Annotated in this window: 393 protein-coding genes, 1 tRNA gene, 5 pseudogenes, 1 riboswitch and 2 other annotated features (1 of these 402 only partly in view); of the genes and pseudogenes, 314 read left to right on the plus strand and 85 right to left on the minus strand. The window is 51.0% G+C overall.

Annotation, left to right across the window (positions count from 1 at the left end; genetic code table 11):
• Window positions 1–221 precede the first annotated feature (221 nt).
• From FHT67_RS01140 to FHT67_RS01160, 6 genes are all read left to right on the plus strand, one after another.
• The gene (locus FHT67_RS01140) at window positions 222–1,064 is read left to right on the plus strand and encodes a sensor histidine kinase (protein ID WP_167194910.1); all 843 of its coding nucleotides are present in this window, start codon (window positions 222–224) and stop codon (window positions 1,062–1,064) included.
• A 53-nt stretch (window positions 1,065–1,117) separates the two neighbouring features.
• Entirely contained in the window at window positions 1,118–1,762 is a 645-nt protein-coding gene (locus FHT67_RS01145) for a response regulator (protein WP_481856042.1), read from the plus strand.
• Between the two features lie 124 nt (window positions 1,763–1,886).
• Complete coding sequence (locus FHT67_RS30275) at window positions 1,887–2,018, plus strand: hypothetical protein (protein ID WP_279513470.1); 132 nt, start codon at window positions 1,887–1,889, stop codon at window positions 2,016–2,018.
• A 126-nt stretch (window positions 2,019–2,144) separates the two neighbouring features.
• On the plus strand, window positions 2,145–3,176 hold the full coding sequence (pheS, locus tag FHT67_RS01150; RefSeq protein ID WP_132303201.1) for a phenylalanine--tRNA ligase subunit alpha: 1,032 nt from the start codon (window positions 2,145–2,147) through the stop codon (window positions 3,174–3,176).
• A gap of 19 nt (window positions 3,177–3,195) precedes the next feature.
• Window positions 3,196–5,643: a phenylalanine--tRNA ligase subunit beta gene (gene pheT, locus FHT67_RS01155; RefSeq protein ID WP_167194913.1), complete on the plus strand. Its 2,448-nt coding sequence runs from the start codon at window positions 3,196–3,198 to the stop codon at window positions 5,641–5,643.
• A gap of 213 nt (window positions 5,644–5,856) precedes the next feature.
• Window positions 5,857–9,750, plus strand: coding sequence for a hypothetical protein (locus FHT67_RS01160; RefSeq protein ID WP_167194917.1), 3,894 nt, complete (start codon window positions 5,857–5,859; stop codon window positions 9,748–9,750).
• Window positions 9,751–10,075: 325 nt separating this feature from the next.
• On the opposite strand, the gene FHT67_RS01165 is transcribed toward FHT67_RS01160, so the two are convergent.
• The 3 genes from FHT67_RS01165 to FHT67_RS01175 form a co-directional block, all read right to left on the minus strand.
• Entirely contained in the window at window positions 10,076–10,756 is a 681-nt protein-coding gene (locus FHT67_RS01165) for an SDR family NAD(P)-dependent oxidoreductase (RefSeq protein ID WP_167194920.1), read from the minus strand.
• Window positions 10,757–10,955: 199 nt separating this feature from the next.
• Complete coding sequence (locus tag FHT67_RS01170; RefSeq protein ID WP_132303205.1) at window positions 10,956–11,324, minus strand: cupredoxin domain-containing protein; 369 nt, start codon at window positions 11,322–11,324, stop codon at window positions 10,956–10,958.
• Between the two features lie 165 nt (window positions 11,325–11,489).
• Window positions 11,490–11,858 carry a phage holin family protein gene (locus FHT67_RS01175; protein ID WP_132303206.1) on the minus strand — a complete coding sequence of 123 codons (369 nt, stop codon included), beginning with the start codon at window positions 11,856–11,858 and terminating at the stop codon, window positions 11,490–11,492.
• A 153-nt stretch (window positions 11,859–12,011) separates the two neighbouring features.
• On the opposite strand from FHT67_RS01175, the gene FHT67_RS01180 reads away from it, so the two are divergent.
• The 5 genes from FHT67_RS01180 to cysK all read left to right on the plus strand — a co-directional run bounded on the left by FHT67_RS01180 (window position 12,012) and on the right by cysK (window position 17,864).
• Entirely contained in the window at window positions 12,012–14,381 is a 2,370-nt protein-coding gene (locus FHT67_RS01180; RefSeq protein ID WP_167194923.1) for an endonuclease MutS2, read from the plus strand.
• 51 nt (window positions 14,382–14,432) lie between these two features.
• Complete coding sequence (locus FHT67_RS01185) at window positions 14,433–14,855, plus strand: DUF350 domain-containing protein (RefSeq protein WP_167194926.1); 423 nt, start codon at window positions 14,433–14,435, stop codon at window positions 14,853–14,855.
• A 126-nt stretch (window positions 14,856–14,981) separates the two neighbouring features.
• Entirely contained in the window at window positions 14,982–15,497 is a 516-nt protein-coding gene (locus FHT67_RS01190; RefSeq protein ID WP_167194929.1) for a hypothetical protein, read from the plus strand.
• Window positions 15,498–15,569: 72 nt separating this feature from the next.
• Window positions 15,570–16,859, plus strand: coding sequence for an MFS transporter (locus FHT67_RS01195; protein WP_167194932.1), 1,290 nt, complete (start codon window positions 15,570–15,572; stop codon window positions 16,857–16,859).
• Window positions 16,860–16,946: 87 nt separating this feature from the next.
• Complete coding sequence (gene cysK / locus FHT67_RS01200) at window positions 16,947–17,864, plus strand: cysteine synthase A (protein WP_132303211.1); 918 nt, start codon at window positions 16,947–16,949, stop codon at window positions 17,862–17,864.
• 119 nt (window positions 17,865–17,983) lie between these two features.
• On the opposite strand, the gene FHT67_RS01205 is transcribed toward cysK, so the two are convergent.
• Entirely contained in the window at window positions 17,984–19,048 is a 1,065-nt protein-coding gene (locus FHT67_RS01205; protein WP_132303212.1) for a CotH kinase family protein, read from the minus strand.
• Between the two features lie 503 nt (window positions 19,049–19,551).
• Here FHT67_RS01205 and FHT67_RS01210 point away from each other — a divergent pair.
• The 19 genes from FHT67_RS01210 (at window position 19,552) to FHT67_RS01300 (ending at window position 42,318) form a co-directional block, all read left to right on the plus strand.
• A complete protein-coding gene (locus FHT67_RS01210) occupies window positions 19,552–20,130 on the plus strand; it encodes a hypothetical protein (protein ID WP_167194934.1) in 579 nt (192 codons plus the stop codon).
• Window positions 20,131–20,210: 80 nt separating this feature from the next.
• Window positions 20,211–20,876: an adaptor complexes medium subunit family protein gene (locus tag FHT67_RS01215; protein WP_132303214.1), complete on the plus strand. Its 666-nt coding sequence runs from the start codon at window positions 20,211–20,213 to the stop codon at window positions 20,874–20,876.
• Window positions 20,877–21,034: 158 nt separating this feature from the next.
• Window positions 21,035–22,117, plus strand: coding sequence for a GerAB/ArcD/ProY family transporter (locus FHT67_RS01220; RefSeq protein WP_208403075.1), 1,083 nt, complete (start codon window positions 21,035–21,037; stop codon window positions 22,115–22,117).
• Complete coding sequence (locus tag FHT67_RS01225) at window positions 22,107–23,603, plus strand: spore germination protein (protein WP_167194937.1); 1,497 nt, start codon at window positions 22,107–22,109, stop codon at window positions 23,601–23,603. Before FHT67_RS01220 ends, FHT67_RS01225 begins: the two co-directional genes overlap by 11 nt.
• A gap of 35 nt (window positions 23,604–23,638) precedes the next feature.
• A complete protein-coding gene (locus FHT67_RS01230) occupies window positions 23,639–24,772 on the plus strand; it encodes a Ger(x)C family spore germination protein (RefSeq protein ID WP_165930546.1) in 1,134 nt (377 codons plus the stop codon).
• Window positions 24,773–24,837: 65 nt separating this feature from the next.
• Window positions 24,838–25,065, plus strand: coding sequence for a hypothetical protein (locus tag FHT67_RS01235; protein WP_207918077.1), 228 nt, complete (start codon window positions 24,838–24,840; stop codon window positions 25,063–25,065).
• A gap of 21 nt (window positions 25,066–25,086) precedes the next feature.
• On the plus strand, window positions 25,087–25,467 hold the full coding sequence (locus FHT67_RS01240) for a spore coat protein (protein ID WP_132303218.1): 381 nt from the start codon (window positions 25,087–25,089) through the stop codon (window positions 25,465–25,467).
• Between the two features lie 94 nt (window positions 25,468–25,561).
• Window positions 25,562–26,053: an Lrp/AsnC family transcriptional regulator gene (locus tag FHT67_RS01245; RefSeq protein WP_015843024.1), complete on the plus strand. Its 492-nt coding sequence runs from the start codon at window positions 25,562–25,564 to the stop codon at window positions 26,051–26,053.
• Between the two features lie 13 nt (window positions 26,054–26,066).
• Window positions 26,067–27,275: an aminotransferase class I/II-fold pyridoxal phosphate-dependent enzyme gene (locus FHT67_RS01250; protein WP_132303219.1), complete on the plus strand. Its 1,209-nt coding sequence runs from the start codon at window positions 26,067–26,069 to the stop codon at window positions 27,273–27,275.
• Window positions 27,276–27,367: 92 nt separating this feature from the next.
• Window positions 27,368–27,949 (plus strand): cob(I)yrinic acid a,c-diamide adenosyltransferase, encoded by a 582-nt coding sequence (locus FHT67_RS01255; protein ID WP_132303220.1) that lies wholly within the window; start codon window positions 27,368–27,370, stop codon window positions 27,947–27,949.
• Window positions 27,946–28,896 (plus strand): RluA family pseudouridine synthase, encoded by a 951-nt coding sequence (locus FHT67_RS01260; RefSeq protein ID WP_208403077.1) that lies wholly within the window; start codon window positions 27,946–27,948, stop codon window positions 28,894–28,896. The genes FHT67_RS01255 and FHT67_RS01260 overlap by 4 nt, the downstream gene beginning before the upstream one ends.
• Window positions 28,897–29,014: 118 nt before the next feature.
• A complete protein-coding gene (locus tag FHT67_RS01265) occupies window positions 29,015–29,377 on the plus strand; it encodes an arsenate reductase family protein (protein ID WP_132303222.1) in 363 nt (120 codons plus the stop codon).
• A 4-nt stretch (window positions 29,378–29,381) separates the two neighbouring features.
• On the plus strand, window positions 29,382–30,575 hold the full coding sequence (locus FHT67_RS01270; protein WP_167194940.1) for an aminotransferase class I/II-fold pyridoxal phosphate-dependent enzyme: 1,194 nt from the start codon (window positions 29,382–29,384) through the stop codon (window positions 30,573–30,575).
• A gap of 637 nt (window positions 30,576–31,212) precedes the next feature.
• On the plus strand, window positions 31,213–32,070 hold the full coding sequence (locus FHT67_RS01275; RefSeq protein WP_132303224.1) for a 5'-3' exonuclease: 858 nt from the start codon (window positions 31,213–31,215) through the stop codon (window positions 32,068–32,070).
• Between the two features lie 356 nt (window positions 32,071–32,426).
• Window positions 32,427–40,106 (plus strand): S-layer homology domain-containing protein, encoded by a 7,680-nt coding sequence (locus tag FHT67_RS01280; protein ID WP_167194943.1) that lies wholly within the window; start codon window positions 32,427–32,429, stop codon window positions 40,104–40,106.
• Window positions 40,107–40,255: 149 nt separating this feature from the next.
• A complete protein-coding gene (locus FHT67_RS01285; protein WP_167194946.1) occupies window positions 40,256–40,738 on the plus strand; it encodes a GNAT family N-acetyltransferase in 483 nt (160 codons plus the stop codon).
• Window positions 40,735–41,253: a phage tail protein gene (locus FHT67_RS01290; protein ID WP_132303227.1), complete on the plus strand. Its 519-nt coding sequence runs from the start codon at window positions 40,735–40,737 to the stop codon at window positions 41,251–41,253. The genes FHT67_RS01285 and FHT67_RS01290 overlap by 4 nt, the downstream gene beginning before the upstream one ends.
• A gap of 23 nt (window positions 41,254–41,276) precedes the next feature.
• Window positions 41,277–41,774, plus strand: a complete 498-nt coding sequence (locus tag FHT67_RS01295) for a phage tail protein (RefSeq protein ID WP_167194949.1) — start codon at window positions 41,277–41,279, stop codon at window positions 41,772–41,774.
• Between the two features lie 19 nt (window positions 41,775–41,793).
• Entirely contained in the window at window positions 41,794–42,318 is a 525-nt protein-coding gene (locus FHT67_RS01300) for a phage tail protein (RefSeq protein WP_132303229.1), read from the plus strand.
• Between the two features lie 38 nt (window positions 42,319–42,356).
• On the opposite strand, the gene FHT67_RS01305 is transcribed toward FHT67_RS01300, so the two are convergent.
• Window positions 42,357–42,629 carry a hypothetical protein gene (locus tag FHT67_RS01305; RefSeq protein ID WP_207918078.1) on the minus strand — a complete coding sequence of 91 codons (273 nt, stop codon included), beginning with the start codon at window positions 42,627–42,629 and terminating at the stop codon, window positions 42,357–42,359.
• A gap of 57 nt (window positions 42,630–42,686) precedes the next feature.
• Window positions 42,687–42,983 carry a DUF3055 domain-containing protein gene (locus FHT67_RS01310; protein ID WP_207918079.1) on the minus strand — a complete coding sequence of 99 codons (297 nt, stop codon included), beginning with the start codon at window positions 42,981–42,983 and terminating at the stop codon, window positions 42,687–42,689.
• Between the two features lie 213 nt (window positions 42,984–43,196).
• On the opposite strand from FHT67_RS01310, the gene FHT67_RS01315 reads away from it, so the two are divergent.
• On the plus strand, window positions 43,197–44,180 hold the full coding sequence (locus FHT67_RS01315) for an HRDC domain-containing protein (protein ID WP_167194951.1): 984 nt from the start codon (window positions 43,197–43,199) through the stop codon (window positions 44,178–44,180).
• A 31-nt stretch (window positions 44,181–44,211) separates the two neighbouring features.
• Here FHT67_RS01315 and FHT67_RS01320 read toward each other — a convergent pair whose 3' ends face one another.
• A complete protein-coding gene (locus FHT67_RS01320; RefSeq protein WP_132303231.1) occupies window positions 44,212–45,189 on the minus strand; it encodes a zinc dependent phospholipase C family protein in 978 nt (325 codons plus the stop codon).
• 167 nt (window positions 45,190–45,356) lie between these two features.
• Here FHT67_RS01320 and FHT67_RS01325 point away from each other — a divergent pair, with 167 nt between their 5' ends.
• From FHT67_RS01325 to FHT67_RS01350, 6 genes are all read left to right on the plus strand, one after another.
• The gene (locus FHT67_RS01325) at window positions 45,357–45,818 is read left to right on the plus strand and encodes a chemotaxis protein CheX (RefSeq protein ID WP_132303232.1); all 462 of its coding nucleotides are present in this window, start codon (window positions 45,357–45,359) and stop codon (window positions 45,816–45,818) included.
• 117 nt (window positions 45,819–45,935) lie between these two features.
• On the plus strand, window positions 45,936–46,709 hold the full coding sequence (locus FHT67_RS01330; RefSeq protein ID WP_167194954.1) for an SDR family NAD(P)-dependent oxidoreductase: 774 nt from the start codon (window positions 45,936–45,938) through the stop codon (window positions 46,707–46,709).
• A 24-nt stretch (window positions 46,710–46,733) separates the two neighbouring features.
• Window positions 46,734–48,152 carry a DEAD/DEAH box helicase gene (locus tag FHT67_RS01335; RefSeq protein ID WP_167194957.1) on the plus strand — a complete coding sequence of 473 codons (1,419 nt, stop codon included), beginning with the start codon at window positions 46,734–46,736 and terminating at the stop codon, window positions 48,150–48,152.
• Between the two features lie 127 nt (window positions 48,153–48,279).
• A complete protein-coding gene (locus FHT67_RS01340; protein ID WP_167194960.1) occupies window positions 48,280–49,479 on the plus strand; it encodes an S-layer homology domain-containing protein in 1,200 nt (399 codons plus the stop codon).
• Between the two features lie 136 nt (window positions 49,480–49,615).
• The gene (locus FHT67_RS01345) at window positions 49,616–50,368 is read left to right on the plus strand and encodes an ABC transporter ATP-binding protein (protein ID WP_132303236.1); all 753 of its coding nucleotides are present in this window, start codon (window positions 49,616–49,618) and stop codon (window positions 50,366–50,368) included.
• Window positions 50,365–51,618: an ABC transporter permease gene (locus FHT67_RS01350; RefSeq protein ID WP_167194963.1), complete on the plus strand. Its 1,254-nt coding sequence runs from the start codon at window positions 50,365–50,367 to the stop codon at window positions 51,616–51,618. The genes FHT67_RS01345 and FHT67_RS01350 overlap by 4 nt, the downstream gene beginning before the upstream one ends.
• 73 nt (window positions 51,619–51,691) lie before the next feature.
• Here FHT67_RS01350 and FHT67_RS01355 read toward each other — a convergent pair whose 3' ends face one another.
• Window positions 51,692–52,987, minus strand: coding sequence for an aminotransferase class I/II-fold pyridoxal phosphate-dependent enzyme (locus tag FHT67_RS01355; protein ID WP_167194966.1), 1,296 nt, complete (start codon window positions 52,985–52,987; stop codon window positions 51,692–51,694).
• A gap of 357 nt (window positions 52,988–53,344) precedes the next feature.
• Between FHT67_RS01355 and FHT67_RS01360 the strand changes: the two genes are divergently transcribed.
• On the plus strand, window positions 53,345–54,130 hold the full coding sequence (locus FHT67_RS01360) for a helix-turn-helix domain-containing protein (protein ID WP_132303239.1): 786 nt from the start codon (window positions 53,345–53,347) through the stop codon (window positions 54,128–54,130).
• Window positions 54,131–54,409: 279 nt separating this feature from the next.
• Here FHT67_RS01360 and asd read toward each other — a convergent pair whose 3' ends face one another.
• A complete protein-coding gene (gene asd, locus FHT67_RS01365; protein ID WP_207918080.1) occupies window positions 54,410–55,198 on the minus strand; it encodes an archaetidylserine decarboxylase in 789 nt (262 codons plus the stop codon).
• A 173-nt stretch (window positions 55,199–55,371) separates the two neighbouring features.
• Here asd and FHT67_RS01370 point away from each other — a divergent pair, with 173 nt between their 5' ends.
• The 11 genes from FHT67_RS01370 (at window position 55,372) to FHT67_RS01420 (ending at window position 69,883) form a co-directional block, all read left to right on the plus strand.
• Window positions 55,372–56,685, plus strand: coding sequence for a glycosyltransferase family 4 protein (locus tag FHT67_RS01370; RefSeq protein ID WP_167194969.1), 1,314 nt, complete (start codon window positions 55,372–55,374; stop codon window positions 56,683–56,685).
• A 101-nt stretch (window positions 56,686–56,786) separates the two neighbouring features.
• Window positions 56,787–63,143 (plus strand): WIAG-tail domain, encoded by a 6,357-nt coding sequence (locus FHT67_RS01375; protein ID WP_167194972.1) that lies wholly within the window; start codon window positions 56,787–56,789, stop codon window positions 63,141–63,143.
• Window positions 63,144–63,332: 189 nt separating this feature from the next.
• Window positions 63,333–64,085: a glycosyltransferase family 2 protein gene (locus tag FHT67_RS01380; RefSeq protein WP_167194976.1), complete on the plus strand. Its 753-nt coding sequence runs from the start codon at window positions 63,333–63,335 to the stop codon at window positions 64,083–64,085.
• A 29-nt stretch (window positions 64,086–64,114) separates the two neighbouring features.
• Window positions 64,115–64,837, plus strand: coding sequence for a sugar phosphate nucleotidyltransferase (locus FHT67_RS01385; protein ID WP_132303243.1), 723 nt, complete (start codon window positions 64,115–64,117; stop codon window positions 64,835–64,837).
• A 17-nt stretch (window positions 64,838–64,854) separates the two neighbouring features.
• Complete coding sequence (locus FHT67_RS01390) at window positions 64,855–66,201, plus strand: glycosyltransferase (protein WP_167194979.1); 1,347 nt, start codon at window positions 64,855–64,857, stop codon at window positions 66,199–66,201.
• 99 nt (window positions 66,202–66,300) lie between these two features.
• Complete coding sequence (locus FHT67_RS01395) at window positions 66,301–66,588, plus strand: nucleoside-diphosphate sugar epimerase (protein WP_132303245.1); 288 nt, start codon at window positions 66,301–66,303, stop codon at window positions 66,586–66,588.
• Between the two features lie 24 nt (window positions 66,589–66,612).
• A complete protein-coding gene (locus FHT67_RS01400) occupies window positions 66,613–66,954 on the plus strand; it encodes an alpha-helical endospore appendage domain-containing protein (RefSeq protein ID WP_132303246.1) in 342 nt (113 codons plus the stop codon).
• Window positions 66,951–67,265 carry a hypothetical protein gene (locus FHT67_RS01405; RefSeq protein WP_481856663.1) on the plus strand — a complete coding sequence of 105 codons (315 nt, stop codon included), beginning with the start codon at window positions 66,951–66,953 and terminating at the stop codon, window positions 67,263–67,265. Before FHT67_RS01400 ends, FHT67_RS01405 begins: the two co-directional genes overlap by 4 nt.
• A complete protein-coding gene (locus FHT67_RS01410) occupies window positions 67,262–67,546 on the plus strand; it encodes a hypothetical protein (protein WP_132303247.1) in 285 nt (94 codons plus the stop codon). Before FHT67_RS01405 ends, FHT67_RS01410 begins: the two co-directional genes overlap by 4 nt.
• Before the next feature lie 115 nt (window positions 67,547–67,661).
• Window positions 67,662–68,762 (plus strand): CgeB family protein, encoded by a 1,101-nt coding sequence (locus FHT67_RS01415; RefSeq protein WP_167194982.1) that lies wholly within the window; start codon window positions 67,662–67,664, stop codon window positions 68,760–68,762.
• Window positions 68,763–68,773: 11 nt separating this feature from the next.
• Window positions 68,774–69,883 (plus strand): CgeB family protein, encoded by a 1,110-nt coding sequence (locus FHT67_RS01420; protein WP_167194985.1) that lies wholly within the window; start codon window positions 68,774–68,776, stop codon window positions 69,881–69,883.
• Window positions 69,884–69,894: 11 nt separating this feature from the next.
• On the opposite strand, the gene FHT67_RS01425 is transcribed toward FHT67_RS01420, so the two are convergent.
• Window positions 69,895–70,884, minus strand: coding sequence for a ketoacyl-ACP synthase III (locus FHT67_RS01425; protein WP_167194988.1), 990 nt, complete (start codon window positions 70,882–70,884; stop codon window positions 69,895–69,897).
• Between the two features lie 181 nt (window positions 70,885–71,065).
• Between FHT67_RS01425 and FHT67_RS01430 the strand changes: the two genes are divergently transcribed.
• Entirely contained in the window at window positions 71,066–71,923 is an 858-nt protein-coding gene (locus FHT67_RS01430) for a YhcN/YlaJ family sporulation lipoprotein (protein ID WP_132303251.1), read from the plus strand.
• A 210-nt stretch (window positions 71,924–72,133) separates the two neighbouring features.
• On the opposite strand, the gene FHT67_RS01435 is transcribed toward FHT67_RS01430, so the two are convergent.
• Together FHT67_RS01435 and FHT67_RS01440 are read right to left on the minus strand one after the other, a co-directional pair.
• A complete protein-coding gene (locus FHT67_RS01435) occupies window positions 72,134–72,358 on the minus strand; it encodes a helix-turn-helix domain-containing protein (protein ID WP_006040330.1) in 225 nt (74 codons plus the stop codon).
• A 196-nt stretch (window positions 72,359–72,554) separates the two neighbouring features.
• Window positions 72,555–74,183 (minus strand): catalase, encoded by a 1,629-nt coding sequence (locus FHT67_RS01440; protein ID WP_167194991.1) that lies wholly within the window; start codon window positions 74,181–74,183, stop codon window positions 72,555–72,557.
• A 191-nt stretch (window positions 74,184–74,374) separates the two neighbouring features.
• Between FHT67_RS01440 and FHT67_RS01445 the strand changes: the two genes are divergently transcribed.
• The 19 genes from FHT67_RS01445 (at window position 74,375) to FHT67_RS01535 (ending at window position 101,154) form a co-directional block, all read left to right on the plus strand.
• A complete protein-coding gene (locus FHT67_RS01445; RefSeq protein ID WP_167194994.1) occupies window positions 74,375–75,991 on the plus strand; it encodes a response regulator transcription factor in 1,617 nt (538 codons plus the stop codon).
• Window positions 75,988–77,763, plus strand: coding sequence for a sensor histidine kinase (locus FHT67_RS01450; protein WP_167194998.1), 1,776 nt, complete (start codon window positions 75,988–75,990; stop codon window positions 77,761–77,763). Before FHT67_RS01445 ends, FHT67_RS01450 begins: the two co-directional genes overlap by 4 nt.
• Window positions 77,764–77,882: 119 nt before the next feature.
• The gene (locus tag FHT67_RS01455) at window positions 77,883–79,337 is read left to right on the plus strand and encodes an ABC transporter substrate-binding protein (RefSeq protein WP_132303306.1); all 1,455 of its coding nucleotides are present in this window, start codon (window positions 77,883–77,885) and stop codon (window positions 79,335–79,337) included.
• Window positions 79,338–79,428: 91 nt separating this feature from the next.
• Complete coding sequence (locus FHT67_RS01460) at window positions 79,429–80,376, plus strand: carbohydrate ABC transporter permease (protein WP_116393834.1); 948 nt, start codon at window positions 79,429–79,431, stop codon at window positions 80,374–80,376.
• Window positions 80,373–81,203, plus strand: a complete 831-nt coding sequence (locus FHT67_RS01465; protein WP_132303307.1) for a carbohydrate ABC transporter permease — start codon at window positions 80,373–80,375, stop codon at window positions 81,201–81,203. Before FHT67_RS01460 ends, FHT67_RS01465 begins: the two co-directional genes overlap by 4 nt.
• A 34-nt stretch (window positions 81,204–81,237) precedes the next feature.
• Window positions 81,238–83,076 (plus strand): beta-L-arabinofuranosidase domain-containing protein, encoded by a 1,839-nt coding sequence (locus tag FHT67_RS01470; RefSeq protein ID WP_167195001.1) that lies wholly within the window; start codon window positions 81,238–81,240, stop codon window positions 83,074–83,076.
• 357 nt (window positions 83,077–83,433) lie between these two features.
• Entirely contained in the window at window positions 83,434–84,111 is a 678-nt protein-coding gene (locus tag FHT67_RS01475; RefSeq protein ID WP_167195004.1) for a tetratricopeptide repeat protein, read from the plus strand.
• A gap of 121 nt (window positions 84,112–84,232) precedes the next feature.
• The gene (locus FHT67_RS01480; protein ID WP_243866857.1) at window positions 84,233–85,957 is read left to right on the plus strand and encodes a sensor histidine kinase; all 1,725 of its coding nucleotides are present in this window, start codon (window positions 84,233–84,235) and stop codon (window positions 85,955–85,957) included.
• A gap of 134 nt (window positions 85,958–86,091) precedes the next feature.
• Window positions 86,092–87,678: an SWIM zinc finger family protein gene (locus FHT67_RS01485; protein ID WP_167195010.1), complete on the plus strand. Its 1,587-nt coding sequence runs from the start codon at window positions 86,092–86,094 to the stop codon at window positions 87,676–87,678.
• Window positions 87,675–90,572: a DEAD/DEAH box helicase gene (locus FHT67_RS01490; RefSeq protein ID WP_167195013.1), complete on the plus strand. Its 2,898-nt coding sequence runs from the start codon at window positions 87,675–87,677 to the stop codon at window positions 90,570–90,572. Before FHT67_RS01485 ends, FHT67_RS01490 begins: the two co-directional genes overlap by 4 nt.
• A gap of 385 nt (window positions 90,573–90,957) precedes the next feature.
• The gene (locus FHT67_RS01495) at window positions 90,958–92,334 is read left to right on the plus strand and encodes an extracellular solute-binding protein (RefSeq protein ID WP_132303313.1); all 1,377 of its coding nucleotides are present in this window, start codon (window positions 90,958–90,960) and stop codon (window positions 92,332–92,334) included.
• Window positions 92,335–92,632: 298 nt separating this feature from the next.
• The gene (locus FHT67_RS01500) at window positions 92,633–93,514 is read left to right on the plus strand and encodes a carbohydrate ABC transporter permease (RefSeq protein WP_132303314.1); all 882 of its coding nucleotides are present in this window, start codon (window positions 92,633–92,635) and stop codon (window positions 93,512–93,514) included.
• On the plus strand, window positions 93,514–94,371 hold the full coding sequence (locus FHT67_RS01505; RefSeq protein WP_132303315.1) for a carbohydrate ABC transporter permease: 858 nt from the start codon (window positions 93,514–93,516) through the stop codon (window positions 94,369–94,371). The genes FHT67_RS01500 and FHT67_RS01505 overlap by 1 nt, the downstream gene beginning before the upstream one ends.
• Window positions 94,372–94,400: 29 nt before the next feature.
• Entirely contained in the window at window positions 94,401–96,221 is a 1,821-nt protein-coding gene (locus FHT67_RS01510; RefSeq protein WP_167195016.1) for a cache domain-containing sensor histidine kinase, read from the plus strand.
• The gene (locus FHT67_RS01515) at window positions 96,218–97,840 is read left to right on the plus strand and encodes a response regulator transcription factor (protein ID WP_132303317.1); all 1,623 of its coding nucleotides are present in this window, start codon (window positions 96,218–96,220) and stop codon (window positions 97,838–97,840) included. The genes FHT67_RS01510 and FHT67_RS01515 overlap by 4 nt, the downstream gene beginning before the upstream one ends.
• Window positions 97,841–97,865: 25 nt before the next feature.
• Entirely contained in the window at window positions 97,866–99,473 is a 1,608-nt protein-coding gene (locus FHT67_RS01520; protein WP_167195018.1) for a glycoside hydrolase family 3 protein, read from the plus strand.
• A gap of 223 nt (window positions 99,474–99,696) precedes the next feature.
• Window positions 99,697–100,239: an NAD(P)H-dependent oxidoreductase gene (locus FHT67_RS01525; protein WP_132303319.1), complete on the plus strand. Its 543-nt coding sequence runs from the start codon at window positions 99,697–99,699 to the stop codon at window positions 100,237–100,239.
• Window positions 100,240–100,605: 366 nt separating this feature from the next.
• A complete protein-coding gene (locus FHT67_RS01530) occupies window positions 100,606–100,770 on the plus strand; it encodes a hypothetical protein (RefSeq protein WP_165930554.1) in 165 nt (54 codons plus the stop codon).
• A gap of 33 nt (window positions 100,771–100,803) precedes the next feature.
• The gene (locus FHT67_RS01535; RefSeq protein WP_167195021.1) at window positions 100,804–101,154 is read left to right on the plus strand and encodes a hypothetical protein; all 351 of its coding nucleotides are present in this window, start codon (window positions 100,804–100,806) and stop codon (window positions 101,152–101,154) included.
• Window positions 101,155–101,223: 69 nt separating this feature from the next.
• On the opposite strand, the gene FHT67_RS01540 is transcribed toward FHT67_RS01535, so the two are convergent.
• Window positions 101,224–101,919 (minus strand): hypothetical protein, encoded by a 696-nt coding sequence (locus FHT67_RS01540; protein ID WP_167195024.1) that lies wholly within the window; start codon window positions 101,917–101,919, stop codon window positions 101,224–101,226.
• Window positions 101,920–102,174: 255 nt separating this feature from the next.
• Here FHT67_RS01540 and rarD point away from each other — a divergent pair, with 255 nt between their 5' ends.
• Window positions 102,175–103,053: an EamA family transporter RarD gene (gene rarD, locus FHT67_RS01545; RefSeq protein ID WP_167195027.1), complete on the plus strand. Its 879-nt coding sequence runs from the start codon at window positions 102,175–102,177 to the stop codon at window positions 103,051–103,053.
• A gap of 78 nt (window positions 103,054–103,131) precedes the next feature.
• Here the strand turns inward: rarD and FHT67_RS01550 are convergent, their stop codons facing one another.
• Window positions 103,132–103,536: a hypothetical protein gene (locus FHT67_RS01550; protein WP_167195030.1), complete on the minus strand. Its 405-nt coding sequence runs from the start codon at window positions 103,534–103,536 to the stop codon at window positions 103,132–103,134.
• 262 nt (window positions 103,537–103,798) lie between these two features.
• On the opposite strand from FHT67_RS01550, the gene FHT67_RS01555 reads away from it, so the two are divergent.
• On the plus strand, window positions 103,799–104,776 hold the full coding sequence (locus tag FHT67_RS01555) for an aldo/keto reductase (RefSeq protein ID WP_167195033.1): 978 nt from the start codon (window positions 103,799–103,801) through the stop codon (window positions 104,774–104,776).
• A gap of 77 nt (window positions 104,777–104,853) precedes the next feature.
• Here the strand turns inward: FHT67_RS01555 and FHT67_RS01560 are convergent, their stop codons facing one another.
• Window positions 104,854–105,282, minus strand: coding sequence for an NUDIX hydrolase (locus tag FHT67_RS01560; RefSeq protein ID WP_167195036.1), 429 nt, complete (start codon window positions 105,280–105,282; stop codon window positions 104,854–104,856).
• Window positions 105,283–105,403: 121 nt separating this feature from the next.
• Here FHT67_RS01560 and FHT67_RS01565 point away from each other — a divergent pair, with 121 nt between their 5' ends.
• The 4 genes from FHT67_RS01565 (at window position 105,404) to FHT67_RS01580 (ending at window position 112,213) form a co-directional block, all read left to right on the plus strand.
• Entirely contained in the window at window positions 105,404–108,274 is a 2,871-nt protein-coding gene (locus FHT67_RS01565) for a family 78 glycoside hydrolase catalytic domain (RefSeq protein WP_167195039.1), read from the plus strand.
• Window positions 108,275–108,610: 336 nt separating this feature from the next.
• Window positions 108,611–109,540 (plus strand): ABC transporter permease, encoded by a 930-nt coding sequence (locus tag FHT67_RS01570; RefSeq protein ID WP_481856680.1) that lies wholly within the window; start codon window positions 108,611–108,613, stop codon window positions 109,538–109,540.
• Window positions 109,541–109,622: 82 nt separating this feature from the next.
• A complete protein-coding gene (locus FHT67_RS01575) occupies window positions 109,623–110,531 on the plus strand; it encodes a carbohydrate ABC transporter permease (protein WP_132303328.1) in 909 nt (302 codons plus the stop codon).
• 41 nt (window positions 110,532–110,572) lie between these two features.
• Window positions 110,573–112,213: an extracellular solute-binding protein gene (locus FHT67_RS01580; protein WP_132303329.1), complete on the plus strand. Its 1,641-nt coding sequence runs from the start codon at window positions 110,573–110,575 to the stop codon at window positions 112,211–112,213.
• Window positions 112,214–112,290: 77 nt separating this feature from the next.
• Here FHT67_RS01580 and FHT67_RS01585 read toward each other — a convergent pair whose 3' ends face one another.
• Window positions 112,291–114,549, minus strand: a complete 2,259-nt coding sequence (locus FHT67_RS01585; RefSeq protein WP_167195045.1) for a helix-turn-helix domain-containing protein — start codon at window positions 114,547–114,549, stop codon at window positions 112,291–112,293.
• A 118-nt stretch (window positions 114,550–114,667) separates the two neighbouring features.
• Between FHT67_RS01585 and FHT67_RS01590 the strand changes: the two genes are divergently transcribed.
• Genes FHT67_RS01590 through FHT67_RS01615 form a run of 6 tightly spaced genes read left to right on the plus strand, consistent with a single transcriptional unit; the run spans window position 114,668 to window position 122,990 of the window.
• Entirely contained in the window at window positions 114,668–116,062 is a 1,395-nt protein-coding gene (locus FHT67_RS01590) for an alpha-L-fucosidase (RefSeq protein ID WP_167195048.1), read from the plus strand.
• Window positions 116,063–116,087: 25 nt separating this feature from the next.
• The gene (locus tag FHT67_RS01595) at window positions 116,088–117,374 is read left to right on the plus strand and encodes an alpha-L-fucosidase (RefSeq protein ID WP_167195050.1); all 1,287 of its coding nucleotides are present in this window, start codon (window positions 116,088–116,090) and stop codon (window positions 117,372–117,374) included.
• Between the two features lie 29 nt (window positions 117,375–117,403).
• Complete coding sequence (locus FHT67_RS01600) at window positions 117,404–118,435, plus strand: carbohydrate-binding family 9-like protein (protein ID WP_167195052.1); 1,032 nt, start codon at window positions 117,404–117,406, stop codon at window positions 118,433–118,435.
• On the plus strand, window positions 118,432–121,071 hold the full coding sequence (locus tag FHT67_RS01605) for a transglutaminase-like domain-containing protein (RefSeq protein ID WP_167195055.1): 2,640 nt from the start codon (window positions 118,432–118,434) through the stop codon (window positions 121,069–121,071). Before FHT67_RS01600 ends, FHT67_RS01605 begins: the two co-directional genes overlap by 4 nt.
• Window positions 121,072–122,121: a glycoside hydrolase family 18 protein gene (locus FHT67_RS01610; protein WP_132303335.1), complete on the plus strand. Its 1,050-nt coding sequence runs from the start codon at window positions 121,072–121,074 to the stop codon at window positions 122,119–122,121.
• Window positions 122,118–122,990 carry a sugar phosphate isomerase/epimerase family protein gene (locus FHT67_RS01615; protein ID WP_167195058.1) on the plus strand — a complete coding sequence of 291 codons (873 nt, stop codon included), beginning with the start codon at window positions 122,118–122,120 and terminating at the stop codon, window positions 122,988–122,990. The genes FHT67_RS01610 and FHT67_RS01615 overlap by 4 nt, the downstream gene beginning before the upstream one ends.
• 86 nt (window positions 122,991–123,076) lie before the next feature.
• Here the strand turns inward: FHT67_RS01615 and FHT67_RS01620 are convergent, their stop codons facing one another.
• Together FHT67_RS01620 and yfbR are read right to left on the minus strand one after the other, a co-directional pair.
• Window positions 123,077–123,637 carry a DinB family protein gene (locus FHT67_RS01620; RefSeq protein WP_167195061.1) on the minus strand — a complete coding sequence of 187 codons (561 nt, stop codon included), beginning with the start codon at window positions 123,635–123,637 and terminating at the stop codon, window positions 123,077–123,079.
• Window positions 123,638–123,654: 17 nt separating this feature from the next.
• Complete coding sequence (yfbR, locus tag FHT67_RS01625) at window positions 123,655–124,251, minus strand: 5'-deoxynucleotidase (protein ID WP_132303339.1); 597 nt, start codon at window positions 124,249–124,251, stop codon at window positions 123,655–123,657.
• Between the two features lie 634 nt (window positions 124,252–124,885).
• On the opposite strand from yfbR, the gene FHT67_RS01630 reads away from it, so the two are divergent.
• The 6 genes from FHT67_RS01630 (at window position 124,886) to FHT67_RS01655 (ending at window position 131,683) form a co-directional block, all read left to right on the plus strand.
• Window positions 124,886–125,599: a Na-translocating system protein MpsC family protein gene (locus FHT67_RS01630; RefSeq protein WP_243866859.1), complete on the plus strand. Its 714-nt coding sequence runs from the start codon at window positions 124,886–124,888 to the stop codon at window positions 125,597–125,599.
• A gap of 123 nt (window positions 125,600–125,722) precedes the next feature.
• Window positions 125,723–126,421: a Na-translocating system protein MpsC family protein gene (locus tag FHT67_RS01635; RefSeq protein WP_167195066.1), complete on the plus strand. Its 699-nt coding sequence runs from the start codon at window positions 125,723–125,725 to the stop codon at window positions 126,419–126,421.
• Window positions 126,422–126,538: 117 nt separating this feature from the next.
• Window positions 126,539–127,942, plus strand: coding sequence for a PAS domain-containing sensor histidine kinase (locus FHT67_RS01640; protein WP_132303349.1), 1,404 nt, complete (start codon window positions 126,539–126,541; stop codon window positions 127,940–127,942).
• Window positions 127,943–128,127: 185 nt separating this feature from the next.
• Entirely contained in the window at window positions 128,128–129,045 is a 918-nt protein-coding gene (locus FHT67_RS01645; protein WP_167195069.1) for a bile acid:sodium symporter family protein, read from the plus strand.
• A 52-nt stretch (window positions 129,046–129,097) separates the two neighbouring features.
• Window positions 129,098–130,873 (plus strand): two-component system histidine kinase PnpS, encoded by a 1,776-nt coding sequence (gene pnpS / locus FHT67_RS01650; RefSeq protein ID WP_167195072.1) that lies wholly within the window; start codon window positions 129,098–129,100, stop codon window positions 130,871–130,873.
• Window positions 130,874–130,963: 90 nt separating this feature from the next.
• A complete protein-coding gene (locus FHT67_RS01655) occupies window positions 130,964–131,683 on the plus strand; it encodes a response regulator transcription factor (protein WP_116393787.1) in 720 nt (239 codons plus the stop codon).
• A 23-nt stretch (window positions 131,684–131,706) separates the two neighbouring features.
• Here FHT67_RS01655 and FHT67_RS01660 read toward each other — a convergent pair whose 3' ends face one another.
• Window positions 131,707–132,573 (minus strand): helix-turn-helix domain-containing protein, encoded by an 867-nt coding sequence (locus tag FHT67_RS01660; protein WP_132303353.1) that lies wholly within the window; start codon window positions 132,571–132,573, stop codon window positions 131,707–131,709.
• Window positions 132,574–132,736: 163 nt separating this feature from the next.
• On the opposite strand from FHT67_RS01660, the gene FHT67_RS01665 reads away from it, so the two are divergent.
• On the plus strand, window positions 132,737–133,711 hold the full coding sequence (locus tag FHT67_RS01665) for a 2-hydroxyacid dehydrogenase (RefSeq protein WP_167195075.1): 975 nt from the start codon (window positions 132,737–132,739) through the stop codon (window positions 133,709–133,711).
• A 42-nt stretch (window positions 133,712–133,753) separates the two neighbouring features.
• On the opposite strand, the gene FHT67_RS01670 is transcribed toward FHT67_RS01665, so the two are convergent.
• Window positions 133,754–134,302, minus strand: coding sequence for a pyridoxamine 5'-phosphate oxidase family protein (locus tag FHT67_RS01670; protein WP_167195077.1), 549 nt, complete (start codon window positions 134,300–134,302; stop codon window positions 133,754–133,756).
• Between the two features lie 113 nt (window positions 134,303–134,415).
• Between FHT67_RS01670 and pdxR the strand changes: the two genes are divergently transcribed.
• The 3 genes from pdxR to FHT67_RS01685 all read left to right on the plus strand — a co-directional run bounded on the left by pdxR (window position 134,416) and on the right by FHT67_RS01685 (window position 138,036).
• Entirely contained in the window at window positions 134,416–135,819 is a 1,404-nt protein-coding gene (gene pdxR / locus FHT67_RS01675; protein ID WP_167195080.1) for a MocR-like pyridoxine biosynthesis transcription factor PdxR, read from the plus strand.
• Window positions 135,820–135,870: 51 nt separating this feature from the next.
• Complete coding sequence (locus FHT67_RS01680; RefSeq protein ID WP_207918108.1) at window positions 135,871–136,227, plus strand: nucleotide excision repair endonuclease; 357 nt, start codon at window positions 135,871–135,873, stop codon at window positions 136,225–136,227.
• Window positions 136,228–136,413: 186 nt separating this feature from the next.
• Window positions 136,414–138,036, plus strand: coding sequence for a glycoside hydrolase family 9 protein (locus FHT67_RS01685; RefSeq protein WP_167195082.1), 1,623 nt, complete (start codon window positions 136,414–136,416; stop codon window positions 138,034–138,036).
• Window positions 138,037–138,264: 228 nt separating this feature from the next.
• On the opposite strand, the gene FHT67_RS01690 is transcribed toward FHT67_RS01685, so the two are convergent.
• The 4 genes from FHT67_RS01690 to FHT67_RS01705 form a co-directional block, all read right to left on the minus strand.
• Window positions 138,265–139,140, minus strand: coding sequence for a GNAT family N-acetyltransferase (locus tag FHT67_RS01690; RefSeq protein ID WP_167195085.1), 876 nt, complete (start codon window positions 139,138–139,140; stop codon window positions 138,265–138,267).
• 10 nt (window positions 139,141–139,150) lie between these two features.
• Window positions 139,151–140,845 (minus strand): M3 family oligoendopeptidase, encoded by a 1,695-nt coding sequence (locus FHT67_RS01695; protein ID WP_167195088.1) that lies wholly within the window; start codon window positions 140,843–140,845, stop codon window positions 139,151–139,153.
• A gap of 189 nt (window positions 140,846–141,034) precedes the next feature.
• Entirely contained in the window at window positions 141,035–142,216 is a 1,182-nt protein-coding gene (locus FHT67_RS01700; protein ID WP_132303361.1) for a M20 family metallopeptidase, read from the minus strand.
• A gap of 97 nt (window positions 142,217–142,313) precedes the next feature.
• Window positions 142,314–143,141 carry an AraC family transcriptional regulator gene (locus tag FHT67_RS01705; RefSeq protein WP_132303362.1) on the minus strand — a complete coding sequence of 276 codons (828 nt, stop codon included), beginning with the start codon at window positions 143,139–143,141 and terminating at the stop codon, window positions 142,314–142,316.
• Window positions 143,142–143,267: 126 nt separating this feature from the next.
• On the opposite strand from FHT67_RS01705, the gene FHT67_RS01710 reads away from it, so the two are divergent.
• The 7 genes from FHT67_RS01710 to phoU all read left to right on the plus strand — a co-directional run bounded on the left by FHT67_RS01710 (window position 143,268) and on the right by phoU (window position 153,356).
• Window positions 143,268–145,343: a beta-galactosidase gene (locus tag FHT67_RS01710; RefSeq protein ID WP_167195091.1), complete on the plus strand. Its 2,076-nt coding sequence runs from the start codon at window positions 143,268–143,270 to the stop codon at window positions 145,341–145,343.
• Between the two features lie 68 nt (window positions 145,344–145,411).
• Window positions 145,412–145,639, plus strand: a binding site (T-box leader).
• 59 nt (window positions 145,640–145,698) lie between these two features.
• On the plus strand, window positions 145,699–146,958 hold the full coding sequence (tyrS, locus tag FHT67_RS01715; protein WP_132303364.1) for a tyrosine--tRNA ligase: 1,260 nt from the start codon (window positions 145,699–145,701) through the stop codon (window positions 146,956–146,958).
• A gap of 219 nt (window positions 146,959–147,177) precedes the next feature.
• Entirely contained in the window at window positions 147,178–147,714 is a 537-nt protein-coding gene (locus tag FHT67_RS01720; RefSeq protein ID WP_167195094.1) for a Gmad2 immunoglobulin-like domain-containing protein, read from the plus strand.
• Window positions 147,715–148,155: 441 nt separating this feature from the next.
• Window positions 148,156–150,351, plus strand: coding sequence for a hypothetical protein (locus FHT67_RS01725; protein WP_167195096.1), 2,196 nt, complete (start codon window positions 148,156–148,158; stop codon window positions 150,349–150,351).
• A gap of 203 nt (window positions 150,352–150,554) precedes the next feature.
• Entirely contained in the window at window positions 150,555–151,679 is a 1,125-nt protein-coding gene (locus FHT67_RS01730) for a methyl-accepting chemotaxis protein (RefSeq protein WP_208403078.1), read from the plus strand.
• A gap of 208 nt (window positions 151,680–151,887) precedes the next feature.
• The gene (gene pstB, locus FHT67_RS01735) at window positions 151,888–152,661 is read left to right on the plus strand and encodes a phosphate ABC transporter ATP-binding protein PstB (RefSeq protein WP_116393773.1); all 774 of its coding nucleotides are present in this window, start codon (window positions 151,888–151,890) and stop codon (window positions 152,659–152,661) included.
• A gap of 23 nt (window positions 152,662–152,684) precedes the next feature.
• Window positions 152,685–153,356, plus strand: coding sequence for a phosphate signaling complex protein PhoU (phoU, locus tag FHT67_RS01740; protein WP_132305224.1), 672 nt, complete (start codon window positions 152,685–152,687; stop codon window positions 153,354–153,356).
• Between the two features lie 58 nt (window positions 153,357–153,414).
• On the opposite strand, the gene FHT67_RS01745 is transcribed toward phoU, so the two are convergent.
• Window positions 153,415–153,729 (minus strand): HupE/UreJ family protein, encoded by a 315-nt coding sequence (locus FHT67_RS01745; RefSeq protein WP_347880058.1) that lies wholly within the window; start codon window positions 153,727–153,729, stop codon window positions 153,415–153,417.
• Between FHT67_RS01745 and FHT67_RS01750 the strand changes: the two genes are divergently transcribed.
• From FHT67_RS01750 to FHT67_RS01775, 6 genes are all read left to right on the plus strand, one after another.
• Complete coding sequence (locus FHT67_RS01750; RefSeq protein WP_347880059.1) at window positions 153,697–154,413, plus strand: S-layer homology domain-containing protein; 717 nt, start codon at window positions 153,697–153,699, stop codon at window positions 154,411–154,413. The two genes, FHT67_RS01745 and FHT67_RS01750, sit on opposite strands and share 33 nt — an antisense overlap.
• A gap of 130 nt (window positions 154,414–154,543) precedes the next feature.
• The gene (polA, locus tag FHT67_RS01755) at window positions 154,544–157,216 is read left to right on the plus strand and encodes a DNA polymerase I (protein WP_167195108.1); all 2,673 of its coding nucleotides are present in this window, start codon (window positions 154,544–154,546) and stop codon (window positions 157,214–157,216) included.
• A gap of 247 nt (window positions 157,217–157,463) precedes the next feature.
• Window positions 157,464–158,327: a DNA-formamidopyrimidine glycosylase gene (gene mutM, locus FHT67_RS01760; protein WP_132303371.1), complete on the plus strand. Its 864-nt coding sequence runs from the start codon at window positions 157,464–157,466 to the stop codon at window positions 158,325–158,327.
• A 114-nt stretch (window positions 158,328–158,441) separates the two neighbouring features.
• Complete coding sequence (gene ytaF / locus FHT67_RS01765; protein ID WP_167195111.1) at window positions 158,442–159,143, plus strand: sporulation membrane protein YtaF; 702 nt, start codon at window positions 158,442–158,444, stop codon at window positions 159,141–159,143.
• 40 nt (window positions 159,144–159,183) lie between these two features.
• Window positions 159,184–159,780, plus strand: coding sequence for a dephospho-CoA kinase (gene coaE / locus FHT67_RS01770; protein ID WP_167195114.1), 597 nt, complete (start codon window positions 159,184–159,186; stop codon window positions 159,778–159,780).
• Window positions 159,777–160,343: a lytic transglycosylase domain-containing protein gene (locus tag FHT67_RS01775; RefSeq protein WP_132303374.1), complete on the plus strand. Its 567-nt coding sequence runs from the start codon at window positions 159,777–159,779 to the stop codon at window positions 160,341–160,343. The genes coaE and FHT67_RS01775 overlap by 4 nt, the downstream gene beginning before the upstream one ends.
• A gap of 79 nt (window positions 160,344–160,422) precedes the next feature.
• On the opposite strand, the gene FHT67_RS01780 is transcribed toward FHT67_RS01775, so the two are convergent.
• On the minus strand, window positions 160,423–160,644 hold the full coding sequence (locus tag FHT67_RS01780) for an alpha/beta-type small acid-soluble spore protein (protein WP_132303375.1): 222 nt from the start codon (window positions 160,642–160,644) through the stop codon (window positions 160,423–160,425).
• A 117-nt stretch (window positions 160,645–160,761) separates the two neighbouring features.
• On the opposite strand from FHT67_RS01780, the gene nrdR reads away from it, so the two are divergent.
• The 8 genes from nrdR (at window position 160,762) to FHT67_RS01815 (ending at window position 167,664) form a co-directional block, all read left to right on the plus strand.
• A complete protein-coding gene (nrdR, locus tag FHT67_RS01785; RefSeq protein ID WP_015843146.1) occupies window positions 160,762–161,229 on the plus strand; it encodes a transcriptional regulator NrdR in 468 nt (155 codons plus the stop codon).
• A gap of 77 nt (window positions 161,230–161,306) precedes the next feature.
• Window positions 161,307–161,705: a VOC family protein gene (locus FHT67_RS01790; RefSeq protein WP_167195117.1), complete on the plus strand. Its 399-nt coding sequence runs from the start codon at window positions 161,307–161,309 to the stop codon at window positions 161,703–161,705.
• A gap of 353 nt (window positions 161,706–162,058) precedes the next feature.
• Window positions 162,059–162,134, plus strand: a tRNA-Ala gene (locus tag FHT67_RS01795).
• Window positions 162,135–163,299: 1,165 nt separating this feature from the next.
• Window positions 163,300–163,770, plus strand: coding sequence for an alcohol dehydrogenase catalytic domain-containing protein (locus FHT67_RS29625; protein WP_208403079.1), 471 nt, complete (start codon window positions 163,300–163,302; stop codon window positions 163,768–163,770).
• 78 nt (window positions 163,771–163,848) lie between these two features.
• Complete coding sequence (locus FHT67_RS29630; protein WP_208403080.1) at window positions 163,849–164,286, plus strand: zinc-binding dehydrogenase; 438 nt, start codon at window positions 163,849–163,851, stop codon at window positions 164,284–164,286.
• A 140-nt stretch (window positions 164,287–164,426) separates the two neighbouring features.
• Window positions 164,427–165,026: a nitroreductase family protein gene (locus FHT67_RS01805; RefSeq protein ID WP_207918109.1), complete on the plus strand. Its 600-nt coding sequence runs from the start codon at window positions 164,427–164,429 to the stop codon at window positions 165,024–165,026.
• Window positions 165,027–165,828: 802 nt separating this feature from the next.
• Entirely contained in the window at window positions 165,829–166,452 is a 624-nt protein-coding gene (locus FHT67_RS01810) for a thioredoxin family protein (protein WP_167195120.1), read from the plus strand.
• A gap of 279 nt (window positions 166,453–166,731) precedes the next feature.
• Complete coding sequence (locus tag FHT67_RS01815; RefSeq protein ID WP_208403081.1) at window positions 166,732–167,664, plus strand: DMT family transporter; 933 nt, start codon at window positions 166,732–166,734, stop codon at window positions 167,662–167,664.
• A 422-nt stretch (window positions 167,665–168,086) separates the two neighbouring features.
• Here the strand turns inward: FHT67_RS01815 and FHT67_RS01820 are convergent, their stop codons facing one another.
• Window positions 168,087–168,785, minus strand: coding sequence for a Crp/Fnr family transcriptional regulator (locus FHT67_RS01820; protein WP_167195123.1), 699 nt, complete (start codon window positions 168,783–168,785; stop codon window positions 168,087–168,089).
• Between the two features lie 273 nt (window positions 168,786–169,058).
• Between FHT67_RS01820 and FHT67_RS01825 the strand changes: the two genes are divergently transcribed.
• From FHT67_RS01825 to FHT67_RS30595, 7 genes are all read left to right on the plus strand, one after another.
• Window positions 169,059–170,543, plus strand: coding sequence for a spore germination protein (locus FHT67_RS01825; RefSeq protein WP_167195126.1), 1,485 nt, complete (start codon window positions 169,059–169,061; stop codon window positions 170,541–170,543).
• 19 nt (window positions 170,544–170,562) lie between these two features.
• On the plus strand, window positions 170,563–171,651 hold the full coding sequence (locus FHT67_RS01830) for a Ger(x)C family spore germination protein (RefSeq protein WP_132303381.1): 1,089 nt from the start codon (window positions 170,563–170,565) through the stop codon (window positions 171,649–171,651).
• Between the two features lie 34 nt (window positions 171,652–171,685).
• Window positions 171,686–172,816: a GerAB/ArcD/ProY family transporter gene (locus FHT67_RS01835; RefSeq protein WP_167195128.1), complete on the plus strand. Its 1,131-nt coding sequence runs from the start codon at window positions 171,686–171,688 to the stop codon at window positions 172,814–172,816.
• Between the two features lie 280 nt (window positions 172,817–173,096).
• The gene (locus tag FHT67_RS01840) at window positions 173,097–173,747 is read left to right on the plus strand and encodes a peroxiredoxin-like family protein (RefSeq protein ID WP_132303383.1); all 651 of its coding nucleotides are present in this window, start codon (window positions 173,097–173,099) and stop codon (window positions 173,745–173,747) included.
• An 88-nt stretch (window positions 173,748–173,835) separates the two neighbouring features.
• Entirely contained in the window at window positions 173,836–174,498 is a 663-nt protein-coding gene (locus FHT67_RS01845) for an NAD(P)H-dependent oxidoreductase (protein ID WP_132303384.1), read from the plus strand.
• Window positions 174,499–175,071: 573 nt separating this feature from the next.
• Window positions 175,072–176,313, plus strand: coding sequence for an MFS transporter (locus FHT67_RS01850; protein WP_167195131.1), 1,242 nt, complete (start codon window positions 175,072–175,074; stop codon window positions 176,311–176,313).
• Between the two features lie 266 nt (window positions 176,314–176,579).
• A complete protein-coding gene (locus tag FHT67_RS30595) occupies window positions 176,580–176,732 on the plus strand; it encodes an IS3 family transposase (RefSeq protein WP_132303386.1) in 153 nt (50 codons plus the stop codon).
• On the opposite strand, the gene msrA is transcribed toward FHT67_RS30595, so the two are convergent.
• The 4 genes from msrA to FHT67_RS01875 form a co-directional block, all read right to left on the minus strand.
• Window positions 176,715–177,242, minus strand: a complete 528-nt coding sequence (gene msrA / locus FHT67_RS01860; protein ID WP_132303387.1) for a peptide-methionine (S)-S-oxide reductase MsrA — start codon at window positions 177,240–177,242, stop codon at window positions 176,715–176,717. The genes FHT67_RS30595 and msrA overlap by 18 nt on opposite strands.
• Before the next feature lies 1 nt (window position 177,243).
• Entirely contained in the window at window positions 177,244–177,624 is a 381-nt protein-coding gene (locus FHT67_RS01865) for a peptide-methionine (R)-S-oxide reductase (protein ID WP_347813045.1), read from the minus strand.
• Between the two features lie 973 nt (window positions 177,625–178,597).
• Window positions 178,598–179,227, minus strand: a complete 630-nt coding sequence (locus tag FHT67_RS01870; protein WP_165930556.1) for a peroxiredoxin-like family protein — start codon at window positions 179,225–179,227, stop codon at window positions 178,598–178,600.
• Between the two features lie 99 nt (window positions 179,228–179,326).
• Window positions 179,327–179,659 (minus strand): MmcQ/YjbR family DNA-binding protein, encoded by a 333-nt coding sequence (locus FHT67_RS01875; RefSeq protein ID WP_132303389.1) that lies wholly within the window; start codon window positions 179,657–179,659, stop codon window positions 179,327–179,329.
• A gap of 839 nt (window positions 179,660–180,498) precedes the next feature.
• Here FHT67_RS01875 and FHT67_RS01880 point away from each other — a divergent pair.
• The 18 genes and pseudogenes from FHT67_RS01880 to FHT67_RS01955 all read left to right on the plus strand — a co-directional run bounded on the left by FHT67_RS01880 (window position 180,499) and on the right by FHT67_RS01955 (window position 193,562).
• Window positions 180,499–180,852: a DsrE family protein gene (locus FHT67_RS01880; RefSeq protein WP_132303390.1), complete on the plus strand. Its 354-nt coding sequence runs from the start codon at window positions 180,499–180,501 to the stop codon at window positions 180,850–180,852.
• Between the two features lie 183 nt (window positions 180,853–181,035).
• Window positions 181,036–181,272 carry a glutaredoxin family protein gene (locus FHT67_RS01885; RefSeq protein ID WP_165930557.1) on the plus strand — a complete coding sequence of 79 codons (237 nt, stop codon included), beginning with the start codon at window positions 181,036–181,038 and terminating at the stop codon, window positions 181,270–181,272.
• Window positions 181,265–181,969, plus strand: coding sequence for a Crp/Fnr family transcriptional regulator (locus tag FHT67_RS01890; RefSeq protein ID WP_167195134.1), 705 nt, complete (start codon window positions 181,265–181,267; stop codon window positions 181,967–181,969). The genes FHT67_RS01885 and FHT67_RS01890 overlap by 8 nt, the downstream gene beginning before the upstream one ends.
• A gap of 396 nt (window positions 181,970–182,365) precedes the next feature.
• Window positions 182,366–183,031 carry an NAD(P)H-dependent oxidoreductase gene (locus tag FHT67_RS01895; RefSeq protein WP_167195137.1) on the plus strand — a complete coding sequence of 222 codons (666 nt, stop codon included), beginning with the start codon at window positions 182,366–182,368 and terminating at the stop codon, window positions 183,029–183,031.
• A gap of 266 nt (window positions 183,032–183,297) precedes the next feature.
• Entirely contained in the window at window positions 183,298–183,936 is a 639-nt protein-coding gene (locus FHT67_RS01900; protein ID WP_167195140.1) for an FMN-dependent NADH-azoreductase, read from the plus strand.
• A gap of 577 nt (window positions 183,937–184,513) precedes the next feature.
• Window positions 184,514–185,170, plus strand: coding sequence for an HD-GYP domain-containing protein (locus FHT67_RS01905; protein ID WP_132303395.1), 657 nt, complete (start codon window positions 184,514–184,516; stop codon window positions 185,168–185,170).
• A 1,488-nt stretch (window positions 185,171–186,658) separates the two neighbouring features.
• Window positions 186,659–187,012 (plus strand): hypothetical protein, encoded by a 354-nt coding sequence (locus FHT67_RS01910; RefSeq protein WP_167195143.1) that lies wholly within the window; start codon window positions 186,659–186,661, stop codon window positions 187,010–187,012.
• Window positions 187,013–187,340: 328 nt separating this feature from the next.
• Window positions 187,341–187,865, plus strand: coding sequence for a hypothetical protein (locus tag FHT67_RS01915; RefSeq protein WP_167195146.1), 525 nt, complete (start codon window positions 187,341–187,343; stop codon window positions 187,863–187,865).
• 201 nt (window positions 187,866–188,066) lie between these two features.
• Window positions 188,067–188,393 (plus strand): NIPSNAP family protein, encoded by a 327-nt coding sequence (locus FHT67_RS01920; protein ID WP_167195149.1) that lies wholly within the window; start codon window positions 188,067–188,069, stop codon window positions 188,391–188,393.
• 417 nt (window positions 188,394–188,810) lie between these two features.
• A pseudogene (locus tag FHT67_RS01925) lies at window positions 188,811–189,096 on the plus strand (metal-sensing transcriptional repressor).
• Window positions 189,097–189,145: 49 nt separating this feature from the next.
• On the plus strand, window positions 189,146–189,349 hold the full coding sequence (locus tag FHT67_RS01930; protein ID WP_132303399.1) for a copper ion binding protein: 204 nt from the start codon (window positions 189,146–189,148) through the stop codon (window positions 189,347–189,349).
• A gap of 156 nt (window positions 189,350–189,505) precedes the next feature.
• Window positions 189,506–189,688 carry a hypothetical protein gene (locus tag FHT67_RS30600; RefSeq protein ID WP_208403083.1) on the plus strand — a complete coding sequence of 61 codons (183 nt, stop codon included), beginning with the start codon at window positions 189,506–189,508 and terminating at the stop codon, window positions 189,686–189,688.
• 106 nt (window positions 189,689–189,794) lie between these two features.
• Window positions 189,795–189,992, plus strand: a complete 198-nt coding sequence (locus FHT67_RS30605; protein ID WP_208403084.1) for a P-type ATPase actuator domain-containing protein — start codon at window positions 189,795–189,797, stop codon at window positions 189,990–189,992.
• Window positions 189,986–190,483: pseudogene (locus tag FHT67_RS30610) on the plus strand (HAD-IC family P-type ATPase); the annotation flags it as partial. The gene FHT67_RS30605 and the pseudogene FHT67_RS30610, both read left to right, overlap by 7 nt.
• 20 nt (window positions 190,484–190,503) lie before the next feature.
• Entirely contained in the window at window positions 190,504–191,118 is a 615-nt protein-coding gene (locus FHT67_RS01940; protein ID WP_347880060.1) for a nitrite/sulfite reductase domain-containing protein, read from the plus strand.
• 23 nt (window positions 191,119–191,141) lie between these two features.
• A complete protein-coding gene (locus tag FHT67_RS01945) occupies window positions 191,142–191,837 on the plus strand; it encodes a response regulator transcription factor (protein ID WP_167195154.1) in 696 nt (231 codons plus the stop codon).
• Window positions 191,834–192,913, plus strand: coding sequence for a sensor histidine kinase (locus FHT67_RS01950; RefSeq protein ID WP_132303402.1), 1,080 nt, complete (start codon window positions 191,834–191,836; stop codon window positions 192,911–192,913). The genes FHT67_RS01945 and FHT67_RS01950 overlap by 4 nt, the downstream gene beginning before the upstream one ends.
• A gap of 79 nt (window positions 192,914–192,992) precedes the next feature.
• A complete protein-coding gene (locus FHT67_RS01955) occupies window positions 192,993–193,562 on the plus strand; it encodes a YdhK family protein (protein WP_167195157.1) in 570 nt (189 codons plus the stop codon).
• A gap of 274 nt (window positions 193,563–193,836) precedes the next feature.
• On the opposite strand, the gene FHT67_RS30615 is transcribed toward FHT67_RS01955, so the two are convergent.
• Window positions 193,837–194,697, minus strand: coding sequence for a helix-turn-helix transcriptional regulator (locus FHT67_RS30615; RefSeq protein WP_481856682.1), 861 nt, complete (start codon window positions 194,695–194,697; stop codon window positions 193,837–193,839).
• A gap of 101 nt (window positions 194,698–194,798) precedes the next feature.
• Between FHT67_RS30615 and FHT67_RS01965 the strand changes: the two genes are divergently transcribed.
• From FHT67_RS01965 to FHT67_RS02015, 11 genes and pseudogenes are all read left to right on the plus strand, one after another.
• Window positions 194,799–196,799 (plus strand): beta-galactosidase, encoded by a 2,001-nt coding sequence (locus FHT67_RS01965; RefSeq protein ID WP_243866862.1) that lies wholly within the window; start codon window positions 194,799–194,801, stop codon window positions 196,797–196,799.
• Between the two features lie 270 nt (window positions 196,800–197,069).
• Window positions 197,070–200,819, plus strand: coding sequence for an S-layer homology domain-containing protein (locus FHT67_RS01970; RefSeq protein ID WP_167195162.1), 3,750 nt, complete (start codon window positions 197,070–197,072; stop codon window positions 200,817–200,819).
• A gap of 189 nt (window positions 200,820–201,008) precedes the next feature.
• A complete protein-coding gene (locus tag FHT67_RS01975) occupies window positions 201,009–201,491 on the plus strand; it encodes a DUF2975 domain-containing protein (RefSeq protein WP_167195165.1) in 483 nt (160 codons plus the stop codon).
• Between the two features lie 55 nt (window positions 201,492–201,546).
• Window positions 201,547–202,032 (plus strand): annotated as a pseudogene (locus tag FHT67_RS01980) (serine hydrolase domain-containing protein); the annotation flags it as partial.
• A gap of 164 nt (window positions 202,033–202,196) precedes the next feature.
• Window positions 202,197–202,652, plus strand: coding sequence for a DinB family protein (locus FHT67_RS01985; protein ID WP_132303408.1), 456 nt, complete (start codon window positions 202,197–202,199; stop codon window positions 202,650–202,652).
• A gap of 50 nt (window positions 202,653–202,702) precedes the next feature.
• On the plus strand, window positions 202,703–203,020 hold the full coding sequence (locus FHT67_RS01990) for a DUF2500 family protein (RefSeq protein WP_481856664.1): 318 nt from the start codon (window positions 202,703–202,705) through the stop codon (window positions 203,018–203,020).
• A 65-nt stretch (window positions 203,021–203,085) separates the two neighbouring features.
• Complete coding sequence (locus FHT67_RS01995) at window positions 203,086–203,553, plus strand: hypothetical protein (protein ID WP_167195171.1); 468 nt, start codon at window positions 203,086–203,088, stop codon at window positions 203,551–203,553.
• 222 nt (window positions 203,554–203,775) lie between these two features.
• Window positions 203,776–204,654 (plus strand): VOC family protein, encoded by an 879-nt coding sequence (locus tag FHT67_RS30470; protein WP_167195174.1) that lies wholly within the window; start codon window positions 203,776–203,778, stop codon window positions 204,652–204,654.
• 182 nt (window positions 204,655–204,836) lie between these two features.
• On the plus strand, window positions 204,837–205,121 hold the full coding sequence (locus tag FHT67_RS02005; RefSeq protein WP_167195176.1) for a hypothetical protein: 285 nt from the start codon (window positions 204,837–204,839) through the stop codon (window positions 205,119–205,121).
• Window positions 205,122–205,554: 433 nt separating this feature from the next.
• The gene (locus FHT67_RS02010; RefSeq protein WP_167195179.1) at window positions 205,555–206,619 is read left to right on the plus strand and encodes a stalk domain-containing protein; all 1,065 of its coding nucleotides are present in this window, start codon (window positions 205,555–205,557) and stop codon (window positions 206,617–206,619) included.
• A gap of 263 nt (window positions 206,620–206,882) precedes the next feature.
• The gene (locus FHT67_RS02015; RefSeq protein WP_167195182.1) at window positions 206,883–207,452 is read left to right on the plus strand and encodes a dihydrofolate reductase family protein; all 570 of its coding nucleotides are present in this window, start codon (window positions 206,883–206,885) and stop codon (window positions 207,450–207,452) included.
• A gap of 91 nt (window positions 207,453–207,543) precedes the next feature.
• On the opposite strand, the gene FHT67_RS02020 is transcribed toward FHT67_RS02015, so the two are convergent.
• The 3 genes from FHT67_RS02020 to FHT67_RS02030 form a co-directional block, all read right to left on the minus strand.
• Window positions 207,544–207,699: a hypothetical protein gene (locus FHT67_RS02020; RefSeq protein ID WP_165930559.1), complete on the minus strand. Its 156-nt coding sequence runs from the start codon at window positions 207,697–207,699 to the stop codon at window positions 207,544–207,546.
• A gap of 167 nt (window positions 207,700–207,866) precedes the next feature.
• On the minus strand, window positions 207,867–208,070 hold the full coding sequence (locus tag FHT67_RS02025; RefSeq protein ID WP_132303425.1) for a hypothetical protein: 204 nt from the start codon (window positions 208,068–208,070) through the stop codon (window positions 207,867–207,869).
• A gap of 269 nt (window positions 208,071–208,339) precedes the next feature.
• On the minus strand, window positions 208,340–208,549 hold the full coding sequence (locus FHT67_RS02030; protein ID WP_132303427.1) for an H-type small acid-soluble spore protein: 210 nt from the start codon (window positions 208,547–208,549) through the stop codon (window positions 208,340–208,342).
• A gap of 263 nt (window positions 208,550–208,812) precedes the next feature.
• Between FHT67_RS02030 and FHT67_RS02035 the strand changes: the two genes are divergently transcribed.
• Window positions 208,813–211,512, plus strand: a complete 2,700-nt coding sequence (locus tag FHT67_RS02035) for an S-layer homology domain-containing protein (protein WP_167195184.1) — start codon at window positions 208,813–208,815, stop codon at window positions 211,510–211,512.
• Window positions 211,513–211,568: 56 nt separating this feature from the next.
• Here the strand turns inward: FHT67_RS02035 and FHT67_RS02040 are convergent, their stop codons facing one another.
• On the minus strand, window positions 211,569–212,423 hold the full coding sequence (locus FHT67_RS02040) for a helix-turn-helix domain-containing protein (protein ID WP_167195187.1): 855 nt from the start codon (window positions 212,421–212,423) through the stop codon (window positions 211,569–211,571).
• Between FHT67_RS02040 and FHT67_RS02045 the strand changes: the two genes are divergently transcribed.
• The 9 genes from FHT67_RS02045 to FHT67_RS02085 all read left to right on the plus strand — a co-directional run bounded on the left by FHT67_RS02045 (window position 212,418) and on the right by FHT67_RS02085 (window position 226,407).
• Window positions 212,418–212,687, plus strand: coding sequence for a hypothetical protein (locus FHT67_RS02045; RefSeq protein WP_167195190.1), 270 nt, complete (start codon window positions 212,418–212,420; stop codon window positions 212,685–212,687). The two genes, FHT67_RS02040 and FHT67_RS02045, sit on opposite strands and share 6 nt — an antisense overlap.
• Window positions 212,688–213,062: 375 nt before the next feature.
• Window positions 213,063–219,650, plus strand: a complete 6,588-nt coding sequence (locus tag FHT67_RS02050; protein ID WP_167195193.1) for a lamin tail domain-containing protein — start codon at window positions 213,063–213,065, stop codon at window positions 219,648–219,650.
• An 87-nt stretch (window positions 219,651–219,737) separates the two neighbouring features.
• Window positions 219,738–220,862, plus strand: a complete 1,125-nt coding sequence (locus FHT67_RS02055) for a HupE/UreJ family protein (protein WP_165930562.1) — start codon at window positions 219,738–219,740, stop codon at window positions 220,860–220,862.
• Window positions 220,863–220,978: 116 nt separating this feature from the next.
• Complete coding sequence (locus FHT67_RS02060) at window positions 220,979–222,475, plus strand: sensor histidine kinase (protein WP_132303436.1); 1,497 nt, start codon at window positions 220,979–220,981, stop codon at window positions 222,473–222,475.
• Entirely contained in the window at window positions 222,450–223,139 is a 690-nt protein-coding gene (locus tag FHT67_RS02065; protein ID WP_207918086.1) for a response regulator transcription factor, read from the plus strand. Before FHT67_RS02060 ends, FHT67_RS02065 begins: the two co-directional genes overlap by 26 nt.
• A 153-nt stretch (window positions 223,140–223,292) precedes the next feature.
• Complete coding sequence (locus FHT67_RS02070; protein ID WP_167195196.1) at window positions 223,293–224,129, plus strand: undecaprenyl-diphosphate phosphatase; 837 nt, start codon at window positions 223,293–223,295, stop codon at window positions 224,127–224,129.
• Between the two features lie 188 nt (window positions 224,130–224,317).
• Window positions 224,318–225,550, plus strand: coding sequence for a VTT domain-containing protein (locus FHT67_RS02075; protein WP_167195199.1), 1,233 nt, complete (start codon window positions 224,318–224,320; stop codon window positions 225,548–225,550).
• Window positions 225,551–225,672: 122 nt separating this feature from the next.
• On the plus strand, window positions 225,673–225,975 hold the full coding sequence (locus FHT67_RS02080; protein ID WP_167195202.1) for a hypothetical protein: 303 nt from the start codon (window positions 225,673–225,675) through the stop codon (window positions 225,973–225,975).
• A gap of 177 nt (window positions 225,976–226,152) precedes the next feature.
• A complete protein-coding gene (locus tag FHT67_RS02085) occupies window positions 226,153–226,407 on the plus strand; it encodes a hypothetical protein (protein WP_132303444.1) in 255 nt (84 codons plus the stop codon).
• Here the strand turns inward: FHT67_RS02085 and FHT67_RS02090 are convergent.
• Both FHT67_RS02090 and FHT67_RS02095 read right to left on the minus strand, forming a co-directional pair.
• A complete protein-coding gene (locus tag FHT67_RS02090) occupies window positions 226,379–228,622 on the minus strand; it encodes a sensor histidine kinase (protein WP_167195205.1) in 2,244 nt (747 codons plus the stop codon). The genes FHT67_RS02085 and FHT67_RS02090 overlap by 29 nt on opposite strands.
• Window positions 228,600–229,292, minus strand: a complete 693-nt coding sequence (locus FHT67_RS02095; RefSeq protein WP_132303448.1) for a response regulator transcription factor — start codon at window positions 229,290–229,292, stop codon at window positions 228,600–228,602. Before FHT67_RS02095 ends, FHT67_RS02090 begins: the two co-directional genes overlap by 23 nt.
• Before the next feature lie 203 nt (window positions 229,293–229,495).
• Here FHT67_RS02095 and FHT67_RS02100 point away from each other — a divergent pair, with 203 nt between their 5' ends.
• The 4 genes from FHT67_RS02100 to desA are packed head-to-tail and all read left to right on the plus strand — an operon-like array spanning window position 229,496 to window position 231,929.
• Window positions 229,496–229,825, plus strand: a complete 330-nt coding sequence (locus FHT67_RS02100; RefSeq protein ID WP_132303450.1) for a PadR family transcriptional regulator — start codon at window positions 229,496–229,498, stop codon at window positions 229,823–229,825.
• Window positions 229,822–230,220 (plus strand): permease prefix domain 1-containing protein, encoded by a 399-nt coding sequence (locus FHT67_RS02105; protein ID WP_132303452.1) that lies wholly within the window; start codon window positions 229,822–229,824, stop codon window positions 230,218–230,220. Before FHT67_RS02100 ends, FHT67_RS02105 begins: the two co-directional genes overlap by 4 nt.
• A gap of 13 nt (window positions 230,221–230,233) precedes the next feature.
• The gene (locus tag FHT67_RS02110; RefSeq protein ID WP_167195208.1) at window positions 230,234–230,872 is read left to right on the plus strand and encodes a hypothetical protein; all 639 of its coding nucleotides are present in this window, start codon (window positions 230,234–230,236) and stop codon (window positions 230,870–230,872) included.
• Between the two features lie 46 nt (window positions 230,873–230,918).
• Window positions 230,919–231,929: a Delta(5) desaturase DesA gene (gene desA, locus FHT67_RS02115; RefSeq protein WP_132303456.1), complete on the plus strand. Its 1,011-nt coding sequence runs from the start codon at window positions 230,919–230,921 to the stop codon at window positions 231,927–231,929.
• Between the two features lie 78 nt (window positions 231,930–232,007).
• Here desA and gdhA read toward each other — a convergent pair whose 3' ends face one another.
• The gene (gene gdhA / locus FHT67_RS02120) at window positions 232,008–233,387 is read right to left on the minus strand and encodes an NADP-specific glutamate dehydrogenase (RefSeq protein WP_167195211.1); all 1,380 of its coding nucleotides are present in this window, start codon (window positions 233,385–233,387) and stop codon (window positions 232,008–232,010) included.
• A gap of 152 nt (window positions 233,388–233,539) precedes the next feature.
• Between gdhA and gltC the strand changes: the two genes are divergently transcribed.
• From gltC to FHT67_RS02210, 18 genes are all read left to right on the plus strand, one after another.
• Window positions 233,540–234,439: a glutamate biosynthesis transcriptional regulator GltC gene (gene gltC, locus FHT67_RS02125; protein WP_132303460.1), complete on the plus strand. Its 900-nt coding sequence runs from the start codon at window positions 233,540–233,542 to the stop codon at window positions 234,437–234,439.
• A 130-nt stretch (window positions 234,440–234,569) separates the two neighbouring features.
• Window positions 234,570–236,063 (plus strand): spore germination protein, encoded by a 1,494-nt coding sequence (locus FHT67_RS02130; protein ID WP_132303462.1) that lies wholly within the window; start codon window positions 234,570–234,572, stop codon window positions 236,061–236,063.
• A gap of 14 nt (window positions 236,064–236,077) precedes the next feature.
• The gene (locus tag FHT67_RS02135) at window positions 236,078–237,172 is read left to right on the plus strand and encodes a Ger(x)C family spore germination protein (RefSeq protein WP_167195214.1); all 1,095 of its coding nucleotides are present in this window, start codon (window positions 236,078–236,080) and stop codon (window positions 237,170–237,172) included.
• A gap of 7 nt (window positions 237,173–237,179) precedes the next feature.
• Complete coding sequence (locus FHT67_RS02140; protein ID WP_167195217.1) at window positions 237,180–238,289, plus strand: GerAB/ArcD/ProY family transporter; 1,110 nt, start codon at window positions 237,180–237,182, stop codon at window positions 238,287–238,289.
• A gap of 82 nt (window positions 238,290–238,371) precedes the next feature.
• The gene (locus FHT67_RS02145) at window positions 238,372–238,932 is read left to right on the plus strand and encodes a TetR/AcrR family transcriptional regulator (protein ID WP_132303467.1); all 561 of its coding nucleotides are present in this window, start codon (window positions 238,372–238,374) and stop codon (window positions 238,930–238,932) included.
• A gap of 76 nt (window positions 238,933–239,008) precedes the next feature.
• Window positions 239,009–239,755, plus strand: a complete 747-nt coding sequence (locus tag FHT67_RS02150) for a 3-oxoacyl-ACP reductase family protein (RefSeq protein ID WP_132303469.1) — start codon at window positions 239,009–239,011, stop codon at window positions 239,753–239,755.
• Between the two features lie 53 nt (window positions 239,756–239,808).
• Window positions 239,809–240,015 carry a YjfB family protein gene (locus tag FHT67_RS02155; RefSeq protein ID WP_481856665.1) on the plus strand — a complete coding sequence of 69 codons (207 nt, stop codon included), beginning with the start codon at window positions 239,809–239,811 and terminating at the stop codon, window positions 240,013–240,015.
• A gap of 186 nt (window positions 240,016–240,201) precedes the next feature.
• Entirely contained in the window at window positions 240,202–240,570 is a 369-nt protein-coding gene (locus tag FHT67_RS02160) for a DoxX family protein (protein WP_132303471.1), read from the plus strand.
• Window positions 240,571–240,834: 264 nt separating this feature from the next.
• Window positions 240,835–241,791, plus strand: coding sequence for an alpha/beta hydrolase (locus tag FHT67_RS02165; protein WP_132303473.1), 957 nt, complete (start codon window positions 240,835–240,837; stop codon window positions 241,789–241,791).
• 65 nt (window positions 241,792–241,856) lie between these two features.
• Window positions 241,857–242,855: a type I glyceraldehyde-3-phosphate dehydrogenase gene (locus FHT67_RS02170; protein ID WP_132303475.1), complete on the plus strand. Its 999-nt coding sequence runs from the start codon at window positions 241,857–241,859 to the stop codon at window positions 242,853–242,855.
• 203 nt (window positions 242,856–243,058) lie between these two features.
• Window positions 243,059–244,036 (plus strand): ABC transporter substrate-binding protein, encoded by a 978-nt coding sequence (locus FHT67_RS02175; protein ID WP_243866867.1) that lies wholly within the window; start codon window positions 243,059–243,061, stop codon window positions 244,034–244,036.
• A 1-nt stretch (window position 244,037) separates the two neighbouring features.
• Entirely contained in the window at window positions 244,038–244,787 is a 750-nt protein-coding gene (locus FHT67_RS02180; RefSeq protein ID WP_167196808.1) for an IucA/IucC family C-terminal-domain containing protein, read from the plus strand.
• An 80-nt stretch (window positions 244,788–244,867) separates the two neighbouring features.
• Window positions 244,868–246,571 carry a helix-turn-helix domain-containing protein gene (locus FHT67_RS02185; RefSeq protein ID WP_167195220.1) on the plus strand — a complete coding sequence of 568 codons (1,704 nt, stop codon included), beginning with the start codon at window positions 244,868–244,870 and terminating at the stop codon, window positions 246,569–246,571.
• 209 nt (window positions 246,572–246,780) lie between these two features.
• The gene (locus tag FHT67_RS02190; protein ID WP_207918087.1) at window positions 246,781–247,590 is read left to right on the plus strand and encodes an ABC transporter ATP-binding protein; all 810 of its coding nucleotides are present in this window, start codon (window positions 246,781–246,783) and stop codon (window positions 247,588–247,590) included.
• A 26-nt stretch (window positions 247,591–247,616) separates the two neighbouring features.
• The gene (locus tag FHT67_RS02195; protein WP_167195223.1) at window positions 247,617–248,435 is read left to right on the plus strand and encodes an ABC transporter permease; all 819 of its coding nucleotides are present in this window, start codon (window positions 247,617–247,619) and stop codon (window positions 248,433–248,435) included.
• Window positions 248,436–248,499: 64 nt separating this feature from the next.
• A complete protein-coding gene (locus FHT67_RS02200; protein WP_167195226.1) occupies window positions 248,500–249,846 on the plus strand; it encodes an LLM class flavin-dependent oxidoreductase in 1,347 nt (448 codons plus the stop codon).
• Window positions 249,847–249,872: 26 nt separating this feature from the next.
• Complete coding sequence (locus FHT67_RS02205) at window positions 249,873–250,892, plus strand: ABC transporter substrate-binding protein (RefSeq protein WP_167195229.1); 1,020 nt, start codon at window positions 249,873–249,875, stop codon at window positions 250,890–250,892.
• 39 nt (window positions 250,893–250,931) lie between these two features.
• Window positions 250,932–252,275 carry an LLM class flavin-dependent oxidoreductase gene (locus FHT67_RS02210; protein WP_167195232.1) on the plus strand — a complete coding sequence of 448 codons (1,344 nt, stop codon included), beginning with the start codon at window positions 250,932–250,934 and terminating at the stop codon, window positions 252,273–252,275.
• 144 nt (window positions 252,276–252,419) lie between these two features.
• Here the strand turns inward: FHT67_RS02210 and FHT67_RS02215 are convergent, their stop codons facing one another.
• On the minus strand, window positions 252,420–253,331 hold the full coding sequence (locus FHT67_RS02215) for an SDR family oxidoreductase (protein ID WP_132303489.1): 912 nt from the start codon (window positions 253,329–253,331) through the stop codon (window positions 252,420–252,422).
• A gap of 114 nt (window positions 253,332–253,445) precedes the next feature.
• Here FHT67_RS02215 and FHT67_RS02220 point away from each other — a divergent pair, with 114 nt between their 5' ends.
• Window positions 253,446–254,405 (plus strand): helix-turn-helix transcriptional regulator, encoded by a 960-nt coding sequence (locus tag FHT67_RS02220; protein ID WP_167195235.1) that lies wholly within the window; start codon window positions 253,446–253,448, stop codon window positions 254,403–254,405.
• 114 nt (window positions 254,406–254,519) lie between these two features.
• Here FHT67_RS02220 and FHT67_RS02225 read toward each other — a convergent pair whose 3' ends face one another.
• Window positions 254,520–255,335 carry a carbohydrate-binding protein gene (locus FHT67_RS02225; RefSeq protein WP_167195238.1) on the minus strand — a complete coding sequence of 272 codons (816 nt, stop codon included), beginning with the start codon at window positions 255,333–255,335 and terminating at the stop codon, window positions 254,520–254,522.
• Between FHT67_RS02225 and FHT67_RS02230 the strand changes: the two genes are divergently transcribed.
• On the plus strand, window positions 255,291–255,914 hold the full coding sequence (locus tag FHT67_RS02230; protein ID WP_167195241.1) for a helix-turn-helix transcriptional regulator: 624 nt from the start codon (window positions 255,291–255,293) through the stop codon (window positions 255,912–255,914). The genes FHT67_RS02225 and FHT67_RS02230 overlap by 45 nt on opposite strands.
• A 43-nt stretch (window positions 255,915–255,957) precedes the next feature.
• Here the strand turns inward: FHT67_RS02230 and FHT67_RS02235 are convergent, their stop codons facing one another.
• Together FHT67_RS02235 and katG are read right to left on the minus strand one after the other, a co-directional pair.
• Window positions 255,958–257,364 (minus strand): family 43 glycosylhydrolase, encoded by a 1,407-nt coding sequence (locus tag FHT67_RS02235; RefSeq protein WP_167195244.1) that lies wholly within the window; start codon window positions 257,362–257,364, stop codon window positions 255,958–255,960.
• Between the two features lie 184 nt (window positions 257,365–257,548).
• Window positions 257,549–259,735, minus strand: coding sequence for a catalase/peroxidase HPI (katG, locus tag FHT67_RS02240; RefSeq protein WP_167195248.1), 2,187 nt, complete (start codon window positions 259,733–259,735; stop codon window positions 257,549–257,551).
• Window positions 259,736–260,455: 720 nt separating this feature from the next.
• Here katG and FHT67_RS02245 point away from each other — a divergent pair.
• The 24 genes from FHT67_RS02245 (at window position 260,456) to FHT67_RS02360 (ending at window position 295,168) form a co-directional block, all read left to right on the plus strand.
• Complete coding sequence (locus tag FHT67_RS02245; protein ID WP_243866870.1) at window positions 260,456–262,180, plus strand: sensor histidine kinase; 1,725 nt, start codon at window positions 260,456–260,458, stop codon at window positions 262,178–262,180.
• A complete protein-coding gene (locus FHT67_RS02250) occupies window positions 262,181–263,743 on the plus strand; it encodes a response regulator transcription factor (RefSeq protein WP_167195254.1) in 1,563 nt (520 codons plus the stop codon).
• A 106-nt stretch (window positions 263,744–263,849) separates the two neighbouring features.
• Window positions 263,850–264,776, plus strand: coding sequence for an ABC transporter permease (locus FHT67_RS02255; RefSeq protein ID WP_132303503.1), 927 nt, complete (start codon window positions 263,850–263,852; stop codon window positions 264,774–264,776).
• 18 nt (window positions 264,777–264,794) lie between these two features.
• Entirely contained in the window at window positions 264,795–265,697 is a 903-nt protein-coding gene (locus tag FHT67_RS02260; protein WP_167195257.1) for a carbohydrate ABC transporter permease, read from the plus strand.
• Window positions 265,698–265,762: 65 nt separating this feature from the next.
• A complete protein-coding gene (locus FHT67_RS02265; RefSeq protein WP_167195260.1) occupies window positions 265,763–267,334 on the plus strand; it encodes an extracellular solute-binding protein in 1,572 nt (523 codons plus the stop codon).
• A gap of 84 nt (window positions 267,335–267,418) precedes the next feature.
• Entirely contained in the window at window positions 267,419–269,647 is a 2,229-nt protein-coding gene (locus FHT67_RS02270) for an FAD-dependent oxidoreductase (RefSeq protein ID WP_167195263.1), read from the plus strand.
• A 19-nt stretch (window positions 269,648–269,666) separates the two neighbouring features.
• Window positions 269,667–272,105, plus strand: coding sequence for a family 78 glycoside hydrolase catalytic domain (locus FHT67_RS02275; RefSeq protein WP_167195266.1), 2,439 nt, complete (start codon window positions 269,667–269,669; stop codon window positions 272,103–272,105).
• Window positions 272,106–272,327: 222 nt separating this feature from the next.
• Window positions 272,328–274,619 (plus strand): helix-turn-helix domain-containing protein, encoded by a 2,292-nt coding sequence (locus FHT67_RS02280; RefSeq protein ID WP_167195269.1) that lies wholly within the window; start codon window positions 272,328–272,330, stop codon window positions 274,617–274,619.
• A gap of 370 nt (window positions 274,620–274,989) precedes the next feature.
• Window positions 274,990–276,606 (plus strand): extracellular solute-binding protein, encoded by a 1,617-nt coding sequence (locus tag FHT67_RS02285; protein WP_167195272.1) that lies wholly within the window; start codon window positions 274,990–274,992, stop codon window positions 276,604–276,606.
• 93 nt (window positions 276,607–276,699) lie between these two features.
• Window positions 276,700–277,602 (plus strand): ABC transporter permease, encoded by a 903-nt coding sequence (locus FHT67_RS02290; RefSeq protein ID WP_132305242.1) that lies wholly within the window; start codon window positions 276,700–276,702, stop codon window positions 277,600–277,602.
• A 36-nt stretch (window positions 277,603–277,638) separates the two neighbouring features.
• Window positions 277,639–278,514, plus strand: a complete 876-nt coding sequence (locus tag FHT67_RS02295) for a carbohydrate ABC transporter permease (protein WP_167195275.1) — start codon at window positions 277,639–277,641, stop codon at window positions 278,512–278,514.
• Window positions 278,515–278,559: 45 nt separating this feature from the next.
• Window positions 278,560–279,510 (plus strand): sugar phosphate isomerase/epimerase family protein, encoded by a 951-nt coding sequence (locus tag FHT67_RS02300; protein WP_132303519.1) that lies wholly within the window; start codon window positions 278,560–278,562, stop codon window positions 279,508–279,510.
• A 3-nt stretch (window positions 279,511–279,513) separates the two neighbouring features.
• Complete coding sequence (locus FHT67_RS02305) at window positions 279,514–280,206, plus strand: hypothetical protein (RefSeq protein WP_167195277.1); 693 nt, start codon at window positions 279,514–279,516, stop codon at window positions 280,204–280,206.
• Window positions 280,203–281,969 (plus strand): prenyltransferase/squalene oxidase repeat-containing protein, encoded by a 1,767-nt coding sequence (locus FHT67_RS02310; RefSeq protein WP_243866872.1) that lies wholly within the window; start codon window positions 280,203–280,205, stop codon window positions 281,967–281,969. Before FHT67_RS02305 ends, FHT67_RS02310 begins: the two co-directional genes overlap by 4 nt.
• A complete protein-coding gene (locus FHT67_RS02315) occupies window positions 281,966–284,203 on the plus strand; it encodes a glycoside hydrolase family 88/105 protein (protein WP_167195281.1) in 2,238 nt (745 codons plus the stop codon). Before FHT67_RS02310 ends, FHT67_RS02315 begins: the two co-directional genes overlap by 4 nt.
• A 35-nt stretch (window positions 284,204–284,238) precedes the next feature.
• Window positions 284,239–284,910: an MgtC/SapB family protein gene (locus FHT67_RS02320; RefSeq protein ID WP_167195284.1), complete on the plus strand. Its 672-nt coding sequence runs from the start codon at window positions 284,239–284,241 to the stop codon at window positions 284,908–284,910.
• A 99-nt stretch (window positions 284,911–285,009) separates the two neighbouring features.
• Window positions 285,010–286,050, plus strand: coding sequence for a LacI family DNA-binding transcriptional regulator (locus FHT67_RS02325; RefSeq protein WP_167196814.1), 1,041 nt, complete (start codon window positions 285,010–285,012; stop codon window positions 286,048–286,050).
• Between the two features lie 133 nt (window positions 286,051–286,183).
• Window positions 286,184–287,263 (plus strand): Gfo/Idh/MocA family protein, encoded by a 1,080-nt coding sequence (locus FHT67_RS02330; protein ID WP_167195287.1) that lies wholly within the window; start codon window positions 286,184–286,186, stop codon window positions 287,261–287,263.
• Window positions 287,264–287,368: 105 nt separating this feature from the next.
• On the plus strand, window positions 287,369–287,860 hold the full coding sequence (locus FHT67_RS02335) for a VanZ family protein (protein WP_243866875.1): 492 nt from the start codon (window positions 287,369–287,371) through the stop codon (window positions 287,858–287,860).
• Window positions 287,861–288,114: 254 nt separating this feature from the next.
• On the plus strand, window positions 288,115–289,008 hold the full coding sequence (locus tag FHT67_RS02340; protein ID WP_132303535.1) for an ABC transporter permease: 894 nt from the start codon (window positions 288,115–288,117) through the stop codon (window positions 289,006–289,008).
• A 3-nt stretch (window positions 289,009–289,011) separates the two neighbouring features.
• Window positions 289,012–289,905: a carbohydrate ABC transporter permease gene (locus FHT67_RS02345; protein WP_167195293.1), complete on the plus strand. Its 894-nt coding sequence runs from the start codon at window positions 289,012–289,014 to the stop codon at window positions 289,903–289,905.
• Window positions 289,906–290,015: 110 nt separating this feature from the next.
• Window positions 290,016–291,680: a type 2 periplasmic-binding domain-containing protein gene (locus tag FHT67_RS02350; protein ID WP_167195296.1), complete on the plus strand. Its 1,665-nt coding sequence runs from the start codon at window positions 290,016–290,018 to the stop codon at window positions 291,678–291,680.
• Between the two features lie 102 nt (window positions 291,681–291,782).
• Window positions 291,783–293,567: a cache domain-containing sensor histidine kinase gene (locus FHT67_RS02355; RefSeq protein WP_132303539.1), complete on the plus strand. Its 1,785-nt coding sequence runs from the start codon at window positions 291,783–291,785 to the stop codon at window positions 293,565–293,567.
• Window positions 293,568–293,569: 2 nt separating this feature from the next.
• Complete coding sequence (locus tag FHT67_RS02360) at window positions 293,570–295,168, plus strand: response regulator transcription factor (RefSeq protein WP_167195299.1); 1,599 nt, start codon at window positions 293,570–293,572, stop codon at window positions 295,166–295,168.
• Window positions 295,169–295,189: 21 nt separating this feature from the next.
• Here the strand turns inward: FHT67_RS02360 and FHT67_RS02365 are convergent, their stop codons facing one another.
• Complete coding sequence (locus FHT67_RS02365; RefSeq protein WP_167195302.1) at window positions 295,190–296,017, minus strand: AraC family transcriptional regulator; 828 nt, start codon at window positions 296,015–296,017, stop codon at window positions 295,190–295,192.
• 117 nt (window positions 296,018–296,134) lie between these two features.
• Here FHT67_RS02365 and FHT67_RS02370 point away from each other — a divergent pair, with 117 nt between their 5' ends.
• From FHT67_RS02370 to cysI, 22 genes and pseudogenes are all read left to right on the plus strand, one after another.
• The gene (locus tag FHT67_RS02370) at window positions 296,135–298,192 is read left to right on the plus strand and encodes a beta-galactosidase (RefSeq protein WP_167195305.1); all 2,058 of its coding nucleotides are present in this window, start codon (window positions 296,135–296,137) and stop codon (window positions 298,190–298,192) included.
• Window positions 298,193–298,427: 235 nt separating this feature from the next.
• Window positions 298,428–300,695: an AraC family transcriptional regulator gene (locus FHT67_RS02375; RefSeq protein ID WP_167195308.1), complete on the plus strand. Its 2,268-nt coding sequence runs from the start codon at window positions 298,428–298,430 to the stop codon at window positions 300,693–300,695.
• Window positions 300,696–300,941: 246 nt separating this feature from the next.
• The gene (locus FHT67_RS02380; RefSeq protein ID WP_167195311.1) at window positions 300,942–301,907 is read left to right on the plus strand and encodes an ABC transporter permease subunit; all 966 of its coding nucleotides are present in this window, start codon (window positions 300,942–300,944) and stop codon (window positions 301,905–301,907) included.
• Window positions 301,908–301,990: 83 nt separating this feature from the next.
• Window positions 301,991–302,890, plus strand: coding sequence for a carbohydrate ABC transporter permease (locus tag FHT67_RS02385; protein WP_132303551.1), 900 nt, complete (start codon window positions 301,991–301,993; stop codon window positions 302,888–302,890).
• 37 nt (window positions 302,891–302,927) lie between these two features.
• Window positions 302,928–304,589, plus strand: coding sequence for a type 2 periplasmic-binding domain-containing protein (locus FHT67_RS02390; RefSeq protein ID WP_167195314.1), 1,662 nt, complete (start codon window positions 302,928–302,930; stop codon window positions 304,587–304,589).
• A gap of 97 nt (window positions 304,590–304,686) precedes the next feature.
• Window positions 304,687–305,019, plus strand: a pseudogene (locus FHT67_RS02395) (glycoside hydrolase family 88 protein); the annotation flags it as partial.
• A 127-nt stretch (window positions 305,020–305,146) separates the two neighbouring features.
• Window positions 305,147–306,097 (plus strand): ABC transporter permease, encoded by a 951-nt coding sequence (locus FHT67_RS02400; protein ID WP_132303555.1) that lies wholly within the window; start codon window positions 305,147–305,149, stop codon window positions 306,095–306,097.
• A 14-nt stretch (window positions 306,098–306,111) separates the two neighbouring features.
• The gene (locus FHT67_RS02405) at window positions 306,112–306,981 is read left to right on the plus strand and encodes a carbohydrate ABC transporter permease (RefSeq protein ID WP_207918088.1); all 870 of its coding nucleotides are present in this window, start codon (window positions 306,112–306,114) and stop codon (window positions 306,979–306,981) included.
• 44 nt (window positions 306,982–307,025) lie between these two features.
• A complete protein-coding gene (locus tag FHT67_RS02410) occupies window positions 307,026–308,603 on the plus strand; it encodes an extracellular solute-binding protein (protein WP_167195316.1) in 1,578 nt (525 codons plus the stop codon).
• A 111-nt stretch (window positions 308,604–308,714) separates the two neighbouring features.
• Window positions 308,715–310,139, plus strand: a complete 1,425-nt coding sequence (locus FHT67_RS02415; protein ID WP_167195319.1) for a response regulator transcription factor — start codon at window positions 308,715–308,717, stop codon at window positions 310,137–310,139.
• Between the two features lie 31 nt (window positions 310,140–310,170).
• Window positions 310,171–311,964: a sensor histidine kinase gene (locus FHT67_RS02420; RefSeq protein ID WP_167195322.1), complete on the plus strand. Its 1,794-nt coding sequence runs from the start codon at window positions 310,171–310,173 to the stop codon at window positions 311,962–311,964.
• Between the two features lie 123 nt (window positions 311,965–312,087).
• On the plus strand, window positions 312,088–312,927 hold the full coding sequence (locus tag FHT67_RS02425) for a helix-turn-helix transcriptional regulator (protein ID WP_167195325.1): 840 nt from the start codon (window positions 312,088–312,090) through the stop codon (window positions 312,925–312,927).
• A 223-nt stretch (window positions 312,928–313,150) separates the two neighbouring features.
• Window positions 313,151–314,104 carry a glycoside hydrolase family 43 protein gene (locus tag FHT67_RS02430; protein WP_167195328.1) on the plus strand — a complete coding sequence of 318 codons (954 nt, stop codon included), beginning with the start codon at window positions 313,151–313,153 and terminating at the stop codon, window positions 314,102–314,104.
• Window positions 314,105–314,268: 164 nt separating this feature from the next.
• Window positions 314,269–316,014 (plus strand): type 2 periplasmic-binding domain-containing protein, encoded by a 1,746-nt coding sequence (locus tag FHT67_RS02435; RefSeq protein ID WP_132303563.1) that lies wholly within the window; start codon window positions 314,269–314,271, stop codon window positions 316,012–316,014.
• Window positions 316,015–316,111: 97 nt separating this feature from the next.
• A complete protein-coding gene (locus tag FHT67_RS02440) occupies window positions 316,112–317,026 on the plus strand; it encodes an ABC transporter permease (protein WP_132303565.1) in 915 nt (304 codons plus the stop codon).
• An 18-nt stretch (window positions 317,027–317,044) separates the two neighbouring features.
• Window positions 317,045–317,944 carry a carbohydrate ABC transporter permease gene (locus FHT67_RS02445; protein ID WP_167195331.1) on the plus strand — a complete coding sequence of 300 codons (900 nt, stop codon included), beginning with the start codon at window positions 317,045–317,047 and terminating at the stop codon, window positions 317,942–317,944.
• A gap of 22 nt (window positions 317,945–317,966) precedes the next feature.
• Complete coding sequence (locus FHT67_RS02450; protein WP_167195334.1) at window positions 317,967–319,718, plus strand: glycoside hydrolase family 2 protein; 1,752 nt, start codon at window positions 317,967–317,969, stop codon at window positions 319,716–319,718.
• A 97-nt stretch (window positions 319,719–319,815) separates the two neighbouring features.
• Window positions 319,816–320,238 (plus strand): hypothetical protein, encoded by a 423-nt coding sequence (locus FHT67_RS02455; protein ID WP_167195337.1) that lies wholly within the window; start codon window positions 319,816–319,818, stop codon window positions 320,236–320,238.
• 371 nt (window positions 320,239–320,609) lie between these two features.
• Window positions 320,610–322,664, plus strand: a complete 2,055-nt coding sequence (locus tag FHT67_RS02460) for a GxGYxYP domain-containing protein (protein WP_167195340.1) — start codon at window positions 320,610–320,612, stop codon at window positions 322,662–322,664.
• Window positions 322,665–322,974: 310 nt separating this feature from the next.
• Window positions 322,975–323,949, plus strand: coding sequence for a cell wall hydrolase (locus FHT67_RS02465; RefSeq protein ID WP_243866877.1), 975 nt, complete (start codon window positions 322,975–322,977; stop codon window positions 323,947–323,949).
• Window positions 323,950–324,274: 325 nt separating this feature from the next.
• Window positions 324,275–326,143, plus strand: coding sequence for an assimilatory sulfite reductase (NADPH) flavoprotein subunit (locus FHT67_RS02470; RefSeq protein ID WP_167195347.1), 1,869 nt, complete (start codon window positions 324,275–324,277; stop codon window positions 326,141–326,143).
• Between the two features lie 70 nt (window positions 326,144–326,213).
• On the plus strand, window positions 326,214–327,938 hold the full coding sequence (gene cysI / locus FHT67_RS02475; protein ID WP_167195350.1) for an assimilatory sulfite reductase (NADPH) hemoprotein subunit: 1,725 nt from the start codon (window positions 326,214–326,216) through the stop codon (window positions 327,936–327,938).
• A gap of 43 nt (window positions 327,939–327,981) precedes the next feature.
• On the opposite strand, the gene FHT67_RS02480 is transcribed toward cysI, so the two are convergent.
• Window positions 327,982–329,148, minus strand: a complete 1,167-nt coding sequence (locus FHT67_RS02480; protein ID WP_167195353.1) for an ROK family protein — start codon at window positions 329,146–329,148, stop codon at window positions 327,982–327,984.
• 172 nt (window positions 329,149–329,320) lie between these two features.
• On the opposite strand from FHT67_RS02480, the gene FHT67_RS02485 reads away from it, so the two are divergent.
• From FHT67_RS02485 to FHT67_RS02650, 34 genes and pseudogenes are all read left to right on the plus strand, one after another.
• Window positions 329,321–330,589 carry a nickel pincer cofactor-dependent isomerase, group 22 gene (locus FHT67_RS02485; RefSeq protein WP_132303583.1) on the plus strand — a complete coding sequence of 423 codons (1,269 nt, stop codon included), beginning with the start codon at window positions 329,321–329,323 and terminating at the stop codon, window positions 330,587–330,589.
• A 26-nt stretch (window positions 330,590–330,615) separates the two neighbouring features.
• Window positions 330,616–331,389 carry an SDR family oxidoreductase gene (locus FHT67_RS02490; protein WP_167195356.1) on the plus strand — a complete coding sequence of 258 codons (774 nt, stop codon included), beginning with the start codon at window positions 330,616–330,618 and terminating at the stop codon, window positions 331,387–331,389.
• A gap of 8 nt (window positions 331,390–331,397) precedes the next feature.
• A complete protein-coding gene (gene larE, locus FHT67_RS02495) occupies window positions 331,398–332,207 on the plus strand; it encodes an ATP-dependent sacrificial sulfur transferase LarE (RefSeq protein ID WP_167195359.1) in 810 nt (269 codons plus the stop codon).
• Between the two features lie 47 nt (window positions 332,208–332,254).
• Window positions 332,255–333,724 carry a gluconokinase gene (locus FHT67_RS02500; RefSeq protein ID WP_167195362.1) on the plus strand — a complete coding sequence of 490 codons (1,470 nt, stop codon included), beginning with the start codon at window positions 332,255–332,257 and terminating at the stop codon, window positions 333,722–333,724.
• A 29-nt stretch (window positions 333,725–333,753) separates the two neighbouring features.
• Window positions 333,754–334,512, plus strand: a complete 759-nt coding sequence (larB, locus tag FHT67_RS02505) for a nickel pincer cofactor biosynthesis protein LarB (protein WP_167195365.1) — start codon at window positions 333,754–333,756, stop codon at window positions 334,510–334,512.
• Window positions 334,509–335,954 (plus strand): annotated as a pseudogene (gene larC, locus FHT67_RS29850) (nickel pincer cofactor biosynthesis protein LarC). The gene larB and the pseudogene larC overlap by 4 nt, the downstream one beginning before the upstream one ends.
• A 40-nt stretch (window positions 335,955–335,994) precedes the next feature.
• Entirely contained in the window at window positions 335,995–336,639 is a 645-nt protein-coding gene (locus FHT67_RS02520; RefSeq protein ID WP_167195371.1) for a HupE/UreJ family protein, read from the plus strand.
• 188 nt (window positions 336,640–336,827) lie between these two features.
• Entirely contained in the window at window positions 336,828–337,172 is a 345-nt protein-coding gene (locus FHT67_RS02525; RefSeq protein WP_132303599.1) for a hypothetical protein, read from the plus strand.
• A 211-nt stretch (window positions 337,173–337,383) separates the two neighbouring features.
• Window positions 337,384–337,818, plus strand: coding sequence for a hypothetical protein (locus FHT67_RS02530; RefSeq protein WP_208403089.1), 435 nt, complete (start codon window positions 337,384–337,386; stop codon window positions 337,816–337,818).
• Window positions 337,811–338,074 (plus strand): YqzN/YkzM domain-containing protein, encoded by a 264-nt coding sequence (locus FHT67_RS02535; protein WP_167195376.1) that lies wholly within the window; start codon window positions 337,811–337,813, stop codon window positions 338,072–338,074. The genes FHT67_RS02530 and FHT67_RS02535 overlap by 8 nt, the downstream gene beginning before the upstream one ends.
• 1 nt (window position 338,075) lies before the next feature.
• Window positions 338,076–339,431 (plus strand): phage tail sheath family protein, encoded by a 1,356-nt coding sequence (locus FHT67_RS02540; protein WP_167195379.1) that lies wholly within the window; start codon window positions 338,076–338,078, stop codon window positions 339,429–339,431.
• A gap of 3 nt (window positions 339,432–339,434) precedes the next feature.
• Entirely contained in the window at window positions 339,435–339,884 is a 450-nt protein-coding gene (locus tag FHT67_RS02545; protein ID WP_127496018.1) for a phage tail tube protein, read from the plus strand.
• Window positions 339,885–339,913: 29 nt separating this feature from the next.
• The gene (locus FHT67_RS02550; RefSeq protein WP_167195382.1) at window positions 339,914–340,351 is read left to right on the plus strand and encodes a phage tail assembly chaperone; all 438 of its coding nucleotides are present in this window, start codon (window positions 339,914–339,916) and stop codon (window positions 340,349–340,351) included.
• Window positions 340,352–340,560: 209 nt separating this feature from the next.
• Window positions 340,561–343,638, plus strand: a complete 3,078-nt coding sequence (locus tag FHT67_RS02555) for a phage tail family protein (RefSeq protein ID WP_167195385.1) — start codon at window positions 340,561–340,563, stop codon at window positions 343,636–343,638.
• Window positions 343,628–344,278 carry a LysM peptidoglycan-binding domain-containing protein gene (locus FHT67_RS02560; protein WP_167195387.1) on the plus strand — a complete coding sequence of 217 codons (651 nt, stop codon included), beginning with the start codon at window positions 343,628–343,630 and terminating at the stop codon, window positions 344,276–344,278. Before FHT67_RS02555 ends, FHT67_RS02560 begins: the two co-directional genes overlap by 11 nt.
• Window positions 344,279–344,286: 8 nt before the next feature.
• Entirely contained in the window at window positions 344,287–345,237 is a 951-nt protein-coding gene (locus FHT67_RS02565) for an XkdQ/YqbQ family protein (RefSeq protein WP_208403090.1), read from the plus strand.
• A gap of 30 nt (window positions 345,238–345,267) precedes the next feature.
• Entirely contained in the window at window positions 345,268–345,756 is a 489-nt protein-coding gene (locus tag FHT67_RS02570) for a DUF2577 family protein (protein ID WP_167195393.1), read from the plus strand.
• Window positions 345,757–345,774: 18 nt separating this feature from the next.
• Window positions 345,775–346,233 (plus strand): DUF2577 family protein, encoded by a 459-nt coding sequence (locus tag FHT67_RS02575; RefSeq protein WP_167195396.1) that lies wholly within the window; start codon window positions 345,775–345,777, stop codon window positions 346,231–346,233.
• Between the two features lie 25 nt (window positions 346,234–346,258).
• Window positions 346,259–346,660, plus strand: coding sequence for a DUF2634 domain-containing protein (locus tag FHT67_RS02580; RefSeq protein ID WP_132303619.1), 402 nt, complete (start codon window positions 346,259–346,261; stop codon window positions 346,658–346,660).
• 1 nt (window position 346,661) lies between these two features.
• Window positions 346,662–347,672: a baseplate J/gp47 family protein gene (locus FHT67_RS02585; protein WP_132303621.1), complete on the plus strand. Its 1,011-nt coding sequence runs from the start codon at window positions 346,662–346,664 to the stop codon at window positions 347,670–347,672.
• Window positions 347,669–348,400, plus strand: a complete 732-nt coding sequence (locus FHT67_RS02590) for a hypothetical protein (protein ID WP_132303623.1) — start codon at window positions 347,669–347,671, stop codon at window positions 348,398–348,400. The genes FHT67_RS02585 and FHT67_RS02590 overlap by 4 nt, the downstream gene beginning before the upstream one ends.
• Before the next feature lie 64 nt (window positions 348,401–348,464).
• Window positions 348,465–348,980, plus strand: a complete 516-nt coding sequence (locus tag FHT67_RS02595; protein ID WP_132303625.1) for a hypothetical protein — start codon at window positions 348,465–348,467, stop codon at window positions 348,978–348,980.
• A gap of 11 nt (window positions 348,981–348,991) precedes the next feature.
• Window positions 348,992–351,052, plus strand: coding sequence for a DUF4815 domain-containing protein (locus tag FHT67_RS02600; RefSeq protein ID WP_167195399.1), 2,061 nt, complete (start codon window positions 348,992–348,994; stop codon window positions 351,050–351,052).
• A gap of 11 nt (window positions 351,053–351,063) precedes the next feature.
• Window positions 351,064–352,227: a hypothetical protein gene (locus FHT67_RS02605; RefSeq protein ID WP_167195402.1), complete on the plus strand. Its 1,164-nt coding sequence runs from the start codon at window positions 351,064–351,066 to the stop codon at window positions 352,225–352,227.
• 19 nt (window positions 352,228–352,246) lie between these two features.
• Window positions 352,247–352,420: a hypothetical protein gene (locus tag FHT67_RS02610; protein ID WP_167195405.1), complete on the plus strand. Its 174-nt coding sequence runs from the start codon at window positions 352,247–352,249 to the stop codon at window positions 352,418–352,420.
• Window positions 352,421–352,423: 3 nt separating this feature from the next.
• On the plus strand, window positions 352,424–352,762 hold the full coding sequence (locus tag FHT67_RS02615) for a hypothetical protein (protein ID WP_132303644.1): 339 nt from the start codon (window positions 352,424–352,426) through the stop codon (window positions 352,760–352,762).
• A complete protein-coding gene (locus tag FHT67_RS02620) occupies window positions 352,755–355,538 on the plus strand; it encodes a hypothetical protein (RefSeq protein ID WP_167195408.1) in 2,784 nt (927 codons plus the stop codon). Before FHT67_RS02615 ends, FHT67_RS02620 begins: the two co-directional genes overlap by 8 nt.
• 36 nt (window positions 355,539–355,574) lie before the next feature.
• Complete coding sequence (locus tag FHT67_RS02625) at window positions 355,575–356,255, plus strand: glucosaminidase domain-containing protein (protein ID WP_243866878.1); 681 nt, start codon at window positions 355,575–355,577, stop codon at window positions 356,253–356,255.
• Window positions 356,256–356,738: 483 nt separating this feature from the next.
• On the plus strand, window positions 356,739–356,867 hold the full coding sequence (locus FHT67_RS30285; RefSeq protein ID WP_279591512.1) for a hypothetical protein: 129 nt from the start codon (window positions 356,739–356,741) through the stop codon (window positions 356,865–356,867).
• A gap of 71 nt (window positions 356,868–356,938) precedes the next feature.
• The gene (locus tag FHT67_RS29860; protein ID WP_347880063.1) at window positions 356,939–357,835 is read left to right on the plus strand and encodes a YVTN family beta-propeller repeat protein; all 897 of its coding nucleotides are present in this window, start codon (window positions 356,939–356,941) and stop codon (window positions 357,833–357,835) included.
• A gap of 278 nt (window positions 357,836–358,113) precedes the next feature.
• Entirely contained in the window at window positions 358,114–358,302 is a 189-nt protein-coding gene (locus FHT67_RS02635) for an S-layer homology domain-containing protein (protein ID WP_347880064.1), read from the plus strand.
• A 200-nt stretch (window positions 358,303–358,502) separates the two neighbouring features.
• Complete coding sequence (locus FHT67_RS02640; protein WP_132303651.1) at window positions 358,503–359,528, plus strand: ATP-binding cassette domain-containing protein; 1,026 nt, start codon at window positions 358,503–358,505, stop codon at window positions 359,526–359,528.
• Complete coding sequence (locus tag FHT67_RS02645; RefSeq protein ID WP_132303653.1) at window positions 359,525–360,328, plus strand: ABC transporter permease; 804 nt, start codon at window positions 359,525–359,527, stop codon at window positions 360,326–360,328. Before FHT67_RS02640 ends, FHT67_RS02645 begins: the two co-directional genes overlap by 4 nt.
• A gap of 161 nt (window positions 360,329–360,489) precedes the next feature.
• Entirely contained in the window at window positions 360,490–361,656 is a 1,167-nt protein-coding gene (locus tag FHT67_RS02650) for an FAD-dependent oxidoreductase (protein ID WP_481856666.1), read from the plus strand.
• A gap of 42 nt (window positions 361,657–361,698) precedes the next feature.
• Here the strand turns inward: FHT67_RS02650 and FHT67_RS02655 are convergent, their stop codons facing one another.
• Together FHT67_RS02655 and FHT67_RS02660 are read right to left on the minus strand one after the other, a co-directional pair.
• Window positions 361,699–362,598: an alpha/beta fold hydrolase gene (locus FHT67_RS02655; RefSeq protein WP_167195416.1), complete on the minus strand. Its 900-nt coding sequence runs from the start codon at window positions 362,596–362,598 to the stop codon at window positions 361,699–361,701.
• A gap of 22 nt (window positions 362,599–362,620) precedes the next feature.
• Complete coding sequence (locus FHT67_RS02660; RefSeq protein WP_167195436.1) at window positions 362,621–364,927, minus strand: helix-turn-helix domain-containing protein; 2,307 nt, start codon at window positions 364,925–364,927, stop codon at window positions 362,621–362,623.
• Window positions 364,928–365,104: 177 nt separating this feature from the next.
• On the opposite strand from FHT67_RS02660, the gene FHT67_RS02665 reads away from it, so the two are divergent.
• The 7 genes from FHT67_RS02665 to FHT67_RS02695 all read left to right on the plus strand — a co-directional run bounded on the left by FHT67_RS02665 (window position 365,105) and on the right by FHT67_RS02695 (window position 372,718).
• Window positions 365,105–366,550 carry an extracellular solute-binding protein gene (locus FHT67_RS02665; protein ID WP_243866951.1) on the plus strand — a complete coding sequence of 482 codons (1,446 nt, stop codon included), beginning with the start codon at window positions 365,105–365,107 and terminating at the stop codon, window positions 366,548–366,550.
• A gap of 203 nt (window positions 366,551–366,753) precedes the next feature.
• The gene (locus FHT67_RS02670) at window positions 366,754–368,316 is read left to right on the plus strand and encodes an extracellular solute-binding protein (protein WP_167195439.1); all 1,563 of its coding nucleotides are present in this window, start codon (window positions 366,754–366,756) and stop codon (window positions 368,314–368,316) included.
• Window positions 368,317–368,396: 80 nt separating this feature from the next.
• Window positions 368,397–369,350, plus strand: coding sequence for an ABC transporter permease (locus FHT67_RS02675; RefSeq protein ID WP_167195443.1), 954 nt, complete (start codon window positions 368,397–368,399; stop codon window positions 369,348–369,350).
• Between the two features lie 22 nt (window positions 369,351–369,372).
• Window positions 369,373–370,248: a carbohydrate ABC transporter permease gene (locus FHT67_RS02680; protein WP_132303668.1), complete on the plus strand. Its 876-nt coding sequence runs from the start codon at window positions 369,373–369,375 to the stop codon at window positions 370,246–370,248.
• A 313-nt stretch (window positions 370,249–370,561) separates the two neighbouring features.
• Window positions 370,562–370,984, plus strand: a complete 423-nt coding sequence (locus FHT67_RS02685) for a hypothetical protein (RefSeq protein WP_167195446.1) — start codon at window positions 370,562–370,564, stop codon at window positions 370,982–370,984.
• 22 nt (window positions 370,985–371,006) lie between these two features.
• On the plus strand, window positions 371,007–371,366 hold the full coding sequence (locus FHT67_RS02690) for a winged helix-turn-helix transcriptional regulator (protein WP_132303672.1): 360 nt from the start codon (window positions 371,007–371,009) through the stop codon (window positions 371,364–371,366).
• 185 nt (window positions 371,367–371,551) lie between these two features.
• Window positions 371,552–372,718: an MFS transporter gene (locus FHT67_RS02695; protein ID WP_167195449.1), complete on the plus strand. Its 1,167-nt coding sequence runs from the start codon at window positions 371,552–371,554 to the stop codon at window positions 372,716–372,718.
• Window positions 372,719–373,010: 292 nt separating this feature from the next.
• On the opposite strand, the gene FHT67_RS02700 is transcribed toward FHT67_RS02695, so the two are convergent.
• Window positions 373,011–373,883: a helix-turn-helix transcriptional regulator gene (locus tag FHT67_RS02700; protein WP_132303677.1), complete on the minus strand. Its 873-nt coding sequence runs from the start codon at window positions 373,881–373,883 to the stop codon at window positions 373,011–373,013.
• A 296-nt stretch (window positions 373,884–374,179) separates the two neighbouring features.
• Between FHT67_RS02700 and FHT67_RS02705 the strand changes: the two genes are divergently transcribed.
• The 3 genes from FHT67_RS02705 (at window position 374,180) to FHT67_RS02715 (ending at window position 377,761) form a co-directional block, all read left to right on the plus strand.
• Window positions 374,180–375,109 carry an ABC transporter permease gene (locus FHT67_RS02705; RefSeq protein WP_132303680.1) on the plus strand — a complete coding sequence of 310 codons (930 nt, stop codon included), beginning with the start codon at window positions 374,180–374,182 and terminating at the stop codon, window positions 375,107–375,109.
• Between the two features lie 67 nt (window positions 375,110–375,176).
• Window positions 375,177–375,998: a carbohydrate ABC transporter permease gene (locus tag FHT67_RS02710; RefSeq protein WP_167196817.1), complete on the plus strand. Its 822-nt coding sequence runs from the start codon at window positions 375,177–375,179 to the stop codon at window positions 375,996–375,998.
• Window positions 375,999–376,072: 74 nt separating this feature from the next.
• Window positions 376,073–377,761, plus strand: coding sequence for an ABC transporter substrate-binding protein (locus FHT67_RS02715; RefSeq protein ID WP_132303682.1), 1,689 nt, complete (start codon window positions 376,073–376,075; stop codon window positions 377,759–377,761).
• Between the two features lie 69 nt (window positions 377,762–377,830).
• Here FHT67_RS02715 and pstB (FHT67_RS02720) read toward each other — a convergent pair whose 3' ends face one another.
• The 4 genes from pstB (FHT67_RS02720) to FHT67_RS02735 form a co-directional block, all read right to left on the minus strand.
• Window positions 377,831–378,589: a phosphate ABC transporter ATP-binding protein PstB gene (pstB, locus tag FHT67_RS02720; RefSeq protein WP_207918089.1), complete on the minus strand. Its 759-nt coding sequence runs from the start codon at window positions 378,587–378,589 to the stop codon at window positions 377,831–377,833.
• Between the two features lie 16 nt (window positions 378,590–378,605).
• Window positions 378,606–379,493, minus strand: coding sequence for a phosphate ABC transporter permease PstA (gene pstA, locus FHT67_RS02725; protein ID WP_132303687.1), 888 nt, complete (start codon window positions 379,491–379,493; stop codon window positions 378,606–378,608).
• Window positions 379,490–380,392 carry a phosphate ABC transporter permease subunit PstC gene (pstC, locus tag FHT67_RS02730; RefSeq protein ID WP_132303689.1) on the minus strand — a complete coding sequence of 301 codons (903 nt, stop codon included), beginning with the start codon at window positions 380,390–380,392 and terminating at the stop codon, window positions 379,490–379,492. Before pstC ends, pstA begins: the two co-directional genes overlap by 4 nt.
• Before the next feature lie 95 nt (window positions 380,393–380,487).
• A complete protein-coding gene (locus FHT67_RS02735) occupies window positions 380,488–381,429 on the minus strand; it encodes a phosphate ABC transporter substrate-binding protein (protein ID WP_132303692.1) in 942 nt (313 codons plus the stop codon).
• Window positions 381,430–381,623: 194 nt separating this feature from the next.
• On the opposite strand from FHT67_RS02735, the gene FHT67_RS02740 reads away from it, so the two are divergent.
• The 5 genes from FHT67_RS02740 (at window position 381,624) to FHT67_RS02760 (ending at window position 385,602) form a co-directional block, all read left to right on the plus strand.
• Entirely contained in the window at window positions 381,624–382,904 is a 1,281-nt protein-coding gene (locus FHT67_RS02740) for an acetylornithine deacetylase (RefSeq protein WP_167195452.1), read from the plus strand.
• A 34-nt stretch (window positions 382,905–382,938) separates the two neighbouring features.
• On the plus strand, window positions 382,939–383,310 hold the full coding sequence (locus FHT67_RS02745) for a DinB family protein (protein WP_347880077.1): 372 nt from the start codon (window positions 382,939–382,941) through the stop codon (window positions 383,308–383,310).
• Window positions 383,311–383,380: 70 nt separating this feature from the next.
• On the plus strand, window positions 383,381–383,998 hold the full coding sequence (locus tag FHT67_RS02750; RefSeq protein ID WP_132303699.1) for a hypothetical protein: 618 nt from the start codon (window positions 383,381–383,383) through the stop codon (window positions 383,996–383,998).
• A 98-nt stretch (window positions 383,999–384,096) separates the two neighbouring features.
• The gene (locus tag FHT67_RS02755) at window positions 384,097–384,723 is read left to right on the plus strand and encodes a hypothetical protein (protein ID WP_127495988.1); all 627 of its coding nucleotides are present in this window, start codon (window positions 384,097–384,099) and stop codon (window positions 384,721–384,723) included.
• 105 nt (window positions 384,724–384,828) lie between these two features.
• Window positions 384,829–385,602, plus strand: a complete 774-nt coding sequence (locus tag FHT67_RS02760) for a TetR/AcrR family transcriptional regulator (RefSeq protein ID WP_132303701.1) — start codon at window positions 384,829–384,831, stop codon at window positions 385,600–385,602.
• A 72-nt stretch (window positions 385,603–385,674) separates the two neighbouring features.
• On the opposite strand, the gene FHT67_RS02765 is transcribed toward FHT67_RS02760, so the two are convergent.
• Entirely contained in the window at window positions 385,675–386,463 is a 789-nt protein-coding gene (locus FHT67_RS02765) for an ABC transporter permease (protein ID WP_167195458.1), read from the minus strand.
• Window positions 386,460–387,347 (minus strand): ATP-binding cassette domain-containing protein, encoded by an 888-nt coding sequence (locus FHT67_RS02770; RefSeq protein WP_167195460.1) that lies wholly within the window; start codon window positions 387,345–387,347, stop codon window positions 386,460–386,462. Before FHT67_RS02770 ends, FHT67_RS02765 begins: the two co-directional genes overlap by 4 nt.
• Window positions 387,348–387,547: 200 nt before the next feature.
• Between FHT67_RS02770 and FHT67_RS02775 the strand changes: the two genes are divergently transcribed.
• Window positions 387,548–387,871, plus strand: coding sequence for a YtxH domain-containing protein (locus tag FHT67_RS02775; RefSeq protein WP_132303709.1), 324 nt, complete (start codon window positions 387,548–387,550; stop codon window positions 387,869–387,871).
• A gap of 111 nt (window positions 387,872–387,982) precedes the next feature.
• On the opposite strand, the gene FHT67_RS02780 is transcribed toward FHT67_RS02775, so the two are convergent.
• Genes FHT67_RS02780 through FHT67_RS02790 form a run of 3 tightly spaced genes read right to left on the minus strand, consistent with a single transcriptional unit; the run spans window position 387,983 to window position 389,692 of the window.
• Window positions 387,983–388,759, minus strand: coding sequence for a sigma-70 family RNA polymerase sigma factor (locus FHT67_RS02780; RefSeq protein WP_167195462.1), 777 nt, complete (start codon window positions 388,757–388,759; stop codon window positions 387,983–387,985).
• Window positions 388,756–389,196 carry an anti-sigma B factor RsbW gene (gene rsbW, locus FHT67_RS02785; protein ID WP_167196823.1) on the minus strand — a complete coding sequence of 147 codons (441 nt, stop codon included), beginning with the start codon at window positions 389,194–389,196 and terminating at the stop codon, window positions 388,756–388,758. Before rsbW ends, FHT67_RS02780 begins: the two co-directional genes overlap by 4 nt.
• A 37-nt stretch (window positions 389,197–389,233) precedes the next feature.
• The gene (locus tag FHT67_RS02790) at window positions 389,234–389,692 is read right to left on the minus strand and encodes a DUF948 domain-containing protein (protein ID WP_167195463.1); all 459 of its coding nucleotides are present in this window, start codon (window positions 389,690–389,692) and stop codon (window positions 389,234–389,236) included.
• Window positions 389,693–389,810: 118 nt separating this feature from the next.
• On the opposite strand from FHT67_RS02790, the gene FHT67_RS02795 reads away from it, so the two are divergent.
• A complete protein-coding gene (locus FHT67_RS02795; RefSeq protein ID WP_167195465.1) occupies window positions 389,811–392,480 on the plus strand; it encodes an ATP-binding protein in 2,670 nt (889 codons plus the stop codon).
• Entirely contained in the window at window positions 392,481–393,347 is an 867-nt protein-coding gene (locus FHT67_RS02800; RefSeq protein WP_207918091.1) for a CheR family methyltransferase, read from the plus strand.
• 159 nt (window positions 393,348–393,506) lie between these two features.
• Here FHT67_RS02800 and FHT67_RS02805 read toward each other — a convergent pair whose 3' ends face one another.
• The 7 genes from FHT67_RS02805 to FHT67_RS02835 form a co-directional block, all read right to left on the minus strand.
• Window positions 393,507–393,929 carry an ATP-binding protein gene (locus tag FHT67_RS02805; protein WP_167195467.1) on the minus strand — a complete coding sequence of 141 codons (423 nt, stop codon included), beginning with the start codon at window positions 393,927–393,929 and terminating at the stop codon, window positions 393,507–393,509.
• Between the two features lie 2 nt (window positions 393,930–393,931).
• Window positions 393,932–394,258, minus strand: coding sequence for an STAS domain-containing protein (locus tag FHT67_RS02810; RefSeq protein WP_132303724.1), 327 nt, complete (start codon window positions 394,256–394,258; stop codon window positions 393,932–393,934).
• Between the two features lie 38 nt (window positions 394,259–394,296).
• On the minus strand, window positions 394,297–394,842 hold the full coding sequence (locus FHT67_RS02815; protein WP_167195469.1) for a hypothetical protein: 546 nt from the start codon (window positions 394,840–394,842) through the stop codon (window positions 394,297–394,299).
• 81 nt (window positions 394,843–394,923) lie between these two features.
• Window positions 394,924–396,069, minus strand: a complete 1,146-nt coding sequence (locus FHT67_RS02820; RefSeq protein ID WP_167195471.1) for a SpoIIE family protein phosphatase — start codon at window positions 396,067–396,069, stop codon at window positions 394,924–394,926.
• Between the two features lie 96 nt (window positions 396,070–396,165).
• Window positions 396,166–396,567 (minus strand): YflT domain-containing protein, encoded by a 402-nt coding sequence (locus FHT67_RS02825; RefSeq protein ID WP_132303732.1) that lies wholly within the window; start codon window positions 396,565–396,567, stop codon window positions 396,166–396,168.
• A 50-nt stretch (window positions 396,568–396,617) separates the two neighbouring features.
• On the minus strand, window positions 396,618–396,779 hold the full coding sequence (locus FHT67_RS02830; RefSeq protein WP_015843467.1) for a DUF1328 domain-containing protein: 162 nt from the start codon (window positions 396,777–396,779) through the stop codon (window positions 396,618–396,620).
• A gap of 207 nt (window positions 396,780–396,986) precedes the next feature.
• A complete protein-coding gene (locus FHT67_RS02835) occupies window positions 396,987–397,745 on the minus strand; it encodes a glycerophosphodiester phosphodiesterase (protein ID WP_132303735.1) in 759 nt (252 codons plus the stop codon).
• A 271-nt stretch (window positions 397,746–398,016) separates the two neighbouring features.
• Here FHT67_RS02835 and FHT67_RS02840 point away from each other — a divergent pair, with 271 nt between their 5' ends.
• The 8 genes from FHT67_RS02840 (at window position 398,017) to FHT67_RS02875 (ending at window position 404,166) form a co-directional block, all read left to right on the plus strand.
• Window positions 398,017–398,982 carry a carbohydrate ABC transporter permease gene (locus FHT67_RS02840; protein WP_132303737.1) on the plus strand — a complete coding sequence of 322 codons (966 nt, stop codon included), beginning with the start codon at window positions 398,017–398,019 and terminating at the stop codon, window positions 398,980–398,982.
• The gene (locus FHT67_RS02845) at window positions 398,979–399,818 is read left to right on the plus strand and encodes a carbohydrate ABC transporter permease (protein ID WP_347880067.1); all 840 of its coding nucleotides are present in this window, start codon (window positions 398,979–398,981) and stop codon (window positions 399,816–399,818) included. The genes FHT67_RS02840 and FHT67_RS02845 overlap by 4 nt, the downstream gene beginning before the upstream one ends.
• Window positions 399,819–399,894: 76 nt before the next feature.
• Window positions 399,895–401,304 carry an ABC transporter substrate-binding protein gene (locus FHT67_RS02850; protein WP_167195473.1) on the plus strand — a complete coding sequence of 470 codons (1,410 nt, stop codon included), beginning with the start codon at window positions 399,895–399,897 and terminating at the stop codon, window positions 401,302–401,304.
• Between the two features lie 155 nt (window positions 401,305–401,459).
• Window positions 401,460–402,314, plus strand: coding sequence for an alpha/beta fold hydrolase (locus FHT67_RS02855; protein WP_132303743.1), 855 nt, complete (start codon window positions 401,460–401,462; stop codon window positions 402,312–402,314).
• A gap of 143 nt (window positions 402,315–402,457) precedes the next feature.
• Window positions 402,458–402,865, plus strand: a complete 408-nt coding sequence (locus FHT67_RS02860; RefSeq protein WP_132303745.1) for a VOC family protein — start codon at window positions 402,458–402,460, stop codon at window positions 402,863–402,865.
• Between the two features lie 79 nt (window positions 402,866–402,944).
• Window positions 402,945–403,163, plus strand: a complete 219-nt coding sequence (locus FHT67_RS02865) for a cysteine-rich CWC family protein (protein ID WP_132303747.1) — start codon at window positions 402,945–402,947, stop codon at window positions 403,161–403,163.
• Window positions 403,160–403,471 carry a DUF1806 family protein gene (locus tag FHT67_RS02870; protein ID WP_167195475.1) on the plus strand — a complete coding sequence of 104 codons (312 nt, stop codon included), beginning with the start codon at window positions 403,160–403,162 and terminating at the stop codon, window positions 403,469–403,471. The genes FHT67_RS02865 and FHT67_RS02870 overlap by 4 nt, the downstream gene beginning before the upstream one ends.
• Window positions 403,468–404,166 carry a PIG-L family deacetylase gene (locus tag FHT67_RS02875; protein ID WP_167195477.1) on the plus strand — a complete coding sequence of 233 codons (699 nt, stop codon included), beginning with the start codon at window positions 403,468–403,470 and terminating at the stop codon, window positions 404,164–404,166. The genes FHT67_RS02870 and FHT67_RS02875 overlap by 4 nt, the downstream gene beginning before the upstream one ends.
• Window positions 404,167–404,185: 19 nt before the next feature.
• Here FHT67_RS02875 and FHT67_RS02880 read toward each other — a convergent pair whose 3' ends face one another.
• The 4 genes from FHT67_RS02880 to gpmA form a co-directional block, all read right to left on the minus strand.
• Window positions 404,186–405,346, minus strand: a complete 1,161-nt coding sequence (locus FHT67_RS02880) for an acyl-CoA dehydrogenase family protein (RefSeq protein WP_167195479.1) — start codon at window positions 405,344–405,346, stop codon at window positions 404,186–404,188.
• 126 nt (window positions 405,347–405,472) lie between these two features.
• A complete protein-coding gene (locus FHT67_RS02885; RefSeq protein WP_347880068.1) occupies window positions 405,473–406,414 on the minus strand; it encodes an adenine deaminase C-terminal domain-containing protein in 942 nt (313 codons plus the stop codon).
• Window positions 406,351–406,614, minus strand: a complete 264-nt coding sequence (locus tag FHT67_RS30475) for a hypothetical protein (protein ID WP_347880069.1) — start codon at window positions 406,612–406,614, stop codon at window positions 406,351–406,353. The genes FHT67_RS02885 and FHT67_RS30475 overlap by 64 nt, the downstream gene beginning before the upstream one ends.
• 52 nt (window positions 406,615–406,666) lie before the next feature.
• Window positions 406,667–406,764: riboswitch (purine riboswitch) on the minus strand.
• 107 nt (window positions 406,765–406,871) lie between these two features.
• Window positions 406,872–407,618 carry a 2,3-diphosphoglycerate-dependent phosphoglycerate mutase gene (gene gpmA, locus FHT67_RS02890; RefSeq protein ID WP_132303757.1) on the minus strand — a complete coding sequence of 249 codons (747 nt, stop codon included), beginning with the start codon at window positions 407,616–407,618 and terminating at the stop codon, window positions 406,872–406,874.
• A gap of 166 nt (window positions 407,619–407,784) precedes the next feature.
• On the opposite strand from gpmA, the gene FHT67_RS02895 reads away from it, so the two are divergent.
• A complete protein-coding gene (locus FHT67_RS02895) occupies window positions 407,785–408,972 on the plus strand; it encodes an NAD(P)/FAD-dependent oxidoreductase (RefSeq protein ID WP_132303759.1) in 1,188 nt (395 codons plus the stop codon).
• 11 nt (window positions 408,973–408,983) lie between these two features.
• On the plus strand, window positions 408,984–409,835 hold the full coding sequence (locus FHT67_RS02900) for an RNA polymerase sigma-70 factor (protein WP_167195481.1): 852 nt from the start codon (window positions 408,984–408,986) through the stop codon (window positions 409,833–409,835).
• Between the two features lie 44 nt (window positions 409,836–409,879).
• Here FHT67_RS02900 and FHT67_RS02905 read toward each other — a convergent pair whose 3' ends face one another.
• Window positions 409,880–410,980 (minus strand): Gfo/Idh/MocA family protein, encoded by a 1,101-nt coding sequence (locus FHT67_RS02905; RefSeq protein WP_167195483.1) that lies wholly within the window; start codon window positions 410,978–410,980, stop codon window positions 409,880–409,882.
• 232 nt (window positions 410,981–411,212) lie between these two features.
• Here FHT67_RS02905 and FHT67_RS02910 point away from each other — a divergent pair, with 232 nt between their 5' ends.
• Both FHT67_RS02910 and FHT67_RS02915 read left to right on the plus strand, forming a co-directional pair.
• Window positions 411,213–412,205, plus strand: a complete 993-nt coding sequence (locus tag FHT67_RS02910; RefSeq protein ID WP_167195485.1) for a Gfo/Idh/MocA family protein — start codon at window positions 411,213–411,215, stop codon at window positions 412,203–412,205.
• 4 nt (window positions 412,206–412,209) lie between these two features.
• Window positions 412,210–413,196 (plus strand): helix-turn-helix domain-containing protein, encoded by a 987-nt coding sequence (locus tag FHT67_RS02915; protein WP_347880070.1) that lies wholly within the window; start codon window positions 412,210–412,212, stop codon window positions 413,194–413,196.
• 46 nt (window positions 413,197–413,242) lie between these two features.
• Here the strand turns inward: FHT67_RS02915 and FHT67_RS02920 are convergent, their stop codons facing one another.
• Window positions 413,243–413,890 (minus strand): helix-turn-helix domain-containing protein, encoded by a 648-nt coding sequence (locus FHT67_RS02920; RefSeq protein ID WP_167195488.1) that lies wholly within the window; start codon window positions 413,888–413,890, stop codon window positions 413,243–413,245.
• Window positions 413,891–414,092: 202 nt separating this feature from the next.
• Between FHT67_RS02920 and FHT67_RS02925 the strand changes: the two genes are divergently transcribed.
• Complete coding sequence (locus FHT67_RS02925) at window positions 414,093–415,442, plus strand: MFS transporter (protein WP_347880071.1); 1,350 nt, start codon at window positions 414,093–414,095, stop codon at window positions 415,440–415,442.
• A gap of 69 nt (window positions 415,443–415,511) precedes the next feature.
• Here the strand turns inward: FHT67_RS02925 and udk are convergent, their stop codons facing one another.
• The 7 genes from udk to FHT67_RS02960 all read right to left on the minus strand — a co-directional run bounded on the left by udk (window position 415,512) and on the right by FHT67_RS02960 (window position 423,231).
• Window positions 415,512–416,120 carry a uridine kinase gene (udk, locus tag FHT67_RS02930; protein ID WP_132303771.1) on the minus strand — a complete coding sequence of 203 codons (609 nt, stop codon included), beginning with the start codon at window positions 416,118–416,120 and terminating at the stop codon, window positions 415,512–415,514.
• Window positions 416,121–416,173: 53 nt separating this feature from the next.
• Entirely contained in the window at window positions 416,174–417,799 is a 1,626-nt protein-coding gene (locus FHT67_RS02935) for a xylulokinase (protein WP_132303773.1), read from the minus strand.
• Window positions 417,800–417,821: 22 nt separating this feature from the next.
• Window positions 417,822–418,979, minus strand: a complete 1,158-nt coding sequence (locus FHT67_RS02940) for an MFS transporter (RefSeq protein WP_132303775.1) — start codon at window positions 418,977–418,979, stop codon at window positions 417,822–417,824.
• Window positions 418,980–419,066: 87 nt separating this feature from the next.
• The gene (locus FHT67_RS02945) at window positions 419,067–420,251 is read right to left on the minus strand and encodes a class II aldolase/adducin family protein (protein ID WP_167195494.1); all 1,185 of its coding nucleotides are present in this window, start codon (window positions 420,249–420,251) and stop codon (window positions 419,067–419,069) included.
• Between the two features lie 5 nt (window positions 420,252–420,256).
• The gene (locus FHT67_RS02950) at window positions 420,257–421,735 is read right to left on the minus strand and encodes an aspartate aminotransferase family protein (protein WP_167195497.1); all 1,479 of its coding nucleotides are present in this window, start codon (window positions 421,733–421,735) and stop codon (window positions 420,257–420,259) included.
• Window positions 421,736–422,052: 317 nt separating this feature from the next.
• The gene (locus tag FHT67_RS02955) at window positions 422,053–422,703 is read right to left on the minus strand and encodes a GntR family transcriptional regulator (RefSeq protein ID WP_132303782.1); all 651 of its coding nucleotides are present in this window, start codon (window positions 422,701–422,703) and stop codon (window positions 422,053–422,055) included.
• A 96-nt stretch (window positions 422,704–422,799) separates the two neighbouring features.
• On the minus strand, window positions 422,800–423,231 hold the full coding sequence (locus FHT67_RS02960; RefSeq protein ID WP_167195499.1) for an Lrp/AsnC family transcriptional regulator: 432 nt from the start codon (window positions 423,229–423,231) through the stop codon (window positions 422,800–422,802).
• Between the two features lie 121 nt (window positions 423,232–423,352).
• Here FHT67_RS02960 and FHT67_RS02965 point away from each other — a divergent pair, with 121 nt between their 5' ends.
• On the plus strand, window positions 423,353–424,111 hold the full coding sequence (locus FHT67_RS02965; RefSeq protein ID WP_167195502.1) for an MBL fold metallo-hydrolase: 759 nt from the start codon (window positions 423,353–423,355) through the stop codon (window positions 424,109–424,111).
• A gap of 98 nt (window positions 424,112–424,209) precedes the next feature.
• On the opposite strand, the gene FHT67_RS02970 is transcribed toward FHT67_RS02965, so the two are convergent.
• Together FHT67_RS02970 and FHT67_RS02975 are read right to left on the minus strand one after the other, a co-directional pair.
• Window positions 424,210–427,485 carry a DEAD/DEAH box helicase gene (locus FHT67_RS02970; protein WP_167195505.1) on the minus strand — a complete coding sequence of 1,092 codons (3,276 nt, stop codon included), beginning with the start codon at window positions 427,483–427,485 and terminating at the stop codon, window positions 424,210–424,212.
• 19 nt (window positions 427,486–427,504) lie between these two features.
• Entirely contained in the window at window positions 427,505–427,948 is a 444-nt protein-coding gene (locus FHT67_RS02975; protein ID WP_132303798.1) for a MarR family winged helix-turn-helix transcriptional regulator, read from the minus strand.
• A gap of 138 nt (window positions 427,949–428,086) precedes the next feature.
• On the opposite strand from FHT67_RS02975, the gene FHT67_RS02980 reads away from it, so the two are divergent.
• The 3 genes from FHT67_RS02980 (at window position 428,087) to FHT67_RS29650 (ending at window position 430,443) form a co-directional block, all read left to right on the plus strand.
• The gene (locus FHT67_RS02980; RefSeq protein WP_167195508.1) at window positions 428,087–429,013 is read left to right on the plus strand and encodes an NADP-dependent oxidoreductase; all 927 of its coding nucleotides are present in this window, start codon (window positions 428,087–428,089) and stop codon (window positions 429,011–429,013) included.
• A 183-nt stretch (window positions 429,014–429,196) separates the two neighbouring features.
• Entirely contained in the window at window positions 429,197–430,171 is a 975-nt protein-coding gene (locus FHT67_RS02985; protein WP_132303802.1) for a glycoside hydrolase family 43 protein, read from the plus strand.
• A gap of 71 nt (window positions 430,172–430,242) precedes the next feature.
• On the plus strand, window positions 430,243–430,443 hold the full coding sequence (locus tag FHT67_RS29650) for a hypothetical protein (protein WP_208403093.1): 201 nt from the start codon (window positions 430,243–430,245) through the stop codon (window positions 430,441–430,443).
• Here the strand turns inward: FHT67_RS29650 and FHT67_RS02990 are convergent.
• Window positions 430,440–431,225, minus strand: a complete 786-nt coding sequence (locus tag FHT67_RS02990) for an AraC family transcriptional regulator (protein ID WP_167195511.1) — start codon at window positions 431,223–431,225, stop codon at window positions 430,440–430,442. The genes FHT67_RS29650 and FHT67_RS02990 overlap by 4 nt on opposite strands.
• 149 nt (window positions 431,226–431,374) lie before the next feature.
• Here FHT67_RS02990 and FHT67_RS02995 point away from each other — a divergent pair, with 149 nt between their 5' ends.
• From FHT67_RS02995 to FHT67_RS03010, 4 genes are all read left to right on the plus strand, one after another.
• A complete protein-coding gene (locus tag FHT67_RS02995; RefSeq protein WP_167195513.1) occupies window positions 431,375–432,118 on the plus strand; it encodes a phytanoyl-CoA dioxygenase family protein in 744 nt (247 codons plus the stop codon).
• A gap of 117 nt (window positions 432,119–432,235) precedes the next feature.
• Window positions 432,236–432,661, plus strand: a complete 426-nt coding sequence (locus FHT67_RS03000; RefSeq protein ID WP_167195516.1) for a MarR family winged helix-turn-helix transcriptional regulator — start codon at window positions 432,236–432,238, stop codon at window positions 432,659–432,661.
• 28 nt (window positions 432,662–432,689) lie between these two features.
• Complete coding sequence (locus FHT67_RS03005) at window positions 432,690–434,513, plus strand: ABC transporter ATP-binding protein (RefSeq protein ID WP_208403094.1); 1,824 nt, start codon at window positions 432,690–432,692, stop codon at window positions 434,511–434,513.
• 3 nt (window positions 434,514–434,516) lie between these two features.
• A complete protein-coding gene (locus FHT67_RS03010; protein ID WP_167195519.1) occupies window positions 434,517–435,092 on the plus strand; it encodes a DUF1697 domain-containing protein in 576 nt (191 codons plus the stop codon).
• Here FHT67_RS03010 and FHT67_RS03015 read toward each other — a convergent pair.
• Entirely contained in the window at window positions 435,076–435,975 is a 900-nt protein-coding gene (locus tag FHT67_RS03015; RefSeq protein WP_167195522.1) for an SDR family oxidoreductase, read from the minus strand. The genes FHT67_RS03010 and FHT67_RS03015 overlap by 17 nt on opposite strands.
• Before the next feature lie 142 nt (window positions 435,976–436,117).
• Between FHT67_RS03015 and FHT67_RS03020 the strand changes: the two genes are divergently transcribed.
• Window positions 436,118–436,435 carry a hypothetical protein gene (locus FHT67_RS03020; protein WP_167194553.1) on the plus strand — a complete coding sequence of 106 codons (318 nt, stop codon included), beginning with the start codon at window positions 436,118–436,120 and terminating at the stop codon, window positions 436,433–436,435.
• A 229-nt stretch (window positions 436,436–436,664) separates the two neighbouring features.
• Window positions 436,665–439,142, plus strand: coding sequence for an S-layer homology domain-containing protein (locus FHT67_RS03025; protein ID WP_167195526.1), 2,478 nt, complete (start codon window positions 436,665–436,667; stop codon window positions 439,140–439,142).
• 52 nt (window positions 439,143–439,194) lie between these two features.
• On the opposite strand, the gene cidR is transcribed toward FHT67_RS03025, so the two are convergent.
• Entirely contained in the window at window positions 439,195–440,085 is an 891-nt protein-coding gene (gene cidR, locus FHT67_RS03030; protein WP_167195529.1) for a cidABC operon transcriptional activator CidR, read from the minus strand.
• Between the two features lie 109 nt (window positions 440,086–440,194).
• On the opposite strand from cidR, the gene FHT67_RS03035 reads away from it, so the two are divergent.
• Genes FHT67_RS03035 through FHT67_RS03045 form a run of 3 tightly spaced genes read left to right on the plus strand, consistent with a single transcriptional unit; the run spans window position 440,195 to window position 442,161 of the window.
• A complete protein-coding gene (locus FHT67_RS03035; protein WP_167195532.1) occupies window positions 440,195–440,566 on the plus strand; it encodes a CidA/LrgA family protein in 372 nt (123 codons plus the stop codon).
• On the plus strand, window positions 440,563–441,237 hold the full coding sequence (locus FHT67_RS03040) for an LrgB family protein (RefSeq protein WP_167195535.1): 675 nt from the start codon (window positions 440,563–440,565) through the stop codon (window positions 441,235–441,237). The genes FHT67_RS03035 and FHT67_RS03040 overlap by 4 nt, the downstream gene beginning before the upstream one ends.
• A 27-nt stretch (window positions 441,238–441,264) precedes the next feature.
• A complete protein-coding gene (locus tag FHT67_RS03045; protein WP_167196832.1) occupies window positions 441,265–442,161 on the plus strand; it encodes a DMT family transporter in 897 nt (298 codons plus the stop codon).
• 33 nt (window positions 442,162–442,194) lie between these two features.
• On the opposite strand, the gene FHT67_RS03050 is transcribed toward FHT67_RS03045, so the two are convergent.
• A complete protein-coding gene (locus tag FHT67_RS03050) occupies window positions 442,195–442,890 on the minus strand; it encodes a helix-turn-helix domain-containing protein (protein WP_132303825.1) in 696 nt (231 codons plus the stop codon).
• A 123-nt stretch (window positions 442,891–443,013) separates the two neighbouring features.
• Between FHT67_RS03050 and FHT67_RS03055 the strand changes: the two genes are divergently transcribed.
• Window positions 443,014–443,910, plus strand: coding sequence for an alpha/beta fold hydrolase (locus tag FHT67_RS03055; RefSeq protein ID WP_167195538.1), 897 nt, complete (start codon window positions 443,014–443,016; stop codon window positions 443,908–443,910).
• Window positions 443,911–443,930: 20 nt separating this feature from the next.
• On the opposite strand, the gene FHT67_RS03060 is transcribed toward FHT67_RS03055, so the two are convergent.
• Both FHT67_RS03060 and FHT67_RS03065 read right to left on the minus strand, forming a co-directional pair.
• Complete coding sequence (locus tag FHT67_RS03060; protein WP_167195540.1) at window positions 443,931–445,718, minus strand: cache domain-containing sensor histidine kinase; 1,788 nt, start codon at window positions 445,716–445,718, stop codon at window positions 443,931–443,933.
• Window positions 445,719–445,744: 26 nt separating this feature from the next.
• Window positions 445,745–447,163 carry a helix-turn-helix domain-containing protein gene (locus FHT67_RS03065; RefSeq protein ID WP_167195543.1) on the minus strand — a complete coding sequence of 473 codons (1,419 nt, stop codon included), beginning with the start codon at window positions 447,161–447,163 and terminating at the stop codon, window positions 445,745–445,747.
• Window positions 447,164–447,420: 257 nt separating this feature from the next.
• Here FHT67_RS03065 and FHT67_RS03070 point away from each other — a divergent pair, with 257 nt between their 5' ends.
• The 7 genes from FHT67_RS03070 to FHT67_RS03100 all read left to right on the plus strand — a co-directional run.
• On the plus strand, window positions 447,421–448,377 hold the full coding sequence (locus FHT67_RS03070) for an ABC transporter permease (protein ID WP_167195546.1): 957 nt from the start codon (window positions 447,421–447,423) through the stop codon (window positions 448,375–448,377).
• Entirely contained in the window at window positions 448,377–449,240 is an 864-nt protein-coding gene (locus tag FHT67_RS03075) for a carbohydrate ABC transporter permease (RefSeq protein ID WP_132303835.1), read from the plus strand. Before FHT67_RS03070 ends, FHT67_RS03075 begins: the two co-directional genes overlap by 1 nt.
• 47 nt (window positions 449,241–449,287) lie before the next feature.
• A complete protein-coding gene (locus FHT67_RS03080) occupies window positions 449,288–450,952 on the plus strand; it encodes a type 2 periplasmic-binding domain-containing protein (protein WP_167195549.1) in 1,665 nt (554 codons plus the stop codon).
• 113 nt (window positions 450,953–451,065) lie between these two features.
• Window positions 451,066–452,478, plus strand: a complete 1,413-nt coding sequence (locus tag FHT67_RS03085) for a carbohydrate-binding domain-containing protein (RefSeq protein WP_167195552.1) — start codon at window positions 451,066–451,068, stop codon at window positions 452,476–452,478.
• A gap of 35 nt (window positions 452,479–452,513) precedes the next feature.
• Window positions 452,514–460,031: an S-layer homology domain-containing protein gene (locus tag FHT67_RS03090; protein ID WP_243866952.1), complete on the plus strand. Its 7,518-nt coding sequence runs from the start codon at window positions 452,514–452,516 to the stop codon at window positions 460,029–460,031.
• Between the two features lie 127 nt (window positions 460,032–460,158).
• The gene (locus FHT67_RS03095; protein ID WP_167195558.1) at window positions 460,159–460,992 is read left to right on the plus strand and encodes a nucleotidyltransferase family protein; all 834 of its coding nucleotides are present in this window, start codon (window positions 460,159–460,161) and stop codon (window positions 460,990–460,992) included.
• Window positions 460,993–461,047: 55 nt separating this feature from the next.
• Window positions 461,048–461,306 (plus strand) — a binding site (T-box leader).
• A gap of 50 nt (window positions 461,307–461,356) precedes the next feature.
• Window positions 461,357–461,373 carry the 5' portion of a tryptophan--tRNA ligase gene (locus tag FHT67_RS03100; RefSeq protein WP_167195561.1) on the plus strand. Its footprint extends 979 nt past the window's final position, so the window shows 17 of its 996 coding nt (coding positions 1–17); it begins with the start codon at window positions 461,357–461,359; the stop codon falls past the right edge of the window.

Raw genomic sequence — 461,373 nt, forward strand, 5'->3', positions numbered from 1 at the left:
ACGAAGTATGAATCGCTATCGCCATTCATAAAAGTTAATGCTTACGAAGCAAGAATCATCACGAACAGCCGAAAGGCCGTTTGTGTGATAATTCTTTAAGCGAATGCTTACGAAGTATGAATCGCTATCGCCATTCATAAAAGTTAATGCTTACGAAGCAAGAATCATCACGAACAGCCGAAAGGCCGTTTGTGTGATAATTCTTTTTAGGAGATGCAAAAATGTCCTACAAATCTCTGAAATTTTTAATTTTATGGATCCCTACTATTGTTGTAGGTTTGTGGGAGTACGTCCGGCACGTCTTCCTGCTTCCGTATATTTCAATGGAGCTGGGTAACTTTTTGGCCCCGGCCCTTGTGTTTCTGTTTACACTGACTTTATTGCGCGGACTGTTTGGCAAGCTGGAACAGACGCAGGAAGCCCTTCAACGCGAGCGGGTGTCCAAGGCTTCCTTCGAGCAGCGGGAGCAGCTGGCACGCGAGCTTCATGACGGCATCTCGCAATCGCTGTTCCTGCTTTCCGTAAAGCTGGATAAGCTGGAGCATATGGGGCTGAGCGATGACGCGAGGGAAACGACTGTTCAAATCAGACAGACGGTTAAGCATGTCTACGAGGATGTCCGGCAGTCCATTGCGAGTTTGCAGTCTCCGGCCGTAGTCGTAGATGATTCATGGCTGAACGCCATTCATGGGGCGGTGAATGATTTGCTGCAAAACAGCGGCGTTCGCGCAAAGCTCGATTGGCAGCTGCCGGAAGGCGCGTTATCCAACAAACAGCTGGTCGAGCTGCAGTCGATTATTCGGGAAGCGCTGATGAACGTCCGCAAATACGCGCAGGCGACCGAGGTTGAGGTTATAAGCCGGCAGCAGGGCGAAGAGGATTTTGTATGCGAAATAAAGGATAACGGAGTTGGAGCAGACCCTGGCCTGATCGAAGCGAAGGACCGGTACGGCATCCGCATGATGCGGGATCGAGCAGAACAGATGGGCTGGTTGTTTGATATTAGAAGCGCGGCAGGCGCGGGAACAACGGTACGCATTCAATCCGGAGGTGAAGGAAATTGAGTAAAGCAATTCGGGTATTTCTGGTGGATGATCATCCTCACGGAAGGGAAGGCATGCGGGAAATTATCGGAGCGGATCCGGAGTTTGCGGTTGTCGGCGAAGCGGCCAGCGGCGAAGAAGCGATTGCCCGGATCGATGACGTGCTGCCCGATCTGGTGCTGATGGACATCAATATGCCCGGCATGGGAGGGCTTGAGGCGACGCAGCAGCTGAAGTTTTTGTACCCGGCTCTCAAGATTGTTATGGTGACGGTCTCGGACGACATTACTCATTTGTTCGAAGCGATCAAGCGGGGAGCGCAAGGCTATCTGTTCAAAAATCTGTCTCCTTCCGCATGGAGAGAATATCTCCGGGCCGTTGTGGATGACGAAGCGCCCATGTCGAAGGAAATTGCTTTCAGGCTGCTGCAGGAGTTTACTTCGGCGGCCTCGTCAAACGGGACAAACCCGGCAAAAGCCGGTACTAAATCCGGGATGCCCGGTGATGCCTCTGCAATGACAACGCCGCTTACTTCCCGCGAGAAGGATATTCTTGAGCGTGTTGTGACGGGAGAGTCGAACAAGGAGATTGCGGTTGCCTTCGGGTTATCCGAGCATACGGTCAAGAACCATTTGAAAAATATTTTGCAGAAGCTTCATCTGGATAACCGCGTTCAGCTGACCCGTTATGCCTACGAGCAGGGGCTGCTCGAAAAATAAACTTGCCAAGCAGCGAATGGTTGCAAGGAAATCAGGAAATGCATATAATATAGATTATTGTGTCCAATAGAGAAAGCTTTGATGGAGATAAGTAAGCAGAGCTTCCGTACAGGGAGAAGACGCCATGGATTGCGAGCGTCTTTACGGGATTAGGCTGCCGAAGTTCACTCCGGAGCAGACGCCTGAACCGCTTCAAGCCGCCAATGGCCGAACGCGAATTAGGGAAGGTCCGGTTCCCGCCGTTAACGGGATTTGAGGGGTTGCTGTTTTTGGGCAATCCGAATTAGGGTGGTACCACGGTCTTTCGTCCCTTGCGGGGAGGAAGGCCTTTTTTTTGTTGCTATTGTTGTTATAAATTCCACAATGGAGGCGAGTTTTTACGATGAAAGAGCGTTTGGAAGCATTGCGCGTTGAAGCGCTGCAAGAGCTGCACCAGGTCGACAATCCGCAGCAGCTGAATGATTTGCGTGTGAAATACTTAGGAAAAAAAGGGGCGCTGACCGAGATTTTGCGCGGGATGGGCGGCCTGAGCGCGGAAGAGCGTCCGATTATCGGGCAGGTGGCCAATGACGTGCGCGCCGCGATCGAAGGCGTTATCGACGAGAAGCAAAACGCGTTCCTCGCGGCCGAGACGGAAAACCGTCTTCGCGCGGAGACCATTGACGTAACGCTGCCGGGCAAAGCTTTGCCGACAGGCGCGGTGCATCCGCTGAACAAGGTCGCGCAGGAAATCGAGGATGTATTCGTAGGCTTGGGTTACTCCATTGCCGAAGGTCCGGAGGTCGAGACCGATTACTTCAACTTCGAAGCGCTTAACCTGCCGAAGAACCACCCTGCCCGCGATATGCAGGATTCGTTCTACATTACGGAAGACATCCTGATGCGTACGCATACGTCGCCGGTTCAGGTCCGCACGATGCAGCAAATGAACGGCAAGCCGATCAAGGTTATTTGCCCGGGCAAAGTATACCGCCGCGATGACGACGACGCGACGCATTCGTTCATGTTCAATCAGATTGAAGGTCTTGTCGTTGGTCCAAACATCCGAATGAGCGACCTGAAAGGCACGCTGCTTCAATTCGTGCAGCAAATGTTCGGGCAGCAGGCGCAAATCCGTCTCCGCCCAAGCTTCTTCCCGTTCACGGAGCCAAGCGCGGAGGTTGACGTTACCTGCGTGCAATGCGGCGGCCACGGCTGCCGGATGTGCAAGCAGACAGGCTGGCTTGAAATTCTCGGCTGCGGCATGGTGCATCCGCGCGTTCTCGAGATGGGCGGCTACGATCCGAAGGAAGTGAGCGGTTTTGCTTTCGGCATGGGCGTTGAGCGCATCGCGCTTCTGAAATACGGCATCGACGATATCCGTCATTTCTACACGAACGATCAGCGGTTCTTAAGCCAATTCGCGAGAATGTAAAGGGGAGGGGAAACAAGCGATGAAAGTATCTTACCAATGGTTAAATGAATATATCGATTTGACAGGCTATACGGGCGAAGAATTAGCGGAAAAAATGACGCGCGGAGGTATCGAGATCGACGGCGTGGAGTCCCTCAACAAAGGGGTGACCGGCGTTGTAGTCGGTTACGTGAAATCCCGCGAGAAGCATCCGGATGCCGACAAGCTTAGCGTATGCAAGATTGACATCGGTACGGGCGAAGAGCTTCAAATCGTATGCGGCGCGAAAAACGTGGACGCCGGCCAAAAGGTTCCGGTTGCGATGATCGGCGCGAAGCTGCCGGGAGATTTCGCAATCAAACGAGCGAAGCTGCGCGGCGTGGAATCGCAGGGCATGATCTGCTCGGCCAAGGAGCTTGGCATTAACGACAAGCTGCTTCCGAAGGAGCAGCAGGAAGGCATTCTCGTGCTTCCGGCATCGACGCCGGTTGGCACGCCGATCGGCGATGTGCTTGGCATAAACGACGAGGTGCTTGAGCTGGATCTGACGCCCAACCGTTCGGACTGCCTCAGCATGCTGGGCGTTGCTTACGAGATTGGCGCTTTGACCGGCCGCGAGGTGCGCATCCCCGAACCGGCCGTTAACCATGCGGCAGACCGTGCGGACAGCCATATCTCGGTATCGATCAGCGCTCCGGAGCAATGCTCGCATTACAGCGCGCGATACATCAAAGGCGTAAAGATTGGTCCATCCCCGCAATGGCTGCAAAACCGGCTGATCGCTGCGGGCATTCGTCCGATCAGCAACGTGGTTGACGTGACAAACTTCGTTATGCTGGAATATGGCCAGCCGCTGCACGCTTTTGACGCGGATGCCCTTACAACCGGCCGAATCGACGTTCGTCTGGCGAAGCAAGGCGAGAAGATCGTAACCCTGGATGACCAGGAGCGTACGCTTGAGCCTCATATGCTCGTTATTACGGATGGCGAGAAGCCTGTGGCGCTGGCAGGCGTTATGGGCGGAGCGAATTCCGAAGTCAACGACCAGACGGTTAATATCCTGCTGGAGTCGGCGAAGTTTGACGGCGGTACCGTCCGCAAAACCTCCCGCCAGCTGGGTCTCCGTTCGGAGTCGAGCATCCGCTTCGAGAAGGAAGTGGATCCGGCCCGCGTTATTCCGGCGCTGAATCGTGCGGCTGCTCTTATTGCGGAGCTTGCCGACGGTCTTGTGGCAGAAGGAATCGTGGAAGCGGTGGTTGCGAAAACAGAGCCGGCTGTTGTTGAAGTCACGTTGGACAAAATCAACGGTTACCTCGGAACGGAGCTGTCGCGCCTTGAGGTTCAGACGATTTTTGACCGCCTGCATTTCAGCTACCGTTTATCCGATGCCAATGACCTGTTCGCCGTAACGGTGCCTACGCGCCGCGGCGACATTACGCGCGATGTCGACTTAATTGAAGAAGTAGCCCGGTTGTTCGGCTACGACAATATTCCTACTACGCCGATTCACGGCGATGTGACGCCTGGCGGGCTGACCAAGCCGCAGACGATCCGCCGCGAGCTGCGCAGAAGATTGACCGATGCGGGTCTTTTTGAAGTGATCAGCTACTCGTTTACGGGACCTTCCCGCACCGAGCTGTTCCCTGAGCTGACCGGCAAGGATCTGAAACCGGTGAAGCTGGCTATGCCGATGAGCGAGGACCGCAGCGTTCTCCGTACTACGCTGATTGCCCAGCTAATTGAGACAGCGACGTATAACCGCAACCGTAAAAATGAATCTTCAGCGATTTTCGAAATCGGCAGCGTCTTCCATACGGAAGAAGAGCAGCTTACGCGCCTTCCGGAAGAGAAGCAGCGCCTTGCGGTATTGCTCACGGGCAACCGTGTAGACGCGCAATGGAACCGTAAAGCGGAGCCTGTAGATTTCTACGATGCAAAAGGCGTTCTGGAAACCGTGGTTGATGTTCTTGGCTTGACCTCGAAGGTACGTTACGAATCGGCTCAGCCAACGAACTTCCATCCGGGCAGAACGGCGGCGGTTATCGTGGATACCGCCCATGGACCGGAAACGATCGGTTACGTCGGCCAGCTTCATCCGACGTTGCAGCATGAAAGCGACCTTGCCGACACGTACGTGGCAGAGATAGAATTGGGCACCTTGTATGGGCTGGCTGATTCCGGCATCGAATACAAGGCTCTTCCTCGCTACCCGGCTATGCAGCGCGATATCGCCGTGGTGCTGGACCAGGCTGTTCCGGCAGCGAAGCTGACAGAAACCGCGTGGGCTGTTGCGGGCGAATTGCTCGAGTCCGTTCGGGTGTTCGACGTCTTCACCGGCGAAAAGCTTGGAGCCGGCAAGAAGAGCGTTGCCGTAGCGCTCGTTTACCGTCATGCCGACCGTACGCTGACCGATGAAGAAGTGACCGAGCTGCACGGCAAAGTCGTTGCCGAGCTTGAACAATCTTTTGCCGCTGAATTAAGAAAGTAGGCAGGAAACCTTTTAAGTCGCATCGAAATAGTTCCTTGTGAACTTTCGATGCGGCTTTTTTTGTGCTTTTTGCGCAAAAAAAGGCATGAAAGATGAGTTTTTTCACAGATTTGCAACTTTCGCAATCGTTTTTTGTTACATAGATGAAGACAAATGTTAGGATCTGCGTATGACTTTTAAAACGCGAGACGTTGAATAGGAGGATAACCCAGTATGGATGCTGACCAAACCGTAGTAACAGTTGATATATACGGACATCAATATAAGCTTAAGGGTCATAACAACGTTGATTATATAAAGCGTGTAGCCGGCACGATCGATGACGCTATGAAAAAGCTGGCGATCGGCAATCCTCGTCTCGATATGCCCAAGCTTGCCGTTTTGGCCGCGGTTCAGATGACTGAGGAAGTTTTCCGGCTGCGTCGAGAAAACGATACTCTGCACGACGCCGAGGCCAAGCGTCTTGTGCTGGTAGATTTGCTGGAGCAGGCAAGCCGGCTGGAGGTTTCGCTGCGCGAGGAGCTTGCGGCTGTTCAGCAGAAGTCCAAGACGGAGCTGGAGGAGCTTAGGGGAGAGTACGAAACCGAGCTAGCCGCCGCGAAAGCGGCTGCCGCGGAGGAGCTGGCTGCGAGACTGGAAGAAGCGGCAGAGCTTCTGGCGTTAGCGCAAGCGGAAGCGACGGAGGAGATCGAGCGCGTCCAGGCGTTAGCCGCAGAGCAGCTGGAGCAGGAGCTTGAGCTTGCGCAGGCAAAAGCGGAGGCGGAGCTGGATCGCGAGCGGGCGAGAGCGGCGGAAGCGTTAGCCGCGCAGCAGGCGGCAGCGGAGCGGGAGCTCGAGCGGGAGCGCGCGCGGGCAGCGGAAGCGGCTGAGGAGCTGGCGCTGGCCGAAGCGTTGGCCGCGGAGGAGCTGGAGCGCGAGCGGGCGAAGGCAGCGGAAGCGCTGGCGGAGCAGCAAGCGGCAGCGGCGCAGGAGCTGGAGCGCGAGCGGGCGCGGGCAGCGGAAGCGCTAGCCGCGCAGCAAGCGGTGGCGGCGCAGGAGCTGGAGCGGGAGCGCGCGCGGGCAGCGGAAGCGGCTGAGGAGCTGGCGCTGGCCGAAGCGCTGGCCGCGGAGGAGCTGGAGCGCGAGCGTGCGAAGGCTGCGGAAGCGCTGGCGGAGCAGCTTGAGCGGGAACGTGCGACAGCAGAAGCAAGGTTGGCGGAGCGGCAAGCGAAGGCGAATGAAGAGCTGGAACGCGAGCGCGTAACGGCAGCGGAACTGTTGGCCGCGCAGCAGGCGCAGGCGGCACGCGAGCTGGAGCAAGAGCGGGCGAAAGCGGCTAAGGCTGCGGATGAGCTGGCGCACACGCAAGCTTTATTAGCGGAAGAATTGGAACGCGAACGCGCCGGAGCAGCGGAAATGCTGGCCGCTCTGCAAGCGCAAGCGGCACAGGAGCTGGAGCAAGAACGGGCGAAAGCTTCGGAAGCATTGGCCGAGCAAGTAGAGCGTGAGCGTGCGAGAGCTGCACAAGCACTAGCGGAGCAGCAGGCGAAGGCTGCTGAAGAGCTGGAGCGAGAGCGGATCAGAGCGGTAGAAGCGGCTGAAGAATTAGCCTTGGCGCAAGCCCTTGCGGCAGAAGAACTCGAACGCGAGCGCGCAAGGGCAGCGGAAGCTTTGGCCGCTTTGCGGATGCAAGCGGAGCAGGAGCTTGAACAAGAACGAGCGAAGGTTACGGAAACCGCGGACGAGCTGGCCTTGGCGCAAGCCCTTGCGGCAGAAGAGCTCGAACGCGAACGCGCAAGGGCAGCGGAAGCTTTGGCCGCTTTGCGAATGCAAGCGGAGCAGGAGCTTGAGCAAGAGCGTGCCAGAGCTGCCGAAGCTGCGGACGAGTTGACGCTGGCGCAAGCACTAGCAGAAGAAGAAGTCGAACGCGAGCGCGCAAGGGCAGCGGAAGCTTTGGCCGCATTGCAGTCGCAAGCCGCACAGGAACTGGAGCGGGAGCGTTTGCAAGCCGCGGAAGCATTAGCCGCGCAAGTAGAACGCGAACGTGTCAAAGCTTCGCAAGCTATAGCCGAGCAGAAAGCCGCAGCAGAGGAGGAGCTTGCCTTAGTGCAAGCCATGGCCGCTGAGGAACTTAAGCTAGAGCGCGCAAAAGCCGCAGAGCTGGCTGAGCAGCTGGAGCGTGAACGCGCGAAAGCGGCTGAAGCTGCAGAGGAGCTGAAGCTTAACCAAACGCTTGCTGCGGAAGAGCTGGAGCTTGAACGCATGAAAGCAGCGGAAGCTTTGTCCGCGAAGTTGGAGGAAGAGCGCGCAATAGCCGCGCTAGCCCTCGCGGAACAGCAAGCGGCAGCGGCACGGGAACTGGAGCGCGAGCGGGTAAAAGTTGCGGAAGCCGTAGACGAGCTTGCATTAGCCCAAGTCATTGCTACGGAAGAGTTGGAGCAGGAACGCAAGAAAACGCTCGAGCTTATACAATCGAAGGAGCAGCAGTGGCAGGAGCAGCTTGCTCAGCTTGAGCAATCGCTGAAGGCCGATTTTGAACGCCGCCGCAATGGATGGATTGAGGAGCGTACAAGACTTCTTACGAAATTGTCCGAGCTGGAGCAGGCTTGGAATCAGGATAAGCAACTGCATGAGCTTCGTCTCCAGGCTGCGGACGAGCATTTGATGCAGGCGATGGAGCAGGAAGAAGCGCTGCGTGCTTCCATCCAGGCGATGGAGCAGCAATCAAACGAGCTTGAGCGGCAATATGCCGAGGTTAAGGAACAGCTCGAGGAAGCTTCTCAGCAGTATGCGCAATCGCTTGAGAAAATAGGGCGATTAGAGCAGCAGGCCTCCAAGCAGCTGGAATTGCAAACGGCTGTTGAAGTGCTTGCAGCCGAACAAACGGAGAAGCTGCAGCAATTGCAGGAGCAATTTGATCTCCTTCAGGATGAGATGGAGAAGCAGCAGCGCCGATTCGAAACGGAACGTTCTGTTCTTGAGCAGCTTCATGCGGACCGATACAACGAAGCGGAACGCCGTCTGGAAGAACAAGCGCGTCAGTTGACGGAAGCATCCGCTATTTTTGAAGAGAAGGAGCTTGAACTGGAACTTCAATATGAAGAGGACAAGCACAAGCTGGAACGTAAATACCAAGAGCAGCAGGAGCAGCTTGAGATGCGTTTTGCCGAGCAGCAATTCGAATTGAAGGAACGTTATGAGCAGCAATATGCTGATCTAAGACAGCAGCTGGACGCAGTTCAGTTGACGAATCAGGAACTGGAAGAGCGGCTGAAGTCGCACAATGCCGCTATGGCCGCGAAGCAGGAGCAGCAAATTGCCGAGTTGGAGCGGCAGCATCAAGAGCAGCTTCGTTCCCTCGAACGGCAGTTCACCGATCAGAACGAATTGCTTGAACTTCAGTACATGGAGCAAATCGAGCAGCTTGAGCGCCAGCAGCAGGAGCTTAAAGCGGATTGGGATGAACGGGAGCAGGAGCATAGCCGTACACTCGATCAGCAGCGCCAGCAGTACGAGCATCGCTACGAGGAGCGTCTTTCGGAAGCGGAGGAACGGTACTCCGAGCTTCTGGCGCAGCAGGAAGAACAACAGCAGCTCCTGCGCTCCCGCATTAAGGAGCTGGAATCTTCCTTGGAAGAGACGAAGCTTCGTAGTCTTGAAAAAGAAGAAAAGCTCTCGGAGTCAACAAAACGCGAGAATGAGCTTATGGAGCAGTTGGAATATACCGCTGCGCGCGAACGGATCACGGTACAGCAGATCGAAGCTGCCGGACTGCAAATTCAGAAGCTTAACGAACAGCTTCAAGCCGAGCAGCAGCTTGCGCGGCAAGCGAAGCAGGAGGCTGAACGTTTGACAGAATCGGAACGCAATCGGGAAGCAGCAGAGAAATCGCTTCTCGAACAGCTCGAAGCGGCGCGCAAAGAAGCTGCAGCAGCTGCGGATTTGAGGATATTGCTGGATGAGCAGGCGCAATCACTGGCGGCTGAGCATCAGGATGCTTCCGGTGAAACGGAAGCCCTTCGCGAGGAGCTTCGCGTACTTGGCGTGAAGCATGAGAAGCTGGAGATCGAATACCGCAAGCTTCAAACGGAGTACAATGAATGGATAGAATTAATCGAACATAGCTGAACCGATACAGAAAAGAACCATCTGCTCTCATGAGCAGGTGGCTCTTTTGCGTTAATTGATATACTGGTTCGGCAAGGGAGTCGGACGTTTGCAGCTAGCTTAACGATGCGCCGCATCGTTAAGGATGTTATGTGTGCTCGCAACGAGCCGCGTTCGGACGTTTATAGGTAGCTTAACGATGCGCCGAGTTACCGGGCGGATGAGGCGTAGAGTAGGTGCGAACACCAAATAACACGGAAATACGGTGTAACAAAGCCAGAGATTCGCGCCTCTGCAAAAAAAACCGTTCCAATGCAATAGCACTGGAACGGCTTCCTCCGTTTCGTTACCCGTAGCTGACTATAGTTCCGGTTGGCCCGCCTACCGGAAGGCTGGCCAAGCGGATGAGGTCCGGGGTGACGACTGCCGGGTCCTTGCCGGTGGCGTGCATTTCGGTACGCAGGGTACCGGGGTTGTATAGGTTAACCAGGATGCCGTGCTCATGCTCTTCGTCGGCGAGCGTGCGGGTCAGCGATTCAAGGCCGGCTTTCGCTGCGCTATAGGCGGCATAACCGCCTGCTCCGTTCCAGGACAAGCCGGAGGTTATATTAATAATGCGGCCGTATTTGCTTTTGCGCATGGTTGGCAGAACGGCCTTTGTAAGCAGAAACGGTCCCGTCAAATTGGTGGCCACTTGCGCATGCCAATTCTCAGAGGTTAGTTCCAGCACGGAACCGGGCTCGAATACGGCCGCATTATTTAATAACACATGTATGGAACCCCATTTGTCGATGACCTGCTGGACTGCGGATTGAATTTGGCTTTCCTGCGTAATGTCGGTAGGGATGATCAGCGCTTCGCGGCCCGTAGTCCGTTTGATCAGCTCGGCTGTCTCCTGCAGCTTGCTTTCACGGCGGCCTAACAAAGCAATCTCGGCTCCTTCCTTCGCAAACGACAGGGAAGTTGCCCTTCCGAGTCCCGAACCTGCACCGCTTACGATGGCAATCCGTCCGTTTAATAAGCTCATGGATCATACCCCTCCTCAAAAGAATAATTTATGAATCATCTTATCAGACCGGAAGGCGGTAGGGGAAGAGTTCATAGCATCAGTCTTTCTTACCCTTTTGTAAAGGAATCATTATAATTCATATGTAGGGTGGCAAGAAGGCATGTCGCGGGAAATAAAAAAGACCTCTTCATAAAAAGAGGTCTCCGCAGCATATGGCTTAGGCAGCTTCAACAATAAGCTTGGCTGACATTTTCGAATGTCCTCCGCCGCAAGGAATGTTGCATTTGATTTCGTATTCGCCGGCATCGAGCGTAATGGTTTTTGCTTTATTCTGAGTCAGCTTCACGTTTGTCTTCTCAATCTCCACGCCGTGAACGCCATCGATGAGCTCAAGCTTAATGGTCTGACCTTTTTTGATACGGTATTCCGGCTGATCGAATTCCCAGCTGCTTGCTTTAATCACAACGTCGGCAACCGTAGAACTTGCTGCCTCCGATCCGGAGTTATTGCTCTTGCTGTTCGAGCCGCAGGCGGCAACGACGAACACAAGGCATAGCACAGATGCAAATATGAGCCACTTCTTCATCTTTATACCCCTTTCATAGCCAAAAACATAGAAATTCAATTCTTTTCCTATTGTAGCTTATCCATATCCAATTTGCAGTGACAGTCCCGTGACAAATGAAAAAGCCCCCGCCTATCGTTTCCGACAGGACAAGGGCTTAAGGCAAAAATCTTTGCATTTTTACTGTTAGTCACGGTTGCGGTAATCGCTTCTGCCTGCCTCGTACGGGGTGCTGACCGGAATGAACAGGTCGATAATCCCGATAACGAGAGCCGCTAAGATTGCGCCAAGCCAAGTGACGGATACGCCGCCGACGATAAACTGCGCAATCCAAATGACTGCCGCGCTGGCTAGAAAGCCAACAATACCGCGTCCAAACGGGGTAACTTTTTTGCCAAAAATACCTTCAATGATCCAACCAAGCGCCGCAATGACAAGCGCCAGCAGAAGTGCACTCCAGAACCCGCCGACGCTAAATTGAGGAACGATCCAGCCGACTACCATCAGAACGATGGCTGCAACGATAAAACGGACAACATGACCAAGAAAACTCATATCATTAGCCTCCTTATGTTAGGTTAGCCTAAGTATGGTGCGTTTCCTCCCTTATTATGACCATTAATCGGGGAAACATGTATGAATCAAGCGGTGATGTCGTGCATCCTAAACACCGATCAGCTATAATATAAGGGCGAGAGGAGTGTTCACTTGGACAGCAAAATTTTATCCACTTTGGAATTCCATAAAATTACGAATAAATTGGTGCATCATGCCGCCACATCGCTCGGAAAAAACGTGTCCGGGCAGCTTGCTCCCGTCTCCGATTTGGAGGACGTCAAGCTTATGCTGCAGACGACCGACGAAGCGTACAAAGCCGACAGGCTGAAAGGTAATGCGCCGTTTGGGGGCGTTGTCGATATTAGCGCTTCCCTGCATCGCGCGCGAATCGGCGGGACTCTGAATCCCGCGGAGCTGCTGGACATCGCGGCAACGGCCAGGGGCGCACGCCGGGTTAAGAAGCATATCGACAATCTTCATGAGGATGACCCGATTCCCCTTCTGTTCGGGCTGACTGAGCAGTTATCGGAGCATAAGCCGCTGGAGGATGCCATTTTTGATTGCATCGACGATAACGCGGAGGTTATGGACAGCGCAAGTCCCGAGCTGGCGTCCATTCGCCGCGAGCTGCGGAGCGGCGAGTCTCGAATCCGGGAGAAGCTGGAGCAGATGATCCGTTCGTCTTCGGTGCAGAAAATGCTGCAGGATTCCATCATTACGCTGCGCAACGACCGTTATGTCATTCCGGTCAAGCAGGAGTACCGTTCGCATTTTGGCGGGATTGTCCACGACCAGTCCGGTTCCGGCGCTACCCTTTTTATTGAGCCGGAAGCCATCGTATCGATGAACAACAAGCTGCGCGAAACCAAAGCCGCGGAGCTTCGAGAAATCGAGAAAATCCTGCAAAAGCTGACGGCCCGCGCGGCGGAGCATGTGGAGGACCTGCTATATAACCAGGAGCTGTTGGGGAGGCTGGACTTCGCTTATGCCAAAGCTCGACTTGCGCATGAAATGAAAGCCACGCTGCCGCGCATGAACGACAGGGGCTTTCTCAAAATCAAACGCGGCCGTCATCCGTTGATCGATCCGGAGAAGGTTGTGCCGCTTGATGTGGAGCTGGGCAACCAATTTACGGCTATTATCGTTACCGGTCCGAATACGGGCGGTAAAACGGTATCCCTTAAGACTGTAGGACTGCTCAGCCTGATGGCGATGTCCGGTTTGTTTGTTCCGGCTGAAGAAGGCAGCCAGCTTTGCGTGTTTGACTCCATTTATGCCGATATCGGCGATGAACAGAGCATTGAGCAAAGCCTTAGTACCTTCTCCAGCCATATGACGAATATTATCCGGATTTTAAAGTCAATGACGTCGAAGAGCCTTGTGCTGCTCGATGAGCTCGGCGCGGGAACGGACCCGGCCGAAGGCTCGGCGCTTGCGATCGCCATTTTGGAGCATATCCACAAGCTCGACAGCCGGATTATCGCGACTACGCATTATAGCGAGCTGAAGGCTTACGCTTATAATCGCAAAGGCGTCATTAACGCGAGCATGGAGTTTGACGTTGCAACGCTTAGCCCGACTTACCGGCTGCTCGTTGGCGTTCCCGGCCGAAGCAATGCGTTTGCCATTGCCGAACGGCTTGGTCTCTCCCAAGCGATAATTGATCATGCCCGCGGCGAGGTCAGCGAAGAGGATCAACGCGTGGAGAATATGATTGCTTCCCTTGAGGAAGACCGTCTAAGCGCGGAATCGGAGCGCAATACGGCAGAGATGATGCGCCGCGAGATGGAAGCGCAGCGCAAACGCCATGAAGCCGAGCTGGAGCGCTTCGAAGAGCAGCGCGACAAAATGCTGCAGAAGGCTCAGGAGGAAGCGCATGAGGCGGTTGCCAAAGCCAGACGCGAAGCCGATCAGATCATTGCGGACCTGCGCAGGCTTGCTCTGGAGGAAGGTGCCTCCGTCAAGGAGCATAAGCTTATAGAAGCGAAGCGCAGGCTGGAGGAAGCGGCACCGGAGCTTGCCACGAAGAAGAAGCGTCCGGCAGTCGGCGGAGCGAAGAAGCCGGCGAAGATTGGAGCCGGCGATGAGGTTATGGTCTATAGCCTCAATCAGAAAGGCATCGTTGTAGAGATAGGCGCATCGGATGCTACCGTCCAACTCGGCATTATGAAGATGAAGGTTGCTCTTGATGACCTGGAGTTGATCAAGCCCGTGGCTCAGCTTAACAAGCAGCAGCCAAAGCAGACGGCAAGCCTGAAGCGCTCCAAGGAAGACAGCCTCCGGATGGAGCTTGATCTACGCGGAGCGAATCTGGAGGAAGCTATCATTGAAGTCGATCGTTTCCTCGACGAATCGTATTTGGGCGGCCTTGGTCAGGTCTATATCATCCATGGCATGGGTACCGGCGTATTGCGTGCGGGAATCCAGCAATATTTGCGCAAGCATAGTCTTGTGAAGACGTATCGTCTCGGAAAATACGGCGAAGGCGGCGCAGGCGTAACCGTGGCGGAGCTTAAATAGCTTCGCCGTTAAGCTTGCGGCACGGCAAGCAAGCCTTTGGGAGTGATAAGGATGGGTAATGAAGTCGATCGTTTGCTCAGCAATTCGTATGCGGCATCTCTCGTTTATGTATCGCTGGTTGTGCTGTCGCTTATCGTTTTTTTGTCCGTGTTTGAGCTTGTAACCCGTTATAATTGCTGGAAAGAAATCAAGAACGGCAATTTGGCGGTAGCTATGGCGACAAGCGGGAAAATTTTCGGGATTTGCAATATTTTCAGGTTTTCCATTGAAGCGAACGTATCCGTTTACGAAAGTCTGATCTGGGGGATCTTTGGCTTTATCATATTGCTTGCCGCCTACTTCTTGTTTGAGTTTCTTACGCCGGTGTTCAAGATCGACGACGAAATCGCAAAGGATAACCGGGCGGTGGGGTTTATTGCCATGATTATTTCCATATCGCTGTCCTATGTAATTGGAGCAACGGTTATATTGTAGGTTTAAAGTCTTTTAGGAGGACATCAATGAAATATTTGTGGGGAATTTTGCTCGCAATCGCCATAATATTTTTCGGTCTAGGCGTTATCTATATTATGAACAATTAAGCTTGTGGAGGGTTTTGAAATGGAAGAACAAACAATTTGCCCATGGTGCGATACCGAGATCGTGTGGGATGAGGAAATTGGGCCGGAGAAGCATTGTCCGCATTGCGAGAATGAACTGAGCGGCTACCGCACGATGCAGATCGGAATCGACCGCGATGAAGACGAGCAGGACGACAACTGGGACGGGAAGCAAGGAAAGCAGCAGCAGCCGCAGGATGATGCCTATAACGATGATTCCAACGAAGGCTTCCGTCAAATGAATGTTTCCTGGCTTGCCGCGGAAGCAACCATCCGTCAAATTACGGACGGCCAGGATGAAGCGCCAGAGTGTCCTTCCTGCCGTGAATATATGCTGGAAGCTGGGAAACAGACGGTATCTCTTCTGCCAACGGTACATGCCGTAACCGGTAAACCGATTATCCAATCCCCGTTTGAAACGATAACCTATATCTGTCCGTCCTGCTTCCAGACTTCGACGGTACTGGGAGAGAGTTCCCGGAAACAGATGCTGGAGCTGCTTGCTCCAAAAGAGTAATTACTGGAAAAACGGCATGCAGCCTGTTCAATTGGGAATCCTAACGGAACATCACTGTTAGGAGGAATCGGATTGAAGCAGAGTCATCATGGCGTTAAGACCGGCGGGCGTATGCCTGGCAGATCAGTCGGCCGCGAAGTCCAGGGTTCTCGCCAAGGCAGAGCGCTGGATTCGCAGGCCATCTTGCTGCTGACGGTACAAGGTCTGTTTGGCGTAGCAAGCGCGCTGTCCGGAACGTTTATCCCGGTCTATCTCTGGAAAGCAAGCCAGTCCTTTATGCTAATCGGCTGGTACACGCTTGGGCAATACATAACAAGCGGCATCACCTTTTGGCTGGCAGGCAAATGGGTAAAGGAACATCATAAAATGTACAGCCTCCGTCTTGGCATCGTGCTGTCGGGGGCGTTTTATTTTATGGTATTGATGCTGGGCCAGCAGGCCAAAACGTACGGCATACCTCTTGGCATGCTGAGCGGCATGGCCATGGGCTTTTATTGGATGGCATACAATGTCGTTTATTTCGAAATCACCGAGCCGGATAACCGCGACCGGTTTAATGGAACGGCAGGCATATTAGGCGCATTATCGGGGATTATTGCCCCTTGGGTGTCGGGTTTCCTGATTACGACGCTGCATGGCGAGCGCGGTTACAAGCTTATTTTTACGATATCCCTCGTCATCTTTGGGCTTGCTGTTGTAGGCAGCTTCTGGCTGAAGAACCGCGGCGTTATAGGAGAAAAGTACAAATGGTTCCTTGGCATTGAAGAGCTGAAGCAGAAGGGAAACCCATGGCGGAGGATGTTTGGCGCCATTGTCACTCAAGGCGTTCGGGAGGGTGTCTTTATGTTCCTGATCGGACTTGTCATCTATATCGCAACGAAAAACGAAGGAAAGCTGGGGAATTTCTCCCTGATTACTTCCCTTGTTGCTCTAATCAGCTTCTGGTTTGTCGGCAAGCGCCTTAAACCGAGCAACCGCAGAATCGCGATGCTGGCAGGTACCATTATGATTGGTCTGATCATTCTTCCGTTGTTCTACAAAGTCAGCTACAGCACCTTGCTTATCTTTGGCATAGGCACATCCTTGTTTATACCGTTGTACATTATCCCGATGACATCCCGTGTGTTCGATCTGATCGGTCACTCGGAGGAAAGCGCCGTTAACCGCGAGGAGCTCATTGTTCTCCGCGAGGCGGGCCTTATTATTGGGCGTGTCCTCGGTCTTGCCGCCTATCTGATTGTCGTTTCCCAGACGCAGACGCCGGCGGCAATTGTTACCCTTATGTTTTGTGTTGGCATCGTTCCAATCGCCGGATGGTTCTTTATCCGGCCATTCCTAACGGCCAACAATAAATTTCGGTGAGTGCTTTTTAAAATAACTGCTAAGCCGTTTTTGCGTAGCATTACGCCACGGCTGCCGGTTTTTTAACTACCACGAAAAGGAGAATTTATGCCACGAATAGTATCTACCGTCATCGACCTCATCGGCGAAACGCCCGTCATCAAGCTTAACCGGCTTATTGAACCGGGAAGCGCGGATGTGTGCGTTAAGCTGGAGCGGTTCAACCCGAGCGGAAGCGTGAAGGACCGCGCCGCGTCGGCGCTTATCGAAGCCGCCGAGCAGCAAGGTTTAATCTCCCCGGGCAGTACCATTATCGAGCCGACCAGCGGCAACACCGGTATTGGCCTGGCGATGAATGCGGCTGCCAAAGGCTACAAGCTTATCCTGATCATGCCGGACAATATGTCCGCGGAACGAATCAAGCTGCTGCAGGCATACGGGGCAGAAGTTGTTCTGACACCCGCGGCGGAAAGAATGCCCGGAGCCATCCGCAAGGCGCTGGCGCTGCAAGCGGAAATACCGGGCAGTTTCATCCCGAACCAGTTCGAGAATCATGCCAACCCGGACATCCACCGGACAACAACCGCCGTAGAGATCCTGCAGCAAATGGGCGGCAAGCTGGATGCCTTTGTTGCCACGGCCGGAACGGGCGGGACCATTACCGGCACCGGCGAGACGCTTAAGGCTGCATTGCCTCATATACATATTGCCGTTGTTGAACCTGCCGGTTCGCCTGTTCTGTCGGGAGGCCAGCCCGGTCCTCATAAGCTGGTTGGCACAAGTCCCGGTTTTGTCCCCGCGATCCTGAACACGGAAGTTTATGACGAGATTATTCAGGTAGCGGATGAAGATGCGCTTCAGACGATGAGAGACCTTGCGCGGCTGGAAGGTCTGCTGCTGGGACCTTCCTCCGGCGCTTCCGTTTGGGCGGCCATGCAGGTTGCCAAGACGCTTGGAGCGGGCAAGCGTGTTTTATGCATAGCACCGGATACCGGCGAGCGGTATTTAAGCATGAACGTGTTTTAGAGGATTGGACGGAAAAGAATCCAACCGGCTTGAAAGGAATGCTGAATGTCCGCAAGCTGCATCTAGGCTTATAAATAAAGTCCATGATGAACTCCGCTTTAAAAGAAAGCCCTTAAAGCTTATTTCCAAGCTTTAAGGGCTTCTTTTATAAGTCCGCGCCGTTCTCTTACGTAATCCAGAATAAAGGAGGGTTCATCGAGAAACGTGTCGTAGCTGCTTTTGCGGGTAAAATCATCCCGGATTGCCGGCGTGATCTCTTTGTATAAGCGGGTAATCATAGGATCGATGCGCTCTACGGTAAAGGCTGTTTTTAATAGCTTCTGCAGGATTGCGCGGTATCTTTGACGGCAGGAAGAGAACTTAAACAGCTTGCCGGTCAGACTATTGTACCCCTGCAGCCGTACAAGATCGCTTCCGCAAGGCTTCCCGTAACAGTTTCTCCCCCAGGTTCCTTCGTAATCCCACGGAATAATCCGGTATTTGCTTGTTTTCTTATGCTCGTAAAGGGCATAGTTCTGATCAAAGCCGTCATAATTGCCGGTCAAAACCGCTCCGGCCAGCCACAATAAATATTGATTGATATCCAGCCGTTTGGCCGCATAAACGCTCAGCCGTTTGCTGGAGAGAGTATTGATATTGCGGATGAAACGGACAAGCCGGTATTTTGTGTTTGTTTGTCCCTTCACGATTTCATAACCGTCAAACAAGGAGTCTTTTTTGGCATTCGTATTCTGATCAACAAGACTGAAATCCGCGCTGTCATTAACGGCGTAAATCAGGGAGGTATAGCCTATACCTCTTTTTCTAAAGAACCGACGATCCACCGCTTCAATCTCCAAGTAGACCCCTTGCGGATAGCCGTTAATCTCGACGGAAATATGCTGGGTTTCCGGGGACGGTACTCCGATGAGATTAAAAAACTGAAAGGATAAGGCGTTGCGGATCATGGAAGGATCGTCGAATTCCGCATTCCAGTGGAGCGTTTTGCCCCCGTCCAGCCTGATTTCAAACGATTTCTTCGTATAATTGCGCGTATGGCCTCCCCGAATGCCGCATGTCGCCGAATATTGTTCGCCGTCTATTTCAATATGGATCGGTTTAAACGATTTGCTCCAAGGATTATTTTTCAGATCCCACAAATCATCCTCGTCAATTTCGATTTTACGTATAGGCAGCTGTGCCACGGGCTTCACCCCTTAAGACCGAAGTCAAAGCCTATCGTGGCCGATAGGCTCCTGTGCTTATTTACGGTATTCGGGAATGGGGGCGAATGACACCCGTAAGCGATGAAAATGTTTATTTCTCCATTTTGTCCGCATAAATGGTTACTAATCTAGTACCTCTCCTATACGGGTTACATATAAATATATTACAAACCGTCACCAATGGTAGATGACTAGATAGCGAATTACCAGCAAGTTCAGCCTATTAGTGGTAGAAGGTCAATTGGATGGCACGGTTGTAAATCTATTAAGCGAGAGTCATCGGAGGGATTTATTACATGTACGGATGCAATTGGCAGCAAGGCAACACTAGCAACGGTAACCACCACAACAGCCACAGAAGCAACAGAAGCCACAGAAGCCACAGAAGCAACAGCAGCAATGGCGGTACAAACACGGGCAACACCCAACTTAGAAACCTGGTAGGCGAATTTGTAAGAATTAATCGTGGCGGTCCGGAATCTATGGAGGGCAAACTGCTCGCAGTAAAAAACGATTACCTGGTTCTTTCGACAAGAGAAGGGGTCGTATACGTTGACCTAGACCATGTAAAAAGCGTAACGGGATTTGCTAAAGGCAAAAGCGGCGGAACTTCCAACGATTATATCAACGCCAACAGCTTCAGAGGGATCATTAACGCTTTGACGAAAGAATTCGTGCAAATCAACTGGGGCGGCCCGGAAAAGGTAGAAGGCTTCCTTGCTGAAGTCCAAGGAAACACGGCACTTGTTGTAGCGAATAACCAAGTCGTTTATATCCTGGTTGACCACATCAAAACCATCAAAAAACTCGGCGGTAAATCCGGCGGCAACAAATCGGGTAACAAAGGCGGCAACCAAGGCGGCAACCAAGGCGGCAATAAATCCGGCGGCAACCAAGGCGGCAACAAATCCGGCGGCAACAAAAACAACAAATCCGGAGCTCAAGGCGGCAAATCCGGCGGTAACAAAACGGGCAACCGTGCCGGCGCTCAAGCTCAAGGACAATCGACAGGCAACAAATCGAAAAAATCCGGTGGCAGCAACCGCTCGAAAAAAGGCTAATCGATAGATGAGATGCCGGGCATGTACTTTAGTGTCCGGCATCCTTAATAGATGAAGCTTTTGAAAAGGAGGTCGAGCAGTTGAAGAACCAGCACCCTTTCCTCGATTCACAGGTTGAGCTTGTCATTTCCGGAAGAGCGGGTATCCGCGGCAAGCTGATTGATTTTGGCCCCGATATTCTCGTGCTTTATAACGGGACCCAGTTTTACTATGTTCCGCTTATCCATTTGCAGCAAATGAGAGTTGTATACGATGAAGATCAGAGCTACAGCAGTACGCCGGAGCTTCCTTTCGAATCGTATAATGACTCCATCTCTTTCCGCAAAATATTATTGAATTCCAAAGGCATGTTTTCGGAAATCTATATCACCGGCAATCAATCGGTACATGGCTATGTAACGGCGGTAATGAACGATTTCTTTGTTTTTTACTCTCCGATCTACCATTCCGTCATGATCTCCATGCGGCATCTGAAATATCTGGTACCCTACAATGCCAATGTTACCCCTTACTCCTTGTCTTCCGAACAATTTCCGCTCAAGCCAACGCCATTAACCCTTGCCCGGACCTTTGATCAGCAGCTGCGCAAACATATCGGACAATTCGTCGTTCTCGATCTGGGAGAGAACCCCAGAAAAACAGGTGTCCTCAAAAATGTTGATTTGAGCCTGCTTGAGCTTGCGGACGCAAGCGGATCATCGGTGTTTATCCATTTTGATCACGTCAAAACGATTCACCTTCCATAAACAGGAAAGGCCTTTTGGTTGCGTCCAGCATATCAAGGGGCTTTTTTGTGCGGATACGGGAAATGCATCAGTTTTCTTCTTAAGGGGAAAGCTGGAAGCGAAGGTGGTGAATGTCTGTGCACCCTAACGCAAAGCCTATCGGTTTATGGCCAATTGTAATGATGACACTGCTTAGCGTTGGTCTTGTCAATCACGTCATCGTAGTTCCCCTGCTGCTTGCCGAAGCGAAAAGGGATGCCTGGCTGAGCATTCCGGTTGCGCTTATTATCGCGCTTCCCATTGCAGCCTTTCCTTTGCAGCGCGTGATGTTCAAGATGAACAGAGTGCGTTTTGACGAATGGCTCAAGCAGCGTATCCCGACTTTTTTTGTATGGCTGATTCTCGCAATTATTAACTTGGCCTTGCTGTTCGTTGCTTTCGGATCATTGGTAGACGTAGTGTCCTGGACGTCCAATACCTATCTGCCGTTGACCCCCCAATTTGTGGTCCTGTTTGTCTTCTGTTTTATCTGCATGTTTGCGGCCATGAACGGGCTGCGCACGATTGCGTACGTATCCTGTATTTTGCTTCCTATCGTTGTTGTGCTGGGAGACTTTGTGATGACGGCTAACATGCCTGCCAAGGACTACCGGTTTTTGCTTCCAATGTTCGAAATGGGAATGTACCCGATACTCAAAGGGGCGGTCTTTTCCATCAGCGCTTTTATGGAGCTGTCTTTTCTGCTGCTTATCCAGCATGAAATGAAGAGGAGCTTTAAGAAATGGCATTTGTTGCTGCTGACGCTCATGATAATGCTCTTGACCCTGGGACCAACCGTGGGGGCTATTACCCTGTTTGGACCTAACGAGGCGAGTTTGATGCGTTACCCCGCTTATTCGCAATGGCGTCTAGTGAAGATCGGCAAGTATTTCGAGCATGTCGATTTCTTCGCGGTCTTTCAATGGCTTTCGGGCGCTCTTATTCGAATATCGCTGTCGCTCTATTTGATCCAGCTCTACGGGCCTTTCAGAAAAATAAAACGGAAATGGATCAGCATGCTGATCACCGTTCTGATTTTGGCGGCCGCAAGCCTTTTCGTTCTGATGCACATGAAATGGTATATGATCCTGATGCATGCGTACTTCCAATCAGCATGGGTCCTGTTTGGCACCGTTCTTCTGCTGCTATGGATTCTCTCGTTTATGAAACCAAAGAAATCGGAACAGCCGAAAGCACAAGGAGGTTACCGTAATGAGCCGTGAATCGGAAACGCATAATCGCGGCCTCGACCGTCTGGACAGGATTTACGAAGAGCTCGACGGCTCGGGCGATATTGTCATCCAGACGATTGATGCGGGCAAAGAGCTTAAGCGGGAATTCCGCATTATGATGTGCGGCGGCATGGTGGACATGCAGACGGTGTTTATCGCTTTAATGCCGCAGCTGGACAAGCTGGCCGAGACGCTGAATGAGGAATTCGGGCAGACGGAGCGGGCTGAGAAAGAGCGCGAGCCCGTCGTTATGGAGAAGAACCATTCGTACAAAGAAGGCTACTCGTTTGGCGCACGTTTATCACTGGACAATGAAAGGGAAGTCTCTTACTTCTACTCAAGCCTCTATTCCGGCAGTGTTATAGCCGTCGACGAAGCCACGCGATCGGTATATTCCTTTGACGTTGCAAGCATTCCGGGACGCCAGCCTGAGGAATCGACGATGGAGCTTTCGGTTAAAGGTCCTCGGGACGGATTTGTGGAGGGGATTTCCACGAATATCGCGCTTGTCCGCAGAAGGCTCCGGACACCGGATATGCACGTTGAATATATGAAAATCGGGACAGAGTCGCAGACGGAAATCTCGATCATGTACATGAAGAGCAAAGCGGAGCCTTCTTTGGTCAATGAAGCCAGAAACAGGCTGCAAGCGATTGATATCGAAGCCTTGTACAGCTCTTCCGAGCTGGAAGAGCTCGTGTCGGACAGGCCTAAGAGCCTGTTCCCGTTAGTGGATTACATCGGCCGTCCTGACTATGTGGTTCAAGCGTTGATGCAGGGAAGAGTATGCCTTTTTGTGGATGGCAATCCCTCTGTCATCATTATTCCGGGCAATTTGACGCTTCTGATCAAATCGCCGGAGGATGCTCATCTGCCCTTTTATTACGTATCCCTTGAACGGCTGCTCCGGATTGGCGGGTTTATTCTTGCCATCTGCCTGCCAGGCTTTTGGGTCGCCTTGTCGGCATACAACACCGATCAAATTCCGTTTACGCTGCTTGCAACAGTAACCAACTCCCGAATTGGACTTCCGATATCCACCACCATGGAAATGTTCCTCATGATGACGATGTTCGAACTGTTCCGGGAGGCGGGTGTCAGGCTGCCTCGCCCCGTCGGCCAGACGGTATCCGTTGTAGGCGGACTTATTATTGGCGACGCCGCAATCCGGGCGGGCCTGACCTCGCCAACGATGCTGGTGGCGGCGGCGGTTACGGCAGTTTCTACCTTCACTCTGGTGAACCAGACCTTAGGCGGGACGGTGAGCATTTTACGGTATTTCGTGTTAATTCTCTCTTCGATATTCGGCATATTCGGCTTTTTCGTGAGCGTGTTTATTATTCTGATCTACATGTGCTCTCTGGAGACGTTTAACCAGAACTACATGCAGCCTATTGCTCCGATTAGATGGAGGGAACTCATATCGGGATTGCTGCAGAAGTCATGGAAGTCCAGAGCTAAAGGTGATAAACCATGAAGGTTCATTCGAATCTCCGAAGGTTTTTGAAAACGATGAAAGCGGTGTTGGCGCTAAGTGTTATGCTGGTAACCGGGGGCTGTTGGGATGAGGTCAATCTGCAGGATGTCAGCTACATTTCGGCTATTGGCGTAGATTACGTGGACAATCATTTTATTGTATACGCTCAAATGATATCGTTTGGCGTAATCGCGAAGCAGGACACTGCTCCGCCGCCTGGGAGCCCGATTTGGATAGGGAAGCACGAGGGGAATACCAATCTTGCCGCCATCTTTAACCTGATGGATTCCTCTCAATATAAGCTTTCATTAAATCACTTGAAGACGGTCGTCATTCACGAGCGCGCTTTCAATGAAATCAAGCAGATTATCGACAGCCTTAACCGCTTGAGCTCAACCCGGTTTAACTCCTTTGTATTTGGGACCAAGACGGACATTAACGAATTGTTTACGATGGATATGCTGTTCAACAAAACGCCGCTTACGACGCCGCTTTACGCGCCGCATATCGAGAATAACCAGAACAGCTATATCGAGCCCATGACGCTGCAGACATTGATTCGCGGAGCTTTGGAGCCTGCCATGGCGGTGAAACTGCCCGCCCTTTCCACCCTGCCGGATGACTGGGAGAATAATAAAAAGAAGCTCAAATTTTTAACGATTGACGGAGTGTTTTTATTTAACAAGAAGAAACCGGCAGGCTATCTATCCCGTGAGAGAACGAAGGGGCTCATATGGACAAGCGAAGCGTTCAAGCGGTCGCTTATTCCCGTTAATGTAGACGGTAAGCGAGGTTCCGTAGTGATTGATGCCGCCAAATCGAATATTAAGGTTAATTGGGCGGACAAGGACCCCGAATTTACGCTTAAGGTTAATGTCTCCGGACATTTAATTGAAGCGTCAAGCGACTTTACGGACGAGGAGCTTAAGACGCGGGTGGAGCAGGCGGTACAAAGCCAGCTGGAGGATACCTATTTGAGGGGATTAGCATTAAATGCCGATATCTATGATTTGGAGCATCAGCTGTACCGGCACCACAATCGCGCATGGAAACGGCTGGTGAAAGAGAATTGGAAGCCCGGACCGAAGGATCTGGCCATCGAGGTAAAATGCAAGATTACGAAGCAATCCGAGCTGCGCACCAAATCCGAGCTTGAGCTGCATACATAATCCATGGGTTATGCGCCCATAATATGTATGCTATCCCAAACCTGGCATGAAGGAGACGAAACCATATGATGCAAGCTTTAACCGCGAAGGAACTTGAATATATCGCGGATTCATTGTCCAATGAAGATTTGTTGATGAAGCAAAACGCTCTGCTGGCCTCTCTCGCGATGAACCCGCAGTTAAGACAAGCCGGAATGACTGAATTACAAACGCATCAACAGCATTATCAAACCCTGATGCAAGCCCTTCAGCAGCATCAGCACCTGGCTCCAACGCAACCGCAGCAGAACTAAAAACCCGGGAGGAGAAAAAACATGTATCAACAGCATCATTTGCCCGATGAGGATTTAGCTTATACGGTATTGTCCGATCTGAAGCGTGTCGTTCGTGAGTATTCGACGGCTGCTACGGAATCGAGTTGCCCTGAGGTTCGCCAAATGTTTACGCAGCTGATGAACAGCACGCTTAAATTGCAGGGAAACCTGTTCCAAACGATGCAATCGGCCAATATGTATAACACGGCATCGCCTGCTCTTCGTCAAGAAATTGATAAACAAGTGAAAGAATATCAGCAAACGCAGCAAAAAACGACGCAATATTTACAGCAACGACTAGGCGGCGCGCAACCGTCGTTCCAGCAATTCGGTCAATTCCAACAGCAGCAGCACCAGCCGCATCAGCCTTATTTTATGTAAAGACCCTTCGGGGTCTTTCGTTTTTTTTCTTTGCAGGAACCTATAATTCGTTGTAAAATATTTTAATAACCGCAGTTTTGGAAGGAGTTTGACGATGAACGAACTACAGCTGAAAGTGCTGGAGCTGCTCAAGGAAGACGCGCGACGCGACGCCGACCTGATCGCCGCCATGCTGAATGAGCCGGTGGAGAGCGTAAAGCAGGCAATCGCCTACATGGAAGAGGAACATATCATCGTTAAATATGCGACGGTTGTGAATTGGAGCAAGGTCGATGACGAGAAGGTTACGGCATTGATCGAGGTTCAAATCACGCCTGAGCGCGGACGCGGCTTCGAAGGCATCGCCGAGCGCATCTACTTATATCCGGAAGTGAAATCGGTCTACCTGATGTCCGGGGCATACGACTTGCTTGTCGAGATTGAAGGTAAAAATCTGAAAGAGGTTGCCTCTTTCGTTTCCAATAAATTATCGCCTATCGACAAAGTGCTGTCGACAAAAACGAACTTTATTCTGAAAAAATACAAACAGGACGGAATTATCTTCGAGGAGCATGAGGGTGACCATCGATTGATGATTTCGCCATAAGAGGGTGATGGCTATGATTAAAGACGAGGTAACATCGAATCATCGCCAATCGATGGCTGATTATTTGTCGCCGCTTGCTCGGAGCATCAAACCGTCAGGCATCCGGCGCTTTTTTGATTTGGTCAGTACCCGTAAGGACGTAATTACGCTTGGCGTAGGCGAACCGGATTTCGTAACGCCTTGGCATGTGCGCGACGCGGCTGTGTACGCGCTCGAGAAAGGCAAGACGCAATATACATCCAATGCGGGCATGCCGGAGCTGCGCGAGGCGATCGGTCAATATTTGAACGATTCCTTTGCCGTTTCCTATAATCCGGCTAACGAGGTTCTGGTAACGGTCGGCGGCAGCGAGGCGATCGACCTTGCCCTGCGGGCTTTGATCAGCCCCGGCGATGAGATTCTTATACCGGAGCCATGCTATATTTCCTACTCGCCGATTACGACGCTCAGCGGCGGGAAAGCCGTTGGCATCGAGACCTTTGCGAAGGATAATTTCAAGCTGAAGGCAGAGTCGCTGCGAGCGGCGATTACGCCAAAGTCCAAGGTTCTTATTCTATGTTATCCTAGCAATCCAACCGGCGGCATTATGACTTACGAGGACTGGCTGCCAATCGCCAAGGTGGTTGAAGAGAACGATCTGATCGTTATTTCCGACGAAATCTACGCGGAGCTTACTTACGGCTCCAAGCACGTGAGCTTCGCCGCTATCCCGGGCATGAAGGACCGGACGCTGCTTGTGAGCGGCTTCTCCAAAGCGTTTGCCATGACCGGCTGGCGGATGGGTTACGCATGCGGCCATCAGGATCTGATTGGCGCGATGCTGAAGATTCATCAATACACCGTTATGTGCGCGCCGATTATGGCCCAATACGCGGCGCTTGAGGCGTTGACTCCTCATGGCCTGGAAGAGAAGGACCGGATGATGGAATCCTACAACCAGCGCAGACGTCTTGTTGTGAAGGGCTTCCGGCAAATCGGACTGGAGTGCCACGAGCCGGAAGGAGCGTTTTACGCTTTCCCTTCCATTACGTCAACGGGTCTAACCTCCGAGCATTTCGCGCAGCGGCTGCTGGAGGAAGGGAATGTCGCTGCCGTTCCTGGCGACGTATTCGGCCTGGGAGGCGAAGGGCATCTGCGCTGCTCCTATGCGACATCGGTAGCCCAGCTTACGGAAGCGCTTGACCGGATCGGACAATTTGTTCATAAGCTGAAGCAGGGCTAACAGGAGTAGAAGATAAACAGGCAGGGCGCGCCCTTGCCTGTTTTTTTGTGGTATAGTGAAGGGAACAATTCCCTTAAGGAAGGGCTGATTTTGTGAAAATTTATACGCGTACGGGAGACAAGGGCCAGACCTCGCTTATTGGCGGACGAGTACGGAAAGACGATATCCGCGTTGAGGCTTACGGCACGATCGATGAGCTGAATTCCTTTGTCGGTCAGGCCGCAGCCGAGGCTGCGAAGCATGAGGAACTGGAGGATATGGCCGCGCTCCTCGTGGATATTATGCAGGAGCTGTTTGACTGCGGTTCGGATCTGGCCTATGCAAGTCCCGGAGCTCCGCTTAAAGTAACGGAAGAGGCGGCGGTTAGGCTTGAGGCAATGATCGATCAATATACCGAAGAGGCGCCTGAGATAACAAGGTTTATTTTGCCGGGAGGAAGCTCCGTGTCGGCTTTGCTGCATGTATGCCGGACCGTGTGCCGACGGGCGGAGCGCCGCGTCGTTACGCTTGCCGCGGAGCATCCTGCCAATCCGGCTAATCCGGAAGTGCAGAAATATTTGAATAGGCTGTCGGACTTTTTCTTTGCGGCGGCGAGAGCGGCCAACGCAAAGCTTGGCGTGCCTGACACCGAATATGTACGGAGTGCGGAAGTGTTCCGCAAGAAATCGAAATGACAATGCAAGATATAGCAGGGTATTACAAAGCGCTGGCCGTTGAGGTCGGCGCTGATCTGGCAGGAAAAGACGTTAGGACGGTGCTGGAACGGAAGCTGGGCGTATCGCGCTCGCTTCTGTCCCGGATCAAGCTGACCGAATACGGCATCACCGTTAATGGAGCAAGGGCGTACACCACGGCGAAGGTCACCGAAGGAGATTGGGTTGCCATCCGGATGGAGGAAGAGATTTCGGAGGATATTTTGCCGCAGGATCTGCCTTTATCCATTGTATTCGAAGACGATTATCTGCTTGTCGTGAACAAACCCGCGGGTATCATCGTTCATCCCACGAAGGGGCATTACACCAATACGCTAGCGAATGGGATTGTGCATCATTGGCAAGTTAAGGGCGAACGCGTACGGTTCCGTCCGGTTCACCGGCTTGATGAGGATACGTCGGGACTGGTCGTCATCGCCAAAAATCCGTACATTCACCAGCAGCTATCGGAACAGCTGCAGGCCGGCACGATTGTGAAGATCTATTGCGCCTTCGTCTATGGCTTGCCATCCCCGGCGGACGGAACGGTTGATGCGCCAATTGACCGGGACCCCGAGGATCCGCATGTCCGAATCGTAACGCCTGAAGGGTATCCGTCTATCACGCATTACAAGACGGTGGCCGTGTTTGGCGAGGGTCTAGCATCCAGAGTCCGATTAAAGCTGGAGACCGGGCGAACCCATCAGATCCGCGTCCATATGAAGCATATCGGCTGCCCGCTGATCGGCGACGGCATGTACGGATTGCGGGCGGGAAAGGTCGACGAGTGGGAGACGATAGCCGGACGTCAGGCGCTTCATGCGGAGACGCTTGGGTTGACGCATCCGATGACAAAGGAATGGATCGAATGGACGGCGGCGCTGCCGCCTGATCTTGTGCAGCTGGAGCTGGCGTTAAGAGAGTGCTGAGGGCAAGCTTGAACAAGCTAACGGCGGACTGCAACGGAATAAGAGGAAAAAACCGTGTTATAGCCGGTTGGAGACCGGCATGGGCGGTGCTTTGAACGAAATAGGAGGATTTGCACAGATGAGCAAGCTGACGATTTACCAATATCCGAAATGCGGTACATGCCGACAGGCCGTTAAGTCATTGCAGGCGAAGGGCAATGAGCTGGAGCTGAAGCATATCGTGGATGAGACGCCAACTCCCGACGAACTGAAAGTGCTGCTGCAGAACAGCGGATTGGAACTGAAGAAATTTTTTAACACTTCAGGCGAAGTGTACAAGGCGCTTGGGCTGAAGGACAAGCTCGGCAGCATGAGCGAACAGGAGCAGCTTGAGCTGTTGGCCTCCCACGGCATGCTGATCAAACGTCCGATTGTAACAGACGGCAATAAAGTAACGGTTGGGTACAAGGAAGAACAATACGAGCAAGTATGGAACGGGTGACGGGATGAGGAAATCATGGCGTTCTGAACGGTTGTCGCAGCTGGGCTCGTCGATTTTTGCCGAGGTCGCGGAGTGGAAAGCGGAAGCAGCCGGCAAAGGCCGGGACATTATTAACCTTGGCATCGGCAGTCCCGATAAGCCTCCGACGGAGGCTGTAAGAAAGGCATTAAGCGAAGCGGCGCTGCGCACGGATATTTATTCATATCCGGGTACGCACGGCAGTACAAGCTTCCGCCGGCAGGCAGCTGCCTGGATGGAGCACCGGTTCGGTGTGAAGCTGGATCCGGATCGCGAGCTGGTTTCCCTAATGGGCTCGCAGGACGGCTTGTCCCATTTGGCAATGTCGCTCTGCAATCCGGGCGATATGGTTATCGTGCCTAATCCCGGTTATCCGATTTATACCGCGGCGTTAGCGTTGGCGGGAGTGGAGCCGTATTTGCTTCCGCTGAAGGAAGAGAATCATTTTCTTCCGGATCTCGACTCGGTACCGAAAGAAGTATGGGAACGCGCAAAATTTATTTTGCTGAACTATCCGGGTAATCCTGTATCCGCCACTACGGATCTTGCCTTCTTCGAACGATTGCTCGCTAAAGCCAAGTCGCACGGCGTACTGGTCGTTCACGATGCGGCATACTCCGAAATGGCGTTCGATGGACATGAGCCCCCAAGTGTATTGGCAGTTCCGGGTGCATTGGACGGGGCGGTAGAATTCCATTCCTTGTCCAAAAGCTTTAATATGGCAGGCTGCCGCATCGGCTTCCTTGCCGGGAACCGCGAAGCGGTTGGAGCGCTGCGCGAGCTGAAAGAAAACATCGATTACGGCGTATTTGGCGCTGTTCAGGAAGCGGGCGTCGCGGCGCTGCAGGAAGCAATGTCTGCTTCTGCGCCGCCTAAAGCCGGCGTATTATATGAACAGCGGCGGGATTCGTTTATCGCGGCTTTGGCCGTCGAAGGCTGGGCTGTAGAGAAGCCGAAAGCGACCATGTTTGTGTGGGCAAAACTGCCGGAGCGCAGCGACGGCACCACATGGACCTCCCGCGAGTTCGCGCGGAGCCTGCTGGATCAGACGGGCGTCGTTGTGATACCGGGCGAAGCGTTCGGCAGCGAGGGCGAAGGGTTTGTGCGGATTGCTTTGGTCGAAGACGAAGCAAGGCTGCGTGAGGCTGCACGGCGGATCGGCGCGTTTCTTAGAGGTTAGGATCCTGATTGCGATGCGGCACTACGCAAATCAATACTCTTCCGATCGCTGTTGTCCCCGAATTTCTTCATTTGGAATCCGCTTTAGCGGATGAAATTCGGAGGACAAAGGCGAACGCTGCGCTTCTCCAGAGTATTGATTCGCTTCGCTTCGTCCAAGCAATTTTATAGGGGCCGTTTTCATCACTCGGAATACGAGTAATGGATATGAATTAGTTTGTCATCACTCGAGAAATGAGTGATGGTTAACGGGCCGCGGCCCGTACACGGTTTTGGATTCATCTTAATGCAAAATCAGCGGCATTAAGAGAGGTTGGGAGCTAGGGAACGGAGCGAGTGAATGTTCCGAGGGGAAGGGGAGCGGGAAGCGGAGTAGGGGAATGTTCTTGAGAAGCGCAGCGTTCGCCTTTGTGTCCGGATTCGGACCCTAGTCCGATTGTTCAAGGAATCCGGACACAACAGCGATCGAAAGAACATTCCCTTACGCAGCGACCCCAGCGACCCCATCCCCACAGAATTCACCTGCGCAGTAACCACCAAGCGACCTCTCCATCCACAATGCCAGCTTTTGCATTACAAGGAACGCCAAAACTGCTGTACAATAGAATCATATTACGGTGTAGAGGATGGCCTTTCGAATGAACGAAAATAAAATTCTTGTCGTAGACGGAATGGCGCTGCTTTTCCGCGCCTATTTCGCCCAGCAATACAGTGCTAGACGTCTCGCAGACGGTACGCCTACCAATGCGATCTACGGTTTCATGCAATATCTGTTTGACGCGGTGAACCAGTTTCAGCCCACCCACGTGGCATGCTGCTGGGATATGGGAAGCAAAACGTTCCGCACCGAGATGTACTCGAATTACAAAGCGAACCGGCCGGAAGCTCCGGACGACTTAATCCCGCAGTTTTCGCTCGTGAAAGATATCGTAGCCGCACTTGGCATTCCGAATATCGGAATCGAGGGTTACGAAGCGGACGACTGTATCGGCACGGTATCGAAGCAGCTTAGCGAGATGGCGCATGTGTATATCCTGACTGGCGACCAGGATATGCTCCAATTGGTTGACGAGCGCATACATGTTGTCATCATGAAAAAAGGCAGAGGCAATTATGCGGTCTATGATCCAGGTTTTCTCAAAGAAGACAAAGGTATCCATCCATTCCAGGTTATCGAGATGAAGGGCCTGACCGGCGATACAAGCGATAACTACCCGGGTGTCAAAGGAATTGGCGAGAAAACGGCGCTGAAGCTGCTTCAGGAGTTTGAATCGATCGACGGCATTTTGAGCAATCTGGACTCTTTGTCCAAGAGCATTAAAGCAAAGATTGAAGCGGATCTGGATATGCTGCATTTGTCCCGGACGCTGGCGCGTATTAACATTGAAGTGCCGGTTGCATGCAGTCTGGAAGAATGCGTATGGAGTATACCGGCTGAAGCCGAGGTTGTATTTGAAAAATATCGTCTGGCCTCATTATTGAAATTAATCGGTTGATTTGAAAGGCAGCTGCGCTAAAGGCGCGGCTGCCTTTTTTTTGCCAAAAAATACTAAGTTTTTGTTGCGGAAAAAGGAAACTGGAAACAAGTGTCGAACTGGTAACTAAGACCTATATTGGCTAAAAACAAGCAACTTCTCATGTTAGCATTGCCCATTGGCGGTAACTGGGCGGCAGGGCGAACCGAGAGGGTTTTTGGCGCGCGAAGACCGGCGGATCTGCGAGCGATAGAAGAGCAACAAACGGTACGGGGCAAGGGTCATCTGCGCAACCAAGAAAACACTTGCGAAGCAAGAATCACCACAAATAGCTCAGGATAGCCATTTGTGTGACAATTCTGTTTAGGAGGCGGATTATGAAAGGTGTTTTACGAAAAACAGGAATGGCGGTTATGTCGGTGCTGCTGGCGTTAATCGTGTTCAGACTGCTGCCCGCGCAAACGGGCTATGCGGCAGCGCTGGCTCCCATTCCGGCAAGCGTGGATTATTTCCACGATAATTCCGGTTATTATTTTAACGGGGATGACTCCGTAGGTCCGGGATATAGCTGGATTGGTACTTATTTCGATTCCGCGTATGGCAACTCTGTAACGGTTATGCAATTTGATCTGAGTTCTATACCAGTCAACGATACCGTTTCGAGCGCGATATTAAAGCTGTTTGTGCCGTACGTAGACTACGACCACACAGACCCAACCCCGCTATTTGTAAATGTCTACGGGTCTAATGATGACGTTATTTCGGAATCATCGCAAAAAATTCCTACGCAAGATGTTACGATCATTAATGGACAAACGGGGATCACGCAAGGCCAGTTTCTAAATATTGATCTAACCTCTTATATTAAAACCCAGGCTACGGGTGACAGAAAAGCAACCCTTGTGCTGACAAGCAAAGACACGCCTGGTAAAAGCAATCAGTTCGCCATCAATTCTAACAATGCGCCTTCCAACAAACCGGCTCTGGAAGTGACTACCGCAACAAACGCAAAAGTACTGTCGGTGGCGGCTCCGCCGAATGGAACATACACAGCCGGACAAAACCTGGACTTTACGGTGTATTTTGACCGAATCGTCAACGTAACGGGATCGCCTTCCCTCTCTCTGACGATTGGTTCCACGGTTGTGCAGGCAACCTATGCATCAGGTACTGGCACTACCGCTCTTACCTTCCGCTACACGGTAACAAGCGGACAGCTTGATACCGATGGCGTATCATTAGGAAGCTCGATCAGCCTCAATGGCGGCACCATTAGAAATGGCAGTAATGAAGACAGTATTCTTACCCTCAATAATATTGGCTCTTTAACCAATGTAAAAGTAGACGCCGCAGCTCCAACGGTAGCCTCAGTAGCCGTACCGGCTACCGCGACTTACGGCAGCGGGCAAAGCCTCGCGTTTACGGTCAATTTTAATGAACCTGTATACGTAGCAGGCGGAACGCCTAGCCTTGGTCTTACGATCGGATCGACAAACGTACAAGCCAATTACTTAAGCGGTTCGGGAACAAGCTCGCTTGCATTCCGATACGATTTGCAAGACGGGCAATCGGATTCCGACGGAATTGCGGTAAATACTCTTGCCCTCAATGGGGCAACCATCAAAGATTTGGCAGGAAATGCTGCAGCTTTGACACTCAATAGCGTTGGCAGCACGGCAGGCGTGAGAGTAGATGCCATAGCTCCGACCGTCGGTTCAGTAGATGTGCCTGCTGCGGGTACCTATAAGACAGGCGATCCGCTTACCTTCACGGTCCATTACAACGAGAACGTAAACGTAGCGGGCAGCCCTTATTTACCGGTTATAATCGGCAGTTCTTCGGTACAAGCAAGCTACGTATCGGGAACGGGAACCCCAAACCTTCTATTCCGCTACACAATCCAAGCGGGCGATCTTGATACCGACGGAGTTCAGCCAGGGGCAAATCTGGCGTTGAACGGGGGAACCGTTCGGGATGCGGCAAACAATAACGCAAGCCTCTCGCTTTCCGGCATCGGAACCAACATCGTATTGGTAGATGCGGTCGCCCCGACAGTTAGCAGCGTAGTCGTGCCTGCGAATAAAACTTATCTGGAGGGGCAGGATCTTGATTTCACGGTTGCATTTGATGAAAGCGTGACCGTGACGGGATCACCCTATTTGCCCGTAACGATTGGCAGCAAGGCTGTTCAAGCAAGCTATGTATCGGGTTCCGGAACGCAAGATCTCCTGTTCCGCTATACGGTTCAGGCTGGAGACTATGATGCTGACGGAATTGCGGTTGCCTCCGGCTTGAGCTTGAATGGCGGCACGATAAAAGACACCGCTACGAATAATGCCAACCTAGCCTTGAATAATGTTGGAAGCACGACGGCGGTATTGGTAGACGCGACAGCTCCATCCGTTAGCAGCGTTGACGTGCCGGCGAGCCAGACCTACGGGCCGGAGGCTAATCTGGACTTTAGGGTTCATTTTAGCAAAAAGGTTGTTATCGCCGGCGGAACGCCTTCCTTTCCTTTAACGATTGGATCCTACACGGTGCAGGCGCAATATGTTTCCGGAACGGGTACGGACACGATTGTATTCAGCTACGTCGTGCAAGCCGGCGACAATGACAATAACGGCATTGAAGCGGGCAGCGCTATTTCTTTGAATGGCAGTACGATTAAGGATGAATCGGGGAATCATGCCACTCTGACCTTGGCCGGCGTCGGCAGCACTACAGCCGTCTTGGTTGATACGGCGGCACCGGCGGTTACGGGAGTCGAAGTACCTGCGGATAGCAGCTACCGGACAGGCTCCGTACTGGAGTTTACCGTTCATTATTCCGAGAATGTTACGGTAACCGGAGTTCCAGCCTTGCCAATCACCATCGGATCTTCAACGATCGAAGCCGCTTATGTATCCGGTACGGGGACAAACGCCCTTTTATTCCGGTATACGGTGCTTAGCGGACAGGAGGATTCGGATGGCCTCCAAGTTGGCGGCGTTCTGGCGCTGAATGGCGGATCGCTGAAGGATGCGGCTGGAAATGCGGCAGATTTGACCTTGAATGCTGTTGACGATACCAGCCAAGTATTGGTCGATGCCGTCGCTCCGTCCGTTGCAAGCATTGACGTGCCGGCGGCCGGTATGTATAAAGCAGGCAGCAGCTTAAGCCTTACGATCCACTATGACGAAAAAATTTCCGTAACCGGAACGCCTTACATCGCGTTAACGATCGGAAGCGCTACGGTCCATGCCGCTTATGCTTCCGGATCGGGAACAAAGGACATCACTTTTACTTATTCCGTTCAAACCGGGGATGAGGACACGGACGGTATTGAACTAGGTGCGGTAGCGTTAAACGGCGGAGCGCTAAACGATGCTGCTGGCAATGCGGCTAGCCTATCGCTTACTTCAGCGGGCAACACCAACGAAGTGCTGGTTGATACCCATGCACCATCTATCGCAAGCGCGGACGTGCCGGACAACGGCATTTACAAAGCAGGGGACAGACTTAAATTTACCGTTCATTATGATGAGAAGGTTACGGTAACCGGCGGAACGCCTTATCTGCCCGTAACGATTGGCTCGGCTGCGGTCCAAGCCGTTTATGTATCGGGTTCGGGCACAAGTTCTTTGCTGTTCGCGTACGACGTGCTGGCGGGAGATAACGACTCGGACGGCATTCAAGCCGGCAGCGCCATTCAATTAAACGGAGCAACGCTTCAAGATACGGCAGGTAATGCCGCTGTTCTGACATTGACAACAGGCAGCACCAGCGGAGTGCTGGTGGATACCGCGGCACCTTCCGTCACCGGCGTGCAAGTGCCTGGCAACGGTTATTACAGTGAGGGTTCGGCTTTAAACTTTACGGTTCACTACAATGAAAAAGTAACGGTTACGGGTACGCCGACCCTTCCAATTACAATTGGTTCTTCAACTGTTCAGGCGGCATATGTAACGGGAACGGGAACGGATTCTTTGGTTTTCACCTATACCGTGCTAGCGGGTCAGGTGGACTTGAACGGAATTTCCGTAGGCACCTCCCTCAACTTAAATAGCGGAACGATCGCCGACGCGGCAGGCAATGCGGCGGATCTGGCGCTCGCTTCCGTAGGCAGCACAAGCAACGTCCTCGTCGATGCGATTGCTCCAACAATCGAAGGCGTAGACCTTCCTGCGGACGATACTTACCTGGCAGGAGAACAGCTGAATTTCACGGTTCATTACGACGAGGCGGTAACGGTAACCGGAACGCCATCCATTTCGATTACGATTGGTGCGGCTACGGTACAAGCCCAATACGTGTCGGGTACGGGGACAAAAGATCTCCTGTTCCGCTACACCGTGCAAACCGGCGATAATGATGCGAACGGCATTGAGGTTGGAGCCCTCAGCCTGAACGGCGGAACGCTGAAGGACGCAACAGGCAACAACGCCGCAGCGGTTCTGGACGGTCTTGGCAGCACGGCTGGAGTGAAGGTCGATGCGGTTGCGCCTGCGGCAACAAGCTTGGATGTTCCGGCTGACGGAACGTACAAAGCAGGCGAGGCTTTGACTTTTACGGTTCATTACGATGAAGCCGTTCACGTAACCGGCGGAACTCCTTATTTGTCCGTCACCATTGGGACTATGCCAGTCCAAGCGTCCTACGTGTCGGGCACAGGCACCAATGCGTTGGTATTCCGCTACACGGTATCAGCAGGTCAAGAAGATACGAACGGCACTGAAGTAGGCAGTGCAGTGAATCTGAACGGAGCTTCCATTCAGGATGCGGCCGGCAATGCGGCCGGCCTTGCTCTTACTGGAGCAGGCAGCATTAGCACGGTACACGTCGATGCGATTGTGCCAACCGTTACTAGCGTAGCAGTTCCCGCAAACGGAACGTACAAAGAGGGAGACCAGCTGGACTTTACGGTTAACTTCAACGAAAACGTAACGGTCAGCGGCGGAACGCCGAATTTGACGATTACGCTTGGTTCGACAGACGTCCATGCTACGTATGTATCGGGTACGGGAACGAACGTTTTGTTGTTCCGATACACGGTACAAGCCGGCGACATTGATGGAAACGGCATAGAAGCAGGAAATGCCATTTCCTTGAACGGAAGCACGCTAAAGGACGCGGCAGGCAATGCGGCGGATCTGGCGCTCGCTTCCGTAGGCAGCACAAGCAACGTCCTCGTCGATGCGATTGCTCCAACAATCGAAGGCGTAGACCTTCCTGCGGACGATACTTACCTGGCAGGAGAACAGCTGAATTTCACGGTTCATTACGACGAGGCGGTAACGGTAACCGGAACGCCATCCATTTCGATTACGATTGGTGCGGCTACGGTACAAGCCCAATACGTGTCGGGTACGGGGACAAAAGATCTCCTGTTCCGCTACACCGTGCAAACCGGCGATAATGATGCGAACGGCATTGAGGTTGGAGCCCTCAGCCTGAACGGCGGAACGCTGAAGGACGCAACAGGCAACAACGCCGCAGCGGTTCTGAGCGGTCTTGGCAGCACGGCTGGAGTAAAGGTTGATGCGGTTGCACCGAGCATTACGAAGGTGGAGGTTCCGGCAAACGGTTCTTACAAAGCGGGAGCAAATCTGCAGTTTACGGTTCATTTCAGCGAGAACGTCCATGTAACGGGCGGTACCCCGGAGCTCGATGTGAAGCTTGACGGTAAAACCGTTCAAGCCGCGTATGTATCGGGATCGGGTATGAACGCTCTTGTATTCCAATATGAAGTGCAAGCCGGAGATACGGATTCGGATGGCATTGAGCTTGCTGCGGCTATTTCCTTGAATGGCGCGGCAATGGCTGACCAAGCAGACAATGCGGCTGTACCTACCCTTGCAAACGCAGGCGATACAAGCGCCGTACGGATCGACACAACCGTACCGGTTGTGGATCTGGTCAGCGTTCCTGCTGACGGAACGTATCATGCAGGGGCAAACCTTGATTTTATTGTTAAAGCAAGCGAACCGGTTATTCTTGATGTCACGGCAGGAAAACCTTACCTTGAAGTACAGGTTGGAGCTGCTGTCGTCAAGGCGGAATACCTGGAAGCCGTATCGTCAAGCGAGCTCAAGTTCCGTTACACGGTACGTCTGGAGGATCAGGATTCGGATGGCATCGGCATCGATTCCGGAGCGCTGGCCTTAAACGGAGCGGTTATTTCGGATGCCGCAGGCAACGGCTTCAGCGCAACGCTTAACCATATCGGCGCTACGCAGAACATTAAGGTGAGCAACAACTTCTCGATTACGCCGAGCGAGACGGATTGGACGAATAAAGACGTAACGGTGACCGTCGTTACCGATCCGGACAACACCATAGAATACAAGCTGGGCAGCGGCGGGACATGGACGAGCTATACCGCTCCCGTAGTTGTTTCTCAGGAAGGACTGACTGCCTTTTATGCGAGAGTCACCGATCCTGAGAATCACATCGGCGAGGTCAAATCAGTCGAAGTGAAGATCGATAAGACAGCTCCGGTTATCGTGCTGAACGGCAATGATACGGTTATTGTATACAACGGCAGCACCTATACGGAGCAAGGGGCTAAAGTGCAGGATGCGAATCCGGCGGCTCCTCTGGCTACGGTGACCGGGACGGTGGATACCGCCGCTCTTGGTACTTACACGCTGCGCTATAACGCGATTGACCTTGCGGGCAATCAAGCGGCGGAAGTCATTCGTACGGTTAAAGTGGTCAACAAGCCTGTCAGCAACACGAACGTACGCCAAGTGACCGTTGAAGTTGGAGACCCGAATCATCCGCAGGTTGTCGTGCAAATTGATATTGTACGCGAGGTAATCGGCGGCAAGAAAGTGGACACCGTCATTATGAACGAGGACAAAATCAAACAAGCCGTAGAAAGCGCAGTCGGCGCCCACCAAGGAACGATAAGAATTATCGTGGACGACATTCCCGGAGATCCGGCAGACGAGGTCAAGGTGAAACTGACGGTCAACTCCATCAAGTATCTCCTCGACAGCTCGATTCAGGTGGAGATTCAAACGGAGAATGCAACGCTTCATTTATCCACCGAGGCATTAGGCGCGATGAAGGGCAGTCAGGAATTCTTCTTCGATATCATGCCAATCCGCAAGAAGGACGAGCAGAACGCGGTGAAGGACAGGACGGTTAACGCGGAAGCGATCCGCAAAATCGCGAACTCAGGCAAAGTGAGCGTTATCGGGATGCCGATGACGATTGAGACGAATTTGCCGAAAGTAGCGGTTCAAGTTACGTTTCCGCTGGATTCCAGCGTGATTCCAAGCGACCTGAATCAAAGAAAGCTTTTCCTCGCCAGCCTTGGCGTATATATTGAACACTCGGATGGCGACAAGGTATTCCAGCGCGGCAAAATCGTCTATAACGACAAAGGTTATCCGGTTGGCATCCAAATCGAGGTAAACAAGTTCAGTACGTTTACGATTGTGTCGGCCGAAGGAGCAAGCGTGCATCATGATGCTTATATGACGGGCTATTCCGACGGCACGTTCCGTCCGAATCAGTCGGTAACTAGAGCGGAAATGAGCACCATGCTGTATCGTCTTTTGTCCGGCACTCTTCCGGGCAAAGGCTCCGTTACCGCCTTTGCAGACGTGTCCAATAATTTCTGGGCTTCCGAAGCGATCCGGTGGGGTCAACAGGTTGGCATTCTGAACGGTTATCCGGATCACAGCTTCAAGCCTAACGCAACGATTACGCGCGCCGAAATGTCGGCTATTATAGCCAAATGGCTGCAGCTCGATCCCGGCGCCGCGAATCCGGCGTTCCGCGATGTGAAGGGGCATTGGGCGTCTGCCCACATTGCTGCGGCAGCAAAGCTTGGCTACATGACGGGCTATTCGGACGGCACGTTCCGTCCCGACCAGCCGTTAACCCGAGCCGAAGCGGTTGTCATCCTTAACCGGATTCTTGGACGCGGTCCGTTAACCGGCGTAACAACGCCTACTTGGAAGGATGTGCCGGCTTCCTTCTGGGCGTTTGGAGCGATTGAAGAAGCTTCAAGATCTCATGACGCGGCACGAGGTTCCGGCGGCAGCGAAACGTTTATACCAGAGTAAATCAATTGGTTTTTGAGGCCTCTGCCTATTCCTGGCAGGGGCTTTTCTTAATATTTTTATACATTAATTGACAATATCCGTCTCTTAAATCTATAGTAGAATAGCACTACTTTTTTGCTATTTTTTACTATTCGAAATGTGGGGGTGCGATGCTGGTATTCGAATCTGCTTGTCCTGAAGATGCCGTTTTTTTGTTTGAGGTTTATGCCGATACAAGGCGCGAAGAGATGGAAGCTTGGGGATGGCCGGCAGGAGACGCGGAAGCTTTTTTGCGTATGCAGTTCGAGCTTCAGACAAGGTCTTATGCGTTGCAGTTCCCGGAGGCCGTCACGCGGATCATCATTCATGACGGGAATAGAATTGGAAGGATCATTGCGTCCAGGAGCAACTCTATTCACCTCATTGATATCTCCTTGCTGGCCGGTTACCGTAATAAAGGAATAGGTACGGCGGTAATAACCGGTTTGCAGGAGGAAGCAGCGGCAGCAGGTCTACCGGTCAAGCTCAGCGTATTGGAGCACAATCTGGCAAAGCGGTTGTACGAAAGACTTGGCTTCAAGGCTATAGGGGAAGCATCTCCTTATATCTCTATGAGCTGGCAGCCGGATAAGAGAGAGGAGCAGTTAATATGAGTGAGCAATATTTAGGTGAAATTCGCATGTTTGGAGGCAATTTTGCTCCTGTCGGCTGGGCTTTATGCAATGGCCAACTATTGTCCATCAGCGAAAACGAAGCTTTGTTTACCTTGATCGGTACAACTTACGGTGGAGACGGCGTATCTAACTTTGCGCTTCCGAATATGCAGGGGCGCTTGCCTGTACATACGGGACGCAGCAATACGACAGGCAGCATGTATTCGATGGGACAGAGTGCAGGCACCGAATCCGTCACATTAATTATGAATCAGCTTCCCGTTCATTCCCACGCAGCGAACAGTTCAACTTTATCGGGAACGAGCAACAGTCCGGAGAATGCTTTTTGGGCTGTCAGCGACAAAAATCTTTATTCCGACGCAGCCTCCGACGTTACTTTAAATGCTGCAGCTATTGGAGTAACCGGCGGGAGCCAGCCTCATGACAATATGATGCCTTATCTGGCCGTGTCGTTCATTATTGCGCTTGAGGGGATCTATCCGTCCCAATACTAGAAAGAGAAAAAGGAGGAAATATCATGGCAGAACCATTTCTTGGCGAAGTAAGACAATTTCCGTTCAACTTTGCTCCAAAAGGCTGGGCGCAATGTAACGGTCAGCTCCTGCCGATCCAGCAGAATCAGGCGCTGTTTTCTCTTCTTGGCACAACGTATGGCGGCGACGGCAGGACAACCTTTGCTCTTCCGAATCTGCAAGGGCGCGTCCCGGTTCATCCAGGTCAAACCGTCGTGTTAGGACAGACGGCCGGCGAGGAAGCTCATACGCTTACCATTAACGAGATGCCGCAGCATAATCATCAAGCTAAAGGCGGATCAGATGCTACGGGATCGGGGCCAGCCGGAAAAACCTGGGGGACTTCATCCAGCGTTTCGCCTTTTGCTCCGCAGCCCAATACGATTATGTCCCCGAATGCCATTGCGCAAGCTGGCGGGAGCCAGCCTCATAACAATATGCAGCCGTATCTGGTTGTCAATTTCTGTATCGCATTACAAGGGATTTATCCTCCGAGAGACTAGTAGAAAGGACTGAAAATAAATGGATCCATACATTGGCGAGATTCGGTTGTTTGCAGGTAACTTCGCACCGAAAGACTGGGCATTCTGCAATGGTCAAATTATGTCTATCGCTCAAAATACAGCTCTGTTCTCTTTGCTTGGCGTCACGTACGGAGGCGACGGCAAAACGACATTTGCTTTGCCGGATCTTCGCGGCCGCGCACCGATGCATTGGGGACAAGGACCGGGACTTTCGCTTCGAGATTTAGGCGAGATGAACGGTGAACCTAGCGTAACGCTGCTGCAAACCGAAATTCCCGCCCATACTCACCTGGCAAACGCTCAAGCCGCTTCTAACAAAACAGAGGCGCAAAATGATATTTGGGCAATGGCGGGCGCGCCTGGCCGGGGCGGAATCCAGTATTATTCCGATAAAACGGACGTTTCTCTTAATCCGATGGCGGTAGGAATTACAGGAGGCTCTCAGCCGCACAATAATATGCAGCCTTACCAGGCACTCAATTTTATTATCTCTTTGAGAGGCATTTTCCCTCCAAGATCCTAACGGCAAACAAAGCCCCGGCCATTGGCCAGGGCTTTGTTTTATGGTTCATCCATTGCATCAGGGAGCGAGTCGTAATCATCATCGCCCGCAAAATCACGGTTATATTCCTCGTGCATTTGACGATTCTCATAGCCGTAAGGCCTTGAGGAACGCTGATCAATGCGCCAAGGACCGCTTTTGCCAGTTGGCCCCGTTATGCTCGAGCCGTAGGAACCGTCCGGAAACTCTTCATGCGCGAGGTCATTCCTTTGCGATTCCACCGTCGATAAATCCGTGTATTCGCTGCGGTCTTCGTCCATAAACCGATCCACCGATATCTCCTCCTGAAATGGCTTAAGTTTGCGTTCGCCCTCTCAGTTTACCCTTGATTAATCGGTAAAATTCACCGTTCCTACTACAAAATATAAAAATTGAGCGAGCTCGGCCGCTTCTTCCTCCGTCAGCTGAAAGGTATGTTCCAGATAACCTTCCTCTTCCAGATCATCCGGGCCAATGATAGCCGTACGGCCGGCTTGAAGATCGGTGATCAGCTTTTTGCCGTAAAATCTTGCCGTGGCCATAATAGCGAGGTCGAAACGCTTCATGCTTGGCGTAATAAACGTTACAAATCTAGTGGACGTATCTTCCGTTGTATCGGACATAAAATCGAAATCAGGCAGCAGCATGATAAAGCCTCCATAAATCGTTTGCACACATTATACAATAAGAAAACGCTTGTAAGAAAGGTTCGGTTATGATAGCATAAAATTAATCGAATAAACGAACGTGAGGAAGCACCTCTCTTGCATTTTTTTGCAGGAGGGGTGCTTTTTTTTGCGTTTACGCTTGCTTACGTTTATTCGCGCGATTATCCATTTTGATTGAGGAGTGAAGGAAGCATGCAAATCGTTTTTTTGAACACGTTTGAAAAACCAATTGAGGACGGCGCCATTGTTACGGGAAAGCTCTCTATCTGCGAGAGAGACGGGATCTGGGCCGTCTTATGGTCCGAGGGGGCGGAAGAGGCGGTCAGCTGGTTTGAAGGTACGTCCTGGGAAGAAATGCTGATCGGCTTCCGTCATGGCGTTGCGGTTAAAATGGGCGAAGGCTATACGCCCGTCGTAGACGGCATGCTGGAGGAGAAGCGGGGAGGAGCGGGCAGCTTCTTGTCCATGCTTCAATGTTACGGCGAGCTTCATGCGAAGCAGGAACTGTTCGAAGCGCTTCGGGAATGGCGCCGCAAGAAGGCCGTTTCGGAGAAGCGTTCGGCTTATATGGTTGCCACCAACCGGATGCTGTGGATGATTAGCGCATTTGTTCCTTATACAACGGATGAGTTGATGCAGATTCCGGGCTGGGGGGAGCAGAAGCATGCTGCCTACGGGCAGGAGCTCCTGGAAATTACGGTTCAGCATGGCCGCGAGACCGATTTTCCGCTGAAATGGGTAACCGAGAAGCTGGAGCCGTCGGCGTATACCCAATGGATGTACAAGCAGAAGGAGGCACGCTACAAGAACGATATGCTCCGGCAGCAGCAGAAGAAGCGGATATTGAGCTTTGTTTTTGAAGGAGGCTCGATGGAACAGCTGCAATCGGAGCTGGAGCTTCCCCGACGCGAGATTATGGACAGGATTGAACAGCTCGAGACGGAAGGCTACGACTTTGAGCCGCTTATTGCCAGGGAGCTCGCGGATATGCCGGATACGGAAAGGGAGCTGATCTGGGAAACGTTCCGCCAGGCCGGCGACCGATACTTGAAGCCTGTGCTGCAGCAGGTATACGGGGAGGACAGCTTAAAAGAAAAGCAAATGGATGTCCTCTATGAAAGGCTGCGCCTTGTCCGTCTCCACTACCGGAAGTCCGCGAAGCAGCAAGCGATGTAAGGTCAGGGGAAAAATAAAGGAAGCTCCCGGTTTAGGGGGCTTCCTTTATTCCGCCATCCGGCCATATCGGCTCCGCATATCGAATGCTTGCGCCCGAATCGCAGGGAAGTCCGGTCTCATAGGAGAGGTTGCCGATCAGGCCTTCAGCATGCTGACGAAGCTCCGGCCTTCCGCTGCCTTCTCTTAAATAGCGAAGGACCGCGGGAATAACCAGCAGCGCATCCTCCATGGCACGGTCCCATAAGGTCCAGGCTGTCTCGTTGCGGATAACGGTTTTGTCCGAAGGATCAATCCATGGCGTTCCGGCTTCGTTCAGCACGTCGTAAGGCACCTGCTTCCGAAAGACAAAAGGATCCATTTGCCCAAAAGTAACGTTTCGTTTAATAGAAGCCGGATCGTGGAACAGACGTTGCGCCCGGATCATATCCCGAATCGCGCTATTCCAGTCTTCCTCGCGGATGACGGGAGCAAGCTCCGGATAGAAGCTGTCCGTAATGGCCTGGAGGGCTTTCACCGCAGCTTCCGGCAGCCGCCCTCCTATGTCGATTTTACGCCATACCGGTGTTTTCCACGTTTCGATTCCCCATTGCTGCCTGGCGATAATCGTATCCATCATTACCTCGTAACGCTGGTGATCCCACTTGCGGAAGCCGGATCTGCTGAAGACAAGCGGATGCATATGCCGGTCGAGCACATGATGAAGCACAAATCCCAAAGAATAAACAACCGCCTGATCGGGCTGTCCCCCGAGTTCTGCCGAACGTCCGAGAATCGAATCGAGCAGCTTCATAAGAACAGGGCCGCAGTCCCGGTTATGCATCTCCGTGCCAAGCTGAATCATGGGCGATTTCCCCTGCCACGGCAAAAATCGGTGATAAAACAGGAAATCCGGACCCTGACAGCCCATATAAAATAACCGGCGAAGCGGTTCCGAGGCAACAAGCCCGGACTCTTGCAGCTGATCAAGTACTTTTTGGCCAAAGATGAGATGAGCCCAAACATTAGGCATGGAAGAAAACCTCCACATTTTGTCAAATTAAGTATGAAAAAGTGACTATAAGCGTAGGACTTAAGCTTCAATAATGATAATATTAGTATACTTGTCCTACGTATTTAAGTATAATGGAAATAGAATAGACTACGTGCGAATTTTGTCGAAAAGGAGCGTTCCCGCTAATGAAGGCAGAATACATTAATCCGTTTCTTGAAGCCGCAACGATCGTCATCGAACAGGTGATCCAGATTCGGCCTTCCACCGGAAAGCTAGGCCTTAGGAATATCGAATTAGTAGAAAATCACATTTGGATTCAGATTGGGATTAATGGGCAAATGAATGGCGACATCGTATTCGGGCTGAGTGAGCAGGTGGCTTTGAAGATGGTCTCAGCCATGATGGGCGGATTTACGATCTCCGAGCTTGACGAGATCGGCCGCAGCGCAATATCCGAACTTGGCAATATGATTAGCGGCAATGCGAGCACCATGCTTTACAATCAGGGGGTAAACGTAGATATTACGCCTCCGAGAATCATTCTTTCGGCTAGCGACGAAAGCTTTTCCGCGGGACAGGCTTTAACCGTTCCTCTCATTATGGACGGAATCGGTCAATTTGATATTCAAGTCCTAGTCGCATCGTAACATAGAAGCAGGCTCCTTCGGGAGCTATTTTTTTTGGGGTTTAACTTTTGCTAATCGGGCACTGATCAAGTAAACTGAAGAGATGAGAATGAGCGAAGCGGATGCAGGTGATGATGTGTGTTAAAGGGGAAAATTGTCCTTATTTCCGGAGCCTCCAGCGGAATTGGAGCGGTTACTGCAAAACAGCTGGCTAAGCTTGGGGCGGTGCCGATCTTGACCGGACGGAATCTGGAGCGTCTTCGCAAGCATGCGGACGTAATCGGCGCGGCATGCCCGACGTATCAGATGGATGTAACCGATATGAAGCAGGTACAGCAGACCGTTGATGCCATTATGGCGAAGTACGGCAAAATCGATATCCTGCTGAACAATGCGGGCTTTGGCAAATTCGAGACCTTCCTGGAAGCAGAGGTAGAGAGCTTCGAACAGATGATGGACACCAATTACATGGGAGTTGTCCGCTGCACGAAAGCCGTGCTGCCCTACATGCTGAAGCAGGGAAGCGGACATATTGTTAATATCGCTTCCATGGCGGGGAAAATTGGTTCCTCGAAGTCTACCGCTTACTCGGCAACCAAGCATGCGGTGCTTGGCTTTACCAATTCTCTGCGCATGGAGCTGAACGGTACCGGCGTTACGGTATCGGCGGTTAATCCGGGCCCAATCCGCACCGAATTTTTCGATGTCGCCGATCCTTCGGGCACTTACGTGAAAAACGTAAGCTGGTTTATGATGAAGCCTGAATATGTCGCATCGCAAATTATTAAAGTAATGGAACGGCGGAAAGCCGAAGTGGATCTGCCAAAAACAGCGGCTGTAGGCATTAAGCTGTATCAGCTGTTCCCGCGCATCGCCGACCGCGTATTTGGCGGTTGGTTCAATCGAAAATAGCGGTGGAATAAGAAAGGAACGTATATGAGTCAAAAGACATGGAATGATTTAGGCATTACGAAGGCGCTTGGCGATAAGCTGGAAGCGAACAACATAAAGGTCCCCTCGGCCATCCAAGCCGAGGCGATCCCGACCTTGCTGGAAGGCCGGGATGTATCCGCGCGATCGCAGACGGGCTCGGGCAAGACGCTGGCTTATTTGCTGCCGATGCTTCAACAGCTGAATACCTCATCGGGGGCCATTCAAGCGATTATCCTGGCTCCGACACAGGAGCTGGCGATGCAAATCGTCCGCGTAGCCGAAGGATACGCGGAGCCGCTTGGCCTTCGCGTACAGCAGCTGATTGGCGGCGCGGCGATGAAGCGCCAAATCGAGAAGCTGAAGCTTCGTCCGCAAATTGTCATCGGTACACCGGGTCGGATTCACGAGTTGTTAAAGCTGCGCAAGCTGAAGTTAAGCGATGTGCGTCATATTGTGATCGACGAAGCGGATCAGGTGTTTGAGCTTGGCTCTACCCGCGAGGTGGAGACGATCCTGTTCGCCATGAGTCAGGAACGCCAGCTGGCCTTTTTCTCCGCAACGTATCCCGACGTAATGGCACGGTTTGAAGGACGCTGGATGAAGGAGCCCGTCCGCATTCAGATTTCGCCGGAGCAACGGGTTTCGGAGACGATCAATAATTTCTATATCGTATGCGATAAACGGGACAAGCCGGATGCAGCAAGACGGATTGTCCGCATGCTGAAGCCGGAATCCGCGCTATTGTTCCTGAACGTTACCGAAAATATCGCGAATTGGGAAGCGAAGCTGAGCTACGAAGGCTTCTCCGTCGAAACTTTGTACGGCGATGCGGACAAGCAGCGCCGGGCAGCAACGCTGGCCAGATTCCGCGAAGGAAAAACGCAGCTGCTTCTCGCAACCGACGTTGCGGCCAGAGGTCTCGATATTGAGGGTCTGCAGCTTGTCATTAATCTGGATCCTCCTATTGATGCGGATCATTACGTACACCGTGCCGGTCGTACAGGGCGTATGGGCCGCCAAGGAACCGTTATCTCGCTAATTACGCCGCAGGAACGGTTTATTATGGATAAATTCCGCAAATCGCTTCGAATCGAGCTGCCGGAGAAGGCGATGTACAAAGGCGAATTCGTGGCTCCAAGCGAACTGCCGAATAAAGTTTCGGCAAGACCTTCCCCACGCCGGACGGCCGATGAGCAGGAAGCGGGTACGCGTTCTTTCGTTGCGCCCAAGAACAGCAAAGAATGGGAATCGTTGCTGAAGGAAGACCGGAAGCCTAAAAAAGGTGCTGCAAAGCCGGACGTCGCCGCACCGGCACCGCGTCCAAAGCCCGCTGCAACCAAGCAGGAGCGGCTCCGCGACAAGAAAGACAAGGGAGCTCCGAAGTGGCTGAAGGCCAAGCGCGAAAGTCAGGAAAACCAATAAAAAACCAAATAAAAGAAATTTTTTTAGAAGCCACCCTCCCAAAACTTCAGACCTTCGACGAAAACGTATAGGCGAAGGTACAAGCGGATTAAATTCCGTCAAAAAGTACAAGGGAGAGTGGCTTTTTATGAAGAAACAAGCGGTATGGAAAAAAACGGTGATTTCTTCGCTGGCGGTAATGATGCTTGCAGGCGGCGCGTCTTCGGCATTCGCAAACGGTAACCATAACGACAATGGCGGAAAAAAAGGCGACGATCACGGCGACAAAAAAGAAGTTAAAGTGAACTGGAAATTCAAAGACGAAGATGATATGAAATGGGCAATGGAATATATTATGCGTCTTGCATCGAAAGGCGTATTTACCGGTTATGAAGACGGCTCGTTCAAGCCCAACCAAAAAATTTCCCGCATTGAGACATTGGTAGCGGCGGTTCGTCTGATGGGACTTCGCGATCAGGCGGAATCGACGGCAGAAATGAGCACGAAGCTGAACTTTAAGGATGCCGATCTCATCGCGAAAAAATATCCATGGGCTGTTGGTTACGTAGCGGTTGCGGTTGAGAACGATCTGTTCTCCGAAACGGAAACTTCGGTAAATCCGCAAGCGAATGCAACTCGTCTGTGGGCGGCAACGATTCTCGTTAAAGCGCTTAAACTGGAAGATGAGGCGAAGGCGCTTAACAACACTCAGCTTGATTTCAAGGATGCCAAAAATATTCCTGCCGGTTCCGTAGGTTATGTGGCTCTGGCTATCAAAAAAGGCATTATTACGGGCTACAACGATAATACATTCCGCCCTAACCAGCCGGTTTCCCGCGCGGAGCTTGCTGCACTGCTTGACCGCACGGATTCCGAAATTCCGGATAACGACGGACAGGCTATCACGGGCAAGCTGAAAGCCGTTGCTTCGGGCGGTCAAATTACGATCACGCAATCGAATGGTACGGATTTGACGCTTAGCTTGGATCCAAACGTCTTTATTTTCAGAGACGACAAGAAAGCGGCCGTCAGCGCGCTGAAAGCCGGCGACGAAATTCTTGTCCGCACTTATCAGAATAAAGTTGTGTTTATTGAGGTGACTAAATCAGCCAATGATGACTCCAAGGTATTCGACGTTACGGGCAAAATCAACACGATTACTTATAACGCTAACGGCAAGCTGTCGACGATCTCCATCTCGAAGCAAGACGGAAATCAAACAACGGTAACGATTTACAACGTGGCGGATAACGCGCTGATTACCGGCGACCGAAACAATCTTGTAACTGGCCATGATGTTAGAATTCAAGGCAAAGACGGCGTTATTGCAGGTATTACGATCCTTTAATAAGGATTGAACGATAAGCAGGTATACTTTCCTTCGCGGAAAGGAATACCTGCTTTTTTTTGATATTGCCGCTGTAATTCGGTATGCTGATAAGAGAAGAGCAACTTATTATAGAGGTAATTGTAGGTGAGGGAATATGAGCGAGCCCATTTTGCAGGTGGCCGGATTAACCGGCGGTTACAGCCCGCGGCGTCCCGTGCTTCATGATGTGACGTTCGAGGTGCGGGCAGGAGAAATGGTAGGATTAATAGGATTGAACGGCGCGGGAAAAAGCACAACGATCAAGCATATTCTGGGACTTATGAAGCCGCATCAGGGGCTGGTAAAGGTAGACGGCGTTACGCTTGAGGACAACGCGGAACGTTACCGGTCCGCTTTTGCCTACGTGCCGGAAACTCCGGTGCTGTTCGACGAGCTGACCGTAGAGGAGCATTTACGCCTGACCGGGATGGCTTACAATGTGGAGGAGCCGGCATTTGGCGAACGGCAGGAACAGCTGCTGGATGAATTCCAGATGAGGCAGAAACGCGGCGCATTTGCTTCGCATTTATCCAAGGGGATGAAGCAGAAGGTAATGATTATGAACGCGCTGCTCTCCGAACCGCCGCTTTATATGATAGACGAGCCGTTTCTGGGTCTGGATCCGCTCGGCATTCGTTCTCTGCTTGAACGGCTTGTTGAAGTGAAGAAGAGAGGCTCGGCTATTCTGATGAGCTCTCACATTCTGTCCACGGTGGAGGCGTATTGCGACCGGTTTATCGTTATGCATCAAGGCAAGGTGGCTGCCTACGGCACGCTTGAAGAGGTATGCCGGACTGCCGGAGTCGAAACGCGCGGCGGAGCGCTGGAGGATGCCTTTTACAAGCTAGTGACCGAGGGACGTCAATGAGCGGGGGGGATCGCTCGCTTGAAGCGTTATGGTTCAAGCGGTCAGGAGAATTCCGCAAAGAAGTAACCCCTTATTTCGGCTATATGGCGCAGAGCGGGTTTCCGTTGTTTATGTCGTTTATTGTGTTGTCATCCGCCTTTGGCTACATAAAGCTGATCCGGGATCTGCCAAGCGGATTTCCGATTACGCTTGTTGGCATCGTGGCCTTGTTTATTATTCTTAGCTGGAGTCCGCTTCGGACCTGGCTGACAGCGCCGGATATTGTTTTCCATATGCCGCGGGAAGCGGAAATGGGCGGCTATATGCGAAGAAGCTTCCGCCGCTCCGCGATCTTGACATCCGTGTTTGGGATTTTGGTTCTGCTGCTTTACTGGCCGATTTACCGGCAAGGGGACGGGGAAGCGGGCTTATTGACCCTGCTGCTTTTTTGCGCGGCTATGCGGGGGGCTAACCTGTGGGGGGCATGGAAGGAACGGAGATTAGCCTGGTCCGGCGTCCGGCTTCTGCTTCGGATCTTGCGCTGGTCAGCAAATGCGCTTGCGCTGGCAGTCATATTGACAAGCGCGCCGTGGAAGGCTGCATTGTTCCTGCTGCTGCTGCTTGTCTTGTTCGCCCTGCTGTACCGGATGCCGGTCAAGCATGCCTTTCCTTGGGAGAGGCTGATTGAAGAAGAGTCTCGTACCCGAAGAGGCTACTATCAATTTTTCGGCTTGTTTATCGATGTGCCAACGATGCCTTCCCGTACGATGTCTAGAGCTTACCTGGCATGGATTTTAAGGTATATACCGAACCGGCATCGACTGACTTACGTATATTTGTACGCGGCATCCCTTGCGCGGACGGAAATTGGCGGCATCGTCCTGCGGCTTACCGTGTTGTTTGCGCTTATCGTTTACTGGTTTGCGGAGGACGGATGGCTGTCGGGCTGGGGAGCTGCTGCAGCTTACATGATCCTGCTGCAGCTGGTTGCCGTTCAGATCGGAGGCTTGCGGCATGCGCACCGTTATTCGGTATGGCGGCATGTCTACCCGCTGCCCGAGGCTAAACGAGTGGACAGCGTAGTCACCGTGGACCGGTGGTCGCTTGCGGCTGTTTCTTTCCTCATGTGGCTGCCGGCAGCCATCATGCTGCTGCTGCAGGGACTTATTGCACCGGCAGTTGTCGCGCTGCTGGCTGCTTGCGCGCAGATTCTGTTCTTGCGTTCCGGCCGCTTGCGCCGCAAGCTTGCGGAGGATGCTGAGGAGGAATGACCGGTTTTGCGAAAAAAAATAGCGGTGCAAGGATCATCCCTTGCAGCGCTATTTTTTATTTATTAGAAGGCAATTAGCCGATCAATTCGGTAACCGCTTTGTAGATCGTATCAAACAGCTCTTCCAGGTTCCGCTCTTCGATGCAGGAGAATGCGACGCGAAGATCGGTCTCGCCAAGCGCGATTGTTCCGATTCCGTATTCGTCCAGGAGACGGGTGCGGACCTCTTCTGCAGAGACGCCTTTCAGCTTAAGGCACATAAAGTATCCGGAGTTAAACGGATAGTAGCTCCATACGTCGCCGTAACGTCCGCTGTCGAGCAGATCCTTTACTTTATTGGCGCGCTTCTTCATCACATCGTATTTCTCCGCTTTCTGCTCATCGAACTCAGCCGATTGCAATGCGCGTAATACGAAGGTTTGCGATGGATGCGGGCCGCTCGAGATGGTCGCGCGGATAATGCCCATTGTTTTTTGCTCAAGAGCGGTCAGTACTTTATCGGAAGGGTTAGCGTAAGTAATAAAACCAACGCGGAAGCCCCATACGTATTCTTCTTTGGTTGCGCCGTCGACTTTGACAGCGAGTACGCGCGGATGCAGATCAGCCAGCTTGCCGAATAACGATTCATGCAGCGAGTCTTCGAAGAATAGGCCGAAGTACGCGTCGTCCGTTACGGCAACAACGTTAATGCCTGCTTCTGCCGCATCACGGATTGCTGCAACAATCTCATCGCCTTCCTGAGGACCCGGCGAGTAGCCCGTAGGGTTATTCGGGAAGTTGAGGATGACAATCGCTTTTCCTTTGTCCTTCTGGGCGAGCAGAGCTTCGCGCAGTCCGGCGCTGTTGAAACGGTAATCCTCGTTGTACAGCGGGTACTCAACGATCTCGGCACCGCGGCGGATGTTGAATGTCAGTTCATAGTTTTCCCAGTTCTTGTTCGGAATGATAACCGCATCGCCGACATCGGCGAACAAGTCGGCAACAATACTCAAACCGTGCGTCAATGCGTTCGTAGCGACAGGGTTGCCGAACTTTTTGCCTTCGAGGGAAGGGTTTTCTTTAACCATCTTGGTGCGCCATGCGGAACGCAGCTCCGGCTTGCCTGCCGGCGGAGCGTATTCGTATAAATCTTTTGGATCATACGAGGACAAGGTGTCTTGTATAACCTTAAGGTGCATGGGCTGACCGTTTTCTATTGCTATGCCGATCGTGGCGTTAAATTTCTTAGCCTTGGCCTTTGCTTCTGCGGATTGGCTGAGTATGCCTTCCTTCGGGAAATAAATCGCTTTTCCTAAAGCGGACAACATGTCGTAGACGTTCGGACTTTCGGCTTCGAGCGTCTCATTCAACTGCTGAGCAAGTGGGTTCATGGACTTCATTCCATCCTTCCGGGAAATCAATTCGTCATTTAACGCTTATCGGGTGCTATTATAACATTTTTTTAATAAAGCACACCAACCAAAACGCAATTTTTTTTGACTTTTGTGCAAACGGTAGGGCAATACCCGCTTGCGTGCGAGATTCCGGCTGTTGTATGATGTCGGCAAGAACTCGAAATTTCGCGAAAAATGCTTTGGTTAAGCGGCGCGCGAATCTGGTAATCATGCTTACGAAGTCAGTTTTCAGACTAACAAAGTGCGTTAGTCTGAAAACTTTGGTTTATGCTTACGAAGTCATTTTTCACACTAACAAAGTGCGTTAGTGTGAAAAATTTTAGGAGGATTCACATGCTGCACTTATCTCCGGATTCTTACATTAAATTGCCGCCTATTGCCAAAATCGTATGTGAACCAAACTGGAGATGGCAGCGGCGCGAAAAGCCGATGGCGAACTATGATTTATTTTATGTATGGAGCGGCGAAGGGGAAGTGGAAGTTAACGGTACAACGTATCCGGTAGGAAAAGGAAGCTGCTTTCTTTTCAGGCCTGGCGACCACACGAGCGCTACCCATAATCCCCAAAAGCCGCTTGTCCTGACTTATATCCATTTTGACGTACGCGAGACGGTGCAGTTTGTGCCCGAGCGTTACCGGAAGCTGACGGATACGGTGGATTTCGAATATTTGCTCTCCCGGTATGTCCGGCTGTTCCTCGTCGAGACGTACGCGGCGGAGGAAGAGGCCCTGCTGGTGCTTAAGCAGCTCATGATCCATTTGCTTCGGGAGGACCGGGAGCTGCCGGTTGAACGCAAAGGCAGCAACCAGCTGACCGAGGCGATTCAAGAGGTTGCCAATTACGTGAAGCAGCATCCAAGCGTCGCTCACCGGGTGGAGGATCTGGCGATGCGCGCACAGCTGTCCCCGCGGTATTTTTCCGTAAAATTTAAAGAAATGATCGGCATGTCGGTACAGTCGTATATGATCCGGACAAGGATCGAACGGGCCCAGCATCTGCTGATGTATGAAGGCATGAACGTGACGGAGGTCGCGGATGCGCTTGGCTACAGGGATATCTTCTTCTTCAGCAGGCAGTTCAAGCAATACACGGGTCGCAGCCCATCCGAAATCCGTTAACCAGCCCGAAAAAAGGCGCCGCAGGGATAACCCCCCGCGGCGCCTTTCGGGTTGAATGCAGCCATTTCTATTAGCAATGGCTGCATGACTGTCTTTATAAAAGTTGATGGGAAAGTACAAACGGAGCATTTGATGATTCTGGAGAACCGTAGTGGTCGCTTTTGCTCGGGAATTCCGACCCTTCGTTGTTTATTCTGGGAATTTCCCGAGCAATGGCGATCGGAAGAACATCAAATGTGCAGTGTGTGCTTATAAATAATCAGCTTGCGCAGTTTGTGCTTAATTTCCAATCAACTTCCCCAGCATCTCGCCCATTCTCACCTTTAACCCCGGCGCAAGATCGTGCCGCGGAATGAAGGTATCGTTTTCCATAAGCAGTACCACCGTTGAGCCGAATTCGAAGTAGGCAAGCTCGCCGCCTTTTTCAGCCTTGTCGCGGATGGGCTCCACATAACGAATGCTGCTGACGTTCATGGCGCCAACCTTGACGACTGCCGTTTCTCCGCCTGCATGTTTGATGTAGGTAATCAGTCTTTCATTCCGGCTGAGGACACGGCGCATGCGGCGAAGGCCAAATTCGTTAACCGGGTATACCTTGCCCGGAACATGCTCACGCTCGACAATCTTTCCGTCGACAGGTGTATGTATGCGGTGATAATCGGTAGGGCTTAAGTACAATACGATGTAATATCCCTCGCGGTAAAGCTCGGTTCTAGGAGAGCGGTTAAGCAGCTCCTCAATCGTGTAATCCTGTCCTTTGACGTTAACAATCGTACCGGCTTTAATCGGTCCCGCCCCGGTAATCAAGGCGTCCACCGGACTTATGAGTGCTGTAGTCTCTTCATGTATGATCCGCGATCCAGGCTTAAGTCGCCTCGTGAAAAATTCGTTTAACGTGCTGTATGCTTCCAGCGGCTTTTCCGCTTCTTCGATTTTGATGTTATACATGCTGGCGAATCTCGGGATCCAGCTGCGGCTTGCCTTCGATTGCGCGAAGCGGCCGGTAAGTCTGGATATCCATTTGCGCGAACTAAGCTCCGTCATGGCCTGAAACAACCATCCCATCATGCCCGCTCACTCACGTCCTTTCCTTGCGTCTTGCCTTTCGATGTCCTCCGAACAGTGTGACACAACCGTTCATACAAATCAATAGTATAGGCGTCCGCGCAACCTTGTGGCAATACCGGAATGGCTCGCGTATGCTAACTGCAAATTGATAACGAAGGAGGCCTTCCTTCGACATGTCGCCTGTGAAAGTGGCATTCGTTACGCCAGGAGCCTATCCGATCCCATCGGGAAACAGCAGCTCTGTCGAACGGGTTGTCGAAAAATTCGTTCCCCTGCTGCGTCCTAGTGTGGAGCCTCGCATTTACGGGAAGATCGGGCGGAATTTGCCCCGCCGGAGCCTTGTTCATGACGTCGTGTGCGAAAGATTCCCTGCTGCCAAACGTTCGTCTTATGTGGCGAACATAGGACGTGCTGTACAGAAATTTAGCCCGCAAATCATACAGGTCGAGAACCGGCCGACTTATGTTATAAAGCTGAGGCGTTCCAATCCCAAAGCCAAAATATGGCTTAACCTGCATTCTTCCACTTATATAAGTCCGAGACATATCTCCGAGACGCAGCTCCGCAAGAGCTTTGCTCTAGCGGACCGGATTATTGTGAACAGCGAATTTCTGCGCGCTCTGATCCTGAAGAAGATGCCGGAAGCGAAAACAAAGCTCCGCGTCGTATATCCCGGAGTGGAGACGAAGAGATTCCAGTCCCGTTATACGGCGGAAGGGGAGGCAGCGCGAAGATATCATAGGGAGCGTAAAGGTCTGGTCCACCGGAAAGTCATTGTTTTCCTCGGCAGGCTAATTCCGCTGAAAGGCGTGCATCATTTGCTTGCCATTGTGCCAAATCTGATCAAGGTCCATCCGGATCTTCTAGTCGTCATCGTCGGAAGCCCGTTCTATGGCTCGCACCGTACAACCGCCTATTCCCGCAAGCTGATGAAGATGGGAGAGCGGTACAAGAAGCATGTCCGGTTCGTGCCTTACGTGCCTTACTCGGAAGTGCCGGGCTGGTTCATGGCAGCCGACATCGCCGTAATGCCTTCCGGGAAGCGGGAAGCATTCGGGCTCGTGAATGTGGAGGCGATGGCAACGGGCCTTCCGGTTATAGCTACGCGGGCTGGCGGAATGCAGGAAATTATCCAGGACGGAGAGACCGGTTATCTCATTGATCAGAAAGAAATTAAAGCCGAGCTGACTGCAAGGCTCCTGCTCCTGCTCCAAAATGCGGCGCTTCGCAGGCAAATGGGGTTAAAGAGCAGACAACGGGTGGAGCAGCTGTTTACATGGGAACATACGGCGAAGCGGTGGTTAAAGATTCAACGAAATGAAGCGGATCTGAGATGCCGCGACAACCCGGAGTTATGCGAGGAAGATGCGGAACCGGAGATCGTTTCTCAGCGCGAGCAGGAAAAGCTTCACGAGGCTGAGCAGGTAATCAGCTATGAAATGGGCTTTTCGAATCGCAAGCCTTATTCCCCTGAGGACGGCAGTTAAAAGCTGCCGTCCTTTTTTTGTTGCCCAAACGGCAGTAGCGCGCCCATGGGTAGGAGCATATAGTGAAATAACTTTGGGGAGGAAGAAAGAAGGAGAGGTCAATGACAAAAGGTAAATCGTCGAAAAGCGCCAAAGGGCGTAAGCCGAGTTATTATGTTGATAATCCGAATGCCTCGGAATTAAAGTGGCTGGATGAATTAAAAAGCAAGAAAAATAAGGTTCAAAATAACAACCTGCTTGTTCCGCAGCCTAAGCCTGCAGAGAACAGGCCGGTCAGTATTAACGCAATAGCTCCTGTGGAAGAAGCTCCGCAGGCGGAGACGCATTTGATCCCTGCATTGACGGAAGAATCGATCCTTGTTGCCGATGCCTCCTCATCGGCTGAAATAGGCAAAGCTGAGACAGAGCGGCTTATCGAGGAAATTGCTTCTTATGATGCGGATCCAGTACCGGTTCCGGAGCTGAAGGAAGAGCCTGCGCCAGAGCGGAAGGAGCAGGAGATTAAACAGGAAGTGAAGCAAGAGGTTAAGCAAAAGGGTAAGCAAGCGCAAAAACAAGAGCCGAAGCCGGAACCGGAGACGGAACCGAAGCAACAAAAAACACCCGTACGGGAGCTTGAGCCCACTTATGAGGCGAAGCTCGACAAACTGGTGGAGAAGCAGGACCTGTACAAACCGTTTCCGTTTATCTATGCGGACGATATCGTGGACGGAGCCGTAACCGGCGGCAAGCTTGCCCCGTATTCGGTAGACTCGGACAAAATGCGGCCGGGCAGCGTTAACTCTTCCACCCTCTCCGATTATGCGGTGCAGAATATTCATCTTGCCCCGGGGGCCGTAACGGGCAATAAGGTTTCGCCTTTATCCATTACGGGAAGCCATCTTTCGAACAGCTCCATCACCGGGGATAAAATCGTGGATTCCTCGATTAACGGCAGCAAGCTGCAGGATGGCAGCATCACGTCGGAGAAGCTGGCCGACCGGACCATTGATTCCAGCAAAATCTCGGACAGCTCGATAACGTCGAGACATCTTCAGCCGTTAATCATCACGGAAGAGCTGATCGACAATCATTCCATTTCGTCGGACAAAATTCAAAACAGCGCCGTTCGCACGGAAAAAATCGCCAATGAGGCCATTACGAATTCAAAGCTTGGCGAGGCGTCGGTGACCCATTCCAAACTTCGGGACGGAGCGATTACCGGCAGCAAGCTGGCCGCGGATACGATTGAATCCGTTCATCTGAAGCAAGGGCTGCTCCTTGCGGAGCATGTATCGATTGGGGCTATCCTGGGGAAGCACGTAGCTCCAGGCGCCATCACGCAGGAGCATCTGGCGGAAGGAGCGGTAGGGACAGGAGCTCTTCAGCTTCAATCCGTAAACGCCGAGCGGATAGCACCCGGAGCCGTTAACGCAAGTCATCTCCAGCAGGAGACTGTCTCCGGCGAGCATATCGTGGCCGGACAGATTGGAAGCAAGCATCTTGTCGACCAAAGCGTTAATTCCAGCAAGCTGACGAACGAAGCCGTGCAGACCCGGCATATCGGACGAAGCAGCATCATTTCGGATCATATCGCCATCGGTCAGATCGAGCAGCGCCATATTGCCCACCAAGTGGTATCCCGTCAGCATTTGCAGTCCGGTTCCGTAGGCAGGGAGCAGCTGCAGGACGGCTCAGTGAAAGGGGAGAAAATCGCTCCCCAAGCGATTACGACCGAACATCTAAGCGATCAGTCGGTTGGCACCCATCAGCTTGCGGACCAGGCCGTTACGGATAAGAAAATGGCCGACGGAGCGGTCAAAAGCTCCAAGCTCGCTGCCGGCTCCATCGAAACGGTTCATCTCAAGAACGAAATCGTTACGTTTCAGAAAATTGCTCCGGAAGCGCTTCGTGCTTATCACTTCTCGGCAGGCGCTGTAACCGAAGACGCGATCTCCCCGGAAGCGATCTCCACCGGGCATTTGAAGCCAAAGCTGATTGAGAAGCAGCATTTCGCCAATCAAGCCGTCGATACGGATGCCATTCAGGATCTGTCGGTTACGAACGGCAAGATCGCTTACGGAGCGGTTACCGAGTTTAACCTGTCTCCGAACTCCGTTCATCCGCATCATCTAACCGACCATGTTATCGGCTCTCAGAAGCTTGCTCCTGAATCCGTTACAACCGACAAGCTGGCTGAACGAAGCGTAACCGCCTCGAAGCTTGGCGACAGCAGCGTCAACGAGCAGCATATTGCGCAAAACGCGGTGAATTCGGATGCGATTCAGCCTGCTTCCATTCATGGGGGCCACGTACAGCCTTCTTCGATTGCAAGCGAGCATATTGCGGGCGGAGCCATCCAGTCGGTCCATCTGGCAGACGAAGCTGTAACGATGCGGCATCTGTCGGAAAGCAGCGTACAGACGGAGCATTTGTCCGACCAATCGGTAACTACCGGCAAGTTGGCTGCCCAATCGGTAACAAGCGAGAAGCTGGCGGATTTGAACGTTACCTCCTCCAAGCTGGCTGATCGCAGCGTGCAAACGAATCATATTGCTCCGGGCTCGATTCAGTCTGAATCCATTGGCCTTCGGGCGATCCAGTCCGAGCATTTGCAGTCGGGTATTATTCAAGCGGAGCATATGGGCTATCAATCCGTTACCGAGATGAATTTGTCGTACGATATCGTGAACACGGATCATCTTGCCGACCAGGCGGTAACGGAAAGCAAGCTGTCAAGAGATGCGGTAACGACCGAGAAGCTGAATGATTCAAGCGTAACCACCTCCAAGCTGGCAGACGGCAGCGTTACGGCCAGCAAACTTGCCGAAGGCTCGATCTACTCGGAGCTGATTCGTCCGTTCTCGATTCAATCGAACCATATCGAGCCGCTCTCCATTCAATCCGAGCATTTGGCGGAAGACGTTATCCGAGCGAATCATATTCGCGGCGGAGCGGTAGGAACGGACGCTTTGTCTAACCAGTCGGTTACGTCGTCGAAGCTGACAACCGGCGCTGTCCAGTCCGCCCATATCGGCAATGAAGCGGTCATGAGCCGGCACCTGGCGAATGATTCCGTCCTTGGCATTCATATCGTCGAGGGCAGCGTCCGCAATATCCATCTCACCGATGAAGCGGTAACCGAAGCGAAGCTTGCTCCGCTGAGCGTCGGGGAAGCCCATATCCAAGCCGGAGCGGTGAATGCCGGGGCCCTGCAGGAAGAAATTATCGGAACGGAGCATCTCGCCGACGGCGCGGTTCAGGAAACCAAGCTGGCTTCCTTATCCGTTAATGCCGATCATATCCAGCCGTTATCGATTCAAGAGAAGCATCTGACACCCGGAATTGTTGATGAGAGCAAGCTGCAAAACGGAGCGGTAACCTCTTCCAAGCTGGCAGTGGATACCGTGTCCGGTGATCACCTGCGCCTGGAGACAATCGCGAGCAAGCATATTAAGGCAGACTCCATCCAAGGCTATCATCTCCGGAAAGGCACGGTATCCTTCGATCATCTGAGCGCGGAGGTTCTGAATGAATTCAAGCCGAAAACGATTTTGCCGGAGCAGTTGGCTGAAGGAATTATCCAAACCTCCAAGCTGTTGGACGGAAGCGTCGTTACCGGCAAGCTGGCCGATGAAAGTATCACGACCGGCAAGCTGGCCGACGAGAGCGTCACAACCGGCAAGCTGGCCGACGAGAGCGTCACAAGCAGCAAGTTGGCTGGCGGGAGCGTCACGAGCGAGAAGCTGGCGGATGAGAGCATTACCGGAAGCAAGCTGGCGGCAGGCAGCATTACAAACGACAAGCTGGCCGACAACAGCATTACGGCAGATAAACTGGCCGACGCAAGCCTGAGCGGCCGGAAGCTGGCCGAAGGCAGTATTACCGGCGATAAGCTGACAGCCGAGAGCGTCACGGGAAGCAAGCTGGCCGGAGGCAGTATTACCGGCGACAAGCTGGCGGACGAAAGCATCTCAAGCCGGAAGCTGGCGGATGGCATTATTACGGGCAGCAAGCTGGCAGACGGGAGCATTATCGGCAGTAAGCTGGCTGTCGAAAGCATTACAAGCGACAAACTTATGGACGGCATCATCACAAGCGATAAGCTGGCGGATCGGAGCATTACGTCCGAGAAGCTGTTGGATGAAAGCGTGCCGGGCAGCAAGCTGGCCTTCGAGAGCATTACGGCGGATAAGCTGGCGGATGATAGCATCGCAACCCGCAAGCTGGCCTTCGAAAGCGTTACGGCGGAGAAGCTGGCCGAAGAGAGCGTCACAACGAGCAAGCTTGCCGATCAGGCGGTAACGGGTCGCAAATTGGCAGCGGAGAGCGTCACTTCCGATAAGCTGGCGGACGACAGCATTACAAGCCGCAAGCTGATTGACCAGAGCGTCACCAGCGAGAAGCTGGCCGACGACAGCATTACAACCAACAAGCTTGCCGAGCAAGCTGTTGCTGGCAGCAAGCTGGCCGATGAGAGCGTGACGACGGCAAAGCTCGCTGAGGAAAGCGTTACTTCCGATAAGCTTGCAACAGGCAGCATTACAAGGCGTAAACTGGCGGACGAAAGCGTAACGACAGAGAAGCTGGCCGACGACAGCATTACAAGCCGCAAGCTGACGGACGAAAGCGTTATTGCCGAGAAGCTGGCCGACGGAAGCGTCATTACAAGCAAGCTTGCCGATCTATCCGTTACGGGCAGCAAGCTGGCGGATGAGAGCGTCTCAACCGGGAAGCTTGCCGATTTCAGTATTTCGAGCCGCAAGCTGATCGATGAAAGCGTCACTGGCGAGAAGCTTGCCGATGCGAGCGTGACGAATAGGAAGCTTGCCGATCAGGCCGTTACGGGCAGCAAGCTTGCCGATAACAGCATTACCGGCGATAAGCTGGCGCCAGGAAGCATTACGGCTGATAAGCTGTCCCCAGATAGCATTACCGGCAGCAAGCTTGCCGATGAAAGTGTCACAACCAAGAAGCTTGCCGACGATAGCATTACAAGCCGCAAGCTGGTTGATGAAAGTGTGACCGGCAGCAAGCTGGCCAACGAGAGTATCACCGGCATAAAGCTTGCCGACCTGACTGTTACCGGCAGCAAGCTGGCGGACGAGAGCGTTACAGATGAGAAGCTGGCAGGCGGCAGCGTAACCAATGAGAAGCTGGCCGACGAAAGTGTAACGACCTGGAAGCTGGCAGGCGAGAGCGTCACAACCGAGAAGCTTGCCGACGAAAGCGTTACAACCCGCAAGCTCGCGGGCGGCAGCGTTACGGCTTGGAACCTTGCCGAGAGCAGCATCACAAGCGATAAACTTGCCGATGAAAGTGTCACAACTGGCAAATTGGCTTCCGGCAGTATTACGGCGGAGAAGCTGGCAAGCGAGAGCGTCACTTCCGGGAAGCTTGCCGACTATAGCATTACAACCGGCAAGCTTATGGATGAAAGTGTAACCGGCGAAAAGCTGGCCGACGGAATTGTAACAAGCAACAAGCTTGCCGATCTGGCTGTCACTTGGAATAAGCTAGCCGATGGGAGCATCACAACGGAGAAGCTTGCGGCGGGAACTGTCACGGAAGATAAGCTTGCGACAGATAGCATTACAAGCCGCAAGCTTGCCGATGAAAGTGTGACAACCGAGAAGCTAGCCGACGATAGCATTACAAGCCGCAAGCTGATCGCGGAGAGCGTAACCTCCGAGAAGCTTGCCGACGGAAATGTCATTACGAGCAAGCTAGCCGACTTGTCTGTCACCGGAAGCAAGCTGGCGGATGAGAGCGTCTCGACAGGCAAGCTAGCCGACTACAGTATTTCGAGCCGCAAGCTGATTGATGAAAGTGTGACCAGCGATAAACTTGCCGACGAGAGTGTTACAAGCCATAAGCTGGCAACTAGCAGCGTAACTCGCGAGAAGCTGGCTTTCGGAAGCGTGACGGGCGATAAGCTCGCCGGCAACAGCATCACGGGCGATAAGCTGGTCGAAGAAAGCATCACAACCGATAAGCTGGCCGATGAAAGCATCATAACCGAGAAGCTGGCCGATGAGAGCGTAACGAGAGAGAAGCTGGCGGAAGACAGCGTATGCGGTTGGCATATTGCATCAGAGGCCATAACGCTGGATAAATTAGCCCCCGAGCTTGTGTCTGCCATATTCCCGCCAGTTATGGGATCTGCGGATGAACAGTTCGAACAAGAATCGGAACCTGCGCCTTCCTTTATCCGTTCCGCGGGAACCGGTCAGGTCATTCAACAGTTTGGTCTTGCGCCGTATTCGTTCTTCAAGAAAGGAAAGATACTGGAGGTTGAAATTATTTTCGAGGAGCCGTTCAGCAATACGAACTATGCCATTACCGCCATCTGCGATAATCCGGAATGTTACGTATCCGTCTTTAGCAAATCGGAAGGCAGCGCCATTCTGAACATTGTCCGCTCCAGAGGTTCGTTTGAGCCTGAGGGATACATGAACTGGATCGCCATTGGCCGGTAAGATTTGATAGTTTCAATAGAGGATGGGAGCGAAATCTATGCTCCTATCCTCTTTTTTAATTGGGAGGGGGACAGACGTCTTGGAAGTTGTACAAATGCCGTTGCGCCAGCATTCCGCATACATACTATGTGATGTGCATCAATCTGCTTGCAAATTTTAATAGGTGTAAAAACTGAGGTGATTCAGTGGATGAAACGCGCACCTCATCCTAATCCGGCCGTATCGGTCATTATCCCCGTTATGAATGAAAAATCGACCATCGGGCGCGTGATTCGCGAAGCTGCAAAGGTACATCCCCGTACGGAGGTTATTGTTGTTGCCAATGGTTCTACAGACGGTTCCATAGCGATTGCTAGAAAGACGGGGGCGAAAGTGCTGCAATTCGATAAGCCTCTTGGCCATGACGTTGGGAGAACGATAGGGGCGCTGGAAGCCAAAGGCGAGGTACTGCTGTTTATTGACGGAGATATGGTTATACCGGCTGCCGATTTACGCCCTTTCATTCGCGCGGTGAGAGAAAAAGGAGTAGACGCGGCGTTGAATAATTACTCCGGTCCGGTTCGCAAAGCGAAGGTTCATAGCGTTGTGCTGGCCAAACATGCCTTGAATGCCATTCTTCAAAGGCCAGACCTGAAGGGAATGTCCTTCACGGCCGTACCGCATGCGATCAGCCGCAGATGCCTGGATACGATAGGCGCGGAGGCCTTATTGGTCCCTCCGCTTGCCCACGCGATGGCTGTGAAGCAAGGTCTTAAGGTGAAGGCCGTACACACCGTTAATGTCGGCAAAATAAATAAACCCCGGCCGGAGCGGGAGAGGAAAAACCCGCTTGAACGGTTGATTTTGGGTGATCATTTGGAGGCGATCTACTGGCTGCTGTCATGCACAGATGAACGGGGCGGGTTCGAGGATCGGCTGCGCAAGCGCGAGATGGCCTTGTAAGTCTGCACATGGTTAGGAGGGCTGCACTTATGAAAGCTGTTATTTTGGCGGGAGGAACCGGTACACGGCTTATGCCTCTTACTTCTTATATCAATAAGCATATGCTGCCGGTCGGCAGGCATCCGATGATCCATCATGGCATCGAGACGCTGCGCAAGGCCGGGATCAAGGAAATTCTGATTATTACGAACCGTCAGTCTGCGGGAATGTTCATTCAATATTTCGGCAGCGGCGAAGACCGGGCCGTATCGCTGGCATTCCGGATCCAGGAAGGGGCCGGAGGCATTGCGGATGCGTTGCAGCTGGCCAGACCGTTTATTACCGACGGCGAGAAGTTTCTCGTTCTTCTTGGCGATAACTTGTTCGAAGAGGATTTAAAGCCCTATATTCATGATTTTCGGCAGCAGCCGGAAGGGGCGATGGTGCTTCTCAAGGAAGTCGACGATCCTCACCGGTACGGGATTCCGGTCTTCGATTCTAACGGCGCGATCAAGCGTATTGAAGAAAAGCCCGAGGAGCCGCAGTCGAATCTATCGGTAACCGGTTTATATATGTACAGCTCGGATGTGTTCGAGCGGATCGAGAATATCAGCCCGTCAAGCAGAGGAGAACTCGAGATTACGGATCTGAATAATCTTTACGCGGCTGCCGGTCTATTAACCTACCGGACGTTATCCGGCTGGTGGATGGATGCGGGAACGTTCGAGTCGCTTAAGGAAGCGTCCGCCCGATATTGGGATACAGAATACTAGACGGGAGAGGTTTTTGAGTGAGACGTAAACCGCGGGGCATTCGTCGTCTCAAACCAACGCAAGAGGGAAGGCGTACGGCTAACTATCAGGCCGGTCTGCAGGCAGGGTACAATCAGGGACTTCTGGCCGGTCGAAGCAGCTATCATTCTTTGTTTGAGGGAACAAGTATTATTATCCCGAGCTACAATCAGGTGGATTATTTGCGCGGCTGCATCGACAGCATCGTGGACAACACGGAGCAGCCCCATGAGATTATCGTAGTCGACAATGCGTCGACAGACGGGACAGCCGAATATTTAGAGCAGCTGGACGGTCAGGTGCGTTACCGGGTGCTCGAACGGAATTACGGGTTCGCCGGTGCGGTGAATATGGGGCTGATGATGGCAAAAGGCACAACGATGCTTGTTCTGAACAATGACACGCTTGTGACGGATAACTGGCTGGGCAACTTGCTGATCTGTCTGCACAGCGACCCTACTATCGGTATGGTGGGTCCGGTCACGAATTATATTAGCGGGGATCAGCAAATCCCGGTCCCTTACGACAGAATCGAAGATATGCCGGAATTCGCTAGACTCAATAATATTTCCGATCCGAAGCGCTGGGAGAGAACAGACAGGCTGCCGGGCTTCTGCCTCTTGTTCCGCCGCGAATTGTGGGAGAGAATCGGATTCTTGGACGAAGGGTTCGAATTCGGCAATTACGAGGATGATGATTATAATATTCGGACCAGGCTGCTCGGTTACTCCCTCGTCATCGCAAGGGACTCCTTTATCCATCATTTCGGGAGCGTCAGCATCAAGGCGCTGGGCGATCAGCTTGAACAGGTTAACACCCGGAATATGGTTTACTATATGACCAAATGGAATAATCCGTATGCGTGGATTCATCAAGTCCGCACGAGCGATCCGAAGCTGACTTCGCTTATGGCAAAAGGAGAGACCGCCTTTTACCCGGAAGGCGTCGCAGTGAAAGGGATTGGCCCGCAGGTTTATTGGATTGAGCAAGGGATCAAACGTCCAATCGAAGGGGAATGGTTCGGACCCGTCGTACGCCTGCCGCAAATTCTTCTCCGGAGCTGGCCGGCGGGAGAAGCGCTGCCCTCGGTTGAAGCGATGTCCAAATGGCATGCGCTTCATTCCGTTCATTACGGTGCTCCCATGCATGGGCAGATAGCAAGCGGGCTGGACGGCTTCCTGTATTATCTGGAGAATGGCACCAAGCGAAAAATTATTACCGAAGCAGCGGCCGTCTCCTGGCATTTGAACGAAAGGGCGAAGTATCCGCTGACCGTGGAACAGCTGCAGGAAATGCCGGAAGGGCTGCCGCTGATTCCGCCGGTTAAGCTTCGCCAAGTCCTGTAGGCATACGCAAGTATCACCCTTTTTCAAAGATGCATATGCTAGGATGACGAGCGACAATTGAACTGGAGACGTTTATTGCTGCAAAGGAGGGGCTTGAAGTTGCAGCAGATCGTTAACGAAATCATAGAGCATTTATCGCATTCCCATCAACAAATGGCACGCATGATCGACTCCAAGCGCCATGTTGTCGTGCGGATGGCTGAGGTCGTGAAAGCCATCCCCGACAACAATCCGAATTTTGGGGGAACCGAGGGACTGCTGTCGAACACGCAGGCTTTGCTGGGCGGAGTTGTTTCGTATCTGACAACGATAGCTGAGCTGCAGGAGACGCTTGCCGCGCAGCTGACGTTTACGGTCCGCGAGCTTCGTGCAGAAGAAGAAGAGTAAGCCGCCGGAAGGAGGATGTTAGTCATGAATCGGGAACAGGCCTATATGCGTATGCTTGGCGCTACCGCCAATATGCAGTGGAACATTGCCAAGATGCTGGAAGCCAAGGCTGAAGAGGCGGAGAAAGCGCGTAATTGGATATGCAATCATATTACCGAGGCATCCTTCCTCGGCGATCAGACCCAGCTTAAACAGACAGCTCAAATCAACGAGCAGGTGATTGAATTATTGGACGGCGTTAACAAAATGAGCCAAGGGATCCTGTCCGTCATGCGCTCGGTTCTGCCCAAAAGCAATGAAGGCGGGGGCGATCATGACGGGGACGACGAGGAGATGCTGTTCGGCGGCATGGGTGACATGAATTGAAATTAATGGCATCCAAGGAACGGCAAGTGAAGCTGGAGATTCTCTCGTCTCTCGCCAGCAGCCAGACGGCGCTTGCCCGCATTCTGAACAGCATCGCCGACGTATCGGAGGCTTCCCCCGAGCTCGCCAGAAGCATTGCCGAGAATGTAAAGCTCTTAACGTCCATGCAGAAAAATATAGCGGAGTCCGTAACGGGGCTAACGATGCGGGGCAGGCGACTGAAGCGCGGACGCCCCGGCAGCCCTTGGCTGAACGCCAAGATCAGCAGGCTGCAAGACAGAGGTCATCGCGGAAGGAGGCGTTTGATATGAAGAAGAAGAGCGCCGTATCGGCGAAACGGAGAACCAAACGCAAGCCTGGTGTCCGGACGAAACGCAAAGTAAGCGGAGCCCGGAAGACAGCGGGGAAGAAGACGGGCAAAAGCACGATGAAACGCCGGAAGTCTTCGGCCAGAAAAAGAAGAAAAAGCTACAGCTTTGATCAAGCCGGCTATGATAACGGTTTTAACCAAGCCTATAACGACGGGTATAACGCCGGCTTCGCCAAAGGCTTTGAGGACGGCCATCAGATTGCCTACGAAACGCAGGCGTAATCGCGCAAACGGAAGATAGAGGTCTTAGCTCTGCCTTGTTCATGCCCAGCATGGACAAATCAGGAATAAGGCTTTTTTTGTATAACTTCGAATAACGGGCAGGTGAGTGTGAAATTTGAACACGGCAGCGGCGACGTCCTTTCAACAAGGCAGGCAGCAGGGGTATTCGGCCGGTTTTCATGCAGGATGGCGGGACGGAGCTTGCGAATGGGCAAAGACTTCTCTCGTAACCCCGGTCCCGGAAGTAATGCCTCTGCGTGTGTTGTATATTCCGCAAGGCTCATTAGGGTTTGACGCGATTGATTCCGGAATCATAGAGGCGCTGCAAAGATGCGTCAGCGAATTGCATGTAGGCGTGCAGGAAGGCCTGCTGCAGCAGGCGGCCGCCCTTTCGCCGGACATTGTGCTGGTACTAAACGGCCTATACACGTTTCCGCCGGATCATTTGGAACAGATTGCCGCAATCCGGGCGCTGGGAATCAAGACGGCGATCTGGTTTGTGGATGATCCGTACATGACGGCCCAGACGGTCCAGATCGCGCCGTTTTACGATGTTGTATTGACGCATGAGCGGGGGACCATTCCTCTATACCGGCAGCATGGATGCCTTCAGGTGCATCATCTGCCTCTCGCGGTCAACGAGTCCGTATTCCGTCCCTTTCGCGCGGAGAAGGCGTATGAATACGAGGTTTGTTTTATAGGAGTAGCCTTCTGGAACCGGGTAGAGCTGATCGATTCAATCGCCGGGCAGCTGTCCAAGCGAAAGCTGTTTATTGCCGGAGGGCACTGGGACCGTCTGAAGCAATATCCGCTGTTAGCATCCAGTATCCATCCGGAGGGCATTGCGCCTGAAGCAGCCGCCCATTATTACAACGGCTCCAAGATTGTCATCAATATGCACCGGTCCGATGTCCCCGGGAAGGATAATCAGATTGAAGCCCAGGCACCGGGCCTGTCGCTGAACCCGAGAACCTATGACGTTTCGGCATGCGCGACGCTGCAGCTAACGGATATCCGGGATGATCTGTATTCCCAGTACCGTCCGGGCTACGAGATCGAAACTTACGGCAATGCGCAGGAGCTGCTGCAGAAAATCGATTATTATTTGACCCATGAAGAGGAGCGTTTGCGGATTGCGATGAGAGGCTTGTACCGTACTTTACGCGAGCATACGATGACTGCGCGAATCGCCGCGCTTTTGAATCTATTGAAGTAGGAGGGACGAATATGGCGCCAGTAGTCAAACGGAAGACTGACGAGGAGGCAGGGCGAGCGGCGGGGTATAAGCTGGGCTGGGATCACGGGTACTGGATCGGGTTATGCGAGGAAGCAATCAGCCGTATCCCGCAGACCCATAAAGTATGGCCGGTTCACGCGATGTACGTGGAGACGGGCAAAGGATTTCCTTATTCGCCGATCGACGAAGCCGTTAGAGGCACTTTAGCGGCGATGGTTCAGAGGTTGACCGTTGTGAACGCAACGCAGGCGGTGGCGGAGATCGCGCTGGCGGATCGGCCCGACGTCGTTATTGTGCTGGACGGACTGCAGTTTGATGTCGGCCAGATCGCGACGCTTCGGAACAACGGCATCCGGACGGCAATCTGGCTGACCGATGATCCTTATTATATGGATATTACGACGATGATTGTGCCGCATTACGATACGGTATTTACGCTGGAGCGCAACTCGGTGGACTATTACAAGCAGCTTGGCTGCCAGAATGTGCATTACCTGCCTTTCTGCTTCGATCCGGCGCAGTATCGCCCGACGAATCCGGAGCGTTCCAGCCGCAAGGAAATTACGTTTATCGGCTCCGCCTATTTAAACAGAGTTAGTTATTTCAATGAATTAACGCCTTATCTGGCGGAGAAAAATACGTTAATATCCGGTATTTGGTGGGACCGGTTATCCCAATACGACCTGCTCCGCTCGAAAATCAAGCTGAACAACTGGATGGGCCCGGCAGAAACGGCCTTGACTTACAATGCTTCCAAAATCGTGATCAATATGCATCGCGCGCATGACGATGCCTTGTACAACAGCAACCGGATCGGATTAACGGCTGTTTCTCCTAATCCCCGGACCTTCGAAATTGCCGCATGCGGCGTGTTGCAGGTATGCGATACCCGGGATGATCTTGCTTCCTTTTTCACTCCCGGAGTGGAAATCGTAACCTATTCCTCGCCGGTGGAGCTAATCGAGAAGCTGGATTATTACCTGAAGCACGAGGAGGAGCGGCAGCAAATCGCCCTTCGCGGCATGTACCGGGCTTTCCGGGACCATAAATACGCGAACCGTCTTCAGACGATGCTTACGATATTATTCCCGCTCCTCTAGCACTTCATGAATTAAATGGACCAACGAAGCAAGACGCCTGATTGGGTCAATCCGCCGCCAAAGCCATAGAGCAGCAGCAAATGTCCCGGCAATACGCGGCCGTCGCGGACGGCGGCATCGAGAGCAAGCGGAATGGATGCCGCGGAAGTGTTGCCGTAATGCTCGATGCTCGACAAAGCCTGCTGCTCGCTTATGCCGGTCCGTTCGCATAACGCGTCAATAATGCGCTGATTCGCGTTGTGCGGAACGAACCAGTTGATTTCGGATGGCGCCAGTCCGCTGTCACGCAGCAATCCGGCGATTCCCTCGGATACGTGGCTGAGTGCCCATTTGTACACTTCCCGGCCATTTTGGACGATGCGGCTTGTCGTATCGATATCCGCGGCGTTAATGACAGGGGACAAGCCGCTGCGGTAGACATGGTGTCCGCCAGCGCCGTCCGTCTGAGCGGAGACCGCCAGGATATTTCCTTCTTCGCGGGCTTCCATTAAAAATGCGCCGGCTCCGTCGCCAAACAAAATGCAAGTCGTCCGATCTTCGTAGTTCGTAACCTTGGACAAGGTTTCTCCGCCGATGACGAGAATTTTACGGTAAACGCCTGACAGGAGCAGTCCGTTCGCCAGCTGGACTGCCGAGGTAAAGCCCGCGCATGCGGCCTGAATATCGATTGCGCCGCAATGACGGATTCCAAGGCCAGCCTGAACCTGGGCGGCAACGCTTGGGATGACATTATCCGGTGTCGAGGTAGCGACGATAATGTAATCGACATCCTCGATTTCCACCCCGTACCGCTCCTGCATATCCCTTACCGCCCGGATGCATAAATCGCTTGTGAACTGGTCATCCGCCGCAATCCGGCGTTCGCGGATGCCCGTGCGCTGGACGATCCATTCGTCCGAGGTGTCGACGATACGCTCCAAATCCGCATTGGACAAAACTTTATCCGGAGTATAAGTGCCTATGGCCGTTATAGCTGCGTTGGATTGCATTTGCTTTTCCATTGGAACAGCTCCTTTGATTTGCATGATTGGCATTTATCTTAGTACCTGGTACTAACACTTGATATTAAATTACTGAATTTGAATCCATTTGTCAAGCATTGCTGAGGATAGCTTCCACATAACGGAGCACAATAAGTCACGGGTCAAAGCCTGACTAATCGAATGGAGGAGTGGCCAGTTCATGAAAAACAAATTCATTCTTCTTACAGCAAGTGTGGCTTTAGCGGCATCGTTAGCGGGTTGCGCGTCCAATCAGGGAGATATCGGCAACAAAAATATCCGCCCCAACAGCGTGCGTTACGATGCTAACGGAAATATGATCCGAAATTTGGCGGCTCCGGGAACATTGACCGACAAACGTTTCGCGAATGATCAAATGAACGAAATGAATCGCGTCAATGGCCGCCGTCTCAACAGCAACAACATCGTTGGCAGTCATAAAAATTATAAGATGGAAATGAGCGAGGAAATCGCGAAGAAGCTTGTCGCCATGAATACGGTCAAGACAGCCAATGTGATGCTTACTGACCGCAATGCTTATGTTGCCGTATCCTTCGAGGATCATACGCGCGGTCTAAGCGCAAAAAGCTACAACCGTACGAACATGAGCAGTCCGATCACCGACGCGAACCGCCACATGAACGGCACGTATGGCGCGAGCGGCGGGAAATACGGCATGAACGGCATGAACGGAACGTATGGCATGAACGGCACGATGGGCGGCTATTCCAACAACGGCATGCGCGGCCTGAGCACAACCGACACCGGCGAGAGCCAGCTTACGGACAAGATCAAAAGCGATATCGCCGCGGAAGTAAAACGGCTGCATCCTTCGGTCCAGAACGTTTATGTATCCGCAAGCCCTGACTTTGTGGACCGCATGAACAGCTATATGGGCGACGTTCGTCTGGGTCATCCGATTCAAGGCTTTGTATCCGAATTTAACGCCATGGTTGAGCGCATTTTCCCCGCCAATGCCACCAAGCTGAATTCGAGTTCGGCGAAGCACACCACTCCTTATATTTACGATCACCGCTAACAGCTAGATATAAACAAAAAAGGGCCCGCTTGCGAAGCAAGCGGGCCTGTCCTAGAAATGGTATCAACTGTGGGGTTGATGCATATGATTGTAACGAAGAAACCTTAGCCTAAGATTAAAGAACTTTGTCGAAATTGAAACAAAGTAAAACCCCGCGCCTTTTAAGGGGAGCGGGGGAAACTGGAAACGCCCAAATCATGAATGGGATGGTTAGATTTGCAACTCCCCAAGCTTGATCAGCTCGACAACCGCTTGCGAACGACCTTTAACATTTAACTTCTGCATGACATTCGAAATATGGTTGCGGACGGTCTTTTCGCTGATAAATAATTGCTGCGCAATATCTCTAGTTGTTTTATCCTGCACCAGCAGCTCAAATACCTCGCGTTCACGATGCGTTAACAAAAACTTGCTTTTATGGTCGCTACCCTTCAAGTTTGTCACCCCTCCTTGCTCGGGTTTTTATGGTTTAACAAGGTTAAGGGATACAGTCAACTTATTGTATGAAATGGCTATAGCAATGGTGCTGTATGCAGGGAAAATGGGCGCTTATAATAAAAGAGGGCTGTCCCGGACGTCAATCGGCTTGACGCGGGGGCAGCCCTTGTTTATTTAATGTTTTCGTGAAGGCTTAGTATCCATCCGTTTTGTGTCCAAGCTCCTCGGCGATTTCCATCCCCTCGCGGGCTGGGAAGGTGCCTTCGTGTCCCGGCTTCCTAGCGGAGGACTTCTTGATGGCTTCCGCCACGAGACGGCCGTATTCCGGATCCGCCTTCGTCAAATTGGACAGCATCTTGTCCTGAATGACGGGCGCGCAGGTTGACAAGGCATCGCCCAGATTATGAATGAGCTCGTCGCGCTCCCACTGCTCCAGCTTGCGGAACGTATCGCCAGCCTGTGCGAAATCGTTGGTCCGGTCAATCGTCTGCCGGACGAGATTCGCGTCATAATGCGGCTCATGCGGCATACCGGAAGCTTTGGCCTCCGAAAGTCCGTTCAGACTCGAGGGCTCGTAGTTCACATGCGGATTTTGCCCCGGAGCGACATCGACATAAAAGGCCATTTGACCGTCGCGCTGATTGGTTGCGGCGCGTTTCTTCGGCGCGTTGATCGGCAGCTGCAGGTAGTTCGCGCCTACGCGGTAACGCTGGGTATCGGAGTAGGACAAAGTGCGGCCTTGCAGCATTTTATCGTCCGAGAAGTCCAGCCCGTCCACCAATACGCCCGTTCCGAATGCCGCCTGCTCCACCTCGGCGAAATAATTTTCAGGGTTTTTATTAAGCACCATCTTGCCTACCGGCACCATCGGGAACTGCTCTTCCGGCCACAGCTTCGTATCGTCGAGCGGATCGAAGTCAAGCTCCGGATGCTCGCCGTCCGCCATAATCTGCACCTTCAGCTCCCAGGCCGGGTAATCTCCACGCTCAATCGCCTCGTACAGATCCTGCGTCGCATGGTTGAAGTTCTTCGCCTGAATTTGCTCGGCTTCGGCTTGAGTCAGGTTTTTGACGCCTTGCTGCGGATCCCAGTGATATTTGACCAGTACCGCTTCGCCCTTCGCATTTACCCATTTGTATGTATTGACGCCGGAGCCCTGCATCTGGCGGTAGTTCGCAGGGATTCCCCAAGGGGAGAACAGGAATGTGATCATATGGGTCGCTTCCGGCGAATTCGAGACAAAGTCGAAGAAGCGCTCCATCGACTGCAGGTTCGTTACCGGATCCGGCTTGAAGGCATGAACCATGTCCGGGAATTTCATCGCATCGCGGATGAAGAAGATCTTCAGGTTGTTGCCCACCAGATCCCAATTGCCGTCCTCCGTGTAAAATTTGGTCGCAAAGCCGCGCGGGTCGCGGAGCGTCTCCGGCGAATGCCCGCCATGGATAACGCTCGAGAAGCGGACGAAGACAGGCGTTTTTTTGCCTTTTTCCTGGAAAAGCTTCGCTCTCGTATAGTTGCCGATCGGCTCGTTGCCGAACGTGCCGTAAGCTTCGAAGTAGCCGTGTGCGCCGGCTCCGCGGGCGTGTACAACCCGTTCAGGAACGCGTTCGCGGTCGAAATGGGTGATTTTTTCGATAAAATGGTAATTTTCAAGGGTAGCGGGACCGCGGTTGCCAACCGTTCTCGTGTTCTGATTGTCGGATACCGGATGGCCTTGTCTGGTCGTAAGCGTCAGACCGGATTCGCCTGCCGCTTTGCGGTTATCGGCTGCACCGCCCGCGCCTGCCGCATGAGTGCCGTTTGTATCATTTGCGGACATTATTGACTTTCCTCCATTTCCAATTTCACGTCGATTTTACCTCATACTCCAATACTATTCCTCATTCCGAAAGAGTTTATGAAAAGCAATTGGAATATAGTTGAAGCCTTATCCCCCTATTCAAGCGTCATGGCGCGTAGTACTGTATTAGAAAACAGCCTGCTTATCAGAAGGTGGAAAGGACTAGTCCCATGAACATATTGATCGTCGACGACGAACCGCGGCATTTGCGAGGAATGGCCGGCATGATTCAAATGATGCGCCCGGGCGCCAAGGTGAAAACGGCCAAGGACGGAGAAGCCGCCCTTGCCCTGGTCAGGGAAGAACAGCCCGATGTCGTGCTTAGCGATATACAAATGCCGAACCTTGACGGGCTTGCGTTCCTGCAGCGGCTGAAGGAAGAGGAGCTGCAGACCAAGGTAGTGATGGTATCGGCTTATAATTTGTTCGAGTATGCCCAAAGAGCGATCCGCCACGGCGCTTACGACTATCTGCTCAAGCCCGTTGACATGGACAAGGTGGAGGTTTTGCTGCAGCGGCTCGACCGGCAGCTTGCGGAAGAAGAGCGGGAGCGAGGCGAATCGGCCGAAATGAAGCAAAAGCTTGAGCTGGCATCCTCCGCCTACAGGAGCCGGCTCCTTCACCAATGGCTGAACGGCGAGCTTTCCCCGGGCGAACCGGTTGACCTTGAAGAGTGGCCTTTGCTTGCTCAAATGAACACTCTCGTATTGACGGAAATCCGCGCTGAAGGAGAAGCTTTTCCCGTGCAGGAGCTGGTCGAACAGCTTAAGCAGCGGGTATCCGCCTATGGCGAGGCTTGCGTGTTCCCTCTGCAGACGGTATCGCAGCACAGCATTCGTCTGGTGACCGTCTTGAAGCGGGAGAGCAAGCCAGCAGAGGGGATAGAGGAGCTGCGCTCCAGCCTGATGAGGCAGACGGAGATATGGCGAGCTTGCGGCATGGTATCCCATGGCATTGCGGCTCTGCGGGAAGAGCATAGGGTGAAACCTGCCGAGACCTATATCTCGAGCCTGTACCGACAGGCGGAAGAAGCATTGGAATATGCTTTCCACGAGGTCTGGGAGGGTGTCGTGACCTTTGAGCCTGACGCTGGACTGGGCAATACGAGCGCTGTTTTCCAGCTCGATGGCGAGCAACTGTTCGAAGCGCTGCAGGAGCAGTCCTTCGCAAGGGCCGAGGCGATGTGCCGGGATGCCTTTGCCGAGCTGGCCTCGCAGGGCCGCACGGAGCCAAAGCTGATGAAAAACTATGCGTCCCTTACGCTAATGAAGCTTAAGAGCAGGACCTCCGGCATCATCGACCAGCAGGTTGGAAGCGCTCTCGCGGATACCGCTTCCACAGCCATTCCGTCTTGTATCAGCAGCGGTATGCTGATGGAGCTGATGCTTGGCAGGCTGGCCGAGGTGCACAAATCGCTGACGGAGCGGAAGCAGGGCAGCGGCGAGCTGGCGGTGGAGCAATGCCTGAATTGGATTCAGGGGCATTACGCGGAGGATCTGACGCTCGAGATGGCAGCGGAGCAATTTCACTTCAATCCCTCCTATTTCAGTACCTTGATGAAGAGCCGCACCGGACGCTCGTTCTCCGATCATTTGACGGAGGCCCGTATGAGGGCGGCGAAGGAGCTGCTCGCCGGCGGCCGGTTCAAAATCTACGAAATCGCGGAGCAATGCGGCTACCGGGATACGAAATATTTCACCCGGATTTTTAAGCGGCAAGTTGGCTTGTCGCCGGAAGCCTACAAGCATACGCTGCGTCCGCAGACGGGGAGAGGGGATAGATCATGACGTTTCGATTAAGGCTGCTGCTCAGCTATCTGACGCTTATCGCATTGCCTCTGCTTGTGCTGAGCACGCTGTTTTACAATTCAAGCTTAAAGGTCGTTACCGAGCAGGCGCAAAACAATGTTTACGATGTCGTGATGAAAAATAACGACGTGATCGACACCAAGCTGGGGATCGTCGATCAGAATAGCAGGTCTTTGTTCGTGGACAAGGACCTGTTCCAGATTTTCAATAATCTGAACCCGGCGAAAGAAGAAGAGCTTGTCGCAGCCGACCGGCAGGTTACCGCCATCTTAAGCAAATATTTCTCCCAGAATGCGGATGTCTATTCCGCGCAGCTATGGACCTCGTATTACACCTTCGGAAGCACCATGCTAATGCCGCTCGGTAATCCGGTACAGTCCGCGATTTACAAAGAAGCGGTTAAGGCAGGGGGCAAGATGGTCTGGTACCCGACCTATGATTTCATCAAGATGTACGATCAGCCGTGGCTGCAAGACGGGACGATCGATTACCGTTACTTGTTCTCCGCAACCCGATTGCTTAACTTCTCTCACATGGAAGACAGCACGCTGGTCAAGCTGAAGCCTGAAGTCGAGCGCCCGGTGCTCACGATCAGCTTCAAGTCGACGGTGATGGACGAGCTGTTCGAGCGGAGTATCCCGGCGGGCTCCTCTTACATGGTGCTTGACCCCGACAATATCGTCGTGGCTTCAAGCGACCAGTCCCAGGTAACGAAGCGCTTCGATGAAGACTGGATCAATAATTTCCGCGAGCAGGGCAGCGGGAGCGAGCGGATCAAGCTGAACGGGCATAACCAGATCGTAAGCTTCGCCCGCTCGGAAGTGACCGGCTGGATGTCGATTGTCATTACGCCGCAATCCGCGCTCGTAAGCTCCCTGGTTCCGGTGCTCCGGACATCGACCATAGTGAGCGCCATCGCCTTAAGCGTTGTAGCTCTAGTGTTTGCTTATTTCATCATTAGCCGAATTACGGTTCCGATCAAAAAGCTGATGAGCGCGATGCGTTCGGTAGGTGAAGGGGATTTCGAAGCACGCGTTGACGTGGACCGCAAGGACGAATTTGGCCTCCTGTCCCAGCGCTTTAACCGGATGAACGACCGAATCGCCATGCTCGTGAAAGAAAATTACGAGATCAAGCTGAAGGAGAAGGAAGCGGAGATTCAGGCGCTTAACATGCAGATGAATCCTCATTTCCTGTATAACACGCTGAATATCATGAACTGGACGGCTCTCGAGAACCGTCAGACGGAGCTGAGCAAGATGCTGGTCTGCTTGTCCAATATGCTGCATTATACGTCCCGGAAAGATTGGGAAGCCGTTCATCTGTCGGAGGAGCTGGAATGGATGCGCAACTACTTCTTTATCATGTCCGCCAGGTTCGAAGGCAAGTTTACGGTTGCTTACGAGATCGAGCCGGCGCTCTACGAGATCAAGCTGCCAAGACTTCTTTTCCAGCCTTTTGTGGAAAATGCCATTCTGCACGGATTCAGCGGCGTGGAAGAAGGCGGGCAAATCACGATCCGGGGCTGGATCGACGAGGACGGCCGTTATTTCGAGGTGCGCGATAACGGACGGGGGATCAGCAAGGAGGGGATCGGCGCGATATTGTACAAGGAATCCGCTTCTGTCGGAATCAAAAATACGATTTCGCGGATCCGGATGGCCTACGGCGACGAATACGGCATCCGCATTCATTCCGCTCCGGGCAAGGGGACAAGCATCGTCATCCATCTGCCGGGCAAGACCCAATAAAAGTCCACCATTCTAGAAATGCTCGGGTTTTGTAAGCGTTATCCATCATCTACAATAAAAGCAATCATAGACTGCAGCTATGAGCCATGAGGATGAAATGAGAGAGGGGCTCGAAAAAAATGATTATGAATCGATGGAAATACACTTCCGCATTTATGGTTACGGTTCTGTCGGCCGTGCTGGTCATGTCCGGCTGCACCAAGTCCGATAGTTCCGGCAATGGCAATTCTTCATCCGGCAATAACGCAAGCAGCTCGGCAAATACGGCCAGTTCCGGCACCGATTCCGGCACGGCTGGCAGCGGCGAAAAAATTACACTGAAGCTGACCGGATGGGGCGCGCCGGCTGAGGTAGCGGCGTACAAATCCGCCATTGCCAATTTCGAGAAGGCTCATCCGAACGTAAAAGTCGAATTTCAGGCCATCAGCAGCGGTGATTACGATACGAAGCTGACGACAATGGTAGCCGGCAACGACGAGCCGGATGTCGCGATGATGGAATCCGCCACCATTGCTTTCCCGCTTGCGGAAGAAGGCAAGTTCCTGAACCTGCAGGACTTCCTTGCGAAGGATCAGCAGATTACACTCGATTCGATTGTTCCGAATATTACGTATTCCCAAGCGCCGGGCAACATTATCGGCATCGGTCCTGGTCCCGAGACATTCGGACTGTTCTATAACGAAGACGTATTCAAGGATGCCGGCATCGAACCGCCTCCTTCCGATGCTTCCAAAGCGTGGACCTGGGATCAATTCGTCGACGTTGCCAAGAAGCTGACGCTCGACAACAAGGGACGCAATGCAGCGGACCCGAATTTCGACCCTAAAAATATTAAGCAATTCGGCATCAACCTGCCGACCTGGTGGGGTGCTTACAGTAACTTTATCTACTCCAACGGCGGCGACTTCCTGTCGGCCGACGGCAAAACCTTTGCCCTTAATCAGCCGGAAGCCGTAGAAGTGTTTCAGAAGATGGCCGACCTGATCAACGTGTATCATGTTGCTCCATCCCCGCTTCAGTCGAAGAATATCCCTGGAACTAACGTAGCGCTTCAGACGAAGAAGGTTGCGATGGCCATTGACGGACAATGGGCTTCGTCGTCGCTTGCGGAATCCAAGTTCAACTATAACGTAGGCGTTCTGCCGGTCATGAAAGAGCCGGTAACAACCGTAGTAGCCGGCATGTTCTCCATCTTCAAATCGACCAAGCATCCGCAGGAAGCTTGGGAGCTGCTCAAGGCGCTGCTTGATCCGGAAGCTTCGCTCGACATGCTGACCAACGGAACCTGGATGCCTGCTCCGAAAGACTGGTACACCGACAGCGAGAAGCTGGACAAGTGGACAAAAGATCTGGCAGCCCGCCCATCCGGCTATAACGGCGCGATCATTGACATGCTTCTGAACCACAGCCATGCAACGCCAACGGCTTACGTGAAAAACTTCAATAAAATCATGGATGTCGTTAACCCTGCTTTGGATAAAGTGTGGCTGGGCAAACAATCCGCCCAGGAAGCGCTTGATTCCATTGCCGCGAAGGCACAGCAGCAAGTACAAGGCCGGCGCGACGTCGAGTAAGCTGTCCGCAGACCGCGGATAACAGGAGAGGGCAGCGGTTCGGGAATTCGATGAATCGCTGTCCTCTGCCATAGACAGGGAGGGTTAAGGCATGGAGATTTCGGCAAACACGGGCAAGTCCGTCAAGACGGTTGCCAGAAAGAGCAGCAAAAGGGAGCGCAAGGCCCTGTTCTACGGCTTGCTCTTTACAGCGCCGGCGATACTCGGCTTCATCATCTATACGTTAGGGCCGATGATTGCCAGCTTATATTTGAGCTTAACGGATTACAACGTTTTTAAAGACACGACCAGCTTTATCGGTCTGGACAACTATGTCAAGCTGTTCAGCGGCGAAGACGATTTGTTCTACAAGTCGCTTGGCACAACCTTTTATTTCGTTATTCTCCGCGTGCCGGCGGTTATCATTATCTCTTTCTTTTTGGCTATTCTGCTAAATATGAACGTGAAGGGCCGGGCGATTTTCCGGACGATTATCTACCTGCCGAGCATTGTTCCGGCGGTTGCCGCTTCGATGATCTGGCTGTGGCTTATGAACCCGGATCTGGGCCTGCTGAATATGGCGCTCGATTGGCTTCATCTGCCAACAAGCAACTGGCTGTTCGGAGAGGGCAGCGTTATCCCGTCCATCGTGCTCACGACGTTATGGGGGATTGGCGGTACGGTTATCATTTTCCTTGCCGGCCTGTCGGGCATACCGAAATCCTACTATGAAGCGATTGACGTTGACGGCGGCGGATGGTACAGCAAGCTGCGCCACATCACGGTACCGATGCTGACGCCTACGATCTTCTTCAATACGATTATGACGATTATCGGCTCCTTCCAGGTGTTCAGCGAAGCGTACATTCTGACCCAAGGCGGACCCAACAACAAAAGCTTGTTCTTCGTCTTCTATCTGTGGCGTACCGCATTCCGCGATACGGAAATGGGCTATGCCTCCGCGCTGGCGTGGGTATTGTTCATCATTATTATGATCTTTACGGTGTTTGTCTTTAAGACCTCGAAATCCTGGGTGCATTATGAGGGGGAAAAACAATGAGAGAGTCCAGGCTGAAGCTTACCGCCGGGTTTACCTCCCTGCTGATCGTTTCCGCGATGTTTATCGTGCCGTTTCTGTGGCTGCTGCGCAGCTCGGTGATGGATTTGTCGCAAATTTTCATCATGCCGCCGCAATGGATACCGAAGCCCTTTCACTTTGAAAACTTCAAGGAAGCCTTGACTGTCGTGCCGTTTGGGGCCTTCTTCAAAAATACACTCATTATCGTAGCCGGGGTTCTGCTCGGAACGGTCGTCTCAAGCACCATTGCCGCGTTTGGCTTCTCCCGCATCAAGTGGAAGGGACGCGACACGGTATTCGCCATCCTGATGTCCTCGATGATGCTGCCGGGAGCGGTAACGCTTATTCCAAGCTTTATCGGCTGGAAGGAGCTTGGCTTCTACGATACGTTCTACCCGCTGATCGTTCCCGCGTATTTCGGCGGCGGCATGTTCAATATCTTTCTGCTGCGCCAGTTCTACATGTCGATCCCGCAGGACTTCGACGAGGCGGCGCTTGTAGACGGAGCGAATTACTTCCAGATCTATTGGCGCATCCTGCTCCCGCTCAGCCGTTCGGCCGTTATCGTGGTTGCGCTCTTCACGTTCCTTGCTTCGTGGAATGATTTCATGGGCCCGCTCATCTATTTGAAGAGCGACAGCCGTTTTACGCTTGCGCTTGGCCTGCAGATGTTCCAGGGCAGCTATAACGCGCAATGGGATTTATTGATGGCCGCTTCAACGGCGGTGGTATTGCCTTGCGTGCTTGTCTTTTTGATCGGTCAAAGGTTCTTCCTGGAAGGCATTACGCTTACCGGATTGAAAGGCTAACCCAACTTAACCAAACGAATAGGGAGGAAGCAACGTGACCGTTACGAACCAACGGATTAAAGGCTGGCGCGGAGTTCCGTTCTCGGAAGTGAAGATAAATGACGCTTTCTGGCGTCCGCGCCTTGAGACTCTCAAAAACGTAACGATGGGCGTCTGTCTGGACCAATGCGAGAAGACGGGGCGGATTGCGAACTTCGCCGTTGCCGGCGGATTGATGGAAGGCAAATTTGAGGGCATGTACTACAATGATTCCGATGTGTACAAGGTGCTCGAAGGCGCGGCGTACTCGCTTATGACCGACCGCGATCCCAAGCTGGAGGCGGAGATTGACCGGATCGCGGGGCTGATCGAAGCCGCTCAGGAGAGCGACGGCTATTTGTCCACTTACTACACCCTGGAAGCGCCGGAGCTTAAATGGACCGACATGGAAAAGCATGAAATGTACAATGGCGGCCATCTGATCGAAGCAGCCGTAGCCTACTATCAAGCGACAGGCAAGCGCAGGCTGCTGGATGTCGCCTGCCGCATGGCGGATCATTACGATTCGCTGTTCGGTCCGGGCAAGCGTCATTGGGCGGAAGGGCATGAAGAGATCGAGCTGGCGCTCGTGAAGCTGTACGGCGCGACGGGAGAGGACCGGTACTGGAAGCTTGCGCTGTGGCTTCTCGAGGAACGCGGCCACGGCCATGGCGTTGGCGCGATCTGGGACAAAGAAGACTGGGGACCGGCGTATTGCCAGGACGATGTGCCTGTAAGGGATATCCGGGAGGTAAAAGGGCATGCCGTACGGGCGATGTATCTCTATACGGCGATGGCCGACGTCGTACTGGCTTCCGGCGACCCCGCTTATATGGAAGCGCTCGACCGCGTATGGGCCCATACGGTTGAACGGAATATGTACGTAACGGGCGGCATTGGCCCTTCCGTCCATAACGAAGGGTTTACGCACGATTACGACCTGCCGAACGAGTCGGCTTACTGCGAGACCTGCGCTGCGATTGCGATGGCCTTCTGGAATCACCGGATGAATCTGCTGCATGGCGACGGCAAGTATGCGGACCTTGTAGAACGGGAGATGTTTAACGGCGCGTTGTCCGGCATTTCGCTGTCCGGCGACCGGTTCTTCTATGTGAATCCGCTTGCTTCCAAGGGAGAGCATCACCGGGTGGAATGGTTCCATACCTCCTGCTGCCCGACCAACCTTGCGCGATTCCTGCCGTCGATCGGGCAATACGCGTATGCCGCTTCGGAAGACGGCATTTCGGTGAACCAGTATTTGAGCAGCGAGACCACCGTTCGGCTTGCCGGCGGAAGCGGCGTGAAGGTTGCCCAATCAACGGCTTATCCTTGGGATGGCCGGGTAGAGCTTTCCCTGACTCCGGAGCAAGCGGATGAGTTCGTTATCCGTCTGCGCGTGCCGGGCTGGTGCAGAAGCTACCGGGTTTATGCGCAGGGCGAAGCGGTAACCGGTGCAGAGGCATTGGTAGAGAACGGATATGTAGTGCTTAAAAGGCATTGGCTGCCTGGCGATACGGTTGTGGTGGAGCTGGATATGCCGGTAACCGCGGTGCGTTCACGCGAAGAGGCGGAAGCTAATCGCGGAAGGCTCGCCTTCCAGCGCGGGCCGGTCGTGTATTGCATCGAGCAATCCGGCAATGAGGAGCTTGTCTACGACGAGTTCGCGTTTAAGGCGGCTGAGCCGTTTGCTGTCGAGTATGCCGGCGACCGGCTTGGCGGCGTAACGGTGCTGCGCGGCAGGACGGAGGATGGCCGTTCATGCGAGCTGATCCCGTATTATGCGTGGGATAACCGGGAAGCGGGCTTTATGCAGGTGTGGGTGCGCGAAGCCGAAGACCGCAGGCTGTACCGGTAACCTAAGCCAGGCTTTAAGGCGATAAGCAAGAGCTGTTTGTACAGCCTTTCAAAAAGGTTGTATAGACAGCTCTTTTTTTCGTTGATACAATCATCACTCCGCCTATTTTTAATGGTAATCGGACGGTTTGCGGAATATCCTGTAACAAGCCTTTCATGCTTTCCGGGGATAAGGTTATCGATGAAATCTATTTCTCAAGATGATAGGGTTATGCTACTATTAATAAACACATCTTTCACCAAAATATACCTTAATAAGTGCATATACGAAGAAAATCGACACAAAATGACGCAAAATAAGTTTATGCATAACGAAAACCCAGCCGATTTGGGTGATCATTCTTTTTAGGAGGGTCCAATGGGAAAACCCTTTCTGTTATTTGTTTTCTTTACGTGGCTGTTCGGAAATCCGATTATCGCCATAATAGCGCTGTTAGTTATCGTGTATGTCATAGACCGCCGGTTTATCGGTCTGTCCCCAAGCCTCTTAAAGCCGATTCGCCGGTCCTCCCGTTTAAGCAAGCTGAAGAAACATGTCGTTCAATCTCCCAACGATACATCCGCCAAAGCGGAAATTGCCCGAATTCTGATCGAGAAGAAGAAATACCGGGAAGCGCTGGATCTGCTTGAGCCGCTCGAGCGTATGCTCGACGATTCCGCCGAATATTGGGATGATCTTGGCCTTTGCCTGATGCAGACCGGACAACCGGAAGCCGCCGAAGCCGCCATGAGCAAGGCGCTGCTGCTTAATCCGAGAGTGAAATACGGCGCTCCTTATTTGAGGCTGGCCGCCTACTATTCCAAGCTGGACCCGGAAAGGGCGCTCTCCTATATGGAAGCCTTTCAGGAGATTCATTCGTCCTCCTGCGAAGCTTATTGCCGCCTCGCGGATATTTACGAGCAGATGGGCCGCAAGGAAGACGCGATGGAGGCCGTTTCCGAAGGGCTTCGGATTTACCGTTCCCTGCCGCGTTACAAGAAGCGGGTCGAGCGCAAGTGGGCGCTCCGTTTGTACATCCGGAAGACCCGAGGATGATGGAAAGAACTGCTTGTTTGATTTGCCGCCTGCCATATTGTTGTTTCCGTGAAAATCATCCATAATCGAATTACATTACGAGAGCTTAAAGGAGCATCATATGCCGCGCAATATCTGGCTCATGGCGATTAGCTTGAGCGTTATCATCGTTTTACTGAGCAATGCCGCTTATTATTTTCTGACGAAAAAAACGTTGGAAGATGCGCTAAACCATGAGATGCGGGCTGTTGCGAAGCAAATTGAATTTTCCGTTGAGCAATCGAGGCTTGGGGCAGAGAAGTTCCAGGAGCAGATCGGGAAGGAGCTCCGGGTCGTATCGATCGCGGCGCAATACGCGCTTGATCCGGACGTCGAGAAGGTGACGAACGACCAGCTGAAGGAATTAAGCGCCAAGCTTGGCGTCGAGCATATTACGCTGATGAAGCGGACCAAGGACAACATTATCCTGTACAAATCCTCGGATGAGAACGAGCTGGGCAAAGGGACGAAAACCTGGGATCCCTGGTATGTCGCCTTCTATCAGCTGTTCGACCGGCACGAGGTCAATATCGACTGGCTTGGCCAGACGCTGCCGAACTTCTGGAGCGGACCGTTCGAGGTTGCTTCAACGGATCCGGACAGCATTTACAAATGGGGCTATTACTACGACGGAACGACTAATTATATTATTGATCCGTACGTCAACTATACGACGCTTGCCGATTACGAGAAGCTGACGGGCATTAACGAGCTGATCGACAAATCAATCGGAAGCAGCGATTCCTTGCTCGAAGCGACGTTATTTAATCCGAAGACGTTTGGCAAAAGCTCCTTCGATACGGTAAACGAAGCGGGCGAAGTCCAGGGGCATTTGCTGCAGAAGGATATCTTCTATGGAACCTACCGTTACAAGGGAGACAAAGACGTCGACTATGTGAAGAAGGCTTTTGCGACCGGCAAGAGCCTCTCGGTTAAAGAAAATATCGACGGCAAGCATGTGCTCAAAATGTTTATCCCGGTCACGACGGGATCGGGAGTTAGCCTGGTCGACGAGAACGGGGCGCCGATTCACGGTTACGTGCTCTCTCTCGTATCCGATTACCAGGTCATTCAGGACAGGCTCGACAGCCAGTTTCTGAATATCGGAATCGTTATATTCCTCGTTACGGGCATAAGCCTCTTGATCGCTGCCTTTGCGATGCGTTATTTCCGGCAGACGCGCGAGAAGGTGGTTGTGGTCACGCAACAGACGTACGTCGACGAAATCAATAGCATGTTCCAGTCCATCCGGGCGCAGAGGCATGACTTTCTGAACCATGTCCAGACCATTCATTCCCTCGCGGAGCTGAACAAATCGAGGGAGCTTGTTGCGTATACGAAAGAGCTGACCGGCGAGATCCGGCTGATGAACGATATTATCAATATCGGGAATCCGGCGATTGCGGCGTTGATCCGCTCGAAAATTTCGCAGGCGGAAAGCTACCGGATCTCCTTTACCTGCTCCTTCAGCGGGCTTAACCGTCTGGAGATGGGGATTAAGACGCTGGATGTGAACCGGATGCTTGGCAATTTGATCGATAACGCTTTTGACGAGGTCATGAAGTATCCCGAGGAATGCCGCATGGTTGAGCTGACGGGAAAACAGGTTGACGGCTTCATCGAGTTCTGCATTACAAATACCTGCTCGAATGCTCGGGAGGTTACGGAAAAGCCGCTCTTTGAGGCCGGCTTCTCCACCAAGAACGAGGCTCATCAAGGACTTGGCTTGTTTACCGTCAAGTCCATTACCGAGCAGTATAAAGGAACCGTGCAGATCCATGCCGAGGTTGAGGACCGAATTACCTTCTTTATCCGTATCCCGCACTAATACTATATTATTCGCTTGCAGCCCGTTCGCTTTTAACGAAGCGAAATGGGCTGCTTTTGGCTTTTCAGAGGGCGCATTTTTTGTGGTATACTAATAAGATGCTAGGTGAACGGAAAGAGGGCAGGTGAACGAACTTGGCAAGTCTTGATGATAAGCTTCATACAGTGCTTGAACACAGTCTGGGGCAGCATTTGAACGAAGAGATCATTCGCCGCGGATGGGATTATTATCGGAGCGGCCAGGTGTTGAACGTCAAGCAGGCGGACGCGGATACGTTATACGGGGCCGTGCAAGGGTCCGACGTTTACTCGGTGTTGCTTGATTCAGACCATTTCAGATACAGCAAATGCACTTGTCCTTTTAATGATTATTGCAAGCATATGGCGGCGGTCTATTTCGCCTATTGCCACAGTCTTGACGGCGAGGCTGCGGCCAAAGCGGCCTACGACCGGATTAGGGGCGACGGGAAGCAGCAGCGCAGCACGGTTACCGTAAGCGTGCCGAAGTTTAGCGGCCGTCACGCACAGCCTTCCGATAATGCGCCGCCGGTAGAATGGGGATTGTGGATGGACGCCGAATACGGCGAAACCTGGCGAAGCTGCCGTCATTCGCTTCACGCCCTGCAGCCGGTTCTGTCCGCGCTTAAGGGGACGACGAAGCATTGGGACAAAAAAAGTCAGCGGCTGCACTGGATGAGCGTGATCCTGTTTGTGCTCGACCAGGCGGAGCAGGCGATCAAGACGGTCGATACGTTCAGCCGTTATTATCATGAAATGTCGTTTCTTCGCATGGCGGAGCCGTGGGTGGAGCATTATTATACGCTGGCGCTTGAGCTGGAACCTTCGGAGGTTGCCGGCCATGACCGCAGCTGGGTGGATTACGTTGCCGGTTACGCGAAGAGCAGAGCCGTGAAAAATGAACAGCAGCTGTTTGACTGGACCTATATCTATTTGGCCATATGCGAACGGATGGCTTCGGACGCCGCTTGGTATGAGCATGAGCTGGATGCGATGAGGAAGGAAGAACTCCGGGATTCGGAAGAGCCGGTTAATAGGACGTTCGTGCATACGGCAGCGGCGATGCTCTGTTTCTTCGGCCGCAAGGACGAAGAGGCGCTGGCGCATTTCGGCAAGACGGATTTCCAACGCTCGCAGAAGGTGATTTACCCTTGCGTCGCGCAGCGGCTTGAGGAAGGAGACTGGGAGCTGATCGGCCATTGGATGAGCTTCCTGTACGACCATATTTCCAAGGTGAAAAATGCGAGAACCATCGGACCCTTTATGACCTTATGCCGGAGAGCCGATACGGACCGGCCTGATGAGCCGCGCTGGACCCGGTATATGGTTGAGCTTCTTCCGCATTCCTATGCGGATTTGTCCGATCATTGGCTGGCGGTGCAAAAGTACGAGGAATGGGCGGATCTTCAGCTGTTGATCGGCATGAAGCCGGATGATCTTGGCATTCAGAATGTTCGCGAAGTTTCGAAGGCAGCTCCCGGCGTCATGATTCCTATCTATCATCAGTCGATTGAGGAGGCCATTCAGTCGCGCAACCGGCAGGGCTACCGCCTTGCCGTCAAAGAGCTGAAAAAGCTTGAGAGGCTATACAAGGCCGATAAGCATGCGGATAAATGGGAGCGTTACATTGAAGGAATCGCAAGCAAGTATCAACGGCTTCGCGCGTTTCAGGAAGAGCTGTGGAAAGGAAAAATCGTAACATGAAATCATTCATCGGCGCTCGGACGTTACTCGTGGACGGTTACTGGAAGCAAGGCGACAAAGCGGAAGACAGTGCGATTATCCTCGCGGCGGCAGACCGGGGGGATAGTCCGGCAAGGCTGAAGCAGGTGCTCTTTGCCTGGCATCAGGCTTCCTGGTATGGCGCGGAGGTTGAGGAGATCGATACGGAAATCGGGAAGGCGCTTAAGCTTCCTCCCCTGCTTGCCGTCGATTACTTGTCCTCGCCTCGTCATGTGCGGCTTCTGCAAGTGGAATGGACGGATCGGCTGCAGGATTTGATGCGCATGGCGGGCAAGCTCCGCGAGGCACTGCTTGAGGGATGGTTTCAGCCGGACTGGGGCAGATGGTCGGAGCACCGGCGCGCGTGGCGGCTGGAAATCCCTGCGGAACAAGCTGCTTTTGCCGCGGAATGGCAGCGGCTTATAACGGATACCGGGATAACCGGTGCGGATCAGTGGTTAAGCGAAGCGGTCGAACAGATTTTAGCCCAAAACGGCGACGCCGCTGCGGCTTGGCGCAAAATTGCCGCGGCTGCAGGCGGGGAATCCGTGCTTCTTCATAAGGCAGGCGATGAAGAGGACTGGCTGATTGCTTTGGGTCTTCATAAGGATACGATGCCGTTTAAGGTGGCTCTGCAGCTCGCGGAGCCTGCGGAAGGCGCGAGCTGGCAGCTTCGGCCTGCGCTGCAGGACCGAAACGGCGGATCATGGATTCCGGTTGCGCAGGCGAACGGGCAATGGCAGGCTTTGTTCCCTCAGGATGGACCGCTGCCGGCTGATTGGGAGCCCCATTTGGAGGCGAGATTGGCAAAGGAGCACGGCAAATGGCTTGCTGCCCTGCCGGACTGGAAGGATGAAGCGGATCCGGAGAAGCTGCGAGGTCAGCTGACGGATAACGATGCCTGGTTCTTTATGGAGAAGGCGAGCCTGCAGCTGCTGGAGGCAGGCTGCCCGGTGCTCTTGCCAAGCTGGTGGGAGGCCGTGCGCTCCCGCCGCTTAAGGCTGAAAGCTAAGATGAAATCGTCGGTTGGCTCGGACGCGCAGCCGATGTTTGGTCTTGACCAGATCGTACAGTTTGACTGGAAGATGGCGCTTGGCAATGTCGATCTGTCGGAGTCCGAGTTCATGCGGCTTGCCGAGGAGAACCGGAGGCTCATGAATATCGGAGGCGAATGGGTTCATCTCGATCCGCAGGATGTCGCCCAGATTCGCGATTGGATCAAGCGGGTCGGCAAACGCAAAGGGCTGTCGTTCCGCGACGTGATGGAGATGCATTTGCTTGGCGGCACCGTTATGGAAGACGGAGAGGATGCTTCGGTTGCGCTGCGGGCGGAGGTTGAGCTGAACGATCATCTGACGAGATGGCTCGAGCAGCTTCAGCATACGGCGGAAATCCCTCTGGTCGATATACCGGGCAGCTTCCGGGGTTCGCTCCGTCCGTATCAGCTGCAAGGGGTCTCGTGGCTGCTGTTTCTCCGGAGATTTGGTCTTGGCGGCGTGCTTGCCGATGATATGGGTCTTGGCAAGACGATTCAGTTCATGGCCTATCTATCCTATGTGAAGGAGCACGGAAACAACCGTCTCGGACCTTCTCTTCTTATTTGTCCGACTTCCGTCATCGGCAACTGGCAGAAGGAGCTTGAGAAGTTCGCCCCGACCCTTACGGCGTATTTGCATTACGGCCCAAAAAGGGAGAAGGGCGAAGCGCTTCAAGAAGCGGTCGCGGATGCGGATATCGTCATCACGTCATACTCTCTTGCCCAAATTGACGAGGAAGAGCTTAATCAGATCGAGTGGGATGCTCTCTGTCTGGATGAAGCGCAAAATATAAAAAACGTATACACGAAGCAGTCTGCGGCTATCCGCGCACTGCCGGCTCATCACCGGATTGCGTTGACCGGTACCCCGATGGAAAACCGGCTGACCGAGCTATGGTCGATCTACGATTTCATTAATCCGGGTTACCTGGGCAGCATGGGAGAGTTCCGCAAGGCGGTTGTGCTTCCGATTGAACGCACCCGCGACGAACAGGTCATTAGCGGCCTTCAGCGTTGGGTTAAGCCGTTTATGCTGCGCAGGGTGAAGAAGGATCCCGCGATTCAGCTGTCGCTGCCGGAAAAGAACGAAGCCAAAACGTATTTGACCTTGACGACCGAGCAAGGGGCGATCTACGAGAATATCGTTGCCGATCTGCTCGAGAAGCTGGATAAGCTGGGTCCGATGCAGCGCCGGGGCTTGATTCTGGCTTCGCTTACGAGACTGAAGCAGCTATGCGATCATCCGGCAATGCTCAGCGAAGAGCGCGAGCTCCAGCAGCGGTGGGACGACAGCCGCTCGAACAAGGTCGCTCGGTTGCTCGAGATGGTGGAGGAGATTGCCTCCGAGGGCGAACGCTGCCTGATCTTCACTCAATTCGTGGATATGGGGGAGCAGCTCAAGAAGCTTCTGGAGGAGCGGCTGGGGCTTCCGGTTCCGTATTTGCACGGCGGGGTGCCTAAGGCCAAGCGGGACGAGATGATCGAGAAATTCCAGAACCCGGAGGAGCCATGCTGCGCGTTTGTGCTCTCGCTTAAAGCCGGCGGTACCGGTCTTAACCTGACGGCGGCCAATCACGTCTTCCATTTCGACCGGTGGTGGAATCCGGCAGTCGAGAATCAGGCGACGGACCGTGCTTTCCGGATCGGTCAGACGAAGCAGGTGCAGGTTCACAAATTTATTACGCTAGGCACGCTTGAGGAAAAAATCGACGAGATGATTGACCGCAAGCAGCAGCTGAACGAGCAGGTCGTCGGACAGTCGGAGCAATGGATTACCGAGCTGTCCACGGATGAGCTGAAGGAGCTGTTCGCGCTTCGCAAAAACTGGCTGAAGGGATGAGGGGGATAAATGTCTGGAGAGAAGGACAAGTGGGCGAAAGCGATGAGCGAGCGTCACACCGGTTCCCCAGGGCCCGGTGAGCCGGATCAGGGGCGCTCGGCGCCCGATACGTCAGGTTCTGAGCAAGGAAATGAAGAATGGAGAGCCTTTTATAAGGCAATCCGAGCCCACATTGAGGGTATGCGTAAGTAATAAGTAATTTAATATTACACAGCTTGTCGGTAATAGTAACCCGAGGAGCTGTGTTTTTTTATCCCTGTTTCGAAAAATAATAGAATTGTATCCCTCATCCTGCTTTTTTTCGACCTCCCGAGCAAGGAATTATCGAATCTATAATTAAGGTGCAAGGCAAACAAGCAAGATCATATCGAGGAGGTCTTTATAAATGAAAAAAAGTACTTTGCTCACCGCCACGTTGCTTGCAGCATTCACCATGGTCGCTTCAGCCTGCGGATCGGACAATAATAGCGGCGGCAATAACGCTCCTGCAAGCACAGAAGCTTCGCAAGAGCCGGCAGCTACAACGGAAGCAACCCCTACTCCGGAAGCGAAAAACGTAACGTTGTCCCTGCGCCATACGCAAATTAAAGAAACGAGCAAAAACCGCCTCAAAATTCTCGAGGATGTTGTGAAGAAAACGCAGGATGAGAATCCTGGCCTGACCTTCAAGCTGGAGGGCATCGACGAGGTTGTCAACCGCGACCAGAAGCTGAAGGCGGAGATGACGGCAGGCAATCCGCCCGATATCTTCGAAGTATTCGGCGGCGCCGACCTGAACCTGTATGTAAAAGCAGGCCGCATGCTCGACCTGACGCCAATCATTGAAGAGCTTGGCATTAAAGATAAATTCGCCAGCCTTGACGAGTTCACGGTTGACGGTAAAGTATACGGCTTGCCGTTCGGCGGCTATTCGGAAGGCATTTTCTACAACAAGAAAATCTTCTCCGATCTGGGTCTATCCGTTCCTACGACTTGGGATCAACTGCTCGAAACAGCTGACAAAATCAAAGCAGCAGGCATCACGCCGCTTGGTCTGGCAGCAAAAGACGGCTGGGTTAACGGCATGCTCTGGAACACCGTTATGGAGCGCAACGTAGGGATCGACGCGATCAACAAGCTGGTAACCGGCGAAACCAAATGGACAGACGAAGGCTTCATCAAAGGCTTCTCGGACTACGCGGATCTTGTAAACCGCGATTACTTCACGAAGGGCGCACTCGGTCTCGCTTATGCCGATCAAGGCGCGCAATTGCTCTCCGGCAAAGCAGCCATGGTATTCACGGGCACGTGGGATGCCAGCCGCTTCACTGGCGACGAGGCTGGAGACCTGAAAGGTCAAATCGGCTACTTCAACTTCCCGTCCATCGCAGGCGGCGCAGGCGACCAAACGTCGATCAACGCTTCGTATTCGAACGGCTTCGGCTTCTCGGCTAACCTGAACGAAGATCAAGTGGCCATGGTTAAGAAATTTATCGCTAACTTCTACAGCGAAGAAATCCAAAAACGCACGCTGCTCGAAGACAAGGTCCTTCCTTCGATGAAGCTGTCCGACCTGTCCGGCGTGGATCCGCTGATCTCCGAAGTGCTGACGGTTATGGCTAATGCTTCGACTTCCTGGAAAGCTTATGACGCTATCGTTCAACCTGCCGTAGGCGCTGTCGTAAACGTAGGCCTGCAGGAGCTGATCGGCAAGGTGAGCAAGCCTGAGAAGGTTGCTAAGGATATTCAGGCCGCACAAGATAAGGCGAATGCTGCGAAGTAAGGCCGCTCCGCGAAAGAATCATTCTTCCAATCGCCATTGCCACCGAATTTCTTCATTATAATCCGCATAGCGGATGAAATTCGGATGACAAAAGCGAACGCTACGCTTCTCCAGAATGATACTTCCGCTCCGCTAGTGCGGGTCCTTTACAACTTCACAGGCAAGGGAAATAAGAAGGGAAAAGCTAAGGTTTTCTGCGAACCTTAGCTTTTTTACCAGAAACCCACCTCTCATCGGGGTCGCTCATCTTCGAATGGCTTCGATAGTGGTTTTTTCAAAGGAAGCAGGAGGCGAAGTTATGAACAAGGCTCTCAGAAATCCGTATACTTATATCGCGTTCATTCTACCAACGCTTGTATTGTACGCTTTGTTTTTTGTGTATCCGGTTATCGTATCGTTTGTTTACGGATTTTTTCAATGGGATGGCATAACGCAAAAGGTGTTTATCGGCCTGGACAATTTCACCCGGCTGTGGAAAGACCATGTTTTCCTGAAATCGCTTGTTAACAATTTCTACTTTATGGCGTTCTCCCTGATCGTGAATATTCCGCTCGTCTTCCTTATCTCGATTCTGATCAGTAAGGTTGGCCGTATGCGTGACTTTTACAAGTCGGCCGTGTTTGTTCCCGTCGTCATCTCGACGGCAACGGTCGCTATATTGTTTGGCGTGTTGTACAACTACGATTCGGGTCTAATCAACCAGTTCATCCGTCTTGTCGCTCCGGACAGCTGGGCGCGCGAATGGCTGTCGGATCCCAAGCTTGCCATGCTCTCCATCTTGCTTGCTAACGCTTGGCAGAATATCGGCTTCTTCATCGTTCTATGTCTGGCCGCTATCTTGAACATTCCGAAGGAAATCGTGGAAGCCTCGAAGATCGACGGCATAAACGGCTGGAACGAGACTTGGCTCATTACGCTTCCGCTGATCCGTCCCGTGTTGTTCGTTATGCTGCTGCTTACGGTATCCGGCACGATGAAGGTGCTTGATATCGTTCAAATTATGACGAACGGCGGTCCGTTCCAGTCGACCGAGGTTATGTCCACGTACATGCTGAAGGTTGGCTTCCGTTCGATGGAGCTTGGTTACGGCAGCGCGATTGGCGTTACGATGTTTATTCTGATTCTCGTGCTTACGGGCATCCTGCAAAAACTGACGAAGCATGAGGAGGTGCAGTACTAATGAATGCAGCGATTACGGGCCTGCGCAGAGGGAAGTTCTGGATTCACTTTTCCTTGATCGTGTACATTATCGCAACGCTATTCCCGCTTTTATGGCTGCTCCTGTCTTCCTTCAAGACGAGCCGCGAGATTACGGTTAATACCTGGGCCTTCCCGAAGCATTTCAACTTTGACAACTACCGGCAAGCCTGGGAGACGGCCAAAATCGGACTTTACGCCTTAAACAGCGTGAAAGTTACGGTCATCGCTTGTCTTGTAACGCTGCTCTTTGCGGCAATGACATCCTTTGCTTTGTCCCGCATGAAATATTCCCGGATGAATAAAACGGTGTACCAGTTTATCCTGTTCGGATTGCTTGTCCCGCCGGGGGCGCTGTTCATTCCGCTGTACCGTTTGATCCAGCAAATGAGCCTAGGCGGCATCCATTTATACAATTCGCATTTTGGCCTTATTTTGGTATACTGCACATATGCATTGCCTATTACCGTATTTATTATTTATGCATTTATGTTATCTATTCCCAGCGAGCTGGAAGAGGCGGGAATTATGGACGGGCTTACGGCCGGCGGCTTGTTCGTCAAGGTTGTATTGCCAATCTCCCTGCCGGCGCTCGTTACGGTAACGATTCTTAATTTTATCGGCAACTGGAATGAATACATTTTATCCCAATTATTTATAACATCCGAATCGCTTCGCACGCTTCCGACGGGTATGGCCAGCTTTAATGACGGCTACCGCACGAATTTTGCCGCTTTATCCGCTGCCGTTATTATGAGCATTATTCCGGTGCTTGTCGTGTACTTCTTCTTGCAGAAGCAGATTATCGAAGGCATGACGGCGGGGAGCGTGAAGGGCTGAGGATGACCGAACCGGAAGGGGCCCGCTAGATGAACTTGAGACCGAAACTGATGCTTGCTTTTATTTTTCTGGTTGTGGTTCCGATGATTGGGCTTGGCATCGTGTCTTTTCTCAATACGGAAACCGTGCTGGAGAAAAAATACAGCGAGCAGACCGAGATCTCTCTCAAGGCTGTCGGAGGGAATATCAAGTACTTCTTCAAGGAGCTTGATCAGCTCTCCGACGGAAATTTAACGAGCTCCGAGGTGCAGGACACGCTGAATTACACGAAATATTACTCCAGCGATGATGCCAGCACCCTGATTGCGATTAACCAATCCGAGAAGGAAATGAAACGGATTCTGTTCCAGCATCCGGCTGTCAGCTTTGTTGTGCTGTATGCGATGGATGGCACGATGTTTCGCGCCTTCCGCAATGACCCGACAACGTTCCGGCCGATTGCCTTCGAGGCGTTAAAGGACCAGCCCCTATATAATGAGACGATTAAATTGGGAGGCCGTCCGAAATGGATTGGCCCATACGAGCATCAAGAGCTGACGGGGGTGGAGCCGCCGCTGTTTACCCAGCTCAGACTTGTCAAGGATTACGAAACGCTTGCGGATCTTGGCCTTATGATTACGCAATACAAGACTGAAGAGGTCTACACGATGCTGAATACCTTCCTTAATCCGGAGGCGGAGGGCCCGAATTCCAGGTACGTCATCGTAAATTCCGAAGGACTGGTGATGCTGGACAGCAGCAAGCATTTCGAAGGGACCAACATATCGGAATATTCCAGCGCTTTACCGCAAAACACGGCCGATTATTCCAGCGCGAGACTGCGTTTTAACGGGGAGGACAGCCTAGTCTCTTCCTATAATCTCGGCTTTAACGGCTGGGTGCTCGTATCCGTCAAATCATGGGATATGTTGACGAACGAGAACGAGCGTTTCGTTCAATGGATCGGGATGATTACGATCCTATGCCTTCTGTCGGCCATTCTGTTTAATATCTTTTTTGTGAACCGGGTCGCGAAGAGCATCATTAAGGTCGTTCGCAAAATGCGTCTCGTTGAGCAAGGCCTCCTCGATATCCGCGTTAACGCGCAGGGCAAGGACGAGACGGTGCTGCTCGCCAACAGCTTCAACAGCATGGTGCAGCGGATTGGCGATCTGCTCACGGAGGTGCGAACGGAGCAAGAGCGCAAGCAGCATGCCGAGATGATGCTGATGCAGGCGCAGATCAAGCCGCATTTCCTGTTTAATACGCTGGAGTCCATTAATGCGCTCGCCGCCCAGAACGAAGGCGGGAAGATTATGATGATGGTGCGGCGGCTCAGCAACCTGCTGCGCACAAGCATGCATCATAGCGAAGAGATTTTCCTCAGCCAGGAAATCGAGCATGTACGCAGTTACCTGGAAATCCAGAAGTACAGGTTCGAGGATTTATTTACTTACGAATTAAACGTATCGGAAGAAGCGTTTGACTATTCGATTCTTAAGCTGACGCTTCAGCCGCTTGTTGAGAATAGCATTCAGCATGGCTTTGAGGGATTGGAAGACGGGGCCGGAATCATCACGATTGAGGTCGCCGTGGAAGCCCATCAGATTGTCATTACGGTCAGCGATAACGGACATGGCATGAATGAGCAGACGCTCAGAAAGTTTTCCGAGCGGGAGCAGCAGCAGCCAAGCGGGAAACGGCGCAATGCCGCAGAGCTTGGAGAACGGCGGGGACTAGGGCTCCGCAATGTGGCGGATCGCCTTCGCATTCATTATGGTCCATCTTACGGATTAAGGATTTGCAGCGCGGAAGGATATGGCACGGTTATACGCTGCACCATTCCGAAAAACAGAGGTGAACGATTATGAACGGCAAAGTATTGCTCGTAGACGATGAACCGCACATTACCCGCAATCTCGAGAAGGTTATTCCTTGGGAAATGCTTGGTTTGACCGTTGGCGGAACGGCGAAAAACGGGATGGAGGCTCTTGAACTCCTGGAATCGGAGTCGTTCGACCTCGTGTTATGCGATATTCGGATGCCGGTTATGGACGGGCTGGAGCTTGTTAGGCATATTCGGGAAAAAGGGACGGAAAGCGACATTATTATGCTGTCCGGCTATCAGGATTTCGCCTATACCCGGGCGGCTATTCAATACGGCGTAAAGGATTATGTCTTAAAGCCTATTCCTTATGACGAATTAACGGGAGTTATTGCCCGGGTAATGGCTAATCAGCGCCAGAAGAAGAAGCAGCAAAGCGAGGAGCAGCAAAAGATTGGCCGTATGATCGATCTAGCGAGCGAGAAGGTTTTGTATGATATTTTGATGGATTACACCGAAGTAACAAGCGGCAATTGGCTGTTTAACGGGGAAGAGCAGGAGCTGGATAAGAAGTATGTGCTGATCGTGCTTGATCTCGACGTCAGCTCGGAGCGGACGAAGGATTGGCGGGAATGGTCGGACAAGGAGCGGAAGCTGTGGAACTTCGCGGTGTGCAATGTCCTGCGGGAGAGGCTTCAGCAGAACGGTCTTCATCATGCGGTTATCCAAATCCGCGACGGCGAATGGTGCGTGCTTATCGAATGCGAGAAGACGCTACCCTATAATTTGAAGCAGATTACGCTCTGGACGGAGCTGCTGCTCACGGCGGTGAAAAATCACGTCAAGTTATCGCTCTATGCCGGTATTTACCGGGATTATGCGGATATCAAGGCATTGTCGCAGGCTTATAAAATGGTACAGCAGGGCATGCAGCTTACGCCGGTACAAGAACAGATTTGCGTCTACCCGAACGATTGTGCAGGTGCTTCGAGAGAGGACCAGGCTTTCTGGGATACTTCCGAGAAGCTCATAGGGGCAGTCAAACGCGGCGATACGTCGGTTGTTGACGAGGAGCTCAAGCATCTGACCGCCCAGCTGCAGATGATGAACGAAACCTCGCTTGGCCGTTTTAAGCCGATGCTTCACTTCTTTGTGCTCAACCTGATGCGCGAGACGAAGGAAATGGGAATCTTTTCGCGCGAGCAGGAGGATCTATTATGGCTGAAGCTGGACCGGAGGTTTGGCATTAAGGATCTGCTGTCGGTCATCCTGCAGGTGACCAAGGCCGTTGCCGAGAAATCGACGGACAAGAAAAAACAGTCCGAACGCTCGATGGCGGAAGCCAAGGCGTTTCTCGGCCGCAATCTGTACCGGGATTTGAGCGTAGAGGAAGCGGCGACTCATGTCGGTTTAAGCACTTCTTATTTCAGCCTGCTATTCAAACAAACCTATAACGAAACCTTTATTGAATACGTAACCCGAGAACGGATGGAGAAGGCGAAGTCGCTTCTCGCCGATACGATGAAGAGTATCGCGCAGATCGCCAAGGAAGTGGGTTATGCGGAGCGGCGGTATTTTACGAAGGTCTTTATGAAATATACCGGGGAGAACCCGACGGATTACCGGAGCAGGCATCAGCAGGTTCAGGAGGAGCGGGAAAGCTAGTTTAGCGGGGAAAGAGGGGACGGTAATGGGAGAGTATAATTGGAATGGCTGGTCGCTGCGGGAGAAGGTCGGACAGCTGTTTGTATTCGGATTTCACGGCTATGAACCTACGGAAGAGATTACTTCGTTAATTGAAAAGTATGGCATCGGCGGAACGATCTACTTCGGACGTAATGTGCGCAATGCGAAGCAGGTTCATCAGCTATCCAGCTCGCTGAAGGGCATTGCCGATCGCGCGGGCAGGCCGAACATGCTTGTGGCGATTGATCAGGAAGGCGGCATGGTGGCGCGTATTGTGGAAGGCGTGACGCTGATGCCCGGCAATATGGCGCTTGGAGCAACGGGTTCGGCTGAGGGAGCAGGCGAGACTGCCCGCATATGCGGCGAAGAGCTTCGCTTGTTAGGCGTTACGATGAACTATGCGCCATGTCTCGACGTTAATAACAATCCGGATAATCCGGTTATTAATGTCCGTTCTTACGGAGACCGGGCGCAAATCGTAAGCGAGCTGGGGAAAGCTGCCCTGCTTGGTTATCAGGCATCGAAGGTAGCGGCAACGGTAAAGCATTTTCCGGGCCATGGCGATACCTCGGTAGACTCCCATCATGATTTGCCCGTGCTGCCTCATAGCCGGGAGCGGCTGGATGCGATTGAGCTTGCGCCGTTTCGCGCGGCAATCGCGGCGGGCACCGCGGCTATTATGACGGCGCATGTCTGCCTGCCGGCTCTCGATCCGTCAGGGAAGCCTTCGACTTTGTCTCAGCCGGTACTAACCGGGTTACTGCGTGGGGAGCTTGGCTACAATGGGGTTATCGTCACCGATTGCCTCGAGATGGATGCCATCGACAAATTTTACGGTCCGGCGAATGGCGCGGTCCAGGCGATCCAAGCCGGAGCGGACATGGTTCTCGTCAGCCATACGCATGAAAAGCAGGTAGCTGCGCTTGAGGCCGTGGTGGCTGCGGTTGAGAGCGGCGAGCTATCCGAGGAGCGGATTAACGAATCGCTCGCGAGAGTAATGCGGCTGAAACAAGACTATGAGATCGACGCACCCCTCTTGGCATGGAACGATGTTGAGCCGAAGCTTGCGACTTCCGCAAGCCAAGCGGCAGCCCGGAAGTGGAGCGAAGCCTCTGCAACCCTGGTGAAGAATGAAGGCTCGTTGCTTCCGCTTCGCAGGGAAGGCCGTACGCTTGTGCTGTGGCCGGACATCAAGCCGGTATCGGTTGCCGATGAGATGTTATCCGGAGACGGTACGCTTGGGGACTATCTGAAGGGCCGCCTTGATCAAGTCGAGGAGCGTTCCATGAGCGGATCCGATCCGCTTTCCGGTCTGGATGCGTTCGAACAGATTGTCGTTGTAACCTATGATGCGACCAAACATAAGGTTGAGCGCGAGATCGCCGGGCAGGTCATTAAGCTGGCAGCCGACCGCACCGTTGCGGTTTCCGTCCGCAACCCGCTTGATCTGAAGGTATATCCGGATGCTAAGGCTTATCTGGCCGTGTACGAATGCCGTCCGCTTGCCCTTGAATCGGCAGCTAAAGTACTGACCGGCGAGCTGAAGCCTACCGGCGCGCTGCCGCTTGAGCTATCCGCGCAATACCCGTTTGGCTGGAATATACCGCTGTAAAATGGAACCGCCCCTGAATCTCGTCGCGGCAGACGATCAGGGGCGTTTTTTATGCCGTCTGAGACGGCTTTTTCGTGTTTTTTGTTATGAAGTAATAAGACGATGTTTTGGGTATCCTAAAAACCGAATTCCGCACGAATGAGATGCACTGATTTAAACCTTGAGCGTGTGTTTTCAACGGGTATGCAGTTTTTCGATTCGAATATTGAATGGAGGATCATCGATGAAAATACTGGTCATTGTCACTCATCCCAATATGGAGAACTCGCGCGTAAATAAGGCATGGCGTGATGAATTGCAAAAACAAAAAGACATTACAGTCCATGAACTGTACGCAACCTACCCCGATGGGAAAATAGATGTTGCAAATGAACAAAAACTGATCGAATCCCACGACAGAATCATATTGCAATATCCATTTTACTGGTACAACATGCCTCCGCTTTTAAAAAAGTGGATGGATGACGTATTGCAATACGGTTGGGCATACGGACCGGATGGCAGTAAAACAGCCGGGAAAGAATTCGGAGTGGCAATCTCGACCTATGGTACCGAAGAGTCCTACCAAGCCAGCGGGTTTAATCGGTTTACGCTTCAAGAGCTATTGCGCCCGGTTGAAGCTTCGGCTCGTTTTATCAGCGCGGAATACCTGCCTCATTTTTCATTAAACGACACCTCGAATCTTACGGATGAACGACTTGCTCAGAGCAAGACCGATTATATTCAACATATTCGAAGCGTAAAGCCTTTAATGGTCCACAGCTAAAAAATGCGCAAACAACCCTTCACTTGTCATGAAGGGTTGTTTAACGTTTCCTTCAACCCTTTATCCCTATGAGGAAAACTCCGTCAAAGAGTGACTACAGAAAGCATTGGAAACGATATAGTGCCGGTAAGCTAGTGATTCAAACTCCGTTCTAGAGGTTATTTGTTTAGAAAAGAAGCAGCATTCAACGTATCATTCCTTATTCGTTTTGCATGATGCGAATGAAAAGAACCAAGCGTGTCGTTTCATTCTTTTGATACCGCCTAAAGCTAGGCCTTGTTGAACACTTGCTCCTTTTTGTCGGTCCATGGAGCAAGTGTTTTATTTTGTTTGGAATACGTTATTAATCATATGGGGGGATTTTCGATGAACAAACAATCATTGGATTTTATTAAACAAACACTAGAAGGGTTAAAGGAAAGGACAGCTTCCGTACTGGAGGAGGGACTCATTGAACACGTTATTTTGATGCTGGACAGGAAGTACCCGGCGCATCTCCTAGAGGAAGCCGGTTTTAAAAACCGAAATTAGACGAATTCATTTATCGAAAAAGGAGGGCTTGGAATGTCTTCTAAAAAAACATTATACGTTTCCGTATCCAACAAAAGTCTTGATGCGGAAGCTTCCATGAATGAACAGCTTGAGATCCGGGGGACAGCGGAGGAGCTCGAAGAGCTGCGTCGAATGCTTGAGCGACTAAAGAAGGACGATGAAGCGACCCAATTCAGAGCTCCGATTCCGTATAAATCCGCCGATCACGATAAAGCAACGGATCAGTTTAACGGTGATCTGCTCAAGCTCTATCAAGCAATCTACAAATTGGGAACGGACGAGACGAAGGCTCATATTCATGATAGGAACATACTTAATAAGCTGCAAAATACCGATTACGAATATCCCGGCTACGAGCGTTAACAAAGACCGAAAGAAGCCTTCCGTCTCGACGGGAGGCTTGTTAGCTTATACGGTATAGAGCTATTTTAGTTATTTGAGTACGATAGGTTTTAAAGGTACCCAAACCAAATCATGGAGTCTGTTCTGCACGATTGAAACATAGGTAACGGCTGATTTCGGCAGTTCATGGTAAATGATCTGATATTTAATTGTTTGATTAGCCGGAACCGAATCTGGTCCCACGATCTCAAACCTCTGATTATTAAAAGCAAATTCTTCCGTTGCGTCCTCTAATTCTATATACACATTCGGTTTGAAATTAAATTCCTTTTCGGATTTGTTCAACACGCTAATCGTTAAAACAGCAGCAGCTTGGCCTTCGACGGTTTCTTTGTTTACCGAGTCAACGATAAATTCGATGCCTTTATGAAATAATTGAGGTTTTCCGAATCCGCTGTAAAAGGTAACCTGTACGTCATGGTAGGGAACCGGATTAGGATCCTCGACAGCTGGTTCAGGGATTCGTTCAACAGAAATATCTTTCTTGTTATTATCAGAAAAAAGAATCTGGGCATCGAATGCGGCCGCCACTTCCCTAAGCGGAACATACGTAGAATTGTTATATAGAATTGGCTTGCTGACAACCAATTTCCCATTTAACGCAACGGAAACATCCGGATCCAAATAAGCCTTAATTTCTTTCAGTTTGCCCGAGGCGCTTGCCGCGGTTGTAAACACGAATAAGGTTATAAAAAAGCTAATGATTAACTTCTTAGAGGCATTCAACTGCTTCACTCTTTTCTTATAATAGTAAAGGCTCGGTCGCGCGAATGGATGAAACGTCTTACAATAGTTCGATCATTCGCTTTACTTTCCTGCGTATCATCTCTATTCATGTAAAAATTTATTAAATAGAGAAATACAACGGCGGCCTGGCGAGAACATGGTCGCTTTCCAAATAACCAATTTTTTCCTTTGTTTAATCGCGGATCGAGGTGTATAATCCGTTCAGACATCGGAGTAAGAAGTGAGGAATTGGTTATGAACAACGGTTTGGTCAATGCCATTATTGCGTATATCATGTGGGGAATTCTCCCGCTATATTGGAAGCTGTTTAACGATGTGCCGGCAGGAGAGATTTTGTCGCATCGGGTTGTGTGGTCATTCGTCTTTATGGGGATTTTTGTAGCCGTCCAGCGCCGATGGGGCGATATGAAGCGGATTGCGGCTAGCCGCCCGCTCTTGCTGCAGCTCGCCGCCAGCGGACTACTGATCGCGGCGAATTGGCTCATCTTCATCTGGGCGGTTAACAACGGCCATGTCGTAGAGACAAGTCTCGGCTATTATTTGAATCCTTTGCTGAATGTGCTTCTGGCGGTTCTCTTCCTTCGCGAGAAGCCAAACCGTGGCCAATGGCTCGCTATTGCCATCGCGGGCGCCGCGGTGCTTATCATCGCCATCGATTACGGGCGGTTCCCTTGGGTCGCGATCTCGCTCGCCGCGTCTTTTGGCTTGTACGGCTTCGCGAAAAAGAAGATTGTACAGGACGCATCAGTAGGTCTGCTGTCGGAGACGGCTGTCGTCCTGCCCGTTGCGCTCGGCTACTGGGTCTACCTGGCCGCCGTGGGAAAGACGACGGCATGGACTCTGCCCGCATCCACGTTCGTCGAACTGCTTCTGTCAGGCGTCGTTACGGCGCTGCCTCTGCTGTTCTTTGCAAGGGCTGCCTCCCGGATGTCCTTGTCCTCACTTGGATTCGTGCAATACATTGGGCCGACGATCATGTTGTTTTTGAGCATATTCGTGTTCAAGGAGTCGGTCTCTCCAGTGCTGCTCGTCGGCTTCGCGCTCATCTGGACATCGCTCGTCGTATACGCCGTGTCATCCGTACGCAGCAGTAGACTTGCAAAGGCGGGTTGACCGCACAAGCGCTCAGGTACGCCAAAGGCCCTCTTCCTCCTTCTGGGTGGATAGGGCCTTTTTAATTTATAAAACCGGCTAGCCGCTCAATAATTCCCGCCGCTCTAATCTTTCCACCTCATCATCATGCAAAGCTGCTCTACGCTTTAGTAGCTCATAGGTCTCGCTCCACTCGTCAGGGTATCTTGTCCTCTGAATACGCTTATGCAACTCTCCCAGGGCTTGTTCTATTTCGTTTCTAAATTGTTTCCATACCCTCATCGCTTTGTAATAGTCACCGTTATTGCGAGTAGCATTCACTACGTCATAACAGAGTTTATCTTTTCTGGATATCTCCATGCTGATTTCATCCACTTTAAAAAGAATCTCTTTTTTGAGTTTGGCGTCATATTCCATTGTTGCGATCATTTCGGCCATAATAGAAATTATATTGGAATTACTTTGAGTTGAGAGGTTCATTCCTTTTGCGAGTTGGATCGTCATCCATTTTCCCTCCTAGCAACGGGATAGAATTAATAAGGCGCTGATTTCAGACTTATATCATACTATTCGTGAGGCAGGGCTTTTTTTAGTCACTACCGGGTCGTCCAACTCTCGATGTCGCAATCTTGTCGCAATCCCACAGTATCCTCGAGTAACTAAGTAAATAATTTTTCACTTCTTATTCCGAAAAACTTCTAATGCTATAATGAATTGAATTATATGTTATATCAAATGTTCCTATTCTCACTCAGAGGTGATAGTCATGGAATACCGTGTACTTGGACGTTCCGGATTGAAGGTAAGCGAGATTAGCTTGGGCTGCTGGGCGATTGGCGGTCCATCGTGGCGGGATGGCGAACCCGTAGGCTGGTCGGGCAATGATGATAACGAGTCTCTCGCGGGCTTGCGCAGGGCGCATGAGCTTGGCATTAACCATTTGGATACAGCCGATGTTTATGGAGACGGCCATTCGGAGCGGGTCATCGGACAGTTCCTGAAGGATGTTCCGCGCGACTCCGTCATTGTAGCCTCCAAGGTAGGATGGTTCAGAGGAACCGCTCCTAATGCCATGCAGCCGGTTCATATCCGCCACCAGCTGGAGCAGACGCTTACGAATCTCGGAACGGACCATGTAGATCTCTATTATTTCCATAATACGAACTTTGGCCCGGATGACCGTTATCTGGAGGAAGCGGCCGATACGATGCGCGAGCTTCAGAAGGAAGGCAAAGTCCGCGTGATTGGCCAATCGGCTTACAGCTATGCCGATTTTATGCGGGTATGTCCGGTAACACGTCCGGATGTGCTTCAGTTCCATTACAATGCCTTCGGCAATGAATTTGATCGGGAGAATACCAATCTGTTCCGCTGGGCGGAAGAGCAGAACCTAGGCATGGTCCTGTTCGGACCGCTTGCACAAGGCTTGCTGCTGGATAAATTCGATCCGGAGCACCCTCCAAAGTTTGGAGAAGGCGATATCCGTTCAACGAATCAATCCTATTCCAAGGAACGCTTGCACGAGATTCGCAGACAGCTTCAGCCTCTTAAAGAGCATTTTGGCGAAAGCACGCAGGATTTGGTTAGAGCAGCTATTCAATTTGCGCTGGCCCAATCTCCAAATGCATGCGTCATTCCCGGCTTCAAAAATATCCGCCAAGTGGAATCCAACGCGTTGGCAGCGGGCCAGCCCCTGACCGTGCAGGAAGTTGAGCTCATCCGGCAAGCCCTTGGCGGAAAATAAGAAACAAAATAAAGCTCCCTCTAGTGCCAGCATGAGCTGGATGCGAAGGAGCTTTGTTTTTTAGCCTGAGCGTTGTCTTAAATCCATTGCCTAGGGCCAATGGTATGGAAGAGAGATTTATGGTTTGGATCCAGCGCGTGAAGAATTCGGTTGCACGTAAAATCGCTGATAGGCCGCGGAAGATTGGCGGGATCGCAATAGCGGCATTCCAGTATTTCCGTAGAGCTTGGCACGGGATGCTGTTCGCCATGACTATCCGCCAAGAAGACAAAGTGGTGCATATCATACGCCGGATCGTAATAGATCCCCGTTAATGCGCCAATCCCGACCGTCAGCCCGGTTTCCTCGACCACTTCTCTAGCGGCTGTCTGCTGCGCCGATTCGTTTGCTTCCGATTTGCCTCCCGGCAGATCCCAATTGTTCTTGCCATAACTATGCTTGACCAGCAGCACCTTGCCTTCGGCATTCGTAATAATCGCTGCCGCGCCCATCAGCTTGTCCGACAAATCGATTCCTCCTTGGTAGTTAGGTAATGAACTCTATTCATTTAACGCCAGAAACTGGAACGAAGTTGCGGTGGAAGAGGCAGTCAGGAAATGATTTCAATAGGGCTAGGAGGAAATGAGGATGAAGGATACGGCTTGGAAGGCTCAATGGATTTGGGGAGGGGAAGAGGAAAGCCCCCGCAACGAATGGCGCTGCTTCCGTTCAACGTTTGACGTGCCGTCTGAAGAAGCAGCCGATGCGCAGCTGCGGATTAGCGCGGATTCCAGATACGTGGCTTACGTGAACGGGGTGCAAATCGGAAGAGGTCCGGTCCGTTCTTGGCCGGAGGAGCAATTTTACGATGCCTATTCCGTCGGCCATTTGCTTCAGCCTGGCGGCAAGAACACGATTGCCGTTCTCGTGCTGCATTTTGGCGTAACCAACTTCTATTACTTGAGGGGGAAAGGCGGTCTGCTTGCGGAGATCGCTTCAGGCGATGGCGTACTGGCAGCAACGGATTCGTCCTGGAAAACGGAGAAGCTGAGAGGCCATCATACCGCGGCTCCGCGCATGTCCTGTCAGCAGGGCTTTGCGGAAATTTATGATGCGAGGGAATGGAACGGAGATTGGACAGAGACAACCTACGACGATTCTTCATGGTTGCAGGCTGCACACGTAGCTGAAGTCGGGGAAGGCCCTTGGAAAAAGCTGATCCCCCGCGACATTCCGTTCCTGACGGAGGAAAAGCTGTATCCCTCCCGCATCGAGTCTCTCCAGCGGGTGAGGCCGCCTGCCTGGACGGCAGCTATCGATCTTCGGAATGCGATGGTTCCCGGTTCGGTCGAGCATGCTAATCCCATTCAATATATGGGTTACATCGCTACGACGCTATTACTGGATGAAGCCGGTCAAGTGACGGTTGGCATTTTGCAATCCCGCGGCGAGAAGCTCTGGATCGACGGACAACGGATCGAGCAGAGTCATGGCAACGATCCGGAGCGTTACTACGAGGCAGAGCTTACAGCCGGCGAGCATTTCCTGCTGCTTGATATTACTCAAGGCGATCACGGGGGAGCTTACCATGTGGCGATTCATTCGGAGCGTAAGCTCTCGCTTCATTCTCCCGATAAGGAAGGGGAGACGCCGTGGCTGCTTATTGGACCGTTTGACGATACGGAATACATCGATACAAGGGAAAACAGACAGATAGACCGGAATGAGCCGAATTATTTAAAAGCGGCAGGAGCGGCTTCGATGGAGGAGCTGGCCGCCGTACAGGATTGGATCCGTCCTCTGGCCGGCCCTTATTATACCGAGCAGGATGTATTCGGCTCCAATGTTTGGCGTCCGGAAGCCGAGCGGTATGCTATGCCTTCCGGCCTGAATGCCTGCTTGACGGCAGCGCCGGAGTATGCGGATATTCCTCGTTTCCGGGATGGCGATACGGAGCTTGTGATTGACCTCGGCAAGCAGCGGACCGGCTTTTTTGGCTTCAAGATTGAGGCTCCGGCTGGGACGGTTGTGGATGTATACGGCCTTGAATATTTAAAAGCCGATTTCCGACAGCATACGTTTGGCCTCGATAATACGTTCAGATACATATGCCGGGAAGGACGGCAGCAATACGAATCTCCTGTAAGGCGCGGGTTCCGTTATGCGGTGCTGACCATAAGGGGAGCGGCGGGACCCGTTAAGCTGCATGAGGTGTATATGGTGCAAAGCACTTATCCGGTTGCGGAAGCCGGAACGTTCCGTAGCTCCGACCCGCTGCTGAACGACATCTGGGCGATCAGCCAGCATACGACCCGGAATTGCATGGAGGATACGTTTGTGGACTGTCCTTCTTACGAGCAGACCTACTGGGTAGGAGACAGCCGCAATGAGGCATTGGTTAACTACTATGTGTTTGGCGAGCTGGACATCGTTAAACGCTGCTTGCGTCTCGTTCCGGGCTCGAAGGACAGATCCCCGCTCTATATGGATCAGGTGCCAAGCGGCTGGACGAGCGTTATTCCGAACTGGACGTTCTTCTGGGTGCTCGCGACGATGGAATATGTGGAGCATACGGGAGACAAGTCTTTTGCCGCCGAGATGTGGCCCCATGTCCGCTTTACGCTCGAGCATTATTTGACCCATATCAATGCGGATGGGCTGCTCGACATGCGGGGCTGGAACCTGCTCGACTGGGCGCCGATTGACCAGCCGAACGAAGGGATTGTCACCCATCAGAATCTGTTCCTGACGAAAACGCTCCGGCAGGCGGTACAAATGTCCGTAGAAGCAGGGCAAGCAGATGAAGGAGCCTCTTTTGCCGAAGCAGCCGGATTACTGGAACAGGCCATAAACGACCGTTTATGGGATGAGGAGCGGGGAGCTTACCTCGATTGCATTCATGCCGACGGACGGCGCTCGGATATCTATAGCATGCAGACCCAAGTGGTTGCTCTATTGTGCGGCATCGCTCAAGGGGAGCGCCGAGCAAAGCTGGAAGCCTATCTTCTTCAGCCGCCGGCTTCGTTTGTGCAGATCGGCAGTCCGTTTATGTCCTTCTTCTATTATGAAGCGCTGGAAGCGATGCGGCATATCCCCGACATGCTTGACGATATCCGCCGCAATTACGGCTTGATGATCGCAAACGATGCAACGACATGCTGGGAGATGTACCCGAATTTCACGGAAAATCGCGCCAATGCAGAGCTGCTTACCCGCAGTCATTGCCACGCCTGGTCGGCAGGGCCGGCATATTTCCTCGGCCGAAACGTGCTTGGAGTCAAACGGCTGGACAGCGGCTGGAGCAAAGTGAGAATCGAGCCGGCTCCATGCGATTTGACATGGGCAAGAGGTGCCGTTCCGTTGCCTAACGGAGGAACCATCGAGGTGGACTGGAGCATCGCGAATGACGTCATGTCCCTTCGAATTTCGGCTCCGGAGGATGTTGAACTTGATGTTCGGCTGCCTGAAGCCGTAACAGGGAATGTTTCCATTGTCAGAACGAAAAAGCTGCCCTTATAATAGTGAAAGCCGGGTCCTTGTTGACCCGGCTTTTCTTTGTCTTCGGATAGATTCGAATATGTCAATTTTGACAAAGACAGGCTGGGCGCCTAATCCCGCTGCGAAAATAACATATTGTCCGATTGTCTTGCATGATTGTCATCATCGCTCCGGCCTTGTCGGGTGGTGCTTTTCACGTTCACGAAAACGACATATTTACGTTGGCCGCTTCCATGCTCTATCCTCGGAAGTAAGCGCTGACAAGGACAAGCAAACGTTCCTTCGCGGCGAGAGCGCTTGAACCTATTTGGAAGAGGTGATCCGATGCAAGATTCGAAAGCTGCCGCAACGGGCAGCATGGCGCTACGATCCGGGACTTCGACCAAGCGGCTCGGAAGAAGGATCGTGCAGAACTGGGAATTGTACATTTTTGTTGCACCGGCGTTTTTCTACTTTATTATCTTTTGTTACCTGCCGATGTACGGCGTCCAGATCGCGTTCAAATCGTTTATCCCGACCAAAGGAATTATAGGAAGTCCTTGGGTGGGATTGGACCATTTCGACCGATTCTTCCATTCCTATTACTTCAGGGATTTGATCTGGAATACGCTGAGCGTCAGTCTCTATGATCTAGCGATTGGCTTTCCGATTCCGATCATACTGGCGCTGGCCTTTAATGAGGTGCGCAACGGTTTTTTCAAAAAGATGGCCCAGACGGTCACCTATGCACCTCACTTTATATCGGTTGTCGTCATGGCGGGGATGATCATATCTTTCCTGTCGCCGTCTACCGGAATTCTGGTTCATGTCATTCAATGGCTTGGCTTTGGCACGCCGGAATTTCTTACCGATCCCAAATGGTTCAAGACGATGTACGTATTCTCGAATGTGTGGCAGAGCGCGGGCTGGGGGACGATCATTTATTTGGCCGCCTTGTCCGGCGTGGATCCCGGACTTCATGAAGCAGCCATTATCGACGGGGCTTCGCGGTTCCAGCGCATTCGCCACATTAATATACCCGTCTTGATTCCGACGATGACCATTTTGCTTATTTTGAACATGGGAAGCTTGTTTGGGGTTGGGTTCGAAAAGATCCTGCTGCTCCAAAATCCGCTTAATATGGAGTCTTCCGACGTCATCGCTACCTTCGTCTACCGTTCCGGTCTGGAGAATGCCCAATACAGCTTCTCGGCAGCGGTTGGCCTGTTTAATTCCGTCATCAACGCCATTCTGCTGATAGCCGTAAATCAGATCGTTCGCAGGACGAGCGAGAACAGCTTGTGGTAAAAAGAATGATCACAAATGACAGGAACGGCGCTTTTGTGTGACAATTCTTTTTAAAGCTTACGAAGAAGGAGGCTGGAGACGCATGTTCCATGGCATTAAAGAGAGCAGGGGCGATAAACTATTTCTCGCTTGCAATTACTTGTACGTTTTTCTCGCCTTTCTGATCGTTTTCTATCCGCTGGTGTATATGATCAGCGCATCCATCAGCGATCCGAAGGCGGTGGCTTCGGGAGCGATGTGGCTGTGGCCGAAAGGCATTACGTTCGAGGGCTACAAGATGGTGTTCAAGAACACCAACATCTGGATCGGCTATGAAAATACCATCATTTATACGGTGGTTGGGACGGCGATCAACTTGTTCGTGACGCTGCCCGCAGCTTACGCGTTAAGCCGCAGAGATTTCGTCGGGAGAAACTTCTTCATGGGCATGTTTATGGTGACCATGTTCTTCAGCGGAGGTCTGATCCCAACGTATCTGCTCGTGAAACAACTAGGCATGATGAATTCGATGTGGGCGATCGTTCTTCCGTCCGCCGCGTCCATCTGGAATATAATCGTATCCCGCACCTTTTTCCAAAGCTCCATTCCGAGGGAGCTGCAGGAAGCCGCGCAAATTGACGGCTGCTCGAATATGCGGCTGTTTCTGAGAATCATTCTGCCGCTCTCGCTGCCGATCATCGCGGTAATGGCTTTGTTTTACGGGGTAGGCAATTGGAACAGTTATTTCTCGGCGCTGATTTATCTGAACGAGGCCGGAAAGTATCCGCTGCAGCTTGTTTTGCGTCAAATCCTGGTTCTTCAGGAGATGGGGGCGCAAGGAGGCGGCGCGATCGACCTCTCTTCGGCAACGGCCATGAACAGCAAGGCGGAGATTGCGGCCCTCGTCAAGTATGCCGTCATTATCGTCGCTACGATTCCGGTTATCGTTATTTATCCTTTCTTGCAGCGTTATTTCGTACAGGGTGTAATGATTGGTTCCGTCAAGGGCTGATCTTCCCATATCATTCATCTAATAAAGGGAGTGTGTATTGCATGAACAGGATTTCCAGGGCATCATCCGTTATTCTCTGCGTTACCATGACAGCCGGCATGCTGGCTGCCTGCAGCAGCTCATCCAGCGAGAACAACAATTCCGCTTCGCCATCCTCTTCTGCAAATTCTTCTTCGCCTGAGGCTTCCGCCGATAGCGGCGTAAAAAAAGAAGGCTTTCCTATCGTTGACAAGCCGATCACTCTTAAGATGATGTCGCAGGACGTGGGCAAAGCAGACTGGAACACCATGCCGGCGTTGAAGGAAATGGAAAAGCTGACGAATATCAAGTTCACTTACCAATTAACGCCGCTCGACAGCTTCTCCACGAAGAAGAACCTCGTGTTCGCGAGCGGAGATCTGCCGGATGTGCTCTATGCCCCGGATTTGACTCCGGCCGAGCAGGTGACGTACGGAACCCAAGGCGTGCTTATTCCGCTGGAGAAGTATATTGATGAGGGCTACGCTCCGAATCTGAAGAAAATTTTCGACGAGCATCCGGACATCCGCAAATCGTTTACGACGCCTGACGGACATATGTATGCTCTTCCGTACATCGACCTGTCGGCCATCTGGTATCGCAGTCCGATGTGGTACAACGGTAAATTCCTCAAGGCCTTAAACGTAACGGAGCTGCCGAAGACGACGGAGGAGCTGTACAGCTTCCTGAAGCGGGTGAGGGACGAGGATCCGAACGGAAACGGGAAGAAGGACGAAATTCCGCTCACTTCCGTAAAGCTGGACGATCTGCGGATGTTCTTCTTCGGATTCTGGGGTATGTATGACGAGACGATCTATGCCGACAAGGATGGCAAGGTTCACTATTCCCCGCAAGAGGAAGGCTACAAGGGCTACCTGACCTTCATGAACCGCTTGTGGAATGAGAATCTGCTGGATCACGAGACCTTCTCGCAGACCTCCGACCAGAAGAAGGCGAAAGGCCAGAATAACCAAATCGCATTGTTTAACGACTATTTCCCTTACTTCACGCTGGGCGGCGAGCCTAGCGGGGATAATCCGCTCATGACGCCGGTCAGCAGCGAAATCGCGGGAACGCCGGTTTACGGCATGCATCCGGGCATTTCCGCCAACGGAACGTTCGCCATCACGAGCAAGGACCCGAATCCGGAGGCGACGATGCGCTGGGTTGACTATCAATACAGCTACGAAGGCGCAACGCTTATGAACCAGGGACCTGAAGGCATGCTCTGGAAGTACAAGAATAAGGATACTCACGAGAAGGAATGGGTCGAGCTTCCCAGCGGCCAGGACCGCGAAGACTTCCGGGGCACGCTAACGCCAAACTTCGGGATCTTGACCCCGGGCATCAAAATTAACGAATTAACGAATGGTCTTACGACGGAATTCGATAATTGGATTCAAAAGGAAAGCGAGGAAAAGCTGAAGCCTATCGGCAAGGCTCCTTTCCCTAACGTGTATCTGACGAATGACGAGCAAAGCGAAATTACGTCCCTGCTGTCCGACCTGGACACTTACGTTCAGCAGATGGAAGCGAAGTTCGTCACGGGACAAGAGCCGATGTCGGGCTGGGACAAGTATCTGGCACAGGTTAAGAAAATGGGCGGCGACCGCATAGCGGAAGTGTATCAAGGCGCGTACGACCGCTGGAAGGCGGGCAAGTAAAGGGCAGAAGGCCGAAGTTTTCGGCCACCGCCTGCAGAATTGATAAGTTCGACGTCCATTTGAAAACGGAATTTTTATTATTGGCCTAACGAGAACATTTTGCGGTATTGCCCAGGCGTATAGCCGGTCTCCTTCTTGAATTTGCGGATGAAGTTGGGCGCGTCCACGTAGCCGACCCGGATAATGATGTCCTTAAGCGAGTCATCCGTCGTCTTCAGCTGGTGCATCACTTCTTCCAGCCGTTTCTGCCAGATGTACTGGACGAAGTTCACGCCCATCTTCTCCTTGAAGGAGCGGCTGACGTGGGACGGAGACAGGCTGAATTCGGAAGCGACCGTCTCGAGACTGAGGGCATTGTCCGCAAAATGTTCTTCGATGTAAGCGATCATTCTGTCGGTAAGCGACTGCTCTTCCTTCTGGTTCGCTTGCTCAACCTGCTCGCATAGACGGGAAGCCAGATGGAGGAGATTGCGCTCCAGCTCGTCAAGCGACTGGCCCGAGATCATCTGCGGTGCCATTTCCTGAATCAGCCGCTGGTTCTCGAGTTCAGCCGCGGTCTTAAGAATGGTATTCAATAGATCGATGCCGATGCAACGGATAAGCAGCGTGGACAGCTCGGACTGCCGCAGGCTCAGGACGGCCGACTTAATCATTTGCGACGCTACCTCGAAGCTGCCTTGCTTTAAGCTCTGAGAGAGCTTTAACAGCGTGTTGTTCGGAATCCAGAACGACTGATCCGTCGGATACGACTGCTTCTCGAAATAGTTTACCGAGCCGGCGTTGGAGGACACTCTCAGGTCGTAGGCCGAGCAGGCTTCGATATAGCTCTGATTCAGCTGATCCGGACCGGTATAGCTCGAGCCGACGCCAATGACCGGTTGAATGTGGCAGGATTCGAGCAAGCGGATGCGCAAGGCTTCAACGATAAGCTGCTTATGTTCGAATTCGTCCACGTCTTTGTCCGGGTCGAAGTTGACCAGTAAGCCGATCTGGCCTAATTGGGAAAGCTCGACGCCGTACCCGTGACCGTTCAGATTCGGCAATTCGATATGGGTAAGCAGCTCCAGTATCTCCTGGTGCTCCAATACGCCGTTCTTATCGCTCTTCATCCAGCCGATTACCATGACGAAATGAAGAGATCGGTCGAACCGGAGATCCAGCACCTCTCTCAGCTCCGGCGTCAGAATCCGGGAGCTGCCGGAACGGAGCAGCATGGAGAGCAGATGATGGCGGGCAAACGGCTCTTGCAGGTCGACTCTGGCACTGTATTCAAGCAGCGTTGTCCGAATCCGGTCCAATTCGTTGCGGGACTCGCCGGGACGGCCAATTGGCTTGCTGCATTTGGAGGCGGCAAATTCGACAAGGGTCGAAATCGGCCGATACTGCATCCGGGCAAGCAATAGCGCGATTGCCGCTCCCGCGGCCACAACAAAGATCAGCAGCATAATGATGAAGCTTCGGACATGCAGGACGCTGCTGAAGAACTGCTCGCTCGGCATGATGGTCACGTAGGTCCAGCCGTTGACCGGCGACCGAACGGAGACGATCGAGTGCTCCTTGCCGTTTAGGACATGCTTCTGAATGCCCGGGGTCAGATGGCCGAACAAAGAGCGGGTGTCCGTGTCGGATAACGTCTCTCCTTGGCGATTATCCACCAGAATCTGGCCCTGGTTATCCAGAATGTACGTCTGGCCCTGATAGCTGCCCAGTATGGAATCGATGAGGCTCGTCAGCTCGGTTTTCCGGATCAAATACATCACCGTTCCGTAGGGATTCGGATTATTGGGTTTGATCGGAATCAGGTAGGCGAGCATCGATTGCTTCCGGCCGGAGGAATTGCTTGCGATATCGGCAGGCCGCATCGTCGGGAATTTGACGTTATTCAAATCCTGGTAGACCGCGTCTTTATCCCAATTCTGAAACAGTAGATTGCTCGTGAATACGTCGAAGTGGTTCATCCCTTCACTGGAGTAGATGCGGTCGTCCTTGTGGAAATACAAGTACAGCTCCCCGATGATCGAGCTTGTCGCTTTGTATTGGTCGAGCGCTTCAATGGCTTCTCCGCTATGTATCGGATCGTGCACGAGGTAAGAGGCAAGTCTGTGGTCGTAAGAGATGCGGGTTGCAATCTCGCTTAGTTCCTTCATTCGGCCGTCGATAATCGTTTCGGCTTGCGTCAGCTGGTCGAGATGGGAGCGTTCGATTTCGGAACGAAGGCGGTGCGAGGCGTTTTCGTAAATAAAGATAGAAGTAAAAATCAAAGGAATCAGCAAGATGAACAAATAGGACCAAGTATATTTCAGAAACAGCTTGGACTTGAAATAGTTCCGGTTCAAATGGTATGCCCCCTGACTACGGTTATCTATCTCTTTTACAAATCTTAAATATCTGAAAATTAAATCTATTATACAACGTCCGTCGGTTTGAAAGAATGGTTTTTTAGGAGGAAATAGGATGAGTGAGAAGGAACAGGCAATTGCCGCAGACGAAGAATCAATCGAACAGGGTGTACATAATTACAGCAGCGAGGAGAGCTGGGTGAAGCCGGAAGATCCCTTGCTGCTTGAGCGGCTTGAGTGGTTCAAGGATCAGAAGCTTGGCTTGATGATGCACTGGGGGCCTTACTCGCAGCTGGGCCTTGTGGAATCTTGGGCGTTAAGCGACGAGGATGGGGATTGGTCACGGAACGGTATCGATTGGGACATCGATTCGGAAGAGCTGAAACGGCAATATTTCGCCTTGAACAAAACCTTTAATCCGATTCGCTTCCAGCCCGAGCTGTGGGCGGAGCTTGCGGCGGAGAGCGGCTTCAACTATTTGAACTTTACGACGAAGCACCATGACGGCTTTTGCATGTGGGATACGCGTACGACCGATTACCGGATTACGGGGGAGGAGTGTCCGTTTCATACGCATAAGCATGCGGATATCGTGAAGCAGCTGTTCAACGCGTTCCGCGCCAAGGGGCTGGGCATCTCCGCCTATTTCTCCAAAGCGGATTGGCATTCTCCCTATTATTGGACCCCGGGGATACGGCCGGATACAAAGACGTCCAGGGGACCGTCGTACGACCCGAAGGAATACCCGTGGCTGTGGGAGAAATTCGTTCAATTTACGCATGAGCAGATCATGGAGCTGATGACCAATTACGGCCGGATCGACGTGCTGTGGCTCGACGCCGGCTGGGTGAACGATTACCGCAAGCAAAATATCCGGCTGGGAGAAGTGGTGGAGAAGGCGCGCCAGCTCCAGCCTTGGCTGCTCTCGGCGGACCGGACCGTCGGAGGACCTTACGAGAACCTGATTACGCCGGAGCAGACGCTGCCGGAACGGGCGCTCCACGTGCCGTGGGAGAGCTGCATCACGATGGGCACGTCGTTTTCTTTCCGTTACGAGGACCGTTACAAATCGGTGCGTCAGCTCATCCAGCTGCTCATCGAAATCGTGGCGAAGGGCGGCAACCTGGCGCTAAACGTCGGCCCGCAGCCGGACGGCAGATTGCCGGAGACGGCAATCGCCCGCATGAAAGGCATGGGACAGTGGCTGAACGTTAACGGAGAAGCGATCTACGGCACAAGGGTCATCGAGCCGTATTCGGTCGGCCATACATGCTTTACGCAGAAAAACGGATTCGTCTATGCGTTTTACCTGTACAAAGACGCGAGCGAGCCGGTACCGGAGGAGATCCATCTTCCTTGGAACGGAGGAGCCGGAAGCATCGAGCTGGTTGGCGGGAAGGAGCGGCTCGACTATCGCCGGACCGAAAGCGGCATTGCCGTTCGTCTGCCGGAAACCGAGCGTTGCGCTCCTGAAGCGCCAATCGCGCATGTCTTCCGGATTCGGGCGTAAATCTTTGAGGAAGGAATGATGCGGGATGCAGGGATGGTTCGAAGACGCAAAGCTTGGCATATTCATTCACTACGGCATTTATGCGGTTGACGGCGTGGCGGAATCCTGGTCTTTTTACAACGGGAAAATGTCTTATGAACAATATATGAATCAGCTTGACGGGTTTACGGCTGCAAGGTTCGATGCGGAAGGTTGGGCCGATCTGATTGAGAAGTCTGGAGCGAGGTACGCCGTTCTGACGACCAAGCATCACGACGGCGTGGCCTTATGGGACACGCAGCTTAGCGATTTGAATGTCGTGAAGAAGACGCCGGCAGGCCGGGATTTGGTTAGGCCATTCGCCGATGCGATTACGAAGCGGGGGATTCGGCTCGGGTTGTACTACTCGCTGATCGACTGGTCGCATCCGGATTATCCAAGCGTCTATCAGGACGGCAGGATTCCCGAGGACCTCAGCACCGTTAACCGGTTTTCCAGTCCGCCAGACGGCCTTGAGGACGAGGGGAAATGGCAGCGGTTCTTGCAGTTCAACAATGGCCAGCTTCGGGAGCTGCTTACGAATTACGGCCGGGTGGACCTGCTTTGGTTCGACGGGGATTGGGAGCGGAGCGCCGGCCAATGGAATTTGCCGGCGTTCAAGCAGTACCTGAAATCGTTTAATCCGGATGTGATCATCAATTCGCGGCTGCAGGGACATGGCGATTACAAGACGCCGGAGCAGGGACTTCCCATAACGAGACCGGAAGGGCCATGGGAGTTTTGCACGACGATTAACGGCTCATGGGGGTATGTGCCGACGGACAACCGTTACAAATCCCTTGGCATGATCATCCGGATGTTCTGCGACTGTATTTCCATGGGCGGAAATATGCTGCTGGACATCGGGCCGCGGGAGGACGGGACAATCGACAAGCGGCAGGAAGATATTCTGCTTGGCCTCGGCGAGTGGATCCGGCAGCACGCGGAGGCGGTTTACGGCACGCGGGAAGGCATCATGGCGCGTTATTATTCGGGCGGAAGCACGCTAACGCCGGATAAGAAGACGCTCTACCTGTTCGTCTATGACGATCCGAAGGAACAGCTATGCCTGAAAGGGCTGTGCAATCCGATTAGGCGGATTACCGTGCTGCATTCGGGCAAAGAGCTGACGCATCAAATTCATGGCGGCGTGCCTTGGTTTGACATCCCCGGAACAACCTGGATCGGGTTGACGGCGGAAGACACGCACAAGCACGTAACGGTGCTGAAGCTGGAATTTGACGAGGAAGTAAAGTTTTACGGAGGCACGGGAGCCGTAGTGACCCATAACTAACTAGCGGAAGCGATTGGGGGAAGGATAGGATGCTTAGCGGAGTGCCGGAGCCGGTAATCGATTACGGGCCAAGGCATTATATTTGCCGGCGGGCCTTGGAGCCGTTCGCGCTTGACGGACGTTTGAGTAAGCCATTCTGGGAAGCGGCGGACTGGACCGAGGATTTTATAGATATCGAAGGCGAAGTCCGCTCCAAGCCTACGAAGCGGACTCGCGTCAAAATGCTGTGGGACGACGATTATTTGTATGTCGGAGCGGAGCTCTTGGAGGACCAGATCTGGGCAATGCTCACCGAGCGGGATTCGGTTATTTTTTACGACAACGATTTTGAAATTTTTATCGATCCGGACGGGGACACGCATGGTTATTACGAGATTGAAATCAATGCGCTGAATACGGTATGGGATCTGCTGCTCGTCAAGCCGTATCGGGACGGCGGTCCGCCGGTGAACGGCTGGGATATCGCGGGGCTGCGAAGCGCCGTTTATATCGAAGGCGAGTTGAACAATCCAGCGGCCGACAACCGGATGTGGAGCGTCGAAATCGCTATTCCTTGGGCCAGTCTGCGCGAATGCGCGGCGGAGAGCAGGCCGCCGCTGGCCGGGGAATTCTGGCGCATCAACTTCTCCAGAGTGGAATGGCAAGCGGAGCCGGCGGAAGGCGGCTACCGCAAGGTCATCAATCCGAAGACGGGCAAGCCCTATCCGGAGGACAACTGGGTGTGGACGCCGATGGGCATCGTCAACATGCATTATCCGGAACTGTGGGGTTACGTGTTGTTCTCCGGCGATGAAGGCCCGGATTCCTTTGCGATGCCGGAGGACGAGCGCATCAAGTGGGAGCTGCGGAAGCTGTATTACCGCCAGCGCAACCATTACGCGGCTGAAGGAAGGTTTGAAGCGGATGCGAAGCGTTTGATGAAAGGCGATACGTGGAGCATTGAAGCAACGGTCGAAACGACGCGCAGTATGTTTCAAATCTCGGCGTTGTCGTCGGACGGAGTATCGCTCTGGTGCATTCGCGAGGACGGGAAGCTGTGGAAGGAGAGAGCGGGAGCATGACAGACTGGACTTCGCCGTTTTCGCTGAATCAAGCGGAACGGGATCTCATCGAAAGCAAATTAAGCATAAAACGCCAGCTTGCGCAGGCCAGGGAACGCGAGTTGTTCGACGTTCTCCGGGAGGGGCTGTCCGAGGAGGAGAGCTGGGCGCTCAAGTATTTGTTCGCCTACATGCCGGTGAACGATCTCGCCGATTATGACGGCGCCTTGTTCTTGAGCCATGTGCGGAGCACGCTGGCGATCCGCCGGCTTGTTCCTTGGGGAGACCGGGTGCCCGACTCCCTGTTCTTGCATTATGTTCTCCCTTACCGGGTCAATACGGAAAATATCGAAGATCACCGCGGCATTTTGTTCAATGAGCTAGCCTATCGCACAAAGTCGCTGACGATGGAAGAAGCCATTTTGGAGACGAATTATTGGTGTCACGAGAAGGCTGCCTATATCGGCAGCGATTTGAGAACGATGTCGCCGCTTACGATGATCAAGAGCGCAAGGGGCCGCTGCGGCGAGGAATCGACGCTGGCGGTTGCGGCGCTGCGAAGCATCGGTATTCCCGCCCGTCAGATTTACACGCCGCGTTGGGCGCATTGCGACGATAATCATGCCTGGGTAGAGGCCTGGGCGGACGGGAAATGGCACTTTCTTGGCGCTTGCGAGCCGGAAGCTCGGCTCAACCAGGGGTGGTTCGGCCCGCCGGCCCGCCGGGCGATGCTGCTGAATACGCGAATCCTGGCCGACTATCCCGGCCCGGAGGATATTATCGCGGCAAACGGATGGTTTACGGAGATTAATCTGCTCGAAAATTATGCGCCTACCCGTATCGTTGCGTTAACGGTGAAAGACGGGGCCGGACATCCGGTCCCGGGCGCCGAAGTGCGCTTCGAGCTGTACAATATGGCGGAATTTTACCCGATCGCCACGTTATTGGCGGACGAACGGGGAGAGATCAGCTTCAAGACGGGGTATGGGGATCTGCTGGTTCGCGCGGCTTGGGACAACCTTTGGGGCGAGGTGAAGCTGGCTGCTGGCGGGGATATTATCCGCGAGCTTGTCCTGGATCGGACGGAGCAGCCGGGAGGTACGCTCGATCTCGATATGGTTCCTCCGCCGGAAGGCGAAGGAGAACCGGCAAAACCACTGCCCGGTGAGCAGGGAAGCAGGCATGCTCACCGGGTCGAAGAAGGAACAAAGCTGCGTACCGCCTATGAGAGCACGTTCGCAAGCAAACCGGAGGCCGAGGAATTGGCTGTCTCGTTAGGGCTTCCGGCGGAACGGGTGTGGAGCATATTGAGCCTGTCGCGCGGAAACTTCCGCGAGATTGCGTCTTTCCTGCGCGAGCGAACAGCCGAATATGGGCCGTGGCCGCTGCGCCTGATGGAGAGTCTTCGCGAGAAGGATTGGATAGATGCGCGGCAGGAGACGTTGAACGATCATCTGATCGGTTCGCTTGCGGTTCGCGGCGAATGGCCGGACGAGGAGTTCATCCCTTACATTCTCTGCCCACGCGTGCTGCATGAGATGATTGTGCCTTACCGACAGTTCTTTCAAGCCGCGTTTACGGAGCAGGAGCGAGAAGCTTTCCGTTCGAACGCGTCAGCGCTGGCGCATTGGCTGAACGACAGGTACGGCGAGTGGGAAGACCTTCCGAATTTGAAGGGCAAAGGCAATCCCGTCGGCACGTTTAGGCTGAGACGGGGAGACAGGGACTCGCTCGACATTCTCTTCGTAGCCGTCTGCCGGAGTCTGGGGATTCCGGCGCGGCTGCATCCGCAAGAGCTGAAGCCGCAATACAAGGCGGGCGGCGAGTGGCGGGACGCGATGCCGGACGCGAAGTCGCCGCAGCCCTCGTCCGGGGGGGATGGCAGCATTCGGCTGCTTCGCGATCCCGAGGCTGCGGAGGACGCGCCTGAGCCGTCGTACGCCGAGAATTTCACGATTGCCCGTCTGGAGAAGAACGGGTTCTACAAAACGTTAATCTATCCGCCTAAGTTTGGCGACGTATACGGCAAGCTGTTTGAAGCAGAGCCCGGTTCCTACCGGATTACGACGGGCGTAAGGCTTCGGGACGGCACGGTATTGGCGCGGTTTTCGCATTTCGCTGTTCGCGAAGGCGAGAATACGGATGTTGAGCTTACCTATCGCAAGGCTGCGCTCGAGCTTCCGGTACTGGGCGTAATGGACCGGGCGAGACCGCTCGCAGGACTGGACGGATCACCGCTGACGATGGGCGATCTGATCACCGGCGATGACGCAATCGTCGCTTGGATCGAGCCGGAGCGCGAGCCTACGAAGCATTTGCTGCGCGAGCTGGGAGAGCTGGCGGTTTCCGCGGCATATACCGGGGCAGCGATCCTTCTCCTGATCGGCGATGCCGAATCGACCTTGTCGTTTAATCCCGCGCAATACCCGCAATTGCAGTCAGAAGTTACGTTCGCGAGGGATTGTTGGCAAGCTTCGCTGCCGCCATCCGCAAACCGCGAGGCGGGCTTTCCGCATCTGTTCGTGCTGGATAGCCAAGACCGCATCCGTTACGCCGCATCGGGCTATAAGATCGGAATGGGCAAGGAGGCCATCCAAGCGTTGGCCGCCGCAAGGCAGACTACCCCATCATTACCGGCGAAAGGGAGCGAATCTTAAATGACGAACCAGAACTACGTGGTCGCCGGATATGCGAGCGATAACCATCTTCCCGATTTGACAAGGGAAGACTTGACGAAGCTTACGCATCTGAATGTTGCGTTTGGCCATGTCCGGGGCGATGCTATTACCATCGATCATCTGCGCCATCTAAACGAGTTGAAGCGGATCAAGACAGAACACCCGCAACTCAATATTCTGCTCTCCGTCGGCGGCTGGAGCGCCGGAGGCTTCTCCGAAGCGGCGTCTACCGAAGCGGGAAGAAGCCGCATGGCGGAATCGGCGGTTCGCGCGGTGACGGAGCATCCTTTTGACGGGGTGGATCTGGATTGGGAATATCCCTGCTACGGCGAAGCCGGAATCGGGGCAAGCCCGGCGGACCGCGCGAACTTTACGCTGCTGCTCGCCGTCATCCGAGAAGCATTGGATAAGCAAGGGAAGCTGGACGGCCGGCATTATCTGCTTACGATTGCGGCGGGAGCCGATCAGTATTACATAGACGGCACCGAGATGGATCAGGCGCAGAAATATTTGGATTTGGTTCAGCTTATGACCTACGATATGCGCGGCGGGTTCCAGGTGCTGACCGGTCACCATACCAATCTGTATACGCCGACGGGTGACCTTTTCCGGATCAGCGCGGATGCCTCCGTCAATCTGTTCGTTCGCGCCGGGGTGCCGAGGGAGAAGATTGTTATCGGAGCGGCCTTTTATTCCCGGATGTGGAACCAGGTGCCGAACCTAAACCGCGGGCTTCACCAGATGGCCGGGAGCGTTGGCGGATACGGGCCTGATTATACCGCTCTAACCGCGGAATACATTGGCAAGAACGGATACGTGCGTTACTGGGACGAAGAGGCTTGCGCGCCATACCTGTTCAACGGGTCTAGCTTTATCTCTTACGACGATGAGGAATCGATCCGGCATAAGTGCGGATATGTAAAAGACAGCGGTTTAGGCGGTCTAATGTTCTGGGAATTCGGCTGCGACCGGACTCGCCGGCTGCTGAATGCGATGCATGACGGACTTCGGGGAGGCGACAGGTTATGAAGGTCGGATTAAGCACGTACAGCCTGCTGCCCGCGCTTAAGGCAGGGGAAATGTCGGTGCTTGACGTTGTGGAATGGATTGCCGAAAACGGCGGCGAGCATATGGAAATCGTGCCCTACGGCTTTACGCTTGTCGATCAGCCGGAGCTTGCCGACGCGGTCCGGGAGAAGGCGAAGATTGCTGGAATCGAGCTGTCCAACTATTCGATGCCGGCTAATTTCGTGCAAGGCAGCGAGGAAGCATTCCAAGCTGAAGTCTCGCGCGTCAAGGAACACGTCGATCTTGTGAACAGGCTTGGCATGAAGCATTTGCGCCACGACGTGACGGCGTTTACGCTTCCGCCGGAGAGCATGACGATTCAATGGTTCGAGGAGAATCTGCGCAGCATGGTGAGGGGAAGCCTGCTCATTGCCGATTACGCCGCGGCATACGGCATTACGACAACCATCGAGAACCACGGCTTCAGCGTGCAGGCAAGCGACCGCGTGCTGCGCGTCCTGCAGGAGGTGAACCGTCCTAACTTCAGGACGACGCTCGACGTCGGCAACTTTCTGTGCGTCGACGAGAATCCCCTCGTTGGGGTGAGCCGCAATTTGCCTTATGCTTCGCTTCTTCATATCAAAGACTTTTACATCCGGCCTAGCGACGAGTTCCCGGGCGGCGGCGATTGGTTCAGATCTGCCCACGGCACGTATTTGCGCGGCGCGATTGTCGGCCACGGCGATCTCGATCTCCGGCGAATCTTCCGTCTGATCAAGAAGTCCGGCTACGACGGCTTCCTGACGGTCGAATTCGAAGGGATGGAGGAATGCCGCATGGCCTCCCGCATTGCCATGGATAACGTGAAGCGGCTATGGCAGGAGACATAAGACCATCCGGCATAAGCATGTCTATCGCAACGACGATGCAGCTGCCATTATTAAAAGCAAAGCCGGGTCCATTATGGGCTCGGCTTTTACGGTTGTTCGTATTCTGCTTTTACCCTTTTCATTTGGGCAATATGCCGCTTGGCATGAAGCACCAAGAAATAGATGTACTGATACACATCGATTTTGCCCAAGTTATTTACGCTCATCATGGTTTTATATAAGATTCCTTCGCCATTGCTTAAGTCCTGCAGGATGCCCAGGCATTCCTCGATCTGGCTCCTTAGCAAAGCATGAACCCTCTCGAGCGGCATCTCTCCTTTCGGTTCCATATGCTCCGGCCTGATCCATTTAAAAGACTTATGCTCCGCGATCTGATCCAGCTCTCCCAGATTATGATGATAATCATTTAATGCATCTTCCAAATTCGATTTGGCTGCGAGCATAAGAGCTTTGGTTTTTCCTTTTCGAATGAGGATCAGCAGAAAATGGTTCGTCAGAGTGACATGCTCCAAAATTTGAGCAATGCTCCATCCTTCATGAGGCAGGAAGCTTTGCAAAGCAACCGGAGCATGAAACCAATCCTCGTAATCATCCAGCACTTTATTCAACTCTCTCTTTATCTGCTCCATCGTGCTTTGAATGGACAAAAGATTCACCCGCCTTATTACGATAATTCATCCAGCGTCATGCCGAGGCTTGGCGCCATATGAGCGAGGAACCATTCCGTCTCCGGCAGCCCGAGCTGCTCGATGGCAGCCTCCGTCTGTCCTTTGGCCACGAGAAACTCGCGGTTGCCCGTGGAAACCTCGGTCAGGCATTTCAAGTAAGCATCCAGCAGGTCGGCGGCCTTTACGATTTTGTGGAGCAGCCGGTCTTCTTCGGATAACGTGCTTCCCGGCTTGCCGAGAAGCGGGGCGTACGAGGCTTGAAGCGGCTCCGGCACCATGCCGAGCAGCCGCTCAGCGGCCATTGCTTCTATCTCGCGGAAGCTTGCGAGCATTTTCGGATTATGATGCTTCACGGGAGTCGGAATATCGCCGGTAAAAACTTCAGTCGCATCATGGAACAAAGCCAGCGTTACGGCACGGTCGGCATTATAGCTGCGGCCGAAAAAGCTGTTGCCGATCTCGCATAGCATATGGGCAAGCAGCGCAACGTGGAAGGAATGCTCCGCAACGGTCTCCTTGGTCGTATTTCGCATCAGACTCCATCGTTCAATATATTTCAGGCGGTACATATAAGCGAAAAAATGACTTTCCATCTGTTTCTCAAACTCCTCTCTAATCCCTCGTGCAGCTATGTTTGTTTTCCTATATCCTATCACAATTCGGACAGACTCCCACATGCGGTAAATCCAAAAGGAATGTAGGCACGCTATTAGCCGAAAAAGGCCCGCGAATGAGCGAATGCAGTTCAATTGCGACAATTACGTTTCGTTAGAATCGGGACCGGGAGGGAGAAAACCATCCAATAATAACGGACGGATTTCGTTCAGCGGGTGCGTCCTTTCTCTTCCGGCGAGGGCTCCCCGAGCCTTGCACTAATCACATCTGCTCAAGACGGATGAGGCGCGGCCTGTTTGGACCGGGCCATAACAGCGCCGAAGACGACCTTGACTCCGGAGGCTTTCCGTTTGTTCATCATGTTCCCTTGAAATTTTGCTTGTTTAAATGATAAAAAGTCATTAGAATAATGCTAGGGTAAAGGAAATAAAGCTTTTGCCTATTTAAATTGTTTTTTTATGGTTAACGACTAATTCGGCGTTAATGAACCAGAGACGGAGCTGGACATAAGCCTAAATAAGAGTTGGTTTCTTACAACTTTTATTTAGGCTTTTTTTGTCTCTATTAGAATTACATATTGAAGGTAAAGAGCAGGTTTACCTAAGACTAAGGATGGATTTTTTGGAAAAGAATGAAAAGCAAATTCAAAAGGAAATTGCGAGCCACATTGGAAGACTGCTCCGCGAGGCGTTCGGAAAAGGACCGCAATCGATTTTTGTTAATATCAGCCGCCCGTTTATCGTAATCTACTTGAGAAATTTCTTATCGCCAACCGAAAAAATTCTTCTTCAACAGGATCAGGTGAATTCCGTGCAGCATACCCGTGACCTGGTCATGAAATCGCTGATGCCGGAAATAAAAGCGTATCTCCTGCTGCTTGCCGATATGAACATCAGGGAATTTTATTATGACTGGGGCTTTCATAATCACTCCGGCATGCTTGTTGGCATAGAGGCGGAGGATGAGTCTCTCGGGTTCAGACCGCAGGAATGGTATTCGGGCAAAGAGGAGCTGCACGTTGAGATCGATCGCATTAGTCAACAAATCCAAAAGAAGCCGGATGAAACTCATTCTTACATGATCAATGACCGGACGCTCCTGGTCGTCAGAACTGGAATTCTGATCAGCCTCGGCAAAGAGTTGATCCGTCTTGGATTCGAAGAAAGCTTGAAGCTCGCGGAACGCAATCTTGAAAAAAGCTATTTAATGAACAGCAGCCGCTTCCCGGAGATCATCAAGTCGCAGATTTTAGACGTGTTTGTCGACTGGGATTTCCATGAAGATAAAAGCGTTATCGTATTTATATTGAATCCGAATCATAAATGAAGAAACGGATAAGATGCGGAAAAAGGCAAATAATAGGTAAAGTTTCGATTGTGTTATTCCGAATATATAACTACAATAAATCTGGGGCGGAAGAAATAATGCTTTTGCCTAAATTAAGGATGAATGATCTTGGAGAAAGAGGCTCAAGCCGAAATAGCGAGCTACGTGGGCAGATTGCTGAGAGAGGCTTTCGGGAGAGGACCGCAGTCCATTTATGTCAGCATCAATCGGCCGTATGTCGTATTGTATTTAAGAAACTTCTTGTCGCCGACGGAGAAGATCCTTCTTGAGCAAGATCAAATCCACTCGATTCAATCGACTAGAGACTTACTAATGAAGTCGTTGATTCCGGAGATCAAAGCCTACCTGCTGCTGTTAGCAGGTATGAATATTCAGGAATTTTATTATGACTGGGGTCTGCACAATCATTCCGGCGTTATGGTTGGGGTTGAGGGCCATGATGACCGGGGACAGCCATACCTCGGCAGCGACTATATAGGAAAAGACGAGCTTCAGCACGAGATCAGTCTAATCAGCCAACAGGTTCAGAAACGTCCGGACGTCCTATATTCTTGCCTGATCAATGATAGAACCCTGCTCGTCATTCGCGTTGGGATTCTGATCAGCATAGAGAAAGAATTAATTCGGATCGGTCATGAAGAAAGCTTGAAGCTGGCTAAACGGAATCTTGAAAAGGGTCACCTGCATAATAACGGTCATTTCCAGAAATTTCTAAACGCAAAGGTTACGGATCTGTTCGTCGACTGGGATTTTCATCTGGATAAAAGCGTCATGGTGTTCATTTTAAATCCGGGTCAATAAATTGGTGGTAATGAACCAGAAAGATCGCTGGACATCAGCCTAAGTAAAGCCGAAATAAGGCTCTTATTTAGGCTTTTTATTATTTGGTAAATTATTTTCGCATAACTGGGAGGAAATATGAACCATTATAATGGACAGAACGAGGTTCTTGATCGGATAACGGACGCTATCTTTGCCCTTAATAACAATTGGGAATTTACCTATATGAATGATGGAGCGGCCAGATTGTTCAGGCGAAGGTCATATGAAATGATGGGCAAGTATATATGGAGTGAATTTCCGAAGGAAGCCTATTCGATTTTTTATGAGCACTACCGTAAAGCGATGCAGGAACAGATCCGGGTTGAATTCGAGGCCTATTGTCATCCTATCTCTATCTGGTTAGAGGTGAAGGTTTTTCCTTCCTCCGACGGGCTGTCGGTTTACCTGCAGGATATTACGCAGAAAAAGGGCCTGTCCCTGCTGAAGGAGCAGCACTACGCGTCGCTCTTCAAATACAATCCGGATGCGGTATTTGCCTTTGATCTGGAAGGGAATTATCTTAGCGTAAATCCTGCGATGGAGCAGCTGTTAGGCTATAGGGCGGAAGAGTTCTTGCAGATGTCCTATATTCCGCTCATTCCCCCGGAGGAGCTGGAGAAGACAAAGAGTCTTTTCAAGCTGGCGGCAAAGGGGATTACGCAGCATTATGAAACGAAGGCGATTCACAAGAACGGAAAAGTTATTGACGTCAAGGTGACCAATATGCCGATTATCGTCAATAATGAATCCATGGGGGTATTTGGCGTTGCCAAAAACATCATGCAGGAGAATCAAAACAAGACAAAGCTGCTGGAAGCTGAAAAATTGACGGCGGTTGGTCAGCTTGCAGCCTCCATTGCGCATGAAATAAGGAATCCTCTCACCTCCTTGAAAGGATTCGTTCATCTGATCGAGCAAGCCGTTCCCGGCGTTAACGAAAAATATTTTACGATTATGAAGGATGAGCTGCGGAGAATCGAGCTGATTACAAGCGAGCTGCTATACTTGGCCAAGCCGCAGGCGCAGGAATTCAAGGTTGAACAAATCTGCCAGATTGTACAGGATGTCAGCCTGCTGATGAGCTCCCAAGCGTTAATGAATAACGTGGAAATCCGATTATCGGGTCTGGACGGATTGCCGGCCATTCGCTGCGTGGCGGCTCAATTGAAGCAGGTATTTATCAATCTGATTAAAAACGCCATGGAGGCTATGCCTAGCGGTGGGGTCATCGGTATCCACGCCTCCAGCCCAAGCCCGGAAACGCTAATGATTCAGGTGTCCGATACGGGGAAAGGCATTCCGCAGGAGCTTATTGCCAAGATCGGCGCTCCCTTTTATACAACCAAAGAAAACGGAACGGGCCTTGGCATGATGGCCACCCAGCAAATCATCCATTCGCATGGCGGGACGCTTGATATAACAAGCCAGGTAGGCGAAGGGACTGCGATTCATATTTGTTTGCCGGCCGCAAGCTTACAGGATGGGGTTGTAGCGGGATAGCTGTGAATGGGAAAGATATAGATAAGGCAGCCGAAGTTCTCGGGTGTCTTTCTTTATGTTCGGGCAGTTATCTTTTGAGGAGTATGCTATTATAAAGGCTATCATATCGATCGACATTATATCGAAAAGAGGGATGGCTTACGAGGGAGTTTGGACTTCGGTTTAATTCTTTTTTTGAACGATGGATGTTTCTGCTGATCCCGGGATCGCTTGTCCTGGGTTTTCTTTTTGCCGACTCGCTTGCTCCGATGGTGGATGCCGTTCCGTATCTGTTTGCCTACGTCACCTTAACGATGGGAATTGGCTGCGGACTCAAGCATTTGTATGAGGTTGTCAAAAAGCCCGCCATTCTGGTGTGGACGCTCCTGTTGGCGCATCTGCTTTCCCCGCTTGTCGCTTACGGGCTTGGCTCGTTATGGTTTGGAGCGTCCTCGCCTTACGTTGTTGGGCTAGTGCTCTTTACGATTATTCCGCTTGGCGTATCAACCGTCCTATGGGTTGGAATGTCGGGCGGCAGCGTGCCGCTTGTGCTTGCGATGGTCGTGCTGGACTCCGCATTGAGTCCGCTGGTTGTCCCTTACGGCATTCATTTCTTTTTTAATACAACCGTGGATATTGCGATTGGACCGATTATGTTCGACCTGTTCGTTATCGTTGTTCTTCCGACCATCATTGGCGTAGTCTTGCATGAGCTGAGCAAGGGGCGGATTCAGGAGAAGGTGAAGCCCGTTGCCATGCCAATCTCGAAGCTCTGCTTCGTTGCGGTGGTAGCCTTGAACGCTTCGGCGATTGCGCCGTATGTCGATCAGCTGAAGCATGACATGCTGAAGCTCATCCCGCTTGTTATTGTGCTGGTAGGGGTATGTTATGCAGTAGGCTTCCTCGGAACGGCCAAATTCGGCGGCAAGGAAGTGCAGGTAACCGTGTCTTACGCGACGGGCATGCGGAATATTTCGCTTGGCATCGTGCTGGCGCTGGGTTACTTCAGCCCGCTGGCTGCCGTGCCGGTTGTGCTTTCCATCCTTGTGCAGCAGCCGCTTGCGACGGTGCATCATTTTGTTTTACAAAAACTTAACAAAAACAAGACTGGCAAAGCCGCATGACGGCATGTACGATAATACGAGTGACAAATAGTCTAATTGGAGATGAAGGGCCATGAACAGCTTTCGCAACCGATTAACGTTAACCATGATCATTATTCTTGCGTTATCCGTAACCGCGGCCGGTCTCTTCATGGCAAAGACGTTTAAGGATAACCATATCAATGCGCTTGAGGATAACATGATCCGCGAGATGCATATCATTCTGGCCAAAACCGAGTGGAAGCAGGGAGATAATACGGCGCTGTTCCCGTATTTCACGAAGGAAGCCGAGAATCTTAAGACTTATGCCGATACAAGGGTGACCTTCATAGCCGGCGACGGCACCGTCCTTGGCGATTCGGATCATGCCCCGGAAACGATGGATAACCACAGCACGCGGGTAGAGGTTGTGGAAGCTCATAAAGACGGCATCGGACGGGCTATCCGGTACAGCGATACGTTGAAGGAAAATTTATTGTATGTAGCCTTGGCGGTAGATCCTTCGGACCCGCATTCCAATGTGATCCGCCTGGCGATGAGCTTGAAGGAAGTCGACAAGAGCATCAATCAGCTGTGGACCGTGCTCATTATCGGGCTGCTGATTTTGTTTATCGTTGCCGCTTTTATCAGCTATCGAATCGCCTTAAGCTTAACGCGTCCGCTAGAGCAAATCACGAAGGTTGCCCAGCGCATCAAGCAGATGGATTATAAAGCGAGGGTGAAGGTCAGAAAGCAGGATGAAGTTGGCGAGCTTGGTCATGCTATTAATGCCATGGCCGAAAGCCTTGAGGTGCAAATGACGCGGATCCGGCAAAACGAAAGCCAGCTGGAGAGCGTGCTTGATAACATGATTAACGGCGTTATGATGATTGACAAGGCCGGCAAAATTCTGCTGATGAGCCGCCGCGCGGGCGAGCTGCTGGGTATCTCGTCCGGCGAGCTCGTCGGAAGGAATTACGCGGAAGCCAAGCAGCAATACGAGCTTTCCCAGTTGATTCAGGAGGCCTTGGAGAGCCGTGAGCATATCCGCGAGGAGATTACGTTCTACTTTCCGGAGGAGCGCTTGCTGGAGCTTAACCTGGTACCGATTCTCCAGGAGAACCAGGAATTCGGCGGGGTGCTGCTCGTGCTTGCGGACGTAACGGCGATCCGCCGCCTGGAGCGGATGCGCAGCGAGTTCGTCGCGAACGTATCCCATGAGCTGAAGACGCCAATCGCGGCCGTGAAAGGCTTCGCCGAGACGCTTCTTGGCGGCGCGGTGAACGATGAGGAGACCGCGCGTTCCTTCCTGCAGATCATTTATGACGAGAGTGACAGGCTGAACCGTCTCATCGGGGACATACTGGCCTTGTCGAAAATCGAATCGAAGCGTGTTCCGCTTTACTTCTCGCCGGTGGAGATGGATTCGTTCATGACGAAGACCGTAACGATGATGGAGTCGGAGGCGGCGAAGAAATCGATCAAGCTGCAGCTGGAGATGGAGCATGGCTTGTACGTGGAAGCCGATGAGGACCGTCTACGGCAAATTATGATGAATGTTATCGCAAATGGCATAAACTATACGCCAGAAGGCGGTAAAGTGTCGGTGAATATCGCCAGCATCGATGAGGATCATATCCGGATTCAGATTAGCGATACCGGCATCGGCATTCCGAAGAAGGATCTGCCGAGGATTTTCGAGCGGTTCTATCGGGTCGATAAGGCAAGATCACGAAGTTCAGGCGGCACGGGACTTGGTCTGTCGATCGTCAAGCATCTGATTGAGCTGCACAAAGGCACGATAACGGTCACAAGCGCCGTAGGCGTCGGTTCGACATTTGTCATCGAGCTGCCCGTTCTTCAGCAATAACAGCCGGTCGAAAAATTTACCCATTCTTCATGAAATCGTGATAAAATAAGGTAGAAATCTGTGTCCAGGCTGGACAGGCTGGAGGTACTCATGTCACATAAAGTGCTCGTTATTGAGGATGAACCGACACTCGCGCGTCTTTTGTCGTATAATCTGACGCAAGAGGGTTACGATACGACTGTCATTGATCATGGTGCAACCGGGCTTCAAACCGCTTTGCAGCGCACGTTCGATCTCATTATTTTGGACATCATGCTGCCAGGCTTGAACGGCTTTGAAATACTAACAAGGCTTCGCCAGAATGGCGTAAAGACGCCTATTATTATTTTGACCGCCCGCAATGCGGAGGAGGAAGTCGTTCAAGGGCTGAAGCATGGCGCGGATGATTATATCACGAAGCCGTTTGGCGTTGCCGAGCTGCTCGCGAGGGTATCGGCGGTATTGCGCCGGACGCAGCAGGATGACTCGGTGCCGATCGAAACGTCCGAGAAGGTTATTACCGTAGGAGATTTGTCGATTTATCCGGAGAAATACGAAGTCATTCTGAACGGGGAGACCGTTCCGCTTCGTCCGAAGGAATTCGAAGTGCTGCTGTATCTCGTACAGCGTCCGGGGATGGTTATTACGCGAGATGATTTGATGAACGTGGTGTGGGGCTTTGATTATATCGGCGGGCAGCGTACGGTTGACGTTCATGTCAGCTCGCTGCGCAAGAAGCTGGAGCTGGGTCAATCCGTACAGATCGAATCGATTCGCGGCGTTGGTTATAAATTGGTCATGTCAAAAAAACTCGTCACACCAAAGGGATAAGGTGGACGAGTTTTTTGTTTCCGCTATTGTCGGTTCCAATCCAGCATCTTGCGCTGGAATTGCTTGGGGGAGCAGTCATTGTACTTCTTGAACATCTTATAAAAGTGGGCCATGTTAGGCATTCCGATCCTTTCTCCGACCTCGGTAATGCTTAGATCCTTCGTAAGAAGAATGCGCTCCGCCCATTTGATTTTCCGGTAATTGACGAATTCCGTGAAGGACATCCCTATCGTTTTCTTAAAAAACTTGACGAAGTAATAATAGCTCATGTTGGCGATCCGGCAGACTTCCTCCACCTGAATCCGGTCGGTCAGCCGGTTCTCGACATAGTCCAGGACAGGCTTCAGCCGGAGGCGGTCGAAGTCGTCCTGCTCGGCGAGCATCTTCCGGTTATCGTTGCGCAGCAGGGTCAGCAGAATTTGCTTGATCAGAACGCTGACCGCGATTTCGTAGCCGGTCTCCTTGCGTTCCGCCTCCTGATGCAGCTGTCGGATATAGTCTCCGATCTGCTTCTTCACCTTGCCGTTCTCTTGAAAGATATAATTGGCCATGCTGAGCGGATTCTCGGTCTCGGAGAAGTAGCGCATATAAGCGATCGTGCTCTGATCGAAAAACGGCTCCAGCTCGAACTGCAGGACGATGTAATCGAGATGCCCGACACTCCGGTCGCGGTGAAGCTGGGAAGCGCCGATCATAATGATGTCGCCCGGCTGGAGATGGTAGCTCTCTTCCTCGACATCCACATCAAGCCTGCCTTTTATAATATAGAGCAGCTCTAGCTGCCGGTGATAATGCCAGTTGGTGAAATCGTCATCCTTCCGGATCGGCTGCCAGACACGCAAGGATAACAAAGGGTTTTCATAGACAACTTTCTCGTTAAACGGCTCCACCTTTGCCGGTCCCACCTTACGTTGAAGTATCTTATTGCACTTGCCGCCCCGGGCGACAGGTTGCCTTCTTCATTGTAGTGGGCTTCGGCGTTAAAGGCAACCATTCGCCAAATCGCCGGAGACATAGGTATAATAGAGTCATAACGCGAGAGGAGATGACGGCATGCGGCCAAAAGTGTACCTATCATCCAAAGTATCCGACGAGGTAAAAGCATACCTCGATCAATATTGCGATTGCGAAATGTGGCAAAACCCGGAGAGAGCGATTACCGGGCAGGAGCTTGCCGAAAAGCTCGGCGACGTGGAAGGGCTGCTTGCAGCCGGCAATGCCATCAGCGAGCGGCTGCTAAGCGCAGCGCCGAAGCTGCGGGCGGTCAGCAATATTTCGGTAGGCTACAACCATAACGATCTGGACGCGATGAAAAAACGAGGCATAATTGGCACCCATACGCCGTATGTGCTGGATGAGACGGTGGCGGATTTAACGCTGGCCCTTATGCTGGCGGCGGCCAGAAGAGTGACCGAGCTGCATAATCTCGTCCGCAGCGGCGGATGGCAGCGCGGCGTGGGCGAGCAGCTGTTCGGTCTGGACGTGCATCACGCGAAGCTAGGCATTATCGGGATGGGACGCATTGGCGAGCAAATCGCAAAGCGCGCCAAATTCGGATTTGACATGGAGGTCTCCTACTACAACCGCAGCCGCAAGCCGGAGACGGAGGAAAGGCTTGGCGTAAATTATCTGCCGCTGAACGAGCTTCTGGAGCAGTCGGATTTTATCGTGCTGATGACTCCGCTTACGCCGGAGACCAAGCATATGATTGGCGAGGAGCAGTTTAACCGGATGAAACGCACGGCGATCTTTATTAACGTATCTCGCGGCGAGACGGTTGACGAGGCGGCTCTGATCGAAGCTCTGCGCACGAAACGGATTTATGCGGCAGGACTTGACGTATACGAGAAGGAGCCGGTCAGCCTCGATAATCCGCTGCTCCGGCTCGATAATGTGGTGACGCTGCCGCATATCGGATCGGCAACGAAGAAGACGAGGAACGACATGGCCATGGTTGCGGCCCGCAACCTGGTGGATGCGTTATACGGCAGGGAGCCGCAATACGTGATTCCGGAATTGAAAAACTAACGGGAAGAGCCTCTGCGTGCTGCAGAGGCTCTTCCCGTGCGCTTAGCGAAGGTCGTCGTGGGCGGTACGGCCGGAATGGTACATTTTTGCCGGGTTCACTTCGCTTTCCTTCGCGGAGAGAGAGCTGGATACCAGCTTGAATACCGAGGTCTTGCTGCCCATCGAGGAGACGTAGCGCTCCAGATGGGTCTTCGCAAGCGGCCGGTCGAAATAACCGGGAACGTATTTGTCCAGCATGACCTGCATGGCGGCGGTTGCTTCCTCCCAATCGTCGACCTTCTCGATGGTACCGTAAATAATGACGCTCATATAAGCGGTATCGACATGGGCGGGCGTGGGATCGGCGATCGTGCCGTACTCTTCGCTGACCGTAAAGCAGGCGGAAGGGTTATCGGCAATCATTTCGATTTTCCGACCTTCGGATGCACCGTGGAAATAGATGGCGTTGTCTTTCCAGACGAAGTTTAAAGGAACGACGTAAGGAACATTGCCTGAGGCGAGGCCAAGAAATCCGGTTCGGGCCTGCCCCAGGAAACGTTCGATTTTGCCTGCATCGGTGCAGGCTCTTTTTTGCAAGCGAATAGGAAACATTTCACTTCACTGCCTTTCTTTCGGGTTCATTGTGTTATCATTGTAGAAGGATTCTGTCCCTGTCAAAAGGTACAGTTTCGTTCGAAATGAGGGGTACAGATTGAGGTGGCAGGATGATCGGTTTAACGCCGGATTTGAATAAACAGAGCGGGACTCCGCTTTATCAGCAGCTATTTGCCTATTTAAAGGGACAGATCGAGCAGGGGATGCTGCGCGAAAATGAGCGTTTGCCCTCGATCCGCCAGCTCTCCGTTTATTTGTCCGTCAGCAAAAACACCGTCGAAACGGCCTATCAGCAGCTTCTGGCGGAAGGCTATATTCAGAGCAGGCATCGCAGCGGCTTATACGTCATGTCGCTGGATCAGCTCGAGGGGATTAAGGAGACAGGGCCGGTCAGAGCGGCGGTCGAGTCAAGCCTGGACTCGCTGCCGCCGGGCGCGATTAACTTTGAATACGGCGATGTAGAGCTGGAGCATTTTCCCGTGCGGCTGTGGAAGAAGTGTCTGGTAGACGCGCTCGAGGAGTGCACGACGGAGGTATACGGCTACGGCGACCGCCAGGGACACAAGGGTCTTCGGTCCGAGATTGCCCGTTATTTGTACCAGTCGCGCGGAGTGGTATGCGCGCCGGATCAAATTTTCTTAAGCGCCGGGACGCAGACGATGGTCAGCCTGCTGGCCCAGCTGCTGCCTCTGCCCGAGGCGATTGCGATGGAGGAGCCCGGTTATAACGGGGTTAGAACGGTTCTGATGAACATGGGGCGAAGGATTATTCCCATGCCGCTGGAGCATGACGGGATCTCGGTCGAGCATCTGAGGGAAAGCGCGGCCCGCCTGGTATACGTGACGCCTTCCCATCAGTTTCCCCTCGGGATGATTATGCCGGTTCACAACCGGATCAAGCTGCTTCAATGGGCTTATGATCAGGACGGCTATATCGTAGAGGATGATTTCGACAGCGAGCTGCGTTATCAGGGGCAGCCGATTCCGGCGCTTAAGGCGCTGGATACCGGGGACAAGGTTATTTATTTGGGGACGTTCTCGAAGTCTTTCTTGCCGGGAGTGCGGCTAAGCTATATGGTGCTGCCGGAAAGGGCAGCGCAGGATTTCGGCAGCAAGCTGCAGGCTTACAGCCAGTCGGTATCGCCGCTTATTCAGGCCGCCATGTACCGGTTCATGAAGGAAGGTTATTTCGAAAGCCATATCCGCAAGATGAGGAAGCTGTACCAGACCCGTCACCGGATGCTGCTTCGCACGATTCGGGAACAGCTTGGCAGCCATGTCGGCATTATCGGGGAGCGGTCGGGTATGCATCTGCTGCTTGACGTCTACGGGCGCTCCGGCGATGAGCTTGTGGAGAAGGCACTGGAGTACGGGGTCATCGCTTATACGCCGAGGAAGCATTGGCTGAATCCGGAGGCATGTCCTCCCTCTTACATCATGCTTGGATTCGGCGGACTTGACGAGCGGAAAATCCGCGAGGGAATTATTCGGCTGCGCAAGGCTTGGTTTCCTTAAATTGTGATACAATACGATGGAGACCTAATTAAGGAAAGAGAAGTGAATTTTTTGATTACCATTACGATTCCGGAACCGGACGTTACGATTTACAAGCAGACGAATCCGCAGCTCAGCCATATTTACAATTTCACGGATTTCCATCTGATCACGCGCGAAAAGGGCGGCTTCTTTATTTTCTACAATTTCAAGGGAGACGTGCTGTTCGTCGGCAAGGCCAGAAAGCTGAGACCCCGCATAAAGAAGCATTTCGAGGACAGCGTGTCGCCGATGAAGAATTACCGCGACGAAGTGACCAAGATCGAGATTTACGTGAATGAGGATCCGGTGGAGCGAGAAATTTACGAGACCTACCTGATCAATCAATTCCGGGCGAAATACAATGTGGACAAGGTGTTGTACCGATAGAATAGACATGCGATTGGCTGCAAAGGCTGCTCAGCAATGAGGGCCTTTTTGTGTTGATATCGATTGTTGGAAAGGATTGATGTGAAGATCTTGCAGCATGTTCTTTAGTTTCGGTAGTTCAATTAAGAAGAGGATGGGCTATACTGTAGCGGCATAATCGATTTCACGGGAAAAGAGGGGCTGCTTATGGAACAAGCAAAGCGGAGTGTCATTGCGGTTAATCAACTGGGCTTCCGGAGGACGGACCGGAAGACGGCAGTTATAGAAGGAGACGGCGGAACGTTCAGGTTGATTAACCAGACAACTGGCGAAGTGGTGTTGGAAGGGGAAACGGGGACTGCTGCCGAGGACGGATCCAGCGGCATGAAAGTTTGCCGGGCCGATTTTTCAAGCGTGCAGCAAGCGGGGACCTACAGGCTGGAGACGGAGGAAGGGCAAGTCTCGGATTGGTTTGTTATTGGAGATGAGGTTTATGGGTCTGCTTTTCAGGCTTTGTTGAAAGCGTTTTATTATTTCCGGTGCGGAAGCGAGCTGGACGAGTCTTATGCGGGAGTATGGAAGCATGATGCGTGCCATCTGTCACCTGCGATTGTGTACGGAGATGAAACGAGACAGGTGGATGCCTGGGGCGGATGGCATGATGCCGGCGACTATGGCAAATACGTCGGTCCGGGAGCAAAAGCGGTTGCCGATTTGCTGCTGGCTTACGAATGTTATCCGGATGCATTCGCGCGAGCGCTGCCTTTGCCTGAAACAGACGGCGTGATGCCGGATGTGCTTCATGAATGCCGGTACGAGCTGGAATGGATGCAGCGCATGCAGGATGAGGAGTCGGGCGGCGTGTTTCACAAGCTGACGACTTTGCGGTTCCCTGCCGCAGATACCATGCCGGAGGACGATACGGACGAGCTGTACGTATCCCCGGTATCGGCAACGGCAACGGGCTGCTTTGCTGCTATTATGGCAATGGCATCGCGCGTCTACGGAGGCTTCGATTCGGTGTTTGCGTCCGGCTGCAAAACGGCAGCCGAGCGGGCATGGGAGTGGCTCGAGCGGCATCCGGAGGTGCCGGGCTTCCGCAATCCGCCCGAGATCGTAACGGGGGAATACGGCGATAGGCTCGATGACGATGAGCGGTATTGGGCGGCGGCCGAGCTGTATCGTGCAACGGGAGAGGAACGGTATCATGACGCTTTTCTTCTATTGGCGGAGCGGGAATTCGACAAGTATGAGCTCGGCTGGGCCGATATGGGCGGCTACGGGACCATCTCCTATCTCTTGTCCGAACGGACGCGGGATCAGGCACTTGCGGAGCGGCTGCGGGCCGGTCTGTCGGAACGAGCCGAGCGGCTTGCCGATGTAAGCCGGAAGGACGGATACGGCGTATCTTTACAGGCGGAGCAGTACAGATGGGGCAGCAATATGCTGGTGCTCAATCATGCGATGTTATTGTTAATGGCTGATCGTGTTGCGGGAACGGCCGCGTATGCGGATCTGGCGCTGGATCACGTTCATTATCTGTTCGGGATGAATGTAATGGGCATTAGTTATGTAACGGGGTTCGGCAGCCGGCCGGTTAAGCATCCGCATCATCGCCCATCCGAAGGCGACGGCGTGGAAGAGCCGGTTCCGGGGCTGGTATCCGGCGGTCCTAACCAGGGCCTTCAGGACGACTATGCCCGCGAGCATCTGGCAGGCAGAGCTCCTGCCGCCTCCTTCGCCGATGCGATGGAAAGCTACTCGACAAACGAAGTGACGATCTACTGGAACTCGCCTGCCGTGTTTGTTCTGAGTCATTTTGTTCGATAGGGGCAGACTCTGCCCCTGGATTTGAGTAAGACCCTGAGAGGGTCTTATGGATAAATCCGGAAGACTAAATGGCAATGATAAGCGGAAGAAGGCTAGAATCGGCGGGTTAATCATGGAGACAGCTGATGGTAAGGTAAGCAGATAATGGAAAAAAGACCCCGGCGGGGTCTTTTTGCGTAACCGGGATAGTAAGTTTAAGTCCCTTAGGGACCTTAATCTTAATCACAGCTACATCTCTCGCACCATCAACACCTGCTCCATGGTGGTTGCAAGTCCCATCCCGGCCAGCACCTCGGCAAGGGCCGTATTGGATGCCCGGATATTAAAGGCCGAGCGCCGGCAAGTTTCGCCGGGCTGCCATACCTCGTGCAGTGCAGCCGCCAATACATCCTTGGCGTCGGTACGGCCCGGAGCGACTTCAGCCCGGTACAGGACAATGCCCGTCAGATCGCCGTCCGGGCTGAACGTCCTCCTGTACAAGGCATAACCGGCTGCTTCTCCGCCGTCAAAGACGGCAACGCTCTCGCCATCCTTCAAGCTGGTCAGACCGGCCTGCCAGACTTCGCCCGCGGAGTAGAACGGTAGCCGCGCGGCTTCCGCTGCCATGCCTAGCGCAATCTGGAACGGATGCTCGTACGTATCGTCCATATCCGGAATCGGCTGCTCCGTGGACTGGATCAGGAGACGGTCTATCTGCTTATATCCAATGGATTCGTACAGCCGAATGGCATTCGCATTTTGCGAGATCGCCTCGAGATTCGCTTGATCAACGCCTAATTCCTCGTATAGCTGCAGATTCCTCAGCATTAGGGCCTTGCCAATGCCCTTGCCTCGGAACGCCGGCTTGATGGCGGTACCGCCGTTCCAAGCCAGCGTTCGGCCTCCGTATTCTCGGAAGCCGTTCATAACGAGTCCGGCCGCTTCGCCGTCGACATAACAGGCAAGGGAATGCTCAAGCGAGAGACCTTCAGAAGCGGTCCGGCCGATGAACCGGTCGAGCGGAAGCGCAGCCGGAACCAAATAACCTTCGAAGGACTGGTTCCACAGCTCAGACACCCCGTTAATCGGAAGCTCACACAGCGGGCGGAAGATAACGTTCACCATTACCCCCTCCTTACAGCGCTTTATCGTCTACGCTTTCCAGCCAGCTGTCGATGCTGCCGATGACGGAAGTAACGCAGCCATCCTCGAACGGCGAGATCAGGCCGGCAACCTTAACAAGCTCGGTGAAGGAAAGGCTACCGCCTTGACGGCAAAGCTTGAGATAATCGGCCCATGCCGATGTCCGGTCCTCGTGCATTCTTTTCCAGAACTGAAAGGCACAGATTTGAGCCAGGGTGTAATCGATATAGTAGAACGGACTGCCGAAAATATGCCCCTGACGCTGCCAGAAAGCACCTTGCTTGAGATAGCTGTTCTCCTCGTAATCGCGATGCGGTAAATATTTCTTCTCGATTTCGCGCCAAGCAGCCTTCCGCTCAGCAGGAGTAGCATCCGGATTCTCGTAGACAAAATGCTGAAATTCGTCAACTGTTACGCCATAAGGGAGGAAGAGAAGGGCGCTCGCCAAATGCTGGAACCGATATTTATCCACTTCCTCCTTGAAGAACAGGTCCATCCACGGCCAGGTGAAAAACTCCATGCTCATCGAATGAATCTCGCAGGCCTCATAAGTCGGGAAGGCGTATTCCGGCACGGCGAAGCTTCTGCTCTCGTACACCTGGAAGGCATGGCCGGCTTCGTGCGTCAGCACGTCGATATCTCCGGAGGTACCGTTAAAGTTGGAGAAAATAAACGGTGCGCCGTATTCGCTGATGTAGGTGCAATAACCGCCGCCTTGCTTGCCTTTTTTCGCAACGAGATCCATCAGGCCGTTATCCAGCATAAACCGGAAAAACTCGTCCGTCTCCGGCGACAGCTCCGCATACATTCGAGCTCCGTTCTCGACGATCCAATCCGGGCTGCCTTTCGGCTTCGCATTGCCCGACAGGAAAGCAAGGTTCTCGTCGTAGTAATAGAGATGGTCGACGCCAATGCGCTCGCGCTGGCGTTCCTTCAGCCTGCTCGCCACCGGCACGATATGCTCAAGCACCTGATTGCGGAAATTCGCCACCATCTCCGCCGTATAATCGGTGCGGCTCATGCGGGCATAACCAAGCTCAACGAAATTCGTGAAGCCCAGCTTTTTCGCGATGCGGGTACGCACCTTCACAAGCTCGTCGTAAATCCGGTCAAATTCAGCTTCATTCTCGCTCATGAAACCGGAAGAAGCCTCGGAAGCCTGTTTGCGGACGGAGCGGTCGGTCGATTGCTGGAACGGCGATAGCTGCGAAAGCGTCCGTTCTTCGCCGTCGAACATGATTTTGGCGGAAGCGATAAGCTTCGTGTATTCCGTGGACAGCTTGTTCTCCTGCTGCAGGTCCTCGATAACCTCTGGGCTGAACGTCTTCAGCGAGAGTTCGGCCAGCTGGAACAGCTGACGGCCCCATTTGTTTTCAAGCTCCGCTCGGAACGCCGAATTCACAAGCGCCCGGTAATAATCCGTTATGTACTCCTGAACGACAGGTCCGTTCTCGTCGAAGAAATCCTGCTCGGCTTTATAAAATTCATCGTTTGTATCAATCGAATGACGGATGCTCGCAATTTGCTGCATCGTATCAAATTCGCTCCGCAGCTTGTTGAGGCCGGTCATTGCCGCGTCCTGCTCCTCGAATCGGCTTGCCGCGTTAAAGGCGGATAGAAGCTCCTTGAACTGCTTCTCGAAGGACGCTACATCGGGACGTTCGTAACGATACTCATTAAATTTCACTTGGATACACCTGACCTCTCTTGTTCATGGGTTTTGAAAATAGGAAATGGATGGTAGAACCATCGCCTTGTGATGTCTATTCGTTAGGATTAGCGGTGAATCCTGCTTCTTCCGCAAGCAAAAAGGCTTCCTTCACCAATGCTCAGGCGAAGAGAAGCCTTTCATGAAAGTATGTTCAGCAAGTTGCGTTTATGTCCGGGTTCTTTGCTCGAATTCCTCGCGAATCCTAGCGAGCAAAGCGGGATCGGCAACCACGTCGTAAGCGGTAGCCGCCAGCGTCTTGGCGGCGAAAATCATCCGCTCGAGCGCGCGCTCCGTCATCGCGGCATCGCGGAATTCCACGGTGTGGAGAAGGAAGCGCTCCTCGACGATTTTGACATAAGGATGAATGGCGGGGCAGCGGACGGATACATTGCCCAAATCCAAGGAGCCATGATCCTTCCCGGTCTCGATCTCTTCCGGCTTCACGCCTAGCTCAAGCAGATTGGCGGTGAAGCATTCGGACAAAGCCTCATTCGTGAGCAGCTCGTCATAGGAAAATTCATAATTGCTCATTTCCAGCCTGCAGCCGGTCTGCAGAGCCGCACCTTCGGCGCAGCGGCGAACCTTCTCGGCAAGCTCGTCCGTGTAGGCCCGGGTAGCGGAACGGACATAAAATTGGGCGGAAGCGTAGTCCGGAATGACGTTAGGCGCTTTGCCGCCGTTATCGATAATGCCATGAATGCGGGCATCGCTTCGTGTCTGCTGCCGGAGAGCATTAATGCTGTTGAACAGCTGCAGAACCGCGTCGAGGGCATTCACGCCTTCGTAAGGGCTTGCCGCCGCATGGGCAGGCTTGCCGAAATATTCGAACCGGATCGCGTCAAGCGCAAGCGAATCGCCGGATTTCTCAAACGTATAATAAGGATGCGCCATCAGCGCGAAGTCGCAGTCGTCGAACAGACCGGCTTCGGACATCGGCACCTTGGCGCCTTTGGTTTCTTCGGCAGGCGTTCCGTAGACGCGGATCGTTCCGCCAAATTGATCCATGACGGCCTTTAGCCCAACGGCTGCCGCAATTCCCATCGTGCAGATGAGATGATGGCCGCAGGCATGTCCGATTTCCGGCAGGGCGTCATATTCGCATAGAAAAGCAACGGTTGGACCCGGCTTGCCGGTCGCATAGGTTCCGATAAAAGCGGTTGGAATGCCAAGCGTACCCTTTTCAACAGAGAAGCCTTGTCTCTCCAGCTCCTCGGTCAGCATGGCCGCGGATTTGAACTCCTGGTGGCCCAGCTCCGGATTAGCGCCAATCGTTCGCGAGATTTGTTTGAAGTTTTTCGCATGGGATTCAATGGTGTCAATTACGAGTTGTTTGTTGCCGCTTGTCATGGACAAGCCTCCTTCTATCAAACTTTATCCCCACCATTATAACCGATAAGCCGCATGGTTGCCTGCTCGTGCCGGCCATTAAAGAAGCTCAGACTTGCTAATGAATGCCATGCATCTTCTTGAACTGCTCCGGACTCATGCCCTCAAGCCTCTTGAAGACGGTGCTGAAATAGCTGGCGCTGTCGAAGCCAACCTTCGCCGCAATCTCGTGCATTTTATGCTCACGGCCTAGAAACATCAGTTCCTTGCTGCGGTTAATCCGTTCCCGGTTCACGTATTCCATCGGCCGCATGCCCATCAGCTGCTTGAACAAGCGGCACAGATATTGCGGAGTAACGCCAATGCGCGAAGATAAATCTTGCATGGTCATGACGCTGTCGATATGCTCTTCGATATAACGGATGACCGGATTGAGCCGCATGTAATATTGCTCGGCGGATTGGGTGCTGACCTGTACCACCTTCATCAAGTCGAGCAGGAACAGATACAACAGCTTCGAGCATTCAAGACCGAGAAAAGGAAGTCCCGACTCCGCCATGGCGGAAATGCCGCGCAGATGGGCAACGATCATTTCGCTGTCGGTAACGGAGTACAGACCGGGTTCTTTGATGCCGGCTTGGGCAAGCAAGTCCTGCGCCAGACTGCCGCCAAAGCTGATGAAATAAACATCCCACGGTTCCCGGACCGCATAATAACGGTGGGGAACGCCGGGGAAGAGACAAAACCCCTGACCGGCCTTTACGGTATACCGCTCGTCTCCGATCCACAGCTCGCCTTCTCCGCCGGTGGACTGAAGCCACTGATAATGCGGAAAGCCCTGCTGACGGTCGATCGTCTCCTGGTTATTCCAGTGGCCGATAATGTCTACGAAAAGGGGGAGCTTGCGGTCGGAATCGGCCAGAATCGGAAATACCAATTTATCCATAATGGAGCCACTTCCGGTTTCATATATTTAAAATGATGTGAATATAATGTGATTTTATTGGATCTGAAAGCGTATTACAATATTAATATCGTAATAGACAATTTACTTGTATGGAGGTTAACACCGATGACCCTGAAGTTCCCGCCAATCAGCCCCAAATTCCCGCAAATGCTCCATGGAGCGGATTATAACCCGGACCAATGGCTTGATTATCCTCATGTTCTCGAAGAAGATATCCGCCTGATGAAGCTGTCGAGCAGCAATGTGATGTCGGTCGGCATTTTCTCTTGGGCAGCTTATGAGCCTGAAGAAGGCGTATATACGTTTGAATGGATGGACCGGCTGCTGGACCGTTTCGCGGCGAACGGCATTTATGCCTTGCTTGCCACGCCAAGCGGCGCAAGACCGGCCTGGATGTCGGAGAAATATCCGGAGGTTCTCCGCGTAGAGGAGAACGGAATCCGCAATATGCACGGCGCGCGCCATAACCATTGCTTCTCTTCTCCGGTATACCGCGCGAAGGTGAAGGAGATGAACCGCAAGCTGGCAGAGCGTTATTCGCAGCATCCGGCAGTCATCGGCTGGCATATCTCCAACGAATACAGCGGCGAATGCCATTGCAACTACTGCAGAGAAGCCTTCCAGAACTGGCTGAAGAAGCGCTACGGCACGATTGAAGCGTTGAACCACGCCTGGTGGACAACCTTCTGGGCTCATAAATATACAAGCTTCAGCCAGATCGATACGCCAACCTACCGCGGGGAAAAAGCGGTGCACGGCATGAACGTGGACTGGAGAAGATTCGTAACCGATCAAACGGTGGATTTCTGCCGCAACGAAATGGAGCCGCTTCGCGAGATTAATCCGGAGCTGCCGATTACAACCAACTTCATGCTGGACTTTGAGCCGCTGAACTACTGGAAATTCTCCGAGCTTCTCGACGTGATCTCGTGGGATGCTTATCCGACCTGGCATGACGCGAAGGATCAAAGCGAGCTTGCGGCGTGGATCGGCTTCAACCATGACGTATTCCGTTCGCTCAAAGGCGGCAAGCCGTTTATGCTGATGGAGAGCACGCCAAGCATGACGAACTGGCAGCCGATCAGCAAGCTGAAGAAGCCGGGCATGCATCTGCTCGCTTCCATGCAGGCGGTTGCCCACGGCTCGGATACGGTTCAATATTTCCAATGGCGCAAAAGCCGCGGCTCCAGCGAGAAGCTGCACGGCGCTGTCGTAGACCATGTTGGCCACGAGAATACCCGCGTCTTCAAGGATGTGACGGATGTTGGCCAGGCGCTTGAGAAGCTGCAGGCGGTTGTTGGTTCTTCGGTTAAGCCCGAGGTCGCGCTTATCAATGACTGGGAGAACCGCTGGGCGGTGAAGGACTCGCAAGGACCGCGCAACTGCGGCATTCATTACGAAGAAACGTTGAAACGTCACTACCGTCCTCTGTGGGATATGGGCGTGCCCGTCGACATTATTGATTCGGAGTGCGCGTTTGATTCTTACAAGCTGCTGATTGCGCCAATGCTGTACATGGTTCGCCCGGGCGTTGGCGAGCGGATTGAGGAGTTTGTGAAAAATGGCGGCACGTTTGTTGCGACGTACTGGTCGGGTATCGTGAACGAAAGCGATCTGTGCTTCCTGGAAGGCTTCCCTGGACCGCTCCGCAAGACGCTTGGCATCTGGTCCGAAGAAATTGACTCCCTGTACGACGGGGAAAAGAACAGCGTGGTTATGTCGGAAGGCAACAAGCTGGGTCTTGCAGGCTCTTACGATGCGATTGAACTCTGCGACCTGATTCACCTGGAAAGCGCGGAAGCTTTGGCCGTATACGGCGATGACTTCTACGCGGGCCGTCCGGCACTGACGGTGAACCAGCTTGGCGAAGGCAAAGCGTATTACGTCGCTTCCCGCAATACGGAGCCGTTCTTCACCGATTTCTTCAAGAAGCTGGTCGAGCAGGAAGGACTGAAGCGCGTCGTGGAGACGGAGCTTCCGCAAGGCGTTACGGCCCAACTGCGCTCCGACGGCGAGTTCGATTATGTGTTCGTGATGAACTTCAGCGAGTCGGCGCAGCAAGTAAAGCTCGACGAGCAGGCGTACGAGGATGTTCTTGCCGGCGGCAAGGTAGGCAATGTGCTTGACCTTCCGCTTAACGGAGTAAGGATTCTGAAAAGAAAAGCAAGCTTTCACTCCTAAGCCGGCTGCGAGCGATAAGCGATTGACATTTATTGCGCCATTCTCTATAATTTCTGTAACTTGATATAACTTATGCGGCGAAAGAGCGCAGTAGCGGCTTAATCCCTGTTCTAGAAAGCCGGGGGGCGATGGAACCCGGCACACATTAAGTCCCGCGAAATACACTCTGGAGCATCCCGGGTAATGCCGGGCGGTTGCGGCGAACGATATCTCGCCTAGAGCGGTATGAAGGTCAGCCTTGCGCAAGGCGGCTTCATGCAAGTTGGGTGGTACCACGGTAACTAATCGTCCCTATGTCTATTCAGACATAGGGGCGTTTTTTGTTTTCACCACGATTAAAAAGGAGAGCTAACCGATGAACATTATTGACGAACTGGAATGGCGCGATGCCATTAACCAACAAACCGACGCAGAGGGATTGCGAGAATTGACGAACGAGAAGGCTGTTTCGCTCTATTGCGGGGTTGATCCGACGGGAGACAGCATGCATATCGGCCACTTGATCCCGTTTATGGTGCTCAAGCGGTTCCAGCTGGCGGGCCATCGTCCGGTTATTCTGATCGGGGGAGCGACCGGTACGATTGGCGACCCAAGCGGCCGCACATCCGAGCGTTCTTTGCAGACGCTGGAACAGATTCAGGCGAACGTGGAAGCGCTTGGCGCGCAGCTTCGCAAGCTGTTCCTCACCGAAGGCGATAACAATATGCGCATGGTTAACAACTATGACTGGACGCATAAGATCAACGTTATCGAGTTCCTTCGCGACTACGGCAAAAACTTCAGCATCAACACGATGCTTGCGAAGGATGTCGTATCGAGCCGGCTTGAGAGCGGTATTTCGTTTACGGAGTTCTCGTACCAAATTTTGCAATCGCTCGACTTCTTGCATTTGTACCGGGAGGAGGACGTGCAGCTTCAAATCGGGGGCTCCGACCAATGGGGCAATATCACGAGCGGCCTTGACCTGATCCGCAAGAAGGAAGGCAGCGAAGCGAAGGCGTTTGGCCTGACGATTCCGCTTATGCTGAAGGCTGACGGAACGAAGTTCGGCAAGACGGCGGGCGGCGCCATCTGGCTGGATCCGGAGAAGACCACTCCTTACGAGTTCTACCAGTTCTGGGCTAACACGGACGACCGTGACGTCGTCAAATACTTGAAATACTTCACGTTCCTCTCGAAGGAAGAGATTGAAGGCTTGGCGGAGAAAGTGGCTACGGAGCCTCATAAACGTGAAGCTCAGAAGAAGCTTGCCGAAGAGATGACGCGCTTTGTCCATAGCGAAGAGCTGCTGCAGCAAGCGCTGCGCATTACGGCCGCGTTGTTCAGCGGCGATATCAAGTCGCTTAGCGCGGAAGAGATCGAGCAGGGCTTCAAGGAAATGCCGACATTCGAAGCGACGAACGAAGCGAAGAACATCGTGGATTGGCTGGTTGATCTCGGGATCGAGCCTTCCAAGCGCCAAGCACGGGAGGATATTACGAACGGTGCCATCTCCATGAACGGCGAGCGCGTAACCGACCTAGCGCTCGAGGTATCCTCGGAACACGCGATTGGAGGACGCTTCATCATTATCCGCAAGGGCAAGAAAAAATACAGTTTGGTGAAGATGGCGTAAGGCCGCCTGAAGAAAAACCCCTGCTTCAATCCCGTTTGGGAGGAGGCAGGGGTATTTTTGTTTGTCGAATTTTATTATCGCAGCAACAGGCATGTTCGGCACGCTTGTCCACATAGAATGGAATACAGAAGGTAGGCAGGCGAATTCTGGAGATGAGGTGCGGACATGCTTCGGGGATACAAAGGATTTATGGTTGGCTTAGTAATGGGAGGTCTGCTGATGTCGGCTTTGCCTTCCATGGCAGCTACAAATAAAAGTTATTCATTGACGGAAGCGGCATATCCAATCGAAGTTAACGGTTCGGCCTATACCGGACAGGGATTGCCTGTCCTCACCTATAAAGGCAACACTTACGTTCCGCTTAGGGCGATGGGGGATATGCTGGGCGCTTCCGTGGCATGGAATGACAAGCTGGGAAAGGTCGTCATTTCCTCGGGAGCTGCAATCGCCCCATGCAATAACGCGTTCTGCGACGTGTTGGTCACCGGCTCGGCAGGTCATTATACCGTGACCGGAAAAGGCAGAGTGTTTGAGGCGGTTATGCAATACGCGGTGGAGGACGGCCATGATTATTTGCTCGAAGGCCATCAGCAGCTGGAAGAGGGGGCGCCCGCCTGGTCGCCGTTCTCCTTGGACATCACGATTCCGCCAGAGCAGCTGCCTGCGAACGGGACGCTGACGCTCGAGCTTTTCGAAAACAGCGCGAAGGACGGGTCGCGAATCAACGTCTTAACCATCCCTCTGGAGACGTTCTAGCACTCTAGCATAAAATGCGCAGGCTGCTCAAAGCAGCCCTAAAGACGGCAAGCCAAAACGCATCATGCGTTCCGGTTTGCCGTTTTTTGTTGTGCCGCCAGAAAATGATTCTTTCGCCCTATATTTTAGCTAGTGAAAGGAAAAAACGTAAAATAAGATCTCAATTTATAATATTGAATATATTAATTTAATTAAAACCAGACTAAAATCCACGAAACTTATCGAAATATACCGAGTTTATCCTTAGAATAGCCAAGTCTAATAGATGTCCGTTCCTTTTAAATGTACTAATGAAATATTGATTATATCTAATATTTATATTAATATGTGGGGCAAGAACTACTTCTTATCCTTTCAGGGTTTTTCGCAGCCTATCAATGACCTTCAAAACCAAATGAAGAAGATTGGCCGAACGGACGGTTCGGCCGCAAAGGAGGCATCATGCGAGTGGGGAAACAGCATGAACGCGCCGAGTGGACGGGATTTCAAGAATCTCGTCCCTATGGTCCGAAGTATGATCTAAGAACGGATTTTGTCATGGTGTACGGGTTGTCGGATAAGCTGGAGGAGCGCATCGAGGGCTGGAGGAAAGCCGGCTATACGATTCATCTCATGACCGGCGTGTCATGGGGCGAGTACCAGGATTATCTGTACGAGAAATTCGACGGAAGAAATCACTGGGACGAGGCCCAGATGGACCGGTTCGGGAACTATATTCAGCATGGGAAAGACGTGCCGTATATGGATCCAACCATCGCTTTCTCCGAATATTTGGCGACCTATATCAAGAAGGCGATTGACTGCGGCGTCGAAGCCATCCATCTGGAGGAGCCGGAGTACTGGGCGGCATCGGGTTACTCCGAGGCGTTCAAGCGCGAGTGGCTGACCTATTACGGGGAGCCGTGGACGGCCCCCCACCTCTCGCCGGACGCGCAATACCGGGCTTCGAAGCTGAAGGCGTATCTGTACTACCGCGCGCTTGACCGGCTCTGCGCGCAGATGAAGGAATACGCGCTGGTTACGTATAACCGTCAGGTTCGGTTCTATGTTCCTACTCACAGCTTGATTAACTACACGCAATGGCGCATTATCAGCCCGGAGGCGCTGCTTGTGTCGATGCCGTCCTGCGACGGGTTTATCGCTCAGATCTGGACGGGTACGGCCAGAACGCCGAATGTATACAGAGGCATCCGGCGGGAGCGTACCTTCGAGACGGCATTCCTGGAATACGGCGTCATGCAGGAGCTGACTCGCGGTACGGGAAGGGACATGTGGTTCCTTCACGATCCGATCGAGGACAATCCCCGTTATAGCTGGAGTGATTACCGTTATAATTATCGGGCGACCGTTATCGCTTCCCTTCTTCATCCCGGCGTATCGAAGTTTGAGGTCTGCCCTTGGCCTTGGCGGGTATTCACTCGAGACTACCTGACAGAGGACGGCAAAGGCAAGGAAGGAATACCGCCGAGCTACAAGACCGTTCTTCTTACGGTGATGAACGTGCTTCGGGATCTTCATCGTCATGAGGAAGAGCAGACTGACATCTATACAAGCGGGATCGGGCTGTTTTTGTCCAATTCGGCGATGTACCAGCGGGGCGATGTTCTGCCGGAAGAGCCGGAAATCTCTACGGGCAAAAAAGAAGGCGGCGTGACAACGTCGGATATGCTGTCGCCGGAACAACGGGAGCTGCTCGATTTCTCCGCGTTTTACGGGCTGGCGCTGCCGCTTGTGAAGCATGGCATCCCTCTGCGCCCCGTGCAGCTGGATAACGCGCTGACCTTCCCGGGATACTTGGATGATTACAAGGTGCTGCTGCTCAGCTATGAGTTCATGAAGCCTGAGCATGCGGGCTTGCACCAAGCGATTGCGGGCTGGGTCAGAGACGGAGGCGTGCTTATTTACGTCGGCGACGGAACGGATGCTTTCCATGGCGTACGCGAATGGTGGAACCGGGAAGGAAGCCGCCGCTCTTACGAGCGTCCGGACCAGCATTTGTTCGAAACACTGGGGTTAGCGGCGAATCAGGAGGACGGCGAGTATGCTTGCGGGGACGGATTTGTCCTTGTGCGGCGCGTGCATCCGGCCGCTCTATCGCGTACCGGCGAAGGCGCGGATTCCGTCCGCAGCGACGTGCAACTGGCGCTGAAGCTTAGAGGCGAAGCGGGTGCTTACCGGGAAAGCGGGATCCTTCGCGTCAAACGCGGTCCTTATGTTATTGCGCAAGCGTTGGACGAGACTGAGGTTGCCGACCGCAGTATACTCGAAGGAAAATTTATCGACCTTTTTGAGGATGATCTCCCGATCGTCCAGAGCGTGGAACTGAAGCCGGGCGACAATTGCTTATTATACGATTTGGACGCTGCGGGTACGGCAGGGGACGGCAAGGCGGCCAAGGTTCTGGTCAGCTCTTCGCGTATCGAAGACGAAGCGGCGGATGAGAAGACGATTGCGTTCCGCTCGGAGAGCCCGTCGGATATGACGGTCAGCATCCGGTTGCTTGCCGCTTCGGCTCCGAAGCTCGTGACGGCGGACGGACTTGCGGCGGATCATGTGTTTGACTCAGCATCGGGAACTCTGCTCATCCGTCATTCCGGCAAGCCGGAAGGCGTATTGGTGGAAGCGGTCTGGAACTAACTTGGAGGTTTAACGAATAACGGCGCAGAGATGCGCCGTTATTTTTTTGCCATAGGCAGCTTCCCTGGATATTAAAACGGTCATTTTCGGCAATTTTTTACGCTGCGAAAACATTTCTATGAAATGGAATTGATGCTTAAGCCCTATAGTAGTGCTAAAGGAGTTCATAGAGAGAAAGGTGAGAGACTATGACCATTGCTGTATTGGATCGTCAACCGCAAGAGAAACCAGTTGAAGCTGCTGCCCCGACCTCAACCCGCCTGCTGGAATATACCCGCAGGGCGCCGGTTATTGCAGCCTCCTGTTCCTGCAAAGATACCATTGCGTTATTCAAGCAATATCCGGACAGTGAATGCGTAGTTATAGCCGGTGAGGGGATCGATAAGGACAAGCCGGTAGGGCTTATGATGCGCAATCAGTTTTTTATGCGGCTGAGCCAAAGGTTTGGCGTAGACCTGTATTACGAAAAGCCGATAACGGAGCTGATGGATCCATCCCCGTTAATCGTGGATCAATCGTATTCTCCGCAGCAATTGATCGATAATGCTCTAAAGCGCGATGACAGCGTTCTATATAATTGCGTAATTGTAACAAGAGAAGAACGGATAATCGGGATATTAACCGTATCGGATCTGCTTCGGATGTCCAGGCAGCTTCAGCAGGAAGCGGTGGACGGGCAGGTGAAGACAATCAAAAGCGTTGGCGGCCGTGTGAAAGAAATCGACGAGGCCGTAAGCTCGGTGCGTCAATCGGCCTTGCGCGGGAAGCAGATTTCCGCGGATATGGTGGACCTGACGTTAAGCGGCAAAAATCAGTTGGACAAGGTGACGGCGGCGTTCGGCAAGCTTGCCGCGAATTCGATGCAGCAGGAGCACCGGATGAATGAGCTGCAGGCCGAAGCGGGCTCCATCAGCCATGTCTCCAAGCTGATCAAAGAGCTGGCGGAGCAGAGCAACCTGCTTGCCATTAACGCCTCTATCGAAGCGGCGCGCGCAGGCGAGCATGGCAGAGGATTCGCGGTAGTAGCGGGCGAGGTGATGAAGCTGGCCAGCGAAACGAAGCGTTCCGCCGAGGCGATTACGACGCTGACGAAGACGATCGTCGCCGCGATTGAACAGACCGCTTCGCTTGCCCGTGAAGGCCGGGAAGAGGCCGTTGTCAGCGAATCCTGCGTTCAAGAAGCAGGCAGCGTGTTCAGTCACCTGTTCCAGGCATCGGCGAACAGCAAGAACAGCACGGAACAGATTGGCAAGCTGTCGGAGCAGGCCTATCAGCAGACGGTGCATGTCTCCAAGGAGATCGATAAGCTTCTGGGGTCCTATTTTTAACACGGAATTTACAAAACGACAATACCCGATTTACAAACGGCTAGTAGGATAGATACATCAGAGCAAAAAAATCGCAATTCACGATTATTCAATAGGTTACCCATTATACTTACGGTTATGATTCGAAATGAATGGCCAAGCCTCAGTATGAAACTCGTTCATCTGGGGCTGCTGTTCATTATCCATGTATATACGGAGGAGAACGATCATGCAAACTTTATTGCAGACGCAACCCTTAATTAACATTAACAAATTGAATTTGTATTACGGAGCTTTCCATGCTTTGAAGGATGTATCGCTCACGATTCCCGAGAAAGCGATCACCGCTTTCATCGGCCCTTCCGGCTGCGGCAAATCGACGCTGCTCCGGACGCTGAACCGGATGAACGACATGATCCCCGGCACAAGAATCGAAGGCAGCATCGCGATTGGCGGAACGGAAATCTACTCGAGCGACGTAGACGTCGAGACGCTTCGAAAGAAGGTTGGCATGGTGTTCCAGCAGCCGAATCCTTTTCCGAAATCCATCTACGATAACGTAGCTTACGGTCCGCGTCTCCATGGCATTACGAACAAGAAGCAGCTGGACGAGATTGTCGAGACGAGCCTGAAGTCGGCTGTGCTGTGGGATGAAGTGAAGGATTATTTGAAGCGCTCCGCGCTTAGCCTCTCCGGCGGTCAGCAGCAGCGTCTATGCATTGCGCGCGCGATTGCCGTTAATCCGGATGTTCTGCTCATGGACGAGGCGACTTCGGCGCTTGACCCGATCTCGACGCTGAAGATTGAAGAATTGGCGCAAGAGCTGAAAGACCGTTATACGATTGTTATGGTTACGCATAACATGCATCAAGCGGCTCGTGTTTCGAATCAAACGGTATTTTTCTTGAACGGCGAGGTTGTGGAATTCTCGGAAACGGAGAAGCTGTTCTCCAATCCTAGCGACCAGCGCACGGAGGATTACATTAGCGGACGTTTCGGCTAACACAAGGGGGAAGTGTACAAATGATGACGACAAGAAAAGAGTTTGACCATGGCCTGGAGCAGCTTCACAATCTGCTCGTTGAAATGGGAACATTCGTGGAGGAAGCGCTTGTTGATTCAATGACGGCGTTAAGCGGCACGGATACGGAGAAGGCAAGAGCGATTATCAACAATGACCAGCATCTGAACAATCTGGAGGACAAGATTACCGATCTTGGCTCGAAATTGATCGCGACGCAACAGCCAGTTGCGAAGGACCTTCGCCGGATTCTGGCCGCTTTCAAGATCGCATCGGATCTGGAGAGAATGGGCGATCTTTGCGTAAACATTGCGAAGTTTGTTATCCGTCTCGAGGGCCAGCCGCTGATCAAACCATTGATTGACCTGCCGCGCATGGCGGAAATCGTGCAGACGATGACGTACGAGTCGATTCAATCCTTTGTGCAGGAGAACGTGGATCTGGCTTACAAGCTGGCGACGGAAGACGATCAGGTGGATGCGCTTTGCGCCCAAATCTCGCGCGAGCTGCTGTCGCTAATGATGGAGAACCCGCGCAACATCTCGCAGGCAACGGTTCTGAACTTCGTAGCCCGCAATATCGAGCGGATTGGCGACCATGCGACCAACATCGGCGAAAGCGTCGTGTACCTTGTAACGAACAAACGCCCTGATTTGAACACGCAGCATAGTATTTAAGAAGTTATATAAAGCCTGTTATCCGAGTGACTCGGGTAACAGGCTTTCTTATCTCTCATTACAGAAGACGCTCGCATAACCAGAAGGCGCCGGCTGCGGCAATCAGAATAGATGCGGCTTGTACCGTCCGGAAATAACCTTTGTAATGCTGTGCATACCGGATTACAGGGACGGCCAATGCGATTAAGCAAAGCTGGATGATTTCGATCCCGATGTTGAAGCTTGCCAAGTCGATTGCTACGTACGGTTTGGGTATGTCCATGCCAAGCAGGATATCCGCGAAGCCCATGCCATGAATCAGACCAAAGGCGAAGGTCACGAGCCAGCGGAACCGAACCTTTTGGGAGAAAATATTTTCGATTGCGACGTACACAATGCTAAAGGCGATGACCGATTCGATAAAAGTCCCGTCTACACTCCGGTACCGTTTACGGTCAACGGCTCCGAGGTTTCCGTGATGAGTCGTACCGACGGGACCTTCCTGATCGTTCGGACAGACAAATCGTTTGACGACACAGCGACCCATTGGGCGAAAAAAGAAATTGATGCGCTCGCGAGCCTCCTCATTGTTGACGGAGTGGACGATGGAACATTTGATCCGAACCGCTCCATCACCCGTGCCGAATTCACGGCGCTGGTCGTTCGCCTGTTTGGTCTCGCGACACCGGCCGCTGCAGGAAACGGCAAGTTTGGGGATGTGCAAGCGGATGATTGGTTTGCCTCCGTTGTAGCCGCTGCAACAGGAGCCGGTCTTATCAACGGCTATGAAAATGGCGAGTTTAGACCGGACCAGACGATTTCGCGCGAGGAAATGGCAGTCATTCTGTCTCGCGGTCTGGCGTTTGCGGGGCATAAAGGTGAGGCTTCCGGCGCGGGAGCATTTACGGACCAGAGCGAAATTCCGGCATGGGCAGCTGAAGCGATCAGCCAGCTTGCGGGCTTTGGCATTGTAAACGGCAAACCGGGGAACGAGTTTGACCCTGCAGGTAAAGCTACACGCGCCGAAAGCGTGGCCATGCTGTACAGGCTGTTGCCGATTCTGACATTTGCGAAATAATCGGGATGAATAGAAGTAAACCGCCGGGGCGGATGCCCTGGCGGTTTTATTTTTTGCCCGTCTGCCTGCGAGGAGATTGCTTGATAAATATGGTATGATAGAGGGTAGAACGATTAGGTGAGGTGTCTGAATGGACAAGTGGATATTGATTGATGGCAATAGTATCGCAAACCGGGCCTTTTATGCGATGCCGCCGCTTACGAATTCAGCAGGTTTACATACGAACGCGGTATTCGGTTTTACGACTATGCTGCTTAAATTGCTGGAAGACGAGAAGCCGACCCACGTGCTGGTTGCCTTTGACGCGGGTAAAGTCGTGTTCCGCCATGAAGGCTATACAGAATATAAAGGCGGCCGCGCGAAAACGCCGTCGGAGCTGTCGGAGCAATTCCCGGTTATGAAGGATTTGCTGAAGGCATTTGGCATTTCCCAATTCGAGCTGTCCGGCTACGAAGCCGACGATATTATCGGTACGCTGACGCGGCTGGCCGATGAGCGGAACGTGGAGACGCTGGTCGTGACGGGCGATAAGGATATGCTGCAGCTCGCTTCGGATAACGTCACGATCGCGATCACGCGCAAAGGGATCAGTGAGGTTGAGCATTTCTCCCCGGCCGCCATTGAAGAGAAGTACGGATTGAAGCCGATGCAGATCATTGACCTTAAGGGGTTGATGGGCGACGCATCGGATAATATTCCCGGTATCCCCGGCGTAGGCGAGAAGACCGCTCTGAAGATGCTGCATGAGTTCGGCACGGTCGAGGAGGTACTCGCTAATACGGACAGCCTCAAAGGCAAGATGAAGGAAAAGGTCGAGACGCATAAAGACGATGCGATCATGAGCAAAAAGCTGGCCACGATCTTCCGCGAGGTGCCGCTTGAGCACAGCGCGGAGGATATCCGTTACGAGGGCTACCAGCCCGCAACGCTTGCCGAAGCGTTCCGCAAGCTAGAGTTCAAGTCGCTTATCGAGCGGCTGGACCTGAATGGAGCAGGTGCGGGCGACGGCGATACGTCAGCTCCCGCGGTAGAGCTTAACATCGTGGTTATCGATTCCGATAATGACGGTGAAGCTTTGAAGGACATGCTGTCCGCCTTGCAAAGCACGGAGCATGGCTTATACGTGGAAGCCATCGGCGAGAATCCTCATCAGGCGGAAGTACTGGGTCTTGCTGCGGCGGCAGGGGATACGGCGTACGTGGTGCCGATAGCGGCGCTTCAACAACCGTTCGCGGCGGAGCTGCGGAAATGGCTGGAGGATGCGGACAAGCCTAAAAACGGTTTTGACACGCATAAGACGGAGCTGGCGCTTGGCTGGCGAGGAATCGAATGGCGCGGTGTAGCTTTTGACGTGCAATTGGCCGCTTATCTGCTCGACCCGACCGATACGAACCTCACGCTAAACGCGTTATGCGACCGTTACGGCCAGTCCTCGGTTCCTCATGACGACGCGGTGTACGGCAAAGGCGCGAAATTCAAAGTACCGGATAATGAGGCGTTATACCGCCACTTGTCCGTGAAGGCGGATGCGGTCCGCAAGCTTACGGCTTTGATGCGCGCGGATCTCGAGAAGCGGGGCATGAACGAGTTGTATTTCGAGCTGGAACAGCCGTTGTCCGTTGTGCTGGCCGGCATGGAGCGACAAGGCATTAAGGTGGAAAAGGCGGAGCTCGAGCGTCTCGGCAGCGAGCTGGAGAGCAAGCTGTCGGCAGCCGTGAGCGAAATTTACCGCTTGGCCGAAACGGAGTTCAATATTGGCTCTCCGAAGCAGCTTGGCGAGGTATTGTTTGAGAAGCTGGGACTTCCCGCGCAGAAGAAGACGAAGACCGGCTATTCGACGGATGCGGAAGTATTGGAAAAGCTGGCTCCTTATCACGAGATCGTTCCGTTGATTCTGCATTACCGTACGTTGTCCAAGCTGCAGTCAACGTATATTGAGGGGCTTCTGAAAGAGGTTCGTCCGGAAACGGGCAAAATTCATACGTATTACCGTCAAACGATCGCGGCGACAGGGCGTCTCAGCAGCCAATTCCCGAATCTGCAGAACATTCCGATCCGGCTAGAGGAAGGCCGGCAAATCCGCAAGGCGTTTGTGCCTTCCGAGCCGGGCTGGTACATTCTAGCGGCGGACTATTCGCAGATCGAGCTGCGCGTTCTCGCCCATATTTCGGGCGATGAGCGCCTGAAGGAAGCTTTTATCCATGACATGGATATTCATACGAAAACCGCGATGGACGTATTTGGCGTATCGGCCGATCAGGTGGATGCGAATATGCGCCGCTCGGCGAAGGCTGTTAACTTCGGTATCGTATACGGCATCAGCGATTTCGGCTTGTCGCAAAACTTGAATATTACGCGGAAGGAAGCCGCGAGGTTCATTGAGCAATATTTCGAAGTGTTCCAAGGCGTACGCAAGTACATGGACGATATTGTGATGCAAGCCCGCCGCGACGGCTTCGTGACAACCTTGCTGGAACGCCGCCGGTATCTTCCGGATATCAAGGCCTCCAACTTCAATCTCCGCTCGTTCGCTGAGCGTACGGCGATGAATACGCCGATTCAGGGCACGGCAGCCGACATTATCAAATTGGCGATGGTGCGCATGGATGAGACGCTCCGCGAGCGCGGTCTGAAGAGCCGCATGCTGCTGCAGGTGCATGACGAATTGGTATTCGAAGTTCCGGAAGAGGAGCTCGAGCTCATGAAGGAGCTTGTGCCAAGCACCATGGCAGGCGCTTTGAAGCTGGACGTGCCTTTGAAGGCGGACGTGAACTATGGCGTCAACTGGTACGAGGCGAAGTAAGGAGCAGGAGCGAAGTTTCGCAATTAGAAGCTTGGAGTGGCTGAGCTAATCCAAGCAGGGCGAAAGTTTCGCCTAAGCAACGGGATTGACAACTATCCTGTCCAAAGCGAAGTTTCGCAATTAGAAGCTTGGAGTGGCTGAGCCAATCCAAGCAGGGCGAAAGTTTCGCCTAAGCAACGGGATTGACAAAACTATCCCGTCCCGAAGCCCATCCGAATCAGGTATAATGGGTTTGAGGTGAATAAGAATGCCCGAATTGCCAGAGGTAGAAACGGTCAGAAGAACATTAATTGAATTAGTCGCAGGCAAGCGAATCGCTTCGGTAGAAGTGAAGCTGCCGCGTATCATACAACGCCCTGAAGAACCGGAGGCGTTCGAAGCGGCTCTTGCCGGACGGACGATTCAGACGGTTGAGCGTCGCGGAAAGTTTTTGAGAATCGTGCTGGACGGTCTCGTGCTGGTCTCCCATCTTCGGATGGAAGGACGCTACGGCGTATTCCCAAGCGACGAGCCGGTGGAGCTTCATACGCATGTCCTGTTCCACTTCGATGACGGAACGGACCTGAGATACAAGGATGTACGCCAATTCGGCACCATGCATCTGTTCGAGCCGGGTACGGAATTCGAGATGAAGCCGTTAAGCAAGCTTGGCCTCGAGCCGCTGGAGAATGAGGCGTTTACGGCGGATGCCTTGAGAGGCCTGCTTGGAAAAAAATCAGGTCTAATCAAGCCGCTTCTCTTAAATCAGGAATATGTGGTGGGGCTTGGCAATATTTATGTGGATGAGGCTTTGTTCCTGGCAGGCATTCATCCGGAGCGGACAGCGGATTCTCTGAAGAAGGCGGAATGGATACGTCTCCATGAGGCGATCGTATCGACGCTTGCGAAGGCTGTCGCGGCAGGCGGATCATCCATTAAATCCTATGTGAACGGCCAGGGCGAAATGGGGATGTTCCAGCACCAGCTGCTGGTGTACGGCAGAAAAGACGAGCCTTGCGCAAGCTGCGGCAGATTAATCGAGAAATCGGTTGTAGGCGGAAGAGGAACGCATACCTGCGCAAGCTGCCAGCCTTTGCCGAAGGCGCGCAAAAAGGCTGTCCCTCAGGTTTAATGCACCGTAACGATTTCCCCGCATATGCTATTGTTGTTACGAAACAATAGGCGGATGTCTAGATAAGCGCTTCTGTGCGGCTAGAGACGTCCGGTATGCGGGGAGGGCTGCGGGTTGTTCGCGCATTTTGCTTCTTTGCTGGTGCTTGCTTTCGCTGTCAGTGTGGACGGCTTCGGAGTAGGCGTGACATACGGATTGCGGCGAATAAGAATACCGCTCTTGTCGGTTATCATTATCGCTTGTTGCTCAGGGTTGGTCATTTTCTTATCGATGATCGTTGGTTCATGGATTACGGGGTATTTATCGCCTTTTGTGGCTAAGCTGATTGGAGCGGTTGTGCTTGTGTGCATCGGCACATGGGCGCTGCTGCAGCTGCGGCGGAGCGGTCGGGAAGCGGGAGCTGGCGAAGGCCAAGCTGAAGATGATTCGAATCATTCTGCGGCGGATACGGAGCAGATTGACCGCACGCATCCGGTTCTAGTGGTGATTGTTGAATTGAAGCGCTTGGGATTGGTTATACAAATATTGCGGACTCCGCAAGCCGCCGACGTGGATAAGTCGGGAACGATCTCCGCAACCGAAGCGTTAATGCTTGGCGTAGCCTTGTCGTTTGACGCGTTTGGCGCCGGAATCGGAGCGGCCATGATCGGATTATCTCCTTTATTAACCCCTATTATGATTGCTGCGGCCAGTGCGTTATTCCTGCTTGGCGGGATGCGGTTCGGCTTCCGGTTCTCGAACTGGAAAGGCATGCAGGCGATATCGGTGCTTCCGGGCATCTTATTAATCATAATCGGCATATTAAAGCTGTTATAAAGTTACGGGAACGGGATTCACTTGAATGAGGTGAAAGCTAATGAAGATCGGTTTAACCGGCGGAATCGCTACCGGCAAAAGCACCGTGGCTGCCATGCTGGTAGAACGCGGTGCGATGCTGGTCGATGCCGATCAGGTTGCGAGAGAAGTTGTTATGCCCGGCGAACCGGCTTTAGAAGCGGTCGCCTCTGCGTTTGGACAAGCTGTTATACATACGGATGGAACATTGGATCGCAAGGCGCTTGGCAGCATCGTGTTCAACAACCGCGATTTGCTTGCGCAGCTTGAGAATATCCTGCATCCGGCTATACGGGGCCGCATGCGGCAGCGGATCAAACAGTATGAAGAACAGAACCCCAGTCAATTGGTCGTTGCGGATATTCCTCTTTTATACGAGACGGGCCAAGAAGAGCTATACGACGGGGTGATGGTCGTATATGTTCCCCAGACGCTTCAGTTACAAAGGCTGATGGAGCGGAACGAATTAGCAGCAGAAGAAGCATGGAGACGCATTGGACTTCAAATGGACATTGAGCAGAAGAGAAGCCGCGCGAATTGGGTTATAGATAATAGCGGTTCACTTGATGAGACAAGGCGGCAGGTGGACGAATTTTGGAAGAGCAAGGGTTTGCCATGAGGTGGTTAGTCCGAAAAAGAGTGCTGCTCATTCTGCTCATTGGCTTCATTGGCGTCTTATTCCTTAATTCCAATTGGCTTGCCCGGATGATGTATCCGATTGAGTACAAGGAAGACATACGAGCAAGCGCATCCAATTATGGGGTTGACCCGCATCTGATTGCGGCCATTATCCGGACGGAAACGAATTATTCTACCGGACAAGTCTCTAAAAAAGGGGCGCTTGGGCTCATGCAGATTATGCCAGATACGGCTGACTGGATCGTGAAGCAGGCAGATTTCAACAATGTCACAAGAGAAATGCTGCAGAACCGGCCGGATGTCAGCATTGAAGTAGGGGCCTGGTATTTGCAGTCCCTGCATAAACAGTTCAAACAGAATACGGTAGCCGTTATCGCAGCGTACAACGCTGGTCCCGGCAATGTGAAAAAATGGCTGGATTCGGGCAAATGGGATGGGAAGCTAGAAACGACGGATCAAATTCCGTACGGGGAAACCCGTCACTATGTACAACGCGTTATTTATTATTATAATAAGTACAAAGATCTTTATCCTGTTATTTAAAATTGGACAAGAAGAAGCCTTGGCTGTCCGTCGCTTCAGGACGAACAGCCAAAGCATTTGTTATACATGACTAATGAAATTATTGTTGGCGGCCAGCAAGGGATTGTTCTGCAATTTGCACCAGGCGGCGAGTAATGTTACCACCGATGTAACCTGCGTCTTTAGTCAGAAGGTTGCCGTAGTAACCGTCTTGCGACAACGTAATACCCAGCTCTTGAGCGACCTCATATTTCATTTGGTCCAGTGCTGCGTTAGCTTGTGGTACAAGCAGTTGGTTGCTGTTGTTGTTGTTCGAGCTCATTGATGTTCACCTCCTTGCGGTTGGTAAATGTATTATGTGCGGAATTCGCAACTTCATTCAGGTAACGACTGGAAATTTCTTAAAAAATAAAAACAGGATTCGGAAGGAGTGAAAAAAATGAAATGCCCTTACTGCGATTTTGCCGGTACGAAAGTGCTTGATTCCAGGCCAGCTAACGAGAACAAGTCCATCCGCAGACGGCGTGAATGCGAAAAATGCAGCCGCCGTTTTACGACCTTCGAAATGATCGAGGAAACACCGCTTATTGTAATTAAGAAAGACGGGAGCCGGGAAGAGTTCAGCCGCGATAAAATTTTGCGCGGTCTGATCCGTGCATGCGAGAAGCGTCCCGTCTCGGTTGAACGGCTCGAGGTCATCGTCTCCGAAGTGGAGAAGGAGCTTCGGACAACAGCGCTCGCGGAAGTCGAAAGCCGCGAGATCGGCGAGATCGTGATGAGCCAGCTGTATCCGGTTGACGAAGTGGCCTATGTGCGCTTTGCATCCGTGTACAGACAGTTCAAGGACATCGACATGTTCATGAAGGAACTGAACAGCCTGTTATCCAAACATCCAATGAACAATTAACATTAATATGGTGCGTGAATAGTCCTCCCTTTATGGGAAGGACTATTTTTGCATCTATACAAGTCGGGAGTGGGGAAATGGTTAAGATCGAAGCGTTGGATCATCTTGTATTGACCGTAGCCAATATGGAGAAGACGGTCGCTTTTTACAAAAAGGTGCTGAATATGGAGGTCATCGTCTTTGGAGATAACCGGAAGGCGCTGTTATTCGGCCAGCAGAAATTCAACCTGCATGAAGCCGGTAAAGAATTTGAACCGAAGGCAAAAAATCCGAGTCCGGGCTCTGCCGATTTCTGTCTCCTTACGAAGACGCCGATCGATGAGGTCATTCGACATTTGGCTGCTTGCGAGGTGCCCATCGAAGAGGGTCCGGTTGCCCGTACAGGGGCAGTAGGAACAATAATATCGGTGTACTTCCGCGATCCGGATCACAATCTGGTGGAAGTATCGAATTATACATCATTTTTTCTATATTAATTCTACCGCGCGGGCTCGCTTGGCTTTTCTCTATAATGAATGGAGATAAGCGGATTTTTTATTCTTTTCGATACCATAATAGAAGCAAGCGCCCGTCAGGATGGGAAGTACACGCACAATGATGCAGGAGACGATTGCGGATCTGCATGAGAATAATTGGACGCATTGCAATGCGGTAATTCTGTATAACGAGCAGGAAACAAGGGAGCGTTGCGTCGAGATAAGAATGGCAGCCGGACACGAAGAGAAGAGATTTTCGATACTAGGGTTTTGGCTATGTGAAGTGACTGTAAAAATAAACAAGCAAAATCATTGACAGTGTGGAAATGTCTGTGCTATTATTTTGCTTGTCCGGGGCCATAGCTCAGCTGGGAGAGCGCATCGCTGGCAGCGATGAGGTCAGGGGTTCGATCCCCCTTGGCTCCACCATAATAAACAATCAAACCACGTCAAATTTGACGTGGTTTTCTGTTTATTATGGTGGAGCCCAAAAGGGGGCGAACTCGGGTTCGTCCGCGCGGACGCAATGAAGTGAGAAGGCCTCGAAGGTATATTTTTAATGGAGGAGCACGGCGTCTGAATTCACTGATAAAAGTCCTCGTCGACTAAACTTTTCGGTAATTGGGGAGGAAAATTATTTGATGTATTTTTAGGGAATTTTTATTACCATCAGGATTTAAATGAAAGTAAGCATATTGGAGTACCGCATAGCAGCTTTGCTCGATTTCGTTACAGATGTTTTATTAATTAATTTTCAACTGACCAGAGAATGTGTATTACTACGGTTGACTTCAGCGAGCATTAGTAATGCAACACCGGAATTGAAGCCTTTCAACTAAGGCATTCAACTTTTTTAATAGGCATCTTCCTTGCGCAGACGCTCCACTTCAGCTCTTAGCGTATCAATTGACCCCTCTGCAGCTTCTTGATTTTTGTGCCCCTTATTATCCTTTTCCGTCATACAGCGACGCTCCTTTTCCTTTGGTTTTAGGGCGTCAATCCCATTTTTATTGAATAGGCTATGCCATTTTCTAATTATCCCTGCAGATGAGATATTGAAAATGAGATCTGCTTATTTGGAGACGTCCCCGTTGTCGTTCATGTAATTGAGTACGTCTAGTTTATATGCCATGGAGTATGCTGTGTATTTTTTCAAAACCTTTTAAGCCGTGCCCGTGATATTCACATTGTCTCATTGACATACGTAGAGCTTACTGATTAACACCTATTGATTTTGCAATGATGCTTTTTACTCCTTCAGCACCATTTTGATATTAATGAATAGCTTCTAATTTCACTTCTAAACTGTAATAAGGAAAAAAACTGCACCTCCATTGTTAGTCGTGTCTAACAATAGGAGTTCAGTTCCAAGGGGCAATCCCTATCCTAAACAGCTCTTTTTATATTAACCTTTCTCTAAGTTATAAGATAAATTCAAGTTTGTAATCTACTTCACATAACTTTTTTTTGTAATGTTTATAATAAAATTATGTGCAGAAAGGAGGAATGAGTAACCTCCATGCCGCAGATGATGTCCCGTGGACATAGGAACCTTGAAAGATAGAAAATTCAAAAGTATGTAAGGAGAGGTTTCATGGATAACTTGGAGAACCAGGCAAAACTATATGGGGAGCAAATGAAAGCGATTGTGGTGACGGACGAAGCTGAGGGAACAGCTGGCATGAAACTGGTGGAACGGCCGAAGCCGGACGTGGCGATGCTCTCAAGCCTTTCAGGCGCGAACTACGGCGATGTCATTGTTCAGGTTCATGCATCAGGATTCACAGGGGATGAGTTGACGTGGCCTTCGACCTGGATCGATCGTTTAGGGCGGGACCGGACGCCGTCGATCCCCGGACACGAGGTGGCTGGAGTGGTCACCGCCCTCGGATATGGCACAACTGGCCTGTCGGTTGGAGATCGGGTTTTCGGTCTTACGGACTGGACTCGCGACGGCAGCCTCGCGGAGTATGTAGTCGTCGAAGCACGCAACCTCGCTCCGCTACCGAGTGAGGTTGACTTCACGGTTGGTGCAGCTGTAGCAATGTCGGGCCTGACTGCCTAGCAAGGTTTGTTCGAGCACGGTCACCTCCGGTCGGGTCAGCGTGTCCTTGTGCACGGAGCGGCCGGTGCTGTCGGATCGATGGCGGCACAGCTCGCACGTCAAGCCGGCGCTTACGTTATCGGAACCGGACGAGCTGCACACCGTCAGACGGCACTCGACTTCGGCGTGCAGGAGTTCGTAGACCTTGAAAACGATTCGCTGGAAGACATCGGTTCCGTTGATCTAGTTTTTGATGTCTTCGGTGGCGATATCGGGAGTCGGTCCACGGGTCTAGTGCGAGAGGGAGGACGGTTGGTGACCGTCGCCGGCCCGCCCGAGGTGCGGCCTGTAAACGGTTTAGCGATCGATTTCATTGTCGTTTCCGATCGTGCTCAACTGATTGAGATCGCCCAGCGAGTGCGTGATGGACGATTACGGACAAACATCGGTAAAGTGGCGTCCCTCGATGAAGCTGTCGCCGCCTTTAACCCGACTGAGCGGATCAAGGGTAAGACGATCATTCGTATTCGTCCGTAACTGACAATGAAATGGGCATAATTGTTTGAAAAATAGTTGTCACTCATGCCCGATTTCGAATTAATTTAGTTGAAATCACCACCGGATTCAGTCGAAAAAAATTATTGAAAGATAAGGTAAGGAGAGATATCATGAAAACCTTGGAGAAAGATTTATTCACTGCACTGCGCGAACGGCGCTCAATTTATGGAATTACCAAAGAATCGCCAATTTCGGATCAAAGTATTCAAGAAATAATTGAGGAAACCGTTAAACATACACCATCGGCGTTTAATAATCAAACTACCCGCGTTGTTCTACTCTTAGGTGAACAACATGACAAAGTATGGGATATTACTGCCGAGGTTCTCAAATCACTCATTTCTACCGAACAGTTTTCTTCTACTCAGGAAAAATTGAACGGATTTCGAAACGGATACGGTACAGTGCTTTTCTTTGAAGACCAGTTAGTTATTGAAAGTTTTTCTGAACAATTTCCATCTTACCAAGAACACTTCCCGATTTGGTCGCAGCAAACAAATGGAATGCACCAATTGGTTATCTGGATGGCCCTGGAGGCTGAAGGGTTAGGAGTAAACCTACAGCATTATAATCCATTGATTGATGAACGAGTAAAAGCAGAATGGAATTTGCCGGAAAGTTGGAAACTGACTGCCCAAATGCCGTTCGGTAAACCGTCTGCCTTAGCAGGTGAAAAGAAATTTAATTCGATTCAAGAACGCATAAAAGTTTTTAAATAAAACTTACCATGGGGCTGTCTTAATGACAGTCTCTTTGTTATAACAAAACGGAAAATCTAACAGTCTCGTTGACCATACATTTAATGTTCTCATCAGTATGCAGCGATTGTAAGTTGCGATACAGACACATTCAACACACTGTAACTTATTACCTTCCTCATTGCCTTCCTCATGGCATCCTGATTCGTACGATAAACCTAACCTTTATTCGGGTCATAGCTCGCCAAAGTTATCCGGTGTCTGACCTCTTGTGACAATGGTTACATCATGGCCATCCCCGGAGTAATAAAGGGACTAGCCGGCGACCGAAGAACTGTTGTTCCTCCTACAACGAGTATTTTCATTCATATTCTCCTTTCACTTTTACAACCATTTTTATTATTGAAAAAATTTATCCCTGTCAGCTAGGAAAAATTAAAATTGAATGGTAACTCAATGGTAATTCGCGGTTTGCTTGAAGATTAACATTCCAACAGAATCGACATCTGTCATCTATATTACAGAACTCCAATTTTTTTAGAATTATAATCAAGGTAACAGGAAAAACTGGATCAAATTCATGCAATGATTTATGCCGAGGTGAGGAGCTAGGAAGATGAATCAAATTGGGTTATGACTTTGCAGATGAAATAGGAAAAATCAGGTTGAGTTATTACATTAATTCGGCAGCGTTTCGTTTTATTCCGAAAGGGGATCTTAAGAAGGAGGATAAAGGGTATACCTTCACTTGTTTGAAAGGCCTAGGTTTTATGTTAACAATAGTAAGTGATATCCCCAAATAATGAAGAAGGTGCGTGAAAAAATGGAAGCACGTTTGAACTTAATACACAAAATCGGTCAAGGAATTTCACCTCAACAGTTCATGGATGGTATGCAGAATCGGACAATGGAAACCAGTAATATCACGAATACCAAAGAGAAGTTTATCTCTGTTTACGAGAATTTCGAATGGGCACAAGAAGATCAGAAAGCTTTCTTTACCGGTTTAAGTAATCGATCCGACCTGCACTGTTTAATTTTATGCACAGACTGGTGCCCGGACGTCATCTGGAACGTTCCCTTATTGTTTCGAGTAATGGAACAGAGCAATATTTCGACTGAAGTGTTGCTTATGGAAGAGCATCTGGAAACCATGGATCTCTTTCTCACAAATGGCGGGCGAAATCAGCCAATCGCGGTCTTCTTGAATGCGTCCGGAGATGTCCTAGGTAAATGGGGGGCGCGTCCAGCCTATATTCAGGCTGTGATGGATCGGTTTAAGAAGAACAATCCAAATAAACAGGACGCCGATTATAAGAAGAAATTGAACCAAACATATCGTGAGATCGGAGATCTATATCAAGTTAGCAACGAATATCAGGAAGTTATCCTTAATGAATTAAGAAATTTATTTTCCTTTTCTTTCATAAATTTTCAATCTATCTAAGAAATGAGGATGGTCGGACAGCATTCACTTTACAATTATTGATTGTTGTCCGTATCAGAATGAAGAGTATCATCAGCATATCATTTAAAAAATAATGTTTCGGTTAGACGATTTGTTGAGATTAAATGTTGGATGGAGAGCCGGGTGGGCAAATAGGCAAAAAGATGAATTAAGTAAATAGTTATAAGAAGCCATTGTTCGTTCGGGACTTCAGAGCTCACGAAGTGAAACCGAATCGTCTGATGACTAACTAACTGAGAACAAGTGAAGGTGAAAATTATGGTGAAATACAAGGCGTGGACATTTTTAATCGGGGCTAATTTATTTTGGGCAGGTAATATCATTTTTGGGAAATTGATTGTAGCTGAATTTCCTGCTGAATGGACAGTTTTTCTAAGGTGGGTAGTCGGACTGATTCTTCTTATTCCCATTGCCCAATTTATTGAAAAACCTTCATGGAATCAAATTTGGAGAAATAATTGGGTGTTGATCATTTTGCTAGCGATTTTATCCATTGTGCTCTACACCTATCTCTCGTATGCTTCATTGCAGTTCACATCTGCGACAAACAACGCATTATTTACTACCCTTACACCAGGCTTAATTATGCTCTTTTCGTTGATTTTCCTGAGAGAAAAGGTGAGTACCTTTCAATTCATTGGATTAATCACCTCGTTTGTTGGTGTTATGATTGTGTTAACGAAAGGCAACCTGCTTCAGTTGTTTCACACTAAGTATAACGAGGGCGATGCCATCATGCTTTTCGCAGTCTTATGTTGGGCTGCTTATTCATTGCTTCTAAAAAAAGCAAAGGGCATTCCGCCTGTGACATTAGTTGCGATGATTGCGCTAGTCGGTGCTATTATGATGATTCCTCTCTTATTTCTACATCCAATTCACTATGACAAAATCACTTTTTTGGGAGTTGTAGGGGTTATATACATGGGAATTTTTCCGTCAGTTGGTTCGTTTATATTATGGAATCACGGTGTTAAATTACTGGGTGCGAGCAGGGCTGGAATAACGATGAATCTGATCCCTGTCTTTACAGCAATTATTTCGGTTATCTTGGGCCATGCACTGGAGATGTCACAACTTCTCGGGGGAGTCATGACGATTTCTGGTATGTTATTAATTGCTATAAAACGGAAAAAGATATCACGGATTAGCGCTCCCGTCGCTCAACAGGTAGGGCTAAAAGAAACAATTTAAATTTTGTGACCATATTCAGATTCGATTACTACAGTCTGAAATTTGGAGGCAATGTCATTCTGGAACTTCGTTTTCCCGCCGAATAGTGTTTTCTCCATCTTACGACAATCATAAAATCGAGGGTACACGGTTGGAATCCTCTTAGACCACATACCCATGTTTAAGTGCAGAGCTTGATGTATGAAGATTACAAGTCTATAATAATGCTCTTACAGGTTTCTATAACCTTTTATATATAAAAACGACCGGAGGCAAGCTCGCTTCCGGTTTTTATTTATTACAATTCTATGCCGATATTGCGCACGTACATCCATAAAAGAAATGAGTCAAGCGTGATGTCAACGCTGAGTAAAATGAGCGTGAAGCTTCCGAGCATTATTATTGTATTAAAAGAATGTTTGCAGCACCCTTCCATAGTGAGATTATTCTGATCGGGTTAGCATTCTGGCATCTACCTGAACAGACTTACGAGACGTTTTGATAACACCATCTTTTAGAAGCCCACTCATAACTCCACTGATGGCTTCCCTTGTTACACCAAGCATGTTTGCTATCTCTTGATGTGTAAGAGGGAGATCAATTAAAGCATAACCATCTACGATGATACCAAATTTTGAACTAAGCATCGTCAACATATGAATCACCCGATCGCGCAGACCATTAAATGCAATTTGTTCTAATTGTTCTTCTCTTTCTTTCAACCGTTCACTGACAACTTTTAAAAGTTTCAACGCCAGACTCGGTCTGCTTTTCATAAGCCGGTCGAATTCTGATTCGGATATGGAACAAACTAGTGTTGGTTCCATCGCTTCAATATAAACATCTTTTGTACCAAACGAGATGGAATTGATTTCCCCAAACATATTCCCATGAGTCAATATACTTAGAGTGAACTGTTTCCCATTGTCGTTTAATTTGTATACTTTAAGCTTGCCCTTTTTGACGAAAGAAAGACCTTCGAGAATAGCATTAGGAGTTTGAACCACTGCGTCTTTCGGTACCCAATTGAAATGGCGAATGGTATTTAGTAAATCAATTTCCTTCATTTCTTCACTGGTCATTTCCTCAAAAATGCTGATTTGAGATAAATACCATAATTTATTTATTTGGTATTCCTCCATGTAACAATCCTCCTAGAAGTCTGTTTCCATTCATAATGCTTTATAAAAATCATGATGTCAATGCATCCCAGGCTTACTTACTTTCTGTATGCCGTGAAGCAGAAAAAGCTTGAATGCTAGGTTATTCTTGATTTGACATTCAAATCGAATTACCAGGCTGAACGACGTACAAATCAATGAACAATGTATAAAAAAAGTGTTTTTACCAGAAAATAACACGGTACCAAAGACAACAAACATTTAGCGAATTTATCAAGGAAGGATTTATTCACAATGAATACTGAATTTAAAAACCTCGATCAATTATTAAAATTATCCGGAAAATCGAGTGACTTTAAGAAAACAGTGATTTCACTTGGTAAACAAGAAGTGAGTATTTTCTATTATAGTACCTTAATCGATGCGAAATGGATGCAGCAACATTTGATTCTTGTAATGCAAAATCGTTCTTTGGATTCTGAAATCAGAGAAATCGAGGATATTAAGACCTGGATTCCCATTAATGATATAGAGATTACAGATGAGGTAACCAATATTCAATCCAAACTACTGAAAGGTTATGCGATCATTCAACTTCGTGAAAACGATCAAAAGTGTGCATTGGTTAATTTAGCCGACAATCATGGATTGCGAGAAAACAATGACACGGAAAACGAGTTTAGTGTTGTTGGCCCTAAAATCGGATTCGTAGAGGACTTGGATACAAACATCGGTTTGCTCAGAGCACTACTCAATATTCCAAACTTGATTATAAAAGAAATTCACATTGGAACAACTTCAAAAACAAAAGTCGCAATAATTTATATCGATGGAGTGACAAATGAACAGAATATTCAAATTGTTGAACAAAGGCTTACTGATATTGATTACGATGTCGTTTTTGATTCGTCCCTACTGGACCAAATGATATCAGACAACTCTTTGACGCCATTTCCATTGTTTGTATCCACGGAACGCAGGGACCGAGTGGCGTACTCACTTACTAGTGGGCAAGTCGCGGTCATTGCCGATGGTTCACCTTATATTATTACTGGCCCATCTACCTTGTATGACTTTTTCATTTCGGCGGAAGATTATTATTTGCCATGGATATTAGGTTCTTTTTTTCGAATGATTCGTATTTTTGGTGTCGTTTTTTCGATGTTTGCCACGTCAATGTATGTTGCGATAACCACATACCATTATGAAGTCATTCCAAAAGATTTGCTTAGCCCCCTTATTGTTTCCAGAATGAATGTTCCTTTTCCGCCCTTCTTTGAAGTGCTTTTTTTAGAAATAACCATTGAATTTCTTCGGGAAGCAGGGGCTAGATTACCAACAAAAATTGGTCAGACCTTAGGCATTGTCGGAGGAATTGTTATCGGTCAAGCTGCGGTCGAAGCAGCTTTAACAAGTAATGTTTTACTCATTCTTGTCGCGCTCTCGGCTTTAGCTTCGTTTACCACACCGATATATAAAATGTCAAATGCGATACGATTTTTACGATTTCCTATCATCCTTCTGTCAGCGATATGGGGGGGAATTGGGATATTTATCGGGGTGGCTTTTCTGTTTGTCCATGTTATTCGTTTAAAATCATTAGGCTCTCCTTACATTGTTCCGATTTTCCCCTTAAGGATTATGGAACTTAGAGACAGTTTTATACGTTCATCCTTTCAATTTTTGAATAAAAGACCTCAACGTTTAAGACCAAAATCTTTAGTTAAGTATGTGCCTAAAAAAACTGTAAAACAGAAAAATGTCTTTGATGAAGAATAAATCATGAAAGAGGTCCATTATGAATAGGAGGAAAATTTATCTGTTGATCATTTTGTGTGCAGTTTTATCGGCTTGTACCGATCAAAAAGTTGTGAATGAGGTTTGTCTTGTCCATGCCATTAGCTTTGATAACGTTGCGAATGGCATAAAAAGCGCTGCAATAATTTCTCACTTTAAAGAACAGGGGAAAACAGAATTACAAGTTTTACATACAGAATCCAACGCTAATAATGGCATTCTGCCTCAACTAAATACGCAGACAAATGATCCCATTGAACTGGGACAGCTAAGGATAGTGTTATTCGGAAAAACGCGTGCAGAAAAAGGGATCAGGACTGAAATCCATAATTTACTCCGCGATTCTAAAATTTCATCGCGGCTTCAGCTTGGAGTCGTGGATCAGGACGCTTTGGAACTGTTGGAAGTCATCAAAAAAACTCAAGAGCCGTTTTATTTATCGGATATGATCGAGCAAAACATAATTAACGGAAATTTACCGATGACGAACCTTCAGGTATCCTTGTTTAATTATTATGGTGATGGACGAGACATGTTTTTACCGTATTTTAAAATAAATCACGGTGAAGCAAAAATCAATGGACTGGCTTTATTTAGAAGGGATCAAAAGATAACCGAAATCAGCATGAAGGACGCTTTCTTATTAAAAATGCTTATTCAGAACTCAAAGAATGGGACTTACAAGGTTCCAGTTACAGGAAAGACATCAAACAAACAGAGTAAAGATTTTATTTCATTTAGAAGCATGCATTCAAAAGCAAACTATATTGTGAATAAAGTTAATCCAGTCCCTTCTATTTCAATTCGGTTGAAATTGGTGACAAAACTTCAGGATGTCCCGGATTGGATGGATTTGAGATCAGAAGAGCAGCTTACACAGCTTGAAAAGACGATGAGTTCTTATCTTAAAGAAGAAATTGAAAAATTTCTGTCGCTATTGAAGGAAAATAAGGTTGATCCAATCGGCCTGGGGGACTTAGTAAGAAGTCAATCTAAGGAATGGAGTGCCCAAGATTTTGAAAAGATTTATCAAGAAATAAAAACAACAGTAAGCGTTCAGGTTAAAATCGCCAATACTGGTAGTGCTTAAATCTGGAAATATAATTTAGCGAGGTGTTTAGTTTATGAAAAAAGCTGTTGACGAAAAATACTTAATATCTCCCTTCTTAATTGTTCCTCTGATGTATGTCAGTATGGTCGGGAGCGGAGTTCTGAATTTCCAACGTGAAGTGGCCGAACATGCCGGATATAATGCTTATATTTCTGTTATTTTAGTAGGGATTAGTATACATTTAATCTTATGGATGATATATAAAATTTTAAATTCTAATCAAGCTCTAGATGTAACTGCAATCAACCATACATGTTTCGGGAAAATTGTAGGGAATACAATCAATATCGCAATTGTTCTTTATTTTTTTTTCGGAGCTTATATTGAATTCAAATCCTATATTGAAGTAATTCAAGTCTGGGTGTTTCCATCAATGAAAATTTTACCAATAAGCACCATTTTGGTGTTGTTTATTTACTATACCTTATCAGGTGGGTTTCGAACCGTTACCGGACTAAGTTTTTTGGGATTTCTGCTGACGCTCATTTTTATTATTCCAGAAAATTTGTCAGTTTTGCCGTATACACATCCGCGAAACTTGATGCCTCTTTTTAACCATTCAATAACGGACATATTACTCTCTTCTAAAAGCATGGTATATCAATTCTTGGGATTTGAAGCTTTACTATTCTTTTACCCATTTATTAAAACACCGGAAAAGTCTCAAAAATGGGCTCACTTTATGGTTTTCTTTGTTACATTAATATATTTGATGGTATTAATCATAACATTTATGTATTTCAGTGAAGGGCAGCTACGCGAAATCTCTTGGCCTACGCTTAATATGCTTAAAATTGTTGAAGGACCTGTGTTTCAGAGAATAGAATATCTAGCGATTTCATTGTGGTTGGTTAAAAATTTAGCAGGTATATCTTTAAGCTTATGGAGTGCATGCCGTGGAATGAAAAACGTTTTTCAGATCAAACCGCGTGCGAGCTTGCTTACTTTTCTGGTCGGATTTCTGATATTAGATTATTTACTGAAGGACCGTAGCATATTTCGATGGACTTCCGAGTTTTATGCAGACGTTGGACTTTATTTTATTTACGGATATATCCCGATTATGTTCGTACTCACACAGGTAAGGAAAAATTGGAATAAGGGTAGTAGTAGCACAGCAGATGCTATTACAAAAAATGATTAACAATTTTTGTAATGCACATTAAGAAATCTGCGGTTTACGCTGTGCCCTTTTTCTCATGTAAAAATAAGGATACATATTTGTGAAAAAAGTGTTATCGGCCAAATAGGCGTTGAACGCTATTCTACAACTCGATATTCTCATCTTACGCTTGGATTGAATGCCTAAGAAGTCAACCATTATCGTATCTCTTTTACACAAGAACTGTAAACTACATTACAGAACTCTGACTGTTTTAAATTTATAATTAGGCTATAAATTAAGATTTGGAGGTTTCAAAACGATGAGCAACCAGACTTTAACTGAACAACTGGAAGCGGCGACAAAGCAGTTTAAAGCCAATTCTCCGATTGAAGCGCAAATCAAGATCGGTCAGATGATTGAGGAACTTCAGAAATCGGGGATCGCTTCCGGGAAGCAACAAGGCGAAAAGGCAGTGGACTTTAAATTAACAAACGCACTTGGCCAAGATGTAATTTTATTTGATGAGCTTGCTAAGGGACCGGTTGTGTTGGTCTTTTATCGCGGCGGATGGTGTCCATTTTGCAATATGCAATTAAGAGCTTATCAGCGGCTACTGCCTGAAATCCATGCGGTAGGAGCACAGCTAATAGCGATCAGTCCTCAAAAACCGGATCATTCGTTATCCCTCCAGGAAAAAGAAGGATTGGAATTTCAAGTTCTTAGCGACCCGAGCGGATTGGTAACGGCTAAGTATAATTTGCTTTTCGATGTTCCACAGGGCGTAAGGGAGCTCATGGAAGGTATCGGAGTTGATCTTACGGAGTACAACAATACCTCGAAATGGATCTTGCCGGTTCCGGCTACTTTCATGATTGATGAGAGTGCCATAATTCGCTCTGCTTATGTTAATCCGAATTTCATGCAACGTCAAAGTCCGGAGGAAATTTTGAGAGAATTAAAAAAATTATAACGTTATTTTCATAGATGGCTGCCTTGAAAAAGAGTAAACGATTGGTGAATTACAAATTTCAAATGTTATTTAAAAAGGAGAATATATTATGACAATGACCAAGGAAGAAATTTTGAAAGCTCATCATTTTCGGCATGCAACCAAAGAATTCGATCCAAGTAAAACCATTTCTGACGACGACTTCGAATTTATTTTAGAAACGGGCCGACTCTCGCCCAGCTCATTTAGCTCTGAACCGTGGAGATTTGTTGTTGTTCAAAACGAAGAGCTTCGGAATAAAATAAAAAATATTTCGTATGGAGCGGCTAGCAAATTGCCGGAGGCCAGTCATTTCGTCATTATTCTGTCCCGGACTGCAATGGATATGCGATATGACTCCGCCTACCAGAAAGAGCAGCAGTCCAAAGCTGTTCCGAAGGAACGCCTTACAAGGCATCTTGAAATCTATGAAGAGTTTCAGAGAAATGATTTCAAGCTCCTTGATCATGAGCGTTTTCTTATCGATTGGGGTATCAAGCAGACTTATATTCCGCTTGCGAACATGATGACGGCTGCAGCGCAAATCGGCATTGATTCATGTCCGATCGAAGGCTTTGACATTGAGAAAATGAATACGCTGTTGAACGAGGAAGGGCTGCTGGAAGACGGACATTTTACAATTTCGGTCATGATTGCCTTTGGTTATCGCAAAAAAGATCCGGGACCGAGAATACGCCTTCCGTTTGAGGATGTTGTAAAATGGGTTAAATGAATAAAATACATTATGGCGCCATATGTATAATTCGCAATAAATCCGACAAGACCAACATCGGCTACTTAATAATGGTGTGAAGTGGCGTCGCCCGGATCTCGATCACCGAATAACAAGTATTGAGATCATATTATCATTTGTGGCAAACCATCTTGGTTTGGCGGTGATAATAAGCTTGTAAGCGGTGACGATTTCGTTATTCATGTTCGCGCAACGTTAAAAGATAAACAAAATAATACAATCCAGCCACCACAAACAAAGACCACCGGAAATCCTGTGGTCTTTGTTTGTGGTGGCTGGATTGGTTAGAGTAATATTTCCCTCATTCCTGCATTTTCAAATAATAAAGAGAAATGTGAAGTGCATTACAGAGTTACAATATTTTAATAATTATAATCAAGTTACAAATTCTAAATTGGAGGTTTTAATACGATGAACAACCAAGCTCTAACTGAGTAGCTGGATGCGGATGTCCGGTAACGTACATCAATTATTCTCAAGCAATGTTATCCTATCCTGAGCAAAAAGAGAGCAATAAAAGTTTATCATTCAATAAAAAAGAGGTTGTTACTAATGAAAAAAATGTTATGGGTCATCCTCATGATGTCCACCGGAACTTCATTTACGTCACCCTTATTTCCCCTGTATCAGGAGCATTACCGATTAAGCAGCCTACAAATCACTGTTTTATTTGCGGTATATGCGGTCGCCCTTCTCCCAACATTGTTTATTGTCGGTTCCAGAGGAAGCAGTTGGGGGCTGAAGCGGGTTCTTCGTATCAGCATCCTATTATCAATCTTGGCCAGCATTCTCTTTATGGCAAGCCATCAGGCTTGGCTCGTTTATGCTGCGAGAATGCTTGTAGGAATTGCTTATGGAAGCTTTACTGGTACTGCTGTCGCGTTCTTGCTGAAGCAAACCCCCAAAGAGAAATCCGGAAAAGCCATTTTATTATCAGGTATGGCTGTTTCTGTAGGTTTCGGTCTAGGACCTGCCTTGGCCGGTTTAATCATTGAGTATTTACATTTGATGCCACTGCGCGCACCTTTTTGGGTTTTAACCGTTTTGTTGTTGAGCGCTTGGGCTGGACTGGAAACGCTGCGTGACGAGGATTATCAAGCTCACAAGGAGCGTCAGCAAGCAGCATCGGTACCGATCTCGCTTAGGGTGTCTGCTGACATTAAGCCTCATTTCTTATCCTTCAGTGCGCTGCCCGTTTTTACATTGTTTACCTTGAACGGAATCGTTCTCTCTTTGATACCTTCATTCGTGAAAAATGTGATTCACACTTCCAATCTTGCCGTTTCTGGTCTCTTGATTCTACTGCTTATGGGGGGCGGCACTATGATGCAAATGCTGCCTTGGTTCAAACATCCGGTAGTACGCCTTCGAATAGGTATCACTTTATTGGCTTTCGGAGCCTGGCTTGTTGTACTCTCTGGAACATTAGAAAGCATAAGTTTGATGTGGGCCGGGGTTCTCGTTCAAGCGTTGGGCAGCGGTTGGACATTCCAGATCAGCCTACGATTGGCAGGCGAGCTTCCTCATGTATCGGAGCGGTCAAGGGTAATAACTACTTACTACTTTTCTGGCTACATCGGATTTATTGTTCCGATCGTGGGGGTTGGTCTCCTAAGCTTTTTATTTAATTTGTACATGTCTCTAATCGTCCTGAATGTTCTCGCCACTCTGATAGTTCTCTACATGTTGGGCTATTCTGTTAAGTTTGCACGGTATTATGCAGAGCGAAACGAAAAACAAGCTCAGGTAGAAGGCTTTCCAGCAAAGGTTAGTTCACAGGTTTTGAGACCTTGACGGATGAGTTTTTTTAAAAAATGAAAAAGGGAACACTCTTCAATTAAATGATATCTCAAATGGAGATGAAGTCAGAGTCATACCTCTAAAGCCAATTAAACTTAAGAAACACAGAAATTTTACCGCTAAAGAAGTTCTTGTATTGAAAAAAGCACCAACGGAATGAAGAAGAGTTAAGCGCATTCCGTTGTCTTAAGCTCCCTCGAAATGATTCCTTTTTCCTCACTCAGACTCATAAATTCGTAGGATTTCACCCTGTAGTCAGAATGAAGAAGGGACAAAAGCACCTCATCGATGAGGTCCATCTGTACATTCACTTTTACAACGTCAAGCGGTTTCAGAAGAAAATAAACAGCCTTAGTCCGGTGGAGTACCGAACTAAGGCTGTTTATTGCTCTTATTCATTGTTGTCTACTTGACGGGTCATCACCGGCCTGCCGCCTGGGAAGGACCCAGTTGGGGCGCGGGAAGTGGCAGGTGTAGCCGCTCGGATAGCGCTCCAGATAGTCCTGGTGCTCCGGCTCTGCTTCCCAGAAGTCGCCGACAGGCGTCACTTCGGTGACGACCTTGCCCGGCCACAGATCCGACGCGTTCACGTCGGCGATAGTCTCCTCCGCCACCTTTCTCTGCTCGTCGTTCTCATAGTAGATCGCCGAACGGTAGCTTGTGCCGATATCGTTGCCCTGACGGTTCCGCGTCGTAGGATCGTGGATTTGAAAGAAATACTCCAGGATGCGACGGTAGCTCGTCTCCGCTGTATCGAAGACGATTTCGATCCCCTCCGCATGAGTGCCATGGTTGCGATAGGTTGCGTTCGGAGTGTCACCGCCAGTATAGCCGACGCGAGTCGAGACGACGCCGGGAAGCTTGCGGATCAAGTCCTGCATTCCCCAGAAGCATCCCCCAGCGAGTACTGCGCGTTGATGCATGTTAAACCTCCTCAATCTGATCTAAATATTTGCCGTAGCCATCGCTCTCCATGTCGTCGCGCCTGGATGAATCCGAGCAACGCGAGTTGATGCAGGAGCGTAGGCCACCGCGATTAGCCGGGCCATCCGGGAAGACGTGACCGATATGGCTGTCGCCGTGAGTGGATCTAACCTCGGTCCTTACCGTCCCATGGGAGGTGTCCCGCAACTCGTTGATGTTTGCGGAAAGATCGGGTTGTGAAACTTGGCCACCCAACGGAGGGCTAGACCCTAGCTGCATATCGGTGATCACTCGGAGCTCCATATCTAGGATGTCCCATATCCGCATTGAAAAGGTAATGTTTTTCAATAAACATAGAGCTTTTGTGAGCTCCTCAACCATTATACCCGCGGTATGCGTGACTCAAACCTGTTGTTTTTACTGTTGACTAAGCAGTACATTTGCCGCGTCCTGACTTACCAGATCAGAGAGCAACAGGGTACCTTGTCCGGATTTTGTGGGGGCAACGTACTGCAAAAAACGGCCGCAAGGCCTAGATACGTCATCCCATTACCATATGTAAAACAAAGAACTTCACAGCTATTTTCTTAATTATATTACTGCTAAGGCTCTTAAACCTCGCTATAGCTCTCATATTGCCATTGAAAGGGACTTTGGTGCATTCAAGCAGATAAAGCAGGATAGGGATATCGCACGGGTTAGGCAACGATATATACAGCTTACTAAGGCTGATTTAACATTAAGGAGAATTTTAACAATAATTACACTCAGTCTAGTGGGTGGTATGCGGCTTGGAATATAGGTAAATCGGCAGGCTTACGCCAGGCTAGTGAATCTGCCTCGTCTAATTTGCAAACACTAGCCACCGAAGATGAATGAACTCATCCCAATAAGCTTTGTGTGGCTGTTATTGATATTGTTGTTGTATCCGTTGTTTTAAGCATCCAATATACCAAACGTACCTACTATGGGGATGATGGGGAGTCATCACAGCTGAAAGTAAACCAGAAGAACATTCATGTAGTATAGAAGTTCTTGTCGTTTTTGAATAGAGGTTGTCGTCGAACAGAAGTAGAGGAAAAAACCATCTCAATGAGGGAAGTCGAAAATGTTATTACGTGCTTAACTCAATAAATTAAGTAAATTGTTAATGCTCAAAATCCCGATGGTTTAACCTTACGTTACTCCGTTGCAGGTAAGGCTTGCAACAGAGTAACGTACTAGATGCAAACCATGTAATAATGGATATCAGCCTTATTACTTCTCGGCGATCAAATATCATATCCTGCACTTATGGACCGCGGGACAGTGTATATTATAATACTCGTGGGTGTCTAATGCATCCTGGCTCCGATTATAAAGACTTGATGATATCCAATGCTTCTGATGGTTCCATTCTTGTTCTATGATTAATATTCGATATGCCAGCGACGATTATGCGGTTCTGATTGATGACATAAGTCGCAGGAACGGGCAATTCAAACGAATCGTCACCATTTATTTTCGACAGCGTGTTTAATTTGTCGTGCATGAATTGGGGAAGCGTGTATTTCAAGTTATACATTTCAGCTACTTTATTTTGAAGGTCGCTTAAAACAATATAGCTCAACCCCTGCTTTTCTTTTTGAGATAAAGAATGATCTGGTGTCTGAGGACTTATGGCTATAAGTTGAGCACCCGCTAACTTAATGTCTTTCATGATACGTTCGTAGGCTTTTAATTGCAAATTACAGAATGGACACCATTCTCCTCTGTAAAAAATAAGAATGATAGGACCTTTCTTCAATTCCTCTGCTAATGTGATCATATTCCCAGTTGCGTCTTTCAGTGCAAAATCAGGAGCCAAGTCACCGATGCTTAATCCCTTTCCGGCTCCTTTACTTCGAAGATCTTCTAAATATCTTTCAAATGCAGCAGTTGCATCTGGATTGTTTGAGCTAATTTTTGCTTGAGCTTCCAATATAGATTTTAATGTTGTCTTCAAAATTGTATTGCTCCCTTATTTGTTCAGAATCAATTTGTGATTGCATTCCATAACCTTCGTGTTTCAATGTTTTAGATATCTAGAATGAATGTCCAGAAACTACTCTCGTATGTTCTTAGGAAGAGCTTTAACAATGGAATTATAAGAGTGGTCAATCATTTCAAAGATAAATGACTCTTGTAAAGAACCTCCAAGAATAATCGTATTCCAATGCTTTTTGTTCATATGATACCCTGGTCGAATATCTTCATACTGCTCTCTCAAGTTTTCTGCAATCACTGGATCGCACTTTAGAACCAGGTATCCTTTTTTCTCAAAAAATAGAGCGAATATTTTACCTGCAATTTTTATTGCAATTGGATCGGGTCCCGAAGGATAATCCTTAATCGCTCCTTTTTTGTTTAGACAATATTCAATTAAATTATTTTTCAAACCCGATAATCTCCTTTATAAATGACTTATTATCTATGGATCCTGATTTGACCGGTTCACTTTTTTTACGGTTAACAGCGTTTCAAACATTTTTATGGTGTCTAACCTCTTGCTGCACGTAGACCATAGAGTGTGTTCTTCAAAGTATCTGCATCTATACCGCCTTTCATGTTTGTATTTTTATTTTTTATTCTCCTGCCTGTCCCATTGTCAATGACGCCTGTTATCTTTGAAGAGTAACATGCTGGTTGAATCGGATTCTGTAATCTACATTACTGAACTCCAATTTTGTTGAAGTATAATGAAAGGTCAAAGGATCGGTGACGTTGGCGAGGATTTTTATAAGAACTAGTTTACTGTTGGGGTCAAAAACATCTTCTTCGAGTTGCTGCTTAGCCGGATTGACACGAATTACGCATATCGTATAGAAGTCTCTAAACTGGAGACGGCTCCTCGTTTCACCAGTTCAAGTGCCACTGCTTTTCCTATTCCGCTGCTTTCACCTGCAATCATAACCACTTTTCGCCGTAGAGTAATTACATTTACTTTGGGATTGCTTGAGTCGATGTTCGCCTGCTTCCATCGACCTGTATAATCGCCAGCTTCATGATACGACCATAACTCCATTACAACAGTTTGGATTAAAGAGATTATTCAGCTTTCGTATACCTATTCCAGAGTAGAATTTGACCTATTCTTAAATGTGAAACCCATATTTATACATCATGCACAGCCCGAAAAATCACATCTGTAATGTGAGATATTTCGCAGAAGGTTTTGTCTCATTCCGGTTATGATAAGCACATGAACACAAATAATAAAAACAAGGAGTGTTAATCATGAAAAAAGTAGCTATTATCGTACATGCCACGGAGAATGAAGGGGGTAGACTGTCTCATGCCCTGCTATATGGCCAAGAACTACACGAGGCTAACTTTGATGTCAAAATTTATTTTGATGGCCAAGGTACGACCTGGATAAAAACGCTGGAGGATCCGTCCCATATGTTCAATCCTTTATATAAAGCCGTTAAAGGGATGGGCCTCATCGCCGGGGTATGCAATTTCTGTGCGAACGTATTCGGCGTAACCGAGGATGCTAAATCCGCCGGCCTCCCAACTTTTGCTGAAGTTGAAGGACACCTCAGCATTTCGAAATTAATTGCGGACGATTACCAAATCATCACTCTTTAATATCGTTATATTAACGCCTGCGATCATGATATTGACAGGCGCTACAGGGAGTTTGTAATATCAGCGAGTAATCGATATAAAAGGAAATAACACCTTGAGGTTTCAACAAATCAATCGTCTTATTCAAGCCTAGATGTTGAATGGTCGGTTCTTTATCATTCAGCGGGAAAGGAGGAGATGGAAGTGAAGAATGTTGTATTGTATGGAGCCGATCATTGCGCCGCATGCACAGAAGCTATAAAGTTTTTTCAACAGCAAGGGATTCCTTTCCAATATAAGAACGTAGGAACCGACAAAGAGGCTTTTGCCGAAGTACTTCGTCTAGGAGGTATCGCAACACCTTTCATAGTTGCCGGTACACACGTACTTCATTCATTTGACCAACAAAAATTGAAGGAGTCACTGAAACTTCATGGATAAGCTTTGGTATCTATCGCGAATTAGCATTTTTGAATCTCTCTCCCCTGAGGATTTTAAGGAAATCGATTTGATGGCCCCACTAACCCATTTTAATGCAGTTCCGAAAGGCACGCTTATCCAAACTCCCGAACAACATCGTGAAGGCTTATTTTTCGTAAAAACAGGTAAGCTCCGGATGTACAAAATAAACGCTGAAGGCAAGCAGTTTACGACTGCCATTTTGGGGGTCGGTAATATGTTCGGCGAAATCGACTCTTTATCATTCGGAACGCATGACATGTACATCGAAACGATTGAAGAGACCTTGATCTGTTCTGTTCTACGCGAGCATTTCGAAAAATTCCTCCTAAAAAGACCGGAATTGGCCATGCGATTTCTAAAGGTTTTAAGCAATCAGTTAAAAGAGAAAGTGGAGCTGCTTGAAAAACTGGCCATCGGCAATATCGAAGATCGCGTGTTGCATCTGCTGCTTAAATTATCTGAGCAGTTCGGAACGAAAAATGAAGATTTCGTCAAAATAGATTTTTCATTGACTCACCAAGAAATTGCTAATATGATCGGCGTAACGCGCGAATCAGTGACGACGGTTTTGAAAGACTTATCCCAAAAAGGCATTCTTCAAACCGGTAGAATGCAGATCTCGGTTCATTCACAAAAAATCAGAGCACACCTAAATCATATTGAACAAAAGGGATAAATTAAGTACTTTAACCGCAATTTTTAATTTGTATATTTGTGGTCGTAGACTAATATTAAGGCAAGCGAAAATCATATATAGAGCGGTGTCCTAAATAGGGCATCGCTTTTTTTATAAATTCGAGTGTGGTTTTAACATAAGTACAAAAGTTATTATGAAATGAACTTCTTTAGGAGAAATTCTACCGAAGGTTTATGCTAACGTTCAACTTAATGAAAATGATTAAAAAATAGATGGAGAACTGTAATCTACTTAACAGAACTCCGTTTTAATTAGACTTACAATCAAAATATCAGTTGATATAATCGAAGTTCTGAAACAATGAGCAACCCGAACAGCTGGAAGTGGCGGTACATCAGTTAACTACAATAAAATAAAGAAGAAGGTTGATTCTACATGATTGAGAGTAAAAAACAAGAAATTTTAAATGCTTACAAGTTTAGACATGCTTGCAAAGCTTTTGATACCAACAAAAAAATTCCTGACGAGGATTTTCACTTTATATTAGAGACCGGAAGACTGTCTCCAAGTTCATTTGGTTTCGAACCATGGAAGTTTGTCGTGATTCAGAATGCAGCTCTTCGCGAAAAATTAGAACCTGTTTCTGGCGGAGCCACAGGACAACTGCCAACTGCCAGCCATTTTGTAATTATATTGGCCAGAAGAGAAAATAGCTTACGGCCTGACTCGGTTTATGTAAATAAAATGTGGAAAGATATTCATCATATGCCAGAAGAAGTGGTGCTAGATTGGCGTGATTTTTACAAATCCTTCATTGAAAGAGAAATCGAAGATAATGACCGTCTCATTTTTGAATGGTCAATCAGACAAAACTATATAGCAATGGGAAATATGATGACAGCTGCGGCTCTTATCGGTATTGATTCCTGTCCGATCGAAGGTTTTGATAAAAAACAGGTTACCGCTATTTTACAAAATGAGGGTATCATTAATGGCGACGATTTCGGTGTAGCCTGTATGGTTGCTTTCGGATATCGTCAAAAGCATCCCAAACGTCCACAAACAAGACAACAGCTCGATGAGATTGTGGAGTGGCGATAAACTTAAGAAGGAATTACCAAGCATCAGGGGACATGTTTCGCTGACAGGTGCTTTGAGGTTAAGAAGGGGGGGGGCTACGAGTGTGGCAACTCCTTTTTTATGGTACTAACGAGTAGGATTCTTTAGGGGACTCCGTGAACACAGTCGCTCACAGGAAATGCTTGCATCGTTGTCGGTGACGGTAATTATTTTAACAACCCTAGAAGAATGAAATGTCATTTATTTGGTATTTAATCAATTTAAGAAAAGGGAGTGTTTGATTTAATATGGCACAAGTTCTATACATTACTGCTAATCCGAAATCGATTGAAAACTCAATTGGTCATCGAATAGGACAAGCTTTTCTTAAAGCTTACCGTGAAACTCATGCAAATGATGAGATCCAGGAAATAAATTTATATCAAGAGGAATTCCCAATCGTGGATCGCGATATCCTCAACGGCTGGGAGAAAATGCGTCGAGAGGGGATACCATTTTCGGAGTTAAGTCAACTCGAACAACAAAAAATCAATGCTTTAAATCAATTTATCGATCGGGTGGCGAGCGCTGATAAATATATATTTGTATCTCCTATGTGGAATTGGGGTGTTCCGCCACGATTAAAAGCTTTTATCGATTCCATTGTAGTCTCGGGAAAAACATTTCATTATACCGAGGATGGACCCGTTGGGCATTTAAAAGGGAAAAAAGCTATTCATATACAAGTGAGCGGCGGCATTTATTCGTATGGGCCTTTGACTAAAATGGATCATAGTCATCCCTATTTAAAACAAGTTCTTAATATCATAGGTATACATGATGTACAAGTATTATATGTGGAGGGACATGATTTTGACCGAGCACGTGCAGAAGAGATTATTCGAAAGGGTAAATCGGACGCAGAAAAATATGCGCTGACTTTTTAATCATTCGTCATTGGCTAAGTGTTATAAAGTTCCGATTCACGGCGTCAATTTCCGATCGAAATTGTATATCACCTATCTCAATTGTTAAAAGCTGCTATTCATTAATTACGGGTTCGCCGCACGTACGACTTGAATCTAAAGGCTGGTATGAAGAAGCGGCGCGATTTTTTGAAAAAGTCGAACAATTGGATGAAGCAATTTTGGAATTCATACCAGATCAAAGCGTTGTCGAAACCTTTGCTCAGGGACCTTTAACGGATGCGGCCAGCCATATCGGCCAACTAATGCTGCTTCGCAGATTAGCAGGAATTCCAGTCACGTACAATATTAATTCGCTAAAAAGTTTGAAGACCGATTGCTGAAGCAGGGAGGATTCCTACGTTGAATTATTAGGAGCATACCAACAGAGGGCTAATACAATTAATTGTTAAGATTTCTGATACTAGAAACTTCACAAAAGCTGAGATCAGAAGAAAAATTACCAGAGCTTCCTTTCCGTAAAAATTCACTTAAACTTTTAGGTTATGTCATTAATACAGTATCATACCTTTCCTATTTTTTACAAGGGGGACGTCACATGTACGATGTTTTGTTGGATTCTCAATCTTTGTTTCTTCAGCTGTTTAATATGTACAATGGCGAGCAGGAGTGGGAGAAAGGGAAAGCACTGTTCGTATCCATAAGTTGCCGAGATCTGGCAACCGCTAATCATTCTCTGGTTGTTGGATATATTGCCTACCATATAACAATAAACATTCGCCTTGCCTCCTGTAATGCAGAAAGGATGTTTCTAGCCGGTTTGCTACATGACATAGGAAAATTATCAATGCCGGATAGTATTTTGAAGTCCTCACAGCGTCTTAACACTGAAGAAAGAAAGCTAGTAATTGAACATGTGAAGGTTGGACATGACGCTTTAAAACAACTTGATTTTGGTCCGGATATACTTCAATTTTGCTACTCGCATCATGAAAGACTTGATGGTAGTGGTTATCCTCAAGGTACAACGAATTTAAATGAAATTGGGTGCATTGCGGCCATCTCCGATATATACTCAGCATTAAAGTTGCCGCGTAGCTACCGCTCAAATTGTTTAAGCGACAAAGAGATAATTGAATTTTTATTTCAATACGATAATCAATTCAATAGAAATTACACATATATTCTAAAGTCTTTTCTCAATAAGCGCTCAAGTAATAACCTTTCAAAAATAGATGAATTAATAATTAAGTAAGAAGCGTTCTAACACCTCCATCAATTTTGTAGTTTTTTAATACGGACTTAACGTAGGTTCGACATGACATGTTTACCAGGTGGATCGACCAGTGTATGAAATTAGTAGCGTTGCCTCTATTTTTAAACTGAACTCAATCTTGAGTTCCCGTCGTTCTTACTTTCAACATTGATACTTGCTCGGGTTGCTTCATCGTGCCAAATCTATTTTATTTTATCCAGGGTTCACAATTTATTGTGTTGCTAAATAACCTCTCTTCTCATTTCATGTTGGAGTTGTTTGTATACCGTAGGCACATTCTGCTGCTTCTCCTCGTAAATCAATGATAACTTCAATACTCTCATTTTAATCCATATCCTCCAACCTTCAAATCTTGAACAGTTGTAACAACAAGATAAATGGACATCCATATAATATCGTAATAATGTAAGTTGGTTGAAGAAAGGTTTCTTGTATAAGATATATCCCAGTCAACTAATTCTTTTGGGAGGGTATACATGATCTTAGTTTTATACATTTTTTTTACATTTTTCTTCATAGGCTTGGACTGGGAAATCGTCATAACCGAGGGACGAGACATATATCGGGAGATGTAAGTGAATGCTTCGGGCGTTCTGTGATATATTCATTTAAATGTTAAGTTAACGGGGAATGCTTGTTCAATGTCAGTAGGGAGCATGGCAAATGCTGCTCCTGTTTCATTAATGCAACCTGTATTGATTCAGCAGCGTCTAATGAATAGTAGTAATTCCCTGTTTCTAGGAGGCGTGGATTATACGGTATTTTATCAAGCTAAATGCTCTGAGTGCTATCGTTGCATGGATACCATTTATTATTAGCGAACTATTAGCCAACGTGTATAGAATAAATCGAATTACTGGGATTGAAATAGACGTTATAAATAGGGTTACTTTAATTATGAGTTTTGTAAGCCTAATTATTATATTTGTTATTTTTGTTCCCTTAGTTCTTCTGATTTTACCATCAAAGTTAACAAACCTTTTGACATCCATTATGTGGTTCCCATATTACTGCTTGTATGTGTATATCTTTGTTACTCTTCTTCCTGCAAATAATCCAGCTGATGATCCTAATCCTGTTTCAGGGTTAATCATTATTGCAATTTTGTTTTTATATCCGTTATTAATAGCAGGAGTTAATGGTATTGCCCTATTTCTACATTATTTAAAGGTGCGCAAGTTGCTCAACTAACGTAAGAACAGTAGTTTAAAACAATACGTCAGTTACTAGGGTTGATGCTCAGTTGCTGTTTTCTATGGAATAAGGACGAGGTGAACCTTTAAATGGGTGACACAATATGGTTGTGTGACAATTCCGATGAAAGAATTGTTGGGTCACTCACTATGTCCAATACAGCAACTAGTGTGTTTCTACAGATATTGGCACTAAGTGGGTCAGACTTAGCAGTAACAGATAGGGAGAAGGAATTTATCGTGTGGTTGAACCAAAGGGATCAATCAGTTATAGGTGCTGGAACTGTGGGATTTAGCATTAGTAATGCCTTGGACCAGAAATGATTTCGATCAGTTAAAGGGATTTTTATTATCTGTAATTAATTCTGCAATGAAAAGACACAGAGGGGAAAAGTTAAATTGCAGTCCTAAAGAGGAGAAAGTGGTAAGTAATTTAAATCACTTACGTTTGTTAGCAACCAATTTTAAAGAAGAGTTTGTAGATGAAGCTCATTATATAAACTGGTCGACCAAAGACGATTTAGATGAGGTACCTACAATCCCTATTGGTTTCCCTCAATGCTCCAAGCATAAAGTTATTCTATCCTGCTATGGTTGCTTAATTTGTAATAATGGAACGCAGTCTTAAGCTAACATCAGAACAATAGTTAAAAGCTAAACCAATAAAGCTGCCGGCATGCAAACGGGCAGTTTTATTACGTTAACGGTCAGTATAGCATAATATGAAGGTAGCGGCCGGGGCGTACAATGTTCGGTTGCATTTTTGTTGAAGGGGATAAAGCCCTGAAGTGATTCTGCCTCGTCAAATAGGCATAACACTGGCCACTGAAGACGGATAAACTCGTTGAAATAAATGAACAAGAAGGAGCTTATTTAAGCCTTGTGTTAATCATGGTAAAATGTGGATTATATCTATTTAGAACCCATGAAACACAGGCAGGTGATTGAAAGTGAAGATGTCTAAATTAGGGGAATTGGCCGTTATTACTATTGTTGTTGTATCCGTTGTTTTATGCATCCAATATACCAAACGCACCTATTATGGGGATGATGGGGTAATCATCACAGCTAAAAGTAAACCTATGTTAAATGAAGTGCCGGTAGAGGTTAAAGCAATCATCGCAGTAGTTCATGGGATTTTAGATGATTTACTCGGCTGGGGTGCGGATGAGGAGTTTCAATTCACGGTTTCTGATAAAAAACAGTTAAAGGCCGCTATGGACAAAATGGATGGCATTCCGCCACTTTCAAGTGACATTTTAAGTGCGGATTTACAAAATGCTCAAGACCTTCTTAAAGTCGGTGTTATACGTGAGGACCTAAAAGCTATTCAGTATGCGTACCGTATCCTAAATGATTTAGATATTACCTTTAATGATTACTTTGGCGATAAAGTTTGGAACTATTCGCTTGCTGGAGCGGGTAATGGAAAGAATGTAGAGAAGGTAAGAAAATATCTGAATCTCACGGATAAAGGATAAAGGATAAAGGACTTCATCTATGAGGTTAGTGATTATACAGCTGATTTTCTCTTAACCGATTGAACTAAAGGCAAACTTTAGTTCAATGCACGAAGAAGATGCTTGCCACTCCCAGCCGCTTCTGCGCTCGATCTGATTTTTAAAAAGTCGAAATAGATGTGTGCTGGATTACCAATCAGGTTCATTCGGGGAGGAAATAACATGCTATACGAGTTGCGAATCTATACGATTTACGAAGGTCGAATGGATGCCATTCAAGACAGATTTAAGGATCATACGTTTAAAATTTTTACAAGACTGGGAATGAAAGTCGTGAATTTCTGGATAGATGCAACAGGCCAAAATAAACTATATTATGTGATGGAATTTAAGGATATGGCGCAGCGTCAAAGGCTCTGGGAGCAGTTTAAGAAAGACATCGAATGGATTCAAGTTAAACGCAACTCGGAAGAAAACGGAGGGCTCATAGTCGAAAAAATTGATGAGTATTTTATGAATCAAGCTGAATTTTTCAAATTGGGAAATTGAACTACCGGGAAACGATATTGAATTGTCAAAAGTGTATGAAGCTGCCAAAGTATGATCGGCAGCTTTCTTGCGTTCATGGACAGTAGTGTGTGCGGCTTTTTATTTTATGTATAGATCGTTTGTTCAAGACAAGAGCTTCTATACCTCGCCGCATTAGGACAAGAACTTCGTGTAGCCACGAGTATTTTGTATTCGTTAATAACAAGCAAGAAAAAGCGCTACAATTAATCGATTGGCAGTGGAAATGGTTCTTGAGCCAGAGGGGTGTATACTCCCGCACTGTCGCCAAGCATCATTGACGGTAGCGTTTTATATGTTACATGTAAAACGTTTTTACGTTCTCGCCGGAGGATTAGTAACCTAACTGGCGACTCTATATGGGAACAGAGTAACGAGGTAGAATGCTGGAGAAATTTTATTGCCTATTGTTATACCCCCTGGGGGTATGCTATATTGAAGAGGTTATGCGACCACTCCGAAAAGACAGAGAGCAATCTTACCTCAAGTTAAATCTTTTATTGAAGGACAAATACGCGGCATTAAAGGCCTTATTGAAAAAGATACGTATTGTGACGGCGTATTGAATCAAATCGCTGCAGTTCAATCCGCGCTGAATAGCGTTGGAAAGCTTCAGCTTGAGCATCACATGAACAGCTGCGTAATCGAACGGATTCAAGAAGGGGATACAGAGGTTCTCAAATAGCTTATGGTTACCATGAATAAATTGATCAAACTATAAGGCGAGCGGCCATATGCAAACTGTAACGCTCAAAGTAGAAGGAATGTCCTGCGAGCATTGCGTCAATACAGTTGAAGGTGCGGTAAAACAAATTGGTGCATCCGGTAAGATTGATTTGAATGCGGGCTCCGTAACGATTCAATTCGACGAGTCCATAGTGTCGCTTGATTCGATCAAAGAAGCGATTGAAGGGCAAGGCTACGACGTAGTGGATTAATTAGCGAACCGCCTCAGGCGGCTCTGCAGAAGTAATTATTTTTTTCAAAAATATATACCCCCAAGGGGTATTTCACTAAGGTGGATTGACAATGGAAAAAGGTATCCTTGAATTTCGCACTCGAAATACAACGCGACATAAGTCTCCGTAGCGGATATGACGAGAAAGGTCGAACAGCTCGCTTACAAAGCCATTCGCAAAGAGAAGGAAGCGGCAACGGGCGACTACAAAAAGAAGGAAATTCGTCGCAAAAAAGCTGCAGCTAGCGATATCCGCAGTGTTATCTTTTCCCCTGATGGTCAGCCACTTTTCGTTCACGTCATGGATTTATTTGCCTGATTTTCTGATGAACTCTTGGGTGCAGCTAGCGTTGGCTACCCCGGTTCAATTCATTATAGGCCGAGCGCGATGTTGATTACGCTTATATGTTCGCGACGGCCAGGAAATGACCGTCCCGGTTCAAGAGGTCATCATCGAAGATATCGTCCTTGTAAGACCAGGCGACAAAATCCCGGTGGATGGAGAAGTCGTAGAGGGGAATTCCGCTATCGGCGAATCCATGCTGACCGGCGAAAGCATCCCGGTAAAGAAAAGAGCCGGCAATGCTGTCATCGGTCCAACAGTGAACAAAAACGGCAGTTGAAACAGATGGGCATTGAAATGATCATGATTACAGGCGATAACATGCGGACGGCTCAAGCGATCGCAAATGAGGTTGGTATCGATCATTTGCTCGCCGAAGTGCTGCCGGAAGGCAAGGCGAGGGAAGTAAAAAACTGCAGGCTCAAGGCAAAAAGGTAGCGATGGCGGGCGATGGCATTAACGATGCGCCGGCTCTGGCAACCGCAGATGTAGGCATCGCCATAGGCGCAGGCCACGGATATCGCGATGGAAGCCGCTGATGTGACGCTTAGGCGCGGCGAGCTTACTAGCATTGCCGACGCCATTTTCTTAAGCCGCAATACGATGGCTAATATCAAGCAAAACTTGTTCTGGGCGCTTGGCTACAATACGCTTGGCATACCCATCGCAGCTGTTGGACTTCTCGCGCCTTGGGTGCAGGGTGCCGCGATGGCGCTAAGCTCGGTATCGGTTGTGTTGAATGCGTTGCGGCTGCAGCGAGTCAAACTGTAAAGGGAGAGGAACACATGGGGATGGTGAAATTTGCGATCACGCCTGGCTTTGAAGTTGGAGGGACCATTTTTAAACCGGAGCAGCTTGCGCTTCTCGGGTCGATTATTGGGGAGAAGGCAAGAATTGAACTTACAAACTTCAAGCAGCTGTATGTGGAGATGGAAGAGGAAAGCTTCGAAGAAGTAAAGAAAAAGCTGACGGAGAAAGGGCTTGAAATTTATCCGGCAGGATTTGTAACCAAAAGCCTAATAACCTGTAACTTTTGTCGCGGCGCCGAAGATGCCGGGGTTGAGATTGCACAAAAGCTAAACCGCGTGATTGCGGGAATAACAATGCCATCGCCGCTTAGAATCGGATACGCCGGTTGTGCCCTCGGCACGAGCGAGCCGCTGCTGAAAGATATCGGAGTCGTGAAAATGCGGGATAACTTCGATATCTATATCGGCGGCGAACCCAAATCAATAAAGCCCGCCTTTGCACAATTATTCGTTGCTGGGGTAGATGCGGAACGGATGATGAACATTGTTCAGAGGCTCATTGCGTATTTTCAAACAAACGGGAAGAATAAGGAGAAGTTCTCCAGGTTTATTGGGCGGATTTCAATGGAAGAGTTACGCAATGCGGTTGCCAGTTAAGTGAACCGACCGGGGAGGATTTCATGAAGACGATACTGGTGGTAGACGATGAAGAAAAGATTCGCGAGGTCATTGTATCATATTTACGGAAAGACGGATTTCAAACGATTGAAGCGGAAAGAGGAAATAAAGCTCTTGATCTGGTACGCTGCGGAAATATCGATCTTGTAATTTTGGATCTCATGCTTCCCGATCTGTCGGGAGAGGAAGTGTGCAAGTTAATTCGGCAGGCGTCTACGATACCGATTATCATGTTAACGGCTAAGGTAACGGAGGACGATCGCGTGAAAGGACTATCCCTCGGCGCAGATGATTACGTTATAAAACCGTTTAGCACGCGTGAATTGGTTGCTAGAGTGAAGGCTAATCTGCGCCGTGCACATGACGATACTTTGCTCGCTGAAATCATAACGTTTAAGAACGGAGATCTAACCATCCACCCCTTAAGGCATAAAGTTTTTAAAAACCGCATTTCCATTGCTCTTACGCCAAATGAATATAAATTGTTGCTGACTTTTGCCCGGCATCCCGGCAGAACCTTTACGCGAGAAGAACTGGTTGAAAAGGTGCTCGGATTTGATTTCGAAGGTGATGCGCGTGCCATTGATCAGCATGTCAAAAATCTAAGACAAAAGATAGAGTCCGACCCTAAAAACCCGGCATACGTGATTACCGTTTTTGCCGTAGGCTACCGGTTTGCCGGAGGCGAATCCGCATGAAAGGGTTATATGCCCGTATCGCAATTGCATGCATTGGCATTGCTTCAGGGGTTCTGCTCATTTCGACGATTACGTTTATCCTTGAAACCCACTATCACCTTTCAATGTATCAGCATCAGTCTCAGGATAGGAATATGGCTTCATCGCCGGCATTTGATGCGCATTTTGAGCAGGCGCTTGTTCAATCGGTTCTGTGGACGGCAATATTCGGACTTGTACTTGCTATCGTAATCAGCCTCTTTGTGGCAAAACGAATAACGGCACCGCTTATTCAGATGAGGAGTGTTGCTGAACGAATGGCCCAAGGCGAGCTTACTTCCCGTACAGAAGTAAGCGGCAAAGACGAATTGGCCGAACTTGGTCATTCGCTTAACTATTTAGCCGATCAGCTGCTGCTTCAGGAACAGCTGCGGAAAACAATGACGGCCGATGCAGCCCATGAATTAAGAACGCCGCTAGCAACGCTTAAAAGCCATATGGAAGCTATGATCGAAGGGGTTTGGGAACCAACACCCCAGCGGTTGGAGTCTTGTTTTGAAGAGATTGAGCGGCTCCGGTTCCTTGTTGGCGATTTGGAACAATTGACCGAAGTGGAATCGCCGAACTTCAGATTGAATTTCAAAGAGGAGAACATTAATTCCATCGTTCGTCATCATATTGGAGCCAGTCAAGCCGCCTTTAAAAATAAGGGAGTGGAGTTGTTATTTCAAGGCCAAGGGAATGTCCGTGCATTTATAGACAGGTTGCGCTTTGGGCAGATTATGGCAAATTTGCTCAGCAACGCCTTGAAATTTACACCAACGGATGGGAATGTTGCGGTCGCTGTAGCGGAGCAAGGTAACATGGTTTCTATTTCGGTAACGGATACGGGAATCGGGGTTGATGAAAAAGAACTTGCGTTTGTTTTTGAACGCTTTTATCGTGCGGACAAGTCCCGAGACCGCAATTCCGGAGGGAGCGGAATTGGATTAACGATTGTAAAAAAACTAGTTGAGGCGCATGGAGGTACAATCGAAATCCGCAGCCAAAAGGGAACAGGAACCACGGTTGAGTTTCGTTTGCCTAAATCGCTATGATCGTTCTCATAAGATCTACACAACTATTTATTAGAATGAAAGGAGATTAGAATTATTGCCAATGGAAGGGGTTAATGTAATGAAGAAGATTGTTATACTCGGAGCTGCTGTGATTCTGGCTGTTGCTTTAAGTGCTTGCGGTAAAAGCTCGGACCAAGGAAAGGCTGCAAACAACAGTCAACAGGGAATGAATATGAACCATTCCGGAATGAACATGGAACATTCATCTTCGGATAAGCTTCCTGCAGGTCTTAAAGAAGCCGAAAATCCTAAATTTAAGGTGGGGAGTCAAGCCGTTATACTTGATGACCATATGCCTGGCATGAAAGGCGCGACCGCAACTATCGTTGGTGCATACGACACTACGGTTTATGCCGTTTCGTACGTTCCGACAACAGGCGGGGAAAAGGTTGCGAATCATAAGTGGGTTGTTCAAGAGGAAATTAGGAATGCGGATGATAAACCATTTGCCAAGGGGGATGAAGTGACGCTAATGGCTGACCATATGAAGGGCATGAACGGAGCCAAAGCAACGATTGGTTCTGCCCAACAAACAACCGTTTATGTGGTAGATTATACACCGACTACGGGTGGCGCACCTGTTAAAAACCACAAATGGGTGACACAAAGTGAGCTTTCTGCCAAGTAAGTTTAATGTCTCTCTCTAATTCAAAAACGACTGAAATCAATAAAGCGGATGTTGCAGGAAATCCCAAGTTACACGGCAGTGTCGTTATCAGCTTAGATTCATTGATTCCATAGAAGTCGAACATCAATAAAGGTACATACAATTGCAAGCACGGATGAGTCGGAACAGACGATGATCCGGCTAATCAAGTAATGCAGGCGATGCCTGTATACTTTAGGGACAACTGAGTGATTTCAGCTGTCCCTTTTGTTGTTTCCTAACCCTCCTGTTAGGGTTAGTTGTGTCCGGCACCCCGGAGTATTCGGAATTGTTCCGGAGTCATTCCCTCTGACTTTCGGAACCTTTGAATGAAGTATGTACTGTTTGCAAAACCGACTAATTCAGCAATATTTTTTATGGTCATGCTCGTCGATACCAGTAGGTTTTTGGATTGGAGAATACGGCATTCCGTTAAATACTCAATTGGAGTCTTTCCAATTAAGCTGTGGAACTGCCTGCTGAAATGCGATGGACTGCAGCTAGCTTGTGATGACATCTGTTCGAGCGTGAGCGGCTCACGGCAGTGTGAGCGTATCCACTCCGCTGCCTCGGTTAGCCTTTCCCGCATTCCGGGTTTAGGGATGCCCTCCATAGTCTCGGCGTGCTGGACGATTAGAGCGATCATTTCGTAAGTAAGGGCAGATAATCTCGCTGCTCCTTCTTGCATTGGAGGCATGCGGAAGTCCAACAATTCTGACCACAGCTGGTCAAGCCGTGAGACTCCTTCCCACGAGAAGAGCCAAGGCTCTCGTTCCCCGCGTCCGTGCAATAGCGCACCCAAACCGCGAGCCGTAAAATGAACCCATCTGATATCCCATGGCTCCATGCTGTCAGCGTAGTAGTGCTGTGGCACACCTGGTCCGTAAAGAAAGCCGGTGCCGCTTTTCAGTTCCACGGTTTTCTCTCCGATCCGAACGTATCCCTTACCCGCCCGAACGATATGCCAGTTGTATGTGGTAAGTCCATTCGGCCGGTTCTCGTAATGTTCTAGCTCGTTTGCATAGTGGCCAAATGATTCTGGGTAACAGGGAAAGCGTTCGAATCGCGGGTCCGGAACAAAGTGATTTATGCGCAATGATCTCACCTCAAATAGCATAATTGTGATATGCAAAGCAAAAAAATGTGATTTAATGCGCTTTTTATAAATAATATAATTAATCTATTGAATGAATAGCAAGCAAAATAATGATATTGGAAATGGAGAATTATCAGATGAGAATGGGAATGGATTACTATCCGGAGCATTGGGACCGCTCCATGTGGGAGGAAGATGCGAAGCTCATGCAAGATACAGGCATCAGCCTGATTCGTGTTGCTGAATTCGCGTGGTCTAGACTAGAGCCGACAGAAGGTTGTTACGATTTCGCGTGGCTCGATGATGCAATCGATACATTCGCAAGACATGGGATACAGGTGGTCATCGGAACGCCGACCTGCACACCGCCTAACTGGCTGGTGAAGGAGTATCCGGACGTGTTGCCGATAGACTCACAGCTACATCCACACTATCCCGGAGTTCGGGGGCACCGATGTTTTAACAGCCCATCCATGAGGCGTTACTCAGCATTAATCGTGGAGAAGCTTGCCCTTCATTATGCGAATAATACAGCAATTATCGGTTGGCAGATTGATAACGAGTTCGGATTGCAGGAGTGCAATTGCGAGCATTGCAATTTGCGGTTTCGGACTTGGCTGCAGGATAAGTATGGTTCGATCGACGCAATCAACGCGGCTTGGGGTACGGTGGTATGGAGCGGTGAATATAGCGATTGGTCACAGATCACTACCCCGCTTGGGGGTACTAGACATAAGAATCCATCTTATTTACTGGACTACAAACGTTTCGAGACCGCTTCTGTGGTTGATTTCCAACAGATGCAATTGAACATCTTGAAGGAGCATTGCCCGAACCATTTCGTTACCCATAACATTTGGAGTTATCCGATGAGCTTGGATTACTATAAGCTTTGCGAAAATTTAGATTTGGTTTCCCTTGATTACTATCCGAGTACAAGTCCCGAAAAAGCTGTTGCGAGTGGATACAGCGGGGCATTGACCTTGGATTTGACGCGCGGAATCAAAAGGCAAAATTTCTGGATCATGGAGACCATTAGCGGTCCTCCAGGCTGCTGGATGCCGATGTGGCGTACGCCGCATCCTGGATTTATTCGAGCGTTTGCTTGGCAATGCATCGCGCGTGGTGCGGATACTTTGGTCCACTTCCGATGGCGGAGTGCTCCGTCGGGAGCAGAACAATTCTGGCACGGGCTGATTGACCATAGCAATGTGCCCGGCAGGCGATTCGAAGAATATCGTGGACTGTGCCAAGAAGTACAGAAACTTGCTCCGCTCTTAGAAGGAACAAAGGTACAGAGCGAAGCGGTCATCCTTCATTCGCATGATCAATATAACGCGTTTCAGATGCAGCCTCAAGTAGATGGAATGGATTATTTCGATAATATAAAAACGATTCATCGCGCCTTCACTAAACTAGGCATTATGACTGATGTACTGAACGAGAATGAAGATCTAAGCGGATATAAGCTCATTGTAGCTCCTTCCCTCTTTTTGCTCGACCCGGAGCTCGCGTCTCGTATGGAAGAATACGTTAAGAATGGGGCAACTCTCGTATTGATGCCTCGTACTGGTGTGAAGAATCAAAATAATGTATGTTGGATTCGCCCTTTACCCGGACCGTTTGCCGATGCTGCGGGGGTCGTTGTAGCTGAGTATGATCCGATTGGAAGAGATGCCCATTCTATTCGCTGGCAGAACAAGTCTTATTCCTGCAGTCAATGGTGCGACATATTAACACCTCAAAGCGCGGAACCGATAGCCTATTATGAAGACGATTTCTTCGCCGGTCAGACTGCAGCAACCGTTCATGCTTTGGGTAAAGGGAAGGTTTACTATTTGGGAACGTTTCCCGAGGAAGATTTCTATGTAGACTTCTTCCAGGCTGCGGCAGAGAAATCTGGAATTCACTTCTTCTCTGGATTGCCGGAAGGTGTTCAAATCTCATTGCGCGCGAATGAATCAACACGATATTTGTTCTTAATGAACCTTACGCGAAAGCAACAGACAGTGCAGCTTGACCGGATATATCGAAGTATCATTAACCATAGAGATATTGAACATGCCTTAACCATGGATCCATATGCGGTCGAAATCGTGGAGCTTCCACGGAAAAACGCATAGCTGATTTGGGCATTCCAAAGGGATCTCCCAGTTCCCATCAAGCGACAATCGTATTTTTAACTTTTACGCAACCATTACAGGTTGCGTTTTTTATTGGTGGGGAGATCAGATCAAGACCGATACTCCTGCCTTATATTCCTATTTCCCCGGTATAAAAATAGAAACAATCCTCGCTATGAGGGATAGTAATATGTCTCATAATATGTTTATATTAAATCACAATAATTAACATATTTTTCATTGAAATAAGTAGAGGGAGGCTGTCGGGTTTTGTTCAATCGTAGATGGTTGGTATTGTTGCTTGTTGTGGTTATCCTCACGAGTTCGGCAACGTTGTATGGGGGAGGTCGCAAAGTGTATGCTGCGTTCTCCGGTGAAGGAGATGGAACTACTGGGAATCCTTATATTATCTCAAGCATCGAACAATTAAAAGAAATAAGTGACGATCTGGATGCGGCCTATCGGTTAGGCACGGATCTCGATTTATCCGGGGAGAACTGGGAGCCGATCGGGAGTTGGTCGCCGAACGAGCCTTTCACCGGCGTGTTCGATGGAGACGGACACACGATTTCGAATTTGACGATAGACACGGGCGGGGCTGGCACAAATGATCTCGGATTGTTCGGTTACGCTTCCAATGCCGACATTCGAAATGTCGGGTTGGTTAACGTAAATATCGATTCTTACACCGGCGATTATATCGGCGGGTTGATTGGATATAACGAAGGTTCTCTAATCGAATATGTATACGTAACCGGAACCATCAAAGGCGATGAGATGTTGGGTGGTTTGACCGGGTATTCGTCCGGGATGCCCGGTGATGCTATACGTTATGCTTACTCTTCTGCCAAAGTAACCGGATCAGCTGACGTCGGTGGATTAAACGGCAAGATGGAGGGATATTTGTCAGTCGAAAAAAGCTACTATAATTCAACCTTGACCAGCACTTCGGCAGGAGGACAGGCTCTAACCGAAGCGGACATGAAGAGACGCGCCAGCTTTACAGACTGGTACTTCACCAGCGGGGCTGGAGACGATAGCGAATGGGGAATATTCGAAGGATTGACCTACCCTATGCTTCGCACGACGTTCGATCGAATTACTTTGGATACGCTCAAGGTTACGGCAGGATCTGATCGGGATAACGGCGATCCGGTGGTGCTCGAGCCGTCTTTCGCTAGTGATCAATTATTTTATTCGGGCAATGTACCAAATGGAGTAGATCAAGTGACCGTATACGTGGACGCGCAAGGGAGCGTGTCTTCGATCAACAACGGAACCGCGTTGGAAACGATTGATTTGGACGAAGGAGATAACCTAATCCCTATTAAGGTTACAAGCGCCGGCGCGGCGGTTCCGACTTCTTGCGTGGAGCCTTGTTCGTTACCTGATGCTTATGAGTTGACATATACGCTTCAAATCAACCGAGCAATCCGCCCGCAGCAAGCTGATTTACAGATGCAGGTTGCCGTGAACGATGCAACTCCAACTGTGGGAGATCTAATTGTCTTTACAGCGAATTTAACAAATGCCGGCCCTGATGATGCGACAAATGTAAAAGTGAATGCTATGCTTCCCGAAGGTGTAACCTTCGTATCCGCTGCGCCTTCACAGGGCTCGTATGATCCGAGTATAGGGGACTGGAGAGTAGGGACCGTTTCGCCAGGTAGCTATACACTTCAAATTACGGGTAGAGTCGATGCCCTTCCGCGTACATTCACTGCCACGGTCTCTGCGGAACAAGACGACTTGAACATGGATAATAACGCGGCTTCTATTACCCTATTACCTGAGCAAGCTGATTTAGGATTAATACTAACAGGGCCTGCAGCACCCAATGTAGGCGATACGATAACCTATTCAGCCGCTTTATCAAATGCCGGCCCTGATGATGCTTCAAATGTATCAGTCAGCGCAATGCTTCCGGCAGGTGTAACCTTTGTTTCCGCTGCTCCTTCCCAAGGCACCTACATTCCGGATACAGGGGTATGGTCAATCGGGGCCGTTCAGGCAGGACAGTCAACTTCACTGACGATTACTGCAGTCATCTCTTCACCTGATCCAAGCACGTATACTATGACGGTGTTGCATTCTGATCAACCAGACCCTGCTTCAGCTAATAACTCTACGTCTAGAACGATCACACCACAGCAAGCCGACTTGGAAGTGGAATTAATAGTAGATGAATCAACTCCAACATTGGGGAGTATGGTTACTTATACAACAACATTAACGAATAAAGGGCCTAATGCCGCAACACATGCAGCAGTCAGCGGCCTGCTTCCGGCAGGTGTAACCTTGGTTTCCGCTGTACCGTCACAAGGCACATATGATCCGAGTACCGGAGTATGGACGGTCGGAACCGTCGCTGCAGAAGCTACGCTTACCATTACTGCTGCAGTAACCTCGCTGGACTCAAGCTCGTTCAGTATGAATGTTATCCAATCCGATCAACATGACCCTGATCTGTCCAGCAACTACGTGCTATGTACAATTAACCCAGTACCGGTTCCTGCAATTACCGACATAACGGCAGCCCCATCAAGCTTTGCAAGCACTGGGGGGATCACTACGGTGTCTCTGGCAGGAATCAATCTTACAGGTAAGACTGTGGAGGTTTATCTGGACGGAAAGATGGCGGCCACAGCCATTGTAGACAGTCCTACTAGTGCAACAGCAACCGTCACGATTCCACGGAACACGACGACAAGCGCACAAACTCATACCTTGACCGTTTATTTGAACGGCGCGGCAGCTCCAGACCAATCTGCACCTATCACGGTAAACGGTTTATCTAGCGGCAGTAGTACAACACCTGTCCATACGATTCCGGTCATTGACCAGAATGGCATCACGCTTGATCCGGCTACTATCGATACATCGAAGCCGTTCGTTACGCTTGATGTAACGCCTAAGGGCGGTATGGCGTATGTCAGCATTCCGGCGAGTGTTTTATCCAGTATTGCGGGCATAAATTCAACTTTTTTTATCGATATCAAGACGCCTTATGGCAGCTACCAAGTACCGGTTAATCTAGCTTCGTTGGTGCCAGGGCTGAAGGATTTGCTTGCTCAGAACAATCTCCATGCCGAGGATATCAGCTTTAAGATCACTTTGACCGATAAGTCGGGCGACAAGGACATTCAAGCGGCGTTTGCAGGCGGCTTACCTAATGGTACAGCGATAGGCTCGATTGTAGATTTCAGCATTGAGATCATCAATGGCAAGACTGGTCAAAGCATTGGAACGGCAGATCAGTTCAACCAGGCCCTTACGAGAATCATACCGATGCCAAAGAATATGAAGGTCATCCCGGAGCAATGGGGTGCGTTCCGCTTTAACGAAGCAACCAAAAAGTTCGAGTTCGTCGCAGCGAAGAAGGTACTGATCGATAACGTTTGGTATGTCATGATTAACTCTTACTCTAATAGCGTGTACGTTGTCGCGCAAAATCCGGTGAGCTTTACCGATGTGCAGCAGCACTGGAGCCAGCAGGAGGTTGAGCTTGCTGCAACCAAAGGACTCGTTAATGGCATGGGCGGCAGAAAGTATAATCCTAATAAGCCAGTATCAAGGGCAGAATTCACTGCCATGTTAGTCCGGGCATTGGGACGGAGCACGGCTATTGCGGGCTCGGCGTCATATGAGGATGTTCAGGAAGGGTCTTGGTACTTCAATGACGTAGCCAAAGCGAAGAAGCTTGGACTGCTGGACTTTGTGACGGGCAAGAGCTTTAAGCCTGACCAGCCGTTGACTCGTGAGGAAATGACTAGCATGCTGGCGGCGGTTATAGCTCTGGAAAAGCTGCCGACAACGTTGGAGTTTGCCAGCCTGGACGGTTACAAGGATGCAGGCAGCATAAATGCAGCTTACCTCGAGGACGTTCGGACAATCGTTAAGCTTCATATTATGTCAGGCACAAGCGAGCATACATTTAGCCCAAAGGCCGAAACAACACGCGCGCAAGCTGCAGTCGTATTGATCAGGCTATTAAAAGAGCTCGGCTCGATTGATAAATAAGGTTCATGGCACAAAAAACGATATAAAGCATGGAAAGCCGCAAAAAATGCGGCTTTTTCTTATTTTGCCATACAGTAGTGTTCATTTGTTTATTCAACAAAAAAGAAATTAAAAACAATTATTATTTATTGTAAAACAATAAAAAATGTGTTAATTTCGTTTTATTGATAATATTAGTGAGGTGCTCTTATGAATCGGGGAACAACCCTCTTTTTGAAGATGGCGGTTATTCTCATTGCAATCCCGGTTCTTGCCGTGTGCCTATTTTTGGTGCCTTGGATCGGGAATTTTGCCGGGGAATCGTATCCGGATATTGCTTATATGAAATTTCTTGTTTTCATCGATATGTATGCGGCAGCAATCCCTTTTTATTTTGCTCTATATCAAGCCTATAAGCTTTTAGGCTATTTAGATAAGAAACATGCGTTCTCGGATTTATCGGTAAGGGCTTTAACAAAGATTAAATACTGCGCCGTCACAATCAGTGCTTTGTACCTGCTAGGTATGCCACTCTACTATCTGATGGCAAAGAGGGTTGACCCTCCCAGTTTCCTACCCATGGCTTCAACCATCATTTTCGCCTCTATCGTCATCGCCGTCTTTTCTTCTGTCCTGCAAAGACTATTACAAGAAGCGATTCGCATAAAATCGGAAAACGATTTAACGATCTGAGGTTTTTACAGTTAAATGAACAAGGAGCGATGGCTGCGGCAGCTGCTCCTTGTTTTTTTTGGTATGGGACGAGGCGAAAGGGGGCCGTCATAGTCAGCCTCCGGCGTTCCAGGGCGGCGGTGGCGGTCTAGTCTCAACCGTCGATGACTACCATGCCTACTTCAAGATGCTGCTAAATCACGGGATGCACGAAGGGGAACGAATTTTGTCGAGGCCAGCCGTCGAGCTGATGACGACCAACCGCCTCACGCCAGAGCAACAGGCTGCCAGAAACGCCATGGCCGCCAATAACGTGCATATTTCATTCGGCCAAGGTCAGCACGGCGGTTGGGGCATGGGGATGGCGGTTCGCACCTACCGTGGCGACTACGCGTCTATCGGCCAGTTCGGCTGGGATGGCGGAAGCGGGATTTCGACCTACGCCGACCCGGATAAACAGCTCACCGGGATTTTGCTCACCCAAGTCGGAATGTACACCCCGGATTCGGCGAGGGTTATCCACGACTTCAGGACCACGGTCTACCAGGCGATAGAAGAGTGACTTAGCGTAATAAGAACAAGATGCGGACGGCTATGACAGCGGCATCTTGTTCTTATTACGTTATCGGGCAGAAGGATTGCAAATTGTGGTAGTATGATGGAAACAAGTTTTTTTAAGGGAAATTAGGTTCAAGTCATGGATGAGACGATGAGGGGGAAACCGATATGAAGACAATCAAGCTGATGATGGAACACCTGTACTGGGCGGACGGACGCATCCTGGATGCGCTCGAGGAGAGTAAGACGAAGAACAAGGACCTTTTGAAGCTGGTTCGTCATGTCGCGGTCGCGGAACAAGTCTGGCTCTCCCGGCTGCAGGGCAAGGGCAGCGCGCAATATTCGCTATGGGAGGAGACGGAAGACCTGACGGCGATCCGCACCATGTTCGAACTAAACGCCGAGCAATATCGCGTCTATATCGAAGGGCTTGAGGATTCCCAATTGGACGAGATGGTCGACTATGCCAACCAGAGCGGGGATCCGTTCCGAACGTCCGTCCGGGACATTCTGCTGCAGGTTCTCTTGCACGGGCAATATCACCGGGGACAGATCAACCGGGCACTACGCATCGAATCGGCGGAGCCTGTCCAAGTCGATTACATCACCTTCGCCAGGCTTTAACGGAATGGAGGCTGCGGATCATTACAAAAGAAGAATTAACGGCAGTAATAATGTTCGTGATTATCTCCACTATATTTTTTTCACTCTTACGAAGAGATTATTCCATCAGAAGAATTGATAGAAAACTGCCCATTGAGAAAATAAAATCAAGAGTTATGAATATGAGAGAAGAGGAATGGCAAAATGGTCCTAACTCTCCAAAGATGATTCATTATTTTATTAAATTCGAAGTCAAAGGTGAAAATGTAGAGTTCCGAATATGGAGAAAAAAGAAGTATCAATCATTCATTCTTGGACAAGAAGGCATTCTTGAATATCAAATCAAAAAGAAACATAATGTGTTTATTGATTTCACAAGCGAATCTTAAGTGGAGTGAAACGAAGTGCGTCAATAATCGTTATACTGAATAAATTAAGATACGGAGGTGTTCTGATGGATTTGCTGAAAGGCTTTGGAAAGCTGGCGGGCGATTTCACGGGCAGAGTGCTTGGAGGAACCGTGCGCGTTGCCGGGGAACTTGTTCATAGCGATTACATTAAAGAAATCGGTAACGATGTGGAAAGAGTTACGGCAAAGACAGGTGAACTGGCAGGCCGGGCAGCGAGCGGTGTATGGGATGTTGGGGCAGGTTTAATAACAGCGGATAAGCAGCAGACGAAGACCGGATTGCATGATCTTGGAGATGCGGTTACGATTACCGTTAAAGGTGCGGGCCAAGGAATCGAATACGTGGTTGAAAGCGGAAAAGAAGTTGTGACAGGCATGAAGGAAAACGATAAGCAGCTCATTAAAGACGGCGCCAAGAAACTCGGTAAAGCAGCCGCAGTATCCATCATTGCCGTCGGCGTAATCGACATCATCGATGGTCCGGACGGAATGGATCCATCAGAGACAACCTGATAACCTAAACAGCAGCTGCCGGCTGCTGTTTTTTTATTGGGAATACCAGGAATATCTATGGATCGCGTGCCCGCTATTGTACAGGTTGGAGCGGTAAGTAAAATGAATTTTGGAAACGGAGGGAAAGTTCGGCATATATAGAAGTTATTAAATGCGAGTGTTTATTCGCACAGACACTGATGTTAGCCTTCCGGTCTACCTATTATTAAAGGAGGAAATGAAATGGAGATTATCAATCAGCGGGAAAACACGCAAAAAGTCGTGGTACGGAATTCCAGTCTGACAGGGGCCGAGTTCGAAAATTGCCGCGCGGAGGAAGTAACGTTCCGAAATACTTCGCTGCCCAATTTCCGAGTCGAATGTGCAGATTTAAGCGAAGCAAGGTTTAAGGACGTCAATATGTCGAGGATGCTTATCACCGATGCAAACCTATCGGACCTTGAAATTGACGGAGCACAGCTGGGCGGAGCTTTTATACATAATATAGGACTGCCCACGAAAGGGCACCCGGCTTACCGGGAAGATCAAGGGCGTCAGCGGCCGCTGCGATTCGAGATGTGTGAGTTGGCGGGCAGCACGATAGCCTCCTCCGATCTTAGCGGCGTTCACATTGAAAGGTGTAACATCGAAGGGCTTACAATTGACGGAATCGATGTTTCAAAATTGCTCAAGCGCTACCAAGCGGAGCGACAATCGGAAGACAAGGAACTTCAGGAGGAGCCTCCCCAGTTGACGCCGCTCTTGAAAAGATCCGGCGCGGCATTCGTTCCGGTCCGCGATATCGAAAAGGCGCGAGATTGGTATTGCCGGATGATGGGGATACCTGCTGAATCCGTTCATGTTATGAACGGTCATCTGTGCTCGCTTCCTGTTGAGGGCTCCGGAATCATTTTGGACACGATGCCAATGTGGGGTGGCCAAGAGCCTGGCGGCCCGCCGACTTTCAAAACCCCGGCTTTTACGTTGTTGACGGACGATCTTGCCGCTTCGTACGCATTTATGAAGGAGCACGGCGTTGAACTCGTCACTCCAATCGAGCACGACCACTGGTTCGCCTTCCGCGATCCGGATGGGAACCTGTTGATGGTTTGCAAGGCTTAGCTTAGATACCAATATAGTAGAGGACCCAAATAAGACGTACATATCGGTTACCCGATAAATCTCTCGCCTTTCAACCCTTGAAAGCATTGGAGGCTATCGCCTTCCGGGTCAAGCGTACAGGCCGTATTGTAACTCTGTGAATACAATACGTTGTATTAAAAAACTGGAAGGGGATAATGAAAGTGAATCGTAACTATTACATGGGCAATGTAGGTAGTATGAATGAAGCTAACTTTTGTCCCGATTGTCCAACGCAGACGATTTATGATCCTCCAATTACCATATACGAGGACTACTACCATCCACAGCTTGTGAACGTCATTCAAAATATTGAAACGGTAAAGAAACATCATTGTTGTCCGGTTTATCAACATTATTACACCCATACGGAGAAGAATGTTATGGTTTCTGGCTTGAACAGCAGAAAGAAAGGTAAAGCATCTTCCAAAAATCGTTTGAAAAAATAGACCTGCCTTATAAAAGATCCGTAAGAATGGACGCTTCGCGAATGTAACGGCCAACTTACGGATCTTTGTTATTGTGAAACAACATCCGTTAGAAAAAAATAGTTAAGACGGAAACTTGGATAGTCCTATCTAAGTACATAGCCTGAACGACGGGAAACTATAGTGAAGATAACGGTTGCTTTTAGCAGCCGTTTTTTTATAAGCAAATTTATTGAACCCTTGTTAGTTTCTCCGGATATCCATTTCAAATACACACGTTGGACACAGAAACCTCCTATACTTCAACTTGTAAGAACAAATGGAGGTGCTGGCCGATGTTAAGTATGCCACTTTTCGGTTAATCCTGTGGGCGTAAAAGGTTAAAACAAAACATTTCGGCGGAAGGATCGTTTAGTCATAAACTAATTATAAATCGAAGGGGGTAACGCCCTCTATGAAAGGGATGTTAAATATGAAATTCAAACAACATAAAAGACTTGGGCTAGCCCTTGCTATCGCGTTATTAGCTTCTCCGGTGGCCCTGTCGCTGCCAGCAGGTCAAGCAGCAGCGGCTGTTACCAACGCCAAATTCAGCATCATCAATCAGTCTTTTAGCATTGAGGGAGTTAAGAGCAGCATTGGTACCATCAATAGCAAAGGTTCCACTTATATTGCATTGCGAAACTTAAATACGGCGTTGGGACTAGGAACAAATTTCGATAAAAAGACTCAAGTGGTTACTGTTACCGGGCACAACCGGATATTGAAGCTGGATCTAAAAAACAACACCGTGACGTTAAACGGTCAGCTCATTAATGGCCAACAAGTGATTCTACAGGACAACACGACCTATCTTCCGCTGCGCTTTTTGTTGGAACGCATGGGCTATGAAGTGACGTACTCATCAGCTTCCAAACAAATCGGCATTAAAGCTATTGCCGAGAACAAGTTGACGATCCAAGCCCACTCGTTAAGCGATAACAGCGGCGGCAAAAAGCGATTGGTTTATTACCCTGTGATTTCCGGCATGGGAAATACGGACGTACAGACCAAAATCAATGCGCTGTTGAAGCAAGAGGCAGAGAAAACAATAGCCTTATCGAGCCAGCATAATGAGTATGACACGATCAGCAACAGCAATCTTAAAGGAGCATTCGAAGTTACGTACAACGAAAAAGGAAAGCTAAGTCTATATACTTCCTACAGCATGGATTCAGGCGGAGCGCATGACCTCCATAATCTCGTTCCTCATACGTTCGATTTGAGTACGGGGAACGAACTTACCTTGAAGGATGTGACGGAAGGCAAGGCAAGCTATGTGACGATCATTAACGACCAGATCAAAAAACAAATCAAAGACCGTAAGCTTGACGTGATCACGCCTTTTAAAACGATTAAGGCTGATCAAAATTTTTACTTAACCCATAACGGAGTAGCCATTTACTTCACCGAGGGGGAATTAATGGGCGCTGCACAGGGTTTTCCTACGTTCGTTATCCCATTCTCGGCATTTAAGTAAAGATGTATAATTCAAAAATACGTTCAATTAAGAGAGTCATTCGTTAATGATCAAGGAGCAGCTGGCCGATTTGGGAGCTGTTCCTTTTTAATGCAAAACGAACAAAGGAGCATTCTGCCGCCGGCAGGTGCTCTATTTTTATAAATTTCTGCTTGAACCTTACGTAACGTAATGATTTATTATGAATCTAACAGCAGGATGAGATATTGGCTAACGGCGTAAAAAATAACAAAATACATTTAAAATCGAAGGAGAAAACGGACATGAGGAAGCTCGTATTATTTATGCATGTGTCGCTGGACGGGTATGCGTCGGATTCGAACGGAGGACTCGATTGGATTCCGTACAATGAGGAATTGGAAAAATACGCCGAGGAGGTCGTAGCCGAAGTCGGCGCTCCCGTGTACGGACGCACGACGTATCGGATGATGGAGAGCTACTGGCCCACGTTGTTGGACGATCCGAATGCGTCGAAGCACGAACTGGAGCATGCCAAATGGCTGCAGGCGGTTAAGAAGGTCGTTATTTCCGGGACGATGGACAAGGTGGAATGGAACAATACGATGCTGATCAAGGACAATATCGCGGAGGAAATAAGAGCGCTCAAGGAGCAGCCTGGTAAAAATCTCGTCATCTTCGGCAGCCCGGGAGCGGCAAAGACGCTGCTTGAGCTCGGTTTAATTGACGAATTCCTGCTTACGATTTGTCCGGTCGTCCTTGGCGACGGAACATCGGTATTCGACGGCGCAGGCGAGAAAATCAGGCTCAAGCTGCTGTCAAGCCGGACGTTCAAGTCGGGCATTATCGCAGCCCGCTATGAGCTGGAGAAATAGCCATCTCCGATGTTTCGCTTAAACATAAAAGGACCTCCGTCAGGAAGGTCCTTTGTTTTATATTTCAGGGAAGAAACGAATTTTATAACAATCAGTAGTGCCCTTTACCTGTGCCTACGCCACCAACTTGCGGTCCGTAACCTCCGCCCCAGCCGCCAAAAAAGCCGCATCCGCAGACGATAATCACCAGCAAGATGAACAGTACAAGAATCGCCCCAACTTGATTGCCATGGCCAAATCCTGACATAATTCACAACACCTCCTTGGAGTATACTCTACAATATGAGCGGGGAGGTAAGTTGCTTGGGTATTTGCCTCAGAGGCATTCATCTAATTCCATTTGCCTATTATAGTTATCGACCAAGCTCACTAACGTGAAGGTTGGTCCTTTTATTTTATATTACAGTTACTCCGTTACACGCTTATTGCGCTTTGACTCCATTTATAGAAGCCGTAACCCTGCCCCTCATAGAACTCTAGGAATCCGTGTATGGATTGGATAGGTTCAAGGGTTACGTTAATCGATTTGGTAGTGTCGCGCATATGGATGAGCTTGCCCACCCATTCTCCATTCAATATCTCTTCTTTCACCTGCTGCATCGTTTGACTTACGTACATGCATTTCCACCTTTCTTGTGCCTCATATTTAGTGTGGCAGCAATCTTCTATAGTCGCTACCCAAGCTATCATTTTCGGGTAATCCTAGTTTATGCCGCTACTCGATTATATAGAAGGCGGTGAATAAATAATGTCACTTTCCGTTGTCGCATATTAGGTAGTTTTATCGACTCTCACATTTAGCTGATGTTTTCATTTATTGGCCGCGGATGTATGGTGGGATAAGGTTCCTGTCAAGCGGATGACAAGAATCTTATCCCATTCCTCGTTCACACGAATGGCAGATCTAACTCTTCGTTGAATTCTTCCTCCAGCACCTCGACCGGTACCGTTTGTTCTTCTTCCGGCGTGGCTGTCGGATGAATTCTCGCCGTTCCTGCTCCTACATTCACGTGCTCGATAAAAACGGGGACGCCGAAGTACGATACGATGATCATATCCGGAGATTCGGCGATCTCCTTCGCTCTGGATGCTTCCACAGTCAATCACCTCTTGCAAAGTATTTGCAGAGACCCGGTTGTTTATCCGCGCGGCCGCATCGAACAATGTCGCGATATTTTAAACACAAAGAAAACATTTGATAATCGAAGTTTTTTTGTGTTTTAATAGACTGCATGGTGAAATGGTAATAAGCGACAGTGAATGAGTCTTAAAGTCCTATTCATATAGATATTTAGAGCTATAATTAATATAGTTTATCTACCGTATTTTATACATTCATAGGAAAAGGACAGGGGTTCTCATGAAAAACTTATCACGAAAATGGATGTTTATGGTTATTGTCGCATTGATCTTTCAATTGGGTGCAGGAAATTACATTACGCCTACCATATTCGCCGCTTCGGGTCTTAATTTAACGACCAGCTTGGGTTCAGCCTCATTTGCTGCAGGAGACAACACGGTCTCGACTCCGGTTGCGGTCGACTCTGGCATAACCGTAACCGACGCGGTTAGTACGACGCTCGAAAGCGCGGAAGTGGCTATTACAGGCAACTTTTTTGCTGGGGAAGACGTGTTGGCTTTCATTAACGACGGAGCGACCATGGGGAATATTGCGGCAAGCTATGATGCATCTAAGGGCTTGCTGACGCTGACGTCGGCTGGTGCTGCAGCAACGTTAGCGCAGTGGCAAAGCGCCCTTCGTTCAATTGCCTATACGAATACGGCCGTAACGCCGAATACGGCAACGCGTACGATCAGCTTCAATGCGGCTGACGGGGCTGGCAATACCAGCAATACAACAACGAGGAGCGTTTCGGTGTCGGCGACGGACCAGACGCCTATCTTGACCGTGTCCGGCGGGACGACAACTTACGTGTCCGGCAGCTCTTCTGTCACGATTGACTCCAGCGTGACGGTAACCGATTTGGATAATACGACGTTATCCAGCGCTACGGTATCCATCGAGGCAGGCTACATGTCTGGTGATATGCTAGTTTTTATCAATACGAATTCAGCCATGTACGGCAATATTGTCGCAAGTTATAATGCAGCTTCGGGCGTGCTGACGCTGACATCCTCTGGCGCGACAGCCACGTTGGCGCAATGGTCCAATGCCTTGCGTTCAGTTGCGTTTTCGACAACGAGCATTGCGTCAGGAAACCGAATCATCAGCTACAAAGGGAGCGACGGCTCAAAAACGAGCGCCGCTGCTACGAATACGGTACATGTTGCCGGGTCGCCAAACTTGACCGCGAGCAACGGCTCGGCTTCCTTCGTGGCTGGAGATAACACAACCTCTATACCGGTTATTATCGACTCCGGTCTAACGGTGACAGATGGAGTCAGTGCTACGCTTGCAAGCGCGTCCGTGGAAATTGCGGGCGGCTTCCAAACAGGTGAAGACATCCTTCGCTTTACCAATGACGGTGCAACAATGGGGAATATCACGGCTAGCTATGATGCAGCCATGGGTGTGTTGACACTGACGTCCGCGGGTGCTACGGCTACGCTCTCGCAGTGGCAAAGCGCCTTGCGTACTGTTTCTTATACAAATGCTGCCATCATACCAAATACGGCAACGCGTACAATCAGCTTCAGTGCCATCGATGGTGCTGGCAATACCAGCAATACTACAACGAGAACCGTTACCGTAACTGCCACGAATCAGACGCCTATCCTAACCGCTAGCAACAGTTCGGTCATTTTTAGGTCCGGTGATCAGGCAGCTTCAACTCCGGTAGCCGTAGACAGCGGTCTGACGATAACCGACTTGGACAACACGACGCTTGCAAGTGCATCGGTTAGCGTCTCAAGCCACTTCATCACCCAAGAGGATGTGCTGGCATTCACCAACGACAATGCTGCGAAATACGGCAATATTACGGCTAGTTTTTCGAGCACGAGCGGGGAGTTGACGATGACTTCCGCAGGAAGTGCTGCAACCTTGCCCCAATGGCAAAACGCCTTGCGAGCCGTTACCTATAACAATATAGCCGCAGCACCGGATACGGCGGCTCGCACGGTCAGCTTCATCGTAAACGACGGAGCAAGCAACAGCGGCAGTGTAACAAAGAACATTACCCTGATCGCGTTAAGCGGCTTAAGCTCCAGTCCGAATACATTTAGCGTGTTGGCAGGTCAAACGGCGACAACGGTCATTACGGCCAAGTATTCCAACCTGTCAGAGGCGGATGTGACCTCATTGGTTTCTTGGTCTGTTCAAAATCCTGCAATCGCGAGCGTTTCAAACGGAAGCATTACAGGTCTCCTGACAGGCAGTACAGTGATCACTGCCGTTTACGGAACCAAATCCATAGACATAAGCGTGACAGTGAGAAGCGTCTCCGGCCCGGGTCCCGGAACGCTCCCGGCTACGAAGATCTTCCGCGATTTCGTCTCTACCGACCGGCTTAAAGTATCAATACAAGCTTCCTTAAACGCCGGGAAACCAACATCGTTCCAAGACACGGCGTCCCATTGGGCCTCCAAAGATATTTCACTTGGCGCTAAGATAGGCATAATCGCGGGCTATCCGGATGGCAATTTCCGCCCGGATGCCTCTGTTACGAGAGCTGAGTTTAGTACGCTTGTCGTTAAAGCATTTGCTTTACGTTCGGGCAATGGCGGGAAAGAGTTTGAGGATACCCCTACCTCCTGGGCACAAGAGTCCATTGGAATTCTTGCTGACTACGGCGTTATCAGCGGATATCCCGATGGAACATTCCACCCTGACCAAACGATTACGCGTGCCGAGATGGTTGCCATTCTTTCGAAAATACTTATTATGCAAAGCAATTCCGGTGAATCCAATACTTTCATTGATATAGCGCCCCAGCATTGGGCTAAGAAGATGATTGAAGAAGCGACGGCAGCCGGAATTATCCAAGGCAAGGGCGGAAACCGGTTTGCGCCGGACGATACCCTTACAAGGGCTGAAGCTTTGACGGTTATCCTTCGCGTAATGAAAAAAGATCCGGTTATTTCGGATCTCCTCGGATAAAACGACAAGAAGGGCAGTATCTCAGGTGGTTCACCCGAGATACTGCCCTTCTCCATTTATTTGACCTTATGAATGTGAGAAATTTGCTGCTTTCGGAATTCGCCGGGCGGCATCCCGATCTGCTTTTTGAACATCCGGTTGAACGACGTTATGTTCTCGTACCCGACATGTACGCCAATGTCGTGGATAGACATCCCGGTGACGATAAGCAGCTCCTTGGCCTTGCGGATGCGGATTTCGTTCAGATGGTCGCTGAAGTTGGCTCCGGTTTTTTCTTTTATATAGACGGACAAATACGCGGGTGACATGTTTAGCAATTGGGCCAGATAGGCAAGCGACAAATCCTGAGAGTAACGGGTGTTCAAAATATCCATAATCAAGGCTGCGATTGGATCCTGACGTTCTTGCGTTTCGTTGATGAAGGCGGCTACGCACTCAAAAAGCTCTGTAAACGTATCCAAATAATCTTGCACGGTGACGCATTCCCTCACCTGCCTGATAATGGAGTAGACCTTATCAACGGATTCGGCCTTTAAGTGCAGCGGCTCCAGATTAATCCACACTTTGGATGCGATAAGATCGGCCAAGTGCCGATACACTTGAACGGAGGCGCCGTTTTTGACGAAAAGATCGATAATCTCGGACATCAGCTGTATGGCACCCTCGGCGTTGCCCGATTGCATAAACGAACCCAGAGCCTGCTCGTGTTTCGGGTTTAACAGCATTGGAGGGGCTGCCTGCAGCTTGTCAATAAACTGTATATCCTCGGTCAGGTTTGCCTGCATGGCCATTTGCCGTACTTCCTGATAGGCCGCGCCAAGGTCATGATAACAAACGCTTTGCGTGCCGACGGCTATAGTGACAGGGCAGCGGATATTTTGCCGTTTCAACAGCGGTTGCAAGGTATGCATGAAAGAGGCGATTTTCTCGCGGATACCTCCATAAAGGACCGTTACCACGCAATCCGTCTCGATCTGGAACGTGTCGGTGTCGTTAAACCTCTCGCTTATCCGATTATGGAGGAATTCGGCGACGCTATGCAGGATATACGGTTGTTCATCATTGGCGCAAGCTTCTTTGGAAAATCGAAAATGAAAGAGCACAACATGACAGCTACGGTTGGCTGGCAGCCGGTTGCTCCAATCCGCACCCAAGACTCCGTTAATATTCCTTAAACGGTTTAAGCATTCCAAGCGAGACAGAGCGGACTGGGGTAAATTCGAACCTAGCTTTCTGTAGCTGTGGGAAGGCCCTTTCCGCATAGATATTCTCATGAAAGGCACCCTGCTTTCCAGTTGTATTTGTCCATTTATTCATAATACTTCCATAGAGTGAGTCTGGAGTTAAGCTAGTGTTATCTGAATGTCAAAAAAATGATAGACCCTATATTAGATAATATGCAGAAAGTACGGACTTGCCGGAAAACCGTCTTCCATTCTAAAGAGCTGTATGCTATCGAATGAAATGTGAATAGGCATTCCGCATCCGCTAGATTACACTGTCTGTGAATTAGGCAGCAGCAATCTTAATAGAAGCGGAGCGTGTGAGGAATGAATAGGTTGTTCAAACAAGCGCGGCGGCGGTTCATCGCGGGAACGATGACGGTAGCGCTTGTCGTAACGGGCTTGCCGATTGGCGCGTCCGGGACGGCTAACGCGGAGGCGTCGCAGCTCGGACCGGAGCTATTGATTACGGAAATCGTGGCTAATTCTCCGAACTATACCCCTCCGGGCGGAAGCGGTACGGACGATAACGCTTGGGAATATGTCGAGTTGTACAATAACAGCGACACTGCGATTTCGCTGGGTGACTACTTTATTACCCGCGACAGCTATAACGGCGGCGCTCATTACGAGTATCCCATCGAAGCTGGCCGCATGCTTGAGCCTCATCAGACGATTGTTGTAAAAGGTCAAAGCAATGCTTCCGATCCTGCTACGGCAGCAGAGCATAACGCGCTTGCATCTTTTAACTCGGCATACCACGCCGAACTGACGGAGACACAAGTCGCCTTTATGGACCAGTCCAGCGGCGGCAATCTTCCGAACACCGGTACACAGACGGTATCGGTCAAGCGTTCTTCAAACAAAGAAACCGTTATTTCCGCGAGATATAACGATGCGGATGCCGCAGGGGCTCCGCTCATCAACTCCTCCAACAACATCGACGACAGCAACGGCAAAAGCATCGTATTTGCCTATAATCCGTTAAGCGGAGCAACGGCGATGACCAAGCTGGCATCCAAGCAAGCGCCAACGCCGGGAAGCCTTATTGCGGGTCAGCCGGTTGCGGATACGGGCGTTCCGGCGACTACGCCTCCGGTATTAACCCATGTTCCGGCAACTGTACCAATCGAACCGCAAAATTTCTCCGTGACAGCCGACGTGAGCAGCGACGGTGCTTTGCTCTCCGCGAAGCTCTATTACAAGAAAGCGGAAGATGCTGCTTTTACGCCGGCAGACATTAACGTCAAGGATTCCTCTAGCGTACTGACCGGCGTAATCCCCGCAAGCGTGATGCAAGGGACAAGCAAGGTGGAGTACTATATCGAAGCAACGAACGCTGCCGGCATGACCAGAAGCCCGTCCGCGGCCGACAGCTTCTACGAGCTGCAGATCAAGCAGCCCCAGCAGCCGGAAGAGCCGGAGCTGCCCCCGGTTCTGCTCATTTCGGAAATCGTGTTTAACACCCCGAATATCGGCAGCGGGGACGTAAATGCCTGGGAGTATTTCGAGATCTATAACAACAGCAGCGAGCCAATCGCGTTGAATGACTACCAAATCCAGTATTTTAACGGTTCTGCGCTCGCATACGAGTGGACGTTCAGGGATAACAAGACGATCCAGCCAAACCAGACTATGGTTGTGCGCGCTTATTACAGCGATGAACAAAACGGCTCGCTGGACAAGTTCAACGGAGCTTATAACGTGTCGCTTACCGACAACGACATCGTCTCGTTTAATCACCCGTCCGGCAATCTGATCAATACGAATGAGCATACGGTATCGATCGTGAAGAAGACCGGAGAAACGGTCGACACGATCGTATCGGCCAAATACAACGACGGCTGCCCGGCCGAAGCGGCTACCAATTGCGACGACTTGAACAATACGGCCGTGATCTATAAAGTGGATGGCCAAAAAACGAAGCTGATGGAGAAGGTCGGAAGCAAGGTTGCGCCAACGCCGGGTTCTTTGGCCGCTGGTCAGCTTTCCCCTCAAATCGAGCATGCGCAGGTAGCAGGCTCGACTTTGGTTAAAGATATTCCGATCAATGCCGTTATTACGAGTGCGGCTGGCACTGTTCAAGGCGCCAAGCTTTACTTCAAGACGGATAAGGATGCGGATTACGGCTCCGTCAATATGACCGCGGGTGCGGAAAACCGCTATAGCGGGGTTATTCCAAAGGAAGCCATGAGCGAGGAGGCCGAATACCTCTATTACTACATTGAGGCGACGGACGGGCTTCATACAAGAAAGAATCCCTTCTCCGGCAGCCCGTTTCAGGTTCGGATATTCCACTCGGTGACGGATGCCGCTCCTGCGCTTCTCATTACGGAGCTTGTTCCGGATGATAAGGGCAGCGATATGTACGAGTACATCGAGGTATACAACAACACGGATCGATCCGTTAATCTGAAGGACTATGCGATCTATTACGAATTTTCGCATGGCGCGACGATCAGATGGGATTTATCGGAGGACTTTAATCTGCCTTCGAAGCAATCGGCGGTCATTTGGGTCAAATCCGACTTAAGCCTTGACAAGACGCTGGCGGATTTCAACGCGCATTGGAGCTCGGTAACGGGTTCGCCTGTAAATCTGACAAGCGCGCAATTGACTTCTCTTTACTCGATCGGAATGGACAATACAAGCGAGGGACGTATTCTGATCGCTCCGGACGCCGCCGATTGGGTTGGCCATTGGGGCGGCGCCATTTCGCAGGCCTGGTATAACGTTGGCAAGGATGAAGTGAATGACGACGGAAAAAGCGTTGTATACGAATATCCGAAAGGCGATTCGAATCCGCAATTTTTGAATCGGATGTTCGAGCGCTCCGCCGGCCAGACGGCTACGCCGGGCGTAATCGTCGAAGGACAGGTGCCGGAAATAACCGTCGAGGTTCCCGAGGACGCGACAAAGCCGGAAATCACTTATACGGCTCCCGCAGGCAACCAGCCATTTGGCAGCTTGAACGTTGCGGCGACCATCTTGGACGATGTCAAAGTTGACCGGGCAACTCTCCTCTTCAAAAAGAAGGGCGATTCCGCCTATCAGGAAGCTAACATGCTTCGTTCGTTGACCAATCCAAACGAATACAGCGGTACAATCGCCTTGGATAAAATACTTGGGGCAGAAGCTCTCGACTATTATATCGAAGCGGCGGACGGCCAGAACATTTCCCGTTCGACGGATGGCGGAGGGGCCCTTTACTCGGTTACCTTTGAACCAAAAAGCAAGCTGTGGCTTGATACAGCTCCGAACAGCTTCCTGAAAGGCAATGCCCGCATTCAAGGCAATGCCCTTGATGCGGGACGCGCGTTAAGCTTGAAAGCGGACGGCCAGACGCTGAACAGCGGGAAGGCGTTAAACGACAATGCTTATCTGACGTTTGACGCCGACAATATGGAGAAGAGCTTTAATGACGGTTTATACGTGAACGGACAGCTGGTATCGACGTTCCCTAACATATCCTACCTTGCGCCTCATGTCGCAACCGTACCTAAAAGTCTGCTGAAGCCGGGCAACAACGTGCTGCTCGTGACGGCCGGCAACAAGCTGGATCCGCTTGGCACGGAAGGCAATAACGATGACTACAAGATCGAGAACATGAGGTTCTTGCTCGGCAATGGCGGGCAAGCCGCTATCACTGCGAGAGGCAAGGTGCTCGATAAAGACCAGTTTACCGTTGTTGATCCGGCCAAACGGCAAAAGGTCGGCGACAGCGCCGGCTATTTCGAATATCTCGAGCTGACCGTCAATCTGCCCGAATCGTTGTTCCAAGGCACAGCAGCAACGCTGGATACAACTACGCTCTCCGATGGCGAGCACGTCTTCGAGGTGTCCGATGCCGAAGCGGGAACCAAGGCAAGCGTAACGGCTATCATCGACAACACGCTCCCGGTATTCGAAGAGTTCTCCGTTAAGAACGGCGAAACCTACAGCGGCAATATCGCGCTGAACGTTAAAGCTGCAGACGCAACCTCCGGTATTCGCACAACGACGGCTACGTTGGATGGTGAAGCCGTAACGCTGCCAGGTCAAGTGAAAGCATCCGAGCTGTCTGCCGGCGACCATGTATTTACCGTTACGGTTACGGACAAAGCCGGTAATGCTGCGGCTTCTTCCGCGACCTTCAGCGTCGGCGACGAGACACCAAGTCAATCTTTCGAGCCAACGCCTGGGGATAACGCTGCAAACGTTGGAACTAATGCGCAGCTTAGCGTAAAGGTAAGCGATCCGAACGGGGATGCGATGGATGTCAGCTTCCGCGAAGCGTACCGATACAATTACAGCAATCGTACGGACATTGCGGGCTTTTCCAATTCGACGGACCGCGAACCTCCGCTGGAGCTGAACCCGGCTGGCGAAACGGCGGTTTCCGCGGAAGCGGTTAATCAGGTAAAAGCGGTGGACGGCAGTTATTTCGTCACCGACGCGGACGGCCTGTTCCCGTACCAGCGTTACGACTTCAAGCTGGATCAAGAGCCGGTCGATATCGCAAACGTAGAAGTAGTCTGGAAAGGGCATTCGCTGCCGGACCGTCAAGTGACCCTGTATGCTTGGAATTACAATACGAACAAGTGGGTAAGAGCCGCATCGGGCGTTGGGGCGGAAGACTTCGAGCTGAAGGCGAAGGTCAGCGCGTCGGATATGGTTAGAGACAAAACGATTCACGTGCTTGTCCAGGATCTCGTGCCGGCTGCCGAAGACGGAGTCGACTTCAGCTTCGCATGGGCGAGCGACACGCAATATTACTCCGATTCCTATCCGGAAATTTACGACAAAGAAATGAAATACGTAGCCGACATGAAGGACGAGAAGAAAATTTCCTATCTCATTCACACCGGCGATTTGGTCGATGACTTCAACCGTCCGGACGAGTGGAAGGTTGCGAGCGACAGCATGAAGCGTCTGGAGGATGCCGGCGTTCCGTATGGCGTCGTAACGGGCAACCATGACGTCAATCACGACGAATCCAACTACACGGAATATTGGAAGTACTTCGGACGCGAGCGGTTCAAGGATCAGCCGTATTATGGCGACGACCTGAACAATAACCGCGACCACTACGACTTGATTTCGGTCAAAGGCCAGGATTTCCTGATCATGTACCTGGGCTGGAACATTCAGGAGAGCACGGTGAAATGGGCAAACGACGTGCTGAAGAAGTACCCGGACCGTTACGTCATTATCGGTACCCATGAATATATTTCACCGACGGGCGCTTATTCCGGTCAAGGCGAGATGATCTGGAACGAAATCGTAGCGAAGAATGAGAATGTTAAGATGGTGCTTTGCGGACATTTGCATGGCGTTGCTTATAACGTCAAGCACGTCGAGAACAGCGACCGCGTCGTTATCGAGATGCTGGCGGATTACCAATCCGGCCCGCAGGGCGGACAAGGCTACATGAGATTCCTGGAATTTAATTTGGCCGCTAATCAGATTCATGTAACGACTTACTCGGCTTACATGAACGACAGCAATTTCTTCGAGGAAGAAGGCAAGGACGACTTCCTGCTGCCTTACAAGACGCAGGATCCAAGCAAGCAGGTTTCGACCGATTTTATCGGAGTAAACGTCTATGGCAGCAAAGAAATCGGCAGTCAGAAGAACGTGGCAAGCGGCAGCACGGCTACCGCAAGCTGGCCTGGTCTAGCAGGCAATACCGCATATCATTGGTACGCAACGGCCACGGACATAAACGGCGACAGCTCGACTTCGGATATATGGAGCTTCTCGACGGGCTCTAAGACGGTACCGCCAACAACTCCATCGAATCCGAGCACTCCGTCTAATCCGGATTCAAGTCCGGATGTAACGGTTATCTCACCAAATGCGATCCCTGCAGCGGGGGAAGTGACGTTGAAGCCGGATAAGGGTGACAGCGCAATCGCTCTTAGCAAAGAAACGCTGGCCAAAATCGGCAGCCGCGAAGTGAAGGTCGACATCGGCAGCAGCGTTATGGTTACCATACCGGGTACGGTTCTGCAGTCTCTCGGCGGAAAGCTCGGCGATGGCAGACAGCTCGTTATCAAGCTGGACCAAATGGCGCAGAGTTTAATCGACCAGGCAGAAGCGGCCGCGGGAAGTAAGCGTAATGCGAATATGGAAGCGAAAGGCGCGGCCTTGCAGCTTTCCTTCGGCGAGCTTGGCAAATCCGGCGGTCTGACCAATATCGGCACGCTGCCTAGTCCGGTCAAGATTGATTTGAAGGCGGATTCGATCAATAACGTCAAGCTTGCGGGCATTTACCGGATTGACGAGAGCGGCAATGCCGTCTGGATCGGCGGCGAATACGCGGATGGCAGCTTTACGGCGTCCGTTGATCAACCGGGCAAGTATATCGTTATGGAATATAACAAGCCGTACAGCGACGTCTCCTCAAGCAGCTGGGCTTATCATTACGTGCAGGAGCTATCGTTCCGCGGTATCGTAAATGGCATCAGCGACAGCAAGTTTGGCGCCAACCAGTCTACGACGCGCGCGGAATTCGTGACGCTGCTCGCTAGAGCGCTTGGACTTAGCGGGTCCGATTCGGCGGCATCGAAGTTCAAGGACGTGAAAGCGGGCAGCTGGTATGCGGATGCCGTAGCCGCAGCCCTTCAAGCGGGAATCGTAACGGGCATTACCGAGGACAGCTTCCAGCCGGACAAACGGATCAGCCGCGAAGAGATGGCCGTCCTGATCATTCGTGCTCTCGAGTATAAGCAAGGTACGGCTGTCGCAGACTCGGGCAATGCTGCTTATACGGATGGAGGCAAGATCAGCGCCTGGGCCAAAGAAGCCATTGAGAAGGCGAACGTGCTTGGCATCATGACCGGCCGCGAGAACGGGCAATTCGCTCCGCAAGCGAATGCAACGCGTCTGGAAAGCGCGAAAGTCGTCTATGAACTATTGGAACAATTGAAATAACGTACAGCTTTTACCGGACCGGCGCATGGAGAATCTATCTCCATGCGCCCGCTCGGGTTTGGCATACCAAGGAGGCTTGCGAATCCCATGAAAAAGGCGATTGCGCTTTTGGCGTTCTGTCTACTCTTGCTTGGCATCGTTCCGCATGCGTACGCGCATATGAACACGTATGGCTATTCGGACATCAGCGTAAGCGGCGGGCAGCTGGAATACGATTTGTATTTGGATATTACGGAAGTGTCCCAGTGGATGGACATGCGCTCCGGCGGCGTGTTTGTCATTGATCCCGGGAAATCGAGAGCTCCGGCTGAAGGGGAAGTGTCCTGGACGGACGAGGATTTGCGACCGTTGATTGCGGATTCGCTCATTGTCAAGGCAGGCGGTCAGCCCGTGGAGCCAACGATTGGCGATATTGCGGCAAAAGAAAGAAATAATGGCCAATGCCTGTTTGTGAAGCTTGACTATCCGCTCCCGGACGGAGCTTCGGATTATAGCATCGATTACAGCTTTTTCTTCGATACCGATCCGGCTCATCAGAACTTTGCCACGATCCGCGAAGCGGGTTCATCGAAGGATATCGTGTTTAATAACGGCAATCATACGGTAACCGGGCAGCTTGGAGCATCGGAGGCGGATGCTTCCAAAACGACGGTAGAGGTACCGAACTGGCTTATGTCGATGTGGGAATATTTGCGGATTGGCGTCGAGCATATCTTGAGCGGCATTGACCATCTGCTCTTTATTGCCGCGCTTGTTATCGCCAAGCAGCGGAAACGGGATTACGTGAAGGTCCTGACGGCGTTTACGGTCGGACACAGCTTGACGATTGCGCTTTCCGCCCTCGATATCGTGAATTTGCCGCCTGCTTTCGTCGAGCCTGCCATTGCTTTAAGCATCGCGTATGTGGCCGTCGAGAATATTTGGCTCAAAAAGGTAAAGCGCCGCTGGATCATCGCCATGGGCTTTGGTCTCATCCATGGCTTTGGCTTCGCCGAGGTGCTGCGCGGCGCGATGAGCGACCGTTTCCTGCTGACGTTGTTCTCGTTTAACGTTGGCGTCGAAATCGGCCAATTGGCCGTTCTCGCCGTATTGCTTCCGCTGCTTATTTGGATCGGCCGCTACAAAGCTTACAAGTACGCCAATTACGCCGCCTCTTCGTTTGTCGCGGTCATCGGACTTTATTGGTTTGTAACCCGGATTATCCAAGGTTAGAGGAAGCCCCACGATCGTGGAGATTGACCTTTTCTCTTTCATTGCCAATAATAGAGAAACAATCCTTAACGCAAGCGCGCAACTTATTTTTGTTTCCCTAAGGAGATTTACCTCGCATGTCCATACGCTTTAAATTGCTGTTATCTTATGCGGCTATGCTGGTCATACCGCTTATTTCGATCCTGGTGATCAGCCTGCTCCTGGTTATTTTCTATCAAGGAGACGTGAAAAATCTAAAGGGCGTTTATGAAACGACGGAAAACAGGTTTGGTCATGAAGCCGTCGAGCATGCGGTCAAAGAAATCAAACGCACCTCGGTCCGGCATCCCGATTTATTGCTGGACTCCACGTATTTGAAGGATATGTCCGTTGATTTGGAGAAGAACGATTCCGGCATTATCGTAAGAAAAGGCGATGCGATCTACTACCGCTCCGATAATATGCAGCAAAGCCCCCGGCTGGCAGCGGATTTACCGGAATACGCAAGGCCTAATTCTTCGAACGGTTATACCGAGAAAAAAGAAGGAAGCACGAATTATGTTTTTTTGCAGTTTGACGTCATGTTTAAGAACGAACCGGTAAGCCTGTTCATCATATCGAAGGAAGATCCTCTTACCTACTTCATCCGCAAGTATTTCCCTACCTTATTTGTCTGTTCCTTGTTGATCCTGATCATTACGCATGTCCTGCTGACGACTTATATGTCCAAAAATATTATTCGCCGCCTGCAGACCTTGCGGACAGCCGCGCGGGAGATGAAGAACGGCAACCTGGACTTTAGGCTTCAGGTTGAGGGCAAGGACGAGATTGGTCAATTAGGCATGGCCTTTGAGGATATGCGCTCGCGTATGCAGGAGTCTATTCAAATCCAAGCTCAATACGAGGCGAACCGCAAGGAATTGATTGCAAGCATCTCGCATGATCTGAGAACGCCGCTTACCGCCATCCGGGGTTATATTGACGGGGTGACGGAAGGGGTGGCGGACACGCCCGAGAAAAACGCGAGGTACATGAAAACAATCGATGCCAAGGCCGCGGAGCTGGAACATCTTATTAACGAACTCTTTCTGTACTCCAAGCTTGATCTTAACCGCCAGCCGTTCCTCTTTGAAGCGGTGGAGCTCTTGCCTTTTCTTAACGATTTGTCGGAGGAGCTTCAATTCGAGCTTGAGAAAAAATCAATCGCGTTCGAGCCCGATATGGATGTGCCCGCCGGATATTTCGTTCGCATGGACAGAGATCAGTTCAAGCGCGTGCTGAACAATATTATCTCCAACAGCGTCAGGTACATGGACAAACCGTTGCCGGTTATCCGGATGAAGGCCTTTCTGGAGGGTGATCGGGCAGTCATGAGGATTTCGGATAACGGGATCGGGATGAAAGACAAAGATCTCGCGCACATATTCGAGCGCTTCTATCGCGCCGACGAATCGCGGAGCATGAAGACGGGCGGCAGTGGGCTAGGCCTGGCGATCGCAAAGCAAATTATGGAGAGCCATAGCGGGGGAATAACGGCAGCAAGCAAGTGGACAGCCGGCACAACCATCAGCTTGTATTTGCCTATTCATTCAAGGGAGGAGGGGGAAAATGGTGAAATCGGTTTTGCTGATTGAAGACGATACATCGATTGCGGAGCTTCAGCGGGATTACCTGGAGATTAACGGGTTTGAAGTGCAGGTAGCCGCCGATGGAGAAGCGGGACTCGCCATGAGCTTGTCCGGCCATTATGATCTGGTCATTCTGGATCTGATGATTCCCAAGATGAACGGCTTTGAGGTATGCAAGAAAATAAGGGAGAAGCAGGACATTCCGATTCTTATCGTCACTTCCCTTCATGATGACATCGACGTGATTCGGGGGTTAGGTCTCGGAGCTGACGATTACATTACCAAGCCGTTCAAGCCGGCGGAGCTGGTTGCAAGAGTGAAGGCTCATCTGGCCAGGTATGAAAGGCTAGTTGGCAAAAAGGACGCCAAAGACATCATTCAAATTCGCGATCTGTATATCGATCCGGATACGCGCAAGGTGTACGTGAATGAGGAGGAAGCGGTATTAACTGCGAAAGAATTCGATCTGTTGTATTTCCTGGCGAGTCATCCCAATAAAGTATTCAGCAAAGAGCATCTCTTTGAACGGATATGGGGAGTTGACGCGCTTGGAGATTTGCAGACCGTTACCGTACACATCCGGAAAATTCGCGAAAAAATCGAAAAGGACTCTGCTAACCCCGTCTATATCGAAACGGTATGGGGAGCCGGCTATCGCTGCAGAGGGTAAAGAGAAGTCTGATCAGAGGATCAGGCTTTTTTATTTTTCTTCATAATAATTAATAAAAATTTAATCGAATATTCACGGCTTGTTGAGATCTCCGCCTTACATTAGGAGAGGTTAAATTAAGGCATGAGTTACGAGAGGAGTAGTAATTCCGTTATGCAAAATATTTTTACGGCTGTCGTTCAGGGCATCATAGAAGGCTTAACCGAATTTCTTCCGGTGTCTTCAACGGGGCATTTGATTTTGTCGGGAAAGCTGTTGAGCTTCACTGGGGACAAGGCAGATACCTTTGAGATTATTATACAGCTTGGAGCCATTTTGGCTGTTGCCGTTATTTATTGGCGAAGAATTTTAAGCCTTCTTGGGATAGGGAGACTAACGTCGGATATCGCCGGGGATCAGCAAGATCAGCTGCCGGGCAGACTTAATCTTCTTCATGTTATTCTAGCCTGCTTGCCTGCGATGGTGATGGGGCTGGTTCTGCACTCGTTTATTACTTCGTACTTATTTTCTGCTTACACCGTGCTTGCAGGCTTGGTTTTCGGCGGAATCTTTATGCTGTTCGGAGAGAGCAGCAAGTCTTCTTCTGCCCCATCCGGCGGCTTGGATCAGATTACCTACAAGCAAGCTATTGCTATCGGAGTATTTCAATGTCTGGCGTTATGGCCCGGCTTTTCGCGTTCGGGGGCAACCATTGCAGGAGGATTATTAGCCGGCGTTGGCTATAGAGCGGCAACAAACTTCTCATTCTTGATTGCAATTCCAATGATGGTAGCCGCCAGCGGATTCGAGTTATTAAAAAGCTATAATACCTTGACCGCGTCGGATACGGTATTTTTTATTACCGGCTTCCTTGTCGCTTTTGCAGTGGCCCTCGTTGCGGTTATTACGTTCTTGAAGCTGCTTGAACGCTTTAAGCTTGCGCCCTTTGCTTATTACCGCTTTGCGCTTGCGGCCGTCTTCTTGGTATATCTGCTGGTTACGGGTAACTAATCGCTCTATTTCACGGTCTCGGAGGAGGGTGCAGGATATTGCATATTGCACAGTGTTCTTCTATTAGGATGAACGGCTGATATCCGGTTCACAATAATGGAAGATGCAAGGGGGGATACATCATCGATATCGCAGCTTGGCTTGAACAGTATGGTTACGGCATTATTTTTCTCGCATTATGCCTTGAAATGCTGGCCTTGCCTCTTCCCGGAGAGATCATGATGAGCTATGCGGGAATGCTGGTCTTTGAGAAAAAACTGAGCTGGCTTCTTAGCATTCTTACCGCATCAGCCGGTGTAACCGCCGGTATAACGCTTTCTTATTGGATCGGTTATTGGTTAGGCAAACCGTTTATTGCGAAATACGGCCATCGGTTCCATATGGGTGCGGAACAAATGGAGCGCTTAACGGTCTGGTTTGAGAAATATGGCGATAAGCTGTTGTTTATCGCATACTTCATACCGGGCATCAGGCATATTACGGGGTACTTCTGCGGAGTAACCCGTATGCCGTTTCGGCGGTATGCGATTTACGCTTATTCCGGGGCTGTCTTTTGGGTCAGCTTATTTATCTCGCTCGGAAAAGTGTTAGGGCCTAAATGGGAAACGTACCATTCCACGGTGAATCGTTATTTGATCATCTTTGCGATTGCTTCGGGTCTGCTGTTTTTGCTGTACAATCTCATGAAAAAGTACAAGTACCGTATCATCGCGTTCCTGCTCGATCTGGTCAGCGGAGGGGTTCGACAGGTACAGTCATTGGGCAAAGCCAAATATGCGATACTCGCTTCCTTTGCTGTCTTCTTATTATTACTCTCCGTTATGTTCGGAATGATTCAGGATTTCGTTGCGAAGGAGTTTGGGCAGTTTGATGAAGTAATTTATTATTTGGTTTTAATGATAATCGGCTCAAGGTGGCATGACCGGATGGAGGATTTCCTGCAAATTGGCAGCATTTATCTCCATGCTTCGGTGATCGCCCTTACCTTTGTCGTTATTCGATTCAAGGGGAACAACAAGCTGCTTGAACTATTGTTTTTGTGCTGGACGACAGCTGGAGGGGTCGTTCTAAACGAAGGGCTTCGGATGGTCTTTCACCGGACAGGTCCGGTCTCTTCCGAGTACGGTTTTCCTATCATGAACACCTTTCCAAGCGAGGATACCTTTACGGCAGTTACCGTGATGGGATTTTGCGTCTTTCTGATTTTGCGGCATTACAGTCAGGCAATCATTCATTTATTCATGATTGCCGCCGCGTTTCTTTTATGCCTATTGCTGGGGATCAGCCTCATTTATTTCCACTTGCAATATCCAAGCGATGTAGCCGCGGGTTACGTATTTGGCGGGGTTTGGGTAAGTCTAAACGTTTTTATGCTGGAAGTGAGGCGGAAATTGCAGCGAAGCAGAGTAAGTATTGCATAAGTTCAACAGTTACGGCATTCGGTCGCTAGGTGACCGGCTGCCGTATTTTTCTTGCAAAAAAAGCATTGATCTTACCAATGAGTTCTAGGTAAAATATGGATATTATAGAAGGGGGGATTTTGTTGTCCATTGTGATCGTCATCGTTATTGTAGCGGCCGCATTCATGATCATTTCGAACGTGATGGGAACCTCCAATCAAAGAGGAGACCGCTCCAATGGGGGATATAGAAGAGCGGGACATTCCTCGGCAGATCCGAATTTGCATTCTCCCGTCATAAATAACGAATCGGATGATCATATCCACCGCCATCATCACGGCCACCATCACGATCATCATCATCATGATCATGGAAGCAGCCATTCCCCTTCCGGCGATTTCTCTTCAGGCTCGGATTCGGGGGGCGGAGGATCAAGCTCCGATTAATCAAAGAGGCTCCCTTCAAGGGCAATCAGGCGAATCAGCCTGTTCCCGCGCGGGGAGCTTTTATTCTTTCCAGCTTCTTCTTAAGAAAAACTTAAGGTTTTTCCTCAGGTTTTATTAAATAGTTTTTCTTATGCTATTGCATAGATTGCACAGGAAGAGAAGGGAGAACATTTCTCTATGGACCGGCATGTAAAAATCGGTATCTTGCGGCGGTATGAGTCCTATTGTTATCAAATCTGCCATTATCTCATCCAGCGGGAGCCGGATGCTTCCCAGGCAGCGAAAGAGGCCTTGCTCAGCATTGCCGTCGACGCTTGCTTTTTTACGGATTCCGACGAGACGCGTAAGGATAAGATCCGCCGCACCAGCATCCGTATGTCCTTATTATGGCAAGGGAACGGACTTAAGAATAAAACACAACCTTTAACATAACCGTCGCTTTAAATAAATCCCCATCGGTCTCGAGCGTCAGGCTGCCCCCGTGAAGGTCTATGATGGACTTCGCGATCGCAAGTCCAAGGCCCGATCCTTCCGTATGGCGCGACGTATCTCCGCGTTTGAAGCGCTCGAGAAGCTCGTCGGCGTTATCATTGATTTCATGCTTCGATACGTTTTTGAAAATAATCGCAACCTCCTGATGTCCGGTCAGCCGCATCGATATATAAGCACGCGTATGGGCAAGAGAATACTTCAACATATTTCCGATCAGGTTATCGAATACCCGCCACAGCTTTTGCCCGTCTGCAGAGACGTAGACCGGTTCCGTCGGCAGCGAGAGTCGGAATTGAATATCCGAGCCGTCCATTCCATCTTTATATTCCGCCAGCGCCTGCTGCATAAGCTGAACCAGATCCGTCTGCTCCAGCAGCAGCTTCGCATTGCCGCTTGCCATGGTCGATACTTCAAACAGATCGTCAATCATCGTTTTTAGACGCTTCGATTTCTGGTCGATAATCTCGGCGTAAGCCGCCCGTTCCTCCATGGTTGCATCTCCGGACTTGAGCAGCCCGGCATACGTAATAATGGAAGTAAGGGGAGTCCGCAAATCGTGACTGACATTGGTAATGAGCTCCGTCTTTAGCCTCTCGTTTTTGGCTTGTTCGTTTTGCATGATGCGGACGCCTTGCCTGAGAGCGTTAATATTATCCGCTAATGAAGCAAGCACGCCGCTTCCCGATTGGGGAACCGCATCCGGCATCCGGCCGGATGCCAGCTCATCCGCAGCGAAGGCAACCCGGTTCAAATATCCGAGCTGTCTGATGGACAGCATAAACGCCGCAACCCCAGTTACCGCCATAATCAGAGCAAGCAGGAAGTAGAAGGCATCGCCATAGTAGAAGTAAGCGGCAACCGCCCATCCTCCGGCAAAACCGAATCCGGCAATAAGAAAAGCGAACAAGAACAGTCTGACTCCGGCGCTTTTGTATAGGAAGGAGTCCTTGACTTGGCTCCTTATTTGAGTGACGCCAGCTTCTGCGCGTGAGCTTGTCCGCTTCAAAAGGGAGCGTGCCCATTCGTCCTTTACCTTGCTCCAGCTCCGCATTTCGTTTGCCAGAATTCTCCCCTGACAGAAGGTTAAGGCCAGTCCGACTGCCGCCGCCGCGAATGAAGCAAGCAGCTTGCCCGCATACAACAACGGCGAATGAAACAGCGAAGGATAGAAGCCCGCCGAGTTCACGAGTATACCGGCCGTCATCACAGCCGTTCCCATAAATATTATGCTTCTGACATCTATCGGCAGTCTGGTATAGAATCCCGTCCAAAGGCCTGTTTCCATTCGGAAGGACATAACGCGTTTCAATCGGGCAGAGCATACTATAAGCAAGATACTGCCAGCCAAGACGTAAGCGAACAGCGAGAACTGCTCCCAACGATATTGCTTGGCCAATGCCTGTTGGGGACTGTTCTTCGGAACCGCGATCCAGCCCTGATAAGGCAGGATGGAGGCATCCAGCAATTCATGTGCTCCAATAAGGTAATGCAGCGAATTTGTAATATCTATTGTATAGTCCGTTACATAAACGTGGCTACCGGCAGACATTGCATTCCGCGCAGCTTGTTCATTATTGGCGCTTAAGCTGGAATGGACAATGCCTGAAGCCGAATTCCATAAGTAATAATCGAACTGGTCATGGAAGCGGTTGAACTCCGAACGGTAGGTTTCCCTTATTCTGTAGTAGCTGTCTATACGATTCTCCTTGTTTTCTCTTACGAGGGCGGCGATTCGATCATCATCTTGATACAGTTTCAACAGATCGGCTGTCTTCCGCTCTTTTTCTGCTTTGTAATATTCGGCAGCCATGCTGTTGCCTGAGGCAAGCGCATCTTGAATAGAGAGCTCGTATTCGTCCCGGATGACATTAAGCTGTTCGGTAAGAGGAGCAAGCTGATTGCGGTAGTCCGCGATTTCCGCTTTTTCCACCGTGATGGCGGATTTGGCCTCCTGCTTCGATATCGAATTAAGCTCGAATAGGTTCAACGTGGCAGCGAATTGCTCCAGCTGCATCCGAAACTCTTGCGTATGGAAATAATCGCGGTGAAGATAACGGCTGCCCTGATCCACTAAGGTTAAGGGTCCGCTTAGACCGATAACCAGCAAGAGCGCATAGAGGACAACATGAGTCCTATTTCTCCATTTTGTAACCAATACCCCACACCACTTTCAGATATCTTGGGTTTTTCGGTTCAATCTCGATTTTTTCGCGGATTTTCCGGATATGGACAGCCACCGTATTTTCGGCGTTATAGCCCGGCTCCTTCCAGACTCGTTCATAAATATCGTGGATGGAGAGGACTCGTCCGGCATTCGTCATCAGCAATTCCACGATTTTGAACTCGATGGGTGTCAGCTTTACGGCTTCGCCGTTTACCGTCACTTCCTTCGCCTCTTGGTCAAGCATGAGTCCCCGCAGGTTAATGGTCTTTTTTACCCCTTCATAGGAGCCGAAGGTGACGTATCTCCTAAGCTGGGATTTTACCCGCGCAACAAGCTCCATGGGGTTAAACGGTTTAGTCATATAATCATCCGCGCCTACATGGAGTCCCAGTATCTTGTCGCTGTCCTCGCTTTTGGCGCTTAAGATAAGAATCGGAAGATTGATGCGCTCACGAATTTTGTAAGTTGCCGTTATACCGTCCAGCCGCGGCATCATCAAGTCCAGGATGATAAGATGCACCGGATTGGATTCCAGCAGCTCCAAGGCTTCCAGTCCGTCCTTCGCCTTTAATACGGCGATGCCTTCCAGCTTCAAGTAAATTTCAATGGCATCCCGTATTTCTTTATCGTCATCCACCACCAGCACCACGCGTTGCTCCATAGTAACCCCCCTCAATGTACCTTTTCACTCATTATAAATGGAAAATCTTAATATCCGGTGTTCAAATTTCTGAAGAACTTCTTAATTTCTCGTTCAGCATCGATCGCCTAAAATTCAATAATCCATAATTACTTTGACACATAGAGTAATTTCGGTTAGTATTACTCTATCAGATAGAATAGTTAGGTCAAGGAGGGCTTTGTATCATTAGGAGCGACATTATTCGCGGGCATTTGGATCCAATCATCCTGCGCCTGATTCTGGAGAAGGATCGGTACGGATATGAAATTTCTAAAGAGATCAGCCTGCGGACGAAGGATAGATTCCAGATCAAAGAAGCGACCTTGTACGCGGTATTTCAAAGACTGGAGAACAAAGACCTTATCGAATCCTATTACGGTGATGTTTCCCACGGAGGACAAAGGAAATATTATCGGATAACGACGTTAGGCAAGGCCTATTTGCGGGAAATGGTTAAAGAATGGGAAGAAATCAAGGAAATTATCGACGTGTTCATGGAGGGATTGAATTGAAATCGATAAAGCAGCATGTAGACGAATTGTTTAAGGGTATTCCGGAGAGCGAGAAAAAGAAGATTATCAAGCAGGAAATTGTGTCCAATCTCCAGGAGAAGGTATTCGACCTGATGGAGCAGGGGAAGGAAGAAGAGGATGCCATCAACAAAGCGATTGTCGAATTCGGCGATATCGAGGAGATCAAGCAGCAGCTCGGACACAAGCTTCCCACAAGAAGAAACAATGCCAAATTAAATCTCGGCTTTTCGATCTGGGGCAGCCTTCTCATTATCGCGCTTGTTGTATTCGTGAATTTCTATTACACGCCGGATGTGATCTGGTTCGTATACCCGACATTTGCCGTTCTCTGGTGGCCGTTGTCCATGGTGTTTAATTGGTTGCGCTTAAGGTGAGGAGGTCGACCTAATGATAGATAGGCAGCAAGTTGGATTTGCCGCAGTTGGCAGCTTGATGAGCATCTTGTTTTTTATGATCGTCAATTTTTTGACATCTCCAAGTGAAATTTGGTTCATTTACCCGGCCTTTGTGTTATTGTTCTGGCCGCTAAGTCTGGCTTCCGTTAGAAAGGGCTATTACAGGCTGTACTCCGTGCTCGGAAGTCTGCTCGTCATCGTCTTTCTGCTTACCCTTAATTACATGGAATCTCCAGAGTTTCCTTGGTTTGTTTACGCCATATTTCCGTTCGTCTGGTGGCCGGTAACGATATGGAGCGGATCCAAAGCAAAGACGATTGCCTTCGCCATCCTTTCGAGCATAAGCGCGACGATGTATTATGCGATCTTGAACGCCGTAATGTCACCCGAATATCCTTGGGCGATCTATCCGGCCTTTGCCGTAATCTGGTGGCCGCTCGCTTTGCATTATGTCCGGAAGAAGCAGTATTACCCGTTTTCCATCTCCGCCAGCGCGCTGATGATTGCCTTCTTTATTACGGTTAACCTGGTTTCTTCGCCGGATACCGTCTGGGCGATTTATCCGATCTTCGCCATTTTATGGTGGCCGCTTAGCATGTACTATTTCGGGGTCAAAAGAATAAAGAGTTGATGTGCCAACAAATAAACGAAGTCCATGGGGACAGAGGGGAACAACTATGCCTACTCCAACTGTACGTCAACTAAAAAAGGACATGGCTCCTTACGAAAAATCGCATGCGAGGACCAGCATACTTCAGATCCTGAATACCGTTTTGCCGTTTGTGCTGCTTTGGTATTTAGCCTATTGGGCGCTTGATATATCCTATTGGCTTACGCTTGCTCTTTCCGTTGCGGCAGCCGGTTTCGTCATCCGGATCTTTATCCTTTTTCACGATTGCTGTCATCAGTCGCTGTTCAAAAGCAAGAGGCTGAACGAAATCGTAGGAACGATTACCGGCATTCTTACCTTTCATCCTTATCAGCAGTGGAAGCATGCGCATTCGATCCATCATGCTACGAGCAGTAATCTGAATAAACGGGGAACCGGGGATGTATGGATCCTCACGGTAGAGGAGTATTTAACCTCTTCTTTCTGGAGGCGTTTGGGGTACAGACTATACAGAAATCCTTTTGTCATGTTTGTTCTTGGGCCATTCTACACGATGCTCATTGAGAATCGTTTTAACCGGAAAAATGCAAAAACCAAAGAACGAATCAATACGTATTTGACCAATCTGGGTATTGCGGGATTAGCCGCGCTGCTTTGCTGGGCGATTGGATGGCAGGCGTTCCTGCTGGTTCAAATTCCGATCTTCTATCTTTCCGGCGCAGCCGGGATCTGGTTGTTTTATGTCCAGCACCAATTCGAGGATAGTTACTTCGAGAAGGAAGAGGAATGGGACTATGTGAAGGCAGCGGTAGACGGAAGCTCGTATTACAAGCTGCCCAAGCTGCTGCAATGGCTTACAGGGAATATCGGTTTTCATCACGTCCATCACCTTAGTCCGAGAGTACCGAATTATTTATTGGAAGAAGCTCATGAGAAAACGCCTGCCTTGCACAAGGTGACCACGATAACGATAGCTTCCAGCTTGCAAGCGATCCGTTTCCGCCTTTGGGATGAGGCCAACAAGAGATTCGTGGGCTTCAAGGAAATTCGTCTCATGAAACAAATCGCTAAACAATAACCTGTATAATATGAAAACCTCTTCCCCTTGAAAGGGAGAAGAGGTTTTTGCTGTTGTTGCAGTATGATTCGCTGGATCCTATACGCCTTGAGCGATCATCGCGTCGGCAACTTTTACAAAGCCGGCGATGTTAGCGCCGATAACTAAGTTGCCGGGAACGCCGTATGTTTCGGAGGCTTTCATGCTCGCCGTATAGATATTGTGCATGATTTGCTGGAGCTTGGTATCCACTTCCTCAAGCGTCCAGGACAGTCTTGCGCTGTTTTGCGCCATTTCCAGAGCCGATACGGACACGCCGCCTGCGTTTGCCGCTTTCGCCGGAGCGAATAGTACTTTGTTGTCCAGGAACACATCGATAGCTTCCAGCGTGCAAGGCATGTTGGCGCCTTCGCCAACCGCTTTTACGCCATTGCCCACAAGCAGCTCAGCCGAAGCCTTGTCAATTTCGTTTTGCGTTGCGCAAGGAAGCGCGATATCGCAGGCAATCGACCAGATGCCGGAACAGCCTTCAACGTAGATCGCATCCGGATGCGCAAGAACATAGTCTTTGCATCTGCGGTTTTCGACTTCTTTCAGTCGTTTAAGCGTATCCAGGTTAATACCGGCCTCGTGATAGATATAACCGCTGGAATCGCTGCAGGCTACAACTTTTGCGCCGAGTTGAATCGCTTTTTCGATGGCATAGATGGATACGTTGCCAGAGCCGGAAACAACTACCGTGCTGCCGTTGAAGCCCAGGCCTACGCTCTTCATCATTTCTTCAACGAAGTATACGGCTCCGTAGCCCGTTGCTTCCTTACGGCCGAGGCTGCCGCCGTAACCGATCCCTTTGCCCGTCAGAACGCCCGCTTCATAAGCGCCGGCAAGCTTTTTGTACTGGCCGAACATATAGCCGATTTCTCTTGCGCCAACCCCGATATCGCCTGCCGGGACGTCCGTATCCGGGCCGATATGCTTGCTAAGCTCCATCATGAAGCTTTGGCAGAAGCGCATAATTTCAAGATCCGATTTGCCTTTGGGATCAAAGTCGGAGCCGCCTTTACCGCCGCCGATGGCTTGGCCGGTCAAGGAGTTTTTGAAGATTTGCTCAAACCCGAGGAACTTGATAATGCTGGCGTTTACGGATGGATGGAAGCGCAAGCCGCCCTTGTAAGGGCCGATTGCATTGCTGAATTGAACGCGGAAACCGCGGTTAACCTGTACTTTGCCTTTGTCATCCGTCCAAGGTACGCGGAACGAGATAATCCGGTCCGGCTCAACCAAGCGGTCGAGAACGGCATGCTCGATGTACTTCGGCTGCTGAGCGAGTACGGGAATAAGGGACAGGAATACTTCCTTCACCGCCTGATGAAATTCGACTTCGCCGGGATTGCGTTTTTGCACCGTTTCAAACAGATCATCAATATAGCCGTGAGCAGCTTCTGTGTTCGCTTGCTCGACTTCTTTTACGATACTCATTGCGGTAACACTCCCTCAAGGTTTGTAGGCAAACATATTCATTTTTCTTTTTTAATTTAGTAGTTTAATATTAATATCAAATATTTAATCGCAACAATATTCAGTTAGGATAAAGTTGATGCGTTTAGCGCATGAAGGATAGGGTGAGTTTAGTGGAAGTTAGACAAATGCGATATTTTATGGAAGTTGCGAAGAGAGAGCATGTGACTGAAGCCGCCAATGTCCTGCATGTTGCGCAATCCTCCGTCAGCAGGCAGCTAGCCCAACTGGAAAGCGAATTAGGCGTTGATTTATTTATCCGGAATGGACGGAGAGTAAAGTTGACGCCGATAGGAAAGATTCTGCTGCAACGCGTGGAGCAAATGCTGAACATGATGAACGAGGCCGAGCGGGAAGTGAAGGAATATTTGGATCCGGAAAAAGGGATCGTTCGTATCGCGTTCCCGATCAGCTTGGCCGCGCATGTCCTGCCAAAGGCGATTTACGCCTTTCGCAAACGGTACCCGGAAGCCAAGTTTCAGATGAGACAAGCCCTTTACGGCGATTTGATCGACGGCGTAGTCAACGGCGAGTTTAATCTAGCCATGATTGCCCCGCTGCCGGAAGAGGATAAACCTATTCAGCAAAAGCTGCTTTTTACGGAACGGATTGTTGCGCTGCTGCCCATCCATCATCCGCTTGCCAACAGGTCCAGCATACAGCTGTCGGAGATAAAGGACGAGTCCTTCGTGACGCTTCCCGAAGGGACCATTTTCCGTAAAATCGTGCTGAATGCCTGCCATGAAATCGGCTTCACGCCTCATATCGCGTTTGAAGGGGATGATATCGATGCGCTGAAAGGGCTGGTGTCGGCGGGCCTCGGGATTGCCCTTATGCCGGAGGTTACCTTGGTCGAGACCATCCCGCAATCGACGGTGAAAATTCCGCTGGCCGATCCAACGGTTACGCGAAGCATAGGGGTCATTTGCCCGACCCAGCGCAAACTGCTTCCGACGGAGCAACTGTTTTACCGCTTTCTTACCGAGTTTTATACGCCCGATTACAAGCTGTAGCAACGGCTGAAGCATGGAGACTCCTTGATATTCAAGGAGTTTTTTTGTTCCTGTTTGTTTAGCTGGAGAATGAATGCGGGTTGTTTTGGTAAAAATACCTTTACCAAAAACGGAGATTCGAGGATTGGTAATGGCTAATGATTTGAAAACCGATATTCGGGATATTGCCCAATTAAAAAAGATTATAAGCCAATCCAGCGATTATAAATCGATTCTGGTGTCCGCGGGCAGCAAACAGCTGAACATCTGCTATTTCAGTACATTGATTGACGAAAAGTCCCTGCAGACGAATATCATCCACCCTTTGCAAAACCGCGCTCTGGACTCGGAGCTTGAACGCCTGGAGGATATAAAAAACTGGATTCCGATTGAAGACGTAACCATATCGGAAGAGGTAGAAGCCATTCAAGCCAAGCTGTTAAAAGGGTGCGTGATTGCTTCATTCGACCAAGAAGCCGGCAAACATGCGATCATCTCTATCGCGACTGTTCAGGGAGTACGCCAAAACAACGATACCGAAAATGAATTTAGCGTGGTTGGGCCCAAGGTGGGATTCGTCGAGAGTCTGGATACGAATATCGGATTATTGCGGTCTCAGGTCAATCTTCCTAACCTCGTTGTGAAAGAAATCTTGATTGGAACAACTTCCAAAACAAGAGTCGCCATTGTGTATATCGACGGGGTAACCAACAAGGAATATGTGCATACCGTCGAACAAAGGCTGGAAGCTATTGATTATGACGTTATCTTCGATACCTCCCAGCTGGACCAGTTTATCTCGGACAATTCCTTGACGCCATTTCCGTTATTCTTGTCCACGGAACGGAGAGACCGCGTCGTCTACGCGCTCATTATTGGGCAAGTGGCGGTGATTAGCGACGGGTCGCCTTATTTCATTACGGGCCCTTCTACCTTATTTGATTTTTTCATCTCTCCGGAAGATTACTATCTGCCTTGGATTTTGGGATCTTTCTTCCGGCTTATCCGTATTTTGGGCATCATTTTTTCGTTGTTTGCAACCTCCATGTATATCGCGATCACTACTTTTCATTACGAGGTAATCCCTAGGGATTTGCTCGAGCCGCTCATATTCTCCAGGAGGAACGTCCCGTTTCCGCCGCTGCTTGAAGTCATGTTCCTGGAGATCACGATCGAGTTTCTCCGGGAGGCCGGCGCCCGGCTTCCGACAAAGATCGGTCAGACGTTAGGTATCGTTGGCGGTATCGTAATCGGTCAAGCCACGGTTTTGGCTGGTTTGACAAGCAATATCCTGGTTATTATCGTGGCCTTCTCGGCGCTTGCTTCGTTCGCCACGCCGATCTATAAGATGTCGAACGCAATCCGCTTTTTGCGCTTTCCCATGATCCTTGCGTCCTCGATGTGGGGAGCGCTGGGAATGTTTATCGGGATTGGGTTCCTGCTTGTCCACTTAACCCGTCTGACCTCTCTTGGCGTCCCGTATATCGTACCGATCAATCCCTTGCGGATCCAGGATTTGAAGGACAGCTTTATACGCCCGTCTTACCAATTCAGCAACAAAAGACCGGGCTACTTAAGAACGGAGTCTACCGTCAAATACAAGCCGGGCAAGGTGAAAAGGCGGAACGATCTGGATAGAGAATGACTTAGAAGGCGGGAATGATGAAGTTGAGAAGCAAGGCTTTCCTGATCATTGTCCTCTGCGCGCTGCTGTCCGCTTGCGGCGATACCAACGTTGTCAATAGCATTAAATTCGTTCAAACGATTGGGTACGATGCCGTCGAGAACGGGGTAACCAGCAGCGCTATTATTGCCAATTACGAGGAACAGGGGAAATCAAAGCTGGAATTTTACGTGACGGAGTCCAAATCCATCTACGACAGCATGCCAAAGCTCAATATGAAGCTTGATTTTCCGATAGAGTACGGGCAGTTGAGAATGGCGTTATTCGGAGAGCGTTTTGCGCGCAAGGGCATAAAAACGGCGATCGAAAGCCTGATCCGCGATCCTAAAATATCCTCTAGAACCCATCTTGGCGTTGCGGACAGAGAGGCTCTGAAGATACTTAACATAAAGGAAAATCGCAATGACCCCTATTTCATGTCCGATATGATCGAGCAGAATATTAGATACGGAAATTTACCCAGAATCAATCTTCACTTGACGTTTTTTGATTTCTACGGAAGCGGCAGAGATTTCTTTCTTCCTCATTTCACCGTGGAACGGGATGAACTCAAGCTCGATGGCATCGCTTTGTTTAAAGAGGACAAATTCAAGACCAAAATCGGCATAAAGGATTCCTTCCTGATGAAGCTGTTGATGGAAAATTCGTTAAACGGGAGCATTATGGTTCCCGTGACAGGCTCGGATCAGGCCGGCGGCGACGAGTTTTTCCTGATGAACAGCATCCATTCGAAAACAAGGTATAAAGTGATTCAGACGGGCCCTCCTGCCTCCATTGCCATTAAGGTAAAGCTTGATGCCCAAGTCAAGGATGTCCCCCAATGGATTGATCTGACCTCGAAGGAACAAATTGCTTTGCTGGAGAGATGCATAGAGACCTACTGCCAGAACGAGATTCGGAAGTTTATCGCCTTATTGCAAAGCAATGACGTGGATCCTCTGGGCCTGGGGGATTTGATAAGAAGCAGGACGAAAGACTGGGACCCGCAGGCGTTTCAGAGGCATTACAAGGAGCTGTCCACGACAGTAAGCGTAACGGCTCGTATTATCCGAACGGGCGCGGGAGGTTAGAGCGGACTTGAGCAATGAGATCAGCGAGAAATACAAGATATCTCCCTATTTAATCATCTTCCCTCTATATGTTGGCATGGTGGGAATCGGCATTCTTTCTTACCAAAGGGCTCTCATTAAGCATGCCGGTTATAACGCGTGGATCTCGGTTATTTTAACGGGGATCAGCATTCATATTCTTCTATGGATGATCTATAAGCTATTGTCAACAACCGAAGGGGCACATGATATAGCCGCCATTAATAACAAGCTGTTCGGCAAATTTTTGGGCAGCTTTTTTAATGCGGCCATTGTGATTTATTTTGTTCTGGGCGCTTTCGTCAAGTTCAAAGTGTATATCGAGCTAATTCAAGTCTGGCTGTTTCCCAGCATGAATTTTCTATACGTCAGCATCGTTATTTTATTGCTTGTTTACTACACCGTATCGGGAGGTCTCCGTACCGTAACGGGCATTGCGGTATGGGCGACGATCATTTCGTGCGTGTCGATCATCCCGCAGGTTTTGCTTGCCTTTCCGTATTTGCATCCTTTAAACCTGCTGCCGTTATGGAATCACTCCGTATCCGACATTCTGCTTTCTTCCGAAGATATGGCTTTTAATTTTCTCGGCTTCGAAATCCTGCTTTTGTTTTATCCGTTTATAAAAACCCCGGAAAAGTCGCAGAAATGGGCGCATCTTATCCTCTTTTTGGTCATCTTGTTGTATGGGGTCATTTTGGTTCTGGCCTTTATGTTTTTCACCGAGGAACAGCTGCGCCATACGATCTGGCCGACCTTGAATATGATCGGGATCTTTGAAGTGCCGCTGCTTCAACGGCTTGAATATATAGCGATCTCCTTATGGTTTATCAAAATTATAGCGGGCATTTCCATCTATATTTGGGCGGCTTGCCGCGCAACCAAGATTGCCTTTCGCATAAGGCCGCGATTGTTTTTGGTCTTGAGTCTTATCGCGATGGCGATACTCTGCGAAGCCATTAGAGACCACAGAACCGTTGAGAAGCTGGCGGATATTTATTCCAAGGTGGGACTCTATTTTATATACGTCTATATCCCGTTTGCATTCCTTTGCGTTCTGCTTCGGAAGAAGGTCAGACAGCTACGCGGGAAAAGTTAACTTATTTGAAACGATCATTCCTGAAAGTGTTGACACGGAATTCATATTCGGCTAGCATACTGAGCAGGGGATGATTAAAAAAATGTCCAGAGTAAAAACATTTCAGATTGAAGAGACAATCGATAAGGCGATTGATGTATTCCGGGAAAAAGGCTACCAAGGAACATCGATGCAGGACTTGGTCAGCGCATTGTCCCTGAACCGTAGCAGTATTTATCAGACGTTCCGCAGCAAGGAAGAGTTGTATTTGGTATCGCTGGACCGTTATGGTGACCAGACGAGCGACATTACGGCGATTCTATACGAGCCGGGTACCTGCAGGGAAGTGCTGATGCGGTTTTTTGCTAAATTGATTGAACATAACAGCGTCAGAACGTGTTTGCTGGTTTATGCTTCTTTGGAGATGGGCGAGCATCCGGAGGTCCGCGAAAGAGTCAGCACCAACAACAACTTAAGAGAAAGAGCGTTTTTTCAATTGCTGTCACGGGGGACTGCCAACGGTGAAATTAAGGGTAACCCTAATTTGCGTGTTCTTTCGCAATACCTTGTAAATGTGGCGAACGGTATAACGGTTACTTCCGCATCTGCTGGCAGGAATACGTTAGATAACATATTAGAGATGTCTCTTTTTTTCCTGCGCTAATTTTTTTTGCTCTAAATTGGAATGATCGTTCCCTTAAAATATATCTTAACCTTATTCAAAAAGGAGAGTAAATAAGATGAATTCAAATAAATTGCAAGGCAAAACGGCATTTGTGACAGGCGGATCCCGCGGCATAGGGGCATCCATTGTTAGGCGGCTGAGTCAAGAGGGAGCGGCTGTAGCGTTTACTTACGCGAATTCCGTTGAAAAAGCCAATGAACTAGTTACAGAAATTCAAACGGCAGGCGGGAGAGCTTTAGCGCTTCAAGCAAAAGGCGAAGATATCGATTCCGTGAAATCCGCTGTTGGAGAGACCATTCATGAATTTGGCCATCTGAATATATTGGTTAACAATGCCGGTATTCTGGATGTAAAGCCGTATGATCAATTCACCATGGAGGATTTCGACAGAACCGTTACCGTCAATATCAAAGCGGTGTTTGCCGCCATTCAGGCAGCCGGTCCGCAAATGCGGCACGGAGACAGAATTATTAATATTGGCAGCGTAAATGCCGATGTGACCGGATTCCCCGGCATGAGCCTGTACAGCATGTCCAAAGCGGCGGTTGCCGCGATGACCCGCGGTCTGGCCAGAGATCTGGCTCCGCAAGGCGTGACCGTCAATAATATCCAGCCGGGTCCGGTGGATACGGACATGAATCCCGCTGAAGGAGAGATGGCCGCAATTTTGAAAAATGTCATTGCGCTCGGCCGTTATGGAACGGTAAACGATATTGCCAGCTTAGTAGCCTTCTTATCGAGCCCGGAAGCCGGCTATATTACCGGAGCATCGCTGGATATTAATGGAGGATTTATGATCTAAACCCTTCCGCGAAGACCCTCTAACGAATAAGGGATCATGTTCCGATACAAAAGGTGAAGTCAAATCTGGAATGGAGGGAAATGATGGATATTCCGGCTATGTCCGTTGCTTTGTCCCAAAGCAAGCTTATGAACGAGGTTGGAATCAGCGTGCTCAAGATGGCGAAGGACCATTCGACGGAGCAGTCGCAGCAGCTGATCCAAATGATGGCGCAAAGCGTGCAGCCCCATTTGGGCGGCAATATCGATTTGAAAGTGTAACAGGAAGAGAAAGGCCGCCTTGAGCGTCGATTAGACGAGAAGGCGGCTTTTTATTTTACGCTGATTTAATAAAAATAATCCTTTACAGGACACCAAAAGGTGTTATATTATAAAATCAGAAAAGGACACCGTAAGGTGTCTAATTTAATGAGAAACATCCAAACAAAACAAGGGAGAGATTTCAACATGCATATTTTAGCCATTATTATTCAAAGCTGGCTGCTATTCTCGATGATTTTCTTCGGAATTACAAAGCTTACGGGAGCTAAACATCAGGTAGAGCTGTTTGATTCGATCAAGCTGCCGCAGTGGTTCCGCGTGGTTACGGGACTTGTTCAGCTGCTTGGGGCTGTCGGACTCCTTATTGGCTACTGGTATCCCGGCATGGCGGGCTGGTCGGGGGTTTGGATTGGAGTTACCATGTTATTAGCGATTCTGTCGCATTTGAGAGTAAAGCACCCGTTCGGCAAGATGTTCCCGGCTGTTCTGAACCTTGTTATAGCTGCCGCGGTTGTTCTTCTGTTTGCAGGAGATTTGGCTCACCCCTTTGGCTAAGCCCCAGTACATTTAATGAGGCCGGTACGCGCGATTCTTTCGTCGTACCGGTTTTAATTTATATAGATTTTACAAACCATAGGACTCTTTCTAACAAAAAAATAGTAAAATTATCACTATATTCTGACGACATCTTATCCTAGACTTAAGATTGATATTCCTTTCCCTCTAGGAGGACATCGCCGGATTCATTTCCTGGCATAACGGTGATTAAGTATAGGTAGTCCATTCGGATGCAATCCAATTATGTGAGGAGAGGTAGAGATGACAGAAAAAAACGCTGGCAAGAAAATCGTGCTGGAGCCGGAGGCTTTGAAATTCGCGCAGGATACGGCAAATCCGCCATATTTGTTCGACCTTGGTCCGGAAAAAGGCCGCGAAACGGTGGACAACGTTCAAGCGGGAGATATTGAGAAGCCGCCTGTCGATATCACCGACCTGACCATTGAGGGCGGACCAAGCGGGCAGGTGTCCATTCGCATTCTGCGCGCTCCAAATACGGCAAAGAAGCTGCCGGCTATTCTCTATATTCATGGCGCCGGCTGGGTGTTCGGCAATGCCCATACGCATGACCGGCTTATTCGCGAGCTGGCAGCTGGGGCGGAGGCCGCCGTTGTTTTTCCGAATTACAGCTTGTCTCCGGAAGCCAAATACCCGGCTGCGATCGAAGAAATTTACGCAGCCCTGCAGTGGATAGCGGAGCACGGCGATGAGCATGGCCTTGATACAAGCCGGCTTTATGTGGCGGGGGACAGCGTTGGCGGCAACATGACGGCTGCCATAACGATTATGGCAAAGGAACGCAAAGGACCTCAGATTCATAAGCAGCTGCTGTTCTATCCGGTAACGGATGCAGGTAATGATACGGAATCCTACAAGGAATTCGCGACGGGTTATTTCCTTCGCCGGGACGCTATGGCCTGGTTCTGGGATCAATATACGACAAATCAAGAGCAGCGGAATGAAATCTATGCCTCTCCGCTGCGCGCGACAACCGAGCAGCTTAAGGGCTTGCCGCAAGCTCTAATCATTACGGGAGAAGCGGATGTCCTTCGCGATGAAGGCGAGGCTTATGCCAATAAGCTTCGCGAGGCTGGCGTGCGGGTCACGCAAGCGCGTTTTCAGGGGACGATTCACGACTTTGTCATGCTGAATGCCCTGGCAGACACGGCGGCCGCCCGCGGAGCGATGCTGCTGGCGAACGCGTGGCTGAAGGAATAGCCGTTTAACCTTTCGCAACGGTAAAAATTTGATTGCGCCAACGATGCGCAGGCAGGAGAATGAACATGAACAATATTGCTATTTTTGGCTTTGGACGGATCGGCAGACAGCTTCTTCGCGTAGCTTTGGAAAATGAGCTGTTTGTCCCCGTATCCATCTCGGATATTAAAGACGAAGCAACGCTCGCGGCTCTGTTTGAGGTCGATACGAACTACAAGCGTTGGCCGGAGCCTGTGGCAGGCACGGAAGGAACGATTAGAATCGGCGACCGTTCCATTCTTTATTTGAACTCGTCGCAGGAAATACCGAACTGGAGCGAGCTTGGCGTCGGGCTTGTTATTGATTGCACGGGACGGGCGGTAACTAGACAGGTAGCGGAGCTTCACCTGGAGCGCGGCGCGAAGCGCGTTCTCGTCAGCGGACCAAGCAAAACCCTTGACGACTGCGATGCGGTATTGCTGAAAGGAATCAATCTAGACAGCTTTGATCCGGACAAGCACAAAATCATCAGCATGGCGAGCTGCACGACCAATGCGCTCGCTCCGGTCGTCAAGCTGGTCCGTGAAAACTTCGGCATTCAATACGGCTTATTCTCCACGGTGCATTCCTATACGAACACCCAATCGCTGACCGATCAGCCGATGAGAGACCGCAGGGATTCCTGGGCAGCCGCGGAAAATATTATCCCGTCCTCTTCGGGTGCGGCAAAAGCGCTTAAGTTTATTTGGCCCGATCTGCAAATTACGGGTAAAGCTTACCGGATTCCGACACGCACCGGGAGTATCGCGGAGCTGAATCTGGTTACGGAGAAGCCGTGTACCGCCCAGGAAATTAACGATATGTTCCGTAAAGCCGCGCAGGAGGGTCCGCTTAACGGAGTGCTTGATGTGCTGGAAGGAGAGTGGGCTTCCTCGCGTATCGTAGGGGATTCCCATTCTTCGATTATCGACCTGCCGCTGACCCATGTACAAGGCGGACTTTTATCCGTTGCCGCCTGGTATGACAACGAGTGGGGTTATGCCTCACGCCTCGCCGAAGTAGCGGCATTTTTAGGCCGTCAATAATGCGAAATAGGAACCCGCTTTCTCCAAGGAGAAGGCGGGTTTTTTTATTTCCAGAACAGGGTTGTCGCAAAAAGATAAACGGTTCGTCGCAATCGTTCATTGAAAAGGAATGAAAAACCAGTACAATCAATAATGAAAATCATTATCAGGAATGAAGAAGAGGGGATCGGAAATTGAAAAGACGCAATTTAGGTTTCTGTTCGTTGTTTATTTGTTTAGCTCTCATGCTGGCAGCATGCGGTTCCGGAGGAAATAACGCTAACGCGCCAAGCAGCACGCCGTCAGAAGCTCCAGCAGAGGAAGCGCCGGGCAATTCTGAGCCAGAAGGCGGAAGCGCCTATCCCGTCACGATTAAGCACTTGAAAGGTGAATATAAACTCGAGAAGAGGCCTGAAAAAATCGCGGTGCTGGATACCAAGTTTGTCGATCAGCTGATTGCGCTGGACGAGCAGCCGGCGGGAAGCGCAACCGCCGCCGGATCGGATACGGATTTTCCGGAATATTTGAGCGACCGCCTGGCAGGAGACGTCAAGTTGTTAGGCACGCGGGATAAGCCGAACTTGGAAGCTATTCTGGCTATGCAGCCGGATTTGATTCTGATGACCGATTTCCAGGAGGAAGCCTACGCGAATATTAGTAAAATCGCGCCAACCATCGTGCTGGATTTCGATGAGGACTGGCGCGCTACCCTGGATACCATGGGCACAATCATGGGTAAGCAAGCAGAAGCCAAGGCTGTTCAGCAAGCCTATGAGGAAAAAGCAACCAAGCTGAAGGAGCAGCTTGCGGCCAAGCTGGGCGAGGAGACCGTTGCCCTAATCCGTCCAAGAATCGAAGGCATTCGCGTGCATACGCCGGATCACCGGACGGGAGCTATCCTTTATAACGATTTGGGATTAAAGGTACCGGCATCCGTTGCGGCGGTTGACGATACCGCCTATGAGCTATCGCTGGAAGCCGTAAGCGAGATTGGCGCGGATCATTACTTCCTGTTGTCAGATGCGATGTTTGCGGATGCGGTTAAGGAACTGGAAAGCACGAATATTTGGAAATCGCTGGATTCGGTAAAAAACCATCATGTCTACAAAGCAGACAGCACATTGTGGATTGCTTACTACGGGCCAATCGCCAACAGCCTGATAATTGAACAAGCCGCGGAAGCGTTGCTAGGCCAGCAATAGAATGGATCCGTTTCTTGTATCCGATGCCTGGGCGGAGCTGTCCTGCGATTATAGCCTGACGGTTGGGGAGGCTCCGGAGCATAACATTAAGCAGCTCGCATTAAGCGAGCTGCTTAATGCGGAGCCGCGAAGAGCTTATATGGATTGGCTGATGAACCATATCGGCGCTCCGAACAAAAGCGTCGCTGCATCCATGCTGGTAAAGAGAATAGCCAGCCTGCTTGTAGCTCCGGTGCTTGGCGCGATGACCTATTACAATAAGGGGATAGGCATTACGCTGGAGCACAGCCGGCTTTTTCATAAGGAAGCATCCATTTCCGGAACCCCCTTTCCGTTTATGGCGCTAACCGAAGTTATGGTTACAGCGCCCGATCCCCTTAATAGAGCAGCGTGGCGCGCGGAAGTTATTCAACAGTTATTTGGAGAAAGCCTGACCCCGATAATAAAGCTAGCAGCCGCGGAAGGTCCGGTATCGATGGCCATTCTATGGGAGAACGTCATGGCGCGTATCGCGCCTATATATGGCGATGACCAGGATCATGATGACGAACTCAGCCGAAGGTTAAGGGAGGATTTTCTCTATATTGCGAAGGAGGCTCCGGGAGAGCGGTTTGGCATGCGGAAAAACCCGTTCGCTTCCTTTGCGGAGATCAGAGACGGTTGTTGGCTCACGGGAAGAAGCAAGCGTCTGACCTGTTGTCTGTATTATCAAATGGCACCCGAATATTGCTCGAAATGCCCTAAACTTTAAACGAGTTGGAGACTTCTAATTGACTATGAAAATCATTTTCAATTAAAATAATCTAGACAATAGGTTTGGAGAGGTGTCAAATGCCATTACAGGAACATTTATCGTTTTGGAACGATATTGCGGTCAGAGTGCTTGACGTTCGGCGGGAAATCCTGCTTCCGGGCAGCCAGCTTCAGCGTTTGCCGGAGAATATGCTGTTTTTTGCATGGAGCGGTTATGGCAGCCTGCTAATTGACGGAACAACGTACTCCATAAGCCCCTTTTCAGTCCGCCATGCGGGCAAAGATGCAGCCATCAGCATGGAAGCCATTACCGAACCAATCGAATATACCGTCATCTATTACAGAGCCGAGCTCATGCCTTCTGCGGGAGGGGAGCTCGCCGCTGTTGAGGAAGCGCTTTTGCAAATGCCGTTTGGAATTCAGCCTTCCAAGCGGCTGTCGCTGCATCAGGTCGTGGAACAGCTGGAGCTCAAATGGGGCATGAGGCAAGGCATCGAAGTCTTCCATGCCAATGCGCTTCTGCAGGGTCTGCTTTACGAGCTGCTGAAGCAGCTGCTGGCGGAAGGCTATCAGACGCCTTCGGAAGCGGTTGCCATTGTAATGAAGCACATTGACGCAAACTATAATAAGCCGTTAAAACTGGACGTTCTAGCCGGACTGGTTCATTGCAGCTCAAGGCAGCTGCAGAGATGGTTTAACGGGCAGAAGCAGCTGGGCCCTATGGAGTATGTCATTAAGGTCAGAATGAGCCACGCGGCCGAGCTGCTCCGGCATACGGACGCAACGATTCAGGAAATTGCGATAAGCATTGGCTATCGTGATCTGTATTATTTCAGCAGAGCCTTTAAAAATTATTACGGGATCGCTCCGCAGGACTTCCGCCGTACCTCTCTGGCAGGCGAGGTTTACGCATTGGCTGCTTCGCAAACCATAGATGACGCGGCCGTCATTAAGCATAGAAAAGGCGAGCTTCGGCTGCAGCGGCTGCCTAAGCGGATTGCGGTGCTTGACGTTCAATACGCCGACCAGCTGTTTACGCTGAAAGAACAGCCTGCCGGCAGCGTAGGGATCGGAGGCGCTGAAATTTCCTGCTTCCCGGATTATTTGCAGAACAAGCTGGGTCAATTTACGGTGCTTGGAACCTGTGAGCGGATCGATATGCATGCCCTTGCAGAACTGCAGCCTGACCTGATCGTCTGTACGGATTTGCATGAGAGGCTGTATCCGAAGCTTTGTCAATTCGCGCCTACCCTTCTGTTTGACCGGAATGAGGATTGGCGCAAGATACTGGGCATTTTTGGCGTCATCACGGGTAAAAAACAGGAAGCGGAGCGAATCTTAATGGCGTATAGGGAGAAGACGGAGAAACTATCGGACATGCTTGCCGACAAGCTGAGAGGCCAGCATGTAGCGATCATTCGTCCGCGCGAAACGTCCATTCGCCTGCATACGGCATCCCACCGTACCGGCGCAGTCTTGTACGCGGATTTGAGGCTGCCTGCTCCCTTTTATATAACGGGGGAATCCGTCTCGGATACGGCCTACCATATCTCGATTGAAGATCTGCCCGGCGTGAACGCCAATCATTATTTCCTGCTAAGCAACGACATGTTCAAGGAGCAGGTCTTGAGCATGCAGCGAAGCATGGAGTGGAACTCGCTTCATGCCGTGAAGCAGCAATGCGTGTACACCGTGGATGCCTCGACCTGGATTGGCTCTTACGGTCCAACGGGAATTAACCGTATTGTCGATGAGGTAGCGCAATCCTTGCTTGGCGCCTGAAATTGGCCTAAATGGCCTATATTGACAACCGAAGCGTTTATGATATATTAATCTCATGGTTTTACTTGGAATTAAATGGCACCTATTGAATGAACCATCCAAACAATTGAACCGCTGACCGGGCAACCGGAAGCGCAGAAGACCAACGCTTGTTGTGGTCGGCTGCGCTTTTTTGTTTATTCCCGGGTACAAGAGAAAGGGTGAGAGAGATGCCGGCATTAGAAAAGCTTCGATTCGAGAATGTGGCAAAAAGCTTTATCGTGCGCGATCCGAAACAAAAAGGGGCGACGCAGCCATTTACGGCGGTTAAGGACTTAAGCTTTACCGTTAAGGAAGGCGAGTTTATTACCTTGGTAGGACCAAGCGGCTGCGGAAAATCAACCCTGCTTGATCTCATTAGCGGTTTATCGCTTCCTACTAGCGGGCGTATTTACATGGACGGGAAGGAAATTACCGGCCCCGGTCTCGACAGAGGGATTGTTTTTCAGCAATATGCTTTATTTCCCTGGAAGACGGCAAGGGGGAACATTGAGTTCGGACTGGAGGCCAAAGGCATTCCGAAGCAGGAGCGAAAGGAATTGGCGGAGCATTTTCTGGCGTTAGTTGGATTGAGCGCATTCGCGAACCGGTATCCCCACGAATTGTCCGGAGGCATGAAGCAGCGCGTAGCGATTGCCAGAAGCCTTGCATTTAACCCGGATGTTCTGCTGATGGATGAACCGTTTGCGGCGCTGGATGCGCAAACCCGGGAAACCTTGCAAAGCGAGCTGCTCCGGATCTGGCAGAAAACGAAAAAAACGATTATTTTCATCACGCATGGCATTGACGAAGCGGTATACCTGGGAGAACGCGTTGTGGTTCTGACTCCCGGTCCGGGTACCGTGAAGAAGATCGTCGATATTCCATTGAAGCACCGGTTGGATGATGCGGATATCCGCTCCAATCCGGAGTTTGTCAAGGCGCGGCACGAGGTATGGAGCCTGCTGCACGAGCTGGAATACCAAGGCGCGTATATTTAACGGATTTACGAAAGGAGCGTATCGAAATGGAAAATGTTAAAGCGGTTCCTAGACCCCTGCAAAGCAGAAGAGTCAAACTGGGCGTCTCGCTTCATATCCGCAAGCTGTTCAAGCAGTCTATCGTTCTGATCTTGCTGGCCCTCGTCTGGCAGATTGCTCCCCTTGCGGGCTTCGCGGATCCGGCTTTCCTGCCCCCGTTCTCCGATGTCATTCAGGCGCTCTGGAATTTGATATTGTCCGGCGAGCTGTTCCATCATTTTGCGGCGAGTATGGTTCGTTCGTTAAGCGGATTTGCGTTAGCCCTTGTTATCGCCATCCCGTTAGGGCTTGCGATTGGCTGGTATCCTCTTGCCAGGGAGCTTCTCAATCCGGTGATGGAATTGTTCCGCAATACAGCGGCGCTTGCTTTGCTTCCCGTGTTTATGCTTATCCTCGGAATCGGAGAGACGTCCAAAATCGCCATTGTCTTGTTTGCCTGCACGTGGCCAATCCTTCTGAATACGATCGCAGCCGTAGGCAACGTTGATCCGCTGCTGATCAAATCAGCCCGGTCCATGAATCTCTCGTCATTCAAGCTGTTCCTCAAGGTCATCCTGCCGGCGTCGGTTCCAACGATCTTTACGGGAATCCGGATGGCGGGAACCGGAGCGATTCTCGTCCTTATCGCCGCCGAGATGGTAGGCGCCAAGGAAGGTCTCGGCTACCTCATCACGTATTCCCAATATAACTTCCAAATCCCCGAAATGTTTGCCGGTATCCTCACGATCGCTTTGCTTGGCTTGTTGATTAATCAGGGATTAAGCGTGCTGGAACGCAAGTTGTCCAAATGGAAGCAGCATGCATAAACGAAGCGGTTCTTTTTTTGCTCCAAAGTCTATTAAAAATATAGGAATACTAGGAGTGTGGAATATGACCAAAAAACAAATGAAGCTGGGAGCCTTCTTTAACTTGCCGGGCCATCATGTGGCTAGCTGGCGTTATCCGTCTACGGATCCTCGCCGGACCTTGGATCTCGAGTACTTAAAGGAGCTGGCGCAGACGGCGGAGCGGGGCAAATTCGATATGATTTTTCTCGCGGATATCCTTGGTCTTAAGCGTTTGGGCAATTTCGCGACCTCTACGATCAAGCTTGATCCGCTTATTATTATTTCGGCCCTAGCGGCCGTCACGCGGAATATCGGTCTCACGGCGACTCTTACGACCACTTACAACGAGCCGTTCCAGGTAGCGCGCAAGTTCGCGGCTATCGACCATTTGTCAGGAGGGCGTGCGGGCTGGAATGTGGTAACCTCGGGCAACGAGAAGGAAGCGCAGCTGTTCGGCAAGGAAAAGCATCTCGAGCATGCGCGGCGCTACGAGAGGGCGGAAGAGTTCGTTGAGCTGACGAAAAAGCTTTGGTTCTCCATTGAAGAGGATGCGCTTGTTATCGACAAGGAGAATGGCCGGTTCCTGGACGTTGACAAAGTTCACCCCGTTGATCACCAAGGGGAATGGTTTAAAGCGCAGGGTCTGCTGGATGCTCCGTCGACGCCGCAAGGTTATCCCGTCATTGTGCAGGCGGGATCCTCCGAGGCGGGGAAAGAGCTCGCCGCGAAGACGGCCGAGGTGATATTTACCGCCTGGCAGACGCTGGAGGAAGCGCAGGCCTTCTATCGGGACGTGAAAGGACGTCTTGCCAAATACGGACGCCAGCCGGATGACCTGAAAATTATGCCGGGCGTGTTCATCACGGTTGCTCGCACGGAAGCCGAAGCGATTGCGAAGCGTAAAGAGTTAAACAGCTATATTTCGCCAGAGGTTGGTCTGGAGTACTTATCGAATTTTATCGGCGTCGATTTGAGCGGTTACGACGTGGATGCTCCTCTTCCGGCAAGCGGGGAAAGCGAGGACAAGACGAACCCGCAGACCCGCACGAATATTATTCGGGCACTCGCGGAGCGGGAAGGCTTAAGCACGCTGCGCGAGGTGTACGAATTTATCGCGGGTGCGCGTGGGCATCGGGAAATTGTAGGCACGCCGGCTCAGATCGCGGATCAGTTGGAAGAATGGTTCTTAAACGAAGGAGCCGACGGCTTTAATATGATGCCGCCTACGTTCCCGGAAGGTTTAAACGACATTGTTGAGCTTGTTATTCCGGAGCTGCAGCGCCGCGGATTGTTCCGTACGGAATACGAAAGCCATACGCTGCGGGGGAATCTGGGTTTATCTATTCCGGTTAATCCCTATCGCAAGCAGCCGCAGCAATCGCATGAATAAATACGAAGAGGTCGGGAGAGGGTCTTATGAAGAAACGATTTACTCACGTTCATGCATTTCTGTTAACGATGGGCTTAGTTAGCGCTTTGCTTGCAGGATGCTCGGAGAGCAAAGCCAAGCCGGGGGAAGAAGACAAGGTGCTTCAATACAATTCGGCGCCGGGAAGCGTATCGTTTCCGGAGCTGGCGAAGGATTTGGGGTACCTGGGCGATTTGGAGCTGGAATCGATCGGGAGCACGACGGGCGGACCGGAAAGCATTCAATTAACGGCAACCAAACAGATTGATTTTGGCTCGGCTTTTAACGGGGCGATTATCAAATCCATCTCGCAAAACGTAAAGATTAAATCCGTTATCGGCTCGTACGGCAGCGATAAGAACACTTACATCGGCGCTTACGTGCTGGCTGACAGCCCGATTAAATCGCCGAAGGATTTTATCGGCAAAAAAGTCGGCGTGAATACGCTGGGGGCCCACTTGGAATTTGTTACGAAGGATTATTTAAGGAAAGGCGGCTTAACCGAGAAGGAGATCGAACAAGTGACGCTCGTGACGATCCCGTCCGCGAATGCCGAGCAAATTCTCCGCAGCAAGCAGATTGACGTTGTGCTCATGAGCGGTATCGCAAGAGACCGTGCCCTGGACAAAGGGGGCATCGTTGAGCTCTTTAAGGATACGGACGTTTATAAGACCGAATTTACGGCAGGCGATTATTTCTTCCGGGAGGAGTATATCAAGAATAACCCGGACACGGTGAGGCAGTTTGTTGAAGGGGTGGCCAAGGCTATTGAATGGGCGCGCACGACCCCGCGGGAAGAGGTCATTCGGAGGTTCGAGGCGATTATCAAGAAGCGTGACCCCAACGAACCGACCGAAAACCTGAAATATTGGAAGAGCACCGGGATTGCGCAGGCCGGAGGCGTCATAACGCCGGGAGAATACCAGGTCTGGATTGACTGGCTGGTCGCTAACGGCGATTTGAAGAAAGGGCAGGTTAAGGCGGAAGACTTGTATACCAACGAGTTTAATTCCTACGCCAAGAAATAAGGAAAACCTGAATATATAAGAAGAGATGGAGTGGTGAAGATGACGGTAAGACAAATGAAGCTAGGTGCTTTTATCATGCTGCCCGGACATCATGTGGCGAGCTGGAGACATCCTGATTCCGGGGCGGACCGTACCTTTGATCTAGCGTATTTATCGGAGATCGCCCGCACGGCGGAACGCGCTAAGTTCGACATGATCTTTTTCGCGGACGGCTTTGGCTCCAATCTGAATAAGCATTCCAGCTCCGCGCTTAAGCTGGATCCGGTTATTCTAATCTCGGCGCTTGCAGCCGTAACAGAGAAAATCGGATTAGCCGCTACCTTAACAACCACCTATAACGAGCCCTTCCATGTCGCACGCAAGTTTGGCTCGATCAACCACCTGTCGGGCGGCCGCGCAGCCTGGAATGTCGTAACTTCCGCTAATGACAAGGAGTCCTTCCTTTTTGGCAAGGATAAGCATTTGGAGCATGCGAGCCGTTACGAGCGGGCGGAGGAATTTGTTGAGCTTGTTCAGAAGCTGTGGCAAACCATAGACGCCGATGCGCTTGTTATCGACAAGGAGCAAGGACGGTTCCTGGATGTTGATAAAGTGCACCCTGTCGATCATGACGGCAAATGGTTCAAAGTAACGGGCACGCTCGATAATCCGGCCAGCCCGCATGGCAATCCGGTTATCGTGCAGGCCGGCTCATCCGAGTCCGGCAAGGAGCTGGCGGCCAAGACGGCCGAGGTTATCTTTACGGCGTGGCAGACGCTGGAGGAGGCGCAGGCTTTTTACCGAGACGTGAAGGGTAGGTTGGCCAAATACGGACGTGAAAGAGACGAGCTGAAAATTATGCCGGGCGTCTTTATTACGGTCGCCAAGACCGAAGAGGAAGCGCTGGCGAAGCAGAAGGAGCTGAATGGCTACATTCTGCCGGAGGTTGGTCTGGCTTATCTGTCCGGATTTACCAATATCGATTTGTCCGGTTACGATGTGGATGAGCCGCTGCCTGATATAAGCTCGATAGAGGATAAGACCAATCCTCGCATCCGGTACAATATTATCCGGGAAATAGCAAGGCGCGAGAATTTAACTTCGATCCGCGCCGTGTACGAACGAATTGCGGGGGCTCGCGGACACCGCGAAATCGTCGGAACGCCTTCGCAAATTGCCGATCAGCTGGAGGAATGGTTCCTGAATGAAGGAGCGGATGGCTTCAATATCATGTCGCCGTATTTCCCGGGCGGATTCGAAGACATTATCGAGCTTGTCATTCCGGAGCTGCAGCGGCGGGGACTGTTCCGTACCGAATACGAGAGCAGCACGCTGCGCGGGAATTTGGGTCTGCCGCTTCCCGGGAAGAAGGCGGAGAAGGATAAAGCGGCAGTTAGCCGCTAAACGCTAAAGCAATCGGGAAAGGCTCTACGGCCCAGGTTAAGGTCCATAATGTATTGGGCCTTAACCCTCCTTCGCCCGGGCAAGAAGAAAGGGTACGCAAAAAGCCCGGCATCGCCGCAGTGCGTTATTGATTTGGCGTTCTTTTTATCTGTAACCTGTCGTATTCGCCGGTTTGCCCGCCTCAATAACCTCAACCAGATAAGGCATGCAGTTGGGCTGCGAACCGTCCACATCCGTGAAGCCGTACACCTGCGCAAGCTGGCCGCTTGACAGGGATTGCCCATTCCAACGGCTTGCTTCCGGATCTCCCGCAAGGGCAACGACGGCACGTCCCACATAGCGGGGCGATTCGGAAATAATAAAATGGGGCTCTTCGGCCGCGGCATCCCGCCAATTCTCCTCCGTTACCTTAAAAATCTCCAGCATGATTTCGGAACGAAGCCAGCCCGGCGTCAAGGAAACGGCCGTGCATGCATGGGGCTTCACTTCTTGAGCCAGCGCCCAAGCCATGCGATTGATAGAGTTTTTGACCAAATCGTAATACATCGACAATCGGTAATGATTCTGATTGTACTCGGCCGTTCCGTCCGTCATCTCGACAATCAACCCGTTCTTATTCTTGATAAGAAGAGGAAGAACAAAATGGCTCGTAATCAGATGGGTATCAATGGCGAGCCTTAGCATGCGCAGCCCCTTCTCGAGCGAATGCTCCCATACCGGAATATTCCATTCCACGAGATTCTCGCCGCCCCATATATCATTGACCAGAATATCAAGCCGTCCATGCTCCCGCTCAATGCGGTTCGCCAAAGCCTGTACTTGTTCGGGGACCAGATGATCCACCTGTACGGCAATTCCTTGTCCGCCCGCTTTCGTAACAAGCTCCGCTGTCTCCTCGATGGTTTCCGGCCGGTTGTATTCGGATACTTGCGCCCGCGTCGTGCGCCCCGTGACATACACCGTTGCGCCTGCCGCTCCCAGCTCTATGGCAATGCCACGCCCGGCGCCCCGCGTTCCTCCTGCTACAAGAGCGATTTTTCCATGTAAAGGTTTCATCTCCATATAAGCCTCCTGAATATAAGTGTGTGCCTTTATTGATTCTTTCCTCATTGTAAACTATAATGACGACATCTTTTGTCATATATAAAATAAAACGAAGGTGAATGCGAAATGAGGGCGGACCGCCTGCTTAGCATTATGATTTTGCTCCAGAATCATGAAATTATGACGACCAGGGAGCTTGCCAAAAAGCTCGAGGTATCGGACCGGACGATTCTTCGCGATATGGATGCGCTTAGTCTGTCTGGCGTGCCTGTCATAGCGGACCGGGGGAAAACAGGCGGATGGAGGCTGATGGATCATTTCCGGAGCTACTTAAGCGGCCTGAAGCTGGAGGACACAAAGGCTTTATTTATTCTTCCGGCCGAACAAATGCTGAAGGATTTAGGCGTGGAGATTAAGGGGCTGGATATCCGTCAGAAGCTGCTGGCCTCCTTGCCCGATGCCTCCAAGAGCGAAGCGTTGCGTTACATGGAGAAAATCTATATGGATACCGGAACGTGGAAGCCTGCCGCGGACAAGAATAAAGCGCTGCTCACGATTCAAAAAGCGTTATGGGAAGATGCCAAGATCAACATAGCTTATCAGAAAGCCGACGGAACCGGCTCGGAAAGAACGGTTAGTCCTTTGGGGCTGGTAGCGAAGGGCAGCTCCTGGTATTTGGTTGCCATGAACGAAGACGGAAACTACCGGAGCTTCCGGGTGTCGAGAATCAGGAAAGCCGAAGCAACCGGAGAATTATTTGAGCGGCCTGCCGGGTTCGAGCTTGCGGAATACTGGAAGCAAAGCAAGCTGGATTTTGCCGGTTCGCTTCCTACGTTTGAAGTGCAGGTTCTCGTACATCCGTCGATTATCGGACGCCTTACCTTCACGGACCGGTTTGTCGAGAAGGTCGACATGGCTGCACCGGCCGTGGACGGGATGATGCCGGCAACGCTTCGCTTTAATGCGGAGCAGGAGGCCGTGGAATATATATTAGGTTTTGGCGGGGCCATTAAACTCGTTAAGCCGGAATATTTGATTAAGAGGATCGTGAATCAGGGAAAAGCCGTAATCGCCCTATACGAATAACCAAATTTACAATATGCGCAGGCTCTATAAAGCTGGCCGACGGATCAAGCAAGAGAGGGTTTCAATCGTCACTCGAATGACGATTGAAACCCTCTTGCTTTACAGGAAGAGCCGTTAGTTTTCAGTGAATAGCAATTGGTCTATATTCGGGCCGCTTGTCCCTGTTGTCTCCAGACGAATCGTATGTTCGCCGGCTGTCAGATCCAGGCTGTAAGCTGCCACGGACCAATTCAAATTCCAGTGCCCTGTTCCGGGGAAGCTCAAGGTCGTTATTTCTTTGCCGTCGACGATCAATTTCATTGAACGGCTGCCGCTGCCGTTCGCATAAGCGAATTTCAGCGTGTAGTTCGCTTCCGGAACGTCCGCCGTCCATTCGATATAGCCCGGGCCGTTATTAAAGTTCGAATAGCCGCTTCCATTCCAGCCGGATCCGTAGGAGGTTGTCGTAATACCTGCGCTATGAGCGGCATCCTCCGCTTGCAACGCCTCATCGAATGGACCAGGAGTCGGCGGCACGGTCACCTCCGTCGCTATAACGGCATCCAGGTTGATATAGGCCGTACCGACGGTTTCCACAGTAATCGCATGACTGCCCGACGTCAAATGAACCGCTTGCTGCACGCTGCTCCATATGGTGTTCCAGCTGTTCGTGGTTGGCATCGTAACGGACGGATTCACGACAACGCCGTCAATCGTAAGCTTAATCGCCGCGCTGCCTCCGCCATTGGCGTATTTGATATCAAGCACATAGTCATTCTCGGCCGAAATGTTCACATTCATTTGCACGCTGCCAGGCGCATTCATAAAGTTTACAAAACCGCTTCCCGTCCAGCCGCTGCCAAGCGTTTTTACTTGAGCGGTGCTGTTATAGGTACCGTCCTCGGCTTGAAGATTAATTTCCTGAAGGCCGGACAGCTGGAGGAAGCCCATAACAATTTAAACGAGCTGTATGAGCAGATCAAGGCGCGCGCCAAGCTCAGCGAAGAGGTTATTTTCCGAACGTATAGTCTTATTGTCGAAGATATTTTGCGGAGCTTGAATGAGCTGAACATGAATACGAATCAGCTTGTTGGGCCCAACCACAATCTGTTCCGCGAGCTTGCGGCAAAAGAAACGATTCATGCCATCCATCAGTGGACATGCGGCATCGTACGGAAAATAAGCGAAGCTTTGCAGCAGCAGCTAAAAAGGAACGGCTATATTGAAATCGTGAAGGCGTACATGGACCAGAATTATCATCTCGATCTGTCCGTTGAAACGATTTCGGAGCAGGTTAATCTTCATCATGCTTATTTAAGCCGCATGTTTAAGCAGGAGGTAGGCAAAACTCTCCTCGAATATCTGACCGTAAAACAGCTTGAGGCCAGCAAGGTGCTGTTAAGGGAAACGGATCACACCATTACTGAGATCGCGGCCAATATCGGCTACAACAACGCGAACAGCTTTATCCGCTTTTTCAAAAGGTACGAGGGATTAACGCCGGGGGATTACCGGAAAGCGAACGGCTGAACCAAAAAACGCAACCGGTTTGGTTGCGTTTTTTGGTATGGAATTAGGCCGGGAACAGGTCGAAGCAGTCGAGCTCCCCGTAACCTTCCCCTTTGGAAAAACGGATTTTGTTCCAGCCGGCGTTTAACGTGACACGCGCGACGGAAGCCCCCCAGTTCTCCCAGCCTTTATTCGTAATGTAAAAGTTGCTTGAGCTTGAATTATTGATCGTCATAATCCAATAGGACCAGTCCAATCCAGCAGTGCCATTGCCGGTGCGCGCGGACAGCACATAATTTCCCGCCGTTGCCGCATAGACGTCAAATTCTACATAACTGTCTGCCGTATCGATGTGACCGGCTTTGCTTCCGCCCGAACCGTTCGGGCTGGAGGAAGCGTAAGCGGCTCCTCCGAATACGCCGGCTTCGCCTTCATAGCGGGTGCGGGTCGTGTCACCTGAAGGGATCGCAATTGGCGTATTCGGGGCTGCCGGGGATCCGAGATTTGGAGTATTGTCGGCGTTCCAGGTAAACCTCTGGGCACGGATTTCTCGGTTCCACCCGCTGCCGGCGTATTTGGCCGTGTGATAGACAATCCAATCCTCCGTTCCATCAGGAGATTTCGTGAAAGAATGATGACCCGGGCCATACAAGCCGTTGCCGGATTTGAAGATGGACTGGCCGCGCTTGGTCCATGAAGAAGCCTGCAGCAGGTTGCTGCCCGTATTTGCGGTAATCAGCCCCAAGCAATAGCCGTCCGTCCAGCTTCCGCTAGCCGAGTAGACAAGACTGATCACGCCATTGCGGACGATGACTTGCGGCCCCTCGTTAACCGAAGGGGAAGTATTCGTCTCCCATGAATAGGTCGGATGCGCGATTTCAACCCGGGCCGAGTCGATCGTCCACGGATTGCTCATATGGGCGATATACAGCTTTTGCGAGACATTTGTTGTCCCTTCCCAGCCTGACCATATGAAATACAGATTGCTATTTACTTGAAGCACGGTTCCGTCGATCGCCCAGCGGTTCGTCGAGTCGGTAATTTGTCCCTTGTTCACCCATGTGCCCGTCATGGGATCGGCGGAGGTATTTTCCAGAACGTACATGCGGTGATTGTCGTTATTGCCGTCATCCTTGGCGTAATAAATGTACCAGGCACCGTTGACGTAATGAATCTCGGGAGCCCAGACATTGCAGCAGCCGGTCGAGATCACTCTTTTGGTCCCGGCGTCAACGCCCGTAAGCGAGCTGGATTTCCAGATGGTCACGTCGCCGCCGGTTGTTTTCGTGAAGTAATAGAAGCCGTCGGTATGCTTGTAGATCCAAGGGTCCGCGCCGTCCTGGAAAATCACGTTATAAAAGCTGCTGCTTTGCGTTGAGGGAGTTGCGCTTGCCGCACCGGGCAGAACAAACAGCAACAACAGGAGTAGAACCAAGCCTTTGACACCGCTTTCAAAAAACTTCGATTTCATCAATACACCAGCCCTTCGCATTGAGTGTGCGTTCATGTATAGTTAATCATTTCCGGTCAGGGAGAAACAGGACAGGATTATAGATCGTAAGGACATTTTTATAGCCGGCGGGCATGGAAGGAGAGAATAGCAAATTAAACAGCCTGCCCGAGAACCTCGGGCAGGCTGTTTATATAAGAAAGAATTAGTTCACACGAAGGTCGTAACGATCCGCGTTCATCACTTTAACCCAAGCGGCCACAAAGTCGCGAACAAACTTCTCTCGGTTGTCGTCCTGCGCATACACTTCGGCAATCGCGCGAAGGATGGAGTTCGAGCCAAACACGAGATCCACTCGCGTTGCCGTGCGGTCAACCCGGCCAGTCGACTTGTTGCGACCGTAATAGATGCCGCCATCTCTAGGCTCCCACGCAATGTTCATGTCGAGCAGCTTCACGAAAAAGTCGTTGGTAAGAGTGCCCGCTCGGTCGGTGAACACGCCATGCTGGGTGCCGCCGTGGTTGGTGCCCAGCACGCGCAGGCCGCCGACAAGAACGGTCATTTCCGGCGCGGTCAGGTTCAGCAATTGTGCTTTGTCAACCAGAAGCTCTTCGGCGGATACGCTGTATTGCTTCTTCAGATAGTTGCGGAAGCCGTCGGCGACCGGCTCCAGGACCGCAAAGCTTTCTTCATCGGTTTGCTCCTGCGTGGCATCGCCGCGCCCCGGGGAGAATGGAACCGTGACGTTAAAGCCCGCATCGCGCGCGGCTTTTTCGACCGCGGCGCTGCCGCCCAGCACAATCAGGTCGGCGATGCTGACTTTTTTGTCCAAGTCCTCTTGAATGCCTTCGAGAATCGTCAGGACCTTAGTGAGCTGCTGCGGCTGATTGACTTCCCAATCCTGCTGCGGAGCAAGCCGGATACGGGCTCCGTTGGCGCCGCCGCGTTTATCCGAAATGCGGAAGGTGCTGGCCGACGCCCATGCCGTAGTGACCAGCTCGCTGACGGTGAGACCCGAATCCAAAATTTTAGTTTTCAGCTCGGCAATCTCTTCATCGGACAAGGTATAATCCACAGCCGGTACAACATCCTGCCAGATCAGCTCTTCGGTTGGAACTTCGGGTCCGAGATACCTGTCCCGGGGTCCCATGTCGCGGTGAGTCAGCTTAAACCACGCGCGGGCGAAAGCGTCCGCGAACTCCTCCGGATTCTGGTGGTAACGGCGGGAGATTTTTTCGTATTCGGGATCCACTCTCAAAGCCATGTCGGCCGTGGTCATTATGGTCCGAACACGGACGGATGCGTCTTCCGCGTCCGGCGCAAGATGATTCTCGTCAGGATTGACCGCTACCCAGATATGCGCGCCGGCAGGGCTCTTGGACAGCTCCCATTCGTAACCGAACAGCATATCGAAAAAGCCGTTGTCCCACTGGGTCGGATTTGGCGTCCACGCGCCTTCAACGCCGCTCGTGATGGCGTCGCGGCCTTTGCCGGAGCCATGCGAGCTTAGCCAGCCAAGACCTTGCGCTTCGAGTGGAGCTGCTTCCGGGTCAGGACCAACAAGAGAGGCGTCGCCAGCGCCGTGCGCCTTGCCAAAGGTATGCCCGCCGGCAACAAGCGCGACGGTTTCTTCATCGTTCATGCCCATGCGGCCGAACGTTTCGCGAATGTCGCGGGCGCTTCCGGCCGGATCGGGCTTACCGTTGGGACCTTCCGGGTTGACGTAGATGAGACCCATCTGTACGGCGGCAAGCGGATTTTCCAGATCCCGTTCGCCGGAGTAGCGATTGTCGCCCAGCCATTCCTTTTCGTTGCCCCAGTAAATATCTTCTTCCGGATGCCAGACGTCCTCGCGTCCGCCCCCGAATCCGAACGTCTTGCCGCCCATGGATTCAATGGCTACGTTGCCCGTCAGGATCATCAGGTCGGCCCAGGAAATTTTATTGCCGTATTTTTGCTTGATCGGCCAGAGCAGGCGGCGCGCTTTATCCAGGTTGCCGTTGTCCGGCCAGCTGTTAAGGGGAGCGAAGCGCTGCGTGCCGCTGCCGGCACCGCCGCGTCCGTCGCCGGTCCGGTATGTACCCGCGGAGTGCCAGGCCATGCGTATAAAGAACGGGCCGTAATGTCCGTAATCGGCAGGCCACCATTCCTGGCTGTCCTTCATTAAATGGCGAAGATCCTGTTTAAGGGCCTGGTAGTCAAGCTTGTTGAATTGTTCCGCGTAGTCAAAGTCTTCACCCATAGGATTCGATTTTCTGTCATGCTGGTGCAGAATGTTAAGGTTCAGCTGATTGGGCCACCAATCTCTATTTGAAGTACCACTAGATTTGAAGCTTGTAGCGCTTCCATGCATCACCGGGCATTTGCCTGCGTTAGGAACTGTAGCGTCCATCCAATCATCTCCTATTAGCTTTATTGAAGTAGCAAATGGTAGAAAAAAATTTGCACTTATCCTCTTTATAAAACGTTATCAAACCGAAATCAATCCAAGTTGCAAAAATTCATCCAATCTTCACGCAAATCTGATAATTTAACGGGATTACCGGGAAAAGAGGGACAAATAGAGAATATGTACGGCGCATGAAAAATAGACTATCAAGATTTTCTTGGCGATGATCGACATTTATCGGGATCTGTTCATTGAGATTTGTTTTACCCATATTACAATGGGATTTGATTGCGAGCATTGGTCCAATACGTCGTTGAATTGTATTATTTATCGTTGCGTTGCTGTATGTCCAAAGCTTACGTGTATGCCCTACACTGGATTTGCAGATGAGTTGGAAGCGCTTAAAGAGCGGAAGGTGGGACAAAAAAATAGGGGGAGTATTTCTCCATTTGCTCGGATGCAGCAAGTTTAGAAACAGCAGGTTGAATGTGACGATCCTCACATCAAAATGAAAAGCGTAAATAATGGAAATTATATGAAGTAAAAGGTTGAAATTCAGTTAATCGTTAAGTTTTTCCTCAAAGTTTACCGGGGATGACCTTATAGGTGTCTCCGGTTTTTTCCGTTTTATTCCCAAGCTGTCGCTCGAACTATTTCTTTAAAGGCAGGTGTGCAATGGTGCGTCTTTTTTCCATTCGAAGATACTTACCGTTTACTTATAAAATGATGATTCCCTATCTGGTACTGGTTTTCGTCACCGACATCGTTATTGGCTTCGTATCGTACGGCATGCTCGTGAAATCGCGCACCGAGGTTGCCGAGACGGGTATTCGGGCGGCACTCGAACAAACCAGAAACAATGCCGACTACAGAATGACCGAAATTCAGCGGATCTCGGACCTTCTGTTTGGCAACCTAGCCTTCCAGCAGGCTTTGCAGAAGCATGGAGACCGACTGGAAATGTATTACACGATGATTGATGACATCTTGCCGCAGCTCAATGCTCCGCTGGATTTGTACGGCAGTCCGATCCGGTTGACCCTATACGCCGTTAATCCGGACATAGGAGAGACGGGCAAGCAGTATGCCGACGAAACTCCGATTACCAAAAGCGAATATTTTGTGCAATCCTATTCCGCACTGAAGAACCGCACCTGGTTTCAGGAGCTAAAGACGAAAAGCAAGGATACGAACGTCTGGATCCAGGCCGACACGGATCATCAGCTGAACAACGTATCCCATATTAGGAAGCTTGTTTCATTCGGCGATTATCAGACCGTTATCGGCTATATCCGGATAACCGTCAACTTTGACGGTCTGCTTAGCAACTTGACGAAGTATCCGGATGAGCAGGGGCTAAGCCTGCGCGTCATCGACCGTGCCAATGATGATGAAGTTATATACTCGCGCACCCCGTCTTCGGCCTTGAAGAAGGACGAAGCTTACTTGAATCTGAGGGAAGACCTTGAAGAGACGCCTTTCGCCATCGAAATTCAGGTCCCTCACGATTACTTGAACAAGGATGCCAAGCGTCTCCAGCTTACGCTGGGCTTGATCTGCGCGATCAGCTTTGTCGTTATGGGAGCTATCGGCTTCGCCGTTGCCACTTTGTCCGGAAGAAGAATGAAGAGGATCGTTTCCCACGTACGTTCCTTCCAGGACGGCAATCTCGACCGTAGGCTTATGATGAGCGGCAATGACGAATTTGTGCTTATCGCTCATTCCTTCAATAATATGGCTGCCAGTATCGAGAACCTGATTCAAGATGTGTACAGGCAGGGCATCCGGAGGAAGCAGGCGGAGCTTGAGGCGCTTCAGGCGCAGATCAATCCCCATTTTCTATACAATACGCTGTCGACGATCAGCAGTCTGAACAATCTGGGCAAAACAAAGGAAGTTACCGAAATGGTGAAGAAGCTCTCCCGGTTCTACCGGCTTACGCTGAACAACGGACAGGTGCTTATTCCGCTTCACAAGGAGCTCGAGCAGGTTCAAGCTTATCTCGATATCCAGAAGGTCAAATACGCAGACTCGTTTAAGGTGTACGTAGACATGGAGCCGGAAGTAAGCGAGGTCAGAATCATCAAGCTTCTGTATCAGCCATTCGTTGAGAATATATTTAAGCATGCCTGGTTTGGCGAGACGATTGCCATTCGACTAACGGCGCGGCGTGTTGGAAACAATCTTGAGCTGAAAATAATCGATACCGGAATCGGCATGAGGCAAGAGACGATTGATCGCGTGCGGCGAAGCACGACGCCCTCTAACGCTTACGGCTACAAGAATGTGGAGGAAAGAATCAAGCTGCGTTACGGCCACGAATACGGCGTGCAAATCGCGAGCGTGTATGGCGGAGGTACGACCGTGAGGCTGCAGCTTCCCATTCAGACGGAAGCAAGCGAAATGAATGACGAGCCGAGCTACACCGGGAAAAAGGAGAATAAATAAATGGACATCACGATGCTGCTTGTGGATGACGAAGCGATAGATTTGGAATGGCTGCAGGTAAGGGTGGAGAATGGCGGGTTTAAAGACCTGCGGGTCGTAGGTACCGCCAAGAGCGGGTTCGCCGCGCTTTCCATTATGGAGCAAGAGAGAATCGACATCATTCTGACGGATATACGCATGCCGATTATGTCGGGCATCGAGTTTGCACGGAGAGCAAAGGAGCTTCATCCCGACGTTCGCATTGTCTTCATAAGCGGGCACGAAGATTTCAATTATGCCAAAGAAGCCATTCAGTTGAAAGCCTATGACTATTTGCTTAAGCCTGTCGATGATCGGGATTTGGAAACAACGGTGACCGGGGTATGCGCCAAGGTAAAAGAGGACCGCCGCAACCGGTCCACCGTGCAGGAGGCGCTGCCATACGTGCAGCGGGAATTGCTGCTGCGGTGGTTCCGCGAGGCCTCTCCCAGCCCCGTCGAGGAACGCGTAGCGCAATTCCTTGCGCCCTATCTGGACGCGGGAGTTGCGGCCATCCTCGTCGAGACCGACGATCTGGAGCGGTACGCCAAGGAGATGTCCGTTGAGGGGAAACGCGAGCTGTGGCTTAAAGTAGAGGACTTCCTGAAAGACTTCGCCCAAAAAGAAGGGTTAGGCGAGCTTATGCACGGGTTTGACAACCGCTTCGTGCTTCTGGCAGCGGACGCGGATCATGCCTTGGAGAAAATGATTCGCGAATTCAAAGCGGCATTTCCGTTTACGATCACGATTGGTCTTGGAGATCGTGCATATCGGGCAGAGGAACTGCACGACTCTTACCGGCAAGCGGAGGCGGCGCTTAGCATCAAGTGGATAATGGGCAAGGACAGGGTGATACGGGATGCTTCGTCGCGCTCGTTAGGGTCCCCGGCGGCGGCTGGCACCGATAAGCATGTGAATGACATGCTGCAGGCGATTCTCGACTATGATCTGGTCAAAATCGACGATTGCCTCGTGGCGTTATTTTGGCACGGCTATGGTCCTCTTCGCAAGAGCGAGGCCTATGACCTGATCGTTCGCATTACGTCCAAGCTGCATAGTGATTTGCAGCTTCTGAACGAGGATTTATACGGTCTCTTGAACTGGGAAGCCCAACAACCGGACATGCTTTTCGAATTCGAGACGATGAACGATATCGTGTCATGGCTGAGAAGGCGTTTCTTCGAACTGTCGGAGCTCCTGTTCAACAAGCGGCGCAAGAAGGACAGGAAGCTTATCGCCGACATTATAGGCTATATGGAGGAGCACTTGGTCCAAAAGGTCACGCTGAAGGAGGTAGCTGCCCAATTTCATTTTACGCCCAATTACCTGGGGTTTCTCTTTAAGGAAGAGACCGGGGTCGCATTCAGCGACTACCTGAATGACATAAGAATCAGGAAGGCAAGCGTCATGCTGGACGATCCAAGGCTGAAGGTCTATGAAATTGCCGAGAGGGTAGGCTATAAGAACGTCATTTACTTTAACCGCATGTTCAAACAGGCCACTGGCATGACGCCGGGCGAATACCGGAAAAAGAAAAAAATCTAAACACGAACGTGGATTTGTTTTAGTTTTAGTTGCTCGGCTTACTTATGTCGAATCTTGTCCTTTTTTTATAATAAAGGCACAGACATAAGAAAGGAGTAGAGCGTAAATGACTGAAAGACGCCATACCTTCTGGCGCGATATCGTGAAATACCGAACGCTGCTATTGATGATATCACCGGCCGTTCTGCTGATCCTGCTATTCTCGTACGTACCGATGGCTGGAATCGTGATCGCCTTCAAGCAGTTCGATTACAAAGGCGGCATCTTCGGAAGTCCTTGGATCGGATTGGATAATTTTAAATTTTTCTTTCAATCCGGCGATGCCTGGCGCGTAACGAGAAATACCGCTTTGTACAACATCGGCTTTATGGTGCTCAGCAATGTGCTGCAGATCGCCGCAGCCATCCTGCTGTTTGAAGTCGGAGGCAAATGGTTCCGTAAAATTATGCAATCCGCTCTGTTCCTGCCGTACTTCATCTCCTGGGTTGTCGTAGGCTCGATCGCTTACAACTTCTTCAGCTACGACGTGGGCACAATCAACAGTGTATTGACATCTTTGGGTTTGGAACGGATCGATATCTATAATACCCCATCCTATTGGCCGTATATTCTGTTGTTCTTCCACACCTGGAAGACCCTTGGGTACGGCACGGTGATGTACCTGGCCGCAATCACGGCCATTGATACCGAGATGTATGAAGCAGCCGAAATGGACGGAGCAAACGTGTTTCAGCGCATTATGAAGGTTACGGTTCCAAATCTTGCGCCTACCTTCATCATCCTGATGCTCCTGGCTGTAGGCAATATTTTCCGCGGGGACTTCGGAATGTTCTATAACATGGTAGGCAATAACGGCATGCTGTTCTCCGCAACCGACGTCATTGACACGTTTGTCTTCCGCCTTCTGATGGATACCAACGACTTCGGCATGTCTTCGGCAGCAGGCGTTTACCAATCGGTGCTTGGTTTTGTAACCATCCTGTCCGTAAACTACGCCGTACGCAAATACGACAAAGATCGCGCATTATTCTAAACGGGGAGGGACAACAAAATGAGTGGAGCGGCTGCTAGACGCCAACAGAAGGACAAGCTTCTGCTTGCCATCATTGGTTACGTAACGTTGGCGGTGTTTGCGCTAATCTGTATCGTGCCATTCGTCATTATTCTGTCGTCTTCGTTCTCCGATGAAGAAGCGATCCGAATGCACGGTTATACCTTAATTCCTACGATTTTCTCAACGGATGCCTATCGGATGATTTTTAAATACCCTGATGACATTCTGCAGTCTTACGGGGTAACGATAACCGTCACCGCAATCGGTACGGCGGTTGGAGTATTCCTGACAGCCATGACGGCATACGTGCTTTGCCGCAAAGATTTCAAGTGGCGCAATCATTTCGCATTCTATTTCTTCTTTACGACGTTGTTCAGCGGCGGGCTTGTTCCTTGGTACCTGCTTATCGTGAACTATCTGGATATGAAAAATACTTTGGCGGCCCTTATCATTCCATCGCTGATCAATGTGTTTTATATCATGGTCATGCGGGCGTTCCTTGCCGGTATACCGGATGCGATATCCGAATCGGCCAAAATCGACGGCGCCGGTGATTTCCGGATTTTCATTAGTCTCATTCTCCCTCTTTCCAAGCCGGCACTCGCAACAGTAGGACTGTTTCTGGCGCTTGGCCACTGGAACGATTGGTATAGCGCGCTTCTGTTTATTTCCGACGACAAGCTCATGCCGCTGCAATATTACTTGTATCAGATGCTCGGCAACCTTGAAGGCATGCGTAAAGCGATGCTTGGAGCCGGTGGAGTAGTGGACGCCAATATTCCGGGAGAAAATTTGAAGATGGCGATGACGGTGGTCGCGTGCGGCCCGATCCTGTTCGCTTATCCGTTTATTCAGAAATACTTTGTGCAAGGCTTAACGATTGGCGCGGTAAAAGGATAAACACAGGGCAACCTGGTTTATTATAAAGTTTTCCTGGCATTCATACATTTAAGGGGGAAGGCATCATGATGAAGAAAAAATGGGGTCTGGCGCTGTCTAGCGTACTGGCAGCATCGATGATTCTCAGCGCATGCGGCAACAGCGGCAACAACGAAGCAGCAAGCAATAATGCAGGCAACAAAAACGGCAATGCGTCAACAAGCCCGGCTGCTGACGACAAGGTCGACACATCCCAGGCGGTTAAGCTGAAGATGATCATGCTTGGACCAAAACCGGCAGATTATGATCAAGTATTTGGCGAAATCAACAAGCAGCTTCAGGAAAAAGTAAACGCAACCTTGGATACGGAGTTCCTCGACTGGTCCGACTGGTCGCAGAAGTATCCGCTAAAGTTCGCGGCAGGCGAAGACTTCGACCTTATTTATACCTCGAACTGGGCGCAGTACAACCAGCAGGCGCTTAAGGGCGGCTTCCTCGAGCTGACGGACGATCTGCTCGAGAAATACATGCCGCAGACTTGGGCTGCCATGCCTAAAGTGAAGTGGGACCAAGCCAAAATTAATGGCAAAGTGTACATGGTGCCGCAAAACCAAAACACCGAATTTACCGACAAGCTTATTTTGTACCGCGGCGATCTGCTCGAGAAATACAACCTGCAGCCGATTAATAGCCCAGAGACCTACAAGGCATATCTGGAAGCGGTAGCGAAGAACGAGAAAGGCATCACGCCATACGGTCTCGAAGCTAGCGATTCCAAAACGCATAACCTGGACAAGCAGCTTTTGCTGCAGAAGAATGGCTGGAACATGCTCGGCGATGTACCGCTCGCTTATAAAGTAGACGATCCAAAAGGTCAAGTATTCAATATCTATGATACGCCTGAGTTTAAAGATCTGCTTGCTTATTACAAAGAGCTCGCCGACAATGGCGGCTGGTCGCGCAACGCCTTGACTAACAAAGGCGATACAACAGGCGATTTCAAGGCGGGCAAAGTAGCTTCGATGTCTCATAACGTAACGGCGCTTGGCGGAATCCTGGCAACCGTGAACAAAGATCATCCGGAATGGAAAGCGGCGCTTGCGGACTTGACTCCGGACAGCAAGAAATCGGAAGCGATTTCGACGCAAAACGGTGTTGCCGTGCATGCAACCTCCAAAAATCCGGAGCGTGCTCTGATGGTGCTCGACTTGCTTCAAAACGACAAGACGCTTCACGATTTGATCATGTACGGTATTTCCGGTACGCATTACGAGCCGGTTGGCGATAACCAATACACCAAAACGGACAAATTCGGCGATTTCAACAGCTTCTCGAACTGGGCTTGGAACTCCCCGCTGAACCGTGTGGATACCACGTTCCCGCAAGCGGCGCAGGACGTTCAGAAGAAATGGTCGGCACAAGTGTACCACTACCCGCTTGAAACGTTCGTTTTTGATAACTCGAAAGTACTGAACGAAGTAACAAACGTCGGCAACGTAATGATGCGCTACGGCGTGCCTTTGGAATACGGTCTGATTCCGGATACGGCGAAAGGTCTCGACACGCTGCAGAAACAGCTGAAAGCAGCCGGCATCGACAAAATTCAAGCTGAACTGCAAAGTCAAATTGACGCTTTCCTGGCTAACCAAGCTAAGTAAGGACAAGATGTTCAATCAAACAGGATGCAAAGCGCTGGCGCTTTGCATCCTGTTTCTTGCAGGAGAGAATGGAGGACTGGCGAAATGAGAGAAGAAACAGTGAAATCCGATATTACGGTAGTTGGAGGAGGTTTGGCCGGCGTATGCGCGGCTATTGCTGCCGCCCGTCTTGGACAAACGGTATCGCTTGTCCAGAACCGTCCTGTTCTCGGCGGCAATTCTAGCAGCGAGGTCAGGGTTTGGGTATGCGGCGCGACCGGTCACGGGGTAAACCGTTACGCCAGGGAGACCGGCATTATGGGCGAGTTGTTCGTAGAGAACCAGTATCGGAACAAAGAGGGCAATCCGTATCTGTGGGATTTGGTCGTGCTCGAGAAGGTGCGGGCGGAACCCAATATCCGTCTGTTTCTGAATACCGATGTTCATGAGGTTGAAGCATATGGCGACAAGGAGAACCGGGTTATTCGATCCGCAACCGGCTGGATGATGGGCTCGGAGCGACGGATTGTCTTTGAAAGCGAATATTTCCTTGATTGTACGGGCGACGGACTGCTCGGGTTCCTTGCAGGCGCCGAGTTCCGGATTGGACGGGAGGCGCGTTCGGAGTTTAATGAAGAATGGGCACCGGAAATCGCGGACGATATTACGCTCGGCAGCACCATTCTGTTCTATACGAAGGATGCGGGCAAGCCGGTCAAATATATCGCTCCAAGCTTTGCAAAGGATATTACGAAGACAACGCTTCCGATGAAGCGCGTCATCCGAAGCGGCGATTCGGGCTGCGACTATTGGTGGATCGAATTCGGCGGCGAGCTTGACACGGTAACCGAAAACGAGGCTATCCGTGACGAGCTGTGGTCGGTTATTTACGGTATTTGGGATTATATCAAGAACTCCGGCAAATTCGACGCCGATCATATGACGCTGGAATGGGTCGGAGCGCTTCCTGGCAAACGCGAATACCGCCGGTTTGTCGGCGATTATATATTGAACCAGAATGATATTATTGCTCAGACCCGTTTCGAAGACGGTGTGGCGTTCGGCGGCTGGTCGATTGACCTTCACCCGCCGCAGGGGATGTATTCCCTCGAAGGCGGCTCCAAGCATATGCACCCGGATGGTATTTATACGATTCCTTTCCGATCGCTATATTCCCGCAACGTAAGCAACCTGCTGTTTGCCGGACGCAATATAAGCGCATCACACGTGGCATTCGGCACAACAAGGGTGATGGCTACATGCGCCGCGATAGGCGAGGCGGCCGGTACCGGCGCAGCTTTATGCGTGCAAAAAGGCGTAACGCCTAGAACGTTATACCGCGAGCACCTGCAGGATCTGCGCCAAACCCTGCTGAAAAGCGACGCTTCGGTTATCGGCTATTCCAACGAGGATCATGAGGATCTGGCCCGTAAGGCCCGCGTAACCGCTTCGAGCGAATGGAAGCAGCTTGCCTTGGAAGCAGGCAAGGATACCTACCTTCTGGATAAGGACATTGCGTTAATCGTCCCGCTAGAACCGGGTATGGACGCTATTTCGTTCCTTGTTAACAGCGGGGAAAAGACCGGGCTCACCGCCGAGCTGTGGAATACGGGGCGCGAGGAGCGTTACATCCCAAGCAGACAGATCGCCGTGGCCAGCGTTAAGATCGAAGCGGGAGAAGGGCAGTGGATCCGCTTCCCGCTCACTTGGTACCCGGACCGTCCACAGAACGGTTTCGTTATATTGCGGGAGAACCCGCTTGTTTCCGTTCAGATGGCAGCTCGCCCTCAAACCGGAATGATCATGCTTGAGAATCGCAGCAAGGAAGAAAAGAAGCCGGATGCCGTTAAGGTATGGGCTCAACAGCGCGTCTTTCGTAAGCTGCCAGCCATTCGCGTCGAACCGGAGACAACGGCTTTCTCACCTGAGAAAGCAATTGACGGGGTAACCCGCCCTTATGGCGGACCGCATATGTGGCTGTCCGAACCGATCATGGAAGGCCGCGAGGTATGGCTGCAGCTGACCTGGCCGGTACAAATTGTTGCGGGTGAAATTCACGTGACTTTTAATGATGATGTTAATGAAGACCTTATTAATCTGCATCATCATGAAACCCCGTTTCAAGTCATGCCCGAGCTGGTGAAAGACTATCGCATTGAAGCGCTGGCCGGAGGAGAATGGATCGAAATCACGCGCGGACAAAGCAACCGCGTGAGGAAGGTTGTTCATACGCTGGACCAGACGATTGTTACTAACCAAATCCGAATTGTGGTGGAATCAACAAACGGCAGCCCGCATGCCGAAATTATTGAATTGCGCGTTTATGAATATTAAATGAAAGCAGGTGCATAAGGTGGGTCTTGCACGATTTGTTCGAAAGCATCCATCCGTATGGGAATGGGGGCAGGGCACAAGCATTATCTGGCATCCTGCGGAAGTTGAGAATCATTACGAGCATCCTTATCAATCCTTTTGCTATTTTCGCAAAAGCTTTGCATTAGATCAGGATGAAGCCGTAACAGGCAAGCTGAGTATATTTGCCGATTCTCGGTATATCTTATACGTGAACGGAATATACGCGGGAAGAGGACCTTGCCGGAGCGATCCCCGCTGGCAGTATGTCGATGAGCTGGACGTTACGGGGCTGCTTAACGCCGGAACGAACACGATAGCGGTTATGGTCTTGTATTACGGTTACGGGACGGGGCAGTCCATTGACCGCATTCCTGCATTGGCCGCGGAGCTGAAGGTTACTCTCCCGGAGCAGGAAAATGTAATCATCGGAACCGATTCCTCCTGGGTTTGCCGTCTGTCTGATGCTTACGATTCCCGCTCTCCGCGGATAAACGGCTGTCAGGGACCCATTGAAGTTTATGATGCCAGGCAAGAACCCGAAGGCTGGCAGCTGCCGGGCTTTGACGAGGAGGGATGGCAGAAAGCCAAGACGCGCGGAATCGGTTTATCGCCTTTCTGGAACTTCGGAAGGAGACCGATTCCTCTCATGGAAGAGAAGGAGTTGGATGCTCTCAGGCTGGTAAGCCGGGGTAGCGTCCGCCAGCTTGCGGAACCTTCGGGAAGACTGCATCTGGATATCATCGAAGAAACAAAAAATATGAAAATCAATCTCTTATCCTCAACTCCGTACAACATCTCGTCGAAGCAGGCTTCACATGGCGAGTTTGAGGTGCTGACCTATGATTTTGGCAGGATTGAGCCAGGCTATCTTCAGCTGGATGTAACGGGAACAGACGGTACAATCGTTGATATTGTCTATGCCGAAGAGCTGTGGAAGGGCAAGGCGCTTCTTAACGTCAATAATAACCGTTCCATTGACAGGTTTATTCTTAAAGAGGGCTGGCAGCGGCTCGAGGTCCGGTTCGGCTGGAAAGCATGCCGCTTTGTCCAGTTAAGAATAAGACATGCCGATTCCCGTTCGATTATGCTGCATCGCGTTGGAATGCGAACTCGCAAATATCCGATTGATCAACCCGCCGTCTTCCAGTGCAGCGATGAGCGGCTCCAGAAAATCTGGGACATCTCCGAGCATACGATCCGGATTTGCATGCAGGATGCCTTCGTCGATTCACCAAGCCGAGAGCAGCAGCAATGGATGGGGGACGGGCGTTGGCAAGGGCTGTATCAGACCTATTATTCCGGTGACGGAAGGCTGCACCGCAAGCTGCTGGAGCAGGTCGGACAATCGCAGGACTGGCAGGGCATGACGGCTCAGCGTTATCCGGACGGCCATCACAATTATCCGCCGATCCCTTCCTTCTGCCTGCATTGGGTTAGTTCTTTTAACGAGTATATGGATGCTTACGGGGATGACGGGCTGCTCATTGAATGGTGGCCCAATATCGTTCAGGCGCTCCGCTGGTTCTCGGGCTTCGAGAACCGGGAGGGGTTGCTGGAAAACGTCCCTTATTGGGCCTATATAGACGCCGGCGAAGCGCCGCTTGGCCGGTGGCCGGATGTAGAGCGGGGGGGAATCGTAACCTCGCTGAATCTGCTCTATTTGGAAGCGATGCAAAACGCCGCGAAATACGCCAAACTTGTCGACGATCGGGAAGCCGAGGCCTATTACAGGAAAGCCGCAGGCAGCCTGGCTAACAGTATTCGGCAATATTTATGGTTGCCGGACAGCGGCGCATACACGGAGTGCCTCGTAAACGGTGAAGCCAGCCGCTTCTATAGCGAATCAGCCAACGCCTTGGCCCTGCTTGTTCTGCATGAGGCGGGAGATGAACGCAGTGAAACGATCTACAGGTCAGTGTTCGCTCCGGAAGCGGACGGGATATCGATTAAGGCAAGCCCTTTCTTTATGACGGTTGTGTACAGGGCTCTCATGAAGCTTATGCGGGAAGACCGTATGCTTGAGCTGGTGAGAGAGCGATACGGCAGGATGATTGATGCCGGCGCTGCTTCGGTTTGGGAATGGTGGGATTTATTTTACGGGAACGAGCATAAGGAAGACATTTCCTTTAGTTCCGCCTGCCATGCATGGGGCAGTATGCCGGTCTATATGTTTCTTCATAGCATCCTTGGCATTCAGCCTTCGGAAGCCAATAAGAGGGTAGTTATCATACAGCCAAAGCTGCCGAAAGATTTAATGTGGGCGGCAGGCTCTATTCCAACAACATTTGGGCCTTTGGCGGTTCGGGTGGAACGGCTTTTGACAGCATTGGATACAGGTTGCCTAGAAATAACCGTACCGCAAGGAGTCAAGGCTATATGCGGAGATGTCGTTTACGGTCAAGGCAAACACGTAATCGATAATTGGATATTTCATTAAGACCTAAGACGAATATAATTTTCCGTCAGCCCGAATAACGGGCTGGCTTTTTTTTGCGCAAACGGCATGAAAACTAGAAATTGCTACAACTTTTACTGTCGAAACGGTTTCGAATCGGGGTGAGCCATGCTACAATGTAGGCAAGTAAACCGCTTTACTCATTTAGGCTGATGATTGTGATAACGCTTACATTGCAGAGTCGGGCGTGGCAGGAGGAAAAACATGCTCAAGCTGAACAATTGGTATATACGACTGCTCGTTTCCTATTTTCCGATCCTGGTGCTGACCGTATCCATGATCATTTTCTTGTCTTTTATCGCAGTAAATGAAATATCCCGGTCCGAGACGGCCAAGGCTGACCGGATTACGACCGGATATGTCGTAGACAGCGTGGAACGGTCCATTCACGAAGTGGAATTTAATGTGCTGGGAGAGGTCGAGTCGAACAAGAGCTATGCGGCTTATTTGAACGGCTCGTCCGAATCCACGACGATCAAATATAACGTGGTTCACAGCTTGCGGTCGCTGATCGAGGATAACGATCTGGTCGAATCGATTTACTTATACAGGAAGTCGGATAATATTGTACTGACGTCGAGCGGCGAGACCGAATTGTCCGAGTTTGGCGACCGGGACTTCCTGAGCAAGGCGGAGGAATCCCGCGAGTACAAGGGCTGGTCGGCAAGCCGCGAATTTAAGGAATACGACGGCTTGAAGCCGGTAAAAGTCATTTCGATGTACAAGGAGACGCCGCTTCCTTTCGGCAAGGACGGCATTCTCGTCATTAACATCAATCTCTACAATGTCGGGCAGATGATCGGAAGCATGACCAACCATCAGGTATCGTTCATGCGAATTACCGATGCGGCGAAGCAGCCCGTGTACCCGGGGGATGACGGCTCGGCCTCGGGCGGCAACGTGCTGACTACGATTACCTCGCAGCCGCTTGGATGGACCTTCGAGAGCGGTCTTCAAGCCGGTCATTTGATGAGCTGGGTATCGGTTGTCTCGTATGTATGGGTCATTATCGCCGTTCTGACGTTTGGAGCTGCCATTGTTTATATTATTTGGGTTACCCGGCGAAATTATAAGCCGATCAGACTCATGATGAACCGGATTCAAGCGCTGCACCTGCGGGGGAGCGACGGCACGGCGGTAAAGCTGGATGATCTGACGATGATTGACCGCGCGCTCGAGAATCTTATCGTTCAATCGCGCGATCACGAGAAGGAGCAGCGCGAAAGCGTCGTGCTTCAGCGCAGACAGCTGTTTAATGAGTTAATAAGCGGACAGCGCAGCGATCAGTTGATGGAACGGCTTCGCAGGCTGAAGCTTTTGCCGGATAAGGGACGATTCGCGGTGATGGTCGTCAAGCTGAACAAGTACGAGGAATTCCAGGCGGATAATACGCTTCATGAGCAGAATGTATTAAAGTTCGCGCTCGGCAACGTGATGCAGGAGCTGGCGAATAACGAAGGCCTGCAAGGCTGGGGAGAATGGTCGGCATCCGACCGGATTACGTTCGTATTCGCATCCGCTGAAGGAGCTGCCGTAACGGAGATGCTGAATCAGCTTCGCCGGACCGCCATCGTGGCAAGGGAATGGGTAGAGGGGCATTTGCGATTTAATCTTTCCCTCGGCATTGGCTCCATCGTTGAGGACTGGAACGGAATCGGAGGCTCCTATCGCAAAGCGCTGAACGGCATGGAATATCAATTCGCCATCGGCCGGGATGCGGTTACGTTCAGCGGGGATATCCCTCAGGATCAACCGCGCGGCATGTTTAATTACACGCAGCAATGCACCAATTGCGTGCAGGAATTCCGGCTGACCAATGAAGGCTGGCGGGATACGTTTGAGCAGCTGTTCAAGCATTTCGAGACGGATGTCATGAAAGACGAGGATATTTTATCGCTAATCCAGCTTTTCCTGCAGATGCTGAGCCGCGAGCTGAAGGAGCTGTCGGATACGCTGAACGAATGCCTGGACGAGGCCCGGATTGCGGAGGTGCTCGCAGGTCTAAGAGGCGCGGCAACGCTTGGCGAGATGAAGGAACAGCTGTCGGATTATTTGGTGCAGGTCTATGATACCTATGTTGCGATGAGCCAGACCAAAGGCTATAAGACAATGATCACCGAGATTAGAGCTTATATCCAAGAGAACTTTGCCGATCCGGATTTGTCTCTCAAGCATTTAAGCGACAAGTTCGAAATATCCGGCAAATACGCCAGCCACTTGTTCAAGCTGGAGTACGATATGAAATTCGTCGATTTTCTCGTGCAGCTTCGGATGCAGCAGGCGGAGCGTCTGCTCGCCGAAACGGACGAGACGGTACAAAATATTGCCCTTCAGGTTGGTTATGCTAACTCTATAACGTTCGGACGGGTGTTCAAACGGCTGACCGGCGTAACGCCGGGCGAATTCCGCAAGCTGAAGATGCGCCCTTCCGCGGCTCTTATTGGCGCACAGGGCAATCGAGACGAGTCCATCGCGGATGATGAGGCTAACGATTAATGGATTAAGACAGCGGCGTTCCGGATAAGCAATCTATTCGGACAGCCGCTGTCTTCTTTTATGATCACGGCTGTGCCGTCAGCCGGAACGCAAAAGTTTATCGCGGGAAACGGCTTTATTACGGGCTTTTTGCTATACGGTTTATGTCGGGAAAATGATTTATTCTAACCGCCGAAAGCCTTATAGGGCAAGGCATTGGCGGAATGGTTTGCATCGCCGAAACTGGTTTATTGTCACTTTCCTGAAGTCCGTGCCATACTGAGGGCACTTCCCAAACACGGGCCGGCAGCGATGCATGTAAGCGTGTTCAATACATTACACCGGGTGCAGGAAGCAAATCGAAAAGGGATGAAAGAGGGGTTGGATTCGAATGAAACAAAGCAGAAAAGGAAGAAAGACAGCCAGCACTCTATTAACGGCTACGCTCGTAGGCACGATGCTGCTCAGCGCATGCAGCAATAGCGGCGGCAACGAGAAAGCCAATGAATCAAAAGGAGGCGAAACGGCTTCCGGCGGCAAAGCCTCCACGCTTAAGGTTGAAGTATTCGACCGGGGCAATTCTCCTGCAGGCTCTACCATTACGAACAACTACTTGACGAAGCTTGTACAGGACAAATTCGGTACGCCGAACAACATTAACGTGCAATTCGTACCGATTCCGCGGTCGGAAGAGGTTCAGAAGCTGAACGTACTGATGGCGAGCGGCAGCGACGTTCCGGATATCGTATTTACTTACGACTCGGGCACATTCTACAGGTACGCCCAGCAAGGCGGTCTGACGGATCTTGGCGAGCTGCTTGATCAATACGGTCCTAACCTGAAAAAATTCCTTGGCGAAGAAACCCTTGCTTACGGACAATATCAAGGGAAACAGTTTGCTCTGCCGGCGAAACGCTCGCATCTTGGCAAATACTCGTCGTTTATCCGTCAGGATTGGCTCGATAAGCTGAACCTTCCGGTTCCAACAACAACCGATGAGCTTTACAATACCTTGAAAGCGTTTAAGGAAAAAGACCCGGGTCAAACCGGAGGCAAAGTCATTCCGCTTGGCATGGCGCTTGCACCGGCCCAATTCGAGCCATTGATCTGGTCCTTCATCCAGCCTGTGACGGAGGAACAGAGATACACCTTAACGCAGCAGCTTGGTTCCAATGATTATCCGGTGCTGCTGCCAGGCTTCAAGGATGCGCTGCAATTCATGAATAAGCTCTACAACGAAGGGCTTATGAGCGCCGATTTCAGTCTTGATGAGGATAAGAAGAAGCTCGGAGAGGATGCCGCAAAAGGTTTAATCGGTTTCTACAGCGAGGATGACATGAATCCTTTCTATGCGGACGGCACGTACGCAACGCTTCAGAAAAATATTCCTGACGCAAAGCTGTCGGCAATTGATGTTTATACCAACTCGGAAGGCAAGCATCCGAAACCGGAATATGCGCCAATCGGCATGTATTTAATGATTCCTAAGAGCAGCAAGAATGCGGTGGAAGCCGTTAAATATCTCGATTGGATGGCTTCGGAGAATAACTTGTTCGACATGCAGAATGGCGTCGAAGGCGAGAATTATACTCTTCAAAACGGCGTTCCCATTGTAAAAACGGATGCATCGGATGATGTGAAGAACCGCATCTACAACTGGGGCGATATGGCGATTATCTCGAACGGAAAGCAGCTTGGCGATGCAGACAAGAACGTAGAGGCTTACGTATACGGTATGCCTGAGGCTTACCAGGATGAGACACGCAAAGCGCTCAGCATCTCCAGATCCGACACAATCAAGCCTGTTCTGTTCGACCATCCGATTGAAGCGCAAGCGAAATACGGCACGGCTTTACGTGATAAGCTCAATGAAATCATTGTAAAGACAACAATGGCGAAGCCGGACCAATTCGAGAGCACTTATGAGTCCGTAATGAAGGATTACATGGCAAACGGCGGTCAAGCGATTTTGGATGAACGCACAAAAGCTTACGAGGCAATGAAATAGAGGCAGATCCTACAATATATTTGCCTGGGGACGACGAGCGAGCATAAGGCTCTCGTCTCCCGGCACATCGTAAGCGGACAGGGGTGGATGGCATTGAAAGGACTCTCGTATTTACGCAGATATTGGCAATTATATGCTCTACTGATACTACCGGTAAGTTACTTTATTATTTTCAAATACGGTCCGATGTACGGCATTCTGATCGCGTTTAAAGACTTCAACTTCTTCCAGGGCATTAACGGCAGCGAATGGATCGGCTTAGACGGATTCAGGGAAGTGTTCGCGATGCCGGACTTTTACAAGGTACTGCGCAATACGTTGATGCTTAACTTCTTGGACCTCATTGTATCGTTCCCGGCTCCACTCTTTCTGGCCATTATGCTCTATGAGCTGAAAATAGGTTGGTTCAAAAAGCTGTCGCAAACGATTTTGTATATTCCGCATTTTATTTCCTGGGTCATAATCGGCGGTATCGTATTGCAGGTATTCGGTACGCAGTCCGGCATGATTAACAACATCATTACATCGCTTGGTTTTGATGCCATTCCGTTTCTGACGGATAAGAAGGATTGGCTTATTACCTACTTGGCCGTTGGCGTCTGGCAGAGTGCCGGATGGGGTACGATTATTTACTTGGCTGCTCTTACGGGTATTAACAGGGAATTGTTCGAAGCAGCAGACGTGGATGGCGCGGGCCGTCTCAGAAAGATCTGGAACATTACGCTCCCATCGCTGAAACCTACAATCGTAACTCTCCTCATTATCAACCTGGGGCATATGATTGCAATCGGTTTTGAACGTCCTTACATTATCGGCAATACCGCGGTTCGGGATTACGCGGATGTGCTAAGCACGTTCGTATACCGTATCGGCATTGAATCCGGGCAATATACGATTGCTACCGTAGTTGGTTTATTCCAGGCTCTTGTTGGACTCGTCTTTGTACTCGGCGCGAACTATGCCTCCAAGAAATTGGCGGATCAAAGTATTTTGTAATCTATGCTATCGAAAACGGGAAAGGAGCGGTAAGACATGAGAGATCGAAACGCCAGCCGGTCATTTGACGTGATTAACACTCTTGCGATACTTCTATTCGTGCTGATATGTCTGGCTCCGTTTATTCATATAATTGCGATTTCCTTAAGCTCGTCGCGCGCTATTATGTCAGGCGATGTCAGTATTTATCCGGTGGAAATCAATTGGGGTGCTTACAAGCAGGTCATCACGGACATGTCTATGATCCGTTCACTCGGCTTTACGATTTTGCTGACGGTGCTATTCACCGTGTTGTGCATGGTGATGTCGATTGCGGCAGCGTACCCGCTGGCCAAAACCAAATTAAAAGGCCGCAAGGTTGTCATGTTTATTATCATCATCACGATGTTTTTCAGCGGCGGCATTATTCCGGAATACATGCTCGTGCGCAATCTTCACCTGCTCGACTCGATTTGGGCGCTTGTGCTGCCGGGACTAATCAGTCCGTTTTATCTGATTATTCTGATTACGTTTATTCAAAATATTCCCGATTCGCTTGAAGAATCGGCCGAGATCGACGGCAGCTCTTATTTCCGTACGTTAACGAGCATTATCGTGCCGCTGTCGATGCCGGTTATCGCTACGCTAAGCTTGTTCTATGCGGTAGGCCGTTGGAACGGCTTTACCGATACGCTGATGTACATTACAAGCCCGGAGTTGTATCCGCTCCAATTAAAGCTGTACCAGCTTGTTCAAAACAACATGGTCACCGATTTGATAGCGGCGGAGGGCGCAAGCGGACGCCAAATGCTGCAGCCGGAAAGCCTGAAGGCCGCAAGCGTTATTTTCGCAACCGTACCGATCCTGATCGTGTATCCGTGGCTGCAGCGCTATTTCGTAAACGGCGTTATGCTTGGCGCGGTAAAAGGTTAACCAAAGAGGCGGCAATCGCCGCTATGCATCTGGAGGATGAAAGACATGGGGAAGGACAAAGGACAATATTCGTTCTCAACCTGTTGGAATATTAAAAGGCATCAAACGGGCAGCGGCATGATCGAAGAGATCCGGGGGCTTGGCTTCCGGTACGTAGAGCTGAACTACAATGTGACGAGCGAGCTGCTGTCCACGATTGAACCGATGATTGAACGGGGACAAATCGGGGTGTCGAGCGTGCATAATACGTTCCCGCATGTGGCGGATCCCGATTACGGTACCGATTCGGTTCTGCTTGGCTTCGATGACGAAGAGAAGCGTCAGCGTTCGATTGAGCTGCTGCTCCGCTCTGCCGAATACGCGAATCGTTATGGCGCGAAAGCGGTTGTGGTCCATCCTGGAGAGGTGCCGTTCGACTACAATATCGATCAGGAGCTCAAAAAGATCTACAACGAGCAAGGTCCGGAATCGGCTGCGTACGTCAAGCTGTGGAGCGAAATGATTGAACGCCGGGAATCGGCAGCCGGCCATTACCTCGAGAGGATTGGAGACAGTCTCGAGGAGGTATGCGACCGGCTCGAGGCGAAAGGCTTAAACGTATCGATCGGCATCGAGACGCGCTCGCGCTGCTATCAAATGCCGACGTTAAGAGAAGCGAAGACGGTCTTTGACCGGCTGAAGGGCGCCAAGGTCGGGTTATGGTACGATTTTGGCCATGGCATGATGATGGAACGGATGGGGCTGTACGATAACGCCCGCGACATGGAAGCGATCAAGGATCATGTCGTCGGCATTCATATTCACGAGACGGTGGGGCTGTCGGATCATTGGTGCCCTTACGTACACAGCGGCGACATGCATTATTTTGACCGCTTCCTCCCGATTATCGCAGCCGCTCCCGTCAAGGTGTACGAGCTGAAAGCGGCATGCACGCCGGAAGAAATCGAGCTTAGCCATGACCGGCTGCTCGGGAAGCTTGCGGCATTCGGAGGCTAGAAGATGGATATCCGCCAACTGGCCGCATACGCTCCGCGGTTATATTTCGATAAACAGGAACCCTTTTACCCGGTGCGGGTTGGGGTTTCTGTTCTTCATCGGGGCGAGAGTTCCCCTTCCTTTCCGCGCAGGCTCGAGCATTTCGCGGGCGGAATCGATTACGTGATTGAATTCGCTATTTATTGGGATTACGATATTCAGCATCTATACGAGCTCGAGCATGTATGGATTTACGCCGATTCGAACGGCGAAGTAGCGGATGCCGAAGCGAGCTTTCACGGCAAGTATTTGAAAGCCTTGCTGCCGGACCGCTCGAACCTCGACGGAAGAACGGTAAGCCTCTACTCCCAGCCGGGCAAGCATGCTTTCTCGCCGCTGCCCGTCTTATTCGAACTGCTGCCCCATGCAAGAACGGCAACGCAGCAAGGGGCGGGTTCGGACGGCTTGACGCTGCCGGCATGGTATAAGACCAAGGGGCAATACGATGACAAGACGAATGAGCTGGTCCGCGCGTATCAGCAGAGGTATCACCGGTTTACGCCGTCCTTCGAATTTGTCCCTTACGAGCTTGCGAAGCAGGAAAGCCTGTTTGTTCCATGGAAATCGCTGTACGAGGAAATACCGGATAGGATCGAAGCGGAACTCGCAACGATCAGACATACACTTGCCGGCTTGAAGGAGCCTTTGGAAGGATGATTACGATGTACGAGAAGCTTGTAGCCGTTAATGACGACTGGGTTGCGCCAGGTTTGGATAATCAAATAAAGGACAGCCAAAGCCGCTTTTATGGCGGGGTTGCGGATCCGGACAGCGGGATTCCGTTTCCTACCCATACCGGCACGTTAGCCGTAATGGCGATTTGGGGCTGCGCGCTGGTGAATGCGGATTCCCGTTACTATCATGACGAGAAGCTGCTCGCCAGCCTGGATCGGGCGGCGGCATTTATTGTCCGCCAGCAGCATGCCGACGGCACGATCTCCCCGGGCTGGACGAATATGCATTCGCCGCCGGACACGGCGTTTGCCGTTGTTGGGCTTGCCCAGCTGTACGAGCTGCTGGACAAACACGAATGGAAGGCCTTGGAGCCCGTATGCCTAAAGATTAGGCGTTTCCTGGAGCAATCGGTTCCGGCGATACTTACCGGCGGCTGCCATACCCCTAACCACCGCTGGGTGCTGACGGCTGCGCTTGGCTTCCTTTATGCACTTACGGGCAATGAGGCTTTGATTGCCCGCGCCGAAGCATGGCTCGCGGAAGGGATGGATTGCACGGAGGACGGCGAATGGACGGAACGAAGCAACGGGATTTATAACGGCGTAAGCGACGTGATGCTCTTCCACACCGCCGAGCTGCTTGGCCGTCCCGAGCTGCTGGAGCCGGTTCGCCGCAATCTGCGGATGATGGCTTACCTGATTCATCCGGACGGGGAAGTCGTAACCGACTATTCCGGCCGGCAGGATTTTGGCCATAAATACGATATGTCCGGCTATTTGTTCGTAGCCTGCCTGATGGCCGAATACGACAAGGATCCGTTATTCGCCGCGCTTGCCAAGCTGGGCGCCGAGTCGTCCACCCATCCGGGCGCGATTCCCAACAACGCTTTGCTGGGCTTCTTGCTGCATCCGGAGCTGCGCAGTCCCTCCGTTGAGGCAGGCCGGTTGCCGGAGTCCTACAAGGTTGTTATTAACGGAAAGTTCGACAGGAACCATTATTTAGGCCGGATGGACGCCGCCGGACACGGCGGGAAAATTTATCACAGCCGGCTTCATCCGGAATTTGGCGCACCGGTTGCCCGGCAGCGGGATGGGCGGACCAGCGTGACGGTAATGGCGGAGACGAATTCCTTCTTTGCGCTTCGCCATGGCAAAGCTAAGCTGCTTGGCGTGCAGGTAAGCAGCTCGTTTGAGCCGGGCTTTATCAAGATGAACGAGCTGGATCAGGCGGAGAATGGCTACAGGCTCAGCGGTTCGGAAACGAAGGGCTATTACGGTCCGATTGCCGCTGACAAACTGCCCGGATCGGCTGCAGAACAGGTAAGCCCTTGGTATCTGCTGCCGCATCAGCTGCGCGAGGTCACGCATCTTCAGCAGCATCAGGTGGAGGTGGAGCTGACTGAAACCGTTGAAGGCTGGCGACTGCGCGTAAGCTGCGGCAAGCCGGATGTGCTGTTGACCCAGATTTCCTTTATTTTCGGGAAAGACGGAGAGCTTAGCGGGGGAGATCGGACGCCTGCGGAGACGGGAACCGAATTTTGGAAAGAGGGCATCGTAACGTTCATGGCCGGCGAAGACTGGATTCAGCTGGACGGAGGCGCCCATGAGCATCGGATGAAGTCGATTCGCGGAGCAGCCTACCCGGCTGACTGCCAGACGCTTGTGGTGAATGTGCTGACGCCGTACGACCGGACCTTTGATATTCGGCTGTCGTCTTCAAATGATGGGGGGAGAAACGGACAATGACCGTGTATATAGAGCCTCGGGATAGTGCCAGATCTGCGTTTGGCGATGAAGAGCACCGCATTTTGGAGCTATTGGCTAGCCGTTATGTCGGCGCAAATCCGCCAATCCCGTTTGCGTATCGCCCCTTCTCGAAGCAAGGCATTCTGCAAAATGAAGAAGGCTTGTACGACATGGAGCTTGGCTCCAGATGGCCGGATGCGGTAACCGGCGATTACGCTTACGTCTACGGGCTTGTATGGAGCGACAATGAACGCTCGATCGATTGCAATCTGGAGCCGATCGGCCCCATTCGGCTATACATGAACGATCAACTGCTGTTCCGGACTTCCGCCGTGGAGGAAATGAAGCCGGATGCCCGCGTCGTAGTTCCGATGCTGCTGACGCAAGGCTGGAACCGGATTCTAGTCGAGGCGAGACGGACCCCTGCGGGCTTTGGCTGCCGGTTTGGGGCGGATGAGGCGAAGGTGCGCATTCTGAACGTGCTTGCTCCATTCGCGGGACGGGACGGAAGCGCCGGATGGGTGTTCTCCGAACCGGTAAAGAAAGCATTGTACGGGGAGACAGGATTCCCTAACGAACGCTTGCCGGAGGAAGAGACCGGCATCCGCTGGCTTCCCCGCACGAAGTGGCAGGAGGATGAAGCTTCGAAGCCGAACCTGGAGCGCCTCTTCGGTACTCCGGAGACAACCGTGGCCGGCTGCGGCTGGACCAAGCTTCCGTTGCTGCCGGGAACCGATTCGCTCGTGCTTGAAGGACGGGTATTGGGACCGGCGTCGGTATGGCTGGACGGCCAGCTGGTACTAAGCTTGACTGAAGCGGGAGTGTTTCGCGAAAGTCTTAAGCCGGATACCGGTAACGGTGATCTGATAATTCGCACGGAAAGCGGAGAGCAAGGCTGGGGCTTTGAGCTGAAGGCTTCCTCGGACGGCAAGCCGATGGCTCTTCGGCAGCCCGTACACATTCATGGCTATGACGGAGAATGGATCTATGCCGGTCCAATCGCGGCAAATGCGGAGCTGGACCCTTCGGCGGTTGGCCGTTTGTCGGCTCTGCTGCCTGCCGTTCGACTAGACGGTCAGGATGCGGGCCGCTCGTATTGGGAGCTGGATATGCCTAAGACCCGGCTGCGTCCTTATTATGAAAATGCGATGCTGAGCAATAAATGGACGGTTGGCACGGCTACCAATTACGGGCGGTGGGACTATCCGCTTGGCGTTACGATGTACGGCTTGCTGCGAACGGCCCGCGAATTGAACCGGGAGGACTGGTCCCGTTATGCCCTGTCGCATATCCGCACCTGTACGGATATGTACGATTATTCCTTATGGGACCGGGAAGAGTACGGATTCCCGAGCGTTAATCATCAGCTGGTGCTGATGAAGATGCTGGACAATTGCGGCTCGTTTGGCTCGGCGATGCTGGAAGCCTGCCTTCAGGAAGGAGACGGCGTGTTCCGCCGCATTGCGGACTCCATCGTTGACTTTATGCTGAAGCGTTTGGAGCGGAGAGAAGACGGAGCGTTCTTCCGGCTGAGCGAAGGAGAATACTTCGACAACACCATGTGGGCGGACGATCTCTATATGAGCGCGCCGTTCCTGACCCGTTACGCCGTTATAACCGGCGACAAGGAAGTGCTGAACGAAGCTGCCCGGCAGTTTTTGCTGTTCCGCCGTTACCTGTTTATAGAAGAAGAACGGATTATGTCGCATGTCTATGATTTCAAATACGGCCAGGCAACCCGAGTGCCTTGGGGACGAGGCAACGGATGGGTGCTGTTCTCGCTGTCCGAGCTGCTTGAACGTCTGCCGGAGGATCATTCGGACCGCGAAGCGCTGCTGGACTTCTTCAAGGCGATGTGTTCCGGAGTAGCCGAATTGCAGAGCGGCTCGGGCCTTTGGAGACAAGTGCTGAACGAGCCCGAAGCGTACGAGGAGGCTTCTTGTACCGCGATGTTCGCTTATGCCTTCTCCCGAGGCGTCCGTTTCGGCTGGCTGGATAACGGGGACCGCGATTACGCGGCCGCAGCGAGGAAAGCCTGGAAAGGTCTGACCGAGAATGCGATCGACCGCGGAGGTAATGTCCATGGCGTATGCAGCGGCTCGCGATACTCCTTTTCGCCGGATTACTATATGCACGACCTGCGCACGGTCGTTAACGACAATCATGGCATCGGCATTATGATGCTTGCCGGAGTTGAGGTAAGCAGGCTTAACCGCGCAGGAAGCGTTGTCTAACGGGGGCGTGCGGCTTCGCAAGGAGGGGATTACGGTTGTTTGCAATTAAGCTTGGGGCGGCGTTAGCCCTAGGTCTGCTCATCGGCGTGGACCGTCAGCTTCGTCATAAGCCGCTTGGCATTAAGACAAGCATGGTCATCTCGGTAGCCAGCTGCCTCATTACGATGGTGTCCATTGAAGCGGCCTCCAGGCTTGCCCATCCGGGGATGACCAACATGGATCCGATGCGACTCGCCGCGCAAATCGTAAGCGGGGTTGGCTTTATCGGGGCCGGTGTTATTCTGCGGCGGAACAACGATGTCATCTCCGGCCTGACCACAGCCGCGATGGTGTGGTCCGCTTCGGCGCTGGGCATCGCGGCGGGAGCGGGCTTTTACAAGGAAGCTTTCACGGCAGCCGGCATTATCATTCTTGCCGTTAACCTCGTGCCCCTTGCCGTTCGGGCGCTTGGCCCTTCCAAGCTGCGGGAGCGCGACGTATCGGTCTGCCTGATCTTCGACCGCTCGGCCGAGCTGGACGGGATGCTGGCAAGCATCCGCTCGGATCATCAGATCAAGCATACAACGATCAAGGATATCGGGGAGGGCCGGCTGCAAATCCGGCTTGTCCTGTCATCCGGAGAGCCGTATCCGACGACTTCGATCTATGAGGAAATGCGCCGGTTTAAAAACGTTCTATCGGTTGAAGTGGAAAACTTGAGCTCTTAAAAAAGCAATTTTCAAATATTCCAGATAAACGTTGAAAGCGCTCTCCTTAACGCGCATAATGGACTTAACTATGTTTCGCGCGATTGGAGACCGTCAATGATGAAAGCAACCATATACGATGTAGCTAAAGAAGCCGGCGTATCCATTGCCACTGTATCCCTTGTCATTAACGGCAAAGGGAAAATCAGCGAGGAGCGCCGGGAAGAGATCCGGCAAATCATGCTGCGCATGGGTTACAAGCCAAGCATGATCGCATCCGCGCTGACCGGTAAAAAAACGTATGCGTTAGGTTTGCTTGTGCCGGATATCTCTAATCCTTTTTTCGCTGAGATCGCAAGGGCGGTTGAGGATGAAGGGCAGCGGCACGGCTACAGCGTCTTTATATGCAGCACGGACAACAAGGACGAGAAGGTGGAGCATTATGCCGCGCTGCTGCAGCAGAAAAACGTCGACGGCGTTATTATCAGTACCGGCTTGAAGGAGCTGTCCGCATTAAATCCGCTGCTTCAGGGAGGAGTTCCGGTTGCTTTGCTGGCAAGGGAGTTTCCTTCCGTCGAGGTTCCGACGGTAGTCGTGGACGATTACGCGGGAGGGGCTGCGGCAGCCGGGCATCTGATCTCGCTTGGGCATACCCGGCTTGCCGTTCTGGCCGAGCAGGGCTCGATCAGCAGCAGCCGGGAGCGGGTGCGGGGATTCAGGCAGACCGCCGAAGCGGCGGGGCTTATGCTCGATCCGTTATTCGTCGTCAGCTGCGGCCATAAGGACGGCAAGGACCGGGCATGGGAGCTGCTTCAGATGAAGGACCGTCCGACCGCGATTTTCTGCTGCAACGATCTCCTGGCCATTGGCGCGCTCCGCGCCGCCAAGGAGCTGGGACTGCGGATTCCGCAGGACTGCTCGATTGTCGGGTTTGACGATACGGTGCTTGCCTCCGTCACGGATCCTCCGCTGACAACGGTCGCCCAGCCGATTGAACAGATGGGGCAAAGAGCGGTGCAGCTGCTTGTCCGCCAGATCAGTCAGCCGGGAGAAGAGAGCGAACGGATCGTGCTTTCTCCCACGCTGTCTATCCGGCAGTCCGCTGCCGTGCCTGACCATGCTTCGCTCCACGATCGTCTCCGCGAAAAAAACTCATCCTGATGGTTCAGCTTGTCTCTAAGGCTCGTAGTCCGGAAACGTTTCGGACTGCGGGCTTCGTGCCGCCCGTCTGCAGCTGGTATACTAAAGGGAGTAAGGAATTAAACATACACTTAGCGGGCAAGAGGAGGATATTATGAGTATTGTACGGTTCGGCATTGTGGGCGGCGGCTGGCGCAGCGAGTTTTTTCTGCGCATTGCACAAGCGCTGCCCGAACGGTTTGATATTGCAGGCGTGGTTGTGAGGGATGAGGAGAAGGGCAAAGCATTCGAGCAAGCATGGGGCGTGCCGACCTTCCGCACGGCTGCCGCGATGCTGGATGCGGTTTCTCTTGCGTTTGTTGTCGTCAGCGTGCCGCGGAAGGTTGCTCCGGACGTGATGCTGGAATTGACGGCTCGCGATGTTGCGGTATTATGCGAAACGCCGCCAGCCGAGCAGCTGGAGGATCTCATCGCTTTATACCGGCAGGTGGGCGGCAAGGGACGGATTCAGGTTGCCGAGCAATACGCGTTTCAGCCGAATCACGCCGGGAGGCTGGCCATCGTGCGCTCCGGCAAGCTTGGCCAGGTGACGCAGGCGCAAGTGTCGGCCGCGCATGATTACCACGGCATCAGCCTGATGCGCCGTTATCTCGGCATTGGCTTCGAGAACGCAAGCATTCGCGCAGCGAATTTCGCTTCGCCGATTATCGAAGGGCCGGGACGTTCCGGTGCGCCCGCGGAGAGCCGCATCGTTCAATCGCAGCAGGTTATGGCCTCCTTCGATTTTGGCGGCAAATACGGCGTTTACGATTTTACGGGCGACCAGTATTTCTCCTGGATCCGCTCGCCGCGCCTGCTTGTGAGGGGCGAACGCGGTGAAATCAACAACTTTGACGTCCGTTATTTGCTTGATCATTTAACGCCGGTCCATCTGCAGTTGACCCGTCAGCAGGCGGGATTGGACGGCAATTTGGAAGGCTATTATTTGAAGAGCCTTCACTTAGGCGAACAGATCGTCTATAAGAATGACACGGCGCCGGCGCGTCTGACCGACGACGAGATTGCGGTGACGGCATGCCTCGAGAAGATGGGCGTATACGCTGCCGGAGGCGAAGCTTTCTACAGCCTGGCGGAAGCCTGCCAGGATCATTATCTGGCGCTTATGATGAAGCAATCCGTGCAGACGGGCGAAACGGTCACGACGGAAACCCAATGCTGGGCGGAGAATAATTAAGAAAAACTTTAGATTTGCCCTGCTTAATTTTTAAACTATGAGTCTTATTCTGATTAAGTCAACGCAGGTGGCGATTGGCTTAACGGAAGGGCAGGGAAGTATATGATGAAATACACGAGAGGCAGCATCCTATCGGTTCTTTTCTTATTCTATCTTTATATTTTGCTTAAGGTGATTCTGTTTAAGTTCGGCTCGGTTAATATAGCGTTTCTATGGCAAAAGCTTCACTGGACGTTAGAATATCCGGAATACATGCGGTACGGCCTGGAGCGGGCTAATTTTACCCCTTTCAAATCGATCGCGCAAAATCTTCACGGTCTGTCGTACCGTCACGAGCAGGTCAATCTGTTTGGCAATATCGCGATATTTCTGCCCTGCGGAATTCTTGTCGGATTATGGACGAAGCATGACTCCATATCTTTCCTTGGCGCAGCGACGCTTTCGTTTGGCCTAAGCCTGGCCCTGGAATGCTCGCAGCTACTATTGGCCATGGGCAGCTTTGATGTCGACGACCTTATTCTGAATGGCTTTGGCGGACTTCTCGGATGGTGGATCCTGTTTGTCGTACGCAGAGAAAGAGCCCTGGCGCAAGTTTAGCTTGCGCGAGGGCTTTTCGTTATAGTCTGTTGCAATAGTTTAAGGTTGTTGTCCTGTGTGGCTGGATGTATCGACACTGTCCAGACTGCCCTGGTACCGCCGTCAATCGTTGTGAAAGAAACAAGCAGTGGACTGTCACTGCTTGTTTTTTATTGCAAACATCTTATCAAATTGATAGAAATCTGATCGTTGTTACATTTCTCCCTTTTTGCCCTGCGATTAGAATGAAGGTGTAGCTAAGGAGGGGGACACACATGATAGCTAAGATGTATAAATACCGCTGGCAGTACTTGATGATTTTGCCCGCGGTTGTGCTGTTGTTTCTATTCAACTATATTCCGATGCTGGGCATTCAGATCGCGTTCAAGAACTTCTCCATCGGCACTTCGATTTGGGACAGCAGCTGGGTTGGTTTTGACAATTTCTCATTCGTGCATGAGCCGCAATTTTGGAAGGTGGTCCAGAACACCCTTTATATTTCGGTATTGAAATTCGTCTTTGGTTTCCCGCTGCCGATTATCCTTGCTCTTATGATTAATGAGGTGGCGCATCCTTTCTTCAAAAAGTTCGTCCAGTCGGTCAGCTATCTTCCGCATTTCTTCTCATGGATTGTCGTGGCTTATATTCTGCAATCGTTCCTGACATTGGACGGCGGGCTGGTTAATGACCTTATTGGACGTGTAGGCGGCGAGCCGATCTTCTTCCTTGGTTCCAATGAATGGTTCCGGCCGATGATCGTATCCAGCGGCTTGTGGAAAGAGGTGGGCTGGAACACTATTCTCTATCTGGCAGCGATTTCCACGATTGATCCGCAGCTTTATGAGGCAGCAAAGGTTGAAGGGGCAGGGAAATTTGCGCAGATTCGGCATATTACGTTTCCGGGCATTTTGCCAACAATCTCCATCGTGCTTATTCTGAGTATTCCAAGCTTGATTACAGTGGGGATGGATCAAATTTATCCGATGATGAACTCAGCGAACCAGGAAGTTGCCGATGTTCTCGATACGTATGTGCTTCGCAACGGGCTTCAACAGGGGTATTTTGGAATGGCAACCGCAGTTGGCCTCGTCTCGTCGATCATTAGTCTGCTGCTTGTCGTGACAACAAACTCATTCTCCAAGAAAATCAACGGCGAGGGGCTGTGGTGACAGATGAAGGCAACGGGGCTTGAACGGGTCGGGCAATGGATTATCCTAATCCTGCTCTTACTCATGTGCGTTTCCATTATATATCCCTTTGTGTATATGCTGGCTATCTCGCTTAATACCGGAGCAGATGCAGCAAAAGGCGGCGTGTATCTCTGGCCGAGGTCATTTACGTGGATCAACTATGAAATCGTGCTTGGGAATCAGGTCATCCGCCATGCTTATCTGATCACGATTGCAAGAACGTTTATTGGCACTATTGGCGGGCTTGCCATTACCCTGGCAGCTGCTTACGGATTATCATATAAACGCCTTCCGTTCAGAAACGGCATACTGACTTATATTCTCTTAACGATGCTATTCAGCGGAGGCTTGATTCCTTTCTATATACAATTGTTTAAGCTCGGATTAACCAATACGTTTTGGGTGTTTATCATCCCGGGTCTCTTCTCGGCGTGGAACATGTTCGTTATGCAAAAGTTTATACATGGCATTCCTGAAGCATTGTTCGAATCCGCCGAATTGGACGGTGCCGGCCCCGTTCGGATCCTGATTCAGATTATCGTGCCGCTGTCGAAGCCCATGCTTGCCGCTCTAGGACTATTTACGGCTGTCGGCCATTGGAATGACTGGTTCTCGGGCGCCTTTTATGTAACGAGCCAGAATTTAATCCCGGTCCAAACCTTTCTGCAGCAGCTGCTGACAGCACAAGACTTATCTGCGATCATGAGCTCTAATCAAAATCAGGAAGTACTGGCACGGAGTTCAATGGATAATATTACGCTGATGTCGGTCAAAATGGCTACGGTTATGATCAGTGCTCTTCCGATTCTCGCCATTTATCCATTCCTGCAGAAATACTTTGCCAAAGGCGTTTTGATCGGATCGGTCAAAGGCTGATTGAAACGAGCTTCGCCAAGGATGGCGATAGCCCTTTCACCTTCGGGTATAATTGATCTACCATATACCATTGGAAAGACTAGACTCGCATAAATAGGGGAGGAAAAAGCATGAAATTGAAAAGAAGCGGTATCGTTGCTCTAACCCTGGCAGCTACGGTAGGTATAGCGGCCGGATGCTCCGGAAACAGCCATACAGAACCGAATAATGCAGCAGCTAGTTCAACGAATACAAATACGAAGGACAGCGGAGGCAAGTTCAAGCTGTGGCTGGGCTGGACGGCAACGGTTAACAATGACAGCCTGGTGCAGCAATACTGGAGAACAGAAGAGCCGGGCGTTGACGTTCAGCTTGAAGCGACGCAAGGCGACGCGCTGACAGCGCTTAACCTCAAGCTTAATACAGGCGGCTTTGATGACGCGGCGATCTTCAACCGCAGCCAGGTGATTGACGATGCGATGAAGCGTTCAAATCTGCTAATGCCTCTTGAGCAATATTTTAACATGCCTGATAAGTATCCAAGTCTGGCTGCTATTCCGAAGGAATATTTGGAGCAGATGAAGGATGCTGATGGTCATATCTGGTCGCTTCCTAGCTGGTTCGACAGTAATCCTTCCGAGCCATGGCCGGGCTGGTCTTCCAGTGCCTGGTTTATCCGGACGGACGTTCTGGAGAAGGTGGGTATGACGGAGAATGATCTGACTACCCTTGATGGCGTAGAATCGTATCTGAAGAAAGCGGCAGAGCTTAAGGATGAGTCGGGCAAAAACCTGCTGCCGCTTGGTATTCTTACGGATAAAAACGATGAGAATGCGGTTCTGGCCGCTTTTGGCGTAACGGTTGCATCGGCTGGCGGGGTTACTCCGGTGAAACAAGATGGCGGCAACTTTATCTTTATGTACGATAATCCGGGATTCAAGGCTGCTTACAAGTGGATGAACGGTTTGTATCGTGATAAGCTCATTGATCCTGAGGCTTTGACGGATAAGAGTGAAAGATATGTTGAAAAGAACAAAAACGGCCGTTATGCAATGAACATCGGAAGCTTCTGGAATTTTGACTCATCTTTATGGGAGCAGCTGGATGGCCCGACAGGACCGGGCTGGTTCTACAAACCGATTCCTTTCCCGAAAATTGAAGGCGTAAACGTACTGGGCACTACGCAAGTGATTAATCCTTATCCAGGCTTCGATACGTATATTAGCAAAAATACGAAAAACCTGGATGCGATTCTTAAATTCTATGATTATACCTTAACGCAGAAGCCGGAGCAGAACATGGTCGTCAATGAGGGTCCGGTAGGGAAATATTGGGGATGGGTGGATCAGCCTTACGGCAAGTGGGCATTTACGGACGAGAACTACAAAGCACTGCGCAACTCGGGTGATCAGGCCAAGAAAGCGCAAGTGACGCCGGAGCTCTATATGACTTCGAACTACAGCAATGAATGGTATGCTTGGTGGACTAACGAAAATGTTCATGCCGGCGGTGTGAAGACAGGAGAGTTCTCTCAAGAGATTGCCAAAATGGGAGCTACTCGCGTTGCGGAAAATTATGATATGGTTAAAGCAAAAGCAGGCGGCGCTTGGGAAAAATACGCACCTGAATTAACTACCGTATATAAAGAGTACCGCGCCAAGCTTCTTATGGCGAAGGATGACGCGCAATTCGAGAAAGCATGGACGGAGTTCGCTTCCGCGCTTGAGAAACGCGGACATTGGAGCGAGCTGAAGACAGAATGGAAAGAGTTATACCAAGCAATGAGCAATAAATAAAGAGATAAACGCATATCGAGGAGCAGCCCCTTTACCGGGGATGCTCCCTTTGCAGTTTCCTGGCAGATAACGATACCGGGCAAAGAATGGGAGAAATGCCTGATGCGACGCTGGATTGAGAGAAATACGATCCGATTGACCCGCAGGATGAGTCTGCGCGGCAAAATTGTCTTGCTCTATGGACTGATCGTAGTTATACCTACCATTATTCTGGGAGTTGGAGCGGGTTATCTGGCTCTTCAGAACGTCAGGGACAATTATATCGTCACGATTAATGAAGCGGTTCGTCAGACGACGCAGAGCGTTGAATTCCGCAAGCAAAGCTATGATCTTCTTGCGAACCGGACGGGGACCGACGGAGAGCTTATTTCCAGGCTAAGCCGAACCTATACGAGCTTTACGGAACAGCTGGAATCGGTGAATTATATTGACCGCTCCTTTCAGGTGATGAGCCGCTATTTGCCGGGTATTGAAAACTTTCGGATTTATCATGACAATCCAACGCTTACGGAAGATGGAGGACTGTTATGGAAACCGTCTGGCAGACTGTTAAATCATACCGACGAGAAATCCTGGTATGATAGCGTGATGGCTTCGCCCATCGCATTGCAATGGTCCGATGCACCGGGGGAACATGCACAGCTTGCTGTCTCCAGAAAAATTACGAACGCTACCGGCTATACCTATGGTGCCATCTATATGCTTCTCGACTATAACAGCGTATTTGGCGAACTAATGGACCGTCCTTTCAAAGGCTCGGGAAGCCTGTTTTTATTAGACGAGAATGACCGGATTATTGCGGCTTCAGACCGTTCATTGATAGGCAAGCCCGTTGGAGAGACAGCCTTATCCAAGCTTTGGACGAGCGTGAAAGAAGATGCGAGCCGAACGAATAACGGCGAATACTTCACGGTTCGTCACATCAATGGCGAATGGAAGGTGGCCGCTCTTATCCAGATGCGTCAAATGGAGAAGCAGTCTGCGTTTATTGTCTACAGTATTGTTGCTATAACTGTCTTTTTCCTGTTCTTCTCTCTGTTTCTTGTGAGGATTGTACTGAAAAACATTGTTTTTCGTATTCGTAAGCTTGGTCACCGGATGAGCGATATCGCCGAGGGTGATTTTGATGTATCTGTCCAAAGCAAAAGCACGGATGAGCTTGGGGATCTCGAGCTTATGTTTAACCAAATGGCGGGTAAGCTCGGTTCGGTGATAGAAATGCTGAGCAGCGCCAAATTGGAAGAGAAGGAATCTTCCTTCCGGGCGCTTCAAGCACAGATTAATCCGCATTTTATCTATAATTCGCTTAGTCTGCTGCAATGGCGTGCTCTAGATCAAGGCGATCACACTCAGGTTGAGACCATTGAAGCCTTAACAACTTTTTACCGGTTCGCCCTTGATAATACCTCTAACGTGACGTTGATTCATAATGAGCTGGAACATGTAAAAGCTTATCTGGATATTCAACAGCTGCGCTATCCGGAACGCGTCCGTATAGAATGGGATATCGACGAGGATGTACCGGAGTTGTACTCAATCAAGCTGATTTTGCAGCCGATTGTAGAAAATGCCTATATACACGGGAAGATCTTTACCCGGCCTCATGCTTATATTGTCATTCGTGTAAAACGTTTTAATAATCAGGTTCGATACGAAGTAATGGACAATGGCACCGGGATGGATTCCAAAACGCTGGAACGGATTCAAAATGGAGAAAAAGCTGGAAAAGGGAATGGGTTTGGGCTAAGAAATATTAGAGAACGCCTTCATTTGTACTTTGGCGAAGCAGGCAAATTGCACGTTGAGAGCAGCCCCGACACGGGAACTCTCATTAGAATTACAATGCCTGTTTATACCCATAAGCCGCATATTCAACGGGAGGGATAATCTTGCTGCAAGCACTTATTGTAGATGACGAGCCGTCAAATGTTTATGGATTGGTCAGGCATATCCCTTGGGCTAAGCTTGGTTATACAAACCCGCTTACAGCGGAGTCAGGCGAGGAAGCTGTCCCTATACTGGAAGCTAGTCCGATTGATGTGCTGATAACCGATGTCTCTATGCCCGGCATGAACGGCATTGAGCTTGCGGCGGAAGCCAAACGGGTATATCCCGATATTCAAATTCTAGTCATCAGCGGTTACAACGAATTTGAATTTGCTCAGGAAGCGATTGAAGTTGGGGCAAAGGGATACGTGCTTAAACCTCTCAAATTATCCGAAATCGAACGCAAGCTGTCTGCATTCCGGCAGACGATTGAAAGGATAACCCAGATTAATGAACAGACCGTAAAGCTTAAGGAAATCGTAACGGATAGCCAGGAGATGCTCAAGGACACGTTTATTTTCGATCTGCTGGAGGAAGAGGCGATGGAGGAGGAGACTTTGCACTCCTGGTGCCAACTACTTCATCTGCCCCAGAGGCCGACGGATGGTATACAACTGATTACAGCTGTTCTCGACAACTACGCCGATTCTTCCGTCAGTGCGCACAACAGGCTTATGGTTGGTTCGGCCCTTCAACAATCGACGTCTATAGCGTTAAGGGAGCTGGGCGATGTTCTGGTTTCAAAAATTAGGCCGGATCAGCTTGTAGCAATTCTTGTTAGTCCGCCGATTGATAAACGAAGCTATATAAGCAAACAAATCAATTTCGTTCAGGAATATATGCACAATAGCTATGGTGTATCGGTTACCGTTGGGATCAGCCGATGGGGCAGCGAATGGCAGGAAATGAACCAGCTCTTCAGGGAAGTGAAATTTACGATCGCCGATGCCCGGCATAGCGGGAGCGGGCAGCTCGTTTATGTAGGAAATGCGGAGAGAAAAGCATTTGAGGACTTTCGAATGCATGAGAATATGCTGCCCGAGTTGCTAATGCTGGCTGAAAGTGACGATCCGATATTATTGATTGATAAGGTTGAACAGTCCTTTAAGGATTTGGAGCGAAGAGAGCATACCTTCGCTTATATCCAATCGCTTAGCATCAGTTTGCTTGGCGAGCTGTCTTTAAAAGTATGGCAAGACTCGGAAGAGATTAATTTCCTGAACAAGCGCGCTTGGCATCGACTTCTGGACTGCAAAACAATCGATGCGACGAAGGATATTGTCATCGATTATATTCGTTCGGCTGTTTTGTTTGCGAGAAAAGAACGGTCACTCCAACAGCATCATCTGATTAGCCGCATCGTGTCCCATATGGAAGACCAGCTGCCGGTCAGCATAACCGTGAAACAGCTCGCTGACAAGTTTCATCTTAGCGCAGGCCATCTAAGCGTGTTATTCAAGAAAGAAACAGGACAGACGATCTCCGACTTTGTGAAAAACCTGAGAATGAAAAAAGCGAAGGAAATGCTGCAGGATCCTACCATAAAAATATACGAAGTAGCAGAACGGATAGGGTTTCAAACGCCTGCTTATTTTACGTATCAATTCAAGAAAAACGAAGGCTGCACGCCGCAGGAGTATCGCGACCGTTACTATTCATAATAGATGGATCCCTCCACAATATTAACGTCCATACAGCTTTCGGTAGGTCTCCGGCGTCATGCCTTCCCGTCGGCGAAAGGTGGAGACGAAATGGCTCGCGTCGCGAAAGCCTACCGCCTCCCCGATGCGGCGCACTGTCCAGTCCGGCCGGGAAGGAAGCCATTCCTTCGCTTTCCGGATCCGAAGCTGAATGAGATACGAGTAGGCCGTTTGGCCAAACAGCTCGCGGAATCTTTCGTTCAGCTGTCTCTCGCCGATTCCAAGCTGCGCGGCCATGTCCGCCAATCCGATCTCCGGGTTGGCAAAATGCTGCTCCAGCCAGGACAGCAGCACCTGAATCCGCTCCAGCCGTTTGGACATGGACGGTCGGTTATCCGTGCGGGCATTGGTCCGAAGGAGCGTCAGGAATTGGTATAAATCGGCCGATGACTGCCACCCGGATGGATCGCTTCCGGCTTCGGCAAAGGCGAGCATGCGGAATAACTGATCGCTAATCCGGTCGTTGCCGGCTTCCCACTGGAAGCGTTCGGCATTTCCCCAGCCGATGGCTTGCACGATACTGGCGGCCATCCCTCCGCGAAACGTGATATAACCCGTCTGCCAACAGCCGTTTCTGGCCTCGTACCGGTGCGGCGTGCCCGGGGCAAGAAGGACGCCGGAGCGCTCATTCATTTTCCAGGTTTGACCGCTGACCGTTAATTCGCCTTCCCCTTCCTGCGTCTGGAGCCAGTGGAAATACGGATAGCCTTCCGGTCTGTCCAAGGTTTCCTGGTCGGGGTTCAAGCCAATCGTTTCGAGCTGCAGGGGCAGCTGCTCCGAAGGGAAGGCGGGAACAACTCGTCGCATCATAAGAACCTCCCTATTTTTATATGTGAAATCGTTAATTTTATATGGGTTACAGAAATATTAGGGCTTACAATAGAAAAAGATATTGCAGTTTTATCATATACAATGAGGTGTGACAAGATGATAAATGCGAAAAAACCGAAGATCTGGTACGGCGGTGACTATAATCCGGATCAATGGGAGAAGGAAGTCTGGGACGAGGATTTACGGATGTTCAAGCTTGCCGGAATCGATGTGGCGACGCTTAACGTATTCGCCTGGGCAAAAAACCAGCCTGACGAGGATACCTACGATTTCGGCTGGCTCGACGAAATGATGGACAAGCTTCATGCGGACGGCGTTGGCGTCTGTCTGGCAACAAGCACGGCGGCGCATCCCGCGTGGATGGCCCGTAAATATCCGGATGTGCTGCAAGTCGATTTCAACGGCAACAAACGCAAGTTTGGCGGACGCCATAACTCCTGCCCGAACAGCCCGACATTCCGGAAGTATTCGGTGCGCATGGCCGAGAAGCTCGCCGAACGGTACAAAGATCATCCGGCCCTGCTTATCTGGCATATCAACAATGAATACGGCGGAGCGGGCAACTGCTATTGCGATAATTGCGAAGCGGCATTCCGCGTATGGCTCAAGGATCGTTACGGAACGATTGAACAAGTGAACAAAGCATGGAATACGGCGTTCTGGGGTCATATTTTCTATGATTTTGAGGATATCGTTCTGCCGAGCGGCCGCAGCGAGGAATGGTACGGCGCCAACGGCCGGACGGAGACAAACTTCCAAGGTCTGTCGCTTGATTACATGCGTTTCCATTCGGACAGCCTGCTCGAGTGCTACAAGCTGGAGTACGAAGCGGTCAAGAAGGTTACGCCGGATATTCCGGTTACAACGAACCTGATGGGCGCTTTCAAAAAGCTGGATTATCATAAATGGGCGAAGCATATGGACGTTGTATCCTGGGATAACTACCCTCGCTTCGATACGCCGCACAGCTATACCGGCATGATGCATGATCTGATGCGCGGCCTGAAGGAAGGCCAGCCGTTTATGCTGATGGAGCAGACGCCAAGCCAGCAGAACTGGCAGCCGTACAACTCGCTGAAGCGCCCGGGCGTTATGCGCTTATGGAGCTACCAGGCCGTTGCCCGCGGAGCGGATACGGTCCTGTTCTTCCAGCTGCGCCGTTCCGTCGGCGCCTGCGAGAAATATCACGGCGCGGTTATCGAGCATGCCGGCCACGAGCATACCCGCGTATTCCGCGAATGCGCGGAGCTTGGCGCAGAGCTTGGGAAGCTGGGAGATGCTTTGCTGGATGCGAGAGTGAAAGCAAAGGTCGCTATCCTGTTCGATTGGGAAAACTGGTGGGCCATTGAAATGTCCAGCGGTCCGTCCATTGCTCTTAAATACGTGAATGAAGCGCATAAATTCTATGATGCTTTGTACCGTGCCGGCATTGCGGCGGACGTGGTCAGCGTGGAAGCGGACCTCAGCGGCTACGACCTGGTGATTGCGCCAGTCATGTACATGGTGAAGGATGGCGTGGCGGAGAAGCTGGAAGCTTATACGGCTGCCGGCGGCGCGGTCATTACAACCTACTTCAGCGGTATCGTAAACGAGACCGACCTGGTAACGTTGGGCGGTTACCCGGGCAAGCTGCGTAACTTATTCGGCATCTGGGCGGAAGAGATTGATGCCCTGCTTCCTTCGCAGCGCAACCGGATTGTTCTGTCCGATGGCACGCTTGGCTCGCAGGCGGAATACGAGTGCGGCATGCTCTGCGATCTGATTCATTCGGAAGGCGCCGAAGTAAAGGCCGTATACGGGGATGATTTCTACCGCGGCATGCCTGCTCTGACGGTTAACAAGTTTGGCGAAGGCGAAGCCTGGTACCTGGCGACAAGCCCGGAAGAAGCCTTCCTGCGGGACTGGCTGCCTCGGCTATGCGCTTCCCGCGGCATCAAGCCGCTTGTCTCCGGCACGCCGGAAGGCGTGGAGACAACGGTCCGCTCCAAAGACGGCCAGGATTATCTGTTTGTGCTTAATCACAATGCGGATGCCGTTACGGTTGCGCTTGGAGAGCAGACCGGGACCGATCTGCTTACGGGCGCCAGCGTCCAAGGCGGCGCAACGGAGCTTAAAGGCTATGACGTGCGGATCATTAAGCTTAATCAAGCGTAGTGTAGGGGCATAGCAGCTCCGGTTCAAAAATAAGCCAGCCGCTCTTTATACGGCTGGCTTATTTTTATAGTGAAAATTCAAATAGGGAAATAGACCCAGCCGTTCTTTATCGTGTATAATTATCCAATATTGGCAGTTGAGTCGGTGGTTTTTTCGAACAAATTTAAAGCGCTTACAAAAATCCGGCTTAGAGGAACTCCATGGCTATTATGAATAACGATAGGAGGACGGGCGGATGAAACGATTTCCCATGATGCTTCAGCTGATGCTGATTCTGATCTGTGTCATGGCTATTCCGACGGCCATACTGACCTGGTATAGCGGGACGCAGATCGTGGGTTATTCGGAAGGCGCCATTGCGGATACCTCGCTGGAGGGACTTATCGCAAACAGGGAGCTTAACGAGAATGCGCTGAGCAATCTGGCGCAGGATGCGGTCCAGCTGGCCGGCACGAATATATTCGACCGGATCCGCAGCTTCAAGACGTATTCGGCGCTTAATTCGGACTATAGCGACGTGTACAGCGCTTTAAGAATACTAAATGAACTGGCGAGTCTGAACCACCGTGTGGACGGCGTATACTCGACCTATTTCCTGCTTGACGAAGCGGATTACGTGGTCTCGACCGACCGGGGAATTACGACGCTGGACCGTTACGAACCGGTCGATTGGATGGAAAAGGCGCTTGCCGGCCGGAGAGGAATCGGAGGCGTCTGGTACCCCCGCCAATTGCAATCCGGCATGCAGGTCGTCTCCTATGTGCTGCCGTTAAACCGCTTGTCAACGACTACGCGCGGCACGATTGTCGTGAATTTGAAGGAGAGCCAGATTGCAAGCTATTTAAAATCCTCAGAACCGGGTTCGGAAGGCTATATGCTTCTGAGATCCGACGGCACGATTATTTCGCATCCTGACAAGTCTTTGCTTCTGACGGACGGCAACAAGCAGCCTTTTATCCGGCAAATCCTAAGCAATAGCCAAAGGGAAGGCTATGCTTACCATGTATTAAACGGCCAGCGGCTGCTGTATACCTGGTCCCGCTCGGTGCAGCTCGGCTGGTGGAACGTCAATATTTATTCGATGGACCAGTTAATGACGAAGACGTACAACCTGCAGAAGGGCATCATTTTCATTACGGGCATGATCATCATCGCAGGCACCATTCTTGCCGTATTGCTGGCCACCTGGTTATCCCAGCCGCTCCGGAAGCTTGTCCGCACAATGCGCGAGCGCAGCAATCACGGCGGCACGAACAAAAACGAGCTGGCTTTCCTGGAGTCGGCTTTCAGGAGGATGCAGGAAGAGGAGGAAAGCCTGCATACGCTGCTGCAAGAGCGGGAGCAGGATACCCGAAGCTTATCGATTCATCAGTTGCTGCGCGGCGAAGTGAAGAAACAGATCGCCGAGATGTTTCCCGGGCCCTATTACACCGTAGCGGTTATCTCCATCGACCGGTATAGGAGATACGCGAGCAAAAATAATCCGGAGACCCGCAGCTTCCACCGTTATCTCCTTCTCACGAAATGCGAGAGCCTGTTTCCGGATGGTCTGCATGCCCGGGGAATTTATCAAGGCGAAGGCTGCTTCGCATTCGTGATCAACTACGGGCAGGAGGAGGCGGAGAACGGGCTTCAAGGAATAAAGGCGACGCTTGTTCAAATCCGCGATACGGCGCTTGACCTGCTTGGTCATTCGGTTACGACCGGCGTCAGCGGCCGGACGGAATTCAGCGAGTCGATCCCCGAGCGGGTTGCGGAGGCGACGGATGCCATCAAGCAACGCATGATCAAGGGGAGCGGCTGTATTTTTTACTGGAAGCCAGAGGAAGACCGCGGCAAGAAATATATGTACCCGGCAAACAGCGAGCGGCGTATCGTGAATTTCCTGGAGCGTGCTGACCTAGGCAGCATTCTGAAGGAATTGGAGAGTATCCGGGCTGACATTTATTCCGATTCCAACGTTTCCTATGACAATATCTTGTTTATCTACAATCAGCTGATTGGCGTTACGATCCGTCATCTCCGGGAAAACAACGTCAGCACGTCGCGGATTTTCTCCGGACGGGGAAATATCTACTCGGCGATTGCTTCCACCGATACGCTTGACGAGCTGGAGAACCATCTCCGCGATTTCTTTACCGAGATCGTGCAGCATCTGGAGCGGAGTACGGGAGAAGCGAATCACGGCGAGCGGATTATCCGTTATCTGGAGGAGCATTTTCGCAAGGAAATCGTCTTCGAGGAGATGGCGAAGGAGATTGGCATCAGCTATTCCTACATGCGGAAGATCGTCTATGAATTAACCGGCAAAAGCCTCATCGATTATATGAATCAATTGCGGATCGAAAAAGCAAAGCAGCTGCTTATCGAATCCAAAATGACGATCACGCAAATTGCTTCCGAAGTAGGCTACTATAACGTGCAAAGCTTTAACCGGTTCTTCCGCAAGTATGAAGGGATGCCGCCAAGCAGCTATAAGACGTCGAGATCCAAGACTTCGTAAGCGTAATAGAATGAGAGCTGTCATGCCGCCTGCAGGACAGCTTTTATTTTTGCTCATGCCTATCAGATTTGATCAAAAACCGCGCCGGATAAGCAGAAATGATGCCTTTGCGATCAAAAATGACAGGGAGAATCAATACTCAAGATTTACCGTTTGGAAAAAGCGGGGGTATGATGAGGTCAGCCGCGGACGATGTCTGAAGCGAGCAAAGGACCGGGGGAATTAAAGGCTGAGGGGGGTGAGAATGTGAAAATTGAAAGCGCTTCACAACAAAACGAAACCGCTATAAAACAGCTCGGATTAAACAGACGCGGGATGGCGTATTATCTTCGGCGGGATTGGCAGCTTTACGCGTTGTTAATGATTCCGCTGGCCTTTGTACTGACCTTCAAATACGCATCGATGTCAGGCCTCATTCTTGCTTTCAAAAACTATAAGATTGCCAAAGGGTTCTGGGGGAGCGACTGGGTTGGCTTTCAAGTGTTCCAGGAGATATTCGCCAAGCATGACTTTGGCCGCGCCGTCCGCAATACGCTTTTGCTTAACAGCCTGGATTTGTTATTCAGCTTTACGATGCCGATCGTGCTGGCCTTGCTGCTGAACGAGGTAAGAGGCGTAAGATTCAAACGCGTGAACCAGACGCTGCTGTATCTGCCGCATTTTCTATCCTGGATTATTATCGGCGCAATTGCTTACCAGCTGCTCAGCGAGAGTAACGGCGCGATCAATAATCTCATTGCCATGATGGGCGGCGACCGGATTCCGTTCCTGCAGGACGATTCCAATTGGCTGATCAGTTATCTGGCGATTGGCGTCTGGCAGAGCATGGGCTGGGGAACGATCATCTACCTTGCCTCGATCAGCAGCATAAACCCGGAAATGTACGAAGCAGCCATCGTTGACGGCGCGGGGCGCTGGAGGAAGGTATGGAACGTGACGCTGCCATCGATTCGAGTGACCATTGTTACCCTGCTTATCATGAATCTCGGCAAAGTCATGGAAGGCTCGTTCGAACGGGTATTCGCTCTGCAAAACAAGGCTACGACGGAATACACGGTTACGATTCCCGTGCTGGTGTACCGGTGGGGGATCGAGAGCGGCAACTTCAGCCGGGCAACGGCGCTAGGATTATTCCAGGCTGTCATCGGACTTGTGCTTGTGCTCGCGGCGGACCGGATTGCGAAGAAGCTTGGCGAGGACGGAATTTTATAGAGTTAATTCTTACGAAGTAAGAATTCCCACAAATGCCCTAATATAGAGCATAAAGGTGGCAATTCTTTTAAGGAGAGGTGACCATGAAAGCAACGAACAGCACACTTGCTGTTCATCGCAGAAGGCGGTTTGATATTTGGGATGTGCTTATTCACCTCTTTATCATCATTGCCTCGCTTGCCTGTTTGCTGCCGTTTCTGCATGTCGTATCCAAATCCTTAAGCGAAGACGCATTTGTTATCGCGAATAAAGTTTTCATCTGGCCGGAAGGGTTTACTTTCGAGGCGTACAAGAAAATTTTCGCGGACCGCAGTATATTGCGTTCCTTGTATGTATCGGTTCTGGTAACGGTGCTGTTCACCATCATTGGCATGATTATTACCATTTGCGCCGCTTATCCGTTATCCCGCAAGCAATTAAAGGGACGTACCGTGCTGACGTTTATCTTTATCTTCACCCTGTACTTCAGCGGCGGTATCATTCCCGAATATTTGCTCGTGAACAACCTGGGGCTGCTGGACACCATGTGGTCCATTATCCTGCCGCCCGCCTTCAGCGCCTTCAACCTGCTGATCATGAAGACGGCGCTGTCGAGCAGCATACCGGACAGTCTGGAGGAATCGGCCAGGATTGACGGGGCCGGGCATTTCCGGATTCTTGTCAGCATTGTGCTGCCGCTGTCCAAACCAATCATTGCAACCTTGTCTCTCTTCTATGCGGTTGGGCGCTGGAATACGTACCAGGACGCATTGTTTTACATCAAGCAAAACGTGGATATGCGGCCACTGCAGCTGAAGCTGTATTACCTGGTTATTCAAGCGAGCGAAAGCTTCCAGCTGGAAGCGACTCAGGTATCGCTCAGTAATCCCGAAGTTCTTAAAGCATCCTGCGTGGTATTCGCGACTCTTCCCATTATTTGCGTGTACCCGTTTATCCAGAAGTATTTTGTCCAAGGCGTTATGCTTGGAGCCGTGAAGGAATAATCTCGAATACGAAAATGAATGATTGGGGGAACCAGCAATGAGCAGAAAAAATATGGTATCCATATTTATGGCTTTGTTTGTGGCACTCGGCATTTTGTCGGGCTGCACGAATAACAACAATGCGAATACAAAGAGCTCTACCGAACCTTCTCCTTCCGCAAGCGATACTGCGGGCAATACGCCAAGCGAAAGCCCGGCAGGCAAGTATCCGGATTATTCGAAAGGCTTCCCGGAGAAAGTTACGCTTCAGATTCCGGTCTATGAACGCGCTTTCGAAGGCTGGAATGTATCGGATAACTACTATACGCGCTGGATTCAGAAGGAATTCGGCGATAAATACAATATCGACGTTAAATTCATACCGATCACAAGAAACAGCGAAGTAACGGACTATGAGCAGCTGCTTGCTTCGCATAAGGCTCCGGATATTATTTTCCACTACGATATGCCACAAGCGCTTGCCTACTACGGCGAGGATGTCATGCAGGAGCTGGACTACGATGAAATTGCCAACTACGCGCCTACTTACTGGAAAAATATGAGCGAGACAATCAAGCAATACGGTGTCGTAGACGGCAAAAACGTATTTTTCTTCGCACAGCGTCCGCCAGCCGATAACTTCACCACGCTGATCCGCAAAGATTGGGTGGAGAAGGTTGGCATGAAAGTAGAGGATCTGACTTCTCTTGAGAAATATAACGAAATGCTGGAGAAATGGAAGGCGGCTGGACTTGGCGTTGCCGGCGCATCCCTCTTGCAGAACAACTATACCTTCAACTATGCCTTCCGCGATTGGCCGATTGATCCTAAATACCGCGCGCTGTATTCCGATCTTGGCGTAGCGGACTTGACTACGAAGGAAACGGAGAAATACCTAAAAAACCTGAACTACCAGTACAATCATGGGCTGATCGATAAAGAATTCTATTTGCGCAATGACGATGCGAAGACGAAAGCGGAATTTGTTGCAGGCAAAACAGGCACTTACGGCTTTTATCTCGCCAGCAATACCGACGTGCTGACCGCTACACTGAAGAACAATCCGGATGCGCAATTTGCTGTTCTTCCAGGAACGGCTGGAGTTCCGGAAGGCAATAAGCCGCAAGGCCGTGCATACTGGCCATTCGGCTTGATTATGGGTATCAATTATGAATCGACGGATGAGGAACGTGCCGCTGTATGGATGTACCTCGAATGGATGAGTCAGCCGAAGAACCTGTTCTACCTCCAGAACGGTGTTGAAGGCCAGAACTATACGCTGGATGCAGACGGTCTTGCCGTTAAGAATCCGGATTACAAAGGGGAATCCGTACTGTCCCAGAACAACAATAAAGACTATTTCGCACTCGTCAGCGAAGTTGTGCAATACACGGATCCGGCTGTAACGCGCAAAGCCTACTTGCAAAACTGGTCGCCTCCCGGCTACGAGCACCTGGCTGAAGATGTGCTGAATAATTTTGAGAAGTTAGCGGAATTCCGTACGCCGGATGCGCTGTTCAGCGTTGTGCTCGAGAAAGTAAACGAGTACAAAGCCGATCTGAACTCGCTCTTCCAGGAGCTTTACGTGAAGGTGGCTCTGGCGCCGGAGGATCAATTCGACAAAGTCTATGAGGATGCGAAGAAGACTTATCTGGATGCCGGTTATCAGGAAATCCTGGATGAGAAGCAAAAAGCTATCGACGCGGGTCAATTCAAGTAAACATGAGAACGCCATACGAGCCCCTGCGCAAGCGGGGGCTTTGGTTCTCGAAAAATTTTCCCGGAGCAGTGCTGGTATGGCCGCGTATTTTCTTTAGAGGCTGCAGAAGGAGGATGGGCTCCGGGGAACGGTGCTCGATTATCCGGAAGCCTGCGGAAGTCTCGGCCACCGCAGGGATAGCCGCCGCGATGGTCACGCAGAACAATCCGCTGCACGCCAAGTATGCGCAGAAGGCGCTTAACGGCGTGCTTGCCAACATTGCGGCAGCGGCCGGGTATTAAATGTATCCGGCGGAACGGCCGCTATGAACGATATTGAAGGTTATCTGAGCATCGGCAAGAAATGGAAGCAAGTCTGGGGGCAAGGGCTTGCTTTAGCTTTACTTGCCGCTGTGACCGAGAACGAGAATAGAAAGGAAGCACGCCGTTAACGGCGTGCTTCTTTGTTATTTTAATATATTACAAGTCAGCACTTAATAAATTACATTTTATTAAAAATCCCAACAGGTATAATTTTTTACATGAGCTCACCTTATACGGAAAGAGGGGTTGATAAAAGTGAAAGCGGTTTTAGGCAGCGATAGCCAGCGGGTCAATCTAAGGAGAAAAAACCGATTCGTTCAAAACATCAAAAGAGATTATTTGTTATATGCCCTCTTGCTGCTGCCCATGGCGTATATCGCGGTATTCAGATATGCGCCGATCTACGGCGTATTAATGGCTTTCCAGGATTACAACATTTTTCAAGGCATCAGCGGCAGCGAGTGGGTTGGATTTGACGTCTTTCAATTTATATTCCAGCAGGACAGCTTCTACCGCGCTTTGAAAAATACGCTCATTTTGAACCTGCTGGATTTGGCGGCAGGGTTCCCGGCCCCCATAATACTGGCGATTTTGTTGAATGAGCTCCGATTTACGCGATTCAAAAAATTTACGCAAACCGTTCTTTATCTGCCGCATTTTTTGTCCTGGGTCATTATCGGCGGCATGGTATACCTGATGTTCTCGTCCGGCGGTATGGCCAATACGATATTATCCGGCCTTGGTCTTGGCAAAATCGAGTTTCTCTCCGACAAAACAAACTGGCTGATCATGTATGTGGCCGTCGGAATCTGGCAGAGCGCGGGTTGGGGGACCATCCTTTATTTGGCCGCCATTATCGGAATAAACAAGGATTTGTACGAGGCAGCGGATATGGACGGATGCAGCAGGCTGCGCAAAATCTGGCATATCACCTTGCCGGGCATCAAGCCAACCATCATTATCCTGCTCATTTTGCAGATCGGAAGAATGGTTTCCATTGGGTTCGACCGGCCATTCGTCATGGGCAATTCGCTTGTCAGCGACTATTCCGATGTGATCAGCACTTACGTGTATCGAATCGGGATCGGGTCCGGCGACTTTTCTCAAGCAACGGCTGTCGGATTGTTCCAGTCGGTTGTAGGGCTGATCTTTCTCGTGTCGGCTAATTATATTTCCAGGAAAATAGGCGAGCAAGGAATTTGGTAAAGGGCGTGAGTGGATTGAACAAGTCAAAAACAAATCTCGTGGACATTCTGATTATTTTATTCATCACGGCGGTCTCCATAACCTGTCTCGTTCCGTTCTTGTATATGATAGCGCTTTCTCTCAGCTCCAATAACGCTATCATTTCGCAGAAGGTATCGCTTTGGCCGGTAGAATTCACGCTTGAAACCTATAAAACGATTCTAAGCGATGTCGACATGCTTTATACACTCGGCTATACCATTGTGCTCACGATTTTATTTACCGCATGTTGTATGTTTTTAACGATATGCGCTGCCTATCCGCTTACGAAGAAACGATTAATGGGCAGAAATTTTTTGTTAACCGCCATGGTGTTCACGATGTATTTCAGCGGAGGACTGATTCCCAGCTATATTCTGGTGAAAAACCTGGACATGATGAACACGGTGAGCAGTCTGATCTTACCCGGCGCCTTGAGCGTTTTTAACATGATCATCCTCAAAACCTTCTTCTCTTCCCTTCCGGAAAGCCTGGAAGAAGCGGCCGCGATCGACGGCTGCAACGAATGGGGGATTCTTTTCAAGGTGGTTCTGCCGTTGTCCATGCCCTCTATCGCAACGCTTAGCCTCTTTTACGCGGTTGATAGATGGAACGGCTTCCAGGACGCGTTGTTTTACATTACGGACAAGAATTTGTATCCGATGCAATTAAAGCTCTATCAAATCATTACCGCCAACCAGCAGTTAGATACGCAGCAAGGCGAAGGCAGCACGGGGGCTTTTATCGTACCCGAATCTTTGAAAGCTGCAAGCGTTATGTTCGCTACCGTTCCGATTTTGCTGGTTTACCCGAAGCTTCAGAAATATTTTGTTGACGGCGTAATGACGGGAGCAATTAAAGGTTAAAGAAAAGAGGCAAGTATACTATTGGAAAAGGCGAGGTTGATAATATGAACAAAAAAATGTTGGTTTTACTGCCCGTTCTCACGCTGTTAGCGGGCGGATTGGCTGGCTGCGGCGACGATAACAACAATAATAAAGAGAGCCAATCCACTTCTACGGAGACGAAGGCCTCTTCGGGCTCGCCGGTTACGCTTACGGTGGAGGTGTTTGACAGAGGCATACAAGGCCAGCCGGATTTGAACAACAACACTTGGACCAGGTATATTAACGAGCATTTCGGCAAGCCAAACAATGCGGTCGTAAAATTTGTTCCGGTTCCGAGATCGCAGGAGATTGATAAGCTGAACGTCATGATGGCAGCGGGCGAAGCGCCGGATATTTCCTTTACCTATGACAGCGCAACCGTATCCCGGTACGCAAAGATTAACGGGATTATGCCACTGGAGGAATTGCTTGAAAAGTACGGCCAGGATTTGAAAAATTATCTGGGTGAGACCGTTCTTGCTTACGGGCAATTCAACGGAAAACAGATGGCGATCCCCGCAAAACGAACATCGCTGGCTTGGATCGGCAGTTTCATCCGTAAGGATTGGCTGGACAAATTAGGGCTGCCGGTTCCGACGAACAGAGATGAGTTATATAATACTCTTGTTGCATTCCGAGACAAAAATCCCGGAGGGGTTGACGGCGTTATTCCATGGGGATTGGCGGCGACCGGCATGAATTACGGAACCGGCAATTTGGCCGAATCGTTCTGGGGCGAGCAGTCGGAGGAGGATTTCGTAACGTCTCCGAACTGGTTAAAGCCCGGAAACAAGGAATCGCTGAAATTCCTCAACAAGCTGTACAACGAAAAATTGATCAGCCCCGATTTTGCGTTGGATAAGACGGCAAAGCAGGCGGACGCGGACGTGACAAACGGCAAGGTCGGATTTTTCAGCGCGAACTGGGATTACGCGTTTAGACAAAATATAAGCGAGCCGCTAAAAGCCAATGTGCCGGATGCTAACTTTATCCCGATCGATACGTTTAAAAACGAGGAAGGCAAATACAAAAAAATGATTTACAATGAAAACGGCTTAAATGTTTTTATACCAAAATCCAGCAAAAATGCGGAGCTGGCGATTAAATATTTGAACTGGATGGCGAACCCCGAGGTGTTATTTTTCCTGCAATACGGGGAAGAAGGAGTTAACCACAAAACGGTTGACGGAATCCCGCAGGTTATCGCGCAAACCGGCGACAATATGCAGACGAGTCCGCAAAACCTCGACTATACCCTGGTGGTAAACGGCGTTGAGCTTGGCGATCAAGAGAAGAATATTAAAGCCCTTTCCGCTTCGTATGCCGGATTAGAAGAGACGGCAGAGCAGTCCTACAAAATCAATACGACGGACGGTTACACCGCCTTCTTCTACGATACGCCAAATGATGCCAACATCAAGTTCGGCAAAACGCTTGGGGATATGAACAAACAAATGACCGATAAACTGATTGTATGCAAGCCTTCCGATTTCGACAGCTTATACGACAAGCTTGTGGACGAGTATATGGCAGCTGGCGGCAAGGCTGTCATGGAAGAAAATGCGAAAATTTACGAAGCGATGCAGGCAAACAAGAAGTGATATAAGGGGTTGGCTGGCTGGCAAGCCTATGGACTTAAGGGTCCATAGGCCTTTGTCTATATAAAGCGAATGACTGCGATTATGACGACAGGAACCTATCGGGAGGTACTTATGTATAGTGTCATTATTGTGGATGATGAGCCTTGGGCGATTAAAGGGATTAGGAATGCCTTTGACTGGAGTAAACACGGATTCGAAATAACGGGTCAGTTCACTAGCGTCCACAAAGCATATGAGTTTATATGCGAGGAAAATCCCGATCTGATCGTTACGGACATTAGAATGCCCGAAATTTCCGGGCTTGAGCTGATGAGGATGACCAGGAAAAAGGGCGTGGAAGCCGACTTTGTATTTGTAAGCGGTTTCGCCGAGTTTGCCTATGCGCAGGAAGCTATACGATTCGGGGCGCTGGATTATTTCCTGAAGCCTATCGATATTGAGCTTGCGGAATCGTTCATACATAAGTTGGCTGTCCATTTTGCCAAAAAAAGAAGTCATCGCAATAACCTTATTCTGGAGGCGTTAATGTCCACGGACAACCATGAATTGAGCCGTTTAACGCCTTTTTTTAATTCTTCTTCGGGTGAAGACTATTATCGCGCGCTTATCGTCTATTCGAATCGTGATCAAATCTGCGGCAGAAAGAGGTTTGATGTCGAGCAAACCTTGGAGATAGAGCTGGGATCAAGGAAAACGCTGTACATCCTAAAAAGCGGCCAATTGGCGAACTTGCAGGGGCTTGAATGGGCGGGGACGGACATTAAAGCTGCGGGAATCAGCAGCATCTCGAATCATTACAAGGATCTTGCCAAGCTGATTAAGGAATCGGATCTGGCGGCCTCCAAGGTTTTTTTGAATGAGGATGAGAAAGGGCTGTTCGAGTACGAACAAAAGCTGGATACGGTCAAGCCGTATATAGATAGCATTTCCGTCATGATCCAGGAGAAACAATTTGAGGCATTGGAAGATACCATAGGGAGGCTTAAAAACGACTTCAGCAAAAATAATGCGGGCATGGGGGAGGTTGTTTATTTATGGAATCAGGTGGTCGGCGTATTATTGGCTTCCTTTTATGAGGAGCTGAAAGACATGGAGCTGGGCTTTCTCAATTATGCCGAGCTCAAGGAGCGTTTTGAGAATTTTGAGTCCTTATGCGGCTTTTTATATGACGTTCTTCTCTACATCAGGCAGTTGAACCGCCAATGCGCAAGTGAAGGCGATATCGGCTCCTATTTCGCTCAGATGGTGAAATATATCGATAATCATTACTCTACCAAGCTGTACCTGAAGGATTTATCCGCCAAGTTTTTCCTTAATCAGGTCTATTGCTGCCAGTTGTTCAAGAAGAATTTGGGGAAAACCTTCTCGGAATATGTCACGGAACTCAGGATAAACAAAGCCTGCGAGCTGTTGAAGCATACGGAAATGTCCGTCGAGGAAGTAGCGTTAAAGGTAGGAATCATGGATTATTATTATTTCAATAAAGTATTCAAGAAGCAATGCGGAATAACCCCGGCAAAGTACAGAAAATGCTGATTTTTAAAAAACGTATCGGAGTGTGTGCAGCTTGAAGATCAGCAAACTAAAGCTTAAGCATCAGATCTTCCTTATCGTGTTATTTACGGTGATCCTCTTTACCTTTATGGAGGCTTATTTTTATTTCAGCTTTTATAATCTGACCCAGACACGTGCTGCCAATTACGGCAACAAAATCATTGAGCAGACGCGCCAAAAGATCGATTCGGTGTTCAACGACATAAAGATCAGCACGAATATTGCGGTAGACAATAGAAAAATTCAGGAGTTTACAACGGCGGACAATGATTACGCGAGAGATATCGATATCGGCAATTACGTCATCGACCTAATGGAGTATATGAGAGCCTTTAATTCCTACGTAAGCGGCATTGTCATTAATGATAATGAAGGCAGAAAGGTTTACAGCGTGGATTCGATAACCGGCGATATCTTTTTCATGAATCAATATAACGCGTTTATCAATAAGTATAAAAACGATAGCACGGCTTTAGACAAGGGAAGTTTTACGGATCTGTTCAAAGACGGGAAATCCGGAAATGAGTATTTCTTTTATGTGGCACCCATTATCGAATCGATAGGCGGCGTTCATTTTTCCCAAAGAACCGGTTACTGTTCCGTTATGGTCAATATCGAAAAGCTGCAGGAGCTGATCGAAAACACGGAGCTTACGCCTCATTCCGCCTTGTATATTCTGAACAGCAGCAATGAGGTCATCGCTTCCAATCAGGCAAGCTTCCGCGGCGTGTTATTCGAGGATATTCTGTCGGCGGACCGGGACAATCTGACAAGCGGAATGAAAACGAAGATTAACGGGGAAAAGGTTATCGTTCAGGAAAAGGGTCTGGAGCAAGCCGACGGATGGAGCATCGTCAGCATTATTCCGGTACATGAATTAACGGCCGACATGAACCCGATTAAACATAACAGCATTATAGCCGGCGTCGGAATCATTCTAAGCCTCTTTATTCTGGGCTATTTCTTTCTGAACAATTTGACGCGGCCGGTTATGGGCCTTGTAGCGGATATGAGGAAAATCGGGAAGTTGGAGGGATTTAGAGTAAAGGTGCGTTCGACGAATGAAGTTGGGGTGTTGGCTTACGATATTAATCGGATGATTGACAAAATGGAGAGTATGTCCAGTCATGTTATCAGAACGCAAGCAAGACTATACGAATCGGAGCTCAACAAGAAGCAGGCTGAGTTTTCCGCTCTGCAAAGCCAGATCAATCCCCATTTCCTCTATAATACTTTGAATTGCATCAGCGGCATCGGGCTGGAATACGGCAGTAAGGAAATCGCCCAAATTACCTCCTGCATGTCCAAGATTTTCCGGTACAGCGTGAAAGAGGACGAACTGGTACGGATCGGCGAGGAAATCGAATGCATTAAGGCCTATTTGAATATTATCTCCATTCGATATGAGAACAAGTTTGCGATGGAAGTGCGGATAGACGAGAAGCTATTAAACCTGCAGACACCCAAAATGATTTTGCAGCCCATTGTGGAGAATGCCGTTTACCACGGGCTTGAGAGAGTGGATGCCGGTGGAGAGCTTAAAGTCAGCGGCCATTTCGACGACAATGGAGACGTATGCTTTACGATAACGGATTCGGGAAGAGGAATGGATGAGGAAAAGCTTGGGAAGCTGAAGGAGAAGCTGAATACGGAGCATTCGGATAGAGGGTCGGGGAAAAGCATCGGTCTGCCGAATATAAATCACCGGATAAAGCTGCTGTTTGGAGAAAGCTACGGCGTAGTAGACATCATTAGCAGAATAGGATGCGGAACGACCATAATTGTCAAGATTCCGGCACAGGAGTAGAAACTCAATAGATATGTCCACCTTCCGGTTGTCCTTTTCCTTGAGCATCTCTTGAAATTATTGCTATAATTTCCTAATAGAGTTTAAAAGTTGCAGCATGCAAATGCAAAAGGGGGATGGAAGATGGAGCATTGCAATGAAAGCTTTATTGTAAGCATCGATCGTTTCAAGCCGCATACCTTTCATTTGGAAGAAGGAGACGGCCTCTTTATTTCGCATTCTCATGATTATGACGAATTGACTTTGGTTCTGGATGGTGAAGGCTATTACAGCTCCCCGGAACAAAACATAAAGGTAAGCGCGGGCAGCCTGATCCTGATTCCTCCCGGGCTGCATCACGGCTTTGTATGCACGAAGCCTTGGAGAGGGGTGTCCGTTCATTTCAGCCATGAACGGATCCCGCTGCAATCCCGGTTCCTGTTTCATGCCGACTATGATAGTAATCGAATTGATCATATTCAGCTCGACGAGGAAGATACACACTGGGCGGAAATCAGCTTTAGCCAGCTGGAGAAGGAATGGAGGAAGGATCGGAGCAGCATGGATTCCTTCACTATAATGAGGATCGCTTTGGAGACGGTAATCGTCCTGTTTCAGCGTTATCAAGCCCTTTCTTCCCAGTCAGCCGGAGGCAAGAATGATCAGACGATTGTACAGGAAGTACTGAAGGAAATTCACGCCAGGTTCTACAGTCAGCTTACGGTTCATGAGCTGGCCTCCAAGCATTTCGTATCGGAGAGCAATTTGCGCAAGAAGTTTACCGAAATCGTAGGCGTATCGCCAAAGCAATATATGATTAACCTGCGCATGGAAGAGGCGAAGCGTCTGCTGCGGCAGACCGATAAAGCCATTGAATCGATTTCCTCCGAGGTTGGCTTTACCTCCTCCAGCCGTTTCTATGATTTCTTCGTGAAATCGGTTGGGGTCACTCCGTTCGAATGGCGCAAGCAAAACATGAAATAACGATTCTTATGTAGCTGTCTGTTGGAGCAATGTCATTAAGTGAAGTCTATCTTAATGGCATTGCTCCAACAGACGGCTTTTTTTCGACCGTCGAAACCGATTTGGCTATTCCGTTTTTTGAACAAAAATTAAAGCGCTTTCGTAATTGTAAGTCGAGGGGAGTCTCCTAGATAATAGGAGATGCAAGGCGCAGTCATGAAGGAGCAAGAAAAGGAGAGAGTAGATGGCACAAGCTAAGACATTCCGCAACCCTATTGTTGCAAACGCTGGCGATCCATGGGTGTATAAGCATACGGACGGTTATTACTATTACATGTGCACGCGGGGGAGCTGCCTCGAACTGACGCAATCGGCCAGTTTGACCGGACTTGCAGAGGGACGCAAACAAACCATCTGGAAACCTGAGGCTGGGGGCCCGTACAGCAGCAATCTGTGGGCGCCGGAAATTCACTTCCTGAATGACAAATGGTATATCTACTATACCGCAAATGACGGAGGAGGGGATGTTTCCCGACGGATTTGCGTGCTGGAGAATGAGCAGACAAATCCGCTTGAAGGCGAATGGGTTTGGAAAGGAGCCTTGCAAACACCCGTACCCGGTCTGGATGGCACTGTTCTTCAGATGGGGGAGGAGCTGTACTTCCTGTACGCCGGTTATGGTCACTTCCCGGATTACGGATCAGCCATTTATATCATGCGGATGACGAATCCGTGGACCGTAACCGGTGAGCAGACCCTGCTGACGGCGCCAACCCTGGATTGGGAGAAGCAAGGCGGCATGGCGATTAATGAGGGCCCCGTCATGCTGAAGCGCAACGGAAAAGTGTTTCTCATTTATTCGGCCAGCACGACTTGGTCCGAGGATTATTCGCTGGGGATGCTGACCATGGAGGATTCGGCCGATCCGATGGCTGCGGGTTCCTGGACGAAAACGATGCAGCCGGTATTTAAGAAAAGCGTGGAGAACGGTGTGTACGCAACCGGACACAACAGCTTTACCAAGTCTCCCGATGATCAGGAGGATTGGATGGTTTACCATGCGCTGCACGCGCCTGGAGTAGAGACCAAGCATCGAGCGACCCGTATTCAGAAGTTTGGCTGGCATCCGGACGGAACGCCCGATTTTGGAGCGCCTTACGGGGATGCGATTGACTTGAAGGTTCCGTCGGGAGAATAAGCAACCTCTTTTTTTATCAATTAATACATCAATTCTGTAACTAAATAGTTTTTTTGCGAGATGAAACGGCGAAAAAGCTCCTGAATATGCTGAAAAGGTCGAGTTTAATCATTTTATTTCCATTATTTTAAAATGAAAACGTTGACATTAAGGGGGATAAAAATATGGGAACGATGAAGAAACGTTTGCTTAACCTGTTGCTTGTATCCGTACTGACCGGTTCCGCTCTGGCGGCCTGCAGCAACAACAATAATGATTCGAAGGAGTCCGCGGATCCGGCCGCAACAGCAGATAGCTCGCAGGCGCCGGCGGAAACGACGGCTTTCTCGGATATCAGCCCAACCATCCGCGGCAATAAAGCCCCAACCCAAGAGCAGATGGATGAAGTCAACAACACGTTAAACGATACTTATCTCGGCGACCTGTACGACGAGAAAATTCCGAGCCATTATGAAGCTTACCCTTATAAAAAGGACGTCACGCTCGACGTGTGGCTGCCGGCCGATTCGCAAATTCCGGATATGAATAATCAGGTCGTACAGAAGCAGGTTGAAAAATTAACCGGCATCAAGGTGAATTTCATTACGCCGCCGGTTGGCCAAGAAGCTGACGCGTTTACGCTGATGATGTCCTCGGGCGAGCTGCCGGACATTATTATCGAACCGGAACGTTACCCGGGCGGAATGGAAGCGGGCGTTAAAGACGGCGCTTACCTGGATTTGACGGATGACATGGATAAATACGCTCCGAACTATAGCGAATGGCGCAACTCCGATGAGACAAGAAGAAAAACAACGGTAACGGACAACGGCAAGCTGCTGGGCTTCTACGGCATCGCTCCTTATTCCGAATGGATGTGGTTCGGCATGCTGATCAAGAAGGAAGCGCTCGAGAAGACGGGGCTCGAAGTGCCGAATACGATCGACGAATGGCATGCGTTCCTGACCAAAGCGAAGGAAGCCGGTTACAGCGAACCTCTTAACTACGGTTCGACTTACGGCCAGATCTTTACCGGCATCATTAACGGCGCTTACGGCGTATGGGACTGGACGTTTATGGATGCGGACGGCAAAGTGCAATGGGGTCCCGCCCAGCCTAAGGCGAAGGACTACCTGGCCACCATGCAGCAATGGAACAAAGAGGGACTGCTGAACAAAGACTGGGCGACGGCGGACTTCAACCAGCGGATGGCGAGCGCCGTTTCGGATAAAACGGCCGTCATGATGGATTCTCCGGATACGATGTGGAGCTACTGGAAGCAGCAAAACAACATCGACTTCGTTGGCGCTTTAAACCCGGTTCTGAATGCCGGCGACAAGGCGGCTACCACCTATAAAAATTTCAAAAGAACAGGCCGCTCCGCTGCGATTACGACTCAAGCCGACGATGTGGAAGCGGCGATGAGATGGCTGGATTTTGCTTACAGCAAGAAGGGCTGGGAGATTCTGAACTACGGCGAATACGGCAAGGTGCATCTGATTGACGAGACAGGCAAGCCTTACTTCCAGCCGGAAAGCTATATTTACAAGGATCCGGACGGTCAGCCGGTGGCGACTACTCTTGTCAAATACCGCATGCACTCCTGGCCGGATATCCGCGACGAGCATAACTCCAACCCGCTGATCGTTGCAGAGGGCAGCTACTCGGGCGATATCCGGAAAACTTGGACGGAAAATATGGATACGAGCGCAGCGATGCCTCCGATCACGTTCACGACGGAAGAAGCCTCCCGCGAAGCGGAGCTTGGCAACCAGCTGTCGACGCTGCGCAATGAATATTTTGCCAAAATCATCAAGGGCCAGCTGCCGGTCGATGCCTATGACAAATTCCTGAGCGAAGCGAAGAAGATGGGGCTTGACGAGTTCCTGAGCATCCATCAGGCTGCGCTTGACCGGTATAACGCGCGGTAAATTCAGGTTAAGGTTCACACAGGAGATGAACGGGCATGGCCGTGTTGCGGACTCCGCAGTCGGCGATGCCCTACCTGGGATATAAGGCGGTGGATGCATGAGAACGGGTCAAATCATTAAAAAGGACGTTAAAAAAAATTGGTTTGTCTATATGCTGGCTGTACCGGTCATCGCATGGTTTGTTATTTTCTGCTATGGGCCGATGTGGGGACTGTTAATCGCGTTTAAGGACTTTAAGCCTCTGCTGGGCTTCTCGAACAGCGACTGGGTCGGATTGAAGCATTTTATCGATTTCTTTGAAGGTCCGTACTTCTGGCGAGTCGTCAAAAATACGCTGCTTCTTAACGCATGGGGCCTTGCCTTTGGCTTCACCGCTCCGATTGTATTGGCGTTATTGCTTAACGAAATACGCGACGGCAAGTTCAAGAAGCTGGTCCAGACGATCACTTACATGCCGCATTTTATCTCTTTGGTTGTCGTGTGCGGGATGATTCATATTTTTACGGCGGATGAAGGGGTTATTACCCAGCTGCTCCAGCTGATCACGGGTAAGGATTACACCTCCTTGCTCGGGTATTCGAGTTTCTTCAGGCCAATCTATACGTTCTCCGACATTTGGCAGACGATCGGCTGGTCCAGCATCATCTATCTCGCCGCCATGAGCTCGATCGATTCAACGCTGTACGAAGCGGCTGATATGGACGGAATCGGCAGGCTGAAGAAAATGTGGCATATTACGCTGCCGCAGATTAGCCCGGTCATCATCATCCTGTTTATCTTCGCGGTAGGCGGCATCATGGCGTCCAGCTACGAGAAGATTATCCTTCTCTACAATCCGCTTACCTATGATAGAGCCGACGTTATTGCTTCCTATGTCTACCGGAGAGGTTTGCGCGAAGCAAGCTTGAGCTATTCGACGGCCGTAGGTCTTATCAGCTCGTTGGTCAACTTTGCCCTGCTCTGGGTAACGAACAAAATCGCAAGCCGCAAATCCGAAGTGAGCTTATGGTAGAAAGGGGAGGCTATTACGATGAGATATGATTCGCTTAGCAGCAGGGCATTTGATGTCATGATCTATGTCCTGCTTACGGTATTAACAATGTGCTGCCTGTATCCGATCGTCCATATCATCTTCGCTTCCGTCAGCGACCCGGCAAGACTGGTCGCGCATAAAGGCGTGTTGTTAAAGCCGCTTGGCCTTACGATGGACGGCTACAAGCTCATTTTCAAGGATAACAGTCTATTGGTTGGCTACAAGAATACAATTTTGTATGTAGGGCTTGGAACGCTGGTGAATATGCTCATGACGATTATGGGCGCTTTTGTTCTGTCCAGGCGCGATTTGTATTTCAAGAAATATATCATGATCATCATTACCGTGACGATGTTTTTCGGCGGCGGATTGATTCCCTGGTTCTTATTAATGAAGGATATCGGTCTGTACAACAATCTGTGGGCGATGATTCTGCCTACGGCCCTGAATACTTGGAATATGATCGTGCTTCGTACCGGCTTTCAGTCGATTCCGGCCGAGCTGGAGGAGGCGGCGATTATCGACGGCTCAAGCCAGCTGAAGCTGCTCGTGAACGTTATTCTGCCGCTGTCCAAGGCGACGCTCGCCGTTATTTTCCTCTATTATCTCGTGGGCAACTGGAACTCCTGGTTTAACGCGATGGTGCTGCTGAAGGACCGGGATCAGTTCCCGCTGCAGCTATTATTGAAGGAAATTCTGGTCGCGAACGATTCCACGGCTACGACTCAGGGCAGCGCCGGCGGCGTTGTGATCGACAGCGCATCCAGCGCGACCGCTTTCCGGGAATTGGTGAAGTATTGCGCGATCGTATTTTCCACCTTGCCGATTCTAATGGTGTATCCGTTCCTGCAGAAATACTTTGTTAAAGGCGTCTATGTCGGTTCGATTAAAGGCTAATTGCAAAGGAGCTTGCTAACTTATGAAACTTACGATTCCCCGTCCCGAATATCCGCGTCCCCAGTGGGTTCGGCCTGATTGGATCAATCTGAACGGACAGTGGCAGTTCGAGATCGACCACGGCAAAAGCGGCAAGGAGCGCGGGTTCCAGGAACCCGGCTTTGAGCTCTCCGGTACGATTACCGTCCCGTTCTGCCCGGAGAGCAGGCTCTCGGGCGTAGAATACAAGGATTTTATGGCGGCGGTCTGGTACAAGAGAGAAATTACACTTCCGGATGAATGGGCAAACGGCGGGCGGATTCTGCTTCACTTTGGCGCTGTGGATTACGAAGCGGAAGTATGGGTAAACGGTACGGCGGTAGGCAGGCACCGAGGCGGTTATTCCTCCTTCAGCTTTGATGTTACGTTCGCGGTGTCGGCGGGCAGCAATGTGATTACCGTATATGCGGTAGATGATCAGCGCTCGGGGCGTCAGCCGCGTGGCAAGCAATGCGGTGGCTACTTCTCTTCGGGCTGCGATTATACCCGTACAACGGGCATTTGGCAGACAGTCTGGCTGGAACGGGTTCCGGAGACTTATTTGGCAGGGATGAAGCTTGTCCCAGATCCGGATAACGCTTGCGCGCATCTGGAGCTGCAGCTTGGCGGAAGCGGGGTTCAGGTAGGCACAACGCTGGCTGTGAACGCATCGTACGATGGGGCAACGGCCGGTTCGGCGAGTGGGACGGTATCCGGTCCGTCGGCGCGGCTTACGCTCCCATTATCGGAGGTTCATCTTTGGGAGCCGGGCAATCCGCAATTGTACGATCTGGAGATCAGTCTGGTTCGGGACGGGCAGACGCTTGATACGGTCCGATCGTATTTTGGGCTTCGCTGCGTGAAGCTGGACGGCATGGCATTCCGCATTAACGGCAATTCCGTATTCCAACGGCTTGTGCTGGATCAGGGCTTTTACCCGGATGGCGTCTATACGGCTCCAAGCGACGAGGATCTTCGCAAGGATATCGAGATCTCGATGGAGCTTGGTTTTAACGGCGCAAGGCTGCATGAGAAAATATTCGAGCCCCGTTTCCTGTATTGGGCGGATAAGCTTGGTTACCTGGTATGGGGCGAGCATGCCAACTGGGGACTGGACATCACGACTTCGGAGGGGCTGGCCGGCTTTTTGCCGGAATGGCTGGAAGGAATGGAACGGGATTTCAACCATCCGGCGCTCATTGGCTGGTGTCCGTTTAACGAGACTTGGGATAAGGACGGGACCAAGCAAAATAACGAGGTGCTCCGCATCGTCTACGAGGTGACGAAGCGGATGGACCCGACGCGTCCGGTTATCGATACTAGCGGCAATTTCCATGTCGTCACGGATATATTCGACGTCCATGATTACGACCAGAATCCGGAGACGTTTAAGGCGAGATACGAGCCGATGAAAAACGGCGGCGAAGTGTTTAATACGTTCCCTAAGAGGCAGCAGTATGAAGGCCAGCCTTATTTCGTCAGCGAATACGGCGGGATCTGGTGGAATCCGGAACAGAAGGACGAGAAGTCGTGGGGTTACGGCGACCGTCCGGTATCGGAGGAGGCGTTCATTGCCCGTTATGCGGATCTGACGGATACGCTGCTGGACCATCCTAAGATGTTCGGTTTCTGCTATACGCAGCTGTACGACGTGGAGCAGGAAGTAAACGGCTTGTATACGTACGACAGACGGGCCAAGTTCGACCCCGAGCTGATCCGCCGTATTAATAGCCGCAAGGCGGCGATAGAGGACTGATGAATGCAGGAGGCTTCCGGTAAACGGAAGTCTTTTTCCCGATTATAAGGAGGAATAGGGAGGGAGACTCTTTAATAAGTAACAGCGAGGTGATCATATGAAAAAGTTAGGTATGTTCTTCTGTGCGTGCTTGCTGCTGCTAGCCGGATGTCAGAGCTCCGCTAACGGGCTTGCTAGAGCCCAGGAAAAGATTGAGCAATCCAATCTTACATTTAAAATCCCCAAGCTGAATGGCTATGAAGCCACTTATGTTCAGCACGTTAGTCCACCAATGGATGAGAAGGGAAATGCTATTGGGGACAAGCATGAGATTCTTGTTGCTTACACCAATCATAAAGGCAAGCTGGTTAAACTGGCAGATGAACAGAAAGCAAATAAGGATATCTTATACGGACCCTATCAAGGTGAAACGTTCATAACAATAACCTATAATAGTTTCGAGTCCGATTTGGATGATAGTCAGGATATTGTAATTGACGGTGAGCAGGTTCAGAGAGCAGCTGCAGGCGACCGTGACTAGCTGGTATTTAACGGCAGGGAAGGTTCAATTACGATGGAGTATAACAAATTAGATGAAGCAGCTATAACAGGGTTGACTGAACAGGTAATCAAGGAGAATAAGTAGCTCTAACCGAGTAAGACTTCCGGTATTCCGGAAGTCTTTTTTTGATGGGTTGCGAAAGCAATGGTCTCCTACTTTAGACCTTAAGGCAGACGAGAAGAACTATTTATTTGGTAATTTTTGTCGAAGTTATTGAAATGATATATACAATATATATAATATGTCTTGTATGAAGGCCACAGCTATGATGCACGGCTAGGAGGTGGGAAGCCAGCGTTTCGTTTTCGAATTTGCAGCATCACTAATTAAACCATAAGAGGTGTGAGAACATGATTCGAAAGTTAACGGCAATCAGTCTAGCAATTGTCAGTACGCTGTCTTTCACGGCGGCAGGATCGTATGCCGATCCGCAGCCGGCTGCACAAGGATCCGCCATTTCATGGCCGGACAAACAACAGCTTCCGACCTTCAAGCAGCCCAAGCAGCTGGAGGTTGCCGACATTTATGACGCTCCGGGCGATGTGAAGCTTATGCTGTCTACCCTGCAGGGGATCGTCAACCGTAAAGAGCCCCGCATCTACCTGCTGGAGAGCAAGGAAGAAGGCAAGTTCAAATGGCTGAACGATCTGGACGTCGACTATAAAGTACGCGACGATCATTTCGATCTTTTGAAAAAGTTCCAAAAAGAAGTAAAAGGTATCATTATCTATGATCCTAACGTACCGGATTCCGTAAACGTGGCAACAACGCTGGCGGGACTTCGCGACGGCGTGGCCGTAAGCCCCGAGCTGGCCGCAAAGCTGGAAGCCGCGCCGTATAACTTCAAGGTCATCGAGGATCTTCAAGGCAAATTCAAAGATCGCGTAGATGCTTATACATGGGAGTACGAGAATTTGTGGAAGGAAACGAGCCACCGGATGCTGGTTGGCTTGAGCCCGGAAGTATCCGCTCGTCCGCCGGCGAATCAGCCGGATACTTACAAGGTTGTAGCGCAGGAGCAGACGGAAGAGCGCGATGCGAAGAACCGCAAAGTGTATGATCTCGACCTGTCGTCCTTCTTGGCGAAGCCTGATGTGTACGTGAAGTTCGGGGACGCTTTCACCCAGGATGGCTGGGGATCGGCGGTTCACGAAATTTCGGTGAAGGCCGACGGAGTAGAGATTGCTCACTTCCTGCCGGGTACGGATGCAGAGAAGCCTTACCTGTACGATCCGCAAGGCTCTCAGGTATCCTCGGGCAGCGGCGGCCACCGTTTTGCGGATGGCGGCAACTATTTCACGTATAAGTTCACGGCGCCCGCAGGCACAAAAGCTTTGACCATGTCGGTTGAGATGTGGAATGAGTACAAGGTGAGCGCAACCAACGATCAGCCGTTCTCTTCCCTGACGAAGGAGCCATACGGTTACCTGCGCGATTACGCGGTAGCCAATAAAGCAATGGTCTTCTGGCTGGATTCCAACGATCCTGCGGAGAAGGAGCTGTTCGAGAAAATCCTGTCCGATGTGAAGCCGGGAACACCGTACCTCGGATGGTTCAGCAACGATTTCCAAGGCGAGTTCAGCGGCGTTGAGGTCGCTTCGAATCATGGCGTATACGTCCTCGCGGCGGACTGGTTCAGCAATATGACCGTATTCTCCGGCACGAAGCCGGAATTCTCGAAGCCTAAGGCTCCGAAGCCGGTGAAGCTGGATAACAAGATTTACGTCACGTATACCTTCAGCGAAGGCGACAACCTGCAATACAACCAGCATAGACTGCGGAATTTGTGGGATGATCCAAAACGCGGCCAGGTGCCGATCAACTGGACTTCAAGCCCGCTGCTGTACGATGCCGCTCCTGCCATGCTGAACTACTTCTATGGCACGGCAACGGCTAACGATCAGATTATCGCCGGACCTTCCGGAGCGGGTTACTTCTACCCTGCGGCTTGGCCGGAGAAGGCTCTTACCGACTATCTGGATAATACGAAAGACTACCTGAAGAAAACCGGCATGAACATCCCTTATGTGCTTAACCGCCTGAATGGTGAAAACCTGCCGCTCAGCAAAGCGAACAATGCGGCGTACCGCGATCAATACGATGTGCCTGGCCTTTTCATCGGCTGGGATAACTTTACCAAGGCAGACATCGTAGACGGTGTTCCAACGTCCAACATTCAAGGCGTAGGCTCCGTGAACGATACGAAAAAAGCTCTCGCGGACGCGAAAGCGAAATGGGACGGCAAATCGCCGCTCTTCGTTTCCCTCGGCATCCTGGCATGGGGCATGACGCCAACGGATCTGGCGGGCGTAACGGCTCAGCTTGGCCCTGAGTACCAAGTGGTCCTCGCCGACCAATACTTCTCGCTGATCCGCGAAGCCAACGGCTTGCCGGAGAAAAAGTAACCTGGATTTATAACCAAAGACCTCCGGATCCCCGGAGGTCTTTGGTTTGTCCGCGTGTTACGAGCGACCGGCACTACCGCCTATGGTTGCTTCACGACCAACTATTTATTAATAGTATAAATTAATAATAAATGAGAAACAAATCGGCCTTTTATGAGAAAAATGAAAAAATTTCAAGCGTATTTCAGCTTTTCTGTGAAAATGTTAATCCAAACTTCATATTTGCATGTGGTACAATTACCCAGAGCATGAATGGTTCAGGGCTTTATACCTACATTTATTCAAGGAGGTATATATGATCATACATAGCATGCAAAAATCTGTGAAGATCATGTCTTGCGTAATGGCTTTAGCGCTTCTCTGGCTCAGTGCTGGACCGCTTGCAAGCGTTTCTGCGGCAGAAGCGGGCGCAACGGTTCGGGTAAACGGCGAGAACGCGAAGCTGTCAGATTCCATAATTACGCAAAAGAACAGAATGTATGTACCGGCAGCACGCATTGCCACGATGCTTGGCGCCGAGATCAGCTGGGACAGCAATAATGAAGAACTTACAATAGATACTGCCTATAACGATGAAGTTGTATTCGGAAACGGCGTACCGGTCGTGTATTTCAACGACAGCCGTTACAAGATGGACGCGGTGCCATTCATGGAGGATGGCAGAATGTATGTGACTCTCCGCCAGCTTGCAGACGTGCTCCACGCCGATCTGTCGTGGGATACCGATTCGAATACGGCAAAGCTGACCGAAGTGGACCGCGCGGCCGTAACCGAAGAATACGGTCTTGCCGAGATCAGCAAGGAATACGGAATCAGCGCCGCAGCTTTGCTCAAGCGTAACGGTTTCAACAGCAAGGATCAGGTAAAGCCCGGATCTAAATTAAAAGTCATTATCCCTTCGTTCCTGGATAATCCGGCTTCCTCTTTTACGCAAAGCGATTTAACGCTGCTTGCGAAGATTTCCCAAATCGAAGCGGGCAGAGACTCCTACGAAGGACAGCTTGCCATTGCGAATGTTATTCTGAACCGGGTGAAGGACTCCCGTTTTCCGGATTCCATTCACGATGTAATCTACTCCGGCAAGCAATTCCCGCCAGCCCACAACGGGCTGCTAGACAAGAGCAAGCCGAACGCCAGCGCGCTTCGCGCAGCGAAGGATGCCTTGAACGGGAGAAATAACGTATACGATGCCGTTTATTTCTATAATCCGAACGTCACCAGAGGGGCGTTCTGGAGCAACCTCGAGGTTGTAGCCCGGATTGGCGGACATAACTTCGCAAGATAAAAAGATAAGATACTCGATGCATCTCATTTAATGAGGTGCATTTTTTATAATCATTTTTACACCTGCACGTAATGGTATGAAACTTCCCGGTTGCTCCGGCTGCAAGAGGTCAAAAAGCATTATACAGCCATAAATAGGGAAAAATTAAGCCGTATTCGTCCGGATTCGCAGCTTTATAAATAAAAGTGATTAATATTACAGAATATCTTATAGACATTTTTCGACGAACGCATTGAACCTTGCGAAAGCCTGCGTTAGTATTAAGTATAGTAAAAAACAGAGTGTCGAAGTCGGATTTTATAGATTGATGTGAGGTGGATGTTGTTTGCAACTTCAAGTGACGAATAGTCCGTTTACGGGCGAGCAGGCAGAACTGCTTAACAAGCTGCTCCCAACTTTAACAGGATCCCAAATGCAATGGCTGAGCGGTTATTTGGCTTTTTACGGCGCGGGCAATAACACGGCTCTGGCATCGGTTGCCGCAGGAGCGGCTGTTGCAGACGCGCCTGTGACCGCACTGGCCGCAGTACCTGCGTTGCCTGCGGTTCCGCAAGGTCCTAAGGATGCAACCATTTTGTTCGGATCGCAAACAGGCAATGCGCAAAGACTTGCCGGCCGTCTGGCCGAAAAGCTGAAAGCACAAGGCTTTGACGTGACGTTGTCGGCGATGAACCAGTTCAAGACCAACAAATTAAAAGAAGTCGGTTATTTGTTTATACTCGCAAGCACGCACGGCGAAGGTGATCCGCCGGATAACGCGTTAACGTTCTACGAATTCCTGCATGGCAAACGCGCTCCCAAGCTGGAAGGCTTGAAATTCTCCGTTCTGGCTCTTGGCGACACGTCGTACGAATTCTTCTGCAAAACAGGCGCGGATTTCGATTCCCGTCTTGCCGAGCTTGGCGCAGAACGTATCGTTGACCGCGTGGATTGCGACGTTGATTTCGAAGATGCGGCAGCCGGCTGGCTTGCAGCAGTCAGCAGCGCGGTTAGCGCGGCGCCATCGGCAGCAGCGGCTCCGCAAGGAGCGGCGGTATCGGCTTCTCCGGCAGCAGCGGGCGAGTCCGAATATTCCCGTTCGAATCCGTTTATGGCCGAGGTGCTTGACAGCTTGAACCTGAATGGCAGAGGCTCCGACCGCGAGACGCGCCATTTGGAGCTGTCGCTCGAAGGCTCCGGTCTGACTTATGCCCCTGGCGATGCCGTTGGCGTATACGCGCAGAACGATCCGGCATTGGTGGACGACATCATCGCGCTTCTGAACTGGAATGCGGATGAGAAGGTTGTAACGGGCAAAGCCGGCGAGACGTCCTCGCTCCGCGATGCACTTCTCCATCATTACGAAATTACGGTATTAACGAAGCCGCTGCTGGAAAAAGCCGTTGCCTTCTCGGGCAATGCGAAGCTGGCTGAGCTTGTTAAACCGGAAAATAAAGAAGAACTGAAGGCGTATCTGAACGGACGCGATCTGCTTGACCTGCTCCGCGATTACGCGCCTTGGACGCTGAAAGCGGCAGATGTCGCAAGCCTGCTCCGCAAGCTGCCTCCGCGTCTTTATTCGATTGCAAGCAGCATCGAAGCGCATCCGGAAGAAGTGCATCTGACCATCCGCAAGGTGGAGTACGAAGCGCATGGCCGTGACCGCAAAGGCGTATGCTCGGTATTTGTATCCGAACGACTGCAGCCTGGCGACAAGCTGCCGGTGTTTATCCAGCAGAACCCGAACTTCAAGCTGCCGGCTAATCCGGAAACGCCGGTCATCATGGTTGGTCCAGGCACGGGCGTTGCTCCGTTCCGCGCATTTCTGGAAGAGCGCGAGGAATCGGGTGCCGGCGGTCAGACTTGGCTGTTCTACGGCGACCGTCACTTCGTAACCGACTTCCTGTATCAGACGGATTGGCAGCGCATGCTGAAGGACGGCGTATTGTCGAAGCTGGACGTAGCATTCTCCCGCGATTCGGACGAGAAGGTTTACGTACAGCACCGCATGCTGGAGAATGGCGCTGAGCTGTACAAGTGGCTGGAAAGCGGCGCTCATGTTTATGTGTGCGGCGACGAGAAGCATATGGCTCATGACGTTCAATCCGCGCTCCTGTCGATTATCGGCCAATACGGCGGCAAATCGCCTGAGGATGCGGCAGCTTACCTGACCGCTCTGCAAGAGCAAGGACGTTACCAACGCGACGTATACTAGGCGCTCGACCGGCAGCGCATAGCAATAGATAAGTATGGACCCATAACATGGGGCAAAGGAGCTAACAGCAATGGCAAAGAACCATAAAGTCGAGCCCGTCGGCGGACCGCCGAGCGACGTGGAGCATCTGAAACTCGAAAGTAACTATTTGCGCGGTTCGTTGACCGAGTCGCTGGCGAACCGGATTACGGGCGGCCTTCCCGAGCTGGATAACCGACTTCTGAAATTCCACGGCAGCTACATGCAGGACGACCGCGATTATCGCAACGAGCGTCAGAAGCAAAAGCTCGAGCCTTATTATCAATTTATGCTTCGCGTCGTTACGCCCGGCGGTGTCGCGACTCCGGAGCAATGGCTTCTGATGGACAGCCTGGCCGATAAATACGGGACAGGAAGCCTGAAGCTGACTACGCGTCAAGCGTTCCAGCTGCATGGCGTATTGAAATGGAACCTGAAAAAAACAATTCAAGAAATCAATGCGGCTATGCTGTCTACACTGGCTGCGTGCGGGGACGTTAGCCGTAACGTCATGTGCAATCCTAACCCGTACCAATCGGAGCTTCATAGCGAAGTGTACTACTGGTCGCAGCAGCTGACGAAGCATCTGGCGCCAAAAACGCCCGCTTACCATGAAATCTGGCTGGACGGCGAGAAGGTTGTGGACGGCGCGGAGCAAGGCGAAGTGGAACCGATCTACGGACCGGTCTACCTGCCGCGTAAGTTCAAGATCGGTATTGCGGTTCCTCCTTCGAATGACGTGGACGTGTACTCGCAGGATCTTGGGTTTATTGCCATCCTTGGCGAAGACGGCAAGCTTGCCGGCTTTAACGTCAGCGTTGGCGGCGGCATGGGCATGACGCACGGCGATACGGCGACTTACCCGCAGCTTGCCAAAGTCATCGGTTTTGTAACCCCTGATCAAGTATTGGATGTGGCGGAAAAAGTCGTGACGATCCAACGCGACTATGGCAATCGTTCCGTACGTAAATACGCTCGTTTCAAATATACGATCGACCGTCATGGCTTGCCTTGGTTCATTGACGAGCTGCATGACCGTCTCGGCTGGGAGCTTGCGCCTGCCCGCGAATTCCGCTTCGAGCATACGGGCGACCGTTACGGCTGGATCAAAGGTAAAGACGGCAAATGGAATTTGAACCTGTACGTTCAAGGCGGCCGCGTTGTTGATACGGAAGGCAATAAGCTGAGATCGGCGCTTCGCGAGATTGCCAAGATCCATACCGGAGATTTCCGTTTGACGGCTAACCAAAACCTGGTGATTGCTAACGTTTCCGCTCAGAAGAAGACGAAAATCGTTGCGCTTCTGAAGGAATTCGGCATTGCGGAAGGCTCCAACTATTCGGCGCTTCGCCGCAGCGCTTTGTCCTGCGTAGCCCTCCCGACATGCGGTCTTGCCATGGCCGAAGCAGAGCGTTATCTGCCGTCCCTGATCGACCGTCTGGAGCCAATCCTTGCTAACGCGGGACTGGCGGACCAAGAGATCAACATCCGGATGACAGGCTGCCCGAACGGCTGCGCGCGTCCGGCGCTTGGCGAAATTTCCTTTATCGGCAAATCGCCCGGCAAATACAACATGTACATGGGTGCCGGCTTCGCGGGCGACCGCCTCAGCAAGATGTACAAAGAAAATATCGGCGAAGACGAAATCGTTGATACCCTTGCGCCAATCATTAACCGGTATGCGGCCGAGCGCAACCAAGGCGAGAATTTCGGCGACTTTGTCATCCGTGCGGGTTATGTGAAGGCTGTAACGGACGGAACGAATTTCCACGAATAAAAGCAAAGCGGTGCAGAGAATAAACTCTGCACCGCTTTTTTTCTTACCCTTTATACGGAAGATTCAAGACGGGGACCTGCAGGAAGCTCTGAATGGCAATCGCGCATGCGCCAAGCACGCAGGATTTTTTCCCGATGGTCGAAATCTTGATCTCGCGGTAGTGGCTGACCCTGGAGTTTAAATTCGCTTCAATAAGCTGAAGGGAATCCGGATAAATCCGCAGCAATTCGCTGTCCAGCACAACAACCTCGGGATTATAAATATTGATCATGTTATTGAGTCCGATGGACAGATAATAGATGAACTGCTCCATGAGCTCCGTCACGTCCGGATCCTTCGCTTCAATCCAGCGCCCGATTTGCGCGTAAGTCATGTCCTCGCCCGGCTTTTTGGCGCGCAATAGCTGGAGGACGCTAGTCTCGGAAGCGTATTTCTCCCAGCAGCCTTTATTGCCGCAATTGCACGGAATGCCGCCGGGAACAACTATCATATGGCCAATCTCCCCGGCAAAGCCGTCTTGCCCCCGGAAGAAGGAGTGGTTAAACATCATACCCATCCCGATGCCGGAATGCAAGGTTACGCTTAACAGATCGTTGGTCTCGTGATGGAAAAATACGCGCTCTGCGAATGCGCTGAGATTCGCGTTGTTCTCCAGCTTGACCTGCAGGCCGAGAGCGTTCTCCAGATCACGCTTTAGCGGTACGTCATGCCAGTCAAAAGAAGGGATGTAATGAATCACTTCATCCGTTGAGACCAGGCCGTGAATGGCGATTACGATGCCGATAATGCCGTATCGGCTGTCCGCGAAACGCTCCTGGTAGCGCTTGATCTGCCCGGTCAGCAAGAGCAAGATATCCTCATAAGCGTTGTATTGCTGCAGCTTCATAGTGTCGGTTAAGACAAGAGAGCCTTGCAGATCCGAGATCGCAAAGGAAATCTGATCATACTCCAGATCGATGCCGATTGCGTATCCGGCCTCCGCGTTGATGGACAGCATAATCGGCTTGCGGCCGACCTGGTTGTATTCGATTTCTTTCTCGACGACCAGTTCCTCGTCAAGCAGGTCCGCGACCTGTCCCGACACCGTCGCCCGGGTAAGGGCGGTTGCTTTGGAGACGTCGGCTCTCGAAAGCATGCCTTCCTTCAAAATTTCTTTCAGAATCAAAGAGCGATTCATTTTCTTTATATAAGAAGCGTCGCCGGTAATCATCGTAATCCTCCTAAAAAGAATCGTCACACGGTTTTTGTGACGATTCTTGCATCGTAAGCATAGTAGCAAATACGGAATTGACAATGGAGATAGTGCTTGTTACATTGATAATACAATTAATTTGTTCATTAAACAAACAAATTATTAGAGCGATAAAAGGAGCGATGACAGGATGGGTATTTTGCAGGATCTGGTCAAGGATATTCCGATTCCGCGCATGGCCAAGGTGAAAGTCAACTTCGACGATACAAAAATAGAGGATATCGCAAGCGAGCTGCTGCCGAAGCTCCGGCGGGAGCAAATTACAAGCCGCGTCAAACCGGGGATGGAGATTGCAATCGCGGTGGGCAGCCGCGGACTTGACCGCCTGGTGGAGATTACGGCGGTTACCGTGAAGTTCCTGAAGGATGCCGGAGCGAAGCCTTTTATCGTTCCCAGCATGGGAAGCCATGGCGGCGCGACGGCGGAAGGACAACGCGAGGTGCTGGCGCATCTGGGCGTAACGGAGGAAACGGCAGGCTGCGAGATTCGCTCCTCGATGGAGGTCGTGCAGCTTGGCGAGCTTCCGAACGGCCTTCCCGTCTATTTGGATAAATTCGCCGCCGCGGCCGACGGCATTGTCGTGATTAACCGCGTGAAGCCGCATACGGCGTTTAGGGGTAATGTGGAAAGCGGTATCATGAAGATGATCAGCATCGGTCTAGGCAAGCAAAGAGGCGCCGAGGCGTGCCATCAGCTTGGCTTCAAATACATGGCGGAGAATGTCCCGGCTATGGCAAAGCTTATTATGGAGCAGAAGCCGGTGCTGTTTGGCGTAGCGTCGATCGAGAATGCTTTCGATAAAGTACGGTTCATCGAAACGCTGACGCCGGATGAAATCGTAGAGCGGGAGCCGCAATTCCTTGCCCAAGCGAAAGAGCTGCTGCCTAAGCTTTTCTTCGACCAGCTTGACGTGCTCATTATTGACCAGATCGGCAAGAACATCAGCGGCGACGGCATGGATCCGAACATTACGGGCCGTTATCCGACGCCTTACGCCCACGGCGGGCCGGACGTGAACAAAATGGCGGTGCTTGACCTGACGCATCAGACGGAAGGCAACGCGAACGGCGTTGGAACGGCGGATTTCACAACGCAGCGTCTCGTAGACAAGATGGACCTTGAGAAGACGTATGCAAACGGTCTAACTTCGACGGTTGTGGCGCCAACCAAGATTGCCACGACGCTTCCGAATGACCGCGAGACGATTCAAGCATCGATCAAGACCTGCAATATTCTGCATTTTGACCAAGTGAAAATGGTACGAATCAAAAACACGCTGGAGATCGGCGAGATTGAAGTGTCTGAAGCTCTACTGGAATACGTGAAGCATCATCCGCGCATGGAAATTGTGAAGGATTTGTATGAGCTGGATTTCGATAAAGACGGGAACTTGTTCTAGATCATAGACATGGGGAGAGAAGAGAAATGACGGCTAATCTATTTGATTTGACGGGGAAAACGGCGGTCGTAATCGGCGGCAACAGCGTACTGGGTTCTTCGATGGCAGCAGGTCTTGCCGCTCATGGCGCGCATGTTGCGATTGTCGGACGGAATCTCGAAAAGGCGCAGGATGTCGTGGACTCCATTATCAGCGATGGCGGCAGCGCGAAGGCGTTCCATGCGGATGTATTGTCAAAGGAATCGCTGCTTAAGGTGCAGTCGGAGATTGAAGCATGGAGAGGCGGTTGCGATGTTTTGCTGAATGCTCCTGGCAAAAACAGCGCAACGCCATTCTTCGAGCTGGAAATGGAAGAGTATGACGACATCATGGACGTCAACCTGAAAGGAATCGTGCTCACCTGCCAAATCTTCGCGAAGCGGATGATCGAGCAGCAGCGGACGGGCAGCATTATTAATATTTCCTCCGTATCCTCCACAACTCCGCTGTCCAGAGTGTTTACTTATTCGGTATCCAAGGCAGGTCTTAACAGCGTTACGCAGTTCCTTGCGCGCGAGTTCGCCGAGCAAGGCATCCGGGTGAATGCCATTATTCCGGGGTTCTTCCCGGCTGAACAGAACCGTAAAATATTAAGCGAGGAACGTGTTGCCTCGATTATGCGGCATACGCCGATGAATCGGTTCGGAACGCCGGAGGAGCTTCAAGGCGCAGCGGTATGGCTGGCTTCGGAGAAAGCATCGGGCTTCGTAACGGGAACCCTGATCCGCGTGGACGGCGGTTTCGGCAGCATGACGATCTAGAGAGGGGAATGGAAGTGCCGACTGAAAAATATGTTGCCCTGCAGGACATCCTTCGCGAGATGGGATCGGTTGTGGTTGCTTTTTCCGGAGGGGTGGACAGCACCTTTCTGTTAAAAGCGGCGGTCGAGACGCTTGGGACCGGGAACGTGCTTGCCGTTACGGCCGACTCGGAGACTTATCCGTCCAGCGAGCTGGAAGAGGCCAAGAGGCTGGCGAAGCAAATCGGCGTTCAGCATGAGGTCGTTTCGACTTCGGAGCTCGCCATTCCCGGATATGCGGAGAACAATAAGAACCGTTGTTATTTTTGCAAAAGCAGCTTGTTTGATCACCTGTTCCCGCTGCTGGAAGAGCGTTCCTTCGCCAATCTGGTGTACGGCGTAATCGCGGATGACAAGAATGAGCACCGTCCCGGCATGCAGGCGGCCAAGGAAAGAGGCGTTAGAGGCCCGCTGCTGGAGGCGGATTTATATAAACAGGAAATCCGGGAGCTGTCCCGTTCCTTTGGCCTGCCGACATGGGATAAGCCTTCCTTTGCCTGCTTGTCCTCAAGGATTGCTTACGGCGAGAGAATTACGAACGAGAAGCTCCTGAAGGTGGAACGCGCGGAGGCTTACTTGAAATCGCTCCGTATTCGCCAAGTTCGCGTGCGTACTCACGACGAGATTGCTAGAATAGAGGTAGAGCCTGGCGATATGCCGCTTGTCCTCGCTCATCACGAGGCAATCGTAGAGCAGCTTCAAGCCTTTGGTTATAAATACGTAACCCTTGACCTGCTCGGATACCGGAGCGGCAGCATGAATCGATCGCTTCATCTATAATCGGACCAAAAGCCGTTTACGCTTGGGGAAAAGGAAGGTTTATCGGAATGTCAAATTACGTCATTGGGCTTGATCTGGGCACAACCAGCGCCAAAGCCTGTGTTTTTAACCGCGTGGGCCATCTGGTTGCGGAGTCGGAGGAGCTTATTCACTCCGAATACCCGCAGGTAGGCTATGTTCAGCAGGACGCGGAAGCGATTGAACGTTCGGCCGTTCTCGCTGTACGCTATGCGATTCAAAAAGCGGGAATCGGAAAGGACGACGTTGCCGTCCTCGGATTTTCCGCGGCTATGCATTCTCTTGTGCCGGTAGGCGGGGATGGCAAGCCGTTATCTCCTGCCTTGATCTGGTCGGACGGAAGAGGTACGGATCAGGCGGAACGCCTGACAGAGGAAGAGCGTCAGCGTTACTATGCAAGGACGGGTACGCCAATCCATCCGATGTCGCCCTTTCTGAAGCTGTTATGGATGAAGGACGCCGGCTACGAGCCTTACCATCAAGCAGCCTTCTTTATGTCGATTAAGGAATATCTGATTTATTGCTGGTTTGGCAAGCGGGTCATCGACTATTCGATGGCATCGGCTACCGGATTGTTTAACCCGCATACGCGCGAGTGGGATGGGGAAATGCTGGATTTGGTCGGTATTCAGGCAAGCCAGCTATCCGAGATTGTTGCTCCTACGACCCTTTTAGGTGCGATAAACCCTGATATTGCAGAAGAAATGGGAATCGCTCCGGAGCTGCCCGTGGCCATTGGCGCCGCAGACGGCCAGCTGGCCAATCTGGGGATTGGCGCGCTGCTGCCCGGGGAGGTTGCCGTATCGGTCGGGACAAGCGGAGCAATCCGTCAGGTAACCCATGAGGCGAAAGTCAGCAGCCGCGGCGAGACGTTCTGCTATTCGTTTACCGAGGATTCCTATATTATCGGCGGACCTACGAACAATGGCGGCATCGCGCTGCAATGGCTGAAGCAGCTTTTGAATGATCAAGGCAGCTACGAGAGCTTCCTCGCGGAGGCGGATAAGTCCGCTCCCGGTGCCGAAGGCCTGCTGTTCCTCCCGTATATTAACGGGGAGAGAGCGCCGCTCTGGAATCCGCGGGCAAGAGGCAATTTTTACGGCATGACCGTTGCCCATACGAAGGCGCATTATGTCCGCGCCGTGCTGGAAGGCATTACGTTTAATCTGTATCAGATTGGACGGGCTTTGGAGCAGCTTGCCGGACCTTCCCGGAAAATTTACGTCAACGGGGGCTTGGCGCGTTCGCCGTTTTGGCTGCAGATGATGGCGGATATTTTCGAAGCGGAGATTTACGTTTCGGAGAACCACCACAGCGCGGCTTGGGGAGCCGCCTGGATTGGGCTGGTCGCTATCGGGGAAGAAAAGGATCTGGCTTCAATCAAGTCTAATATCCCGATGGGGGAAGCGGTGCATCCGAATTCCGGGAACAGCAAGGCGTATAAAGCCATTTATGATCGCTACGAGAAATTGGCAGCTAGTATTGCAGCATTGTTCTAAAGATCCGAAAAGGCTTAAGAGGTGAATACATGCTTGAAGAAGTGCTAAGACAGGTACAGAACGGCGGGCTTAGCGTAGAGGATGCAGCCAAGCAGCTGGCGACATTCGAGAATCTGGGCTTTGCGAAGGTGGACCATCACCGGAAAAAACGCCAGGGCTTCCCTGAAATCATCTATGGGGAAGGCAAGTCGGCGGAGCAAATCATCGGGATTGCGAAAGCTTTGCAGACGCAAAATCATGAGGTTCTTATTACTCGCGTGTCTCGGGAAAAGGCGGATCAGATTCGGATCGAATGCTCCGATTATCAATACGATCCCGTAGCGAGACTTCTGTTCTGGAAGCATGCGGATAATCAAGAGAGTAAGCTGAACGGGTATGTTGCGGTTGTGGCGGCCGGCACTTCGGATCTGGGCGTTGCCGAAGAAGCGGCTGTAACGGCTGAAGTTCTGGGAAGCCGCGTACGCCGCTTCTACGATGTTGGGGTTGCGGGCATTCACCGCCTGCTGCATCATGCGGAAGAGATTCAGCAAGCCGCCGTTTCCGTCGTGGTAGCCGGAATGGAAGGGGCGCTGCCAAGCGTTGTAGGCGGCCTTGTCGCCCATCCGGTTATTGCGGTGCCGACCAGCGTGGGCTACGGCGCTAGCTTCAACGGACTGTCGGCGCTTCTCACCATGCTGAATTCATGCGCCTCCGGCATCAGCGTAGTCAACATCGACAACGGATTTGGCGGCGGATACAACGCCGCGCTTATCCATCACCTTATAAACAAAGGAGCCGCTGGCCTATGAAAACCTTGTATATCGATTGCTTCTCCGGCATTAGCGGAGACATGTTTATCGGCGCTCTCCTGGATGCGGGAGGCGACGCCGCTCATCTGCAGGCAGAGCTGAAAAAGCTTCAGATCAGCGACGAATACGACCTCACCTGGAAGCATGTGATGAAGAACGGCATCAAGGCTTTGAAGTTTGATGTCGAGCTGAAGCATGAGGGCCATGCGCACAGCCATGGTCATGAGCATCATCATGGGCACAGCCACGAGCACGATCATGATCATCATGACCACGATCACGGGCATCATCATGATCATGACCACCAACATGACCACGAGCACCAGCATGACCATCACCATCATTCGCATAGTCATGATCACAACCATGGCTACAGCCATTCGCACGATCACGAGCATCATCACGGCCGCAGTCATTCGCATGATCATGGCCATCACCACCATGATCATCGGGCGTATAAAGACATTGTCCAACTGATCGAAAAGTCCGACTTGACGGACGCGGTTAAGCAGACCGCGCTTAAGATCTTCAAGAAGATTGGCGAGGCCGAAGGGAAGATTCATGGCTTGCCGCTGGAACGGGTTCATTTTCACGAGGTAGGCGCCGTAGATTCCATCGTGGATATTGTCGGTGCGGCGATTCTGCTTCACCAGTTGCAGATTACAACGGTGAAATGCGCGCCCGTACCGGTAGGAGTCGGCAAAATCCGGATCGATCACGGCATTTATCCGGTGCCGGCGCCGGCAACGCTCGAAATGCTTAAGGGCATTCCGCTCGAGCAGTCGACGATCCGCGCGGAGCTTACTACGCCAACCGGCGCCGCTATCGCAGCGGTGCTTGCCGAGAGCTTTGGCCCCATGCCTTCGTTCAAGGTGGAGGCGATCGGATACGGAGCTGGGACAAAGACGTTCCCGGAACATCCGAATGTGCTGCGCGTTGTCATTGGCGAATAGCTGCAGGGATAGGAGTCGGGAGTCATGTTAAATCAGCCGGCATATGAGCATGAAGACAGCGGAATGGTCAAGCTCGAAGTGAACCTGGACGATATTTCGGGCGAGTGGCTCGGGTACGTAATGGACTTGCTGTTTGAGGCGGGCGCCAATGATGTATTCTATACCCCGATCTATATGAAGAAGAACAGACCGGGAACGATGCTTCAGCTGTTATGCGCGCAGGACAAAGTAGAGGCGATGAAAGCGATCTTGTTCCGAGAGACAACCACGCTTGGCATCCGCTATTATCCGCTGACCGTTCACCGGCTGGAGCGGGTGTTTGAAACCGTCCATACGGAATGGGGGCCAGTCACGGTCAAGAAAGGCTTATATAACGGAGAAGTAGTCCAATGGGCACCGGAATACGAGGATTGCAAAAAAATCGCAAGCACGCTTGGCATCCCTCTTAAACAGGTTTATGATAGAGTTCGGATGGAACAAAATGGTTAAATGGACGAAGAGAGACAGGAATTTCGGGAGGCTATAGGGGATGGGGAGTTTAATAACGGTTCTGCTTGTTGGTCTGGTGCTTGGCATCAAGCATTCCATTGAACCCGACCATATTATCGCGGTGTCAACGATGGTAAGCAATCAAAAAAAGCTGTGGCGGTCTACGTTAACGGGGATCTTCTGGGGCATCGGCCATACCAGCACCTTGTTTATCGTAGGAATGGTGCTTGTCCTGCTAAAGGGAGAGCTTCCGGAAGTGTGGGCGATGTCGCTGGAGTTTCTGGTAGGGATTATGCTCGTTTACTTGGGATATAAAAACGTCGTATCGGTAAAGCGCGCTTACCAGCATTCCCATCAGCACGACAAGTCCTCCCTCATCAAAGTAACGGTCATCGGATTTATTCATGGCTTGGCCGGCAGCGCCGCTATGGTTATTCTGACCCTGTCGACGGTAGAATCGGTATGGGAATGCGCGATGTACATTCTGGTATTCGGCATCGGAACGATTACGGGCATGCTGATTTTCACAACGATTTTGGGCATTCCGTTTGTATATAGCAAGACAAGCGTCAAATGGAACCGCGGTTTGATGCAGGCCGCGGGCACGGTGAGCTTTTTGTTCGGCCTTTATTACATGTACAACCTTGGGATTACGGAAGGACTATTTAAATTGTGGGTGAAATAGCAGCTTCCTGAAGACAACGGGAATAGATCGCATGGTAAACCATGGTGACTATTCCCGTTTTTTTATAGTTCAAAGGAACTGTTCACAAAACAGAAAATTTTGGTAAAATAGGTATTACCTTTAAATGGAGGGTGATGTTCAGCTAGGTAATCTAGGTTATTTTGATTCTGATGGAGGAATGTAATAGCATGCTGCTTGAGGCCCATGTAGAGGTGACGGACTCCGATCGCCGGATGGTGAAGCAGCTGCTGAAAGCTTACCCGTCAATGAAAGCGGTAGTCGATATTTCCGAGTGGGATCATAGGGTTGACCAAATTGCTGAATATGCCGGAAAATGCAAAGCGATCGAACGGGCGCTGGAGGCGCTGCCTTATGAGGGGAAGGAAATTTTGACCCGATGTTTTTTTGAGCAGAAGAAGGATAAATACATATACGAATTTGTGCTGAAGATACCAAAGAGCACTTACGATGTTTACAAGTCGAGAGCCATACATACGATATCTTCCATCTTAAAAGCAGCCAATATGATCTGACAGACGATACGAAAACAGAAGCTTCCTGCGGGAGGCTTTTTTTTGTTGTCCGGAGAGGCGTTTCGCTTAGCTTTAGTCAAAAACTAGGCATTTCTTAAGCCATATTCATACGGAACTCATACAGGGCATGTACCGAAAATAAGCTCTGCTCAGCTTACACTGAAACAGATTACGTTCATGAAGGGGCTGGTCGATTTTGTTTGCCGACATCGTGTCGATTGCGTCCTTTTGCGGGGAGCTGATCAGCGCCGAACTGTATATAGGCGATGTGCCGGAGGAGAAGACGCTGCCGGCCTTGGCGTTCCCGCCGCCGCGGATTGCAGACAGCCCGGGCAACCTGGTGTCGTTCCGCAAGACGTATACGCTAGTGATCAAGGTGTTCGAGGAGACCGACAGCAAAGCATTTACGACGGCCGACAGCATAGCGGACGCGATCCGCGCGCCGAGGTACCGGATTCCTTGCCTCGCCGAGGATGGTGCAAGGACCGGCGAGTTCATTCGAATTGACAAGCTCGATCTTCAGATGGGCGGCACCGGAGAAGCTCAATTAACGCTGGAGTGGTCCAGACAGATCGGCTTTGAAAGGGAAACGTACGAGAAAGTAAATACCGTAACGGTTACGGAAAGGATGAAAAGCGATGCCTAGACCTAGAAAAAGCGAGGTCCAGCCGCCACCGGCGCAAGTACCCGGAGATGCGCTCGAAAGCGCGCCGGCTGCCGCGGGATTAGAAACGGCGGAGACGCGTTATACGGCGGAAAGCCTGCGCCGAAACGCGCGGGAGCTATTCCGGGTAAATCCGGAAGTGGTTGACGGTGCTTTATACGGAGCAAGCGCTCATGAGCTGACCATTGCGGAAGCGCAAGCGCTGATCAAGGCCTATATGCAAAGGGAGGTTCGTTAAGATGGCGGGAGGAACATGGATTCAAGGCGTGGAGAAGGTAAGACCGGGATTGTATATGAACTTCAAAATCGCCGCGCTCGAGCGGATCAAATCCGGCGAGCGAGGCACGGTAACGATGCCGCTTGAGCTGGGCTGGGGGCAGTCGAAAACGTTCCTGAAGATTGAGACCGACAGCGATGTGCTTGAGCTGCTTGGCTACGACATCAACGATCCGAAGATGATCAAGGTGCGCGAAGCGAAGAAGCGGGCGAAGACGCTGCTTCTCTACAGGCTGAATGCCGGCGAACGTGCGAAGGTGACATTTGGCGCGGATACTAACGCCGTAACGGCAACGGCCATACATACCGGATCAAGAGGCAATGATATTGCCATAGCTGCAGAGGATGACCCGTCCGGAGCGGCAAAGAAGCTGGTTAAAACGCTGGTGAGCGGCCGTGTTGTTGACCAGCAGCTCGTCGGCAGCGCGTCCGAGCTGAAGGCTAACGCTTGGGTAACGTTCTCCGGTACGGGCGGCGTTGAGAAGACAGCGGGCTCCCCGCTTGCGGGAGGTACAAACAGCTCGGTAACGGGCGGAGATCATACGGAGTATCTGGAAGCGACGGAGACGCAGCATTTTGACGTTATCGCCTATCCATTCTCGGATGATAATCTCAAAATCTCGTTTATATCGTTTATCAAGCGGATGCGCGAGGAAGAAGGCAAGAAAATTCAAGGCGTTATCGCGTCGCCCGTAAAAGACGGAGCATTCTCCAATATTTCGGACTATGAAGGAATCGTCAGCGTTGGCAACGGCGTGGTATTGCTGGACGGCACCACGCTGAGCGCGCTGGATGCCGTTGCCTGGGTAGCCGGAGCTACCGCCGGAGCTTCGATCATTCAGTCCAATACGTACAGCGCTTATGAAGGAGCGGTTGACGCGAATCCGCGTCTGAAGAACAGCCAGGTGATCGAGGCGCTGAAGAAAGGCCAATTCGTCTTTGTTCACGACGGCGTGAAGGTGAAGGTCGAGCAGGATATCAACTCTCTCGTATCCTATTCGCAGACCCGCAACGGCCGCTTCTCGAAAAATCGCGTGGTCCGTGTCCTTGACGCGATCGCGAACGATTTCGCGCGCGTGGCTAACGACAGCTATATCGGCAAAATCGATAATAACGGAGACGGCCATGCCCTGCTCAAGGCTGCCGCCAACCAATATTTGCGCGATCTGCAGGATGCCGGGGCAATCCAGAACGTTGATTTTATTAAAGATTTCGAGATCGACACGGTCCGATCGGTTGGGGACGAAGTGTATGTCAATCTGGGCATTCAGCCGGTAGACAGTATGGAGAAATTTTTCTTTACAGTGGAGGTGCGATAATCGATGGCAAAATTCCGTGCGGACAATACGATCAACGGCCGGGAAGCAAGACTGTTTATTGACAGCGAGGAAATCGGCTACGCCAAGTCGTTTGAAGCGACGATCGAGAAGAACAAGGTGGACGTGGCCGTTCTCGGCAACCGCTGGCTTGGCAAGAAGACAACATCCTTAAGCGGTACCGGTACGTTGACGCTTTATAAAGTAACGACCAAGTTCTCCAAAATGCTGCTGGAATACGCAACCTCGGGCAAAGATGTGTATTTCACGCTGCAGGGCGTGCTTGACGATCCGGGCTCCGGCCGCGGTACAGAACGCATAACGCTGCTGAACTGCAATATTGATTCGGTAAAGATCGGACAGTTCAACGTAGAAGCCGAAGTGCTGGAAGAGGAAATTCCGTTTACCTTCGAAGGTGCCGAAATACCGGAGGCTCTTAAGGACGGCTTTGAATAATACTCTCTAACTCGGAAGGGGAATGGACCATGACAACGGCAACAAAATCGATGAATGTGTTCATGAAGGGCAAGGCGAAGCAGGCAGTTATCGAGGAGATCCTCGTATCGCGGCGTTACGAGGATGAGGAAGGCAACCCGATTCCATTCCGGCTGAAAGCTGTGGACACTAAGCGGATCGAAGAGCTGCAGGACGAATGCACGGTACCGCAATTCAAAAAAGGCAAGAAAGTCGGCGAAGAAGTGGACTGGAAACGGTTCGCCTGCCGTCTGGCCGTTGAAACAACCGTTTATCCGGATTTCCGCGATCAGGAGCTGCTGGGCAGCTACGGTCTGGTGGACCCATGCGATCTGGTCAAAGAGATTCTGAACGTAGGCGGCGAATACGCCGAGCTTATTCAAGCGGTTCAGCGCGTGAACGGCTTTGATACGGACTTTGAAGAGCTGGTGGAAGAAGCAAAAAACTAATCCGCAGTGGTGATTATCATGCCCTGATCTCCCACCGGGTCTGGCAGAAGCATCATCTTCCCCCGCAGGAGCTTTGGCAAATGGATGATTACCACCGCGCTTTTATTTATGCCTCCGAGTTTACGGAGATCGAAGCGGAACGAAAGGCAGCGCGCGCGCAGGGCCGCAAGTGAGCCCATGCAAGCGGGAGAGGAAGGAGGCGGTTAGGAATGGCAGCCGCAGCCGCACTGACAGGCGCAGGATTTAAACTGGCTCTCAAAAAAGGCGCAAAGAAAAAAGGAGCCTCCGTTTTTTTGAACAGCTTTAAAACCTTTAAGAAGCAAGGCCTTGGCAAGCAGGCGGTGCAGGCTATCTTCGGCAAGAAGACAGCCGCAAAGCCTCCTGCCGGGGCCGAAGAGAAGAAGCCAACGTTCGCCGATCATCTGAAGAGCATGCAGGAGGTGTTCGGCGGAGTTGGCGAGCAGTTGAAAAGCTTCGGTACCGCTACCGTTGGCGCAGCGGCAGATCTTGAAACCGACAGGATTGGCTTCGACTTTGTGGTCAGCAAGCTAAAGCCGCCTGGCGGCAAAGGCGGGAAAGGGAAGGGGCCGGCAAGCGCCGCCGCCCTTCAGAAGTCATTTGCCGATTATTGGACGGCGCTGCGGGATAATGCCCAGACAACCGCGTTCTCGGCCGATGATGTGCTCAAAGGCGGTACCCAGGCTATTAAGCTGACTAAAGGCGATACGGGCAAGGCGATGCAGCTGGTCAAGCTGGCGGAGAATATGGCTGGCTTTAACCCCGGCAAGACCGTCGCCGAAGCCATGGAAGCGATTGAAGCCGCGAACGGCAAGGATTACAAGAAGCTGGAGGAATTCGGCTTCGAATTTAAGAAAGGCAGCTGGAACAAGTTCCTGACGGATGCGGGCAAATGGTTCGATGGCGGCTCCAAAAAGCTGAACGAATCGGCGAACGGCATGTGGGAGATCGTCACGGAGGGCCTTAAGGGCTCCCTGCAAAATGCGGGAGTTGCCGCGCTGGATCAGGTGAAGCCCATCATGCAGCGGCTCGTAACCTGGCTGACGAACGGCGGCTTCAAGAAGCTGGAGAACATAGCGGCCAAGACCGTAGACGTTCTGGTGAAAAGCTTCTTATGGCTTGCCGATGTGCTGGGTCCGGTATTTGGCTGGCTGGAAAAGGCACTTGATTGGGTTAGCGCCAACTTCGACTCGTTAAGGCCTGTTCTGAACGGACTTGTAGCAGCCTTTGCCGCCTTTACGGTCATCTCTACCGTTGCTTCTATCATCTCGGGGATAGGCGTCTTTATTGGCCTCTTGTCCAATCCGATCTTCTGGGTGGTTGCCGCCATCGGTCTGCTCACGGCAGCCTGGACGGGTAACTGGGGCGGCATTCAAGACAAGACCAAGGCGGCTATCGCCTGGATTGTGTCTGCGTATAACGGCTTTGTTCAATCGATGAAGCAATTTATCGCGGATACCAAGCAGCTGTTCTCCGATCTTGGCGCCTGGATGAATCAGCTATGGTCGAATGCCGTAACCGGCGTACAGCAATTTGCGAACCGGCTGGTAACGGGAACGATTGCACGCTGGAACCAGCTCGTCAGCACGGTTACCCAGCTTGGCGCGCAGCTGCAAGCTTGGCTGACCCAGACCTGGAGCAAGATCGTATCGGTGACGACGCAGCTGCTCACGCAGGCCTGGCAGGCGGTCAGCACGGCCTTCCAATCCGTATGGGCAACCGTTTCCGGCGTCATGATGCGAATCTTCCAATTCTATTCGCTTGTCTGGAACGGCATGGTGAAGATCGTCGCCGGAGCGGGATCCTTTATCATCAACACTGTCCGTTCCGCCTTCCAATCGGTGAGCGGCATCATTACCGCCGCTTTCGACACCATTGTTGGGATCGGGCAGGCGGCGATGGATATGCTGCGAGGCATATTCAAGGGCGTATGGCAGGGAGCCGCCGGCGATCATCAAGGGGCTGTACAGACGATCCGGAACGCGGTCATGGGAGCAATCGGCAAGATAGGCAGCCTGCTTACCGGCTTTGCCGCCAAGTCGATTCATTACGCGAAGGCCTTCGTATACGGGTATGTGTCTGGGCTAGGTCAGCTCTATCAGACGGTAAAAGGCGCAATCATGCCGGTATGGCAAATCGTCACGCAGGTTTGGGGCGCCATCTCAAGCTTTGTCGTGTCGGCTGTCCAGACCGCATGGTCAGCCATTCAAAGGGCATGGGATTCTATATCCGCTTTTGTTGGGAATGCCTTCAATACGGCTATTGATGCGATTAGGCGAGGCTTTTGGAGCGCGGTCGGCTTTGCGAAGACGGCTGTGCAAACGATCAGGCAATGGCTAAGCAACGCAATTGACGCGGCAATTGCCTTTGCGATTCAAAGCTTTCATTCTTTTGTCGGCTTTATGAAAGCGGCGGGGCCGGCAATCGTCGAATTTATCAAAAGAACCTTTGAAGCGGTTATCGATGCTTCCGTCAAAGCTTTTTTTACCGTGGTGGAGACATTGGAGTCGGCCATGCGGTCGCTGTGGTCGGTCATTACGAACACGATGACGGCGATAAAAGCCTTTTTCATCGAGACCTGGGGCATTGTCTCCGCGGCTGTCGTCAACGCCTTTACAACGATGTACAACTGGGCGGCTAGCACGCTAGCTGCGCTATGGGGGGTTATTTCGCCCGTACTGACGGGCATCGGCGAATTTACCGCTCTGATGTGGGGAATCGTAGTTGGCGCCTTTGCTTGGGGAGTGCGGATCGTCTATGACCTGATGACCGGCTTCGTTCAGCAGGCGATGTCTTTCGGAACGCAGTTTATGGAAAGTCTCATTCAAGGCTTTCAATCGATGTGGGGGACGCTTGTCCAGACGGTGCAGCAAATATGGGATTCGGTCAAGTCGATCTTCGGCAGCGCCACGGCAACGGTGAATATGGCGGTTACGCCTATTAACGGCAGCCACCTGAACGGTTTGAACCGGGTGCCTTTCAACGGTTACATTGCCGAGCTCCACCAAGGCGAGATGGTGCTCACCTCGGAGCAGGCGAATCAGTACCGCGGCGGTCAGCTTTCGGCGGAGCAGCAAAGCGCGATGCTTCAGCCTTACGGCCCTTCCGGCGGAGGCTCGGTGAACAATTCGAAGTCGGTCGAGATTGCAAACCTGGTTGGCGAGATTCACGTTCATGACGAGGCGGACGAGGACCGTTTTATCGAGAAGCTGAAACGGATGCTGGAAGAGGATTTATTAACGGAAGGAGAAGGCGTGTATGCCGGTTGAGTTCTGGTTCACCTATAACAACGGAGCGGAATCGCTGTGGCTGCCCGTCAATCCTTCCGAACTGAAGGTGACGGCGGGCTCCGCGAATGAAACGGTAACCGTTCAGGGACTTGGCCAGGTGACGGTCATTCAGGATCCGGTGCTGAAGACGTACGAATTCTCCTCCCATTTTCCCCAGCATTACGGTCCGTATTGCGCCTACAAGGATATTCCTCCTCCCAAGAAATGCGTCGACCAGCTTGAAACCTGGAAGTTCAGCGGCTTTCCCGTCCAGTTCGTCATTATTAATCCCGAAGGGCAGAAGCTGACGGTGGCGGTAACGATCGAGTCGTTGTCTTACCGCGAGATTGCCGGCGATATCGGCAGCATCTACTATGAGCTGTCTCTTCGAGAGTTCAAGTATACAAAGCCCCGTACGATCGAGACGAAGGAAGAGAACGGGCAGAAGGTTGCGGAAATCAGCAGCAAGGGGCAGCGGCCGAACCAGACCGTGAAGCCTGCCTCTTATACCGTCAAAAAAGGCGATACGTTATGGGCCATCGACCGGATGGTCGGGGTGCCTTACGAGAAAATTGCCGCGGCCAATGGCATTAAACCGCCCTATACTATTTATCCGAACCAAGTGCTGGTGATTCCATGATCCGGGTCATGCTTGTCGACAACGGCAAAACAACGGATGTCACTACGCTTGTGGAAACGGTTGAATGGTCGGGCAGCTCCCAGAAGGCGGTGCGAAAGCTGGCGGTCAGCCTGCTTTTTGCCAAGGAGGGCGAGGTCAGTCCTGCCATGATCCCTAACGGTTCCGGCATTATGCTGCATGACGGGGAAGAGGAGCTGTTTCGCGGGATTGTCTTTAACGCCGAATACAAGCCCGGGAAGCTAAGCTTAACCGCGTACGATCAGTTAATCTATCTCTCGAACAACAAGGACTCTTACGTGTTCAAGAGCATGAAGGCTTCGGCGATTCTAAGCAAGCTGTGCACGGACTTTTCCATTCCGGCAGGAACCGTCGAGGATACCGGCTATGTTATCCCTTACCTGGTATGCGATGAAGAGACCTTGTTCGATATGGCGAAAAAAGCGCTTGCGATCACTTACCGGCAGAAAGGCATCCGCTACTCGCTGTATTCCAAGGAAGGGAAAGTACAGCTCGTGCCGTACAGGAAAAACAGCCGGAACTGGGTCATCGAGACCGGCATTAACCTTATCGATTATTCGTACGGCGAATCGATTGAAGAGACCGTTACGAAGGTGAAGCTGCAGGGCGGCGAGGAGAAGCAGACGATTATTGCCACGGCGGAGAACAAATCGCTGCAGAAGCAGTTTGGCGTCCTTCAGCATTACGAGAAGGTAAAGGAAAAGCAGAATCGCGCGCAGCTGCAGGAAGCGGCGGATCTCTTGCTCGCCGAGAAAGGGAAAGTCAAGAAATCCCTTAAGCTTGACGAGGTTATCGGAATATCAGAGGTTATTGCGGGCACCGCTATCGTGGTGAAGGTTCCGGAGCTCGGCATAGAACAGACCTATGCCGTAGAGGAAGACAATCATCAGTTTAACGGCCGTTATCACAAGATGTCCCTGACCTTAACCGAGATGACCTGAATTGAATGGATGGAAAGCAGGTGAACCGCAGTGTCACTAGGCGAGCTGATCAGGCAGCACAGCATGAAGAGCGCCCGGTCGCTGAAGATGCTGGAGCTGATGGAGGCTGAGGTCACGAAGGCTCCGCCGGAGCTGGAGATAAAGCTGAAGGGCAGCGATAAGCTGATCATCCCGAAGGAGCTGATCGTTGTCGCCGAGCATCTATGCGAGGTGAAGCAGAAGGTCAACCTGAACGCGGGCAGGCAGACGGATGTCGGAAAGCAGTCTTTTGAAGTGACCATTGCAGAGGTGCCGCACACGGTGCCGCCTCCTACTCCCGATACTTCTCCCCATGGTCATCCGAAGACGATGCTTGAGGTGGCTTTGACGAACAGAAGCTTCGATATGAAGGAAGGCGAGCTCCATTACGTCAATGACGACAAGAAGGATGATCTATTGAAAGAGGGCGACAAAGTCATGGTGATGACCTTTGAGGGCGGTCAGAAGTTTTTCGTCATCGACCGGATTGTCCAATATTAACCGAAGGCAGGTGCATCCATGTCGCTTGGGGACTTGATTAAACAGCATAGCGTCAAAAGCATCCAGGCGATGAAGCTGCCGGAGCTGATGGAAGCCGAGGTTGTCTCGGCTCCTCCCGATCTGAAAATCAAGCTGAGGGGCAGCGACAAGCTGATTATTCCGAAGGAGCTGATCGTGGTTGCCGAGAGGCTGTGCCGGTTCACGCGAAAAGTGAATCTGACTAACAGCGGGGGAACGACGATTGGCACTCAGAAATTCGATGGTGATACGGGAGTATCGTCCACCTTCACGCATACCCATCCTTACTCCGTTGAAGTCGGCCTCAAAGATAGAGATTTCAGCCTAAAGGAAGGCGAAATCCATTACATCAACGACGACAAGAAGGATGACGTGCTTAAAGAAGGCGACAAAGTGATGGTCATTGCGTTTGAGGGCGGACAAAAGTTTTTTGTTTTCGACCGGATCGTAACCTATTAACTGCTTACAGGAAGGCGGAGAGCAAATGGGGCTTACCCCCGATATCGGGTTTCCGGATGTTATCGTGAAGAAGAAGCCGGTCTTGCGCACCTACAGTCTTGATCTGGAGACGGGTGAAATCGGCCGGCAAATCGATGGCTTGGATGCCATCAAGCAGTTTGTACATAAAGCGATTCAAACGATCCGCTTTGCCTATCCCATCTACTCGCAGGACTACGGGTGCGAGGTGCAGCTGATGCTGGGCAAGGCTTATACGCAAGGTTTTATTCAGGTAGAGATGAGCCGGATGATAACGGAAGCCCTTGTTTACGATGAACGAATAAACCGTGTCTATGATTTCGAGATCTTGTGGGAAAACGACGAGGTGAAAGCTGCCTTTAAGGTGGATTCCACATCGGGTTTGATCCGGTACGAGGGAGTGTTGTAGCTTGGACGGTACAAATACGCTTAGCTTCGAATCGAAGCTGCAGCAGCTGCTGGACCGGGTGGATAACGGGCTGGACAAAAGCGAAGGCTCGATTATCTACGATGCCCTTGCGCCAATCGCCATGCAATTATGGATTGAGGAAAGCAAGTTTCGCAGCATACTGGAGCAGGCTTTCGCCGTTACGGCAGAGGGGCGTTTTCTCGATTTAATCGCAAAAGACTACGGTCTTGAACGGACGCCGGCTGCGGCAGCCTGGGTCGAATTGACGTTTACCGGTATCCCGGATGCGGTTATTCCGGAGGGGACAACGGTTGGTATCGAGAACTCGGATATCTCTTATGCCACAACCGCGGAGGCGGTGATCGGAAGCCAAGGGAAAACAACGGTGACGGCAAGGTGTAAACAGCCCGGTGTTATCGGCAATGTAAAAGCGGATACGATCCGTCTCTTATTTGATCCGGTCAAGGATATTTGGACGGTTAACCATATAGCTCCCGCTGCTGGCGGCTTGAATCAGGAATCCGATGAATCCCTTCGCGGCCGCATTTTGTACCAGAAACGAAATCCCGAGCATGGCGGAACCGAATCGGATTACAAACGCTGGGCGTTGTCCGTAACCGGCGTCACTTACGCGGAGGCGATCAATTGCGGCCGCGGCCTCGGAACGGTGGATGTTGTTGTTGGCGCCGACGGCGATCTGGAGCATGTGTGCCTCGAGGTGCGGAAGCTGATTGAGTTGAAGAAGCCGCTTGGGGTGGATGTCATCGTGAAGCCGGTTATTCCGGAGCCGATGACCGTAAAGGTCAAGGTCATTGGATTAAATGAGGCAGCAGCGAAAAATGCCGTTTACGCATACCTCAGGAAGGTCGATATCGGCGGAACGATCTACTTGTCCAAGATTGTCGCGGCTCTTATCGCGGCCGGGGCGGAGGATGCTTCCATTCTTGAACCCAAAGCGAATCTGGAGCTGCCGATTGACCGGAGCCTTCAGGCGGAGGTGATTATCGTATGACCTCGCCGCTAATTCAATATTTGCCTGACTATTATCACGAGAGCAGGCAGATGAATGCGATTATGGATGCAGCGGGGCCGGATATTCCTGATGTGGAAGGGAGGCTGCTGCATTCGCTGTTTTTGTCCGAATCACCGGACGAGTGGCTTTATTTGTGGAAGCAGGAGCTGCAGGAGGAGGACCGGGAAGCGCTTCTTGCCAAGCTGCGCTCTTCCGGTACCTTGAACCGGGAAACGATTGATGCGCTTGGCTTGTCTGCGCTCGAGACATTCCGGCTAAGTCCGGATGACGGCTACACCTTATCGGGCGACGACGCGATGTTCCCGGACGGCGAGTTTTTTGGTCCGCTAATTACCGCGATTTACGTGAATCCGGACCAGGTCGAGATCGTCCGCAAGCTGATTCAGATCAGCGGCTTTGCGGGTTTCAAGTATTGGCTTGCCGTTATGCTGAAGCAGACGGTGAAGCTGGACAATTCGAAGGCGGGGACCATGCGCAGCCTGTATCCGGGACCGGACCGGGAAACAAAGCTGAATTATGATGAGGTCAGCGGGAATAAGGTCAGCACGGGTTCCGTAGCGGCCATATATACAGGAATCAGTAAAGCGGAAGCAAAGCGGGGTGCTTGGTGGTCGCCGGGCGTGTTTTTCACCGATGAGCTGTACTTCACGGAGAAGGAGCTGCGGATCCAGCAGTCCGCAGTTACCATTGCTCCGGCGAATCCATAGGAAAGGCATACGAAGTAAGAATTATCGCACGTGAGCGCGAGATTCTTTTTAGGAGGAGTATGAGATGGGAGTCAGTTACACGGCTTCGGTCGCCGGGATGCGGGCGTTTCAGGCGCTGCATCTCGTCCGCACCGACAATATTTGGATCGGAATCGGCAAGCAGTCAACTTGGAATGAGACCGACACGGTACCCGAGGTATCAGGCTCCTCGCAGCTTAATGAGCCGATCGGCTACAAGAAGGCTGAGAAGGTCCGCTTTGTTATCCCGGATCCCGAAGGGGATATTATCCAGTTCGAGCAGCGTTGGAAAATGATCACGGAGGAGGAAGCCATGTCCGGCCTCGTTCGCTGGGTTTATGTTGCGGCCTGGATTACCGGTACGGAGCTGCCGGCTGTCAGCTACCGGCAAAGTGCCATTGTAACGGATTTGGTTCTGGCCGAGAGCACGTTGCCCGGCAAGCTTGCCGTTACCGCGGAGGAGGTAAGCAGCCACGGTTATGCCCTCGTCGTCAACAACCGCTCGCCGATTCACCGGACAGAGGACCAGCGGGAGTTTCTTGAATTTATCGTAGAGTTCTAGGAGGAACGTTCATGAGCATATACAATCGTTTCGCCCCGGACAAACGCTGGGTCGCTCTGCAGGCGCAAAGCGGCAGGCGTTTGCAGTCGGCTGAATTAAACGAGATGCAATCGCTCTCCTTATACCGGGATAAGCGGATGGGCGACGTTATATTCGGCTCGGGCCATATGATCGAAGGCGGACAAATTTACGTCCAGGATGATAAGAAGAAAGTCATTATTTTTCCCGCAACCGTCTATTTCGACGGCGTGATTCACGATATCGGCGAGAGAATCATTCCGATTACGGGTCATGGCGAGGAAATTATCGGCCTTAAGATTACCTATACAACCGTCACTTACGAAATGCAAAAAGAGCTGCTCGATCCGGCTGTAGGTTACGCGAACTTTGGCTCGCCGGGGATGGATCGGCTGGTTGCGACGCCCGAGTGGGTGTTAAACGACGCGGCGGCTATTCCGATGTACCGGCTGGCTGACGGGGAAGTCGTTACCGCCAAGGTTCCGCCGGAGCTGGAAGGCTTTACGCCGGTACTTGCCAGAAGAACCTACGATGCAAGCGGAAGCTTCCTGGTCTCGGGGATGGACGGCTTTATCGAACCGGCAGAAGGCGATTACGTAACGCTTGTCATTGAAGCGGGCAAGGCTTATGTGCTGGGCTACGAGATTAATAGATTGGTTCCGACCCGGATCAAGCTGAAGAAATCGCTCGATTCGCGCAGGGTATCGGACGAAGTGAAAACCTTCGCTGCCGGCACGACCCGTTACTCGCTGAACAGCAAGCCGGTAAAGGCCATTCAGGAAATTACCGCCAGGGTGAGACTATCGGATATCAGCATGACGAGAGGCGGTTCCTCCGCACAGGATGCGCTTCCCGCAGAGGCCGTCGTTGATATTGTGAGTATCGTGCAAGGGACAAAGATCTACGTGAAGGGCAAGGATTATCAGCTTACCGAGAATAGCGTCGACTGGTCTATCGGCACGACACGGCCAAATATCGGGGAGACGTACCGCGTAACCTTCGAGTATATGAAGCAAATGGCGCAGGGCACGGACTACAAGCTGGAGGCGGGTAAAAATGAGGTCACCTGGCTGAACGGCGATCTTCCGGTTGCCGGCTCGATCTTTAACGTAACCTACGATTACTATTTATCCCGCAAAGACGCTTTCTATTTGACCGCTGACGGGCAGATCCGGATTGTAACCGGGCAATCCGATATTCACCCGCCTTCGCCGCCCGTGCCGCCGGATGTTCTGGAGCTTGGCGAGCTGCAATATCCGCCGGCAGGCTCCGACGTTGTTGTCGTGAACAACAAGCCGAAACGGCTGACGATGCTTGAGCTTCGCTCCCTGCTGGACCGCCTGGAGCGGGCGGAATATAACCAGGCGATGCTGGAGCTGGACCGGACGGCGCAGATTTCGGATCCGGCTACTTTTAAGAAAGGCTTCTTTACCGATAACTTCACGAACTTTGAGCGCGCCGATCTCGAGCGAGGCTTCGATGCCATGATTGACCCTTCGAATCAAACGCTGCAGCTGCCGGTAAACCAGCTTTTCTTAGAAATGGAAGTCGAAAGTCTGGATTCGGTGCATCAGCATGAACGGCTCCTGACCCTCGACTATGCGGAGCAGCTCATCATTGATCAGAGCTATGGAACGGAGGCGCTTAACGTCAATCCGTATCAGGTGTTTGGCTCCCAGGCCACGATCCGGCTGACGCCTTCCCAGGATTCCTGGGTGGAGACATCCTACATCTATCAGACGGTATGGGGCTGGTGGGATGCTTGGTGGACCGGCAACCGGACGGAGACCCGCGTCATTCTGGACGAGAATATTCCGTTTATCCGTCAGCGGGTTGTAACGGTGTACGGCGAAGGCTTTGAACCAAACAGCAATAACCTGCAGGCCACCTTTGACGGCGTGGACGTAATGCTGGTTCCGGCGAATAGCTATGAAGCGGGAACAAAGCCCGGCACGATAAAGGCCAATGGCGCAGGCAAATTTGTCGCTACCTTTGCCATTCCGCCGAACATCCGGACAGGTACGAGGGAAGTTCGTATTTTTAACTACGTGTAGGAGGGGTAAAAGTGGCCCAGATTCAAAATGAATCAAGAACCTCTTATGTTGGCGTCGGCCGTAAGCAGATTATCGAGCAGACCTTCTGGCAGGTGCCGTGGTGGAATCAGATTGATCCGCTTGCCCAGACCTTTTTGCTGCCGGAGGAGCGGTTCGTTACAAGCATCGAGCTCTTTTTCGAAACCAGGGATGCGGATGCATCGGGAGGCAGCGCTTATAAGGCAAAGCCGGTTACGGTACAGCTTCGCAACGTGGTGAACGGTTATCCGGGAACAACCGTCCTGGCCTCCAAAGTACTGGAAGCCGGCTCGGTAAAAGTATCGCTGAAGGGCGACGTGCCGACCAAGTTCGCGTTCAGCGATCCGGTACTGCTTCAAGCCAATGTGGAATACGCCGTTGTGGTACTGACGGGCTCGAGCCAATATCGGGTGTTTGTTGCAAAAATGTCCGGCGAGGATCTCGCGAGCGGCAATATCGTCTCGCGTCAGCCGTACACCGTTGGATTGCTCTTCTCGAGCTCCAACGCGACGGCTTGGACCCCTCATCAGGATATGGATTTGAAGTTCCGTCTGTACGCTGCGGAGTTCAAAAAGCCGTCCGGAATCCTGAAATTCGGAAAGCTGCCGCTGCCGATCGCCGTCTCTCAACTGCTGCTCTCGACAAGCCAGGTCGTTCCGCAAGGCAGCAATCTGCAATGGCAGTGGTCGTCGGACGGAGCCAATTGGTATGCGCTTAACGACGCGGGAGTAACCGCCCTCGGTACGATGACCAAGGACGTTTACGTTCGGGCTCTGTTGTCGGGCAACGCGAAGAGCTCGCCGGTCATCCAGACCGGTGCCATTGGTGCCGGGGCTTTGTCCTATAAAGCAAACGGCACCTATGTCAGCAAGGAATGGTTTACGAACGAAACGTTTACGAAGATTACTGTCTACGTCGATTTCCATACGCCTTCAGGAACTACGCAAACCGTAGAGTACAGCGTGGACGGAGCGGCTACTTGGGTAGCTTTTCCAACGCCTAGGGTAAGCCAGCAGTCAGGCGTCTATACGCAGTTCAAATATGAAGGAACGGTCGCAGCCTCGCAGAAGGTCCGGATCCGCATTAAACAATCGAATTCGGTAAACAGCCAAGCGGAGACGCCGCGGGCTAAGCGGCTGATGGTGACTTTATCTTAGGAGAAGCGGGGGAGTAGCGATGAGCAAGACGAACCGAATTAATCTGGATCCGGCTGCCCCGGACAGCCTATATGCCGGGGCGCAGAAGGTGAATCAGGCGCTGGATGAGACGGAAGAGCAGCTCGAGCGGCTGAAGAAGGAAATGAACGTGAAAATAAGCAACTCGCTTTGCCTGCATTGGATGGGGGGCTAGAAAATGGCGTATGAAGTCTATTCCGCGGTGGACTTATATGCGGGACAGCCGGGCGTAACGTTGACGGAGCTTGTGACGCTGCAGCAAAAGACGATCCTTAAGAGCATCGTCATCCATAACACTACAAGCATAGGCGCCAAGCTGAAGCTGTACATTATCCGGCCGGGAAAAACGGCAAGCGCCGAAACCCAGCGGATTGGGACCAGCATCAGCGGCGAGGATACCGTCAAGTTTTCTTTTGAGACGGTACTGCCGAAAGGAACAAAGATAGCGGCGTCTCAAGCTGTTGCCGGCGCCTTGTCGCTCGATATCTCCGGAGTCGAGGTGATTCCGGGTGTATAGCTCCTTAAAAGGGTTGACCGGCGGCGGCGGAACGTCTTCGATCAGACGCTCCTTCCCGGTTGCGCCGGGAGAGTCGATCGAGAAGGATGACGTCGTCTCGATCTTTGACAACATGCTTTACAGGAATGCCGAAATGCCTGTTGACGCGCTGCCCCGGTTTAGTCCGGATGTGCTTTATTTGGACAGCGAGGAATACGGTAAGGCCTTTTATTTCATGGGAGGCAACAGCTATCTGTATATCGGGGCATCGCAGAAAGTCATTTCGATATACCGGGTGGAAACGGGAGCAGGCGGAATGTCCGTATCGGCTGTAAAGAAGCTTCCGATTTATGGGGTAGAGGGTATAAATGAGTTTCAATTCAAGCCGCTTTCGGAAGAGATGGGCATCCTTTGTTACCTGGAATCCAATACATCGTTATGGACGTTGCTGACGATCCGATGGAACGATAGCGGTTTGCAGCTTGGTGAACCAGCCCGCTTGGAGCTGTATTCCGGTTCGCTCCCGGCGATCGAAAGCTTAAGCGACAGCAAGTTTTTGCTGGTATGGCATTGCACGAAAGCAGCCCCTTGGAGGCTAAAGGCATCCGTATGCAATATCGGTCCCAATGATAAGATCTCCCTTGAAGGGGATGCGACGGAGATTGACGCCGCTGCGAACCTGTATTCGGGATTTGCCTTCAGCAGGTTATCGGCGGGTATGTTCGCAGCAAGCTATTGGGTGAAGGAATCCGACACGAAGGGCTCGCTTGTTACGAGAGTGGTGACCTGGAACGGGGAAAGGCTTGCCGTGGGCGCCGATAAGTCCGTTATCGTTACGGCGGGGAGCTGGCAGATCGAGCTTAAGCATTGGGTGCTTTCACCGGTCCATTTCATTTTGAGTATCAAATTGGATACCGCTTTGACCTTTCATCCGATTACTTTGCGCGAAGCCGCGAATATTCCGGTTAACGGAGGTTCTACGGCAAGCAATGTAACCGATGCCTACTATGATGCCGTCAAAATATCCGAGAAGCGGTTCGTGACCGCGGTATCCAATAAGGCAACCGGAACGCTTGTCTTGACTCTCTTTGACACGACCGACGGGAATAATAAACAGATAACGTCCAAGACACTCCTGACTACGGTCAAAAGCAGTTATAACAAGCTGACGCTGACGGCTATCGGTCAATCCTTGTTTGTGCTCGCGTTTAGTCATGAACCCGAGCCTGGCTACGCCTATACCCAGGCTATCCTTTTCAAGATGGCGCCTGATCAGAACCTAATTGATGATCTGAACGTAAAAGAACAGCTGATCAATATTTGGGACAGAGGCGCCGAGGCTTACGGCTTTCTTTTTTGCCCCCATGCTGCAACAGGTTTTATAGCGGCGGGCCAAGGCAGATTGAAGCTGTTCCGCTGCGGGTGGTCGCCTGCCCGTTTCATCAGCTCCGGAGTCGGCGAATTTCATTCGGCAACCGGTGACCATAACAGCTTGATTACAAGAAGCATGGCTTCTTTAGCTTTGTCCAACGGTTATGTCGTAGTCGCATACCGGGAACGGGATACGTGGCATGGAAAGCTGTCCATTTTTCAGCCGGTTGAAGACGGTTATAAGCCTGTTCAGTCTCATACGTTCTCTTACAGTCATGTCGATAATCTATCCATCGTGGAGCTGGCTCCCGGCGTTATTGCGCTGTTATACAAACAGAGAATTACCCCTGCCTACGACTCGAAGCAGCTTAATACGGGCAGCTCGTTCGAGGAGTTCAAGCTGTTAACGGGCAGCATAACGGACACGGGGCTTGGCGGAAAGACAACAACAAGCTTAAATCTATCGGAATTTTATATGAAAAGTCAGATTTTAAAGCTTGGAAACGGTTATTTGCTCCATGTAGGCGTGAACTCTAGCTTTTCCGTTACAGCCCGGGTAATCCGCTTTCTGATTAACGAGTCCGGCGTCACTTTTAAGCCTCTTGACCAGGTGGAGTACCTGGATTATCAGAGAATGAATGCTTCTGCCATTCGGATTGGTACCAGCCTTGCCGCCATCCACACCGATTCAAAAATGATTGTGGTAGAGATGGACGGTAACGGCTTGTTATGCAAGCTGGCCGACAAGTATTTCGAGCTGGTAGACCGAACAACAAGAGGACTCATTGCCGACGGCAGAAGCGGATTTGTCCAGGTGACGACCCACAATGTGAATGGGGAGCTATTGGAGCTTACGCCTTACCGTTTCTCCAATAACAAGCTGTTTCAATATGGAGACACCAGATCGGTGAACCGGAAAACGCTGGACGTTAAAGTTGGAGTGGAGTCCGGCGGCAAAGCCGTTGTATTCTACCAGGCCAGATGGGATAGCGGGAGAAGCCCAAGTTTATCGGATCCGCATCAAACCATGTTCTTAAGCCTGCTGGATATAGATTCGGATGCGGAAGATCAGCACTACCCGTTTCCGTGTTCGGAGGGGACGCTGCCCGTGTTTCTTCCGCTTGGAGATTACCGGTATTTCTGCATGGGCGCTGATCCGAACGGCAATCAGATCTATATGACCGCTTACAGCGACGACGAAAAATTATCCTACGGAAAGCCATTTCTAACGCCGCAGGGGATAGCCTGCTCTAATGGCGCTTCCGGAGAGGTTGTGGAAGTAGCAATCCGGGGGATTGCCGAGGTAGACGTTCCGCTTCGGGCTGGATCTGCTTATTACAATGGGCGCGACGGCAAGCTGTCGCTTTATCCGGCTGGCGGCAAGGTTGGGCTTGCCGTTTCGGGAAATGAGCTTTTCATCGAATAGTCACTCAAAAAAGCGAAGGGGGTGCATTTTCAGCAAATGGCGCAGCTGCTTACGAAACAGGCGTTTTTCGCCTTTCTGTCAACTACCGTTGTGAAGGTGCGGAAGGAAGGATCGCCGCTTCTGCCAAGCGTACGCCTGGCGCAGAACTGGCTGGAGACCGGCGGGAAAATTCATGAATGGAACAATCTTGGCGGCTACAAGGTTGGCAGCGGGAGTCCGAATGCCTTCTGGAAAGGGCGTACGGTATGCACTTCCACCTGGGAGGTCTATAACGGGACCAGGGTTGCTCAGAAGGCAGATTGGCGGGCGTATGATTCCATTTACGACTTTTATAAAGACCAGGATCTGTTGTTTGCCAAGCGCCGCTACGACCGCGTTCGGTCAGCCAAAACCCCGGAGCAGCAGACGATGGCATTATATGCCTGCGGATACGCTACCGACCCGGATTATGCGGCAAAGCTGATGTCCATCATTAGAACAAATGATTTGACCGCATTTGATGTCATTGAAATGGAATTGGACGACGTGCAGGAGGAGAGAGGGGAAGAGGAAATGGAGCCCATCACCGTCTATGTGAACGGCAAGAAAATCGACGACGGCTTGTATGACGATTCCAAAGGCATCACTTATGTCCCCGTCCGTACGTTGGCCGAAGCGCTTGGCGCGAAGGTACAGTGGAACGGGCAGGAGAAACGGGTTGACCTCACAAAAAAATAAGAAAAAAAGAAGGCGTTACTCTCTGGGGTCAGGGAGTAACGTCTTCTTTTCTATTTGTCATCAGAAAATAAGTATTAGAGTGAACGCTAAAGGGCGGAAGCATTTAGTTCAATTGTGTTTCACGATAAAGTAGCCATGCATTTTTTTATAATATCAATACATATCTTTAAGTGTGCTTATATCGTAGGAGACGTTGATAATAGTCCGGATTTGTTAATGGCCATCATCTTAACTCATGAATATTATTTACTGCTTTGCAACCAATGTTTTATTTGATAATAACGAGGTGGATCACTATGGGTAAATTAAATGGACCTCCTGGGCTTCCGGGACCACGAGGACCCCAAGGGCCCCCAGGACCTCCAGGACCTCCAGGACCTCCAGGACCTCCAGGACCTCCAGGACCTCCAGGACCCCCGCTAGAAGGACCGCAATTACTGCAAGAACTTGCTGAAGCTATTGGAACAGCTGGACCCGCAGGGGTTGCTGGAGCACTTGGACCAGCTGGGCTTGCAGGACTTGCAGGAGCACTCGGGGCAGCAGGACCCGCAGGACTTGCAGGGCTTGCAGGAGCACTTGGAGCAGCAGGACTTGCAGGTGCAACGGGACTAACCGGGGAGACAGGAGCCGCGGGAGCGACAGGTCCCGTTGGAGCGACAGGACCTGCCGGACCGGCGGGGTCCGTGTCCATCAATCGTATTTATGTTGCAAATTTCAACAGCAACACTGTATCCGTCGTTAACGGGGAGACAAACACGGTGATTGCCACCATTGACGTCGGAGTAAATCCGGCGGGAGTCGATGTCAATCCGTTGACCAATCGAATTTATATCGCAAACGTGAATAGTGACGAAGTCTCGGTCATTGATGGAGCAACCAATACGGTAATTGCGACCATTCCTGTGGGGGATGGATCCGGGGACGCGGCAGTAAATACAGCGACCAATGCGATCTATACGGCGAATTTCAACAGCAATGACGTTACCGTCATTAACGGATTAACCAACACGGTGACGGCTACTATTGTACCCGTCGGAGGCAATCCTTTTCCTTCTGGACTAGGAGTTAACTCCATAACCAACCGAATTTATGTGGCAAATTTTAATTCAGATGTGGTTACTGTAATAGACGGGGCGACCAATGCGGTCATTACGAACATCCCAGTTGGAGTCAATCCTTTTAGAGTCGGCGTCGATTCGGCAACGAACCGAATTTATGTATCCAACTTTACTAGTAACTTTGTCACCGTAATCGACGGAGCAACTAATACGATCATTACCAATGTTCCGGTTGGAATTACTCCGGCTGAGGTGGGGGTTAATGTGGCGACGAATGCGATTTATGTGCCGAATCGGGACAGTGACAACGTCTCCGTTATTAGCGGATTAACGAATATCGTCATTGATACCATAGCTGTTGGAAACAATCCTAACGGAGTCGGAGTCAATCCGATAACGAATCGAATTTATGTGACCAATCAGGATGACAACACCGTTTCCGTCATTGATGGAGAAACCCAAACCGTTATTTTCACCATTCCGGTGGGTGCTCGTCCATTCGCAATAGGAGTAAATCCGTAAGATTCGCAGTCCATGTGGTTTAAGCTCGATATGAATAAGGATGGTGATTCCTGTGATAGAAATCCAAACGGCGGAACATTTAATGGAACGGCTGTCCGGCATGAACAGAGAAAACTCGATTTGCCAAGTTTCCATTCCCGGCAAAGGAATATTTACGATCGTATGGCAAGAGGAGTTTAACCCACAGGCTAAACTAGAGATAGAAGGGCGAGCCGAACGGACTTCAGATCTATTAAGGAATCCTTATCTTTAGTTGAATTCCTCAGGCGGATTCCTCCGTGCTGAACCATTTCGCGGACCGCTCCAAATTGTCCGGCTACGCGGAAGCTTCGCTTGCTCTTCTCGTTGAGCGCGGAATTATGAAAGGCGTGTCCACACACCGCCTGGCTCCTCAGACTACCGTCACCAAAGAGCAGGCGACAGTGCTGGTCATGAAGATGCTCCGGTCAGCCGGATTGTCGAATTAAGCGGTAAACCGCCCGGGTTCCGGGCGGTTTTTTTGTTTTTCGTGCTGAGGGTCATACGCGAATACATCTGCAGACTGATTTACCAGTAAAGGGATTGACTTAAGATTGAAGCATTGATTCGAAATGTAACGATCGTTTAAATTCAGTTTAAAAATGAACGGTAAGATGATGACATCAACAATTCTTGGGAGGAAACAGGAATGGAATATAAGAATGTAAAGAAGCCAAACAACGGCGACTGGGCGGTTGAGGCCAACGGTCTTGTTAAAGTGTTTGGAGATAACAAGGCGGTAGACGGCGTCAATCTGAACGTGAAAGCCGGCACCATTTACGGCGTGCTTGGTCCAAACGGGGCAGGCAAAACAACAACGATCCGCATGCTGGCGACGCTGCTGCGTCCGGATGCGGGCTCTGCCCGGATTTTTGGTCATGACGTGCAGAAGGAATCGCAGATCGTCCGCCAATTAATTGGCGTTACCGGCCAATACGCGTCGGTTGACGAGTCGCTCAGCGCAACCGAGAATTTGATTATTTTCTCCCGTCTGCTTGGACTGGGACGTGCGGAAGCGCGGAAGAAAGCCGCCGATCTTCTGGAAGAGTTCGGACTGACGGAAGCGGCCAAGCGCCCGCTTAAGAATTTCTCCGGCGGTATGAGACGCCGTCTGGACCTCGCTGCCAGCCTGATCGCCCAGCCGCCGCTGATCTTCCTGGATGAACCGACAACAGGCCTTGATCCTCGTACGCGCGCCCAAATGTGGGATACGATCCGCCGACTGGTGAATACGGGCTCGACGGTTCTGCTCACGACCCAATACCTGGATGAAGCTGACCAGCTGGCTGACCGGATCGCCGTTATTGACCGCGGTCATGTCGTGGCTGAGGGCACGGTAGACGAATTGAAGCAATCCGTAGGGACGTCTTCGCTGCATTTGAGAGTTCAGAATCCATCCGATATCCAAATCGCCCAGCATACAGTCGAGCATGTGCTTCAGGTACAAGCGACCTTAACAAGCGAAGCTGCCAAAATTACGGCCCCTATGGCCAATGCCGACCTGGTTACGGATTTGTTAATTGCGCTTCGCGAGAAAGGCATTACTTTATCCGAAGTGAGCGTTCAGAAGCCGACCCTTGATGAAGTATTCCTGACCATTACCGGACATGGCGTAGAAGAAAAAACGCAAGAAGCGGGAACCGAAACAAAAAGAGCGGAGGCTGTAAACGTATGAGTTCATCAGTAAAAACAGGTCATCTGAAAAACCACACGAGTTTTACGCAATCCTTGCGTCACTCGTTGACTATGGCATACCGGGGGATTTTGAAAATCCGCCGCACTCCGGAGCAGCTTTTTGACGTTACGCTGCAGCCGATCATTTTCACTTTGATGTTCACCTATATTTTTGGCGGAGCGATTTCCGGGGACGTGCAGAGCTACCTGCCGGTGATCATACCGGGTATTCTTGTCCAGACGGTAATCACCACGTCCATCGTAACCGGCGTTCAGCTCCGGGAGGATATGGACAAAGGCGTCTTCGACCGGTTCAAATCCTTGCCGATTGCCCGGATCTCCCCTCTCGCGGGAGCCCTGTTGGCCGATACGATCAGGTATACGATTGCTACCGTGCTTACGTTTTCCATGGGCTTCATTATGGGCTACCGTCCTGACGGCGGGGTCGGCAGCGTTGTTCTTGCCGGTTTGCTCGTTATTTTCGTCTCCTGGGCGATGAGCTGGATCTTTGCGTTCTTTGGCGTTATCTCCCGTACGGCTTCCAGCGTGCAAGGGGTCTCAATGCTCGTATTGTTCCCGTTAACGTTTATGTCCAATGCATTCGTACCGGCAGATACGATGCCAAAATGGCTGCAGTGGTTCGTAAACATCAACCCGGTTTCCCACGTTGTCTCGGCCGTCCGGGAGTTGACCAATTCCGGCACGGTTGGCTCGGATCTTGTCTGGTCTTTGGTGGGCGCCCTGGTTATCGTTGCGGTATTTGCGCCTATTACGGTTCGCGCTTATATGCGCCGAACATAACATTTGCTTTATCGGAGAGATGGCATAATGGCCATCTCTTTTTTTATTTTAGAGGCGGTCATTTTAAAAAAAGCGAAGTTTTTGGTCGGGTTTAAATTCAGTTTAAGGAGCAGCGTTACTATATCCGTGTAAGAAACAAACAACAAACATGGATATAGGAGATGAACTTTATGATGAATCATACAGAGAAACATATCGCGATTATCGGCGGAGGTCCAGGCGGACTTACCCTCGCCCTCATCCTGCAAAGGCATGGCATCGCCGCAACGGTCTATGAACGGGACGCTCAGGATGGAAACGCCCAGCGAGGCGGCTCGCTTGATATTCATGAGGATTCCGGCCAGATGGCGCTGAAGGAAGCGGGGCTTCTCGGGCAATTCCAGGCAATTGCCCGTTATGAGGGAGAGGATTTCCGCCTGTTTGACAAAACCGGCAAGATTTATATGGATGAAAGAGCGGAGAACGGTGAGCCAGGCGACCGTCCGGAGATTGACCGCGGGGCGTTATGCGATCTGCTGCTGAATGCTTTGCAGACTGGAACGGTCCGTTACGGATGCAAGCTGACGGAAGCCGTTGCGCTGGAAGGCGGTCAGCATGAGCTTCATTTTGACAATGGCGAGAAAGTGACCGCTGATCTTGTAATAGGCGCGGATGGCGCTTTCTCCAAGCTTCGCCCGCTGCTGACCGAGGCGCAGGTCTCGTATTCGGGTTTAACGATGGTTGAGCTGCATGTGGATGCGAAGGCGCATCCGGATCAGGCGGCTTTTAACGCAAGAGGCAAGGTGTTTGCGCTTGATGATGGCAAAGGAATACTTGCGCAGCTAAATGGGGACGGTAAAATTAAAGTATATTTGACCTTTACGGCCGGGCAAAGCTGGCTGGACACCTGCGGTATCCCGTTTGACAAGCCGAAGGAGGCCAAGAAGCAGCTGCTAGCGTTTTTCGATGATTGGGCAGAGCCGCTCCGGGATTACATTCATAAGTCCGAGGATCTTGTTCTGCCAAGACGCATTTATATGCTGCCTGTAGGCTTGAAGTGGGAGCATAAGCCGGGGATTACGCTGATCGGGGACGCTGCCCATCTGATGTCTCCGTTTGCAGGCGAAGGCGTTAACCTTGCCATGCGGGACGCAGCGGAGCTTGCTCTTGCCATTGCCAGTCATGAAGTTACCGATCAGGCCATTCAAGCCTACGAGGAAAAGATGTACGAGTATTCGGCAGAGTCTGCAGAAACGTCCGACGATAATCTGAAGCTGATGTTCTCGGACAATGCCGCTCCAAACCTGAAAGCATTGTTTGACGAAATTCATGCGCAGTTTGCCCAGTGAAAATACGTGAGGCTGTGCCGTTTACTGGCACAGCTTTTTTTATCAATGCGACAATATAAACTGCTCTACTGCACGAGTATATTTATCCGCTTCTTCAATTCTAGGGAAGTGAGCACTGTTTTCAAAAACAATAATCTCCGCATGTGGAGTTTTCTCTATGAAGGCTGTCTTTTGATCTTCGGCACAAACGGGATCGTATTGTCCATGCAATAGTAACGACGGTTGTGTTATTGATGGGAACAAGGGGATCAGACTTTCGAAAAAACGACCTTCAATCTCTAGCGAGGCTGAATGCGTCCTGGATCTCGACCAATTCTCTTCCGGAATGGAAGGGTCTTTGTAGATTTCATTAAATTCCATGGGGTCTATGGAATGCAAATAAAGACGATCCTTATGATCACTGCCCAAAATTTGAAATACAGGTCCTATCGCTTCCCAGAGCTCTTTTGCGCCAAAGCTTTTTCGAAGAATCTTTCTAATCTCCTCGGCATCGTTTAGATTTATATCTCGATATAGTTCGTAAGCTCTCTTTATAAGAGATTCCATTGATGAGCTGACATCGAAACAGGGGGCTTCATATAGCACCCTTTTTATGGAATCCGGATACTTGTAAGCATAAGAAAAAGCCAGATATCCCCCAAAAGAATGGCCTAATACGGACCACTGTTGAATACCCAGGTAACTGCGTAATGCCTCGCAATCTTCAATAAGATCATCTAATGTACATGAGTCTCCCGGTTCCAGAGGATCCGAACGTAATACGCCGCGTTGATCGATTGCAACGACCCAAATCGATTGGCCTAGTGCTTTTGCTTGATGGTAACAAAAATCCAGACAACTGGCTCCCGGACCGCCGTGAAGAAACAAGAGCGCATCAGGATAACCTTGGCCGTATTGCTCTACATAAAGATTCCTACCTCGAATACTTATTAACTCACCCACCCATAATGCACCCTCTCATTATTTATGTCGCAACATGCTTCTCCCGGTATTGGCCGGGCGTTATGCCCTCCAGCTTGCGGAAGGAACGGATAAAGTTTTGCGGGTTGTTATAGCATAAGCGGGAGGCGATATCCTTAACGGGCGTATCCGTTTCCCGCAGCCATTTCTTCGCCATGCTGAACCTGTAAGCCGCCAGATATTCGCTGAAGGAAGTGTTTGTTTCCTTCCGGAAGACGCTGCTTAAGTAATTGGCGTTATAATTCAGCTTTGCGGCGCAGTCCTCGAGCGACAGATCCGTATCGTAATGATTATGGATCAGGTCGATTATTTTCTCCGAAATATTATGATATTGGGCATCCTGCCGATCCATAAAGATTTGGATCATTGGGCAAACAACCCTGCTCCAGAGCCAATCTTCGATTTCCTTCACGGTATTAAGCTTAAGCAGCTCCTCGAATAAAGAGCCCTTTCCTTGACGGATCTGATTCAGGCTAATGCCCGATTCCTGCTGCACGACAAGCAGACTGTTCAATAAACGGACCAGCGGCAATTGATATTCCTGAGGCGACATTTCCGCAGAGAACACGGGCACCAGGAAGCAGTGGAGAAGCTCCTTGGCTTTCTCCTTGTCCGCAAGCTTGATCGCGTCGATCAGATCGTTCTCCAGATGGTTCGGATAACGGATATTGAAATAATGCTTGCCCTGATTGACGTTCTCGTATTGCATGACGATGCCTTCCCCAAGCTTAAGCCGATGCTTCAGCGCTTCCAAGCCTTCCTGATAGGCGAGCGGAATCTGGCTGACCGAATCGAACGGAAGGCTGATACCGATGCTGATCGTCAGCTCCAGCAGGCTTTGGATTTGCTGCTGAAGCTGCTCGGTCAATGGAAACAAGGCCGTTTTGAAGTCACTGTCCTTGGAGGAGGCACTGCCGATCAGCGTAACGACCGTATGGTCAATCGTGACCGCCCCCAGGCGGTTAGCCGCCGGGATTAGCTCTTCGAGCATGTTGTGGATAGCAAACAGCAGCAGCTCCGTATCCGGTTTGCCGTAGCGGGTGCCTTCAAGCGAGTCGATCTGCACGGTAATCACAGCCATCACATCCCATGCTCTAAGCTGTTCGATGTAACCAAACCTCTCCAGCTGCTCGGTCAGATCGTTATTTTTTACTTGTCCTTGCAAAGCTTTGGCCAGGAACAAAGTGCGTACCTGCTTCAAATGCTGCTGGAGCTCGCTCTCCAGCCGGCTTTTGGACTGGAACAATTGCTGAATCTGCTCGCCTATCGCCTGAAATTCATTTTTTCGCGTCTGCCGGATCTCGGGCGTACCGACATTCATCTGCTTAAGCAGCATTTGAATAGGCGAATACATGCGGCGGGAGCCCAGCCAGGCAAGAAGCATGGTTACCAGAAGCATAAACAGGCAGACGGCGAGCGTGTAGATCCCGATTTTTTTCGATTCCTTCGTAAGGCTGGCGATCGAGGTAATGGACATGTAGATCCAGCCGTTGGTCGGAGATTTGTAATAGGTGACCGAATACTCCTGGTTATGAAGGAGGGAGCGGAATTGGCCGGAGGATTCGTTAAGCCGAAGCTCTCCGTCGAAACCAAGCTCGGATACCTTTTTGCCGATGACGGAAGGGTCGGGATGAAGCAAAATGCGATATTTATCGTCCAGCACCAAGGTGGTATCGCTCTTCCCGGCATCCTGCTGCAACAAAGCCTGAAGGCTGCAGGTCGGAATATTGGCCATGATCAGCCCGTAAGGATTACGCTCCGTGACGGGAAGCTTCTTGATCAGGCTAATGTTATACTCGCATCTGGCGTTGCCGGTGCTTTCCTCGCTGTAGAACCAGGCGGAAGGGTTCATCGCCCAGGAGGTTTCCTCCTTGGACTCGAGCAGCCCGTTCAGCTGGTCATGGTAGGGGTACTGGTCGAAGCGGTAAAGACCGGAATTTTTGATCATCCAGTTATGACGGTTATTGATCAAGACGACGTCCTCGAGCTTGGTATCGAAGGATTGCATGTGCAGCAGCTCGTCGCGCAGGTTCCCATATAAGCTGAAATCGCTTACATTTAAAGGGCTGCTCATGGTCTGTTTTAACACGTTGGAGTTAATGACTTGATTCAAGGTATGGTTGACAGTCGTTAAAATTTGATCTACATTGGCATTAATTTGAACGAGCAGCTGATATTTTCCTTTATTTACATCCTTTTGAATCTCGCTGGAGGAAGTGACATAGGAAAAAATGCCGATAAACAACACGGGCAGCGTGCTCAGCAAAATCCCGAAGATGGTCATTTTGGTCAGGAAACTGAAAGAGCGCAAGCGATTAACCAACTCCCGTCATCGTAAATATGTTTCTATTGTAGGCGATGGACCATCAATAGGACAATAATCATTAGCTCCGGAAATAATCATTTGAACAGATAAAGGGGGAATCCTATGTTTTTCAATGATCATCGAGGAAGGTTATCGGTTTGCGCGGGGCTTTTAGTGACAGCGATGCTGCTAGGCTCCTGCTCAAGCGCAAAAGATTCGGACAGCCCCGCGGCGAGTCAAACCCGTCCGGTTATTACCATTATGGCACCGCTGCATTTTCCGCAAGGCCCCGACTCTGCGTTAGTTGAACAGATAGAGGAGATGACCGGTACGAATCTGATCATTGACTGGGTTCCCGACGAGATTTACACGGATAAGATGAATGCCGCTTTAACGATGAATTCGCTCAAGAAAGCTACATTCGTGAAATATACCGATTACATCTTCCTGAAAAGCGCGATCCGCTCCGGCATGTTCTGGGAGATAGGGCCGTATCTAAGCGAATATCCGAATCTGAAACGGCTGAACGACAGCATTCTGAACCAAACCGCGGTAGACGGTAAAATCTATGGCCTGTATACGGAGCGTCCTTCCTCCAGGCAAGGCGTCATTATCCGGGCGGATTGGCTTGAGAAGCTGAAGCTGGATCCGCCCAACACAATCGATCAGCTGTACAACGTCATGAAGCAGTTTACATACGGAGATCCGGACGGGGACGGCAAGCAGGATACGATTGGTTTGACCGACCGCAATGATTTGGTGTTTGGAGCGTTCAAGACGTTAAGCTCGTACTTTGGAACCCCGAACAACTGGGCCGCCGAGAACCATAGCATTATTCCGGAGTTCGAAACGCCGCAGTATAAAGACACGATGGATTTCATGCGGAAGCTGTACAACGAGAAGCTGATCAACCAGGAGTTTGTGGTCACGAGCAAGGATATTCAGCGCGATCTGCTGATCAGCGGCAAAGCCGGCGTCTATATCGGCAGCATGACGGATGTTCAGCGTTTGTCCAATGAAGCGAAGCAGATTAATCCCGATGCAAGGTTTACGGTTGTGAACCGGATTGAAGGGCCGGACGGTTACAAGGTATGGTCGATTCCGAATTTCAACGGGTTGTTCCTATTCTCGAAGAGCGCGATCAAGACGGAGGATGAGCTGAAGCAGGTGCTTGCCTTTTTCGACCGCTCGATGGAGGCGGACGCGGCTAATCTGATGAAATACGGGCTGGAGGGCAAGCATTATGCGTTGGAAGGCAAAGATGTGCTGCTGCCCGTAAAAAGCGAACAGCTCCGGATTTCCGAAGTAAGCCCTCTCTACTCGTTAATGATTGCCGATCTGAGCAATCCGAATTTGATGAAGGTTGCGCAGGAGGATCCGCTGCTGGCGCTGGCGGAGAAGCTAACCGTCGATAACGAAAAGTTTATCGTTAAGGATCCGACGGTGAATCTGGAGTCGGTTACGTTTGACGAGCATAGCGAGGAGCTGAACAAGATTATTGCGGATGCTACCTATCACTATATTCTGGGGCAGATTGATGGGGATGGCTTTAACCGGGAAATAGAGAGATGGAAGCGAAGCGGCGGGGAGCAGATTATCGAGGAATTCACGAAATCCTATTTTGATTAATAGAGAGGGAAGCCTGGTTCGTACTAACGAATCGGGCTTTTTTTCTGCCGTTTTTCGATGCTCAATCTCAGGTCGGATAATCATTAGGACAGATGGTTGAATGCGGGAGGCTAATCGGAAGGAATGATTGTTTCGGAACTCTGCCGGCGCAGGTTAAGGTTGATTTGCAGCATCATTCCCATTAAAGGTGGAGGTCAATAAGCATGAACAAAAAGGGGTTTGCTATTCTGCTAGGAACGGTTATGAGCCTTAGCATGATGATGACAGCCTGCAGCAGCAATAACGGCAGCGCGGCAAATAACGGAGGAAACGAAGCTTCGCCAGCCGCAAGCGAGGAAGCTTCGGCGGAAGCGACCAAGCAGCCGGCAGCGGAGGAGCCGACGGAAATTACGATTATGCTTCCTCTTAACGTTGCCCAAACACCGCCGGATACGATCAAGAACGAAATTGAGAAGCTGACGAATACAAAGCTGACCTATCAGTTTTTTCCGGCCGATACGTATGAAGATAAGCTGAACACTACGCTCGCTACCGGGGGGCTTCCGCAAGTTACTTATTTGAAGAACCAGGCGACGTTCGTTCAAATGAAAGGCGCGATCCGCGACGGTCAATTCTGGGAGATTGGTCCTTACCTTAACGAGTTCCCGAATTTGAGCAAGCTGAAGCCGTTGATTCTGAACAACACGAAGGTCGATGGCAAGCTTTACTCGCTGTACATTGGCCGTCCGCTTGCCCGTCAAGGTCTTATTTACCGCAAGGATTGGGCAAACAATCTTGGCTTGAAGACGCCGGAGACGGTGGATGAAGTCATCGCGATGGCTAAAGCCTTCACCGAGAAGGACCCGGACGGGGATAAAAAAGCGAACACGATTGGGCTTGCCGACCGGAACGACTTGATTTACGGAGCATTCAAGACGCTTGCATCCTGGTTCGCAACGCCGAATAACTGGGGCGATAAGGACGGCCAGCTCCAGCCTGATTTCACGTTCCCGCAGTATACGGCCGCTATGGACGCCATGAAGCAGATTCGCGATGCGGGTGCCATGAACAAGGATTTCGCCGCAACCAGCAAGACCGATCAGATCAGCTTGTTTACAAGCGGCAAAGCCGGCATGTATATCGGCGCGATGTCGGATGTCGACTCGTTGAACAAGGATCTGGTCAAGAACGTTCCGAATGCCGTCGTCGATACGCTGGCTCTTATTAAGGGACCAAACGGCGAGCAGGCAACCTGGGCTATTCCGGGGTACAACAACGTCGTTTTGTTCCCTAAATCCGCGATCAAAGACGAAGCCGCGCTGAAGAAGGTTTTGGCCTTCTTCGATAAGCAGATGACGCCGGAAGTAGCCAATATGATGTTCTGGGGAATCGAAGGCACGCATTACACCGTTGAAGACGGCAAGGCAAAAGTAACGGAGGCGTCGGATCTGATCGAGCGCGAAGTAAAAGGCTACAAGGACAGCCTGATTGGAGAAGCGGAGACGAACGGCATGTATGAGGGCTACTATTCCCTGCCTGCGCGCATTCACGCGGAAGAGTTCGCGAAGGAGAATGAGAAAATCGCGATTATGGATCCTGCGGCGGCGCTGGATTCCGAGACTTATACGGAAAAAGGCGTCGAGCTGCAGACGATTATTACCGATGCGACGTACAAGTACATCTACGGGGAAATCGATAAAGCCGGCTTCGATAAAGCGGTTGAGGACTGGAAGAAGCGCGGCGGAGACAAGATTATCGAAGAATTTAACGCGGCCTATAAAAAATAAGCGAGTAAAAAGCTAGCCGAGGAGGCTGCTGATTCGTTAGCAGCCTCTTCGATCCACACCTAAAGAGAGGAAGAGGCAGGATGGAGGAAGTGATCGTTCAACCGGCGCAGGTGTTGGCGCCAACGACCGGAAGAGAGAGAACGAGGCGTTTTCGCCGCAATGTATGGCTGTATGTCATGGTGCTGCCGGGACTTCTTTATTTCTTGATTTTCAAGTACGCCCCGATGTTTGGCCTGATTATAGCTTTCCAGGATTTTAAGCCGTTTAAAGGAATCAAAGGCAGCGAGTGGGTAGGCCTCGAGCATTTCCGCCGCTTGTTTACGGAGCCGGATTTCTTGAACATATTGACGAATACATTGATTTTGTTCGGGTTCAATATTCTGTTTTATTTCCCCATACCGATCATATTGGCGCTAATGCTGAACGAGCTTCGATTAAATGCCTTCAAAAGGCTTTTCCAAACCCTGATTTATTTGCCGCATTTTATGTCCTGGGTCATTATCGTCTCGATCAGCTACGTCATGCTGACGATGGACGGCGGTATCGTGAATGCCGTACTGGAATCGCTAGGCTTCGAGAAAATAAACTTTCTGCTGAGTCCCGAGTGGTTCCGCCCGACTTATATTATCCAGGTCATCTGGCGGGAAGCCGGATGGGGAACCATTATCTACCTGGCCGCTATGGCGGCGATTGACCCGCAGCTGTACGAAGCGGCACGCATGGACGGTGCCGGCCGGCTTCATCAAATTTGGCATATAACGCTTCCAGCCATTCGCAGCGTCATTATCGTATTGCTTATTTTAAAAATCGGTGATGTGCTTGAGCTTGGGTTTGAGCATGTGTATCTGCTGCTTAATTCCATGAACCGCGACGTGGCGGAAATTATCGATACCTATGTCTATACGGCAGGTCTGAAGCAAGGGAAATTCAGCTATAGCACGGCGATTGGACTGTTCAAGTCTGTCGTTGGCTTAATCATGGTCGTTGCGGCGAACAAGCTTTCCAAGAAATTCGGATCCGAAGGTATTTATTAAGAGATGACCGGGAGGAATCAGCATGATCCAGGATCGAACCATGGGAAGCCGGCTGTTTGGCATCGTTAACTTCACGCTGCTCGCGATTTTCTCGCTTGCGACCGTGCTTCCGTTTATTCATGTCGTAGCCGGCTCCTTAACGACAAGCGCCGAAATGGCAGTCAAAAAATTTATTATTTTCCCGACGGATATAAGCTTTGAAGCGTACCGGTTCGTCTTCTCGACGAATACGATCTTCCGCTCGATCGCGGTATCCATCGGCGTAACCTTAATCGGAACCGCGTTTAGCATGCTGGTAACCTCGATGATGGCGTACGGCTTGTCCCGAAAAGATCTGGACGGGCGCAAAACGATCATGTTTATGGTCGTTTTTACGATGCTGTTTCACGGCGGACTTATTCCTACCTTCCTTGTTGTAAAGGAGCTGCATCTGATTGATACGTATGCCGCGCTTATCCTGCCGCTTACGATCAGCGCCTTTAACATGATCATCCTTCGCAACTTCTTTCAGAATATCCCGGAAGGGCTCGAGGAGTCGGCCAAGATGGACGGCTGCAGCGATTTCGGTATTTTGTTCCGGATTGTGCTGCCGCTGTCGATGCCGGCGATCGCAACGATTTCGCTTTTTTACGCGGTGACTTATTGGAACACCTATCTGAACGCCATCTTGTATTTGAACGACAGCACCATGTGGCCAATTCAGGTTCTGCTGCGCCAAATCGTTGTACTCGCCAGCGGGTTCGACTACAGCTCCAGCCTTGACGGCGCCGTTCCTCCGCCCGACCAGGCGGTGAAGATGGCCGTTATCGTTGTCGCCACGCTGCCGATTCTGCTCGTCTATCCGTTCCTGCAGAAGCACTTCGCCAAAGGCGCGCTGCTTGGTTCGATAAAGGGGTAACGGTTGGCTAACTGTAGAAAAACTGCGCATTCGGGTGGGTTAACAGAAAAACTACACATTCGAATGTTCTTCCGATCGCCATTGCCCGGGGATTCCTTCAACAATTTCAAATGGATTCGAATCCCCTCACAAAAGCGACCACTACGTTTCTACAGAATCATTTTAATGTTCCGTTTTTTAAGTTAACCAAAGATTTGGGGGAGTCAGAGATAGCCGTGCAATTTATTTGCACGGCTATTTTCTATGCAGGGCTGGATGATTATGGTAAAGTCAGCGTAGTGAAGCGAATTCCATTGCAAATGGAGGTGATCCTTTGAAAAAGATCGTTTGCTTGTTCATCATGCTTATCGTTCTCATGACCGGCTGCAGTCAATCTTCATCCTTGATTAAGGAAGCTGATTCGCATAAGCTGGATCAGAGGGTGAAGTCTTTTGCAGACCGGAATAAAAGCAAGAATGGGATCTACCTGTACTCGGTGCCGGGAGAAGAAGAGTATTTGATCGTAAACTACTCTTTCGCCGGGCAGGGCGAGAAGGCGAAGTTCCTTGCAGGTATTCGCGCAGAGCTGCAGGGGGATATTTTAACGATTGATTTGGATGTTCAGGACACTTCCAATTTGCAGGATAAACGCATAAAGCCTTTGTCTATCTATAAGCTAAACAAGCATGAAAAGGCCGGAAGCATTCAGGTGAAGGTTAACGGACAAGAAACGCCGATTGATGTGGTCGGCAGCTGAGTCAGGTTAGGAGGCTAGAGGCATGGAAGGCGGCAACGAGGCAATCAGCGGCGAAGAGAAAGGCTCGAGCATTTGCGAGGTGCTTCAAATATTGGGGGCGAAATGGGCGTTTCTCGTACTGGAGGAGCTGATGAACGGACCGTTAAGATTTAATCAGCTTCAACGGAACATCTCCATTGTGAAGACCCAATCGTTAACGAACACGGTACGCCATCTGGAGAACAACGGCCTTGTCATGCGCAAGGTATTTCCGACAGTGCCGGTAACCGTCGAGTATTCCTTGACCGAGAAGGGCAGAGATTTTCAGGCTGCGCTTAGGGAGATGGAGAAATGGGTGCAAAAATGGGGCGATTCTCCTAATCCCCGGCTTAGCCGTTCGTAAGGGGAAATGCTTGTAACCAACCGTAAGAGCTATGCTCTTACGGTTTTTTGTCTTTTAAGTCACTTACCAAACGGTTAGTTACTCCAAAAGGATGGATTAGAACAAAACAAATTGCGTTCTTACTAAAAGTAAGCAGCCTCGCTATAATCCGAATTAACAAATCGTTTGGTAAAGGAAGTGTCGGTATGAATCGTCTGGTGATTTACGTTTTAATGTTCGCGGTATTTTTCACAGCCACCTCGGAGCTGGTCATTGCCGGAATCCTGAATGTGTTGGCCGATCAAATGAATATATCGGTAAGCCTGGCAGGCCAGTTGATTACGGCGTATTCTTTGGCTTTTGCGATTGGTACCCCGGTTGTCATTGCGTTATCCGCCCGAATACCGAGAAAACGATTGCTGCTTCTCGCCATAGCCGTATTTATTGCCGGTAATGTTCTGACGATTGCAAGCACAGGCTTTATGGTTTTAATCGCGGCGCGAATGCTGCTTGGGGTTAGCTCCGGCGTCTTTATCGTGGCAGCGTTTGGCGCAGCGGCCAAGATGGTGCCGGTTGAAAAAATCGGCAGTGCGATCGGAACGATTATTCTCGGATTCAGCAGCGCAATGATTCTGGGCGTTCCGCTGGGCGTCGCTTTGACGAATACGTACGGCTGGCAGACGATCTTTTTGTTCCTTGGCCTAGGAGGCGTGGTGATTCTTGTTGGTCTTGCTCTATTGCTGCCGCAGATTGAAGGAGACGCTCCGGTGCCCTTCAAGCAGCAAATGGGGGTACTCGCTAATCCGGTAATCTTCTACGCCTTGCTGCTGGTATTGTTCAGGGAAGCGGGCAACTCCGTGATGTTTACGTATATTGCTTCCTTCCTTGGCGACATTCTTCATAGAAGCACGGGCGACATCGGCCTTACGATGCTGCTGTTCGGGCTGGCGGGTACGGTTGGCTCAAGGCTTGGAGGCTCTGCCGTAGACAAATGGGGAAGCGCCAAATTAATATTGATCGGCGTCACGATTCACGTAATCGCGCTATTACTGCTGCCGCTGGCGATTCATTCGTTCCCGGTTGCCATCACCTTGTTATCGCTATGGATTATGTCGATGTTCACCTTAGGTCCTGCAACGCAGACTTACTTCATTGAGCGTGCACCTCAAGCGTCGAATCTGATCATCAGCCTGAATATATCCGTTACTCAGGTCGGCATCGCCGCCGGAGCCAGCGTTGGCGGACTGGTCGTCAATTGGCAAGGCACCGTCCTCTACAATCCGTTAACCGCCGGTCTGGTTCTTATCCTTGCCTTAGCTTCAGCAGCTGTCTCCATCCGCAAAAGCCGGCAGCGGCAACTCCCAACTCTTTAAAAACAGGTCGTGCAGGTTAAAACCGCACGGCCTCGTTTTTCTCCCCCCCAAAAAAAAGGTAGGATGCAACGGAGTATTTGAATGATTCTGGAGAAGTGAAACGTTCGCTTTTGAGAGGGGATTCCAATCCAATTGGAATTGTTCCAAGGAATCCCCGAGTAATGGCGATCGGAAGAACATTCGAATGCGCAGTATGCATATATACCGTCCCCACGTTCAAATAAGCAGCTTGCATATACACCGTCCCCACATTCAAATGCGCGGTTTGCACTCTAACCGTCCATCATCAAATTCAACAGTTTAAGCTCATTCCGTGCAAAGCTTTATACTCCGACGGCGTGCATTTCTTATACGTCTTGAACACCCGGTTAAACGTCGGCAGACTGCCGAACCCCGATCTCATCGCCACTTCCATGATCGATAAATTCGGATCGGTCAGCAGCTTCTCGGCATGCATGATGCGATGCTGGATCAGGTAGTCGTAGTAAGACAACCCCATATATTGCTTGAACATGCGCGTGAAATGATACTTGCTGAAGCCGGACAGCTCCGCGAGCTCCTCGACCCGAATATCCTCCGTACAGCGTTCGTTCATATAGTTGCAAACCTGCAAAAACTTATCGATATATTTGTGCTGCTTATGGCTCTTGGTACGCGGGAAACGGCGTTCCTCACGCATAAAGTTACGGCCAAGCGCGACAAAGAAGGAGATAAGCTTGGCGTAAGTGGATGCTTCCTTCAGCATCGTGTGGCTGAAATATTCGTTTACCAGCTCAAGCAGCATCGGCCGTAACAAGCCGTGCAGCTCTTTATTTTGCTCTGCCGTAATCAAGAGGCAAGGGCGCAGCAAATGAAAGGTGGAGTCAAAGCCGTTCAGTGCGTACAGCAGCGAGCAGTCGAACTGAAGAATAAGTCTTGTCCCGGAATCCGGAGCAAAAATCTCGTGAAGCTCGCCCGGAGGCAGGACCAGAATATCGTTCGGATAGAGGACATGCTTGGTCTCATTCACGATAACGGTGTAAATGTTTTCGAAAGGCATGATGACTTCCACGGCGGTATGCCAGTGAATCGGATAGTCTTCGACTTCTTTGTTCAAATAAATGCGCAATCCGGGATGTTCACCGTAGGATACCGTTTCTTTGGCTCCGTTTAGAATGGGAATCATGTATCACTCTTCCTCTCTTGTTGGTAACTATTCAGATAATGGCATTCTCTTCTTCCGAAATCAATAAGTCTCTCAAAAAAGGCAATATTTGAGAAGCCGAAAGCTATATTTACGAAGAGCGGCTTATCAAATAAAGCTATAATGAACCCAATGAAAGCGAATACATTTGTTGTTGAATGACTTCTAATTTGCATTATTTCATCATGGGGGCTGCTTGACTATGCGACAAAAGTAGTTAAATATAGCTATTTTTAATCGGTAGGTAGACGAAATGGACTAGAGGAGAGTGGACATAAATGGAAGGCTCAAGCAAGGTTTTGGATGTGACGCCGCTTTGGAAGCATGTCAGGAAAGAGTGGAAGCTGTATTCCTTTCTCGTGATTCCCGTCATCTATTTTCTTATTTTCAAGTACGCTCCCATGATCGGGAATGTAATCGCTTTCCGAAAATATCGGGGCGGGCCAAACTTCCTTGGTGCGGAATGGGTAGGGCTGCAGTATTTCCGGATGTTCATGAAGGATCCCACCTTCTGGCGGGCGTTCTGGAACAATATTTTTCTCAGCGTTGCGTATCTGATTGTCCGATTCCCGTTAACCTTGATCTTTGCGCTCCTGATCAACGAGATCAGAAGGCTGAAGCTGAAAAAATTCGTTCAGACCGTTTCCTACCTCCCGCATTTTATCTCCATGGTTATTCTGGCGGGTATGGTGAAAGAGATGTTATCCGTATCGGGTCCGATTAACGCGCTCCTTGGTCATTTCGGCGTCGAGCCGATTCAATTCATCTCGCTGCCGCAATGGTTCTCAACCATTTACGTGTCCTCCGGCATCTGGCAGGGACTTGGATGGGGCACCATCTTGTACCTTGCAGCCATGACAGGGATTAACACGGAGCTTTACGAAGCAGCTCGGATTGACGGCGCCAGCCGGTTCCGACTTGCATGGCATGTCACGATTCCGGGTATTTTGCCTACGATTATGACGCTTCTCGTTCTTGATATCGGCGGCATTATGGGCTCGAACTTTGAGAAAATTTTGCTTCTGTACAACCCGCTTACTTATGAAACGGCGGATGTTATCTCGACCTACGTGTACCGGATGGGTATTACGAACGCCAACTTCAGCTATGCAACGGCTGTCGGCTTGTTCGAAGGGGTTATCGGTCTGATTCTGGTAACGACAGCGAACGCTATTTCGAAAAAAACGACGAAATCAAGTCTGTGGTAGGAAGGAAGTGCCGATCGTGAAAGCAACTCCAGGTTCTCGCATTTTTAACGGCGTAAACGCATTGATCATGACCGTAGTTGTCCTCTTTACTTTATATCCGTTCGTTTATTTGGTTGCGCAGTCCTTCAGCTCAGAGGCTGCCGTCTACGCGGGAAAGGTAACGTTTTATCCCGTAGATTTCACTACGCTTACTTATAATGTCATTCTCAGCAAGCCGGATTTCTTCCGCTATTACGGAAATACGATTTTGTACGCGGTAGTGGGAACTCTCATTGCCGTGTCGGCGACGGCTGTAATGGCTTATCCGCTTTCAAAGGAAAAGCTTCGCCTTAACAAGTTTTTTATCCCGTTTGTACTATTCACGATGTATTTCGGCGGCGGTCTGATCCCGAACTATATTCTCGTAGCCAAAACGCTGGATATGCGCAACACCATTTGGGCTCTTGTTATTCCCGGTGCGATCAGCGCCTTTAACGTGATCTTGATGAAGACGTTTTTCTCCAGTCTCCCTAACGAGCTGGAGGAATCGGCCAAGGTTGACGGACTTGACGTCTATGGCATCTTCCTTCGAATTACGCTGCCATTATCCAAGCCGATTCTGGCAACCATGCTCATGTTTGTTGTGGTAGGGATCTGGAACAGCTGGTTTGATGCTTCATTATACCTGCAGTCGAAGGAGAAATGGCCTGTTGCCCTCTATTTGCGGCAGGTTATTGAAACGGCGATCAGCCCGGCTGAGCTTGGAGCAAGCGCGGAGCAGACGACGCAGATTGCGGCTACCGTTAAATCGGCTGCGATGGTATTAACGTCGCTACCTATGATTTGCATCTATCCGTTCGTACAGAAGTATTTCGTGCAGGGCATGATGATTGGCGCCGTTAAAGGGTAAATCGCGATATAACCGGAACGGCCATGAGGCCAAGTTCTGTTATATAAATGCAATTATTAAAAGGGAGGCACGGCATGAAAAGATTCAGTAGAGCAATGGGATTGATTTTATCGGTTATCATGTTGATGTTCGTTATGGCGGCTTGCAGCGGGAATAACAATGAAAAACCAAGCAACAGCTCGGCTTCGCCAGCGGATACCGCGGCTGGTTCGGATAATGCTGCGGCATCGGACAAACCGGCCGAAGATTACGCTTACGGTGAGGACGTTACGTTCCACTCGAATGAGCCGGTAAAGTACTCCATGATGTTTAGCGACAATGAAGGTTATCCTTACAAAGCGGACTGGAGAATCTGGAGCGCCATTCAAGAGAAAACAAACGTATCGTTTGACCTGTCGGTTGTCGCGAGAACCGAATACGAGAACCAAAAATCGCTTCTCGTAAACAGCGGCGACGCTCCGTATATCATCCCTAAAACTTATGACGAATCCGCATTCGTTGCAGGCGGGCAAATCGTTCCGATCAGCGACTATGTGCAATACATGCCTAACTATCAAAAAGCGGTAAAAGCTTGGGGCATGGAAGACGACCTGAAAGCGAAGATGCAAGCCAACGGTAAATACTACGTTCTTCCGGGCATGTGGGAAGCGCCGGGCGGCGGCTACTCGTTCGTTATCCGCAAGGATGTTTTCGAGAAAGCCGGCGTAGACCTGTCCAAAGAAACGAGCTGGACATACGAAGATTTCTACGCGGCGATGAAGAAGGTTAAAGAATTCACAGGCGCTAAATACGTATTCTCCGATCAATCCAAAGGCGAATCCACTTTGAATATCGCAGCTGTGGAATACGGCGTAACGGCTGGCTGGGGTAAAGCAAACGGCATGCGCTTCAACCAGGACACGAAGCAATTCGAATTCGCCGACAATACGCAAGACTTCAAAGACTATGTTTCTTACTTCAATAAGCTGATTACGGAAGGCATCATGGATCCGGAATCGTTCACGCAAGAAGACGATGCGGCAAAAGCGAAGTTCTACAAAGGCGATACTTACGTGATCAACGCCAACTATCAAGTGTTCACGGATATCCAAACAAAGATGGAAGATCCAAATGCCCAGCTGATGATCATCACGCCTCCAGGCGGTCCTAAAGGCCAGCTGCAAGTTGAAAACTCCCGTCTTGAGAACGGCATTATGATCAGTGAAAATGCTTTGAAAGAGCTGGGCGAAGAGAATTTCATTAAAATGCTTCGTTTCGTTGACTGGCTCTGGTACTCCGATGAAGGTCAAACACTAAGCCTGTGGGGTGTAGAGGGCGAGACCTACACGAAGGACGCAAGCGGTAAAATTACGCTTAATCCGGATATTACCTACAACGGCATGAACCCTACGGCAACGAAAAAACTGAACGCAGACTACGGTTTCGGCGGCGGCGTATTCGCATACGGCGGTACGACGAAGCTTAGACAGTCGAAAATGACGGACGGCGAAATCGACTTCAACAACCGCATTCTGAACAACCGTACGGCTCGTCCAGTAGCGCCGCCGATTATGGCTACGGCGGACGAAAGCGAACAGCTGAACCTGATCTCGAAGCCGCTTATGGATTATGTAAGCACGATGACGCTCAAATTCATTACGGGCCAAGAGAAGATCGACAACTTCGACAGCTATGTCAAACAAACGCAAGCGAACGGCAGTGACCGTTACACGCAAATGGCTAACGACATCTTCGGTAAAACAAAGAGTATTCTTGGTTATTAATCCATAACGACAATAAGGGCTAGATGAACCTGACCGGTTCGTCTAGCCCTTATTCGATAAGCCGCCTCATTAACCGAAACGGCCTGTAATATAGTCATTTGTCCGTTGATGCGTAGGATTGGTGAAGATCGTCTCCGTTTTATCGTATTCAACCACATGTCCGTTTAGGAAGAAGGCGGTTTTGTCGGAAACGCGCGCAGCCTGGTGCATGTTATGGGTAACGATAACGATGCTGTAATCCTGCTTCAGCTCGGAGATCAGCTCTTCGATCTTGGAGGTCGAAATCGGATCAAGCGCGGAAGCCGGTTCGTCCATCAAGATGACATCGGGCCTAACGGCAATCGTGCGCGCGATGCAGAGACGCTGCTGTTGACCGCCGGATAAAGCCAAAGCCGATTTATGAAGACGGTCCTTGGTTTCTTCCCAGATTGCGGCTTTCCGCAGGGATTGTTCGACAAGCTCATCCAGCTGCCTCTTGTTCTTAATGCCGTGATAACGCGGGCCAAAAGCGATATTCTCGTAAATCGATTTGTGGAACGGGTTGGGACGCTGCCATACCATCCCGATTTTTTTGCGAAGTGCCACGACATCCGTTTCCGTGCCGCTGATCTTCTGCTCTTTCAGCCAGATGTCGCCGGTAACCCGGCAGGAGGGGATCAAGTCGTTCATTCGGTTCAAGCTTCGGAGAAAGGTGGATTTGCCGCAGCCGGAAGGACCAATCAAGGCGGTCACTTCTTTTTCGGCGAAATCAAGCGAGACGTCATGAACGGCATGTTTTTCTCCGTAGTGAACATTTAATTGTTTGGCGGCCAATGCGATTTCTGTCATGCTCTCTACTCCTTTCCTATTTCGAAGCCGTGAATTTATTGTGCATGTAACGTCCCAGCGCCCTAGCGCCCAGGTTGAAGAGCAGTACCGTAATAACGAGCACGGCCGAAGCGCCTGCCGCGATTTGCGTAGCATCCGGAGCAAGACCCTCCGAGTTAACCTTCCAGATGTGAACGGCAAGAGTCTCGGCCGGACGCATCGGGTTAAGAGGCGAAGCGTTATGGAGCGGATTCCAGTCGGAAAAGTCAAGGCGCGGGCTGCTCATGCCGGCGGTGAACAGAAGCGCTGCCGCTTCCCCGAAGATCCGGCCGGCAGCCAGAATCGAACCGGAAAGCACGATGGGCAGGGCGATCGGCAGTTGAACCGAACGGATGGTTTTCCATTTGGAAATACCAAGCGCAAGACTTGCTTCCTTCTGCTGAAGCGGTACGCTGCGGAGACCTTGCTCGGTAATCCGCACCATCAGCGGCAGGTTGAAGATCGTCAGCGCGATGGCGCCGGACAGCAGGGAGAAGCCCAGATTGAATTTATTAACGATAACAAGAAGGCCGAACAAACCAACGATAATCGAAGGGAAGGAAGACAAAACTTCGACGACCAGACGGATTGCGGAGGTGATCCTGCCGCCTTTAGCGTACTCGCTCATATAGATGCCGGCACCGATGCCAAGCGGCACGGTAATGATCATCGTAAGAACAAGCAGGAACAGCGAGTTGAACAGCTGAGGTCCGATACCGCCGCCTTTACGGATCGTTTCCGGCGGGGAAGTCAGGAAGTGCCAGCTGATATGGCCAAGGCCGCGGAATAAAATGTAGCCCAAAAGTCCGATCAGGGCGAGAGCGATTAAGCCCGTGACGAAAATAATAATGCCGGTTGCGATTTTATCTACTGTTTTGGCACTCATAGCTTCTTCCTTCCTTCCAGCCAGCGAATGATAAAGACGAATACAAAGGTCATAAGCATCAAGATTAATGCAAGCGACCACAGGGCGTTATTTTGAACGGAGCCCATCGCCGTATTGCCCATGCTAAGCGTAATGGCGCTGGTCAGCGTTGAAGTCGATTCGAACAGGGAGTGCGGGATATGAGGCGCGTTGCCGATTACCATCTGAACGGCAAGGGCTTCGCCAAATGCTCTCGCAATGCCAAGCACGATACCTGTCATCTGCGCGGGAAGCGTAGTAGGCAGGACAATGCGATATATCGTTTGCCAACGGGTTGCGCCAAGCGCGTAGGAGCCTTCCTTCAGGCCCGCGGGCAGGGAAGCCAGCGCATCCGTTGCTATAGTCGTAATCGTAGGTAAAATCATAAAGGCGAGTACAAGCGCGCCTGCTGCGATCCCGACGCCTTGGCCAGGGAACAGGTTGCGGAATAATGGAACAATGACGCTTAAACCAACAAATCCGTATACAACGGAAGGAATGCCTGCAAGCAGTTCGATAACCGGCTGCATAAACGTACGGCCTAGCTTCGGAGAGAGCTCAATCATAAATACCGCTGCGCAGAACCCCAGCGGAGCGGCAATGATTGCAGCAAGAATCGACGTGCTGAACGATCCGAAAATAAACGGCAATGCGCCAAATAACGGCGGCTCGCCATCCGGTTTCCATTTGAGTCCTGTTAACAAATCTTTTACGTTTACGCCGTTTACGATAAAGGTGCTAAGTCCTTTTGAAGCGACGAAGTAAACCATCGAAAAAATGGTGATGATAAGAAACAAGATGCAGATGAATGTATATACTTTGCCAACCCATTCCTCCGCAAGATGCGGCGTGGCTACTTCCCGATCATTAGACTTCTTCATCGTGACCACCCTTTACATAGTTAACATATAGGCATGCAGTCAAGAGACGAGCTGGCCCGCCTCTTGACTTTGCCTTTTATATACTTAGAGATTGATTATTTCGTTACGGCACCTTGAGCATCGCGTTTAACTTCCATTTTGCTAACCGGGATGTAGCCCATTTCCACTACGTCGCCTTGTTCGCCTTGAACATCTTCGGAAACCATGTAGTCGAGGAAAGCTTTAGTCGCTGCATCAGGCTCGCCTTTTGTATACATGTGCTCGTAAGCCCATACCGGATAAGTGCCGTTAGCTACGTTATCTACAGTTGCTTCAACGCCTTCGTATTTAACAGCTGCGACCGAATCGTCCAGGTAGGACAGAGCCAGGTAACCGATAGCGCCCGGAGTTTCGCTTACAAGCTTCTTAACCGTACCGGAAGCATCCTCTTGGATCGAACCTTGAAGGTCTTCCGTTTTAGTGCCAAGCGCGAACTTCTCGAAAGTAGCGCGAGTACCGGAGCTGGAAGGACGGTTAACGATTTGGATTTTCTCGTCTTTGCCGCCAACGTCTTTCCAGTTCGTTACTTTACCCGTGAAGATGTCAACCAGCTGTTGTTTTGTCAGGGTGTCAACGCCAACGTCTTTGTTCGTTACGGCAGCCATAGCGACTACGGCTACTTGATGGTCAACCAGCTCGGCTGCTTTGTCGGCATCGAGCTTCTCTTCAGCGAATACGTCGGAGTTGCCGATTTGGGCTTGGCCTTCCGATACTTGCGTCAGACCAGTACCGCTGCCGCCGCCTTGAACTTGAATCGATACGCCGGAGTTTTTCTCCATGAACTCTTTGGATACTTGGTCAACCAGCGGTTGAAGAGCAGTAGAGCCTGCTGCCAGAATCGAACCGGACAGATCAGCGGAAGCCGTGTTATTTGTTGTTGCATTGTTTGTAGCGGCAGCGTTACCATTGCTTGCACCGTTGTTCGTATTGTTATTGCCGCAAGCTGCGAGCGATAACGACAATGTCAGTGCCATCGTGACGATCAGAGATTTTTTCATTTTAGTAGGTTCCCCTTCCAAACTTTTGTTTTTTGTTTTGCTTACATGAGTTATTGTAGTTGGGCTACGTAAACGCAAAACGTTATTCATGTTAACGCAATGTAAATTTTTTTGAGAGTTGTTAAGGTTGTCCGCATGATTGTAATCCTCTATAGTAAGGGTGACATTTTCCTTACGAAATGAGGATGCAATAGATGAAGGAAGCTGGACTTAAGCTTATACTCGATCAGGTGGAAAGCAGGCAGGATGAGTTAGTCGCTTTGCTCTCTGAGCTGGTCGCTTTCCCGACGGTAAGCCCGCCGGCGCGCAATACGATGCAAGCGCAGATCTTTATGAAGGAACAGCTGGATCGTCTTGGCTTCGAGACGGAGCTATGGGAAGTCTATCCGGGAGATCCGAACGTAACGGCCGTCAGACGGGGAACGGAGAGCGGCTCTTACAAAAGTCTGCTACTGAACGGGCATATGGACGTGGCGGAAGTAGGCGACAGCAAGGAATGGTCCGTCCAGCCGTTTCAATTAACGCTTAACGACGGACGTGTATACGGCCGCGGGACAGCGGATATGAAAGGCGGCCTTGCCGCTTTGCTGTTTGCCATCAAGCTGCTGGTGGAAGCAGGGATCGTGCTGAAGGGGGATTTGTTTTTCCAATCGGTTATCGGGGAGGAGGCCGGCGAGGCTGGCACAAGAGCCTGCATGGAGCGTGGCTGCGAAGCGGATTTCGCCATTGTGGCGGATACAAGCCATCTCGCGGTTCAAGGGCAAGGCGGAGTGATTACCGGCTGGGTTACGGTGCAAAGCCCGGTTACCCATCACGATGCGATGCGCTCCCGGATGATTCACGCTGGAGGCGGGCTGCATGGGGCCAGCGCGATCGAGAAGATGGCAAAGCTTATTGCCGGCTTGCAGGAGCTTGAGAGGCATTGGGCAGTAACGAAGTCCTATCCGGGCTTCCCGCCGGGCTCCAATACGATCAATCCGGCCGTTATCGAAGGGGGACGCCACGCCGCGTTTGTTGCGGACCGCTGCTCGCTTTGGATTACGGTTCATTTTTATCCGGATGAGGATTATGAATCGGTAGCCGCGGAAATTGAAGAGCATCTAATGCGCGTGGCGCAAGGCGATCCATGGCTGCGGCATCATCCGCCAACGTTCCGGTGGGGCGGCAGATCGATGATCGAGGAGCGGGGAGAAATTTTTCCTTCATTAGAGATTGATCCGCATAACGATGGAGTGAAGACGTTGCTGACGAATCACCGCGCTGTGCTGAACCGCGCAGCCGAGGTCGGAATGACTCCAACGGTTACGGATGCAGGCTGGATCGGGCGTGCAGGAATCCCGACGGTTATTTACGGGCCGGGTGAATTAAGCAAAGCGCATGCCGTAGACGAAAGCCTTGATCTTAGTGAGCTGATCGAATATGCGAAGGTGATGGCCGCCTTTATCACAGACTGGTGCAACCGGGAAAAAGCCTGAAAGATGAAAACGAAGATTCGTATCGACAGAACAACTGTCTTACAAGCCATGGGAGAAAGGAATGTCGCTGGCCCAGCTTGTTCTGCATATTACGGGCGCGATGGATATGTTTGCGAAAACGGTTCAAAACGGCGTATACACGCCAGGGGCTAAGCCCGCTGCGCCTTCAACAATCGAGGAATTGAAGTCTGTCGTGGCTGCGGCAACGGAACAAACGGAAGCCGTTCTTCGTTCCCTCACGCCGGAACAGCTTGAAGCGCCAATCGATTTCTTCGGCAACTCGCTTTCGGGCCACGCTCTGCTGCAAAATGCCAAAGACCACGAAATTCATCACAAAGGACAGCTATTTATCTATTTGCGGTTGATTGGCATCGAGCAGCTGCCGTTTTACGTAAGCAAGGGCTAAGGCGCTGTAAAAGTATAGCACTGGACGGTGCAAAGCGCCGGATGGTATGATGCTTGAGGGTGATTACTATATGAATAATGATTTGACGAATGCGAATAATAACGAAAATAATGATAATACCGAAGTCTGGGATGCGCTGATGAAGACGATTTTCCAGAAGGGACTCGCGACGCTGAGACCGTTTTTTCCGCATGTGGAAGGTCTATTAGTGAACGATGAGAAATTCGGGCAAATCTTTATTTACCGCGTGACCAATGATTTCAAGAAATCTTATGACTGCGGGTTCTTCCTGCGCGAACTGGCTGAACAGTTCCAGGATGGCGGCCGAGAAGCCGGCGAATGGATGGCCTCCTTCTTCTACGAGCTGATGAAGACGAACAAAGGCGGCAAAGAGCTGCCTGCTCCTCCCGACAGCGAACAGAAAGAGGAACAATTCATCGATGATGTGTTGTTCCCGCATTGCCTTAGCGCGGTCAGCGAGGAGTTTGCGCCGCTTGCGATTACGGGCAACAGAGGGCTTGACGAGAACCTTACGCCTGTTCTTGAGCTTGGCTTCAAGGATGTTCCGGAAGAAAAATGCGTTTTCCCGATTCATTATCTGTACAAAATGATGCAGCTCAACCGCGATCCTTCGGATACGATTCTCGTCCAATTGGCCAAGCTTCGTCAGAAGTATGGCGTAGAGTGAAGTGGATTGATGAACCGTCTCCTGCGAGGGGCGGTTTTTCTTTTGGACTAGACTGATGATTTGTTGGAATGATATGATGATTACGGGTGAAGCGAATAATGAATAATGAGACGACAAACGAAGAGATCCAAGGCAATTCAGAGGAAGAAGCGAAGCAATTCGCTGAGCTTGTCAAGGCGGTCCAGCATAACGGCTTTGTCGCTTTGAGACAGCATTTCGAAGATGTTCAAGGGCAAGTATTGAACCAGGAGCTTTACGGTCCCGTGTTTGTTTACAAAGTGAAGGATGAATCCGGCAGCGATTACGTTTGCGGCTTTTTCCTTCGTGAGTTAATCGCGAATTTCCAAGCGGGCAACGAAGAGGCGACAGAATGGATGGCTTCGTTCTTCTACGAATTGATGAAGACCGAAGGGGGAAAGCCGCTTCCGCAGCCTCCTGCAAGCGAAGATGATGCCAAGGCTTTAATCGATAAAGTTCTCATCCCGCATTGCATCAAGTCTGTTGAAGACGAATTCCCCGAGGAGAAGGTACATGCTGGCCTTGCCTGGAACGAAGAGCTGAAAGGACCTGTATTCGAAACGGGTTTCCCGGCGATTTCCGACGGCAATAATGTTTGCGCTTTCTCCCTGCATCTCTTGTATACGCATCTTTTGATTAACCGCGATCCTGCGGAATTGCTGCTCCGGGGATTGTACAAGATCCGCGAAGAGCATGGCATGGATTAGAAGAAACAGCTCCTTGACAGGGGCTGTTTTTTTGTTGCCGCCGATTTATGATATACTGTTTATTAAGTACACAATTATGGCGTGACCGGTATGGAGGATAATGGGATGGAGCATGGTGATGAGGAAGACGTACTAAAATCCTTGCCGCGGGGAGTTGCATTGGCATGGGGGCTGGTGAAGGAATCGCAGAGGGGACCGAAGCGCGAGCTTTCTATCGACCAAATTGTTGCGGCTGCAGTAGAGCTGGCGGATAAGGAAGGACTTCAGGCTGTCTCGATGAGCCGGGTTGCTTCATCTTTGGGTTTTACGGCGATGTCGCTTTACCGCTATGTGCAAAGCAAAGACGATTTGCTGCTGCTTATGCAGGAGTCGGTCTGCAAGCTTCCGGATAGGCCGGAGGAAGAAGAGGCGGATTGGCGCGAGGGTATGCGGCAGTATGTGCGGGATTGCATTCACGTATTTCTGAAGCATCCCTGGTATGCGGATATTCCGGTATCGGGCGTGCCTCTAACTCCTAATAATCTTCTGTTCGTGGATCTGGCCTTGCGGCCGATGCGGAAGCTTCCGCTTAATGACTTTGAGAAAATGTCTACCGTTCTGCTGCTCAGCAATTACGCGCGTTCCACCGGTCAAATTCAAAGGGACATGGTTCGAGCGATTGAAGGTGGGGCAAGTCCAGGCTCCTTCAGCGGACTCGATTATACGAAGGCGCTTAAGATTCTCGTGAAGGAGGAGCATTATCCGGATCTGCAGCCGCTTATTGCATCAGGCGTATACACGGAGGAGAATCCGGCGGATAATCCAATCGGCAATGATTTCGATTTCGGCCTGGAGCGGATTCTGGATGGAATTGAGCATTATCTCGCTTCCAAAGGTTAGATGCGAAAAAGCCAGCCATTTGATGAAAACTCATCAGTTGGCTGGCTTTTTCTATTTTCGGAATTCGATTAACTAACGGCGTCCGGCTTTTTTGCGGAAGGAGATGATGCTCCAGACGAACGCAAGGGTTAAGATTAACAAGCACCAGCCAACAGCCCACCAAGCGCTATTATCCAGCGGCGTGCCCGTCAGCAATCCCCGGATTGTCTCGATGACCGGCGTAATCGGCTGATGATTGGCTACGCCTTGCAGCCACGAAGGCATGGTGTCCGTTGGCACAAAGGCGCTGGACAGATAAGGGAGGAACAGAAGAGCAAAGCCGTATCCGCTTGCTGCCGCCGGACTTCCCGCTACCAGGCCGATTGCTGCGAATAACCAGGTGAAGGTCAATATGAATAGGGTAATGACGGCGAGCGCAAGCACCCATTCGATAAAGCCGGCGTTTGGACGGAAACCGACAAGCATGGCTACGCCAAATACGACGCCGGTTGCGAACAAATTACGGGCGAGACTGGCTGCGACATGACCGGTCACAACGCTGAGGCTTTTAATCGGCATCGTCCGGAACCGGTCGATAATGCCGTTGGTCATATCGTTGGATACGTCAACGGCTGTGCTCGAAGAGCCGAACCCCGCGCATAGCAGAATAATGCCGGGTACCACGTAATTGACGTAATCTCCGGTGGAATCTATTGCTCCTCCAAAGACGTAAGTAAAAAGAAGCATCAGCATCACAGGCAGCATAATCGCCATAATGAGAGCCTCCGTATTGCGCAGGCTGTGACGGAGACTGCGGCCAATGAAGACAAGGTTGGTTGTCAGCACGGATGCCGGTTTTACAGGTTTGGTTGAAGCGATCATACGCGTTGCACCTCTTTCCCGTTTGTTGTTAAAGCGACAAATACGTCATCCAAGCTAGGTCTTCGGATTTGGACCCGCGTCCCGGGCGGAACCGAATGAACAAGCTCATTCAGCGTACGGCTTATATCCTGAATGCTGCCGGTTGTCGGTACTGTATGAATGACTTCATCATGGCCGTTTAATAATTCAATGACTTCTCCTCCGACTCGTGCTTTTAATTGCTCGGCACTGCCGGTCGCCACGATCCGGCCGCCGTTAATGACGGCAATCTGATCGGCCAGCTGATCGGCCTCCTCCAAATATTGCGTAGTCAGAAAGATGGTCCTGCCTTGACTCGCCAGTTCGCCGATGATATCCCACAATGCCCGGCGGCTGACGGTATCGAGGCCGGTTGTAGGTTCGTCCAGAAAGATAACGGGGCGGTCCACCACAAGGCTGATAGCAAGATCGAGTCTTCGGCGCATGCCTCCCGAATAGGTTTTTACCCGTTTCTTTGCGGCGTCAACAAGATCAAATGCCTTTAGCAGCTCCTCCGTACGCGTACGGGACTGTGCCGAACTAAGCCCTGAAAGCCTGCCGATCATGCGTAAGTTTTCCTCGGCGGACAAGACTTCGTCCACAGCGGCGAACTGGCCCGTGAGGCTGATCTGTTGCTTGACGAGCTCCTGCTCGGTCTGGGCATTAAAGCCTCCTACGAATACCTTTCCGCCATCGGGTGCAATTAAGGTAGACAAAATATGAATCAGGGTTGTTTTGCCTGCTCCGTTAGGACCCAGCAGGGCAAAGACGGAACCGGCCGGTACGGATAGATCAAGTCCGCTTAGCACGGTTTGCTTGCCGAAGCTTTTACGGAGACCCGATACTTCAATCGCTATTGATTTCACAAAGCGCCTCATTTCTGTGTATGATATACACTGATTATTATGTAAACAGTATATGATATAAACATTAAAAGATGCAATGGTTTTTATAAAAAGGACAAGGATAAATTTTGCTGTTTCAAAGAACCGGCAAACGTGTAATAGATAATACGAGATCGAAAATACGGTTTCGAATACGAGAACGGAATAAAGGAGAGATAACTATGCCAAAGGAAAACACAGGTAGCGGTCTGCTGGTAGGTACAATTGTCGGGACAGCGGTAGGTGCTGTCGGGGCGCTTCTGCTTGCGCCGAAAACGGGTGTGCAGCTGAGGGAGGATATCTCGAATAAGTTCCAGGCACTCAGCCAGCGTACTCAGGAACTTGCTTCTACGGCGAAGGACAAAACAAAGGATGTTCTGTCCAGCGTCAGGGAAGAGGCGTCGGATTTGACGGATAGGGCGAAGAAATCCAACGAGCATGTCATGGATGCCTTCAGCGCCGCCAAAGACGATGTGAAAGACAAGGTGAGATCCACTACGAATTAAGAAGAGGATCGAAGGAAGAGGCTGTCCACCGGACAGCCTCTTTCTTTTGCGCTTATTGGGCAGGCAAAAAGATACCGCCTGTCCTCCCCCAAGGGAAGACAGACGGTTCGTTCAGCCCCCTTCGCTTTGCGGCGGGTGAAGGAGCTGCCTTAATTTATCAAGCGCGCGCTTCTGGAAGCGGGATACGCTCATTTGGGATACGCCAAGCTGATCGGCAATTTCACGCTGGGATTGGCCATGCTGATAGACCAGAACCAGTACCTTGCGCTCTTCTTCCTTTAGCTGCGCCATTGCTTCGTTCAAGGCAATCCGGTTATCGACATGGCTGTATTTATCGCTGTGATCGCTGATGATATCGCCAATTGTCGCGCTGTCGCCTTCGCTGGAGAGCGGGGTGTCAAGCGAGACGTATTGATAGGATTCACGGGAAGACAGGACCTCGATCGTTTCCTCCACCGATAGTCCCAAATAAGCGGCAATCTCGTCCATCTTGGGAGAGCGCTCGAGCTTGGTTGTCAGCTCGTCGATGGCCTTTTGGACGAGCAGGCCTTTTTCCTTCATATTCCGTGGCACCTGTATGTACCAAGATTTGTCGCGCAAATAGTTTTTAAGCTGACCAATGACGCTTTTCATGGCGTAGCCCTCGAATGGAACGCCTTTGTCGCTGTCATACTGCTTGAACAGCCGCAGCATGGACATCTGTCCGACTTGATAAAGGTCTTCGTAGAGGTCGGGGCGGTTTCTCGAAATTTTTGATACGGCCATCCGCACCAATGCTTCAAAATGCTGCAACAATGCCGTTGCGGCATCATTGCAGCTCGTTTCCTTGTATCTTTGAAGCAGATCGGTAATCTGTTGCTGATTCAGGCAGGACGATTGTGATTTCATGCCATCTCCTCTTTCCTACCAAGTCGCTTGGTTAGAATCACCTCGGTGCCTAATTCCGAGTGGACCTCTACCTGGTCCATCAAAGCCTGCATCAGAAATAGACCGAGACCTCCCACATTCGCGTCGATTAAAGGCTTTTCGTGCAGGGAAGCTTGGGCAATAACGGTTGGCTCGTAATGAAAGCTGTTGCCGGAATCCTTCACCCGTATTTGAAAGGAGTCTTCCTCTGCTTCAAAGATAACCTCTATAACCCCGAATTCCCCTCCGTTATAGGCATGCAGAACAACGTTGCTGCATGCCTCCGTAACGGCTACCTTCATATCCTCGATTTCCTCGTAAGAGAAGCCTTCCTTGGCGGCGAGCCCCGACAGAGTCAGCCGCACGATGTCAATATATTCGGCTTTCGCCGGTATAGTCAAGCTAGTCCATGGTTTCATCATTGTTCCCGTTCCTCTCCGCTTATCCTATTATAGCTTAATGTTGTTTGAGTTTTCTCCAAATCCTCAAGGAGGAAATAATGCCGTCGGCTATGGCAGCCGTAACCTTGCCGCTTCCGCTGCTCGGCCGAGCGCTTTCGCTATGGATGATCTCCCGCTGGGACTTGCTTTTGATTGAAGTAACGAGGCCGGCAGCCGTTTCCTTCATGACGCCGGTAAAGCTGTGAAGAGTCTGGCCGATGTCATGCACGGTTGCGAATACGACATCCAGCGAGCGGAGCTTCGTGCGGACATCCATGGTCATTTCACTGGTATTATGAATCATTTCCTTCACGTCTCCGCTGATCATGGAGACGTCGGTTCGAAGCTCCCCAACCGTATTGCGAACTTCGTTTAAGGTTGCGGTTAACGCTTTGATGGTCTGAATAAGGAAAAACATCAGGATGACGAAAGCAACCGTAATGACGGCTATAATGATCTGAATGAAAATATCCATGACAATCACATCCTCTTTTTTTCTTTAAATACCCTAGAAATATGTAAATGAAACAGCCGTCTAATTGTAAATATAATGGTATACTTGCTTTAAGAGATTAAGAGAGAAGGAGATTTCTATGCTTCGAGCACTCAAATTTAATATCAGAACCAAGATTGCAATCGGGTATTTCCTTATTCTTATCTGTTTAGGGGCTTCGATTGTAACGGTGACGGACCGTATTGAGGCGCTGCAAAACGAGGTTGAGACGATAACGACCAGGGATGTGCAAATCCAAAGTCTGATTTCCGCCATTCAATATGATGCCCTAAATATGGCAACTGCCCACCGGGGATATCTGCTTACAGGAGAAGAGAACTATCTGGATCCCTACGAGAAAAGTAAATCCGAGTGGGAATCAAACTATACGAGCCTATACGCTTATATTTCAAATCCAATAACTCAAAAAGATCTTGAAGATGTCAAGATGACAATACAGGAATGGCTCACCAAGGTGGCAGAGCCTACGATTGCAATGAAAAGGCAAGCTCAAACTGAAGATATTTTAGACGTTTTCAACAAAGATATTGGCAAACAGCAGATGGACAGCCTCCGAACGAAATTCGATAGCATCGGAAATCAGGAAGTCCAGGCAACAAGGCTTGAAATCATTGATCTTGAAAATAAGAATAGAATACTAACGGTCGTCATCTATATCCTGCTGCTAGTCGCAACCATTATTTCGTTTATGATTGTATCCTTCGTGTCCGGCTCCATTGTGAAAGCAATCAAGCAGGTCGTGGAGACCATTAAGGAAATCGCTTCTTCCGGCGGCAATCTGGCAACCCGGATCAAAGTCAAGACAAGAGACGAGATCAAGGAGCTGGGGGATGCAACCAACGAGCTGCTTGCCAGTCTCGAAGCGAAAAGCTGGATTCAGGCCAAGGTTGCGGAAGTTGCAACAATGACGCAAGGCATTAATGATCTGCAGGTACTGGCCCAGACTTTTCTGACGAAGGTTGCGCCGATGGTGAACGCTTCCTACGGCGTATTTTATATCCGGAAAGGGGCGGGCGATCAGCAGCGTCTGGAGAAGCTGGCCTCTTATGCCAGCTCGGAAGAAGCTGCAGGAAAGTCGGATATCCGCTTTGGAGAAGGACTAGTAGGGCAATGCGCTTTAGAAAAACGTATCTTCCTAATTAATCAGACGAATGAGAATCCTCCTCTTATTTCTACGGGCTTATTTCAGCTTGAGCCGCGCAGCATACTGATCGTGCCCATTGAATATGAGGGCAGGCTGGAAGCCGTTATCGAATTCGCTTCGCTGGAGTCCTTCACCTCCCAGCATCTGAGGCTGATGGAGGAGGTCGAAAAAGACTTCGGCATTGCGGTTAACAATGTAGCCGGACGCATGGAAGTCGAACGTCTGCTTAGCGAGTCGCAGGTGCTAACCGAAGAGCTGCAGATGCAGCAGGAAGAGATGCGGATGACAACCGAGCATCTGGAAGAGCAATATCTGGTCGCCGAGCAGAAGACCAAAGAGCTCGAGAAGGCCAAGGAGGAACTGGAGGATTACTCCGAGCAGCTGGAGAAGAGCTCGCAGTACAAGTCCAATTTCCTTGCGAATATGTCGCATGAGCTTCGTACGCCGCTCAACAGCATTCTGATTTTATCCCAGCTGCTGGCAGAGAACGAGAACCATACGTTAAACGAAGACGAAGAAGGCTACGCCAAAGTTATCCATACATCGGGCACGGATTTGCTCAAGCTGATCGACGATATTTTGGATCTGTCGAAGATTGAAGCGGGGAAAGTCATTCTGACCGTGGATGAAGTGAATCTGACGGAAATCCCGGAGCTTTTGAAGCTGACCTTTAACCCTATAGCGGAAAAAAGAGGAGTCGGCTTTGCCATAGACATGGCCGAGACCCTTCCAACCCTCTGGTATACGGATGGACAACGCCTGCAGCAAATTTTGAAAAATCTGCTGTCCAATGCTTTTAAATTTACGGAGAAGGGCTCCGTTCAATTAAGGTTTGACCATACGGACGACGGGCTGCTGGCGATTTCCGTGAAGGACACGGGCATTGGCATTCCAAAGGACAAGCAGAAGCTGATCTTTGAAGCCTTCCAGCAGGTGGACGGCAAGACCAACCGGATTTACGGCGGTACGGGACTGGGATTGTCCATCTGCAACGAGTTTGTGAAGCTGCTGGGCGGGTATATCCGGCTGGATAGCGCCCTTGGCGAGGGCAGCTGCTTTACCGTCTATCTGCCGATGCTCAGCCAAGAAATGGTTGATTCCATTCAGTTGGCCCAGATGGAAGCCTCGGCGGCTATAGAGCTGGCTGAAGAGGATCCGGTACAAGAGAAGCACCAGCCCGGAGAGCAGGCCCAAGAAGATCAGGCGTCAGGCAGCGTGTTCGCCGGGAAGAAGGTTCTGCTGGTTGAAGATGATGCGCGCAACGTGTTTGCCCTCGTTAACGCCCTGGAGAACAAAAAGATGCAGGTGACGGTCGCGGGCAACGGCAGGGCGTGCATGGATCTCTTAAAGGATAATAAAGATTTTGATCTGGTGCTGATGGATATCATGATGCCGCTGATGGATGGCTATGAGACGATGAGGGAGATGCGCAAGCAGCCAGAGCTTCAGGCCATGCCGATTATCGCGCTGACGGCCAAAGCGATGAAGTCCGACCGCGACAAGTGCCTCGAAGCCGGTGCGTCGGATTACATCAGCAAGCCTTTACAGATGGATCAATTGTATTCGCTTATGCAGGTATGGCTGACGAAACAGGTGGGGAACTAAATGGACGATCAGCAGCACTATTTACCGGATCATACGCTTGATGAACTGCCGGCTAACGAATGGGAAGACGTTGAGATCGAGCTGTTGATTGAAGGGCTGTTCCGAGCTTACGGTTATGATTTTCGCCATTATTTGAGATCCTCGCTCAGGCGGCGGATCCGGAACCGGATGTATATGGACGGCGTGCCGACGGTTACCGGAATGCTGGAGAAGATTCTGCATGAGCCGGATTACGTTCAGAAGCTTACCAACGATTTCTCTATTAAAGTAACGGAAATGTTCCGTGATCCAAGCTTCTTCCGTGCTTTTCGCGAGAGGGCCGTTCCGCTGCTGGACAAGCTGCCGGAAATCCGGATTTGGCATGCGGGCTGTTCGACGGGCGAAGAAGTGTACTCCATGGCTATTCTGCTGCAGGAGCAAGGACTGCTCGGGAAGGCCAGAATTTACGCGACCGATATGAGCGAGCGTGCCATTGAGCAGGCGAAGGAAGGGAAGTTCCCTCTGAAGCGGATGCAGACTTTTACCAAAAACTATCTGCAGGCAGGCGGAACAAAGGAGTTCTCGGCGTATTACACGGCTGACCGGGATTACGCGATATTTGACCGTTCCCTGGCGCAGCATATGATGTTCGCGCAGCATAATCTGGCAACGGACAGTACGTTTAACGAGTTCCATGTGATTTTATGCCGCAATGTCATGATTTACTTTAATCCCGAGCTGCAGGGCCGCGTGCATCGCCTATTCCATGAGAGCTTAACCGAAGCGGGAATATTGGGATTGGGAAGCATGGAATACCTGATCGCTCCTTGGAAGCAGCATTACGAGGAGCTCGCCGACGGCGAGCGGTTGTTTGTAAAGAAGGATTAGATTAATAGGCTCCGGCTGTTGGACTACGCTACATCCAGCAGCCGACCCAAATACGAACATTACGAATATAATCAACGAGCTGTTCAACTGAGGGCTTGGCAACCTAATAAGAGACGATTGCGGCAAAGCAAAAGACCGGCGAATTTTCGCCGGTCTTTCTCATTCGCTTACATATTTGGTAAGAATCACTTCGGTGCTGCTTTCGTTGGACTGCACCAATACTTCATCCATAAGAGCTTCCATTAAGTAAATGCCGAGCCCGCCAACCGGCAGCTCGCTGATTTCGATCCCTTGCAGGGGAGGGCTGGAGATCCCGGTTTCGGTATGCTCGAACGGAGGGCCGTCATTCTTGACAATAATCGTGATGCCCGCCTCGGATGGCTGGAAGGTAACGTCAATCAGGCTGCCGTCTTCCTTGCCGGAACCCCCATGCAGCACGGCATTAGTACACGCCTCGGATACCGCGACCTTCATATCTTCGATGTCTTCATACGAGAAATTGAGCTTGGACGCAATACCGTAAAGGCATACTCTTACGATATCGATATAATCGGCATGGGAAGGGATTTGTAATCTTATCATGATTAGCCCTTTGTCCCTTCCGATAAATAACCGGATATGCCCGTCAAATCAAACAGCCGTTGAATGCTCGGCGGAATGTCTTGGACGGAGAACGGCGCATGAATGCCGTCACGGTATTTCAGCACGGATACGATGATGCCGATGCCCGTGCTGTCGATATATTTCAAATCGCGAAGATTGAGCACGAGACCGCGGTCCGTCCGCTCCATCAGCGGTTCCAATGCGGCTCTCAGCTGGGTGACGACCGATAAATCCAGCTCTCCGCCAAGAGATAAAATGTAGCTGTCGTTTGTTTCTTTTTGCTCAATCTGGAATTGCTGTGACTTCATTAGATCCACTCCGATCATTAAATTAGAATAGCCCTCCGTTAGACGGAGGAGATATGGTAATAGGCGATAGATTCAAGAGTGCCGGTGTCGTAATCAATGAACAGCTTGAGAACATTCTCCTGGCGTTCGTATACGATGCCGTCCTCCGCCTTATAATCAGGCTCGCCGAGCGCTTCGATTAACGCTTCGATCGATACCGGGATTTCTTCGTCATCGATCCAAATGGTGCTTGCGCTGCCGCTGACCTTGATTTCATCCATGATTCCGTCACGGAATACAATGTCCATGTTTGGATATTCGTAGGTTTCCATTTCGGTTAGCCATTCATCGCTTGTAACCCGGATCGGTTCGCCAAGCATGCGCTCGACGGTTATTTTATCATCGTAAAGAGAAAGCCCGTTGACGGATTGCAGCCTGAGGTCTGTAACCGTGTAGTCCGCGTGAGAGAAGGTTTCCCACTCGGATGCTGATGCTGTGGCCGTTGTCTGCAGCTCATGAACGGGATGAGGAAGAGACATGTAAGCAAGCGGCACGACGCCGATGATCCCTCCTGCAAGGTAACATGCTATAAATGCATTCTTCATAAGCTATCCCTCCAACCTTTGTCATTCGCCTTATTATCGATTACCCGGGCAGGGGGGGATTGAAACAGGCTGGAGTAAAAATTATTTCGTATACAAGGTTACAAGGCAAATATCGTCTTTCTGAATCATACCGCTATCTTGAGGGATCATGGTAGCCACCAGTCCGGATGGATCTAATCGATCTTCGTTTTTCATCAGTTCGATTAATCTATCGCTCGATGGTTCTTCACCGGTTATCGCAGCCATGCCGTCGGTTAATCCGTCCGTATACAGGATAATCCCGGCGTCCCGCTCATATTGCAGAAGGCCCTTGCTTACCTTCAGCTTATTGAATAAACCAATAGCGCTGCAGCAGGGCTCAAGCAGGGCAGGCTTGCCGTCCAGGAAGGCAACTCCCGGGGGATGGCCGGCATTGACGTATTCAATCGTTTTGTTCTCCACATCAAGCACCAAATAGATGGCGGTAAAATAGTAGTTCATCAGCTCGTCCTTGATATGCAGCTGATTCATGTAACGGTTGAGCTCATGCATGACTTGTTCCATATCGTTTATTCGGGTTATCGTATCCCGCAGCACCGACGAAATGTACATGCAGACAAGAGAGGAAGAGATGCCGTGGCCCATCATATCCAGAAGGATCACGCCGTAACGGTTCTTGTCAATCCGATACCAGTTGTAGAAATCCCCGGCGAGCTCCGAAGAAGGCTGGTAGGCGGCATTAATCCGCATGTTCTCATCGTCAATTTCCGTGCTGAGCACGCTGAGCTGCACCTGCTTGGCCAGCTCCAGATTATATCTCATATTTTTGTCTCGTTCTTTGTGCCGGTCGATTTCCTGCTTCAGCCGCATCGCCGAACGGATACGGGCAAGAAGCTCCATCCGGTTGATTGGCTTCATGACGTAATCGCAGGCTCCCGCATCGAGGGCCTGGGCCATTTTGTTCGAATCGCCAACGGCGGTTACGAAGATGATGGGAATGTCCTTGTAGCGGCAGTCCCGCAATACCGTGCGGCATGCCTCAATCCCGTCGATGTCCGGCATCATCATATCCATCAGAATCAGCTCGACATCCAGGTCTGTCGAGGAAGTGGAGCCTCCTGTGCCAAGCATATCGTAAAGCTCATGGGCTGACGAGGCCGTTAATAGATTTCGATAACCGGCCTTATTCAGGATGGTCTGTATGATAAGTTGGTTGGTCGCGTTATCGTCAACAATGATAATACTCATCCGGAGCACTCCTTTCTTTGTTTCTATTCTTTTAACACTATACCATAGATCAAAGACCTACCCGTAGGAGTAGGTCTTTGATTTTAGAATGTTCGATTATAAGCGGTATTCCGGGTAATAGTAGACGGAGGAGTCGTATTCGTCATCCTTGTACTCCTTGCCGCCCCAGGCAATGACCAGAATTTTGTCCCTGTCCATCTCTTTCTCCAGATGCTCCGCGTATTGCTTCGAGATGCCAAGCGATCTCATCTTGGCGCGAAGTTCATTGCCGGTGGAGCGGAAAATATTGGCGATGGCGGTTCCAACGCCTTCCGCCGCTACGCTGATCTGCTCGGCATCGGTATTTTTGGCAATGCGCTCCGTTCTGTCCTTATCGTGAGTCAGTACAAAGATATTCTCTCTCGCATAGCCTTCGCGTTCGAAGCGGTGAACCTGCTCTTGTACCTCCAGCATGTTGTTGACCGTGTGCACTCTTGTCGTCATGGTTTGAGTTGTCATTGTAATTCCTCCTCGATTTTTAATGAAACGGTGTTGCCGGCGCTTGCCGGTTATGCTCGTCTTCGTCCTAATATCAGCGATGCGATAAAGAGGACGATAAAGACCACAAACAGGATTTTCGCAATACCCGCAAGCGCGGAGGCGATGCCCAGAAACCCGAACAGGCCGGCGACGATTGCGAAGATGAAGAACAGAAGAGCCCATCCTAACATATTAATCACCTTTCTTTCTTTCGATTGGATTGCTTGCTTGTTTCGTTGTCCTTGCTTGTCTTGCTTGATAGGTAATTAACCACGATTCGGGGAGGTGAAACATCTTCTTTTCGCAAAAAGCGCATCAAATAGTTTACTTCATTAATAGTTTCATAAAAAAACAGCCTGCACGGGATCCCGTGCAGGCTGTTAGTCGTGTCCAAGCGATTAAAGACGATTAAGATGCTCTTTCAACAGACCCGGAAAATCGGTAATGATGCCTGTGACGCCGGCGGCAACCAGCCTGTCCCATTCGGCAGGATGATTAGCCGTATAAGGGTAGACTTGAAGACCGGCTGCAAGAGCGTCCTCGGCATCCTGGGCTCCGATAAGTCCATGATGGGGATGAAGCGACCAGACCTCCGTCTCCAGCAGCGCCGCGTACGAAGCATGATGGATGAGGTCGGCCGCATACAGCAATCCGATGCGGAGCTCCGGCTCAGCCTGCTTCAGCCTTAGAAGCAGCTTATGGTCGAAAGAAGAAACAACGGTACGCTCCAGACGGCTTTCGCCGCGGAGATAATCCAGCAGGACCTGATCGAGAAGGGAGCCCGCGGAGTCCTTGACTTCAACGTTGATTTCGATATGCTGCGGGAGCAGATCGTATACTTCCTCCAGAAACGGGACTTTCTCCCCGGCAAAAGCAGGCGAGAACCAGCTTCCCGCATCCGCTTCGCGGATGGTGGCGGAATGCAGCAAGCGGATCGCTCCGGAACTGTCCGTCGTTCGGTCCAGCGTGTCGTCATGGCAAACAATGAGCTTGCCGTCCTCCGACAGGTGAATGTCCAACTCTACCATATGGCTGCCTTGCTCGGCCGCAAGCATAAAGCTCGCAAGCGTATTCTCCGGTGCTTCTCCGGCTGCGCCTCTATGGCCAATAACAATAGGGCTGCTAGCATGAATATTTGGCTCGATTTCCCTCGGCATCTTCTTGTTCCCTCCCAGTCGGGCTTCAATGACATCCAATGGATGACCCGTCGTTCGCCTTCATTATAGGCGGGGAAGCTTCGTATGTCCCCATTCGATTATAAATCTAAAGAAAATCTTTAGAAAGGGACGGTTTATTTTCAAGTAAGCGTTGTCACATTTCCTAATCTTAATAAAACGCTGACATAGGAGTTACAAACGGGAGTTATCCTTAGACTTGCCAAGCTATATCAGGTTAAGCCATTTCTTGAAAGGGCGGTTGTAGTCAAACATGAATTCGTCACTCTATTCAGACAAATCCAAGCCGGTTTTGTCTCCGGCATCCGCGGCAACGCCTGGCAGCCGGATCAACGCAGGCCTGCTGCGAAGAATGCGGGAGCATCTCCTCGGTTACCTGTTTTTGGCGCCAAGCGTGGCTATATTCATCCTGTTTTTCTTCTATCCGATGGCTCGCTCCGTCTATTTGAGCTTTCAACTTACCGACCCCCGCGGCAGGGTTGCCGCATATGCCGGATGGGACAATTATTCCCGGATGATGGAATCGTCCGCCTTCTGGAACAGTCTCTGGATCACGGTCAAATTCACGCTGATGACCGTACCGGCCGGTTTGGTTCTCGGCTTGCTATGCGCCAGCCTCGTTCATTCCGCGGGTAAAGGGAGCAAGCTGTTCCGCTTCATCTTCTCGCTTCCGCTCGCCCTCTCCGTCGGAACGGCATCCATTCTGTGGATGATTTTGTACCATCCATCGCTTGGCATGCTCAACTATTTGCTTGGGCAAATCGGCTTCGGACAAGTCCAGTGGCTGACCGATCCGGGTGCGGCGCTTGGCTCCGTCTCCCTTATGACCGTTTGGATGAATTCCGGCTTTCCGTTTGTTCTGCTGCTGGCCGCTATTCAGGGGCTCGATAACGATGTCATGGACAGCTCGCGAATCGATGGCGCTTCGATGTGGAGAACCTTCTTCTCGATCAAGCTGCCGCTGCTGTCGCCAACGCTTTTCTTCCTTGCGGTTGTGTCGATTATGAGCGCCTTCCAATCTTTCGGACAAATCAATATCTTGACCAGGGGGGGGCCGGCGGGTTCAACGGATGTGCTGGTGTACTCCATCTACCGGGAAGCCTTCATTAACTACCAGTTCGGCACCGGCAGCGCGCTGGCGATCGTCCTGTTTATTCTAATGCTTCTGCTGACAGCGGTGCAATTCCTTTTCCTTGGAAAGAAGGTGCATTACCAGTGAAGGCTTTCAGTCATCCGCGCAGTCCATTCCGCTTATTCAGCCATTACGGACTGCTCGTCCTGCTGTCGCTGTTAGTGCTTGGGCCATTGCTCTACTTGCTTGCCCAAATCTTCATGACGCCGGACGAAGCAAGCCAATTTCCGCCAAAGATTCTTCCTTCCGGTCTTTACACGGGGGAGCTGAAGAACGCCATTGATACCGTGCCGATATTCGGCTTTATTCTCAACAGCTTTGTTCTGGCGTTCTCGATTATGATTCTCCAGGTGCTGACGGCGGCGCTGGCCTCTTATGCCTTTGTTTACATTCGGTTTGCCGGCAGCCGTTTCTGGTTCGCTCTATTTATCAGCACCATGATGATTCCATGGGAAGTCACGATTATTCCCAACTATTTGACCGTCAAAAGCTGGGGATGGCTCGATTCGTTTCAAGGGCTTATCGTACCGTTTGCCGCTTCGGCCTTTGGCGTGTTCCTGCTCCGCCAGTTCTTCATGCAGCTGCCCCGCGAGCTTTTTGAAGCGGCGCGCATAGACGGCTGCGGGCATTTCCGTCACTTCATGTCCATCGTGCTTCCGTTGTCCGGTCCCGCTGCCGCATCGCTTGCGGTATACGTATTCCTGAACGGATGGAATCAATACTTGTGGCCGCTGCTCGTAACTAGCAGCGATGCGATGCGGACCGTCCAGATCGGAATCGCGATGCTCCAGTTCGAGGAGCTGACAAGCTGGAATCTGGTGTTGTGCGGAGTCGCGCTTGTCTTGGTGCCGTCGTTTGTCCTGCTCGCGCTAGGCTTGAAGCCGCTCGTGCGGGGCATTACGGCCGGCGCGGTAAAGGGCTGATCTTAACCCGGGTACTTGTCCTAACGGACTTGCCATATAGAAAACAAACATTATTTTAAGGGAGAGAAAAGAAACCATGGTTAAACGCAATTGGAAAATGGTACTGCCTGTGGCGGCAATGCTTGTGCTGCCTTTATCAGCTTGCGCATCGAATCCGAACAACGGCGGAAATGAACCGTCGCCTACCGTTTCGGCTTCCAATACGGACACCGCGGCAAACACTGGCGCCGCTTCCACCGAGCCGGCCAAAGAGCCTGTCAAAGTGGTCTGGTGGCATTCCATGAGCGGCGAGCTCGGAACGGCTGCGGACAAGCTCGTCAGCGATTTCAACGCTTCGCATCCCGATATTAAGGTAGAAGGCGTCTTCCAAGGCACTTATGACGAAAGCCTGAACAAGCTGAAGGCATCCATGGATTCCAAGTCCGGCCCTTCCTTGATCCAGGTGTATGAGATCGGTTCGAAATTCATGATCGATTCCGGCGCCGTAACGCCGGTGCAGCAGTTCATCGACGAGGAAAGCTACGATATCTCTTCGCTGGAGCCCAATATCCGCAGTTATTATACGTTTGACGGCAAACAGTACTCCATGCCTTTTAATACTTCCAATCCGATTCTTTACTATAACAAGGACCTTTTCAAGAAAGCCGGCCTTGATCCGAACAAACCGCCTGTCACTTACCAAGAGGTAGCTGACGCGGCCAAAAAACTGACCGGAAACGGCGTAACGGGAGCTTCCTTCGCAATCTACGGCTGGTTCATGGAGCAGCTGCTCGCCGATCAGGGCAAAGATCTTATCAATAACGGCAACGGCCGCGAGAGCGCCGCGACGGAATCGCTCATCAATCAGGAAGCTGCAGTGACTACGCTGACTTGGTGGAAGGGCATGGTCGACAATAAGTCGGCTCTGAACCTTGGACGCAAGACGGATGACACGAAAAAAGCGTTCCTGGCTGGCCAGGTCGCGATGACGCTGGACTCGACGGCTTCGCTTCGCGGCATTGTTGACGGGGCGGCGGGCAAGTTCGAAGTGGGCACCGCTTTCCTGCCTAAGCCTGACGCATCGTCCGAAGGCGGCGTTGTTGTCGGCGGCGCGAGCAACTGGATTCTGAACAACAAGCCGGCGGAAGAGCAGAAGGCTGCTTGGGAATTCATGAAGTATTTGGCTGAACCTGCCGTGCAGGCGGAATGGCATATCAATACCGGTTACTTCCCGATTACGACAAAAGCTTACGACGAGCAGATCGTAAAGGATAACCTGGCGAAATACCCGCAGTTCCAGACGGCTGTTGACCAGCTTCATGCCTCCAAGCCAAGCACGGCCAGCCAAGGCGCCGTAATGGGCGTATTCCCCGACGCGCGCCAGACGGTGGAAGGCGCAATCGAGGAAGTCTTCACGGGCAAGAAGGACGTTAAAGCGGCGCTTGACGACGCAGCCAAGCAAATTACGGAAAAAATCGATATCTACAATAAAACCGTATCGAAATAAAGCAGCCAAGAACAGCTCTGGAGCTAAGCTCTCCGGGGCTGTTTTTTTGTTTTCTCAATAGATTTCAGAATTGTCTGATAATAATGTTTCAACGAATCGATAGCTGGTTAAGTAATGACATGATAGCATTTCAAATCGAAAAGGATGTGGGATCGATGGATAAGCATAAGGTAAATGTCAATGGCATCGATATGGTATATGAAGAATGCGGTCAGGAAAACGAAAAAGCGATTATTCTGCTTCACGGTTTTTGCGGATCGTCCCATTATTGGCATAATGTTTGTCCGCTGCTGACCGATCACTACCGTGTCATTATGCCGCAGCTGAGGGGCCATGGCGAAACATCGGCACCGGACAATGTGTATACGATGGAAGTGATGGCCGACGATATCAATGCATTGATCGAAAAGCTTGGCATTGAAAAAACCGTTGTATTCGGCCATTCTCTAGGCGGCTACGTGACGCTGGCCATTGCGGATAAATACCCTGACAAGCTGGCCGGATTCGGACTGATTCATTCCACCGCTCTGCCGGACACGGAAGAAGTGAAAAGGAAAAGGTACCAGGATATTTCCTTCATCCAGAAGGAAGGAATCGAGCCTTACGTACACGAGCTGATTCCGAAGCTGTTCAAGGAATCCAAGAGGCAAGATATGCCTGATGAGGTGGAAAAGGTTAAAGAGGCCGGACTCAAAATGTCTGCAAAGGGAGCTATTCATACGCTTGAAGGCATGATGATGAGGCCGGACCGAAGCGCGATGCTGCATGAAGCAACGTATCCGATACTGCTGGTGGCCGGGGCGGAGGATGAGGTTGTGACTCCGGATGATACGTTCTCCGTCAATGAACAGGAGACGCCGAAGTCGACGTACGATTACCCGCATATTCAGGAGAATACGTTCGAGGGCGTCGCCCATATGAGTCTGGTCGAAGCTCCCGAGCAGCTGGCCAGGGTTATCGCCAACTATCTCAGAACGCTTAGCGAGAAGGAGCCCGTGAGGGCGTTGTAAAAACGAATAGAAATGCATAGCCGTGCAGGCTCAGCGCCTGCACGGCTATTTATGTTTTTTCAAAGAACCTACTCGAAAAACAACCATTTGTAGGGTAGAATAAGTGGGCAAGATCATTAACGGCAAAGGACGTGTATAGCCAAATGGCAAAGCTGACACCGTATTTTTACTCCGAGGACGCGAAAACGCAAGCGGGATTTTACGTGCAGGCTCTTGGCGGTCAGATCATCGATCAAATGACGTATGGGCAAGCTCCGGGTACGGACGAATCGATGAAGGACAAAATCATACATATGGTTTTTCAAGCTGCGGGTGTTATCTTCTATATTGCCGATACGATGCACGAGCCTCCGGGACGCAGCACCAGCTTTGATCTGAACCTCGAATTCAAAACGGACGAGGAGGCGCAGCAAGCCTTTGCCAACCTGTCGGAAGGCGGCCGGGTGATTATGCCGCTGGAGAAGCAATTTTGGGGTACGCTGTTTGGCCGGGTAGAAGACAAATTCGGCATCAAATGGCAGATCAGCACGGAGCCGAAGCCGCAAAGCTAACGATTCGAACCGAGACTATCCGCTGCTCCAGCTTTGGGGAATGCCCGGATAGTTTTTTTGTTAAGGAGAGGGAAACCAAATGGTAGCAAGCGAATGTCCGATCTGCAAGGGGAGCAACCGATGCGGCAATCTGCAAGGACTGCCGGCCGGAGCTTGCTGGTGCAGCAAGGAGTTTTTTCCGCAAAAGGTGTTTGAGCAAATTCCGTCTGAATTAATGGGAAAAGCCTGCGTATGCCAAGCTTGTCTGGAAAGGCTGAAGCGGGAATCGAAGGAAGAATCCGGGGAGATGCAATCATGAATCCGATAAATCCATTGGAAGCAGAGGATTTGCTGCGCACGTTCACGGGGGAAGAGATTTACGTCCACAGCGAAGCAACATCCTATGTGTTTGTAAGAAATTTCAAGGTGAAGCTGGCGCAGGCTTTCGTAGCCGGAGAGGGGCCGTTCCGGATTGCTTTACGCTTTGATCAAATCGGATGGCTTCGAATGGAAGCGCTCACGCATTGCGAGCTGGATGCGGAAGGACGGCTGCTGCTGGCCGGCTACGATGACAGAGGACGAATGAACGTTGCGCTGCATCTCGGAAAGGAGCCGTTTGCGGAATGAGTACAGAACCAAGAAAGCTGCTTGCCGTATTTGCCCATCCGGATGACGAGTCTTTTATTTGCGGCGGTACGTTAGCGAAGTATGCCGACAGCGGCGCAGAGATTACGCTTATTAGCGCAACAAGAGGCGAGATGGGCAGGCGAATGGGCAATCCTCCTTATTTGAACCGCGAGACGATGGCCGCGGCCCGTGAGCGGGAGCTTCGGGAAGCGTGCGAATGCCTTGGGGTCAAGCATCTGCATTTTTTCGGCATTCGCGATAAAACGGTGGAGTTTGCCGATCCGGATCAGTTGGCCGAACGCATTGCGGGATACATACGGGAAGTTGACCCCGATGCTATTCTTACCTTTCACGGGAAATGGGGCGGGCATCCGGATCATTGCGCGATTGGCAAAGCTACGATTGAAGCGCTTGCCCGCACGGGACTTGCGAAAGCCTTGTATTTCATCTCGTTCGGGGATTCGCTGGCCTACCCGGAGACTTACGGTTATAGCCAAGAGGAGATTGCCCGGATTGACGTAAGCCGCTATAAAAAAGCGAAGCTTGCGGCGTTCCGTGCACACCGCTGCCAGACGGAAATCGATGAATGGGTATGGCTGCCTGACCGGCAGGCCATGAGCCGTTTCGGGGATCATGAATATTTCATCAAAGGAAACAAAGAGGCGCTTAAACGCGGCAATGCCGATTTGTTCTAGCGCCTCCTCGGGAACCCCCTTATTCAAATTCGCTTAAAGCCGTTGCGGCCAGATTTTGAATAACTACATTGTCCATAGGCGGATTATGCAATCCCGCCCGGACATCCCTGTAATAACGCTCGAGAGGCTGCTGACGGGATAAGCTGGTGCCGCCAACGATCCGCATCGCCAGATCAACGATCTTGATGGCATTATTCGTAACGATATATTTGGCGAGACCAAGGTCAGCTTTCAGAGCTGGCCTGTTCTCGCTTGTTTCCCGATCCCAGCGGTCCGCGACGGTATACAGCATGGTATGCGCGGTGCGCAGCTCAAGCTCCATCTGGCCAATCGAATGCTGGACGGATGGAATCGCCGCAATCGGCTTGTTCATTTGGCCGGGCTTATAGGAATTTGCAAAGGAAAGGGCATAGTCTCTAGCCGCAAGCGCAATGCCAAGATAACAGGCCGGAATATGCAGCAGCCAGCCGCCTCCGTCATCCACGCCTTTGCCTGTCAGCCGGTGAGCCGCGGGAACAAAGACCCGATCAAGCACAACATCGTGGCTTCCGGTTGCGCGCATGCCAAGCGTATCCCAGGTCTCGATAATCGAAACCCGTTCGCAGCGTTCCACGAGGAAATCCGAAGCGCTGTCTTCCCCCGGGATAAAAGCCGTCACAACAAAACGGTCCAGAATAGGCGATAAGGTACTGAACGTTTTGCGTCCCGTGATAAGCCATCCCCCATCCACCGCGGCTGCCGTTGTTTCCGGCCTTCCGCCGCGGCTTGGGCTGCCGGAAGCTGCTTCGCTGGCGAAGGTGTTAATCATTGCTCCGTCGTTGACAACGGCCGCGCATAGGTCAGCGAAGACAGGCTCCTGCCATTTTCGGGAAGTGCGCAGATGCAGCATCTGTCCCATATGCCAGCCAACCGCAAGCGCGGTAGAACCGTCGCCGTAAGCCAGTCTTTCCTGCAGCATCACCATTTCGTAGAGGGAAATTTCTTCTCCTCCGTATACTTTGGGAACCGTAAGCTTCAAATATCCCGCCTCTCGCAAATCCGCGAAATTATCAAACGGAAATGAACCTTCGCGGTCGTGCCGGGATGCTCTTTCCGCGAAACTAGCCGCCAATTTATCTACCTGCGATACCCGGGCTTGCTCTTCTTCATTCCGGATATATTGATCTACCCAACGAGTCATCTATTTTCGCTCCTCTTAAAATGAATATTCGCAAATAAGGGCTGTATTTCAGGCTATATGTGATTATTCATGCTTCGCAAGCATTAGCCTTACCTTATTATAGCAAGCGGAGGAGACATGCCGCTATCAGGCTTGAACGCGGATATGACGGTTTGACGCGAATTCGAACAAGCCCTTGTCCGTTAATTTGAGCTCAGGGATGACCGGGAGAGCCAGGAAGGATAACGTCAGGAACGGGTTGAAGGCATCCGGGGCTCCGATCGTGCGAAGCGCCGCATAGAGGCCAAGCATTTGTTGATTCACTTCGCTATAGCTTTGCTCGGACAAAAGGCCGCCGACAGGCAGGGCTAAGGAAGCAAGCACTACTCCGTCCGCGACAACCGCGAGCCCGCCGTTCATCGCAGCCACATGGCCGATAGCAAGCAGCATGTCTTCATCGGTTACTCCCGCGCAGATGATATTGTGCGAATCGTGGGCTACCGACGAAACGATCGCGCCTTTGCGGAAGCCGAAGCCTTTGACAACCGCAAGCCCGATATTGCCCGTCCGGTGATGACGTTCAACGACGGCAAGCTTAAGCTGGTCGCGTGCTGCCGAAGGAATAAACCTCAGCTCCCGATCTCTTGCAACCTGTTCCTTCAAATGCCGGGTCACAAGAGAGTTCGGAATAATTCCGATCGCATTGCAGGTATCGGACTCGAGCGGAAGCTCAAGAGCATCCGCTCGAAGCGGCATCATTCCGGTCTGAATCATGGATGAATGCAGGGGTTCCGGAGAAGCATGCGCAGCGCTAACGGAAAAAGCATCCTCCTGAAGCTCTCCGTTACGAAATACGCATGCGCCTTCCTTAAATACCTGCCGGATCGCCAGCTTCTCCAGATCATCAACGATAACAAGATCGGCTTTATAGCCGGGAGCAATTGCGCCTTGATGGCGGAGGCCAAAGCATTCGGCGGCATTAATGGTCGCCATCTGAACGGCGGTAACCGGATCCAGCCCCTTGCTTACGGCCAGGCGGATGCTGTAGTCGACGCTTCCATCTTCCCAATCAAGCCGGGAATGACCCATTGCCCTTTGGCATCAATCACCTCCAGGCCCTCCGTATACCGGCCGATCCCCGCGATAACGCCGTCCACGATGGCGATATCGCCAGATTGGATGCTGCCCGTAAACACATTTACGATGTTGCCGTTTCGGATAATAAGATCCGCCGCCTCGCGTTTGGCTGCCACTTCGATTCGTTTTGCGATTTTGTCTTTGGTATTCATGCCGGCTATTCTCTCCTTTTTTAATAAAATAAAAAACTCCCGATTACCGCCGATGCTGAAGAAGCATGCTGGTAATCGGGAGTTTACGGTTCCCGGTAGAAACCCCCGGCCCGTATTGCCGGGGTTATACGCAATGTTGGATTCTATTGTAGAAGATGGGCAACGGGAATGCAACGGTTAGATTTGAATTCCAATAAATCTGGCCTGGAATTCTGCGGATTGAAAAGCGTTCCGCAGCCTAAGGCGGCGAAGCCGGCTCATCTTGTCACAGGCGCTATATGCGTCGGAATCTGGCCGTTCGGATACGGGCCTTCCCAGCCTAGATAGTAATGACGGACCGGCTTCAGTTCGTCATCCAGCTCATACACAAGCGGAATGCCGGTCGGGATATTCAGATCCGCAATGCCGTCCGGCGGAATTTGGTCCAAATATTTGACAAGTGCCCGCAGCGTGTTCCCGTGGGCGGCTATAATCACCTGGCTTCCGGAGGAGATGGCGGGAGCGATTTCGGCATTCCAATAGTTCAGAACCCTCGCCTCCGTGTCCTCCAGGTTCTCCGTTAACGGGAATTCGCCATCCTTGAGTCCGCTGTAGCGAGGGTCTGCAGCTACGTACCGCGGATCCGTTGAGTCGAGTGCAGGAGGACGGACATCCACCGATCTGCGCCACAGATGCACCTGCTCCTCTCCGTATATGGCGGCCGTTTCCGCCTTGTTCAGCCCCTGCAGGGCGCCGTAATGCCGTTCGTTCAGCATCCAGCTCTTGTGCTCCGGAATCCATAAGAGATCCATCTCTTGCAGGATGATCCATAAGGTTCGGATGGCGCGTTTCAAAACGGAGGTATAGGCGATGTCGAACACGTAGCCGTGTTTTTTCAAGATTTCTCCGGCTTCACGGGCTTCATCCAGACCTTGCGTCGACAGGTCTACATCGGTCCAGCCCGTGAACCGGTTCTCGACATTCCATACGCTTTGCCCATGGCGAATCAGAACTATTTTTTTCAAGAGGCGGCCTCCTTTCCATTGTTTGCTTATCTCTATAATGTTTCCAATCGAGCAAAAAAACAAGCCAACCGGGGTAAAAATAGGGTCAGCTTGTTAATGCCTGGTGTCACAAATAAAGATCTCTCCCCGTTCTATTGGTAAAAGCGAAAAAGAGGAGAGATCATCGATGAAGGAATGGACGGTTGTTGTCGTTGGCGGCGGGTATGCGGGAATCCATGCGGTCAAAGCGGTGTGGAAGCAGTATGGCGGTCATGCGGAAGGACGGAAGCTTCGCCTTCTCTTATTGGATCCGAATCCTTATCATCTGCGCAAGGTGCTCTTGTTCAAGCCGGCGGTAGGGGCAGATCCGATTACGGTGCCTTGGCGGCAGATTTTGCCGGAAACGGCCGAGCACGTGCAAGGAAAAGCCAAGCATATAGATGCGGCTGCTAAAGTGCTCGAATACGAGAATGCGGAAGGTCAGCTCGTTCGGCTTGCTTATGACACGCTGGTTGTTTCGGTTGGCAGCGTTGCCCGCGAGACGGAAACGGGACTAGGCGGCATTGCCCTGACGGGAATGGAGTCGGCAGTACGAATCAGGGATACGTGGAGCCGCAATATGCAGGCCGCAAGAGCGGAGAGCAGCGCGGAGGAGCGGCGTCGCCTGCTCACGGCAGCCGTGGCCGGGGCGGGAATAACCGGCATGGAGACGGCATCGGAGTTAGCGTACGCCATGAGAGAAGAAGCAGCGAGGCAGGGACTTAACCCCGAAGAAATCCGGGTCCATCTGCTAAATGCCCAGGACCGTTTGTTTCGGGAAGGATCAATGAAGGCAAGCCGCAAGCTGGAGGATGAGCTGGCGAAATGCGGCGTATCCGTGCATCACCTATGCAAAGCGGTACGCGAGGAGAATGGCTGTCTAATGCTCTCGGATGGCGAAGCTCTGCCGGTGGGCCTTACGGTATGGACGCTGGGTCTTGTTCCGAATCCCGCCGTCCGCGGCTTTGGGCTCCCGGTAACGAAGGACGGAAGGCTTATCGTGGACGAATGCTACCGCGTGAAGGAAGCCCGGGGCGTGTATGCCATTGGGGACTGCGCGTTTATCGTGGACCCGGATAGCGGCGAAGCCGCGGGAATGACCTGCAAAGAGGCCATTCCGCAGGCACAGCGATTAGGCAAAATCATCGCGGCGGACCGGAACGGCAGCGAGGCTCCCCGCCATAAGCAGGTAATGGAAGGCTTTACGATTGGACTTGGTCCGGGACGGGGAATCACATGGACGCGCAAATGGGGGCTTGATATAATCATTTCGGGAAGTTTATCCTACAAAATCAAACGCTTCGTCTGGGATTACGCGAGTATGCTGAAATCATAAGGAGACGTCAAATGGAGCTGTATGAACGTTATAAAGGCTTGTTGTTCAGCCTGGCTTATCAGTTAACCGGCTCGGCCGCCGATGCGGAGGATGCGGTTCAGGACGTATTCCTCAAGGTGCAGAATAGGAATCCGGATACGCTGCACGAGCCCAAAGCGTATCTATGCAAAATGATAACGAACCGCTGCCTGGACCATCTTCGTTCGGCAAGGATACGCCGGGAGCAATATGTCGGTCCGTGGCTGCCGGAGCCGATAGCACCGTATGACGACGGCGGTTTGGAGGAAGTGGTCCGGCATGACCTGCTGTCCTACGCCATGCTGGCGCTGCTCGAAAGGCTGTCGCCTTCGGAACGGGCCGTCTTTGTTCTGCGGGAAGCGCTTGGGTTCGATTATCCCGCCATTGCCGAATTAACGGGAAAAAGCGAGCAAAACTGCCGCAAGCTGATGAGCCGCGCCAGAGCAAAGATGGGAATAACGGAAGAAGAGCTGCAGTCTGGCGGTACAATCGAGCAGGCGTGGATAAACCGGTTTGTAGCGGCCTTAACGGAAGGCGAGGTTGACACCGTGCTGTCCATGCTGGCTGAGGATGCCGTGCTTGTATCCGACGGAGGAGGCAAAGCTTCGGCCGCTGTCCGGCCAATCGAAACAAGGGAGCGCGTGGCGCAGTTCCTGCTGGGCATTTTCCGCAAATCCCAGTTTACAAGCCTGATGACGGTAGAGCAGCGGCTGTTAAACGGGGAACCGGCCTTCGTATTCCGGCAGGAAGGAATCGTCGATTCGGTCGTATTTCTTGAGCAGCGCGAAGGCTTGCTTCACCGGCTGTTTATCGTCCGCAACCCGGATAAGCTGCACAAAGTATAAAAAAAACGGTTGTGCTTGGTTAACCAGGCACAACCGTTTTTTATTTATTTCGCTACTTTTTCGCGATTGAGGTATACCGTCTCGCCAGTGCGTGCGGATTCGTAAATCGCTTCCAAAATTTCGGTTACGACAAGAGCTTGCTCCGCTTTTACGACCAGATCCGTGTCGTTCAGGATCGCATTGATCCAAGCCGCGCATTCCACGTCGATATCGCGCTCCGAAGCGCCGTCATAGAACGCTACGCCGCCGGCGGAAAGGTCGATTTCCTTAACGAACAAGCGGCTGTTCTCTTCGCCGTTGATGCGAAGGCCGTTCTTCATGTCCGCGCCGCCTTCGGTACCGCAAAGCGTGCATTTTGCTTCGTCGATATCAAGCGTGTTCAGCGCCCAGCTTGCTTCAAGCGTGATTGTTGCGCCGTTCTCCATCTTGATAAAGCCTACGGCGGAATCTTCTACCGTAAATTTCGCTGGATCCCAAGGTCCCCAAGCGTTAGCGGCATTTTCCTTCGAGCCAAGCTTATGAAATACGGAGCCCGTTACGGAAACCGGCTTGTAGTTGTCCATCATCCACAGCGTCAGGTCAAGCGCGTGAGTACCGATATCGATAAGAGGGCCGCCGCCTTGTTTCTCTTCGTCGAGGAATACGCCCCAAGTCGGAACCGCGCGGCGACGGATCGCATGAGCGCGCGCGTAGTAAATTTCGCCCAGCTCGCCTTGCTCGCAAATCTTTTTCAGCACTTGGCTGTCCGGACGGAAACGGTTGTTGTAACCGATCGTCAGCTTTTTGCCCGTGCGTTTCGCGGCATCCAGCATGGCTCTTGCTTCCGCGGCTGTTTTAGCCATTGGCTTCTCGCACATTACATGCTTGCCGGCTTCAAGGGAATCTATCGTAATAAAGGAGTGCGAGTCATTAGGCGTTAATACATGCACGACATCGATCGACGGATCGGCAATCAGCTCGCGGTAATCCGCGTATACTTTCGAGCCTTCGGCGCCGTATTTTTGGGATGCTTCTTCCGCGCGTTCTACAACGACGTCGCAAAAGGCAACGATTTCAACCTTCTTGTTCTTGCTCAGCGCAGGAAGATGCTTGCCATTCGCGATACCGCCGCAGCCGATGATGCCAACCTTCAGTAATTTACTCATGTCCAGCCTCCGTTTAAATGGATTTAGATAAAAAAGTTGTTTATGCCCTTACTATAGGTTTGACCGATATTTAGAGTCAATAAGGCTTTGAAAAAGTTCTTGTCTGTGTCGTATAATTATAGTCAGAATGTCTTTATGTTCTAGTTTTACTTTGCTAAATGGTGTGCTACCTTAGAAATAAGTCGCAAATATGTAGTTATTCCAAATAATCGGTCTGAGGAGTGGAAGTTATATGATTAGAGTCGCAATGTTAAGCTATTGGCATGTTCACGCATGGGATTACACGAGAGAGGCGCAAGCGCATCCGGATACGGAAATCGTAGCGGTATGGGACGAAATCCCGGCTAGAGGCGAAGAAGCGGCTGCCAAGTTGGGCGTTCCTTTCTTCTCTAATCTGGATGAGCTTCTTGCACGCGAGGATATTGACGGAGTGATCGTGGACGCGCCTTCCAATATTCACCGCGAGGTTATGGTGAAAGCCGCGCAAGCCGGCAAGCATATCTTCACGGAAAAAGTGTTGGCGCTTTCAACGAAGGAAGTTAACGAGATTCTGGCGGCAGTGGAAGAAGCAGGCGTTAAGCTGACCGTATCGCTGCCAAGACTAAACGATTGGTATACGTCTTCCATTCAGAACGTGCTGGAATCCGGCATTCTGGGCCAAGTTACCTTGACGCGCGTGCGCTTGTCCCATAACGGAGCAACCGCAAACTGGCTTCCGGAGCATTTCTACAACCTGGAGCAATGCGGCGGCGGCGCACTGATCGACCTGGGCTGCCATCCGATGTATTTGACTAGACTGTTCCTTGGCGAAATGCCGGTTCAGGTTCAAGCTTCGTACGGTTACGTAACCGGCAAAGACGTGGAGGATAACGCGGTATCCATTCTTACGACGGCCGGCGGCGCTATCGGTATCGTGGAAGCGGGCTTCGTGAATGCCCATTCGCCATTCACGATCGAGATTCACGGCACGGAAGGCTCGCTGCTCTACGGTACGCCGGAGGACCGCGTTCTCGTCCGCAGCAACAAGAACGGTGAATCGCAGTGGACGGAAGCGGATAAGGCCAGCGGCCGCAATAAGGCGTTCGAGCAATGGGCTGACCATATTCAAAATAATACGGTTGCAGCAGAGAATATCCGCATGGCGCAGGATCTGACGGCGCTGATGGAAGCGTCCAACCGCTCGGTTGCCGAGAAGCGGGCTGTACGTATTGAAGAAATCCGCTAATACAATGACTGGCATGGATGATCGGGACCAGATTATGGAGTCCGACAGCAAGGTAAGCGCAAGACCGTATCCTTATGCCATTATGAAAGAAAAGATGGATGCGCTTGAAAGGCTTGATCTGCATTTCAGATGGGGACGTTACGGAATCCGGGTGCTTAAATGGCATCTGACCACCTTTAAGCCGGGACAGCTGATCAAGTTCCACAAGCATTCGGAGTTTGAATTCCACTTCGTGCCGCGCGGCAAAGGAACGGTCACCTTGATTGACCATATTTACAAGCTGAACAGCGGCATGTTTTATTTGACGGGTCCCGGCGTTGTGCACCAGCAAACGGCGGATAACCGATCCGGCATGGAAGAGCTGTGCCTGCATGTGGATATTACGCGTCTTCCGGACGGAGAGGATCAGGAAGGATGGGGCTCGGAGTGGGAAAATAAAGAGTCGGAAGCCTGCATGCAGGCACTGGCCGATTTTCCGCTTCGACCGTTTATGGATCAGCATGATGCCATGACATGCTTCCTCCAGGCTTACATGGCTTGGCGATCCGGAGAGCTTGGAGCCTATACGACGATCCGCCAGTCTTTGATTCAAATCCTGCTGCGCGCCGCAAAAGCAACCGTGGACCGGGATGGTCAGCAGATGCTTCCTTCGCGGGATATTCAAGCGCATCGCTTCGAGATGGCGCAGCAATATATTTACGATAATTACGCGAGACCGCTAACCCTTCAGGAGGTTGCGGACCGGATCCAGATCAGCACAAGACAGCTGCAGCGTGTCTTTCACCGGTACGGGGTCAGCTCCTTCAGCAGCTACTTGGAGGATTTCCGGCTGCAGCGCATTTGCGAAGAGCTGATCGAGACCTCGAACACGGTGGAATCCATTGCGGTCAATCATGGCTTCACGAATACGAACTACCTATTCCAGGTGTTCAAGAAGAAGATGGGGATGACGCCGCTCGCTTATCGCCAGCGCCATCAATTAAACGCATAAGAGCAGCAAGGGCAAGCGGGCATTGGCTTGCCCTTGCTGCTCTTTCTTATCCACTGACGGCCATTTCCTTCTTGTACTGAGACGGCAGCATTCCGGTCCATTTCTTGAACGTCTTCGTAAAATGAGCTTCGTCGTAATAACCGACTTCCTTGGCAACGGAATGGATTTTCATATCGCCGGTCTGAAGCAGCGCTTTGGCTTTCTCGATCCGGAATTGATGAACATAATCAAGGAAATTAATTCCAAGCTCCTGTTTGAACAACGTGGATAGATAGGTGCTGGAGACAAACAAAGCCTTGGCAACGCCGGCCAAAGTCATCCCGTGGTCCGCATAGGAGGACTCGATGACTTCCAAGGCTTGCTGAACCTTCCGTTTTGGCGTTCGCCCCGGATTCAGGCTCAGCTTGCGGTACAACTCTGAGCCTTGATTAAATTGCTGCTCCAAAGCCTTTAACGCTTCCTTATAAGAATAATACAGCTGATGTACATTTGGCTTCGATGTGCCGAAGGTATCGCCGGCGATGATGTTCAGGTACTGCTGTTCCAAATTTTTCACTTCTTTTATCGCTCCTGAAAGGCAAGTCGCAAGATGGTCAAACAAGTGCTTCATTTCTTCAAACGGCCATTCATTCCTTTGTCCAGCCGATTTGTTGGGAATGAGATCTTCCTCTTCTGCAATGAACAGCTTTGGCATAATTAGCAGGCCTCCTCATCGCTTGTGGAATCGATTACATTATCTTCTTTACTATAAAGTGCAAATACTAAAATAGCTATGCCGAATGTTTTGGCTTTATAGCGTTTTAACGTTAATCGGTTTTCTGTAACAGGGGTGAAACCATGCTTCGTCTTTTTTGTGTTATACTGAACAAAGTAAAGTAACTTTGTAAGGAAACAAGGTGGACAACTTGAATGACAGAATTGTAATGCCCGTGTGGATGCTGGGCTTGTTTGTCGTGGTCATGAATACGACCATGTTTAACGTCTCGGTACCAAGTATTATCAACGATCTCGGAATTACTTCGGATCTCGGCTCATGGATTGTATCCAGCTATTCGATCGGTTATGCCCTATCAACGGTGATTTACAGCCGCTTATCGGATATCGCTCCCATACGCAGGCTGGTAGCGATTGGGCTGCTTATATTGGGTCTTTCTTCGGTGCTCGGAATCTTTGCCCACAATTTCGCGCTTCTGCTGACGGCTCGGATTCTGCAATCGGCAGGAGCGGGTACGATGGCCGGACTGGGGCTTGTACTAGCAAGCCGCTATATCCCGGTTGAACGAAGAGGCCGCGCGATCTCGATGATCGCGGCCGGCAGCGCAATGGCGTTTGGTCTTGGGCCGATTGTAGGAGGCGTCATCAGCGAATATTTTGGCTGGAACGGTTTGTTTGTAGTTACTTGCTTAGTGCTGGCTATTTTGCCGGTCTTGTTGAAGCTGCTGCCGAAGGAAAATCCGCAGCCGGCCAGCTTTGATTATTGGGGGGCTGCCTTGACCGTTATCAATGCGACTTCCTTGCTCATTGCGGTAACGCAGCAGTCCGTCATTTGGCTTCTGATCAGCGTGATTACGATTGTGATTCACGTGCTCCATATCCGGAAAGCGAAGGGCATCGGAACCTTTGTGAATCCGGAGGTATTCCGCCAGCCCGGCTATATCCGGCTGCTTGTGGTAGGCTTCTGCTTGCTTATCATTAACCTCGGCAACCTGTTCCTGATGCCGCTTGTCCTGGCGAACCTGTTCCATAAATCGGAGATGCTGATTGGATTCCTGATTGCTCCGGGAGCGATTTTATCGGCGGCGTTAACGCCGTTTGTCGGACGCTGGCTCGACCGGTACGGCAATGTCCGGTTCCTGTTTATCGGAACGGCTGTCTTGACCGCCGTGCTGGCTTTGTTTATGACGGCTCTTGGCAGCTCGCCGTTTGTTATCATGTGCGGGTATTTGCTCTTCTCGCCGGCATTCTCGGCAACGCTGGCTTCGCTTAATAACCAGACCTCCAGTATTTTGCCAAGGCATTTGATTGGCTCCGGCATGGGGATGATGCAGCTCATTCAGTTCTTCGGAGGCTCTTTGTCGGTGGCGATTTGCGGACTTCTGCTCCATAAGATGAGCGGCATCACGCTGGAGCATGCCTACAACCATGTCTATCAGCTGCTGTTCCTATGTCCCATCCTAGCGATTGCGATGTTAGGCTGGTATTACTCGTCTTACCGGAAAAAAATCCAAGCTCATAAGCTTGTTTAACAAGCTTTACCGGAAAAGATAAACGAAAGGGCTGTCCCCAAGCGGGACAGCCCTTTCATTTTCGTCTGTTTAGAAATATTTTTCCATAAGGATGGACAGCATCTGAATGCCCACTTCGTTCTGCCCGCCTTCGGGAATAATGATGTCGGCGTATTTTTTGGACGGCTCGATAAAGGCTTCGTGCATCGGTTTAACCGTCTTCAAATATTGATCGTGAATCGATTGAATGGAGCGGCCGCGCTCTTCAATATCCCGCAGCACGCGGCGGAGGATGCGGACATCCGGATCGGTGTCCACAAACACCTTGATATCAAGCATCGCACGCAAATTTTCGTCGGACAGCACATGAAGCCCTTCTATAACGATGATCTTGCAAGGTTTGAGCGCTACCGTCTTATCCTTAAACCGGGAGTGGTTGGCAAAATCGTAGATCGGCGCTTCGGCCGCCTGCCCGGATTTCAACTGATTTAAATGCACGATTAAGAGCTCGTTGTCAAAAACAAGCGGATGATCATAATTGAGACCTTCGCGCTCGGCAAAGCTCAGATGAGGATGATCCTTGTAATAGTTATCTTGCGAGATAAAGGTTACTTTATCTTCGCCAAGCCGTTCAATAACAGAGCGGGCCACCGAGGTTTTTCCCGAGCCGGTGCCGCCAGCAATTCCAATAATAAGCATAGTTGTCCTTAAAGCCCCCTAAATGTGTAAAGCCCGTCAATTCAAGTATTGTATCATAGCGGGGCCTGAAAAACATCTGCATTGCTTTTGAGATTATTTAGGATGCCGAATGCTTTTTTATTTCGTCTGTACAAGGATTTGAATACACCGAAGTACGTATCATAGACGGCTTTATTCCGGGGATTGGGCGTATAGGAGGCGCGTACCTGCACAAAAGATCTGGCAGCGTCCAGATTCGGAACGATGCCAAGTCCGACAGCCGCCGTAATGGCTGCCCCGACAGCGCCCGCATTTTGCGGACTGTCAACCGTTTCAATCGTTCGTCCCAGAATATCGGCAAGGATCTGGCAGGTGAGCGGGGCAAGCGCGCCTCCTCCGACAAAACGGATCGCCTGGGAAGTCTTAATCTTCCGGTCTTGCGCTTCGAGCTGCCATCTAAGATGGTAACAGATGCCTTCCAGCACGGCATGGATCAGCTCGGTTTTCCCCGTTTCGATGCTGATGTTGAAAAACAATCCCCGCGCGTGCGCGTCTTCAAACGGACAGCGGTTGCCATGCAGCCAAGGGGTAAAGATAACGCCGTTGCTGCCGGCGGGCACGTCTTTGATCGCATGCATCATGTAATCGTATAGGCTTCTGTACATCGTTTCTTGCGATTCGGACACTTGTTTTTTCTCCAAATAAATGCCGATTTCATCCAGGGCCAGATGGTTTTTGACCCATTCCAGGCATTTGCCCGCCGTCTCCAGCTCGCAGAAATAATGATAATGCTTCGGCCTTGCTCCTACGATGGAAGCGATCATGCTGCCGGCATCGATAATCTGCCGGTTCACAACCGTCGATACCCAACCGGATGTACCCAGGTAAATATGCGTATCGCCTTCCGCAACCGCACCGGCTCCCACGCCTATAAGAGAGGCATCGCCTCCTCCGCCAAATACGGGCGTGTCCTCCTTAAGCCCGAGCTCCGCGGCCGCCTCGGCCGTTAATAATCCGGCCATTGCCGTGGACGAAATCACCTTCGGAAAATGCTCGGTCCGAACGCCAAACATCCGGCACATTTCCTTGCTGAACCGGTTATTTCCCGCGTCGTACAACAGCGTCGCATAAGCGGTATCCTCGGTCATTACAAATTCGCCCGTGCATTTGAAGAGCAGATATTCTTTGACATCCAGCCACTTGTGAACGCGGCTGAACGCCTCGGGCTCATGCCGCCGCACCCATCGGTATTTCCAGACGGGATCCTTGACGCTGGCCGGAACGGCGCGGGTGATCGCCAGCGACTTAAGCAGCTTGAATACATTGGCGCCGGCAAATTGAAGGCCGTGCCTAATTCCCCTGCGGTGCTCCTCGGAAGCCCGGGTATCCATGTAGCTCATGGCTTTTCTGACCGGCGCGCCTTGTTCGTCAACAAGCACAAGACCTTGCATTTGGGCGCAAAAAGAGATGCCGCTGATATGCGAAGCAGGGATGCCGCTATCCTTAAGTACCTGGCTTGTTGTTGCCCGCATCGCCTGCCACCAGTCCGCCGGATCCTGCTCCGCGCCGCCATTCTCCAGAATCGTAAGCTCATAGCCATGCAGTGCGCTGGCCACAAGCGATAAGGAGGGGGACAGATGGTAAAGACATGTTTTGACGCCGGAGGTTCCTACATCGTAAGTGAGCACGTAAGCACTCATTGGCTGCACCCGCCTTTACCTTTTACATCGACTGATGGGTATCTTCATCCGCGGACTGGCAGGCCGATTCCGGAATGCGGAGCGTGACGGGAAGCAAAACGGCCGTCAGCACGACAAACAGCAGCATCGGCCATACGATAGAGTCCAGCGCTTCATTCAGAACTTCAAACAAATAAACGAAAGCAATGCCGGAAACCTGCCCCATCAGCAAAATCATGCCAAGGGAAGTGCCTTCCCGCACGGGATACGCAAGCTCCGAGCCGTGCTGGAACAAGATGGGGGCGACGCCCATAATGGTGAAGCCCGCAAGCCCGGCAATAACGGTCACCGGAATGAACTGCTCCGCAAAGGTCAGCCCCAGGTAGGCGGGAATGAGCAGCGTGATGGCGGCAATAAAAAAAGGTGCCCGAGTCCGGTATTTATCGGACAGGATCGGCAGAGCAACCGCGCCAATTATTCCGGCGACGATAAAGACGGCGCCAACAAGTCCGGCTTCCTCGGATGTGAATCCCCGGGGAGAAAGGATCGTTTCCAGCAGGGTAAGAATCGTATTGAAAATGCCGATGCAGATAAAGCTGACGAGCAGGATAAGGAAATAGCTTTTGTTCTCGATAAGAAGACCAATCGATTGGAAGCGTAAGACCTCTTGTCGGGGGGCGGCGTTGGACAGGGAAGCGGGAGGTTTCACGAAAGCAAACCCAGCTGCAAGACCTGCGGCTGCAACGGCAAACGCCGCAAACCACATAAACAGGCCGGGGATGCCGGAAGCTTCCGCGATAGCGGGAGCAAGCGCCATCGGAATGATAAACCCGATATATTGGGCTAGCGTCAGAATGCCAGCTGCCGTGGATCTCTCCTGCAGCGGGAACCAGTCCGAGGCTACCTTTGTAGCGATATTAAGCAGAAAGGGCTGCCCGATCGCCAGAATGAACTGGAAGATCAGGACTAGCGTAAAATCGTCCGCATACAAGGCTCGCAGCAAGCTAAATACGGCAGTCAGACCAGCGCCGATCAGAAGAGAAGCTTTGTATCCCCATTTGTCGATAACCCAAGAGGCAGGCATAGAGAATAAAATAAACATGATCATAAAGCTCATGGAGCATAACGTGACGGACATGCTGCCCACGCCGTAATAATCTTCCGCCAAGCTTGAGATCGGCGCTAGGGAGAGCCACATCATTTCGGTCGATACGATAACCGGGACAATCGATAAAAGAATGATCCATTTCGTGAGGAAGATTCTTTTAATAACAATTCCACCTTTCGGCTAGGAGGTCACTGCGGCCTGCTTGGAATACTTTTTCAAATACACAAATCGCATCAACAGGCTTTCCAGGTAATGAATAGGCTTGACTTGGCCCAGCAGCTTGGCTCCGATATGGGCCTTGCTATTTTTCTCTAGAACCATCCTTACCGCAAGAGCTTCATCAGAGTTCACGCCGCAGCATAAAGCGCCCATTCCGCGGATCAGCACGGCTGAAGAGCTTTTGAGAGCCGCGGATACCTCCGAAGGGGAAAGTGCCGTATTCCTTGCCGAGGTGCCGATCAGCTGGGCGAAGTCGTCAAGCAGCGGCTTCAGCGGCTGCCCGGTTTGGGAGAAAAGCGCAACCTCCGGAATGCCGCTCCAGTGAATATGGTTAATCTGCTTATGCTTACGGTAAATCTGCTGATAGACGCTAGCCTCCTCCGGCAGGGCGGCATTCAGCTCGCCATTCCGGACAAGGAGCTCGGAGCCGGAATCGTTAAACAGCAGAAACCCATCCTTCGTTCTTCTGCTGTGATACAGCATCCGGGATACAGGCGCCGGAGAAGAATAACCCAGTCCAAGGGCAAACCGGCTTAATGCCGCCGCATCTGCTTCATGCTCGCCGGCCAAGCTTTTATACGTATCGTCGATATACTGGCGGCAAGCCTGATCCAGCTCCAAGGCGGCTTCGAATGCTTCCGTATGGTTGGCTCCGTAACAGATCGCTCCGTGATTTTTCATGATAATAGCTTTGTTGGAGGTGCGCGTAAGCGCTTTAGCAACATTGCGCTGCAGCTTCCTGGTGCTCGGGAGCGCGTAAGCCCCGCATAATACCCGGCCCGCCAGCATGCCTTCCTCTATCGGAACGGCATCCACATTGCAGGCGCTGATGACGGATGCATACTCCTGATGCGTATGGATTACGAAATGGGCATTGGGAAAACGTTTGTAGACCTCGGCATGCACGCCCTTCTCGGACGAAGGCTTGGTCGGGCCGCTATAGCTGCAGTCCGATATTTGAACGGTAACGATATCATCCGGCGTAAGCGAGCGGTAACCCCTGCCGCTAGGCGTAATGACAAACCTGCCGCCTTCGACGCGGTGGCTTACATTCCCCCAGGTGCGGGCAATCAGACCGGTTTCCATCAGCCTGATTCCGGCTTCGATAACACGCTGCTTGGCTTCCTCGACAGCTGTCTCGGGCATCCTTCTTATCCCTCCAATAAGGCTACATGGCCGAAAATATGGTCAAAGCGGACAAGAACGTCGTCGATCATTTCTTCCGTATAAGCCCCGCTGGTGTACAGCCGGCTGCCTGCCAGAGTTACGATACCTTCGGCCATGTAGGCAGCGCCCATATGCTCCATTTCTCTTTTTCGTCTGGACGTCTCCGACAATACCTTCGGAATTTGCCAAGGCTTCGACCAGTTGATGGCAAAATGCATCGTGCCTACCGTCTCCAGGTGGCAGATCGACCCTTGGTTAAAAGCGACAAAAGGCAGCTTGTATTTGCCGATTAATGCCTGAAGTCCCTCGGTGAGCCGGTCGGCCATCCGGCCGGATCTCGGGATCGCATTCGTCCGTTCAATCTCGCATAGCGTATAATAGCCGGCAACGCAGCTGAGCGGATTCGCAGCCATCGTACCGCCGATAAGCGCCTTCTTATGCTTGCTTCCGGCTTCGATGCCCGCGGACAAATATTTCATGTATTCCTTCTTGCCGCCAAGACCGCCCGCACCCGGATAACCGCCGGCAACGACCTTGCCGAAGACCGTCAGATCCGGGGAAACCCCGTAATAGCCCTGAGCGCCGGACATTCCGATTCGGAAGGCGGTAACCACCTCGTCGAAAATAAGAAGGGCGCCGTATTTGCGGCAGAGCTGCTCCACGCCTTTATTAAACTCGCGATCAACCGGCCTCGTGCCGCTTTCCGGTCCAACCGGCTCGATCAAGACGGCTGCCGTGCCGCCGCGCAGCTGATTGAAGCGGAGCTTTCGCTCCAGATCCTCCAGATCGTTCGGGAAAAACTCCTGGGTATGCTTGAAGATATAACGCGGAACGCCATGCGCTTGCGTCCATTTGGAGCCGGGGATGCGGATGCCGTAGGCAAGCTGGTCGCTCCAGCCATGATAAGCGCCGCCCATCTTGATAATCTTTTTTTTCTTCGTTGCCAGTCTTGCCACGCGGATCGCCGCCATGCAGGCTTCCGTGCCGGAGCCCAGCATGCGGAACATCTCGACGGAGTCGATGCTGTCGGCGATTTTTTTGCCTAGTTTATATTCGTATTCGTGGAAAAGTCCGGTTGAGGGACCGCAGTCGTTCAGCAGCTCGATGACCTTCCGGCGTACTTCGGGCGGGTTGCTTCCGAGCACCGTCGGGCCGCCGGCCTGCAGGAAATCATAATAGCGGTTGCCGTCGGCGTCATAGAGGTAAGCGCCTTCGGCTTTCGTAAATACGAGGGGGAACGGATGGTTAAAGGCCAGGTTATGCTGGACGCCGCCTGGGATAATCTCCTTGGCTACGTCGATCATCTCTTTCGATTTCGCGCATTTCGCTTCAAAATATTCCTCTTCGTACTTCTTCAAAGCATCCGGTCTGATCGAATAAACCGGCTGCTCGATGAGCCGGTCAAGCTGGCTCGTCACGGCCTTTACATCGGGATAGCGGGAAATCGAAAAGGTCCTCTCCATATGTACCCTCCTACGGATAATGGTCGTGCAAAGGGCAGAGAAATGATAATTCAAGTATATATAAACGGTTCGAAAGAAGGAACCAGTTTAGGTAATATCTCACAAAATTATTTAATAGAATTAATGCTTTTCTACTAAGGAACGATCAGGTAAAACCGTTTTTCCTCTGCACGAATTCCAAAGGCAAGTCAGAGCGGGGGGAGAGTCAATAGATTTAGGATGAAGTATCCAATAAAAAAGACTGCGCGGGCAGTCTTTAGCTTATCGGCCTATTCGCCGGGCAAATGGTTATTAAGAACAGCAAGGCGACAAATTGTCTATCTCATCAGTCCGCCGAGGATGAACTGCTCATGGACATCGGCGTATTGCTCCGTGACGGCGGCTTTGGCCGCTGCGATATTACCGCTCTTAATCGCTTCGTAAATCCGGCGGTTCGTCTGAACGGAACGGCTTGGCTGATATTGCGGATATTTTTTGCGGTAGGCAACGGTATGGAAGACATACCGCCCGCGGTACAGCTCCATAATTTGCAGCATGCTTTCGTTATGAATGGTCCGAAGGATTGTTTCGGTGAACAGCAAGGTATGGTTGTAATAACCGTAGTAATCGTTTTGCTCCAAAGCCAGCTGCTGCCGCTCAAGCAATTGGCTCATCGTATCCACATCGAAAGCAAGCTGGCGCTTTAAGGCCGTGTCCAGCGCGAACAGCTGCATAGAGACTAGAACCTCATACATTTCGCTGAAATCATGGGCGGACACTTCCTTAACCATTACTCCCCGTCCGCGAAAGGTTCCCACAAGACCTTCCCGTTCCAGCAAGGAGATAGCTGCACGGATAGGCGTCCGGCTCATGCCGAGCAGTCCGGCAAGCTCATTTTCCGATAACATGGAGCCGGGCATATATTCCGCGCGCATAATGCGCTCCCGAATTTCACGATAAGCGACCGTTTCCAGAGAAGTCGAAGACATTATGATTTATTCCTTTGCTTGTTTTAGTTTAATAGTAACAAATGTCTCGAAAATACTGCAATGATGAAGATAGGAATAAGGTGAGAGACGCGGCTCCTACTTCATCTGCCCAATAGACAAGCTTACCTTATAGTTGCCGTAGGCAAGCAGTTCGTCGAGAAAGCCGGTCAGCTCCGGCTGCGAGCCGACGCGCACGCGCATCCAATAACAGCCTTCGCCGCTGACGCGGTGAATCTCAACAACCTGGCCGCTGCTGCCCGCGAATTGCTGGAACGTCTGATGAGCCGTGTTGGAAGACAAGAAGACGGTGACAAAGGCATGGACGGTCAGGCCGATTTTCTCGGGATTCCAATTGACCGTTGTGCCTTCAATGATGCCAAGGTCCTGCAGCTTGCGGACGCGGGCGCCTACGGCCTGTCCGGTCATATGCACATGTTCCCCAATCGATTTATGAGACTGGCTGGCATCCGCAATCAAGCAGCTTAATATTTGTCTGTCGATATCGTCAATTCCGTATGAGCTTAACATGTCGGAAGAATCCTTTCATTATGAAAATAAAAGCGGCTAAATCGTTTCACGAGGTTATTTCTGCGCGATGCGGCTTTATTTTATAATTGTATCAGACACATTAAGAAATGAGGGACACAAAATGAATATACGATTAATCCGACATGCGACGCTGTGGCTGGACTATGCGGGAGTACAGTTTCTTGTTGATCCGATGTTTAGCGACGCCGGCGTAAATCCGCCGATTATGAATTCAACGAATGACCGGCGTAATCCGCTTGTACCGCTGCCTTTCCCTAAGGAAAAGCTTCTGCAGCCGGAGGTTATTCTCGTCAGCCACCTCCATCCGGATCATTGGGATGCCGCCGCAATCGAATCGCTGCCGAAGTCGACACCGCTGTTCTGCCAACCGGGAGACGGGCCAGCGATCACAAGCCAGCATTTTGCTAGCGTAACGGAAATCGGGCAATCCGTCCTCTATAAAGGCATTACAATCTCAAGAACAAGCGGAAGGCATGGAACGGGAGAGATCGGCGAAAGAATGGGTCAGGTGTCAGGTTTTGTTCTTCAAGCGGAAGGCGAACCGACCCTTTATATCACGGGCGATACCATCTGGTGTGAAGAAGTAAAGCATGCTTTGGATGCTTTCAAGCCGGATGTCGCGGTAATCAATGCGGGCGGGGCGCAATTTGCCGTTGGCGATCCCATTACAATGAATGCGGAGGATGTCATCCGGGTATGCCGTTACGCACCGTCTACGAAGGTAGTTGCCGTTCATATGGATACGATTAATCATTGTTTGGCGACAAGAGATGTTTTAAGAGAAGCGTTAAGCGCGGAAGGGCTGCTTGGTCAGGTTCTGATCCCTGCGGACGGAGAGCGGGTAACATTAGACAAGTAATGCCGGATGGTCCGGTTAAAAGCTTCCGGGCATCCGGAATATAAACAAACGGCTGTGCTAAAATTCGCACAGCCGTTTTTTCGTCTATTCCAATCCTCTTACAAATCCCGTTCATCGGCGCCAATCGCCAAAATCTCGCGGATATCCGCGTCGGTAAGCGATGATAGCTGCTCCTCGCCGGGCCGGATAATGTCGTCGATCATATTTTTCTTCCGTTCTTGAAGCGCGTACATCTTATCTTCAACCGTGCCGTGGGCGGCCAGCCGGATAACCTGAACCACCTTGGTTTGACCAATCCGGTGGGCCCGGTCGGCAGCCTGCTGCTCGACGGCAGGATTCCACCACAGATCATACAAAACGACGGTATCGGCACCCGTCAGGTTAAGTCCTGTTCCGCCTGCTTTTAGCGATGCGAGGAAGATATCCTTCTCCCCGTCGTTGAACCGGTTGCATAGCTCCACCCGCTCGGCGGCTTTGGTACTGCCGTCGAGGTAGAAATAAGTGATGCCCTGGCGGACCAGTTCTTTGCTGATGAGTCCCAGCATTTCGGTGAACTGCGAGAAGATCAGCATCCGTTTGCCCGTGCTGCGACACTCCTCCACGATTTCGAACAGCTGCTCGAACTTGGCGGAGCTGCCTTCGTAATCGGTAATAAATAACGCCGGATGGCAGCAGATTTGGCGCAGCCGGGTCAGGCCGGCCAAAATTTTGATCCGGTTCTGCTGGAAGCTCCGGTCATTATCCAGATGCTTGACGGTTTCCGTACGCAGCTTGGCCAAATACGAGACGTACAGCTTCTTCTGTTCCGGCAGCAGACTGGTGGCCTGCAGGGTCTCGATTTTATCCGGCAGCTCCTTCAGCACGTCGGTCTTCAGGCGGCGCAGGAGGAAGGGGCGCGCGCGGCGCGCGATGTTTTCCCTCGGCAGGTCGGAGAACACCTTGCGGGCAGGGAACAGCTCGGGGAACACGGCGCCAAAAATGGACCACAGCTCCTCGACTCTGTTCTCAAGCGGAGTACCGGTTAACCCGAAACGGTTCTTGGCCTGCAGCGCTTTTACGGCCTGCGCGGTTTGGGTGGTATGATTTTTGAACGCCTGCGCTTCATCCAGAATAACCGTATGATAGAAGCGCTGGACGTACAGCTCGATATCCCGGCGCAGCAGCGGGTACGACGTGATGACGACGTCTATCCCTTTCAGGGACCTTAACTTGGCAGCTCTCTCCGGTCTCGTGCCGTCTGCGATGATGACTTGGATCTCCGGAGCAAACTTCTTCAGCTCGCTAAGCCAATTGTACATAAGGGAAGCCGGCGTAACGATAATGGCGGGCTGCTCCAGTTCCCGGATCTCCGGAAGACAGGAGAGAAGGAACGCGATGCTTTGAATCGTTTTGCCAAGTCCCATATCGTCCGCGAGAATGCCGCCGAACCGGTAATGGGCCAGCGTCTTCATCCATTGGAAGCCGTAAGTCTGATAATCCCTCAGCACATGCCGCAGCGTGACCGGTACTTCGAATTCCAGGTGATCCGGGTTGCGGATATGAGCCAGCAGCTTTCGCAGCGATTTGCCGAGCTGAATGGTCCTTCCTTCATGCTCGAAATCCCCGAGATGGAGTCCGCGCGCCACCGGGATACGGAAGACGGATTGATTCAGGTCCGAACGGAGGAAGCCGGTCTCGTTAATAATCCTCGTAATAGCCTCGTATTCCTTGCCCTCGAGCGGCAGCAGCGCGCCTTCCTGCAGCCGGTGGTATCGGCGTTTCTCCACGATCGAGCGGAGCACGCTGCGGATCTCGTCGTCGGAAATGCCGGTCAGCTCGAACTTGAATTCCAGCCAGTTCGTTCTCTCGTCCACTTCAACCTTCAGCAAAGGCGGCGTATTCGGGACAACGATTCTCGTCTTGACGGCCGAGGTGGCATGGACCTGCAGCAGCTTCTCCAGCTTGGGAATGGTATGTCTTAGAAACTCGTATTCGCTGTCCTCGTCTTGCATGTAGTAGCCAAGCTCGGTGGTAATAAAACCGCTTTGCTCCATAATATCGAGAATTTGGTTCTCCCGGTCTCCGTCCCGGAGGAGGATACGGTCCCCGGTCTTGTAATCCGCGTGAGCCGCCAGCGGGTTGATCTTGATCTCCCCATATTGAAACTCCAGCTCGGCAAGCAGTCGGTCCCGGATCCGGTCCAGATAGAGTCTCGCCTGCAGGGCAGTTTGCACGATTTTTTCCGATACGCTCCGGGTCACTTGAACTTGACCAAGCTTCATCAGCTCGGGGACAACCTTCTCCATAAAAGACTCGATCTGTTCCGGCGAAATGACGACATGCCGACGATGCGAGGCGTCCAGCATATTTTTGAAATCGGCCAGCTGTTTGCACGAGGCCTCGGGAAGCTGCTTCATCCGGCCTTCGCTCAGCACCATGCTGTAGGCGGGTAAGACGGTAATCTTGTCTAATCCTTCAACATTCAACTGAAAGCCGCTCTCGTCCTGCTCGCCAAATTCGAATCGGACAGGAGAGGCTTCGTCGTTTATTTGGAGGCCGGCGGTAACGGTGCCCTCCTGATCAATCAGCACGGAAGGACAAGCGGCAAGCAGAGGCAGCACGGTTGGCCAATCCGCCGGGGGAATCATAAGCATCCGGTTGTTTGGTTTTCCGCGAGCCTTTCCGTTGAAAGGAGCCGCCTCCTCCTGATACAGCGCTTCGTTCCTGCTGATCCGGGCCAATTCGCCCAGCAAGGCATAATCTTCATTTCGGAATCGGTGCTCGGCAGGGTTAAACGTAAACTGCTTGGAGAAGGTGCGAGTGACGTTTAAGGCTATTCCTTCGATAAATGCGCGGATATCCGGCACGACGTACAGCCTGCCAAGACCCGTCCGGAGCTCGATTCCTATCCGGTAGTTCCGGTAACCGCTCGAGAAGATCACGCAGGTGAACTGAATCTCAACGGGTATGCGGGTATCTCTTACATAACGCGTACTGCCAAGAAGCGCGGACTGACCCCGTTCCCGGCTGCCGAATAAGTCCAATATGCTGGACGACAGCAGCTGGTCGCTTGCCGAGATGCGGGCCAGGTTTAGCGCTTCCTCAGGCATCTCAGGCAGCTCTAACAGATGCAGCAGCATGGCTGCGACATGTTCGCAATATTTATCTTCGGGATCAAAGTCCGGGCAGGTGCAGGTTGCCACGATCTCGCCGCGGAGGCGGGTAGCCGTCACGGTCAGGTCGCGGTTCGTCCGGACATTGGCTTCGCAGAACGGCTTGTCCGGGTCATACCGCAATATCGTCACCCCGCCCGCCTGCCAGATGGCCTCTCCTTCTTCGAAGGCAAACCGGCCGCATAACACACGGACATCATCATCGGTATATGAAAAGCTCATAAGCTGTAATCCTTTCCGGTTATTCGCTCAGTTGATGCAGCAAACGCAGCAGCTCGCCGCGTTCCTCCGGCGTTATCGAAGCGAGCACCATGTCTGCGGACTCGCTCATCGCAAGCCGCGCTTGTTGAATGAGAGGAGGCGCTGTGTCGGATAATTGGATAAAAGTAGCCCGGCGGTCTTCCGGGTCAGGTTGGCGAACGATCAGCTTCTCCTGCTCAAGCGCATCCACGAATTGCGTAACGGTCCGCGGCTTGATGCCAAGCTTTGCGGCGATATCGCTCATCCGGATTTGTCCGGCTTCGGCGACAGAGACAAGGAAGCGCAGCCTTGGTCCGGACAAATATTCCGGAACTTCGAAGGCGGATAATTGGGCTTCGAACCGGAGATGCAGCCGGTGGGTTGTCCGGAGCAGCGTTTCCAGCAGATGGCCCGCTGACGGTATCGTCGTTTCGGATGCTTCCATAGTTCCTCCTTGACTTTTGACACATGAATTCCTATAGTCTAGTTATCGAATAATTAGTGAGTATACTCAATATGTGTTCATTCCGTATGTTGATTTTACACGATTCCGCATGACATTCCAATAAGGAGGGCCCATTCTATGGCTCAAACGATGCAAGCTATCCGTTATTATCAGTTTGGAGACCCCGAGGTGCTGCAGCTGGAGGAAGCTCCAAAACCGGTCCCGAAGGAAGGCGAAGTGCTGATCCGTATTGCTGCAGCCGGCGTGCTGCCCGTGGATTGGAAAATCCGCAAAGGATTATTCCCGATGCCCGTGAGATTCCCGGTCATACCCGGGACGGCTTTTGCCGGCGTAATCGAAAGCGCGGGTCCGGGTGTGACCGGGCTTATAACCGGGCAGGAGGTATTCGGAAGAAGCATCAACGGAACCTATGCGGAATACACAACGGCTCCGGCGGATTCGGTCGCGCTTAAGCCTTCCTCCATCGGCTTTGCCGAAGCGGCAACGATTTCCGGCGGAGCAACGACGGCCTGGTGCGCAATCAACAATGCGGGCATCAAGGCCGGGGACCGCGTCTTTATTCATGGTGCAGGCGGCGGAGTAGGCTTGTTTGCCGTCCAGTTCGCCAAATGGAAAGGGGCCTATGTGATTGGAACGGCCAGCCCTTCGAATTTGGATTTTATCCGGTCCATTGGCGTGGATCACGCGATTGATTATACGGCCGGTCCGTTTGAAGCGGGGCTGGAGCGGGAAGCGGATTTCGTACTGGACACGGTTGGCGGCGCCACGCTTGAACGTTCCTGGGCGTTAATCAAGCCGGGAGGGGCTTTGCTTACCATTGCGGGTCAGCCTCCGTTTGAGCGTGGACAGCAGGAGGGGGTGCGCGTGCTTCGCTCGGCACTGGCCTCCAAGCAGGATTTATCGGACATTGCGGAGTTGATCGTCAAAGGTGCTGTTCACGCGCAAGTCCAGGCTCTTTATCCGCTGGGAGAAGCGCGCGAAGCCCATATCCGCTCGGAAGCGGGACACGGCCGCGGACGTATCGTACTCGCAACGGAAACATAATCGTTGTGCAAAAACTGGGAAAAAACCGTGCGATCCGCCGATTGCACGGTTTTTTTGCGCGGAAATCTTAATTTTACAGGCAATGTTCTTTAATTTATGTAGTTTAACGCAGGCTGAATAAAGTTAGAATGAAAAAGGTGTATTAGCATGGTACCAGTTATGCGCGAAAAGGAGAATAAGCATATGTCCAAACCAAATGAACCAATCGTAACTCATATTTTTACGGCAGATCCTTCTGCGCATGTTTTCGAAGGCAAAATTTATATTTATCCTTCCCATGACCTCGATCATGACGGCCCGACTAACGATAACGGCGACCAATACCAGATGGAGGATTATCACATTTTGTCCATGGACGACGTCAATTCCCCGTGCGTCGATCACGGCGAAGCTCTTCATGTGAAGGATGTGCCTTGGGCGTCCAAGCAAATGTGGGCACCGGATGCCGCATTCAAGAACAATACCTATTACTTGTATTTCCCTGCTAGAGACCAAGAGGGCATATTCCGCATTGGCGTAGCAACAAGCTCGACTCCGGCAGGGCCATTCAAAGCAGAAGAGAACTATATTCCCGGCAGCTTCAGCATCGACCCTGCCGTTCTCGTGGATGAAGATAACAGAGCCTATATGTACTTCGGCGGTCTGTGGGGCGGACAGCTGGAGAAGTGGACAACCGGCGAATTCGTTGCGGATGCCGCAGATCCGGATGTAAACGGGCCAGCTCTTGGTCCGCGTGTAGCGGAACTGAGCGATGACATGCTGACCTTCAAATCCGAGGCAAAAGAGATATCGATCGTGGACGAAGAAGGAAATCCGTTGCTTGCCGGCGACGAAGACCGCCGTTATTTCGAAGGTCCGTGGATGCACAAGTACAAAGGCAAGTACTATCTCTCGTATTCAACGGGCTCTACCCATAAGCTCGTGTATGCGGTAGGCGACAATCCGCAGGGACCGTTTGTCTTCAAAGGGACCATTTTGACGCCGGTAATCGGTTGGACCACCCATCATTCCATCGTGGAATTCCAGGATAAGTGGTATCTGTTCTACCATGATGCATCGCTTTCCGGCGGCGTAGACCATAAGCGCAGCGTGAAATTTACCGAGCTGAAGTACAACGAAGACGGTACGATTCAAACGATTGATCCTTACAACACTTAATAGAAAAAAGCGCGGAGCGGCGGCTCCGTGCTTTTTTTGATGAATTTTTTCGTTACACGATCGTTAAGCCCATGCAAAACACAGCTTGCTCAACCTGGCTGCCTCATCTTCAGCTTTGCGTCGGTTACGACAAGCTTGGAGAATGGCTGAAAGTCTGCGAGCATAATGAAATCGCACGCGCCTACCGCCGGGATCACCCTTCCGTCCTGCATAATAAAACCTACCTTGAAGGGTTTCTTTTACCGGTACAAGCATGGATGCATCCGATTTAAGCCTTACGCAGACCGCTCCATGACAATTGCCGGATCTCCGAGGCGGTACGTCCGGTGGTCTGCTTTAGCTGCCTCGCAAAGTGGTGGGAGGTCTTGAAGCCGCAGCGCTGCGCGATCTCCGTCACGGTAAGCCCCGTATTGGTAAGCAGTTCAACCGCCTTCTGAATGCGGAAGCCCCATAAATATTGAAATGGCGTAGTCTGCTCATATTGCTTAAACAGTCTGACCAGATGCTCGGGAGAGACGTTTGCGGCAGCGGCTATTTCCTTTAAGGTTGCTTCCTCGGCAAAATGCTCGCGAATCCAGGCTAATGCCGCATAAATCGCCGGATGCTTCTCCTTCTGCTCCAAAGACCGCTTCGATTCAATCGGATACAAATGCAAGGCGGCGAGTCCAAGCTGCAGAATGACGGGATCGGTTGGCAGAGTATCCCGCTGAAGACGGAGCAGGAGATCCGTAAGCCGGTTCATTTCCTCGTTAAGCGGCAGGCATTCCGGCAGCAGCCGGAACGATTCCCGGATATGCTCTTCCAGCTCCGGCACATGCACCGCAATCCAGCGGTGCCAGGTATCCTCGGTTTTCGAGAAGACGAACTGCTCTTCGTGCCCGGGCAGAAGCAGGATGACATGTCCGGGCTGAACATGGAGCTCCCGGCCGTCGATCGTGACAGACATTTCTCCGGTGTACAGCATCACAAGCTGAAGATCCTGTTGAATGCGCGGACCGAATTTTCCGCCAGGGGGATAGACGACGGAGCCAGCCACGGCTGATGCTACATGCATAAAATCACCTCACCATGATTGTAAGAGTAATGTACTGGAATATCAATGACAGACACGATTGTGTAATTCGCAGCCATTGTCCGGAACCGGTGGCGGGAGTACGATGAGAGTATCGCTCGAGCAAAATCAATCTTAAAGGAGAATGATTAGTGAATACGACTTATACGGCTCCGCTCACTCCCTTGTCGGATGAACAGATTGCTTTTTTCAAAGAGAACGGATATTTGTTATGGAAGAACGGCATGTCCGGCGATTTGATTGATGCCTTTAACGGACACATTTACGATATCAGGAACCAGTCTCCTATGCCGGAATGGGCGGCTTGCGAGGAGTCCAAGAAATATTCGCTGCGTCTTTTTAATCCGCATAAGCATGACGGCATGTCCAGGCAGCTGATGAAGCATGCGCTGGTCCGAGGGGCGCTGGCGCAGCTGATGGGCAAAGAAGCGGTATGCGTGCAAAGCATGTATTTCTACAAAGAACCGGGTTCGCCGGGACAGGCTGCCCATCAGGATTATTACTATATCAAGAATGATCCGATGACGATGATTGCCGCATGGACGGCGATGGAGGAGCTGATCGATGTCGAGAACGGCTGCTTATGGGTCATGCCCGGCACCCATAAGCTTGGGCTGCTGCCCCATGGCGCGGTCAAAAACATCGAGGAGCATGAGCCCTGGACCGAGGAGACGGAAGGCGTGGATACAAGCAGGCAGATCCCGGTAGTGATGGAGAAGGGGGATATCCTGTTTTTCAGCGAGCTTCTTATCCATTCGTCAGGCAAAAACCGGAGCAAGGAGCGCTGGCGCCGCTCCTATGTCTGCCATTACATTCGCGAGGACTCTCATGTGCTTCACCGGGAGGATTTGCGGCAGAAATATCCTTTATACTAAATTCCAAGGTTTCACCTTAGGCACGGAAGAAGAGGGCTGGAAGGCTCTCTTCTTTTTGCGTATAATTAGTTTACAATCGTAACGGTTTACAACGATAACTAAGAAGGGGTTTCCAAGATGGCAACGGAAGCAATGGATATTTACCAGTCTTTTTTCCGGATTACCCGCCAGCTGAAGAAGCTGGCTTTTCACAGTGCGGCTAATCTCGGTTTAACCGTTCATCAGATTAATATACTGGAGTCGGTGCGGCTGAACCCCGGGCAGAAGCAGAAGGAACTGACGGAGAAGCTTGTCTTCGCGAAAAGCCGGGTCAGCGTTCATATCGATCAGCTTGTTCAGCAAGGGCTTGTTGCCAGAGAGCCTTCGGAGCAGGATCGGAGAGAGATTCAGCTGTTTATTACGCCTGCCGGCGAAGAGCTGTGCGAGCTGTACAATCAGGAAGCGGCCTCTTATAAAGCCTTGAGCGGCGCTCTTGAGAACCTGCCTCCGGAAGATGTCGACAAGCTGCATCAGCTGCATCAGCAGATTTTGAGCCATCTCTAAGCGGACGCTTACGAAAGAAGGGGTACCGATGTCCAGAATATACGGGGGTCCAGGGGGAGTGGGCTTTAACAAAATGAAGTTTGACGACGGAGCGAAGCCGACTATTACGAAAGCGATGCTCGTCCGCATCTCCGCTTATTTTGTCCCTTACTGGAAACAGACCGTAGTCGTGTTGTTTATATTGCTTCTATCCTCGGGTTTGGGGCTGCTGCCGCCGATTTTTATCCAGCATATCGTGGACGATGCGCTGCCGAATAAAGATATGAGGCTGCTCGCGGAGCTGGTTCTCATATCGCTTGCGGCAACGGTTGCGTCCGGCCTGCTAGGCGTGCTGCAGAGCTATCTCAACTCCTATATTTCGCAAAATATCGTATACGATATGAAAAACCAGATGTACCGCCATCTGCAAAAGATGCCCATGCAGTTCTATTCCAATGTAAAGCAGGGCGAGGTCATTACCAGAATGACAAGCGATATTTCCGGCATTCAGGGCGTGTTCAACAGCACCGTCGTCAATTTTGCGAGCAATCTGTTTATTCTTGCGACCACGCTTGGAACGCTGTTCGTCATGAATTGGAAGCTGGCGATCCTTGGAATGGTTGTGGTTCCCTTGTTTCTTTTTCCAACGAGAAAAATGGGCCGCGTCCGCTGGAAAATCGCCAAAGAAACCCAAGAGAAAATGTCCGAGCAGAACCATATCATTCAGGAAACGCTTAGCATTAGCGGTTACCTATTGATGAAGCTGTTCACGAAGGAACGGAAGGAATACGAGGGCTTCAGAGCCGTAAACGCCGAGTCGACCCGTCTTCAGATCAGAGAATCGATGGCCGGACGCTGGTTTATGATGCTGCTGTCCACGTTTACGACGATCGGACCGATGCTGATTTATTTGTATGGCGGTTATTTGTATATTCAAGGCGAGATATCGGTCGGGGAGATTATCAGCTTTGTTGCTTTGCTCGGGCGGATTTACGGACCTTTTGGTCAAATGACGAATCTATACGTTGATATCAACCGCTCGATTGCTTTGTTTGAACGGATTTTCGACTATTTCGACATGGAGCCGGTCATCGTGAATAAGGCGGAGGCGCTTCCAGTGGATATTTCGGGTAAAAATATTGAGTTTGAGGATGTAAGCTTTGCTTATCAGAAGGACAAGCCCGCTCTGAGGAACGTCTCGTTTAAGGCCGAATCGGGGACCATGACAGCACTAGTTGGTCCAAGCGGAGCGGGGAAGACAACCATCACGAATTTGCTGCCGCGCCTGTATGAGCGAAGCTCCGGCTGTATCCGGATCGGCGGTACGGATATCAAGGATATGACGCTGGAGTCGCTCCGGTCCCAGATTGGCCTGGTCACCCAGGATAGTTACTTGTTTAACGGGACGATTCGAGAGAATCTGATGTATGCCAATGACGAAGCTTCGGAAGAGGAAATGCAGGAGGCGTGCAAAGCGGCCTATATCCATGAGTTCATCATGGAGCTGCCGGACGGGTACGACACGGTTGTGGGCAACCGGGGGATGAAGCTGTCGGGCGGGGAAAAACAGCGGATTTCCATTGCGAGGGTTCTTCTCAAAGATCCCGCTGTCATTATTCTGGACGAAGCGACTTCCTCGCTTGATACGGTATCGGAGTACTATATTCAGAAGGCAATGAGCGTCCTGCTGCAGAATAAGACAAGTATCGTTATTGCGCACCGGTTGTCTACCATAATGGCCGCCGATCAAATATTGGTCGTGCAGGACGGAACGATTGTGGAAAAGGGCCGGCATGAAGAGCTGCTTAAGCAAAACGGGGTATACAAAGACCTGCACGCCAAGCAGTTTGAGAGGATGAAGGAGGAACGATGACCGATGACCGTAAATATTGCGTTGCTGCGAGGCATTAATGTCGGCGGAAAAAACAAAATCAAGATGGCCGACTTGCGCGAGGCCTTAACCGCAATCGGACTGCAGGATGTGCAGACGTATATTCAGAGCGGCAATATTCTGTTCAAATCCGATGAGGGGGAAGCCGCGCTGCGGAGCCGGATCGAGGAGCAGATTGAAACGGTGTTTGGGCTTTCAATCAAGGTCATTATACGGACAGCGGAGGAGATGCGGGTTATCGCCGCAAGCTGCCCGTTTACCGAAGAACAGCTTGCGGCGGCTGCGGCCACGGCGCAGGGAGAATACCTGTATGTGTCGATGATGCTGCAAGCGCCGACAGCTGAGCAGCTGGAGACGCTCCGGTCGTTCGAGACGGATAAGGAGCTCTTCGACTGTAAGGGACGGGATTTGTATCTGCTGTTTTATGAAACGGTACGTAATTCCAAACTCGCCGTGAAAGCGGAAAAGCTTGGCGTACATTCCACCGTCCGCAACTGGAACACGATTAACAAGCTGGTGTCGCTCGCTGACGGGATGGAATCGTCTACGTCTCCGTCATAACCCCGCCGTTTACATGCAGCACTTGACCAGTAACAAATGAAGAATCGTCGGAAGCGAGATAGATATAAGTAGGAGCAAGCTCGAACGGCTGACCTGCGCGTTTCATCGGCGTCTCCAGGCCAAAGGTTTTGACGTATTCAGCGGAATAGCTCGATACGATAAGCGGCGTCCAGATCGGCCCGGGAGCAACGGCATTTACGCGTATGCCGCAGCTTACGAGCTGGAGAGACAAGGAGCGTGTGAAGGAGACGATGGCCCCTTTGGTCGAGGAATAATCAATGAGCAGCGGTGCTCCCGCATAAGCCGTAACGGATGCCGTGCTAATAATGGAGCTGCCGGCCTTCAGGTGGGGCAGGGCAGCTTTCGTTAGATAGAAGTGCGGGAAGATGTTTGTTCGGTACGTATCCTCGAGCTGCTCGTCGGAAATATCCAGAATGCATTTTTGCGGGAATTGCACGGCTTGATTTAAGACCAGGATATCCAGACAGCCGTAATGCCCGATTGTTTTTCGTACAACCTCCGAGGAAAATTCCGGCTTTCTAAGATCACCTTCGATGAGCAAACAGCGTCCTCCGTATTGCTCTACCATCTGCTTGGTTGCCAGCGCGTCTTCGCGTTCGTACAAATAAACGATCGCTACATCCGCGCCTTCCTTGGAAAATCCGATCGCAACGGCGCGGCCGATCCCGCTGTCACCGCCCGTAATAATCGCAACCTTGCCCTTTAGTTTGCCGCTGCCCTTGTATGTCGGGTTATCCGAGATCGGAGTCGGATTCATGAGATATTCCAGGCCGGGCTGATGATCCTGATGCTGCGGGGGGAAGGTTACCGGTGACTGCTTGCATTTGGTTTCCTGGCTGTAATAAGGATAAATGGGAATCATGTTGGTCCTCCATAACAGAAAAGTTGCTATAGGGTATTCACCTATTCCCGGGAAGGTGTACGGTTGCCTATACCAACCGTTGGGTATTGGCATACGCTAACGCAGGCATTCCATTACTTTTCTAATAAAGGAGTCATTTACAATGACGAAATCTAATCGGACATTTGTCCCAGGTGGCTTTCCGCCAGGTGCGCAAGGCGGATTCCCGCCGCCGTGGGGCTGGCAGCCGCCGAGACCGCCATGGTGGGGCTGGGGACAACCGCCGCGTCCGCCGTGGTGGGGCTGGGGCCCGCCTCCGCGTCCGCCATGGGGCGGACCGGGATTTGGACCAGGATTTGGATCAGGATTCGGAACGGGATTCGGACCGGGACCAGGCGGCCCGGGTGGACCGGGAGGTCCAGGTGGTCCAGGTGGTCCAGGTGGCCTGCCTCCGGGAGGACCGCGGGTTAGCGGAAGCTAAACGAGGATATTTAAATATAGCATTTTAGATTTAATGTAAATCTATATTAAGGGCGATTGTTGCTTCCATAAGGATGCAGCAATCGCCCTTTTATTTGTCTGCTGTAATTACTAATATTCCTGCAACATCCTAAAAATTTGAAAATAGTTATAGAACTTTAGTACCTGCTATGATATTTTAGTAGAGGTGAATTTAGTAGGCAAGAATAACCAAATAGGGAGCGCGAATCATGAAAAAAGTAACTAGTCTTTTGCTTGCGACGCTGCTTGTATGTGGAGCGTTGTTCGCAGGAGCGGCAAGCGCGGCAACCCCGGAACCCAAGGAAACCTCGGAAACAACGGCTGTGAATGATACCGCCGCGAGCTTCGTTGATGTGTCCGGGCACTGGGCAAAATCGGCAATTGACCGTTGGAGTTCAAGAGGGGTTATTAACGGTGTAACCTCACAGAAGTTTGAGCCGGAGCGTGCTATTACGCGCGCAGAATGGGCAGCACTAATTAATCGTCTATTCCAATATCGTCAAGCAGCAGAGAATCCATTTAAGGATGTCGTTGCTGCGGACTGGTTCGCTAATGATGTAGCCGTTGCCTTAGGGACAGGCTACATGAAAGGTTATACGGACGGAACATTCCGACCGGGGGCCAATATTTCACGCGAGGAAGCAGCGCTAACAATAGCAAAACTGCTCTCGCTTCCGGCGGCAACTGCAAACGCTTCGTTCCATGATGCCGGCAAAATCTCAAGCTGGGCGTTACAGGGAGTTGCTTCCGCTGCGTCAGCAGGCATTATCACAGGATACACGGATGGAGATTTCAAGCCGGCCCGGCAAGTTACGCGCGCTGAAGCAGCGAGCATTCTAGACCGTGCTTTTAATACCTACGGTATCTGGACGGAAGAGGGGGTTAACGGTCCTGCCGAAGGCGTGCAGAAACAATCTGGCAGCGTTATTGTGAATTCGGCAGGCACCACCCTTCAAAATATGGACATTGCCGGCGATCTGATTATTGGCAAAGGTGTAGGCAATGGCGATGTTTATTTGAAAAACGTTACGGTTCATGGAAAGACCTTCGTATATGGCGGAGGCGAGAACAGCATTCATCTTGAAGATTCCGTGATTCTTACCGTAATCGTTAATAAAGCGGAAGGCACTGTGCGGATCGTAGCGCAAGGTAAAACGACCGTTCAGGAAATAACCGTTCAAACCGGCGCCAAGTTGGAGGCGTCAGAAGGTGCCGATATTAGTAAAGTAACCCTTTCGAATCAATTGCCGAATAATTCGCGCGTTGTATTGACTGGGCATTTTGATACCGTCAATGTTGAAGCGGAAAGCATCATTGTTCAGATCCCAAAAGGATCTATTGATCAGATGGTTGTGGCGGACTCGGCTGCCGGAACAAGCGTGCAAGCTGACAAGGAAGCAACCATTGTAAATGCGGTACTAAACGCCGCGGTTAAGATGCTTGGCGAAGGTACGGTTGAAAAAGCGGTTGTTAACTCCACTGGCGTATCCATGGATAAGGCCCCGAACAAAATGGAGACCGGCAGTAATGTTCCCTCTGATGTCAAAGTGAATGTCGGCGGAAAAGAGCAGCCTGCAGGTACGGATACTCAAGGCAGTATTGGCGGCGGTGATCTCGGCGGAGGCAGCGCTGGAGGCGGGAGCGCCGGCGGCAACACAGGCGGCGGCAATACCGGCGGTGGCAATACCGGCGGCGACACAGGCGGCGGCAATACCGGCGGTGGCGACACAGGCGGCGGCAATACCGGCGGCAGTAATCCGGGAAGCATGTATTTTGAGATAGCTCTTGCCCAAGACCGAGTCATCAGCGGCGAACCTGTAACGGTGACAAGTACACGTGACGGGGTAGCGTATTTCACGGATGAATACTTCGAAAATACCGATATGCTGAATGCTTTGGTTGATGCCGGTAAAGCCAAGAAAATGGAAGTGAAAAAAGATGTTCCGGCAAGCTTTGATACTAGCGATTTAACCTTCAACAATTGGATGTACGTGGTTGTCATCGATTCCGAGGGTAAATCTTCTTATCATCGGATGGTTACAGTCCTGGATAAGGCCGGAACTCCGCTTGCTTCGGCGGGCGGCGGTGCCGAGACCAACTTCGAGTGGGAGAAGTTCAGAATTGAGTTTAACCGGGATGTAAAGCTGGTTGAGGGTAAAGATCTCCGCACGGCGATAACAGTAGCCACAAAAGACAGCAACGATGAGTTTCTGCCGCTAAGTGCGGGAGATGTCGTGGAAATTAACGGAAATGAAATTCTTTATACACCTGAGAAAAAGTTTACGCTGCGAGAGGTGCGGTTTAAGATTGCGGCAGGAACTTTAGAGACCTTAAATGGCGATGATCAGAACGATGAAACAATATCGTATCAACACGACTCCTATATGTTAATTAAGGTAGATGGCGAAAGAAAAAACAGCATGACAGTGCCGGTGGGAACGGTGATTCATTTTACAGCAACCCACGGCGGAACGGTTTACTTTGTTCTTGATGATACACCGGGCGGGAACTACGAGTATGAGCAAGAAGTTAACAATAATTTCGGTGGCAAAGTTGTAATTCCTGATGATGCAGTAGATCAAGAATATACATTTGATACGACCGGTTTCCAGCCAGGCGAAGATTATATGCTTGTTACGGAATGGGGCTGGAGAGTTACGGTTCATTTGACAGAGGCAGCAAAATAACGGAGTAAATAAAGAACACGGCTTCCAATAAGGGAAGTCGTGTTTTTTTTGTTCAAAGCTCCTGCTGAAGCGCCTCCCGCGCAAAAGCAATCCATTCCCGCGCAGCGAATGACTGGTAGCTGTCCCGGCGCCAGATCATGGCCAGATGCCAAGGAATGCTTGGCGAGGTCAGCGGGATGATGCGAAGCCGCTCCAGATCGAGCTCCCGGCATATCGCCTCGGGCAGCAGCGCGATTCCGAGCTTTGCGGCTACCATCTCGCTGATGAAATCCCATTGGGTGCTCTTGAAGACGACATCCGGCTGGAAGCCCAGCTTCTCGCATTCGGCAAGAATTCGGTCATGAAGCGTAAATTCCTCATGGAAGAACAGGAACGGCTCTTCCTTGAGATCGATAAGCGGCACTTCTTTCCGGCCGGCGAGCTTATGCGATGGAGGGACAACCAGCATGAGATCCTGCCGCAAGAAACAGAAGGATTCGAACTTCTCGTCGTTCGTCGGCAGCAGAATAACTCCGATATCCAGCGCTCCGGAGCCTACGTCGGCTTCGACTTTTTTAGCTCCGTGCTCAAACAGCTGCATCGTAATTTTGGGATACTTCTCGCGGAATTTTCCGATAATGCGGGGGAAGAAGGTGACTCCGACCATAGGCGGCAGGCCGATGCGAATATGGCCGACCTTAAGCTCCATCAGCTCGGACAGCCGCGAGTTCATATTGCCGAACGATTGTACCATTTGCTGGGCTTGTTCCAGCAGAATCGAGCCGGCATCGGTTAATACGATTTTTTTGCCGACGCGTTCGAAAAGGACAACCCCCAGCTCCTCTTCCAGATTCTTAATCATCTTGCTGATAGTCGGCTGGGTAATGTATAGGGAATGCGCGGCTTTCGTGAAGCTCTGGAAGCGGGCGGCCTCCACAAAATACTGCAAATGTCTGATATCCAAGCGCAGGCTTCTCCTTATCCATAGATAATTGGAATGAAAACCATTCTGTAAATGTATTTTACCTATGAAAAGGGCTGCTGTACACTTCCATTAAAGGGAGTTGGCCGTTATGCGTTACGCAGCTAAATTAATCATTCAGGTTTTGTTCTTTATCGTATTCTCGTGGCTGATGAATCATATGGTTGAATGGCTTCATTTGCCTGTTCCCGGCAGCATTCTGGGTATGCTGATCCTGTTTATCCTGCTGCAGGCGAAGATAATTCCGCGCAAATTCGTGGAGTTCGGCTCCGATTGGCTTATAGCGACGATGCTGCTCTTTTTTATCCCTCCCGCGGTGGGCATTATTGGCTACAAGCAGCTTATTAGGAGCGCCGGCGTGCAAATCGCGCTTGTTCTTACATTAGGCACCGTTATCGTCATGTTATGCAGCGGACTGGTGGCGCAGCGGGTTGCTAAGCGAAAGGAGGAATCGCAAGTATGATTATGGAGACCGTAAGTTTGCTTATTACCGTAGTTGTCTATATGTTGGCCCAAAAAATTTACCGTTATAAACCGATTATGCTTTTATCGCCATTAATCGTGACCCCGTTGGTGCTTATCGTGCTGCTGGCGGTGACAAGAACCAGTTATGCCGACTATAACACGGGTGCCCATTGGCTGTCGGATATGCTGGGGCCGGCCACGATCGCGTTTGCTATTCCGTTGTCCAGACATTATGATCTCGTCAAAAAGCATGCCGCGCAGATCATGATCAGCGTATTCACCGGCTCGGCGGCTGCCGTTGCTTCGTCTTTGTGGCTGGCGCAAGGCTTTGGACTTAATGATAAAATCATTTACAGTCTTATTCCGCATTCCGCAACAACGCCGATCGCGATGAATGTCTCCCAATCTATAGGCGGCATTCCGACGATAACGGCTGTTGCTGTTATGGTTACCGGAATTTTCGGCTCCTTGGTCGGGCCTCCGATTATCCGCCTGTTCCGGATCCGCAACGAGGTTGCGCGCGGTGTTCTGCTTGGAACGAGCGCCCATGGGGCGGGGACATCCAAAGCCTTTGAGCTTGGCAGCATCTCGGGCACCGTATCCAGCGTGTCAATGATTCTGACGGCGATTATTACCTTGTTTTTGACGCCGCTCCTGCTGGGACATTAGAGCATTATCAGAAAGGAAACATACATGATGCAACCCTTATCGAAGCGGCAAACCGTTGTACTCATCGCATTTCTCGTGCTGGTATGGGGGATCAACTGGCCGCTTTCCAAATACGCGCTTCATTTCATGCCGCCGATATTGTTCTCGGGAGTCAGGACGCTCCTTGGAGGCTTGCTCCTTCTAGCTGCCGCGGTCCCAAGATACCGCCTTCTGCAATTCCGGCAGACATGGCCTATTTATCTTCTGTCCGCGGTCGTTAACGTTGTGCTGTATTACGGGCTTCAGACGATTGGCATTCAGTATTTGCCGGCCGGTCTGTTCTCGGCGATTGTTTTTCTTCAGCCCGTACTGGTTGGTTTTTTCTCCTGGTTATGGCTTGGCGAGCTGATGAACGGGTTAAAGGTGATTGGCTTGGTTCTGGGCTTTGCAGGCGTAGGGGTGATATCCAGCGGGGCGAGCGGCGCATCGGGGCATATTTCGGCAGCGGGCATTCTGCTTGCGCTGGGATCTGCGCTCAGCTGGGCGCTTGGTACCATTTATGTAAAAAAATCCAGCGGCAAGGTGAATCATATTTGGCTCGTTACGATGCAGCTGCTCATCGGCGGCGTGTTTATGACCGGACTTGGTTCGTTAACCGAAAGCTGGTCGGAGGTAGAATGGAGCGGCCGATTTGTGGTCAGCCTGCTGTTCATCTCCGTCTTTGTTATCGCGCTTGGCTGGCTTGTCTTCTATAAGCTGATGGACTCGGGAGAGGCAGGCAAGGTAGCATCCTTCACCTTCCTGATTCCGCTTGTAGCTATTCTCATTGGCACCGTATTCCTGCATGAGCCCTTTACCTATTCACTATTAATCGGACTTGTGCTGGTGCTTGGCAGTATTTATCTGGTGAATCGGCCGAGACGCTTGAACGCTATCCTGTCTTAATGCAAAAACCGCCCTGGAAAGGGCGGTTATTTATTATTTGTTCGTCCGGATAAACGGATGGTCATGAATATCGAAGGTTTCATATGCTTTGCCGACCATATCCCTGTCCTTGTCGAACAGATGGGACGCTTTATCGTAAATGCCGCTTGCTTTCGCTACATGGTTCAATTGCTCGACCATAAACTCCGAATTGCAAAGCACAAGCACCTTTTTGCTGTAGGCGGTAAGCTCCTGCTGGAATTGCACGGCTCTTTCCGCAACCTCGGGCGAATAGACGACCGGCTGGCCGTCGGAGGTCACCATGCCGCGATGATCGACAAGAACGTCCAGCTCGTCTTTCCCGTATGCGGAGCATATGCCAAGCACGATATTGGACATGTACTCGACGTCCTGCTTGCCCGATGCCAGGCCGTTTACCTGGAAAGACAGCAGCTTTTTATCCGGATCCAGCGTGTAATGAACCCGGTCTTTGAAAGGAACAAGGAAGTCCTTCGGCTGATAGGCCTGCTTGGGAGAGAAGCGTTCGCCCGAGAATAGATAGGTCACGCTGATTTGCAAGGCAGAGGCGATCTTCTCGATATTGATAATGCTGACATTCCGTTCCCCGCGCTCAACGCCGCTTATGTAACTCCGGTCAAGGCCGGCCCGATAGGCCAGATGCTCCTGTGACATTCCGCTCCGGGCGCGCAGCTCTTTGATTCTCTGTCCAAATTCGATGCGAATATCCACGTTAGTCCCGCCCCCAGAATCTAGTATTCTCCTTTGAGATTATCTGCAATGTGACTTAAAGTCAACAGACGGATGGACGTAATGGCGATATGATAGATTCAGTTCATTGCGTAGGAGGATTCTATGCCATTTATCCAATTACGGGATATTCCGGTCAACTATCAGATTTATAATGCGGAATCTACTTCGGAAACCATCGTTTTTATACATGGCTTGGGGCTGAACCAGGAGGTTTGGGAGCCTATCCTGCCTTATTTCTATGCGCATTACAGGGTTGTTGCATTCGATTTGCGGGGCCATGGCCGTACCGATCGGGGCGATGCTGCGCTAAGCTGGGAGCTGTTTACGGAGGACTTGCGTTTGCTGCTGCTTCAGCTGGAGCTTGGACCGGTCCATGTGCTGGGTCATGGCTTTGGCGCAACCTTAGCGGTGAAGTTCAGCATTCTGCATGCCGAGCTTGTCAAAAGCCTTCTTTTGCTATCCACGCCAGCCTTTCTGCCAAGAAAAACAATCGAATCCGCGGTCCATATCCGCAAGCGGCTGACAAGCAAAGGGTCCATGCTTTCTCTTGCTGAAAGCATGGTTAGCGGAATCTTTAAGCTGTCCCCGGATAACGGGTTATACGGGAAAATCATATCGGCCTACATGTCGGTAGCGCCGGATACGTATTTTGATACGTTAGAGCTGTACATGAAGTCTCCGGTGAACATGGATTTTGGGCAACTGGCCCATCCAACGCTGACGTTGGTCGGCTCCGAGGATTCGCTCTCCCTGACTTCCAACGCTTTATCCTCCCAGCTGCTGATGCATTCGTCGCTCATAGTCGTACCGGGAGCAACCAATACGTTGTTTATTGATCAGCCGCAATTCACGTTTGAACGGGTACGCGAATTTATAGCGGATCCGTCGCAGGTAGTAACGGATTACGCGTCCTTCGAATGTCATGTGGCGAAATACGTGATGCAGTATTTCAACGATGCGTTCGAACAATTGCTGAACAAAAAGGCGGTACAGGCTTAGAGCCTGTACCGTTTTTTGTTTCAATCCGATAAAATCGGCAGCGTAATCAGGACGGTTGTGCCTTGATTGGATACGCTTTGAATATGAAGACCGAACCCCGGCCCGTGCAGATGCCGGATGCGGTCATTAATGTTCAATAAACCGATGCCGCGGTTATCCGAGCCGGGAAGGCCAAGCGCTGCGCCTTGGCTCAGCTGCTCCACGAGGGCTTCGAATTTACCCTCCTCGATCCCAATCCCGTTGTCGGTTATCTCGAAGAATAACCGCTTCTCCTGCATGTAGCCTGTTATTTTTAAATAACCTTTCTCAAGCTTGGGCTCAAGACCATGATAGATTGCGTTCTCCACGACGGGCTGCAAAATAAACTTCGTCATCCGCAGGCTCTCGATTGGCTCGTCAATCTCCCATTCGAATTCAAACCGGTTGCCGAAGCGGGTAGAGATGATCGACAGGTAATTGCGGACGCAGGCCAATTCCTCGCGGACATAGACGACCTCGGCGCCTTTTATGCTGTATCGCAGAATGTTCGACAGGCTTTCCGTGACAAGAACGATTTCCTTGGCGTTGTAGGCATAGCCGATTCCTTTAATGCAATCCAGCGTATTGTACATGAAATGCGGGTTAATCTGGCTGATCAGGGCTGACAGCTCGGCTTGTTTTTTCGCCAGCTTCATTTCGTAAAGGGAGGACTGCGTGTTGATGACTTCATGCGTCATTTTGTCGATCTCATCCAGCATCATGTTGATATGCACGTACAATTCGCCAAATTCGTTGCGTTCGGTGGTTTGCAGACGCTGCGTCGGCTTGTGCAGCTCAATTCGGTTCAGGAATCGGATCAAGGTTGTGATCGGGCGCGTAATATTCCGGTTGAATACCGCTCCAAAGAAGACGGACAGGAGCAGGAATAGCAGCACGAGCACCATGCCCGTCACGCGGACCGGCTTCAGGTCATCGCTGATCTCATGCGTAGGAATCATGCTGACAACTTTCCAATTGGTCTCGTTAATCGTTTTCGCCTGAAGCAGGTTGCTGACCCCGCTTTCGCGGAAACGGCTTTGCTTCGAAGGCGAGTTAACGAGACTGATCAGCTGGTCCGACACCTTCGCGCCTGTCTTGAAGGAGCCGTCATTGCTCGATACAATCCGGTTCGAAGCATCAAGAATGAGAAACTTCGTTCCTTTGGTCATATTGAGGCCATGCAGGAAGGAATCCAGCTTTTCGGTTGACAATTGAACGATGCAGGTGCCGATTTTGTCAAACGGATTCGTGTTCTCCTGCGACCAGTAAACCGATTGTACATACCCGTAATAATACGTGTCCGTAACCGGATCCTTGACGATATCGGTAAAAGCATGGGTATTCCGCGTCTTGTCGTACAAGGCGTATTGCACTTCGATATGGTCCAGCAAGGTTGTCGGATACCGGTGGTCGCTCGACTTGATGCCGTCCATATCCACCAGAATAATATTGCTCACCTGCTCGTTCGACTGGACAAAATAGGGCGTAATGCCGGCCAAAATCTCGCTGTACGTCTGCTTCATAGCCGCTTCGTCGCTGTCCAGAAACAGCTGCGTATACTTGTTGAAGGAAAGCAGCTCCGTTGCCTTCTTCACGTTCTGATTGGAGGTTTCGATGCGCTCGACCAGCTGGGTCAGCAAATTGTCGGCATATTTCTCCGATCGGCTCTGGATGATAGTCGAGATAGCGAAATAGTAGAAGACCTCCAAGATGAACATAAACAGGATGGAGATGAGGATTAACAGCAGCAATTGCTTTTTGAGCTTCATGCTTTTTAACGATGCCAGCATGTCAGATTAGGCCTCCGCAGCGTGATTCATCTTTTTAGGGCAGCTTCCTTCCGGTATTTGGCAGGGGTCAGCTGATAATGCTTCTTGAATACGTTCGAAAAATAGTTCGTATCGCTGAATCCAACCTTGTCGGTAATCAAGTCGAGCGTCAGGTCGGTTTGCGTGAGCAGCTTTTCCGCCCGCTGCAGGCGCAGGTCGGTTACGTATTGCACGAAGGTTTTGCCTGTCGTTTTTTTAAACAGATCGCAGCAGTAAGTAAAGTTCAGGTGGTACCTGGAGGCAAGCTCGCTCAGCTGCAGCTTCGAGCAGAAGTTCTGGTTCACGTCATGCAGCAGCTTGAGGAAGCTTTCGTTTACCGTAGAGCCTTTGTCCGGTTCGGCAAACTCCCGCTCGGGCTCGAAGAAATCGCTCAGGCGGGCGCATAAGGCGGTAAAGTCGGCAAAATGATAGAATAGCGCTTCCGGATCCTCAAAGTCGGCGAACATGGGGAATATGCCGTTGTCGGAACGGTATCTGAGCAATAGCGTCCGGATATTGGAGACGAGAAACAACACTTCCTCCATGCCAAGCGACTGACTCTTGAAATGCTCGGGCAGCTTGCCGAACAAGCTGACGAGCAAGCTGTCCTGCCCGCAGGAAAGGGCGGTTTCCAGCTGGTCGGCAAGCTCGAGTACTAGAGGGTACTTGGCAGACCGATAAGCGAACACGGACTGCTCCGGCTGCACGAACCTGCCATACTGCGCCATTCGAGCCTCCTTGACTAGACGGGGCAGTTGCTCAATCTGTTCCGAAACCGAACTAATCCCCAGATAGCGGCCTGCAGCTGCAGATACAGCCAGCTCCGGCGGTTGGCTGCCGTTAACGACACGAACCGTTGTTGTCGTCCCTAGATTAAAGCTCCATCTGTTGCAGTCCTCCGCTACTCCGCCTTGGGCAATCCCGCCTCTCTCCTCCATCGCATACCAGAAGGGCAAAGGTTCTTTGCCGGAAGGCATCCGGAACAGCTCTTCAAAATTCCCTTCCCCTCTGACAACGCTTTCATACCGCTGCTCATCTTCCGCCCTCCGCTTTTTTTCCAAATGCTCCTTAAGCTTGGCAAGCAGGGGATCTGTCTCCGAGCTGTTAATCGGCTTCAGCATGTAATCAAACACGCCGTTACGAATCGCTTCCTGCGCATAAGAGAAGTCGGCGTATCCGCTCGTAATGATAAATTCGGTATGCAGCTGAAGCTGCTTGGCGGTCTGAATGATTTCGAGTCCGGTCATGCCGGGCATGCGGATATCGACAAAGGCCGCGTGATAATCATTTGACCGGAGCAGCTCCAAGGCTTCAAACGGATTATGGGTCTCCCCCGCAATCCGGCAGTCGTATTTGTCCCAAGGGAATGAGTTTTTCAAAGAAAGCAAGGACCATGGCTCATCATCCACTAGAAGTATGTTGTACATTGCTCGGGCCACCTCCACAAACGTCGGTCAAGTCTGATTCTTATAGTACTTCCGTCTCTATGGAATTGGCAAGATAGTTCGCGGGCCAAAAAGGTTTTGCGGAACGGCATCCGAAATTTCTCCGTTTTACAAACCGAAAATCGTCCATAGTCCGTTTGGCGGCGATCTTTTATAGTTAGGCCAGTAAACGTTTACAACGACAGATACGGCATTCAAGTGAGGCGCACTTGGAGTGCCGGGTAAAGGAGTGGACATCCATGCCATCAATCGCGCCAACCCTTGCCGAGCCTGCTGCGAAAGTCCGGCGCAAATCGGTATGGAACGAGATCAAAAAAAACCGTTACAGCTATTTGTTCATTCTGCCGGGCATGATCTTCCTCTTCGTCTTTATGTATTATCCGATGTACGGAGTGACGCTTGCCTTCAAGGAATACATGATCAATAAAGGCATCATGCATAGTCCGTGGGTCGGCTTCCGCAACTTCAGCACGCTGCAGGAGGATCCGCTGTTCTGGGATGCTTTCTGGAATACGTTCCGGATGGGCTTCTGGTATATCGCAACGGGCTTCCCGGCTACGATTATTCTTGCCCTGCTGATCAACGAGCTGGGCGCCAGAAGATACAAGAGACTGCTGCAAACGATTTATACGTTTCCGAACTTCTTGTCCTGGGTTATCGTTGCCGGCGTCATGCTGAACTTCCTGTCAACGGAAGGGGTGATCAACCAGATTCTTCATTTGTTCGGATCCCCGGGCTACGAGTTTCTTGCGGATTCAAGCCTGACCAGACCGCTTATGTACATCACGTCGATCTGGAAGGGGGCAGGCTGGGGGGCTATCATTTATTTGGCCGCAATCGCCGGCATCAACCCCGAGCAATACGAAGTGGCCGAAATTGACGGAGCGAACCGTTATCAGAAAATGTGGTACATCACCTGGCCCGGTATCAAGTCGACAGCCGTCATCCTCCTTATTCTGGCCTTTGGCGGCATCATGAACGGGGCGTTCGACCAGATTCTGAATTTGACCAACCCGATTACGCAGGATGCGGCAGAGGTGCTTGATACCTATATTTACCGGGTGACGTTTAACTCTTCCATCTTCGATTATGGTTTCAGCACGGCGATGGGATTGTTCAAATCGGCGATCAATTTCGTCTTCCTGATCCTTGCCAACAAAATCGCGAAGATGCTTGGCGAAGGAGGCATTATGTAATGAGCCGCAAGAGATGGGATTTCTTCGATTACTTTAACCTGATTCTCCTGACTTTCCTGGGCATACTCGTCATCTTCCCGTTCTATCATACGGTGGTGCTGTCCCTAACAACGGAGAAGGAATATATGACCAACCCGGACATTATGTACCCGAAGGTCATCAGCTTTATCAATTACCGTTACGTGTTTGAGTATTCAACGATCTTCCGGTCGTTCCTGAACTCTATTATTATCGTTGTCGCCGGCGTAGCTTACAGCATGTTCCTGACGGTCACGATGGCTTACGGCTTTTCGAAAAAAAGCTTTCCCGGCAAAAACCTGTTTATGAACCTGGTTATCTTCACGATGTTCTTCAGCGGCGGTCTCATTCCGTTCTATCTCCTGGTGGATGATCTCCATCTGCGGGATACGCTGGCATCGGTTATTATTCCGTTTGGCCTTAGCGTGTTTAACATGGTTATCATGAAAAACTTCTTCGAGCAGCTGCCGAAGGAAATCGAGGAATCCGCAAGCATTGACGGTGCCGGACCGGTCCGCACGCTCGTGCAGATTCTGCTGCCTTTGGTTACACCCGCCCTTGCGACGTTGTCCTTGTTCTATGCGGTGGACCGCTGGAACGAATGGTTTTTCTCCGGGCTGTTCATCGGCAAGCGCGAGCTGTTTCCGATCCAGCTGATCTTGAGAGACATTCTGTTCTCGAGCAACGGAAACATCAACATTCCTCAGGAAGCGGGCATCCGCTCTTTCTCCGAGGGCATTAAAGCGACTTCGGTCGTCATTGTTATCGTACCGATTATGATGGTTTATCCGTTCCTGCAGCGGTATTTCGTCAAAGGTATCGTAGTTGGCGCTATTAAGTCCTAATATAGGATGATAATAGATATTAAACAGACGAAGGGGAGTTCACTACCATGAAAGCGACTAAAGTGGCTGCAACACTGGGCACCCTGCTGATCGCAAGCTCCGTTATGGCGGCATGCGGCGGCAACAATACGGACAACGGCAATAATAACGGCAGCAGCAACGCGAATCAAACAAGCAAAGCGGATGCCGCAACAAACGCGCCGGCCGAATCGGCAGCTGCGGATTCGAATCCTTACGCCGAGCATTACACCTACGAGGTTTACTCGCTGGATGCGCCGGCAGACTTCGATTCGTTCCCTCTCGTAAAGGAAGCGAAGGAGAAGTTTAATATCGATATCAAAATCCAGCAGGTTCTGGGCGATGTATGGGATCAAAAAACCCGTACGCTTGTCGCTTCCAACGACCTTCCCGAAGTGGTGGCCTGGTACAACCTGAACTACGGCGAATACGTAAGCTGGGCGAAGCAAGGCGTATTTAAAGCGATCGATACGTCCAAGTATCCGAACCTGGACAAATTGACGAAGGAATACAAGATCTACGACAAAGTGAAGGTGGACGGCAAGCTGTACGCCTTCCCGAAAGTTATCGTGAGCAATCCGTACAACGAGATTGGCACCGAAATGTACATGTACCGCAGAGACTGGGCGAAAGCGATGGGTCATGATTTTGCTCCCGTGCAGGACATGACATGGGATGAGCTCACGAATTACCTGAAAGAGCTGAAAGAGAAGGATCCCGCCAAGCTTGGCGACAAGCTGGTTCCGCTTGAAGTGGGAAGCGGCGGCAAGGGCTGGTCGGGTACGTTTGGTCTCCAATTCAACCCGAATATACAGACCTATTTCAAGAAAGACGGCGAGTGGGAATTTGGCGCCGCGCAGCCGGAGACGCTCGAAGGCATCAAGCAAGTGAAATCGTTGTACGACCAAGGACTTTTGGCGAAAGATTCCTATGCTTATAAAGACGGCGAAGGTCTCGACCGCCTGTATGCGGGACGCGTCGGCGTGTACTACGGCAACCAGAACGTAGCCAACATGAAAGACATTATCACGAAAATGCAAGTAACCAATCCAAACTTCAAAGACGAGGACTACGGCGTATTTATGGTGACCATGCCGGACGGCAAAGTACACGTGAAAGAGAAATTCGAATGGTGGGGCTCGTTCGCGTTCGCTTCCTCGATCGACGACAAGAAGATGGACCGCTGGCTGCAAATGGGCGACTGGCTGCTGGAGCAGGAACAGCTGGAGAAAAACGCATACGGCGCGCAAGGCGTGGACTGGACAAAAGACGGCAGCGCGGTTAACGTAACTTGGCCGAAGGATGCGCAAGGCAATTACTCGTTTACGAAGGATAACGGCAAGAACTACATTAACGACCAAAAAATGTTTACGAAATGGTTCATTCTTGAAGGCACGGACGTATGGCTGGAAGGCAACCCGCTCTACAGCGATTACTTGAAAAACGACCTGCTCAAAACCTATGTAGAGAAAGCAGAAGCGGCCGGTCCGGTTATGACGTCTAACAACTACGATCTGGACTTCTTTACCGCACCGAACAAAAACAAATACGGTACGTTTGGCGACGATGTGCGCGATAACTTCATTAAAGCCGTTGTATCGAATAACCCTGAGCAAGTATGGAATTCGTTCCTGAAGAGCATCGAGCCTAAGGTGAAGTCCGTAACGGCCGAGCTGGATAAAGGCTTGCAGTAAGAAGGGGCATAAAGAGTAGAGGGAATTGCATCATGCAATTCCCTTTCGTTTGGCGGTCGTTTTGCAAGCGCATTCAACATTTTCATAAAACGAATAATGGAGGGTGTTGGAAGATGAACAGACGTTTCCTGTCCAAATCTATCTTGTTTGCCATGATAACGATTCTTGCGATTAGTCTGATGAAAATTCCTTCCGCCTACGCGGTCAGCAGCATGACGCCTTACAGCAGCTACGTCGCTGCAAGCACCTGGATTCAAGGCGCGGAATACGAGCTGAATCCCGGCAAGGATACGGCCGCGCGCATTCAGCATGACCTGCCGATAATGAAGAGCGAATACAACATCAATACCTTAAACCTGTACGGTCTCGAAAATATTAGCCAAAGCGACCGCGATCTTCTGTTCAGCACGCTTTCAGCGCTTGGCATGAAGGCCGTTGTCCGGATTGAATGGTATGATACGAGCAATTTTGCTTTTAATACCTCCGATGCGGATACGGTAATTAACCATTACAATTCTTTGCTCGCTGACGTGAGCAGCGCCGGCAAAAGAGGCAGCGTGCTTTACTTTGCCTTGAATATGCCGGTGGACGATCCTTCCGTGCAGACGAGGCTTGGCGGCATTAATTCGTCAACGTCGCAGACGAGGCAGATCAGCTATGCGTCGAGCTTTGTCAGCAAGATGAGAACGAAGCTGAGTTCCCTTGGTTTTTCGGGAGGGCAGCTGTATTTAAGCGTCTTTTACGGCTGGGATTTTGCTTATGACATTCCTTCGTACACGGGCTCGAACGCCGACGGCTACTTCTTTAACAATTACACCTATCCCGGCTCTACGATTCCGGACGAAACCGCAACGGATGCGGTCCTTATCAATCAGACGCGGCTGCAGCAGGGGATGACGAAATTCCAGGCGCAATACAGCGGCAAAAATACGGTCATCGAATACGGCTTTCATACCTCCGAGTTTAACGGCGGCGTGAATCCGAATCAGACGGCGGGACTGGTTAAGACAAAAGCCGCGAAGCAGAAGGCGCTCAAAGCTACGACCAATTTCTATAAAACCAATTACGCGAACGTAAAAGGCAGCCTGTACTTTGGCTATAACCTGCTGAAGGAAGAAGGAAGCCCTTCGGCTCTCATGGATTGGGCGCTGGAATACCCGGCAACCGGCAAGATTGAAGGGGAGAACGGCAGCCGATACGGGCAGGCGGTTACCTATGCCGACTCGGCGGCTTCCGGCGGTTCCGGGGTAAAAGGACTGGATGCGGCCGGAGATGCGCTTGCTTTCTTCAACAGCAAGAAGGGCACCTCACTGCAAATCCGGTACGCCTGCTCGGGCAACAATCAGCTAAGCCTGTATATCGACGGACAGCATGTCCAGGATGTTTCGTTTCCTTCGACAGGCGGCTGGACGGGTACTTACGCAACCAAGACGGTGTCCGTCACGATTCCTTGGGGCGCAACGGTACGGCTTCAACGGGATTCGGGGGACAGCGCGGTCAACATCGATTATGTCATCCTGCCTTAATTGCGTCGGCAGCATGGAGAGGAGAAAGCAACGTGATGAAGAAAAGCTTGAAGATTGGCTTGATAGCAAGTTTGTTAACGCTGGGCATCGCAGGCAGCCCAATGGCTCCCGCGGGCAAGGCCAAAGCCGCCGCATCCCCCGATGCGGCGGCAATGACGCCCTACGAGGGGCCATATGTGGACTTGTACGAGAATCCGGACGGGGCGATTAACGGTTCGACTTATATTTTCAACCCGGATGCGAACTTCCGGGAGCGAATGGTCTTTGACTTCAAACGGATGAAGGAAGCCACGAACGTGAACGCGATTGGCTTTTACAACATTGTCCAGATGACGGACGCCGACCGCGATGCGTTATTTGATGCGCTGGAGAAAAACCGTCAGAAGGCGATTATCCGGATCGAGGCCTACGACGGCAGCACCTTCGATTGGGACAATAACGACCCGGCGCACAGCGATGCGGTCAGCGTCATTAATCATTACAATACGAATGATCCGGAGCATGGCTATACGGCGCTGCTGGATTATCTGAAAGCGAATGACAGGCTGAAGGATGTCGCTTATTTTGCCGTTAACATGCCGGTTGACGACGGTGCCGTAGCCGATCATTTCAAGAACGCGTTGTATTCGGATGGCCGCGCCAACCCGGAATGGTCGAGCAGCCAGGTGGCGTATGCGGATGATCTCATGCACCGCCTGCGCGATATTTTAGGCGATTCTTCCTTGGCAAAGCTGTATCTAAGCGTGTTTTACGGCTGGGATTTCGCTTATCATACGCCGTCCTATGCGGATATTGCGCATAAAGCGGACGGTTATTTCCTGAATAACTACAGTTATCCGGCGGGAAGTCCCCCCGATGAAACGGCATCCGCTTCGGAGCGCATTAACCAGCCGAGGCTGCAGCAGGGAATGGACCGCTTTATGGCCCAGTACCCGGATGCTCCGAAGATTATCGAATACGGCTTCCATACGTCGGAGTTTAATCATTACAACCCGACCTCGCAGACCGCGGGCCTTGTAAAGACTGCGGCAGCGAAACGGCTGGCGCTTAAGGATACAACAGCGTTCTATAAGGACGGTTCGTCGGGCGGAAAGTCGTTTAACGTGCGAGGAACGCTCTATTTTGCGCAAAACCTGTATAAGGAGGAAGGCAATCCGCTGACCGTTAGCGACTGGACGCTGGATTATCCTTCGACAGCCGCCTTGGAAGCGGAAGACCCGCTTGCGGCGCTGTCCGATGCCGTTATTTCCGAGGATGCCGAGGCATCGGGCGGGAAGCTGGCGGAGCTTGCGGCGGAAGGCATGACCGTGCAATTTTTCAACGTTAATGCGGCGAGTCTGTTGAAGGTGAGATATTCGGCGGCAGCGGACACCACGCTAAGCTTCTATATCAATGGCTCCTTCCAGGAGAGGGTCAGCTTCCCGGCAACAAATGGCTGGGGCGAGATGTACATCCATGCGAATGTGCCTTTGCTTGGTTCTGCGAAGTTTTTGCGGGATACCGGGGACGGAGCGGTAAAGCTGGACAGCCTGCAGGCTTACAGCTATTACGAAGCGGAAGCGGATACCGAGACTAACGGTTCATTGTATCAAGATGCTGCGGCTTCCGGCGGTCAAGGCGTGACCTTGCCCGCGGAGCAAGGAAGTTATCTGGAAATTGGCGGCGCGGGCGTCAAGCCAGGCACAAGACTGCTTATTCATTACGCTTCCGAGAGCGACGCAAAGCTGGCTTTATATGTGAATGGGAGCAAGGCGTCCACGCTAACCTTTGAGGGGACAAACGACGCGTACGTCTCCTCCGTTATACCGATGTCGATCCCGGCCCATGCCAAGCTGAAGCTGGTACGCGAAACGGCCGGCAGCGGGCAGATGAATATCGACTATTTGCAGGTTAACGGAGATTACGAAGCGGAGTTTGCATCCGGTTTGTACAACGGAGCGCATGGTTTTGCCAATCCGGCTGCTTCCGGCAGCGGCGTCGCGGCGGATCTTGATTTTCCGGGAGCTTCCACGGTGTTTAACGGAGTTGTTGGCGGCAAACAGCTGAAGATCCGTTATTCCGGCACGCAGGATAACAGCATGACGGTGTATATCGGCGGCCAAAGCTTTAACGTCTCTTTCCCGTCAACCGGAAGCTCATCCGCGTTTAGGGAAGTTTATATCAACAGTGCCATACCGAATGATGCAACCATCGTCATTCAGCGAAACGGCAATAACAGCGCAGCAGGCTTGCAGCTGGACTCGATTGCCAGCCTTGGCTGGTATGAAGCGGAGTCGGCCGTATTAGGCGGAGCTGCGGCGGTCGCCGGGGATGCGGCTGCCTACAGCGGCAAGCAGGCGGTGGTCTCCGGCACCGGGGATTCCGTGCAGTTCCCGAGCGTGGCGGGCGGAAGCCAGCTGCAGGTTCGTTACTCGGCAGCGGCGGATGCGCTGCTTGCATTGTACGTGAACGGACGCCATATGACCGATGTCCGGTTCCCTGCGACGGGAGCGTTAACCGGCGCTTACAAATCAACGACGGCTAACGCAGATATTCCGGCGGGAGCAGCGGTTAAGCTGCAGGCTGATTCCGGTACAGCCGCAGTCGGCTTGGATTCCGTCTCGGTTATCGAGAAGAATGAAGCCGAAACGGCGAACTTGATTGGCGGAGCCTCCGTATACGCCGACATCAAAGCTTCCGGCGAAGCGGGAGCGGATCTTGCGGCAGCAGGCGACGGGGTAGAGTTCACCAATGTGAAAGCCGGCAACAAGCTGCTTGTCCGGTATGCAGGCGAAGCGGACGGCAAACTTGCTCTTTACGTCAACGGCGCTAGGAAAAAGGATGTCGTCTTCCCGGCAAATGGCGTTTGGAAAGGCGCTTATAATGTAAGACCGATAGATGCGGATATACCGGCCGGAGCCGCGGTAAAATTGGTTTGCGAGAACGGCGGAAGCCGCGTTCGCGTCGATAACCTGGACGTAGCGGGAATTGTCGAAGCGGAGAACAGCGGCACCGTCTCTGACGGTGTTGCCCTGCAGGATGACCGGACCGCATCGGGCGGAGCTGCAATGACGGGCTTTGCGGCAGACGGAAGCTTTATCGCTTTCACCAACAAGAACGGCGCCGGCTCCGTTTCGGTAAGGTATAAATCCAATACGGATGCCTCGTTTACCGTTTATGCCAAGTACCGGAATAACGTGGATGACGCTTCGGTCTATAAGACCGATACGCTTGGCGTTATTGGACTGCCGGCAACAGGCGGGGGGTACCGGACGGCGGTGCTGAACGCTTATATTCGGGACGGCATGCAAATCATCCTGAAGAAGGAAGCGGGCAACGCGGCGGATGATTCTCTTATTGTGGATTATGCGGGCTTCTCGGATAAAATGGAGGCGGAAGCGGCCGTTGTTGGCGGCGGTGCGGCAGCCCATTACGAAGGCGAAGCTTCTCCCGCATCCGCCCAAGGGCAAGTCATCGCGACCGGCGGCGAAGGCGCTTATGTCCAGTTCGACCATGTCAAAGCGGCTAACCGCGTAATCATTGGCTATACGAACGAGGCGGTTCAATCGGCCAGCCGGTTCAGCTTGTATGTAGCGAAGCCGGGCGAAGACTTCAAGTTTGCCCAGAAAATAACGTTTGTCCCAACCGGCAGCTGGAGCGGCCCTTTTGCCGAGCGCGCGCTGGATATCGACATCCCGTCTGGCTCCAGGATCAAGCTTCAGAATGACGGCAACGGCGATACGCCGGTTCACTTCGATTATATAAAGCTGACCGGTGTCTACGAAGCGGAGAACGGCAATTTCTACGGCAATGCCAGAACCTGGTATAACGCGGTAACCGAGCCAAACGGACCCTCCGGCAGCTATTGGGCTTGGGCGTTTGCCGATATCGGGGATGCCGTTGAGGTGCAAGGCGTGCGGGGCGGCAACGAGGTGCGCGTCCGTTATTCGGAAGGCGAGAATCCGGGTACGAACGGACAGCTTGGCTTATTCGTAAACGGAGCTTACAAGAAAGATATCGTGATGCCTTATACCGGATCCTGGGGCAAATACGAAGTGATTCAGACCGATGAGAGAGTGGCGGACGGCTCGGTAATCAAGCTGCAAAATACGAAGCAGACCGACCATACCGCGCCAATTGATTATATGGAAATCCGCGACAAGCAGCGCGAAGCGGAAAATGCGAATCTGTATGGCCAAGCAGCCGTTGTTTCCGATGGGAATGCCATGTACGGCTATGCGGTTCACGGTCTCGGAGCAGCTGGAGATTCGCTTGAGCTTCCGGGGATGAATGCAGGCAGCAGGCTTGTTGTCAAATACGCAAGTGCCGCTGACGGAACGTTAAGCCTCTACGTGAACGGCATGAAGAAAGGCACGGTTTCTTTCCCGGCAACGGCTGAGGGGGCTTATGCGACGGTAAGCGCCGACGTTGAAATTCCGGCTGGTGCAGTTGTTTCGCTGAAGCATGACAGCGGCGATACTTTTGCTCCGGCTGCCGCGATTGATTCGGCCGAAGCTGCCGGAAACTATGCATCGGACAATCGGTACGAAGCGGAAGACGGGCAGTTGAACGGAGTTGAGGCTTCGGCTGACGCGAATGCTTCGGGCAGCTGGAAAGTTAATGCGCTTGGTGACGGTGCGGCGGTTACGCTTTCGGAGGTTAAAGGCGGCAAAGCGATACTCGTCCGTTACGCTGCCGCGGAGAGCGGAGAGCTGAAGCTATACGTAAACGGAGAGCCGAATGGCACGGCTGCGTTCCCGGCTACTTCCGGCGCATGGAGTTGGCTGGAGATGAAAGCGCATATCCCGGGCAACGCTTCCATCGAGCTTCGCAATGAAGGAGCAGCCGAGACGGTATCGCTGGATGCCTTCCGGATCTCGGACAAATACGAAGCGGAATATTCAGTTATGAACGGAGAGTCGAATGACGGCATTAAGCCCGGCGCCTATAACGACGCATCGGCATCCAACGGCCAAGGCGCTGCGCGGCTGTGGGCGCCGGATAACGGGAGCGGCTCCTTCGAATTCCCGGGCGCAAGCGCGGGAACCGAGCTTGAAATCGCTTATGCAAGCGGCGATTCGAATAACCGCAAGCTGACGCTTTATATGAACAACGAAAAAGTTCAGAGCGTTGTTTTCCCCGCTTACGAAGGCGGCGGTTGGGACGGCAAGTACAATACCGTATCGGTTCGGGCGTCTATTCCGGAAGGCGCTGCGATCAAGCTGCAGAAGGATGCGGGAGACAGCGAGGTCAACCTGGATTATGTAAAGGTAAAAGGCATTTATGAAGCAGAGGACGCGGAGCTGTCGGGCAGCGCTTTTGTATCGGCGGATCAGGCTTCAAGAGGATTAAGCGTTGGCGGCATCAATACGCCTGCGTCAGGCGTGACCTTCCGCAATGTCATTGCCGGTAATACGGCGTATATCCGTTACGCCAGCCAGGGCGAAGGCACGCTGTACCTGTATGTCAACGGCGGCTCGAAGAAAAAGGTCGTCTTCCCGGATACGGGCGGATATACGGGAACCTATGGAGTGGTGTCCGTTCCGGTATCGATTTCGGCGGGAGACTCGGTTCAGCTGGTATTCGAAGCGAAGCCTGGCGAAAATCCGGTAAGTCTAGATAATTTGACGATTCGCACCGATAACGACCAAACGGCGGGCAACGGGTTGACCGTCACCAGCACGGTTGCCGGTCTTTCCTTGCTCGTGAATTACAGCAGCACCGCGGATGGACAGATGAGCCTGTACGTGGACGGAGCTTATAAGCGAAAGCTTCTATTCCCCGATACGCAAGGCGCGCCGCAGGCAAAAGAGTTCAAAATAGCCGTCCCCGCAGGTGTCGAAGTAAAGCTGCAGGATGACGGCAAGCCGGATGTTCCGGTGAATCTGATCGACATGGCGGTATCGGATAAATACGAAGCCGAGTATGCGAAATTGTTCGGCGTGGATGGAGACGGCCATGCGACTTCTCCGTTTGTGGACGGCCCGGCTTCTAACGGGCAAGCGGTTCATTTTATTTGGGCGGATGGCAGCTATTTGGAGTTCCCGGACGTGATTGCCGGCAATCGTTTTACCGTTGGTTATTCCGGGGAGGAAGCGGGCCGCCATCTCAGCCTGTATGTCAACGGCGAGAAGAAAACGGATATCGTGTTTGCGAATACGGGCGGCTGGACCGGTCATTATGAGGAAGTAACGGTACCTGTCGATATTCCGGAAGGCGCAGCCATTAAGATCCAGCGCGACCCCGGCGACTCGGATGTGATTATTGATTACATTCAAGTGACAACGGAAGGTGCGGAAAATCCGGATCCGGGTACTGATCCAGGCGACGGCGGTGATCCGGGCACGTCAACTCCTCCATCAAACGGCAATGGCAATCCTTCGCCGGTTCCCGTGAACGGCACGGTTGAACTCAAGCCGGTTGCGCAGACAGGCGATGCCGCGAGAGCGGAGTTGTCCAGCTCTGTGCTGGCTGTCCTGTTAAGTCAGGCTAAAGCGGATCAAAAGGGGGTGAAGACCATTAAGGTAAGCCTATCGGCCGTTGGTTCCGCGAAGGCCTATACCGTTGATCTGCCGAAGGAGCTGTTCTCCGCGGCCGGTCAATTGAAAGCCGATAAGAAAGTAGAGCTGGCGACACCGGCAGGTACGATGGTCATCCCGAACAACATGTTTAGTTCTTCTGAGCTGCAAGTAAGCGGGAAAGTGAGTTTATCTCTTGCAGAGGCAAACGTGGCTGGATTGCCAGCCGAGGCGAAAGATCGTATTGGCTCGCATCCGATGGTTGAGCTGACAGCTATGGCGGACGGCAAGGTTATCGCTTGGAATAACCCGGATGCGCCTGTTACCGTCGGCATCGATTACAAGCCAACAGCCGAAGAACTGAAAAATCCGGAGCGGATTGTAATCTGGTACGTGGACGGCGCGGGTAAGCTTCATCCCGTTCCAAGCGGGCGATACGATCCGGCAACGGGGCAAGTCATGTTTACGACGACACACTTCAGCAAGTATGCCGTTGCCTATGCTGAGGTTGCTTTTAACGACATCTCTTCCGCCCAATGGGCGTCCCAAGCCATTGAAGCGATGACGGCGAATGGCGTGATGAACGGCGCTTCAGTGAATGCATTTGGTCCGTCCGCTCCTATCACAAGAGCGGAATTTATCGATGGATTGATGAAAGCGCTGGGGCTTACGGCCAAGTTTGATGCAAATTTTGCGGATATGGAGACGACCGACTCTTACTATGAAACCATCGGAACCGCTAGGTCGCTGGGCATTTCGAATGGAACCGGTAATGATAAATTCCAGCCCAACTCCCCGATTACGAGACAGGAGATGTCTTCCTTTGTCGTGCGCGCACTGAAGGCGGCAGGCAAGCTGGATGCCTCAGCGGCAGGCAGCGCTTCCGATCTGAACGGCTTTAAGGACAGCGCTTCGATTGCTAAATACGCGGTAGAGGATATGGCAACGTTGGTGAAAGCCGGCATCCTTATCGGCAGCGGCGGCAGGATCGACCCGCGGGGCAATGTGACCAAAGCGCAAACAGCGGTGGTCCTGTACCGGATTTTTACGAAATAGTTTTATAGAGCTGCTCTTAAAGGCGATCCTTTAGGGGCAGTTTTTTATATAACAAAGCTCTCCATTCAAGCGGATAACGGAAATCATTATAATAGAACATAATTGCTGATAGAGGTTGGTGAGGATTATGGGGATAACGAAGATGATTTCGGATATGGTGGGCAATCTGAAACAAATAAAAGGCGTAACGGCTATTGTTCTCGGCGGTTCAAGGGCTAGAGGGACGGACAACCCCAATTCGGATATCGATATTGGGATCTACTACGATTCCGAGGCAGGGCTCGACATATCCGAGCTTCGTAAAGCCGCTGCCGGAATGGACGACGAGCATAGAGAAAACGTTGTGACAGAAACAGGCGAATGGGGACCGTGGATTAACGGCGGGGGCTGGCTGAAAATCAATCAATTTCCCGTCGATTTTCTCTATCGGGATCAACGCAAAGTGTCGCAAGTGATCGAACAATGCATCAACGGAGAAATCACTATGGATTACCAGCCGGGACATCCCCATGGATTCGTCAATTCGATCTATTTGGCCGAGATAGCGCTGTGCCAAGCGTTATGGGATCCTACGGGGATTGTGGGTCAACTAAAAAGCAGAACGACTCCGTATCCTGTTGCTTTTAAACAAGCAGTGATTCAAAGGTTTTTCTGGGAGGCAGGCTTTTCTCTCGAGAATGGATACAAGGGCATCCATAAAAAAGATTTATCTTATATCGCTGGCTGCTGCTTCAGATCTGTGGCTTGCTTGAATCAGGTATTGTTTGCGGTTAATGAGACCTACTTGATGAATGAGAAGGGAGCATCTGCTATCGTCGATTCGTTTTCTAATGCACCAAGCCAATACGCTCATCGGATAAATGAAATATTCGCCCTGGTCACGGAAAGTCCGAATGATTTAAAGAAAGCCCTTAGCCTGCTGAGGGAAGTCATTCGGGATACCGAACAACTTTTGAAGTAAATAATTGACAATAATGTTCGTTGTGTTGTAAAAATGGAATAACAAAATAAAATACCAACTTGCGATGATGAAGAGAGTACGCATAACGAATACTCCAGAGAGCTGATGGGTGGTGCGAATCAGTGTAGGGATTATGCCGAAGTGGGCTTCGGAGCATCCAAACCGAAAAAGATTTTGAGTAGGCTTTGGCGAAAGTCTCGTCGTTACAAGAGACGCGTATTCCAGCATCCAGCATGCGTCGATACGTCTAAGCGAGTCCGATTTGCGTGAATCGGGCTAATGAAGGTGGTACCACGGGGTTTCTCGTCCTTTTCCAAGGATGAGAGCCCCTTTTTTATTTGATAGGGAGGAAGGGAGCAAGAGCATGAGCATTGTATTAAC

The sequence above is a fragment of the Paenibacillus sp. BK720 genome (assembly GCF_011761545.1).
Taxonomy (GTDB): Bacteria; Bacillota; Bacilli; order Paenibacillales; family Paenibacillaceae; genus Pristimantibacillus.

Coding starts and splice junctions, on each gene's coding strand:
- FHT67_RS01140 (WP_167194910.1), top strand. CDS start 222: ATGTCCTACAAATCTCTGAAATTTTTAATTTTATGGATCCCTACTATT.
- FHT67_RS01145 (WP_481856042.1), top strand. CDS start 1,118: ATGCGGGAAATTATCGGAGCGGATCCGGAGTTTGCGGTTGTCGGCGAA.
- FHT67_RS30275 (WP_279513470.1), top strand. CDS start 1,887: ATGGATTGCGAGCGTCTTTACGGGATTAGGCTGCCGAAGTTCACTCCG.
- pheS (WP_132303201.1), top strand. CDS start 2,145: ATGAAAGAGCGTTTGGAAGCATTGCGCGTTGAAGCGCTGCAAGAGCTG.
- pheT (WP_167194913.1), top strand. CDS start 3,196: ATGAAAGTATCTTACCAATGGTTAAATGAATATATCGATTTGACAGGC.
- FHT67_RS01160 (WP_167194917.1), top strand. CDS start 5,857: ATGGATGCTGACCAAACCGTAGTAACAGTTGATATATACGGACATCAA.
- FHT67_RS01165 (WP_167194920.1), bottom strand. CDS start 10,756: ATGAGCTTATTAAACGGACGGATTGCCATCGTAAGCGGTGCAGGTTCG.
- FHT67_RS01170 (WP_132303205.1), bottom strand. CDS start 11,324: ATGAAGAAGTGGCTCATATTTGCATCTGTGCTATGCCTTGTGTTCGTC.
- FHT67_RS01175 (WP_132303206.1), bottom strand. CDS start 11,858: ATGAGTTTTCTTGGTCATGTTGTCCGTTTTATCGTTGCAGCCATCGTT.
- FHT67_RS01185 (WP_167194926.1), top strand. CDS start 14,433: ATGGGTAATGAAGTCGATCGTTTGCTCAGCAATTCGTATGCGGCATCT.
- FHT67_RS01190 (WP_167194929.1), top strand. CDS start 14,982: ATGGAAGAACAAACAATTTGCCCATGGTGCGATACCGAGATCGTGTGG.
- cysK (WP_132303211.1), top strand. CDS start 16,947: ATGCCACGAATAGTATCTACCGTCATCGACCTCATCGGCGAAACGCCC.
- FHT67_RS01210 (WP_167194934.1), top strand. CDS start 19,552: ATGGAGGGCAAACTGCTCGCAGTAAAAAACGATTACCTGGTTCTTTCG.
- FHT67_RS01220 (WP_208403075.1), top strand. CDS start 21,035: ATGATGACACTGCTTAGCGTTGGTCTTGTCAATCACGTCATCGTAGTT.
- FHT67_RS01225 (WP_167194937.1), top strand. CDS start 22,107: ATGAGCCGTGAATCGGAAACGCATAATCGCGGCCTCGACCGTCTGGAC.
- FHT67_RS01230 (WP_165930546.1), top strand. CDS start 23,639: ATGAAAGCGGTGTTGGCGCTAAGTGTTATGCTGGTAACCGGGGGCTGT.
- FHT67_RS01235 (WP_207918077.1), top strand. CDS start 24,838: ATGATGCAAGCTTTAACCGCGAAGGAACTTGAATATATCGCGGATTCA.
- FHT67_RS01240 (WP_132303218.1), top strand. CDS start 25,087: ATGTATCAACAGCATCATTTGCCCGATGAGGATTTAGCTTATACGGTA.
- FHT67_RS01245 (WP_015843024.1), top strand. CDS start 25,562: ATGAACGAACTACAGCTGAAAGTGCTGGAGCTGCTCAAGGAAGACGCG.
- FHT67_RS01250 (WP_132303219.1), top strand. CDS start 26,067: ATGATTAAAGACGAGGTAACATCGAATCATCGCCAATCGATGGCTGAT.
- FHT67_RS01260 (WP_208403077.1), top strand. CDS start 27,946: ATGACAATGCAAGATATAGCAGGGTATTACAAAGCGCTGGCCGTTGAG.
- FHT67_RS01265 (WP_132303222.1), top strand. CDS start 29,015: ATGAGCAAGCTGACGATTTACCAATATCCGAAATGCGGTACATGCCGA.
- FHT67_RS01270 (WP_167194940.1), top strand. CDS start 29,382: ATGAGGAAATCATGGCGTTCTGAACGGTTGTCGCAGCTGGGCTCGTCG.
- FHT67_RS01275 (WP_132303224.1), top strand. CDS start 31,213: ATGAACGAAAATAAAATTCTTGTCGTAGACGGAATGGCGCTGCTTTTC.
- FHT67_RS01280 (WP_167194943.1), top strand. CDS start 32,427: ATGAAAGGTGTTTTACGAAAAACAGGAATGGCGGTTATGTCGGTGCTG.
- FHT67_RS01285 (WP_167194946.1), top strand. CDS start 40,256: ATGCTGGTATTCGAATCTGCTTGTCCTGAAGATGCCGTTTTTTTGTTT.
- FHT67_RS01290 (WP_132303227.1), top strand. CDS start 40,735: ATGAGTGAGCAATATTTAGGTGAAATTCGCATGTTTGGAGGCAATTTT.
- FHT67_RS01295 (WP_167194949.1), top strand. CDS start 41,277: ATGGCAGAACCATTTCTTGGCGAAGTAAGACAATTTCCGTTCAACTTT.
- FHT67_RS01300 (WP_132303229.1), top strand. CDS start 41,794: ATGGATCCATACATTGGCGAGATTCGGTTGTTTGCAGGTAACTTCGCA.
- FHT67_RS01310 (WP_207918079.1), bottom strand. CDS start 42,983: ATGCTGCTGCCTGATTTCGATTTTATGTCCGATACAACGGAAGATACG.
- FHT67_RS01315 (WP_167194951.1), top strand. CDS start 43,197: ATGCAAATCGTTTTTTTGAACACGTTTGAAAAACCAATTGAGGACGGC.
- FHT67_RS01320 (WP_132303231.1), bottom strand. CDS start 45,189: ATGCCTAATGTTTGGGCTCATCTCATCTTTGGCCAAAAAGTACTTGAT.
- FHT67_RS01325 (WP_132303232.1), top strand. CDS start 45,357: ATGAAGGCAGAATACATTAATCCGTTTCTTGAAGCCGCAACGATCGTC.
- FHT67_RS01335 (WP_167194957.1), top strand. CDS start 46,734: ATGAGTCAAAAGACATGGAATGATTTAGGCATTACGAAGGCGCTTGGC.
- FHT67_RS01340 (WP_167194960.1), top strand. CDS start 48,280: ATGAAGAAACAAGCGGTATGGAAAAAAACGGTGATTTCTTCGCTGGCG.
- FHT67_RS01345 (WP_132303236.1), top strand. CDS start 49,616: ATGAGCGAGCCCATTTTGCAGGTGGCCGGATTAACCGGCGGTTACAGC.
- FHT67_RS01350 (WP_167194963.1), top strand. CDS start 50,365: ATGAGCGGGGGGGATCGCTCGCTTGAAGCGTTATGGTTCAAGCGGTCA.
- FHT67_RS01355 (WP_167194966.1), bottom strand. CDS start 52,987: ATGAACCCACTTGCTCAGCAGTTGAATGAGACGCTCGAAGCCGAAAGT.
- FHT67_RS01360 (WP_132303239.1), top strand. CDS start 53,345: ATGCTGCACTTATCTCCGGATTCTTACATTAAATTGCCGCCTATTGCC.
- asd (WP_207918080.1), bottom strand. CDS start 55,198: ATGATGGGATGGTTGTTTCAGGCCATGACGGAGCTTAGTTCGCGCAAA.
- FHT67_RS01370 (WP_167194969.1), top strand. CDS start 55,372: ATGTCGCCTGTGAAAGTGGCATTCGTTACGCCAGGAGCCTATCCGATC.
- FHT67_RS01375 (WP_167194972.1), top strand. CDS start 56,787: ATGACAAAAGGTAAATCGTCGAAAAGCGCCAAAGGGCGTAAGCCGAGT.
- FHT67_RS01380 (WP_167194976.1), top strand. CDS start 63,333: ATGAAACGCGCACCTCATCCTAATCCGGCCGTATCGGTCATTATCCCC.
- FHT67_RS01385 (WP_132303243.1), top strand. CDS start 64,115: ATGAAAGCTGTTATTTTGGCGGGAGGAACCGGTACACGGCTTATGCCT.
- FHT67_RS01400 (WP_132303246.1), top strand. CDS start 66,613: ATGAATCGGGAACAGGCCTATATGCGTATGCTTGGCGCTACCGCCAAT.
- FHT67_RS01410 (WP_132303247.1), top strand. CDS start 67,262: ATGAAGAAGAAGAGCGCCGTATCGGCGAAACGGAGAACCAAACGCAAG.
- FHT67_RS01420 (WP_167194985.1), top strand. CDS start 68,774: ATGGCGCCAGTAGTCAAACGGAAGACTGACGAGGAGGCAGGGCGAGCG.
- FHT67_RS01425 (WP_167194988.1), bottom strand. CDS start 70,884: ATGGAAAAGCAAATGCAATCCAACGCAGCTATAACGGCCATAGGCACT.
- FHT67_RS01430 (WP_132303251.1), top strand. CDS start 71,066: ATGAAAAACAAATTCATTCTTCTTACAGCAAGTGTGGCTTTAGCGGCA.
- FHT67_RS01440 (WP_167194991.1), bottom strand. CDS start 74,183: ATGTCCGCAAATGATACAAACGGCACTCATGCGGCAGGCGCGGGCGGT.
- FHT67_RS01445 (WP_167194994.1), top strand. CDS start 74,375: ATGAACATATTGATCGTCGACGACGAACCGCGGCATTTGCGAGGAATG.
- FHT67_RS01450 (WP_167194998.1), top strand. CDS start 75,988: ATGACGTTTCGATTAAGGCTGCTGCTCAGCTATCTGACGCTTATCGCA.
- FHT67_RS01455 (WP_132303306.1), top strand. CDS start 77,883: ATGATTATGAATCGATGGAAATACACTTCCGCATTTATGGTTACGGTT.
- FHT67_RS01460 (WP_116393834.1), top strand. CDS start 79,429: ATGGAGATTTCGGCAAACACGGGCAAGTCCGTCAAGACGGTTGCCAGA.
- FHT67_RS01465 (WP_132303307.1), top strand. CDS start 80,373: ATGAGAGAGTCCAGGCTGAAGCTTACCGCCGGGTTTACCTCCCTGCTG.
- FHT67_RS01475 (WP_167195004.1), top strand. CDS start 83,434: ATGGGAAAACCCTTTCTGTTATTTGTTTTCTTTACGTGGCTGTTCGGA.
- FHT67_RS01480 (WP_243866857.1), top strand. CDS start 84,233: ATGGCGATTAGCTTGAGCGTTATCATCGTTTTACTGAGCAATGCCGCT.
- FHT67_RS01490 (WP_167195013.1), top strand. CDS start 87,675: ATGAAATCATTCATCGGCGCTCGGACGTTACTCGTGGACGGTTACTGG.
- FHT67_RS01495 (WP_132303313.1), top strand. CDS start 90,958: ATGAAAAAAAGTACTTTGCTCACCGCCACGTTGCTTGCAGCATTCACC.
- FHT67_RS01500 (WP_132303314.1), top strand. CDS start 92,633: ATGAACAAGGCTCTCAGAAATCCGTATACTTATATCGCGTTCATTCTA.
- FHT67_RS01505 (WP_132303315.1), top strand. CDS start 93,514: ATGAATGCAGCGATTACGGGCCTGCGCAGAGGGAAGTTCTGGATTCAC.
- FHT67_RS01510 (WP_167195016.1), top strand. CDS start 94,401: ATGAACTTGAGACCGAAACTGATGCTTGCTTTTATTTTTCTGGTTGTG.
- FHT67_RS01515 (WP_132303317.1), top strand. CDS start 96,218: ATGAACGGCAAAGTATTGCTCGTAGACGATGAACCGCACATTACCCGC.
- FHT67_RS01520 (WP_167195018.1), top strand. CDS start 97,866: ATGGGAGAGTATAATTGGAATGGCTGGTCGCTGCGGGAGAAGGTCGGA.
- FHT67_RS01525 (WP_132303319.1), top strand. CDS start 99,697: ATGAAAATACTGGTCATTGTCACTCATCCCAATATGGAGAACTCGCGC.
- FHT67_RS01530 (WP_165930554.1), top strand. CDS start 100,606: ATGAACAAACAATCATTGGATTTTATTAAACAAACACTAGAAGGGTTA.
- FHT67_RS01535 (WP_167195021.1), top strand. CDS start 100,804: ATGTCTTCTAAAAAAACATTATACGTTTCCGTATCCAACAAAAGTCTT.
- rarD (WP_167195027.1), top strand. CDS start 102,175: ATGAACAACGGTTTGGTCAATGCCATTATTGCGTATATCATGTGGGGA.
- FHT67_RS01550 (WP_167195030.1), bottom strand. CDS start 103,536: ATGACGATCCAACTCGCAAAAGGAATGAACCTCTCAACTCAAAGTAAT.
- FHT67_RS01555 (WP_167195033.1), top strand. CDS start 103,799: ATGGAATACCGTGTACTTGGACGTTCCGGATTGAAGGTAAGCGAGATT.
- FHT67_RS01565 (WP_167195039.1), top strand. CDS start 105,404: ATGAAGGATACGGCTTGGAAGGCTCAATGGATTTGGGGAGGGGAAGAG.
- FHT67_RS01570 (WP_481856680.1), top strand. CDS start 108,611: ATGGCGCTACGATCCGGGACTTCGACCAAGCGGCTCGGAAGAAGGATC.
- FHT67_RS01575 (WP_132303328.1), top strand. CDS start 109,623: ATGTTCCATGGCATTAAAGAGAGCAGGGGCGATAAACTATTTCTCGCT.
- FHT67_RS01580 (WP_132303329.1), top strand. CDS start 110,573: ATGAACAGGATTTCCAGGGCATCATCCGTTATTCTCTGCGTTACCATG.
- FHT67_RS01590 (WP_167195048.1), top strand. CDS start 114,668: ATGAGTGAGAAGGAACAGGCAATTGCCGCAGACGAAGAATCAATCGAA.
- FHT67_RS01595 (WP_167195050.1), top strand. CDS start 116,088: ATGCAGGGATGGTTCGAAGACGCAAAGCTTGGCATATTCATTCACTAC.
- FHT67_RS01600 (WP_167195052.1), top strand. CDS start 117,404: ATGCTTAGCGGAGTGCCGGAGCCGGTAATCGATTACGGGCCAAGGCAT.
- FHT67_RS01605 (WP_167195055.1), top strand. CDS start 118,432: ATGACAGACTGGACTTCGCCGTTTTCGCTGAATCAAGCGGAACGGGAT.
- FHT67_RS01610 (WP_132303335.1), top strand. CDS start 121,072: ATGACGAACCAGAACTACGTGGTCGCCGGATATGCGAGCGATAACCAT.
- FHT67_RS01615 (WP_167195058.1), top strand. CDS start 122,118: ATGAAGGTCGGATTAAGCACGTACAGCCTGCTGCCCGCGCTTAAGGCA.
- yfbR (WP_132303339.1), bottom strand. CDS start 124,251: ATGGAAAGTCATTTTTTCGCTTATATGTACCGCCTGAAATATATTGAA.
- FHT67_RS01630 (WP_243866859.1), top strand. CDS start 124,886: ATGGATTTTTTGGAAAAGAATGAAAAGCAAATTCAAAAGGAAATTGCG.
- FHT67_RS01635 (WP_167195066.1), top strand. CDS start 125,723: ATGATCTTGGAGAAAGAGGCTCAAGCCGAAATAGCGAGCTACGTGGGC.
- FHT67_RS01640 (WP_132303349.1), top strand. CDS start 126,539: ATGAACCATTATAATGGACAGAACGAGGTTCTTGATCGGATAACGGAC.
- FHT67_RS01645 (WP_167195069.1), top strand. CDS start 128,128: ATGTTTCTGCTGATCCCGGGATCGCTTGTCCTGGGTTTTCTTTTTGCC.
- pnpS (WP_167195072.1), top strand. CDS start 129,098: ATGAACAGCTTTCGCAACCGATTAACGTTAACCATGATCATTATTCTT.
- FHT67_RS01655 (WP_116393787.1), top strand. CDS start 130,964: ATGTCACATAAAGTGCTCGTTATTGAGGATGAACCGACACTCGCGCGT.
- FHT67_RS01665 (WP_167195075.1), top strand. CDS start 132,737: ATGCGGCCAAAAGTGTACCTATCATCCAAAGTATCCGACGAGGTAAAA.
- FHT67_RS01670 (WP_167195077.1), bottom strand. CDS start 134,302: ATGTTTCCTATTCGCTTGCAAAAAAGAGCCTGCACCGATGCAGGCAAA.
- pdxR (WP_167195080.1), top strand. CDS start 134,416: ATGATCGGTTTAACGCCGGATTTGAATAAACAGAGCGGGACTCCGCTT.
- FHT67_RS01685 (WP_167195082.1), top strand. CDS start 136,414: ATGGAACAAGCAAAGCGGAGTGTCATTGCGGTTAATCAACTGGGCTTC.
- FHT67_RS01690 (WP_167195085.1), bottom strand. CDS start 139,140: ATGGTGAACGTTATCTTCCGCCCGCTGTGTGAGCTTCCGATTAACGGG.
- FHT67_RS01700 (WP_132303361.1), bottom strand. CDS start 142,216: ATGACAAGCGGCAACAAACAACTCGTAATTGACACCATTGAATCCCAT.
- FHT67_RS01705 (WP_132303362.1), bottom strand. CDS start 143,141: ATGGATAAATTGGTATTTCCGATTCTGGCCGATTCCGACCGCAAGCTC.
- FHT67_RS01710 (WP_167195091.1), top strand. CDS start 143,268: ATGACCCTGAAGTTCCCGCCAATCAGCCCCAAATTCCCGCAAATGCTC.
- tyrS (WP_132303364.1), top strand. CDS start 145,699: ATGAACATTATTGACGAACTGGAATGGCGCGATGCCATTAACCAACAA.
- FHT67_RS01720 (WP_167195094.1), top strand. CDS start 147,178: ATGTCGGCTTTGCCTTCCATGGCAGCTACAAATAAAAGTTATTCATTG.
- FHT67_RS01725 (WP_167195096.1), top strand. CDS start 148,156: ATGCGAGTGGGGAAACAGCATGAACGCGCCGAGTGGACGGGATTTCAA.
- pstB (WP_116393773.1), top strand. CDS start 151,888: ATGCAAACTTTATTGCAGACGCAACCCTTAATTAACATTAACAAATTG.
- phoU (WP_132305224.1), top strand. CDS start 152,685: ATGACGACAAGAAAAGAGTTTGACCATGGCCTGGAGCAGCTTCACAAT.
- polA (WP_167195108.1), top strand. CDS start 154,544: ATGGACAAGTGGATATTGATTGATGGCAATAGTATCGCAAACCGGGCC.
- mutM (WP_132303371.1), top strand. CDS start 157,464: ATGCCCGAATTGCCAGAGGTAGAAACGGTCAGAAGAACATTAATTGAA.
- coaE (WP_167195114.1), top strand. CDS start 159,184: ATGAAGATCGGTTTAACCGGCGGAATCGCTACCGGCAAAAGCACCGTG.
- FHT67_RS01775 (WP_132303374.1), top strand. CDS start 159,777: ATGAGGTGGTTAGTCCGAAAAAGAGTGCTGCTCATTCTGCTCATTGGC.
- FHT67_RS01780 (WP_132303375.1), bottom strand. CDS start 160,644: ATGAGCTCGAACAACAACAACAGCAACCAACTGCTTGTACCACAAGCT.
- nrdR (WP_015843146.1), top strand. CDS start 160,762: ATGAAATGCCCTTACTGCGATTTTGCCGGTACGAAAGTGCTTGATTCC.
- FHT67_RS01790 (WP_167195117.1), top strand. CDS start 161,307: ATGGTTAAGATCGAAGCGTTGGATCATCTTGTATTGACCGTAGCCAAT.
- FHT67_RS29625 (WP_208403079.1), top strand. CDS start 163,300: ATGGATAACTTGGAGAACCAGGCAAAACTATATGGGGAGCAAATGAAA.
- FHT67_RS29630 (WP_208403080.1), top strand. CDS start 163,849: ATGGCGGCACAGCTCGCACGTCAAGCCGGCGCTTACGTTATCGGAACC.
- FHT67_RS01810 (WP_167195120.1), top strand. CDS start 165,829: ATGGAAGCACGTTTGAACTTAATACACAAAATCGGTCAAGGAATTTCA.
- FHT67_RS01815 (WP_208403081.1), top strand. CDS start 166,732: ATGGTGAAATACAAGGCGTGGACATTTTTAATCGGGGCTAATTTATTT.
- FHT67_RS01820 (WP_167195123.1), bottom strand. CDS start 168,785: ATGGAGGAATACCAAATAAATAAATTATGGTATTTATCTCAAATCAGC.
- FHT67_RS01825 (WP_167195126.1), top strand. CDS start 169,059: ATGAATACTGAATTTAAAAACCTCGATCAATTATTAAAATTATCCGGA.
- FHT67_RS01830 (WP_132303381.1), top strand. CDS start 170,563: ATGAATAGGAGGAAAATTTATCTGTTGATCATTTTGTGTGCAGTTTTA.
- FHT67_RS01835 (WP_167195128.1), top strand. CDS start 171,686: ATGAAAAAAGCTGTTGACGAAAAATACTTAATATCTCCCTTCTTAATT.
- FHT67_RS01840 (WP_132303383.1), top strand. CDS start 173,097: ATGAGCAACCAGACTTTAACTGAACAACTGGAAGCGGCGACAAAGCAG.
- FHT67_RS01845 (WP_132303384.1), top strand. CDS start 173,836: ATGACAATGACCAAGGAAGAAATTTTGAAAGCTCATCATTTTCGGCAT.
- FHT67_RS01850 (WP_167195131.1), top strand. CDS start 175,072: ATGAAAAAAATGTTATGGGTCATCCTCATGATGTCCACCGGAACTTCA.
- FHT67_RS30595 (WP_132303386.1), top strand. CDS start 176,580: ATGAAGAAGGGACAAAAGCACCTCATCGATGAGGTCCATCTGTACATT.
- msrA (WP_132303387.1), bottom strand. CDS start 177,242: ATGCATCAACGCGCAGTACTCGCTGGGGGATGCTTCTGGGGAATGCAG.
- FHT67_RS01865 (WP_347813045.1), bottom strand. CDS start 177,624: ATGGTTGAGGAGCTCACAAAAGCTCTATGTTTATTGAAAAACATTACC.
- FHT67_RS01880 (WP_132303390.1), top strand. CDS start 180,499: ATGAAAAAAGTAGCTATTATCGTACATGCCACGGAGAATGAAGGGGGT.
- FHT67_RS01890 (WP_167195134.1), top strand. CDS start 181,265: ATGGATAAGCTTTGGTATCTATCGCGAATTAGCATTTTTGAATCTCTC.
- FHT67_RS01895 (WP_167195137.1), top strand. CDS start 182,366: ATGATTGAGAGTAAAAAACAAGAAATTTTAAATGCTTACAAGTTTAGA.
- FHT67_RS01900 (WP_167195140.1), top strand. CDS start 183,298: ATGGCACAAGTTCTATACATTACTGCTAATCCGAAATCGATTGAAAAC.
- FHT67_RS01905 (WP_132303395.1), top strand. CDS start 184,514: ATGTACGATGTTTTGTTGGATTCTCAATCTTTGTTTCTTCAGCTGTTT.
- FHT67_RS01915 (WP_167195146.1), top strand. CDS start 187,341: ATGTCTAAATTAGGGGAATTGGCCGTTATTACTATTGTTGTTGTATCC.
- FHT67_RS01920 (WP_167195149.1), top strand. CDS start 188,067: ATGCTATACGAGTTGCGAATCTATACGATTTACGAAGGTCGAATGGAT.
- FHT67_RS01930 (WP_132303399.1), top strand. CDS start 189,146: ATGCAAACTGTAACGCTCAAAGTAGAAGGAATGTCCTGCGAGCATTGC.
- FHT67_RS30600 (WP_208403083.1), top strand. CDS start 189,506: ATGACGAGAAAGGTCGAACAGCTCGCTTACAAAGCCATTCGCAAAGAG.
- FHT67_RS30605 (WP_208403084.1), top strand. CDS start 189,795: ATGACCGTCCCGGTTCAAGAGGTCATCATCGAAGATATCGTCCTTGTA.
- FHT67_RS01940 (WP_347880060.1), top strand. CDS start 190,504: ATGGTGAAATTTGCGATCACGCCTGGCTTTGAAGTTGGAGGGACCATT.
- FHT67_RS01945 (WP_167195154.1), top strand. CDS start 191,142: ATGAAGACGATACTGGTGGTAGACGATGAAGAAAAGATTCGCGAGGTC.
- FHT67_RS01950 (WP_132303402.1), top strand. CDS start 191,834: ATGAAAGGGTTATATGCCCGTATCGCAATTGCATGCATTGGCATTGCT.
- FHT67_RS01955 (WP_167195157.1), top strand. CDS start 192,993: ATGAAGAAGATTGTTATACTCGGAGCTGCTGTGATTCTGGCTGTTGCT.
- FHT67_RS30615 (WP_481856682.1), bottom strand. CDS start 194,697: ATGCTATTTGAGGTGAGATCATTGCGCATAAATCACTTTGTTCCGGAC.
- FHT67_RS01965 (WP_243866862.1), top strand. CDS start 194,799: ATGGAGAATTATCAGATGAGAATGGGAATGGATTACTATCCGGAGCAT.
- FHT67_RS01975 (WP_167195165.1), top strand. CDS start 201,009: ATGAATCGGGGAACAACCCTCTTTTTGAAGATGGCGGTTATTCTCATT.
- FHT67_RS01985 (WP_132303408.1), top strand. CDS start 202,197: ATGAAGACAATCAAGCTGATGATGGAACACCTGTACTGGGCGGACGGA.
- FHT67_RS01990 (WP_481856664.1), top strand. CDS start 202,703: ATGTTCGTGATTATCTCCACTATATTTTTTTCACTCTTACGAAGAGAT.
- FHT67_RS01995 (WP_167195171.1), top strand. CDS start 203,086: ATGGATTTGCTGAAAGGCTTTGGAAAGCTGGCGGGCGATTTCACGGGC.
- FHT67_RS30470 (WP_167195174.1), top strand. CDS start 203,776: ATGGAGATTATCAATCAGCGGGAAAACACGCAAAAAGTCGTGGTACGG.
- FHT67_RS02010 (WP_167195179.1), top strand. CDS start 205,555: ATGAAAGGGATGTTAAATATGAAATTCAAACAACATAAAAGACTTGGG.
- FHT67_RS02015 (WP_167195182.1), top strand. CDS start 206,883: ATGAGGAAGCTCGTATTATTTATGCATGTGTCGCTGGACGGGTATGCG.
- FHT67_RS02020 (WP_165930559.1), bottom strand. CDS start 207,699: ATGTCAGGATTTGGCCATGGCAATCAAGTTGGGGCGATTCTTGTACTG.
- FHT67_RS02025 (WP_132303425.1), bottom strand. CDS start 208,070: ATGTACGTAAGTCAAACGATGCAGCAGGTGAAAGAAGAGATATTGAAT.
- FHT67_RS02035 (WP_167195184.1), top strand. CDS start 208,813: ATGAAAAACTTATCACGAAAATGGATGTTTATGGTTATTGTCGCATTG.
- FHT67_RS02045 (WP_167195190.1), top strand. CDS start 212,418: ATGCATGAAAGAGGCGATTTTCTCGCGGATACCTCCATAAAGGACCGT.
- FHT67_RS02040 (WP_167195187.1), bottom strand. CDS start 212,423: ATGCATACCTTGCAACCGCTGTTGAAACGGCAAAATATCCGCTGCCCT.
- FHT67_RS02050 (WP_167195193.1), top strand. CDS start 213,063: ATGAATAGGTTGTTCAAACAAGCGCGGCGGCGGTTCATCGCGGGAACG.
- FHT67_RS02055 (WP_165930562.1), top strand. CDS start 219,738: ATGAAAAAGGCGATTGCGCTTTTGGCGTTCTGTCTACTCTTGCTTGGC.
- FHT67_RS02060 (WP_132303436.1), top strand. CDS start 220,979: ATGTCCATACGCTTTAAATTGCTGTTATCTTATGCGGCTATGCTGGTC.
- FHT67_RS02065 (WP_207918086.1), top strand. CDS start 222,450: ATGGTGAAATCGGTTTTGCTGATTGAAGACGATACATCGATTGCGGAG.
- FHT67_RS02070 (WP_167195196.1), top strand. CDS start 223,293: ATGCAAAATATTTTTACGGCTGTCGTTCAGGGCATCATAGAAGGCTTA.
- FHT67_RS02075 (WP_167195199.1), top strand. CDS start 224,318: ATGCTGGCCTTGCCTCTTCCCGGAGAGATCATGATGAGCTATGCGGGA.
- FHT67_RS02085 (WP_132303444.1), top strand. CDS start 226,153: ATGGACCGGCATGTAAAAATCGGTATCTTGCGGCGGTATGAGTCCTAT.
- FHT67_RS02095 (WP_132303448.1), bottom strand. CDS start 229,292: ATGGAGCAACGCGTGGTGCTGGTGGTGGATGACGATAAAGAAATACGG.
- FHT67_RS02110 (WP_167195208.1), top strand. CDS start 230,234: ATGATAGATAGGCAGCAAGTTGGATTTGCCGCAGTTGGCAGCTTGATG.
- desA (WP_132303456.1), top strand. CDS start 230,919: ATGCCTACTCCAACTGTACGTCAACTAAAAAAGGACATGGCTCCTTAC.
- gdhA (WP_167195211.1), bottom strand. CDS start 233,387: ATGAGTATCGTAAAAGAAGTCGAGCAAGCGAACACAGAAGCTGCTCAC.
- FHT67_RS02130 (WP_132303462.1), top strand. CDS start 234,570: ATGGCTAATGATTTGAAAACCGATATTCGGGATATTGCCCAATTAAAA.
- FHT67_RS02135 (WP_167195214.1), top strand. CDS start 236,078: ATGATGAAGTTGAGAAGCAAGGCTTTCCTGATCATTGTCCTCTGCGCG.
- FHT67_RS02145 (WP_132303467.1), top strand. CDS start 238,372: ATGTCCAGAGTAAAAACATTTCAGATTGAAGAGACAATCGATAAGGCG.
- FHT67_RS02150 (WP_132303469.1), top strand. CDS start 239,009: ATGAATTCAAATAAATTGCAAGGCAAAACGGCATTTGTGACAGGCGGA.
- FHT67_RS02160 (WP_132303471.1), top strand. CDS start 240,202: ATGCATATTTTAGCCATTATTATTCAAAGCTGGCTGCTATTCTCGATG.
- FHT67_RS02165 (WP_132303473.1), top strand. CDS start 240,835: ATGACAGAAAAAAACGCTGGCAAGAAAATCGTGCTGGAGCCGGAGGCT.
- FHT67_RS02170 (WP_132303475.1), top strand. CDS start 241,857: ATGAACAATATTGCTATTTTTGGCTTTGGACGGATCGGCAGACAGCTT.
- FHT67_RS02180 (WP_167196808.1), top strand. CDS start 244,038: ATGGATCCGTTTCTTGTATCCGATGCCTGGGCGGAGCTGTCCTGCGAT.
- FHT67_RS02185 (WP_167195220.1), top strand. CDS start 244,868: ATGCCATTACAGGAACATTTATCGTTTTGGAACGATATTGCGGTCAGA.
- FHT67_RS02190 (WP_207918087.1), top strand. CDS start 246,781: ATGCCGGCATTAGAAAAGCTTCGATTCGAGAATGTGGCAAAAAGCTTT.
- FHT67_RS02195 (WP_167195223.1), top strand. CDS start 247,617: ATGGAAAATGTTAAAGCGGTTCCTAGACCCCTGCAAAGCAGAAGAGTC.
- FHT67_RS02200 (WP_167195226.1), top strand. CDS start 248,500: ATGACCAAAAAACAAATGAAGCTGGGAGCCTTCTTTAACTTGCCGGGC.
- FHT67_RS02205 (WP_167195229.1), top strand. CDS start 249,873: ATGAAGAAACGATTTACTCACGTTCATGCATTTCTGTTAACGATGGGC.
- FHT67_RS02210 (WP_167195232.1), top strand. CDS start 250,932: ATGACGGTAAGACAAATGAAGCTAGGTGCTTTTATCATGCTGCCCGGA.
- FHT67_RS02215 (WP_132303489.1), bottom strand. CDS start 253,331: ATGAAACCTTTACATGGAAAAATCGCTCTTGTAGCAGGAGGAACGCGG.
- FHT67_RS02220 (WP_167195235.1), top strand. CDS start 253,446: ATGAGGGCGGACCGCCTGCTTAGCATTATGATTTTGCTCCAGAATCAT.
- FHT67_RS02225 (WP_167195238.1), bottom strand. CDS start 255,335: ATGGGCTTCCTCCAGCTGTCCGGCCTTCAGGAAATTAATCTTCAAGCC.
- FHT67_RS02235 (WP_167195244.1), bottom strand. CDS start 257,364: ATGAAATCGAAGTTTTTTGAAAGCGGTGTCAAAGGCTTGGTTCTACTC.
- katG (WP_167195248.1), bottom strand. CDS start 259,735: ATGGACGCTACAGTTCCTAACGCAGGCAAATGCCCGGTGATGCATGGA.
- FHT67_RS02245 (WP_243866870.1), top strand. CDS start 260,456: ATGATGATTCCCTATCTGGTACTGGTTTTCGTCACCGACATCGTTATT.
- FHT67_RS02250 (WP_167195254.1), top strand. CDS start 262,181: ATGGACATCACGATGCTGCTTGTGGATGACGAAGCGATAGATTTGGAA.
- FHT67_RS02255 (WP_132303503.1), top strand. CDS start 263,850: ATGACTGAAAGACGCCATACCTTCTGGCGCGATATCGTGAAATACCGA.
- FHT67_RS02260 (WP_167195257.1), top strand. CDS start 264,795: ATGAGTGGAGCGGCTGCTAGACGCCAACAGAAGGACAAGCTTCTGCTT.
- FHT67_RS02265 (WP_167195260.1), top strand. CDS start 265,763: ATGATGAAGAAAAAATGGGGTCTGGCGCTGTCTAGCGTACTGGCAGCA.
- FHT67_RS02270 (WP_167195263.1), top strand. CDS start 267,419: ATGAGAGAAGAAACAGTGAAATCCGATATTACGGTAGTTGGAGGAGGT.
- FHT67_RS02280 (WP_167195269.1), top strand. CDS start 272,328: ATGCTCAAGCTGAACAATTGGTATATACGACTGCTCGTTTCCTATTTT.
- FHT67_RS02285 (WP_167195272.1), top strand. CDS start 274,990: ATGAAACAAAGCAGAAAAGGAAGAAAGACAGCCAGCACTCTATTAACG.
- FHT67_RS02295 (WP_167195275.1), top strand. CDS start 277,639: ATGAGAGATCGAAACGCCAGCCGGTCATTTGACGTGATTAACACTCTT.
- FHT67_RS02300 (WP_132303519.1), top strand. CDS start 278,560: ATGGGGAAGGACAAAGGACAATATTCGTTCTCAACCTGTTGGAATATT.
- FHT67_RS02305 (WP_167195277.1), top strand. CDS start 279,514: ATGGATATCCGCCAACTGGCCGCATACGCTCCGCGGTTATATTTCGAT.
- FHT67_RS02310 (WP_243866872.1), top strand. CDS start 280,203: ATGATTACGATGTACGAGAAGCTTGTAGCCGTTAATGACGACTGGGTT.
- FHT67_RS02315 (WP_167195281.1), top strand. CDS start 281,966: ATGACCGTGTATATAGAGCCTCGGGATAGTGCCAGATCTGCGTTTGGC.
- FHT67_RS02325 (WP_167196814.1), top strand. CDS start 285,010: ATGAAAGCAACCATATACGATGTAGCTAAAGAAGCCGGCGTATCCATT.
- FHT67_RS02330 (WP_167195287.1), top strand. CDS start 286,184: ATGAGTATTGTACGGTTCGGCATTGTGGGCGGCGGCTGGCGCAGCGAG.
- FHT67_RS02335 (WP_243866875.1), top strand. CDS start 287,369: ATGAAATACACGAGAGGCAGCATCCTATCGGTTCTTTTCTTATTCTAT.
- FHT67_RS02340 (WP_132303535.1), top strand. CDS start 288,115: ATGATAGCTAAGATGTATAAATACCGCTGGCAGTACTTGATGATTTTG.
- FHT67_RS02345 (WP_167195293.1), top strand. CDS start 289,012: ATGAAGGCAACGGGGCTTGAACGGGTCGGGCAATGGATTATCCTAATC.
- FHT67_RS02350 (WP_167195296.1), top strand. CDS start 290,016: ATGAAATTGAAAAGAAGCGGTATCGTTGCTCTAACCCTGGCAGCTACG.
- FHT67_RS02355 (WP_132303539.1), top strand. CDS start 291,783: ATGCGACGCTGGATTGAGAGAAATACGATCCGATTGACCCGCAGGATG.
- FHT67_RS02365 (WP_167195302.1), bottom strand. CDS start 296,017: ATGATGCGACGAGTTGTTCCCGCCTTCCCTTCGGAGCAGCTGCCCCTG.
- FHT67_RS02370 (WP_167195305.1), top strand. CDS start 296,135: ATGATAAATGCGAAAAAACCGAAGATCTGGTACGGCGGTGACTATAAT.
- FHT67_RS02375 (WP_167195308.1), top strand. CDS start 298,428: ATGAAACGATTTCCCATGATGCTTCAGCTGATGCTGATTCTGATCTGT.
- FHT67_RS02385 (WP_132303551.1), top strand. CDS start 301,991: ATGAAAGCAACGAACAGCACACTTGCTGTTCATCGCAGAAGGCGGTTT.
- FHT67_RS02390 (WP_167195314.1), top strand. CDS start 302,928: ATGAGCAGAAAAAATATGGTATCCATATTTATGGCTTTGTTTGTGGCA.
- FHT67_RS02410 (WP_167195316.1), top strand. CDS start 307,026: ATGAACAAAAAAATGTTGGTTTTACTGCCCGTTCTCACGCTGTTAGCG.
- FHT67_RS02415 (WP_167195319.1), top strand. CDS start 308,715: ATGTATAGTGTCATTATTGTGGATGATGAGCCTTGGGCGATTAAAGGG.
- FHT67_RS02425 (WP_167195325.1), top strand. CDS start 312,088: ATGGAGCATTGCAATGAAAGCTTTATTGTAAGCATCGATCGTTTCAAG.
- FHT67_RS02430 (WP_167195328.1), top strand. CDS start 313,151: ATGGCACAAGCTAAGACATTCCGCAACCCTATTGTTGCAAACGCTGGC.
- FHT67_RS02435 (WP_132303563.1), top strand. CDS start 314,269: ATGGGAACGATGAAGAAACGTTTGCTTAACCTGTTGCTTGTATCCGTA.
- FHT67_RS02440 (WP_132303565.1), top strand. CDS start 316,112: ATGAGAACGGGTCAAATCATTAAAAAGGACGTTAAAAAAAATTGGTTT.
- FHT67_RS02445 (WP_167195331.1), top strand. CDS start 317,045: ATGAGATATGATTCGCTTAGCAGCAGGGCATTTGATGTCATGATCTAT.
- FHT67_RS02450 (WP_167195334.1), top strand. CDS start 317,967: ATGAAACTTACGATTCCCCGTCCCGAATATCCGCGTCCCCAGTGGGTT.
- FHT67_RS02455 (WP_167195337.1), top strand. CDS start 319,816: ATGAAAAAGTTAGGTATGTTCTTCTGTGCGTGCTTGCTGCTGCTAGCC.
- FHT67_RS02460 (WP_167195340.1), top strand. CDS start 320,610: ATGATTCGAAAGTTAACGGCAATCAGTCTAGCAATTGTCAGTACGCTG.
- FHT67_RS02465 (WP_243866877.1), top strand. CDS start 322,975: ATGCAAAAATCTGTGAAGATCATGTCTTGCGTAATGGCTTTAGCGCTT.
- cysI (WP_167195350.1), top strand. CDS start 326,214: ATGGCAAAGAACCATAAAGTCGAGCCCGTCGGCGGACCGCCGAGCGAC.
- FHT67_RS02480 (WP_167195353.1), bottom strand. CDS start 329,148: ATGATTACCGGCGACGCTTCTTATATAAAGAAAATGAATCGCTCTTTG.
- FHT67_RS02485 (WP_132303583.1), top strand. CDS start 329,321: ATGGGTATTTTGCAGGATCTGGTCAAGGATATTCCGATTCCGCGCATG.
- FHT67_RS02490 (WP_167195356.1), top strand. CDS start 330,616: ATGACGGCTAATCTATTTGATTTGACGGGGAAAACGGCGGTCGTAATC.
- larE (WP_167195359.1), top strand. CDS start 331,398: ATGGAAGTGCCGACTGAAAAATATGTTGCCCTGCAGGACATCCTTCGC.
- FHT67_RS02500 (WP_167195362.1), top strand. CDS start 332,255: ATGTCAAATTACGTCATTGGGCTTGATCTGGGCACAACCAGCGCCAAA.
- larB (WP_167195365.1), top strand. CDS start 333,754: ATGCTTGAAGAAGTGCTAAGACAGGTACAGAACGGCGGGCTTAGCGTA.
- FHT67_RS02520 (WP_167195371.1), top strand. CDS start 335,995: ATGGGGAGTTTAATAACGGTTCTGCTTGTTGGTCTGGTGCTTGGCATC.
- FHT67_RS02525 (WP_132303599.1), top strand. CDS start 336,828: ATGCTGCTTGAGGCCCATGTAGAGGTGACGGACTCCGATCGCCGGATG.
- FHT67_RS02535 (WP_167195376.1), top strand. CDS start 337,811: ATGCCTAGACCTAGAAAAAGCGAGGTCCAGCCGCCACCGGCGCAAGTA.
- FHT67_RS02540 (WP_167195379.1), top strand. CDS start 338,076: ATGGCGGGAGGAACATGGATTCAAGGCGTGGAGAAGGTAAGACCGGGA.
- FHT67_RS02545 (WP_127496018.1), top strand. CDS start 339,435: ATGGCAAAATTCCGTGCGGACAATACGATCAACGGCCGGGAAGCAAGA.
- FHT67_RS02550 (WP_167195382.1), top strand. CDS start 339,914: ATGACAACGGCAACAAAATCGATGAATGTGTTCATGAAGGGCAAGGCG.
- FHT67_RS02555 (WP_167195385.1), top strand. CDS start 340,561: ATGGCAGCCGCAGCCGCACTGACAGGCGCAGGATTTAAACTGGCTCTC.
- FHT67_RS02560 (WP_167195387.1), top strand. CDS start 343,628: ATGCCGGTTGAGTTCTGGTTCACCTATAACAACGGAGCGGAATCGCTG.
- FHT67_RS02565 (WP_208403090.1), top strand. CDS start 344,287: ATGCTTGTCGACAACGGCAAAACAACGGATGTCACTACGCTTGTGGAA.
- FHT67_RS02575 (WP_167195396.1), top strand. CDS start 345,775: ATGTCGCTTGGGGACTTGATTAAACAGCATAGCGTCAAAAGCATCCAG.
- FHT67_RS02580 (WP_132303619.1), top strand. CDS start 346,259: ATGGGGCTTACCCCCGATATCGGGTTTCCGGATGTTATCGTGAAGAAG.
- FHT67_RS02590 (WP_132303623.1), top strand. CDS start 347,669: ATGACCTCGCCGCTAATTCAATATTTGCCTGACTATTATCACGAGAGC.
- FHT67_RS02595 (WP_132303625.1), top strand. CDS start 348,465: ATGGGAGTCAGTTACACGGCTTCGGTCGCCGGGATGCGGGCGTTTCAG.
- FHT67_RS02600 (WP_167195399.1), top strand. CDS start 348,992: ATGAGCATATACAATCGTTTCGCCCCGGACAAACGCTGGGTCGCTCTG.
- FHT67_RS02610 (WP_167195405.1), top strand. CDS start 352,247: ATGAGCAAGACGAACCGAATTAATCTGGATCCGGCTGCCCCGGACAGC.
- FHT67_RS02615 (WP_132303644.1), top strand. CDS start 352,424: ATGGCGTATGAAGTCTATTCCGCGGTGGACTTATATGCGGGACAGCCG.
- FHT67_RS02625 (WP_243866878.1), top strand. CDS start 355,575: ATGGCGCAGCTGCTTACGAAACAGGCGTTTTTCGCCTTTCTGTCAACT.
- FHT67_RS02640 (WP_132303651.1), top strand. CDS start 358,503: ATGGAATATAAGAATGTAAAGAAGCCAAACAACGGCGACTGGGCGGTT.
- FHT67_RS02645 (WP_132303653.1), top strand. CDS start 359,525: ATGAGTTCATCAGTAAAAACAGGTCATCTGAAAAACCACACGAGTTTT.
- FHT67_RS02650 (WP_481856666.1), top strand. CDS start 360,490: ATGAACTTTATGATGAATCATACAGAGAAACATATCGCGATTATCGGC.
- FHT67_RS02665 (WP_243866951.1), top strand. CDS start 365,105: ATGCTGCTAGGCTCCTGCTCAAGCGCAAAAGATTCGGACAGCCCCGCG.
- FHT67_RS02670 (WP_167195439.1), top strand. CDS start 366,754: ATGAACAAAAAGGGGTTTGCTATTCTGCTAGGAACGGTTATGAGCCTT.
- FHT67_RS02675 (WP_167195443.1), top strand. CDS start 368,397: ATGGAGGAAGTGATCGTTCAACCGGCGCAGGTGTTGGCGCCAACGACC.
- FHT67_RS02680 (WP_132303668.1), top strand. CDS start 369,373: ATGATCCAGGATCGAACCATGGGAAGCCGGCTGTTTGGCATCGTTAAC.
- FHT67_RS02690 (WP_132303672.1), top strand. CDS start 371,007: ATGGAAGGCGGCAACGAGGCAATCAGCGGCGAAGAGAAAGGCTCGAGC.
- FHT67_RS02695 (WP_167195449.1), top strand. CDS start 371,552: ATGAATCGTCTGGTGATTTACGTTTTAATGTTCGCGGTATTTTTCACA.
- FHT67_RS02700 (WP_132303677.1), bottom strand. CDS start 373,883: ATGATTCCCATTCTAAACGGAGCCAAAGAAACGGTATCCTACGGTGAA.
- FHT67_RS02705 (WP_132303680.1), top strand. CDS start 374,180: ATGGAAGGCTCAAGCAAGGTTTTGGATGTGACGCCGCTTTGGAAGCAT.
- FHT67_RS02710 (WP_167196817.1), top strand. CDS start 375,177: ATGACCGTAGTTGTCCTCTTTACTTTATATCCGTTCGTTTATTTGGTT.
- FHT67_RS02715 (WP_132303682.1), top strand. CDS start 376,073: ATGAAAAGATTCAGTAGAGCAATGGGATTGATTTTATCGGTTATCATG.
- pstB (WP_207918089.1), bottom strand. CDS start 378,589: ATGACAGAAATCGCATTGGCCGCCAAACAATTAAATGTTCACTACGGA.
- pstA (WP_132303687.1), bottom strand. CDS start 379,493: ATGAGTGCCAAAACAGTAGATAAAATCGCAACCGGCATTATTATTTTC.
- pstC (WP_132303689.1), bottom strand. CDS start 380,392: ATGAAGAAGTCTAATGATCGGGAAGTAGCCACGCCGCATCTTGCGGAG.
- FHT67_RS02735 (WP_132303692.1), bottom strand. CDS start 381,429: ATGAAAAAATCTCTGATCGTCACGATGGCACTGACATTGTCGTTATCG.
- FHT67_RS02740 (WP_167195452.1), top strand. CDS start 381,624: ATGAAGGAAGCTGGACTTAAGCTTATACTCGATCAGGTGGAAAGCAGG.
- FHT67_RS02750 (WP_132303699.1), top strand. CDS start 383,381: ATGAATAATGATTTGACGAATGCGAATAATAACGAAAATAATGATAAT.
- FHT67_RS02755 (WP_127495988.1), top strand. CDS start 384,097: ATGAATAATGAGACGACAAACGAAGAGATCCAAGGCAATTCAGAGGAA.
- FHT67_RS02760 (WP_132303701.1), top strand. CDS start 384,829: ATGGAGCATGGTGATGAGGAAGACGTACTAAAATCCTTGCCGCGGGGA.
- FHT67_RS02765 (WP_167195458.1), bottom strand. CDS start 386,463: ATGATCGCTTCAACCAAACCTGTAAAACCGGCATCCGTGCTGACAACC.
- FHT67_RS02775 (WP_132303709.1), top strand. CDS start 387,548: ATGCCAAAGGAAAACACAGGTAGCGGTCTGCTGGTAGGTACAATTGTC.
- FHT67_RS02780 (WP_167195462.1), bottom strand. CDS start 388,759: ATGAAATCACAATCGTCCTGCCTGAATCAGCAACAGATTACCGATCTG.
- rsbW (WP_167196823.1), bottom strand. CDS start 389,196: ATGAAACCATGGACTAGCTTGACTATACCGGCGAAAGCCGAATATATT.
- FHT67_RS02790 (WP_167195463.1), bottom strand. CDS start 389,692: ATGGATATTTTCATTCAGATCATTATAGCCGTCATTACGGTTGCTTTC.
- FHT67_RS02795 (WP_167195465.1), top strand. CDS start 389,811: ATGCTTCGAGCACTCAAATTTAATATCAGAACCAAGATTGCAATCGGG.
- FHT67_RS02800 (WP_207918091.1), top strand. CDS start 392,481: ATGGACGATCAGCAGCACTATTTACCGGATCATACGCTTGATGAACTG.
- FHT67_RS02805 (WP_167195467.1), bottom strand. CDS start 393,929: ATGATAAGATTACAAATCCCTTCCCATGCCGATTATATCGATATCGTA.
- FHT67_RS02810 (WP_132303724.1), bottom strand. CDS start 394,258: ATGAAGTCACAGCAATTCCAGATTGAGCAAAAAGAAACAAACGACAGC.
- FHT67_RS02815 (WP_167195469.1), bottom strand. CDS start 394,842: ATGAAGAATGCATTTATAGCATGTTACCTTGCAGGAGGGATCATCGGC.
- FHT67_RS02820 (WP_167195471.1), bottom strand. CDS start 396,069: ATGAGTATTATCATTGTTGACGATAACGCGACCAACCAACTTATCATA.
- FHT67_RS02825 (WP_132303732.1), bottom strand. CDS start 396,567: ATGACAACTCAAACCATGACGACAAGAGTGCACACGGTCAACAACATG.
- FHT67_RS02830 (WP_015843467.1), bottom strand. CDS start 396,779: ATGTTAGGATGGGCTCTTCTGTTCTTCATCTTCGCAATCGTCGCCGGC.
- FHT67_RS02835 (WP_132303735.1), bottom strand. CDS start 397,745: ATGCCGAGGGAAATCGAGCCAAATATTCATGCTAGCAGCCCTATTGTT.
- FHT67_RS02840 (WP_132303737.1), top strand. CDS start 398,017: ATGAATTCGTCACTCTATTCAGACAAATCCAAGCCGGTTTTGTCTCCG.
- FHT67_RS02850 (WP_167195473.1), top strand. CDS start 399,895: ATGGTTAAACGCAATTGGAAAATGGTACTGCCTGTGGCGGCAATGCTT.
- FHT67_RS02855 (WP_132303743.1), top strand. CDS start 401,460: ATGGATAAGCATAAGGTAAATGTCAATGGCATCGATATGGTATATGAA.
- FHT67_RS02860 (WP_132303745.1), top strand. CDS start 402,458: ATGGCAAAGCTGACACCGTATTTTTACTCCGAGGACGCGAAAACGCAA.
- FHT67_RS02865 (WP_132303747.1), top strand. CDS start 402,945: ATGGTAGCAAGCGAATGTCCGATCTGCAAGGGGAGCAACCGATGCGGC.
- FHT67_RS02870 (WP_167195475.1), top strand. CDS start 403,160: ATGAATCCGATAAATCCATTGGAAGCAGAGGATTTGCTGCGCACGTTC.
- FHT67_RS02875 (WP_167195477.1), top strand. CDS start 403,468: ATGAGTACAGAACCAAGAAAGCTGCTTGCCGTATTTGCCCATCCGGAT.
- FHT67_RS02880 (WP_167195479.1), bottom strand. CDS start 405,346: ATGACTCGTTGGGTAGATCAATATATCCGGAATGAAGAAGAGCAAGCC.
- FHT67_RS02885 (WP_347880068.1), bottom strand. CDS start 406,414: ATGGGTCATTCCCGGCTTGATTGGGAAGATGGAAGCGTCGACTACAGC.
- FHT67_RS30475 (WP_347880069.1), bottom strand. CDS start 406,614: ATGAATACCAAAGACAAAATCGCAAAACGAATCGAAGTGGCAGCCAAA.
- FHT67_RS02895 (WP_132303759.1), top strand. CDS start 407,785: ATGAAGGAATGGACGGTTGTTGTCGTTGGCGGCGGGTATGCGGGAATC.
- FHT67_RS02900 (WP_167195481.1), top strand. CDS start 408,984: ATGGAGCTGTATGAACGTTATAAAGGCTTGTTGTTCAGCCTGGCTTAT.
- FHT67_RS02905 (WP_167195483.1), bottom strand. CDS start 410,980: ATGAGTAAATTACTGAAGGTTGGCATCATCGGCTGCGGCGGTATCGCG.
- FHT67_RS02910 (WP_167195485.1), top strand. CDS start 411,213: ATGATTAGAGTCGCAATGTTAAGCTATTGGCATGTTCACGCATGGGAT.
- FHT67_RS02915 (WP_347880070.1), top strand. CDS start 412,210: ATGACTGGCATGGATGATCGGGACCAGATTATGGAGTCCGACAGCAAG.
- FHT67_RS02920 (WP_167195488.1), bottom strand. CDS start 413,890: ATGCCAAAGCTGTTCATTGCAGAAGAGGAAGATCTCATTCCCAACAAA.
- udk (WP_132303771.1), bottom strand. CDS start 416,120: ATGCTTATTATTGGAATTGCTGGCGGCACCGGCTCGGGAAAAACCTCG.
- FHT67_RS02935 (WP_132303773.1), bottom strand. CDS start 417,799: ATGAGTGCTTACGTGCTCACTTACGATGTAGGAACCTCCGGCGTCAAA.
- FHT67_RS02940 (WP_132303775.1), bottom strand. CDS start 418,979: ATGATGTGGCTCTCCCTAGCGCCGATCTCAAGCTTGGCGGAAGATTAT.
- FHT67_RS02945 (WP_167195494.1), bottom strand. CDS start 420,251: ATGCCCGAGACAGCTGTCGAGGAAGCCAAGCAGCGTGTTATCGAAGCC.
- FHT67_RS02950 (WP_167195497.1), bottom strand. CDS start 421,735: ATGGAGAGGACCTTTTCGATTTCCCGCTATCCCGATGTAAAGGCCGTG.
- FHT67_RS02955 (WP_132303782.1), bottom strand. CDS start 422,703: ATGTCTTCGACTTCTCTGGAAACGGTCGCTTATCGTGAAATTCGGGAG.
- FHT67_RS02960 (WP_167195499.1), bottom strand. CDS start 423,231: ATGTTAAGCTCATACGGAATTGACGATATCGACAGACAAATATTAAGC.
- FHT67_RS02965 (WP_167195502.1), top strand. CDS start 423,353: ATGAATATACGATTAATCCGACATGCGACGCTGTGGCTGGACTATGCG.
- FHT67_RS02970 (WP_167195505.1), bottom strand. CDS start 427,485: ATGAGCTTTTCATATACCGATGATGATGTCCGTGTGTTATGCGGCCGG.
- FHT67_RS02975 (WP_132303798.1), bottom strand. CDS start 427,948: ATGGAAGCATCCGAAACGACGATACCGTCAGCGGGCCATCTGCTGGAA.
- FHT67_RS02980 (WP_167195508.1), top strand. CDS start 428,087: ATGGCTCAAACGATGCAAGCTATCCGTTATTATCAGTTTGGAGACCCC.
- FHT67_RS02985 (WP_132303802.1), top strand. CDS start 429,197: ATGTCCAAACCAAATGAACCAATCGTAACTCATATTTTTACGGCAGAT.
- FHT67_RS29650 (WP_208403093.1), top strand. CDS start 430,243: ATGCAAAACACAGCTTGCTCAACCTGGCTGCCTCATCTTCAGCTTTGC.
- FHT67_RS02990 (WP_167195511.1), bottom strand. CDS start 431,225: ATGCATGTAGCATCAGCCGTGGCTGGCTCCGTCGTCTATCCCCCTGGC.
- FHT67_RS03000 (WP_167195516.1), top strand. CDS start 432,236: ATGGCAACGGAAGCAATGGATATTTACCAGTCTTTTTTCCGGATTACC.
- FHT67_RS03005 (WP_208403094.1), top strand. CDS start 432,690: ATGTCCAGAATATACGGGGGTCCAGGGGGAGTGGGCTTTAACAAAATG.
- FHT67_RS03010 (WP_167195519.1), top strand. CDS start 434,517: ATGACCGTAAATATTGCGTTGCTGCGAGGCATTAATGTCGGCGGAAAA.
- FHT67_RS03015 (WP_167195522.1), bottom strand. CDS start 435,975: ATGATTCCCATTTATCCTTATTACAGCCAGGAAACCAAATGCAAGCAG.
- FHT67_RS03020 (WP_167194553.1), top strand. CDS start 436,118: ATGACGAAATCTAATCGGACATTTGTCCCAGGTGGCTTTCCGCCAGGT.
- FHT67_RS03025 (WP_167195526.1), top strand. CDS start 436,665: ATGAAAAAAGTAACTAGTCTTTTGCTTGCGACGCTGCTTGTATGTGGA.
- FHT67_RS03035 (WP_167195532.1), top strand. CDS start 440,195: ATGCGTTACGCAGCTAAATTAATCATTCAGGTTTTGTTCTTTATCGTA.
- FHT67_RS03040 (WP_167195535.1), top strand. CDS start 440,563: ATGATTATGGAGACCGTAAGTTTGCTTATTACCGTAGTTGTCTATATG.
- FHT67_RS03045 (WP_167196832.1), top strand. CDS start 441,265: ATGCAACCCTTATCGAAGCGGCAAACCGTTGTACTCATCGCATTTCTC.
- FHT67_RS03055 (WP_167195538.1), top strand. CDS start 443,014: ATGCCATTTATCCAATTACGGGATATTCCGGTCAACTATCAGATTTAT.
- FHT67_RS03060 (WP_167195540.1), bottom strand. CDS start 445,718: ATGCTGGCATCGTTAAAAAGCATGAAGCTCAAAAAGCAATTGCTGCTG.
- FHT67_RS03065 (WP_167195543.1), bottom strand. CDS start 447,163: ATGTACAACATACTTCTAGTGGATGATGAGCCATGGTCCTTGCTTTCT.
- FHT67_RS03070 (WP_167195546.1), top strand. CDS start 447,421: ATGCCATCAATCGCGCCAACCCTTGCCGAGCCTGCTGCGAAAGTCCGG.
- FHT67_RS03075 (WP_132303835.1), top strand. CDS start 448,377: ATGAGCCGCAAGAGATGGGATTTCTTCGATTACTTTAACCTGATTCTC.
- FHT67_RS03080 (WP_167195549.1), top strand. CDS start 449,288: ATGAAAGCGACTAAAGTGGCTGCAACACTGGGCACCCTGCTGATCGCA.
- FHT67_RS03085 (WP_167195552.1), top strand. CDS start 451,066: ATGAACAGACGTTTCCTGTCCAAATCTATCTTGTTTGCCATGATAACG.
- FHT67_RS03090 (WP_243866952.1), top strand. CDS start 452,514: ATGAAGAAAAGCTTGAAGATTGGCTTGATAGCAAGTTTGTTAACGCTG.
- FHT67_RS03095 (WP_167195558.1), top strand. CDS start 460,159: ATGGGGATAACGAAGATGATTTCGGATATGGTGGGCAATCTGAAACAA.